This window comes from Parasphingomonas puruogangriensis, assembly GCF_036663635.1.
Classification (GTDB): Bacteria; Pseudomonadota; Alphaproteobacteria; order Sphingomonadales; family Sphingomonadaceae; genus Sphingomonas.
Window position 1 is genome coordinate 55,000 of sequence record NZ_JAXOJI010000004.1, and the last position, 351,871, is coordinate 406,870.

The 351,871-nt window shown below is 65.2% G+C and carries 328 protein-coding genes, 2 tRNA genes and 1 pseudogene; 195 read left to right on the forward strand and 136 right to left on the reverse strand.

Translation table 11 applies throughout. The annotated features are described in order from the left end of the window. The first annotated feature begins 50 nt into the window (after nucleotides 1-50). From U1739_RS11375 to U1739_RS11395, 5 genes are all read left to right on the forward strand, one after another. Complete coding sequence (locus U1739_RS11375; protein ID WP_332708095.1) at nucleotides 51-1,439, forward strand: TIGR03013 family XrtA/PEP-CTERM system glycosyltransferase; 1,389 nt, start codon at nucleotides 51-53, stop codon at nucleotides 1,437-1,439. Next, complete coding sequence (prsK, locus tag U1739_RS11380; RefSeq protein WP_332708097.1) at nucleotides 1,418-3,481, forward strand: XrtA/PEP-CTERM system histidine kinase PrsK; 2,064 nt, start codon at nucleotides 1,418-1,420, stop codon at nucleotides 3,479-3,481. The genes U1739_RS11375 and prsK overlap by 22 nt, the downstream gene beginning before the upstream one ends. Then, nucleotides 3,478-4,827, forward strand: a complete 1,350-nt coding sequence (gene prsR, locus U1739_RS11385; RefSeq protein ID WP_332708099.1) for a PEP-CTERM-box response regulator transcription factor — start codon at nucleotides 3,478-3,480, stop codon at nucleotides 4,825-4,827. Before prsK ends, prsR begins: the two co-directional genes overlap by 4 nt. Next, a complete protein-coding gene (locus U1739_RS11390) occupies nucleotides 4,820-6,862 on the forward strand; it encodes a tetratricopeptide repeat protein (RefSeq protein WP_332708100.1) in 2,043 nt (680 codons plus the stop codon). Before prsR ends, U1739_RS11390 begins: the two co-directional genes overlap by 8 nt. A 131-nt stretch (nucleotides 6,863-6,993) precedes the next feature. Next, complete coding sequence (locus tag U1739_RS11395; RefSeq protein WP_332708102.1) at nucleotides 6,994-7,806, forward strand: ATP-binding protein; 813 nt, start codon at nucleotides 6,994-6,996, stop codon at nucleotides 7,804-7,806. 11 nt (nucleotides 7,807-7,817) lie between these two features. Here the strand turns inward: U1739_RS11395 and U1739_RS11400 are convergent, their stop codons facing one another. Genes U1739_RS11400 through U1739_RS11410 form a run of 3 tightly spaced genes read right to left on the reverse strand, consistent with a single transcriptional unit; the run spans nucleotide 7,818 to nucleotide 10,248 of the window. Further along, the gene (locus U1739_RS11400; protein ID WP_332708104.1) at nucleotides 7,818-8,123 is read right to left on the reverse strand and encodes a type II toxin-antitoxin system RelE/ParE family toxin; all 306 of its coding nucleotides are present in this window, start codon (nucleotides 8,121-8,123) and stop codon (nucleotides 7,818-7,820) included. Beyond that, entirely contained in the window at nucleotides 8,120-8,404 is a 285-nt protein-coding gene (locus U1739_RS11405) for a ribbon-helix-helix domain-containing protein (RefSeq protein WP_332708106.1), read from the reverse strand. Before U1739_RS11405 ends, U1739_RS11400 begins: the two co-directional genes overlap by 4 nt. 56 nt (nucleotides 8,405-8,460) lie before the next feature. Beyond that, the gene (locus U1739_RS11410; protein ID WP_332708108.1) at nucleotides 8,461-10,248 is read right to left on the reverse strand and encodes an ABC-F family ATP-binding cassette domain-containing protein; all 1,788 of its coding nucleotides are present in this window, start codon (nucleotides 10,246-10,248) and stop codon (nucleotides 8,461-8,463) included. 190 nt (nucleotides 10,249-10,438) lie between these two features. On the opposite strand from U1739_RS11410, the gene U1739_RS11415 reads away from it, so the two are divergent. The 3 genes from U1739_RS11415 (at nucleotide 10,439) to U1739_RS11425 (ending at nucleotide 12,907) form a co-directional block, all read left to right on the forward strand. Continuing rightward, a complete protein-coding gene (locus U1739_RS11415; protein WP_443025542.1) occupies nucleotides 10,439-10,735 on the forward strand; it encodes a hypothetical protein in 297 nt (98 codons plus the stop codon). 30 nt (nucleotides 10,736-10,765) lie between these two features. Continuing rightward, on the forward strand, nucleotides 10,766-11,431 hold the full coding sequence (locus tag U1739_RS11420) for a response regulator transcription factor (RefSeq protein WP_332708110.1): 666 nt from the start codon (nucleotides 10,766-10,768) through the stop codon (nucleotides 11,429-11,431). A gap of 81 nt (nucleotides 11,432-11,512) precedes the next feature. Beyond that, nucleotides 11,513-12,907, forward strand: a complete 1,395-nt coding sequence (locus tag U1739_RS11425; RefSeq protein WP_332708112.1) for a sensor histidine kinase — start codon at nucleotides 11,513-11,515, stop codon at nucleotides 12,905-12,907. A 149-nt stretch (nucleotides 12,908-13,056) separates the two neighbouring features. On the opposite strand, the gene U1739_RS11430 is transcribed toward U1739_RS11425, so the two are convergent. Further along, nucleotides 13,057-14,055, reverse strand: a complete 999-nt coding sequence (locus tag U1739_RS11430) for an LLM class flavin-dependent oxidoreductase (RefSeq protein ID WP_332708114.1) — start codon at nucleotides 14,053-14,055, stop codon at nucleotides 13,057-13,059. A 195-nt stretch (nucleotides 14,056-14,250) separates the two neighbouring features. Between U1739_RS11430 and U1739_RS11435 the strand changes: the two genes are divergently transcribed. From U1739_RS11435 to glpX, 3 genes are all read left to right on the forward strand, one after another. Next, the gene (locus U1739_RS11435) at nucleotides 14,251-14,916 is read left to right on the forward strand and encodes a pyrimidine 5'-nucleotidase (protein WP_332708116.1); all 666 of its coding nucleotides are present in this window, start codon (nucleotides 14,251-14,253) and stop codon (nucleotides 14,914-14,916) included. After that, entirely contained in the window at nucleotides 14,913-15,737 is an 825-nt protein-coding gene (gene dapD, locus U1739_RS11440; RefSeq protein WP_332708117.1) for a 2,3,4,5-tetrahydropyridine-2,6-dicarboxylate N-succinyltransferase, read from the forward strand. Before U1739_RS11435 ends, dapD begins: the two co-directional genes overlap by 4 nt. Before the next feature lie 193 nt (nucleotides 15,738-15,930). Beyond that, nucleotides 15,931-16,899, forward strand: coding sequence for a class II fructose-bisphosphatase (gene glpX, locus U1739_RS11445; protein ID WP_332708118.1), 969 nt, complete (start codon nucleotides 15,931-15,933; stop codon nucleotides 16,897-16,899). 158 nt (nucleotides 16,900-17,057) lie between these two features. Here the strand turns inward: glpX and U1739_RS11450 are convergent, their stop codons facing one another. The 5 genes from U1739_RS11450 to U1739_RS11470 all read right to left on the reverse strand — a co-directional run bounded on the left by U1739_RS11450 (nucleotide 17,058) and on the right by U1739_RS11470 (nucleotide 24,158). Further along, nucleotides 17,058-17,834, reverse strand: coding sequence for an ABC transporter permease (locus U1739_RS11450; RefSeq protein WP_332708119.1), 777 nt, complete (start codon nucleotides 17,832-17,834; stop codon nucleotides 17,058-17,060). After that, a complete protein-coding gene (locus U1739_RS11455) occupies nucleotides 17,831-18,763 on the reverse strand; it encodes an ABC transporter ATP-binding protein (protein WP_332708120.1) in 933 nt (310 codons plus the stop codon). Before U1739_RS11455 ends, U1739_RS11450 begins: the two co-directional genes overlap by 4 nt. A 197-nt stretch (nucleotides 18,764-18,960) precedes the next feature. Continuing rightward, nucleotides 18,961-19,704: a DsbA family protein gene (locus tag U1739_RS11460; protein ID WP_332708122.1), complete on the reverse strand. Its 744-nt coding sequence runs from the start codon at nucleotides 19,702-19,704 to the stop codon at nucleotides 18,961-18,963. Next, nucleotides 19,701-21,053 carry a M48 family metalloprotease gene (locus tag U1739_RS11465; RefSeq protein WP_332708124.1) on the reverse strand — a complete coding sequence of 451 codons (1,353 nt, stop codon included), beginning with the start codon at nucleotides 21,051-21,053 and terminating at the stop codon, nucleotides 19,701-19,703. Before U1739_RS11465 ends, U1739_RS11460 begins: the two co-directional genes overlap by 4 nt. Before the next feature lie 294 nt (nucleotides 21,054-21,347). Then, nucleotides 21,348-24,158, reverse strand: a complete 2,811-nt coding sequence (locus U1739_RS11470) for an Rne/Rng family ribonuclease (RefSeq protein WP_332708126.1) — start codon at nucleotides 24,156-24,158, stop codon at nucleotides 21,348-21,350. 520 nt (nucleotides 24,159-24,678) lie between these two features. On the opposite strand from U1739_RS11470, the gene U1739_RS11475 reads away from it, so the two are divergent. Continuing rightward, nucleotides 24,679-25,884: an N-acetylmuramoyl-L-alanine amidase gene (locus tag U1739_RS11475; protein ID WP_332708128.1), complete on the forward strand. Its 1,206-nt coding sequence runs from the start codon at nucleotides 24,679-24,681 to the stop codon at nucleotides 25,882-25,884. A 141-nt stretch (nucleotides 25,885-26,025) separates the two neighbouring features. Further along, on the forward strand, nucleotides 26,026-26,355 hold the full coding sequence (locus tag U1739_RS11480; protein WP_332708130.1) for a hypothetical protein: 330 nt from the start codon (nucleotides 26,026-26,028) through the stop codon (nucleotides 26,353-26,355). A 204-nt stretch (nucleotides 26,356-26,559) separates the two neighbouring features. Here the strand turns inward: U1739_RS11480 and U1739_RS11485 are convergent, their stop codons facing one another. From U1739_RS11485 to tgt, 3 genes are all read right to left on the reverse strand, one after another. Continuing rightward, the gene (locus U1739_RS11485) at nucleotides 26,560-27,654 is read right to left on the reverse strand and encodes a cell wall hydrolase (protein WP_332708132.1); all 1,095 of its coding nucleotides are present in this window, start codon (nucleotides 27,652-27,654) and stop codon (nucleotides 26,560-26,562) included. 294 nt (nucleotides 27,655-27,948) lie between these two features. Beyond that, a complete protein-coding gene (locus tag U1739_RS11490) occupies nucleotides 27,949-28,131 on the reverse strand; it encodes a hypothetical protein (protein WP_332708134.1) in 183 nt (60 codons plus the stop codon). A gap of 2 nt (nucleotides 28,132-28,133) precedes the next feature. Beyond that, on the reverse strand, nucleotides 28,134-29,276 hold the full coding sequence (gene tgt, locus U1739_RS11495; RefSeq protein ID WP_332708136.1) for a tRNA guanosine(34) transglycosylase Tgt: 1,143 nt from the start codon (nucleotides 29,274-29,276) through the stop codon (nucleotides 28,134-28,136). A gap of 100 nt (nucleotides 29,277-29,376) precedes the next feature. Between tgt and U1739_RS11500 the strand changes: the two genes are divergently transcribed. Next, complete coding sequence (locus tag U1739_RS11500) at nucleotides 29,377-29,643, forward strand: type II toxin-antitoxin system Phd/YefM family antitoxin (RefSeq protein ID WP_332708138.1); 267 nt, start codon at nucleotides 29,377-29,379, stop codon at nucleotides 29,641-29,643. Further along, the gene (locus tag U1739_RS11505) at nucleotides 29,619-30,080 is read left to right on the forward strand and encodes a type II toxin-antitoxin system VapC family toxin (protein ID WP_332708140.1); all 462 of its coding nucleotides are present in this window, start codon (nucleotides 29,619-29,621) and stop codon (nucleotides 30,078-30,080) included. The genes U1739_RS11500 and U1739_RS11505 overlap by 25 nt, the downstream gene beginning before the upstream one ends. Here U1739_RS11505 and U1739_RS11510 read toward each other — a convergent pair. The 6 genes from U1739_RS11510 to U1739_RS11535 form a co-directional block, all read right to left on the reverse strand. Beyond that, complete coding sequence (locus U1739_RS11510) at nucleotides 30,077-30,535, reverse strand: EF-hand domain-containing protein (RefSeq protein ID WP_332708142.1); 459 nt, start codon at nucleotides 30,533-30,535, stop codon at nucleotides 30,077-30,079. The two genes, U1739_RS11505 and U1739_RS11510, sit on opposite strands and share 4 nt — an antisense overlap. After that, complete coding sequence (gene queA, locus U1739_RS11515; protein ID WP_332708144.1) at nucleotides 30,535-31,572, reverse strand: tRNA preQ1(34) S-adenosylmethionine ribosyltransferase-isomerase QueA; 1,038 nt, start codon at nucleotides 31,570-31,572, stop codon at nucleotides 30,535-30,537. The genes U1739_RS11510 and queA overlap by 1 nt, the downstream gene beginning before the upstream one ends. Before the next feature lie 34 nt (nucleotides 31,573-31,606). Further along, complete coding sequence (locus tag U1739_RS11520) at nucleotides 31,607-32,314, reverse strand: peptidylprolyl isomerase (protein ID WP_443025543.1); 708 nt, start codon at nucleotides 32,312-32,314, stop codon at nucleotides 31,607-31,609. 83 nt (nucleotides 32,315-32,397) lie between these two features. After that, complete coding sequence (gene coaD, locus U1739_RS11525) at nucleotides 32,398-32,904, reverse strand: pantetheine-phosphate adenylyltransferase (protein WP_332708148.1); 507 nt, start codon at nucleotides 32,902-32,904, stop codon at nucleotides 32,398-32,400. A 112-nt stretch (nucleotides 32,905-33,016) separates the two neighbouring features. After that, nucleotides 33,017-33,916 carry a polyprenyl synthetase family protein gene (locus U1739_RS11530; protein WP_332708149.1) on the reverse strand — a complete coding sequence of 300 codons (900 nt, stop codon included), beginning with the start codon at nucleotides 33,914-33,916 and terminating at the stop codon, nucleotides 33,017-33,019. Between the two features lie 4 nt (nucleotides 33,917-33,920). After that, entirely contained in the window at nucleotides 33,921-34,175 is a 255-nt protein-coding gene (locus tag U1739_RS11535) for an exodeoxyribonuclease VII small subunit (RefSeq protein WP_332708151.1), read from the reverse strand. A gap of 131 nt (nucleotides 34,176-34,306) precedes the next feature. Here U1739_RS11535 and U1739_RS11540 point away from each other — a divergent pair, with 131 nt between their 5' ends. After that, complete coding sequence (locus U1739_RS11540) at nucleotides 34,307-35,665, forward strand: NAD-dependent succinate-semialdehyde dehydrogenase (RefSeq protein ID WP_332708153.1); 1,359 nt, start codon at nucleotides 34,307-34,309, stop codon at nucleotides 35,663-35,665. A gap of 133 nt (nucleotides 35,666-35,798) precedes the next feature. Next, the gene (locus U1739_RS11545; RefSeq protein ID WP_332708155.1) at nucleotides 35,799-36,497 is read left to right on the forward strand and encodes a L,D-transpeptidase family protein; all 699 of its coding nucleotides are present in this window, start codon (nucleotides 35,799-35,801) and stop codon (nucleotides 36,495-36,497) included. 63 nt (nucleotides 36,498-36,560) lie between these two features. Here the strand turns inward: U1739_RS11545 and U1739_RS11550 are convergent, their stop codons facing one another. The 5 genes from U1739_RS11550 to U1739_RS11570 all read right to left on the reverse strand — a co-directional run bounded on the left by U1739_RS11550 (nucleotide 36,561) and on the right by U1739_RS11570 (nucleotide 43,047). Next, entirely contained in the window at nucleotides 36,561-38,252 is a 1,692-nt protein-coding gene (locus U1739_RS11550; protein WP_332708157.1) for a long-chain-fatty-acid--CoA ligase, read from the reverse strand. Nucleotides 38,253-38,290: 38 nt separating this feature from the next. Beyond that, nucleotides 38,291-38,485, reverse strand: coding sequence for a hypothetical protein (locus U1739_RS11555; RefSeq protein ID WP_332708159.1), 195 nt, complete (start codon nucleotides 38,483-38,485; stop codon nucleotides 38,291-38,293). A gap of 62 nt (nucleotides 38,486-38,547) precedes the next feature. Next, the gene (locus tag U1739_RS11560; protein WP_332708161.1) at nucleotides 38,548-40,239 is read right to left on the reverse strand and encodes a GGDEF domain-containing protein; all 1,692 of its coding nucleotides are present in this window, start codon (nucleotides 40,237-40,239) and stop codon (nucleotides 38,548-38,550) included. Between the two features lie 153 nt (nucleotides 40,240-40,392). Further along, a complete protein-coding gene (gene clpA / locus U1739_RS11565; protein ID WP_332708163.1) occupies nucleotides 40,393-42,708 on the reverse strand; it encodes an ATP-dependent Clp protease ATP-binding subunit ClpA in 2,316 nt (771 codons plus the stop codon). Nucleotides 42,709-42,840: 132 nt separating this feature from the next. Next, nucleotides 42,841-43,047: a DUF1192 domain-containing protein gene (locus tag U1739_RS11570; protein WP_332708165.1), complete on the reverse strand. Its 207-nt coding sequence runs from the start codon at nucleotides 43,045-43,047 to the stop codon at nucleotides 42,841-42,843. 89 nt (nucleotides 43,048-43,136) lie between these two features. Between U1739_RS11570 and U1739_RS11575 the strand changes: the two genes are divergently transcribed. The 7 genes from U1739_RS11575 (at nucleotide 43,137) to U1739_RS11605 (ending at nucleotide 49,970) form a co-directional block, all read left to right on the forward strand. After that, a complete protein-coding gene (locus tag U1739_RS11575; RefSeq protein WP_332708167.1) occupies nucleotides 43,137-44,141 on the forward strand; it encodes an NAD(P)H-quinone oxidoreductase in 1,005 nt (334 codons plus the stop codon). Nucleotides 44,142-44,290: 149 nt separating this feature from the next. Further along, the gene (locus U1739_RS11580) at nucleotides 44,291-45,172 is read left to right on the forward strand and encodes a UDP-2,3-diacylglucosamine diphosphatase (RefSeq protein WP_332708168.1); all 882 of its coding nucleotides are present in this window, start codon (nucleotides 44,291-44,293) and stop codon (nucleotides 45,170-45,172) included. 5 nt (nucleotides 45,173-45,177) lie between these two features. Further along, entirely contained in the window at nucleotides 45,178-46,200 is a 1,023-nt protein-coding gene (locus U1739_RS11585; protein WP_332708169.1) for a glycosyltransferase family 4 protein, read from the forward strand. Nucleotides 46,201-46,307: 107 nt separating this feature from the next. Further along, the gene (locus U1739_RS11590; protein ID WP_332708171.1) at nucleotides 46,308-46,991 is read left to right on the forward strand and encodes a cell cycle transcriptional regulator TrcR; all 684 of its coding nucleotides are present in this window, start codon (nucleotides 46,308-46,310) and stop codon (nucleotides 46,989-46,991) included. A 266-nt stretch (nucleotides 46,992-47,257) separates the two neighbouring features. Continuing rightward, nucleotides 47,258-48,241: an MBL fold metallo-hydrolase gene (locus tag U1739_RS11595; protein ID WP_332708173.1), complete on the forward strand. Its 984-nt coding sequence runs from the start codon at nucleotides 47,258-47,260 to the stop codon at nucleotides 48,239-48,241. 155 nt (nucleotides 48,242-48,396) lie between these two features. Further along, the gene (locus U1739_RS11600; protein ID WP_332708175.1) at nucleotides 48,397-49,266 is read left to right on the forward strand and encodes a dienelactone hydrolase family protein; all 870 of its coding nucleotides are present in this window, start codon (nucleotides 48,397-48,399) and stop codon (nucleotides 49,264-49,266) included. A 68-nt stretch (nucleotides 49,267-49,334) separates the two neighbouring features. After that, a complete protein-coding gene (locus U1739_RS11605) occupies nucleotides 49,335-49,970 on the forward strand; it encodes a glutathione S-transferase family protein (protein ID WP_332708177.1) in 636 nt (211 codons plus the stop codon). Nucleotides 49,971-50,009: 39 nt separating this feature from the next. On the opposite strand, the gene U1739_RS11610 is transcribed toward U1739_RS11605, so the two are convergent. Then, entirely contained in the window at nucleotides 50,010-51,575 is a 1,566-nt protein-coding gene (locus U1739_RS11610; RefSeq protein ID WP_332708179.1) for a DEAD/DEAH box helicase, read from the reverse strand. A gap of 209 nt (nucleotides 51,576-51,784) precedes the next feature. Next, nucleotides 51,785-52,267 carry a hypothetical protein gene (locus U1739_RS11615; RefSeq protein ID WP_332708180.1) on the reverse strand — a complete coding sequence of 161 codons (483 nt, stop codon included), beginning with the start codon at nucleotides 52,265-52,267 and terminating at the stop codon, nucleotides 51,785-51,787. A 79-nt stretch (nucleotides 52,268-52,346) separates the two neighbouring features. Between U1739_RS11615 and U1739_RS11620 the strand changes: the two genes are divergently transcribed. The 3 genes from U1739_RS11620 to U1739_RS11630 are packed head-to-tail and all read left to right on the forward strand — an operon-like array spanning nucleotide 52,347 to nucleotide 55,187. Continuing rightward, nucleotides 52,347-53,795 carry an FAD-binding oxidoreductase gene (locus U1739_RS11620; RefSeq protein ID WP_332708182.1) on the forward strand — a complete coding sequence of 483 codons (1,449 nt, stop codon included), beginning with the start codon at nucleotides 52,347-52,349 and terminating at the stop codon, nucleotides 53,793-53,795. Nucleotides 53,796-53,850: 55 nt separating this feature from the next. Then, the gene (locus tag U1739_RS11625; protein WP_332708184.1) at nucleotides 53,851-54,630 is read left to right on the forward strand and encodes a SapC family protein; all 780 of its coding nucleotides are present in this window, start codon (nucleotides 53,851-53,853) and stop codon (nucleotides 54,628-54,630) included. 11 nt (nucleotides 54,631-54,641) lie between these two features. Continuing rightward, entirely contained in the window at nucleotides 54,642-55,187 is a 546-nt protein-coding gene (locus U1739_RS11630) for a cytochrome b (protein WP_332708186.1), read from the forward strand. Between the two features lie 158 nt (nucleotides 55,188-55,345). On the opposite strand, the gene U1739_RS11635 is transcribed toward U1739_RS11630, so the two are convergent. Next, complete coding sequence (locus U1739_RS11635; RefSeq protein ID WP_332708188.1) at nucleotides 55,346-57,448, reverse strand: TonB-dependent receptor; 2,103 nt, start codon at nucleotides 57,446-57,448, stop codon at nucleotides 55,346-55,348. 175 nt (nucleotides 57,449-57,623) lie between these two features. Here U1739_RS11635 and uvrA point away from each other — a divergent pair, with 175 nt between their 5' ends. After that, nucleotides 57,624-60,557, forward strand: coding sequence for an excinuclease ABC subunit UvrA (gene uvrA / locus U1739_RS11640; protein ID WP_332708190.1), 2,934 nt, complete (start codon nucleotides 57,624-57,626; stop codon nucleotides 60,555-60,557). A 16-nt stretch (nucleotides 60,558-60,573) separates the two neighbouring features. On the opposite strand, the gene U1739_RS11645 is transcribed toward uvrA, so the two are convergent. Further along, complete coding sequence (locus tag U1739_RS11645; RefSeq protein ID WP_332708192.1) at nucleotides 60,574-60,993, reverse strand: hypothetical protein; 420 nt, start codon at nucleotides 60,991-60,993, stop codon at nucleotides 60,574-60,576. A 232-nt stretch (nucleotides 60,994-61,225) separates the two neighbouring features. Continuing rightward, nucleotides 61,226-62,161, reverse strand: a complete 936-nt coding sequence (locus U1739_RS11650) for a hypothetical protein (RefSeq protein WP_332708194.1) — start codon at nucleotides 62,159-62,161, stop codon at nucleotides 61,226-61,228. 209 nt (nucleotides 62,162-62,370) lie between these two features. Between U1739_RS11650 and U1739_RS11655 the strand changes: the two genes are divergently transcribed. Beyond that, the gene (locus U1739_RS11655) at nucleotides 62,371-62,760 is read left to right on the forward strand and encodes a hypothetical protein (protein ID WP_332708195.1); all 390 of its coding nucleotides are present in this window, start codon (nucleotides 62,371-62,373) and stop codon (nucleotides 62,758-62,760) included. Nucleotides 62,761-62,840: 80 nt separating this feature from the next. Here the strand turns inward: U1739_RS11655 and U1739_RS11660 are convergent, their stop codons facing one another. Next, nucleotides 62,841-63,446, reverse strand: a complete 606-nt coding sequence (locus tag U1739_RS11660; protein ID WP_332708197.1) for a hypothetical protein — start codon at nucleotides 63,444-63,446, stop codon at nucleotides 62,841-62,843. A gap of 466 nt (nucleotides 63,447-63,912) precedes the next feature. Between U1739_RS11660 and U1739_RS11665 the strand changes: the two genes are divergently transcribed. The 7 genes from U1739_RS11665 to U1739_RS11695 all read left to right on the forward strand — a co-directional run bounded on the left by U1739_RS11665 (nucleotide 63,913) and on the right by U1739_RS11695 (nucleotide 70,715). Then, the gene (locus U1739_RS11665) at nucleotides 63,913-65,028 is read left to right on the forward strand and encodes a hypothetical protein (protein WP_332708199.1); all 1,116 of its coding nucleotides are present in this window, start codon (nucleotides 63,913-63,915) and stop codon (nucleotides 65,026-65,028) included. 52 nt (nucleotides 65,029-65,080) lie between these two features. Continuing rightward, nucleotides 65,081-65,449, forward strand: coding sequence for a hypothetical protein (locus tag U1739_RS11670; protein WP_332708201.1), 369 nt, complete (start codon nucleotides 65,081-65,083; stop codon nucleotides 65,447-65,449). 11 nt (nucleotides 65,450-65,460) lie between these two features. Then, on the forward strand, nucleotides 65,461-65,625 hold the full coding sequence (locus U1739_RS11675; protein WP_332708203.1) for a hypothetical protein: 165 nt from the start codon (nucleotides 65,461-65,463) through the stop codon (nucleotides 65,623-65,625). 43 nt (nucleotides 65,626-65,668) lie between these two features. Continuing rightward, the gene (locus U1739_RS11680) at nucleotides 65,669-66,121 is read left to right on the forward strand and encodes a hypothetical protein (RefSeq protein WP_332708205.1); all 453 of its coding nucleotides are present in this window, start codon (nucleotides 65,669-65,671) and stop codon (nucleotides 66,119-66,121) included. Between the two features lie 85 nt (nucleotides 66,122-66,206). Then, nucleotides 66,207-68,738 carry a penicillin-binding protein 1A gene (locus U1739_RS11685; RefSeq protein WP_332708207.1) on the forward strand — a complete coding sequence of 844 codons (2,532 nt, stop codon included), beginning with the start codon at nucleotides 66,207-66,209 and terminating at the stop codon, nucleotides 68,736-68,738. Between the two features lie 121 nt (nucleotides 68,739-68,859). Continuing rightward, nucleotides 68,860-69,987, forward strand: coding sequence for a peptide chain release factor 2 (gene prfB, locus U1739_RS11690; protein ID WP_332708209.1), 1,128 nt, complete (start codon nucleotides 68,860-68,862; stop codon nucleotides 69,985-69,987). Nucleotides 69,988-70,016: 29 nt separating this feature from the next. Further along, nucleotides 70,017-70,715 carry a class I SAM-dependent methyltransferase gene (locus U1739_RS11695; RefSeq protein WP_332708710.1) on the forward strand — a complete coding sequence of 233 codons (699 nt, stop codon included), beginning with the start codon at nucleotides 70,017-70,019 and terminating at the stop codon, nucleotides 70,713-70,715. 114 nt (nucleotides 70,716-70,829) lie between these two features. On the opposite strand, the gene U1739_RS11700 is transcribed toward U1739_RS11695, so the two are convergent. After that, a complete protein-coding gene (locus U1739_RS11700; RefSeq protein WP_332708211.1) occupies nucleotides 70,830-71,234 on the reverse strand; it encodes a JAB domain-containing protein in 405 nt (134 codons plus the stop codon). Between the two features lie 103 nt (nucleotides 71,235-71,337). Here U1739_RS11700 and U1739_RS11705 point away from each other — a divergent pair, with 103 nt between their 5' ends. The 7 genes from U1739_RS11705 (at nucleotide 71,338) to U1739_RS11735 (ending at nucleotide 79,102) form a co-directional block, all read left to right on the forward strand. Next, nucleotides 71,338-72,132 carry a thymidylate synthase gene (locus U1739_RS11705; protein ID WP_332708213.1) on the forward strand — a complete coding sequence of 265 codons (795 nt, stop codon included), beginning with the start codon at nucleotides 71,338-71,340 and terminating at the stop codon, nucleotides 72,130-72,132. Beyond that, on the forward strand, nucleotides 72,129-72,599 hold the full coding sequence (locus U1739_RS11710) for a dihydrofolate reductase (RefSeq protein ID WP_332708215.1): 471 nt from the start codon (nucleotides 72,129-72,131) through the stop codon (nucleotides 72,597-72,599). Before U1739_RS11705 ends, U1739_RS11710 begins: the two co-directional genes overlap by 4 nt. A 136-nt stretch (nucleotides 72,600-72,735) precedes the next feature. Next, nucleotides 72,736-73,899, forward strand: a complete 1,164-nt coding sequence (locus U1739_RS11715; protein WP_332708217.1) for a dipeptidase — start codon at nucleotides 72,736-72,738, stop codon at nucleotides 73,897-73,899. 184 nt (nucleotides 73,900-74,083) lie between these two features. Then, nucleotides 74,084-75,013 carry a bifunctional riboflavin kinase/FAD synthetase gene (locus tag U1739_RS11720; protein ID WP_332708219.1) on the forward strand — a complete coding sequence of 310 codons (930 nt, stop codon included), beginning with the start codon at nucleotides 74,084-74,086 and terminating at the stop codon, nucleotides 75,011-75,013. 267 nt (nucleotides 75,014-75,280) lie between these two features. Continuing rightward, the gene (ileS, locus tag U1739_RS11725) at nucleotides 75,281-78,178 is read left to right on the forward strand and encodes an isoleucine--tRNA ligase (protein WP_332708221.1); all 2,898 of its coding nucleotides are present in this window, start codon (nucleotides 75,281-75,283) and stop codon (nucleotides 78,176-78,178) included. After that, nucleotides 78,175-78,696: a signal peptidase II gene (gene lspA / locus U1739_RS11730; RefSeq protein ID WP_332708223.1), complete on the forward strand. Its 522-nt coding sequence runs from the start codon at nucleotides 78,175-78,177 to the stop codon at nucleotides 78,694-78,696. Before ileS ends, lspA begins: the two co-directional genes overlap by 4 nt. Further along, a complete protein-coding gene (locus U1739_RS11735) occupies nucleotides 78,689-79,102 on the forward strand; it encodes a DUF3035 domain-containing protein (RefSeq protein WP_332708225.1) in 414 nt (137 codons plus the stop codon). Before lspA ends, U1739_RS11735 begins: the two co-directional genes overlap by 8 nt. Nucleotides 79,103-79,152: 50 nt before the next feature. Here U1739_RS11735 and metC read toward each other — a convergent pair whose 3' ends face one another. From metC to U1739_RS11750, 3 genes are read right to left on the reverse strand one after another with little or no spacing between them, the layout of a single operon-like run. Next, nucleotides 79,153-80,349, reverse strand: a complete 1,197-nt coding sequence (metC, locus tag U1739_RS11740; protein WP_332708227.1) for a cystathionine beta-lyase — start codon at nucleotides 80,347-80,349, stop codon at nucleotides 79,153-79,155. Continuing rightward, nucleotides 80,346-81,185 carry a 3-mercaptopyruvate sulfurtransferase gene (sseA, locus tag U1739_RS11745; RefSeq protein ID WP_332708229.1) on the reverse strand — a complete coding sequence of 280 codons (840 nt, stop codon included), beginning with the start codon at nucleotides 81,183-81,185 and terminating at the stop codon, nucleotides 80,346-80,348. Before sseA ends, metC begins: the two co-directional genes overlap by 4 nt. A 30-nt stretch (nucleotides 81,186-81,215) precedes the next feature. Then, nucleotides 81,216-82,757, reverse strand: coding sequence for a cryptochrome/photolyase family protein (locus U1739_RS11750; protein WP_332708231.1), 1,542 nt, complete (start codon nucleotides 82,755-82,757; stop codon nucleotides 81,216-81,218). A 138-nt stretch (nucleotides 82,758-82,895) separates the two neighbouring features. Between U1739_RS11750 and queF the strand changes: the two genes are divergently transcribed. From queF to U1739_RS11765, 3 genes are all read left to right on the forward strand, one after another. After that, complete coding sequence (gene queF, locus U1739_RS11755; RefSeq protein ID WP_332708233.1) at nucleotides 82,896-83,342, forward strand: preQ(1) synthase; 447 nt, start codon at nucleotides 82,896-82,898, stop codon at nucleotides 83,340-83,342. A 153-nt stretch (nucleotides 83,343-83,495) separates the two neighbouring features. After that, nucleotides 83,496-85,769 (forward strand): glycosyltransferase family 4 protein, encoded by a 2,274-nt coding sequence (locus tag U1739_RS11760; RefSeq protein ID WP_332708235.1) that lies wholly within the window; start codon nucleotides 83,496-83,498, stop codon nucleotides 85,767-85,769. 47 nt (nucleotides 85,770-85,816) lie between these two features. Continuing rightward, complete coding sequence (locus tag U1739_RS11765) at nucleotides 85,817-87,094, forward strand: glycoside hydrolase family 130 protein (protein ID WP_332708237.1); 1,278 nt, start codon at nucleotides 85,817-85,819, stop codon at nucleotides 87,092-87,094. Between the two features lie 153 nt (nucleotides 87,095-87,247). Here the strand turns inward: U1739_RS11765 and U1739_RS11770 are convergent, their stop codons facing one another. The 6 genes from U1739_RS11770 to hflK form a co-directional block, all read right to left on the reverse strand. Then, nucleotides 87,248-89,188, reverse strand: coding sequence for an OPT family oligopeptide transporter (locus U1739_RS11770; RefSeq protein WP_332708239.1), 1,941 nt, complete (start codon nucleotides 89,186-89,188; stop codon nucleotides 87,248-87,250). 270 nt (nucleotides 89,189-89,458) lie between these two features. After that, complete coding sequence (locus tag U1739_RS11775; protein ID WP_332708241.1) at nucleotides 89,459-90,667, reverse strand: M20 metallopeptidase family protein; 1,209 nt, start codon at nucleotides 90,665-90,667, stop codon at nucleotides 89,459-89,461. A gap of 224 nt (nucleotides 90,668-90,891) precedes the next feature. Further along, nucleotides 90,892-92,556 carry a helicase HerA-like domain-containing protein gene (locus tag U1739_RS11780; RefSeq protein WP_332708243.1) on the reverse strand — a complete coding sequence of 555 codons (1,665 nt, stop codon included), beginning with the start codon at nucleotides 92,554-92,556 and terminating at the stop codon, nucleotides 90,892-90,894. A 196-nt stretch (nucleotides 92,557-92,752) separates the two neighbouring features. Then, nucleotides 92,753-94,297 carry a Do family serine endopeptidase gene (locus tag U1739_RS11785; RefSeq protein WP_332708246.1) on the reverse strand — a complete coding sequence of 515 codons (1,545 nt, stop codon included), beginning with the start codon at nucleotides 94,295-94,297 and terminating at the stop codon, nucleotides 92,753-92,755. 113 nt (nucleotides 94,298-94,410) lie between these two features. Continuing rightward, nucleotides 94,411-95,286, reverse strand: coding sequence for a protease modulator HflC (gene hflC, locus U1739_RS11790; RefSeq protein ID WP_332708248.1), 876 nt, complete (start codon nucleotides 95,284-95,286; stop codon nucleotides 94,411-94,413). Continuing rightward, nucleotides 95,283-96,434, reverse strand: coding sequence for a protease modulator HflK (hflK, locus tag U1739_RS11795; protein ID WP_332708250.1), 1,152 nt, complete (start codon nucleotides 96,432-96,434; stop codon nucleotides 95,283-95,285). The genes hflC and hflK overlap by 4 nt, the downstream gene beginning before the upstream one ends. Before the next feature lie 71 nt (nucleotides 96,435-96,505). Between hflK and U1739_RS11800 the strand changes: the two genes are divergently transcribed. From U1739_RS11800 to U1739_RS11810, 3 genes are read left to right on the forward strand one after another with little or no spacing between them, the layout of a single operon-like run. Then, the gene (locus tag U1739_RS11800; RefSeq protein ID WP_332708252.1) at nucleotides 96,506-97,447 is read left to right on the forward strand and encodes an Mrp/NBP35 family ATP-binding protein; all 942 of its coding nucleotides are present in this window, start codon (nucleotides 96,506-96,508) and stop codon (nucleotides 97,445-97,447) included. Between the two features lie 15 nt (nucleotides 97,448-97,462). Next, entirely contained in the window at nucleotides 97,463-97,894 is a 432-nt protein-coding gene (locus tag U1739_RS11805) for a CoA-binding protein (protein ID WP_332708254.1), read from the forward strand. A gap of 34 nt (nucleotides 97,895-97,928) precedes the next feature. Beyond that, nucleotides 97,929-98,363, forward strand: coding sequence for a hypothetical protein (locus tag U1739_RS11810; protein WP_332708712.1), 435 nt, complete (start codon nucleotides 97,929-97,931; stop codon nucleotides 98,361-98,363). A gap of 155 nt (nucleotides 98,364-98,518) precedes the next feature. Here U1739_RS11810 and U1739_RS11815 read toward each other — a convergent pair whose 3' ends face one another. The 4 genes from U1739_RS11815 to U1739_RS11830 form a co-directional block, all read right to left on the reverse strand. Next, nucleotides 98,519-99,811 (reverse strand): homoserine dehydrogenase, encoded by a 1,293-nt coding sequence (locus tag U1739_RS11815; protein ID WP_332708256.1) that lies wholly within the window; start codon nucleotides 99,809-99,811, stop codon nucleotides 98,519-98,521. A 187-nt stretch (nucleotides 99,812-99,998) separates the two neighbouring features. Next, on the reverse strand, nucleotides 99,999-100,964 hold the full coding sequence (locus U1739_RS11820; RefSeq protein ID WP_332708258.1) for an isopenicillin N synthase family dioxygenase: 966 nt from the start codon (nucleotides 100,962-100,964) through the stop codon (nucleotides 99,999-100,001). Between the two features lie 63 nt (nucleotides 100,965-101,027). Continuing rightward, the gene (locus U1739_RS11825) at nucleotides 101,028-101,519 is read right to left on the reverse strand and encodes a hypothetical protein (RefSeq protein WP_332708260.1); all 492 of its coding nucleotides are present in this window, start codon (nucleotides 101,517-101,519) and stop codon (nucleotides 101,028-101,030) included. A 119-nt stretch (nucleotides 101,520-101,638) separates the two neighbouring features. Then, nucleotides 101,639-102,019 carry a DUF3597 domain-containing protein gene (locus U1739_RS11830; protein ID WP_332708262.1) on the reverse strand — a complete coding sequence of 127 codons (381 nt, stop codon included), beginning with the start codon at nucleotides 102,017-102,019 and terminating at the stop codon, nucleotides 101,639-101,641. 112 nt (nucleotides 102,020-102,131) lie between these two features. On the opposite strand from U1739_RS11830, the gene U1739_RS11835 reads away from it, so the two are divergent. Both U1739_RS11835 and U1739_RS11840 read left to right on the forward strand, forming a co-directional pair. Next, complete coding sequence (locus U1739_RS11835; protein WP_332708264.1) at nucleotides 102,132-103,385, forward strand: multidrug effflux MFS transporter; 1,254 nt, start codon at nucleotides 102,132-102,134, stop codon at nucleotides 103,383-103,385. A 99-nt stretch (nucleotides 103,386-103,484) separates the two neighbouring features. Beyond that, nucleotides 103,485-103,820 (forward strand): DNA primase, encoded by a 336-nt coding sequence (locus U1739_RS11840; RefSeq protein WP_332708714.1) that lies wholly within the window; start codon nucleotides 103,485-103,487, stop codon nucleotides 103,818-103,820. Nucleotides 103,821-103,962: 142 nt separating this feature from the next. On the opposite strand, the gene U1739_RS11845 is transcribed toward U1739_RS11840, so the two are convergent. Continuing rightward, on the reverse strand, nucleotides 103,963-104,487 hold the full coding sequence (locus U1739_RS11845; protein WP_332708266.1) for a thermonuclease family protein: 525 nt from the start codon (nucleotides 104,485-104,487) through the stop codon (nucleotides 103,963-103,965). 90 nt (nucleotides 104,488-104,577) lie between these two features. Next, entirely contained in the window at nucleotides 104,578-105,285 is a 708-nt protein-coding gene (locus U1739_RS11850) for a Crp/Fnr family transcriptional regulator (protein WP_332708268.1), read from the reverse strand. 136 nt (nucleotides 105,286-105,421) lie between these two features. Between U1739_RS11850 and U1739_RS11855 the strand changes: the two genes are divergently transcribed. The 3 genes from U1739_RS11855 (at nucleotide 105,422) to U1739_RS11865 (ending at nucleotide 108,483) form a co-directional block, all read left to right on the forward strand. Next, complete coding sequence (locus tag U1739_RS11855) at nucleotides 105,422-105,604, forward strand: hypothetical protein (protein WP_332708270.1); 183 nt, start codon at nucleotides 105,422-105,424, stop codon at nucleotides 105,602-105,604. A gap of 465 nt (nucleotides 105,605-106,069) precedes the next feature. Beyond that, on the forward strand, nucleotides 106,070-108,004 hold the full coding sequence (locus tag U1739_RS11860; protein WP_332708272.1) for a ribonucleoside-diphosphate reductase subunit alpha: 1,935 nt from the start codon (nucleotides 106,070-106,072) through the stop codon (nucleotides 108,002-108,004). Nucleotides 108,005-108,072: 68 nt separating this feature from the next. Beyond that, nucleotides 108,073-108,483 carry an SPFH domain-containing protein gene (locus U1739_RS11865; RefSeq protein ID WP_332708273.1) on the forward strand — a complete coding sequence of 137 codons (411 nt, stop codon included), beginning with the start codon at nucleotides 108,073-108,075 and terminating at the stop codon, nucleotides 108,481-108,483. Nucleotides 108,484-108,578: 95 nt separating this feature from the next. Here the strand turns inward: U1739_RS11865 and U1739_RS11870 are convergent, their stop codons facing one another. Further along, entirely contained in the window at nucleotides 108,579-108,839 is a 261-nt protein-coding gene (locus U1739_RS11870) for a DUF2171 domain-containing protein (protein ID WP_332708275.1), read from the reverse strand. Nucleotides 108,840-108,898: 59 nt separating this feature from the next. On the opposite strand from U1739_RS11870, the gene U1739_RS11875 reads away from it, so the two are divergent. The 5 genes from U1739_RS11875 to U1739_RS11890 are packed head-to-tail and all read left to right on the forward strand — an operon-like array spanning nucleotide 108,899 to nucleotide 111,665. Then, nucleotides 108,899-109,099, forward strand: coding sequence for a hypothetical protein (locus U1739_RS11875; RefSeq protein WP_332708277.1), 201 nt, complete (start codon nucleotides 108,899-108,901; stop codon nucleotides 109,097-109,099). A 31-nt stretch (nucleotides 109,100-109,130) separates the two neighbouring features. Then, entirely contained in the window at nucleotides 109,131-109,346 is a 216-nt protein-coding gene (locus U1739_RS11880; RefSeq protein ID WP_332708278.1) for a hypothetical protein, read from the forward strand. Between the two features lie 21 nt (nucleotides 109,347-109,367). Next, a complete protein-coding gene (locus tag U1739_RS11885; protein ID WP_332708280.1) occupies nucleotides 109,368-110,423 on the forward strand; it encodes a ribonucleotide-diphosphate reductase subunit beta in 1,056 nt (351 codons plus the stop codon). Continuing rightward, nucleotides 110,420-110,992 carry a type VI toxin-antitoxin system SocA family antitoxin gene (socA, locus tag U1739_RS21175; RefSeq protein WP_443025544.1) on the forward strand — a complete coding sequence of 191 codons (573 nt, stop codon included), beginning with the start codon at nucleotides 110,420-110,422 and terminating at the stop codon, nucleotides 110,990-110,992. Before U1739_RS11885 ends, socA begins: the two co-directional genes overlap by 4 nt. Then, a complete protein-coding gene (locus U1739_RS11890; protein ID WP_332708282.1) occupies nucleotides 110,955-111,665 on the forward strand; it encodes a hypothetical protein in 711 nt (236 codons plus the stop codon). The genes socA and U1739_RS11890 overlap by 38 nt, the downstream gene beginning before the upstream one ends. A gap of 30 nt (nucleotides 111,666-111,695) precedes the next feature. Here the strand turns inward: U1739_RS11890 and U1739_RS11895 are convergent, their stop codons facing one another. Beyond that, nucleotides 111,696-111,944: a type II toxin-antitoxin system RelE/ParE family toxin gene (locus tag U1739_RS11895; protein ID WP_332708284.1), complete on the reverse strand. Its 249-nt coding sequence runs from the start codon at nucleotides 111,942-111,944 to the stop codon at nucleotides 111,696-111,698. A 25-nt stretch (nucleotides 111,945-111,969) separates the two neighbouring features. After that, nucleotides 111,970-112,140 carry a hypothetical protein gene (locus U1739_RS11900; RefSeq protein ID WP_332708285.1) on the reverse strand — a complete coding sequence of 57 codons (171 nt, stop codon included), beginning with the start codon at nucleotides 112,138-112,140 and terminating at the stop codon, nucleotides 111,970-111,972. 322 nt (nucleotides 112,141-112,462) lie between these two features. Here U1739_RS11900 and U1739_RS11905 point away from each other — a divergent pair, with 322 nt between their 5' ends. From U1739_RS11905 to U1739_RS11920, 4 genes are all read left to right on the forward strand, one after another. Next, nucleotides 112,463-112,912, forward strand: coding sequence for a hypothetical protein (locus tag U1739_RS11905; protein ID WP_332708287.1), 450 nt, complete (start codon nucleotides 112,463-112,465; stop codon nucleotides 112,910-112,912). A gap of 106 nt (nucleotides 112,913-113,018) precedes the next feature. Then, a complete protein-coding gene (locus tag U1739_RS11910; RefSeq protein WP_332708288.1) occupies nucleotides 113,019-113,621 on the forward strand; it encodes a hypothetical protein in 603 nt (200 codons plus the stop codon). Nucleotides 113,622-113,714: 93 nt separating this feature from the next. Beyond that, on the forward strand, nucleotides 113,715-114,152 hold the full coding sequence (locus U1739_RS11915; RefSeq protein WP_332708290.1) for an ExbD/TolR family protein: 438 nt from the start codon (nucleotides 113,715-113,717) through the stop codon (nucleotides 114,150-114,152). 65 nt (nucleotides 114,153-114,217) lie between these two features. Beyond that, nucleotides 114,218-114,898 (forward strand): hypothetical protein, encoded by a 681-nt coding sequence (locus tag U1739_RS11920; RefSeq protein ID WP_332708292.1) that lies wholly within the window; start codon nucleotides 114,218-114,220, stop codon nucleotides 114,896-114,898. Nucleotides 114,899-114,930: 32 nt separating this feature from the next. On the opposite strand, the gene U1739_RS11925 is transcribed toward U1739_RS11920, so the two are convergent. Next, entirely contained in the window at nucleotides 114,931-117,567 is a 2,637-nt protein-coding gene (locus U1739_RS11925; RefSeq protein ID WP_332708294.1) for a putative bifunctional diguanylate cyclase/phosphodiesterase, read from the reverse strand. Between the two features lie 137 nt (nucleotides 117,568-117,704). Here U1739_RS11925 and U1739_RS11930 point away from each other — a divergent pair, with 137 nt between their 5' ends. After that, a complete protein-coding gene (locus U1739_RS11930) occupies nucleotides 117,705-119,228 on the forward strand; it encodes a fumarate hydratase (RefSeq protein ID WP_332708296.1) in 1,524 nt (507 codons plus the stop codon). Continuing rightward, nucleotides 119,225-120,148: an EamA family transporter gene (locus U1739_RS11935; RefSeq protein ID WP_332708298.1), complete on the forward strand. Its 924-nt coding sequence runs from the start codon at nucleotides 119,225-119,227 to the stop codon at nucleotides 120,146-120,148. Before U1739_RS11930 ends, U1739_RS11935 begins: the two co-directional genes overlap by 4 nt. Here the strand turns inward: U1739_RS11935 and rdgB are convergent, their stop codons facing one another. Both rdgB and rph read right to left on the reverse strand, forming a co-directional pair. Further along, nucleotides 120,149-120,778 carry an RdgB/HAM1 family non-canonical purine NTP pyrophosphatase gene (rdgB, locus tag U1739_RS11940; RefSeq protein ID WP_332708300.1) on the reverse strand — a complete coding sequence of 210 codons (630 nt, stop codon included), beginning with the start codon at nucleotides 120,776-120,778 and terminating at the stop codon, nucleotides 120,149-120,151. Continuing rightward, nucleotides 120,775-121,491 carry a ribonuclease PH gene (gene rph / locus U1739_RS11945; RefSeq protein WP_332708302.1) on the reverse strand — a complete coding sequence of 239 codons (717 nt, stop codon included), beginning with the start codon at nucleotides 121,489-121,491 and terminating at the stop codon, nucleotides 120,775-120,777. Before rph ends, rdgB begins: the two co-directional genes overlap by 4 nt. Nucleotides 121,492-121,981: 490 nt before the next feature. Here rph and hrcA point away from each other — a divergent pair, with 490 nt between their 5' ends. The 3 genes from hrcA to U1739_RS11960 all read left to right on the forward strand — a co-directional run bounded on the left by hrcA (nucleotide 121,982) and on the right by U1739_RS11960 (nucleotide 124,939). Further along, on the forward strand, nucleotides 121,982-123,031 hold the full coding sequence (gene hrcA, locus U1739_RS11950) for a heat-inducible transcriptional repressor HrcA (protein ID WP_332708304.1): 1,050 nt from the start codon (nucleotides 121,982-121,984) through the stop codon (nucleotides 123,029-123,031). 24 nt (nucleotides 123,032-123,055) lie between these two features. Further along, nucleotides 123,056-123,604, forward strand: coding sequence for a nucleotide exchange factor GrpE (gene grpE, locus U1739_RS11955; RefSeq protein WP_332708306.1), 549 nt, complete (start codon nucleotides 123,056-123,058; stop codon nucleotides 123,602-123,604). 111 nt (nucleotides 123,605-123,715) lie between these two features. After that, nucleotides 123,716-124,939, forward strand: a complete 1,224-nt coding sequence (locus tag U1739_RS11960; protein ID WP_332708307.1) for a threonine synthase — start codon at nucleotides 123,716-123,718, stop codon at nucleotides 124,937-124,939. Here the strand turns inward: U1739_RS11960 and U1739_RS11965 are convergent. Further along, nucleotides 124,936-125,400, reverse strand: coding sequence for a vgr related protein (locus U1739_RS11965; protein WP_332708309.1), 465 nt, complete (start codon nucleotides 125,398-125,400; stop codon nucleotides 124,936-124,938). The genes U1739_RS11960 and U1739_RS11965 overlap by 4 nt on opposite strands. Nucleotides 125,401-125,552: 152 nt before the next feature. Next, entirely contained in the window at nucleotides 125,553-126,005 is a 453-nt protein-coding gene (locus U1739_RS11970) for a copper chaperone PCu(A)C (RefSeq protein ID WP_332708311.1), read from the reverse strand. A 168-nt stretch (nucleotides 126,006-126,173) separates the two neighbouring features. Here U1739_RS11970 and dnaK point away from each other — a divergent pair, with 168 nt between their 5' ends. Next, entirely contained in the window at nucleotides 126,174-128,078 is a 1,905-nt protein-coding gene (gene dnaK, locus U1739_RS11975; protein WP_332708313.1) for a molecular chaperone DnaK, read from the forward strand. A gap of 120 nt (nucleotides 128,079-128,198) precedes the next feature. Beyond that, nucleotides 128,199-129,317, forward strand: a complete 1,119-nt coding sequence (dnaJ, locus tag U1739_RS11980) for a molecular chaperone DnaJ (RefSeq protein WP_332708315.1) — start codon at nucleotides 128,199-128,201, stop codon at nucleotides 129,315-129,317. 545 nt (nucleotides 129,318-129,862) lie between these two features. Here the strand turns inward: dnaJ and purB are convergent. Then, on the reverse strand, nucleotides 129,863-131,176 hold the full coding sequence (gene purB / locus U1739_RS11985) for an adenylosuccinate lyase (RefSeq protein ID WP_332708317.1): 1,314 nt from the start codon (nucleotides 131,174-131,176) through the stop codon (nucleotides 129,863-129,865). A gap of 205 nt (nucleotides 131,177-131,381) precedes the next feature. Here purB and U1739_RS11990 point away from each other — a divergent pair, with 205 nt between their 5' ends. Next, nucleotides 131,382-131,882 (forward strand): EF-hand domain-containing protein, encoded by a 501-nt coding sequence (locus U1739_RS11990; protein WP_332708319.1) that lies wholly within the window; start codon nucleotides 131,382-131,384, stop codon nucleotides 131,880-131,882. Between the two features lie 205 nt (nucleotides 131,883-132,087). Here the strand turns inward: U1739_RS11990 and radC are convergent, their stop codons facing one another. Next, the gene (radC, locus tag U1739_RS11995; RefSeq protein ID WP_443025545.1) at nucleotides 132,088-132,813 is read right to left on the reverse strand and encodes a RadC family protein; all 726 of its coding nucleotides are present in this window, start codon (nucleotides 132,811-132,813) and stop codon (nucleotides 132,088-132,090) included. A gap of 60 nt (nucleotides 132,814-132,873) precedes the next feature. On the opposite strand from radC, the gene U1739_RS12000 reads away from it, so the two are divergent. The 16 genes from U1739_RS12000 to U1739_RS12075 all read left to right on the forward strand — a co-directional run bounded on the left by U1739_RS12000 (nucleotide 132,874) and on the right by U1739_RS12075 (nucleotide 149,804). Beyond that, entirely contained in the window at nucleotides 132,874-136,026 is a 3,153-nt protein-coding gene (locus U1739_RS12000) for an intermembrane phospholipid transport YdbH family protein (RefSeq protein WP_332708321.1), read from the forward strand. Then, on the forward strand, nucleotides 136,023-136,226 hold the full coding sequence (locus U1739_RS12005) for a YnbE family lipoprotein (protein WP_443025546.1): 204 nt from the start codon (nucleotides 136,023-136,025) through the stop codon (nucleotides 136,224-136,226). Before U1739_RS12000 ends, U1739_RS12005 begins: the two co-directional genes overlap by 4 nt. Beyond that, nucleotides 136,226-136,603, forward strand: coding sequence for a DUF1318 domain-containing protein (locus U1739_RS12010; protein ID WP_332708323.1), 378 nt, complete (start codon nucleotides 136,226-136,228; stop codon nucleotides 136,601-136,603). Before U1739_RS12005 ends, U1739_RS12010 begins: the two co-directional genes overlap by 1 nt. A gap of 274 nt (nucleotides 136,604-136,877) precedes the next feature. After that, entirely contained in the window at nucleotides 136,878-137,162 is a 285-nt protein-coding gene (locus U1739_RS12015) for an AtpZ/AtpI family protein (RefSeq protein ID WP_332708325.1), read from the forward strand. Between the two features lie 20 nt (nucleotides 137,163-137,182). Further along, nucleotides 137,183-137,941 (forward strand): F0F1 ATP synthase subunit A, encoded by a 759-nt coding sequence (locus tag U1739_RS12020; RefSeq protein ID WP_503647079.1) that lies wholly within the window; start codon nucleotides 137,183-137,185, stop codon nucleotides 137,939-137,941. A 73-nt stretch (nucleotides 137,942-138,014) separates the two neighbouring features. Continuing rightward, nucleotides 138,015-138,227, forward strand: coding sequence for a F0F1 ATP synthase subunit C (locus tag U1739_RS12025; protein ID WP_260600460.1), 213 nt, complete (start codon nucleotides 138,015-138,017; stop codon nucleotides 138,225-138,227). Between the two features lie 28 nt (nucleotides 138,228-138,255). Continuing rightward, nucleotides 138,256-138,750, forward strand: coding sequence for a F0F1 ATP synthase subunit B family protein (locus tag U1739_RS12030; RefSeq protein WP_332708329.1), 495 nt, complete (start codon nucleotides 138,256-138,258; stop codon nucleotides 138,748-138,750). Then, a complete protein-coding gene (locus tag U1739_RS12035; protein ID WP_332708331.1) occupies nucleotides 138,743-139,297 on the forward strand; it encodes a F0F1 ATP synthase subunit B family protein in 555 nt (184 codons plus the stop codon). The genes U1739_RS12030 and U1739_RS12035 overlap by 8 nt, the downstream gene beginning before the upstream one ends. A 256-nt stretch (nucleotides 139,298-139,553) precedes the next feature. Beyond that, nucleotides 139,554-139,868 carry a hypothetical protein gene (locus U1739_RS12040; RefSeq protein WP_332708333.1) on the forward strand — a complete coding sequence of 105 codons (315 nt, stop codon included), beginning with the start codon at nucleotides 139,554-139,556 and terminating at the stop codon, nucleotides 139,866-139,868. A 163-nt stretch (nucleotides 139,869-140,031) separates the two neighbouring features. Then, entirely contained in the window at nucleotides 140,032-141,948 is a 1,917-nt protein-coding gene (uvrC, locus tag U1739_RS12045; protein ID WP_332708335.1) for an excinuclease ABC subunit UvrC, read from the forward strand. A 180-nt stretch (nucleotides 141,949-142,128) separates the two neighbouring features. Next, on the forward strand, nucleotides 142,129-144,927 hold the full coding sequence (locus U1739_RS12050) for a DUF3857 domain-containing protein (protein ID WP_332708337.1): 2,799 nt from the start codon (nucleotides 142,129-142,131) through the stop codon (nucleotides 144,925-144,927). Between the two features lie 53 nt (nucleotides 144,928-144,980). Continuing rightward, nucleotides 144,981-145,931 carry a polysaccharide deacetylase family protein gene (locus tag U1739_RS12055; protein ID WP_332708339.1) on the forward strand — a complete coding sequence of 317 codons (951 nt, stop codon included), beginning with the start codon at nucleotides 144,981-144,983 and terminating at the stop codon, nucleotides 145,929-145,931. Next, nucleotides 145,928-146,836, forward strand: coding sequence for a GNAT family N-acetyltransferase (locus U1739_RS12060; protein ID WP_332708341.1), 909 nt, complete (start codon nucleotides 145,928-145,930; stop codon nucleotides 146,834-146,836). Before U1739_RS12055 ends, U1739_RS12060 begins: the two co-directional genes overlap by 4 nt. 148 nt (nucleotides 146,837-146,984) lie before the next feature. After that, entirely contained in the window at nucleotides 146,985-147,611 is a 627-nt protein-coding gene (gene recO, locus U1739_RS12065; RefSeq protein ID WP_332708343.1) for a DNA repair protein RecO, read from the forward strand. A gap of 52 nt (nucleotides 147,612-147,663) precedes the next feature. Further along, nucleotides 147,664-148,707 (forward strand): 3-isopropylmalate dehydrogenase, encoded by a 1,044-nt coding sequence (gene leuB, locus U1739_RS12070; protein WP_332708345.1) that lies wholly within the window; start codon nucleotides 147,664-147,666, stop codon nucleotides 148,705-148,707. Further along, the gene (locus tag U1739_RS12075) at nucleotides 148,704-149,804 is read left to right on the forward strand and encodes a glycosyltransferase (protein ID WP_332708347.1); all 1,101 of its coding nucleotides are present in this window, start codon (nucleotides 148,704-148,706) and stop codon (nucleotides 149,802-149,804) included. The genes leuB and U1739_RS12075 overlap by 4 nt, the downstream gene beginning before the upstream one ends. A gap of 108 nt (nucleotides 149,805-149,912) precedes the next feature. Here the strand turns inward: U1739_RS12075 and U1739_RS12080 are convergent, their stop codons facing one another. Both U1739_RS12080 and U1739_RS12085 read right to left on the reverse strand, forming a co-directional pair. Beyond that, nucleotides 149,913-150,566 (reverse strand): outer membrane protein, encoded by a 654-nt coding sequence (locus U1739_RS12080; RefSeq protein WP_332708349.1) that lies wholly within the window; start codon nucleotides 150,564-150,566, stop codon nucleotides 149,913-149,915. Nucleotides 150,567-150,668: 102 nt separating this feature from the next. After that, nucleotides 150,669-151,916 carry a glycosyltransferase family 39 protein gene (locus U1739_RS12085; RefSeq protein ID WP_332708351.1) on the reverse strand — a complete coding sequence of 416 codons (1,248 nt, stop codon included), beginning with the start codon at nucleotides 151,914-151,916 and terminating at the stop codon, nucleotides 150,669-150,671. A 168-nt stretch (nucleotides 151,917-152,084) separates the two neighbouring features. Here U1739_RS12085 and U1739_RS12090 point away from each other — a divergent pair, with 168 nt between their 5' ends. The 5 genes from U1739_RS12090 to U1739_RS12110 all read left to right on the forward strand — a co-directional run bounded on the left by U1739_RS12090 (nucleotide 152,085) and on the right by U1739_RS12110 (nucleotide 155,415). Next, nucleotides 152,085-153,293 carry a trans-sulfuration enzyme family protein gene (locus tag U1739_RS12090; RefSeq protein ID WP_332708353.1) on the forward strand — a complete coding sequence of 403 codons (1,209 nt, stop codon included), beginning with the start codon at nucleotides 152,085-152,087 and terminating at the stop codon, nucleotides 153,291-153,293. 154 nt (nucleotides 153,294-153,447) lie between these two features. After that, entirely contained in the window at nucleotides 153,448-153,846 is a 399-nt protein-coding gene (gene apaG, locus U1739_RS12095) for a Co2+/Mg2+ efflux facilitator ApaG/CorD (RefSeq protein WP_332708355.1), read from the forward strand. Then, nucleotides 153,843-154,637, forward strand: a complete 795-nt coding sequence (locus U1739_RS12100; protein ID WP_332708357.1) for a LysR family transcriptional regulator — start codon at nucleotides 153,843-153,845, stop codon at nucleotides 154,635-154,637. Before apaG ends, U1739_RS12100 begins: the two co-directional genes overlap by 4 nt. Next, entirely contained in the window at nucleotides 154,634-155,161 is a 528-nt protein-coding gene (locus U1739_RS12105; RefSeq protein ID WP_332708358.1) for a GNAT family N-acetyltransferase, read from the forward strand. The genes U1739_RS12100 and U1739_RS12105 overlap by 4 nt, the downstream gene beginning before the upstream one ends. After that, on the forward strand, nucleotides 155,158-155,415 hold the full coding sequence (locus tag U1739_RS12110; RefSeq protein ID WP_332708361.1) for a hypothetical protein: 258 nt from the start codon (nucleotides 155,158-155,160) through the stop codon (nucleotides 155,413-155,415). The genes U1739_RS12105 and U1739_RS12110 overlap by 4 nt, the downstream gene beginning before the upstream one ends. Before the next feature lie 146 nt (nucleotides 155,416-155,561). On the opposite strand, the gene U1739_RS12115 is transcribed toward U1739_RS12110, so the two are convergent. Beyond that, nucleotides 155,562-156,872, reverse strand: a complete 1,311-nt coding sequence (locus U1739_RS12115) for a serine hydrolase (protein ID WP_332708363.1) — start codon at nucleotides 156,870-156,872, stop codon at nucleotides 155,562-155,564. Between the two features lie 207 nt (nucleotides 156,873-157,079). Beyond that, the gene (gene parE, locus U1739_RS12120; RefSeq protein WP_332708365.1) at nucleotides 157,080-159,062 is read right to left on the reverse strand and encodes a DNA topoisomerase IV subunit B; all 1,983 of its coding nucleotides are present in this window, start codon (nucleotides 159,060-159,062) and stop codon (nucleotides 157,080-157,082) included. 146 nt (nucleotides 159,063-159,208) lie between these two features. Between parE and U1739_RS12125 the strand changes: the two genes are divergently transcribed. Continuing rightward, complete coding sequence (locus U1739_RS12125) at nucleotides 159,209-160,063, forward strand: outer membrane protein (protein WP_332708367.1); 855 nt, start codon at nucleotides 159,209-159,211, stop codon at nucleotides 160,061-160,063. A 312-nt stretch (nucleotides 160,064-160,375) separates the two neighbouring features. Here the strand turns inward: U1739_RS12125 and U1739_RS12130 are convergent, their stop codons facing one another. Continuing rightward, nucleotides 160,376-161,116, reverse strand: a complete 741-nt coding sequence (locus U1739_RS12130; RefSeq protein ID WP_332708369.1) for a GcrA family cell cycle regulator — start codon at nucleotides 161,114-161,116, stop codon at nucleotides 160,376-160,378. Nucleotides 161,117-161,177: 61 nt separating this feature from the next. Here U1739_RS12130 and U1739_RS12135 point away from each other — a divergent pair, with 61 nt between their 5' ends. The 9 genes from U1739_RS12135 (at nucleotide 161,178) to queE (ending at nucleotide 171,698) form a co-directional block, all read left to right on the forward strand. After that, entirely contained in the window at nucleotides 161,178-162,041 is an 864-nt protein-coding gene (locus U1739_RS12135; RefSeq protein WP_332708371.1) for an ABC transporter permease, read from the forward strand. 215 nt (nucleotides 162,042-162,256) lie between these two features. After that, entirely contained in the window at nucleotides 162,257-163,285 is a 1,029-nt protein-coding gene (locus tag U1739_RS12140; RefSeq protein ID WP_332708373.1) for an efflux RND transporter periplasmic adaptor subunit, read from the forward strand. Next, nucleotides 163,282-166,347: an efflux RND transporter permease subunit gene (locus tag U1739_RS12145; RefSeq protein ID WP_332708375.1), complete on the forward strand. Its 3,066-nt coding sequence runs from the start codon at nucleotides 163,282-163,284 to the stop codon at nucleotides 166,345-166,347. Before U1739_RS12140 ends, U1739_RS12145 begins: the two co-directional genes overlap by 4 nt. 189 nt (nucleotides 166,348-166,536) lie before the next feature. After that, a complete protein-coding gene (locus U1739_RS12150) occupies nucleotides 166,537-167,733 on the forward strand; it encodes an aspartate aminotransferase family protein (RefSeq protein WP_332708377.1) in 1,197 nt (398 codons plus the stop codon). A 38-nt stretch (nucleotides 167,734-167,771) separates the two neighbouring features. Further along, nucleotides 167,772-168,695 (forward strand): ornithine carbamoyltransferase, encoded by a 924-nt coding sequence (argF, locus tag U1739_RS12155; protein WP_332708379.1) that lies wholly within the window; start codon nucleotides 167,772-167,774, stop codon nucleotides 168,693-168,695. A gap of 112 nt (nucleotides 168,696-168,807) precedes the next feature. Beyond that, complete coding sequence (gene hslO / locus U1739_RS12160; RefSeq protein WP_332708381.1) at nucleotides 168,808-169,719, forward strand: Hsp33 family molecular chaperone HslO; 912 nt, start codon at nucleotides 168,808-168,810, stop codon at nucleotides 169,717-169,719. A 109-nt stretch (nucleotides 169,720-169,828) separates the two neighbouring features. Then, complete coding sequence (locus U1739_RS12165) at nucleotides 169,829-170,221, forward strand: DUF3617 domain-containing protein (protein WP_332708383.1); 393 nt, start codon at nucleotides 169,829-169,831, stop codon at nucleotides 170,219-170,221. 157 nt (nucleotides 170,222-170,378) lie between these two features. After that, complete coding sequence (gene queC / locus U1739_RS12170; RefSeq protein ID WP_332708385.1) at nucleotides 170,379-171,062, forward strand: 7-cyano-7-deazaguanine synthase QueC; 684 nt, start codon at nucleotides 170,379-170,381, stop codon at nucleotides 171,060-171,062. A 3-nt stretch (nucleotides 171,063-171,065) separates the two neighbouring features. Further along, complete coding sequence (queE, locus tag U1739_RS12175; RefSeq protein ID WP_332708387.1) at nucleotides 171,066-171,698, forward strand: 7-carboxy-7-deazaguanine synthase; 633 nt, start codon at nucleotides 171,066-171,068, stop codon at nucleotides 171,696-171,698. A gap of 156 nt (nucleotides 171,699-171,854) precedes the next feature. Here the strand turns inward: queE and U1739_RS12180 are convergent, their stop codons facing one another. The 3 genes from U1739_RS12180 to lipB all read right to left on the reverse strand — a co-directional run bounded on the left by U1739_RS12180 (nucleotide 171,855) and on the right by lipB (nucleotide 173,692). Beyond that, the gene (locus U1739_RS12180) at nucleotides 171,855-172,535 is read right to left on the reverse strand and encodes a hypothetical protein (protein ID WP_332708389.1); all 681 of its coding nucleotides are present in this window, start codon (nucleotides 172,533-172,535) and stop codon (nucleotides 171,855-171,857) included. A gap of 133 nt (nucleotides 172,536-172,668) precedes the next feature. Next, nucleotides 172,669-172,947 carry a hypothetical protein gene (locus U1739_RS12185; protein ID WP_332708391.1) on the reverse strand — a complete coding sequence of 93 codons (279 nt, stop codon included), beginning with the start codon at nucleotides 172,945-172,947 and terminating at the stop codon, nucleotides 172,669-172,671. An 88-nt stretch (nucleotides 172,948-173,035) separates the two neighbouring features. After that, complete coding sequence (lipB, locus tag U1739_RS12190) at nucleotides 173,036-173,692, reverse strand: lipoyl(octanoyl) transferase LipB (protein WP_332708720.1); 657 nt, start codon at nucleotides 173,690-173,692, stop codon at nucleotides 173,036-173,038. 130 nt (nucleotides 173,693-173,822) lie between these two features. Here lipB and U1739_RS12195 point away from each other — a divergent pair, with 130 nt between their 5' ends. Further along, complete coding sequence (locus tag U1739_RS12195) at nucleotides 173,823-174,638, forward strand: hypothetical protein (protein ID WP_332708393.1); 816 nt, start codon at nucleotides 173,823-173,825, stop codon at nucleotides 174,636-174,638. Next, nucleotides 174,635-175,390 (forward strand): hypothetical protein, encoded by a 756-nt coding sequence (locus U1739_RS12200; RefSeq protein ID WP_332708395.1) that lies wholly within the window; start codon nucleotides 174,635-174,637, stop codon nucleotides 175,388-175,390. The genes U1739_RS12195 and U1739_RS12200 overlap by 4 nt, the downstream gene beginning before the upstream one ends. Here U1739_RS12200 and U1739_RS12205 read toward each other — a convergent pair. The 3 genes from U1739_RS12205 to U1739_RS12215 form a co-directional block, all read right to left on the reverse strand. Further along, nucleotides 175,357-175,953, reverse strand: coding sequence for a GNAT family N-acetyltransferase (locus U1739_RS12205; protein ID WP_332708397.1), 597 nt, complete (start codon nucleotides 175,951-175,953; stop codon nucleotides 175,357-175,359). The two genes, U1739_RS12200 and U1739_RS12205, sit on opposite strands and share 34 nt — an antisense overlap. 4 nt (nucleotides 175,954-175,957) lie before the next feature. Next, nucleotides 175,958-176,797 carry an oxygen-dependent coproporphyrinogen oxidase gene (gene hemF, locus U1739_RS12210; RefSeq protein WP_332708398.1) on the reverse strand — a complete coding sequence of 280 codons (840 nt, stop codon included), beginning with the start codon at nucleotides 176,795-176,797 and terminating at the stop codon, nucleotides 175,958-175,960. Nucleotides 176,798-176,990: 193 nt separating this feature from the next. Then, nucleotides 176,991-177,440 (reverse strand): tRNA (cytidine(34)-2'-O)-methyltransferase, encoded by a 450-nt coding sequence (locus U1739_RS12215; RefSeq protein WP_332708400.1) that lies wholly within the window; start codon nucleotides 177,438-177,440, stop codon nucleotides 176,991-176,993. Between the two features lie 179 nt (nucleotides 177,441-177,619). On the opposite strand from U1739_RS12215, the gene petA reads away from it, so the two are divergent. The 4 genes from petA to U1739_RS12235 all read left to right on the forward strand — a co-directional run bounded on the left by petA (nucleotide 177,620) and on the right by U1739_RS12235 (nucleotide 181,170). Beyond that, nucleotides 177,620-178,201: a ubiquinol-cytochrome c reductase iron-sulfur subunit gene (petA, locus tag U1739_RS12220; RefSeq protein ID WP_332708401.1), complete on the forward strand. Its 582-nt coding sequence runs from the start codon at nucleotides 177,620-177,622 to the stop codon at nucleotides 178,199-178,201. Between the two features lie 10 nt (nucleotides 178,202-178,211). Further along, nucleotides 178,212-179,507 (forward strand): cytochrome b, encoded by a 1,296-nt coding sequence (locus U1739_RS12225; RefSeq protein WP_332708402.1) that lies wholly within the window; start codon nucleotides 178,212-178,214, stop codon nucleotides 179,505-179,507. A gap of 22 nt (nucleotides 179,508-179,529) precedes the next feature. Continuing rightward, complete coding sequence (locus tag U1739_RS12230) at nucleotides 179,530-180,369, forward strand: cytochrome c1 (protein WP_332708403.1); 840 nt, start codon at nucleotides 179,530-179,532, stop codon at nucleotides 180,367-180,369. Nucleotides 180,370-180,510: 141 nt separating this feature from the next. Then, complete coding sequence (locus U1739_RS12235) at nucleotides 180,511-181,170, forward strand: hypothetical protein (RefSeq protein WP_332708404.1); 660 nt, start codon at nucleotides 180,511-180,513, stop codon at nucleotides 181,168-181,170. A 46-nt stretch (nucleotides 181,171-181,216) separates the two neighbouring features. On the opposite strand, the gene U1739_RS12240 is transcribed toward U1739_RS12235, so the two are convergent. The 9 genes from U1739_RS12240 to U1739_RS21180 all read right to left on the reverse strand — a co-directional run bounded on the left by U1739_RS12240 (nucleotide 181,217) and on the right by U1739_RS21180 (nucleotide 187,828). After that, entirely contained in the window at nucleotides 181,217-181,666 is a 450-nt protein-coding gene (locus tag U1739_RS12240) for a MaoC family dehydratase (RefSeq protein WP_332708405.1), read from the reverse strand. 10 nt (nucleotides 181,667-181,676) lie between these two features. Beyond that, nucleotides 181,677-182,918: an alkaline phosphatase family protein gene (locus U1739_RS12245; protein ID WP_332708407.1), complete on the reverse strand. Its 1,242-nt coding sequence runs from the start codon at nucleotides 182,916-182,918 to the stop codon at nucleotides 181,677-181,679. Between the two features lie 129 nt (nucleotides 182,919-183,047). Then, the gene (locus tag U1739_RS12250) at nucleotides 183,048-184,247 is read right to left on the reverse strand and encodes a hypothetical protein (RefSeq protein ID WP_332708409.1); all 1,200 of its coding nucleotides are present in this window, start codon (nucleotides 184,245-184,247) and stop codon (nucleotides 183,048-183,050) included. Between the two features lie 281 nt (nucleotides 184,248-184,528). Continuing rightward, the gene (locus U1739_RS12255; protein ID WP_332708411.1) at nucleotides 184,529-184,849 is read right to left on the reverse strand and encodes a hypothetical protein; all 321 of its coding nucleotides are present in this window, start codon (nucleotides 184,847-184,849) and stop codon (nucleotides 184,529-184,531) included. Beyond that, the gene (locus U1739_RS12260) at nucleotides 184,846-185,229 is read right to left on the reverse strand and encodes a hypothetical protein (protein ID WP_332708413.1); all 384 of its coding nucleotides are present in this window, start codon (nucleotides 185,227-185,229) and stop codon (nucleotides 184,846-184,848) included. The genes U1739_RS12255 and U1739_RS12260 overlap by 4 nt, the downstream gene beginning before the upstream one ends. Before the next feature lies 1 nt (nucleotide 185,230). Beyond that, on the reverse strand, nucleotides 185,231-186,328 hold the full coding sequence (gene ychF / locus U1739_RS12265; protein ID WP_332708415.1) for a redox-regulated ATPase YchF: 1,098 nt from the start codon (nucleotides 186,326-186,328) through the stop codon (nucleotides 185,231-185,233). Between the two features lie 98 nt (nucleotides 186,329-186,426). Continuing rightward, nucleotides 186,427-186,606, reverse strand: coding sequence for a hypothetical protein (locus U1739_RS12270; protein WP_332708417.1), 180 nt, complete (start codon nucleotides 186,604-186,606; stop codon nucleotides 186,427-186,429). Between the two features lie 84 nt (nucleotides 186,607-186,690). Next, nucleotides 186,691-187,434 carry a Crp/Fnr family transcriptional regulator gene (locus U1739_RS12275; protein ID WP_332708419.1) on the reverse strand — a complete coding sequence of 248 codons (744 nt, stop codon included), beginning with the start codon at nucleotides 187,432-187,434 and terminating at the stop codon, nucleotides 186,691-186,693. A gap of 154 nt (nucleotides 187,435-187,588) precedes the next feature. After that, nucleotides 187,589-187,828 (reverse strand): DUF6894 family protein, encoded by a 240-nt coding sequence (locus U1739_RS21180; protein WP_443025547.1) that lies wholly within the window; start codon nucleotides 187,826-187,828, stop codon nucleotides 187,589-187,591. An 81-nt stretch (nucleotides 187,829-187,909) separates the two neighbouring features. Between U1739_RS21180 and U1739_RS21185 the strand changes: the two genes are divergently transcribed. Next, nucleotides 187,910-188,230, forward strand: a complete 321-nt coding sequence (locus U1739_RS21185) for a hypothetical protein (protein ID WP_443025548.1) — start codon at nucleotides 187,910-187,912, stop codon at nucleotides 188,228-188,230. 52 nt (nucleotides 188,231-188,282) lie between these two features. Here U1739_RS21185 and U1739_RS12285 read toward each other — a convergent pair whose 3' ends face one another. The 6 genes from U1739_RS12285 to U1739_RS12310 all read right to left on the reverse strand — a co-directional run bounded on the left by U1739_RS12285 (nucleotide 188,283) and on the right by U1739_RS12310 (nucleotide 192,169). Further along, nucleotides 188,283-188,885, reverse strand: coding sequence for a TIGR02466 family protein (locus U1739_RS12285; RefSeq protein ID WP_332708423.1), 603 nt, complete (start codon nucleotides 188,883-188,885; stop codon nucleotides 188,283-188,285). Nucleotides 188,886-189,076: 191 nt separating this feature from the next. After that, entirely contained in the window at nucleotides 189,077-189,646 is a 570-nt protein-coding gene (gene pth / locus U1739_RS12290; protein WP_332708425.1) for an aminoacyl-tRNA hydrolase, read from the reverse strand. A 90-nt stretch (nucleotides 189,647-189,736) separates the two neighbouring features. After that, nucleotides 189,737-190,441, reverse strand: coding sequence for a 50S ribosomal protein L25/general stress protein Ctc (locus U1739_RS12295; RefSeq protein WP_332708427.1), 705 nt, complete (start codon nucleotides 190,439-190,441; stop codon nucleotides 189,737-189,739). 106 nt (nucleotides 190,442-190,547) lie between these two features. Further along, nucleotides 190,548-191,030: an NAD-dependent epimerase/dehydratase family protein gene (locus U1739_RS12300; RefSeq protein ID WP_332708429.1), complete on the reverse strand. Its 483-nt coding sequence runs from the start codon at nucleotides 191,028-191,030 to the stop codon at nucleotides 190,548-190,550. Nucleotides 191,031-191,199: 169 nt separating this feature from the next. Beyond that, nucleotides 191,200-191,481 carry a UvrB/UvrC motif-containing protein gene (locus U1739_RS12305; RefSeq protein WP_332708431.1) on the reverse strand — a complete coding sequence of 94 codons (282 nt, stop codon included), beginning with the start codon at nucleotides 191,479-191,481 and terminating at the stop codon, nucleotides 191,200-191,202. A gap of 157 nt (nucleotides 191,482-191,638) precedes the next feature. Next, complete coding sequence (locus U1739_RS12310; protein WP_332708433.1) at nucleotides 191,639-192,169, reverse strand: peroxiredoxin; 531 nt, start codon at nucleotides 192,167-192,169, stop codon at nucleotides 191,639-191,641. A gap of 116 nt (nucleotides 192,170-192,285) precedes the next feature. Between U1739_RS12310 and lepA the strand changes: the two genes are divergently transcribed. Both lepA and U1739_RS12320 read left to right on the forward strand, forming a co-directional pair. Further along, nucleotides 192,286-194,106: a translation elongation factor 4 gene (gene lepA / locus U1739_RS12315; RefSeq protein WP_332708435.1), complete on the forward strand. Its 1,821-nt coding sequence runs from the start codon at nucleotides 192,286-192,288 to the stop codon at nucleotides 194,104-194,106. Nucleotides 194,107-194,738: 632 nt separating this feature from the next. Next, nucleotides 194,739-196,736 (forward strand): Eco57I restriction-modification methylase domain-containing protein, encoded by a 1,998-nt coding sequence (locus U1739_RS12320; RefSeq protein WP_332708437.1) that lies wholly within the window; start codon nucleotides 194,739-194,741, stop codon nucleotides 196,734-196,736. Between the two features lie 665 nt (nucleotides 196,737-197,401). Here the strand turns inward: U1739_RS12320 and U1739_RS12325 are convergent. Both U1739_RS12325 and U1739_RS12330 read right to left on the reverse strand, forming a co-directional pair. After that, the gene (locus U1739_RS12325) at nucleotides 197,402-198,418 is read right to left on the reverse strand and encodes a hypothetical protein (RefSeq protein ID WP_332708439.1); all 1,017 of its coding nucleotides are present in this window, start codon (nucleotides 198,416-198,418) and stop codon (nucleotides 197,402-197,404) included. A 103-nt stretch (nucleotides 198,419-198,521) separates the two neighbouring features. Continuing rightward, on the reverse strand, nucleotides 198,522-200,981 hold the full coding sequence (locus U1739_RS12330) for a TonB-dependent receptor (RefSeq protein WP_332708441.1): 2,460 nt from the start codon (nucleotides 200,979-200,981) through the stop codon (nucleotides 198,522-198,524). Nucleotides 200,982-201,198: 217 nt separating this feature from the next. On the opposite strand from U1739_RS12330, the gene modA reads away from it, so the two are divergent. From modA to U1739_RS12345, 3 genes are read left to right on the forward strand one after another with little or no spacing between them, the layout of a single operon-like run. Continuing rightward, nucleotides 201,199-201,981, forward strand: coding sequence for a molybdate ABC transporter substrate-binding protein (gene modA, locus U1739_RS12335; RefSeq protein WP_443025550.1), 783 nt, complete (start codon nucleotides 201,199-201,201; stop codon nucleotides 201,979-201,981). Further along, entirely contained in the window at nucleotides 201,981-202,670 is a 690-nt protein-coding gene (gene modB / locus U1739_RS12340) for a molybdate ABC transporter permease subunit (RefSeq protein WP_332708443.1), read from the forward strand. Before modA ends, modB begins: the two co-directional genes overlap by 1 nt. After that, nucleotides 202,660-203,268: an ATP-binding cassette domain-containing protein gene (locus U1739_RS12345; protein ID WP_332708445.1), complete on the forward strand. Its 609-nt coding sequence runs from the start codon at nucleotides 202,660-202,662 to the stop codon at nucleotides 203,266-203,268. Before modB ends, U1739_RS12345 begins: the two co-directional genes overlap by 11 nt. Here the strand turns inward: U1739_RS12345 and U1739_RS12350 are convergent. The 7 genes from U1739_RS12350 to U1739_RS12380 form a co-directional block, all read right to left on the reverse strand. Further along, the gene (locus U1739_RS12350) at nucleotides 203,252-205,210 is read right to left on the reverse strand and encodes a S9 family peptidase (protein ID WP_332708447.1); all 1,959 of its coding nucleotides are present in this window, start codon (nucleotides 205,208-205,210) and stop codon (nucleotides 203,252-203,254) included. The genes U1739_RS12345 and U1739_RS12350 overlap by 17 nt on opposite strands. An 82-nt stretch (nucleotides 205,211-205,292) precedes the next feature. Then, nucleotides 205,293-205,931 carry a L,D-transpeptidase gene (locus U1739_RS12355; protein WP_332708449.1) on the reverse strand — a complete coding sequence of 213 codons (639 nt, stop codon included), beginning with the start codon at nucleotides 205,929-205,931 and terminating at the stop codon, nucleotides 205,293-205,295. Nucleotide 205,932: 1 nt separating this feature from the next. Further along, nucleotides 205,933-208,422: a two-partner secretion domain-containing protein gene (locus U1739_RS12360; RefSeq protein ID WP_332708451.1), complete on the reverse strand. Its 2,490-nt coding sequence runs from the start codon at nucleotides 208,420-208,422 to the stop codon at nucleotides 205,933-205,935. Between the two features lie 38 nt (nucleotides 208,423-208,460). Beyond that, on the reverse strand, nucleotides 208,461-210,125 hold the full coding sequence (locus U1739_RS12365) for a ShlB/FhaC/HecB family hemolysin secretion/activation protein (RefSeq protein WP_332708453.1): 1,665 nt from the start codon (nucleotides 210,123-210,125) through the stop codon (nucleotides 208,461-208,463). 551 nt (nucleotides 210,126-210,676) lie between these two features. Then, complete coding sequence (locus U1739_RS12370) at nucleotides 210,677-211,939, reverse strand: PQQ-dependent sugar dehydrogenase (RefSeq protein ID WP_332708455.1); 1,263 nt, start codon at nucleotides 211,937-211,939, stop codon at nucleotides 210,677-210,679. 142 nt (nucleotides 211,940-212,081) lie between these two features. Beyond that, complete coding sequence (locus U1739_RS12375; RefSeq protein ID WP_332708457.1) at nucleotides 212,082-212,966, reverse strand: NAD(P)-dependent oxidoreductase; 885 nt, start codon at nucleotides 212,964-212,966, stop codon at nucleotides 212,082-212,084. A 96-nt stretch (nucleotides 212,967-213,062) separates the two neighbouring features. Then, complete coding sequence (locus U1739_RS12380; protein ID WP_332708459.1) at nucleotides 213,063-215,009, reverse strand: S9 family peptidase; 1,947 nt, start codon at nucleotides 215,007-215,009, stop codon at nucleotides 213,063-213,065. A 169-nt stretch (nucleotides 215,010-215,178) separates the two neighbouring features. Between U1739_RS12380 and rsgA the strand changes: the two genes are divergently transcribed. Together rsgA and U1739_RS12390 are read left to right on the forward strand one after the other, a co-directional pair. Next, the gene (rsgA, locus tag U1739_RS12385) at nucleotides 215,179-216,177 is read left to right on the forward strand and encodes a ribosome small subunit-dependent GTPase A (protein ID WP_332708461.1); all 999 of its coding nucleotides are present in this window, start codon (nucleotides 215,179-215,181) and stop codon (nucleotides 216,175-216,177) included. A gap of 8 nt (nucleotides 216,178-216,185) precedes the next feature. After that, nucleotides 216,186-217,073, forward strand: a complete 888-nt coding sequence (locus tag U1739_RS12390; RefSeq protein ID WP_332708463.1) for an alpha/beta hydrolase — start codon at nucleotides 216,186-216,188, stop codon at nucleotides 217,071-217,073. An 88-nt stretch (nucleotides 217,074-217,161) separates the two neighbouring features. Here U1739_RS12390 and U1739_RS12395 read toward each other — a convergent pair whose 3' ends face one another. Then, nucleotides 217,162-217,542: a winged helix-turn-helix transcriptional regulator gene (locus U1739_RS12395; protein WP_332708465.1), complete on the reverse strand. Its 381-nt coding sequence runs from the start codon at nucleotides 217,540-217,542 to the stop codon at nucleotides 217,162-217,164. Between the two features lie 45 nt (nucleotides 217,543-217,587). Between U1739_RS12395 and U1739_RS12400 the strand changes: the two genes are divergently transcribed. Then, complete coding sequence (locus U1739_RS12400; RefSeq protein WP_332708467.1) at nucleotides 217,588-218,400, forward strand: SDR family NAD(P)-dependent oxidoreductase; 813 nt, start codon at nucleotides 217,588-217,590, stop codon at nucleotides 218,398-218,400. A 187-nt stretch (nucleotides 218,401-218,587) separates the two neighbouring features. On the opposite strand, the gene rpoC is transcribed toward U1739_RS12400, so the two are convergent. Next, on the reverse strand, nucleotides 218,588-222,862 hold the full coding sequence (gene rpoC, locus U1739_RS12405) for a DNA-directed RNA polymerase subunit beta' (protein WP_332708469.1): 4,275 nt from the start codon (nucleotides 222,860-222,862) through the stop codon (nucleotides 218,588-218,590). 181 nt (nucleotides 222,863-223,043) lie between these two features. After that, nucleotides 223,044-227,195 (reverse strand): DNA-directed RNA polymerase subunit beta, encoded by a 4,152-nt coding sequence (gene rpoB / locus U1739_RS12410; RefSeq protein ID WP_332708471.1) that lies wholly within the window; start codon nucleotides 227,193-227,195, stop codon nucleotides 223,044-223,046. 535 nt (nucleotides 227,196-227,730) lie between these two features. Between rpoB and U1739_RS12415 the strand changes: the two genes are divergently transcribed. The 7 genes from U1739_RS12415 (at nucleotide 227,731) to U1739_RS12445 (ending at nucleotide 233,205) form a co-directional block, all read left to right on the forward strand. Then, the gene (locus tag U1739_RS12415; protein ID WP_332708473.1) at nucleotides 227,731-228,978 is read left to right on the forward strand and encodes a hypothetical protein; all 1,248 of its coding nucleotides are present in this window, start codon (nucleotides 227,731-227,733) and stop codon (nucleotides 228,976-228,978) included. Nucleotides 228,979-229,058: 80 nt separating this feature from the next. Beyond that, on the forward strand, nucleotides 229,059-230,987 hold the full coding sequence (locus tag U1739_RS12420; RefSeq protein ID WP_332708724.1) for a CocE/NonD family hydrolase: 1,929 nt from the start codon (nucleotides 229,059-229,061) through the stop codon (nucleotides 230,985-230,987). Between the two features lie 101 nt (nucleotides 230,988-231,088). Beyond that, nucleotides 231,089-231,358 (forward strand): ribbon-helix-helix domain-containing protein, encoded by a 270-nt coding sequence (locus U1739_RS12425; protein WP_332708475.1) that lies wholly within the window; start codon nucleotides 231,089-231,091, stop codon nucleotides 231,356-231,358. Further along, nucleotides 231,261-231,560: a type II toxin-antitoxin system RelE/ParE family toxin gene (locus U1739_RS12430; RefSeq protein WP_332708477.1), complete on the forward strand. Its 300-nt coding sequence runs from the start codon at nucleotides 231,261-231,263 to the stop codon at nucleotides 231,558-231,560. The genes U1739_RS12425 and U1739_RS12430 overlap by 98 nt, the downstream gene beginning before the upstream one ends. A gap of 144 nt (nucleotides 231,561-231,704) precedes the next feature. Further along, entirely contained in the window at nucleotides 231,705-232,220 is a 516-nt protein-coding gene (locus U1739_RS12435; RefSeq protein ID WP_332708479.1) for a DUF2975 domain-containing protein, read from the forward strand. Then, entirely contained in the window at nucleotides 232,220-232,432 is a 213-nt protein-coding gene (locus tag U1739_RS12440) for a helix-turn-helix domain-containing protein (RefSeq protein ID WP_332708481.1), read from the forward strand. The genes U1739_RS12435 and U1739_RS12440 overlap by 1 nt, the downstream gene beginning before the upstream one ends. Continuing rightward, complete coding sequence (locus U1739_RS12445) at nucleotides 232,429-233,205, forward strand: hypothetical protein (protein WP_332708483.1); 777 nt, start codon at nucleotides 232,429-232,431, stop codon at nucleotides 233,203-233,205. The genes U1739_RS12440 and U1739_RS12445 overlap by 4 nt, the downstream gene beginning before the upstream one ends. Before the next feature lie 149 nt (nucleotides 233,206-233,354). Here the strand turns inward: U1739_RS12445 and rplL are convergent, their stop codons facing one another. Then, entirely contained in the window at nucleotides 233,355-233,729 is a 375-nt protein-coding gene (gene rplL / locus U1739_RS12450) for a 50S ribosomal protein L7/L12 (protein WP_332708485.1), read from the reverse strand. A 93-nt stretch (nucleotides 233,730-233,822) separates the two neighbouring features. Beyond that, nucleotides 233,823-234,338, reverse strand: coding sequence for a 50S ribosomal protein L10 (gene rplJ / locus U1739_RS12455; RefSeq protein ID WP_332708487.1), 516 nt, complete (start codon nucleotides 234,336-234,338; stop codon nucleotides 233,823-233,825). A gap of 686 nt (nucleotides 234,339-235,024) precedes the next feature. On the opposite strand from rplJ, the gene U1739_RS12460 reads away from it, so the two are divergent. Further along, nucleotides 235,025-237,508 carry a PhoX family protein gene (locus tag U1739_RS12460; protein WP_332708489.1) on the forward strand — a complete coding sequence of 828 codons (2,484 nt, stop codon included), beginning with the start codon at nucleotides 235,025-235,027 and terminating at the stop codon, nucleotides 237,506-237,508. A 281-nt stretch (nucleotides 237,509-237,789) separates the two neighbouring features. On the opposite strand, the gene U1739_RS12465 is transcribed toward U1739_RS12460, so the two are convergent. Further along, nucleotides 237,790-237,921, reverse strand: coding sequence for a hypothetical protein (locus U1739_RS12465; RefSeq protein ID WP_332708491.1), 132 nt, complete (start codon nucleotides 237,919-237,921; stop codon nucleotides 237,790-237,792). A 174-nt stretch (nucleotides 237,922-238,095) separates the two neighbouring features. Between U1739_RS12465 and U1739_RS12470 the strand changes: the two genes are divergently transcribed. Then, complete coding sequence (locus tag U1739_RS12470) at nucleotides 238,096-239,103, forward strand: hypothetical protein (RefSeq protein WP_332708493.1); 1,008 nt, start codon at nucleotides 238,096-238,098, stop codon at nucleotides 239,101-239,103. A gap of 272 nt (nucleotides 239,104-239,375) precedes the next feature. Here U1739_RS12470 and rplA read toward each other — a convergent pair whose 3' ends face one another. After that, nucleotides 239,376-240,068 carry a 50S ribosomal protein L1 gene (rplA, locus tag U1739_RS12475; RefSeq protein ID WP_332708495.1) on the reverse strand — a complete coding sequence of 231 codons (693 nt, stop codon included), beginning with the start codon at nucleotides 240,066-240,068 and terminating at the stop codon, nucleotides 239,376-239,378. A gap of 4 nt (nucleotides 240,069-240,072) precedes the next feature. Continuing rightward, on the reverse strand, nucleotides 240,073-240,504 hold the full coding sequence (rplK, locus tag U1739_RS12480; RefSeq protein ID WP_332708497.1) for a 50S ribosomal protein L11: 432 nt from the start codon (nucleotides 240,502-240,504) through the stop codon (nucleotides 240,073-240,075). A gap of 345 nt (nucleotides 240,505-240,849) precedes the next feature. Between rplK and U1739_RS12485 the strand changes: the two genes are divergently transcribed. Both U1739_RS12485 and U1739_RS12490 read left to right on the forward strand, forming a co-directional pair. Further along, nucleotides 240,850-241,842: a sterol desaturase family protein gene (locus U1739_RS12485; RefSeq protein ID WP_332708727.1), complete on the forward strand. Its 993-nt coding sequence runs from the start codon at nucleotides 240,850-240,852 to the stop codon at nucleotides 241,840-241,842. A 122-nt stretch (nucleotides 241,843-241,964) separates the two neighbouring features. Further along, the gene (locus U1739_RS12490; RefSeq protein ID WP_332708499.1) at nucleotides 241,965-242,582 is read left to right on the forward strand and encodes a hypothetical protein; all 618 of its coding nucleotides are present in this window, start codon (nucleotides 241,965-241,967) and stop codon (nucleotides 242,580-242,582) included. A gap of 12 nt (nucleotides 242,583-242,594) precedes the next feature. On the opposite strand, the gene U1739_RS12495 is transcribed toward U1739_RS12490, so the two are convergent. Both U1739_RS12495 and U1739_RS12500 read right to left on the reverse strand, forming a co-directional pair. Next, on the reverse strand, nucleotides 242,595-243,155 hold the full coding sequence (locus U1739_RS12495; RefSeq protein ID WP_332708501.1) for a hypothetical protein: 561 nt from the start codon (nucleotides 243,153-243,155) through the stop codon (nucleotides 242,595-242,597). Beyond that, nucleotides 243,152-244,060, reverse strand: a complete 909-nt coding sequence (locus U1739_RS12500; protein WP_332708503.1) for an N-acetylmuramidase domain-containing protein — start codon at nucleotides 244,058-244,060, stop codon at nucleotides 243,152-243,154. Before U1739_RS12500 ends, U1739_RS12495 begins: the two co-directional genes overlap by 4 nt. A gap of 294 nt (nucleotides 244,061-244,354) precedes the next feature. Here U1739_RS12500 and U1739_RS12505 point away from each other — a divergent pair, with 294 nt between their 5' ends. The 4 genes from U1739_RS12505 (at nucleotide 244,355) to U1739_RS12520 (ending at nucleotide 252,735) form a co-directional block, all read left to right on the forward strand. Continuing rightward, on the forward strand, nucleotides 244,355-247,072 hold the full coding sequence (locus U1739_RS12505; RefSeq protein WP_332708505.1) for a TonB-dependent receptor: 2,718 nt from the start codon (nucleotides 244,355-244,357) through the stop codon (nucleotides 247,070-247,072). A gap of 78 nt (nucleotides 247,073-247,150) precedes the next feature. Beyond that, nucleotides 247,151-248,143: a hypothetical protein gene (locus U1739_RS12510; protein WP_332708507.1), complete on the forward strand. Its 993-nt coding sequence runs from the start codon at nucleotides 247,151-247,153 to the stop codon at nucleotides 248,141-248,143. 212 nt (nucleotides 248,144-248,355) lie between these two features. Further along, nucleotides 248,356-251,235 carry a PAS domain-containing sensor histidine kinase gene (locus tag U1739_RS12515; protein WP_332708509.1) on the forward strand — a complete coding sequence of 960 codons (2,880 nt, stop codon included), beginning with the start codon at nucleotides 248,356-248,358 and terminating at the stop codon, nucleotides 251,233-251,235. A gap of 141 nt (nucleotides 251,236-251,376) precedes the next feature. Then, nucleotides 251,377-252,735, forward strand: coding sequence for an outer membrane protein assembly factor BamB family protein (locus U1739_RS12520; RefSeq protein ID WP_332708511.1), 1,359 nt, complete (start codon nucleotides 251,377-251,379; stop codon nucleotides 252,733-252,735). A gap of 429 nt (nucleotides 252,736-253,164) precedes the next feature. On the opposite strand, the gene nusG is transcribed toward U1739_RS12520, so the two are convergent. Both nusG and secE read right to left on the reverse strand, forming a co-directional pair. Then, entirely contained in the window at nucleotides 253,165-253,701 is a 537-nt protein-coding gene (gene nusG / locus U1739_RS12525) for a transcription termination/antitermination protein NusG (RefSeq protein ID WP_332708513.1), read from the reverse strand. Between the two features lie 4 nt (nucleotides 253,702-253,705). Next, nucleotides 253,706-253,909 (reverse strand): preprotein translocase subunit SecE, encoded by a 204-nt coding sequence (gene secE / locus U1739_RS12530; protein ID WP_332708515.1) that lies wholly within the window; start codon nucleotides 253,907-253,909, stop codon nucleotides 253,706-253,708. A 453-nt stretch (nucleotides 253,910-254,362) separates the two neighbouring features. Here secE and U1739_RS12535 point away from each other — a divergent pair, with 453 nt between their 5' ends. The 3 genes from U1739_RS12535 (at nucleotide 254,363) to U1739_RS12545 (ending at nucleotide 258,851) form a co-directional block, all read left to right on the forward strand. Beyond that, nucleotides 254,363-255,034, forward strand: a complete 672-nt coding sequence (locus U1739_RS12535) for a TetR/AcrR family transcriptional regulator (RefSeq protein WP_332708517.1) — start codon at nucleotides 254,363-254,365, stop codon at nucleotides 255,032-255,034. An 80-nt stretch (nucleotides 255,035-255,114) separates the two neighbouring features. Next, nucleotides 255,115-257,622: a TonB-dependent receptor gene (locus tag U1739_RS12540; protein WP_332708519.1), complete on the forward strand. Its 2,508-nt coding sequence runs from the start codon at nucleotides 255,115-255,117 to the stop codon at nucleotides 257,620-257,622. 98 nt (nucleotides 257,623-257,720) lie between these two features. Next, nucleotides 257,721-258,851, forward strand: coding sequence for a CehA/McbA family metallohydrolase (locus U1739_RS12545; protein WP_332708521.1), 1,131 nt, complete (start codon nucleotides 257,721-257,723; stop codon nucleotides 258,849-258,851). 41 nt (nucleotides 258,852-258,892) lie between these two features. Here U1739_RS12545 and U1739_RS12550 read toward each other — a convergent pair. From U1739_RS12550 to U1739_RS12560, 3 genes are all read right to left on the reverse strand, one after another. After that, nucleotides 258,893-258,969: transfer RNA gene (locus tag U1739_RS12550), tRNA-Trp, on the reverse strand. Between the two features lie 46 nt (nucleotides 258,970-259,015). Next, on the reverse strand, nucleotides 259,016-261,376 hold the full coding sequence (locus U1739_RS12555) for a putative bifunctional diguanylate cyclase/phosphodiesterase (RefSeq protein ID WP_443025553.1): 2,361 nt from the start codon (nucleotides 261,374-261,376) through the stop codon (nucleotides 259,016-259,018). Nucleotides 261,377-261,507: 131 nt separating this feature from the next. Next, nucleotides 261,508-263,268: a fatty acyl-AMP ligase gene (locus U1739_RS12560; protein WP_332708525.1), complete on the reverse strand. Its 1,761-nt coding sequence runs from the start codon at nucleotides 263,266-263,268 to the stop codon at nucleotides 261,508-261,510. A gap of 109 nt (nucleotides 263,269-263,377) precedes the next feature. Here U1739_RS12560 and U1739_RS12565 point away from each other — a divergent pair, with 109 nt between their 5' ends. The 6 genes and pseudogenes from U1739_RS12565 to U1739_RS12590 all read left to right on the forward strand — a co-directional run. Then, nucleotides 263,378-263,932 carry a regulatory protein RecX gene (locus tag U1739_RS12565; protein WP_332708527.1) on the forward strand — a complete coding sequence of 185 codons (555 nt, stop codon included), beginning with the start codon at nucleotides 263,378-263,380 and terminating at the stop codon, nucleotides 263,930-263,932. 146 nt (nucleotides 263,933-264,078) lie between these two features. Continuing rightward, on the forward strand, nucleotides 264,079-264,603 hold the full coding sequence (locus U1739_RS12570; protein WP_332708529.1) for a cold-shock protein: 525 nt from the start codon (nucleotides 264,079-264,081) through the stop codon (nucleotides 264,601-264,603). After that, complete coding sequence (locus U1739_RS12575; RefSeq protein WP_332708531.1) at nucleotides 264,600-265,100, forward strand: DUF192 domain-containing protein; 501 nt, start codon at nucleotides 264,600-264,602, stop codon at nucleotides 265,098-265,100. The genes U1739_RS12570 and U1739_RS12575 overlap by 4 nt, the downstream gene beginning before the upstream one ends. Before the next feature lie 60 nt (nucleotides 265,101-265,160). Continuing rightward, on the forward strand, nucleotides 265,161-265,472 hold the full coding sequence (locus tag U1739_RS12580; protein WP_332708533.1) for a YdeI/OmpD-associated family protein: 312 nt from the start codon (nucleotides 265,161-265,163) through the stop codon (nucleotides 265,470-265,472). An 835-nt stretch (nucleotides 265,473-266,307) separates the two neighbouring features. After that, the gene (locus U1739_RS12585; protein ID WP_332708535.1) at nucleotides 266,308-266,700 is read left to right on the forward strand and encodes an NADH:ubiquinone oxidoreductase subunit NDUFA12; all 393 of its coding nucleotides are present in this window, start codon (nucleotides 266,308-266,310) and stop codon (nucleotides 266,698-266,700) included. A gap of 212 nt (nucleotides 266,701-266,912) precedes the next feature. Further along, nucleotides 266,913-267,146, forward strand: a pseudogene (locus tag U1739_RS12590) (DUF2155 domain-containing protein); the annotation flags it as partial. 35 nt (nucleotides 267,147-267,181) lie between these two features. On the opposite strand, the gene aat reads toward U1739_RS12590, so the two are convergent. The 4 genes from aat to U1739_RS12610 all read right to left on the reverse strand — a co-directional run bounded on the left by aat (nucleotide 267,182) and on the right by U1739_RS12610 (nucleotide 270,807). After that, nucleotides 267,182-267,955 carry a leucyl/phenylalanyl-tRNA--protein transferase gene (gene aat / locus U1739_RS12595; RefSeq protein ID WP_332708537.1) on the reverse strand — a complete coding sequence of 258 codons (774 nt, stop codon included), beginning with the start codon at nucleotides 267,953-267,955 and terminating at the stop codon, nucleotides 267,182-267,184. Next, a complete protein-coding gene (locus U1739_RS12600) occupies nucleotides 267,952-268,665 on the reverse strand; it encodes a ParA family protein (RefSeq protein WP_332708539.1) in 714 nt (237 codons plus the stop codon). The genes aat and U1739_RS12600 overlap by 4 nt, the downstream gene beginning before the upstream one ends. 317 nt (nucleotides 268,666-268,982) lie before the next feature. Then, nucleotides 268,983-269,369, reverse strand: coding sequence for a hypothetical protein (locus tag U1739_RS12605; RefSeq protein ID WP_332708541.1), 387 nt, complete (start codon nucleotides 269,367-269,369; stop codon nucleotides 268,983-268,985). Nucleotides 269,370-269,475: 106 nt separating this feature from the next. Then, nucleotides 269,476-270,807 carry a Y-family DNA polymerase gene (locus tag U1739_RS12610; RefSeq protein ID WP_332708543.1) on the reverse strand — a complete coding sequence of 444 codons (1,332 nt, stop codon included), beginning with the start codon at nucleotides 270,805-270,807 and terminating at the stop codon, nucleotides 269,476-269,478. Nucleotides 270,808-270,994: 187 nt separating this feature from the next. On the opposite strand from U1739_RS12610, the gene U1739_RS12615 reads away from it, so the two are divergent. Then, complete coding sequence (locus tag U1739_RS12615; protein ID WP_332708545.1) at nucleotides 270,995-271,396, forward strand: acyl-CoA thioesterase; 402 nt, start codon at nucleotides 270,995-270,997, stop codon at nucleotides 271,394-271,396. A gap of 28 nt (nucleotides 271,397-271,424) precedes the next feature. On the opposite strand, the gene U1739_RS12620 is transcribed toward U1739_RS12615, so the two are convergent. From U1739_RS12620 to U1739_RS12640, 5 genes are all read right to left on the reverse strand, one after another. Continuing rightward, on the reverse strand, nucleotides 271,425-271,760 hold the full coding sequence (locus U1739_RS12620) for a hypothetical protein (protein WP_332708547.1): 336 nt from the start codon (nucleotides 271,758-271,760) through the stop codon (nucleotides 271,425-271,427). Between the two features lie 70 nt (nucleotides 271,761-271,830). Continuing rightward, entirely contained in the window at nucleotides 271,831-272,319 is a 489-nt protein-coding gene (locus U1739_RS12625) for a DNA-deoxyinosine glycosylase (RefSeq protein WP_332708549.1), read from the reverse strand. A gap of 6 nt (nucleotides 272,320-272,325) precedes the next feature. After that, nucleotides 272,326-272,832, reverse strand: a complete 507-nt coding sequence (locus tag U1739_RS12630) for a DUF1993 domain-containing protein (RefSeq protein ID WP_332708551.1) — start codon at nucleotides 272,830-272,832, stop codon at nucleotides 272,326-272,328. A gap of 64 nt (nucleotides 272,833-272,896) precedes the next feature. Next, the gene (locus U1739_RS12635) at nucleotides 272,897-273,292 is read right to left on the reverse strand and encodes a type II toxin-antitoxin system VapC family toxin (RefSeq protein WP_332708553.1); all 396 of its coding nucleotides are present in this window, start codon (nucleotides 273,290-273,292) and stop codon (nucleotides 272,897-272,899) included. Beyond that, nucleotides 273,289-273,555: a type II toxin-antitoxin system VapB family antitoxin gene (locus tag U1739_RS12640; protein ID WP_332708555.1), complete on the reverse strand. Its 267-nt coding sequence runs from the start codon at nucleotides 273,553-273,555 to the stop codon at nucleotides 273,289-273,291. Before U1739_RS12640 ends, U1739_RS12635 begins: the two co-directional genes overlap by 4 nt. Before the next feature lie 99 nt (nucleotides 273,556-273,654). On the opposite strand from U1739_RS12640, the gene U1739_RS12645 reads away from it, so the two are divergent. The 20 genes from U1739_RS12645 to U1739_RS12740 all read left to right on the forward strand — a co-directional run bounded on the left by U1739_RS12645 (nucleotide 273,655) and on the right by U1739_RS12740 (nucleotide 297,780). Beyond that, nucleotides 273,655-274,647 carry a cysteine synthase A gene (locus tag U1739_RS12645; RefSeq protein ID WP_332708729.1) on the forward strand — a complete coding sequence of 331 codons (993 nt, stop codon included), beginning with the start codon at nucleotides 273,655-273,657 and terminating at the stop codon, nucleotides 274,645-274,647. Nucleotides 274,648-274,760: 113 nt separating this feature from the next. Beyond that, a complete protein-coding gene (locus U1739_RS12650) occupies nucleotides 274,761-275,000 on the forward strand; it encodes a hypothetical protein (protein ID WP_332708557.1) in 240 nt (79 codons plus the stop codon). A 335-nt stretch (nucleotides 275,001-275,335) separates the two neighbouring features. Beyond that, nucleotides 275,336-275,833: a division/cell wall cluster transcriptional repressor MraZ gene (locus U1739_RS12655; protein WP_332708559.1), complete on the forward strand. Its 498-nt coding sequence runs from the start codon at nucleotides 275,336-275,338 to the stop codon at nucleotides 275,831-275,833. After that, nucleotides 275,830-276,804: a 16S rRNA (cytosine(1402)-N(4))-methyltransferase RsmH gene (gene rsmH / locus U1739_RS12660; protein ID WP_332708562.1), complete on the forward strand. Its 975-nt coding sequence runs from the start codon at nucleotides 275,830-275,832 to the stop codon at nucleotides 276,802-276,804. Before U1739_RS12655 ends, rsmH begins: the two co-directional genes overlap by 4 nt. After that, nucleotides 276,801-277,382 (forward strand): hypothetical protein, encoded by a 582-nt coding sequence (locus U1739_RS12665; protein ID WP_332708564.1) that lies wholly within the window; start codon nucleotides 276,801-276,803, stop codon nucleotides 277,380-277,382. The genes rsmH and U1739_RS12665 overlap by 4 nt, the downstream gene beginning before the upstream one ends. Next, on the forward strand, nucleotides 277,379-279,109 hold the full coding sequence (locus U1739_RS12670; RefSeq protein WP_332708566.1) for a peptidoglycan D,D-transpeptidase FtsI family protein: 1,731 nt from the start codon (nucleotides 277,379-277,381) through the stop codon (nucleotides 279,107-279,109). Before U1739_RS12665 ends, U1739_RS12670 begins: the two co-directional genes overlap by 4 nt. Continuing rightward, nucleotides 279,106-280,521 (forward strand): UDP-N-acetylmuramoyl-L-alanyl-D-glutamate--2,6-diaminopimelate ligase, encoded by a 1,416-nt coding sequence (locus U1739_RS12675; RefSeq protein WP_332708568.1) that lies wholly within the window; start codon nucleotides 279,106-279,108, stop codon nucleotides 280,519-280,521. The genes U1739_RS12670 and U1739_RS12675 overlap by 4 nt, the downstream gene beginning before the upstream one ends. A 118-nt stretch (nucleotides 280,522-280,639) precedes the next feature. Next, a complete protein-coding gene (locus tag U1739_RS12680; RefSeq protein ID WP_332708570.1) occupies nucleotides 280,640-282,013 on the forward strand; it encodes a UDP-N-acetylmuramoyl-tripeptide--D-alanyl-D-alanine ligase in 1,374 nt (457 codons plus the stop codon). After that, complete coding sequence (gene mraY, locus U1739_RS12685) at nucleotides 282,013-283,083, forward strand: phospho-N-acetylmuramoyl-pentapeptide-transferase (RefSeq protein ID WP_332708572.1); 1,071 nt, start codon at nucleotides 282,013-282,015, stop codon at nucleotides 283,081-283,083. The genes U1739_RS12680 and mraY overlap by 1 nt, the downstream gene beginning before the upstream one ends. After that, nucleotides 283,080-284,357 (forward strand): UDP-N-acetylmuramoyl-L-alanine--D-glutamate ligase, encoded by a 1,278-nt coding sequence (gene murD, locus U1739_RS12690; RefSeq protein WP_332708574.1) that lies wholly within the window; start codon nucleotides 283,080-283,082, stop codon nucleotides 284,355-284,357. The genes mraY and murD overlap by 4 nt, the downstream gene beginning before the upstream one ends. Further along, nucleotides 284,354-285,574, forward strand: coding sequence for a peptidoglycan glycosyltransferase FtsW (locus U1739_RS12695; protein WP_332708576.1), 1,221 nt, complete (start codon nucleotides 284,354-284,356; stop codon nucleotides 285,572-285,574). Before murD ends, U1739_RS12695 begins: the two co-directional genes overlap by 4 nt. A gap of 10 nt (nucleotides 285,575-285,584) precedes the next feature. Continuing rightward, nucleotides 285,585-286,745, forward strand: coding sequence for an undecaprenyldiphospho-muramoylpentapeptide beta-N-acetylglucosaminyltransferase (gene murG / locus U1739_RS12700; protein ID WP_332708578.1), 1,161 nt, complete (start codon nucleotides 285,585-285,587; stop codon nucleotides 286,743-286,745). 30 nt (nucleotides 286,746-286,775) lie between these two features. Further along, nucleotides 286,776-288,179 (forward strand): UDP-N-acetylmuramate--L-alanine ligase, encoded by a 1,404-nt coding sequence (gene murC / locus U1739_RS12705; RefSeq protein ID WP_332708581.1) that lies wholly within the window; start codon nucleotides 286,776-286,778, stop codon nucleotides 288,177-288,179. Between the two features lie 128 nt (nucleotides 288,180-288,307). After that, nucleotides 288,308-289,168, forward strand: a complete 861-nt coding sequence (murB, locus tag U1739_RS12710; RefSeq protein WP_332708583.1) for a UDP-N-acetylmuramate dehydrogenase — start codon at nucleotides 288,308-288,310, stop codon at nucleotides 289,166-289,168. Beyond that, entirely contained in the window at nucleotides 289,135-290,085 is a 951-nt protein-coding gene (locus tag U1739_RS12715; RefSeq protein ID WP_332708585.1) for a D-alanine--D-alanine ligase, read from the forward strand. The genes murB and U1739_RS12715 overlap by 34 nt, the downstream gene beginning before the upstream one ends. Nucleotides 290,086-290,218: 133 nt before the next feature. After that, complete coding sequence (locus tag U1739_RS12720; RefSeq protein ID WP_332708587.1) at nucleotides 290,219-291,163, forward strand: cell division protein FtsQ/DivIB; 945 nt, start codon at nucleotides 290,219-290,221, stop codon at nucleotides 291,161-291,163. A 5-nt stretch (nucleotides 291,164-291,168) separates the two neighbouring features. Next, a complete protein-coding gene (ftsA, locus tag U1739_RS12725; RefSeq protein WP_332708589.1) occupies nucleotides 291,169-292,431 on the forward strand; it encodes a cell division protein FtsA in 1,263 nt (420 codons plus the stop codon). A 112-nt stretch (nucleotides 292,432-292,543) separates the two neighbouring features. Continuing rightward, nucleotides 292,544-293,998, forward strand: coding sequence for a cell division protein FtsZ (gene ftsZ / locus U1739_RS12730; protein WP_332708591.1), 1,455 nt, complete (start codon nucleotides 292,544-292,546; stop codon nucleotides 293,996-293,998). A gap of 123 nt (nucleotides 293,999-294,121) precedes the next feature. After that, a complete protein-coding gene (locus U1739_RS12735; protein ID WP_332708593.1) occupies nucleotides 294,122-296,335 on the forward strand; it encodes an SPOR domain-containing protein in 2,214 nt (737 codons plus the stop codon). Nucleotides 296,336-296,616: 281 nt separating this feature from the next. Continuing rightward, nucleotides 296,617-297,780 carry a deoxyguanosinetriphosphate triphosphohydrolase gene (locus U1739_RS12740; protein WP_332708595.1) on the forward strand — a complete coding sequence of 388 codons (1,164 nt, stop codon included), beginning with the start codon at nucleotides 296,617-296,619 and terminating at the stop codon, nucleotides 297,778-297,780. A 46-nt stretch (nucleotides 297,781-297,826) separates the two neighbouring features. Here the strand turns inward: U1739_RS12740 and U1739_RS12745 are convergent, their stop codons facing one another. Further along, entirely contained in the window at nucleotides 297,827-298,117 is a 291-nt protein-coding gene (locus tag U1739_RS12745; protein ID WP_332708597.1) for a hypothetical protein, read from the reverse strand. Between the two features lie 95 nt (nucleotides 298,118-298,212). On the opposite strand from U1739_RS12745, the gene U1739_RS12750 reads away from it, so the two are divergent. From U1739_RS12750 to tatC, 10 genes are all read left to right on the forward strand, one after another. Then, nucleotides 298,213-298,473 carry a DNA/RNA non-specific endonuclease gene (locus U1739_RS12750; protein WP_332708599.1) on the forward strand — a complete coding sequence of 87 codons (261 nt, stop codon included), beginning with the start codon at nucleotides 298,213-298,215 and terminating at the stop codon, nucleotides 298,471-298,473. A gap of 102 nt (nucleotides 298,474-298,575) precedes the next feature. Continuing rightward, nucleotides 298,576-298,968, forward strand: coding sequence for a hypothetical protein (locus tag U1739_RS12755; RefSeq protein ID WP_332708601.1), 393 nt, complete (start codon nucleotides 298,576-298,578; stop codon nucleotides 298,966-298,968). A gap of 115 nt (nucleotides 298,969-299,083) precedes the next feature. Further along, complete coding sequence (gene argS, locus U1739_RS12760) at nucleotides 299,084-300,805, forward strand: arginine--tRNA ligase (RefSeq protein WP_332708603.1); 1,722 nt, start codon at nucleotides 299,084-299,086, stop codon at nucleotides 300,803-300,805. Nucleotides 300,806-300,807: 2 nt separating this feature from the next. Further along, the gene (locus tag U1739_RS12765) at nucleotides 300,808-301,539 is read left to right on the forward strand and encodes an SPOR domain-containing protein (protein ID WP_332708605.1); all 732 of its coding nucleotides are present in this window, start codon (nucleotides 300,808-300,810) and stop codon (nucleotides 301,537-301,539) included. 128 nt (nucleotides 301,540-301,667) lie between these two features. After that, on the forward strand, nucleotides 301,668-302,675 hold the full coding sequence (locus tag U1739_RS12770) for a glycoside hydrolase family 3 N-terminal domain-containing protein (RefSeq protein WP_332708607.1): 1,008 nt from the start codon (nucleotides 301,668-301,670) through the stop codon (nucleotides 302,673-302,675). 147 nt (nucleotides 302,676-302,822) lie between these two features. Further along, the gene (locus U1739_RS12775; RefSeq protein ID WP_332708609.1) at nucleotides 302,823-303,551 is read left to right on the forward strand and encodes a segregation and condensation protein A; all 729 of its coding nucleotides are present in this window, start codon (nucleotides 302,823-302,825) and stop codon (nucleotides 303,549-303,551) included. Beyond that, complete coding sequence (scpB, locus tag U1739_RS12780; protein ID WP_332708611.1) at nucleotides 303,548-304,153, forward strand: SMC-Scp complex subunit ScpB; 606 nt, start codon at nucleotides 303,548-303,550, stop codon at nucleotides 304,151-304,153. Before U1739_RS12775 ends, scpB begins: the two co-directional genes overlap by 4 nt. Nucleotides 304,154-304,181: 28 nt before the next feature. Beyond that, nucleotides 304,182-304,433 carry a twin-arginine translocase TatA/TatE family subunit gene (locus U1739_RS12785; protein WP_332708613.1) on the forward strand — a complete coding sequence of 84 codons (252 nt, stop codon included), beginning with the start codon at nucleotides 304,182-304,184 and terminating at the stop codon, nucleotides 304,431-304,433. Nucleotides 304,434-304,564: 131 nt separating this feature from the next. Continuing rightward, complete coding sequence (gene tatB, locus U1739_RS12790; RefSeq protein ID WP_332708615.1) at nucleotides 304,565-305,047, forward strand: Sec-independent protein translocase protein TatB; 483 nt, start codon at nucleotides 304,565-304,567, stop codon at nucleotides 305,045-305,047. Continuing rightward, nucleotides 305,044-305,826 (forward strand): twin-arginine translocase subunit TatC, encoded by a 783-nt coding sequence (gene tatC / locus U1739_RS12795; RefSeq protein WP_332708617.1) that lies wholly within the window; start codon nucleotides 305,044-305,046, stop codon nucleotides 305,824-305,826. Before tatB ends, tatC begins: the two co-directional genes overlap by 4 nt. Before the next feature lie 3 nt (nucleotides 305,827-305,829). Here the strand turns inward: tatC and U1739_RS12800 are convergent, their stop codons facing one another. Together U1739_RS12800 and U1739_RS12805 are read right to left on the reverse strand one after the other, a co-directional pair. Beyond that, nucleotides 305,830-308,232 (reverse strand): DUF4838 domain-containing protein, encoded by a 2,403-nt coding sequence (locus U1739_RS12800; RefSeq protein ID WP_332708619.1) that lies wholly within the window; start codon nucleotides 308,230-308,232, stop codon nucleotides 305,830-305,832. Between the two features lie 14 nt (nucleotides 308,233-308,246). Continuing rightward, nucleotides 308,247-308,696 carry a MerR family transcriptional regulator gene (locus tag U1739_RS12805; protein WP_332708621.1) on the reverse strand — a complete coding sequence of 150 codons (450 nt, stop codon included), beginning with the start codon at nucleotides 308,694-308,696 and terminating at the stop codon, nucleotides 308,247-308,249. Nucleotides 308,697-309,042: 346 nt separating this feature from the next. On the opposite strand from U1739_RS12805, the gene U1739_RS12810 reads away from it, so the two are divergent. Beyond that, a complete protein-coding gene (locus tag U1739_RS12810; RefSeq protein WP_332708624.1) occupies nucleotides 309,043-309,453 on the forward strand; it encodes a DUF2147 domain-containing protein in 411 nt (136 codons plus the stop codon). A 46-nt stretch (nucleotides 309,454-309,499) separates the two neighbouring features. Continuing rightward, the gene (locus U1739_RS12815; RefSeq protein WP_332708626.1) at nucleotides 309,500-310,789 is read left to right on the forward strand and encodes an OmpP1/FadL family transporter; all 1,290 of its coding nucleotides are present in this window, start codon (nucleotides 309,500-309,502) and stop codon (nucleotides 310,787-310,789) included. A 181-nt stretch (nucleotides 310,790-310,970) separates the two neighbouring features. Here U1739_RS12815 and U1739_RS12820 read toward each other — a convergent pair whose 3' ends face one another. Beyond that, on the reverse strand, nucleotides 310,971-311,861 hold the full coding sequence (locus tag U1739_RS12820) for a prephenate dehydratase (RefSeq protein ID WP_332708731.1): 891 nt from the start codon (nucleotides 311,859-311,861) through the stop codon (nucleotides 310,971-310,973). An 86-nt stretch (nucleotides 311,862-311,947) separates the two neighbouring features. Here U1739_RS12820 and U1739_RS12825 point away from each other — a divergent pair, with 86 nt between their 5' ends. After that, nucleotides 311,948-312,664 carry a c-type cytochrome gene (locus U1739_RS12825; protein ID WP_332708628.1) on the forward strand — a complete coding sequence of 239 codons (717 nt, stop codon included), beginning with the start codon at nucleotides 311,948-311,950 and terminating at the stop codon, nucleotides 312,662-312,664. A gap of 124 nt (nucleotides 312,665-312,788) precedes the next feature. Here U1739_RS12825 and U1739_RS12830 read toward each other — a convergent pair whose 3' ends face one another. Both U1739_RS12830 and U1739_RS12835 read right to left on the reverse strand, forming a co-directional pair. Continuing rightward, on the reverse strand, nucleotides 312,789-313,694 hold the full coding sequence (locus U1739_RS12830) for an LOG family protein (protein WP_332708630.1): 906 nt from the start codon (nucleotides 313,692-313,694) through the stop codon (nucleotides 312,789-312,791). Between the two features lie 114 nt (nucleotides 313,695-313,808). Next, nucleotides 313,809-314,468, reverse strand: a complete 660-nt coding sequence (locus U1739_RS12835) for an extensin family protein (protein ID WP_332708632.1) — start codon at nucleotides 314,466-314,468, stop codon at nucleotides 313,809-313,811. 181 nt (nucleotides 314,469-314,649) lie between these two features. Here U1739_RS12835 and U1739_RS12840 point away from each other — a divergent pair, with 181 nt between their 5' ends. The 5 genes from U1739_RS12840 to U1739_RS12860 all read left to right on the forward strand — a co-directional run bounded on the left by U1739_RS12840 (nucleotide 314,650) and on the right by U1739_RS12860 (nucleotide 320,773). Beyond that, nucleotides 314,650-315,783 carry a phosphoserine transaminase gene (locus U1739_RS12840; protein WP_332708634.1) on the forward strand — a complete coding sequence of 378 codons (1,134 nt, stop codon included), beginning with the start codon at nucleotides 314,650-314,652 and terminating at the stop codon, nucleotides 315,781-315,783. Nucleotides 315,784-315,917: 134 nt separating this feature from the next. Beyond that, nucleotides 315,918-317,495 carry a phosphoglycerate dehydrogenase gene (serA, locus tag U1739_RS12845; RefSeq protein WP_332708637.1) on the forward strand — a complete coding sequence of 526 codons (1,578 nt, stop codon included), beginning with the start codon at nucleotides 315,918-315,920 and terminating at the stop codon, nucleotides 317,493-317,495. A 158-nt stretch (nucleotides 317,496-317,653) separates the two neighbouring features. Then, the gene (locus U1739_RS12850; protein WP_332708639.1) at nucleotides 317,654-318,757 is read left to right on the forward strand and encodes an ATP phosphoribosyltransferase regulatory subunit; all 1,104 of its coding nucleotides are present in this window, start codon (nucleotides 317,654-317,656) and stop codon (nucleotides 318,755-318,757) included. 79 nt (nucleotides 318,758-318,836) lie between these two features. Then, nucleotides 318,837-319,358 (forward strand): DUF1993 domain-containing protein, encoded by a 522-nt coding sequence (locus U1739_RS12855; RefSeq protein WP_332708641.1) that lies wholly within the window; start codon nucleotides 318,837-318,839, stop codon nucleotides 319,356-319,358. A 125-nt stretch (nucleotides 319,359-319,483) separates the two neighbouring features. Next, nucleotides 319,484-320,773 carry an adenylosuccinate synthase gene (locus U1739_RS12860; RefSeq protein WP_332708643.1) on the forward strand — a complete coding sequence of 430 codons (1,290 nt, stop codon included), beginning with the start codon at nucleotides 319,484-319,486 and terminating at the stop codon, nucleotides 320,771-320,773. Nucleotides 320,774-320,827: 54 nt separating this feature from the next. Here U1739_RS12860 and U1739_RS12865 read toward each other — a convergent pair whose 3' ends face one another. The 11 genes from U1739_RS12865 to ku all read right to left on the reverse strand — a co-directional run bounded on the left by U1739_RS12865 (nucleotide 320,828) and on the right by ku (nucleotide 332,896). Continuing rightward, entirely contained in the window at nucleotides 320,828-321,133 is a 306-nt protein-coding gene (locus U1739_RS12865) for a hypothetical protein (protein ID WP_332708645.1), read from the reverse strand. A gap of 110 nt (nucleotides 321,134-321,243) precedes the next feature. Beyond that, nucleotides 321,244-322,311 (reverse strand): chorismate synthase, encoded by a 1,068-nt coding sequence (aroC, locus tag U1739_RS12870; RefSeq protein WP_332708647.1) that lies wholly within the window; start codon nucleotides 322,309-322,311, stop codon nucleotides 321,244-321,246. Continuing rightward, nucleotides 322,308-322,562, reverse strand: coding sequence for a DUF2442 domain-containing protein (locus tag U1739_RS12875; protein ID WP_332708649.1), 255 nt, complete (start codon nucleotides 322,560-322,562; stop codon nucleotides 322,308-322,310). The genes aroC and U1739_RS12875 overlap by 4 nt, the downstream gene beginning before the upstream one ends. Then, nucleotides 322,546-322,710, reverse strand: coding sequence for a DUF4160 domain-containing protein (locus U1739_RS21190; RefSeq protein WP_443025556.1), 165 nt, complete (start codon nucleotides 322,708-322,710; stop codon nucleotides 322,546-322,548). The genes U1739_RS12875 and U1739_RS21190 overlap by 17 nt, the downstream gene beginning before the upstream one ends. A gap of 81 nt (nucleotides 322,711-322,791) precedes the next feature. After that, nucleotides 322,792-323,595, reverse strand: coding sequence for an enoyl-ACP reductase FabI (gene fabI, locus U1739_RS12880; protein ID WP_332708651.1), 804 nt, complete (start codon nucleotides 323,593-323,595; stop codon nucleotides 322,792-322,794). A gap of 21 nt (nucleotides 323,596-323,616) precedes the next feature. Next, nucleotides 323,617-324,570, reverse strand: coding sequence for a YihY/virulence factor BrkB family protein (locus tag U1739_RS12885; protein ID WP_332708653.1), 954 nt, complete (start codon nucleotides 324,568-324,570; stop codon nucleotides 323,617-323,619). Nucleotides 324,571-324,576: 6 nt separating this feature from the next. Then, nucleotides 324,577-325,503, reverse strand: a complete 927-nt coding sequence (locus U1739_RS12890) for a DnaJ C-terminal domain-containing protein (RefSeq protein WP_332708655.1) — start codon at nucleotides 325,501-325,503, stop codon at nucleotides 324,577-324,579. A gap of 194 nt (nucleotides 325,504-325,697) precedes the next feature. Further along, nucleotides 325,698-326,576 carry a transglutaminase family protein gene (locus U1739_RS12895; RefSeq protein ID WP_332708657.1) on the reverse strand — a complete coding sequence of 293 codons (879 nt, stop codon included), beginning with the start codon at nucleotides 326,574-326,576 and terminating at the stop codon, nucleotides 325,698-325,700. 148 nt (nucleotides 326,577-326,724) lie between these two features. Beyond that, on the reverse strand, nucleotides 326,725-329,208 hold the full coding sequence (locus U1739_RS12900) for a circularly permuted type 2 ATP-grasp protein (RefSeq protein WP_332708660.1): 2,484 nt from the start codon (nucleotides 329,206-329,208) through the stop codon (nucleotides 326,725-326,727). 165 nt (nucleotides 329,209-329,373) lie between these two features. Continuing rightward, entirely contained in the window at nucleotides 329,374-331,872 is a 2,499-nt protein-coding gene (ligD, locus tag U1739_RS12905; protein ID WP_332708662.1) for a DNA ligase D, read from the reverse strand. A gap of 139 nt (nucleotides 331,873-332,011) precedes the next feature. Then, nucleotides 332,012-332,896 (reverse strand): non-homologous end joining protein Ku, encoded by an 885-nt coding sequence (gene ku, locus U1739_RS12910; protein ID WP_332708664.1) that lies wholly within the window; start codon nucleotides 332,894-332,896, stop codon nucleotides 332,012-332,014. Nucleotides 332,897-333,137: 241 nt separating this feature from the next. Here ku and pdxH point away from each other — a divergent pair, with 241 nt between their 5' ends. The 3 genes from pdxH to U1739_RS12925 are packed head-to-tail and all read left to right on the forward strand — an operon-like array spanning nucleotide 333,138 to nucleotide 335,467. Beyond that, entirely contained in the window at nucleotides 333,138-333,716 is a 579-nt protein-coding gene (gene pdxH / locus U1739_RS12915; RefSeq protein WP_332708666.1) for a pyridoxamine 5'-phosphate oxidase, read from the forward strand. Beyond that, nucleotides 333,713-334,657, forward strand: a complete 945-nt coding sequence (locus U1739_RS12920) for a cation diffusion facilitator family transporter (protein ID WP_332708668.1) — start codon at nucleotides 333,713-333,715, stop codon at nucleotides 334,655-334,657. Before pdxH ends, U1739_RS12920 begins: the two co-directional genes overlap by 4 nt. Nucleotides 334,658-334,672: 15 nt before the next feature. Then, nucleotides 334,673-335,467 carry a PhzF family phenazine biosynthesis protein gene (locus U1739_RS12925; protein ID WP_332708670.1) on the forward strand — a complete coding sequence of 265 codons (795 nt, stop codon included), beginning with the start codon at nucleotides 334,673-334,675 and terminating at the stop codon, nucleotides 335,465-335,467. 110 nt (nucleotides 335,468-335,577) lie between these two features. Here U1739_RS12925 and mnmA read toward each other — a convergent pair whose 3' ends face one another. Further along, complete coding sequence (gene mnmA, locus U1739_RS12930; RefSeq protein WP_332708672.1) at nucleotides 335,578-336,687, reverse strand: tRNA 2-thiouridine(34) synthase MnmA; 1,110 nt, start codon at nucleotides 336,685-336,687, stop codon at nucleotides 335,578-335,580. A 133-nt stretch (nucleotides 336,688-336,820) separates the two neighbouring features. Between mnmA and U1739_RS12935 the strand changes: the two genes are divergently transcribed. The 3 genes from U1739_RS12935 (at nucleotide 336,821) to U1739_RS12945 (ending at nucleotide 337,867) form a co-directional block, all read left to right on the forward strand. Further along, nucleotides 336,821-337,045, forward strand: coding sequence for a hypothetical protein (locus U1739_RS12935; RefSeq protein ID WP_332708674.1), 225 nt, complete (start codon nucleotides 336,821-336,823; stop codon nucleotides 337,043-337,045). A gap of 116 nt (nucleotides 337,046-337,161) precedes the next feature. Further along, on the forward strand, nucleotides 337,162-337,461 hold the full coding sequence (sciP, locus tag U1739_RS12940) for a CtrA inhibitor SciP (RefSeq protein WP_332708676.1): 300 nt from the start codon (nucleotides 337,162-337,164) through the stop codon (nucleotides 337,459-337,461). Between the two features lie 154 nt (nucleotides 337,462-337,615). After that, nucleotides 337,616-337,867, forward strand: coding sequence for a GlsB/YeaQ/YmgE family stress response membrane protein (locus tag U1739_RS12945; RefSeq protein ID WP_332708678.1), 252 nt, complete (start codon nucleotides 337,616-337,618; stop codon nucleotides 337,865-337,867). Between the two features lie 146 nt (nucleotides 337,868-338,013). On the opposite strand, the gene U1739_RS12950 is transcribed toward U1739_RS12945, so the two are convergent. Then, the gene (locus tag U1739_RS12950) at nucleotides 338,014-338,733 is read right to left on the reverse strand and encodes an SIMPL domain-containing protein (protein ID WP_332708680.1); all 720 of its coding nucleotides are present in this window, start codon (nucleotides 338,731-338,733) and stop codon (nucleotides 338,014-338,016) included. A 96-nt stretch (nucleotides 338,734-338,829) separates the two neighbouring features. Further along, a complete protein-coding gene (locus U1739_RS12955) occupies nucleotides 338,830-339,135 on the reverse strand; it encodes a GlsB/YeaQ/YmgE family stress response membrane protein (protein ID WP_332708682.1) in 306 nt (101 codons plus the stop codon). A 213-nt stretch (nucleotides 339,136-339,348) separates the two neighbouring features. Here U1739_RS12955 and U1739_RS12960 point away from each other — a divergent pair, with 213 nt between their 5' ends. The 3 genes from U1739_RS12960 (at nucleotide 339,349) to U1739_RS12970 (ending at nucleotide 345,224) form a co-directional block, all read left to right on the forward strand. Beyond that, entirely contained in the window at nucleotides 339,349-340,527 is a 1,179-nt protein-coding gene (locus U1739_RS12960) for an efflux RND transporter periplasmic adaptor subunit (protein ID WP_332708684.1), read from the forward strand. Nucleotides 340,528-340,530: 3 nt separating this feature from the next. Further along, nucleotides 340,531-343,743, forward strand: a complete 3,213-nt coding sequence (locus tag U1739_RS12965) for an efflux RND transporter permease subunit (RefSeq protein ID WP_332708686.1) — start codon at nucleotides 340,531-340,533, stop codon at nucleotides 343,741-343,743. Between the two features lie 215 nt (nucleotides 343,744-343,958). Further along, nucleotides 343,959-345,224 (forward strand): DUF445 domain-containing protein, encoded by a 1,266-nt coding sequence (locus U1739_RS12970; protein WP_332708688.1) that lies wholly within the window; start codon nucleotides 343,959-343,961, stop codon nucleotides 345,222-345,224. A gap of 143 nt (nucleotides 345,225-345,367) precedes the next feature. On the opposite strand, the gene U1739_RS12975 is transcribed toward U1739_RS12970, so the two are convergent. Next, entirely contained in the window at nucleotides 345,368-346,018 is a 651-nt protein-coding gene (locus U1739_RS12975; RefSeq protein WP_332708690.1) for an HAD family hydrolase, read from the reverse strand. A gap of 62 nt (nucleotides 346,019-346,080) precedes the next feature. On the opposite strand from U1739_RS12975, the gene U1739_RS12980 reads away from it, so the two are divergent. From U1739_RS12980 to U1739_RS12995, 4 genes are read left to right on the forward strand one after another with little or no spacing between them, the layout of a single operon-like run. After that, nucleotides 346,081-347,181, forward strand: a complete 1,101-nt coding sequence (locus U1739_RS12980; protein ID WP_332708692.1) for an ABC transporter permease — start codon at nucleotides 346,081-346,083, stop codon at nucleotides 347,179-347,181. Next, complete coding sequence (locus tag U1739_RS12985) at nucleotides 347,181-348,053, forward strand: ABC transporter ATP-binding protein (protein ID WP_332708694.1); 873 nt, start codon at nucleotides 347,181-347,183, stop codon at nucleotides 348,051-348,053. The genes U1739_RS12980 and U1739_RS12985 overlap by 1 nt, the downstream gene beginning before the upstream one ends. Beyond that, nucleotides 348,053-349,021 carry an MlaD family protein gene (locus U1739_RS12990; protein WP_332708696.1) on the forward strand — a complete coding sequence of 323 codons (969 nt, stop codon included), beginning with the start codon at nucleotides 348,053-348,055 and terminating at the stop codon, nucleotides 349,019-349,021. The genes U1739_RS12985 and U1739_RS12990 overlap by 1 nt, the downstream gene beginning before the upstream one ends. A gap of 8 nt (nucleotides 349,022-349,029) precedes the next feature. Continuing rightward, nucleotides 349,030-349,611: an ABC-type transport auxiliary lipoprotein family protein gene (locus U1739_RS12995; protein WP_332708698.1), complete on the forward strand. Its 582-nt coding sequence runs from the start codon at nucleotides 349,030-349,032 to the stop codon at nucleotides 349,609-349,611. 148 nt (nucleotides 349,612-349,759) lie between these two features. Here U1739_RS12995 and U1739_RS13000 read toward each other — a convergent pair whose 3' ends face one another. Continuing rightward, the gene (locus U1739_RS13000) at nucleotides 349,760-350,617 is read right to left on the reverse strand and encodes a peptidylprolyl isomerase (protein WP_332708700.1); all 858 of its coding nucleotides are present in this window, start codon (nucleotides 350,615-350,617) and stop codon (nucleotides 349,760-349,762) included. A 94-nt stretch (nucleotides 350,618-350,711) separates the two neighbouring features. Here U1739_RS13000 and U1739_RS13005 point away from each other — a divergent pair. Both U1739_RS13005 and terL read left to right on the forward strand, forming a co-directional pair. Continuing rightward, nucleotides 350,712-350,802, forward strand: a tRNA-Ser gene (locus U1739_RS13005). Nucleotides 350,803-351,158: 356 nt separating this feature from the next. Next, a complete protein-coding gene (terL, locus tag U1739_RS13010; RefSeq protein WP_332708733.1) occupies nucleotides 351,159-351,434 on the forward strand; it encodes a phage terminase large subunit in 276 nt (91 codons plus the stop codon). Nucleotides 351,435-351,871 lie beyond the last annotated feature (437 nt).

Here is a 351,871-nt window from a genome sequence, read left to right on the forward strand (position 1 = left end):
TATCGACGTGTCGGAAAAGTTTACACCGGCTACGGCAGGACGAGACCAGAATGATCAGGCTCTTCAAGCATTATGTGCCCCATGCCGTGCTGCTGCTCGGCCTGTTCGACGTGATCCTGCTGATCGCGGCGGCGGAGTTTGGCTGGGCTTACCGCGCGCACCAGATCGGCATGGTGGTGGAGCCGATGCACACCCGAATCCCGGAGCTCGCCACCTTTGCCGTGTCGCTCGAACTGGCGATGGTCGCGGTCGGGGTTTACGGTGCGGCCTCGCTGCAGTCGGTGCGCTACGCCACTGCGCGGATCCTGGTCGCCGTATCGCTCGGCGTGATCTTCCTCAGCGTGATCTATTTCCTGCTGCCCGCCATCACTTTTTGGCGTTCCAACCTGCTCTATTCGATGATCGCCGCGGCGATCCTGCTGCTCGCGCTGCGTGTCGTGCTGGGCAAGATGCTCGGCGGGCAGGCGTTCAAGCGACGCGTCGTCGTGCTCGGCGCCGGGGCGCGCGCCGCGCGATTGAAGGCGCTGGCGGCGACGCCGGGGGCGGGCTTCGTGGTCGTCGGCTATGTCTCGATGAGCGAAGTCGCGCGGGTCATTCCCGAAGCGATCTCGCGTGAGGCGATCTACAATCTCGCCGATCACGTCGTCCTGCTTAACGCCAGCGAAGTGGTGCTCGCGCTGGAGGAACGACGCAACGCGCTGCCGCTCAAGGATCTGCTGCGCATCAAGACGACGGGCGTGCACGTCAATGAAATCTCGACCTTTCTCGAACGCGAAACCGGCCGTGTCGATCTGCAGAGCGTCAATCCCAGCTGGTTGATATTTTCCGACGGTTTCTCGTCCGGGCGGATGCTGTCGAGCGTGTTCAAGCGTGTGTTCGATCTCGTCGCCAGCGCATTGCTGCTGGCGCTGACGCTGCCGATCATCCTGCTGTGCGCGATCGCCATCAAGCTGGAAAGCAAGGGGCCAGCCTTCTACCGCCAGCGTCGCGTCGGGCTGTACAATGTCGGGTTCGATTGCATCAAGTTGCGCTCGATGCGCACCGATGCCGAAGTGGGCGGCAAGGCGGTGTGGGCGGAAAAGGACGATCCGCGCATCACCCGCGTCGGGCGGATCATTCGCAAGCTGCGTATCGACGAATTGCCGCAGACCTGGAGCGTGCTGAAGGGCGAGATGAGCTTTGTCGGCCCGCGCCCCGAACGCCCGCAATTCGTCGAGGATCTCGAACAGCAGCTCAATTATTACGCCGAACGGCATATGGTGAAGCCCGGCATTACCGGCTGGGCACAGATCAATTATCCGTATGGCGCGTCGATCGAGGATAGCCGGCAGAAGCTCGAATACGATCTCTATTATGCCAAGAATTATTCGCCGTTCCTTGATATCCTGATCCTGCTGCAGACGATCCGCGTCGTCTTGTGGCCGGAAGGGGCGCGCTGATCGTGGCGCTGACCGTCACGCTTTGGGGCTATGCGCTCGCCGCCTTGCTGTTCTGCATGATTGCTCTGTCGCAACTGCGCGACGCGAGCACGGCGCTGCCACGCCGCACGTTCGTCGTCGCGCTTGTCGCCACGGCCTTATGGGCGCTGGCGGTGGCGGGGATCGACGCCAGCGACCTTACTGCGGAGGTTGTGGAGAGCCTGCGTAACCTGGCCTGGCTCGGCTTCATGTACGCCATGGTGCGCCGCGATCGTGCCAGCCCGCACATTCGCGTCGTCACCGCCGTCTATGCGATGGTCGTGCTCTGCCTGTTCGCCGGGATCGTGGTGAACATCGTCGCGGCGTTGCAGCCCGACGAGGCGGCGGCGTTTGCCGAAGCGCGTGTCGTGCTGCGCATGATGGTCGCCGTCAGTGCGCTGGTGCTGGTGCATCATCTGTATCTCGCCGTGGCGCCGCGCGCGCGCGGCGGCATCCGTCTGCTGGTGATCGGGCTGGCGGCGATGTGGAGCGTGGACCTGATATTGTTCGCGATCGCTTATGGCGCGCGCGGATTGGTGCCCGATCTGGTGGCGGTGCGCGGCATTGCCATGGCGATGCTTGCGCCGCTATTTGCCGGCGCGGTGTTGCGCAACGGCGATTGGACGCTGCGCTTGTCGCGCGCGGTGGCCTGGCAGTCGCTCTCGCTGGCCGGCGTGGTGCTGTATCTGTTGATCATGCTGCTCGCCACCGGTGCGATCGCGGGCATCGCCGGAGACCGGGCGCGGATCGCACAGACCGCCTTCGTGTTCGGATCGACCGCGGCGGCGCTGACCTTGGTATCCTCGCCCTGGCTCAAGGCCTGGGCCAAGGTGATGCTGGCCAAGCACCTGTTCCGCCACCGCTACGATTATCGCGGCGAGTGGATTCGCTTCACCGATACCTTGGGCAAGGCCGAGGGGCCGGTGGCGCTCGAGGAACGCGTGGTGAAGGCAATCGCCGATCTGACCGATTCGCCGGCCGGGCTGCTGCTCGTGCCGGTCGGCAGCGCGCTCGGCATCGGCGCCGGGTGGAACTGGAACCGCGACGGTCTGCCGCTCGATGCCGCGGACGAGGCCTGGACGCAGCACCTGGCCGGCGGCCGCATCGTCGAGCTCGATGCAGAACGCGCCGGAGACGCGGGCGCGGCGGGCGCGGCTATCCCGCGCTGGATACTGGACGATGCCAGCGCCTGGGCGATCGTCCCGCTGGTGCATCTCGATCGCTTGCAGGGCGCGATCCTGCTCGCCCGCCCGCCGGTCGATCGCGCGCTCGATTGGGAGGATTTCGATCTGTTGCGCATCGTCGGGCGCCAGGCGGCGAGCTATCTGGCCGAGGCGCACGCGCAGGAGGCGCTGGCCGAAAGTGCGCGCTTCGACGAATTCAACCGCCGCTTCGCCTTCATCCTGCACGATATCAAGAATCTGGTCAGCCAATTGACGCTGACCGCGCGCAACGCCGAGCGGCATGCCGACAACCCCGCCTACCGCGCCGACATGATCGCGACGTTGCAGGAATCGGCCGGGCGGATGAACGATCTCCTCGCCCGCCTGTCGCAGCATCACAGCACCCGCGCCGAGGAATTGCGCCCCACCGACCTGCTGCCGCTGGCCGAACGTGTCGCGCGCCGCGTCACGCATCCGGTGAATGTGCGCGGCTCGGCGACCCGCGCGCTGGTCGATCCCGCGCGGCTCGAACAACTGCTCGTCCATCTGCTCCAGAACGCCATCGAGGCCAGCCCCGCCGCTGCGCCGGTAACGATCCATGTCGATAGCGAGGACGGTCGCGCGATCGTCAAGGTGATCGATACGGGGAGCGGCATGTCGCCGGCATTCTTGCGCGATCGTTTGTTCAAGCCGTTCGTCTCCTCCAAGCCCGGCGGCTTCGGCATCGGCGCGTTCGAAGCGCGCCAGCTGGCCGAAGCGATGGGCGGCTCGGTGTCCGTCACCAGCCGCGAAGGCGAGGGGACCAGTTTCCGCGTCGATCTCACGCTCGCTACGGCGCGCCAACTGGAACAGGCCGCATGACCGCCAAACCCAAATTGCTGATCGTCGAGGACGATCTGGGCCTGCAGCGTCAGCTGCGCTGGGCGTATGAGGGGTATGACGTCGTCGTCGCCTCGGATCGCGCCACGGCGCTCGATGCGATCCGCGCCGAGGAACCGGCGGTGGTCACGCTCGATCTCGGCCTGCCGCCAGACCCTGACGGCACAACCGAAGGCTTCGCCACGTTGCACGATATCCTCCGCCTGAAGCCCGACACCAAGGTGATCGTGGCGTCTGGCCACGGCGCGCGGGGCAGTGCGTTGAAAGCGATCGCCGACGGCGCGTGGGATTTCTATGCCAAGCCGATCGATATCGACCAATTGGGCCTGATCGTCGCGCGCGCCTTCCATGTCCACGCGCTGGAAACCGAAAACCGCCGCCTCGCCGCAGCGCAGACCGGGCCGGCACTGGGCGGCATGATCACCGCGGCGCCGGAAATGCTCAAGGTGACGCGCACGATCGAGCGCGTCGCGCAGGCCGATGTGTCGGTGATGCTGCTTGGTGCCAGTGGCACGGGCAAGGAGTTGCTCGCCCGCGGCGTGCACGATTCGAGCCCGCGCGCGAAGGGCGCGTTCGTGGCCATCAACTGCGCCGCGATCCCGGAGACATTGCTGGAAAGCGAATTGTTCGGGCATGAAAAGGGCGCCTTTACCGGCGCGGTGAAAACCACCGAGGGCAAGATCGAACAAGCGCAGGGCGGCACGCTGTTCCTCGACGAGGTCGGCGACATCCCGCTGCCGCTACAGGTAAAATTGCTGCGTTTCCTGCAGGAGCGCACGATCGAGCGGATCGGCGGGCGCAAGCATATTGCGGTGGACACGCGGATCGTTTGCGCGACGCATCAGGACGTCGATGCGATGGTCGCCGCGGGCACGTTCCGCGAAGATCTCTATTATCGGTTGGCGGAGATCGTGGTGCGCATCCCATCCCTTGCCGAGCGGTCGGGCGACGCCAGTCTGCTCGCGCAGCATTTTCTCAAGAAATACGCCAAGACGATGCACTCCGCGGTCACCGGCCTGTCGCCCGATGCGCGCGCGGCGATCGATGCCTGGGGCTGGCCCGGCAATGTGCGCGAACTCGAAAATCGCGTGAAGCGGGCAGTGATCATGGCGGAGGGCAAGTTGGTCACGGCAGTCGATCTCGATCTTGCCGAGGGTGAAGCGCAAATGCCGCTCAACTTGCGCGCGATCCGCGAGACCGCCGATCGCCAGGCGATCCGCCACGCTTTGGCGCGGGCCGACGGTAACATTTCCAATACAGCTAAGCTGTTAGGGGTCAGTCGACCGACATTGTACGACCTTCTGAAGAGCTATGATCTCCATGCTTAAGCCCTTGATCATGACGGGTGTGACAGCCGTCGTCGGCGGCGTGATTGCCGCCTGGTCGTTCAGCGCCACGCCGGCGCACGCCGATTCGACGAGCGCCAAACAATCGCTGGCCAATGCGCTGGTCGCCTTCAAGATCGGCAATTTCAGCGCCGCGCGCAACAATGCGCAGGCGGCGGTCAAGGCGGACAATGATTGGGGCCTGGCCCATGCCGTGCTGGCGCGAACCTATCTCGCGCTTGGCCAGGGCGTGCAAGCCGAGGCGGAGCTCGATCGCGCCAAGGCGGCGGGTTTCGACATCGGCCGCGCGCACCAATTATATGCGCATGCCTGGTTGCTGCAGGGCGACCCGCAACGCGCGATCGCCGAAGCGGCGAAGGCGCAGCCGCGCTTCGCCGGTTATGCGCTGCGCATCGGCGCAGGCGCACTGGCCGCGCAGGGCGATCTGCCGGGTGCGCAAAAGGCGCTGGCCGAGGTGCTGACCGCCGCACCGAATGACAGCCTCGCCTGGTCCGATCTCGGGCGCGTGCGGTCGAGCGCCGGCGACACGGTTGGGGCGATCCAGGCGGCAAGCAAGGCGATCGCGCTCGATCCCGCCAATCTCGAGGCGCTGACCTTGCGTGGCGCCCTGGTGCGCGGCCAATATGGCTTGGTGGCGGCGTTGCCGTGGTTCGAGGCGGCGCTGAAGAAGGATGCCTATTACCACCCCGCGCTGATCGAATATGCCGCCACGCTCGGCGATGTCGGCCGCTACGCCGACATGCTGGAAGCGACCCGGCGTGCGCTCGCCACGCAGCCGGACAGCGCCCAGGCCTTTTACCTGCAAGCGGTGCTGGCCGCGCGGGCGGGCAATTCCGATCTGTCGCGAACGCTGCTGCAGCGGACCAACGGCGCGCTGTACGACCTGCCGGGCGCGCTCCTGCTCGGCGGCACGCTGGATTACCAGGCGGGCGCGTACCAACAGGCAGCGATCAAATGGGGCGGACTGGTCGATCTGCAGCCGCTGAACATCACCGCGCGAAAATTGCTCGGTGCGGCGCTGTTGCGGTCGGGCAATGCCGATGACGCGCTCGACGTGCTGCGCCCTGCGGCGCTGCGCGGCGATGCCGACAGCTATGCGCTCACGCTGGTCGCCCGTGCGTTCGAACGTACCGGACGGCGGGAGTGGGCCGCCCGGTTCCTCGACCGCGCGGCGATCCCCTCGCGCGACACCTCCACCCCGTTCGCGATTGGAGAGAGCGCGGCCACTTTGGGCGGGCTGGCCAATGCCGATCCCGGCGATGCCACGTTGCGCGTCGCCTATCTGCGGGGGCTGATCGATGCCGGGGATCGCGCGCAGGCCATCGTGCAGGCGCAGGCGCTGGTGCGGCTCGCGCCGGGCGCGCCGGCGGCCTATCTCGCCTTGGGCGACACGTTTGCGGCAAATGGCCGCTATGGCGACGCTACGTCGGCCTATCGCCGCGCGGCCAATATCCGCTTTGACGAACCGACCATGTTACGCCTAGTCGATGCGCTCGATCGCTCGCGGCAGCGCGCGGCGGCGGCCAACGTCCTTGCGCTGTTCCTGTCGCAGAACCCGCAGAATATCGCCGGGCAGCGCCTGGCCGCGCATTGGCAGATCGCGGCGGGCGAGTTCGATGCCGCGATCGAGACGCTGGAGGGACTGCGCGGGCGCATCGGCAATCGCGACGCGGCGTTACTGACCGAACTGGCCTTTGCCTATCTTGGCGATGACGATGGCGAGATCGGCCTTGCTTACGCCAAGGCGGCGTACCGTATCGCGCCGCTCAACCCGGCGGTAAGCGATGCCTATGGCTGGGCCTTGTACCAGACCGGGGCCAATGTTCAGGCGGCGCAATTGCTCGAGAAAGCGGTCAGCATCGCGCCGGAGCATGCCATGCTGCGCTGGCATCTCGGGCAGGTCTATACCGATCTCGGCCGCGCGGCGGACGCCAAGGCGCAGGTCGCGGCGGCGCTGCGCGACCCGACTTTCGAGGATCGTGCCGCGGCCAGCGCGGTACTGAAGTCGTTGGGCTGATTCACCCCACGACCGTCATCCCGGACTTGATCTAGGATCCAACGTGCCCCGCGGGCGGCGCCGAAGAGGCGCGTTGGATGCCGGACCAAGTCCGGCATGGCGGAGGGGGAGCGTGGCGCTATAGCCACGCCATGACCGACCCCCTGCACCGGATCGCCGCCGCTCTCGAACGCCTGGCGCCTGAGCGCCCCGTATCTGCCGATCCGCAGGCCCACCCCGCTTATATCTGGCGCGGCGACGCGCTCACCGCGGCGCGCGCCTTCACGGCGCTGCCGCTGGCGCAACTGCACGGCGTCGATGCGCAGAAGGCGGCGTTGGTCGCCAATCTCGATCGCCTGGCCCAGGCCCATGCCGCGCACGACGTATTGCTGTGGGGCGCACGCGGGACGGGCAAGTCGGCGCTGGTCAAGGCCGCGGTGGCCCATCTTCAGGCGGCGGGGGCCGAGCTCGCCTTGGTCGAGATCGCCACACACGATCTCGACAGTCTGCCGGCGTTGTTTGCGCAGATCGCCGCCGTCCCGCGTGCCTTTGCCCTGTTCATCGACGATCTCGGCTTCGACGCCGCCGCCGACGGCCGCGCGTTGCGCTCGATGCTGGAGGGGGGCGCCGAGGCGCGCCCGGCCAATGCGCGGTTGCTCGTCACGTCCAACCGTCGTCACCTGATCCCGCGCGACATCGCGGAACAAGACAGCGCGATCAATCCGCGCGACGCGATCGACGATCAGTTGGCGCTGGCCGACCGCTTCGGGCTGAGCCTCGGCTTCCACGTGATGGATCAGGACGGTTATCTGGCGGTGGTCGCGGGCTACACCGAGGCGCACGATTTGCCGTTCGACCCGACCGACGCGGTGGGCTGGGCAACCCGCCGCGGCAGCCGCTCGGGCCGGGTCGCCTGGCATTATATCGTCGATCTGGCGGGGCGCCACGGCAAGGCGCTGGGCTAGCCAGCCCGTGTCTAGTCGGTCGAAAAGTCGGCCGCCGCGTCGAGCAGATTGCGCGCCGTGTGCATGACGCGGACGACTTCAACGACGTTGCCGACGACGCGATAGAGCACGACATACGGCGGGACGCTGATGCCGCGCGCCGTCGCACCGATTTCGTCACGAATTTGCCCGCTATAGGGATAATCGATCAGCCTGTCGGTGGCGGCAATGATGCGACCGAGAACACGATCCGCTGCGGCAGCATTCTGTGCGAAGATATATTCCCAAATCTCGTCGAGATCGGCGACGGCGCCCGGCAGTCGCCGGATCGTCGTCATTCCGCGGCGCGTGCGGCAGCCAGTCTGGCCATGCCGCGACGTTTGATATCCTCGAGATCGAAATTGCCTTCGATCGCTGGGCCGCTGGCGAGGCCTTCCTCCCAGGCACGCCTCAGATACGCGATCGTCTCGGGTGTTTGGTTGCGTGACTGCCACCACTCGTCCAGCGCCATGCGCACCACGTCTTCGGCGCTCGGAAATTCGCCACTGTCGACCACACCGTCGACGATGGTCGCCATCTCGGCATCTAGCGCAATGTGAAACGTACGATCCGCGTCCATCGGCCTACCTTCTCGGTTCGTGTCGGCACGATATCATCGCGCCGACACGCCTGCAATCAGCCGCCGACCATCTCGGCCAGCTCCAGCCAACGCAGTTCGGCCGCTTCCTTTTCGGCACGCGCCGCCGCGATCTCCTTGTTCAGCCGCTCGAACTTGGCAAAATCCTTCGCATAGAGCGCGGGATCGGCGAGGAGCTTCTCGTCGCGCACGATGCCGGCGTCGAGCTCCTCGATGCGCTTTGGCAGCACCTCATAGTCGCGCTGGTCCTTGAAGGTCAGTTTCACCTTGGGGGCAGGCGGGGGCGGGGGCGCGGTGGCCTGGACCTTGCGGTTGCCGCCGCCGCGCTTGGGCGCCGCCGCCTTGCGCTTTCGTTCCCAATCCTCATAGCCGCCCGCCACGACATCGACCGTGCCCGACCCGTCGAGCCCGAGCGTGATCGTCACGGTGCGATCGAGGAAATCGCGATCATGGCTGACGATCAGCACGGTCCCCTCATAATCGCCAATCACGTCCTGCAGCAGATCGAGCGTCTCGAGATCGAGATCGTTGGTCGGCTCGTCGAGCACCAGCAGGTTCGACGGCTTGGCGAATTCGCGTGCGAGAAGCAGACGCGAACGCTCGCCACCCGACAGCGTGCCGACCTTGGCATCGAGCACGTTGGGATCGAACATGAATTCCTTGAGATAGCCGATGACATGCTTGCGGCTGCCCTGCACGTCGATCCAGTCGCCGCCATCGGCCAGCACGTCGCGCACGGTCTTTTCCGGCGCCATCTTGCTGCGCTGCTGATCGATGACGATGCGTTCCATCGTCTTGGCGAAACGGATCTGCCCTGAGTCCGGCTCCAGCTCACCGGTGAGCAGCTTGAGCAAGGTAGACTTGCCCGCGCCGTTCGCGCCGACAATGCCGATGCGATCCTTGCGCGTGATGCGCAGGCTCAGATCGGTGATGATCGGGCGTTCCCCGAAGCTCTTGGAAATATGCTTGGCGTCGATCACCACCTTGGTCTTGGCGTCGTCAGTGCCGATCGTCAGGTTGGCCGAGCCCTGCGGCCCGATCATCGAAGCGCGTTCGGCGCGCATCTCGACCAATTTGGTCAGCCGCCCCTGGTTGCGCTTGCGCCGCCCGGTGACGCCGCGCAGCAGCCAATGCTCCTCCAGCTTCAGCCGCGCATCGAGCTTCTCGGCATTACGCGCTTCATCGGCATAGACCTGTTCGGTCCAAGCATCGAACCCGCCGAAACCGATCTCCGCGCGCCGCACCGCGCCGCGATCGAGCCACAGAGTCTGCTTGGTCAGCCGCGTCAGGAAGGTGCGATCATGGCTGATCACGACGAACGCGCCGTTGAAGCGGCTGAGCCATTGCTCGATCCATTCGATGGCGGCGATGTCGAGATGGTTGGTCGGCTCGTCGAGCAGCAATACGTCCGGCTCCATCGCCAGCGCGCGCACGATCGCCGCGCGGCGGCGCTCGCCGCCACTGGCCGAGGCGGCGTCGCGCGACAGATCGATGCCCAGCTGATCGGCGATCGCATCCGCCTCATACTCCATCGGCGCATCGTCGCCGGCCAGTACGTAATCGAGCAAGGTCTTGTACGCGCGCAAGTCCGGCTCCTGCTCGAGCAGGATAACCCGCGTGCCGGGCTGGATCGTGCGGCGGCCTTCATCGGCTTCGATCGATCCGGCGATCAGCTTCATCAACGTGGTCTTGCCGGCGCCATTGCGGCCGATCAGCGCCAGCCGGTCGCGCGGCCCGACATGGATGTCGAGATTGCGGAACAGCCAACCGGAGCCCTGAATGATGCCGAGATTTTCGAACGCGAGAATGGGTGCGGGAGCGGCCATGAGAGCGGTATTTCTTGCTGGCCGGTCGGTTCGCAGCGGCATCGCGCGGATCGAGCGACTCGACACACGCCACCTCTAATCAACGCGAGCGGCTTGGGGTTTGGTTTGCGCTACCCAGCCTGACCGCGCGGCGCAAGTTTCACCGTCCTATTCACAGGCTGTTCAACGCACCGCACCTATGCGACATCCGATGAAGATGCTCGTTCCCCTTGCTTTGTGCCTTGTGGCGGCGCCGGTCGCCGCCGAATCTGATCGGCGTCGCGGCGACCAAGCCGAGGCGTTCGAGGCGCGCCGGCAGGGCAAGATCATGCCGCTGCGCGAAATCGAACGGAGAATCGTGCCGCAGCTGCGCGGCGCGCAATATCTCGGCGTCGAGTTCGACAGCTATAGCAGCATTTACACGCTGAAATTCCTGCGCGATGGGACCGTGATCTGGGTGGATGTCGATGGCCGATCGGGCCAGATCCTGCGCCAGACCGGCCGATAAGCGTCATCACCGGACATAAGGGGTAACATTATGCGCGTCCTGATCGTCGAAGACGAACCCAATCTCGGCCAGCAATTGAAGAACACGTTGGAAGGCGCGGGCTATGCCATCGATCTCGCTACCGATGGCGAGGAAGGGCATTTCATGGGCGCGACCGAGAATTACGACGCCATCGTGCTCGATCTCGGCCTGCCCGAAATCGATGGCCTCACCGTGCTCGATCGCTGGCGCAAGGAAGGCCGCACCGCCCCCGTGCTGGTGCTGACCGCGCGCGACAGCTGGTCGGACAAGGTCGCCGGGCTCGATGCCGGCGCGGACGATTATGTCGCCAAGCCGTTCCAGTCCGAAGAGTTGATTGCGCGATTGCGCGCGCTGATCCGCCGCGCCTCGGGCAATGCCTCGTCCGAACTGACCGCCGGCGATGTGCGGCTGGATACGCGCTCGGGCAAGGTCACCAAGGCGGGCGAGCCGGTCAAGCTGACCGCGCAGGAATATAAGCTCCTCAGTTATCTGCTGCATCACAAGGGCAAGGTGGTGAGCCGCACCGAGCTGATCGAGCATATCTACGACCAGGATTTCGATCGCGATTCGAACACGATCGAAGTGTTCGTCACGCGGATCCGCAAGAAGCTGGGGCAGGATGTGATCACCACGATCCGGGGCTTGGGTTATTCGCTTGAGGATCCTGATGCCTAAGTACCCCGTCATCCCCGCGCAGGCGGGGATCCCGCTTATTTTCAGCCGTCGACAGGAAGCGGGATCCCCGCGTTCGCGGGGATGACGGAAGAAGCAACACCCGCGACCGATCCCGAAAGCCTGCCCAGCCGGGGCTATGTCCGCACCACCGGATCGCTTTCTCGCCGCATGATCATGATCGCGGCGGTGTGGATCCTCGTACTCCTCAGCGGCGGCGGGTTCGCGCTCGATCGCGTGCTGACTCAGGCAGTGACGCGGAATTTCGACGATCAGCTCGAATATGTCCTGACCGGACTGATCGTCTCGGCCGAGATCGGACCCGACGGCGAAGTGGTGTTCAACCGCGAGCCGGCCGACCAGCGCTTCCTGGAGCCGGGCTCCGGCCTGTATTGGCAGGTCTCGGCCAAGGGTCGCGAAGCCTTCCCGTCGCGCTCGTTATGGGATCGCAAGTTGGCCTATGCCGGCACGCATGCGGACCGCGACGTGCACGTCTACGACAGCACACAATTCCCCAGCGAAAAGCTGCGGGTGCTCGAACGCGATGTCAAACTGCCCGGGTCGGACGTCAATTGGCGCTTCATGGTCGCGCAAAACCCGGAAGGGCTCGACGCGCAGAAGAATGCGCTGCGCAAGACGCTGGTGCGCAGCTTCCTGTTGCTCGGGCTCGGCTTGTTGGTGATGGCAGCGTTGCAAACGTTTTACGGGCTGTGGCCGCTGCGCAAGGTGCGCGAGGAAATCGCCCGCATGCGTTCGGGCAAGTCGCGGCAGATCGAACGGCCGATGCCGATCGAGGTCGCGCCGATGGTCGAGGAACTGAACGGCCTGATTGCGCATAACGAACGCCAGGCCGAGGAAGCGCGCCGCCATGCCGGTAATCTTGCGCACGCGCTGAAGACGCCGCTGACCGTGATCATGAATGCCGCGACTGCCGAGGCCGACGATCTCGGCGAGACGGTGGTGCGCGAGGCGCGCACGATGCGGCGCCAGGTCGACCACCACCTCGCGCGCGCGCGCGCCGTGGGCCGGCGCGGGTCGGCGCATAGCCGCGCGGATGTGTGGCCGAGCCTGGAATCGGTCGAGCGTGCGGTGGCCAGGCTCTATCGCCATGTGCGCATCGACATTGACGGCCCAAAAACGCTCCAGGTCCATGTCGAGCGGCAGGATCTCGACGAGATGCTCGGCAACCTGATCGAGAACGCCGCCAAATATGGCGGCGGCAGCGTGTTCGTCACGGTCGGTCAGCATTCCGGCTTCGTCGAATTCCTGATCGAGGATGACGGCGCAGGGATTCCGGAGGAGCAGCGTGTGCGCATTTTCGATCGCGGCGTGCGGCTGGACAGCGGCAAGCCGGGGACTGGCCTCGGCATGGCGATCGTGCGCGACGTGGCGGAGATTTACGAGGGGACGGTAAGCCTCGAGGAGAGTGAAGATCTCGGTGGGCTGCTGGTCAGGCTGAGGCTGCCGGCAGCGACCTGACCTTGTCTGCTTCGAGCCCTCTCCCGCTCTTTGCGGGAGAGGGTTGGGTGAGGGTCTTCTTCTTCCCCGTGGTCGATGGCGCTTAGGAAAGGAAGAAGACCCTCACCCAACCCTCTCCCATGAAGAATGGGAGAGGGCTAAGGAGAATTTCAGGCGGCGACCTTCAGTTCCGCCATCGCCCCGGCCGTAATCTCCAAACTCCGCTTGCGCGCCTCGTGATCGTAGATCGAGCTCGCCACCATCAGCTCGTCCACACCCGTCCGCGCGACGAAGGCGGCGATCTCGCGCGCTACCTTGGCCGGGCCGCCGACCGCGGAGCATTGCAGCGTGTGATCAAGGATCGCCTGGCCCTGCGCGCCAAGGCTCTGGCGATAGCCTTCGACCGGCGGCTTCAATTTGCCCGGAGTGCCGGTGCGCAGCGCAACGAACGCCTGTTGCTGCGAGCTGGCAAGCAGTTCGGCCTCAGCGTCGCTATCGGCGGCGAAGATGTTGAACCCGGCCATGACGTGCGGCCGATCGAGCGCCGCCGACGGTTTGAAGTCGCGGCGATAGATGGCCAGCGCGCTCATCAGCGCATCCGGCGCGAAATGCGAGGCGAAGGCGTAGGGCAGGCCGAGCGCCGCGGCGAGTTGCGCGCCAAACGTGCTGGAGCCGAGGATCCACAGATCGACATTGGCGCCGGCGCCGGGCGTGGCGGTGATGCCGGTCTGGCCGTCATCGGCGAACAGGCTCTGCAGTTCGAGCACGTCTTGCGGGAAGGCGTTGGCGTCGCTCTGCAGGTTGCGGCGCATGGCGTGCGCGACACGTTGGTCGGAGCCAGGCGCGCGGCCCAGGCCAAGGTCGATGCGGCCGGGGAACAATGCGTCGAGCGTGCCGAACTGCTCGGCGATGGCCAGCGGTGCGTGGTTGGGCAGCATGATGCCGCCGGCGCCGATGCGGATCGTCGAGGTGGCGGCGGCGACATGGCCGAGCACCACCGAAGTCGCCGCGCTGGCGATGCCGGCCATGCCGTGATGCTCGGCGGTCCAATAGCGGCGGAAGCCGGTCGCCTCGGCGTGCCGCGCGAGATCGGCGGCATTGGCCAATGCTTGTGAGATGGTGCCGCCTTCGACGACGGGGACGAGATCGAGCAGGGAATAGGCTGTCATGCAAAGGATGTGGGGAGAGGGGAGAGGGAGTTAAAGCAGTAGTTTTACCTTCCCCGGCGAAAGCCGGGGTCCAGTTGTGGAATGGACGTTGGCGCGCGTCGGGCTTTGTTACGTCCACCGTCGCGACTGGGCCCCGGCGTTCGCCGGGGAGGGTTGAGGTTGCCCCTCACGCCCGCCCCGCTTAGAGCCGCCCACATGGACCCTCGGCTCGCCCATATCCGCACCTGGATCTTCGATCTCGACAATACGCTGTATCCAGCCAGCGCGCGGCTGTTCGATGGCATCGACGCCAAGATGGGCGCCTATATCTCCGAGCGGCTGGGCGTCGATCTGGTCGAGGCGCGGCGTATCCAGAAGGGCTATTTCCACGCCCATGGTACGACGCTCGCCGGGCTGATGGCCGATCACGCTGTCGACCCGCATGAATTCCTCGCCTTCGTCCACGATGTCGAGATGGACGCGCTGGAAGAAAATGCCCCGCTGGCCGCGGCGATCGCCAAATTGCCCGGGCGCAAGATCGTCTTCACCAATGCCGATACGCCGTATGCCACCAACGTGCTCGGTCGCTTGGGCCTGAGCGACAGTTTCGAGGCGATCCACGATATCCATGCCATGGACCTCGCGCCCAAACCGCAGGCCAGCGCCTATGCGGGATTGTGCGCCGCGTTCGATCTCGATCCGCATGCGTGCCTGTTCGCCGAGGATATGGCGCGCAATTTGAAGCCGGCCAAGGCGATCGGCATGACCACGTTGTGGGTCGATAACGGCTCCGAACAGACGCCCGACGAGACTCACGAGCACGTCGATTTCATCACGCACGACATCCGCCATTGGCTGGAAGCAATATTGGAGGCCGCATGAGCGACAATCTGCAGAAGACGATCGATACCGCGTGGGAAGACCGCGCGGACCTGGGTTTCACAACGGTGGGCGCAGTGCGCAGCGCGGTGGACGAGGCGCTGGAATTGCTCGACACCGGGCAGGCGCGCGTCGCCGAGCCCGACGGGCAGGGCGGCTGGACCGTCAATCAGTGGCTCAAGAAGGCAGTGTTGTTGAGCTTCCGCCTGAACGACAATGACGTGATCCAGGGGCCGGGCGGCTCGACCTGGTTCGACAAGGTGCCGGGCAAGTTCGAAGGCTGGGACGAGGCACGCTATCGCGCGGCCGGCTTCCGCAGCGTGCCGGGCAGCATCGTGCGCCGCGGCGCGTATATCGCCAAGGGCGCGGTGCTGATGCCGAGCTTCGTCAATATCGGCGGCTATGTCGGTGAGAATTCGATGATCGACGCCTGGGCGACGGTTGGCAGCTGCGCGCAGATCGGCCGCAACGTGCACATTTCGGGCGGCGCCGGGATCGGCGGCGTGCTCGAGCCGTTGCAAGCGGATCCCGTGATCATCGGCGACGGCGCGTTCATCGGCGCGCGCAGCGAAGTGGCCGAGGGGGTGCGCGTCGGCGAAGGCGCGGTGCTGTCGATGGGCGTGTACCTTGGCGCCAGCACCAAGATCATCGACCGCGCAACCGGCGAGACGTTCCGCGGCGAAGTGCCGCCCTATGCGGTGGTCGTGCCGGGGAGCATCGGCGGCGGGGACGGCAAGCCGGCCTTGTATTGCGCGGTGATCGTCAAGCGGGTGGATGCGCAGACGCGCAGCAAGACCAGCATCAACGAATTGCTGCGGGACTAAATTCCCTCTCCCGTTGGGAGAGGGAGGGAGGAGCGCAGCGACGGAAGGGTGAGGGCGACGCCAGCGAAACCCCAGTCGCCCTCACCCCTCGACGCTCCGCGTCTCGACCCTCTCCCACAGGGAGAGGGTTAGTTAGGCGTCTCGACATTGTCACGGGCCGTGCCTAGGCCGGCACAAACCCAAGGGGAATTTCATGACCACCACCGCCAGCCAGGTACTCGATCGCGTCCTCGTCCTCGAAATGGTCCGCGTCACCGAAGCCGCCGCCATCGCCGCCAGCAAGCTGGTCGGGCGCGGCGACGAAAAGGCGGCCGATGCCGCCGCGGTGGAGGCAATGCGCGAGGCGCTTAATTCGCTCTACATGGACGGCACCGTGGTGATCGGCGAAGGCGAGCGCGACGAAGCGCCGATGCTGTTCATCGGCGAGAAGGTCGGCTCGGCGATCGGCACGGGGCCGAAGATCGACATCGCGCTCGATCCGCTCGAAGGCACCACGATCTGCGCCACGGCGGGCCCGAACAGCCTGGCCGTGCTGGCCATCGCGGAACAAGGCGGGCTGCTCAACGCGCCCGACGTGTACATGGACAAGATTGCGGTCGGCCCGGGCTATCCCGAAGGGATTATCGATCTCGATCGCACGCCGACCGAAAATATCCGTGCGGTGGCCGCGGCCAAGGGCGTGGAGCCGAGCGAGATCATCGCCTGCGTGCTCGATCGTCCTCGGCATGAGGCGCTGATCGCCGAGCTGCGCGCTTTGGGCGTGGGCATCATGCTGATCGGTGACGGCGACGTGGCTGGCGTGATCGCGACGACCAATCCGGACACCACGATCGACATCTATATGGGCTCGGGCGGCGCGCCGGAGGGCGTGCTCGCGGCGGCGGCGCTGCGCTGCGTCGGCGGGCAGTTCAAGGGGCGGTTGCTGTTCCGCAACGACGACGAGCGCGGCCGCGCTGCCAAGTGGGGCGTGACCGATCTCGACAAGCAATATGATTTGACCGAGCTCGCCAAGGGCGATTGCATCTTCGCGGCGACCGGCGTGACAGATGGCTCGCTGCTGGAAGGCGTAAAGCGCAAGGGCGGCACGATGACCACCGAGAGCGTGGTGATGCGCGCGTCGAGCGGCACGGTGCGCTGGGTGAAGGGCGAACACCGGATCTGAGCGACGAGAGCGCGACCGCTCCCCTTATGCCCTCTCCCATTCTTCATGGGAGAGGGTTGGGTGAGGGTCTTCTGTCTCTTCTTCTCTCTCGAGCGCCGAAAAGAAGAAGACCCTCACCCAACCCTCTCCCGCGAAAAGCGGGAGAGGGCTTAGAACCCTTAGCTCTTCATCCGGTACCCGGTCTTGAAGATCCAGGCGATCACGCCGAGGCACAGCAGCAGGAAGGCGAAGGTAAAGGCGAGGCTCGCGCCCACGCCGACATCGCCCTGCCCGAAAAAGCTCCAGCGGAAGCCGCTGACCAGATAGACCACCGGGTTGAACAGGCTGACCGTGCGCCACGCCGGCGGCAGCATGTCGATCGAATAGAATGCCCCACCCAGGAAGGTGAGCGGCGTGATCAGCAGGGCGGGCACGAAGTTCAATTGCTCGAAGCCCTTGGCCCACACGCCGATGATGAACCCGAACAGGCTGAACGCGACCGAGGTCAGCACCAGGAAGGCGAGCATCATGACGGGATGCTTGATCGGCAGATCGACGAACAACATCGCGGTGGCGAGGATGATCAGCCCCAGGATCACCGATTTGGTCGCCGCCGCGCCGACATAGCCGATCACCATTTCCATCGCCGAAATGGGTGCGGAAAGCAGCTCGTACATCGTGCCGGTGAATTTGGGGAAGTAGATGCCGATCGAGGCGTTGGAGATGCTCTGTGTCAGCAGCGAGAGCATGATCAGCCCGGGCACGATGAAGCTGCCGTAACCGACTCCGTCGACCGACTGCATGCGGCTGCCGATCGCCCCGCCGAACACGACGAAATAGAGCGAGGTGGTGATCACCGGCGTGGCCACGCTCTGCCACAGCGTGCGCAGCGCGCGCGCCATTTCGAAGCGATAGATCGCCCACACGCCATGCGTGTTGAATGCGTTGGCACTCATGCCGCGTCCTTCCGGCCGACCAAGTCGACGAATATGTCTTCGAGCGAGCTCCGATGCGTGTCGAGATCGGTGAATTCGATGCCGAGTTCGTCAAGCTTGCGCAGGAAAGCGGGGATGCCGTCACGATCGCCGTCGGCGACGAAGGTATGGCTCAGGATATGGCCCTCATCGCCCAGTTCGACGTCCCAATTGGCCAAGGCCTGGGGCACGGCGGCAAGCGGGCGGCGCAGCGAGACCAGCACCTGGCGCTTGCCGAGCCGCTTCATCAGCTCGGTCTTGCGCTCGACCAGGACAAGCTTGCCCTTGTCGATCACGCCGACGCGATCGGCCATTTCCTCGGCTTCTTCGATGTAGTGCGTGGTCAGGATGATGGTCACGCCGCGCTCCCGCAGGCGGTGGATCAGCTTCCACATATCGCGTCGCAGCGACACGTCGACGCCCGCGGTGGGCTCGTCGAGAAACAGGATGTCGGGTTCGTGGCTCAGCGCCTTGGCGATCAGCACGCGGCGCTTCATCCCGCCGGACAGTTCCATGATCTTGGCATCGCGCTTGTCCCATAGCGACAGGTCGCGCAGCACCTGCTCGATATAGGCGTCATGGCCCGAGCGGCCGAACAGGCGGCGGCTGAACTTGACGGTGGCGAGCACGGTTTCGAACATGTCGACCGACAATTCCTGCGGCACGAGGCCAACCAGGCGGCGGGCGGCGCGGAAATCCTTGATCGCGTCATGGCCCATCACGGTGATCGTGCCGGAGGAGGGCGTGACGATGCCGCAGATGATGCTGATCAGCGTCGTCTTGCCGGCGCCGTTTGGGCCGAGCAATGCGAAGATCTCGCCCTTTTCGATCTCGAGGTCGATCGGTGACAGTGCGGTGGTGCCGGAATCGTACGTCTTGGAGACGCCGGCGACGGACAGGATAGTTGGCAAGTTTCGGGATCCCCTTGGAAGGCGTGGAGATGGGGGCGAGGGCGATGGGGCGCAACCATTGGCGATAGGGTAACCAACCAAATCCTTCCCCGGCGAAGGCCGGGGCCCAGTCGCGCTGGTCGAGGTAACCACGCGCAATGCCCGTTACCGGCTGTTCCGCGACTGGGCCCCGGCGTCCGCCGGGGAAGGAAGTAGGATCAAGAAGCCCGCGCTTCCTTCACGGCTTTCTCCAGTTCCTCCAGCGGTAGCGCCGCCGACACGACCTTCGTCCCGATCACCCAACTCGGCGTTCCCGTCAGCCCGAGCGTCTGCGCAACCTGGCGGTTCGCCGCGATCTCCGCTTCCGCCTTGGGTGTCATCGCCGCCGCCTTGGCCAGGTCCACGCCCGCCGTCTTGGCCGCCGCCTGCATCGTCTGTTCCGACACCGGCCCGGCCGCATAGAGCGCATCGTGGAACGGCTTGAACTTGCCCTGCGCGGCTGCCGCGAGACTAAGCCGGGCCGCGGTCACGCTCTGTTCGCTCAGGATCGGGAATTCCTTGAACACCACTTTGACGTTGGGATCGCGCCGCACCAGCTCGGCGATCACCGGCAGGCTGGAGCGGCAATAGCCGCAATTATAATCGAAATATTCGACCAAGGTGACATCACCCTGGGGATTGCCGATCCAGGCGTCGCCGAACGGCTCGAGGATCTGGGCGCGGTTCGCGGCGATGGTCTTGCCGGTCTCGCGCTGCTGCAAACGCTTCATCGCCTCGGGAATGATCTCCGGATGGGCCAGCACGTAATCGTGCACCGTGGCCTCGATCCGGGCCTTGTCCGCCCCGTCGAGCGCGCGCGGCGCGGCGTGCTGCGCGGCCCATAGGATACCGCCGCCGAGCAATGTCGCGGCGAGCATCAGCGCGGCGAGCTTCAGCGAGGATTTGGTTTCGGCATACATCATCGTTTGCGATACTTTTTCGGGTTGTCGTCCATGTCGTTCTGCGCGGTCATGGCGATGTCCTGCGCCCTGATCCAGTCGGACGTGTTGGGTGTGAGTCCCGCCATCGCACCGCGCGCGGCATAGGCGGCGGTGCGCGAATCGCCACCTTGGCTGGCGCGTTCGGCGGTGGCGAGCAGCGCGCGCGGTTCATCGCCGATCCGCTCATAGACGGTGCCGAGCTGGTACCAGGCGAACGGATTTTCCTGGTCGCGCTGCACCGCCTGACGCAGCACGCGCACCGCCTCGGGATAGTTCTTGGCGTCATCGGTGGCGATCAGCGCATGGCCGAAGGTGGTGGCGATCAGCGGCGAATTGCGCGACCGCTCGGTCGCCTCGCGCAACGGCACGACCGCTTCGCTCGGCTTGCCTGCTTCGAGCAGGATCTGGCCCTGGATTTCGAGGAAATAGGGATCGTGCGGATCGGCCTTGATCAGCGCCGCCGCCTCGGCATCGGCTTTGTCGGGATAGCCGGATTTGTGCCACGCATAAGCCCGGGCATAATGCGCGTAGATCGTCTGATTGTCTTCGGGATAGGTGTTGAGCGTGGTCTTGGCGTCGGCCACGAAGCCGTTGAGCTTGGCCTTTACGCGCTTGAAGCGTTCCTCCAGCGCCAGGTCCGGCTTGGCGTTCCACGATTTGCCCGCCATCAGATCGTTGCGCAGATTCTCGATCCGCTGGCCGCTCAAGGGATGGCTCTGCGCGAACGGATCGATGTTCTTCAGGCCGTAGGCATATTCCTGGTTCTGCAGCTTGCGGAAGAAGGACAGCATGCCGCGCCCGCTGACGCCGGAATCGTTGAGATATTTGGCGCCCGCAGCGTCGGCGGTGGATTCCTGCACGCGGGTGAAGGCAAGGAACTTGCCCATGCCGGCGGCCTGGCCCAGCCCCATGATCGCCATGCCCGCATCGCCCGCGCCCGCCACCGCAGCGGCCAGCCCGACGACCATGCTGAGCAAGGTGATGCCCAGCGCCGGCTTGGTCCCGGCATCCTGCAGCACGACATGGCCATCGGCGATATGGCCGAGCTCGTGCGCGATCACGCCCTGCACTTCATTGGCATTGTCGGCCGCCGCGAGCAGCCCGGAATGGACATACACGGTCTGCCCACCGGCGACGAAGGCGTTGATCGAATCGTCGTTGATCAGCACGACGCGGACATTGGCGGGCGACAGGCCGGCGGCGACGATCATCGGCCGCGACATGTCGGCGAACATCTGCTCGGTCTCGGCATCGCGCAGGATCGACTGCGCGGCGGCGGGCTGCGCCCAAAGCAGGAGGGAGGCCGCGAGCCCTGCGACGATACGTTTCATACCGGACATATCGGGGAGTTTTCCGGTGGTGGCAATTGGCGGGAGGCAGGGCGTGGGCCGGTACGGCTGAATGGGCGGTGTACGTCGAGAGACTGCCCAACTGGTCGTCACCCCGGGCTTGCCCGGGGGCCCAGCTTCTTCTGCTCTGGTGAGAAGTAAGAAGCTGGGCCCCGGCTCAAGGCCGGGGTGACGGGTGGGGGGCGGTCGTGGTGATCGTAGCGGTGGCGGGTAGGGAAATATAAAAAAGGCCCCCTCCCGCGCCGGGGAGAGGGCCTTTCTCATCCATTCAGCCGATCACGCGCCGAAGGTGCGCTGCCACCAGCCGCGGCGCGGGCTGCCCGCTTCGCCGGGATCGGCGTCGATCTCGCGCTCCGCCGGCATTGCCTCGGGCTCGGCCTCGGCTTCGGCTTCGACGACCGGAGCAGGAGCGGGGGCTGCTGCCTTAGGCGTGCGCGGCTTCGGGGCTGCCTTGGGCGCCGGTGCTGCGACCGGTGCTTCGACATCCGTCACCGCGGCCTTTTTGCGCGGCGCACGACGCTTCTTGGGCGCGGGCTCCTCCGACACCGGCACGTCCATCAGCGCCGGGCTGTCGACCACGGCCTCTTCCACTGGCGTTGCTTCGGCCGCGACCGTGTCCGCCTTCTTGCGACGGCTGCGCTTGGGCTTGGCCGGGGCTTCGGCTTCCGGCTCCACGACCGGCGCGGCTTCGACCACCGGTTCGGCCTCGACCACGGGGGCCGCAACCGCCGGTGCCGTATCGGCGCCGCGGGCGCGGGGACGACGGCGGCCCTTCTTGGGCGCTTCCTCGACGTCCGCGACCGGCTCGGGCGCTTCGGTCCCGACCGGTGCAGCGCCGATCGCTTCGACATCGCCGTCGACCGCTTCCGGCGTCTCGCCAGTGCCCTCGGCGCGATCGCCCTCGTTGCGACGACCGCCACGACGACCGCGACGCCCGCGACGACGGCGGCCTTCGCCTTCTTCGCTTACCGGCGTCTCGCCGGCGAACTCGGCATCGCCTTCGACGACCACGTCTTCGGCCTCGACATCGCTCTCGACCGTCTCGTCGGCCGCAGCCTCGTCGCCTTCACGTGCTTCCTCGCCCTCGGGACGGTTGCGACCGCGACGACCGCGACGGCGCCGACGCTTGCGCCCGCCCCCCTCGTCATTGGCATCATCGGCCGCACGCTCGGTGCGCTCGCGTGGTTCGCGCGGCGCACGGGGCTCGGCTGCCTCTTCGGTTTCTTCGTCGTCCTCGACCTCGTCGAACTCTTCCTCGATCTCCTCGGGATAGTCCTCTTCGATCTCGACAATCGGCGCGGCGAAGCGTGGCGCGTAGGCTGGCGGCGGGCCGGCCACTTCGACCGACATGCGCGCGCCTTCCTGCTCGCCGTCCGGCGTCACTTCGATCGTCACGCCGTAGCGCTCCTCGATCTCGGCCAGGTCACCGCGCTTGCGGTTGAGCAGGAAGAAGGCCGCTTCCGCGCTGGCGTGTAGCGTGAGGATCGAGCCGCGACCCTGCGCCGCTTCGTCCTCGATCAGGCGCAGCGCCGACACGCCCGACGACGATGCCGTGCGCACCAGCCCGGTGCCTTCGCAATGCGGGCACTGGCGGGTGGAGGCCTCGAGCACGCCGGTGCGCAGGCGCTGGCGGCTCATTTCCATCAGCCCGAAGCTGGAGATGCGGCCGACCTGGATGCGCGCGCGATCGTTCTTCAGCGCGTCCTTCATCGCCTTCTCGACTTTGCGGACGTTCGAGCTGTTATCCATGTCGATGAAATCGATCACGACCAGCCCGGCCATGTCGCGCAGGCGCAACTGGCGGGCGATTTCCTGCGCCGCTTCGAGGTTGGTCGCCGTGGCGGTCTGCTCGATGCTGTGTTCGCGGGTCGAACGGCCCGAGTTGATGTCGATCGACACCAACGCCTCGGTCGGGTTGATCACCAGATAGCCGCCCGACTTGAGCTGCACCACCGGGTGGTACATCGCGGCGAGCTGCTCCTCGACGCGGGCGCGCTGGTACAGCGGCACGGCATCGGAATAATGCGTCACTTTGCGCGCATGGCTGGGCATCAGGAGTTTCATGAACTCCCTGGCCTGCTGATAGCCCTCGACGCCCTCGACGATGACCTCGTCGATATCCTTGTTGTAGATATCGCGGATCGCGCGCTTGAGTAGGTCGCTATCGCCGTAAACGAGCGCTGGCGCAGAAGATTCGAGCGTCTTCTCGCGGATCCCGTCCCACAGTCGGGCGAGATAGTCGAAGTCGCGCTTGATTTCCTGGCGCGTGCGCTGGAGCCCGGCGGTGCGCACGATGCAGCCCATCGATGGGGGCAGCTTCATGTCGGCCATGATCGACTTGAGGCGCTTGCGATCGCCGGCATTGCTGATCTTGCGGCTGATTCCGCCGCCATGCGACGTGTTCGGCATCAGCACGCAGTACCGGCCGGCCAGCGACAGATAGGAGGTCAGCGCCGCGCCCTTATTGCCGCGTTCTTCCTTGACGACCTGGACCAGCAGCACCTGGCGGCGGCGGATCACGTCCTGGATCTTGTAGCGATGGCGCAGGTTGGAGCGGCGCTCGCGCAGGTCCTCGGCGGCTTCGTCATTGGCGCCGCGCTTGCGGCGACGGCCGCGCGGTTCACCCGAGCCCTCGGCGGCGACTTCGGCTTCTACCCCGCCATCGTCCTCGAAACGCTCGACGCTGTCTTCGTCGATTTCGTCATCATGCTCGCCGCCCGAGACGTAGCCGTCTTCGTCGTCATGCAATTCATCATCGTCATCGTCATGCTGCGCGCGCAGCGCCATTTCCTCGGCGGCATGCTCGGCCTCTTCGCGCAGCAGCGCGTCACGGTCTTCCTTGGGGATCTGATAGTAATCGGGGTGGATCTCGCTGAACGCCAGGAACCCATGGCGATTGCCGCCGTAATCGACGAACGCCGCCTGCAAAGAAGGTTCTACGCGGGTAACCTTGGCGAGATAGATATTGCCCTTGAGCTGCTTGTGCTCGGACGATTCGAAATCAAATTCCTCGATTCGATTTCCATTGACCACGGCGACCCGGGTTTCTTCCCGGTGGCGTGCGTCGATCAGCATACGCATTGTCATGTAATGTTCTCCGGGCGCGCGGTCCGGTGCCTGAGGCTCCCCGCGCGCGATTGTGATGCGGCGGCGCAGGGGGCGGTGTGCCGCCCGATTGCGTGCCGTCGATGGACGTAATTGCCTCTGTACGGTGTGCACGCCCCGGCATGTGGCCCTGGGCAGCCTGCGCGTCCGCGATCCCGCCGGCAAATGCCGGGCGGAGCGGAGGGCAGGGGAAATGCATCATGCGTACGTCAACCTGGATGGGCCGCGCGCCAGACCGGCGCGGGCCATGTGGACCGGCGGACAGAAGACCTGTGCCGGTGCACCTGCATGACTAGCACCGGACGTGAAGCGCAGCAACTGGCACGTTCTGGCCGCACCAACGGCAGTTAATTGCCGAACGCGCGGTTAACCCTGTCACTTCACGCTACCGGAAGACAGCGACCGCTATCAGTGATGCTTGTCGTTGAATTTACTCAAATGGGACCCCCCGCCCATGGTTTTTAACTGGACCGCGCTAGTAGCTGCGCGGCAATACCGCCCTGTGTCCTTGCTGCTCGCCTTGCTGACCTGCTGGTTTTCCAGCGTTCCCGCGCTGGCGACGGCGATCGACCGTGTCGAGGTGAAGCGCGATCGCATCGTCGTGCATCTCGATGACCAAGTGAGCGGCGCCACCGCGTTCGTGCTTGGCGGCCCCAATCGCATCGCGCTCGATCTGGCCGGCGCGCGGCCGGGCGGGCGGAGCGAGACCGGCGGGCCGGTAACCGCCGTGCGTCAGGCCGCGCGGGGCGAGGACGGCGCGCGGCTGGTATTCGATCTGGCGCGCCCGGCGATCGTCACCGAAGGCCGGTTCGGCAATGATGGGCGCGAACTCACGCTGGCGCTGCGCGATGTGGATGACGCCAGCTTCGCGCGCGCTGCGGCGGGCCCCAGGAAGAGCTTCCTGCCGCCGGCCAACACCCACGCCGCCCCGCGCCGTCCCTATGCATTATCGATCGCCGTGCCCAAGCCCAGCAACAAGCTCAAGCTGCCCGCCGTTTATGGCGATGACGACACCCGCCCGTTGGTGGTGATCGATGCCGGGCATGGCGGAATCGATCCCGGCGCGATTTCGCCGACCGATCATCTGCGCGAGAAGGACGTCACCTTGCGCATCGCCCGGGCGATCCGCGACGAACTGGTGCGCTCCGGCCGCGTGCGCGTCGCGCTGACCCGCGAGGACGATCGCTTCCTCGTGCTGCAGGAACGCTACGGCATCGCGCGCAAGCTCAAGGCCAGCCTGTTCATCTCGATCCATTGCGACAGCGTCGGCACGGGCATGGCCAGCGGCGCATCGGTCTATACCTTGTCCGAGGTCGCCTCGGACAAGGAATCGGCGCGACTGGCGGCGCGGGAGAATAAGGCGGATATCATCGGCGGGATCGATCTCGGCGGCACGAGCACCGACATCTCCTCGATCCTGATCGACCTCACGCAGCGCGAGACGATGAACTCCTCGGCCAGCTTCGCCCGCTTGCTCGGGCGCGAGGCGCAGCCGCTGATCCCGATGAAAGTCAATTTCCACCGCATGGCCTCGCTCATGGTGCTGAAGGCGCCGGACATGCCCTCGATCCTGTTCGAGACGGGCTATCTCTCCAATCCGAGCGACGCGGCGTTCATCGACTCCGCAGACGGCCGCAAGCGTATCGCGCAAAGCGTGCGTCGCGCGGTCGAAGTGCATTTCGCGCGGCGGCTGGCGGCGGCCGACTGATCTTACCCGCTACTGGGGGCAGAGCGGAAAATCGGCACAGTTCGCGACACTTTCCCCGGCCTTGTGGCACATTCCTGCGACAGCCGAGTTTCATAACCGCAGTCAGGCCGAAACGATCGGCCGGCTAAAGGAGTTTAGGTTATGAACAAGATCATGCTCGCCCTGGCAGGCCTGGGCTTCGCTACCGCCGCCATTCCCGCGGCCAACGCTGCGCCGTGGCAGACCATCAACCAGCGCCAGGCGAACCTGTCGCAGCGTATCGACCAAGGCGTGCGCTCGGGTCGACTCAATCGTGCCGAAGCGGCGCGCGTGAAGGCGGAGTATCGCGGCTTGGTCCGGCTCGAAGCCCAGTATCGCCGCAGCCGCCCGGGCCTCACGCTCAGCGAGCGCAACACGCTCGATCGCCGCTACGACAAACTCAGCCAGCGGGTACGGTTCGAGAAGAACGATCGGCCGGGCCATCGTCGCTGATCGCTAGGTAACTTCTCAATGTTTGACGGCCCCGCCAGCAATGGCGGGGCCGTTTCCACTTTAGACCGACGCTTCCCCGGCGCAGGCCGGGGCCCAGTCGCGGAACGCTGATTGGCTAACGTGGTGCATCGTTTCCTCGGCCAGCGCGACTGGGCGCTAGCCTGCGCCGGGTAGCGCAGAAGGGGACTAAGGGCGCCGTCAAGTTCAGCGGAGCGCTTTGCCCGAATCCTTCCAGCGGTCGAGAATCTGCGAATCGTCCGTCCGCGCGCCTGCCACCGGCGCGCCCGCGGCCGGCCCGACGGCCGCCGTGGCAGGCTTGACGGCGCCCGCCACCGGTAAGCCGCTCTGCGCATAAGCCGGCTGGACCGCCGCCGGGGGCGTGGCGACGATCAGCGGCACCTGCGCCGCCAGCGCCACTGCCACCAGCGGTACGACCGGCGCGGTCGGGCGCGGATGCGGGCCCGGTAGGGGTTCATGACCGGTATAGACCTGTTTGAACGCGCTGGCCGTGCCCCAATAGCCTTTCCAGCGGTGGAAGAAATGCGCGCCCACGGCCGCGGTCATCACCAGGCTGCGGTTCCACGCCGGGGTCACCGCATAGGTATGGTAATGCGTCGCCATGCCGACCGGGGCATAGACCGATCCGGCCAGCGCGCGCGCCGCGACGCCCAAGGCGCGGTTCCAATAGGCTTTCACGGGGATGCGCGCCATCGATCCGTCGCAGGCATAGCTGAACTGGCAGCCGGTGGTGCGTTCCGATCCCTGATAGACCACGCCGCATACCGTGCCGGGGAAGGCCGGATGGCGCACGCGGTTGAGGATAACCTGCGCCACAGCCTGCTGGCCGGCATCGGGTTCGCTTGCCGCTTCGTAATAGATCGCCGTGGTCAGGCATTGCAGCGCGCGGCCGCGATCGGTCGCGCTGGCCGCCTGCATCGAGAAGGGCGGGGCAGCCTGGATTGAGCTGTCGGCGATCAACGACGCGCTTTGTGCTTCCGCTGGCAGCGGCATGTCGGGCAAGGCGGCGGTGCCGGTCGCGCCAGTGGTCGGGGCAGCGCTTTCCTCAGCGACATAGAAATAGGCCGCGCCGGGGAAATGGTCTTCGGTCTCATAGCCCGCCGGGCGCGGCGCGGGGCGAGCGGGCGCCTCCTGGGTCGCGGCGATCGCGCGCAGCGCGGCATGTGCCGACACGCCGACGCCAACCAGCGCCAGCAGACATAGTGCGCCAAGCTTGGTCAGCAGCCGTAATTTCAGCCAGTTGGTGATCAATTCCAGCGTCACGCCGTGTATGGGCTCCATGCGCCGCGAATCAGCGCGACGACGCGCATAGCCCGGATCGCCCCGGCGCACTGCCCGTCATTTCGCCGCGTCCCGGCGCGAAACAGTTGATAGTTAATGTAAAGTTTGAAACGCGGGCGCGGCTTCGGACCGTCGCCATGGCGGCGCGCGCCAACAATCATTTCCGTGATCCTGAACTCGATTCAGGATCCATCGTGCGGCAAGGGCAATGCCCACGCTTCTGTCCGGGACTTAGCCGCCCGATGGATCCTGAAACAAGTTCAGGATCACGGTGGTTGCTAGGAGGTCCGCGCCTCAGTCTTTGTTGCGCCCGGCGAACAGCATCGCCGCCGCCACCGCCGCCGAACCGATGCCGACACCGAGGCCAATCGCGGCGATCGGCCAGTTCTTCTTGTCTGCATCGGCTTTCAGCCGCTCTTTGGCCGCTTTGGCATGCGCCGCCGCAGCGACGATCTCGTTGGGTTCCTGATCGGACACGCTTACTCTCCGGATATGGGCTCTTTTCGATATGCCGCGCGGAAGCCGTTGGCAAACACCGTCAACCGCCGATCGGCGATCGCCGCCCGCAGATCGGCCATCAAGGCCTGGTAGAAATACAGGTTATGTTCGGTCATCAACATCGCGCCGAGAATCTCGTCCGAGCGTACCAGATGATGCAGATAGGCGCGCGTCCACGTCCCGCACACCGGGCAGGCGCAGGCCGGATCGAGCGGCCCCTGGTCTTCGCCGAAGCGCGCGTTGCGCAAATTGATCGGCCCGCCGCGCGTGAAGGCCTGGCCGGTACGGCCCGATCGGGTGGGCAGCACGCAATCGAACATGTCGATGCCGCGCTCGACCGCGCCGACGATATCGTCGGGTTTGCCCACGCCCATCAGGTAACGCGGCTTGTCCGCCGGCAATTGCCCGGGCGCGAAATCGAGGCAGCCGAACATCGCTTCCTGCCCTTCGCCAACCGCCAGCCCGCCCACAGCATAGCCGTCGAACCCGATCGCGGTTAGTTCACTGGCGCTTTCGGCGCGCAAGCGTTCGTCGAGCGCGCCTTGCTGGATGCCGAAGATCGCCGCGCGCGCGGCGTGCTCGGTGCCGCCGTCGAATGCGTCGCGGCTGCGCTTGGCCCAGCGCATCGAACGCGCCATCGCCGCGGCCTGCACCTCGCGCGTCGACGTGGTCGGCACGAGCTCGTCGAACGCCATGACGATGTCGGAGCCCAATAGCCGCTGGATCTCGATCGATCGTTCCGGGCTGATCGTATGCTTCGAGCCGTCGATATGGCTGCGGAACGTCACGCCATTCTCGTCGCGCTTGTTGAGATCGCTGAGGCTCATCACCTGATAGCCGCCTGAATCGGTCAGGATCGGCCGGTCCCAGCCCATGAACGCGTGCAATCCGCCCAGTCGCGCGACACGCTCGGCAGTGGGCCGCAGCATCAGGTGATAGGTGTTGCCGAGGATGATGTCCGCACCCGACGCGCGCACGTCGCCCGGCTTCATTGCCTTGACGGTCGCGGCGGTGCCGACCGGCATGAACGCCGGCGTGCGGATCTCGCCGCGCTGCATGCGGATCGCGCCGGTGCGCGCCTTGCCGTCGGTGGCGGTGATGGCGAAGTCGAAACGGGAGGTCATGGCGGTGTCCATGCCGTCTTGGTTCACGACTGTCGAGTATTGACCGTCGTACCATTGACCAATACATTTGACCAATATTCTTCGTGGCCGGGACCGGACGATGCGTGCGACGATTGAGATGTCGGTCAGCGAGTTCAAGGCCAAGTGCCTCGACCTCTTCAACCAGATCGCCGATCATCGCCTCGCCGGCGTGACAGTGACGCGACATGGCCGCCCCGTGGCGCAGATCGGGCCGCCACCGGTGCAGCAACAGGATATCGATAGCCTGTTCGGATTTCTGGCAGGAAGCGTCACGTTGCCGGCGGATATCGATCTGACCCAGCCGGTGATCGACATGGCCGAATGGTCGCCAACCTTGCCGACATGACGGCAAGGTCGGGGCCGCACCCGGCGGCCGTGCTGCTCGATACCTGTGCATTGATCTGGCTCGGCAATCGCAGTCCGATCGCTGCGGAGGCGTGGAAGGACATTCGCCACGCCGGCCTGGCCGACGGTGTTTTCGTGTCGCCGGTCTCCGCATGGGAGATCGGGTTGCTGGCCGCCGCCGCCAAGGTCGCCAACCCGTTCGCGCCGAACGCCAACGCTTGGTTCGCGCAAATGATGTCCGCGCCGGGCATCAGGCCGGCGGCGCTGACGCCCGATATCGCGATCGACTCGGCGGTCTTGCCGGGCGCCTTTCACCGCGATCCGGCCGACCGGTTGCTGGTGGCGACAGCACGGGCGATGAACATCCCGCTCGTCACGCGCGACAGCAAAATCCTTGCATACGCAGCCGCTGGCCACGTTGCGGCGATCGCCTGCTAGCGGCGCTTGCCCGGTGGGCGCGGCGGGAGAGCGCTGCGGATCGTCAGCAGTTCCGCGCGGGTGAGCGACCCATTCTTGTCGCTATCGTAGCGGTCGAACAGCCGATCGAATTCCGCGCTCAGTTCGGCGAGCGTGATGCGGTCGTCATTATCGGTGTCGACGCCATATTGGCTGGGCAGTGCGTTGGCGTCGCCGAGCCAGCGCAGCGCCCAGTCGCCATAGCCGATATAGCCGATATCGGCCTTGCCTTGCGCCACGCCGGCAAAGCTGCGCGCGAGACAGGCGTGCAGTTCCGCCCGCGTCACGACCGCGTCGTTATCGGCGTCGCATGCCGCGATCAGCATCGCTGCCGGCTCGACCACGATCGAGGCGAACGGCTGCGGCTTGGCGCCTGGCGCCACCGGCGGCGGCGCGGGTTGCTGGGCGGTGGCGAGCAATAGGGCAGCGAGCAGCATCACATGTCCTTCGTCGGCAGCAACAGGCTGGCATCCCCATAGCTATAGAAGCGATAGCCACTGTCGATGGCATGCGCATAGGCCGCCTGCATGCGCTCGCGGCCCATCAGCGCTGAGACCAGCATGAACAGGGTCGAGCGGGGCAGGTGGAAATTGGTCATCAGCCCGTCGATCCCGCGGAAGCGATAGCCCGGCGTGATGAAAATCGCCGTGTCGCCCTCGAACGGGCGGACGATATCGTCCTCCCCGCTGGCGCTCTCGATCAGCCGCAAGCTTGTCGTGCCGACCGCGATCACCCGGCCACCGGCGGCGCGCGTGGCGTTGAGCCGGTCGGCGGTCGCCGCGTCGATCCGGCCCCATTCGGCGTGCATCTGATGCGCATCGGTATCCTCCGCCTTGACCGGCAGGAAGGTGCCTGCGCCGACATGCAGCGTCAGCGTGGCATGGCCGATGCCGCCCGCCTCCAGCGCGGCGATCAGCTCGGGTGTGAAATGCAGCGCCGCCGTGGGCGCGGCGACGGCGCCTTTTTCCGCGGCGAACATCGTCTGGTAATCGTCGAGGTCGCTGGCATCGGCGGGGCGCTTGGCGGCGATATAGGGCGGCAGCGGCATGCGGCCGGCGCGGTCGAGCAACAGTTCGACCGGCTCGTCGCCAGCGAAGGTCAGCGCGACGCTGCCGTCCGCCAGTTTGTCCGAAGCGATCGCCGATACGCCATGGCCGAAATCGACGCTGTCGCCGTCGCGCAGCCGCTTGGCGTTGCGCACGAACGCGCGCCAGCGGCGCGGCCCCTCGCGCTTGTGCAAGGTCGCGCCGATCTTGGCGTCTCCCCGGGTGCCTTCGAGCTGCGCCGGGATGACGCGCGTATCGTTGAACACCAGCAGGTCGCCGCGGCGCAATTGCGCGGGCAGATCGCCGACATGGCAGTCGCGCGTCTCGGCGCCGTCAAGCACCAGCAGGCGCGCAGCATCGCGCGGGGAAGCCGGGCGCAACGCGATGCGCTCGGGCGGCAAGAGGAAATCGAACAGATCGACGTTCATGGCGTGGGTCCCCGCCCGCGAGCGGGGCGCTTGATTACTTCTTGGGGGCGGGCTTCTTCGCCACCGGCTTGGCCGTCGGCAGCGGCAGCGGCGTCGGGGCTGCGACCGGGGCGGGCGCGTAAGCCGGCGGGCCATCCGCGGCGATATAGGCATGGACGATCTTCGAGGGGTTCACCGGCGGCTCGCCACGCTCGATCGCGTCGACATATTGCATGCCTTCGATCACGCGGCCGAACACGGTGTATTTCTTGTCGAGGCTGAGCCGCGGCTGGAAAACGATGAAGAACTGGCTGTTGGCGCTGTCCGGCTTGTCCGCGCGGGCGGCGGAGACGGCGCCGCGGACGTGCGGCAGATAATTGAACTCGGCCGGCAGATCGGGCAGCGCGGAGCCGCCGGTGCCGTCGCCCTTGGGATCGCCGCCCTGCGCCATGAAGCCCTCGATCACGCGGTGGAACGGCAGGCCGTCATAGAAATGCTGGCGAGTCAGCGTCTTGACCCGCTCGACCATCTTCGGCGCGGCGTCGCCGCGCAGCCAGATGACCACGCGGCCGCCGGTCGACAGATCGAGATACAGCAGATTTTCGGGGTCGGTCGCCGAGGCCGGCGCGATGCGCGGCGCGAAGACCACGGGGGATTCGACATTCTTCAGCGGCGCGGCCTTTTCCGGGGCCGGCTGCTGGGCCATTACCGGGGCGGCAAACAGCGCGCACGCAAACGCAATCATGGTGGCAATCGAACGCATCATATCCCCGCGAAAATTTCGGCAGCAAGTGCGGCGTCTAGAGCAAATCCCGGCTTGCGCCAATCTGAACGTCAGTCGCCCGTTCAGCTGCCTTTGCGACCAATCTGGCCGACCCGGGCAATCACCTCGTCCGATACGCGCGGCGGCACGAACTTGGTGATATCGCCGCCATACAGCGCGATCTCCTTGACCAGCCGGCTGGCGATCGGCTGCAGCGCGACATCGGCCATCAGGAACACGGTTTCGACGCGCGGATTGATCTGCTGGTTCATCCCCGCCATCTGATATTCATATTCGAAATCGGCCACCGCGCGCAGGCCCCGCACGATCACCTTGGCGCCTTGCTTCTCCGCGAAATCCATCAGCAGCGAATCGAAACTGACCACTTCGATATCGCCGCCAATCTCCTCGATCTCGCGGCGCACCATGGCCATGCGCTCCGCGATGCTGAACATCGGCGATTTGGAGGCATTGGTGGTGACGCCGACGACCAGCCGATCGACTAGCTTCGCGCCACGCCGGATGATGTCGGTATGGCCGAGCGTGATGGGGTCGAACGTGCCGGGATAGACGCCGATGCGGGTGGTCATGGTTTAGCTCCCCAATCCTGAACCGTCATCCCAGCGAACGCTGGGATCTTCGTGGGGAGAACGTGACGCTCGCCCCATAGATACCCCAGCTTTCGCTGGGGTGACGGAAAGGTCAATGATCCCGCGCCATCACGAAGCGGGCGATATCGCGCAACAAATCCGCTTCCGCGCCATAGGCGTGCAGATGCGCGATCGCCTGATCGACCAGCATGCGCAATTGCGCGCGTGCGCGATCGAGGCCGAGCAGCGACAGGAACGTCTCCTTGCCCGCCGCTTCGTCCTTGCGCAGCGCCTTGCCGGCCAATGCCTGGTCGCCTTCGACGTCGAGAATATCGTCGGCGATCTGGAAGGCGAGGCCAAGGTCGCGCGCATAACCGCGCAGACCCGTGCGTCCCTCGATCGGCAAGCGCCCCAAGATCGCGCCGGCCTCGACCGAGGCGGCGATCAGCGCACCGGTCTTCATCGCCTGCAACCGCGTGACGGTGGGCAGGTCGAAGCTCGATTTCTCGGCTTCGAGGTCCATCATCTGCCCGCCGGCCATGCCGTTCGGGCCGGAGGCGCGGGCGAGATCGGCGATCAGTTCGACACGGACGAACGGATCGGCATGCGTCGCGGGATCGGCCAGCACGTCGAACGCCAGCGCGTGCAGGCAATCGCCGGCCAGGATCGCAGTCGCCTCGCCGAACGCGATATGCGCGGCGGGTTTACCGTGGCGCATGTCATCATCGTCCATCGCCGGCAGATCGTCATGGATCAGCGAATAGACATGGATGCATTCGATCGCGAGGCCCGCCCGCCCGGCACAGTCGCGGTCGACGCCGAACAATTGCGCCGTCGCCTGGACCAGCAACGGCCGCAACCTTTTCCCGCCGCCGATCGCGGCATGGCGCATCGCACGGTACAGATCGGCGCGCGGGTCGGTGGGCACGTCGAGCAGCGCGTCGAAGCGCGCGTCGATATCGCGCGCAACCTCGGCCAGTGCCGCCTGCAACGCTGGTGACGCTCCCCCCACCACGTCAGCCTGCGGCAAAGGGCTGGGTGCCGGCAGCGCGGCCGTCGGCATCGGTGCGGATCGATTCGATGCGCGATTGCGCGGCATCGAGCCGCTCCTTGCAGCGCAGCCGCAATTTGTCGCCGCGCTCGTACAAGGCGATCGCGCCTTCCAGCGGCTCGTCGCCGGATTCGAGCCGACCGACGATCGCCTCCAGCTCACGCAACGCCGCTTCGAACGACAGGTCTTCGACGGGAGTTTGAACGGGGGGAATTTCCATGGCCGCGCTATGGCCTGTGCGGGCGATGGGGGTCAAGCGCGGGGGGACTCACAAGCCAACGCCCCCGCCTTTAGGGGAGGGGCTTTTAGGATAAGTCGCGCGTTGAGCGACCGACCCTTCAGGAGCCCAATATGTTTACCAGCATCAACCCCGCCACCGGCGCGCCCGGCGAGAGTTTCGCCGAACTGACCGCGGACGAGATCGAGACCCGCGTGCAGCGCGCCGCCGACGCCTACAGGTCCTGGCGCGCGACCGATTACGCCACGCGCACCGCCTTGCTCGAGGCGATCGCCGAGCAGTTCGACGCCAATCGCCAGCGCCTCGCTGAAATCGCCGTGCGCGAAATGGGCAAGACGCTGAAATCGGCGCTGGCCGAGATCGAGAAATGCGCCGTCGGCTTCCGCCATTATGCGCAGGAAGGCCCGGCGATGCTCGCCTCGCGTGAGTTCGCTACCTCGGCGGGCAAGGCCACCGCGCGCTGGCTGCCGATCGGCCCGGTGCTGGCAATCATGCCGTGGAACTTCCCCTATTGGCAGGTGGTGCGCTTTCTCGCGCCGACGATCATGGCGGGCAATGTCGGGCTGCTGAAGCACGCGTCCAGCGTGCAGGGCGTCGGCGCGGCGATCGAGGAAATGGTCATCGCCGCCGGTGCGCCGGCGGGCGTGTTCCAGAACCTCGCGATCAAGTCCGATAAGGTGGAGGCGCTGATCGCCGACGATCGCATCGCCGCGGTGACGCTCACCGGCAGTGAAGGCGCCGGCATGAAGGTGGCCGAGGCCGCCGGCCGCGCGCTCAAGAAGGTCGTGCTCGAACTGGGCGGCTCCGATCCGTTCATCGTCATGCCCTCGGCCGATCTCGATCTGGCGGCCAAGACCGCGGTGACCGCGCGGATCCAGAATAGCGGGCAATCGTGCATTTGCGCCAAGCGCATGATCGTGCATGCCGACGTCTATGAGGCGTTCCTGCAGAAATTCTCGGCCGGCATGCAGGCGGTCAAGGCCGGCGATCCGATGGACTCGGGCACCGACATGGGCCCGCTGTCGAGCGAGGAGCAGCGCCAGACCGTGCTCGACCAGATCGCCATGATCGAGAAGGAGGGCGGCAAATTGCTGTTTGGCGGCGCGGCATTGCCGGGGAGGGGGGCCTTCATGTCCGCTGGCATCCTGATCGACGTGCCGATCGATCATGCCGTGGCCAAGGAGGAACTGTTCGGCCCGGTGGCGATGCTGTTCAAGGCGGACGATATCGACGCGGCGATCGCATTGGCCAACGACGTGCCGTTCGGGCTGGGCTCGTCGGTGTGGACCAAAGACGCCGACGAGCGCGAGCGCTTCGAACGCGAGATCGAGGCCGGCATGACCGCGGTCAACCAGATGCTGGCGAGCAGCCCCGAAGCGCCGTTCGGCGGGATCAAGCGCTCCGGCCATGGGCGGGAATTGGGGCCGTACGGATTGCACGAATTCATGAATTTGAAGACGGTGGTTGGATAGGCCTTAAGCGTCACCCCAGCATTCGCTGGGGTGACGCGCGATGGCACCCATTAACGCCGCTTTCAGCCGTCCCGCCCCGGCACGACCGAAAACAGCGGCTTCACTCAGCCGCTGGTTTGCGTAATCAGGCGCCATGGGCAGCACACGATTCTCCGGCATGATCGGCCACGGCCTCGGCACGCGTCTCCTTGCCGGTACGCTTGCCGCATGCCTGCTCGGCGGCGTCGGGCTGATGGCGGTGGCGGCGAACCTGCCCGAGCCGACAGTGGCCGCCGCACCGCCCGTCGCCCAGCCCAAGGCCAAGCCCAAAGCCCAACCCGTCGCGCTCGCGTCGAAGCCGGCTGCCGCGGTCGCCGCGCCCGATTCAGGCTATGTCGTCAAGGGCATCCTGACGGTCGATGGCCCGATGCGGCAAGGCGATTCCTATTGGGACGAGAGCCACGCCCCCGCCACCGGCCCGGTCGTCGTCACGGTCGATCTCGCCGCGCAGACCGTATCGGTGTTCCGCGCCGGCTATGAGATCGGCACGGCGGTGATCATCTATGGCAGCGACACCACGCCGACCCCGCTCGGCATCTTCCCGATCACGCAGAAGGACGCCGATCACGTCTCCAACCTGTACGACGCGCCGATGCCGTACATGCTGCGGCTGACCAATGACGGCATCTCGATCCATGGCAGCGAAGTCGGCGACGGCTATGTCACGCACGGCTGCATCGGCGTGCCGACCGCATTCGCCAAGAAAGTGTTCGGCGTGGTCAAGCTCGGCGACAAGGTGATCGTCACGCGCGGCGAGCGGCTGGCGACCGGGCAGGCGATTACCGCGGCCTGACGCTAGCCTCTTACGTCGTCATCCCAGCTTCCGCTGGGATGACGGTGAGTCAGGGGGATGCGGTCAGACCCCCTCCGCCATCACCTCGGCGACCAAATCCTTGCGGCTCAATTTGCCGATCATCGTCTTGGGCATGCTCAGCCGGATCACCACCTGATCGACCCGTTCATGCCGCCCGAGTTGCGGGTTGAGCCAGTCGCGCAACGCCTCTGGCGTCACCACGATGCCGTCGTTCAGCGTCACATAGGCGCGCGGTTGCTCGCCGCGATAGGCGTCGGGCAGGCCGATCACCATCGCCTCCTTGACCGCCTCGTGGTGATGCAGGATCGCCTCGATCTGGCTCGGGAAGACCTTGAAACCGCTGACCGCGATCATGTCCTTTAGCCGATCGACGATGCGGATGAAACCGTCTTCGTCGATCACGCCGACATCGCCGGTGCGCAGCCAGCCGTCCCGATTCGCGAACGGAACGAAGACCTCGTTATTGGCATCGGGCTTGCCCCAATAGCCCTTCATGATCTGCGGCCCCTGCACGATCACTTCGCCCGGCTCGCCCTCCGGCGCGGGGAGCGTGGGATCGCCCTTGTCGACCAGTCGCACTTCGGTCGCCGGGATCGGCTGGCCGATGCTGCCGGGCTTGCCTGCACCCTCATAGGGATTGGCCGAGACCACGCCCGAGCTTTCCGACAGGCCATAGCCTTCGACCACGGTCGCGCCGGTCGCCGCCTCGAACTTGGCCTTGAGTTCCGCCGACAGCGGTGCGCCGCCCGAGATGCACACGCGCAGCGACGAAAAGTCGGTGCCGGCGGCCTTGGGATGATCGAGCAGCGCCTGGTACATTGTCGGCACGCCGGGCAGCGAGGTCGCCTTGGTCCGTTCCAGCGCGGCGAGCACCTGCCCGGCATCGAAGCGCGGCAGCATGACGATCGACCCGCCGTTGAGCACGGTGCGGTTGAGCACGCAGGTATTGGCGAAGACGTGGAATAGCGGCAGCACGCCGAGGATGCGGTCCGGCTCGCCGGGATGCGGATCGATGCCCATCACCTGGCGCGCATTGGCCGAGAGATTCTGGTGCGTCAGCATCGCGCCCTTGGGCACGCCGGTGGTGCCGCCGGTATATTGGATCAGCGCCACGTCCTCGAGCGGATTGATCGGCGGCGTCGCATGCTTGCCGTCATTGGCGATCAGCTTGGAGAAGGCGATGATGCGCGGATCATTCGGCCGTGCGGCCGTCTCCTTGCGCTTGAACAGGCGGTACAGCAGCGATTTGCCGGGCGGCAGCGCGCCGGCGACCGAGCCGACCACCAGCCGCTCGAGCCCGCTCTGTTCGAGCACTTTCAGCGCGGTCGGCAGCACTGCCTTGGCCGATACGGCGAACAGCAATTTGGTGCCCGAATCCGTCACCTGATGGGCGAGTTCGTCGACCGTATAGAGCGGCGAGAAGTTCACCACCGTCGCACCCAGTTTCAGGATGCCGTAATATGCGGCGAGATAGTGCGGCACGTTGGGCAGGAACAACCCGATCCGGTCGCCCGGGCCATAGCCCAGCGCGGCGAGCCCGGCGGCGACGCGGTTGGCCGCGTGCATCGTCTGGGCATAGCTGTAGCGGCGGCCGAGAAAATCGATCAGCGGGCGGGGGCCATGCGCCGCGACGCTCTGGTCGAACAGGTCGATCATCGACAGCGGCGGGTATACCGTGGTCCACGGGGTCGGGTGGCGATACGCGTTCTGCCAGGCGGCAATCGGGTCAGTCATTTACAATCGTGTAAGCAGGCGCCCGCCGTGCCGCAAGTTCAGACCAGCCTTTTCGTCCATGTTATCAGCACCGAAACCGCCAGCACGCCGAGGTCCACGGCGGCCTGAACGCGCATCGGCGCACGATCCGTAGCGTCATGCGTAAGGATCTGAATATTGGCCGAGGGATGGCGCACGGCGAGCAACAGCATGGCCGCGACAGCAATTCCCAGCCCGATTCGGCGTTCACGCATGGCAACCCACCCTCTTCCGTTGCGCCGAAGCTAGCTCGTGCGCGCGACGGCGGCAAGCCGGGTCACGCGGCGGCCATGCTGCAATGCAGCGCGGGGTCGCCTTTACGCGCGCGATCGCGCCCGGCGCGCTTGGCGTCGAACAAGGCCAGGTCGGCGGCGCAGTACATCGATTTCCAATCGGCTTCGATCGCCAGCGGTCCGATGCAGGCGCCGATGCTGGCGGTGACGGTGAGGTCGAACGGCATGCGCGCGCCGCGCAGCTCGGCCAGCACATGATCGGGGTCGAGCGCGTCGGCGAGCGGCGTGACGATGGCGAATTCCTCCCCGCCGATCCGCGCCAGCACCGATGTGGCGCCGATCGCGTCGCGCAATACAAGCGCCACCAGCCGCAGCACCTCGTCGCCGCCGTCATGGCCGATCGTGTCGTTGACGCGCTTGAAATGGTCGATGTCGAGGAGCAGCAATTGCTGGTCGCCGTCGCGCCCGATCGCCTCGCGCAGGAACGAGCGGCGGTTCATCAGCCCGGTCAGCGGATCGGCATCGGCCAGCATGTGCGCGGCGATTTCCTGCGCCCGGGCGGCGTCGCGCTCGCGCGTGATCAGCAGGATACGATAGGCGATCGCCAGGCTGGACAGCAGGGCCTCCGACGCCATCGACAGGATGGTCGAATTGTCGATCCAGAAATCATACGGCAGCAGGTTCAGCCCGTGCCCGATACGGATGATGGCAAGGCCGATCGGCGCGCTCCAGGCGATGATGAACAGCCACAGGAAGGCGCTGCGGCGGATCCACGCATAGACGATCATCGGGATCGCCGTGCACACCATCACCGCGAAACCGAATGAATAGGCCATGTCGAGCAGGCGGAACTGCCACGGCGCCAGCAGGGCGATGCCCAACGTCGGCACGGCCAGCACGATACAGGATAAGTTGAGCACGCGGTCGAGCCAAAGCGGGATCACGCCATTTTCGAAGATGTGCCGCAGGAATAGGATCGCGGCGACGCCGGTCATCGCCAGCAAGACGTAATTGAGCCGCAGCCGCTCGTTATTGGCAATTTCCGGCATCGCCCAGGCCAAGGCGCCGGAGGAGGAGAAGGCATAGATCAACATGCCCGCCATCATCGCGCAATAAAATGGCAGGAAGGCATGGCGCAGCGCGCGGGCGAGGCCGAGATTGTATAGCAACAAGGCCAGGCACAGGCCGCCGAACGCGGCGTAGATGCCGGCCATCACGACGTTCGAGGTCGCTGCCTGGGGGCCGGTGGCGACGGTCGGCGCGAGCACGATGCCGCGCACATTGGCGCTGCCTTCGACGTGCCACAGCAGCCGCGTTAGCGTGACGGGGCGGCGCGGCAACGCGTTCTGGATGATCGCGCCGAGCTGCAGGTTGCGCGTCGCGCCAAAGGCGTCGGTGGCGATCTTCACGCGCGCGCCATCGGCATACAGCGCGTACAGCGTCATGCGCTTCTGCCATACGCTCGCCACGCGGACGGTCAGGCGGCTGCCATCGGTATCGATGTGCAACGGCCGGCTGACCACCCAGAAATCGCCCGGCCCGAAATTGCGCTGCGGCGTCGTGCAATCTAAGCCGCGCGGCGTGCGCAGCAGGTCGGTGGGATCGAGCCCCGGCGCGTCGGGTCGGACGCAGATCGCGATCGGGGTGCCGACCTTGCCCGCCCGAACCTCTGCTTGGGCCGGCGCGATGCCGATGCACAGCAGGATCAACAGGGCGTAGAGGCGAAACGGCAACATGCTCGCGGCGATAGCGCAGGCGAGCGAAGATTAGGTAAATATGCGTAGCGGCGGAAAGGTTCCGGCGGACAGGCAATGCTCTCCTTAAAGCAACGGCGCGGTCCCCTGGAGGAGACCGCGCCGCGTGCGATGCATAGGATTGAAAAGGCGCGCCTACTTCGCCTCGAAGGCTTCGGCCTTGCCCTTCTTGCGCGGCTTTTTGGGCGGCGCCGGGGTGATTTCGAACGACAGCGCGCCGTCCTTCATCTTGACGTTGACCTCGCCGCCATGGACCAATTTGCCGAACAGCAATTCCTCGGCCAGCGGCTGCTTGATCTTTTCCTGGATCAGGCGGCCCATCGGGCGGGCGCCGTACAGCTTGTCATAACCCTTGGTGGTCAGCCAAGCTTTCGATTCGTCGTCCAAGTTGATATGCACGTTGCGATCGGCCAGCTGCAGTTCGAGCTGCAGGATGAACTTGTCGACCACGCGGGCCACCACTTCGGTCGGCAAATAGCCGAACGGCACGATCGCATCCAGCCGGTTGCGGAATTCCGGCGTGAACATCTTCTGCACCGCCTGCTCGTCCTCGCCCTCGCGGGTGAGCTGACCGAAGCCCAATGTCTCGCGCGCCATATCCGATGCGCCGGCATTGGTCGTCATGATCAGGATGACGTTGCGGAAATCGACCGTCTTGCCGTGCTGGTCGGTCAGGCGGCCGTTATCCATCACCTGCAGCAGGATGTTGAACAGATCGGGATGCGCCTTCTCGATCTCGTCGAGCAGCAGCACCGAATGCGGCTGCTGGTCGATCGCGTCGGTCAGCAGGCCGCCCTGATCGAACCCGACATAGCCCGGGGGCGCACCGATCAGCCGCGAGACCGAATGGCGTTCCATATATTCGGACATGTCGAAGCGCTGCAGCGGGATGCCCATGATCGTGGCGAGCTGCTTGGCGACTTCGGTCTTGCCCACGCCGGTCGGCCCGGTGAACAGGTAATTGCCGATCGGCTTCTCCGGGTCACGCAGGCCAGCACGGCTCAGCTTGATCGCCGAGGCGAGCTTTTCGATCGCGGCATTCTGCCCGAACACGACGCGCTTGAGATCCGTCTCGAGCGATTCCAGCGCCTTGGTATCGTCGGTCGAGACCGATTTCGGCGGGATGCGCGCCATCGTCGCGATCACGGCTTCGATTTCGCGCGTGGTGATCGTGCGCTTGCGCTTGTTCGGCGGCACCAGCATCTGCATCGCGCCGACCTCGTCGATCACGTCGATCGCCTTGTCCGGCAGTTTGCGGTCGTTGATGTAGCGCGCACTCAGCTCCACTGCCGATTTGATCGCGTCGGGCGTGTATTTCACCTTATGATGGTCTTCGAACGCGGTGCGCAGGCCGGTCAGGATCTTGATCGTATCCTCGATCGTCGGTTCGTTGACGTCGATCTTCTGGAAGCGCCGCAGCAGCGCGCGGTCCTTCTCGAAATGGTTGCGGAACTCCTTGTAGGTGGTCGAACCGATGCAGCGGATCGTGCCGCCGGACAAAGCCGGCTTCAACAGGTTCGAGGCATCCATCGCCCCGCCGCTGGTCGCGCCGGCGCCGATCACGGTGTGGATCTCGTCGATGAACAGGATCGCGTCGGGCATCTTTTCGAGCTCGGTGACGACCGCCTTCAGTCGCTCCTCGAAATCGCCGCGATAGCGCGTGCCGGCCAGCAACGCGCCCATGTCGAGCGAGTAGATCACGGCCGGCAGCAACACCTCGGGCACATCGCCCTCGACGATCTTGCGCGCCAGACCCTCGGCGATCGCCGTCTTGCCCACGCCGGGATCGCCGACATATAGCGGGTTGTTCTTCGACCGGCGGCACAGGATCTGCACCGTGCGATCCACCTCGGGGCCACGCCCGATCAGCGGATCGACCTTGCCGTTCTTGGCCTTCTCGTTGAGATCGACGCAGAATTGCTTGAGCGCGGATTCACTCTTGCCCTTCTCGCCCGGCTTGGCTGGCTTCTCTTCTTCGGCACCTTTCACGTCGCGCGTCTCCGGTGCTGCGCCGCCCTTGCCGACGCCGTGGGAAATGAAGCTCACCGCATCGAGCCGGCTCATATCCTGCTGCTGCAGGAAATAGACGGCATAGCTCTCGCGCTCGCTGAACAATGCGACGAGCACGTTGGCGCCGGTCACTTCATCGCGGCCCGAGGACTGCACGTGGAGAATGGCGCGCTGCACGACACGCTGGAAGCCGCTGGTCGGCGACGGATCCGTCGCCGCCTCCACTTTCAGCGCTTCGAGTTCGGTATCGAGATAATGCGCCACGGTGGTCTTGAGCTCGTCGAGCTCGACGCCGCACGAGATCATCACCTGCGAGGCATGCTCGTCGGCGATCAGCGCGAGCAGCAGATGCTCGAGCGTGGCATATTCATGGCGCCGCGACGACGCGGCTTCGAGCGCCTTGTGAAGCGTGGTTTCCAGCGCAGAGGCGAAAGACGGCATGTGAAGGTTACTCCAAGCGGACCGCAAACAACGCGCAGTCCTTTCCTACTATGTCGGAAGTCGAGCCGACCGCATCAAGCACTTGAAAAACGCTTCGGTCCATCCTGTGAGCCGAAGCATCCAAGGTCCCCATCAACCTTCTTGGCGCTTGAATAAGCCGTCCGCGCTTGCACGATGGTTAACGGCGCGGTCTTTTTTACCTCGCGTCCGCTCTATCTCGGCCTCCAAGACCGCGATCCGCGCATCCAGTTCTGCAACAGACATGGGGTCGAGGTCCTGCCGCGTCAATGCGGTCAGCGGGTCATCCGGCGTGCCGGCGAAAATCTCGTCCAGGTCCATAGGGAAGAAAGTTGACCCTGTGGGTGCCGATGTCAATAAGAACCGCCGCGCCAGGATCGTATAGCGCCGGCGTATTAGGGGCGGAACCGATGAGCGATATTCCAGAGACGATGCGGGCGATCGATCCCGAGGCGCCCGGTGGCGCCGACGTCTTGATTCTGGTGGAGCGCCCGGTGCCGACGCCCGGGCCGGACGAGGTGCTGGTCCGCGTCGCCGCGGCCGGCGTCAACCGCCCCGAAGTGATGCAGCGCAAGGGCCTGTATCCGCCGCCGCCGGGTGCCTCCTCGATCCTCGGCATGGAAATCGCCGGCACCATCGTGGCGGTCGGCGAGGGCGTCATGCCGGAGATTATCGGCCAGCCGGTCTGCGCCTTGATCACCGCCGGCGCCTATGCCGAATATGCCGTCGCGCCATGGGGCCAGTGCCTGCCGGTGCCACAAGCGCTGAGCATGATCGAAGCCGCGGCTATGCCCGAGACGTTGTTCACCGTGTGGACCAATTTGTTCGAGCGCGGCTATGCCAGCGAAGGCGATACCGTGCTGGTTCACGGCGGGACCAGTGGCATCGGCACGATGGCCATCGGCCTGTGCAACCTGTTCGGCGTGACGATCATCGTCACCGCCGGCAGCGACGACAAATGCGCCGCCGCGTTGGCGCTCGGCGCGGATCATGCGATCAACTATAAGGACGAAGATTTCGTCGCGCGCGTGAAGGCGATCACTGCGGGCAAGGGCGTGCAGGTCGTGCTCGACATGGTCGGCGGGGAGTATGTGCCGCGCAACCTGCAATGCCTGGCCGAGGACGGCCGCCACGTCTCGATCGCAGTGCAGGGCGGCGCGCAGGCGACGATCCCGCTGTTCGAGATCATGCGCCGCCGCCTGACGCTGACCGGCTCGACGCTGCGCCCGCGCGACACCGCGTTCAAGACGCTGGTGGCGGACGAACTGGCCCGCACCGTCTGGCCGCATGTCGAGGCCGGTCGGCTGAAGCCGGTGATCGACCGGACCTTCCCCTTCGCCGACGCCGCCCACGCGCACGAACGCATGGAAGCCGGCGACCATGTCGGCAAGATCGTCCTGGTGATGGAGGGGTAGTGCGCGTCGTCCCGGCGGAGGCCGGGACGACGAGGGCCGCGCCCCGCCCCGAAATTAGCGATTGACGCGGAACAATGCCCGCGCAATTCTCAATTGTAACAATGTTCCGGCATAGCAGCAGCATCAAGCAAAGATGCGGGGCAGGCAGCATGAGCGTCGTCACCAGGATCGGGTTGGACAATCTGACGGATTTCGCGGATTTCGCGAACTCTCAGCCGTCCATTCCCGAACGTACCATTTCCGGGCGGCAGCAATTCCGCACGATCTGGATCTCCGACGTCCATCTCGGCACGCGCGGTTGCAATGCCGAGATGCTGATCGACTTCCTCGATCACGTCGATAGCGATACGTTATACTTGGTCGGCGACATCATCGACGGCTGGCGACTGCGCAAGAAATTCTACTGGCCGGTGGCGCATAACGACGTCGTCTGGCGCCTGCTCAAGCGCGCCCGCCGCGGCACCCGCGTCGTCTATATCCCCGGCAATCACGACGAGGTCTTCCGCCAGTTCGCCGGGCTCGATTTCGGCGGCGTCGAAATCCGCCGCCAGGCAATCCACCATACCGCCGACGGGCGCGCGCTGCTCGTGCTGCACGGCGATGAATTCGATGCCATCACGCTGGCGCATCGCTGGCTCGCGCATGTCGGCGACGCCGCCTACAATCTGCTGATGGCGCTCAACCGTGGGCTCAACGCCTATCGCCGCTTCTTCAACCTGCCGTATTGGTCGCTGAGCAAGCACGCCAAGGCCAAGGTCAAGAAATCGGTCGAGTTCATTTCCAATTACGAGGAAGTGGTGGCGCAGGCCGCGGCGCATCGCGGCGTCGACGGCGTGGTGTGCGGTCACATCCACACCGCCGAATATCGCGATATCGACGGCATCGAATATTATAATGACGGCGATTGGGTCGAGGGCTGCACCGCCTTGGTCGAGCATTTCGACGGGCGCATGGAGCTGCTCCACTGGGCCGACGAGATCGCCGCGCGCGCCGTCGACGATGCGCCGGAAGTCGCGATGTTGGCAGCCTGAGCCCGGTGCGCATCGCGATCGTCACCGATGCGTGGAGCCCGCAGGTGAACGGCGTGGTGCGCACGCTGCAGGCGGTCAGCGCCGAATTGCGCGCGCAGGGGCATGACGTGCTGATCGTCTCGCCCGATCTGTTCGCGTCGATGCCATGCCCGACCTATCCGGAGATCCGCCTGGCCTTTGCACGGACCAGCGCCGTCGGGCGGATGCTCGAGGAGTTCGGCCCGCACGCCATCCATCTCTCGACCGAGGGCCCGGTGTGCCTCGCCGCCCGGCGCTGGTGTCTGGCGCGCGATTTCCCCTTCACCACCGCCTATCACACGCAATTCCCCGATTATGTCGCGGCGCGCACCGGCGTGAACCCCGAATGGATATGGCGCTACATCCGCTGGTTCCACACGCCGGCACAGTCGATCCTGGTGTCCACACCGTCGATCGCCGGCACGCTCGCCGCGCATGGCCTGACCCATGTCCGCGAATGGGGCAGGGGCGTCGATATTGCTGCATTCTCGGCCGCTATCCCGCCCGATCCGGCCATCGCCGCCTTGCCCGGCCCGGTCCTGCTGCATGTCGGCCGCGTCGCGGTGGAGAAGAATATCGAGGCGTTCCTGGGCAGCGCGCATCCCGGCACCAAGGTGGTGGTCGGCGACGGCCCGGCGCGCGCCACGCTCGAAGCGAAATATCCTGATGCGCTGTTCCTCGGCCCGCTGGCCGGCGCGGCATTATCGGGCGCCTATGCCGCCGCCGACGTGCTGGTCTTCCCCAGCCGCACCGACACGTTCGGGCTGGTGATGATCGAGGCGCTCGCCTGCGGCACGCCGGTGGCGGCCTATCCCGTCACCGGCCCGATCGACGTGCTCAACGAGCAGGTCGCGGCGATGGACGAGGATCTCGACGTGGCGATCGCGCGCGCGCTGACCCGCGACCGCGCCGCCTGCGCCGCGTTCGGTGCCGGCTTCACCTGGGAAGCCAGCGCTCGCCAATTCCTCGCCGCCTTGGTCCCGGTCTATGCCGAGGCGCTCGCCGCGTGAGGCCAGGCAAAACCACGCGCCTTGCTAGTCCCCGCCAGAAGCAGTACATCACGGCGCAGCGCGGCCGCTCCGAAAGGGGCGGCCCTTTCTGTTTCTAGGAGTTTCCCGTGGCCCAGCCGCTCATGCCCCATGCCACCGCCTCGTGGCTGGTCGACAACACGTCGCTCTCGTTCGAGCAGATCGCCGAATTTTGCGGCCTGCACATTCTCGAAATCCAGGCCATTGCCGACGATACCGCAGCGACCAAGCTGACCGGTCGCGATCCGATCCGCGCGCACGAGCTGACGCAGGAAGAGATCGACAAGGGCCAGGAAGATCCCGAATATAGCCTCAAGATCATCAAGGGCCCCGAGCAGGTCCGCCGCACCAAGGGCCCGCGCTACACCCCGGTGTCGAAGCGCTCGGACAAGCCCGACGGCATTTCCTGGATCATCCGCAACCATCCGGAGATCACCGACGGCGCGATCGGCATCCTGATCGGCACGACCCGCACCACGATCGCCGCGATCCGCGACCGCAGCCACTGGAACATCGCCAACATCACGCCGAAGGATCCGGTCACCCTGGGTCTGACCACGCAGCGCGAGCTCGACGCCGCGGTGGCCAAGGCCGGCAAGGCCGCGGGCCTGGAACCGGTGGTCGACACCAAGCTCGACGGCGACCGCGAAGCGCTGATCACCGAACTGCGCCAGCAGCGCGCGCAGGCCGCGATCGATGCCGAGGCGGCGGAAGCCGGCGAGGGCGTTGCCGCCCCGGTCGAGCGCACCGCGGAGAATCTGTTCAAGAGCTGAGCGATCGACGCTAAACTGTTCCCCGGCGCAGGCCGGGGCCCAGTCGGAAAGGTCGCTGTAACGGCGCGCAACGCCCGCCAACCAGCGTTGCGCCACTGGGCCCCGGCTTCCGCCGGGGAACAAGAAGGTTGGCACCGTCGGCGTTCCGTTGCTACTCGCAACCTATGTCGATCAACGCGCCCGCCCCCACCTTCGCCAACGCCCCCACCAGCCACAAAGGCCTGACCTACCCCTTTGGCGGCGCCGAGCCCGCCCCAGGCGAGGTCATGCCCGTCGCTCCCGGGATCTGCTGGGTCCGCCTGCACATCCCCGGCCCATTGAAGCACGTGAACTGCTGGCTGATCGACGACAGCGATGAACGTGGCGACGGCCTCGCCTTGGTCGATACCGGCATGAACACCACCGACGCGCGCGACGCCTGGAAGACGATCTTCAAGGGCCCGCTCGCCGGCGTGCGCATCACCAAGATGATCGGCACGCACATGCACCCCGATCATATCGGCCTGGCCGGCTGGATGTGCGATCACCATGCCGCGCCGCTGCTCATGACCCGCGGCGAATGGCTCACCGCGCAGATGCTCGTTGCCGATGCGCGTGACAGCGTGCCGGGCGAAGTCACCGCGTTCCGCATCGGCTGCGGCTGGAGCGACGAGCAGATCGCGCATGCCGCAGCGCGCGGTTGGGCCGGTTTCCGCCGCATCGTCACGCCGCTGCCGCTCAGCTACACCCGCCTCAAGGATGGCGACACGCTGACGCTCGGCGGCAGCGACTGGCGCGTGGTGGTCGGCTCCGGCCATAGCCCCGAACATGCCTGTCTGCTCGACGAGACGCGGGGCGTGCTCATCGCCGGCGATCAGGTGCTGCCGCGGATCAGCCCCAACGTCTCGCTCGGCGTCACCGAGCCCAACGCCGATCCGCTTGGCGAATGGTTCGCCTCGATCGCCAAGCTCAAGCAACTGCCGGCCGACCTGCTCGTCCTGCCCGGCCACGGCGACCCGTTCACCGGCCTGCACGCCCGGCTCGACGCGATGGACCGCGAGCATCGCGAGCGGCTCGATGAGCTCCATGCCTTTCTCGGCGACGGAAAACGGGCCGTGGATGTGTTCGGCCGCCTGTTCCGCCGCGCGATCGGCCCCGATATGCTCGGCATGGCCACCGGCGAAGCGCTGGCGCATCTGCGCCGGCTGGAAGTAGAGGGCAGGGCGGTCAAGGACGTGCGCGACAGCGTCTGGTGGTACCGCGCCGTCTGAGCATGAGCGGCGCCCAATCCTCCGTCATCCCAGCGAAAGCTGGGATCTCACCGGGCTGGTACGCGATCGGAGCCGCACGAGACCCCAGCTTTCGCTGGGGTGACGCTGGCGGCCCTACACGCTAGCTTCACCCCACGACTCACCGGAGAATCCCAATGTGCGACGAACACACCGCCGAAGACAATGCGGCTTTCCTCGCCGGCTTGTCCCGCCGCCAATTCGGCGCCGCCGCCGGTGCGGTCGGGCTCGCCATGCTGCTGCCCAGCCCCGCCAATGCCAAGCCGGTGAAGGGCAAGAGCGTCACCATCACCACGCCGGACGGTAGCGCCGACGGCTATTTCGTCGCGCCGACCAGCGGCAAGCATCCCGCCGTGCTGATCTGGCCGGACATTATGGGCCTGCGCCCCGCCTTCCAGCAGATGGCCAACCGGCTCTCCGAATCCGGTTATGCCGTGCTCGTCGTCAACCAATTCTACCGCAGCACCAAGGCGCCGTTCCTGAAGGCCGGCGAATCCTTCGACCAGCCCGAGATCCGCGCGAAGATCGGGCCGTGGCGCACCTTGCTCACCCCCGAGGCGACGACGCGCGACGCCCAGGCCTTCACCACCTTCCTCGATGCGCAGAAGCAGGTCGATACCAAGCGTGGCATGGCCAGCACGGGCTATTGCATGGGCGGGCCGATGACGATGATCACCGCCGCGCTGCTCCCGACCCGCATCCGCGCCGGCGCCTCGTTCCACGGCGGTGGCCTGGTCACCGACAAGCCGGATAGCCCGCATCTGCTGGTGCCGAAGATGAAGGCGGCCTATCTGTTCGCCATTGCCGAGAATGATGACGCGCGCGAGCCGACCGCCAAGGATGGCCTGCGCACTGCCTTCGCCGCGGCCAAGCTGCCGGCGGAAATCGAGGTCTATAAGGGCACGATGCACGGCTGGTGCCCGCCCGACAGCAAGGTCTACAACGCCGCCCAGGCCGACCGCGCCTGGGGTCGGATGCTCGCGCTGTTCGAGACGTCGCTGGCGTAACGGCTTGACGCGGCACGGTGGATTGTTCCACAAATGTTCCGTTGAGACCTGAGTCGGAGGACGTCCCTATGAGCCTGACCTTCTACACCAATCCGATGTCGCGTGGCCGTATCGCGCGCTGGATGCTCGAGGAAACCGGCGCGGCGTATGAAACGGTGGTGCTCGGCTACGACCCATCGGGGCCGGGCTCGATGAAGGACGCCGACTATCTCGCGATCAACCCGATGGGCAAGGTGCCGGCCATCGTCCATGACGGCAAGGTCGTCACCGAAGGCGCGGCGATCTGCGCTTATCTCGCCGATGCCTTTCCCGGGGCGAGCTTGGCCCCGCCGACCACCGAGCGCGCCGATTATTATCGCTGGCTGTTCTTCGCCGCCGGCCCGGCCGAGCAGGCGGTGACCAACAAATCGATGGGCTTCGCGCCGACCGCGGATCAGGGGCGCATGGCCGGTTACGGCAATTTCGACCTGATGGTAGACGTGCTGGAGAAAGCCGTCTCCGCGCATGACTATATCGCCGGCGATCGTTTCACCGCGGCGGACGTCTATGCCGGCTCGCAGATCGCCTGGGGCAAGCAATTCGGCTCGCTGCCGCAGCGCGACGCATTCGATGCGTATCTCGGCCGCATCCTCGCCCGGCCTGCGTACGAGCGCGCCGCGGAGATCGACGACGCGCTGATCGCCGCGGCACAAGCGGCGGCGTAACTTTTAAAGCCCTCCCTTTCAGGGGAGGGCTTTAAATGATCAGTCGACGATCAGCCGGGCGTTGAGGAAGCTCGGCAGCGGGCCGTTCCAGCCGCCATCATCAGGCTCGTCCTGTTGCTGGCGCTGCGCACGAGGCTGCTCGGTGCGCGGCGGGCGGCTGTCGCGCGGCGGACGCGCCGGGCGTTCTTCGCGTTGCGGCCGCTCTTCGCGCTCAGGTCGGGCAGCACGCTCAGGCCGCGGTTCGCGCTCGGGACGTGCCTCACGTTCCGGCCTCGCTTCCCGCGCCGGCCGCTCCTCTCGCGGCGCACGCGCTTCGCGTGGCGGTCGCGCTTCGCGCTCGGGCTGCACCTCGCGCTCGACCGGCGCTTCAACCGGCGCCGGTGCGGCAATGGCACCACGCGCCGCCGGCCGACGACGGCCCCGCGGGGTCCGCTCTTCGCGCGGCGCGTCCGCTTCGGGCGCCGCTTCGTCGACCGCCTCGACCGGCGCATCGGTCGCGCCGTAGCGCTCGATCTTCATGCCGGTCAGCTTTTCGATATTGTCGATATTCTCGGCATCGTCCGGCGTCACCAGGGTGAACGCTACGCCGGTCGCGCCGGCCCGGCCCGTTCGCCCGATGCGGTGCACGTAATCGTCCGGATGCCACGGCGCGTCGAAATTGAACACGTGGCTCACGCCCTTGATATCCAGCCCGCGCGCGGCGACGTCGCTGGCCACCAGGATATTGACGTCGCCCGCCTTGAACCGGTCGAGCTCGGCGATGCGCTGCGATTGCTCCATGTCGCCATGGATCTCCGACGAGCGAAACCCGAGTTTCTGCAGCGATTTGTTGAGCTCGCGCACCGTCGTCTTGCGGTTGGAGAAGATGATCGCGGTCTTCACGTCTTCCGCGCGCAGCAGCTGCGTCAATTTGTCGCGCTTCTTGGCAGCCGACACGGCGACCACCCACTGCTTGATATTGACGTTCGCCGTCGCCGGCCGCGCCACTTCGATCGTCTTGGGGTTGGACAGAAACTTGTCGGCCAGTTTCTTGATCGGCGGCGGCATCGTCGCCGAGAACAGCAAGGTCTGCCGCGTCTTGGGCAGCTTGGTGCAGATTTCCTCGATATCGGGGATGAAGCCCATGTCGAGCATGCGGTCGGCCTCGTCGATGACGAGCAATTCGCAGCCGTTGAGCATGATCTTGCCGCGCCCGAACAGATCCATCAGCCGGCCCGGCGTGGCGATCAGCACGTCGACGCCCTTTTCCAGCGCCTTCTGCTGGTCGCCCATCGACACGCCACCGATCAGCAGCGCCATGCTCAGCTTGTGATATTTGCCGTATTTTTCGAAATTCTCCGCCACCTGCGCGGCCAGTTCGCGCGTCGGCTCGAGGATCAACGAACGCGGCATGCGCGCGCGGCTGCGGCCTTCGCCGAGGATATCGATCATCGGCAGCACGAAGGCGGCGGTCTTGCCCGTGCCGGTCTGCGCGATGGCGACGAGATCGCGCATCATCAGCACGCTGGGAATCGCGCTCGCCTGGATCGGCGTCGGCTCGGTATAGCCGGATTCGCCGATGGCTTTCAAAAGCGGGTCGGAAAGGCCGAGATCGGCGAAGGTCATGCAGTATCCGGATGTTAGGGCAGGGGAGAAGCCACCATGCCAACCGGCAAAGCGCTTGCGGATTAAGGGCGAAATGTCAAGGTAAAGGCGGTTCCGAGATGCCATTGCCCTCCTCACGCCGTCATCCCAGCGCAAGCTGGGATCTCAAGCGGCATGGGCGGACAGGGGCCGCGCGAGACCCAGCCCGCGCTGGGTCGGTGCGGCCGGTGTTACTTCTTCGGCTTCAGCGTCTTGAATCCGGAGATCGGGCAGGCCCGCCCGGACCGCGCGCGGATCACGTCGCGTTTGCCGCACAGCTGCCCGTCGGGCGTCGGTTTCAGATACATGCCGGCATAGAAATCCAGCGTCGGACAATCGTCGTCGAGCTTCGCGCGCAGCATCGTGCCGTCGGTCAGCAACAGATCGACGCTTTCCTTGCGCGCCACGCCGGTGCCGGCAAGCCGCTCGATCGGCACGCATTTCGGCCCTTTCTTCTCGGTCACGCGCGGCGGCACCGGGAACATCGTCGGCGCGCCGAGCGGGCGGCTGACGCGCGGCGCGATCGGCTGTTTGGGTGTGCGGATGATGATGCGCTGGCGGATCGTCAGCTGCGTCATGGCCCAGCCGCGTGCCGGCGCGCTCCCGCGCGGTGGGTCCGCGGGGGCCGGGGCCACGAGCATCAGCAGCAGTGCGGAGGGCAGGGGATTCGGCATCGATGACGCCAACCTAGCGGAAACGCTTGAACGTTGGATGAATTGTCTCAGGCCCCGGGGACATGATAGCGCAGCGCATATGACCCCGGCCCAATCCCGTCTGATCCACGCCGTCCGCGCCACGCTCGGCTATAAAGCGGTGATCGACGATCCGCACGATATCGAGCCCTGGCTGCACGATTGGCGCGGCCGCTATCACGGCGCCACGCCGGCGATCCTCGCGCCCGACAGCACCGCCGCCGTCGCCCAGATCGTCAGGCTCGCTGCCGAACACGACGTCGCCTTGGTCCCGCAGGGCGGCAACACCTCGATGGTCGGTGGCGCGACGCCGCCCGCCGATGGCAGCGCGCTGATCCTGTCGCTGCGCCGTCTCAACCGGATCCGCCACATCGATCCCGCCGCCAATCTCGCGATCGTGGAAGCCGGCGTGATCCTCGCCGATCTCCACGCCGCCGCATCGGCCGAAGGCCGCCGCTTCCCGCTCACGTTGGGCAGCCGCGGCAGCGCGACGCTCGGCGGGCTCGCCTCGACCAATGCCGGCGGCACGCAGGTGCTGCGCTTCGGCACGATGCGCAGCCTGATCGCCGGGGTCGAGGCCGTGTTGCCCAATGGCCAGGTGCATGACGGGCTCGCCGCGCTGAAGAAGGACAATCGCGGCTACGATCTCGATCATCTGCTGGTCGGCGCGGAAGGAACCCTGGGCGTGATCACCGCGGTGACCGTGCGGCTCGCCCCTGCGATCGCCGCGCGCGCGGTCGCCTGGGTCGGCCTGGCCAGCCCGCACGCCGCGCTGACGCTGTTGCGCCTGCTCGAGGCCGCCACGCAGGCGGTCGAGAGTTTCGAACTCTTGCCGGCAGAGTCGCTCGCCGCCGTGCTGCGCCACATCCCCGCAACCCGCGCGCCGCTCGCCGGGGATTATCCGTGGCATGTGCTGATCGAGGCGGTCGCCAGCGATCCCGCCGCCGAGCCGCCGTCGCACCTGCTCGAACGCCTGCTTTCTCCCGCGCTGGCCAGCGGCCTGGCCGCCGACGTGGTGATCGCCGCCAGCGAAGCGCAGGCGGAAAGCTTCTGGCGGATCCGCGATTCGATCTCCGAGGCCGAGCGCGCCTCCGGCCCCGCCGCGCAGCACGACATCTCGGTGCCCGTCGCCGCGATGCCGAATTTTATGCTCGACGCCGCCGCCGCTTGCGACGCGCGCTTCCCCGGCACGCATGCTAGCGGCTTCGGCCATCTCGGCGACGGCAACGTGCATTTCCACGTCCGCGCGCCTGCCGGGATGGACCCGGCACGCTGGTATGCCGATCTCGCCCCCATCGTCACCGCTTATGTCCACGATCTCGTCACGGCTGCGGGCGGCTCGATCTCGGCCGAACACGGCATCGGGCAGATGAAGCTGGCCGAGTTGCAGCGGCTTGCCGCGCCGGCCCGCATGGCCGCGTTGCGCGCGATCAAAAGCGGCCTCGATCCGCGCGGCTTGTTCAATCCGGGAAAGCTTGTCGCGCTTGCGCCGGATCGTCCCACGCCATAGAGCGGCGCACCTGCTATGCCGCCGGGGGGCGGCCTTAATGTCGATGGAGATACCGATGGCCAGCGCGCCGCAGAACGTCCAGCTCCCGCTTTTCTACAAGGCGCTCGAGCCGCTCTCATCCGAGGCGCATGCCAATTTCAAGGTACGCGAGGCCGATCGCGCGCCGTTCGTCGTCGATCAGCATGCCGTGCCGGTCACGGTCGAGGAATTCCCGCTCGTCCAGCGTCATATGCCGATCGTCTTCACGCTTGGCGACGATGCCGTGCCGATCGCGCTGATGGGCATGAACGAAGGCGTCAACGTGTTCTTCGACCAGGACGGTCGCCTGCTCGATGGCACGATCTATCTGCCGGCCTATATCCGCCGCTATCCCTATCTGCTCGCCAAGCTGCGCCCCGATGCGCAGGAATTGTCGCTCTGCTTCGATCCCACCACCGAGACGATCGGCGCGTTCGAGGATGGCACGCCGCTGTTCGCCGATGGCAAGCCGACCGAGATCGTCACCAACATCCTGGGCTTTAACGAGCAGTTCGAGGAAGCCGGTGTCCGCACCGGCAACTTCATGAAGGATCTGAAGGACATGGGCCTGTTGATGGATGGCGAGATCACCATCCAGCCGGACGGCGCCGAGCAGCCATTCATCTATCGCGGCTTCCAGATGGTCAATGAAGAGAAGCTCGCCGATCTGCGCGGCGATCAGCTGCGCAAGATCCACAAGAACGGCATGCTGCCGCTGATCTACGCGCACCTCTTCTCGCTGTCGCTGATGCGCGACGTGTTCGGCCGGCAGATGGCGCAGGGCAAGCTGCCCAAGCCCGAACTGCAGCTGCAATAATGCGCGGCGCGATGGCCCGGGGCGACCGCTACCACCAGGTAGCCATCTGGTTCCACTGGGCCATCGCGCTGCTCGTGCTCGCCAATCTGGCGTTGGGCCTGCTGCACGAATCGCTGTTCGACGGGATCGCCTGGGTCATGCCGGTGCACAAGTCGATCGGCCTGACCGTGCTGGCATTGACGCTCGGCCGGATCTATTGGCGCCTGACCCACCGCCCGCCGCCGCTCCCCACCGGCGTCGCGCCGTGGGAGCGGACGGTCGCGGGGATCACGCATTTCCTGTTCTATGTGCTGATGCTGGCCCTCCCGCTGAGCGGCTGGGCCATGGTCTCGGGCTCGGCCAAGCGCCGCCCGCTCGATTTCTTCGGTCTGGTCGACGTGCCGTTTCTGCCAGTCGGCCCGGCGGTCGGCAATGCTGCGGGCAACGCGCACGGTTTGCTCGGCTGGGTCATGCTGGCGCTGGTCGTGCTCCACGCCGGCGGCGCGCTGCGCCACCATTTCCTGCTGCGCGATACGGTCCTCGCGCGCATGATTCCGGGGTTACGCGGGCGCGGCTGACACAATTCCTCCCCCAGCTTGCTGGGGGAGGGGGACCGCCCGGCTTCTTCAGCCGGGGGGAGGGGTTCTCGCCACAAGCGCGAAGTTCGCGGCTCACCCCTCCACCCCCGGCTTTGCCGGCGGTCCCCCTCCCCGAGACAAGCTCGGGGAGGAATTGATCACCCCAAGGTCCGCTTTAACGTCAGCGTCGGCACGACATGCCGGTTGCGCTCGCGATATTCGATCAGCGAGGCCGCCGGGTTGCGCCGGTCGGGCTCGTAAAAGGTCCGCTCGCGCCGCGCTTGGGCGCTGGTCAGATTGTCGAGCGTCAGGTTGAGCGAGGTCCGGGCGTTGGGCCGCCACTCGGCAAAGGCGGTGACATAGGGAATCGCCTGGCTGTTGCTGTCGGTCTCGTCCTGCCGGTAGATCGTCGACCGCGTATTGCCGGTGAGCGAAAAGCCCCACGCCCATTTGCCCAAATCCTGGCGGAACGTCGCCTCGCCGGCGAACAGCGCATTGCCCGAAAACGGCCGGTGCGTGAGGGTGTAGGGATCGACCACCGAGGTCGAGACATACGATCCGTACAGCGTCAGCCGCCCGCCCTTGATCCCAAAACCGCCCAGCGGGGCATCGATCCGGTTGCGCACGATGACGGTCGATCCATTGCCGAGATTGCCCGGCGCATCGAACCCTTCCGGCGTTGGCACGCGATCCTGCACCAGCGACACGCGGTTATAGCCCAGTTCCAGCTTCCACAGCCCGTCGCCCAGGATCTTGCGCTCGATCGTTGCCAGCGCTTCCCAGGCGCGTTGCGGCAGCAGATCGACATTGCCGCCATTGACACGATCATTGGCCAGTTCGGCGCCGCTGATGAAATCCTCGAACTGCAATTGCGCGACGGTGCGCTGCACCGATAGCTGCGCGCGCCACTGTGCCGAGGGCCGCCAGTCGAGCACGATCCGTGGTTTCCAGAAACTCAGCGACCGTTCCGCTTCGGCATCGCCGGTCACCGTCAGCCGCGATGCTTCGCGCGTCAGCCCGAGATCGAGCCGCACCGTGCGCGTCAGCGGGCCGCCCGCCGTGACGAACGCTTCGCCGCGCACTTCCTTCACCACCGCCTGATCGACCGGCAGGTCGATCGGCGTGCTGCCACCGCCGGGGTTGAGCAGCGCCAAATCGACATCGCTGTCGAGCCGGTTGATCACGCCTTCCGCGCCGGTCTCGATCGTCCAGCCGAGCACATTCGGCTTGCTCCACACGAGCCGCGCGACCGTTTCCTGCAGACTGTCGTCCAGCACCTGCGTCGACCCGCCGATCACCACACCGGCGATACGGTTGAACGATTCATCGACATCGCGCCGCGATCGCCGCGTCGCCAGGCCGATGAGTTTCAGCGCCCCGCCGGCGAACGGACGGGTCACATCGCCGCCCAGTTCATATTCATCGGTGCCGTAGCGCTGGGTCAGCCGATCGTCGCGCCGCGGCCCGATCAGCGGGGTAACGTCGTTCGATTGGGTCAGTCGAAAGCGGTCGATCAGCAGGCGGGCGTTGACATGCGCCGTGCGGTTGGTCCCGCCATCATGCGCCCAGGACGCAGCCACCGCGACGCTGGGTTCGTCGATCGTGTTGATCTTGCGGCGATATTCCGTCTGCTGCCCGCCGGGCACCGTGACGAGGCGGTCGCTGCCCTCCTCCGTCGTATCGTCATTCTCCACCGTCACCGAGGCATTGAAGGTCGAATTGCCGCGCTTGAACAGCGCCGAAGCGCTGCCCGCCGGGCGGATCTTGCCGGTGAAATCGCGCGACGCCGCGGCCTGTACCGTGCCGGCCAGGCCGCCGCCCGCGGTCAGCACCAGATTGAGCACCTGGGCCTTGCCGGAATAATCCGCGCCGAACTGGTCGCCTGGCGCCACCTCGATGCGCAGCACGCGGCTCGCCGGAATGCGCGCCAGGATCGTGTCGAGCGTCTCGCTCTTGGCGCTCGGCCGCTGCCCGTTGATCACGACATTGCCCGCGGTCTGCCCGAACCCGCGTACCTCGGGATCGACATTCTCGATCGCAAAGCCCGGCACGCGCTCCACCATCTGCAGCGCGGTGGCGGGCGAGTAAGCGGCGAAATAGGCCGCGTCGTATACGCGCCGCGCCGCGGCCCCCGGCGTTGCCGCCGGTTGGGCTTGCGCTTGGCCAGGTGCCGGCTCGGCGGCCGAGGCGGTTTGCGCGGCCGCGGGCAGCGCGCCCATCGTCGCGGCGCAGCATGCCCATGTTCGTAAGATCCGCCCCATCACACCCGCCCCTTGTCGACTACGGCCGTAGTCGACGTGTATTATGTCGGCAACACGCGATGCACAACACTAATCGGCGGTTGCGTAAGGTGGTCCGCTGCGCTGGCGAAAGCCTGTCGCACTTCCTATTTCCAAGGACTAGCGTAGAAAACAGAACAGAAGTAGAACTCCCCGCATGCTGACTCATATCTCCGTGCGCGGCGCGCGCGAACATAACCTCAAGGATGTCTCGATCGACATCCCGCGCGATACGCTGACGGTGATCACCGGCCTCTCCGGGAGCGGCAAATCGAGCCTCGCCTTCGACACGATCTATGCCGAGGGCCAGCGCCGCTACGTCGAATCGCTCTCCGCTTATGCCCGTCAGTTCCTGGAGTTGATGCAGAAGCCCGACGTCGATCATATTGAGGGCCTGTCGCCCGCCATTTCGATCGAGCAGAAGACCACCAGCCGCAACCCGCGCTCGACCGTTGCGACGGTCACCGAAATCTACGATTACATGCGCCTGCTGTGGGCGCGCGTCGGCATCCCGTATTCGCCCGCCACCGGCCTGCCGATCGCCGCGCAGACCGTGTCACAGATGGTCGATCGCGTCATGGCGCTGCCCGAGGGCACGCGGCTGTACCTGCTCGCCCCCGTCGTGCGCGGCCGCAAGGGCGAGTATAAGAAAGAACTGCTCGAATGGCAGAAAGCCGGCTTCACCCGCGTGCGCATCGATGGCGAGATCTACGAGATCGATGAAGCGCCGGCGATCGACAAGAAGTACAAGCATGACATCGAAGTGGTGGTCGATCGCCTGGTCATCGGCGACGGCGTCGCCACGCGCCTGGCGGAAAGCTTCGAGGCCGCGCTGAAGCTGGCCGAGGGGCTGGCCTATGTCGATCCCGCCGATCCGGTCGAGGCGCACACGCCCAAGCAGGAAATCCTCGGCGACAACGCGCCCCCCGGCCGCATCGTGTTCAGCGAGAAGTTCGCCTGCCCGATCTCGGGCTTCACCATCGCCGAGATCGAACCGCGGCTGTTCTCGTTCAACGCCCCGCAGGGCGCGTGCCCGGCCTGCGATGGTCTGGGCGAGAAGATGCTGTTCGACGCCGATCTCGTCGTGCCCAATCACGCGCTCAGCATCAAGAAGGGCGCCGTGGTCCCCTGGGCCAAGTCCAATCCCCCGTCGCCTTATTACATGCAGGTGCTCGGCAGCCTGGCGCGCGAATTCAAGTTCGACGTCGACACCGCCTGGACCGATCTGCCGCCAGAGATCCAGGATACGATCCTCTACGGCACCAAGGGCAAGCCCGTCACGCTGACCTTTATCGACGGCAAGAAGTCGTACGACGTTAAGAAGCCGTTCGAAGGCGTGATCGGCAATCTAAACCGCCGCCTGATGCAGACCGACTCCGCCTGGATGCGCGAGGAACTGAGCAAATACCAATCCAGCGCCCCGTGCGAAGTGTGCCACGGCGCGCGGCTCAAGCCCGAGGCGCTGGCGGTCAAGATCGGCATGCGCGACATTTCCTCGGTCACGCGCCTGTCGGTGGTCGACGCGCTGGCCTGGTTCGAACAGGTCCCGAGCCAGCTCGGCGACCAGCAGAATGCCATCGCCGAACGCATCCTCAAGGAAATTCTCGAGCGCATCGGCTTCCTCAACAATGTCGGGCTCGATTACCTCAACCTCAATCGCACCAGCGGCACGCTATCGGGCGGCGAATCTCAGCGCATCCGCCTCGCCTCGCAGATCGGCTCCGGCCTCAGCGGGGTGCTCTACGTGCTCGACGAACCCAGCATCGGGCTGCACCAGCGCGACAACGACATGCTGCTCAAGACGCTGCGCCGGCTGCGCGATCTCGGCAACACCGTGCTCGTCGTCGAGCATGACGAGGACGCGATCCGCACCGCCGATTACGTCATCGATATGGGCCCCGGCGCCGGCGTCCATGGCGGCCAGGTCGTCGCCCAGGGCACGCTGGAGGAAGTGCTCAACACCGAAGGCAGCATCACCGCGGATTACCTGATGGGCCGCCGCGAAGTCGCCGTCCCCAAGACCCGCCGCAAGGGCAACGGCAAGAAGATCACCGTCCACAACGCGGTCGCCAACAATCTCCGCGGCGTCACCGCCAGCCTCCCGCTCGGCACCTTCACCTGCATCACCGGCGTCTCCGGCAGCGGCAAATCCAGCTTCACCATCGACACGCTCTATGCCGCCGCCGCGCGCGAGCTGAACGGCGCGCGCATCGTGCAGGGCAAGCACGACAAGATCACCGGCCTGCAATATCTCGACAAGGTGATCGACATCGATCAGTCGCCGATCGGCCGCACCCCGCGCAGCAACCCCGCCACCTATACCGGCGCCTTCACGCAGATCCGCGACTGGTTCGCCGGCCTGCCCGAATCCGCCGCGCGCGGCTACAAGCCCGGCCGCTTCAGCTTCAACGTCAAGGGCGGCCGCTGCGAGGCATGCCAGGGCGACGGCCTGCTCAAGATCGAGATGCACTTCCTCCCCGACGTCTACGTCACCTGCGACGTGTGCCACGGCGCACGCTACAATCGCGAGACGCTGGAGGTGAAGTTCAAGGGCAAGAGCATCGCCGACGTGCTCGACATGACGGTCGAGGATGCGGTCGAATTCTTCAAGGCGGTGCCGCCGATCCGCGACAAGATGGCGATGCTGGTCGAGGTGGGCCTTGGCTACGTCAAGGTCGGCCAGCAGGCGACGACGCTGTCGGGCGGCGAGGCGCAACGCGTCAAGCTCGCCAAGGAACTGTCCCGCCGCGCCACCGGCCAGACTTTGTATATCCTCGACGAACCCACCACCGGCCTGCATTTCGAGGACGTGCGCAAATTGCTCGAAGTGCTCCACCAACTGGTCGAGCAGGGTAATACGGTGGTCGTCATCGAGCATAACCTGGACGTGATCAAGACCGCCGACTGGGTGCTCGATCTCGGCCCGGAGGGCGGCGTGAAGGGCGGCGAGATCGTCGCGCAGGGCACGCCCGAGCAGGTGGTGAAGGTCGCGGCGAGCTTTACCGGCCGGTATTTGAAGCCGTTGCTCGAGCCGCGCGCGGCGATCCCTGCGCCGGCCAAGCCGCGCAAGGGGCGCGCCGCCGCGAAATGACCGATCGGCCGGCGCGCTACGGCGCGTCGGCCGGGTCGATTTCGTCGAATGGCGGCGCCGGGCAGGCGGTGCACACCATGTAGCGCCGCGATCCGTCGCGCCGCACCAGCACACCACGCCGCGCCCGATCGATCGTCCAGCGGCCGCCATCGCCATCGGGCAGGCGCACCGTGCCGCGGGCATGGCAGCGCGACATATCGAGATCGTGGTTATAAGCGCGATCATCTACGGTTTCAGCGCGCGCGAAATAGCCGCGCACCTGCCGCACCGTGAGCCGGAACCGCGCGCAATAGGCCGCCGTCTCGTCGCTCGACACGCTATTGGAGCGCAAGCCATTGCCGGTGATCGTCACGGTGATCGGGGCACGGCGCCGATCGCGCGGCGCCGGGGCGAGCGCCGCTTGCGCCATGACGGCCAGTATAGCGGCCAATGCCATCATTAGTCTCTGCCTGTTGTGGGGCACGAGGATGGCGCGGCGTTATGAGCCAGGCAATAAGGGGTAGGGGGTGCTCGAGCCGGGGCCGGAGTGCGGCTTGGGCCGAACGCGACCGAAGGTCAACGACGGCGAGATCGTCGCCGAAGGCGCGACCGAGCAAGTGGTGAAGGTCGCGGCGAGCTTTACCAGGCGATATTTGAACCGTGGCTATCAAGGGGCAGATCGACGGACGCTAGTGGATAACGTCGATCTGCTTGAGCAAGGTCGACACCAAAACCAGAGTATGATGGATCGGCGACGTTCCAACGCTTTCCCACAAAGCCAGCGCGATGGGCTTTGATGCATCATCGTAATTTTTGAAAAGTACGCCTGCGATTTCGTCCACTACAAACGCGTTAAACGCGCCTGACGATTCTATGTTGAGCAAGAGTAATGGGGACGTCGGCTTCCATGCCGGGTTCACATTTTTCATGTTCAAGCGGTCTTCTGAGAGCGCTTGGATCATCATCGCAGAAACCAACAGTCCTAGAGATCTTTGTCGTTTTTCCGGCTTCGTCCGGGCATCGAAGATCAGTGAACCAATTGCGTACGAGATGACCAAAGTGTTGGCGAAGCGCCGTAGAAAATCGCCTTCAGCATCGCCGCCGAGGCGCATGTTTTCAGCGTGTGCGCATATCGAAGCGGCAACGATATCCGCTACGGCATCCAAAAGCGGCAAGCCGATACCGGGAGCACCCTTCTTGATATCGGCCACGGTCGGGAAATGCGGAAAATTTTGGCAGATATGGAGCAGCTCATGAGCGATGAACAAATTGATCGCCAGCTGCTGCTGATGAGCAATTTCCTCGGGATCGGTCAGGCCGACTTCATCCACGATGCGTTGCGCACCCTCGACCACCAGTTCCAAGCCGTGAGAGCGGAACGCTACCACTCCGGCTTCTTCGTTAAGCTCGAATGCGGATTCGCCAGGATCATAAATAACGTGGAATTCGACGCGATCCATGAGCGCAATCACACCCATCAGCGAAGGGTGTAGTCGTTGTAATTTCGCCATTGCACTAAGCGCGGAACGAAGCTCCGTCACCGCACGATCTACTTCAAGCTGAAGAATTGACGCAGCCTGCTCTAGGCCGTCATTATCCTCCGTTGGTGCTCGCTCGCTAGGCATCGCATTCCCCTTATGTGATATCCAACATGGGCCTTATGAAGGTACCCTTCAAGGGGTGCTAATCTGCAACATTTGAAAAATTTGGTACCCGTAAACGAATATTAAGCTTGTATCCGTTTAACACGGCGACCACAAAGGAACCGCAACGTACCCTGACGGGTTGCCGCCAGGCAACCCGAACGTTGTTTATCATTTTAAGGAGGAGCGCCATGTCCACCACCGATCAAGTATCGAATCAAATAGATGCTCGCTCGCCGCTCTCGATCAATGTGGCTGAGCCGGATGTAGCTCGTTCAGATTCGCGTCAATGGACGTTAAAAGGTTTGGCACCAGAGACTGTAGAAGTTAGCCGCGATGCTGCAAAGCGCAGCGGTATGAAACTCAATGCGTGGGTTAGCCGTGCTTTGTCACAGGCTGCTACGGGGGCCAATAACCAGCCTGCCAATGGTGATAGCTCGGCAAATTCGCGTGAGGGCGATGAAACGATACAACGTATCCAGGAAGAGCTGGTCCGATTGCGAGCCCAAAACGAGGATATGAGAAATACCGTCAACACGATGAGCGGCATTCTGCTAAAGCTATGTGCAGATAAAATCTGACCGGGGTGGTGCATCGCTGATTTGCATTAGCGGTGCATCACAAGCCGGTGTGGATAGATGTTAGAGATCGTCTCTTCTGTTTAAGCCACATACGGCTCCACCACCCCCGAAACCACCATCAGGACGCACAGCACCGCCAGCATCGCGACGTTCCACCTACGCCCCTTCACCCGGAGCAGCGCCCCGAACAGCCCCAGGACCGAAAAGCCCGTCACCATATAGATTACGGTCGCCACATCGCTCCCCGCCACCGGCGCCACCTCGGGCAGCGGATGCAGCACCTGCAGCACGCCGACCCCGATCCAGCTCGCCACGTTCGCCGCCAGCAGCCCGCCGATCACCAGCCGGTTCTGCTTGTCGTACCAATCGTCGAAATCCGGCCATTCCTCCGGCGTGTCGGGGAAGATCAACGTCGCGGCGAGATAATAGACGCCGACCATCGCCAGCACCGCGACCAAGGTAATGTAATTGGCGCTGATCTGCTCGCGCGCATCCCAGGCGAGCATCCAGAAGCTGGTCAGATCGAGCATCACCAGCAGCCCGAGCAACGGCGTCAGCCAGCCGATCCGCACTGCCTTGGTGCCGCGCTTCAACTTGATCCAGCGCGAAAATCCCCCCAGCACCTCGGCAATGGCGAGGCCCAGCAACAGGCCATAGACGGCAAAGACCAGTTCGAACGGACTCATGGTTTCCCCCCTGTGTCGGCTGAGGGGTTTAGGGGGCGACGGCGGTTTGGCAAATGCCGCAAGTTAGGCGCGCTGACGCTCCCCTTAGTACCCCGGCGGACGCCGGGGTCCAGGAGCGACGGCCATGCGGTCAGGCGTTGCGCGCCGTTACCGCAACCTTCCCGACTGGGCCCCGGCGTCCGCCGGGGAAGGCGCAAGGGTGAAGGAAGAGCCACCCCACACCCCCCGTCATCCCGGACTTGATCCGGGATCCCGCTTCTTCTTCGTCTTCTTCCCCGCCCAGCAGCGCCGCGCCCCGCAGCCCCGCAGCGCCACGCCGCGCCGTCGGTCGTCGCCCGAGCGACGCCAGCCGGCCCCGCCTAATCCGCTCTAAATTTGCCCCGCAAATTTTTTTGCCGATGGGGCTGTCCTACAAGCCCCGATTCGGCATATCTAGTTCTCCTTATGTTCCCATAAGGAGGCTCCGATGACCATTCACATGCCCAGCGAGACCTTTCTCCCGCAGGATGAAACCCCGCTTCTCTCTTCGCGCCGCGCCGATGGTTGGTCGGCCGCCAATCAGCGTCTGTTCCTCGAGGCGATCGCCGAGGGCTATGGCGTCGATGTGGCGTGCGGCCGCGTCGGCCTGTCCGTTTCGTCCGCTTATGCCTTCCGCCGCACCGCGAAGGGCGCGGCGTTCGCGCTCGGCTGGCGCGCCGGCACCTTGCTGGCGCGCGACTGTATCGCCGAGACGTTGCTGGTCCGCGCGCTCGAAGGCCAGGTCGAGACGGTGGTGCGCGGCGATGGCAGCACGATCACGCGTCACCGGCATGACAATCGCCTCGCCATGAGCCTGCTCGCCCGGCTCGATCGCCAGGTCGAGGCCGCGCCCGATGCCGATGTCACGGCCGCGCGGCTGGTCGCGCAGGAATATGATGCGTTCCTCGATCTGGTCGAGCGCGATGCCGGCCCGGCGCGCGCCGGCCTGTTCGTCGCGCGGCGCAGCCTGGGCGGGGAGGCGGCGGATCTCGCGCCGATCGCCGCGCTGGCCGCCGCCGATCGTTTCCTGCGCACCGGCGTCGCCACTGCCGCCGAAATCGATATCGCCGATCTCGATGCGGCGCAGCGGGCCGGCTGGAGCGCCGAGCAATGGGCCCGCGCCGAGGCCGCCGGCCTGCTCGCCTTCGCCGCGCCGGCCGCGCCGGAGGATGAAACGGCGACTCCGGAAACAGCGCCCCCGGAAACCGCGCGAGCGCCTCAACATTCTCAACATTCGGCGCCGGCCGCGCCGCAGGAGCCGGTGTGGTGGGACGAGGAGGACCAGGAATGGCACACCATCTTCCCCCCGCCCGAGGGCTTTTACGGCTACGAACATGGCGAATTCGGCCATATCGATTACGAACGCGCGCTGAGCGAACCGGAAGGCGCGCTGCTCGGCGATCCGCTCCATTATGACGAAGCGGAATGCGCCGAGCTGACCGAGCGCCGCGATCAGTATTTCGGTGATTTCGATAGCGCGCGCGCCATGCTGTTCCCGGATAGCCCGCCCGCCCGCCATTCCGCGGCGCCGGCGCCGTCGCGCTATCCGCCGCCGGAACGCTGACGCCGCCCGCTGGTTACGCTTCCGAACGAGTCATCACAGGGAAGCGACCATCATGGCCAACAAGCCTCGCAAGACGACCACCAAGCGTAAGCCCGCGCCGCGCGCCAAGGTCGATGCCAGCACCGCGCTGTCGATCGGCGGCGCCTTGCTCGCCGTCGGCGCCGCCGTCGCCGGCTTCCTCGCCCGGCGCCAGATCGCCGCTTATGTCGCGCCCGGCTCGGCCGAGCACGAAGCCCCCGATCTCGCGCTCGATCAGCCGCATAATGACGGTTCCGCGCGTGCGCCGGTCGATTTCCGTCCCAACATGGATGCGCCGATGTCGCCGGCCGAGCGCGAGGCGCTGCGCCCCGCCACCGGCCCCGCGCCGACCATGGTCGCGCCGCAGGGCGAGATGAACAGCCAGACCGGCGCCTCGAACTAGGAGTGGTGGCGATGAGCGACGACAGCAACAAGCCGACCGAGACGCAGCCCGCGCCGAATATCTCGACCGAGCATCAGGCGCCGGGCGATGCGCGTCGCCCCGGCGACAAGCTCGATCGCGAGCAGCCCGATAGCGGCGAGGAGGAGCGGAAATCGTCGCTCACGCGGAACGAATAGCTTCTAACCTGCATTAATCAGGCATCCAACAGGGAGAAGCAAGATGCGCGCACTCACACTCGGCCTGATCGCCGCCTCGACCATGGTCGCTGGCTGCAGCACCTATGATACCGGCGGCCGTCCGGGCTATGCCGGCGATTATAGCCGCTACGATTATAACAATCCGGATCCCGCTTATGGCGGCTATGATGCCGGCCGTTATTATCGCGAGGACAATCGCCGCTATCGTGAGCGCCAGCTGTCGGCCAATGACCGCGTCTATCGCGGCAATGACGGGCGCTATTATTGCCGCCGCGACGATGGCACGACCGGTCTGATCGTCGGCGGTATCGCTGGCGGTGCGCTGGGTGCGGCGATCGCCCCGGGTGGTTCGGGTCTGCTCGGCGCGATCATCGGTGCCGCCGGCGGTGCCCTTGCCGGCCAGGCGATCGACAAGAGCGACAATAACAACAACCGTCGCAGTTACCGCAACAACAACGCGGCCCGCTGCCGCTAAACTGAAGGGGCGGGGCCCATCGGATCCCGCCCGCTTCTGGCCAAGGCTGGCAAGCTCCGAGAAACTTGCTAGAGGCTGAGGCCACATGGCCGCACCCGACTCCCCCCCCGTCAATTTCCGCCTCCGCCGTGAAGCCGATGGGGTCCGTGGATTTTTCCAGCGCTCCTGGGCGCGCTGGTGGGTCAAGGCACTGGCCGGGCTGGCCGCGCTCGGGGTGGTCGGCCTCCTGCTGATCTGGCTGCTCGTCGCCCGCGATCTGCCTTCGGTCGATAAGCTCCGGGCCTATGAACCGCCGCTGCCCACCAATGTCCGCGGCATCGACGGCGATCCGATCTATTCCTATGCCCGCGAACGTCGTGTCGAACTGAGCTATGCCGAATATCCGCAATTGCTCGTCCGGGCGTTCATTTCGGCCGAGGACAAGACGTTCTTCGAGCATCACGGCGTCGATTATCCCGGCATCGCCGCCGCTGCGGTCAACAATATGCGCAGCAACCGCCGCCCGGTCGGCGCCTCGACGATCACCCAGCAGGTCGCCAAGAATCTGCTGATCGGCAACGAAACCAGCTATATGCGCAAGGCCAAGGAAGCCATCCTGGCCTACCGCATCGAGGATGCGCTGACCAAGCCGCAGATCCTGGAACTGTACCTCAACCAGATTGCGCTCGGCCGCAACGCGTTCGGCGTGGCCGCGGCGAGCTACGCCTATTTCGGCAAGGATCTGAAGGATCTCGATCTGGCCCAAATGGCCTATCTCGCCATCCTGCCCAAGGGCCCGGCCAATTACGATCCGATCCGCAACACGCAGCGCGCGCTGGATCGCCGCAACTACGTGCTCGGCGAGATGCTCAAGAACGGCTTCATCACCCAGGCGCAATATGCCCAGGCCAATGCCGAGCCACTCGGCACCGTGCCCCGCCAGACGCCCAAGGCGCAGGTCGCCGGCTCGGGCTATTTCGTCGAGGAAGTCCGCCGCCAGCTGATCGACAAGTTCGGCGAGGACGAGAAAGGCGGGCCGTATAGCGTCTATGCCGGCGGCCTGTGGGTGCGCACCTCGTTCAACGAACAGCAGCAGGACTTTGCCCAGGAAGCGCTGCGCGACGGCCTGCTGCGCTTCGAGCGCGGTCGCGGCTGGTCCGGCCCGTTGCTGCATGTCGAGATTGCCGGCGACAATTGGCAGTCGGCCATGCTCAACACCAATATCGGGCTCGACTATAAGGATTGGCGCCCGGCCATCGTCACCGCCACCGGCGGCAGCGCCGCGACGCTGGGCTTCTCCAACGGCCAGACCGGCGAGCTGCCGCGCTGGGCGGCGCAGATGCCGGTGCGGGGCAAGGGCGGCAACGCCTTCAACGCGCTCGAGGTCGGCGACATCATCGCCGTGGCGCCGGAAGGCGGCACCTTTGCCTTGCGCAGCGTGCCCAAAATCTCCGGCGCATTCGTCGTCGAGGAACCGGCCACCGGCCGCGTGCTGGCCATGCAGGGCGGGTTCGACGCTCGCATCCAGTCGTTCAACCGCGCCACCCAGGCGCAACGCCAGCCTGGCTCGACGATCAAGCCGATCGTCTATGCCGCGGCGCTTGCCGGCGGCATGACCCCCGCCTCGATCATCGTCGACGGACCGTTCTGCGTCTATCAAGGCGCGCGGCTGGGCCAGAAATGCTTCCGCAATTTCGGCGGTGGCGGCTCCGGCCCGCACACCATGCGCTGGGGCGTCGAGCAGTCGCGCAATCTGATGACCGTGCGCGCCGCCAGCCAGACCGGCATGGACAAGGTCGTCGGGCTGATGGACCAGATCGGCGTCGGCAAATATCCCGCCTATCTGTCGTTCGCGCTCGGCGCCGGCGAGACCACGGTGTCGCGCATGGTCAACGCTTATGCCATCCTTGCCAATCAGGGCCGTGCCCACCCCGCCACGTTGATCGATTTCGTCCAGGATCGCCACGGCAAGGTCGTTTGGCCGGAGAATTGGCGCGCCTGCGACGGTTGCAACGCGCCCGACTGGAACGGCAAGGCAATGCCGCGCCCGGTGATCCGCGGCAAGCAGGTGCTCGACGCGATCAGCGCCTATCAGATGGTGCATATCGCCGAGGGCGTGATCCAGCGCGGCACCGCCACCGTGCTGCGCGATCTCGATCGCCCGATGTTCGGCAAGACCGGCACCAATTCCGGCCCGACCGACGTGTGGTTCATCGGCGGCACGCCGCAGATGATAGCCGGCGTCTATATCGGCTATGATAGCCCGAAGAAGCTGGGCGGCGCGGCGCAGGGCGGCACGGTGGCCGCGCCGATCTTTAAGCAATGGGCGGTCAAGGCCTATGAGGGCATGGATAAACTGCCGTTCCGCGCGCCGGAGGGCGTGCGCATGGTGCGGATCGATCGCGGCAGCGGCAAGCCGGTCTATGGCGCCTGGCCCGGCACCGATCCCAAGGCCGCGGTGATCTGGGAAGCGTTCAAGCCGGAAAGCGAACCGCGCCGGGCGATCCGCCGAGCCGGGGCAGTGGCCGATCCGGCGATCGCCGTTGCTGCCGCCAAGGCGCGCGCCGCCAAGGCCGCGGCGCGGGCTGCGGAACGCGCCGACAGCGATTTCTTGCAGAAAGAGGGCGGAATCTACTAGTCGGCATCATTACATACCGATCGTGTCCCAGCGAATGCTGGGATCTCACGGTACCTGGCGCGCTTCTAGCCGCGCAACATCCCGGCTTTCGCTGGGATGACGGAATTTTTGGAGAACACCCATGCGCGCCGAAGCGCAGGCACATGTCGAAACGATCAACGCCGCGCTGGCCCTGTTGCGCCGCTCCCTCGATTGGGACCGCGCACTGCGCCGGCTCGACGAGCTGAACGCGCGCGTCGAGGATCAGGCGCTGTGGAATGACCCCAAGGCTGCGCAGGACGTGATGCGTGAGCGCCGTCGGCTGGACGAGGCGATCACCGCGACGCGCAATATCGAACGCGAGCTGAGCGACAATGTCGAGCTGATCGAGATGGCCGAGGCCGAGGGCGATACCGAGATGGAGACGGACGGCGTCGCCGCGCTGGCCGAACTCGCCGAACGCTCCGATCGCGACAAGGTCACTGCGTTGCTGTCGGGCGAAGCCGATGGCAACGACACTTATGTCGAGATCAATTCGGGCGCCGGTGGCACCGAAAGCCAGGATTGGGCCGGCATGCTGCTGCGCATGTACACGCGCTGGGCCGAACGCCATGGCTATAAGGTCGATCTGATCGATTACCACGCCGGCGAGCAGGCCGGGATCAAGTCGGCGACGCTGCTGATCAAGGGCGAAAACGCTTACGGTTACGCCAAGACCGAAAGCGGCGTGCACCGCCTGGTGCGCATCTCGCCTTATGACAGCGCCGCGCGCCGCCACACCTCGTTTTCGAGCGTGTGGGTCTATCCGGTGATCGATGACGATATCAACGTCGAGTATAACGAAAGCGATTTGCGCATCGACACATACCGCGCGAGCGGTGCCGGCGGGCAGCACATCAACACGACCGATTCGGCGGTGCGCATCACGCACATCCCGACCGGCATCGTTGTGCAGTGTCAGAACCAGCGGTCGCAGCACAAGAACAAGGCCGAAGCCTATAACCAGCTCCGCGCCCGGCTCTACGAACGCGAACTGGCGATCCGCGAAGAGGCCGCCAATGTCGAAAATGCCGGTAAGACCGATATCGGCTGGGGCCACCAGATTCGCTCCTACGTGCTCCAGCCCTATCAGCTGGTGAAGGATCTGCGCACCGGCACCACGTCGACCGCGCCGTCCGACGTGCTCGACGGCGCACTCGATCCGTTCATGGCTGCGGCCTTGTCGCAGCGCGTCACGGGTGAGGCGGTTGAGGTAGAGGACGTCGATTGAGCCGCTCTCCCGGTCATCTTCCTGCCCTGATGGTCGTCGGCCTGCTGGCCCTCGCCGCGTGCGAAGCCGCGCCTAGCGCGCCCAAACCGGCCAAGGAGCGCATCGGCACGTTCCCCGCCGCTGATCGTCCCGTCGCGCACATCGTATCGTCACGCTGGTCGACCGAGGAAGCGCGCGATCGGCTCAACGAGGCCGGGCAGGTAATGGCTAAGTCCGGCATCACGCCCGGCATGACCGTCGCCGATATCGGCGCGGGCGAGGGCTATTACACGATCCGTCTGGCGCAGCGCGTCGGCAAAAACGGGCGCGTGCTGGCCGAGGATATCCAGGAGGATGTCCGCGATGCGCTGGCCGAGCGCGTGGCGCGCGAGCGGCTCGACAATGTCAGCGTGCGGCTCGGCACGCCGTCCGATCCGAAGCTGCCGGACAACAGCTTCGACCGCATCTTCATGGTCCATATGTATCACGAGATCGAGCAGCCCTACGAATTTCTCTGGCGCATGCGTCCGTCGCTGCGCGCCGGTGGCCAGGTCGTGGTGGTCGATGCCAACCGCCCGACCCAGGATCACGGAACGCCGCCTGCCTTGCTCAAATGCGAGTTCGCGCGCGTCGGGTATACGCAGGTGGCGACGGCGAACATGCCCTCGGCCGGCGGCTATATTGCTACCTTCCGCGCCGAGGGGCCACGGCCAAACCCGAAGACGATCAAGCCCTGCCGGATCGGCTAGGCCGTTTGCTTTCGGTGTACCTCTAACATCGTCATTCCCGCGCAGGCGGGAAACCATCATCGCCGACGTGCGAGGCTATGGATTCCCGCCTGCGTGGGGATAAGGGATCAGGTCCTATAGCAGCCCCATGCCACGCATGCTCGCCCAGCGCGCGCCGGCCAGCACGACATGATCGACCAGCCGGACATCCAGCGCCTCCAGCGCGCTGAGCAGCCGTCGCGTTACCACCAGATCCGCTTCGCTCGGCGTCGGATCGCCGGCCGGATGGTTGTGCGCCATCACCACCGCGCTCGCCTCCAAATCGAGCACGTCGCGCACCACGTCGCGAAGCGGCACCGCTGCCCCGTCGGCATGACCGGGGGGCGTATGGCGCGTTCCCAACAATCTCCATTGCTGATCTAAATAGGCGAAGCCGCAGCACTCCAGCGTCGCATCAGCCAGTTTGTCGAACAATGCGCGGACGTCCGCCGCGTCTCGAACATGGCCTTGCATGACTGTCGAGTAGGGCAGGGCGGGCATGCTCGACACTAGCGTCGAGCCGCAGAATCGTATCGCGATAGCTCCGTTGCTGCGCAACTGCGTATTGCTTGGCGCGAAGCGTCACCACCGCTAAGCTTCATCCATGCAACCCTATCTCGATCTCATGCAGCGCGTGCTCGATACCGGCGCCGAGCAAATGGACCGCACCGGCACCGGCACGCTCAGCGTGTTCGGCGCGCAGATGCGCTTCGATCTGGCCAAGGGCTTCCCGGTGCTGACCACCAAGAAGCTACATCTGCGCTCGATCATCGTCGAATTGCTGTGGTTCTTGCGCGGCGACACCAATGTGCAGTGGCTGCAGGATCGCAAAGTGCGCATCTGGGACGAATGGGCCGATGCGGCGGGCGATCTAGGCCCGGTCTACGGCAAGCAATGGCGCGACTGGGTCGCTGCAGACGGTTGCCATATCGACCAGATCAAGGACCTCGTCGAGCAGATCAAGACCAACCCCGCTTCACGGCGCCAGATCGTCACCGCGTGGAATCCGGGCGACCTGCACGCCATGGCGCTGGCGCCGTGCCATTGCCTGTTCCAGACCTATGTCGCGAACGGCAAGCTCTCCTTGCAGCTCTACCAGCGCAGCGCCGACATCTTCCTCGGCGTGCCGTTCAACATCGCCAGCTATGCGCTGTTGACCCATATGCTCGCGCAGCAATGCGGGCTGGAGGTCGGCGAGTTCGTCTGGACCGGCGGCGATTGCCACCTTTACTCGAACCATCTCGAGCAGGCGCGCGAGCAGCTCGGCCGTACGCCGACGGCGCTGCCCAAGCTGGAGATTCTGCGCGATCCCGGCGCCATCGACGCCTACGACTATGAGGATTTCGCGCTGATCGGTTACGAAGCGCAGGCGCATATCAAGGCGGCCGTGGCGGTATGATCACGCTGCACGTCGCGCGCGCCGATAATGGCGTGATCGGCAAGGACGGCAAAATGCCGTGGCACCTGCCGGCCGATCTCAAGCGCTTCAAGGCGCAGACCATGGGCAAGCCGATGATCATGGGCCGCAAGACGTTCGAAAGCTTCCCCAGTCCGCTGCCGGGCCGTCGCCATATCGTGCTGACGCGCGATCCGGCCTGGTCGGCGCCGGGTGCGGAGGTCGCGCATTCGGTGGCGGCGGCGCTGGCGCTGGCCGGGCCGGGGGATGTCGCGGTAATCGGCGGCGCGGAGATCTATGCGTTATTCACCGACCGAGCCGATACGGTCGAACTGACCGAGATCCACCTGTCGCCAGCAGGCGACGCGCACGTGCCTGCCTTCGCCGGCTGGCAGGAAACCGCACGCGACGATCACCCCGCCGAGGGCGGGCGTCCGGCCTACAGCTTCGTCACGCTAGCGCGCCAATAACCCTAATTCGTTCCCCGGCGAAGGCCGGGGCCCAGTCGCGAAACAGTGGTCATGCACGTTGCGCGCCGTTACCTCTGCCGTCACTGCTGGGTCCCGGCCTTCGCCGGGGTAAGCGTAAACGGGGCAGGGGACGCAGATGAAGAACTGGCTGTACGGCGCGCTCGCGCTGATCATCGTCGCTGCCCTCGCCTTCTTCGCCCTCGCGCCCGGCATCGCCGAGCGCTCGATGAACAAGGTCGCCCCCGTCGCGCTCAACATCACGCCGCGCGCCCGCGCGCTGCACACGACGCTGCAGGTCGCCGACATGCATGCCGATACGCTGCTGTGGAATCGCGACCTGCTTGCCCGCTCGACCCGCGGACAAGTCGATCTTCCACGGCTGCAGCAAGGCAATGTCGCGCTGCAAGTCTTCTCCTCGGTGACCAAGACGCCCAAGGGGCAAAATTACGACGCCAACAGCGCCAACAGCGACAACATCACGATGCTGGCGATTGCGCAGTTGCAGCCGGTACGCACCTGGAACTCGCTGCTGCAGCGCTCGCTGTGGCACGCGATTAAACTGAATCGCGCAGCGTCCGCGTCGAACGGTCAGTTCCGCGTGATCCGCACCGCCGCCGAGCTCGAAGCACTGCTTGCCGCGCGGGCCAATGGCCAGAAGATCGTCGGCGGCATGCTGTCGATCGAGGGGCTACAGGATCTGGAAGGCAAGCTCGCCAATCTCGATACGCTGTACGCCGCCGGCTTCCGCATGGCCGGCATGGCGCATTTCTTTGACAATGAGGTGGCCGGATCGATGCATGGCGAGGCCAAGGCTGGCCTCACCCCGCTCGGCCGGCAGGTCATCGCGCGGATGGAGCGGATCGGCATGATCGTCGATATCGCCCATGCCTCGCACGCTACCGTGGCGGAGATCCTGAGGGTCGCGACGCGCCCGGTGGTCGCCAGCCATGGCGGCGTGCAGGCGACTTGCGCGGTCAACCGCAACCTGACCGACGCCGAAATAAAGGGCGTCGCGGCGACCGGCGGGGTGGTCGGTATCGGCTATTGGGATGCGGCGATCTGCGGCACCGATCCGGCCAAGGTGGCGGCGGCGATCGCGCATGTCCGCGATGTGGCGGGGATCGATCATGTCGGGCTGGGATCGGACTTCGACGGCGCGGTGACCACCGGGTTCGACACCAGCCAGCTGGCCGTAGTGACGCAGGCGCTGCTCGATCGCGGCTTTTCGGACGCTGACATCGCCAAAGTGATGGGCGGCAATGTGTTGCGCGTGATCCGTACGGGGATCGTGCCCCGCTGATCCTCCCCGAGCTTCGCTCGGGGGGTGGCACGCGAAGCGTGACGGAGGGGTACGCCGCGCACGCAAGCTCGTGGCAAGAACCCCTCCACCACGCGCTGAAGGATCGCGCGGTCCCCCTCCCCGAGCGAGCGCGGGGAGGAATAAGGGTGTAGCGCCCGCTTTTTCCTCCCCCTATAGCCTCCCCATGCAGCGGCTGGACGGCAGCGCTACGGTCCCCGCCAGCCTTGCCGGCGGCATCGTCGCGCTCGGCAATTTCGACGGATTCCATCTCGGCCACCAGGCGGTGGTCGGCAGGGCGGTGGCCCGTGCCCGCGCCGAGGGACGGCCGGCATTGGTGGCCACGTTCGATCCGCACCCGGTGCGCTATTTCACCCCCGACGCGCGGCCGTTCCGCCTCACCACGCTCGACCAGCGCGCCGAATTGTTCGCCGCCGGCGGCGCCGATGCGATGGTCGTGTTCCGCTTCGATGCCGCGCTCGCCGGCCTGACCGCGCAGGAATTCGTCGAACAGCGGTTGATCGACTGTTTGGCCGTCGGCGGCGTGGTGACGGGCGAGGATTTCACCTTCGGCAAGGCCAAGGGCGGCAATGTCCGGGTGCTGGCCGAATTCGGCGCGGCGCGCGGCTTTTCGGTCGAGACGGTCGGCGCGGTGGCGCTGGATGGCGCGGCCGTGTCCTCCAGCCGCATCCGCGAAGCGCTGATCGCCGGCGACCCGCGCGAGGCGGCGCGGCTGCTCACCCGGCCGTTCGCGATCCGCGGCACCGTGCAACATGGCGGCAAGCTTGGCCGGACGATCGGCTATCCCACCGCCAATATCGATATGGGCAAGTATCTCAGGCCCGCTTACGGCATCTATGCGGTGCGCGGGCGGCTGCCGGACGGGCGCGTGCTGGACGGCGCGGCGAATCTCGGCATCCGCCCGACCTTCGATCCGCCGCTGGAATTGCTCGAGCCCTATTTCTTCGATTTTGCGGGCGACCTGTACGGGCAGGAGATCGAAATAGACTTGATCGCGTATCTGCGCCCCGAGGCTAAATTCGATACCCTGGAGGCGCTGATCGCCCAGATGGACGCGGATTGCGCGCGCGCCCGTGTGGTGCTCGCGGCAGCATAGAAGCGGTTTCACGCGAAGGCGCGAAGGCGCGCGAAGGCGCGAGAGGTATGTTCGCTCTTCGCGCCTTCGCGTGAACTACCTCTTATGGAAATAGAATGGTTCGCGCGGAGGCGCGGAGGCGCGGAGGACGCGGAGGAAGAAGGCGGGCGGCTGCCGCCGTCGTTTTCTCTCTGCGTCCTCCGCGTCTCCGCGTGAACCATCTTCTTGCCCATAAGCCCGCACGAACGCCGTTTGTGTCCGGCCCCGCCTCCCGCTAAAGCCCGGCCCATGACCGACACAGCGCCCGACTACCGCGATACCGTCTTCCTGCCGAAGACCGACTTTCCGATGAAGGCCGGCCTTGCCGCGAAAGAGCCGGCGATCCTGGAACGCTGGGCGAAGATCGGCCTCTACGATCGCCTGCGCGAGCAGCGCGCCGGGCGCGAGCGCTTCATCCTGCATGATGGCCCGCCCTACGCCAATGGCGACATCCATATGGGCCATGCGATGAACAAGGTGCTGAAGGACATCATCGTCCGCAGCCAGTCGCTGCTGGGCAAGGATGCGCCGTACGTGCCGGGTTGGGATTGCCACGGCCTGCCGATCGAGTGGAAGGTCGAGGAAGCGTATCGCGCCAAGAAGCTCAACAAGGACGAAGTGCCGGTCGCGCAGTTCCGCGCCGAATGCCGGGCCTATGCCGAGAAATGGGTCGCGGTACAGCGCGTGCAGTTCGAGCGGCTGGGCGTGATGGGCGACTGGGCCGATCCGTATCTGACGATGAAGTTCGAGGCCGAAGCGGCGATCGTCGGCGAATTGCTCAAATTCGCCGAGAGCGGCCAGCTCTATCGCGGCGCCAAGCCGGTGATGTGGTCGCCGGTCGAGAAGACTGCGCTCGCCGAGGCCGAAGTGGAATATGAGGACGTGGTGTCGACGCAGATCGACGTCGCGTTCGAGATCGTCGACGCGCCGAACGCGCCGGAACTGGTCGGCGCGCATGCGGTAATCTGGACGACCACGCCGTGGACGATCCCGGTCAACCAGGCGCTGAGCTATGGGCAGGAGATCGAGTATCTCCTCGTGCGCTTCGACGATATGGTCGCGGGACCGAAGACACTGCTCGTCGCACACGACCTGCTGGAGAGCTTTGGCGTCCGTATCGGCCATCCGGTGGTCATGAAAATCGGCGATGGTGTTGGCACGGTCACCGCGCTGAAATCGGTGCGCGGCGCGGACCTCGAAGGCGCCACCGCGCGCCATCCGATGCACGCGCTCGGCGGGTTCTTCGCGAAGCCGCGGCCGTTCCTGCCCGGTGATTTCGTCACCACCGATGCCGGCACCGGCCTCGTCCACATGTCGCCTGATCATGGCGAGGACGATTTCCTGCTATGCAAGCAATATGGCCTGGATCCGGTGTTCGCGGTCGATGGCGCCGGCATGTACCGGGCCGACTGGGCGTGGCTCGGAGGGCAGGGCAGCGTGATCAACAAGAAGTTCGTCAGCGCGGACGGGCCGATTTGCGCCGATCTGCGCGCGGCGGGTGCGTTGCTCGCGGCGAGCGACGATTTCGAGCATTCCTATCCGCATTCGTGGCGGAGCAAGGCGAAGGTGATCTTCCGCGCGACGCCGCAATGGTTCATCCCCATGGACCGTGAACAATTCCCCTCCCGCTTGCGGGAGGGGCTAGGGGAGGGCGTGTCCGCGGATGCCGCGCTCGCTTCGACAAGCCCTCCCCCAACCCCTCCCGCAAGCGGGAGGGGAGATAACGGCGCCACGCTCCGCGAAATCGCGCTCGACGCCATCGCCCGCACCCGCTGGGTCCCCGCCCGCGCAGAAAACCGCATCCGCGCCATGGTCGAGGGCCGCCCGGACTGGGTGATCTCTCGTCAGCGCGCCTGGGGCGTCCCCATCGCGCTGTACGTCAACCGCGCCACTGGCGACTATCTCAACGACCCGGCCGTCAACGCCCGCATCCTCGCCGCGTTCAAGGCTGGCGGCGCCGATGCCTGGTTCGCCGCCGATCACCAGGCCCTGCTAGGCGCGAACTACGATCTCGCCGACTATGAGGTGATCAACGACATCCTCGACGTATGGTTCGACAGCGGCAGCACGCACGCCTTCGTGATCGAGGCGCGCTATGGCGAAGGCACGCGCGCCAATCTGTATCTCGAAGGCTCGGATCAGCATCGCGGCTGGTTCCAGTCCTCGCTGCTCGAAAGCAGCGGCACGCGCGGCCGCGCGCCGTATGACGCCGTCCTCACGCATGGCTTCGCGCTCGACCAGACGGGCCGCAAAATGTCCAAGTCGCTCGGCAACGTCGTCGATCCCCTGAAAATCATCCAGGAATCGGGCGCCGATATCCTGCGCATGTGGGTCGCCTCGACCGACTATTTCGACGATGTGAAGATCGGCAAGGAAGTGCTGGGCACGGCCAGTGACGCCTATCGCAAACTGCGCAACACGTTCCGCTACCTGCTCGGCGCACTCGACGGCTTCACCGATACCGAGAAGGTCGCGGTGCGCGACATGCCCGAGCTGGAGCGCTACGTCCTCCACCGGCTCGGCATGATCGACGTCGAACTGAAAACCGCGGCCGACGGCTACGAGTTCAACAAATATCTGCGCCTGCTGACCGATTTTGCGCAGGACGATCTCTCGGCCTTCTTCTTCGATATCCGCAAGGATTCGCTCTATTGCGACGCGCCGACGGACATCAAGCGCCGCTCGTATCGCACCGTGCTCGACATCCTGTTCCACGCACTGGTGCGCTATGCTGCGCCGATCCTGTGCTTCACCGCCGAGGAAGTATGGCAGGCGCGCTTCCCGTCGGAGGAGGGTTCGGTCCATTATCTCGAATGGCCCGAGCTGCCCGCGCTGCCGGGCGACGATGTCGCCTCGACCGAGTGGCAAGACGTCCGCGGGCTCCGCGTCCAGGTAACCGAAGCGATCGAGCCGTTGCGCCGCGAAAAGCGCGTGCGCTCCAGCCTCGAAGCCGAGGTCACGGTGCCCTCGGCGTTGCTCCCGGTGGAAGCGCTCGCCGAACTGTTCATCGTGGCGAAAGTAACCGAGGGCGATGCCGTGACCGTGACCCCCACCGACTATCATAAATGTGGCCGCTGCTGGCGCCTGCTGCCCGAAGTGACGGTGGATGGCGATCTGTGCGATCGGTGCGATGAGGTCGTGGCATGAGCCGCTTCGCGCCCGCCGGGTTCGTCACCGCCGCGATCGTGTTCGTGATCGACCAGGCGATCAAGCTGTGGGTCACCGGCCCGCTCGGCATTGACCAGCTCGGCGCGTATCGTGAGATCGTGTCCTTCTTCGATCTGCGCTTCGTGCCCAATATCGGCGTGTCGCTGGGCCTGCTGCCCGCCGGCAGCCCGGCCATGCGCTGGGCGATCGTCGCGCTCACCGCAGCGATCGCCTGCGGCGTGGCGGTGTGGCTGACGCGGGAAACTAATCGCTACGACCGCATGGCGCTGGGCCTCGTGCTGGGCGGTGCGATCGGCAATATCTTGGATCGCATCCGGCTCGGTTACGTGGTCGATTTCGCCGATCTGCATTTCGGCGCGTGGCGGCCGTTTTTGGTATTCAATGTCGCCGATGCCGCGATTACGATAGGCGTGCTGATCTTGCTCGCCCGCGCGCTTCTGATACGAGACAAAAAGACGGACGCCGCACAGGCTCCAGTGGAGAATATGAATGCGTAAGTTGGTGTCGATCGCAGCCGCGACTGTCGTGGTGTTCAGCCTCTCCGCCTGTGGCAAGAGCGGTTATGACCGGGCACGGCCGGATGAATTCGCCGTCGCGCGCCAGGCGCCGTTGGTGATCCCGCCCGATTTTTCGCTCGTGCCGCCCAAGCCGGGCGCCGCGCCGACCTCGGCCGGCAACCCCAATGCCCAGGCGCTCGACGCGTTGTTTGGTGGCTCGGCGGCGCGCAGCGCTTCGGAAACCGCGACGCTGAGCGCGGCGGGCAGCGATGTCGCGGCCGATGGCATCCGCTCCGACGTCGGCGATCCCGATACGGCGATCGTCGACAAGGCCGGCACGACGCGCGACATCGTCGCCGCGCCCGAAGGCGATGGTCAGGACGCACGGGCAAGCACGCCCAAGTAACCTACCAGCCGCTTCCCGGCGAAACCCGGGGAAGCGGCTGAAGTAAGGGACTAGGCGGCCGTCGCCGCGAACCTCTCGAGCCCCGCCGCCAGATCGGCGATCAGATCGTCGGGATCTTCCAGGCCGATCTGCAACCGCACCATCGGCCCGGCATCGTCGCGCGTGGTGACGCTACGATAGCGTTGTGGGTCGATCGGCACGGCCAGGCTTTCGAACCCGCCCCAGCTATAGCCGATCCCGAACAGCTCGAGCCCATCGATCAGCGCAGTCCGCGCAGCATCGCTGCCGCCGTTGAGCACGAACGAGAACAGCCCCGACGATCCTTTGAAGTCGCGTACGAAAGTGTCATGCCCCGGGCAACCAGGCAGCGCCGGATGAAATACCGTCGCCACCTGCGGCTGCTGGGCGAGCCAGCGCGCGATGGTCAATGCGCTCGCTTCATGCTGCTTGAGCCGCACCGCCATCGTGCGCAGTCCACGCGAGCCGAGATAGCAATCGTCCGGGCTGGCGACCTGGCCAAGCTGGAAGCTGGTGTCACGCAAGCGCGCGAAGAAACCTGGTCCGGCGGTGACCGAGCCGAGCATCGCGTCCGAATGGCCGACGACATATTTGGTGCACGCCAAAATCGTCAGATCGACACCCAGGCCGATCGCCGGGAATAAGAGCGGCGTCGCCCAGGTATTGTCGAGCAGGGTGGTCACACCACGCGCCTTGGCCGCGGCGACGATCGCCGGCACGTCCTGCACTTCGAAGGTCAGGCTGCCCGGGCTCTCCATCAGGATGGCGCGCGTCCGCTCGCCGATCAGTTCGGCGATGCCGGCACCCACCATCGGATCGTAGAACCGCGCGGTGATGCCGAGCCGCTTGAGCAGCCCGGTGGCGAGCGCACGCGTCGGATCGTACGACGTGTCGGGCAGCAGCAATTCGTCTCCCGCCGACAGTACCGCCAGAAACGCCGCCGCGATCGCCGCCACGCCCGAGCAATACAGGAACGTGCCTTCGGCGCCCGGCTCCAGCTCGTTCAGCGCATCAGCCAGCGACCATTGCGTCGGCAGTCCGCGCCGCCCGTAGAAGAATTTGTGATGCGTGTCAGAAACGCGCTCGCGCATCTCGGCGACCGAATCGTACAGGATGGTCGAGCCGCGCCACACCGGCGGGTTGACCACCCCGCCGGTCCATTCCTTGCGCCGCCCGGCCAGCACGACGCGCGTTGCGTCGGCCACCGAGCGATCAATTGGTCCGCTCATGCCGTTCCCGTCGCCTTGGGCGTGTCGCTGGCCGCGCCCCATTCGGACCAGCTGCCGTCATACACTGCAGCATTGTTGCCCAGCAGATGCGCGCCGAACGCCAGCACCGAAGCAGTGATGCCCGATCCGCAGGTGGTGACCAAAGGCTTGGCCAGGTCGATCCCGGCCCCCTCGAACGCGGCCTTCAGCGCGTCGCCGGTCTTGTAGGTGCCGTCCGCGTTGAACAGTTCGCCGACCGGCAGATTCTTCGATCCCGGGATATGCCCGGCATGCGTCGCCGGCCGCGGATCCGGCTCCTCGCCGGTGAAGCGCGCGGCGGAGCGCGCATCCAGCACCTGCTCGGCCTGACTGTCGATATTGGCCTTCAGCTGGTCCTTGGTGCGCACGCCCTTGTCGTCGGCCCAGACGGTGAAGTGGCGATGCCGCACCTGTTCCTTGCCGCTGGCGATCTCGCGCCCTTCGGCCTGCCACTTGGCCAGCCCGCCATCCAGGATAGCCACGTCGTGCGCGCCGAACGTGCGCAGCATGAACCAGGCGCGGGCGGCGGTGTGATAGGGCGAATTGTCGTACAGCACGATGCGGCTGCCATCGCCGAGACCGAGCGACTGCATGCGGCTGGCGAACTTTTCGGGCGCCGGGAGCATCGACGGCAGCGGGTTGGACGTGTCGGCGATTTCGCCCAGATCCATGAACACGGCGCCGGGAATATGTGCCTTTTCATACTCGGCTGCGGGGTCGCGATCGCCGAACCCGGCGAAGAAGGTCGCGTCGACGATCCTGAGATCGTTCGCGCCAAGCTCGCCTGCGAGCCATTCCGTCGTCACCAACGCGTCCATATACCGTCTCCCATTGTCGTTGCCGCAACTCTAGCCATAGCCGGGCGCGGCGTCGAGTGAAGCAAGGGTATCGGCCGCCGCAGCGCGGATATCGGCTTGCGTGTCGGCGTCCATCTTGGCCCAGGTGCGATACGGCATGGCCAGCCGCGGATTGCGCCCGAGCTTGTCCTCGTTGCGCACCAGGAAATCCCAATACAGTGCATTGAACGGGCAGGCGTTCGGCCCGGTGCGCTGCTTCACGTCGTAGCGGCAGTGCCGGCAATAATCCGACATGCGGTTGATGTACGCGCCCGATGACGCATAGGGCTTGGAACCCAGCAGCCCGCCATCGGCGAACTGGCTCATGCCCAGCGTATTGGGCAGTTCGACCCATTCATAGGCGTCGAGATAGACTTCGAGATACCATTGGTGGACCTGTTTGGGGTCGGCACCGATCAGCAGCGCATAATTGCCCGTCACCATCAGCCGCTGGATATGATGCGCGTGCGCGGTCTCCAGTGTCTGGCCGATGGCTTCCTTCAGGCAATGCATGTCGGTATCGCCGGTCCAGTAGAAAGCGGGCAGCGGGCGATGCGCCTCAAGGAAGTTGCGCTCGACATAATCCGGGCCCTGCGACCAATAGATGCCGCGCATATATTCGCGCCAGCCGATGATCTGGCGAATAAACCCCTCGACCGAATTGAGCGGTGCGCGCACCGCGCGATATTCCGCCTCCGCCGCCTGGCACAAGGCCAACGGGTCGAGCAGCCCTGAATTGATGTAGGGCGACAGGATCGAATGCCACAGGAAGCGCTCACCAGTCAGCATCGCATCCTGATAATCGCCGAAACAGGGCAAGGCATGTTGCAGGAAATAGGCCTGTTGGCGCAGCGCATCGGCGCGTGTGACGGCATAGTCGAACCGGTCGAGCGTGCCCGGATTGTCCGGGAAGCGTTCGGCGATCAGTGACAGGACCTCGGCGGTGATGCCGTCCGGCGCGAACGCCAGTGGGCGCGGCATGAGCAGGCTGGCCTGCGCCGGTTTGCGGTTCTCAGAATCGTAATTCCACTCACCGCCAGTCGGCTTGCCGTCGTCGAGCAGCAATCCCGTCTTCCGGCGCATGTCGCGGTAGAAATATTCCATGCGCAGCTGCTTGCGGTTCTCGATCCATGTGGCGAACTCGGCATGGCTGGCGATGAAGCGATCGTCGGCGCGAATGTCCACCGCGATCCCGAAGATGGTCTCCCACGCCTCGAGCATTGCGGCGACGCGCCATTCCCCGGCTTCGGTGACGACGATCCGCTCCGGCGCATGGAGGGCGACGGCGCGGGCGAGCTCGCCGGTGAAGCTGCCGCTATTATCGGGGTCGTCGAGCATGACGTAATCGACCGTCCAGCCCTCTGCCCGAAGTGCCGCGGCATGGTGGCGCATGGCCGCGAAAATATAGGCGAGCTTTTTCTTGTGATGGCGGACGTAGGTGGTCTCGTCGGCGACCTCCATCATGAGCAGCCGGGCACTGGCCTTGTCGGCGTCGCGCAATGAGGAAAGGTCCAGGCTGAGCTGGTCGCCGAGGATGGGGATCAGAAAGGTCACTTACCCTCTACCACCATCACCCCGGACTTGTTCCGGGGTCCCCTGCGCCGCATTCGATTAGCCATCCGCTTTGCGGCACGGTGGACCTCAGAACAAGTCCGGGGTGACGGTGGGGGGTGGGATCCCTATATCCCGCCCATGACCCCAACCCATCTCGGCAAGACCAGCGCGCTCCCCGCTTCCCCTGAAGACGCGATCCTCGATTACGTGCCCAATCCGCGTACCGGCCGGCCCTATCTGGTGCGCTTCACCGCGCCTGAATTCACCTCGCTCTGCCCGGTTACCGCGCAGCCCGATTTTGCGCATCTGGTGATCGATTACGCGCCGGCTGGGACGATCGTCGAGTCGAAGTCGCTCAAATTGTTCCTCGGCAGCTTCCGTAACCATCAGGCGTTCCACGAGGATTGCACTGTCGGCATTGGTGAACGGCTGTTCGCCGAGATGCAGCCTGTGTGGCTGCGTATCGGCGGCTATTGGTATCCGCGCGGCGGCATTCCGATCGACGTATTCTGGCAGTCGGGGGTGCCGCCCGAAGGGCTGTGGCTGCCGTCGCAGGACGTGCCTGGCTACCGCGGTCGCGGCTGACGAATCCGTTCGTCGCAGGAATTCGTTCATCTGGCGTCAATGTTGGCGGCGCCCCTGTTGCACTGCAACAACGCTGCAACCATATTGACTTCAAGCCGTTTCAGGGAGGCAGGTCCGGAGCTCCCAGCTCCACCCACACTAAAGGTTGGATATATGGCGCACGTGGCAGAAGTTGCTTCGACTATTGATCACGTTGCGTTGATCGGCAACTTCCTGCCCCGTAAATGCGGCCTGGCCACCTATACCACCGACACCTTCACGGCGCTGCGCGGTCGCTTCCCGGACCTTAAGGTCGACGTCTATGCGATGGACGACCATCCCGGGATGTACGATTATCCGTCCGAAGTGACGATGAGCATCCCGGACCAGTATCGCACCGCCTATATCGCCGCAGCGCGCGCGATCGAGACGAGCGGCGCCAAGGCCATCTGGCTGCAGCACGAATATGGCATTTTCGGCGGCTCGGCCGGTGATTACATCCTGACGCTGCTCGATCGCGTGTCGATCCCGGTCATCGTCACGCTGCATACGATCCTCGAAAAGCCCAGCGCCGACGAGCGCCGGGTGATGGAAGGCTTGCTGCGCCGCGCGTCGCGCATCGTGGTGATGGCCGAGCGCGGTCGCGAGATCCTCGAGCGCGTCTATGGTGCCAGTGGCCGCTCGATCGTGATGATCCCGCATGGCGTGCCGGATCGCGATTTCGTTGCGCCCGATACGTTGAAGGCGCGGTTCGGCTGGGAAGGGCGCAAGGTCGTGCTGACCTTCGGCCTGCTCGCGCCGAACAAGGGCATCGAGACGCTGATCGGCGCGCTGCCGGCGATCGCCGCAGCCAATCCGGATGTGCTGTATGCCGTGCTCGGCGCCACCCACCCGAATCTTGTCGCGCATGAAGGCGAGAAGTATCGCGACCGGCTCAAGACGCTCGCCGCCGATCTGGGTGTGGCCGAGCATATCCAGTTCATCGATGCGTTCCTCGAACATGACGAGCTGATCGATTATTTGCAGGCGGCGGACGTCTATGCGACGCCGTATTCCAACCCGGCGCAAATCACCTCCGGCACGCTGTCCTACGCGGTCGGCGTGGGCAAGGCCGTGGTTTCCACGCCCTATGTCCATGCCACGGAGATCCTGGCCGATGGGCACGGCGTGCTGGTCGATTTCGGCGACAGCGCGGCGTTTGCGCGCGAGATCAACCTGCTGCTCGGCAGCGAGCGTAACCGCACGCGCCTGTCGCAGCGCGCTTATGCGCGTGGCCGCACGATGATCTGGCCGGTGCTGGCCGAGCGCGCCATGGGCGAGATCGCCGCGATGATCGCCGCCAAGCCGCATCGCCTGTCCAAGAACAGCATCGCGCCGGTCGCGCTGAAGCCCGATTTCGCGGCGGTCGAGCGGATGAGCGATTCCACCGGTATGTTGCAGCATTCGATCTATTCGGTGCCCGATCGCCGCCACGGTTACTGCATCGATGACAATGTCCGCGCGCTGATGCTGCTTACGCGTATGGACGAAATTGATGAAGTTACGCGCGACAAATGGATGACGATCTACGAATCGTTCATCCAATACGCCTGGAACCCGGACGTACGCCGCTTCCGCAACTTCATGAATTTCGATCGCACGTGGTGCGAGGAGTTCGGCTCGGAGGATTCCAACGGCCGCACCTTGTGGGCCTTGGGCGTCACCGCGCGCGACGCCAACCAAGCCAAGCATCGCGATTGGGCGATGGCCATGTTCGACATGACCGCATCGCTGGCGCTCGAGCTCGGCTCGCCACGTGCGCAGGGCTTCGCCATGCTCGGCGCGGCGGCAGTGCTCGATGCGCATCCCGGCCATGCCATGGCCAAGCAGATCCTGGTCCGCTTCTCGGACGAATTGCTGGCCTTGCTCGCCGTGTCACGCCGTCCCGAATGGGAATGGTTCGAGATCGTGCTGGCCTATGACAATGCCCGCTTGCCTGAGGCGATGATCCGCGCCGGCCAAGCGCTCAAGCGCGATGACCTGATGAAGTCCGGCATCGATACGCTCGATTGGATCATCGGTCGCCAGACCTCTCCCGAAGGCCGGTTCCGTGCCGTCGGCACGGAAAGCTTTGGTCGTCCGTATGAAGAGCCGCTGCCGTTCGACCAGCAACCGCTGGAGGCGCAGGCCACTGTCGATGCCTGTGTTACGGCATTCGAAGCGACCGGCGACAAACGCTGGGTGGAAGAGGCGCAGCGCGCCTATCATTGGTATCTTGGGCAGAACGATCTCGATCTGCCGCTGGCGACTAGTGCGGATGGCGGCTGTTTCGACGGGCTGATGCCCAACGGTTTGAACCGAAACCAGGGCGCCGAGTCGATTCTGGCGCTGCAATTGGCCTCGTGCGCGATTTCTGCACTATCAAAACGCGCGCAAATAGTGGCAGGACCGTCGAGCGCCGTCGCGTAGCCTCGCTCGCGACGCGCATTTGGTGCGGGTCGACGACGAGGCATTTGGTGACAGAACTGTTCCATCACGCATTGCGGCTGCATGCCGATCCATCGCGGGTCGTGGTGCGCCCGTTCCATCTCGCCTGGTCGGGCAATGGCGGCAGCCGCACCGAGCGCCTGGTGCGCGAAGTGCTGGCCATGGATACGCAGCAGACGCGCGCCGAGCTGGAGGTCGTGCTGAAGGATTTCGAGGCGCGCCATTGGCAGACGCGCCGTGTGTTCATGACGCGCTATGACGAGATCGAGGCCATGATGGGCCTCGACGGCACCGAGATCGGTGACGAAAAGCGGCAGTTGATCGGCGCCTATTTCTGCCACGAATATAGTTATGCCGCGGCCGCACTGATGAACCCCAGCGCCACGCCCCATTTCGATCAATCCGGCATGCCCAAGGGCAGCTTGCGTATCCTGATGTCGTTGCGCTCGGTGGGCGAGGGGCATATCTCCTCGGTCGCCTTCCGCGAAGGCATCATCACCGACCAGAACCAGCTCAAGCTGGCGCCGGAGCCGCCCTTCGCCACCGCCACCGACGCGGTCGGCGCGGAGGAAACCGAGCTGCCGGTGGGACCGATCACGGTCTATCGCCACCGCGATTCGACGCTGTCGGGCACGGTGATCTTCCCGATCACCGCGGCGCAATCCAAGGGGCTCGAGGATCTCCGCCTTGTCCAGTTTACGCATGACGATGGCAGCGTCGAATGGCTCGGCACCTACACCGCCTATAACGGGTCGGTGATCCAGTCCGAACTGATGCGCACGCGCGATTTCCGCGCGTTCGATCTGGTGCCGATGTCGGGGCCGGCCAGCCGCAACAAGGGCATGGCGCTGTTTCCGCGGAAAATTGGCGGCAAATATCTGATGATCGGGCGGCAGGACGGGGAAAATCTGTTCCTGCTGCAATCGGACACGCTGACGCACTGGGAGGAGGGCACCCGCTTGCTCGAACCCAAATATCCGTGGGAGCTGGTGCAGATCGGCAATTGCGGCCCGCCGATCGAGATCGACGAGGGCTGGCTGCTGCTGACCCACGGCGTCGGCGCGATGCGCAAATATTCGATCGGCGCGGTGCTGCTCGACAAGGAGGATCCGTCGAAGGTGCTGGGGCGCACGGTGCACCCGATCCTGGCAGCGGCAGACCAGGACCGCGAGGGCTATGTGCCCAACGTGGTCTATACGTGCGGTGCGATCCGCCACGGCGACACATTGTTCGTGCCGTACGGCGTGGCGGATAGCTCGGTGGCGTTCGCCTTCATCCCGATCCCGGCTTTGCTCGCGGATATGTGAGCCGGCGCTACGGCACGCGCGACTTACTACCGTCATCCTGAACTTGTTTCAGGATCCATGCGCGGTCATCCGCCTCAATGACGGTGTCCGTATGGCCGCTGCCCGCGCCTGGATCCTGAAACAAGTTCAGGATGACAGGTGTAGGGGCGGTGGTTATCGCGCCAGCGCGGTCGTGCGCCGATACAGCCACACGATCAACGCCACGAACACGATCGGCGCGGCAATCTCCGCCCAGCCGGCGAAACTCTCGCCCACGCCGCTCGGCACCCGCCCGCCGCGGGCCGCGATGACGCCGGCAAAGCCGACCCCGAACAGGCTCTCGCCGACGATCAGCCCGGTCGCCGCGAGCACGCCCATGCGCTGGGCGAATTCGGGGTTGGCGGCGCGGGCCGCGCGGCGCTCGTACCAATGGCCGATCAGCGCGCCGATCGGGATCAGCAAGGTCAGCGACATCGGCAGATAGATGCCCATGCCGACGGCGAGCGGCGGCAGGCGCAGCTTGCCGGTGCGGCCGAGCATCTCGTCGATAAAGATCACCACGGCGCCGATCAGCGCCCCGGTGCCGATCAGGTTCCAGTTGAGATCGCCGCCCAGGACGCCCTTGGCCAGGCTGGAGATCAACGCCGCCTGGGGAGCGGACAACGCGTCCGGCCCGGCGCCGGGCATGCCGACGAACCCGAACGAATCCTTCAGCAGATTGAGCACCAGCGGGATGACCAATGATCCGAACAGCACCCCGATGATCAACGCGACTTGCTGCTTCCACGGCGTCGCGCCGACCAATTGCCCGGTCTTGAGATCCTGCAGATTGTCGTTGGAAATGGTCGCGATCGAGAACACGATCGCGGTGGTGAACAGCGCATAGGCGATCAGCGCATTGGTCCGCGCCGGGTCAGCGCTATGGCCGAACACCGCGACCAGCAGCAGCGAGGCCGCCAGCACGGCGAGAATGCCGACGCCCGACACTGGCGAGTTGGATGCCCCGATTAGGCCGGCCATGTAGCCGCACACGGCGGCGATCAGCACGCCGATCACCAGAACGTACAGCAAGGTGCCGCCGATCACGGCAAACGGGAATTCGTGCACCGGTCCGCCGGCCGAAAAGCTGTAGAGCAACCAGGCGATCGGCGGCAGCGTGAGCAGGATGGCGCCGCCGACGATGCCGATCGGCAGATCGCGCTCGGTCAGTTCCAGCACCGAGCCGCCGGCGCGCGCGCGCGAGGCCGCCATGGCGGAGCGGATGCCACCGACGATCGGCCCGAGGATGCGCACCAGCGACCACAAGGCGGCAATGCCGATCGTGCCCGCGCCGATGAAACGCACGTCGCTGCGGAATACCGTGCTGACGATGGTATCAACATCGCCGGGCAGCCCGGCCGTCATATACGGCATCAGCCCGGCCCAGGCGATCAGCATGCCGACGAACATGGCCGCGCCGACCGAGATGCCGACGAGGTGTCCGACGCCGATCAACGCCATCGAGAAGCTGGCGGAAACACCGCTCGCGCTCGCGCCGATCTTGAAATTCTTCGCCGCTTCCGCAGCCACGAGCTTGGCCGCCGCGAGCAAGGCGAAGCCGGCCGAGGCCAACGAGCCTAACACGATGACGCGCAGCCCGCGCGCATTCTCGGTATCGCCCTCGGCGCCTTGGGTGCCGACCTTCAGCACTTCCGCCGCCGCCACGCCTTCGGGATAAGGCAGGTCCGATCCGGTCACCAGCGCTCGCCTGAGCGGCACGGAGAACATCACGCCGAGGATGCCGCCAAGCGCGCAGACGAAGGCCGTGGTCCAGAACGGAAAGCCCTGCCACCAGCCGACCAGGATCAACCCCGGCAGCACGAAGATGATCGCCGCCAGCGTGCCCGCGGCGCTGGCGATGGTCTGGACGATATTGTTCTCGAGGATATTCGCGCCCTTGAAGAAGCGCAGGATCGCCATCGAGATCACTGCGGCCGGGATCGAGGTGGCGAAGGTCAGCCCGATCTTGAGCCCGAGATAGACGTTGGCGGCGGTGAACAAGATCGTGATCAGGGCGCCGAGGATGACGCCGCGCAGCGTGAGCTCGGCAAGCGGGCGAGTCGGGGCGGTGGCCATAGGTCGGTCTCCGGTTCGCTTCACACTTTTCACGGTAATCCGGAAATCTTCGTGCGGCGGAAGGTAATTAAATTACGGGCTTGGTTATAGCGTTTTGTTGGCAGCAGGCGGGATGGTCAAGTCTGCCATTGTCATGGGCTTGTAGGACAGCGTTTTTTTGGGGCGGAGGCCGGCGCATATCGTCATCCCAGCGAATGCTGGGATCTCAAGCGCTTGCTTGGGACAGGAGCCGCTTGAGACCCCAGCGTTCGCTGGGGTGACGGGATGGGATCAATCGAAGCCGTGGTTCAAGAACCGCTCGGCGAGCGCGCAATGCATCGCCACGCCCTTGGCCATGACATCCTCGCGGATCGTCATCTTGGTATTGTGCAGCGGCGGGTTGGTGCGCGGGTCGCTGCCCTCGGGCGCCACGCCGACGAACGCCATCGCGCCCGGTATCTCCCGCAGCACGTAGGAAAAGTCTTCCCCGCCCATCATCGGCGCGGGCATCGTTTCATAGGCGCCGATCCGCTCGGCGACGGCGCGGATCATCGCCACGGCGCGCGGATCGTTCTCGGTCACCGGATAGCCTTCGTCGATGCGCAACTCCGCGGTGCAGCCATGCGCCAGCGCGACATGCTCGACCACGCGGGCGATCCCGGCCTGCGCCTGCTCGCGCGTGGCGTTCGAAAGCGTGCGCAGCGTGCCCTTCATCTCGACGCATTCGGGCACGATATTATAGGCCGAGCCGGCATCGATCTTGGTGATCGACAGCACCGCCGGATCGGTCACCGCGATCTGGCGCGCGATGAAGGTGCTGAGCGCGGTGACGATCTCGCACGCCACCGGGATCGGATCGAGGCAATCGTGCGGCATCGCCGCATGGCCGCCGCGGCCGTGCACGGTGATGTTGACCGCATCGGTCGAGGCGAGCAGCGGGCCGTTGCGGCTGACGAACGTGCCGGCCGGCATGTTGGGCGAGATATGCAGCGCGAACGCCGCTTCCGGCGCGGGATCGGCGAGCAGCCCATCGGCGATCATATAGCGCGCGCCGTGATAGCCTTCTTCGCCGGGCTGGAACATGAACACGACCGTGCCCGGCAGCTCCTCGCGGCGCGCGCTGAGCGCCCGGGCGGCGCCGACTAGCATCGCGGTGTGCGAATCATGCCCGCAGGCGTGCATCGCGCCGGGCACCGTGCTGGCGAAGGGCAGGCCGGTCTCTTCCTGCATCGGCAGCGCATCGTGATCGCCACGCAGCAGCACCGTGCGGCCATTGTCGCGCCCGCCGCGCAGGATCGCGATCAGGCCGGTGGTGGAGGTGCTGGCGCGGATCTCCAGCGGCAGGCCGGCGAGCGCAGCGCGGATCTTGTCGGCGGTACGCGGGCAGTGCAAGCCGACTTCGGGATCGGCGTGGATCGCGCGGCGCAGCGTGATGACGTCCGCGAGCTCGGCTTCGCCCACGGCGTTCCAGTCGGTTTGCGTGGGCGTTTCGAAGGTCATGAGTTGGTCCTGCGGGAAAGAGTTGCCGCCAGACTAGGCCGATGCGCTGCAGGGGGAAAGGGTCCGGCCGAAGTCATGGCCAGCGCGCAGGCTTCGCAACACCTTTCGTCACCCTGCGAAGGCAGGGGCCTATCACTGCTTCCACCGGCGGTGGTTCATGAGGGGGGAGCGATGGGCCCCTGCCTTCGCAGGGGTGACGATAGGCTTTGTGGGGCTAGTCTGTTTCACCGCCCCCGAAACAGCCCGCCGAGCACGCCGCGCACCAGCCCGCCGACGATCCCGGCGCCGGCGCCGCGCGACGAGCCGAACACCGCCTTCGACACTTGGTTGGCGACGCTGCGCCCGACGGCGGACGAGGCGCTGCGCGTCGCCGAGGTCACCGCGCGGTTCCACGGCGAGTTCGCCGCTTCGCGCTCAGCCGCTTTTTCCGCCGCCGCCGCGAGCCGCGCCTGGCGATCGGCCTCGCGCTGATCGGCCAGCCGCTGGCGTTCCACCTCGCGTGCCGCCTTTACGTCTTCCTTGGCCTGCAGCGCGGCGGTCTTGTCCGCTTCGGTCTGGGCCTGCGCTTCGGCAGCAGCGGCCTTCGCCTCGCTGGTCTTGGCGGCGAGCAATTCCTCGGCCGATTCGCGATCGACCAACGCATCGTATTTGTCGCCGATCGGATCGGTCTGGATCAGCACCCCGCGCTCGACCGGCGTGACCGGGCCGACGCGGCTGCGCGGCGGCTTGATCAGCGTGCGCGCGACCGGGGAGGGCGAGCCGTCCGGCAGCAATAACGAGACCAGCGCCTCGCCGACCTTCAACTCGGTAATCGCCGTCTCGACATCCACGTCGGGATTGGCGCGGAACGTCGTCGCGGCGGCGCGCACTGCGGCCTGGTCGCGCGGGGTGAAGGCGCGCAGCGCGTGCTGCACGCGGTTGCCGAGCTGCCCGGCGACCTTGTCGGGGATATCGATAGGGTTCTGCGTGATGAAATAGACGCCCACGCCCTTCGAGCGGATCAGCCGCACGACCTGTTCGATCTTGTCGAGCAAGGCGTCCGGCGCCTCGTCGAACAGCAGATGCGCCTCGTCGAAGAAGAAGCAGAGCGTCGGCTTGTCGGGATCGCCGATCTCGGGGAGATGCTCGAACAATTCGCTCATCAGCCACAATAGGAAGGTGGAATAGAGTTTCGGGCTGGCCATCAATTTGTCGGCCGCCAGGATGTTGACAATGCCGCGCCCCTGATCATCGACGCCGATGAAATCGTCGAGATCGAGCGCCGGTTCGCCGAAGAAATGATCCGCGCCCTGCGAGCGTAGCTGGAGCAAGGCGCGCTGGATCGTGCCCAGGCTGGGTTTGGAGACGTTGCCGTAGGTCGTCGTCAGTTCGGCCGCGCGCTCGCCGCAATGGACCAGCATCGCTTGCAGATCGTCGAGATCGAGCAACAGCAGCCCGTCCTTGTCCGCGACATGGAAGGCGATGTTGAGCACGCCTTCCTGCACCTCGTTGAGATCGAGCAGCCGCGCCAGCAGCAGCGGCCCCATCTCGCTCACGGTCGTGCGGATCGGATGGCCCTGTTCGCCGTACAGATCCCAGAATTGCACGGGATTGTCGGCATAGGTCCAGTCCGCGTCGCCGATTTCCGCCGCACGCGCGGCGAAGATGGCGTGGCTTTTGCTGAGCGGCGATCCGGCCATGGCCAGCCCCGACAGGTCGCCCTTCACGTCGGCGACGAAGCACGGCACGCCGCGCGCCGAAAAGCCCTCGATGATGCCCTGCAGCGTCACGGTTTTGCCGGTGCCGGTGGCGCCGGCGATCAGGCCATGGCGGTTGGCGCGCTTGAGTTCGAGATTCTGGGGATTGGCGCCGCCGGGGGCGTTGCCGATGAAGATGGGGCCGTCAGCCATGGTCGCTCCTGTGTGTCGCAGGCGAGCCTATCGCGCGTCGAGCGCGGGCGGAAGTATATCCTCCCCGGAACGGGGAGGCGGCATGCAGCATGACGGAGGGGGTGGGCCGGCAACGCAACCATTGCGTTACCAGCCCACCCCCTCCACCACCCGCTTGAAGTAAGCGGGTGGTACCCCCCGTGCCGGGGAGGATTGCTTACTGCTTGATCTTAACCGGCACGAACGCCTTTACCGGGCTGGCGCGCTGCACCAGCAGCAGCACTTGCGGGCGGCCCGCGGCGCGCGCGGCGTTGACCGCGGCGACCAGTTCGGCCTGGGTGCGTACCGGGCTGCTATTGACCGCGCTGACCACGTCGCCGCGCTTCAGCTTCTGCGCGGCATCACTGCCCGGATCGACCGCGGCGATGACCACGCCCTGCGTCTGCGCATCCACGCCGACCGCACGGGCGATGCCCGGCGTCAGCGGCTGGACGGTGAGGCCGAGCACGTTGCCCGTCGCCGGCGTCACCACGCCGGCATCGTCATCGTCGCTATCCTTGCCGAAGCCGCCATCGTCGCTGCCGCCATTGACCAACGCGGCCAGCTTTTCCGCCGCCGGCCGCGCCACCACGCTGGCGTTGAGCGTCATCGCGCGACCGTCGCGCAGCACATCGAGCCGTGCCGCCTGGCCCGGTTTCACGTTGGAGACGAGATAGGACAGCGTCGAATCAGGCGTCACCGCCACGCCATTGACCTTGGTCACCACGTCACCGGCGCGCAGGCCGGCTTTGGCCGCCGGGCCGCTTGGCTCGACCCCGGCGATCAGCTCGCCCTGGTTCTTGGCAATGCCGAGGGCCGCGGCGGCATCGTCGCCGATCGCCCCGCCCAGGGTCACGCCAAGATAGCCGCGGCTGATCGTGCCGCCCTTCATGAACGTGTCGATGATCGGCTTGGCAGTGGCGGCCGGAATGGCGAAACCGATGCCGATATTGCCGCCCGACTGCGAGAAGATCTGGCTGTTCACGCCGATCACATTGCCGCTGAGATCGAACATCGGGCCGCCCGAGTTACCCTGGTTGATCGAGGCGTCGGTCTGGATGAAGCGGTCATAGGCGCCGCCCTGGCCGGTGACGCGGTTGATCGCCGAGATGATCCCGGCGGTCACCGTGCCGCCCAGGCCGAACGGCTCGCCGATCGCCAGCACCCAATCGCCGACCCGCGCGCCGCCCGAATCGCCGAAGCGCACGAAGGGCAGGTTGGTGGCGTCGATCTTGAGCAGCGCGAGATCGGATTCGCGATCCTGGCCGATCACCTTGGCGACATATTCCTTGTTGTTCGACAGCGTCACCGCGATCGAATTGACCGTCGCGCCGCGCGCGCCCGGGCTGATCACGTGCGCGTTGGTCACGACATAGCCGTCATGCGAGATCAGGAAGCCCGAACCGAGCGACGCGCCCTCGCGCTTGATCGGCGCGCCATTGCCCTGGCCGCCGCCGAACATGTCGCCGAACGGCGTGCCGGCAAACGGATTGGCCTGCTGCTGCTGGACGATGGTCTGCTTGGTCGAGATGTTGACCACCGCGGGCTGCAGCTTGGCGACCATGTCGGCAAAGCTCATCGGCGCGCCGGCCTTGGGCGCGGACGCCTGAATCGCGCCGGGCTCGTTCTGCGCGGTCTGGGCGCTGGCCTGGGGCTGATAGATCATGGTGGCGGCGGTGCCGCTCAGCAGCAGGGCACCGGTGATAGCGTAAGCATAACGCACGTGGATATCTTCCTCTCGAAGGCCGGAACGCAATGCCGCTTCTGTGACGGTCGCTTGCTGAACGGCGATTGAATATGAACGAACCGACAGTATCGGCTGCGAAAAAGCTCGGTCTAGCGATCGCGCCCCTGGAATTCGCGAAGATAGGCGTTGTTCGGCGACAGGACCAGCGAGGTCGAGCCGCGCGGCTTGCCGTCATTGTTCGATCCGAACGTGTAGCGATAAGACTGCATGGCGCGATAGAAATCGTAGAATTGCGGATCTTTGTTGAACGCCTCGGCATAGATTTTGGCTGCATTGGCGTCGGCTTCGGCGCGAATGATCTGCGCTTGCTGCTGGCCACGGGCGGTGATCGTCGCCGATTCCTGCTGGCGCGCCGTGCGCATGCGCTGCAACGCGCTCTCCAGCGGGCTGCCGCTCGGCAAGTCGGCGCGCTTGATCCGCACGTCGACGATCTGCACGCCATATTGGCTGGCCTGGCGCTGCAGCCCGGCCTGGATATTATCCATTACCTGGCCACGCTCGGGGCTGAGCAAGGCGGCGAACGGCCGCTTGCCAAGCTCGTTGCGCAGCGCCGAGCCGAGCAAGGGGCTGAGCTGCGCGATCACGCGCTGTTCGGTATCGCTGGCGCTGCCGGTCGAGACGACGGCCTTGAGCGGATCGACCACGCGGAAGCGGGCGAAGGCGTCGACCGACAGGCGCAGCTGATCGGTCGACAACACTTGCGTGTCCTGCAACTCGACATCCAGCACGCGCTTGTCGATCCAGATCAGCCGATCGATGAACGGCACACGGAAGATCATGCCCGCGCCGGTCGCGCCGAACGGCTGGCCTGGTTGCCAGCGATTGACCGTGCGATAGGGATTTTCCAGGCGCAGGATCACCACCTGCTTGGTCTCCGGCACGATGCTCGCCGTGCTGACGAGCAGGATCAGGACGAGAAGCGCGACGATGCCGATGGCGATCGGGTTGCGGAAGAATCGGTTCACTGGGCGGCTCCCGCCGTTTGGGCAGGTTGACGGGCGGGCGCCGGGGTCGCCTCGGGCACGGCATCGGGCAGGCGGCGCGTGGCACCACCCGGCAGCGGCAGATAGGGCACCACGCCGGGCGCTTCGATGATCGTCTTGTCGCTCTTGGCCAACACGCCTTCCATCGTCTCGTAATACATACGGCGGCGCGTCACTTCCGGCGCCAGGCGATATTGCTCATAGACCTTGTCGAACGAGGTCGCCTCGCCCTGTGCGTAAGCGAGCGTCTGCGCGGCATAACCGCGCGCGGCATTGATATTGCCGACGGCCGCCTGCTGCGCTGCGCTGACCGCCTTGAAATCGTCGATCACCGCCTCCGGCGCGGTCGATTGCTTGATCGATACGCCCTGGATGCGCACGCCGGCATTATAGCTGTCGAGCACTTCCTGCATCATCTGCTGCACGCGCGTTTCGACCACGCCGCGGCCCGATCCGATGGCGTCGTCCAGCGTCGTGGTGGCGATCGCCGCGCGCATCGCGCTTTCGGCCGTGGCGCGCACCGTCTCGCGCGGATTGGCGATCTGGAAGGCATAATCCTGCGCGTTGACGATCTGCCAGCGCACCGAATAGGCCAGATCGATGATGTTCTGGTCGGAGGTAAGGATCAGATTCTCGCCGCCGCCGCCCTGGCCGGCGAAATCGTCGGTGTTGATCTGCTGCACGTCGACCTTGGTCACCGCGGCGAACGGCGCGGGGAGCGTCAGGCGGATGCCCGGCTCCAGCGTGCCCGAATAGCGGCCGAACAAGGTGACCACGCCGCGCTGCTGCGGGCCAATCTGGTGAAAGCTGGTGAACAGGATCCAGACGACGAGGATCAGCCCGACGCCGATCGCCCATAGCGAGCGGGCATTGGGCGCGCCCGGCATGCCCGAGAAACCGCCATTATTGCCGCCGCCGCCGCCGCCAGTGCCACGCGCCCGACGCAGGAACTCGTCGAGCGCGGTCGGCTTGGCGCCGCCGCGTGGCGCGCCGGGGGGCACCGCCCAGGGGTTGCGCGGACCGTCGCCGCCGGAACCGCCATTGTTGCTGTTGCCATTGCCCCACGGGCTTTTCGGCGCATCGGCATTGAGGATGTTGAAGCGCTGGAGCCAGCCGGTGAGGATCGTCATTCCATCTTTATAGGTAGGATGCGTTCACAAAAACAGTGGCAAGCGGCGTCGGCGCGCCTATCTCCGCGACAATGACACAAGATGTTACAGTGAATGCGGCGATCGCGCCGTTTGCCGGCCAGCGCGCCACCGTCCGCATCGACGATGGTCGGGCCAGCATCATCCTCGACGTGACCGGCTTGGATGCCACTGCCGGCGATGCGCTCGAGGCCGCGGTGCGCGCCGCGGCGCTCGCCGTGCCGGGTATCGCCACGGTGCGTATCGCGCAGACCGCGCAGCGCACGACGCGGCGGATCATCGCGGTGGCCAGCGGCAAGGGCGGGGTGGGCAAGTCCACCGTCTCGGCCAATCTCGCGCTCGGCCTGCAGGCGCTGGGCCGCAAGGTCGGATTGGTTGACGCCGATATTTACGGCCCCTCACAGCCTAAATTGATGGGCGTTGACGGCAGTCGTCCGCAGGCGACCGATAAATTGCTCGATCCGGTGCCGACGCCGCACGGCATCGGGCTGCTGTCGATGGGGCAGCTGGTGCCGGCCGACCAGGCGATCGCCTGGCGCGGGCCGATGGCGGCGGGCGCGCTGACCCAGCTGATCGTGGCCAATTGGGGCGCTGCCGATACGCTGGTGGTCGATATGCCGCCCGGCACCGGCGATATCCAGTTGACCATGGTGCAGAAGCATAAGCCCGCCGGCGCGGTGATCGTCTCGACCCCGCAGGACCTGTCGCTGATCGACGCCAAGCGCGCGATCGACCTGTTCCAGAAGGCGGGCGTGCCGATCATCGGCCTGATCGAGAACATGGCCGGATACGCCTGCCCGCATTGCGGCGAGATCTCCGACCCGTTCGGCAAGGGCGGGGCGGAGACTGTGGCGGGGGAGCTGGGCATCCCGTTCCTTGGTCGCATTCCGCTCGATATCGCCATCCGCACCGCCTCGGACGCCGGGAACGCGGCGGAAGCAGGGGCGTTCAGGGAAGTCGCGGCGCGAGTCGATGCGTGGATGACCGCCGCCTGACTGGGAAGGACCGTGATGCCGCTGACTACCGATGCCGAGATCAAGGCTTTGCTCGAAGGCGCCAAGACCATTGCCTTGGTCGGTGCGTCCGACCGGCCCGACCGCCCGTCCTACGGTGTGATGAAGACGCTGCAGGAGCACGGCTACCGCGTCATCCCGGTCAACCCGCAGATCACCGGTGAGCACGTCCATGGCGAGTTCGTGTTCCGCGAGCTCGCGCAGCTCGGCGACCCCATCGATATCGTCGATATCTTTCGCAATTCGGCGGCGGCCGGCGAGGCGGTCGATCAGGCCATCGCGATCGGCGCCAAGGCGGTGTGGATGCAGCTCGGCGTGGTCAACGCGGAAGCCGCGGCGCGCGCCGAGGCGGCGGGCCTGCAGGTGGTGATGGACCGCTGCCCGGCGATCGATATCCGGGCGCTGGGCGTGGCCCGGATCGCCGCCTGATTATCGCCACGATTGGGGATCAGCCTGCGTGTCCATGATCCTGCTCCTGCTGGCGGCGCAAGCCGCGACCATCGTTTCGACCAAACCCCAGGCGGAATCCTGGTCGATCCTCGAACCCGTGGCCAATGAGCGTTGCGTCTCGCGCTACGATGGGGAGAAGAAACCGGACGAGATCATCGTCTGCGCGCAGCCACTCCCGTCGCAAAAATTGCCTTATCCCGACGAGGTCGTGCCGGCCGGGCCGACGCCGTCCAATCGTGAACTGACCGGCCGTGGGGCGCTGGCGGCCGAAGGCGCGCCGTGCGCGACGCGTATGGAGGGCTGCACCGTCGGCTTCGGCCCGCCGATTATGCCGATCGTCATGGGCGTCGTCGATGTTGCCAAACAGGTATTCGCCAAGAAGCCGGACAAGACGGGCAGGGTGCCGATCAAGCTGGATGACGAACCGACCGGCCGGTTGCTGCCGTAAGGGGCTAAGCGCATCCTCCCCGGTGCGGGGAGGTGGCAGGCGAAGCCTGACGGAGGGGGTTGGCCGGCAACGCAGCCGTAGCGTTGCCGGCCAACCCCCTCACCATTCGCGTGAAGAACGCGAATGGTCCCCCTCCCCGTGCCGGGGAGGAGCAATTACCCCAGAATATGCATCCACATCGGCTGCCCCACCAGGCTCTGTGACCCGCGCAACCGCTCCAGCGCCTGCGCCACGGCGCGCTCCGGCCCTTCGTGCGTGACGATGGCCACCAGCACGCTGCCATTCTCGCTGCCCGAGCCGCGCTGGATCAGACTTTCGATCGACACGCCGGCATCGCGCATCGCCGCGGCGATCTCGGCCAGCACGCCGACCCGGTCCTCGACCATGAAGCGCACATAGGAGCGCGTGCGGCGCTCGCTGGTGTCGGCGGCCTCATGCTGCGCCAGCGAGTCAGCGGGCATGGCGAAGGCCGGGCCGAATTCGCCGCGCGCGATATCGATCAGATCGGCGACCACCGCGCTGGCGGTCGGCCCGTCGCCCGCGCCGGCGCCCTGGAACAGCAATCGGCCGACGAAATTCCCCTCCGCCACCACCGCATTGGTCGCGCCGGTGACATGCGCCAGCGGATGGCTGACGGGCACGAGATGCGGATGGACGCGCTGGAACAGGCCGTGCGGGCCATCCTCGGCCACGCCGAGCAAGCGGATGCGATAGCCGAGCGCCGCCGCTTCGGCGATGTCCGCGGCGATGACGTGGCGGATGCCGTTGGCCATGACGGTCGGGAAGGCCGGCTGCGTGCCAAAGGCGATGCTGGTCAGGATGGCCAATTTGTGCGCGGCATCGATGCCGTCGATATCGAATGTCGGGTCGCTTTCGGCAAAGCCCAAAGCCTGCGCCTCGGCCAGCACGTCGGCAAAGTCGCGGCCTTCCGCTTCCATCTTGGACAGGATGAAATTGCACGTGCCGTTAAGGATCCCGTAGACCCGCGCGATCTCGTTTGCCGCCATGCCTTCGCGCAGGCCCTTGATCACCGGGATGCCGCCCGCCACTGCGGCTTCGAACTTGAGCGCCGCGCCGGCGCTTTCTGCGGCCCGCGCGAGTTCCAGCCCGTGATGCGCAATCATCGCCTTGTTGGCGGTGACGAAGCCCTTGCCGGATTTCAGGGTGGCGCGGGCCAGCGTGAGGGCAGGGCCATCCGATCCGCCGACCAGTTCGACCACCACATCGGCATCGGGGTGCGCGGCAAGCGCCGTGGTATCGTCGACCCAGTCGAAGCGCGACAGATCGACGCCGCGATCCTTGCTGCGATCGCGCGCGGAAATGGCGACGATCTCGATCGGCCGGCCGGCCCGTCGCGCGATCAGCGCGCCGTTGGTCTCGAGCAGGCGCACGACGCCACCGCCGACGGTGCCGAGCCCGGCGAGCGCGATACGCAGTGGTTTGGTCATTGGTCAGCCCCTTTTGGCGGGCGGTAGCGGGAAGAGCGGGACCGGCGCAACGCAAATCCTCCCCGGCACGGGGAGGGGGACCAGCGAAGCTGGTGGAGGGGGCGGGCCGGCAACGCTACGGGTGCGTTGCCGGCCCGCCCCCTCCGTCAGCCTGCGGCTGCCACCTCCCCGTGCCGGGGAGGATTGCTCACTTCTTCACCAGACCGATCTCGACGAGCCGTTCATGCAGATACTCATGCGCCGTAATCGGCGTCGGATATCGGTTCGGATTGCCCGCGGTAATCGTTTGCGGCAGCGTCTCGATCAGAAAGTCCGGTGCGGGATGCAGGAAGAACGGCATCGAATAGCGCGAATGGCCGCGGCGCTCCGGTGGCGGGTTGACCACGCGGTGCGTGGTCGAGGGCAAGACATGATTGGTCAGCCGCTGCAGCATATCGCCGACATTGACCACCATCGCCCCCGCCGGCGGCTTGACCGCCAGCCACTGGCCATCGCTGCCGAGCAGTTCGAGCCCGGCCTCTTCGGCGCCGAGCAGCAAGGTGATCAGGTTGATATCCTCATGCGCCCCGGCGCGCACGCCTTCGGCATCGGCGGGGATCGGCGGATAATGCAGCAGCCGCAGGATCGAATTGCCGTCCTTCACCGCCGCATCGAACCAGTCGGGCGCGAGCCCGAGATGCCGCGCGATCGCCGACAGCAGCCGGTCCCCGGCCTGATCGAACGCGGCAAACAATTCCTCGAATACGGGGCGGAAGCCCTCCGGACGCGTCGGCCAAATGTTGGGCGGCATCACGTCGGCATTCTTGTGGCCGGCGGGCAGTTCGCGCCCGACATGCCAGAATTCCTTGAGATCCACCGCGCTGGCGCCCTTGGCGATTTCGGTCTTGAACGGCGTATAGCCGCGCTGCCCGCCGCCCGCCGGCGTGTAATAGCTACGCTTCTCGTCGTCGGGCAGGTCGAACAACTGTTTGGTCTCGGCCCAGGCGCGCGCGATCAACTCGTCGGGGATGCCGTGATCGGAGACGACCGCGAAGCCGAAGCGTTCGAACGAGCCGCCCAGCGCCGCGGCGAAGCCGGCGGGATCGGCGGCCTCGTCGTTCAGCGATAGCGCGGGGACCTCGGCAGAGGCTGGGGCGGCGAGGGAATCGAGCATGTTCAAATATCCGTGTGCGAGCATTGCGCCGAGCATATCGCGTGCGGCGGCTCGCGAACAGGCTTAGCCGATGACGATCGTGCCCTTCGACTTGTCGGCGCCGTCCGGCGCGAGATCGAGGCGGAACGGCTGCTTCTCGTCGGTCGTGCCGATCAGATCGTTGCCGCTCGCCGTGATCGTGAAGCCGGCCTGTTTGGAAAGCTTGTCCAGGAACCAGTCGCGCACGGTGCTCGGCGTCGCCGGGCTGCTGAACTGCACGCGCACCGCGCCGTCACCCTTGTCGCCGGCATCGACGTTCAGCCCGCTGATCGTCGAGCCGGGGAACAGATGCACGCCGTTCATATCGAAATTCTCGGCGCTGAGCTTCATCTTGGGCAGCTTGATCTTGCCGGCAAACCCGCCGGGCAGGTTGATCGCCACCTGGCCGTTACCATCGACGCCAGCGACCATATTGCCGTCGCCGGCGTTGATCGAGACGCTCGTGCCCGGCTTGCCATCGTCGCATGCGGCGAGCGCGAGGGCGGCGACAAGGGTGAGGATGACCTTTGCGGACATGGCAGATTCCTAGGTGTTTTGCACTAATAACACACTAAGGTGATGGGTCGATTTGGTCAAGCTCGACCAACGACCCTGGCGTCGTCCGGGCCGCAGTCCGGACAACGCCAGCGGAGCGATTAGCGCAGCAGGCGTTCCATGGTCTTTTCATGCAGCCAGATGTTCATCGTCGCGCTGTCATTCTGATCGCCGGTATAACCCAGTTCCGTGGCCAGCTTCTTGCGGTTGTCCAGGCTCGAATCCATGCCGAGCGCCTTCATCAGATCGACGATCGACGTTTTCGTGTTGAGCGCCTCGCCGCGGGCCTTGGCGCGATCCTCGAGCACGGCTTCGATCGCTTCGCGCGTTGGGGCCGGCTTGGGCGCGGCGGCCGGCGGCGGCGGGGCGGCGACCGGTGCGGCGGCCGGCGCGGCGGCGGGCTTTGGGGCGGGCGCAGGCGCGGCCGGGGCCTCGTCCTTGTGGCCGAAAATCGCGTCCCTGATTGCGCCGAAAACGCTCATCGTTCTTCTCCTGAAGTGAAGCCCAATCAATCGCCGGCACGCGCTTTCGTTCCGGTGGGCGCACGCTCTTTCCGGGGTGACGCATCGTGCTGCATCTGCGAATAGCGCGGGCATGACCGCATCCGCTCCCGCCACCGACGCGCCGGCCATCGAGGGCCGCCCGGCCGACAGCCCGCCCTTGGGTTTCCGCGAATTCGTCGCGTTGATCGCCGGGCTGATGGCGCTGACCGCGCTGGGCATCGATTCGATGCTCCCGGCGCTGCCGGCGATTGGCGAGTCGCTCGGCGTGACTGGGGCGAACGAGCGGCAATTCATCATCACCGTCTTCCTGATCGGCTTCGGCGTCGCGCAGCTGGTGCATGGGCCGCTGGCCGATCGCTATGGCCGCAAGCCGGTGCTGGGCATCGCGCTTGCCGCGTATGTCGTCGCCAATATCGTCGCGGCCTTTTCGAGCAGCTTCGTGTTGCTGTTGGTGGCGCGCTTCATTGGCGGTACGGCAATCGCCGCGTCGCGCGTGGTGACCGTCGCGCTGGTGCGCGATTGCTATTCCGGCCGGGCCATGGCGCGGGTGATGAGCCTGGCCTTCATCGTGTTCATGGCCGCGCCGGTGATCGCGCCGACCTTCGGCCAGGCGGTGTTGCTGGTCGGCAATTGGCGCATGATCTTTTGGGGCATTGCGGCGGTTAGCGCGGCGATCCTGCTCTGGTTCTGGATCCGCATGCCCGAAACGCAACATGCCGAGGATCGCCAGCCTTTCTCGTTCGGCCGGCTGATCGGCGGCTGGCGGCTGACGCTCACCGATCGCTATTCGATCGGCTATACCCTGGCCTCGGCCGCCTTGATGGGCGGGCTGTATGGCTTCATCAATTCGATCCAGCAGATCGTCTTCGACGTGTTCAAACGCCCGGATCTGCTGGTGCCGATCTTCGCCTGTACCGCGGGCGCTATGGCGATCGCCAATCTGCTCAACGCCCGTATCGTGATGAAGCTCGGCACGCGGCTGATCTCGCATTCCGCGCTGATCGGGCTGATCGTCCTGGCCGGCGCGCACCTTGCCCTCACGCTGGGGGGACATGAGACGTTATGGACCTTCGCCATCCTACAGGCGCTGATGATGGCCTGTTTCGGCCTGGCCACGTCCAATTTCAGCGCCATGGCGATGGCCAATATGGGGCATATCGCCGGCACGGCCTCCAGCGTGCAGGGCTTCACCACGGTGACCGCCGGCGCATTGCTCGGCGCGCTGATCGGTCAGCAGTTCAATGGCACCACGATCCCGCTCTATCTCGGCTTCTTCGTCGCCGGGCTGGTCTCGCTGGCGGTCGTGTTCGTGGTCGAGCGTGGCCGGCTGTTCCGTCCAGCCTGAGCGCGTTTTCGTCGCCCGGTCGCGGAACCCGCGGCCGCAAACGTTGTTCGAGACTCCAGAGCCCTGCATCCCCGCAGGTACCGGAGAAGCGACATGACGATGGGCGGCTACCAAATTCCCGGCGAAGGCACGGGTGACGACGGTTTTGAAGAGGAAGGCTATGACGAGAGCCAGCGCGCCGAGATCCTCGAGGTCACGCGCGACGGCCCGACCGACGGCACCATCCTCACCGACGTCGCCCCCGATATCGGCGACGACGACGATGATGACGACGACGATCTGGAGATGATCAGCGACGAGGTCGGCGAGGAAGACGACGAGTCCGAATCGGACGAGGATGACGACGACGAGGACGATCTGCAGGAAGATTTCGAAGACGACGATGTCGATGACGACGAAATTTCCGATGGCGATGAGGTGGCGTTGAAGCCGTAAGGCGGCTGCTGTCGAACCGAATTACTTCCCCGGAGGACGCCGGGGTCCAGTCGCTAAACCATGATGGCGGGCACTGCGCCGCCTACCGCTGCCGTCGCTACTGGGCCCCGGCGTTCGCCGGGGTGATGCGTTGCTCAGGTGGCTACACGCACCATGGCTGCCGCCGCCCGGTCCAGCGCCGCGCCAGCCCCTCCGCGACCAACTTATCCCCTAACGACACGCCGCCACGCTCCACCACACGCAGCTTGCGGCCATAGCGGTCGGTGTCGCGGCCCGCCGTCACCAACGTCACTGGTCCGGCATTGAGCAGCGTCTGCAAGCGCAATGTCGCGCGGCCGCCCAGATCCGCCTCCAGCGCGCAGCGTGAGGGATGCGTTTCGGGCGTGTCGATATCGGCGATGCGGATCTTTTCGCCCGCCATCCAGAATGTGTCGCCATCGACCACACAGTTCGTCCCGCCGCCGCGAAAGCACAGATCGAACAGCGTCCCTGTCACGGTCGGCGCCGCCGCTGCCCCGAATAGCGAGAGATCCGGCGCCAGGCGTTCCAGCGCCACGCCACCCAACACGCCGCCCAGCAACCATAACGCTATGCCGGAGACGCCCCAGGTGCGGCGGCGTTGCCGCCTGGTCGCCAGGCGCTGATGCCATTGATAATCGTGCCGCATCGCCGCGGCCTAGGGGCAGGGTGTTACCAGATCGCCAACAGATGCATCCGCGGTGGGAGGCCCGCCTAGGTTAGGGACAGGCGCCGCCCCTCAATCCAGATACAGATAGGCCGGATCGAACTCGGCATAGTCGCGCAGCCGATCCCAGTCGTGAATCTGCACCAGCCCCTGACGGAACTCGACCAGCCCGCGCTCGCGCAACTGTCGCAGCATGCGGTTGGCGTGCACCGCGGTCAGCCCACAGGCGTCGGCCAGATCGATCTGCGTGACCGGGAAATCATAGTCGTTGCCGCGCGTCATGCCGATCCGATCGAGCCGCACGAACATTTCGCAAAACAGATGCGCGAGCCGCACGGCCGCGCCGCGCGAGCCGACCGAGACGATCCATTCGCGATTGATCGCGGCATCGATCAAGGTCGAGCGCCACAGCAATTCGGTCAGCGTGGCGGAGTGGCTGGTCAGCGCGCGGACCGCTTCGTGCGGGAAGGTGGCGACCGTCACCGGGGTCAGCGCGGCGACCGAATGTTCGAGATATTTCAGCGGATAGGAATGTAGGTCGACGAAATCGCCCGGCACATGGATGGCGAGGATCTGGCGGCGGCCGTCCGGCGTATCCTTGTAGCGCTCGACGAACCCGCTGAGCAGCAGCGTGCAGTTTTTGAGCGGCGCACGTTCGCGCACGATGATGCGCTTGGCCGCATAATCGATCGTGGCGGCCGCCGCGGCTTCCAGCGCAGTGCGCTCGTCGTCGGACAAGGTCGGCTTGCGGTGCGTTTGCAGGAACAGTTTGGTGATCATCCGTCCCGTGGCATACCAGTCACCGGCAATCTGGCAATACTCCCGCCACCTTCGTCTGCCTGGCGCACGGAACGTCGGCCGCCCGCGGCGCGTTTTCCCGCCAGATCGAGGATCTATAGCCAGGTTGGGAACGACGATGCCGCGCGAACCATCTGATACGCCCCTCAAGGCGACGGCGGAATCTGGCGAGGTCTTGCTCGACGGGGCGGATGGGCTCGCCGCCTCGATGACGCCAGCCGCGGCGCGCGCCTCGGCCCAGGCGCTCGACGCCGCGGCGGACGCGGCCGAAGGGCAGGCGTCGGAAGACGCGGCCATCTAACCTATCCGTCGCCATTGCCGTGAAGCGGTAGCAGGGCGTAAATATCGCTTTGGTCGATTGGCCGTTTCGGGCCCAAATTTATTTGCATGGCGGCACTTCTCCGCTTGCGTTTGCGCAACGCCAGCTTTGACCACGCGTCGCGCCGCATCGCGCCCGGAACGATGCTGCGAAGCGACTCGGAATAGCGACGAACCGAGTCTTTCAAGCGTCATTTACTGTCTTGCGTGGCGCGGCGATTGGGCACAATCTGTAGGGGTTGAGTTCGGGGGCGGACCCAAGAGCTGGTAGAACGAGGTCGCGATATCCATATCGTGGCCAGGCCCGGAGCGCAGCCAATCGGTAGCGCTAAGGTCGCATTTTGTTCTCCCTCTTGCCGCCGGGAATGATAGCATGGGGGTTCGCCCCCCGATTCGAACGGACCGGGAACATTCGGTCAGCAGAGCTAGTGATCGATAGGACGGCACGATGGATTTTAGAGACCAGGAAGTGAGCGTAGATATGGCCACCGAGACGATGGAAGCGGACACCGTGACGGCGACGCAAGGCGTGCAGGGCAATGCCGATCGCAAGCTCGAGGCGCGCGGCGATTCGAAGGAAGTGCATGCGCAGCTCTATCCGGTCGAGGTCGATCACTCGCGCGACGCGCTGCTGACCGATTTCGGCAAGGATACGCTCAACGACCGCTATCTGCTGCCGGGCGAGCGCTACCAGGATCTGTTCGTCCGCGTGGCGTCTGCTTATGCCGATGACGCCGCGCACGCGCAGCGCCTGTACGACGCAATCTCGCAGCTCTGGTTCATGCCGGCGACTCCCGTTCTGTCCAATGGCGGCACCGGGCGTGGCCTGCCGATCAGCTGCTATCTTAATTCCGTGCCGGATAGCTTGGGCGGCATCGTCGATACCTGGAACGAGAATGTCTGGCTCGCCTCGCGCGGCGGCGGCATCGGCACCTATTGGGGCAATGTCCGCGGCATTGGCGAGCCGGTCGGCCTCAACGGCAAGACCAGCGGGATCATTCCCTTCGTCCGCGTGATGGATTCGCTGACGCTGGCGATCAGCCAGGGCAGCCTGCGGCGCGGGTCGGCCGCGGTGTATCTGGATGTGTCGCATCCCGAGATCGAGGAATTCCTCGAGATCCGTAAAGCCTCGGGCGATTTCAACCGCAAGGCGCTCAACCTGCACCACGGCGTGTTGCTCACCGACGCATTCATGGAGGCGGTGCGCGCCGGCGACGAATGGGTGCTGCGCAGCCCCAAGGACCAGACCGAGCGCGGCCGCGTCGATGCCCGCAGCCTGTTCCAGAAACTGGTCGAGACGCGCCTGGCCACTGGTGAGCCGTACATCGTGTTCGCCGATCACGTGAACAAGGCGATGCCCAAGCATCACCGCGATCTCGGGCTCAAGGTCTCGACCTCGAACCTGTGTTCGGAAATCACGCTGCCCACCGGCAAGGATCATCTCGGCAACGAGCGCACCGCAGTGTGCTGCCTGTCGTCGCTCAACCTCGAAACCTGGGACCAGTGGAAGGACCAGAAGGGGTTCATCGAGGACGTCATGCGTTTCCTCGACAACGTGCTGCAGGATTATATCGATCGCGCCGAGCCCGGCATGGAGCGCGCGGCGTATAGCGCGGCGCGCGAGCGCTCGGTCGGCCTTGGCGTGATGGGCTTCCACTCGTTCCTGCAGGCGCGCGGGCTCGCTTTCGAAGGCGCGATGGCCAAATCGTGGAACCTGCGCATGTTCAAGCACATCAAGGCGCAGGTCGATGAAGCCTCGATGCAGCTTGCGGTCGAGCGCGGCCCGTGCCCCGATGCGGCCGACATGGGCGCGATGGAGCGGTTCAGCTGCAAGATGGCGATCGCCCCGACCGCGTCGATCTCGATCATCTGCGGCGGCACATCCGCGTGCATCGAGCCAATCCCGGCCAATATCTACACGCACAAGACGCTGAGCGGCTCGTTCTCGATCAAGAACCCGTATCTCGAGAAATTGCTCAACGAGAAATCGAAGAATAGCGATGCGGTGTGGAACACGATCCTGGAGAAGGGCGGCAGCGTCCAGCATCTCGATTTCCTCAGTCAGGAGGAAAAGGATTGCTACAAGACCAGCTTCGAGATCGACCAGCGCTGGCTGATCGAGCTCGCCGCGGATCGCACGCCCTATATCGATCAGTCGCAGTCGCTCAACCTGTTCATTCCGGCCGATGTCGAGAAATGGGACCTGCTGATGCTGCACTTCCGCGCCTGGGAATTGGGCATCAAGTCGCTATATTATCTGCGCTCGAAATCGGTGCAGCGGGCAGGCTTTGCCGGCGGCGTGGAAGCCGACAATACGATCGAGCCGCCCAAGTTCGATCTCGGCGAAACGACCGATTACGATGAATGCCTGGCGTGTCAGTAGCCTGAAGAGGGCGGCGAGCGGCGGACGGGCCGTTCGCCCGGATAAGGTCGCTGAAAAGGAACTGCGGCATGGATCAGAAATCGGGCTGCACCTTGATTGCCATTGTCGGCGGCGCACTGCTGTTGCTGGTGATCATGCTCGCCTATCCGCAATATCGCGTCTATTCGCAGCGCCTTGCCGGGCAGGCGGCGTTGGCCGAGGCGCAATCCTCGCGTCAGGTCGCGATCTTGGAAGCGCATGCCAAAAAGGAAAGCGCGATCTCGCTCGCCGAGGCTGAAGTGATCCGGGCCAAGGGTGCTGCGCAGTCCAACGCGATCCTGCAGGGCAGCCTCGGTGGCCCAGAAGGGTATCTGCGCTATCTGCAGATACAGGCCTTGGAATCGAGCCGCGCGTCGCTGATCTACGTGCCTACGGAAGCCGGTCTCCCGGTCACCGAAGTGCGGCGCCTGGGCACCGAGCCGCCGAGCGCAGATCGATGACCATGGGTGCTACCTCTGGGCGACGGGCGCGAAAAACCCCGGCCCGCGCGGTGCGGACCGGGGTTGATCATCGTGCGTCGGTCGCGCGGGAAAGCTTACGCCTCTTCTTCCAGCCCGACGGCCACATCGGCGTTGGCGCTCAGCCGCACCTTGTCGCCTTCGACCTCGGCGACCAGGCCGCCCGAAATGTAATGGTGATGCCCTTCATGCGCGCCGGTGCCCTCGGTGACCTGCGCGCCCGAATCCTTCTTGGTCAGCTTGATGCGGTCGCCCTCGACATGGTCGACGGTGCCGACATGCACGCCGTCCGCGCCGATGACTTCCATATGCTCTTTGATTGCGCTGAGATCGGCCATGTGGGTAGCTCCTTCGTTACGGTTGCGGCATCTGAACGCACAGGGACCGAGTTGGTCGCATGAGCTGGCAGATCCTCATCATGTATGGCGTCGCCACGGTGTTTTCCATCGGCGGGGCGTTTATGCTGCTCGCGCTGACGCGGCCTGCCGGCCCGGCCAAGGTCTATGTCTTCCGCATGGTCGGGATCATGGCGCTGGCCGCGGGCATCGTGCTCGGCATGTCGGCGACGGCGATGTGGCAGTGGAGTGCTGCGTCGTGAGCCGGTTCAGCACGCCAGGGAGGCGATCGACATGGTAACATTCCTGTACGGCATGATGATCCTGGGCGGCGCGGTCGCCTTCATCGGGGGGCTCGTCCTCCTGGTGTTTGGCGAACAACTGCGCGCGCGCGACGAACGCGCCGGCCGCATTACCGACAAATATCCCACCCCGCAGGCACAACGCCGGCTGGCCATCATCCTCACGGTGATCGGCCTGGCCTGCCTGCTGCTTGCGTTCATTTTCTAGTTTTCACCGGAGTTAAGCGTCATGTCCCTCACCGAAGCCCGCAAGCAGTACAAGCCGTTCGAATATCCCTGGGCGTTCGATTTCTGGAAGCGTCAGCAGCAGATCCACTGGATGCCCGAGGAAGTGCCCCTGGGCGAGGATTGCCGCGATTGGGCGCAGAAGCTCTCCGAGCACGAGCGCAATCTGCTCACGCAGATCTTCCGCTTCTTCACCCAGGCCGATGTCGAGGTGCAGGATTGCTATCACGAGAAATACGGCCGCATCTTCAAGCCGACCGAGATCAAGATGATGCTCGCCGCGTTCAGCAACATGGAGACGGTGCATATCGCCGCCTACAGCCATTTGCTCGACACGATCGGCATGCCCGAGAGCGAATATGGCGCCTTCCTCGAATATAGCGAGATGAAGGACAAGCACGATTACCTGCAGACCTTCGGCGTCGACAGCGACGAGGATATCGCCAAGACGCTGGCCATGTTCGGCGGCTTCACCGAGGGGCTGCAGCTGTTCGCCAGCTTCGCCATGCTGATGAACTTCCCGCGCTTCAACAAGATGAAGGGCATGGGGCAGATCGTCACCTGGTCGATCCGCGACGAGACATTGCACTGCGAAGGCATCATCAAGCTGTTCCACGCCTTCTGCGCGGAGCGGAATTGCTTCACCAAAGCGGTCCAGTCCGACATTCGCGAGATGTGCCAGCACACCGTGCATCTGGAGGACAATTTCATCGATCTCGCGTTCGAAATGGGCCCGGTCAACGGCATGACCCCCAAGGAGATCAAGAAGTACATCCGCTACATCGCCGATTGGCGGCTGGGCCAATTGGGCCTCAAGCCGATCTACATGATCGACGAACATCCGCTGCCCTGGCTGGCCCCGATGCTCAATGGCATCGAACATGCCAACTTCTTCGAACAGCGCGCGACCGAATATTCGAAGGGGGCGACGCGGGGCAATTGGAACGAAGTGTGGGACGGCTTCGACAAGCGCCAGAAGGCCAAGGCCGGCCCGGCGGCGAATGAGGAGATGGTGTCCGGCGGGGATATGTTCTCGCAGGCGGGGATTGCGGCTGAGTGACAGGGTTAGATGACGACGGCTCTGCTACCGACCCTCGGTCGGTAGCAAACCTAATCTTGAAAACGGCAGGAAGACCGTTGTCAAATTTGGAACTACAAAAACTTCTATACTTTGCGCATGCTGCATACATTATGCGAAACAAGAAAGCTTTAGTGAGTGGATATTTCGAAGCGTGGACTTATGGACCGGTTCATCCCGCAGTATATTCTTCTTTTAAATCTTCCGGATCGGAGCCGATAACCACATTGGCTCAAAAAAAGGACATTAGGACCGGCGAAATTACCGAGATTGATGTCCCTACGGACCCAGAAATTGTCAGCGTAGTGCGCAAAACCGTACACTCACTTGGGGATATGACGCCCGGACAACTCGTAAAGCTCTCTCACGCAAAAGATGGTGCTTGGGATGTCGTATACGCACGGTCGAAGAATGAGCGAATGCTAGGATTGCGAATATCAAATGAACTAATACGAGAGCGTTACAGGAATCATTGGCTGTCAGCAGATAAACTTAATCACGTGGAGGAACCAAGTGAAGATACGCCACTTACCTATCACCGATTTGGCTAGAATTTGCGTTCAGCCATATGACATGCAACGACACGCTCTTAAGCAGGTCAAGGGTGGTGGTCAGGGGCCGAACTATAACCCGACCCGAGGGCAGTTTGTTGGAATCGTCAACCGGCAACCTGGCGTTTTTCGTGCCGCTCGCGACCCTTGGGCTGTCGTGGAAAAGCACATAAAAAAGGCCAGTCGATCCGTCGAAGAGCAGGAGATGAACATCCCTGTTGCTCAGCAGTTGTATGATTACTGCGAATTTGAACACGTTCATGCGACGGAGTTAGATGGGTATCCGATTTCGTTTTCCGTTGGTCCAAAGCTGCTTTGCTGGTCTCCCGCGCTATTTATTTATCCCGATCGCATCACTATCCCGTTTCTGGATTTGCGGCGGGGTCGCAATCTAACACGAGAAGCGCGTCGATGCATTTTTTCTCTGCAACATCACGCGCTGCGAGTTAACAATCCAGACTATCGCGACGAAGTGACCCTCGAGGTGTTCCAGTTCAACGCGGATGAGCAGAGAACGATTAAGGTCAGAGCCGAAGACGGAATGTGGCTGTATTCGTATGATCAGCTAGAACAGATGATCACGCGCACGCAGCTTCTTTGGTTTGATGTACTCGCTGGGAGGGAGGAAGAGTTGAAGAGGAGGTCGGGGGGGCGCAAAGGAGACCTCCTATAATCGAAGAAATTAGTAGATGACCGTTGCCCGCTAGACTGGCGGATAGTTCCGCCTCGTATGCAGCACGGTGAGCACATCGATTTCCCCCTCCGGCGCAATTGCAAAGATGATTCGATACGGTAGCCCCGCCACGGCAAACACGCGGGTACCTGCAACCTCGCCGAGCCGACCCAGCTTCGGAAACTGCCCGAACATCATCGCCGTCTGGAGTAGCCGGCTGACGACCCGCTCGGCCGCCCGCTCATTGTCCTGCGCGATCCATTCGTGGATTGCGACCAAATCGTCCCGCGCCTGCGGCGTGAGGTTAACCTTCAAGCTTGAGGTCGCGCCACACCTGCTCGACCGGGATCATCGCCGCGCGGTCGCGGCTTTGCGCTAATCCGCGCTCGATCTTCGCGCGCTGCCATGCCGCATAACCGGACTCCTCCCGCCCTCTTGCGGCAAGCTTCTCGGCGGGAAGGGCGATCGGCGTCATAGGGTAAATATATGCGCTCCAGCGGACGAAGAAAAGCGCACCATGGCCCTGAGCCACGACAGTACAAACGGCCGCCGCACCGCGCTCGTCCTGTCTAGCGTCGCCACATCGATGTCCTGGCGATGGAACTGTCGCTCAAGGTCAGCCGGTCCTTTACTTGGCTCGGTCCGATGGCGATCGAGGGCGCCCGGATTCATCGAGGCGATATGCTTCTTCCGAAAACCGGGTCCCAGATCCGACCGCTCGCCCTTGACGACCCCCTCCCACCCCCGGCACATAGCCCCCGCGCCCTGGGGAGGGCCATCATCCGGGGGGGATCATCATGCCGTCATTGCTGTTCATCGCGTCCATGCTCGCCGCCGCGCCGGTGCAAGGCGAGGACCTCACCGTCGATCTGATGTGTCATGGTCGTGGCGACGTCAGCTACACCACCAATGTCGCGCGTGCCGAACCGGGCAAGCCCAAGCCGCCGGCGCAGTTCCGCACGTTCCGCGATCCGTTCCGCGGCGTCGTGCAGGTGCGCGTGCGCGGCGGCAAGGCGGAGGCGCTGTTGCCGCCAGAGATGCTGCGCAACAATCCCGGGCGCAGCTGGTCGCCGATCATCAAGTTCCAGGTCAGCGAGAGCGAGATCCGCGGCAAGGTCGAACTCGGCATCCTCTATGCCCCGCTGATCAACGTCAATCGCGCCACCGGCGACATCAGCATCAGCGGCTCGATGAGCAATTTCGCCGGATCGTGCGAACCCTATGATCCCGGGCAGCGCCGCTTCTGATCGGACGGGCGTCGCTGCGCGGCGCGCCCAACGCTGGCAAAAACCGCTGTCCTACACGAACCGATATGGTTATCTAAATCCGCTCCAACCCTCAAGGAGCGAGTCGATGGCCAGCAAATCCCGCCCCGCCGCGGCCCCCGAGCCCGAATTCTTCCCCGATTTCACCCCCGTCCCCCGCGCGCAGCGCGAGGATGGCTGGACGCCCGACAAGCAGGTGGCGTTCATCACCGCGCTGGCCGAATGCGGCTGCATCGCCGAGGCGTGCAAGGCGGTCGGCATGGCGCGCGTCTCGGCCTATCGGCTGCGCGCCGATCCGCATGCCGCCGGCTTCCGCGCGGCCTGGGAAAACGCGCTCGATTATGCCGTGCGCCGCATCGCCGACAATGCCTTTTCGCGCGCGCTGCACGGCGTGTCCTGGCCGATCTTCTATCACGGCGAGCAGATCGGCGAGCGCATCCGGCACGACGAGCGGCTCGTCATGTTCCTGCTGCGCACGCGCGATCCGCTGCGCTATGCCCCGCCCAGTGGCGTGCAGCTGACCGTCGATCCGTGCGAATTGCCCGCCCGGCGCCTGCGCGACAGCCTGGCGGATCTTGAGGATCAGGCGTTCGAGGCGGCGTACAGGCTCGAGGCGGAACGCGCCGAATGCGGCGGCACCGCCGCCGCGGGCGACCCGGCCGAGGGGGATTTCGAGCGGGACGTGGTGTAACTTTCGTTACTTTCGGTGCCGCTTGACGGCTCGAAATAGATGATACAACATCACGTCAGCAGCGCCCCGCTGCGATAGAAGGGACAAGGTGTTATGACTGCCCGTTCCACTTCGTACCGCCCCGCCCAGGACGAGCCGCTGTTCACGGCAATGAACATCACGCCGCTGATCGATGTGTTGCTCGTGCTGCTGGTCATGATGATCCTGACCATCCCGATCATGACGCACAAGATCCCCGTCGATCTGCCGCAGGGGCCGGCCGAGCGCACGCCGGCGACGATCCACCGCGTCGCGCTGACCGCGGCGGGCGGGCTCGTCTGGGATGGCGCGCCGATCGCGCAAGCGGCGCTGCCCGCGCGGCTGGCGCGGTTCCTGAAGGAGGACAATGCGCAGTTGCACATCCAGGCCGAGCCGCAGGCGCGCTACGAGCGGTTCGCGCAGACGCTGGCCACGATCCGCGGCGCCGGCGTGACGCGGCTGGGCTTTATCGGCAACGAACGCTTCGCCGATTTCAGCGCGCCGCCGCGCTAGATCGCGGAACGGGCGGGGGCGGGGCCGCGTTGAAGGGCTCCGACCCGTGTCCCGAAGGTGCCCCTATGCGTCTGTTCCTCGTGCTTCCCGTGTTGCTCGCCGGCTGCGGCCCGGCCGACACGCCGCCGGCGAACAATGTCGATATCGATGCCGCCGCCGAGGCCGCCGAAAACAGCATCGATACCTACGCCGCCGCCACGCCGGCCCCACCGGCAGCGGCGCCCAGCACCGCCCTGCTGGCCCGACCGACTCCCGTGCCGAGCCCGTCGCCTGCCGCCACGCTGGCGCCGCTCGATCCGCCCGCGCCCGGCACGCCCGGCGGCCTGCCCGACGATCGCACGCCAATCTCCGAAGCGCCGTTCACTGCCGACAGTGCGCAAGGCGCGGCGGATGTGGTGCAGACCTATTATGCGCTGCTCGGCGAGCAGAAATACGCCCGTGCCTGGCGCCTCTGGGGGCATGATGGCGCGGATTCGGGGATGAGCGCCAAGGCTTTCGCCGCAAGCTTCGCCAAGTTCAGCGAATATCACGCCAATGTCGGCGCGCCCGGTGCGATCGATGCGGGCATGAGCCAGCGCTGGGTCACTGTCCCGGTGCAGGTCTATGGCCGGCTGACCACGGGCACGCCGGTCTATATGCTCGGCAAGGTCACCTTGCACCGCATCGTCGAGGGCGTCGGCGGGCCCAAGTCACAACAGCAATGGCGCATCCGCACGATCGACGTGAAGCCCCGGCCCAAGGGCTGATGTCGCTCCCCTCCCGGTAACGGAGGGCTAGGTCAGGCTGAGCGGCGTACCGGCACCGCCATCGTCCCGGTGTTCAGCCGCTCGAGGTTGAAATGCTCGGCGAATTCGAGCCCCGCTTTGCCGTCCGCTGCCCAGCGCAGCTTGGCCGGGAACATCTGGTCCTCGATCAGCTCGATCAGGATATCGAGGCCGATCGCGCTCTCGTCGACATCGATCCCGTCGATCATCGCGCCGGTCGCGGATATGTTGCGGATGCGGATCTCGCCCTGCACCTCGCCGGCGCTGATCCGCGCTCTCCGCAGCATCGTCTGGCGCGGCGAGCGGCTGACGCGGTAGCCGCCCGCCGTCGCCATGCCGTCCGCCGCAGCCAGCTGCTTGAGCACTTCGCTGGCGCGCGCCGGCTTGCCATAGACATAGCCCTGGATGTGGCTGCAGCCGAGATCGCGGATCAGCGCGATTTCGTCCTGCAGCTCGACCCCCTCGGCGGTGGTTTCCATGCCCAACGTATCGGCGAGCGTGACGATCGCCTTGATGATCGCGGTGTTGCGATTGCCCGGAATCGCCGCGCCTTTGACGAAGCTCTGGTCGATCTTGATCTTGTCGAACGGCGCTTTCTTGAGATAGCCCAGCGAGGAATAGCCGGTGCCGAAATCGTCGAGCGCCAGCCGAACGCCTAGACCCTTGAGCATCTTGAACATGTGGTCCGATGTCGCGTCCTCGGTCAGGAACACGCTTTCGGTGATCTCCAGCTCGAGCCGCGCCGGACGGATGCCGGATTTGGCCAGCGCGCTGGTCACCACCGTGGGCAGGGCGGGATTGGCGAATTGGATCGGCGAGACGTTGACCGCGACGCGGACGTCGTTGGGCCAGCCCGCCGCCTCGGTACACGCGGTGCGCAGCACCCATTCGCCGATCGCCTCGATCAGCCCGCACTCCTCGGCCACGGGGATGAAATCGGCCGGCGAGACGGCGCCGCGCGTCGGATGGTCCCAGCGCAGCAGTGCCTCATAGCCGACGATGCGTTCGGTCTTGGTGCTGACCACCGGCTGATAGGCGACATGGAACTGATCCTGCACCAAGGCGGTGCGCAGATCGTCCTCGAGCTGCTTGCGGCTCTTGGCGCCGGCGAGCAATTCACCGCGGAAGAAGCGATGCACGCCGCGCCCGTCGGCCTTGGCAGCGTAGAGTGCGAGATCGGCGTTGCGGATCAGCGTCTCGGCGTCGCGGCCATCGTCCGGCGCGATGGCAATGCCCGCCGAGCAACCGATCGTGATCGAGGACCCGTCGATGAAATAGGGCTGCGACAATGCGGCGATGATCGTGCGGGCCAGCTCGCTCAGCCGCTCGCGATTGCCTTCCGTCGGCAGTACGATCTGGAACTCGTCGCCGCCCAGCCGCCCGACCAGCCCGGTCTCGCCGACCGCGCGGGTCAGCCGTTGGCCGACCTGCTTGAGCAGCGCGTCGCCGACCTGATGGCCAAGCGTATCATTGACCGCCTTGAAGCGATCGAGATCGAGCAGGAGCAACGCGCTGGTGCGTGCCGTGCCGCTCGCCAGCGTCTGATCGAGCGCCATGCGCATGCGCTGGCGGTTGGCCAGCCCTGTCAGGCCGTCAAACAGCGCCAGGCGGTTGATTTCCGCATCCGCGCGGCGACTTTCCGTGAGATCGCTGCCGCTGCCGACAAAGCCCTGGAATCGGCCGAGCTCGTCGCTGACCGGGCGGCCGCTGATCGACCACCAGCGTTCCAGCGTGCCGCCGCTCGCCGGGCGTACCGAATAGTTGGAAAATGCCGTGCGGGCGGAGAGATGGAAGGCGAGCGTGCGTTCGGTTTCGGGCGCTGCACTATCGACGCGGAACAAGGCGGTCAGTGCGCTGCCGGTGGCATCGCCGCTACCCAGTTCGTCCGCCACCTTGGCGGAAAGATACGTGACGCGGCCGTGGCTGTCGGTCTGCCAGAACCAGCCGGTCGTGTTTGCCTCATATTCCTCGACCAGCCGTGTCGTCAGCCGGGCGTGCTGGTCGGTCGCATCGCGCGCGTCGATCGCGGCGCGGTCGAGCCGCACCATGCTGTACGACGCGATCGCCAGGCACAGCAGGAAGACCATGGCGATCACCGCCGCCAGGCCGAGCCCGCTTTCCACGATGATCCCCGCGACCAGCGCACCGGCAAAGCCGATCGTCGCCGCGCGCACCGGATGCAACACCGCTGCAACGACGATGATCGAGCCGAACATCGCGACGAAGCCGGCGAGGTGGCTGGGCCCGAGCGCGAGGCGGCCGCTGATTCCGAGCAGCGATAACAACGCTGCGGCGATGCAGCCGCCGCTCAGCGTGGCAGCGCGAACCTGCGCGTGCGGCGACAGCCGTCGGCCCACGGGCAGGACCAGCAGCAATAGCAGGAGCACGCCGGCGCCGACCACCGCGCCGCCACGAATCTGGATTGCCGTTAGCAGATCGGCGCGCTGCTGCGACAGGGCCGCCGCCCAAAGCATTGCCGGCGCGATGATTAGCGCAACCAGCGCGAACGGCCAGCCCGCCCGCAGCTGCGCCAGTTGCCGGCGTAACGCGTTCTGGCACCCGTCGCGATTGCCGCCGCCGGAGATCAAGTCGTCGCGAAACGCGCCTGCTGTGGCGGTAACCGCGCGGAACGGATGGAAGGAGACGGCCATGCGCGCAGCATAGGGTCAAGTCCTTGCCAAAATGGTTTCATCGCGTGGTGAACGCGCAATTTTATCCGGCTCTTTTGGAAAGCAGGAAAAGGCGGTTAAGGGAGGCGCATTCCCTAGTCCGTGAGAACCGCTCCTCCATGACCACCATCATCCGCGAAGCCGATCTGATCGAAAGCGTCGCCGACGCGCTGCAGTTCATCTCTTACTATCATCCGATGGATTATATCCGCGCGCTGGGCGCGGCGTATGAGGCCGAGCAGGGCCCCGCGGCGAAGGATGCGATCGCGCAAATCCTGACCAACTCCCGCATGTGCGCCGAAGGGCATCGCCCGATCTGCCAGGATACCGGCATCGTCAACGTGTTCGTCAAATGGGGCATGGAGTGCCGCTTCGACGAGACGACGCGTTCGCTGCAGGAGATCGTCGATCAGGGTGTGCGGCTGGCCTATCTCAACCCGGAGAACAAGTTGCGCGCCTCGGTGCTGGCCGATCCCGCCTTCACCCGGCGCAACACCAAGGACAATACGCCGTGCGTGCTGCACGTCGAGATGGTGCCGGGCAATACCGTCTCGGTCGATGTCGCGGCCAAGGGCGGCGGATCCGAGAACAAGTCGAAGTTCAAGATGATGAACCCGAGCGATTCGATCGTCGATTGGGTGCTCGAGATGCTGCCGCAAATGGGCGCCGGCTGGTGCCCGCCGGGCATGCTCGGGATCGGCATCGGCGGCACTGCCGAACATTGCATGCTGCTGGCCAAGCAGGCGCTGATGGAGCCGATCGACATGGGCCCGCTCAAGGCGCGCGGACCCCGCAACGATATCGAGGCGCTGCGGATCGAGATTTTCGACAAGGTCAACGCGCTCGGCATCGGCGCGCAGGGGCTGGGCGGTCTCTCGACCATCCTCGACGTCAAGATCCTCGACGCGCCCTGCCACGCCGCGGGCAAGCCGGTGGCGATGATCCCCAACTGCGCCGCGACGCGCCACGCGCATTTCACGCTCGACGGCTCGGGCCCGGCGTTTCTCGAGACACCCGATCTCGACGCATGGCCCAAGGTCGACTGGCAGCCTGACAGCGCCGCGATCCGCGTCGATCTCGATACGCTGACGCCGGCCGACGTGCAGGGCTGGAAGCAGGGCGATCGACTGCTGCTCAACGGCAAGATGCTCACCGGGCGCGACGCCGCGCACAAGCGCATCAAGGACATGCTCGATGCCGGCGAACCGCTGCCGGTCGAATTCAAGGGCCGGGTGATCTATTATGTCGGGCCGGTCGATCCGATCGGCGAAGAAGTCGTAGGCCCGGCCGGCCCGACCACCGCGACGCGGATGGACAAGTTCACGCGGATGATGCTCGACCAGGGATTGCTGGCGATGGTCGGCAAGGCCGAGCGCGGGGCGGATGCGACCAAGGCCATCGCCGAGGGCAAGAGCGCCTATCTGATGGCGGTGGGCGGCGCGGCGTATCTGGTGGCGCGGGCGATCAAGGGCTCCAAGGTGGTCGGCTTTGCCGATCTCGGGATGGAAGCGATCTATGAGTTCGAGGTGCAGGATTTCCCGGTGACGGTGGCGGTGGACGCCACGGGGGCGAACGTGCACCAACTCGCGCCGTTGGTGTGGAAGGAGCGGATTGCGCGGGAGCGGTTGCTCGAACAAGTGTGATCACTCTCCCGATCTGGCTCCCCGCGACGCTGTTCGCTGGCGCGCTGCAGGCGTGGCGCACGGCGGTGCAGCGGCGCGTGGGCAAGGCGCTGTCGGTCAATGCCGCGGGGCTGGTACGCTATCTGTACGGCCTGCCGATCGCGCTGGCGCTGGCCGGCGGCTACCAGTTCTTGATTGCGCCCGCGGCCTTGCCGCACCTCAACCTGTGGTTCTTCCTGTTCGCCGCCGCCGGCGGGCTGGCACAGATCATTGCCACGAACCTCCTGCTGATGGCGTTCGAGGAGCGCAATTTCGTCGTCGGCACGGCCTATTCCAAAACGGAGGCGATGCAGAGCGCCCTGCTCTCGGTGCTGCTGCTCGGCGATCGTCTCGCGCCGCTCGTCTGGCTGGGCATCGCCAGCGGCGTGGTCGGCGTGATGATCCTGTCGACCGGCGGCAAGCGCATGGGGCCGATCGAGCTGCTGCGCTCGCTCGGGCAGAAGGCGGCGATCTACGGTGTCGCGTCGGGCTTCTTTTTCTCGCTCACCACGATTGGGGTGCGCCGGGCGACGATGGAACTTGGCACCGGCGACGATCATGTCCGCGCCGGGCTGCTGACGCTGGCCGCAGTGGTAGCGCTGCAGACGTTGCTGCAAGGCGGCTATGTGTGGTGGCGCGAGCGCGAGCAGGTGCCGTTGGTGTTCGCCAATTGGCGCGTGGCGGGGCAGGTCGGGCTGATGTCCTCGCTCGGCTCCGCATGCTGGTTCACCGCCTTTGCCTCGGCGCCGGTGGCGTTGGTGCGCATCGTCGGGCAGGTCGAGATCGCCTTCACCATGGCGTTCGGCCATTTCTATCTCGGCGAGCGCATGCGCGCGAGCGAAGCGGTCGGCTTGCTGCTGGTCGGAATCGGGGTGGTGCTCGCGCTGGCGGGCGCGTTGTAGCTAGAGAACCGCCGCGACCAATTGCCGGAACGCATCGGCGCGGTGGCTGATGCTGTGCTTCAGGTCCGGATCGATCTCCCCGAACGTCTGGGTATCGCCATCGCGGACGAACATCGCGTCATAGCCAAAGCCGTTATCGCCGCGCGGCGGCCAGACCAGCGTGCCATCGACCCGGCCTTCGAACCATTCGACATGGCCGTCGGGCCAGGCCAGCGCGAGCGCGCAGACGAAGTGCGCGGCACGGCTGGCATCCGGGCCCTGTTCGGCAAGGTTCGATTCGACCGATTCCATCGCCAGCACGAAGTTCTTCGACGGCCCGCCCCAGCGCGCCGAGAAGATACCGGGATCACCGTTCAGCGCATCGACGCACAGGCCGCTGTCATCAGCCAGGGCCGGCAAGCCGGAAAGGTCGGCAGCCTGCAGCGCCTTCAGTTCGGCATTGGCGACGAAGGTGGTGCCGGTTTCTTCCGGCTCGGGCAGATCGAGTTCGGCAGCGGATACCGGCTCGATCCCGTATTGGCCGAGCAAGGCGCGGATTTCACGCACCTTGCCCTCATTGTGGCTGGCGATGACCAGCGGGCCGGGCTTCAGCTTGCGGATCGCCTGAGGCTGGTCACCTTCACCACTCATTTTGCCACTGCCTTTGCTTGCGCCGCGAAGATATCTGCGCAGCCGATACGGGCCAAACGCAGGAGACGTAGCAAAGCTTCCTCGTCGTAAGTCGCGCCTTCGGCGGTGGCCTGCGCCTCGGCGATGTTGCCGTTTTCGAGCAGCACGAAGTTTGCGTCGGCGTCGGCGTTCGAGTCCTCGTCATAATCGAGGTCTAGCACCGGCGTGCCCTGATAGATCCCGCACGAGATCGCCGCGACCTTCTGCGTCAGCGGATCGGCGGTAAGCTTGCCGCTTTCCAGCAGCCCGTCAATGGCGAGGCGCAGCGCTACCCAGGCGCCCGAAATCGACGCGGTGCGCGTGCCGCCATCGGCCTGGATCACGTCGCAATCGAGCACGATCTGGCGCTCGCCGAGCAGCTTCATATCGGTGACGGCGCGGAGGCTGCGGCCGATCAGGCGCTGAATTTCCTGCGTGCGGCCGGATTGCTTGCCCTTGGCGGCTTCGCGATTGTTGCGCGTGTTGGTCGCGCGCGGCAGCATGCCGTATTCCGCCGTCACCCAGCCTTCGCCGCGGCCGCGCATGAACGGCGGGACCTTTTCCTCGACCGAGGCGGTGACCAGCACCTTGGTGTCACCGAAGCCGATCAGCACGGAGCCCTCGGCATGTTTGGTGAAGCGCGGTTCGATCGTGATGACGCGCATCTGATCGGGGGTGCGGCCGGATGGGCGCATGGGAAGTCTCCTGGGAATGTGTGGCGCGAGCCGTAGCCAGCGAGGGAGGGCGTGTCACCCCTGGCGGGGTGCGATCGGAAAGTTAGGCTAAAGTTAGGGCAAAACGCTGCCGCTGGAATCGAAAGGTTAAGCTAACGTTAGGCCAACGACGTGGGTTTGCGGTGCTGTCCGGCACCGTGGGCGATTACGTGCTGCCGCCCGCGAGATTCGGTGCCCGACGCTGAGAAAGATCGACTGGGATTGTTTCAAAGGAAATCCAACATTGCCAGTGCGGATTACCTCGTGGGATCGCCCGCCCATTTTCCGGCACCCCGGACTTGTTCCGGGGTCCACCGTGCCGCGATCGCTCACTGGATCAGCGATGACCGGGTTTGCCATTTGGTGGACCCCGGACCAAGTCCGGGGTGACGGTGGTTGGTGGTAAGGGCGGTTTACCATGCAAACTGCCGAGGCCGTTGAGCCGTCCTGCAAAACCCCCCATATGTCCCATATGATGGCTCCCCCGATCAGCGACCTCAACGACCGCGCGCGCGATGTTTTTCGCGTGGTGGTGGAGAGCTATCTCGATACCGGGGCGGCGACGGGATCGCGGACGATCGCGCTCAGATCTGGACTCAATTTGTCGCCCGCGTCGATCCGCAACGTGATGCAGGACCTGGAGGAGCTGGGGCTGATCGCCTCGCCGCATACCAGCGCGGGGCGGTTGCCGACCGAATCCGGGCTGCGGTTGTTCGTCGACGGGATGATGCAGGCGCTGGAGCCGAGCGCGGAGGAGCGATCGGCGATCGAATCGCGCGTGTCGCAGCCGGGGCCAGTCGAGGCGGCGCTCGCTGCGACCACCGCTGCGCTGTCCGGACTGTCGGCCTGTGCCGGGCTGGTGATGGTGCCGAAGCGCGAATTGGTGCTGCGGCAGATGAGCTTCGTGCCGCTGTCGCAGGACAAGGCGCTCGCCGTATTGGTCAGCGAAGAAGGCGCGGTGGAGAACCGCGTGATCGATCTGCCGGGCGGGGTGGATCTGTCGGCGCTGGTGCAGGCGGGCAATTATATGACCGCGATGCTCTCTGGCCTGACGCTGGGCGAGGCACGCGCAAAGATCGAGCGCGAGATCGGCGAGGAGCGCGCGTTGCTCGACGGCGCGGCGCGCGACCTGATCGAGCGCGGGCTGGCGGTGTGGAGCGAGGATGGTGATCGCCGCCCGGTGCTGATCGTGCGCGGGCAGGGGCGGCTGATCGATGCGGCGGATGCAGCGCAGCTCGAACGGATCACCGATCTGCTCGACGATCTCGAAGGCAAGCAGGAAATTGCCGGGTTGCTCGATAGCGCCAGCGCGGGCGATGCGACGCGCATCTTCATTGGCGCCGAGAACAAATTATTCTCGCTGTCGGGCTCGTCGGTGATCGCCAAACCGTTCCGCGGATTGGACGGTCGCGTGGTCGGCGTGGTCGGGGTGATCGGGCCGACGCGGTTGAACTATGCGCGCGTCGTGCCCATGGTGGATTTCACCGCTGCGACGCTCGCCAGATTGATGGGCCGCGGCTGACCAAATTGGGATTTCAGGACCGACATGACCGAGCAAGATACCGCTAAGACCGACGCTTTCGACCTGCGCGAAGAAACCGCCGAAGCAGCGCCCGAACTGGCCGAGCATGACCGGGTCGGCGAACTCGAGACACAGCTCGCCGAAGCCAAATCAGCCTTGCTGTATGCGCATGCCGAGCAACAGAATGTGCGCCGCCGCGCCGAAAAAGAAGCGGCGGATGCGCGCTCCTATGCGGCGACTGCCTTTGCCCGCGACCTGCTATCGGTCGCAGACAATCTCGCGCGGGGGCTGGAAGCCATTCCGGCCGACCTGCGCGCCGGTGAAAAGATGAAGGGACTGGTGGCCGGGCTGGAAGCGACCGGGCGCGAGCTCGAATCGGTGTTCCAGCGCCACGGCATCACCAAGATGACGGTGATGGGCGAAACGCTCGACCCCAACCGCCACCAGGCGATGTTCGAACTGCCCAGCGATGAAAAGCCCGGCACGGTCGTCCAGGAAATGCAGGCGGGGTATATGATCAAGGACCGGCTGCTGCGCCCGGCGCTGGTGGGCGTGGCGAAGGCTGCCGGATAATGCTTCGCTGTCATGCCGGGCTTGTTCCGGCATCCACCGGGCCGCAAGACATTTAGCCGTTGTGTCGCGGCGCTGTGGACCCCGGAACTAGTCCGGGGTGACGGAGAACGAATGAACGCCAACATCACGGTCGATCGCCCGAGCTTCGTCACGCATCTCGAATGTTCGCTGACCGGCGAGCGTTATGAGGCCGATGAGCTGCACGGCCTGTCGCGCGCCGGGCGGCCGTTGCTTGTCCGCTATGATCTGGCGGCGATCAAGGCGTTCCTGCCCAAGGCGATGCTAGAGGCGCGCGAAACCGATCTGTGGCGCTGGCGCGAATTGCTGCCGGTGCGGCGGACGGCCGATATCGTCAGCCTGGGCGAGATCGAGACGCCGCTCCTTCCGCTGACCAAGTCGGGCGGGCCGAACGTGCTGGTCAAGGACGAGGGGCGGTTGCCGACCGGGAGCTTTAAGGCGCGCGGGCTGGTGATGGCGGTGGCGATGGCCAAGGCGCTGGGGGTGCGCAAGATCGCCATGCCGACCAACGGCAATGCCGGCGCGGCGCTGGCCGCTTATGCCACGCGCTGCGGGATCGAGACGATCGTGTTCTGCCCGGACGATACGCCCGAGATCAACGTGCGCGAGATCGCGCTGCAGGGCGGGCGGGTGTACCGCGTCAACGGGTTGATCGACGATTGCGGGGCGATTGTTGCCAAAGGTGCCGCACAGGGGCTGTGGTTCGACTTTTCGACGCTCAAGGAGCCGTATCGGATCGAGGGCAAGAAGACCATGGGGCTGGAGCTGGCCGCTCAGTTCAAGTGGTTGTTACCGAAGAATATCTTCTACCCGACCGGCGGCGGCACCGGCCTGATCGGGATGTGGAAGGCGTTTGACGAGCTCGAGCAGCTCGGCTGGATCGGGCCGGAGCGGCCGCGGATGTTTGCGGTGCAGGCAAGCGGCTGCGCGCCGATCGTGCGGGCGTTCGAGGCGGGACTGGAACATGCCGAGCGCTGGGAGGATGCGGCGACCGTCGCGGCGGGGATCCGCGTGCCCAAGGCGGTGGGCGATTTCCTGATTTTGCGCGCCGTGCGCGAAAGCGGCGGCAAGGCGATGGCGGTGGGCGATCCGGCGATCCTCAAGGCGGTGGACGACGCGGCGAAGCAGGACGGGCTGCTGCTGTGCCCGGAGGGCGGCGCTACGCTGGCGGCGTATCGCGAAGCGCTGCGGCTGGGGTGGATCGACGAAGAGGAGAGCAGCGTGCTGTTCAACTGCGCGACGGGGCTCAAATATCCCATGCCGGCCGCCGAGGCAGTGGTCGATCGCTTTGCCGAGATCGATCTGGCGGCGCTCTAGGCGCCGCCGGTGCCGAACGGCAGGATCGTCTCGTAACGCGCCAGCGGTGGCGCGCCGCTGACCGGGCAACCGCAGCGTAGCAGGAAGGTGTGGCGGACGATCTCGGCCTGCTGCTCGATGCCGTAGCGGTTGAGCGGCAGGCCGGGGCGGATGGCGTAATCGTAGCGGCAGAAGGGGTGGCGCTTGAGCGGCAGGACGATGCCGCGCTGGTGCTGCCAGACATGGGTCATTTCGTGGATGAACAGGCCCTGGTCGCCGAGCGACGCGGCGGCGAAATCATCACGGTAAAGCGTGCCGTGCGGGTGGTAATGGATGTTGCCGCGCGGGGCCATGACGGTGTCGCGGGGTTGGAAGAAGGCCCATTTCTTGTGCACAATGCGCACCGGGGCGTAATCGATCGCGCTGCCGAAGACCGAGCGCGCGAGGGTGGTTTCGGCGGGGGTTAGCGGGCGGTTGGTCATTGGGTCGTGTTAGCCCTCTCCCGCTTTTCGCGGGAGAGGGTTGGGTGAGGGTCTTCTTCTTTTTCTGATCGGGAGGAGAAGAAGCAGAAGAAGACCCTCACCCAACCCTCTCCCATAGAGAATGGGAGAGGGCTTAAAAAGCGAAAGGCCCTTCACTCTTCCGGCGGGGGATCGCCGGCGGCGATGGCGATGGCCTTGCGTTCGAAACGGACGCCGTTGCTGAACTGGAACACCAACGGCACGAGCGCGCCGCGCTTGATGCCGGGGTTCATGTCGAACAGCATGACGTGGCGGCCGCCCGGGGCGAATTCGACCGTCGCGGCGGCGGGCACGGCGACCTGGGCGAGCGGCTTCATGCTGGCCATCGACCCCGATTTCATCGTTTCGTGCATCTCGGCACGGATCGCGACGGTGCTGCCGACGCTGATCAGCGTCGCATCCGCCTGGCCGCCATGCAGCGTGAAATAGGCCGCCGCCGGATTGCCCTTCACTGCCGCCAGCCGGACGTAACCGTGATCCGCATCGAGCTGCGGTGGCGGGCTGCAGGCGGCCAGCATCGCCATGGGCAGCAGCGTGGGGACAAGAACGGACAATGCAAGACGCAAGGTGGGATTCTCCCGCTTCGGGATGGATCAAGCGACTCTAGGCACGGGCAAATCTTGCGGCAAGCGAAAGCCCCCCTATATCGCCTTCAGTGACGTGCCGTTGCGCCAATGAAAATTGGTTCCGCGGCCTCAAGGCATTTTTATCAAACACGGGGACCTACCAGGACCATGGCTAAAGTAATCGGTATCGATCTCGGCACGACCAATTCCTGCGTTTCGGTGATGGAGGGCGGCAAGCCCAAGGTAATCGAGAATGTGGAAGGCGCGCGCACCACGCCGTCGATCGTCGCCTTCGCCAAGGATGGCGAGCGGCTGGTCGGCCAGCCGGCCAAGCGCCAGGCGGTGACCAATCCGGAAAACACCATCTTCGCGGTGAAGCGCCTGATCGGCCGCCGCTTCGACGATCCCGTGACCAAGAAGGACACCGAGCTGGTGCCCTACAAGATCGTCAAGGGCCAGAATGGCGATGCGTGGGTCGAAGCCGGCGGCAAGGATTATTCGCCGTCGCAGATCAGCGCGTTCACGCTGCAGAAGATGAAGGAAACCGCCGAGGCCTATCTCGGCGAGACTGTCACGCAGGCCGTGATCACCGTGCCCGCCTATTTCAACGATGCACAGCGCCAGGCGACGAAGGATGCCGGCCAGATCGCCGGCCTCGAAGTGCTGCGCATCATCAACGAGCCGACCGCGGCGGCGCTGGCGTACGGCCTCGACAAGGACACCAACAAGACCATCGCGGTGTACGATCTGGGTGGCGGTACGTTCGACATCTCGATCCTCGAGATCGGTGACGGCGTGTTCGAAGTGAAGGCGACCAACGGCGATACGTTCCTGGGCGGCGAGGATTTCGACGACAAGATCCTGCGTTTCCTGGCCGACGACTTCAAGAAGGCCGAAGGCATCGACCTGACCAAGGACAAGCTCGCCCTGCAGCGCCTCAAGGAAGGCGCCGAGAAGGCCAAGATCGAGCTCAGCTCGGCCGCGACGACGGAAGTGAACCTGCCGTTCATCACCGCCGACCAGAACGGGCCGAAGCATCTCGTCAAGACGATCACCCGCGCCGATCTGGAGCGGCTGGTCGAGGACCTGATCCAGCGCACGCTCGAGCCGTGCCGCAAGGCGATCAAGGATGCGGGCCTGAGCGCCACGGCGATCGACGAAGTCGTGCTCGTCGGCGGCATGACCCGCATGCCCAAGGTGCGCCAGGTGGTGAAGGACTTCTTCGGCAAGGAGCCGCATTCGGGCGTCAACCCGGATGAGGTCGTGGCCATGGGTGCGGCGATCCAGGCCGGCGTGCTGCAGGGCGACGTCAAGGACGTGCTGCTGCTCGACGTGACTCCGCTGTCGCTCGGCATCGAGACGCTGGGTGGCGTGTTCACACGCATGATCGATCGCAACACGACCATCCCGACCAAGAAGAGCCAGACCTATTCGACCGCCGACGACAATCAGGGCGCGGTGACGATCCGCGTGTTCCAGGGCGAGCGCGAAATGGCCGCCGACAATAAGATGCTCGGCCAGTTCGACCTGGTCGGCATTCCGCCGGCGCCGCGCGGCGTGCCGCAGATCGAGGTCACGTTCGACATCGACGCCAACGGCTTGGTCAACGTGTCGGCCAAGGACAAGGGCACTGGCAAGGAGCAGCAGATCCGCATCCAGGCTTCGGGTGGCCTGAGCGACAAGGACATCGACCAGATGGTCCGCGACGCCGAGCAGTTCGCCGAGGACGACAAGAAGCGTCGTGCCGCAGCCGAAGCCAAGAACAATGCCGAGAGCCTGATCCACTCGACCGAGCGTCAGCTCGCCGAGCATGGCGACAAGGTCGATGCATCGCTGAAGGGCGAGATCGAGACGGCGATCGCCGAGACCAAGACTGCGGTCGAGGGTGGCGACCCCGAGGACATGAAGACCAAGTCGGAGGCTTTGGGCCAGGTGGCGATGAAGCTTGGCCAGGCGATCTACGAGAAGCAGGCGCAGGAGCAGGCGTCTCCTGCGGCCGACGACGCCGAAGCGCCGAAGGAAGACGTGGTCGACGCCGAATTCTCGGAAGTCGACGACAGCAACAAAGCGTAAAACAGTGCACCATTTTCGTCATGCCAGCGAAAGCTGGCATCTCAAGCGGCAAGGGAGCGCCCTTGCCGCACGAGACCCCAGCTTTCGCTGGGGTGACGATTTTGGATGCGGGGGCCAAGAATGACCACCGAAGTCGATTTTTACGAACTGCTCGAAGTCGAGCGGACCGCCGACGATGCGACGATCAAATCGTCGTATCGCAAGCTCGCGATGAAATTCCATCCCGACAAGAATGCTGGCTGCAAGGATAGCGAAGCCAAGTTCAAGGCGGTCAGCGAAGCCTATGACTGCCTGAAGGACCCGCAGAAGCGCGCAGCCTATGACCGGTTCGGCCATGAGGCGTTCCGCAATGGCGGCGGTGGCGGGGGCGGCGGCGCGCAGGATTTCGGCGGCTTCAGCGACATCTTCGAAAACATCTTCGGCGAATTCATGGGCGGGCAGCGCGGCGCCCAGCGCGGTCCCCGGCGTGGCGCGGATCTGCGCTACGACATGGAAATCACGCTGGAAGATGCGTTTCGCGGGAAATCGACCGAAGTGACGGTCGACGTGTCGGCAGTGTGCGACACGTGCGACGGCAGCGGCGCGACACCGGGCACCAGCGTCAAATCCTGCGCGACCTGCGCCGGGCATGGCAAGGTCCGTGCGCAGCAGGGCTTCTTCGTGGTCGAGCGCACCTGCCCGACCTGCCACGGCCAGGGCCAGGTGATCGCCGATCCGTGCCGCACCTGCCATGGCGAGGGCCGCACCGAAAAGACCAAGACGCTGACCGTCAACATTCCGCCCGGCGTCGACGAGGGCACGCGCGTGCGCCTGACCGGCGAAGGCGAGGCGGGCGCACGGGGCGCACCACCGGGGGATCTGTACATTTTCCTGCACGTTCAGCGCCACGCGATCTTCGAGCGCGAGGGCACCACGTTGTATGCGCGGGCGCCGATCAGCTTCACTACCGCGTCGCTCGGCGGCGAGATCAGCATTCCCGGTGCGGACGGCGAACTCCACACGATCAAGATTCCGGCCGGCACGCAAAGCGGCCGTGAGCTGCGCCAGCGCGGTGCCGGCATGCCGGTGCTGCAGGGGCGCGGGCGGGGCGATCTGGTGGTGCGGATCGAGGTGGAGACGCCGACCAAGCTCAACGCCAAGCAGAAGGAATTGCTTGAACAGTTCCGCGCGACCGAAAATGGCGAGTGCAACCCGCAGACGACCGGCTTTTTCAAGAAGGTGAAGAGCGCGCTGGGGTGAGGGCGCTGGGCTTATCCCATCCGAGCCGCCACCCCGGCGGAGGCCGGGGCCCAGTCGTGGCGTAGAAGGTAACGGGCGCCGCGCTCGGTTACCTCAGCCTTCCCGACTGGGCCCCGGCCTTCGCCGGGGAAGGTGCTTTTTTGATATCTAAAATCTCGTGATCCGCGGCCTTGTCCGCCCCCATCGCAGGGGGCGGGCTTGGCCGATGGATCAGGCGGCGAAAATCGCCCCGACCACCAGCGCTTGCGTCGCGACGGCCAGCATGGCGCTGACCACGACTTCAAACTTACGCATGGTGAGGTCTCCGTGCCGGAAAATGCCGGCACGGACCTATTTATAGATTGTTGCGTCTTGTCGCAATTTTGTAACAAGTCATCGCGTGTGCAGATTCTGCAATCGTATCCTCCCCGGAACGGGGAGGGAGACCGTTCGCGTTCTTCACGCGAACGGTGGAGGGGGCGGGCCGGCAACGCGGCCGTTGCGTTGCCGGCTCACCCCCTCCGTCAGCCTTCGGCTGCCACCTCCCCGTGCCGGGGAGGATTGTTTTAGCTCCCAAACACCCGCGCGAAGATCGTGTCGACGTGCTTGAGGTGATAGCCGAGATCGAACTTCGATTCGATCTCCTCCGGCGACAGCGCGGCGGTGACTTCCGGATCGGCCTTGAGCAGTTCGAGCAGCGAAAGTTCGCCATCGCTTTCCCACACCTGCATGGCGTTGCGCTGGACTAGGCGATACGAATCCTCGCGGCTGACGCCCGCCTGGGTCAGCGCGAGCAGCACGCGCTGCGAATGGACCAGCCCGCCCATCTTGTTGAGGTTCTTCTCCATCCGCGCCGGATAGACGACCAGCTTGTCCATCACGCCGGTGAGGCGCTGCAGCGCGAAATCGAGCGTGATCGTGGCGTCGGGGCCGATATAGCGCTCGACCGAGGAGTGCGAGATATCCCGCTCATGCCACAGAGCGACATTTTCCAGCGCCGGCGTGACATAGCCGCGCACCATGCGGGCGAGGCCGGTGAGGTTTTCGGTCAGCACCGGATTGCGCTTGTGCGGCATGGCACTGGAGCCCTTCTGGCCGGGCGAGAAATATTCCTCGGCTTCGAGCACTTCGGTGCGCTGCAGATGGCGCACTTCGGTGGCCAGGCGCTCGATGGAACTGGCGATTACGCCGAGCGTGGCGAAGAACATGGCATGGCGATCGCGCGGGATCACCTGGGTCGAGACCGGCTCGATGCTGAGACCCAGTTTCTCCGCGACATGCGCTTCGACCACCGGATCGATATTGGCGAAGGTGCCGACCGCGCCGGAGATCGCGCAGGTCGCGACATCCGCGCGTGCCGCGACGAGGCGGGCGCGGTTGCGGGCGAATTCGGCATGGGCTTGGGCCATCTTGAGGCCAAAAGTGACCGGCTCGGCATGGATGCCGTGGCTGCGGCCGATCGTCGGCGTCATCTTGTGTTCGCGGGCGCGGCGTTCGAGCACCACTAGCAGCGCGTCGATATCGGCGATGAGCAGGTCGCTGGCCTGGGCCAGTTGCACGGCGAGCGCGGTGTCGAGCACGTCCGAGCTGGTCATGCCCTGGTGCATGAAGCGCGCCTGATCACCGACATTGTCGGCCACCCAGGTGAGGAAGGCGATCACGTCATGCTTGGTCACCGCTTCGATCGCGTCGATCGCGGCCACGTCGATCGTGGGGTTGGTGTTCCACCATGCCCACAAGGCCGCGGCGGCTTCCTTGGGCACGACGCCCAGTTCGGCGAGCGCGTCCGTCGCGTGTGCTTCGATCTCGAACCAGATGCGGAAGCGGTTTTCCGGCGTCCAGATCGCGGTCATGTCGGGTCGGGAATAACGGGGGACCATGGGGCGTGCCTTCGTAGCTTGGCGCGGTTCGTCGCGCGGGACTGTCGGAGTCGGGATGGGGCGGGGGTTAGCAGGGACGAGCCGAGCCGCCAAATGCCACGCTCATGAACCAATCGCCACCGTAACGGTTTATTGCGGGAGCTTGACTGGCGGATGCCGACAGCATCTCCGAAGCTCCGATATAGTTGCTATACGGAGAGAGAACATGACCAAATATCTTCTTCTTGCCGGCGCCATGATGATTTCGGCCCCGGTACTGGCGCAGACCCAGACGGCGCCAGCTGCGCAGGCCCCGGTATCTGGCGCGCAACCGGCACCGACCGACCCGGCTGCGCAGCCGTCGATGGCGACTACTGCCGTGCCGGCCAGCCAGCCGCAGACGGCGCCGATCGCCGATCCTGCGAGCGCGGCGCAATCGCCGGTCGAAACCGCCACGGCGGCCGCCCCGGCGACCAAGGAAGAGCAGGTCGCCGCGGTGGTCAACACCGAGTTCGGCACCTATGACAAAGACAGCAACGGCAAGCTGAGCGCAGCCGAATTCGGTGCCTGGATGGTCGCGCTGAAGACGGCGAGCGATCCCACCACCAAGGCCGAAAGCGCGGCGACCAAGACGTGGATCGGCCAGGCCTTTGCGAATGCCGACAAGGACAAGAACAAGGCGGTGTCGAAAGCCGAGCTGACCGGGTTCCTGGCGCAGGCCGGGTAATCGCGCGACTTGAGTGAAATCCCCTGAACTGGCCGGCGCACCCGTGGGTGCGGCGGCTTTTTTGCTTCCAAGCATAGCCACCACCCGGCGAACAGCCGGGGCCCAGTCGCGAAGGTTAGGTAACGCGCGGAACGCCCGTTCCCGGCTGTTCCTCAACTGGGCCCCGGCGTTCGCCGGGGTAGTAAAGATGAAGAGGGGCGCCTCCTTAAATCAGTCCCAACGCCCTCAAGCTCGCATGCCCGCTGCTGCCGATGATGATGTGATCGTGCACCGCGATGTTCAGCCGCTTGCCGGCCTCGGCGATGCTGCGGGTGATGTCGATATCGGCGCGGCTGGGGGCGGGATCGCCGCTGGGGTGGTTATGCACCAGGATTACCGCGGCCGAGCCGATCTCGATCGCGCGGCGAATGACCTCGCGGATATAGACGGCCGCCTGGTCGATCGAGCCCTTGCTCATCACCTCGTCGCGGATCAGCATGTTCTTGGTGTTGAGATGCAGCACGCGGAAGCGCTCGATCCCGTCATGCGCCATATCGGCGCGGAGATAATCGAGCAGGGCCTGCCAATTGGCCAGGATCGGCCGGTCGGCTACCTCGGCCTTGACCAGACGGATCGCGGCGGCGTGGGCGATCTTCAACGCCGCAACCGAGGTTTCGCCCATGCCGGCAACGCGCGCGAGCGCCTCGGGCTCGGCAGTGAGCAGCCCGCCAATGCCGCCGAATTCCTTGAGCAGGGCCTTGGCCAGCGGCTTGGTGTCGCGGCGCGGAATGGCCAGCGCGAGCAGATATTCGATCAGTTCGTGATCGAGCAACGCCTCGCCGCCGCCATCGACCAAGCGCTGGCGCAGGCGGGCGCGGTGGCCGGTTGAGTCGGGCTCGAGGTCGCTCATCGTGCAGCAGATTAGCAAGCCGCCGCGTTCGTGCAATTGCATGACGCGGCGTGGCCCCTATGCTGGCGGCCGGGCGGCTGGCCCGAGGGAGTATGTGACGGCGTGACGGCGGACGACGAGCTTGAAGCACGCCCGCGCCGCCGCCGGATCCCGCAGCTAGGGCGCGGCGCGCGCATCATCGGCGTCGTCGCGCTGCTGCTGCTTGCCCTGCTGATCGTGCTGTGGACGCAGCGCAAGCCGATCGCCGCCGGTTATGTGAACCGCTATCTCGCCGGCAAGGGCGTGCCCGCGACCTATGATATTGCCGATCTCGGCTTCGGGCGGCAGCGGCTGACCAACGTGGTGATCGGCGATCCCGCGCGGCCCGATCTGGTGGCGGACTGGATCGAGCTTTCTACCGATATCGGCTTTTCCGGCGCGAGCGTGGATCGGGTGCGCGCCGGCGCGGTGCGGGTGCGTGGGCGGCTGGTAGACGGGACATTGTCGCTCGGCGCGCTCGACAAATTGATGCCCGCGTCGAGCGGCAAGCCATTTGCGCTGCCGGCGCTGAACATCGATGTGAGTGATGCGCGGATGCGGCTGGAGACGCCGCAGGGGCTGGTGGGGCTCAAGCTCAGCGGGCGGGGCAAGCTCGATGATGGATTTGCCGGGACGTTGGCGGCGGTGTCGGATCGCCTGACGATCGGTGGCTGCGTGGCGCGGGGCGTCGGCATGGCGATGAAGATCGGCGTGGCCAAGGCGGCGCCGTCGTTCAAGGGCCCGGCGCGCGCGGCCTTGATGAACTGCGGCACCACAAGCGTGGCCGGCGTTGCGGCGGATCTCGACCTCGCGCTGGGCGCAGGGCTCGATCGCTGGACCGGCGCGGCGCGCTTCGCCACGCAGGCGGTGTGGCATCCCTTGGCGCGAACCGATTCGGTCGCGGGGCAAGTGTCGTTCACTGGCACGGCAGCGGCGACTAAGGGCAGCGTGAAACTCGATAGCGGCCGCTTCGTCAGCGCCGAAGCGTCGGGTCGGCGACTGGGCCTTGCCGGCGACTTTGTTGTCGGCACGCGGTTGGCGCTGGACAACGGGGCGCTCGACTGGACCGGGGTGGCGCTGTCGCCGCAGCGGCTGGCGGCGCTCGCGCGGCTCGGTGCAGGCGGGGCGGGGACCCCGCTTGGGCCACTCATGGCGGCAGTGGCGCAGGCCGGCCTGGCGGCGGGGCGGTCACTTGATGGTTCAGCGCAGTTTTCGGCGAGCAGCGATGGGCCGGTACGGATCCGTGCGGTGCGACTTCAGTCGGCGTCGGGGCTGGAGGCGGCGCTGACCAACGGCGATGTGCGTTACGATCTGCGGAGCGGCGCGCTGCAACTGGCGGGCGCGCTTTCGATGCGCGGCGGCGGATTTCCGGCGGCGCAGGTGACGCTGGCGCAGGCGGCACCCGGTACGCCGGTCACCGGCGTGGCGCGGCTGCTGCAACCTTATGCGGCGGGCGGCGCGAGCCTGGCCTTCACGCCGCTGCGCTTCAGCGCGACGCCGGGCGGCAATAGCCGCTTTGCCACCCGTGTCACCTTGTCGGGGCCGCTCGGTGACGGGCGCGTGGATGGGCTGGACGTGCCGCTCGACGGGATCTGGAACGGGCGTGGGCGCGTGGCGATCAATCCCGATTGTACTGCGCTGGCTTTCCAACGGCTGGCGGTGTCCGGGCTGGTGTTGCGGCCGGCCAGCCTGCGCTTATGCCCGATCAGCGGCGCGCTGGTCAGCATCGATGGATCGCGGCTGAGCGGCGGGGCGACGATCGCCGCGCCGCGGCTCGCGGGGGCGTTGGGCAGTTCGCCGCTGACGCTGGCGGCCAGCGGCGCGCAGGTGCGGTTGTCGGATATGGGCTTTGGGCTAACCGGCGTGGCGGTGCGGCTGGGCTCGCCCGAACGTGTGACGCGGCTCGATTTTGGCGCGCTCGACGGCAAGATGGGTGGCGGCACGATGGCCGGCAGCTTTGCCGGTGGCGGCGGGCAGATCGGCAATGTCCCGCTGATCCTGTCGGCGGCGGCGGGCACCTGGGGCTTCAAGGGCGGCGTGCTTGAGGCGGACGGCGCCATGACGGTCAGCGACGCCGCAGCGGAACCCCGCTTCAACGCGCTGCCGGCCGAGGGCGTGACACTCAGACTCGCGAACGGGCGGATCACCGCGCAGGGCAAGCTGCTGACCCCAGGCAAGACCGCGACGGTCGCCAATGTCGATATGGTCCACGATCTCTCGAAAGGCAGCGGCACGGCCGATCTGACCGTTCCTGGCTTGACCTTTGCCGACAAGGGATTGCAGCCCGACGATCTCACCCGGCTGACCGTCGGCGTGATCGCCAATGTCGTCGGCACGGTGGCTGGCGAGGGACATATCCGCTGGACCCCGCAAGCCGTGACCAGCGACGGCCTGTTCCGCACCGGCAATATGGATCTCGCCGCGGCGCTCGGGCCGGTATCGGGCATCGCAACCGAAATCCGCTTCACCGATCTGCTCGCGTTGCAGAGCGCGCCTGGCCAGATCGCGACGATCAAGAATATCAACACCGGCATCGTCGTGACCGACGGCGTGATCCGCTACCAGACCTTGCCCGAGGCACGGGTGCGGGTGGAGGAGGGGCGCTGGCCGTTCGCTGGCGGATCGCTGGTGCTGGAGCCGACCTTGCTTGATTTTTCCGCCGCGCAGGAACGGCGCATGACGCTGACCGTGACCGGCATGGAAGCGGCGAAATTGCTCTCGCAATTCGAATTCGGCAATCTCAACGCCACCGGCGTGTTTGACGGACAATTGCCGATGATCTTCGATGCCACCGGCGGGCGGGTCGATAACGGGCGGCTGACGGTGCGTCCGGGTGGCGGGACGATCGCCTATCTCGGCGAGGTCTCGAAGGAGAATCTCGGCTTTTGGGGTAATTACGCCTTCCAGGCGCTCAAATCCCTGCGCTATCGCAGCCTCGATCTGGTGATGAACGGGCCGCTCTCGGGCGAGATGGTCACCGAGGTGCGCTTTGCCGGGGTCAGCCAGGGCGAAGGGACCAAACGCAACTTCTTGTTCGATCGGCTGCAGCGGCTGCCCTTGGTGTTCAATGTCCGCATCAAGGCCCCGTTCCGCGGCCTGTTCGATTCGGCGCGATCGTTCTACGATCCCAGCCGGCTGGTCGAACGCAATCTGCCCGCGCTGATCGAAGAGCGCGATCGCCAGGCGAAACCGCCCGCCAAACCCGTTCAGCCTCAAGAAAGCGAGACCGTGCCATGACAACGCCAGTGATGTGGAGACGAAGCCTCGCGTTAGCGCTGGGAGCGACCGCGATCGGAGCGAATACGGGATGCGTTAATGTCAGCGCGCCGGACAAGCCGATCGAGATCAATCTCAATATCAACGTGAAGCAGGAAGTCGTATATCGTCTCGATGGTGAGGCGAAATCGACCATCAAAGCGAATCCGGGGATTTTCTGATGACCAAGCAGGGCAGATTTTGGATGGCCGGCGCGCTGGCGCTGGCTGTGATGTCCACCGCCGCAGTGGCGCAGCGCGATCCGGCCTATGCCGCGGCGCGCGCGGCCGGGCAGGTCGGCGAGCAGCCCAACGGCTATCTTGGCGTGGTCAGCGGCGGCCCGGCGATCCAGGCCATCGTCGACAAGATCAACATCCAGCGCAAGGCGACCTATGCCGCGAAGGCGGCCGCCGCCGGCGTGACGATCAACGACCAGGCAGTGACGTTCGGCTGCAATCTGATCGCGCAGACCGTGCCAGGCGAAAAGTATCGCCTGCCGAGCGGGGCGTGGGCGACGCGCACCTCGGCACCACCAACGCGGAGCGACGCCTGCATTTGAGGTGATTCGCGCGCCATTCGTCATCCCGGACTTGGTCCGGGATCCAACGGGCGGCTGGGGAATGGGCCGGAAGCTCAAGCGCTGCGCCTGCGGCACCCTGGATCCCGGACCAAGTCCGGGATGACGCTGGGAGGTGGGCGCGGGGGCGGGTCACTAGAGTTGACTTGCCGCAACCCCTTTCCTAAACGGGCCGCGCAACGGGGGCGTCGCTCCCACATCCCTCGTCGCTGCACCCATGGTGTGGCGGCGTTTTCTTATTAGGTCCTATTCGCACTTGTCCGACAATCGCCATACCGACGATCTGACCAGCCGCATCGCGAAAGCGCGCGACGGGGAACAGGCGCGTGGCGGCGAGGCCAAGCAGGCCGGCAAGGGCTATTCGCAGGGCGGCCGCGTGCTCTCGCTGCTGCTCGGCGGGTTGCTCGGCGGCGGCATCATCGGCTGGGCGATCGACCATTGGTTCGATACGTCGCCCTGGGGCCTGCTGATCGTCCTCACGCTCGCCATCATCGGCGCGTTCGTGAACATCATGAAGATTTCGAAGGAGCGCGCAGAGTGAGCGCCGGCAAAATCGATCCGATGGAACAGTTCCTGGTGGAGCCCGTGCTGGGCCGCCACATGGAATTGTTCGGCTATGACGTATCCTTCACGAATTCGGCCTTGTTCATGGTCGTGGTGTTCGTGCTGCTCGCCGTGTTCATGGTCGGTGGCATGAAGCGCGAGCTGATCCCGGGCCGCTGGCAGGTCATGGCCGAAGGCGCGGTCAGCTTCATCGACAACATGGTCAATGTGAATATCGGCGCCGGCGGCAAGAAGTTCGCGCCGTATATCTTCTCACTGTTCTTCTTCATCCTGTTTGCCAACCTGATCGGCGTGATGCCGCTGGCGATCCTGCCCGGTTTCCACACCTTCGCAGTGACCAGCCATATCACCGTTACCGCAGTGCTGGCGTTCTTGTCGTTCGCCATCGTGCTGATCGTCGGTTTCGCCAAGCACGGGCTGAAATTCTTCAGCCTGTTCGTGCCGCACGGCACGCCGTGGTGGCTGTTGTGGCTGATCCCGCCGGTCGAGCTCCTGTCGTTCATGGTCCGTCCGTTCAGCCTCGCGCTGCGACTGTTCGTGGCGATGACCGCGGGCCATATCCTGCTCGAAGTGTTCGGCAGCTTCGTGGTGCAGGGCTTCTCCAGCGGCGGTCCGCTCGGCTGGATGGTCTCGATCCTGAGCTTCGTGATGATCGTCGGGGTCAGCGCGCTCGAGCTGCTGGTCTGCGCGATCCAGGCCTATGTGTTCGCGCTGCTCACGTCGCTGTACCTTCACGACGCGGTGCACCTACACTAGTCGCCCGGTTCGATACGTTTCTAATTACCCATCTGATTTCCGTAGGAGTTTTGACATGACTGATCTTGGTGCAATGTATCTCGGTGCCGGCCTGGCAGCGATCGGTTGCGGCATCGCGTCGCTCGGCGTGGGCAACGTGTTCGCAAAGTATCTCGAAGGCGCGCTGCGCAACCCGAGCGCTGCTGACGGCCAGCAGGGCCGCCTGTTCATCGGCTTCGCCGGTGCCGAGCTGCTTGGCCTGATCGCGTTCGTCGTCGCGATCCTCATCCTCTTCGTCGTTCGCTAAGACCAGCGACACCGAAGGAAGTATCGCCATGCCACAGATTTCCCAGATCGGTGAGATTTACGCATCGCAGCTGTTCTGGCTCGCGATCGTGTTCGCGCTGATCTATTTCGGGATCGGGAAGGCGATGGTGCCTAAGATCGAGCGCACGATCGAAGATCGTGCCGCTCGCGTCTCGGGCGACCTGCTTGCGGCGCAAACCGCCAACGATACCGCACACGGGCTGGAGACCGCTTACCAGAGCGGGCTCGAGACGGCCCGTGCGCAATCGTTGAAAACGGTCGGTGCGGCCAAGGAACGGGCGTTGGCCACGACCGAGGCGACGCTGAAGATCGGTGATGCGCAAGCGCATGACCGGATCGCCGCGGCGACGGCACGGATCGATAACGCCAAGGTTGCGGCCGCGGCGGAGATCGAAACCGCAACGGTCGATGCGGCGCAGGATATTGTCGCCAAGCTATCGGGCGTGGCGGTGGATCGGGCGACGATCGAGCAGAAAGTAAGGGCGGAACGCGCGCATGGCTGAGGGACACGCAGTGGAAGCGGTCGCGGAAACCGGCGTGGCCGAACTGCACCATATGCCGACCGCGTTCGGCATTTCGGCGCCGGGCTTCGTCGCGCTGTCGATGCTCGTCGTCATACTGATCATGCTGTGGCAGAAAGTCCCGGCGCTGATCGGGCGGATGCTGGATGCCAAGATTGCCACGATCCGGCACGATCTGGACGAAGCGGCAGCGCTGCGTGCCGAGGCCGAGGCGTTGCTCGCTGCGGCCAAGGCGCGCGATGCAGCCAGCGCTGGCGATGCCGCGGCGATCGTCGCGCATGCCGAAGCGGAAGCGGCGACGTTGATCAGTGAAGCCGAGGCACATGCCGCGGAACTGGTCGCGCGGCGCAGCAAGATGGCCGAGGACAAGATCGGCGCGGCGGAACGTCTCGCCATCGCCGAGGTTCGCGCGCATGCGGCCGAGGCAGCGGCGCGCGCGGCGGCGTCGATCATCGCCGAACGCCATGATGCGGCGGCGGACAAGCCGATCGTCGATCGCACGATCGCCGGGTTGGGGCGGCTGAACTAGGACCCGCGCTGGTATTTCGTGAAGTACCACCCCGGCGGACGCCAGGGTCCAGTGGCGAGACCTCGGGTGTCGCGCGTTGCGCCCGGTTTACTCCAACCTTCCCGACTGGGCCCCGGCGTTCGCCGGGGTCGTACAGCGTAGCAGTGAGCGCTTCCTTTGCGCGAACCGCTTGATCCAGCGCATTTCGAATTGAAATGAAATCGCGCTAAGGCTCTTTCGTTGGCGACTCGCGCCACCGATTTGGAGAGCCTGCCCCATGAAATTCGTCGTTCTCGCTGCCGCTCTGCTGCTGCCCGCCATCGCTTCGGCGCAGACCGCAACGCCAGCCCCGGTCCCGACCGCGCCCGCCGCGCCGGCCGCAAAGTTCTCGCTCGATACCCCGCTCGAAACCATCGTTGCCGATCCTGCCGCCAAGGCGGTGCTGGACAAGGACATGCCGGGCGTCTCGACACATGCCATGTTCGAGCAGGTCAAGACGATGTCGCTCAACCAGGTTGCCCCGATGGCTGGCGGCGCGATCACCGCCGACATGCTGGCCAAGACCGCCGCGGACCTGGCGGCGATCAAGTAACCTTACTCACCGTTCCCCCGCGAAAGCGGGGGGCCAGAGCCACAGGCGACGGCGCTTGGAACCCTGGGCTCCCGCTTTCGCGGGAGAACGGGGGGGATTACGTAAACGGAGGCAGGGCACGCAACGGCTGGTTTGTCGGTCGCTGAGTCCCTAAATCCCCCGCATGTCCTCGCCCAATGCCCCCGACCGTTTCAACGAAGAGAAATCCACCTTCGCTGTCCGCGGCAGCGATGCGCCCGATCTGGATGCCGGCGTCGCGGCGATCCGCAACGTGCTGGCCACGCTGCCGACGCGGCCCGGCGTGTACCGCATGCAGGATGCCCGCGGCGACGTGCTGTATGTCGGCAAGGCGCGCGCGTTGAAAAACCGCGTGACCAATTATACGCAGGTCGATCGTCTGTCCAAGCGGCTGCAGCGGATGATCGCGCAGACCCGCAGCATGACCATCGTCACGACCAATAACGAGGCCGAGGCGCTGCTGCTCGAGGCGCAGCTGATCAAGCGCTACCGCCCGCCGTATAACGTGCTGCTGCGCGACGATAAGAGCTTCCCGTTCATCCTGCTGCGCAGCGATCACGATTTCCCGCGCATCCAGAAGCATCGCGGCGCTCGGCGCGCGAAGGGCGATTATTACGGCCCGTTCGCCAGCGCCGGATCGGTCAACAACACGCTCAACGCGCTGCAGAAACTGTTCCTGTTGCGCAGCTGCACCGACGGCTTCTTCAAGACACGCGATCGGCCATGCCTGCTGTACCAGATCAAGCGCTGCTCGGCGCCGTGCGTCGGCCGCATCTCCAAGGACGATTATGCCGAACTGAACAACGACGCCAAGGCGTTCCTAGGCGGCAAATCGACCCAGGTGCAGGCCAAGCTCGGCGGGCAGATGGAGGCGGCCGCCGCCAACATGGATTTCGAGCTTGCCGCGATCCTGCGCGATCGGCTGCGCGCTCTGACCTTCATCCAGGGTAGCCAAGCGATCAATGCCGAGGGCGTCGGCGATGCCGACATCTTTGCGCTCGCCTGCAGCAACGGCGTGATGGGCATCCAGGCCTTCTTCATCCGCGGCGGGCAGAATTGGGGCCATCGCAGCTTCTTCCCGCAACACACCAACGAGGTCGGCGAGGAGGAAGTGCTGACCAGTTTCCTGATGCAATTCTACGAGGAAGTGCCGCCGCCCAAGGCGATCTTCGTCGATCGCGACCTGCCCGAGGCGGAGTTGCTCGGCGAGGCCCTGGGCGGGGCGGTCGGCTACAAGGTCGGGCTGTCGGTACCGCAGCGGGGGACGCGCAAGCGGCTGATGGAACAGGCGCAGCGCAACGCGGTCGAAGCGCTGGAGCGGCGACTGGCGGAAAGCACGACGCAGGCGAAATTGCTGCGCGAAGTGGCCGATCTGTTCGATCTGGCCGAACCGCCCGATCGGATCGAGGTGTATGACAACAGCCATATCCAGGGCAGCGCGGCAGTCGGCGCGATGGTCGTCGCCGGGTCGGAGGGGTTCCGCAAGGGCCAGTATCGCAAGTTCAACATCAAGGAAGCGCAGACCAACGACGATTTCGGCATGATGCGCGAAGTCTTCCAGCGGCGGTTCGCGCGCGCGCAGGCCGAGGATCCCGATCGCGATGCCGGCGACTGGCCGGATCTGGTGCTGATCGATGGCGGGCGCGGGCAATTGAACGCGTGCAAGGCCGTGCTCGAGGAAATGGGCATCGAGGATGTGTGCCTGGTCGGCATCGCCAAGGGGCCGATGCACGGCCGCGATGGGCGCGAGGTGTTCCACATGCTCGACGGGCGCGAGTTCCAGTTGCCGGTGAATGCGCCGGTTTTGTTCTATCTGCAGCGCTTGCGGGACGAGGTGCATCGGTTCGTGATCGGGGCGCATCGCGACAAGCGTTCGAAGGCGATCGGGGCGAGCCCGCTGGATGAAGTGCCGGGCATCGGGCCGGCGCGGAAAAAGGCGCTGCTGATGCATTTCGGCACCGGGCGCGCGGTGCGCAATGCCAGCCTGGCGGACCTGCAGCAGGCCCCCGGCGTGTCGGCCGCGGTGGCGCAGCAAGTGTATGATTTCTATCACGGGCGGTGAGGCTTGCCCCAATTTCGCCATCCTGACGGAAGTCAGGATCCATCGCGCCGCGGTGGCGATCGGACGTGAGGCACGATGGATCCTGAAGCGTGTTCAGGATGACGGGGCTCTGGCGGACGATTGCGGTTGCTACCCACCGGCCCCGCGCTAGACTGACCTCCTATTTACGGGGGTAAGTGCATGTTTCGGGCTATTTTCTTCACCACGCTCGTGGTGGTCGGCAGCGCCGCGCATGCCGGCGACAAGCCGCTTTATGCGCCCGTCCCGGCCTGGGTGAAGCCGGCGCCGCCGATCGCCAAGCCGAAGGACGGCGAGGACGCGCCGATCGCGTTGATCTTCGATCAGCAACAGCGGCTGCAGGACGGCCAGCTCTGGGCCTATATGGACACGGCGACGCGCATCGCCTCGGCCGATGTGCTGAGCGGTGCGGGCACGGTGCAATTGCAATGGCAACCGGAGGAGGGTGATCTCACGATTCACCGCGCGGTGATCCAGCGTGACGCGGACGAAATCGACCTGCTCAACAACCCCACTCGCTTCACCGTGCTGCGCCGCGAATCGCAGCTCGAGATGCTAGAAATGAATGGCGTGCTCACCGCGACGCTGGCGGCGGAAGGCCTGCGCATCGGTGATGTGCTGCGCATCACCTATTCAGTTACGACGACAGATCCGGCGTTGCAGGGCGGGGTTCAGACGCTCGTGCCGCTACCGGCCGCGCCGGCGCGCATCGGTTTCGGCCGCGCGCGGCTATTGTGGAAGTCGGCGACGCCGATCATGTATCGCACCTATCTTCCGGGCGTAGAAGCGACGGCGAAGGACGTTGGCGGCTATCGCGAGATCGAGCTGCCGCTGCCGCTTGCCAAGCCGGCCGACCTGCCCGCAGACGCCCCGTTGCGGGTGCGGGGTCTCTCGCTGCTCGATGCCGGCAGCTTTGCCGACTGGCCGGCGGTGTCCAAAGTCATGGCGCCACTCTATCGCACCGACGGGACGATCGCGCCCGGCAGTCCGCTCGCTGCGGAAGTCGGGCGTATCGCCAAAGCGAGCGCTGATCCGCGCGCACGCGCCGCCGCGGCGCTGCAATTGGTGCAGGGCGAGGTGCGCTACCTATTCCAGGGTATGAACGGCGGTAATTACACCCCGCAAGCGCCGGCGCAGACATGGAACCTGCGCTACGGCGACTGCAAGGCCAAGACATTGCTGCTGCTGGCATTGCTCCACGATCTGGGCATCAAGGCCGAGGCGGTGACCGCACACACTGAATTGGGCGATTTGCTGCCGAAGCGCCTGCCGATGCCCGCGGCGTTTGATCACGTACTGGTGCGCGCGACGATCGACGACCGGTCGCTATGGCTGGACGGTACTGCGCAGGGTGCGCGGCTCGCCGATCTGGACGACGCGCCACCGTTTCTATGGGTCTTGCCGTTGCGGGATACCGGGGCCGCGCTGATGGCGGTGCCGCGCAAGCCCGCGGGCCGCGTCGATATGGCGGTCGCTCTCGACATCGATCAGCGTGCCGGGCTGGGCATTCCCGCGCCATATCGCGCGGTGCTGACCGTGCGCGGGCCGATGGCGACGCAATTGGCCACCGCCGCTGGGCAACTGCCGGCCAAGGAGCGCGGCGAGATGCTGTCAGGCATGGTTCAGTCGATGATTGGCAGCGAGGCGCAGCCCATTGATGAGACCATCACGCAAGACGCTAAGGCGGGCACCGCCGTTATCACCGCGTCGGGCATTATGATGGGCGGCTGGAGCTTTGCAGAGCAGCGAAATAGCCGCATGCTCGATCACATTGTATCCAGTCTGGAATTCAGTCCTGATCGCACCCGGCCGGCCTGGCATGACATTCCCGTGGCGACCCGTGGCGGCGGCAGTATTGAATTTTCAACAACGCTCAGACTGCCCATGGAAACGACCGGTTTTACGTTGGATGGAGATACTAGACTCTCCGAAATAGTGGCCGGCGCGAGGTTGCAGCGGACGGCAACGCTGACGGATGGCGTGGTCCGGCTGGTTGAGCGCGGCGACGCAATGGGCACTGAGATCGCCCCCGGTGAGATTGGCTCAACGCGCGCCCGGTTGGCTCTGGCTAAGACAAGGTTGGTTCGGGTGATGGCGCCGGAAAACTATCCGCCGCGCTGGCAGGTCGTGCAGGCATCGCGTCGCGCGGGCCGGTTGCAGGTCGTCGAGGCAGCGTACGCTAAAGCAATCGCCAGCGAACCCAAGGAGATGCTGGGCTATCAGAACCGCGCCGCATTTCGCGCCGGAACGTATGATCAGCGTGGTGCGATTGCCGATCTGGATCGCGCAATCGCGATCGAGCCGCAATTGGATCATTACCTCAAGCGTTCCCGGCTCTACGATGCGATTGGCGACTATCAGAAGGCGCTGGTCGATGCGGAAACTGCATTCGGGCTGGATTCCGGTGCTCTCGAGACGGTACGACGGCTTGCTGATGCACGCGTGCGCGCGGGCAAGACCGTCGAGGCGCTGGCGCTGCTTGACGAACGCATCGCCGCCGGCGGGCAGGATATGGCAAGCTATCTCGAATCGAAGGGGCAAGTGTTGTCCTATGCCGGCCGCGGCGCCGAGGCCGTGGCCGCAATCGACTTGGCAGTGAAGCAGAAACCGTCCAATCCGATGCTGCTTAACGCGCGCTGCTGGAGCAAGGCGATCAACAAGCTTGCGCTGGATACCGCGCTTAAGGATTGCACACGCTCCATCGAGTTGGGCGAGAGCCCGGCTGGCGCGTTTGACAGCCGCGCACTGGTCTATTTCCGTTTGGGGCGGATCGACGACGCACTGACCGATGTTGAGGCGGCGCTGAATCTCAGCCCTAATCAGGAAGGCAGCCTGTACCTGCGAGGGGTGATCCGCCGACGCAAGGGAGACAACGCGGCCGGCGATGCAGACTTAGCGGCGGCCCGTCTTATCATGCCGGCGATCGACCAGGAATATGCACGCTGGGGCATCGTGCCGTAACGACCGCATCGTTATTGCCGAATTGTTCACCTCACCATGCTATCCCAACGGCCATGGCTCCCGTATTCCTCACCGTCGATACCGAGCTGGGCTGGCGGCATCATATGGCGCGGCTGGATGTCGACGCGCTGTTCGCGCGCTCGATCGAGCCGGCCGGGGTGGGCATCGCCTATCAGCTTGCCACCCTCGCCAAGCATCGGCTGAAGGCCTGTTTCTTTGTCGATCCGCTGCCTGCCTTGCTGTTCGGGATCGAACCGATGCAGCGGCTGGTCGGGGCGATCCTCGCGGCGGGGCAGGAGGTGCAATTGCACGTCCATCCCAATTGGGTCGGCGCGGTGGCGGGCGATGGCGGCGCGGCGCACGGCAAATACGAGCTGATCGACTATAACGAGGATGAGCAGCGCGAGCTGATCGCCCAGGCGCGCGATCTGCTTGTCGCGGCCGGCGCGCCGATGCCGCTGGCGTTCCGCGCCGGCAGCTATGGCGCCAACGACGCCACATTGCGGGCGCTGGCGACGCTCGGCTTCACCTATGACAGCAGCCATAACGGCGCCGAACATCCCTGGCCGAGCGCGATCGACCTGCCGATCACGCAGATCGCGCCGATCCGCCATCAGGGTGTGATCGAAGTGCCCGTAACGTTGATTCACGATCGACCTGGGCGATCGCGCAATTTTCAGATTTGCGCCCTCTCGGGCGGCGAGATGGCGGCGGCGCTCGATCATGCGGCGGCCAACCATCACGCCGCAGTGACGATCGTCAGCCACAGTTTCGAGCTCGCCAACCGGGCGGGGACGCGGCGCAACAATGTGCATGTGCGGCGTTTCGAGGCGCTCTGCACGATGCTCGCGGCGCGCCGCGATACGCTGCCGACGGTGCCATTCGCGCAGGCCGATCTGGCCTTGGGCCAGCACGATGCGCCGCTTGCGCCGAACACGCTGCGCACCGGCTGGCGCTATGTCGAACAGGCCTGGTCGAACCTGGTGGAGGAGCGCGCGGCATGACCGCCGTGCCATTGCCGCTGAGTTTCCGGATCGGCGCGCGCACCCTGGCCTCGATCCCGCGGCGATTGGTGCGCGTGCCGCTGGATCTTGCCGACGTGATCGACGGGCGCCTGCCCGTGCTGCCGCCGCTGGAGCCGGCGGCGCATGGCTATGCGATCACGTCGTTACCGGAGGCGCAGGCGTCGTCGATCGCCCAGGCGGGAATGATCGCCTTCGTGCGGCAGCGCTACACGCGTTATTATGCCGATCTGACGATCGGGTATGACGCCTATCTTGCGACGATGTCGTCCAACACGCGATCGTCGCTGAAGCGCAAGGCCAAGAAGCTGGCCGCAGCGTCGGGCGGCACGCTCGATGTGCGGCGCTTTCGCACGCCGGACGAGATGACCGCGTTCCACGCGATCGCGCGGCACATTTCGGTGCTGACCTATCAGGAGAAATTGCTCGACGCAGGGCTGCCCGACGATGCCGATTTCCTGCGCCAGATGGGGGCGCTGGCCGCGGCGGATGCGGCGCGTGGCTGGCTGCTGTACATAGCGGGCGCGCCCGCGGCCTATCTGTATTGCCCAATCCACGCGGGTACCGTGGTTTACGAATATCTCGGCCATAATCCGGCGTTCGACGAATTGTCGCCCGGTAGCGTGCTGCAGATGGAGGCGCTGCGCGACCTCTATGCCGAGCCCGGGCTGCTGCGGTTCGATTTTACCGAGGGGGAGGGGCAGCACAAACGGCAATTCTCGACCGGCGGGGCGGCCTGCGTCGATGTCTTGTTGCTGCGGGCGAGCATTGCCAACCGACTGGCGCTGCTGGCGCTGGGCGGGTTCGATCGGACCATTGCGTTGGGCAAGCGTGGCGTGGAGCGGTTTGGCTTGCGGGATTGGGCGAAGAAGGTGCGGCGGGCCTAAATTCCCTCTCCCTTCGGGAGAGGGAGGGAGGAGCGAAGCGACGGAAGGGTGAGGGTGACGCGCCCTCGATCCGTCAATCGCCCTCACCCTCCCACGCCCTCGGCACGGGCCCCTCCCTCTCCCAAAGGGAGAGGTGTAAGAGGCGTCCATGCACCTGCGCGCCGAAGCCTTGATCCTCGCCGTTCGCCAGCATGGCGAGCACGGGAGCATCGTACGCGCGCTGACCGCCGAGCACGGCCTGCAGGCAGGCTATGTCCGAGGCGGGCGGTCGCGGCGCATTCGGCCGATCCTGCAGCCGGCCAATCTCGTGCTGGGCGAGTGGCGCGCGCGCACTGATGACCAGCTGGCCGGGCTGACGCTGGAGCTGATCCACAGCCGCGCGCCGCTCTATGCCGAGCCGCTGCCGGCTGCCGCGCTCGAATGGGTCACCGCGCTCACCGCCACCGCCTTGCCCGAGGCGCAGCCTTACCCCCGCGTGCATGGCGCGCTGACCGGCGTGATCGGCGCGATCGAGGCGGCACCGGCGGCGCGCGGCTGGGCGGTGGCGCTGGCACGGTTCGAACTGCTGCTGCTGGCTGAATTGGGCTATGGGCTGGAGAGCGACGATCTGCCCGATATCCTGCGCACCGGGGGCGAGGCGGGGTGGGTGGATATCCTTGCCGCGCTAAAAGTGACCGGCGTGGCGCTGGAGGCGGATATCCTCACCGATCGACGTCACGATACGCTCGCCGCCCGGGCGCGGCTGGTCGAGCGGCTCAAAAGGGCGGTTGCGTGAGGGCAAGCGGGGCGGCAAAGGCTCCGCCACCACTTCTTTCCGGGAAATCCTCATGCCGCTGATCGCAATCCTCGCCGGAGATGGCATCGGCCCCGAAGTCACCGCCGAAGCCCGCCGCGTGCTCGACGCGCTGGCGCTCGACCTGACGTTCGAAGAGGCATTGGTCGGCGGTGCGGCCTATCACGCCACGGGCCACCCGCTGCCGCCCGAAACGCTCGACCTGGCCAAGCGCGCGGATGCGATCCTGTTCGGCGCGGTCGGCGATCCCGCCTGCGACACGCTCGAACGGTCGCTCCGCCCGGAACAGGCCATCCTGGGCCTGCGCAAGGAACTCGCCCTGTTCGCCAATCTGCGCCCGGCCAAGCTGTTCCCCGGCCTGGAAGACGCCTCCGCGCTGCGCCCCGAAGTTGCCGCGGCGATCGACATGGTGATCGTGCGCGAGCTAAACGGCGACGTCTATTTCGGCGAGAAGGGTATGCGCACCACTGCTGCCGGACTGCGCGAAGGCTATGACGTCATGAGCTATGACGAGGCGGAGGTGACGCGGATCGCGCATGTCGGCTTCCAGACCGCGGCCAAGCGCGGCGGCAAATTGTGCTCGGTCGACAAGGCCAATGTGCTGGAGACGTCGCAGCTGTGGCGCGACGTGGTGATCGAGCTTTCGGCTGAGTACCCGCAGGTTGCGCTGACCCACATGTATGTCGATAACTGCGCGATGCAGTTGGTGCGCAACCCCGGGCAGTTCGACGTGATCGTCACCGGCAATTTGTTCGGCGACATCCTGTCCGATCAGGCGAGCATGTGCGCGGGATCGATCGGCATGTTGCCCTCCGCTTCGCTGGATAGCGCCGGCAAGGGGCTGTACGAGCCGATCCATGGCAGCGCGCCCGATATCGCCGGGCAGGGCAAGGCCAATCCGTGCGCCACGATCCTGTCGGCGGCGATGATGCTGCGCCATTCGCTTGGCTTGGCCGAGCCGGCGGACCGGATCGAGCAAGCGGTCGGCCGCGCACTTGCCGGCGGCGCGCGCACGCCGGATCTGGGCGGCACCCTATCGACCGTCGCAATGGGCGATGCGGTGCTCGCGCAGCTGTGAACGACTTGCTCGAACTTGCGGTCATCATCCCGACGTTCAACGAATCCGCCAATGTGCCCACCCTCGTCGCCAAGTTGGATGCGGCGCTAGCCGGGCGGCGGTGGGAAGCGATCTTCGTCGACGATGACAGCCCCGACGGCACGGCCGACGTCGCCCGTGCCATCGGGCGGCGCGATTCGCGCGTGCGGGTGATCCAGCGCATTGGCCGGCGCGGCCTGTCCTCGGCCTGTGTCGAGGGCATGTGCGCCAGCGCCGCACCCGTCGTCGCGGTAATCGACGGTGACCTGCAGCATGACGAGACGATCCTGCCGGCGATGCTCGATGCGCTGCAGGCGGACGAGACACTCGATCTGGCGATCGGCTCGCGCTTCGTGCCCGGCGGCGGAACCGGGGAATGGGACAGCGACCGGGTCGCCAAATCCGCCTTCGCCACCAAGCTGGCGCGCGGCGTATTGAAGGCCGAGCTGAAGGATCCGATGAGCGGCTTCTTCATGATCCGCAGCGCGATCGTTCGCGATCTTACGCACGACATGTCTGCGATCGGTTTCAAGATCCTGCTCGACATCATGACGACCAGCAAACGGCCGCTCAACTTCCGCGAATTCCCCTATACGTTCCGCATCCGCACCGAGGGCGAGAGCAAGCTCGACCATGTCGTTGCGATGGAATTTCTCATCGCGCTGTACGACCGCATGTTCGGCCATGTCGTGCCGGTGCGTTTCGCGATGTTTTCGGCGATCGGGTTGCTTGGATTGGGCGTCCACATGGCGGTGTTGAGCGCGCTGTTCCTCGGGCTCGGCACCAGCTTTCGGCTTGGCGTGATCGTTGCGACCGGGGTCGCCATGACGGTCAACTTCTTCCTCAACAACGCGCTGACCTACCGCGAATTGCGTCTCAAGGGCGCGCGCGGTCTGGTGGGCGGCTGGGTGTCGTTCTGCGCGGTCTGCTCGGTCGGCGCGATCGCCAATGTCGGCGTGGCGGAATTCCTCCACGATGTGCAGCGCCACGAATGGGCGGTGTCGGCGATGATCGGGGTGGCGGTCGGCGCGGTGTGGAATTACGCGGTGTCGTCGCGCTTCGTGTGGGGGCGGTATTGATACGCCGGGGCAAACACCCGCCCACAGCGATGTGGGTATAACGGCAGACTTGGTCAATCGGCCGCCGGCCCACCGGATAGTCCTCCGGTGAACCGACGGCCGCGTTGATTAGAAGCGAATACCCATGCCGTACACGATCTGGTGACGCGTTGGTTTCAAGCTCGCCGAGAAATCGTCGGCAGCGACCGACGTCTTGCCATAGCTGCTGTAAACATATTCCAGGCGCCCGTAGATGCCACCGGCCAGATCACCCTCGACGCCAGCGCCAAGGTGAAAGCCATCGAAGTTTTTGCCTTCGTCTACGTCGGCCAAGATCAGCTCGTAGTCACGATAGGTCACGGACGTGCGCCCGTTCGAATAGCCGCCCTTGCCATAGAGCAAGAACGAATCCTGCACGACCGCCCCAACGCGTGCGCCAGCTGTGATATTGCGCCCCGCTTTCAGGCAGGCGCGATCTTCGCCATATAGCTCACTGCACGATTTGGTCGTCGACTCTTCCAACCCGACATAGCCGCCGATGACGAATTTGTTGTCCGGGCTATAATCATAGCCGATCTCACCACCATAGGTCACGCCGCTCTTGCTCGCGCTGCGGCTGATGCTGTCAGTCCCATCGGACAAGGTAACGCGAAGGTCAGGGCTGTCCCAGCCCACGCGTGCTTCGATGCGCGGACCGTTGAAAGACGGACCGGTCTCCTGAGCTAGTGCGGGGGTAGAAATTGCGGCGATCGCAACTGCGGCGCTGAGGCCAATGATCTTCATTCGTCACTCCGTATTCAGCCCAATTGCTGGCCTGAACCTTAAGGACGCTTACTGGTTAACAAATGCTTTGCCTTATCTCTCGAAAAGGCCCTCTAGCGAAGATCAAGGCCAGGTGGGAAACCAGATCCAGTGGCGGAAGGCCGCCGGCCCCGGCAGCGCCGCGGCGGAGATGATCGGGTAGAAATACACGAACAACAGCGCCACCACGGCCAGATAGGCTTCGTCCCAATGGCGATGCCGCGTGCGCAGGTGATGCACCGCGGCGGCGAGCGCGAGGCTCAGCCAGATCGTCGAGGGGTAATAATAATAGAAGAAGCCGAGCGATTTGGGGATGACCGCCCAGATCAGCAGCGAGGCCGCCCATAATCCGGCAATGCCGAGCAGCTGCCCCGCCCGTTGTTTTACGCCCGCCCATACGCACCATGCGACGGCGAGCAGCCCGCCCCACAGGATCGCCGGGTTGCCGAGCAGCAGGATGCCGCGCTGTGCCCCATCGGCGCGTTCGTAGAGATACCAGATCGGGCGGACCATCAGCGGCCAGCTCCACCAGCTCGATTGGTAGGGGTGCGGCGGCAGCACCTGCGTCTGTTGCAGGTACATGATCTTCTGGAACGGGATCAGTTCGGCCAGCGTCATTGGCTGGAAGCCGTAGAAGAAGGCCGGGGCAAAGGTCAGGAAGTAGGTCGTGACGCTGACCGCGCCGAGCGTCGCCAGCGCGGGCAGCGTCGCCATGTCGGGCCAATGCTTGGCGCGTCCGCCATCGCGCCAGCGGATCGCCAGGAAACCCAGCGCGACCCAGGCGACATAGGGGGCCGCGGTCCATTTCACGCCGACCGCCAGGCCGAGCAACACGCTGCCCAGGATCCAGCGCCGCCATACCCGGCCCGGCGGGGCGTAGGCCGAACGCAGCAAGGCGAGCATCGCCAGCACCAGAAAGGCGGCCATGAAACCGTCGAGCATGCCGATCCGCGCCTGAATGAACACGGTGAAGTTGAGGATCGTGAACAAGGCCCCGAACACTGCGGTGCGCGTGTTGCGGAACAGCGTCCACAGGATCCAGAACACCCCCATCACCACCGCGGTCGCGGCGATTGCCGAGGGCACGCGCCAGCCCAGCTGGTTATCGCCGAACAGCGCGATTCCCGTGGCGATCAGGCTCTTGCCGAGCAAGGGATGCTCGATATTGGCCGGGCCGCTCAACGCCAGCAAGGTGCGCGCCGCGGGGATGTAATGCGTCTCGTCGAACACCAGCACGCTCGGCCGAGCGATGTTGAGCGTGAACAGGAATTGCGCGGCGGCGCCAATCAATGTGGCGGGCAGGATCGGGCGGGGCTGGGCGGCGCTGGACATGAGGCATTGGCTTACCGGTAGCGACCTCTGTCGTCACCCGTTCTCCTGCGAAAGCAGGAGCCCAGAGCCACAAGCGTCAGCGTTTCGAACCCTGGGCTCCTGCGTTCGCAGGAGAACGGGTACGCATAAGCATTGACGCGCACCGACCCCGCCCGGCAAAGCGGGCCCATGAAACGCCGCACCGGACAAAATCGCGATATCACCCGCCAGTGGCGCCCCGCCACGCAGGCCGTGCGCGGCGGCACCGCGCGCAGCGAGTTTGGCGAAACCTCCGAAGCGTTGTTCCTGACCTCGGGCTATAGCTATGATTGCGCGGCCGATGCCGCCGCACGCTTCGCCGGCGAGCAGGAGGGCATGACCTATTCCCGGCTGCAGAATCCGACCGTGCAGATGCTCGAAGACCGTATCGCGCTGATGGAAGGGGCCGAGGCCTGTCGCACGATGGCTACCGGCATGGCGGCGATGACCGCGGTGTTGCTGTGCCAATTGCAGCAGGGCGATCATCTGGTCGGCGGGCGCGCGGCGTTCGGATCGTGCCGCTGGCTGACCGATACGTTGCTGCCCAAATTCGGCATCGAGACGACGATCGTCGATGCGCGCGACCCGCAGGCGTTCGAGGATGCGGTGCGCCCGAATACGAAGGTGTTCTTTTTCGAGACGCCGGCCAACCCGACCATGGATGTAGTCGATCTGAAGGCGGTGTGTGACATCGCCAAGCGGCACGGCATCACCAGCGTGGTCGACAATGCCTTCGCCACCTCGGCGCTGCAGCGCCCGATGGACTTCGGTGCCGACGTTACCGCCTATAGCGCGACGAAGATGATGGACGGGCAGGGCCGCGTGCTGGCCGGCGCGGTGTGCGGCACCAGCGCCTTTATCAACGATGTGCTGCTGCCGTTTACGCGCAACACCGGGCCGACGCTCAGCGCGTTCAATGCCTGGGTGGTGCTCAAGGGGCTGGAGACGCTCGATCTGCGCATCCACCGCCAGAGCGAGAACAGCCTTAAGGTCGGCGCGTTCCTGGAACAGCGCGTGCCGCGGATCCTGCATCCGGGGCTGCCGAGCCACCCGCAGCACAATCTGGCGATGAGCCAGATGGATGCGTGCGGGCCGATCTTCGCGTTCGAGGTCGCGGGCGGGCGCCCGCAGGCACATGGCCTGCTTGATGCGCTCGAACTGGTCGATATCTCGAACAATATCGGTGATTCGCGCTCGCTGATGACGCATCCGGCGTCGACCACACATTACGGCGTGGCGGAGGACAAGCGCATCGAGATGGGCGTGACCGAGAACCTGCTGCGCCTCAACGTCGGGCTGGAGGATCCGCAGGATGTGATCGCCGATCTTGATCAGGCGCTGACGGCGGTGGGGTTGTGAGCCTTTCGTACGCTCCCCCCTTCTACCGCTTCCCCGGCGTAGGCCGGGGCCCAGTCGCGACGGTCGATGTAACGGAGCGCAGCATTTGCCAATCTCTGTTCCGCGACTGGGCCCCGGCCTTCGCCGGGGAAGCGTCTTTAGTTGAGAACGGCCTGTGAAAGCCCTGTTCCCCAATGTCGCCGAGACGCGGGGGATCGTCGTGCGCGTGTCGGTCAGCTACTTGCCCGAACAATCCGAGCCGCAGCGTGGCCGCTGGTTCTGGTCCTATCACGTGCGGCTGGAGAATACGGGCCCGCAAGCGGTCCAGCTACTCACGCGGCATTGGGTGATCACCGACGGGCGCGGCGCGCGCCATTCGGTCGAGGGCGAGGGCGTGGTCGGCGAACAGCCGATGATCGCGCCGGGCGCGAGCTTCGACTATGTCTCGGGCTGTCCACTGGCCACGCCGACCGGGCAGATGCAGGGCAGCTACCATATGATCGACGAGGACGGCGTGGGCTTCGACGTGGCGATTCCGCGCTTCGCGTTGTTGGCGCCGGCGGTAGGGGCGTGAAGCGTACGCATCTTCCGCTCAACGGCCTGCGCGTGCTCGACGCCGCCGCGCGGCATTTGTCCTTCACCCGCGCCGCCGATGAACTCGCCGTCACTCCCGCCGCGGTTGGGCAGCAGATCCGCGCGCTGGAGGATACGCTTGGCGTCGTGCTGTTCCGCCGTACCACCAAGGGGCTCGAACTGACCCCCGAAGGCGCCGCCGGGCTCGGCCCGCTACGCCAGGGCTTCCTCGAATTCGAGGAAGCGGTGCGCGCGATGCAGGCGGGGCAGACGAGCAAATCGCTGACCATCGCCGCGCCGCGCGATTTCACGGAGAAATGGCTGATGCCGCGCCTCGCCGAGATCGCGCGCGCCGATGGCGAGCTTCGGTTCGCGCTCGTCTCTGCCGACGAAGACATCGATTTCACCGAGGCCAATCTCGATCTCGCGATCCGCTGGGGCGATGGGCCCGGCGCGAACGAGGGCGAGGCGCTCGAATCCGAAGGGCTGGTGACGGTCGAGCGCCCCGGTGGCGGCGTCGATACGCGCATTTCTTGGCCCGGCTGCCTCAACGACGACACCGTCTCGCTGGTCCGCGTCGGCGATGCCGGGCTCGCGCTCGATGCCGCCGCGGAGGGACTGGGCCGCGCGACCGTGCCGGAACTGCTCGCTGCGCAGGATTTGGCAGCGGGCCGCGTGGTCAAGGTTGGCGACGCGCAGCCATCGGCCAAGGGCTATTGGCTGGTCGCACCACTGCCGCAATGGCGCCAGAAGAAGGTCAAGGCGCTGGTCGAGGTATTGGCGACGTCGTGAGCGACACGTTCGAGAGTGCGCGATTGCACCTGCGGCCGCAGCGGATCGAGGATGCCGAGGCGTTGCACGAAGCGTATCGCGACGTCGAGTTGATGCGTTGGTGGTCGAGCGGGCCACATGCCAATGTCGCCGAAACGCATGCCTATATGGCACAACGGCCCGATCAAACCGGCGCGCGCGGCTGGGCAATCACGCTACGCGGGAATGACCGCGCGATCGGCACCCTATGGGCCGGCGCCAGGCGGCCCGGGGTGAGCGAGATCGGCTATATGCTGGTGCGCTCGGCCTGGGGGCAGGGGTATGCGCGGGAGGCGGTGACGCGGTTGCTCAACCTGTTGCTGCGCGAGGAAGGGCAGCGCCGCGTGTTCGCCGATACCGACCCGGACAATATAGGCTCCAACCGCTTGCTCGAAAGCCTCGGTTTCGTGCGCGAGGGGCGGCTGCGCGGCGAGTGGGAGACGCATATCGGCGTGCGCGATTCCTATATCTGGGGCCTGCTCGCCGACGACTGGATCAACCGATGACTCCGCCCGACCTCACCGACCCCGTGCAGCGCGCCGCCTATAGCCGCGAACTGCGCGCCATCGCGCGGCCGCTGCGGCTGACCGGCGTGGCGTTCCTGTTGGTGGGGGTGCTGCTGGCGGTGGCGCGGCGGTTGTGGCTGCCGGAGCTGCCGACGTTGGTGCCGATGGCCGCGCTGGCGCTGGGCGTGCTCAACATGCTGGCGGCGATGGCAATGCGCACGATCTACCATGCACGGCGCATGAAGGGGGGCTAGCGCAGCCACCCCGATTGCGCTTCCCCGGCGGAGGCCGGGGCCCAGTCGCAATGGCCGATGTAACTGGACGCAACGCGCGAAACTATTGTTGCGTGACTGGGCCCCGGCCTTCGCCGGGGAAGCGTCGGTCTTTGAGGTGGTCTTGCTCAGCCGCCCGCCGCAAGCTCGACCGCGCTGGTCATTAGGCCGGCGAAGCGGGCGTCGTCCACTGCGGCGGCGGTGTCGTTCCAGCTGGCGGAGAGAGCGTACCACGCACTGTCCTTGCCCTGCAGCAGGAAGGTCATCGCGATCACGCCGGGTTCGGAGCCGCCCTTGAAACCAAGATACTGCCATTTGCCCGCCGCCGCCGAGCCGATACCGCTATTCTTCGCCAGGATAGCGCGCGCGCGCGCCGCGGAGCCGGTTTCGCTGTGGCGGCGCAACCAATCCATCACGCGGATCATGTCGGCGGGGGTGGCGAACCATTCGATCTGATCGATCTGCAGCGGCTTGCCCTTAGCGAACAGGCGATTGTCGATCGCGGTGATCGGCATGGCCGCTACCTCGCCGCTCAGTAGCGCGCGGCGCGCCGTTTCGTCCGCGCTTGCCCAGCGTGCGCCGAGCGGGTTGCTCTTGAGCTTGAACGCCTCCAGCGTGGCGAGGAACGGGCGCATGCCTTTGGGGTTGGCCACGCCGATCACGGGGAGCATCGCTTCGACCTTGTCGCGGCCCAACGTATTCAGCATGATGTCGGTCGCGCTATTGTCGCTGATCGAGATCATCTTCTCGGCGAGATCGTACAGCGTCACCTTGGTGCCGGCGGGGCTCTGCGTGTAGCTGCCGCCGGGCAGCGGGCCGCCGTCCAGCGTGACCGTGTCGTCCCAGGTCCGCTCGCCCGCCGCGATGCCGCGCACCAGTTCGGCGAGGATGACGAGCTTGAATTCCGATCCGATCGCGAACGGCGTGTCGGCGCCGCGCGCGGTGAGCAGTTCGGGCGCGCCGGTGCCGAGCTTGGCGAGCACGAAGCCGGTCTTGCCCGGCAGCTTGGCAAGTTCGGCATCGACGGCGGAGAGCGATGTCTCGTTGCCCGCCATGCCGGTGATGCGCAGGCCATTCACTTGCTGTGCGCCGGTCGCTTCGACCGAGATCGCTGCCGTCGCGCGGCCGCGTTCGAAGACGATAACGATGTTGGCGGCATGAGGTGTGACAGGCTTCACCTCCTCCACGCGCAGCGCCTTGCCGGCGGTCGCGCCGAGCTGCCGCGAAATGCCGTCGAACGCCGGTTTGGGGACGGCAGCGATGAAAGCTGGCGCGAAGGTTGCGGCATAATCGCCGCCGCCGTTAAGGATCGGGACGATCTCGGCGATGCGGCGTTCGAGTTCGGGGGCGGCTTTGATCAGCGGAGGGGGCGGCGTCGTCTGCGCGGCGGCGGGCGCAGCGAGCAGCAATGCAGTCAGGCTGGCGATAACGTGACGCATAGCGTTTCTCCCCCGAGATTGGCGGGACGATATGGCACCCGCGAGGGGCGGACAACACTTATCCTCCCCGGTACGGGGAGGTGGCAGCCCGAAGGCTGACGGAGGGGGTGGGCCGGCAGCGCCACTGTTGCGTGTGGCGAGAGCCGCCTCCACCATTTGCGTGAAGAACGCGAACGGTCCCCCTCCCCGTGTCGGGGAGGAGCCAAGCTAAGCGTCGATGGCTTCTTCGTCGAACCTGGCCGCATTCTCCTGGATGAAGGCGAAACGGTGCGCCGGATTGTTGCCCATCAGGCGATCGACCAGATCCTTCACGCCGGCGCGCTCCTCATATTCCTGCGGTAGCGTGATGCGCAGCATCGAGCGCGTCTTGGGATCCATCGTCGTTTCGCGCAGCTGCATCGGGTTCATCTCGCCGAGACCCTTGAAGCGGGCGACATCGACTTTCTTGCCTTTGAACACGCCGTTTTCGATCTTCGCGCGATCGGCATCGTCCATCGCGTACAGGCTCTTGGTGCCCGCGGTCAGGCGATAAAGTGGCGGCTGCGCGAGATACAGATGCCCGCGGCGCACCAGCTCGGGCATTTCCTGGAAGAAGAAGGTCATCAGCAGCGTGGCGATATGCGCGCCGTCGACATCGGCGTCGGTCATGATGACGATGCGTTCGTAGCGCAGATTATCCGGGATACAGTCCTTGCGCGTGCCGCAGCCGAGCGCCTGGATCAGATCGGCGATTTCTGAATTGGCGGCGATCTTCTGCAAGGTCGCGCTTGCGACGTTCAAGATCTTGCCGCGAATGGGCAGGATTGCCTGGGTCTTGCGCTCGCGCGCCTGCTTGGCCGAGCCGCCGGCGCTATCGCCTTCGACGATGAAGATCTCGGTGCCCTTGGGATCGTCCGACGAGCAATCGGTGAGCTTCCCCGGCAGGCGCAATTTGCGCGCTGACGTCGCCGTCTTGCGCTTGACCTCGCGCTCAGCCTTGCGGCGCAAGCGTTCGTCGAGCCGCTCGAGCGTGTAATTGAGCAGCGCCTTGCCGCGCTCCATATTATGGCTGAGCCAGTGATCGAAATGATCGCGCATGGCCTTCTCGACCATTGCCGCCGCTTCCGGGCTGGTCAGGCGATCCTTGGTCTGGCTCTGAAATTGCGGTTCGCGGATGAACACGCTGAGCATCAATTCGCTGCCGACCATCACGTCGTCCGCGGTGATATCCTTGGCTTTCTTGTTGCCGACGAGATCGCCGAATCCGCGCAGGCCGCGGACCAGCGCCGCGCGCAGGCCGGCCTCGTGCGTGCCGCCATCGGGGGTCGGGATCGTGTTGCAATACCAGGAATAGCTGCCGTCGCTCCATAGCGGCCAGGCCACTGCCCATTCGGCGCGGCCCTGATTCTGGCCGGGGAAATCCTGGCTGCCGGCGAAGAAATCGGCCGTGGCGCATTCGCGACCGGCAATCTGTTCGCGCAGATGATCGGCCAGCCCGCCGGGGAACTGGAACATCGCCTCGGCCGGCGTATCGTCGCTGATCAACTCGGGGCTGCATTTCCAGCGGATCTCGACGCCGGCGAACAGATAGGCCTTGGAGCGCGCCAGCTTGTACAGTCGCGCCGGTTTGAAACTGAGCACCGGCCCGAAAATCTGCTCGTCGGGCACGAAGCTGACCGACGTACCGCGGCGGTTGGGCGTCGGGCCCAATGCTTCCAGCGGCCCTAGCGTCACCCCGCGCGAAAAACGCTGCCGATACACGGTCTTGTTGCGCGCGACTTCGATCGTGGTGTCGGACGACAGCGCATTGACCACCGACACGCCGACGCCGTGCAGACCGCCGGAGGTGGCATAGGCCTTGCCGTCGAACTTGCCGCCGGAATGGAGCGTGGAGAGGATCACCTCCAGCGCCGATTTGTCGGGGAACTTGGGATGCGGGTCGACCGGGATGCCGCGACCGTTATCGACCACGGTCAGGCGATTGCCTGGCTCCAGCGTGATCTCGATCCGGTTGGCATGGCCGGCGACCGCTTCATCCATGGCATTGTCCAGCACTTCGGCGGCCAGATGATGCAGCGCGCGCTCGTCGGTGCCGCCGATATACATGCCGGGGCGGCGCCGGACGGGCTCCAGCCCTTCCAGCACTTCGATCGAGGATGCATCGTAATCGGACGTGGGAGCATTCTTGGAAGCAAACAGGTCTTCGGCCATGCGTCGTTATAGCTGTGCGCGGTCGCCGGGCAAGCGGGGCGTGCTGTTGCTGCATTGCAACACTGATCTAAGTAATATTCCAGCAATGTACCCATTCCGGTTGGGCGCACGTTCCTGCGGCGGGAATACCCCACCTAGGAGTGATTATGCGTAACCAGTTTTTCCTCGTTCTTGCCGGCGGCGCTGCTGCCTTGGCGATGGCGACTCCCGCTTCGGCGCAGACCGAAGCCGCGCCGTTCGACGGCTTTTATGTCGGCGGTTCGCTCGGCTATGATTTCCAGCCCAAGGGCGGCAACGACACGATCCAGTTCGATCGTAACCTCGACGGCACGTTCGGCGACACGGTGACGCTCACGACGCCGCAGGCCAATGGCAACACCAATGCGTTCCAGCCCGGCTTCTGCCGCGGCCAGGCCAATGGCGTGAACGCCTCGAACGGCTGCCGCGACAATAAGGACGGCACCGGCTATGCCGCCCGTATCGGCTTCGACAAGCAGTTCGGCGCGATCGTGTTCGGCGCGGTCGGCGAATTCGGCAAGAGCGAGATCCGTGACAGCGTGACCGCGTTCAGCACCACGCCGGCCTATTACACGATGACGCGCGAAGTCGATTACGACGCCAGCGCCCGTCTGCGTCTTGGCTTCGCGGCCAACAAGACGCTGTTCTACGGCACCGGCGGCGTTGCCTATGCCAAGGTCGATCACAGCTTCGAGACGAGCAACACGGCCAACGCGTTCAGCGATTCGGGCAAGAGCGATGCCTGGGGCTATGTCGTCGGCGGTGGCGTCGAGCAGAAGGTCGGCCAGAACTTCTCGGTCGGTCTGGAATATCAGTATAAGACGCTGAAGGACGACGATTACACCGTCCGCGCCGGCAGCAGCGCAACGACGCCAGCAGCCAATCCGTTCATCCAGGGCAATGCCTCGGGCACGGATTTCCAGCGCAGCGACGACCGTCTGAAGTCGCACAGCGTCCGCGCCGTCGCGGCGTTCCGCTTCTAAGAGTTAGGCAAGGCGCCCCGCACCGTTCGCGGTTCGGGGCATCTTCTGCCGGAATTGCAGCCCGGCCGGCGCGGCCCCAGGGATATATGACTCGGACAGCAATCTAGTCATCCCGGACGACCCACGTTGCCATGCAAAATAAACCCCGCTGCGGCCCTTAGGCTGCAGCGGGGTTTTTATTGTCTGCCGTCCGGCAGTAGGCGGTGGCGCATCCTACCTCACCGTCATCCTCGCGAAGGCGAGGATCCCGCTCCTTCTACCAGGTGCGGGGCTAGGCAGCGGGATCCCCGCTTTCGCGGGGATGACGGGTGCTTAGCGCGCGCGGGCGCCACCGAAGGGCAGCGGCGGGGGCGGGCGGCGGTCGCGGCGTGGGAGCTGCGCCTGATAGGCATGGCCGCAATGCGCGACGCAATACGGGAAGCCCGGATTCACCTTGTCGCCACAGAAATGGAAGTCCGGCTCGCCGGGATGGCCGAGCGGCCATTTGCAGACCTTGTCGCTGAGATCGAGCAGGCTGGTCTTGTCGGCCATCTCGGGCGAGGGCTTGGCCGGCACCAGACGACGCGGCGGCGCCGGGGTGATCGGGGCCTGCTGCTCGCCCGGGGCCTGCCGCAGGAAGCCGCCAGGACCGACCGAGCGCATGATCGGGGCAGGCGGCGCGGCCGGGGCGGCGACGACCGGCGTGTCGATCTCGTTTTCCTCGTCCTCGTCTTCGTCGTCCATATCCGCGACGGGCGCGGGGGTCGGCGCGGCGACCTGGTCGGCCGGCTTGGGGATCGGCGGCGCAGCGACGACCGGCTTGGGCGCGGGCGGGGCCTTGGGCTCGACCGGCTCAGCGGCAGCAACTGCTTCCGTTGCCACGGCGGCGGGCTTGGCTGCGACCGGATCGTTCGGTTTCACCGGCGAGGGGCGCGACTGCAGCCCCAGGCGATGCGCCTTGCCGATCACCGCATTGCGGCTGACGCCGGTCAATTCTTCGGCGATCTGGCTGGCGGTGCTGCCGCCTTCCCACATCTTGCGCAGCGTATCGATCCGCTCGTCGGTCCAGCTCATTCCGTATCCTATCTCTACTGCCGGGTTGCAGGCGGCGGCCCCACGCTTTAGCGCGAGTGCCATGAGCAGCCAGCCCCCTATCGGCCCAAATCCTACCGGCGCCCAGTCGTCGGTAATGAACGCCCCCGGCGTCCCAGTCATCCGGAACGTCAATTGGGGCGGTCTTCGCACCCTCTATATCAAGGAGGTGCGCCGGTTCTTCAAGGTGCAGCTGCAAACCATCTGGGCCCCCGCGATCCAGACCTTGCTGTATCTGATCGTGTTCACCGTGGCGATGGGCGGCCGCAGCGCGGTGCATGTCGGCGGCGAGACCGTGGCGTTCGCCGATTTCCTTGCCCCCGGGCTGATCGTCATGGGCATGCTGACCAACGCGTTCGCCAATGCGAGCTTCTCGCTGTTGGTGGGCAAGATCCAGGGCACGATCGTCGATTATCTGATGCCGCCTTTGTCCACCGCGGAATTGCTGACGGCGTTGGTGGGTGGTGCGGTGACCCGCGCTTTCTGTGTCGGCTTTGCCGTGTGGCTGGCGATGCTGGTATGGCCGGGGGTGCACGTATTGCCGCATAATCCGCTGGCGATCCTGTGGTTCGGACTGCTCGGTTCGGTGTTCCTGGCCTTGCTCGGCGTGCTGACCTCGATCTGGGCGGAGAAATTCGATCACGCCGCCGCGGTGAGCAATTTCGTCGTCGGGCCGCTGACCCTGTTGTCGGGAACCTTCTATTCGGTCGATCGCCTGTCGCCGACGTTCCAGGCGATCAGCCATGCCAATCCGTTTTTCTATATCATCTCGGGCTTCCGTTACGGGTTCCTGGGGGTGGCCGATTCGCCGGTATGGGTGGGGAGCCTGGTGATCCTGGCGATCGACGTGGTGCTCGGCGTGCTGTGCTATGCGTTGCTCAAGGGCGGCTGGCGGCTGAAGAACTGAGTTTATTCCTCCCCGGAACGGGGAGGTGGCAGCCGAAGGCTGACGGAGGGGGCGGACCGGCAGCGCGACCGTTGCGTTCGCGGAGGGCCTCCTCCACCACTCGGCTGAAGTAGCCGAGCGGTCCCCCTCCCCGTGCCGGGGGAGGAGTAAAAACCAGTTTCGAAACGATACTCTACTCGCTAGCCTCCGCTCGGGGAGGGTGAGCGATGCGACTCATGGCGATCGGTATGCTGCTGATGCTGGCCGCGTGTGGCGCGGGCAAGCCGAAGGACGATGCGCCCAACGCCTTGCCGCAGGTCCGCGTCGCGCAGGTCGGCGTCGACCAGCGCGCCGCCAGCGTCACCGGTGTCGGCACCGTCGCGCTGCGCCGCGAGGCCCAACTCGGCTTCACCAGCCCGGGTCGGATCGCCAGCATTTCCGTCCGCGAGGGCGATGCCGTGCGCCGCGGCCAATTGCTTGCCGCGCTGGATACCACGGCCGTCGCCGCCGATGTCGCGCGGATCGCGGCCGAGCGCGCGCGCGCGGCAGCGGAATATGAGCGCAGCGCCGGGCTGCTGGCCAAGGGCTGGGTGACGCAGCCGCGCGTCGAAAGCGCGCGGGCGGCGCTCGGCGCCGCCAACGCGCAGCTCAGCGCCGCGCGCTTCCAAGCCTCTGCTGCGCGGATCGTCGCGCCCGGGCCAGGCACGGTGCTGGCGCGGCTGGTCGAGCCGGGGCAGGTGATCGCGGCGGGCACGCCGGCGTTGATCGTCGGCGACCGATCGAGCGGCTATATCCTGCGCGTGCCGCTGTCGGATCGCGATGCCGCGCGGTTGACGCTCGGCGCGCCGGCGCGCGTCACGCTGGCGGCGCTCGACGATGGGGCGATCACCGGTCAGGTGGCGCAGATCGCCGGCCGTGCCGATCGCATGACGGGGACGTTCACGATCGAAATTGGGCTGCCAGCGGACGCGCGGCTGCGCTCCGGCCAGATCGGCAGCGCATCGATCACCGCGCGAGGGGCGGCGAGCAACGCCATTCGCGTGCCTGCTGCGGCGATCTTCGCGGCGCGCGCGGGCGAGGCGTTCGTCTATGTCGTCGATCCCGCGACGCGGTTGATCGCGCTGCGCAAGGTGACGATCGCGGAGGCGGGTGACGAGGGCATCCAAGTGACTGGCGGGCTCTCGCGGGGTGAATGGGTGGCGACGTCGCGCGTCGATCGTCTCAAGGCGGGGCTCAGGATCGCGCCATTGCGTAGCGCGCGGTGAACATCACCGCTTTCGCCGTTCGCCGCTGGCAGGTGACGTTGGTGGCGTTCCTGCTGATCGCGATGCTCGGCATATCCGCCTTCCTGTCGATCCCGCGCTCGGTCGACCCGCATTTCCCCATCCCAACCGTCGTCACCACGGTGATCCTGCCCGGGGCGGATGCGGGCGACATGGAGGAGACCGTCGCCAAGCCGCTGGAGGACGTGCTGCAGGGGCTCGATCACGTTCGCGACATCAATTCGCAGAGCGTCGATGGCGCGGCGGTGGTGGTGGTCAATTTCGAGCATGGCACCGATGCCGAGCAGTCGCTCGATCGCGTCGTGCGGGAGGTTCAATCGGTGCGCGACCGCCTGCCGCAGGGCATCCAGCGGATCGCCTTCCGCCGCCCGCGCACGACCGAGGCGGGCGTGCTGCAACTGGCGCTGGTCAGCGATACGGCGAGTTGGCTCAGGATGAGCAAATATGCCCAGGACCTGCGCGATCAGCTGAACGTCGTGCCGGGCGTGCGCCAGACCGCGATCGACGGTGCGGCGGCGCCCGAGGTGCGGGTGGCGATCGATGCCGGGCGGCTGGCCGAAGCGCGACTGCCGGCGGCGACCGTCGCCAATGCCATCGCGCAGGGCGGGGTCGATCTGCCGGCGGGGTCGCTCAATGCCGCGGGGCGGCGCTACAATATCGACGCCGGCGGGGCATATCGCACGGTCGACGCGGTGAAGGACGTGGCCGTGCGCAGCAGCGACGGTCGGCTGGTGCGCGTCGGCGATATCGCTGAGGTCGGCTGGGCCGAAGCGGGGCGGACGCATATCGCGCGCTTCAACGGGCATCGCGCCTTGTGGGTGACGATCCGCCAGAAGGACGAGGTCGATGCCGGCACGTTGCGCGATGCGCTGGTGGAGGCGGTCACGGCGTTCAAGGCCGATCTGCCGCCCGACATGCGGCTCGAGACGGCGTTCGACCAGAGCCGCGACATCCAGCAGAAACTGGCGCAACTGACGCGCGATTTCGTCATCGCGCTGGCGCTGGTGCTGGTGACGATCCTGCCGCTCGGCTTCCGCCCGGCGATCATCGTCGCGATCTCTATCCCGCTCAGTCTGGCGATGGGCGTCTTCCTGCTCGCCTTGTTCGGCTTTTCGCTCAACCAGATCAGCATTTCCGGCTTCATCATTTCGCTCGGACTGCTGGTCGACGATTCGATCGTCGTGACGGAGAATATCGAGCGCCATATCCGCGGCGGCGACACGCCGACAGAAGCCGCGATCAATGGCACGCGCGAGATCGGCGCGGCGGTGCTGGGCGCGACGGGGGTGCTGATCTTCGCCTTCCTGCCGCTCGTCTTCCTGCCCGAGGGGGCGGGCGATTTCGTGCGCGGGCTGCCCTTGGCGGTGATGGTGACGGTGGCGAGCTCGCTGTTCGTGTCGCTGACCATCATCCCGTTCGTCGCCAGCCGGCTGCTCAAGCCGCATGGCGCGGAGGGCAATGCGCTGCTGCGCTGGCTGATGGGGGGGATCCAGCGTTTCTACGCGCCGCTGCTGCATGCCGCACTGAACCGCCCGCGCACCTGGTTCTGGGCGGCGATGGCGTTGTGCGTCGGCGCGTTCGCATTGGTGCCGGTGCTCGGGTTCAGCCTGTTCCCAGCCGCCGAGACGCCCTATTTTCTGGTCCGGGTCGAGACGCCGGAGGGTAGCACCATCCCGGTGACGGAGAAGGCGGTGCGCGACGTGGCGGCGATCCTGCGGCGCGAAGGCGCGGTGGTGAACCTGATGCAGAATGCCGGACGCGGTAATCCACAGATCTTCTACAACATCATGCCGCGCGACGAACGTGCCCGTTACGGCGATATCTTCGCGACGATGGCGACGTGGGACGTGCATGATAGCCCCAAGATGCTGGCGCGGTTGCGCAAGAGCCTGGCCGACTTTCCCGATGCGCGCGTGACGGTGGTCAATTTCGAGAATGGTCCACCGGTCGAAGCGCCGATCGCGATCCGCGTGCGCGGGCCCGACATTGCGGTGCTCAAGACGCTGTCCGACAAGGTCGTGACAGTGATGCAGCAGGTGCCTGGCCTGCGCGATATCGACAGCCCGATCGCCTATGATCGGATCGACCTCGATCTCGGGCTGGACGAGGCCAAGGCCGGGTTGCTCGGGGTGGCGCCAGGCGAGGCGCGCCGCGCGGTGCGCCTCGCGATCAGCGGCGAACAGGTCAGCCGGTTGCGCGACAATGAAGGCGATACCTGGCCGGTGACGGTGCGGTTGCCGATGACGGGCGACCAGCCGGTCTCCGCGCTGGGCAAGATCTACGTGCCGACGCTGGCCGGCGGCAGCGTGCCGCTGCTGGAGATCGCGCAGCCGCGGCTGAAAAGCGTGGTGCCGCTGATCACGCGCTACAAATTGCAGCGTACCGTCACGATCGTCGCCTATAATCAGCCCGGCATGCTCACCTCCAACCTCAACCGGCAGGTCGAGCAACGCCTCAAGAGCGTCACGCTGCCCGAAGGCTATAATTTCAGCATCGGCGGCGAGGCGGAGGCGGCGGCGCGCAATTTCGCCGGGCTGGGGCCGATCATCCTGCTTGCCTGTTTCGGTGTGTTTGGCGTGCTGGTGGTGGAGTTCGGCCGCTTCCGCGAGACGATCGTGGTGGCGGGCGTGATCCCGCTGGGCACGGTCGGCGGGCTGGTGGCGCTGTTGCTGACGGGCAATTCTTTGTCGTTCCTGGCGATCATCGGCTTTGTCGCGTTGATCGGGATCGAGATCAAGAATTCGATCCTTTTGGTCGATTTCACCTCGCAGTTGCGGGCGCGCGGCATGGGCCTGCGCGAGGCGATCGAACATGCCGGCGAGATCCGCTTTCTGCCGGTGTTGCTGACCTCGGTGACCGCGATCGGCGGGCTGCTGCCCTTGGCGCTGGGCGGCTCGGCGCTCTATTCGCCGCTGGCCTGGGTGATCATCGGCGGGCTGGTGAGCTCGACGGTGCTGAGCCGGATCGTGACGCCGGTGATGTATCTGCTGGCGGTGCGTGGCGATGAGGCAAGAAGGTTGGCAGCGCAGCCGGCGGCAGCCTAAACTCCCTCTTCTCCGCGTCCTCTGCGCCTCTGCGCGAAAAAGGAAGATTGGTTCGCGCCGAGGCGCAGAGGACGCGGAGAAGAAGGTTGTTGCGCTGCGCGCGGGCGGTGTTGCGCTCTGAGGGCAACCTGCCTAAAAACCCGCTCGGGCGGCCGCATTGGCCGCCCTTCTCTTTTCGGGAGACTTGCTGTGCCGATCACCCCCCTGATGCCTGTGTACCCGCGTTGCGGCGTGCGGCCGGTGCGCGGCGAGGGCGTGTATCTGTATGGCGAACAGGGCGAACAATATCTCGATTTCGCCGCCGGCATCGCGGTCAATGCGCTCGGCCATGGCCATCCGCATCTGGTCAAGGCGATCGCCGAGCAGGCTGCGACGCTGATGCACGTGTCGAACCTGTATGGCAGCCCGCAGGGCGAGGCGCTGGCGCAGCGCATCGTCGATGTCTCGTTTGCCGACACGGTGTTCTTCACCAATTCGGGCGTCGAGGCGATCGAATGCGCGATCAAGACCGCGCGGCGCTATCATTACGTCAATGGCAACCCGCAGCGGCACAAATTGATCACGTTCAAGAACGCGTTCCACGGCCGCTCGATCGGCGCGATTTCCGCCACCGACCAGCCCAAGATGCGCGACGGCTTCGAGCCTTTGCTGCCGGGCTTCGACTATGTGAAGTTCAACGATCTCGACGGCGCGCTGGCCGCGATCGATGACGAGACCGCTGGCTTCCTGGTCGAGACGATCCAGGGCGAAGGCGGGATGACCGCGGGCACGCCCGAGTTCATCCAGGGCCTGCGCAAGGCGTGCGACGAGCATGGCCTGCTGCTGATCCTCGACGAGATCCAGTGCGGCTATGGCCGCACCGGCAAGATGTGGGCGTACGAGCATTACGGCATCGAGCCCGACATCATGACCGTGGCCAAGGGCATCGGCGCCGGCTTCCCGCTCGGCGCATGCCTGGCGACCGAGGAAGCAGCCAAGGGCATGGTTTTCGGCACGCATGGCTCGACCTATGGCGGCAACCCGCTGGCCATGGCGGCGGGGCAGGCGGTGCTCGACGTGATGCTCGAACCCGATTTTCTGCCGCATGTCGAGCAGATGGGCGAGCGGCTGCGGGCGAGCTTCGAGCAGATGATCCCCAATCACGATCATCTGTTCGAGGAGATCCGCGGCAAGGGTCTGATGCTCGGCATCAAGATGAAGGAGCCGGCGGTTAGCCGCGACTTCGTGGCGCATCTGCGCGACAATCACGGGCTGCTCACGGTCGCGGCGGGCGAGAACGTGTTCCGCGTGCTGCCGCCGCTGGTGATTGACGAGAGCCATATCGCCGATTGCATCGAGCGATTGAGCGCTGGGGCGCGGTCGTTTGCGGGCACGAGCGATGATTGAGGCCCTTAAATTCCTCCCCCAACAGGGGAGGAATTAGTATGACCTACCGCCACTTCCTCGATCTCTCCGACGCCGGGCCGGACGGCGTCGCTGCGATGCTCGCCGATGCGCTCGATCGCAAGGCGGCGCGCACCGGATGGCCCAAGGGTCGCGCCGATGCCGACGCGCCGCTTGCCGGCCATGTGCTCGGCATGGTGTTCGAAAAGAATTCAACACGCACGCGCGTGTCGTACGATATGGCGATGCGGCAATTGGGCGGATCGTCGATCGTGCTCGATGCCGGCACGACGCAGCTCGGTCGCGGTGAATCGATCGCCGATACGGCGCGTGTGCTGTCGGGCTATTGCGATGCGATCATGATCCGCACCGACGATCACTTGAAGCTCGAGCAGATGGCCGAATATGCCAGCGTGCCGGTGATCAACGGGCTGACCGATGCCTCGCATCCCAGCCAGATCATGGCCGATCTGCTGACCATCATCGAAAGCGGCAAGCCGCTGCCGGGCTTGAAGGTTGCCTGGGTCGGCGACGGCAACAACGTGCTCGCCTCGATCATGGAGGCGGCGGCGCTGATGCAGTTCGACGTGGTCGCCGCTTGCCCCCAGGGCTTCATGCCGACCGAGATCGATCTCGCCCGCGGGCAGGGCCGCGCCCGCGTCGTCGCGCAGGCGTCGGAAGCGGTGGCCGGCGCCGATGTCGTTGTCACCGACAGCTGGATCTCGATGGGCCAGGAGCATGCCGAGACCAAGCTCGCCGCGCTCGCGCCGTATCAGGTCAGCGAGGCGCTGATGGCCGAGGCCAAGCCGGACGCCGTGTTCCTGCACTGCCTGCCGGCGCATCGCGGCGAGGAAGTGACCGATGGCGTGATCGACGGCCCGCAGTCGCTGATCTGGCCCGAGGCGATCAACCGGCTGCACGCGCAGAAGTCGATCCTACGCTGGTGCTTCGGGCAGATCGGTTGATCCGGGCGCGTTAAGTACTATCTCCCGTCATCCCCGCGAAAGCGGGGATCCCGCTTCTTTCTTTGGAGCGTGGAAAAGAAGAAGCGGGATCCCCGCTTTTGCGGGGATGACGATGGAAGACGTAACAATCAACGACACCGACCGTGCGCTCGGCTTCACGATCCCTGCGCGGCACGCGCGCGGCCGCGTCGTGCGGCTCGGTGCGGCGCTCGACACGATCCTTGCCGCCCACGCCTATCCGCCGCCGATCGAGGCGTTGCTGGCGGAAGCGTTGACGCTTGCCGCCCTGCTTGGCTCGACGCTTAAGGATGTCGGCGGGCAGCTGACCCTGCAGGCGCAGACCGAGAGCGGCGTCGTCAAATTGCTGGTGTGCGACTACAAGGCCGGCGAGCTGCGCGGCTATGTGCAATACGATGCTGAGCGGCTCGCCGCCGGCCCCGAGGAGCCGAGCCTGTTTGCTTTGTTCGGGACTGGCTACCTCGCCATCACCTTCGATCAAGCGGCGACCAAGGAACGCTATCAGGGCATCGTGCCGTTGGACGGCGCGACGCTGGCCGATGCGGCGGAGAGCTACTTCATCCAATCGGAGCAGGTTCCCAGCCTGGTGCGGCTCGGCATCAAGCGCCAGCCGGATGGCCGCCATGTCGCCGGCGGACTGTTCCTGCAGCATTTGCCCGAAGGGGAGGATGGCCGCGAACGGCTGCACGTGCGGCTCGATCATCCCGAATGGGAGCATGTCGCGATCCTTGGCGGCACGATGGGCGCGGACGAACTGGCCGATCCAGCGCTGCCGCTCGAGACCTTGGTGTGGCGGCTGTTCAACGAGGAAGAGGAGGTGCGGCTGCTGTCGGACGTGCCGTTGGCGCGGGGCTGCCGCTGCTCGCCCGATTATATTGCCGGCGTCCTCGGCCAGTTCCCGCCCGAGGAGCAGGCCGACATGGCCGACGACAATGGCCTGATCCATGTCGATTGCCAGTTCTGCTCGACCAAATTTCCCGTGCCCGTAAGCGCAATCGTTTCGTAAGCGTCATTGTCTCGACCGCCGGGCATCCCCAAATACCCTCGCGAGATAGTGGCTGTCGCATCGGGGCGAGGGCCAGGGGACGGGCAAGATGGTTGGTCGACGAGCGTTGATGGGGCTGTTGTTCCTGGCTGCGGCGGGCGGTGGAGCGAGCGCGGCGCAGGCCCCGCGGCTGGCCGCATTGCGCGCGGTCGCACCGGGCCAGTGGCTGCTCAAGGAGAAGGGCGGGGAGTCGCGCTCGCTGTGCGTGGCCGATCCACGCGCGCTGATGCAGATCGAGCATGGGCCGGCGCAATGCACACGTTTCATCGTCGCCGATACGCCGCGCTCGGCGACGGTCCATTATACCTGTCCAGGCGCGGGGCATGGCCGCAGCACGATCAGCGTGGAAGGCAAGGAGCAATTCCGGCTGGAGACGCAGGGTATCCTCGACGGCGCGCCGTTCGACACCGAATATGAAGGTCACCGCGTCGGCCAATGCGGCGCTGCGAGCAGCGCGCGTTAAGCGGAGCTTTACCGGATCGCGCTAGGTGGAGCAGGTGACCTCATTCTTTCGGCCACATTCTCCCTAGACGGGCTGTCCTCAGCCACCCCTGGGCCGCTTACGGGCGGCCCGTTTTTCGTTGCGCTGGCCCGGTCATGGGCATAGCGGGGGCGACATCATGACATCTGCCACCACCTACGCGGTCGTCCTCATCTCGGGCGGGCTGGACTCGATGGTTTCCGCCGCGCGCGCACGCGAGGACGGACACCGCATCCTCGCGCTGTCGATCGACTATAATCAGCGCCACCAGGTCGAGCTCGCCGCGGCGCGGCGCATCGCCACGTTGCTTGGCGCCGAACGCCATATCGTGCTGCCGCTCGATCTATCCGCCTTTGGCGGTTCGGCCCTGACGGCCGATATCGACGTGCCCAAGGATGGCGTGCAGCCAGGCATTCCGATCACCTACGTGCCCGCCCGCAACACCATCTTCCTTAGCCTGGCCTTGGGCTGGGCCGAGGCGATGGGCGCGCGCGACCTGTATATCGGCGTCAATGCGCTGGATTATTCCGGCTATCCCGATTGCCGGCCGGAATTCATCGCGGCGTTCGAAAATCTCGCCGAGCTTGCCACCAAGGCAGGCGTAGAGGGTGCACCGTTCCGCATCCAGGCGCCGCTGCAGCATATGACCAAGGCCGATATCGTGCGCGAAGCGGCGCGGCTCGGGCTCGACGCCGGGCTAAGCTGGTCGTGCTACGATCCCGCGCCGGGCAGCGTGCATTGCGGGCAGTGCGACAGTTGCCGGTTGCGCAGCAAGGGTTTCGAGGACGCCGGCCTGCCCGATCCGACGATCTACGCGGTCTAGCCGATGAGCTACGCGGTCAAGGAAATGTTCCTCACGCTGCAAGGCGAGGGGGTCAATGCCGGGCGCCGTGCGGTGTTCGTGCGCTTTGCCGGCTGCAATCTGTGGAGCGGGCGCGAGCAGGATCGCGCGGTTTCGATCTGCCAGTTCTGCGACACCGATTTCGTCGGCACCGATGGCTTGGGTGGCGGCAAGTTCGCCGATGCGACGGCGCTGGCGGATGCCGCGGCGGGTTTTTGGGGCAGTGGGACCGAAGGTCGCTTCGTCGTGCTGACCGGCGGCGAGCCGATGCTGCAGGTCGACGATGCGATCGTCGCGGCGCTGCACGCCCATGGGTTCGAGATCGCCATCGAAAGCAACGGCACGATTGCCGCGCATCCCGGGATCGACTGGGTGTGTATCAGCCCCAAGGCCGGCAGCACGGTGGTGCAGCGATCGGGTGACGAACTGAAGCTGGTCTGGCCGCAGGCGGGCACCGACATCGCCGCGCTGGAAACCTGGGACTTCGCCCATTTCCTGCTCCAGCCGATGGACGATGCGGCGGCCGCGGCCAATCATGCCGCCGCGATCGACACGGTGATGGCGCGCCCGAAGTGGCGCTTGACGATCCAGACGCACAAGTTGTTGGGGTTGAGGTAGCTCACTTCCTCCCCGGGACGGGGAGGGGGACCGTTCGCGTTCTTCACGCGAATGGTGGAGGGGCGGGCCAGCAACGCTACGGTTGCGTTGCCGGCCCACCCCCTCCGTCAGCCTTTCAGGCTGCCACCTCCCCGTGCCGGGGAGGAGCTACCTACCTTACTGCATCACCCACTGCACGTTGGTGCCGCACTTGCTCGGATTCCACTCGCTCTTCTTCCAGCAGATCTTGTCGAAGCGCGGCAGCAGCACGCGGCGGTCGTCGAAGCCGATGCCGCGGGCGAAGCGCTGCTCGCCATACGGCACGAGCGAATTGCGCATCTCGCGCAGGCGATCCTTGGCGATGAAGTGGAGCGCGCCGCGCTTGGCGAAGATCGCCGCGCGGCCGACATTGGATGCCGTCTGGCAGAAGCCATATTGCGCACCGGCGGTGGAGAAGCTGCCATAGACGCGCGTGCCGAACTGATCGAGCGCGGTCTGCGCGGCGCGCGGCGCCTTGTTCAGGCGCGCAAAATATTTGGTCAGCGTGTCATAGCTCGTCTTCAACTCGCCAGCATGATCGCGCATCACCATGTTGTACTGCGGCACGGTCAGCAGTGTCGGTTCGAACTGGCATTGCAGCGCGGCGATGTTGAGTGCGGCACGCAGGCTCCAGACCAGCCCTGCAGTGAGCTCCGCCTCGGTCGCGCCGGGCAGGTCGACGCCCAAGCCGTTTTCGTCACCGCGCACGGTCGTGCCCCGGAAATCATAGGATTTCATGTAGAATTGCGCCGCTGCCGGCAGCGGCGCGAGCGCCGATGCCGCAATCGTCGCGGCGAGAAGGGTACGCAACACAGTCATCGAAACCTCACCTAATTCATTGGCCCCAGACTAGGGCCTTTTGGGCCGCTGCCCAACCCTTTTCCGCCCCGGAATCGAAAGGGCCGCCCGGTTTCCCGGACGGCCCATCGATAAACCAAGCCGTGAGGCTGGATTACATCGCGTTGGTGGTGGTGGTGTTGGTCATCATGGTGTCGTTCGACATCATCGTGTCGTTCGCCATCATGCCGCCATTGCCCATCATGTCGTTGCCCATCGCGCCATCGACCGAGGTCATGTTGTCGGACATCGTGTCCATGCCTTCGGTGGCGTTCAGATCGGTGACCATGGTGTTTTCGGTCGTCGTTTCGGTCTTCGGGCCGCAGGCCGAAACCATCAGTGCCGCGCCGGCGATCATCGAACCGGTGAGGACCTTGGAGATGAGTGCACGCATTTGGAAAGCTCCCTAGATATTGGATTGGTAACGCCTGTTGGCCTAATACCCAAACCGACGTGGACGTTAGTCTGATTACCGAAACGCCTCAAGCACAGTTTTCTGCGCCACAAGAAAGGCTTTCGAGAAACGCATTGCGGTGCAACGCAAGAGCGGCGTCAAAAGTTGCAAGACTCGCCGTTTTTCCAAGCGCCGCCGCGCTGGTCACACCAAATTCGGCGATCCCGCATGGCACAATGCCGGCAAAGTGCGAGAGGTCGGGCGACAGGTTGACCGAGAAACCGTGCAGCGTGATCCAGCGTTTCACGCGCACGCCGATGGCCCCGATCTTGGCCTCCTGCCCTTGATCAAGCGTCCAGATCCCGATCCGTCCGGGCGCACGGAACGCGTCGATATCGAGCTCGCCCAACGCCGCGATCACCCAGCCTTCCAGCGCATGGACGAAACGGCGCACGTCGCGCCCGCGCTTGGTCAGATCGAGCACGACATAACCGATACGCTGCCCGGGGCCATGATAGGTGTAGCGGCCACCGCGCCCGGCATCGACCACCTGAAAGCGCGGATCGATCAGTTCGGCGACATCGGCCGAGGTGCCCGCGGTATAGACCGGCGGATGTTCGAGCAGCCACAGCAGTTCTTGCGCGTCGCCGGCAGCGACGGCGGCGGCGCGCGCTTCCATCTCGGCCAGCGCAACGGCATAGTCCACCGGCGCCGGGGCCACGCGCCATTCCACATCGTCGAACATTTCGGTCACGTCTGCGCAATTGCGCCACCGCTGCGGATCGCGCAAGCATTGGCAAGCGTGGCGCGCTTGCGCTAACGAGGCGGCCGGGCGCGGATAGGCGCGGGGGAGCACCGGATCGATGATCGTCAACATGGGTAACGTTTGGGATCGGGCGACCGACTTCCTCAGCGACAACCTGCCGGTCGTCGTGCCCATTGCGCTGCTGGCGATCTTCCTGCCCAATTCGCTGTCGGCCAGCATCGCGCCGATCGCCAAACAATCGTTTACTGCCAATCTGGTGATCCAGACGGTGCAGTTCGCGCTTACGTTGGTGACCTTGTGGGGGCAATTGGCGTTGATTGCGCTGGCGATCGAGCCGCTGGCCGGGCGATCCGCCGCGATGGCGAGGGCCAATGCGCGCTTCCTGCCGATGATCGGGCTGACATTGCTCGCGCTGATCGGCTTCCTGCTGCTGATTATGCCCTTCCCGATCGTGCTCGGCTTTGCCGGTTATGATCTGAACGCGGCGATGAACGGCGAGCAGGTGCCGGTGCCCGACGGGGCCGGCGGCTTCGTCGCGCTGTACACGTTGGTGCTGGTGCCGTTGCTGCTGTTCCTGCTGGCCCGACTGGTTCTGCTCACCCCCGTGGTGGTGCTCGAACGGCGCCGGATCGGCGCGTTTCGCCGCTCGTTCGTGCTGACCCGCGGGATCACCTGGAAAGTGATCGGCGTGGTCATCCTGTATCTCATCGTGCTCGGCGTCTCGTTGCTCGCCGCGCGCTTCGTGTTCGGATCGATCCTCGAGCTGGTCGCCGGCGGGGAGGGGGATATTTCGCTCGCTTCCGTGCTGACCTCGGTGATGGTCAGCGCGGTCGAAACCGGCTTCGTCGCGTTGGCCGCGGCATTCGTCGCGAAACTATATCTGGCCGTGCGCGATGCACGCGAGGCGATCGTCAATTCGATATGACATTTGATGTAAAGGGCGTGCTGACCGACGCCTGGGCGATGTGGCGCGCAGATCGCGATCTGCTGTTCCGCATCCTCGGCCTGTTTTTTTTCCTGCCGCAATTCGCCATGTTGCTGCTGTTGCCCGCCATGCCCCCGTTCGCGGTAACCGCGGAGATGAGCGAAGCGGACCAACGCGCCTTGGCGCACAAGATCGTCGAATGGGTTTCGGCTTATGGCGGCTGGTACGTGCTCGGCGCGCTGTTGGTCCAGGCTGGGTCGCTGGTCGTGCTGGTGCTGTACCTGCGCCGCGACCGGCCCGATCTGCGCCAGGCGCTGGCGCATGGCGCGCGGCTCTTCCCGCGCTACCTGCTGGCGATGATCCTGGTCGGCCTGCCGCTTGGCCTCGGCGTGCTGACCCTGGTGCTGCTGCTGCCCGGTTTCTATCTGCTCGGGCGCTTGATCGCGGTCGGCCCGGCGCTCGCTGCGGAGCAGCCGCTGAGCATCGTCCAGAGCCTGGGTCGCAGTTGGACGCTGACCCGCGGACACGGACTGGTGCTCGCCGGATTGGTCTCGTTGACGATCATTGGCGGCGCATTGCTTGCCGCGCCGTTCACCCTGATCGACAAGTCGCTACGCGATGCCGCGCCCAATGCCGTCGCGATCGCCATGGTCGATGCCGGCGCGGCGGCGGCGACCGCGGCGGCGCTGCTCGCCACCATCCTGATCCAGATCGCCGCTTATCGCCGGCTGGCCGCGAGCAAGGGGATCTGAGGCGCGCTATCGGCCGGTAATGCGCCGGTCAGCCGCGGATCGGCGAACGTCTCGATCGTGCGCGAGATCGCGGTGAAGCCCGAGGCCCGGTAGAAGCCCAGCGCGCGCGGATGATCGAGCGTGCAGGTATGCACCCAAACGCGCGCGACCTCCTTGCGCCAGGCCAGCGCCAGCGCATTGGCCATCAGCCAGCGACCATGGCCGTGCCCGGCCAGTTCCGGGACCAAGCCGACATAGGAAAGCTCGCACGCGCCGGCGGTGCGATGGTCGAGCTCGAGCATGCCCACTTCGATGCCCTGGCGGTCCAGCGCCGCGTGGATGGTGATGCCGGGATCGTGGATGATATCGGTCAGCCGCGCGTCGTCCATCACCAGCCGTGAAAACCACAACCAGGGCGCGCCGACGCGGCGGAACAGCGCGCGATATTTGTCGGGCGCGGGGGCGTCCCAGCGCACCAACCTGAGCGCCGAATCCGGCATCGGCCGGGCCGGGGGACGCTTGGTCATTTCCAGCGTGGTGACGATCGTCGCCAGTTCGGCATCGGCGACCGGAATCAGCGCCACCCGATCACTCCCATGTCGCCACCGGCGGCAGGCTCATCAGGATCGCATCGATATTGCCGCCGGTCTTGAGCCCGAACAACGTGCCGCGATCATAGACCAGATTGAATTCGGCATAACGCCCGCGCCACGCGTGCATCTGGGCGATATCGGCTGTGTCGAACGGATCGTTCATGCGTCGCCGGACGATCCGCGGATAGGCATCGAGGAAGGCGCGACCGACATCCTGCACGAAGGCGAAATCGGTGGCGAAATCGTTTTCCAGGTGATCGAAGAAGATCCCGCCCACGCCGCGGTGCACCTGGCGGTGCGGGATATAGAAATAATCCTCGGCCCATTTGCTGAAATGCGCATAATCGCCGGCTGGGTGGACATCGCATGCCGCCTTCAGCGTGGCGTGGAAATCCTCGGTATCCGCCGCCACCGGCACTGGCGGATTGAGATCGGCGCCGCCGCCGAACCAGCGCTTGGTGGTGGCAAGGAAGCGGCAGTTCATATGCACGGCGGGGACGTGCGGATTGGCCATATGCGCGACCAGACTGATGCCGGTGGCGAAGAACGCCGGATCGTCGCCGGCGCCGTTGATGGTCTTGGCGAACTCGCCCTCCAGCGTGCCGCCGACGGTGGAGACGTTGACGCCGACCTTCTCGAACACCCGGCCCTTCATAACGCCGCGGACACCGCCGCCGCCGGGGGCGCCGGTCGGGTCGATGCGGTCCCACGGGGTGTAGGCAAAGTCGGCGTCGGAGCCGGCCTCGCGTTCGATGGCGGTGAATTCGGCGCAGATCTGGTCGCGCAGGGATTCGAACCAGGTGCGGGCGATGGTCTGTTCGGGGTCGAGGATCATGGGGCTTCTTATCGGTTTGGCTTGAGGAATGAACCTCAAATTCCTCCCCCAGCTGGCTGGGGGAGGGGGACCATTCGCTTCTTAAGCGAATGGTGGAGGGGTTCTTGCCGCAAGCGTAGCGTTCGTGGCGTACCCCTCCACCCCCCCGGCTGCGCCGGGCGGTCCCCCTCCCCGAGCAAAGCTCGGGGAGGAATCAAGCGGGCCAGCCGCCGGTCTGCCTGAGCGCTTCCGCCGCCACGATGCCCGTCGCCACGGAGATATTCATAGAGCGCATGCCGGCCCGCATCGGGATCAGCACCCGCACATCCGCACGTGCATGCACTGCCTCCGGCACCCCGGCTCCTTCGCTGCCCATCAGCAATATGTCGTCCGCGGCAAATTCGGCAGCATCGAGCCGTACGGCGCCCTTGGTCGTCAGCAGCACGATCCGCCCCGTCACCTGGCCCCGGAACGCATTCCAATCCATATGGCGCACGACATCGACCTGGCCGACATAATCCATGCCCGAGCGCGCCAGTGCCTTGTCGCTCCAGGTAAATCCCATCGGTTCGATGAGATCGACGCCGATCCCGAGACAGGCGGCGGTGCGCAGGATGGCGCCGACATTGCCGGCGATATCGGGCTGGTAAAGAGCGATGCGCATGTGCGAGCCCTTCGCATGTAGCGGCGGCTCCACGCAACCGCCCGAAAATGCTGTTGGCAAAGCCGTGTTCCCCCGTCTATCAGTCGCCCGAACCTCCGCGGGAAACGGGGGACAAGGGGACGCGTACTTGTTTGCGGCGTAGCCCCGAGATCCGCCGGCTAAGTTGCAAGGGCAAGTGAATGGCAAGTATCGATACCGCTGTCCCACCCGGTGAGGACCCGGCTCCATACCATGAGGAACTCGCCGACCCCCGTCGTCGCGACTTCATCAACATCGCCGCCGTCTCGTTTGCCGGTGTCGGCGCGGGCGTGGTGCTGCTGCCGCTGATCAACCAGATGAACCCCAGCGCCGACGTGCTGGCGCAGGCGACGACCGAGATCGATCTGGCCAAAATCGCGCCCGGCCAGGCGATCAAGACCAGTTTCCGCAAGCAGCCGCTGTTCGTGCGCAATCTGACGCCGCAGGAAATCGCCGCCGCGGACAAGGTGCCGATGAGCGAGTTGCGCGATCCGCAGACGCTGGAGCAGCGTACCAAGGGCAAGAAGAACTGGCTGATCACGATGGGCGTGTGCACCCATCTGGGCTGCGTGCCGCTCGGCGCCGGCGAGGGCGAGAACAAGGGCCCGTATGGCGGCTATTTCTGCCCGTGCCATGGTTCGGCCTACGACACCGCAGCACGCATCCGCAAAGGCCCCGCGCCCACCAATCTGGTGGTGCCGGACTATGCCTTCTCGTCAGACACGACCGTGACCGTCGGTTGAGGATCCAGATATGAGCTTTCCCTGGGCCAAGCAGTATCAGCCGCAAAATTCGCTGATGAAATGGGTGGACGAGCGTCTGCCCGTTCCGCGTCTCGTCTATAACGCGGTTGGCGCCGGTTACCCGGTGCCACGCAACCTCAATTATTTCTGGAACTTCGGCGTGCTCGCGGGCGCAGCGCTCGGCATCCAGATCATCACCGGCATCGTGCTGGCGATGCATTATGCCGCCAACGGCGCGATCGCGTTCGACTCGGTCGAGCACATCATGCGCGACGTCAATGCCGGCTGGCTGCTGCGTTATGCGCACGCCAACGGCGCCTCGATGTTCTTCATCGTCGTCTATCTGCACATCTTCCGCGGTCTCTATTACGGCTCGTACAAGGCGCCGCGCGAGATGGTGTGGCTGCTCGGCGTGACCATCTTCCTACTGATGATGGCGACGGCGTTCATGGGCTATGTGCTCCCCTGGGGGCAGATGAGCTTCTGGGGTGCGCAGGTCATCACCGGCTTCTTTTCCGCCATACCCGGCGTGGGCGAGACAATCCGCGTGTGGCTGCTGGGCGGCTATGCGCCGGACGATGCCGCGCTCAACCGCTTCTTCTCGCTGCATTATCTGCTGCCGTTCGTCATCGCCGGCGTGATCATCCTTCACATCTGGGCGCTGCACATTCCGGGATCGAACAACCCGACCGGCGTGGAAGTGAAGGGCGAGCAGGATACCGTGCCGTTCCATCCGTACTACACCGCCAAGGACGGCTTCGGGCTCGGCATCTTCCTGATCGTGTTCGCGGTATTGCTGTTCTTCTACCCGAACTATCTCGGCCATCCGGATAACTATATCCCGGCCAACCCGCTCTCGACGCCCGCGCACATCGTGCCGGAATGGTATTTCTGGCCGTTCTACGCGATCCTGCGCGCCTTCACGGTCGATTTCATCCTGCCCGCCAAGCTGTGGGGCGTGCTCGCCATGTTCGGCTCGATCCTGCTGCTGTTCTTCCTGCCTTGGCTGGATAGCTCGCCGGTACGGTCGAACAATTATCGCCCCAAGGCGCGGATCGCCTTCTGGATCCTGGTGCTCGACGTGCTGATCCTCGGCTATTGCGGCGGTTCGCCGGCCGATCCGGTATACGTCATCCTCAGCCAGATCTGCGCCGCCTATTATTTCGCGCACTTCCTGATCATCCTGCCGATGATCTCGCGCTCCGAACGGCCGACGCCTTTGCCCAACTCGATCACCGAAGCGGTGTTGGCGAAGCATGGCGGCACCAGCCCGGCGCACACCGCGCTGACGCCGGCTGCGTCGTAAGCGAACAAGAGGGAATACACGCATGGTTCGCTTCATCGCACTGATCGTCGGGCTCGCCTTTGCCGGCGTGCTGGCGCTCGCTCTGTTCGGCACCGTCTCCGGCCTGGTCACCGATCCGCCCGCCGCCACGGCCGAGCACGAATTCCACAAACATCCCAAGGAGCTCGCGTTGGCGAGCGACGGGCCGTTCGGGAAGTTCGACAATCGCCAGGTCCAGCGCGGGCTGCAGGTCTATAAGGAAGTCTGCGCTGCCTGCCATTCGCTGCGCCTGGTGTCGTTCCGCGACCTCAAGGAAATCGGCTATAGCGACGCGCAGGTAAAGGCCTTCGCCGGCAGCTACGACACCATCCCGTCGATCAACCCGGACACTGGCGAGCCCGCCACGCGCAAGGGCGTGGCGTCGGATCGTTTCCCGTCGCCGTTCGCCAACGATGTCGCCGCGCGCGCCGCCAACAACAATGCGCTGCCGCCAGACCTGTCGCTGATGACCAAGGCGCGTCACGACGGCCCGGCCTATCTGTATTCGCTGCTCACCGGCTATCAGAACCAGCCGGCGGCGTTGCTCAAGCATTTCCCGGACGCCAAGACGCCCGAGGGGCTGCACTACAACCCATATTTCGCCAACCTCAACATCGCCATGCCGCCGCCGCTGACCACCGAGGGGCAGGTGACCTATCTCGACGGCACCAAGCCCACGGTCGATCAGATGGCCAAGGACGTTTCCGCGTTTCTCGTGTGGACCGCCGAGCCCAAGCTGCAGTCTCGGCACGGCACGGGGGTCGCCGTGGTGCTGTTCCTGCTGATCTTCAGCTTCCTGGCATATGGCGCCTATCAGAACGTGTGGCGTAATCTGAAGCACTAGCCCGTATCGGACCGAGGCGGGGCAGCGGCTTCGTCACGGCGCAATTGCCAGACGGTCGGGGGGCGGAACGAATATGTTCCGCCCCCCGTTTTGTTTGCATAGCGGCTCGGGCGAGCCGCTCTCCGTGTTGGGAGAGGGAAAATGGTGTTTTCAAAAATGAAGCTGGCCGCGCTCGGCCTGGTGGCGGCCATCGGCCTGGGCGGCTGTACCGACGGCTATGGTTATAGCGGCGTGTCGGTCGGCTATGGCGGCGGCGGTTATGGCTATGATGGCTATGGCTATGATGGATATGGCGGCGGTTATGGCGGTTATGGCAACGGCTATTACGACGGCGGCTATGGTGGCTTCGGCAACAGCTATTACGGCTGGTTCGGCGACTATTATTATCCCGGCACCGGCTATTACGTCTATGATCGCTATCGCCGTCCACATCGCTGGAACGACAATCAGCGCCGCTATTGGCAAGGCCGCCGCGGCAATGGCCGCCCCAACGGCAATTGGCAGGGCGGACCCGGGCGCAATGGTCAGCAAGGCTATGGCCAGGGTCGGCCAGATCGGGGCGGACAGGCTGGCCGCGGCCCCAATCGCGGCAATTGGCAAGGCTTCAACCGCGACCCGCGGCAAGGCAATCAGGCAGTGCAGGGCGGCCGTCCGGCGTTCCAGCCCGGCGCCGCCAATCCCGGCCGTCCCAGCGGCGCGCAGGCCCGCCCCGATCGCGGCAACCGGCAGGTAGCGCGTCCGCAGGGCCCGAACCGCGCTGGTGTGCGCGGTGGCGATCGGCGCGGTAGTCGGCCGGACTAAGCCAGTCTTGGCGCTCCCTAGCTTCGGCTAGGGAGCGCTGAGGATCTTATGCGACTGGTCGCGTTGCGATCAGCCCGATCGACGTGAACGTCAGCACTGCCACATCATGCTGGTTCAGGACGGTCATCTTGGATCGGTAACTACCCATTTCCGGCCGGCTTTGGGATGCGCGCTTGTCCACCACTTCGGTTTCGCAACGGAGCGTGTCGCCGGGAAACACCGGCTTCAGCCAGCGCAACTCATCGATCCCAGGCGATCCCAGTCCGGCCTGCTCATTGGCCTTGAGATTGGCCACGACCATCGACATGACCATCCCGCACGTATGCCAGCCGCTCGCCGACAGGCGCCCGAAATGCGTCTTGGCAGCGGCCTCGTCGGACAGGTGGAACGGCTGGGGATCGAATTTCTCGGCATAGGCGATCACTTCCTCGCGGGTGACCTGATAGCTGCCGAAGCGTTGCGTCGAGCCGACCTCGATATCCTCGAAATATTGCACGTGCCTCTCCCTATTTCTTGACCGCTTGCCAGGTCTTGAGGCTGCCATCCGTCGCACCCGGCGCGATGCCAAGCAAGGCCGCCAACATCGGTTGTACGTCGACGTTGTCGAACGCCGGGATCGTCCGCCCCACGGCAAAGGCCGGCCCCTGCGCGATGAACAAGGCAGTCATGTCGGCCGCCATATTGTCATAGCCGTGACTGCCGCCGCTGGTCGCTTCCGGCGCGGTCGGAGCGATCGTCCAGCCATCGTCCGCCAGGCACAGATAGGGCGGCACACGCGGGTTCTTGCCGTACGCGAACCGCGGTGGGATCTCCGCCTTACGCCAGCATGTCATGTGTTCGGCCTTGCGCAGCAGTTTCGCTTCCAGTGCTTGCTCATGCCCTGGCACTGCGGCCAGCGCGGCATAGGGGCCGTTCTCGAGAATGCGATAATCGGCGGGATCGGCGATCTTATCCAGCGCGATGGTCCGCGCGCTGCTCGTCTCGGCCATGCCGTGATCGGCGACGATGACCAGATTGGCCGGCTGGCCCAGTGTCGCGAGCCCGGCCACCAGCTCGCCGATCCGTGCATCGACCTCGGCCACCGCCTGCGTGGTGCGCACATCGCCCGGTCCGTAGCGATGCCCGGCAGTGTCGACGGTGTCGAAATAGACCGTGACAAAGGCCGGTCGGATCGCCGCCGGGCGCCGCAGCCAATCGAGCACGGCATTCACCCGCTGGGTGCCGCTGACCGCCTGGTTGAACTGCTGCCAATCGTCCGGCCGCACGCCGCCGGTCAGGTCGTTGGGCCATTTCTCCGCCCGCGTGCCGCCGATCGCGACATTGGCGCCCGGCCAGAACATCGTCGCTGTGCGGATGCCCGCTTTGTGCGCGGTGACCCAGATCGGCTCGGCCTCGTTCCACCAGAACGGATCGTCGCTGGCCATGGTGAACTTTTCACCCGGGCGGCGCGCATCCTCCATACTATTGGCCACGATGCCGTTGCGATCGGGGCGCAGGCCGGTGACCAACGTATAGTGGTTGGGGAAGGTCTTGGACGGGAAGCTGGGGTGCATCGGCCCGGTGACGCCTTCGGCCGCCAGTCGCGACAGATTGGGCGTCGCGCCGCGGTCGAGATAATCGGGGCGGAAGCCGTCGATCGAGACGAGGATGGTGACCGGCGCGCGCGTCTCCTGCGCACCCTGCGCCACCGCGGGGGGCGGGGGCGGCGTGGTGGCGCAGGCGGAGAGGGCGAGGGTAGCGAGCCACATTGTCATCCCGGACCTGGTCCGGGATCCAACGATCCCCTTGGCGCGAACGTTTGCGAACATGAGGCTGAGCTTCCACCAAGGATAGAGTTGGATCCCGGACCGAGTCCGGGATGACGGGGGTGAGCGGCGCTATTGCCCCAGCGCGAGCTTCGCGAACAGCGTGAAACTCACCGGCATCTTGCCGTACGCCGCATCCAAGGCATTGGGCAGCAGATAGGTACCGACAGCGCCGCCAACCGCCAGCCCGACCGGCCCGGCGATCGGCATGCGATAGGCATAGCCTCCTTCCAGCTTGGTCACGCGGAAGCGCTGGTGATGCAGGGGATCGTCCTCGTTGGGGAACAGTTCGTCATTGGCGACATTCTCCACCCGCCCGAACACGCTATGCCGCGCGCTCAGATCGTAATTGGCCTCGCCCAGCCATGCGGTCAGCGTGCGCCCGGGTCCCTTGTCCTTGTTGGAGAAGGCGAAGGTCGTGGTCAGCGGCCCGGTCGCATAATTGATGCTGGCCGTGGTGCGCCGCTCATTGCCCTCCGGCTCCAACTCCTCGGGCGACTTGAGCCAGCCATAGCTCGCCTGCACGGCCCAGGCGGGGGAGGGCGTCCAGGTGCCCCGCACGCTCCACGAATCGAGCTTTGGCGTCTCGATCCCCCAGCGATGCTCGTCCGGCTCGCGCCCGCGAAAGGCGGAGGCTTCGAGCTGGAAGGTCGGCGCCGAAATACCCGCCGTGACCACGCCATAGGTGATGTGCGTGCTGTCGAACCAATGGTGCGTGATCGGCGACAGCGGCTGATATTGTGCCGACTTGCGGTGCATGAACGCCGATGGCCCCAATGCCGGCTCGCCGACCGGGCCGCCATAGAGGAACAGGCTGGTATCGGGCGCGACATCCACGTCGATCCGCCCGGAGAGTTCCATGAACAGATCGTGCGGATGCTGTCGATCGATCAGCGGCCGGCCATTGGCGGCCTCGCCGGTGGCGAACAGGTTGGGATAGCCGCGCGCGCCCATCAGGGGCTCGAGGCTGAGCATGGTCTGCAACTGCAGCCGTGCGCCGTCGCCGAGCGGGCGTTGCGCCGTGATCATGCCCATCGACTGGACGAACGCCATGTTGTCGCCGCGGGGCCCGCCCTGATCGGTATAGGCGCCCCAGGCATAGCCGTGCAGCATCAGCATCCACTCGCCGGGATGCAGCATCACGCCGCGCATCATGCCTTCATTGGCGGGCAGCCGTGCGGTGCCGGAGCCGGCGGCGTAGGTGGTGGGGCCCATCGTCATGCCCATCCCGGGCATGGCGGCCATGTCATGGCCCATCGCGGCGTGATCCACTGCTTCCCCTTCCCCTTCTACGCGCTTCCCCGGCGCAGGCCGGGGCCCAGTCGGTAAGGTGGTAGTTGGGTGGTGCTGCGCATGGTCACCATCGTCTCGCGACTGGGCCCCGGCCTTTGCCGGGGAAGCGGCTGCAGGGGAATCAGGCATATGCATATGGTCCATCGCCTGCGCCATCGCCGGCGCAGGGCAGACCGCCACGGCGCCAGCCGCGAGCAGATATCGTTTCATCATCACATCTTTCGTCGAACACATGAACAGGCGGAGTTACCTCCGGTCGATCATGCTCCGGCGCGCGGTGGCGGGGTGGCGGGTGGCGTCATCCGCCCGCGATCGAAGCGCACCAGCGCGCGCGCCGGCGGTAGCGTCGCCAGCGGCAGTCGCGCGGCGAGCGCCGCGCGCAGCAACGTCGCCGGCGGGATGCAGCCCATGCAGGCATGCACCGCCACCGCCTTGTGCTCGGGTTCGTCGCTCGGCGCGGGGCGGGCATGCGGCATGGCCATCCCGGCCATCTCGCCCGATCCGTCATGGCACGGCGCCGCCGCCATGGCGGGCAGCGCCAGGCAGGCAAGCAACAGAACCAGGATCAGGCGCGCGATCATCGCCTCGCCTTAGCCGCTGGTCGCGGCCACAGGAACCCCACCGATCCCAGCAACAGCCCGAGGAACCCGCTTTGGGCGACCAGCGCCGGCTGGAACTCGATCAGCCCGAGCGCGGCCCAGGCATAGGAATTGGCCGCCACGTCACCGAGCATGATCGCCAGCGCGAGCCCGAGCGCCCAGCGTCTGCGCCCGATCACCAGCAGCACAATCACTGCCCCGTCGAGCAGGACGAGCGAATTCCAAAACAGGTTGAGCGCCGGCGGCCCGAATGCATAGGGCGCCCAGCCGAACCACCAGAAATCCAGCGCATGCGTGATGCAGCCGATCGCGAAGCCCAGCCCGATCGCGCCGAGCAGGATCTTTTCGATCGGCCGCGTCACCTCAGCTGTGCAGGAAGTGCATGACGTCGCCGTCCTGCACGACATAGGTCTTGCCCTCGGCGCGCAATTTGCCCGCGTCGCGCGCCTTGGATTCACCGCCGAGCGTAATGAAATCGTCGAACGCGATCGTCTCGGCGCGGATGAAGCCCTTTTCGAAATCGCTATGGATCTCGCCCGCCGCCATCGGCGCGGTGGCGCCGACATGTGTCGTCCAGGCGCGCGTTTCTTTCGGGCCGACGGTAAAGAAGGTGAGCAACTGCAGCAGCGAATAGCCTGCGGTGATCACCCGCGCGAGGCCGGTTTCTTCCAGCCCGAGCTCGCCGAGGAACTCGCCGCGCTCGTCGGGCGCCATCGTGGCGATTTCGGCCTCGATCGCTGCCGAGACGACCACGGCTTGCGCGCCCTCGCTCTTGGCCTTGTCGAACACTTTGGCCGACAGCGCATTGCCGTGGGCCGCATCGCCCTCGTCGACGTTGCACACGTACAGCACCGGCTTGGCGGTCAAGAGCTGCGCCTGCGCGAACACGCGCGCTTCGTCCTCGTCCTTGGGCACGGTCAGCCGCGCCGGCTTGCCGTCGCGCAACAGCTCCAGCGCCTGGCCCAGCACGGAGGCGGCGATCTTGGCTTCCTTGTCGCCCTGCGTGGCCTTCTTGGCGGCGGCCGGCACGCGCTTCTCGAGCGATTCCAGATCCGACAGCATCAATTCGGTCTCGACCGTCTCGGCATCGGCGATCGGATCGACCTTGCCCTCGACATGCGTCACGTCGGTCTCGGTGAAGCAACGCAGCACGTGCACGATGGCATCGACTTCGCGGATATTGCCGAGGAATTGGTTGCCGAGGCCTTCGCCCTTGGAGGCGCCGCGCACCAGCCCGGCAATGTCGACGAAACCAAGCTGCGTCTCGATGATCTTCTGCGAACCGGCGATGGTCGCCAATTGCTGCAAGCGTGGATCGGGCACTGCGACGTTGCCGACATTCGGCTCGATCGTGCAGAAGGGATAATTCGCCGCCTGCGCCGCGGCGGTCTCGGTCAGCGCATTGAACAGGGTCGACTTGCCGACATTCGGCAGTCCCACGATACCACAACGGAAACCCATCTCACACGCCTTGCAATCTAAAGGGAGGCCGGCGGCGCCGGCGACATGGCGCGCGAGATAGAAGGTTCAGCGGCGTATTGCCAGCCGTCCGTGCAGGCTCAGTGCGACAGCACCATGCGCAGCATCGGCCGGGCGATCTTGCCGCCGGCCGCGCGCGCCTCGTGCAGCGCCGCCAGTTCGAGATGCGCCTTGACGCTGGCCGGATCGGTGCAGCGTTCGGCAAGCCGGCGCTGCGTCGCGGCGCGACGCGCGTGATAGGCCTTGTCGTCCTCCGACATCGTCATTTCCCTGATCGGATGCCCCATGCGTCCCCAGGCCGGTGTATCACCGCGCCTGTCCCTCACGTATGATCTCGCTCAATCCTAGGTCGTGGGCAAACCGGGGGCGCCCGGCAAATGCAAGTAATTGGTCGTAAAGTCGCCCACGCTGCGCAGTTCGCGCCAGTTGGCCACCGTCACCGAACGCTTGTTGCGCGTGATCAGTCCGTCGGTCTCCAACGTCTTCAGCGTGCGGTTGACGTGCACCGCGGTCAGCCCGAGCGCATCGCCCAACTGCTCCTGCGTCATCGGCAAGTCGAACGTTTCGCGCGGCCCCAGGCCGGCCGTTTCGCGCCGTACCGCCATTTCGCATAGCATATGGGCGGTGCGCGCGCGGGCATCGCGCCGGCCGACATTGGCGACCCATTCACGCATGATCGCTGCTTCGATCAGAGTTTCGCGCCACAATGCCTTGATGATGGCCGGATGGGCCATCGCCACCGCGATCAATTCGTCGATCGGGATCAGATACATCACGGCATCGGTCAGCGCCTGGATATTGTGATCGGACTGGGCCAGCATGATGTTCTGCGCATCGACGAAGTCGCCGGGCACATGCACCGAAACGATCTGCCGCCCGCCATCGCCGACGATCTTGTGCCGATAGACAAAGCCGCTTTTCAAGCACGAACAATGTTTAGGCCGGTCGCCTTCGCGCAGCAGATACTGCCCCGGATCAAATTCGCGCATAATCACCGGCAAACGCTGCAACGCGTCGAGTTCGGTTGCCCCAAGCCCGCTGCGGACGCCCAAGCGCCCGCCCACCCAATTCATGTCGATGTCGACCACAATCTTCCCTCTCGCGGAGCGGAAGAGGCGGCGGGCTCCTTAGCGGGGCCGGACTGTTCCGTGAGCGTTACGGCCTAATTCATAGCGCTCGCACGGTCGTTGATCTGAACCAACCATTAGTATAATAACATATGTTAATGTCGGGAGCTTAAGATCAGGCGCTGAACGATACCGCGTCGGAAAAAGCGATGCGGCGGGCAGTGCCGTTTTGACCGACAATCTCGATCGAGCGAGCCAAGTCTGTTTCGCCCTTTTCGGCAATTTCGATCGAGACCATGCCTCTGATCTGGCGGATCGCGTCGGTTACGGCCGCGTCCAGATCGGGGAAAAGATGGCCTTCCGGATCATCGATGACGACATCGCGCTCGCACAGGCAAAGATGGAATTTCTGCATAAAAGCTCCCACGCGGCGGGAGCGCGACGGCTCTCAGTCGCTCGGGCCAAGTTGAAGAGCAGCGATGCTGGAGAAACCTCGATGGTCGATCAAAGTTCCTGTAAAAGCCGCGATACTGTATTATTACTGACCACCTGCCCGTTGTTCGATCAGTTCGATCTGCACAGCAAACAGGGCATTTGCGTGGTCATCCGTCACTTCTACGCGGAACACTTCGCCATCGGCGAGCAGGCCGGGGTTATCGCGCAGATATTCACCGGCGAAAACGATCGCCTGGACGCGCGCCTCTTCCGCATCGATCAGATCGGTGCCCTCAAGGTCCGGATCGCGGACATGGTCCGCGAGATTGAAATGGAACAAGGGCATGGCATCCGCTCCGGTATCGTTGGTAGCGGACTATAGGATCAATCTGTCCGGCGCGGCCATAAACTCGATTAGCCGCGCGCGGTAGGTTTTAACGATAGTTGAAGCTGATGCTGATCCGGTCGTCGCGCGCCGCCCCGGCGGGCACTTCGTGGCGCAGCCAGCTTTCCCACAACAGGATCGTGCCTTCTGTGGGCGTGACATAGACGAAGCGCTGCGCGGCTTCGGGCGCATCGGCGAGCGGCGTCGGCGCTGCCATCATCAGCGGCAGTCGCGGATCCTCCAGCTTCAGCCCGCCCGCGCCCTCGGGCACCTTGACGTAGATCGTGCCGGAGACGACCGAATGCGGATGGAGATGGCCGCTGTGCGTGCCCTTGGGTTTCAGGACGTTGACCCACAAACTGTCGAGCTTGAGCTTGCGCCCGCCGAGATCGAACGAACATTCCTTGGCAAACGCCGCGACATGTTTGTTCAGCACGCGCACCAGATCGCCGAAGGCCGGATCGCGGTACGGCAGATCGTCGAGCGAGGCGTAGGAGGTATAGCCGCGATAGCCATGCTGCTTGGACCAGTTCCGCCCGGCATGATCGTCCTCGCTGAGCGAGCGGCACGAGCGGTCGAGCTCGGCGAGCAAAGCGTCGTCGGCGAGCTGGCCTTCGTAGAGGCGGGTGGCGAAAAGCGAACGGCTGGTCATAGATCTTTCTGCCTTCTTAAAGCCCTGTCCCGCCTGCGGGAGAGGGTTGGGTGAGGGGCTTCTACTTCTACTTCTGCTTCCCGCGCGTCGAACAGAAGACCCTCACCGCTGCGACTAGGTCCGCGCAGAAGTGCGCGAACCAAGTCTCGCTCCTCTCCCGCAAGCGGGAGAGGCCGGGGGCAGCGGCGGCTCTACGCCGCCAGCCGTACCGCCACATCGCTCATGAACCGTCCGTCGTCTCCCGCGGCCAGCCACGGCGCCTCGGCGGCCACCGCGCCCAGCAACCCTGCCAGCCCGTCCATCTCCGCCTTGGCGTAATTGCCCAGCACATAACCGTGTACGCGGTCCTTATGCCCGGGATGCCCGATGCCCAGCCGCACGCGGCGGAAATCAGGCCCCAGATGCTGGTCGATCGAGCGCAGCCCGTTATGCCCCGCGGTGCCGCCGCCGGTCTTCACCTTGACCTTGAACGGCGCCAGATCGAGCTCGTCGTGAAACACGGTCAGCGCGTCGATATCGAGTTTGTAGAAGCGCAGCGCCTCGCCGACGCTGCGGCCGCTCTCGTTCATGAACGTGGCCGGCTTGAGCAACAATATCTTTTGCGTGCCGACGCGGCCTTCCTGCGTCCAGCCCAGGAACTGCTTCTTGATCGGTGAAAAGCCATACATGTCGGCGATCGTATCGGCGACCATGAAGCCGACATTGTGCCGGTTGAGGGCATAGCCCGCGCCGGGATTTCCGAGACCGACCCAAAGCTGCATGTCGTGTTATCGCCCGTCCGAATGAAAAAGGGCAGCGGAAACGGGTTGTCCGTCGCCGCTGCCCCAAATCGCGTTGAAGAAGACCAGAGCTTATTCGCCCTTGTCGTCGCCTTCGGCAGCGTCGCCCTCGGCGGCATCGCCCTCGGCTTCAGCTTCGGCCTCGGCAGCGGCGTCGGCATTCGCCTCGGCAACCGCCGCATCCAGCTCTTCGTCTTCGACGGTCGGCACGGTCGGCGGCACGATCGTCGCGATGGTGAAGTCGCGGTCCGTGATCGCCGGGGTCACGCCCTTGGGCAGCGTGATGTTGCTGATGTGGATCGAATCGCCGATCTCACGGCCGGCCAGCGAGATGCTGATCTCGCCCGGGATTGCCGAGGCGTCGCAGACCAGTTCGATCTCGTGCTGCACGATGTTGAGCACGCCATTGCCCTTGGTCAGGCCATTCGACTCTTCCTCGTCGGTGAACACGACGGGCACCGAGACGTGCACCATGGTGTGCTCGCCGATGCGCAGGAAATCGACATGCATCGGCCGATCGGTAACCGGGTGGAACGCGACGTCCTTGGGCAGGGTCAGCGTTGCGCCACCGGCCAGCTCGACCGAAACGGTGGAATTCATGAAATGCCCGGTCATCAAAGCGCGCATCAGCGCCTTTTCCTCGAGGTGGATCGAAACGGGTTCTTGCTTGTTGCCGTAGATCACGGCGGGTACGCGGCCTTCGCGGCGCAACAAACGGGAGGCTCCCTTGCCAACCAGTTCGCGCGTCTCGGCTGCGAGCGTCAATTGTTCGCTCATCTTAATGCTCCGAAATGCAGGTTCAAATCTCGCGCCAAGCCTCCAGGGATGACCCTGACGCGAAGCGCGCGCCTATAGGCGAAAACCGCGGTGCTGGCAAGCAAGCTCAGGTGGCGGCGCGCATCCGCTGCATCACCCGGGCATACAGCGCGTCGCCGGTCACGCGGTGTGCGTACATCGGCTCGTTGGGGTCGGGCTCGACCCCGTCGCCGGGGAAATAGCCGATCCGATCGGTGATCACGCGTGCACCTTGCAGGGCGTATTGCGCGGCCAGTTGCTCTACCTGGCGTTTGGCGCGGCCATAGGCATGGTCATGGTCGATCCACATCGACGAGGGCACGAAGATCGCCGCATAGCGCTGCCAGTCCTTGAGATGGGCGGTGACGCGGGCGACATGCTGGTCCGGCTCGTCGTGATGATAGGCGCAATCGAACAGATACGGCGTATAGCCCGGCGCATGCGCCTTTCGCGTGTCTCCGACATCCACCGCCTCGACCTCGAAGCCGTCGCGCAGCAGCCGCGAGGCGAACGCACTGCCCAGCTTGCCCCGGGCTCCGGTCACGATCGCACTGTGGTGGGGCTTGGTCATGCCGCCGCTGTAGCGGGCGACCCGGAGGCGCGGAAGCGGGAGAGTATAAAACGCTGTGCCAACCATCTGTGCTCCTGCGAAAGCAGGAGCCTAGGGTCCCGAGCGCTGGCGTCGGTAACCCTGGGCTCCCGCGTACGCGGGAGTACACGTGATTTTTCGCGATCTACACTCAATCCCCCGCCTTCTTCCGCCCGCGTCCGCGCGTCATCGGATCGGGCTTCACCGGCGGCGTCCAGCCCGGCGGTGGGGTATAGCGTTGCTGGCTGGTGCCGAGCCCCATCTTGCCCGGCTGTTGCCGCGTGAGGCCGACGGGGTCGACCGCCGCCGCATCGCCGGCGTCGCTTTGCCCGCGCAGGATGCTGATCTGGTCGCGCAGCGTCGCGGCAAGCGCGAAATCCTGGCGCTCGGCGGCGGCTTCCATTTGCTGGCGGAGGGTGTCGATACTGGTCATGGCCGTTCAACGCACCGCAGCCGCTTGGGATGCGCACCAGAACCGCAGCCGTCATCCCAGCGAAAGCTGGGATCTCATGCGGCAAGGGAACGACGTAAGCCCCACGAGACCCCAGCGTTCGCTGGGGTGACGTTCGTGGTGGGAGCGGCGGATACCGCTATCGCTTCCCCGCCCGATACGCCTTCACCGCCGCCAGCGTCCCTTCGACATGGCCCACCGGATTGCCTTGCGTCAGCGCGAAGATCACCTTGCCGCTCGGCGCGATCACATAGCTTGTGCGATTGGTCATCTTGGCGCCCGGTGCCATATGCACGTCATAGCCCTTGATCACGCCCGCGCTTGCCGTGCCGACGGGGAATTTGTCGCGACATGCCTCGACCGAGAATTTGGCGAGCTTATCGATCGGGTCGGCGCTCAGCCCGATCAAGGTCGCGCCATTGGCGGAGAAATCGTCCGCCGCCTCGGCAAAGGCATGCGCCTCGATCGTGCAGCCGCCGGTAAACGCCGCGGGGAAGAAATACACCACCACCGGCCCCTTCCTGAGTGCCGCCTTCAGCGCGAAATCGAACTGCTTGCCGCCTTTCGCCGCCTTGGTGACGATGTTCGGCACGCGCGCGCCCACCGGCAGTGCGGCCTGCGCGGGTAGGGCGAAGGCGGTGGCGGCAAGGGCGAACAGGATACGCTTCATGGGACAACTCCGGCTAAGACTCCGCCACCGTAAGCGGCAAATGTCGTCCTGTCTTTGGCTTTGGCGCGCGTCCCTGCTATCGGCCCACGATACCTCTCACAGATCGACAGAAACACGTGGCCACTCCCCTCGATAAGATCCGCAATTTCAGCATCATCGCGCATATCGATCACGGCAAGTCGACGCTTGCCGATCGCCTGATCCAGGAGACGGGCGGGCTCACCGCGCGCGAAATGTCCGAGCAAGTCCTTGATAACATGGAGATCGAGAAGGAGCGCGGGATCACCATCAAGGCGCAGACCGTGCGCCTGGCCTATAAGGCCGATGACGGCGAGACCTACACGCTGAACCTGATGGACACGCCGGGTCACGTCGACTTCGCCTATGAAGTCAGCCGCTCGCTGGCCGCCTGCGAAGGCGCGCTGCTCGTAGTGGATGCCGCGCAGGGCGTCGAGGCGCAGACGCTGGCCAATGTCTATCAGTCGATCGAGCATGATCACGAGATCGTGCCCGTGATCAACAAGATCGATCTCCCCGCCGCCGATCCCGACAAGGTCAAGGCCGAGATCGAGGAAGTGATCGGGCTCGACGCGAGCCAGGCCGTGCTGACCAGCGCCAAGGCCGGCATCGGCATCCGCGAAGTGCTGGAAGCCGTCGTCACCCGCATCCCGCCGCCCAAGGGCGACGCTGACGCGCCGCTCAAGGCGATGTTGGTCGACAGCTGGTACGATCCCTATCTCGGCGTCGTCATCTTGGTCCGCGTCGTCGCCGGCACGCTCAAGAAGGGCCAGCTGATCAAGTTCATGGCCACCGGCACGCAGCATCTGATCGACCGCGTCGGCTGCTTCCGCCCGCGCATCGAGCAATTGACCGACCTGAGCGTCGGCGAGATCGGCTTCATCACCGCACAGATCAAGGAAGTGGCGCAGACCCGCGTCGGCGACACCATCACCGACGTCAAACGCCCCGCGCTCGAGCCGCTGCCCGGCTTCAAGGAAGTCCAGCCGGTGGTGTTCTGCGGCCTGTTCCCGGTCGACGCCAACGATTTCGAGAAACTGCGCGAAAGCATCAGCAAGCTGCGGCTCAACGATGCCAGCTTCAGCTTCGAGATGGAAACCAGCGCGGCCCTGGGCTTCGGCTTCCGCTGCGGTTTCCTAGGCCTGCTGCACCTGGAGATCATCCAGGAGCGCCTCACCCGCGAATATGATCTCGATCTGATCACCACCGCGCCGTCGGTGGTCTATGAGATCGAGCTGACCCATCCCGATCCCGCCGGCACGACTCATTTCGAGCTGCACAACCCCGCCGACATGCCCGATCCCAACAAGATCGCGATCATCAGCGAGCCGTGGATCAACGCGGTGATCTACGTGCCCGACGAATATCTCGGCTCGATCCTCAAGCTCTGCCAGGATCGTCGCGGCATTCAGAAGAACCTGACGTATGTCGGCGGCCGCGCGCAGGCGACGTACGAGTTGCCGCTCAACGAAGTGGTGTTCGATTTCTACGATCGGCTGAAATCCATGTCGAAGGGCTATGCCAGCTTCGATTATACCCAGATCGGTTACCGCGAGGGCGACCTCGTCAAGATGAGCATCCTGGTCAACGAGGAGCCGGTCGATGCGCTGTCGATGATCGTCCACCGCGGCACCGCCGAAGTCCGCGGCCGCGGCATGGTCGAGCGCTTGAAGGACCTGATCCCGCGCCACCTGTTCAAGATACCGATCCAGGCGGCGATCGGCGGCAAGGTGATCGCGCGCGAGACGATCAGCGCGATGCGCAAGGACGTGACCGCGAAATGCTATGGCGGCGACGCGACGCGCAAGAAGAAGCTGCTCGAGAAGCAGAAGAAGGGCAAGCTGAAGATGCGCGAATATGGCAGCGTGAGCATCCCGCAGGAGGCGTTCATTGCGGCGTTGAGGATGGGGGAAGAATAGTGGCATCGCTTTTCGATGACCTGATCAAAATCACCGAACCGGAAACGACCCCAGATATCCGCAAACTTGCGATGCGCGATTTTGCCGAGCTGCTTCGGTGGACTCCAAGTTATGAGCTCTAAGCATCCTTAGGACTTGATATAGTTGCGGACCACGTGGTTGTCGAACACGGCTTATCAAATTCCGCCGTTATAACTTTCCTACGTGGTCCGCATCGTGCCAGCGAGCTGGATGCCGCCCAAATGCGTGCGTAGCTATCCATATCGTATAATAATCTCGTTGAGTGGCACTTATTTGTGTCTCAAGGAGACGTGCGAAGAGTAAACAACCTAATTGATCCGGGTTCTAATCCTTCCGCCGACACATGGTTTGCTTTATCCCCGAGCACTTTCTCTGAACATTTGTCATACGAGAATTTGTCAAGCGTTAGTGGTTTTGATGCGAAAAGAAGAAATCTTCGCGCCTGCGATGATGCCCTCATCTCGGTAATTAGTAGATGGAAGCGTCTCCTGAAGGCGGACTATCCTGATGTAAATAATGAAATTTTGTCTACGCTATTTAATGCCATTATATTCGTAAGGGGGTGTGAGGACCGGCGGCTCGATGTTGGATCGAGCGGAGGGCGACCGTTAATGAGGTTGCTATCACTGATTTCAGAAGATCACGTCGATATCGGTGTGTTACTCAATGAGGGCTTTGTTAATACCAAAGTTGCTGGAGACCTGGCTGCCTATATATCGCTCAAGAAGCTCGGCAGCTTATCGAGGATGGATAAGGTAACGGCGTATAATCTCATTAGAGATTTTTATTCGCCTAAGGAAGCTCCCTACGATCTCAATTTCGCATTGATGTCAAAGCATGCACTGAGCAGAATATATGAGCGCTTTGTTTCACTCCTCGTTCCTGACGATGTAGACAGCGCGCAATTATCATTTATCGCTGGTGTGCCAAGTGAGCGTACACCTATCCGAACGGGCGCCGTTTACACACCGCAGTTCGTTGCAAGCTTTTTTGCCCGCTATATCCGCGAAAATACTACTCCGAGACGGTTTAGGTCGTTAACTAGCTTTGATCCTGCTTGTGGTTCTGGAATATTTCTTCGGAATCTTTTAGAATTGCAATGCAGCCCGCTTGATCCCAACCTGACTAAGGCTACCATAAGCGACCTATTTGGCCGTTCTGTAGGTTATGACAGGGATGCAAACGCTAGTGAAGCTACGAGGCTTTCTCTTGCGTTGCTGCATCTTGTGGCAACAGATCGTCTGCCCACAAATCTCGCGATATATGCTGAGGATGTAATTGCTACCGCGCAGGCGGGGGGTCTGGTGGCCAATCAATTCGGTGCGGTAATGACCAACCCACCGTATATTAAGTTGGATCATCTCTCAGCTGCTGACCGAAGCATCCACAGTGATTATCTGGGAGATCAGTTTAAAGGGCGTCTCGACACCTATATCAGCTTTGTTAAACTGTGTTTAGAAGTGACAGAGCCGGGCGGCCTTGCGTGCTTTGTCCTTCCTCAAACATTCCTCACCGCTCGTAACTCTGAGCTATTTCGAAGGGAGATCTCGAAAAAGTTCGATGTTAAATGTCTCATCGATCTATCAGCAATTAATGTTTTCGACGGCGTCGGAGCTTATAGCATACTGCTCGTAATTCAGCGTCGACTTGCCGGCGAGGGGCCTGCCGGCTCCGCGATAATCGCGCAGGCTAGTGACTTTGTCGGTGCAGCACTTCAGGCGGTGTTGGACGGTCAGCTGGTTAATGATCCGTACTATAAAGTCTTTGAAGTCAGTCAGGCTTTTTTTGCAGGCAAAACATGGGTTATCATTGGCCCTGATGCAATGGTGCTTGATCAAAAACTGAATGTACTGCCAAAGTTAGGTGAATATCTTGATATATTTCAAGGATTCGTAACGGGCGCAGATGATGTTTTTATTATTCCAAAAATGGACGTTGCTGACGGTGAGATCGAGATCTTTTTAGATTACATGCCGGATAGGCAGATCGGCAGATTTTCGCTTCCGGCGCGCTCGGTGGAAGTCGTGTTTTATCCGTATTTGGGGCTGCGCCCTATTACCGAAGATGAATTGCAGCGCAAGTTTCCAAAGACGTGGCAATATCTTGTGGCCAATAGGCCTAAGCTAGAAAAGCGTAAAAGATCTCCCGGTACACCCTGGTGGAAACCGGAACGACCTAGGGAGCCTACGCGGATGCGTAGCCCAAAGATCATCTGCCCGCATCTCATGCTTACTCCTCGCTTCGCGGTCGATGCCAGAGGTCGTTTTGCGACTAGCCACGGACCTGTGATGATAGCTAAGGACTCGGGAGAAGGTCAGACTCTGCTGTATTTCTTCTGTGGCATACTAAATTCGATTGTCTCAAGCTGGTATCTGAGAACCTATGTGCCTACCTATTCTAAGGGCTATAGCCGGCTCGAGCCTGCAACGCTGAAAAACCTGCCCGTCCCGGATTTTCGGTTGATCGATCCGGTGAAGCTTGAGAGGTTCTTGCAGCTGGTCAAACAGTCGAATAAAGATCTGTCTGTTGAGGATGAGATAGACGAACTGGTGATAGAGTTTTACGGTTTGGGGCCGAGTGAACGGCGGGCGCTTGGCCGATCCCTTTAATGGCCATTCGGCATACCACAAATGATTTGGTGGGCCGACCGAGGCACATATCGGCTTTGGTGTTGCCGTTGGTCTCTGATGGCAAGCGTATCCAGGTGAGGAGATTTACCGGGATAAATGATTATACTGTCGGTGTTGTAGCTTACGGCCAATCGGCCGACAGCATTTTGGATCCCAGCTCGCCCCGGATACCTACTATGAGAAAAGGGGTATTCTTTAATTATCACGAAACTTGGGTTCCAATTCGTGGTAATCCCGACTCATATGAGCTGAACCGTGCATATCTCCACCTATATCTGAAGTGGTCGATAGATATGCGTGAAGTTCAAGCCTTGAGCCTTCATTGTGATCCTTCGCTCAGCAAATCGGACAAATCTTATAGCTACAAGCGGGGCCCTCACTTACACGTAGGTGGTGCTCAGCCGGACATAGATCGCGCTCATATTTCGCTTTGCGTTGGCGACACCGCTCTTGGAGGGAACAATATTGGCTCGCTCATGTCTAACCTTAAGCGATCTATAGCAATGATTATCGATGAAATTTTGCCTCAATACGTCTAGCATTTTTAGCCACGATGGCCGAAATATAAGTTTCACAGCGTCCCTCGGGCTAAATGGTGTGTCGCGATAAAGCGCGACCGGTCTCCCCAACATATTCCCTCTGCCCTACTCCCCACCCTCCGCCAGCCACGCCGCCCAGCGGTCCTCCGTCGCGGCGGCCTCCCACATGCGTTGGCCGCGGGCCATGATCTCTTCGGCGTCGCGTTGCGCCTGCATGCGCTTGAGGATTGTCGGGCCGCCGCGCATCCCCGCTTCCGCCTCGGTCTTGGACAGGTCGATCGACGGGCGGTCGGGTTCGCCGGCCTCGGCCCAGGCGTAGCGGCGCAGCTGGTCGAGCAGCGCGCTCATCGGGCTGACGATCAGGGTCCGGTTCCCGGCCTTGCCAGGCAGCTCCTCGGTCATGGCGTTGATCAATTCGCGGATCGGCGCGCCGCCGATATCCAGCATGAGCTCGATATGGGTGAGCTGGCGCAAGGTGTAATCGGCGGCGACGATGTGGCCGGCCAGGCGATATTGTCGTTCCGACCGCACCTTGAGCACGTAGCGCTCGAGCAGCGCCTCGACCCGCGCCTCGTGCGCTTTGCGCGCCGCTTCGTCCGGCCCGATCGCGGCCGCCGCTTCCTGCTCGGCGCGTTCGCGGCATATCGGGCAGTTCTCCGCCGCCTCGCGTGCGATCGTGTCGGGGTGGCGCGTGCCGCGGGGCAGGGGATTGTTGCCGTAGAGCTGGGGCAGGTGATGCCGCAGGATGAACATCAACAGGCGATCATTGTACCAGCGCTTCTCGCCGCACTGTTCGCCCTTGTAGAAGACCGGCACCGCGACGCCCTCCACCGCGCGCTCGATCGCGATGTCGGCGAGGCACTGGATACCGTAATCGAGCGCAGCTTCCCAGGCGGCGCGGAAACCCTCGGCGCCAGGCTGGCGGCGGAGATGATAGGCGCCCTCATAGCTCATGTTGATGCGGTGCGCGGCGGCCTTGACCGAGCCGGTATCGGCGAGCGCTTCGACAAAGGCGCGCTGTCGCTCGGCGGTCCAGCCGTCATAGCGGTATTTGCGGGGCACCGGCTTGAAGTCGGGCAGCGGCGGGCGCTGGTCGCGCGGCACTGGCGTTAGGTTCTTCATGATTCGCATGAATAACCCATATGGTTCGTTGTAGGACAGCGCTAAATTTGCTTCGAAGATTAGGGGTTTGGGGAGCGCTCACCCCCCAAACCCCTAGCGGCGATCAGAAGCCCATGCTTACCGTTGCCGATACGGCGCGCGGTGCGCCGATCTGGGCATAGGTCAGCGAGTTGGTCGCGCTGGTGCCGCTGAAACCGCCGACATAGAGCTTGTCGAACAGGTTGGTGACGTTGAGCTGCAGGAACGTCTGGTCGTTCAGGCCGAGCGGCTTGAGCGACACGCGCGCATCCAGGTTGACCAGCGTATAGGCCGGGGCCTTGGCACCATAGACCTGGACGCCGCTGATCACGACCGGCAGGTTCTGATCGTTGACGTAGCGTTCGCCGGTCCGCTTGGCCTCGATGCCGATCCGCACCGGACCGGCATTGGCTTCGGCGCGACCGCCGAACGTGTAGGTCGGCGCGCCGGCTTCGCGCTTGCCGGCGGTCAGGTAGGTGGTCGTCGCCGTCGCCTGGACGTCGTCGAGGATCTTCGACTTCAGGTACGAGCCGAACGCATAGAGCGTGAGCTGATCGACCGGGCGGTAGCTGATGCTGCCGTCCACGCCATATTTATGCACCGTGCCGAGGTTGCGATAGATCGTCGTGTTGGTGTCGAGATCGTAGGACGAGGCCAGACGATCGTGGAACACGGTGTACCAGCCCGACACCTGGGCCTGCAGCCGGCCCTGGCCGAAGCGCAGCCCAAGATCGAAATTGTCGGTCGTCTCCGGCTTGGCCGCTTCGGCGCCGGTCGTGCCCGCGGCGTAATAGAAGCTGTTGTAGAGATTGTCGGTGCCGGGCACCTGCATGCCCTTCGAATAGTTCGCGAACACCGACAGCGGCGCGGCGAGCTGATAGAGCAGACCGGCGCTGGGCAGGACGCGGCTATAGTTGAAGGTGCGGTTCTGCGGCGCCTGATAATTGGGATAGGCGGCGGCGATGATCGCATCGGTCGCGGCATTCTGGCCCGAGCAGACGACCGCGCCGGTGGCGCTGGTGGTGAAGCAGTAATTGGTCAGGTCGCGCTTGAAGAACGGCACGCGCACCCCGGCGGTGACGGTCAGCTTGCTGTCGAGGAAGCGGCCGCGATATTCGCCGAAGCCTTGGTTGAGCAACGCCTTGGAGAAGCGATCGCGCTTCTGCAGCGCGGTGCCGGTGGCGTCGACCAGCGGGTCGGCGCTTGGGAACGGCGTCGTCGCCAGGCCATAGCCGTTGATCGTGGTCAGCTCGCCGGTCTGGCGATGCCGGCCATAATCGAGGCTGTAGCCGACGCGGACGGTCTGGCTGTCGTTAAAGTCGTAGCGCAGCCCGAGATTGAGCAGGTAGCGGTTGGTCTGCGTCGTGCTCGGCGCGCTGACCAGCACGGCATCATTGGTATCGCCGTCGCCATTGAGATCGACGCCGCCGAAATAGGGCGTGCTGCCGACATAACCCGCGACCGACTGGCCGCCGATCGTCGCCGAGCCTTCCTGCGCGGTGGCCGTGCCGCCGCCATTGGCCAGCGTATAGGCATAGGCCGCATCGACCGTGAGGGTCAGCTTGTCGCTGAGCGTGAAGCGCGAATTGAGCCGCAGGTTCGCCGTCTTGGACGGGTTGTAGCGATAGTCATAGGCGCTCAGGCCGCACGCCACGCCGGCGCTGCTGACGCAATTGCCGACCTCGTAGAAGCGCTCGTCCTTGGTCTGCGGGAAGCGGTTGCCCGAGCCGGTGCCGACGCTGGCGCCGCTGTTGCTCAGCGGTACCGAACCGAAGAAGTTGTTGATGTTGCGGTTATAATGGCCGGCGATCGAGATGAAGTCGCCATTGTTGCCGATCGGCTGATAGATTTTGGCGTTGATCTGCGTCTTGTCGACCTTGCCGGCATCGGTGAACACCACATCGTTGGTCGATTTGCTCGCCGAGATGAAGGCGCGCGTGCCGAATTTGGTGAACACGCCGGTGTCGACCACGCCGAACACGCGCATGAAATCATAGTCACCGGCCGATCCAGCGACGTTGATGTGGAAATCCTCGCTCGGGTTGCGCGTGGTATAGTTGATGGTCGAACCGGTGGCGGAGGCGCTGGGGCTGTCGACGTCGGTCGAACCCAGGCTGACGGTGACCTGCCCGATCAGCTCGGGGTCGAGCTGCTGGTTGGAATAGATGGCATAGTTGCCGGTATCGTTGAGCGGGAAGCCGTCCCACATTTCCGACACGCGGCTGGCATCGAAGCCGCGGATGCTCAGCGTGCCGCCGGTCGAGCCGTACGGATCGTTGTTCTGGAAGCTGACGCCCGGCAGCATGTTGATCGTGTCGTTGATCGTCTGGCCCGGCGTCTCGTGCTGGATGAACGTGGCATCGAGCCCGACCTTGGCTTTGGAGGTGGCCGGCAAGACGACGCCGCCGACATCGGCATCGCCCTTTTTGGCGGTGACGACGATCTCGTCGAAATCCTGCGTGCTGGTGGATTGTGCGAAGGCTGGTGTCGCGACGATGCACAGGGTGCAGCCGAGCAACCCCCGCTTGAACGATGTACTACGCATGTAGGAAAAACCCCGAAACAACACGGCGTCCCGCACGCCGCTCGGGAGGGGCCCGTGGGGGATCGGCATGTCTGGCAAATGTCTGGACATTTCATGCCTGATACATGCAACAGATTGCAGACGCCGTGGGGCTTTCGGGTTGCCCGCCCCACCGTGGAAAAGGCGACGCGCGGCAAGGATGGCCGCCCCGCCAACCCCCCGCTATACCCGCTGGAATATGGAGCTTCCCCGCCTGACCCTGCGCGCCAAACTCGTCGCTTTTGCCGCCGCGATGCTTTTGCCGCTCGCCCCCGGCGCGGCACAATCCCGCGCGCCGCTCGTGCTCGCCGCCGCCAGCCTGCAGGAAGCGATGACCGCTGCCGCTGCGGCCTGGGCCAAGCAGGGCCACCCCAAGCCGATCATCTCCTTCGCCGCGTCCTCCGCGCTGGCCCGGCAATTGCTCGCCGGGGCGCCGGCCGACCTGTTCGCCTCCGCCGACGAGACGTGGATGGATGCCGTGGCGGCGCAGAAGCTGCTCGCGCCGGGCACACGCGCCAATTTCCTCGGCAACCGCCTGGTCGTCATTGCCGCTGCCGGCAGTAAGACGCGCATCCCGTTGCGTCCCGCCGCCGCGCTCGCCCGAACGCTCGGCGCCGGCCCGCTGGCCATGGCCGATCCCGCCAGCGTGCCGGCCGGGAAATATGGCAAGCTTGCGCTGCAGCGGCTCGGCGCATGGTCGGCGATCGCACCGCGCGTCGTAGCAGCGGAAAACGTCCGCGCCGCACTCGCGCTGGTCGAGCGTGGCGCCGCGCCGCTCGGCATCGTCTACGCCACCGACGCGCAGGCCGCGCGCGCGGTGCGCATCGCCGGCATTTTCCCCGCCGCCAGCCACCCGCCGATCGTCTACCCGCTCGCCCGCCTAGCCAGGTCGCACAACCCCGAAGCCGAGGCGTTCCGCCGCTTCCTGCTGTCGCGCCAGGGCAAGGCGATCTTCGTCCGCTACGGGTTCAGCGCGCGCTGATGCTCACGCCCGAGGAATGGGGCATCGTCGCGCTGTCGCTGCAGGTCGGCGGCGCGGCGCTGCTCGTCACGCTGCCGATCGCCTTTGCGCTCGCCTGGCTGCTCGCCCGCGCGACCTTTCCCGGCAAGATCCTGCTCGACGCCGCGATCCACCTGCCGCTGGTCGTCCCGCCGGTGGTCACCGGCTGGCTGCTGCTGCTGGCCTTTGCGCCGGCCGGTCCGCTCGGCCAGTTGCTCGAGCAGGTCTTTGGCATCACCGTGCTGTTCCGCTGGACCGGTGCGGCGATCGCCGCCGGCATCATGGCGTTGCCGCTGATGGTTCGCGCCATCCGCCTGTCGCTCGAAGCAGTCGACCGCCGCTTGGAAGGCGCCGCCCGCAGCCTCGGCGCGAGCCCGCCGCGCGTGTTCCGCACGATCACGCTGCCGCTCGCCATGCCCGGCGTGCTGGCCGGCACGATGCTCGGCTTCGCCCGCGCGCTCGGCGAATTCGGCGCGACGATCACCTTCGTGTCCAATGTCCCCGGGCAAACGCAGACGCTGCCGCTGGCGATCTACAGCGCGCTCCAGCAGCCCGGCGGCGACGCCATGGTGTTGCGCCTGTCGGCGATCTCCGTCGCGCTGTCGCTTGGCGCCCTGGTTGCGTCCGAACTGCTCGCCCGCCGCAGCGGCCGGGGCATCCATGTCCTTTGAACTCGACCTGCGCAAACGGCTCGGCGACCGCGACATCGCGCTGTCGCTGGCGGCGGGGGAGGGGGCGACGATCCTGTTCGGCCCGTCCGGTGCGGGCAAGACGAGCGTGCTCAACATGGTCGCCGGATTGCTTCGCCCCGACCGCGGCACGGTCCGCGTCGCCGGCGACACACTGTATGACAGCGCCGCCGCGATCGACCTGCCGCCAGAGCGCCGTCGCGCCGGCTATGTCTTTCAGGACGCACGTCTGTTTCCGCACCTCCGCGTCCGCGACAATCTGCGTTATGCCCGCCCGACGCATCCGCTCGACCTCGACGCCATCGCCTTTCTCGGCATCGGCCATCTCCTGGATCGCTGGCCGCGCTCGCTCTCCGGCGGCGAGGCGCGCCGCGTCGCCATCGGCCGTGCCGTGCTCAGCGACCCCGCCTTCCTGCTGCTCGATGAGCCGCTTGCTTCGCTCGACGCTGCCCGGCGTGAGGAAATCACCCGCGCGATCGAGCATCTCCGCGACACCGTCAAACTGCCGATCCTGATGGTCACGCACGACGCGGCCGAGGCGGAACGGCTCGGCACGCGTATCATCAGTATGGGGGATTAGGGCTATTTGCGGGCGTCCCCAGCACGCCGCGCAGGAACGCCATCTCGACCTGCAGGCTGAGATCCTGGTTGGGTTTCTTGCGCCAGCCATGGCCTTCGTCGGCGAACAATAGATACGATACCGGCACGCCGCGCGCGCGCAGTGCATCCACCATCTGCTTGCTCTCGCGCATCGGCACGCGCGGATCGTTGACGCCCTGTTCGATCAGCATCGGCTTGGTGATCCCGGCGACATTGGCGCGGGGGCTGATCTTGGCGAACACCGCCTTCATTTTCGGCGTGCGCTCGTCGCCATATTCGGCGCGGCGATTGTCGCGCCGATAGGCCTCGGTGTTTTCGAGGAACGTTACCCAGTCGCCGATTCCGAACAGATCGACCCCGCCGGCCAATTTGTCGCTATATTTGGTCATCGCCGCGAGCGACATATAGCCGCCATAGGAGCCGCCGATCACCGCGATGCGGCTGGCGTCGAGATCGGGTTGCGTCGCGATCCACTCGATCAACGCGCCGATGTCCTTGACCGAATCCTCGCGTTTCTCGGCATTGTCCAGGTTGAGATATTTGGTGCCGTAACCATCCGAGCCGCGTACGTTGGGCACGATCACCGTGGCCTCCAGCGTGTCGACGAAGCTGGCGATGGTCGGCGACCAGCCCGGCCGCGCCTGGCCCTCGGGCCCGCCATGGATCGAGATCAGCACCGGCGTCTTCGCCCCCGGCGCGGCGTTCCTCGGACGATAGACGAATGCCGGCACGGAGAGTTTGTCGAAGCTGGCGAAGCGCACCAATTGGGGCTCGGGCAGCGCCGCGCGATCGATCGGCCCGATCTCGGATTCGGTCCAGCGCGACAGCGTGCCGCCCGCCACGTCCCAGCCATAGACGTCGCCCGGCCCCGCCGCGGAGGCGATGCTCACCGCCAGCTTGGCGCCATCGGGCGACAGTTTCAGCCCGCTGACCACGCCCTTGATGAAGTCCGGTTGCGGCAGCGCGCGGCGCGTGACGAAATCCTGCACCACGACCTTCGAATAGCCGTCCTCGTTGACGACATAGGCCAGCACGCGGCCGTCATCGCTAAGCTCGAAATCCTCCACGTCCCAGCTGAGCCCGGGCGCGACCGGCGTCATCTTGCCCGTCGCGATATCGATCACCACCAGGCGCTGTACGTCGCTGCCGCGATTGCTGACCGCGATCAGCGCCCGCCCGCCGCGGATGAACTTCGCGCCCGACAGATTGGCCGGCGCGCCCTTGACGATCTCGGTCGCGACGCCGCTGGCCAGGTCGAGCGTGAACAGCCGGTCCTCGCGGTTCGACACGCCGAGCGTCATGAGCACCGTCTTGCCGTCTTCGGAAACGTCGCTCGGCGTCATTGCGCCGGTCGCCTTGTAGACCAGTTTGCGGCTCGCCGGATCGGTCGGCGTGGCGGAGAGAATGTTGCGGTCGCCCGATCCCTTGATGGCCTGCGACCAGAACACCCGGCTGCCGTCCCGCGCCAGCGTCACGCCATCGTTGCGTGTGCCCGCTTCGGTGAGTTGCACGGAATTGCCGTCCGGCCCCATCGTGTAGATCTGGAACCATTCGTCCCCGCCGGTATCGCGGCTGAACACGATGCGATCGGACTGCGGGATGGCCCGCCCGCCAGCGATGGGCTCCGCCGCAAAGGTGACCTGGGTGCGCGCCATGCCCGGCGCCTTCACGCGGTGGAGCTGCACCGTCGTGCCGAACCGTGTGGCGATCAGCAGGCTGCCATCGGGTAACCAGTCCGCCACGCTGGCCGAGCGGCTCTGTTGGTAGCGCGCGACCGCCGTCGCCAATTCGGGCGCGATCGGCGGCACATTTTCCAGCGTCGCCGCGCCGACGGTGCGCACCTCGACTTTGGACGCTTCCTGTGCGGCGGCAAGCGCTGGGGCGAGCGTGATCAGGGCAGTGGCGGCGAGCAAATGGCGCATGGGAGTCTCCGGAACCGTTCGCCAAACTGTAGCCGCCATTGCCGTCCGCGCAACCGCTCACAATCGCGCCCGCTGCCCGCCGTCAGGGTGCCGGTTGGACAGCCGCCGCAAACAGCTCGGCGAAGGGCCGGCTTTCCGGCAACACATAGACCACGCCATTGCCCGGTTTGAACAAAGGCGCGACGATCGTCTCGTAGAACAGCGTCGGCACGTTGATGCAGCCGTAGGAAACGCGATTGTCGCCGGTCGATGCGGTGGCGAGCCGGGCCAGGCGATGTTCCGCCGCATTGCCGGTGGCCACGCGGTGCAGCGAGATTGCCGCATCGTAATCCACCCACAGGATGTCGTGCTCGAAGTTGCGGCCCATCACCGCGTCGAACCGTCCGGCCGGCGTGATGCGATCGGCCGGGCCGATATCGGCCAGCTTGCGGTCGCCGATACCGGGCGGGGATACGTCGCCGCGGGCCAGGCCGAGCAAGGCCGGCGTGTCGCCGCGCAACGTGCCGTCGGTCGCGAAGGCGAAGACACGCGCCCCGGTTTTGTCGACGATGATGAACGGGCGGCCATGCGCGTCGTCCGATCGCACCACCCAATCGGCCAGGCGCCGTGCGTCACCCGACGGGGCGGCGCGGCCGAAGTCGGCCGCCACCGGCTTGGCGAGCGCCGGACCGGTGGCGAGGAGGCCGAGCGTGCCGCCGAGCAGGAGCCACGCTCGGCGCATCTTAGTTGCGATCCTGCTTGGCCGGGCGGGCTGGCGCCGGCGCGTACGGCTGGACCGTTTCGCCGCGCGGGGCGAACTGGCGCGGCGCTGCCGGCCTTTCCGGCGTCAGCGTCTCGAGCTGGTCGGTTGGGACCAACACGCCTTCCTCGACCACTTCGACACCCGGGCTGCCCGGCTGGAACGACTGGACCGGCCGGGTCGGGCGGCCGAGCAACGGCACGCCCTGCGGGCTGCCGGGCGTGGTGCCGGGCGGAACGATGATCGGCGTGGCCACGGGCGTATCGCCCGGGCTGGTCGGCGTCTCGCCGCCCGGCGTTTCGACCGGCGGAGTCACCACGACCGGTGGGGTCACGACGACGGGTGGGGTCACCACGACCGGCGGCGTTACCACGACCGGCGGGGTTACCACGGGCGGTGTCACGACCGGCGGGGTCACCACCGGTGGCGTGACCACGGGCGGTACGACGACGGCGGCGATGATCGACCCGGTGGTGCGGAAGGTCGACACGCAGCACGATCCGGCCAGGGCATATTGCCCGGCATTGGCGCCGGCCAGGCTATACCCGGTATAGGTAATCCCGACATTGGTGCCGGCATCAGCATTGTCGAAGGTCGCGCTGGCATTTGCCCCGGCGACTAACGTCACGCCGACCGGCAGGCCGGACGTAGCCGTAGTGTTGAACCCGTTTAGCGTCACTGCCGTCGAGCCGTCCGCGGTCTTCGTGCCGCCCGGGAAGACCAGCATGCGCTGCACCACGGACGCCCCGAGGCTCAGCGTGAAGAAGCCGGAAAAGTCGGTCGGCGCGGCATAGGAGATGGGGTTGTAGTTGATCACCACGGCCGCGTTCGGCCCGGTCACCGTCACCGGCGGCGTGAGTGGCGCGAACACCAAGGTGCCCGCGTCGACGCCCGGCCCGGTACCGTCGGCCCCGGCGATGATCAGCAGCCCCGGCTGCAGGCCCAGGCTTTGCGACGGGATCGTGCTGCCGCGGGTCAGCGTGACTGCCGCGGCGATGTTCACGTCATGCCCGGCGCACAAGGCGATGTTGCCATCGGTCGTGGTCATAGCGTGGAACACGTTCACGTTGCGCCCGGCGTTGAGCAGGATGCTGCCATTGGTGGTGGTCAGCGCGGCATTGACGGTCACGTCGCGGCCGCAACAGGCGATGATGTTGCCGTTGGTCGCGGTGATCGAGGCGTTGATCAACACGTCGCGCACCGCGTTGAGCCGCAGCGTCGTCGTGCTCGGGCTCGCCGTCCAGGCGATCGCGTCGTTGACGATGATGTCGCCATTGCCCGGTATGGTGGTGCCCAATTCGGTGGTCGGTGGCGTACCCGGCGTGGTCACGTCGCCGGTCGGCAAGGTGCTGATCGTCACGCTGTTGGTGACCAGCAGTGCAGACAATGTCGCGCCCGAGATGTTGCCGCCGGCGCCGATGATGAAGTCCTGCGGATCGATCAGCCACGTGCCGGTCAGCCCGGCGGGGGCCAGCGTCGAGACATGGGCGGTGTCGGCGATGTTGACGTGCGCGGCGGAGGTTTCGATGAACCCGCCGCTGCCGCCATTGGGCGCGCTGGCGTCGAGCGTCCCGCTAAGGTTCAGCGTGCCGCTCTGCATGTCGCCGAGCAGGCGGATGTCGCCGCCGCGCGTGTCGATCGTGCGTGCTTCGATCACGCCTGTATTATTGACCACAGTGGCGAGCAATTGGCCCGCGGCCTGCGTCGTCAGCAGCACATGGCCGCCATCGGCGCGGATCAGCCCGCCATTGCGCACGGCCGCGCCGACCGCGCCGGTATCGACCACCAGGTTGAGCAGCCCGTCGCCGGCGACATCCATGGTCATGGCATTGCCCGCCGCCATCGCCACGGTGCCGAAGCGCGCCTGGATTGTGCCGTCATTGGCGACATTGGCGCCGAGCAAGGCGACATAGCCGCCATCCGCCGCGGTGATCGTGCCCTGGTTGAGCACCGTACCCGTACCGCTGCCGGCGAAGCGATATTGGCCGGCCATGAAATCCGCATCGGCAATGTCGCGCGTCGAGGCGACCAACCCGCCGACATTGACCTGCGATCCGGCGCCGAACAGCACGCCATTGGGGTTGACCAGGAACACCTGGCCGTTGGCGTTGAGATTGCCGAAGATCTGCGAGGCATCAGGCCCGGTCACGCGGTTGAGCGCGACCGAATTGCTGTTCGGCTGAACGAACGTCACGCTGTTGCCCTGCGCGATGTTGAAACTGTCCCAATTGATCACCGCGGCCTGGCTCGACTGGTTGATCGTCAGGCCAGTCGTGCTGCCGGTCATCGTTGCTGCGCCCTGCACGACCGTGCCGTTGGTCGGCAGCGATTGCGCCTGCGCCGAGGCGGCGAGGAACAACGAGCCAGCCAGCCCGGCGGCGGCAAGGCGCACCAGCCCGGACAGACCGGTCGTGGCCAGCAAGTGGCGGCGGGGGGCGGGGGCGGACAAACTGTCGGTGCTGTGAACGTTCATGCTGAAGTCCTTTGGAAAAACGGAGGCGCGGACGGCGATCAGAAAAGCTTGGAGACCTGGAACCAGAAGCGGCCGTCACGGTCCGGTGCGGAGGTCGCCGCGGTGTCGCCGATCTTGCGCGCGTAGCTGCCCTTCAGCGTGAAATTGCCGGGCGTCATCCACGCCACGCCGCCGCCGAAGCCGCTGCGGGTGGCCGTGTTGGCGCCGTCGAACCACGGGCGATGCGCGTAATCGACCTGGCCGGCATCGACGAAGCCGAACAGTTGCACTTGGCCGGGGAAGGTCCGCGCCCAATCGGTGACCATCAGCCGGACCTCGCCGGTGGCGATATAGCCGGTGTCGCCGTAAGCCTCGCCCTCGGGATAGGCACGCACGCCGTACGCGCCGCCCAATTCCATCTTCTCGGACGTATCGAGATTGTCGAACGCGACCTGCCCGCGCACGGCGCCGTATAGTGACAGTGGCCCGGCCACCGATTGGATCCGGGCGAAAGCGCCCTGCGCCCGGGCGAACCGGCCGTCGCTACGCGCGGTGAGCGCGTCGACCGCGCGATCGAGCGGACTGCGCAACGTCAGATTGCCGAGCGAGGCGCCGATCGAGAAGATATTGAGACCGCCGCCACCAAGATGATCGCGGCTATTGCCGTTGAGCCCGATCGTGCCGACCTGGCTTGCCTTGCGCGAACGCGTCCCAACCAGATCGTAGCGATCGTCGAACCATTTCGCATCGACCGTGCCGGTCGCGTACAGATTGGCGCGGCGCGAGCGGATCAGCGGATAGCTGGCATAGACACTGGCGATCTGGGCATCGCCGCTGGCGTCGAGCTGCTTGAATTCGCGGCCCAGATCATAGCGGAAATAGGCGAAGGCGGCGCCCAAGGTGAGGTTGCCGACCGGTGCCTGGTAACTGACGCGGCCGTATGCCAGGCCGCTGGTCGAAGCGAGCACCCGCAGGCTGAGCATGTCGCCGATCCCGGCGGCATTGTTGAGATTGATCGTCCCGCCGCCGCGATACGTGCCGGTATAGCGATTGCCGGCATTGTCGGCCTCGATGCTGCCGTCGATGCTACGGCCCGGCGTCAGATCGACCGTCAGGTCGGAGGTGCCGACCTGTGAGCCCGGGGCCAGCGTGCCGCGTGCGACCACGCCGGGAATGTCGGACAACAGTAACAGGCGGCGCTCGAGCGGGGCATTGGCGACCACGTCGCCGCTATCCAACCCGCGCAGCACGCCTTCGGCGATGCCGGGGTGCAGGCGGCTGTGGTTGGTGACCGCGACCGCGCCATAGCGGCCTTCGATCACGGCGATGGTCACCGATCCGCTCTTCACATCCTGCGACGGCAGATAGGCCTGGGCGAGGAAATAGCCGCGCGCCTTGTAATAACCGGCAATCCGGGCCGCAGCGGCGCGCAGATCGACCAGGCTCATTTCCTGGCCAGGCGCGAACCCGCTTGCCGCGATCAACGTCGCTTCGTCGAACAGCGTCTGACCGGAGACGCGCAGTGCTGCGACAGTGATTCTGGCGCTGGCGGGATCGGCCGCGGCTGGCGCCGGCGGCGTTTCGATTACCAGTTCCGGCTCTTTCTTGGGCGTCACCGGCATGGGCGGAATTTGTTGTAGCTGGCTTCCGGCGGAGGGGACTTGTTGCGCAAACGCCGTCTGTCCGCTGGCCAGCAGCGCGACGGTGAACAAACCAACCTTCATAGAATATACCCTAATATGCTCGCACAGACGCAGTACCCAAACCGCCGAGACGCGCGGATGAGCTCACCAATTTCTGAATGATCGATCGTGTCCGTATTTGGATCGTTGCAGGCTTCAGCTTGCCGGAAGGCGCGCTTGGCATTGTCCAATATTATTGTAGATCATTATCTCAGGATATTGATCTAGTGTAAAGGTCAAATTGTCCATTCGACTAAAAATTGCCATAAGATGTAACGAGTTAACTTAGTCTTAAGTTATCGGTGTGGGATTTTCTGGACGTCTGCGAAGTAATACGCCCTGTACATATCTCGAACTTACCGCTCGGTACCAAGCAATCTGGGTGCGAAACCAGCCGATATGGTGCCACCATTGTTTAATGATTCATGAAACTCGTGGGTCTGCGGCGCGGCAGCGTAAGTCGCCGCCGCTATAAGCACCCGTTTCGGGCGAACACGCCGGCCCATCGCCGTTGCATCCAGCAGCGGGATCATCACGCTCTTGTCGGCTCGCCGCACGATCCTGTGGTTATCTGGCGATACTCGCCAGCATTATTACCCGCCGCGTGTCGTCGTCAGGCGTACCAATCGGCCGCCGGCGCCATCTTCCAGCAACCACAAGGCGCCATCGGGGCCCGGCATCACGGCGCGGATGCGGGCGCCCATGTCCCAGCGTTCGGCCTCGCGCGGCGTCGCGCCGTCGAACGCGATGCGAATCAGCGCGGTCGAGGCAAGCCCGCCAATGAAGGCCGATCCGCGCCACTGCGGGAACATATTGCCCTGGTAGAAGGTCAAGCCGGCCGGTGCGATGATCGGATCCCAATACAAAGCCGGTTCGTGGAATTCGGGCCGGGTAGGGGGTTTGGCGATCGGCGTGTCATCGTAATTCTTGCCGTAGGAGACGATCGGCCAGCCGTAATTCTTGCCCGGCTCGATCAAATTGAGCTCGTCGCCGCCCTGCGGCCCCATCTCGGTTTCCCACAAGCGGCCCTGCGCGTCGAACGCCAGGCCATAGGGATTGCGGTGCCCGGTCGACCAGGTTTCGGACGGGGTGAGATTGGGGCCCGGCAGCGCGACCGTGCGCACCGTCGCGGTGGCGGCGGCACCGCTATTGTCGGGTGGATCGATCACGCCGAGCGTGGTGGCACCGGTCTTGCCCGCACTGGGATTGCCGGGGGCGGGTTTGCCGTCGAGCGTCAGGCGCAGGATCTTGCCCAGCGCCTGATCGGGATCCTGCGCCGGGGTGAAGCGCTGGCGCTCGCCGGACGTCAGGAACAGATACTGGCCGTCGGGCGAGAAGGCGATATAGCCGCCGAACTGCCCGCCCGCGCCGCGCGGCAGCTGACGCCAGATCACTTGCAAGCCTTGCAGCATCGGCTTGCCTGCGACGGTGCCGAGCGTCGCCTTGGCCAAAGCGAGGCCGTCGCCGCCCTCGCCCGGCTCGGCATAGGTCAGATAGATTTGCCGATCCTGCGCAAAGGTCGGCGCGGCGGCGACGAACAGCAACCCGCCCTGGCCCTCGAAATGCACTGCCGGCACGCCGCGGACCTCGCTCTTCGCGCCGGCCGGCGTGACCAGTTGGAGATGACCGGTCTTCTCGGTCACCAGCATCGTCCGGTCAGGCAGGAAGGCGAGCGCCCAGGGGTTGTCGAACGTCGCCACCGGCATGACCTTGAACGGCTTGCTCGCGGTTGGTTGTGCTGCGCCATAATTGACCGGTGCGGCCGTCGCCGCCGCGTCGGGCGCGGTCATGTTGGTCGGCGCGTCGCATCCGGCGAGCAGCGAGAGCAGGGCGAGACCGGTCAGAGGACGCAGCATGAAAGGACCTTCGTAAAAAGAGTAGGAAGCGTATCCGCCAGTCCGATCTCCTGCAAAAGCAGGAGCCCAGGGCCACAAGCGCTATCGTGCGCCACCCCGGGCCCCCGTTTTCACGGGGAAACGGTTGGGTATCGAGAACGGATCAGTGCGCCGGTTCATCCGCCAAGGCCCGGATCGGCTCCACCACCGACGCCATGTCGGAATCGCCATCGTTCATCGCGACCGCGGCAAGGAAGCGATCCTGCGCCGCCTGTGCGAGCCGGGACTCGATGCCCCTCGCGGCCAGCGCGGCGCCGGCATAGCGCAGGTCCTTGGCCATCAGTTCGGGCAGGAAATTGGGCGCGTAATCATGCTCGATCATGCGCTTGCTGAGCAGCTTGACGATCGGGCTGCCGGGCGCGCCCTCGGTCAGCACGGAGGCGGTCGCCGCCAGGTCAAGCCCGCCGCGCTCGGCCAGCGCCAGCGCCTCGGCCAGGCTCGCCACTTGCACGCCGCACAGGAAGTTGTTGAGCAATTTGATCAATGCACCGCTGCCCATCGGCCCCATCGGCACGATCAGGTTGCCCATCGCCTCGAACGCCGGTCGCGCGCGCTCGATCGTCGCGATCTCGCCGCCGATCAGGAAGCGCAACTCGCCCGCTTCGGCCTGCGCCTTGCTGCCCGATACCGGCGCGTCGAGCAGGTCGACGCCCTGCGCTGCGGCCGCGGTGCCCAGTTCCTTGATCCAGTCCGGCGTCACCGTGCTGGACTCGATCGCCAGCGCCCCCGCGGCCAGCGCGCCGAGTGCCCCGTCGGGCCCGAGCCAGCAGGCGCGCGAGGCATCGTCGTCGGCAACCATCGCCACCACGATGTCGGCGCCGGCCGCCGCGTCCGCCGGCGTCGATGCGACCCGCGCACCGCGCGCGCCGAATGCCGCCGCCTTGGCCGGGCTGCGGTTCCACACCGCCACGTCGAAACCATGATCGAGCAATTGACCGGCCATCCCGCCGCCCATGATACCCAGCCCGAGAAACGCTATTTTCGTCATTAGGTTACCTTAGAATTGCGACAGCAGCAGGGATCGCGCATCGGCTGTTCCCGACGCCCGGCCCACGCCCGGAGCTCACCAAACGCCGCCCGGGTGTTACGGTTGCTTCGGCTTCAGATAGGTATCGAACCAGGCGATCGTGCGTTTGAGCGCATCGACCTGGTTCTCGCGCTTGGCGAAGCCATGGCCTTCGGCGGGATAGAACACCACGTCGGCGATCTTGCCCTGCGCCTTCAGCGTGTCGGTGACCTGCTGCGCCTGGCCGCGCGGCACGCGAATGTCATTCTCGCCCTGCAGCGACAGCAGCGGTGCCTTGGCCGCCTTGATATAGGTCAGCGGCGACGACGCGTCATAGACTTTGGGGAATTTGTCGGGCTCGCCGAGCAGCGACTTCTGATACGCCTGCAGCCCGGCATCCTCATGCTCCCACATCGTCCGCCAATCGATGATGCCGAATTGCTGGACCGCCGCGGCGAACGCGTCGGGGGCGCGGCCGATCGCCATCAGCGTCATGAACCCGCCATATGATCCGCCGGTAATCCCGACGCGTTTGGCATCGACATAGCCGGTCGCGACCAGGAAATCCTTCGCCGCCAGCTCGTCCTTCAGATCGCCGCCGCCCAGATCCTGGAAATTGGCGGTTTGGAACGCCTGGCCATAGCCGGTCGAGCCGCGCGGGTTGGGCTGGATCACCAGATAGCCGCGGCTGGCCAGCGCCGTCGCGCTCTTGTTGAACCCGTCCAGGCTCTGCCCGGTCGGGCCGCCATGCGGCATCACGATCGCCGGGTTCGATCCGTCGCGCTTCAGGTTGAACGGGATGGTCAGGATCGCGCTGACCAATGTGCCATCGAAGCTGCGATAGGTGACGATGCTGGAGGTCGGCAGCGTTCTGGGGTCGAGGCTCGCCATGGCCAGCTGGAACGGCGCGCTGACCCGCCCGCTGGCCAGATCGAGGATCACCGGCATGCCCGGCGAGGTGGCGCCCGACTGAGTGACCAGCAGCCGCGCGGAATCGGGCGTGAACGGCTTGGCGTTCGCCACGGTGTTGACGCCCGGCGGCAGCGGCAGCGCGCGCTCGCCCATCGTCGCCAGATCGACGATCGACAGCGTCGTGCGCCCGTCGATCCCGGTCTCGGTGACCATCGAGCGACCGTCCGGGGCGATCACATTGGCATATTGCTCCCACGGCGTGGGTTTCAGCCAGCGCCATGTGCCATTGCTCACCGTATAGACCCCGGCATGCGACTGTCCGGTGCCCGCGTTGGTGGTCACCGCCAGCGTCGCGCCATCGTGCGTCGCATCGCCCGCGCTATAGATCGTCTTGGCCTTGCCCAGCAGCCGCTTGGCCGTGCCGCTGGCGACATCGATCCGCCATACTTCGCCGGCGGTCTGATCGGTAAAGTCACGATTGGCGATCAGCGCCCGCCCGCCGTCGATCCACGCCACCGCGCTCCAATTCCACTGCGCATCGGTCTCCGCGGTCAGTAGCGTCACCTTGCCGGTGCGCAGTTCGAGCACGGCGATATCGGTCTGGCCCTGCGTTTTGGCCTTGATCGACAGCGCGATGCGCGCGCCGTCCGGCGACACCAACAGGCCCGATTCCCGCACGTCCGGCGTGTTGGTCAGATTGACCACCGCGCCGCCCGCGGCGGGCACCGCATAGATATCGTATTGCTCGTCGCCGCCCTTATCCTGCAGGAAATACACCGTCTTGCCATCGGGCGCGACGGCCAGGCCCGACTGGCGATCCTCGGCCTGGGTCAGCTGCACCGGCCAGCTGCCGGCGGCGTCGGTGCGCCAGATATTGTAGCGCCCGGTCAGGTTGGTCGACAGGAACAATTGCCTGCCGTCGGCGCTCCAGGCCGAGGAGAGAAGGCCGCGCGAATAGCCGAGATCGTCGAGCGGCACGGGCTTGGCCATCGGATTGGCTGTCGACACGATCGCCTTGGGATCGCTGGCCGGACGCGGCGGCGTCGGCACTTCGGCATAAGCTACAGAGGCCATGCACAGCAAAGCAGCGCCGGCGGCAAACGTCATACGCATGATCGATTCCCCTGATCCCGTTGCCACGAAAGTGCCCGCGGTCGCGCGGCTTGTCCATGCCGCCCGGCCGGCCGGCGTCAAAAGCGCAGCGAGGGTCGTGCTTTTGCCGGCAAGACACGCCATATCGGCGCGACCGGCATGACGCCGACACGGGATATTGCCGCTGCCTATGACATTGACCGACGAGACCTTGGAAGAGCTGGGCTGGACCGCCCATTTCAGCGATCAAGTGTCGCCCGAGGAAGCCCTTCGGGGCCATCCCGTCCGGGTCATGGCGGTGCATCGCGGCAAGCTCGCCGTCGCGGGCGCGGGGGCGCGCTCCTTCATCCCGCCGCATATCCCGGGCGCGCAGCCATCGGACGATCATCCCACGGTCGGCGATTGGGTGCTGATCGACGGCGCGACCGAGCAGGCGATCCGCGTGCTCGCCCGGATGAACCTGTTCAAGCGGCGCGCGCCGGGCGATCCGCGCAAGGATCAGATGATCGCCGCCAATGTCGATACCGTGTTCATCGTCGCTTCGTGCAACCAGGATTTCAGCGTTGCCCGGCTTGAGCGCTACTTGGTCATGGCGCGCGACGTGGCGGTGCAACCGATCGTGGTGCTGACCAAGGCCGATCTGACAGATACCCCGGCGGCGTTTACGGCGGCGGCCCGCGCGATCGCCCCCGGGCTGCGGGTCGAAACGGTCAACGGCCGAGATCCCGGCGATGTTGCCCGGCTCGCATCGTGGTGCGGCCCGGGCCGGACGGTCGCGTTTCTGGGTTCCTCGGGCGTGGGCAAATCGACCTTGGTCAATACGCTGCGTGGCTCGGACAGCATCCTCACCCAGGCGATCCGCGCCAATGACGGCACGGGCCGCCACACCACCACGGTGCGCGAGATGCACCGGCTCGCGCACGGCGGCTGGCTGCTCGATCTGCCCGGCATGCGTGAACTGCAATTGTCCGAGGCCGCCGCGGGCATCGCCGAGGTGTTTGACGATTTCGTTTTGGCGGCGCAGGACTGCCGCTTCTCGGATTGCTCGCACGGCGTGGAGCCCGGCTGCGCCGTCCAGGCTGGCATCGCCGCAGGCACACTGACGCCGGACCGCTTCGATCGCTGGCGCAAGATCGCCGCCGAGGACAGCGCCAACGCGGCACGACCGACCAAGCGGCGGTCGCGCTAGCGCTGGGCATGAGAACCGCCTTTCCGATCATAGCATTGCTTTTCGCGCTGCCGACGGCCGCAGGCGCGCAATCGGCGCCGACCGCTCAGCCGTCGACCCGTCCGATCCAGATCGGCACGAGCTACACCATGTCATCGCCGACTTTGGGCGACACGCGGGAAGTGAACATCTGGCTGCCGAACGGCTATGACCGTTCGACCGATACCTATCCCGTCCTGTACCTCCTCGATGGCGCGTTGGATCAGGACTTCCACCATATTGCGGGACTGGGCAGCCTCGCCTCGTTGAGCTGGACCTATGGGCCGTTCATCGTCGTCGGCGTGCAGACGCGCGACCGTGCCGCGGAGCTGACCCCACGGCCCACCGACCCGCGGTATCGTGCGGCCTTTCCCAACAGCGGCGGGGCGGATCGCTTCAGGCGGTTCCTGCACCAGGAGGTCATCCCGTTCGTCGAGGCTCGCTACCGCACGAGCAGCAAGCGGGCCCTTATGGGGGAGTCGCTGGCCGGACTGTTCGTCGTCGATACGCTGCTGGAAGAGCCAAAGCTGTTCGACGATTACATCGCCATAAGCCCGAGCCTCTGGTGGGACGATCGCCGGCCGCTGCGCCGACCGGCCCCCACGGGCCTGGCGCAGACGAGGCTGTTCCTCGCCATCGCCGATGAGGGGGGCACGATGCAGGATGGGGTCGATCGCCTGCGCCGGTCGCTAGGCCAGCTGCCGGCCGGTCGCATTACAGTGAAATATGTCGATTACAGCAGCACGGCCACACACAGCACGGTCTACCACCGGGCGGCGGAGGAGGCGCTGCGCTGGCTGTATCCGGCGCCCCCCTATAAAAGCGCGCCGACCCCCTGGTATATGATCGAAGGCGCCGCTCCGCCGAGCAAGCGCTAATCCAGTTTAGACGTCTAGGCGCGATCATCCGACGTTGCTTTGTTCTGCGCGAAGCCACGGGAACTAAGAAAGCACCTTCTCGGGACGGTTATTCGGGATGGCTCGCGGAAAAGCGTCGAGCCTCGAAGAGGAGCGGCATCAGTTTTCGCCCCTCCTCCGACAGCCGGTATTCGACGCGAAGCGGCTTTTCATCGAAGTCGATCCGCTCGATGAGACGGTCCTTCTCCAGCTCCCGCAAATGCTGCGTGAGCATTTTGCGGGAAATATCGGGCATGTCGCGCATCAACTGCGAAGACCGGATGCTCGGGTCAGCAAAGAGGCGAAACAGGATCGGGAGCTTCCAGCGACCTTGAATCAGGCGGATGACGCGGATCACGTGCGCCGCGGCACCGTCCGGGCCGAGACAGGCAGCCCGGTGCTCAGGGGTAACAGGCACCTTTAAGTGCGTACTTGCCTCATCCGGCGTCACGATCGACCTAGCTCCTCATCCGTGACGTAAGATGGGCTTTGAACGATGGACCTGCAACTCAACCACAAGACGGCACTGGTAACGGGAAGCAGCAAGGGGATCGGCGAAGCGATCGCCATGGCCCTGGCGCGCGAAGGGGCTGCGGTCGTGGTCCATGGGCGCGATCAGGAGCAGGCCCGACGTGTCGTGAACGCCATCGTCGCAAGCGGCGGCCGCGCCCATGCGGTGCTCGGCGATTTGACGCAGGACGACGCCGTGGAGCGACTGGTGGCAGAGGCGCAGGAGGCGGTCGGCGCGATCGATATTCTGGTCAACAATGCCGGTGGTTCCGGGCCGAAAAACGATTGGGGGTCGACCACGTCTGCCGGATGGGCGTCCACCTATGACCGCAACGTCCTTGCTGCGGTGCGCGTCGGCACACGGCTTCTGCCCGGCATGCGGCAGGCCCGTTGGGGCCGCGTAATCAACATATCCAGCGGTGCGGCAACGATGCCCTCGGCGACGGGACCGGATTATTCCGCCGCGAAGGCTGCGATAAACGCCTTGACCGCTTCGATGGCAAAAGCGGTGGCTGTAGATGGAGTCACGGTCAACGCGATCTCGCCCGGGACGATCAAGAGTGACAAACTGGAGGGCGGATTCCGATCAGTAGCAGCGGCGCGCGGGATCGCGGCGGAGGATGCACCGTGGGAGGACATTCAGCGTGGCGTGCTGCCCCTGTTCGCCGCCGTCCCGCTTGGCCGCGTTGGAGAACTGAGCGAGCTTGCCGATACGGTCGCCTTCCTTGCAAGCCCGCTCGCTGGATATATCACCGGCGTCAATCTCCACGTCGATGGCGGCTTCTCGTCTATTCCCTGAAGGACGGACGGGGCTGTTGGGTGGCGTGCTGCGACAGCCTCGTTTTCCGACAAGGAGCAGGGACCCGATATTGGCGGCGTATCACAGCGCCGCCGGCGATCACGACCATTACGCTCAACAAAAAACCGCCGCCCGGGACATCCCGGACGGCGGTTCTTTCAGATCAACCCGGTAGGGGGAGCCCCGATCACTCCTTGATCAGGTAATCGCCCGCATCCGCGTCCGTGCCCGTGCCGCTGGTCACGACCGCGCCGAGCGCGTCATCACCCGTATCGTCCGCCACGTTGCGCAGCTTTTCAGCCGCACGTTCTTCGGCGGCCGAATTGGCCATGGCGATCGACACTTCGGCCATCTTGCGCTGCGACACGCGCAGCACCGCGTCACGGCTGGAGGCGGCGATGCGCATCCGGTTCATGCCCGCGCCGGTACCGGCGGGGATGAGACGGCCCACGATCACGTTCTCCTTGAGGCCGGTCAGCGTGTCCTTCTTGCCCTGCACCGAAGCCTCGGTGAGCACGCGGGTGGTTTCCTGGAACGACGCTGCCGAGATGAAGCTGCGGGTCTGCAGCGACGCCTTGGTGATGCCGAGCAGGATCGGCTTGCCCTGTGCCTTGACCTGCTTCTTGTCGAGCTTCGAGTTGAACTCGTCCATCTCGTCGCGATCGACCTGCTCGCCCGCCAGCAACGTGGTGTCGCCGCCATCGGTGATCTCAACCTTCTGCAGCATCTGACGAACGATCGTCTCGATGTGCTTGTCGTTGATCTTCACGCCCTGCAGACGATACACTTCCTGGATTTCCGACACGAGATATTCGGCCAAGGGCTCGATGCCGAGCACTTCGAGAATATCATGCGGATCGGGGCTGCCGCCGATCAGGTTATCGCCGCGCTTGACGTAATCGCCTTCCTGCACGTCGATGACCTTCGACTTCGGCACCAGATACTCGACGACCTCGCTGCCATCCTCCGGCTGAATGCCGATCTTGCGCTTGGCCTTATAGTCCTTGCCGAACACGACACGGCCCGAGACCTTCGCGATGATGGCATTTTCCTTCGGCTTGCGCGCTTCGAACAGCTCGGCAACACGCGGCAGACCGCCGGTAATGTCGCGCGTCTTGGCGCTCTCGCGGCTGACACGAGCCAGAACGTCGCCGCCCTGGACCGTCGCCCCATCCTCGACCGAGAGCGTGGCGCCCGCGACCAGCATGTAACGGCCGGCTTCTTCCGCGCTGTCGCCGGTCAGCGTCAGGCGAGGACGAAGATCCTCCTTCTTGGAGGCGATGCCGCGGTTTTCGGTCACGACACGCTGCGAAATGCCGGTCGCTTCGTCGGCCTGCTCGGTGAGCGTCTTGCCCTCGATCAGATCGACATATTTCACCACGCCCGGGTTTTCCGTGATCACCGGCATGGTGAAAGGATCCCATTCGGCCATCCGGTCGCCCTTTTCGACGATATGGCCATCGTCGAACAGCACGTACGCACCGTACGGGATGCGATGCACCGCACGCTCGCGGCCATCCATATCGACGATCGCCACTTCGCCCGAACGGCTCAGCACGACGCGACGGCCGCGCTGATCGACGATGACGCGCAGGTCACGATATTCCATCGTGCCGTCGGCCACTGCCTCCAGGTTGGACGTTTCGTTGAGCTGCGCCGCACCACCGATGTGGAACGTACGCATGGTCAACTGCGTGCCCGGCTCACCGATCGACTGCGCGGCGATGACGCCGACAGCTTCACCGATGTTCACCGGCGTACCGCGGGCGAGATCGCGCCCGTAGCACTTGCCGCACACGCCGATCTTGGTCTCGCAGACCAGCGGCGAGCGGATCTTGCACGACTGGGTGCCCAACGCCTCGATCGTGGTGATCATCGGCTCGTCGAGCAACGTGCCCGAGGGGATGACGACCTTGTTGGTCTTCGGATCGATGATGTCCTCCGCGGTCGTACGACCGAGGATGCGCTCACCGAGCGAAGCAATGGTCGAACCGCCCTGGACGATCGCGCGCATTTCCAGCGCGCGGGTCGTGCCGCAATCCAGCTCGATGATCACGCAATCCTGCGACACATCGACCAGACGACGGGTCAGGTAACCTGAGTTTGCCGTCTTCAACGCCGTATCCGCGAGACCCTTACGGGCGCCGTGGGTGGAGTTGAAGTATTCAAGGACGGTCAGGCCTTCCTTGAAGTTCGAGATGATCGGCGTTTCGATGATCTCGCCCGATGGCTTGGCCATCAGGCCGCGCATGCCGGCCAGCTGCTTGATCTGCGCCTGCGAACCACGGGCACCGGAGTGTGCCATCATGTAGATCGAGTTGATCGGGGCTTCCCGGCCATTCTCGAGCTTCTTCACCGACTTGATCTCGTCCATCATGGCGTTGGCCACCTGGTCGCCGCAACGGCTCCAGGCGTCGATCACCTTGTTGTACTTCTCCTGCTGCGTGATCAGACCGTCTTGATACTGCTGCTCGAAGTCCTTCACGAGCGCCTTGGTCTCGTCGACCAGGCCGATCTTGGCGTCCGGAATGATCATGTCGTCCTTGCCGAACGAGATACCCGCCTTGAACGCATGCTTGAAGCCGAGTGCCATGATCGCATCGGCGAACAGCACGGTCTCCTTCTGGCCGGTGTGACGATAGACCTCGTCGATCACGTCGCCGACGTCCTTCTTGGTCAGCAGGCGATTGACGGTGTCGAACGGCACCTTGTGTGCCTGGGGCAGCGTTTCACCGAGCAGCATGCGGCCCGGCGTCGTCTCGTAGCGCTTCATGATGCTCTTGCCGTCGGCATCGACCTGCGGAACGCGGCTGATGATCTTGGTGTGCAAGGTCACCGCACCGGCTTCCAGCGCCTGATGCACTTCGGACATGTCCGAAATCATCATGCCTTCGCCCGGCTCGTTTTCTTTGAGCATCGACAGATAATACAGGCCCAGCACCATGTCCTGCGACGGCACGATGATCGGCTTGCCGTTGGCGGGCGACAGGATGTTGTTGGTCGACATCATCAGGACGCGCGCTTCGAGCTGTGCCTCGAGGCTCAGCGGAACGTGCACGGCCATCTGATCGCCGTCGAAATCGGCGTTGAACGCGGAGCAGACCAATGGGTGAAGCTGGATTGCCTTGCCCTCGATCAGCACCGGCTCGAACGCCTGGATGCCCAGACGGTGAAGCGTCGGCGCGCGGTTCAGCATGACCGGGTGCTCGCGAATGACTTCGTCGAGGATGTCCCAGACTTCCTTACGCTCCTTCTCGACCCACTTCTTCGCCTGCTTCAGCGTCATGCTGAGGCCCTTGGCGTCGAGGCGCGCATAGATGAACGGCTTGAACAGCTCGAGCGCCATCTTCTTCGGCAGGCCGCACTGGTGCAGCTTCAACTCAGGCCCGGTCACGATGACCGAACGACCCGAATAGTCGACGCGCTTGCCGAGCAGATTCTGGCGGAAGCGGCCCTGCTTGCCCTTGAGCATGTCGGACAGCGACTTGAGCGGACGCTTGTTGGCGCCCGTGATCGTGCGACCGCGACGGCCGTTATCGAACAGCGCGTCGACGGCTTCCTGCAGCATGCGCTTCTCGTTGCGGACGATGATGTCCGGCGCGCGGAGCTCCATCAAACGCTTGAGGCGGTTGTTGCGGTTGATCACGCGGCGATACAGATCGTTCAGATCCGAGGTCGCGAAACGGCCACCATCCAGCGGCACCAGCGGGCGCAGCTCTGGCGGGATGACCGGCACGACTTCGAGGATCATCCATTCCGGCTTGTTGCCCGAATCGATGAACGATTCGACGACCTTCAGCCGCTTGATGATCTTCTTGGGCTTCAGCTCGGACTTGGTGACTGCCAGTTCTTCCAGCAGCTCCTTGCGCTCGCCCTCGAGATCGAGGTCCTGCAGCATGATGCGCACGGCTTCCGCGCCGATCCCGGCGGTGAAGGCGTCCTCACCATATTCGTCCTGCGCGTCGAGGAGCTCGTCCTCGGTCATCAGCTGGTACTTTTCGAGCGGGGTGATGCCCGGCTCGATCACGATATACGCCTCGAAATACAGCACGCGTTCGAGCTGCTTGAGCTGCATGTCGAGCAGCAGGCCGATGCGCGAGGGCAGCGATTTGAGGAACCAGATGTGCGCGACAGGGGCAGCCAGCTCGATATGGCCCATGCGCTCGCGGCGGACCTTCGAAACGGTGACCTCGACGCCGCACTTCTCGCAGACGATGCCCTTATACTTCATGCGCTTGTACTTGCCGCACAGGCACTCGTAATCCTTGATCGGACCGAAGATGCGCGCGCAGAACAGGCCGTCACGCTCGGGCTTGAACGTGCGATAGTTGATGGTTTCCGGCTTCTTGATCTCGCCGAACGACCACGAACGGATCTTGTCCGGGGAGGCGATACCGATCTGGATCTGGTCGAAAGTCTCCGGCTTGACGACCGGATTGGCGAAGTTGGTCAGTTCGTTCATGGGTAGGGGACCCTTCCTCGAAATCTTTGCCCTCTCCCGCGTGCGGGAGAGGAGGGGCCCATCGCTCTTCCGCGATGGGAGGTGAGGGTCTTCTTCTTGCTTCTACTGTCGAGAGAAGAAGGAAGAAGAAGACCCTCACCCAACCCTCTCCCGCGAAAGCGGGAGAGGGCTAGAGAGTGGCTTACTCCGCCGCGATGGCGACGCCGTCGGTGTCGAACTGCTCGACGCTGGTCAGCTCGATGTTCAGGCCCAGCGAGCGCATTTCCTTGACGAGCACGTTGAAGCTCTCCGGAATGCCCGCCTCGAACGTGTCGTCACCCTTGACGATCGCCTCATAGACCTTGGTGCGGCCGACCACGTCGTCCGACTTCACCGTGAGCATTTCCTGCAAGGTATAGGCCGCGCCATAGGCCTGGAGTGCCCAGACCTCCATCTCGCCGAAGCGCTGCCCGCCGAACTGCGCCTTACCACCCAGCGGCTGCTGCGTGACCAGCGAGTACGGCCCGATCGACCGTGCGTGGATCTTGTCGTCGACCAGATGGTGGAGCTTGAGCATGTAGATGATGCCCACGGTCACCTTGCGATCGAACATGTCGCCCGTGCGCCCGTCGAACAGCTCCGACTGACCCGACGTGTGCAGCCCGGCAAGGCTGAGCATGTCGGACACATCGGCCTCGCGCGCGCCATCGAACACGGGGGTGCCCATCGGCACACCGGTCTTCAGGTTGCTTGCCAGCTCGATGATCTGCTCGGGGCTACGTGCCTCGATTTCCGCCGCATAGTGATCGCCGTAAACTTCGAGCAGACGCGCCTTGACCGCTTCCGGCATCGCGCCGGTTTCGGGGTTGGGATTGGCTTCGCGCCAATCTTCCAGCGCGGTGTGGATCTGCTGACCCAGGTTGCGCGCCGCCCAGCCGAGATGCGTCTCGAAGATCTGCCCGACGTTCATGCGCGATGGCACACCCAGCGGGTTGAGCACGATATCCACCGGCGTCCCATCGGCGAGGAACGGCATGTCCTCCGCCGGCAGGATGCGCGAGATCACGCCCTTGTTGCCGTGACGGCCGGCCATCTTGTCGCCCGGCTGCAGCTTGCGCTTCACCGCCACGAACACCTTGACCATCTTGAGCACGCCTGGCGGCAGTTCGTCGCCACGCTCGAGCTTGTCGCGGCGATCCTGGAACTTGTCGACGATCACCTTCACGGCATCATCATACTGCACCTTGACCGCTTCGAGATCGCTCTGCGCCTTGTCGTCGGCAACCGAGAATTTCCACCATTCGTGACGATCGACGGAATCGAGCAGATCCTGATCGATCACCGCGCCCTTCTTCAGGCCCTTGGGCACCGAGGTCGAGGTCTGGCCGATCAGCATCTCGCGCAGCCGGCTCCAGGTCGCACGGTTGAGGATCGAACGCTCGTCGTCCGAATCCTTCTTCAGCCGCTCGATTTCCTCGCGCTCGATCGCCATCGCGCGCTCGTCCTTGTCGATACCGTGGCGATTGAACACGCGCACTTCGACGACCGTACCGGCAACGCCCGGCGGCAGACGCAGCGACGTATCGCGCACGTCCGAGGCCTTCTCACCGAAGATCGCGCGGAGCAGTTTCTCCTCCGGCGTCATCGGCGATTCACCCTTGGGCGTGATCTTGCCGGCGAGAATATCGCCCGGCTCGACCTCGGCACCGATATACACGATGCCCGCTTCGTCGAGGTTGCGGAGCGCTTCCTCGCCGACGTTCGGGATATCGCGCGTGATGTCCTCTGGCCCAAGCTTGGTGTCGCGCGCCATCACTTCGAACTCTTCGATGTGGATCGACGTGAACACGTCGTCCTTCACGATGCGCTCGGAGATGAGGATCGAATCCTCGTAGTTATACCCGTTCCACGGCATGAACGCGACGAGGCTGTTGCGGCCCAATGCGAGCTCGCCAAACTCGGTCGACGGACCGTCGGCGAGCACGTCGCCGGCGTTGATCACGTCGCCCACCTTCACCAGCGGACGCTGGTTGATGCAGGTGTTCTGGTTGGAGCGCTGGAACTTCATCAGCGTGTAGATGTCGACGCCCGAGCGGCCCGCTTCCACGTCGCCGGTTGCCCGGATAACGATACGTGCTGCGTCCACCTGATCAACGATGCCGGCGCGCTTGGCCGAGATCGCTGCGCCGGAATCGCGTGCGACGGTCTCTTCCATGCCGGTGCCGACGAACGGCGCCTCGGCCTGCACCAATGGCACGGCCTGACGCTGCATGTTCGAGCCCATCAGCGCGCGGTTGGCGTCATCGTTTTCCAGGAACGGAATGAGCGATGCGGCGACCGAGACGAGCTGCTTGGGGCTGACGTCCATCAACGTGATGTTGGTCGGGATCGCCATTAGGAATTCGCCTGCCTGACGCGACGAGACCAGTTCCTCGGTGAAGCCGTTATCCGCGTCGAGCTCGGCATTGGCCTGCGCGATCGTGTGCTTGGCCTCTTCCATTGCCGACAGATAGACGACGTCGTCCGTTACCTTGTGATCGACGACCTTGCGGTACGGCGTCTCGATGAAGCCATACTTGTTCACGCGGCTGAAGCTGGCGAGCGAGTTGATCAGGCCGATGTTCGGGCCTTCCGGCGTCTCGATCGGGCAGATGCGGCCATAATGCGTCGGGTGAACGTCGCGGACTTCGAAGCCTGCGCGCTCGCGAGTCAGACCACCTGGTCCAAGCGCCGACACGCGGCGTTTGTGGGTGACTTCGGACAGCGGGTTGGTCTGATCCATGAACTGCGACAGCTGCGACGAGCCGAAGAATTCGCGCACCGCGGCCACCGCCGGCTTGGCGTTGATCAGGTCGTTCGGCATGACCGTCGACACGTCGACCGACGACATGCGCTCCTTCACGGCGCGCTCCATGCGGAGCAGGCCGACACGGTACTGGTTCTCGAGCAATTCGCCGACCGAACGGACGCGACGGTTACCGAGGTTGTCGATATCGTCGATATCGCCCTTGCCGTCCTTCAGATCGACAAGCGTCTTGATCACCGCGAGGATATCCTCGCTGCGCAGCGTGGTCACGGTATCCTCGGCATCGAGGTCGAGACGCATGTTGAGCTTGACGCGACCGACGGCCGACAGGTCGTAGCGGTCGGGATCGAAGAACAGGCCGCTGAACAGCGACTCTGCCGTCTCCAGCGTGGGCGGCTCGCCCGGGCGCATGACGCGGTAGATGTCGGACAAAGCCTGCTCGCGCTCTTCGGCCTTGTCGACCTTGAGCGTGTTGCGGATCCACGGGCCGGTGGCGATGTGATCGATATCGAGCAATTCGATGCGATCGATCCCGGCGGAATCGAGCAGTTCGAGGTTCTCGGCGCTGACTTCGTCGCCGGCTTCGATGTAGATCTGGCCGGTGGCTTCGTTGATCAGGTCATAGGCGCTGTAGCGGCCGAAGATTTCCTCGGTCGGGATGAGCAGGTCGGTGAGGCCGTCCTTGGCCGACTTGTTCGCCGCGCGCGGCGAGATCTTCTGGCCCGACGGGAACACGACTTCGCCGGTCTTCGCATCGATGATGTCGAACATCGGCTTCTGGCCGCGCCAATTTTCGGCCTGGAACGGGATGATCCAGCCACCCTGGCCGCGGACGAAGGTCACGCGGTTGTAGAAGTGGTTGAGGATTTCCTCGGAGGTCATGCCGAGCGCGTACAGGAGGGCGGTGACCGGCAGCTTGCGCTTGCGATCGATACGGACGTTGACGATGTCCTTGGCGTCGAACTCGAAATCGAGCCACGAACCGCGATACGGAATGACGCGCGCCGCGAACAGATACTTGCCCGAAGCATGCGTCTTGCCGCGGTCATGATCGAACAGGACGCCCGGCGACCGGTGCATCTGGCTGACGATCACGCGTTCCGTGCCGTTGATGATGAAAGTGCCGTTGCCCGTCATCAGGGGCATGTCGCCCATGTAAACGTCCTGCTCCTTGATATCGAGCACCGAGCGGGCATCGGTATCGGCATCCACCTCGAACACGATCAGGCGCAGCGTAACGCGCATCGGCGCGGCGTAAGTGATGCCGCGCTGGCGGCATTCGTCGGTGTCGAACTTCGGCGGCTCGAGCTCGTAATTGACGAAGTCGAGCTCGGCGGTGCCGGCGAAATCGCGGATCGGGAAGACCGAGCGCAGCGTCTTCTCGAGGCCCGAGACATAGCCGGTCGCGGGATCGGAGCGCAGGAACTGCTCGTACGATTCGCGCTGAACCTCGATCAGGTTCGGCATCTGCACGACTTCGTGGATGTTGCCGAATACCTTGCGGATGCGACGCTTCAGCGTGCCGCCGTCATATGCCCTGGATGCCATGTGGTTTTTCGCCCTCGGTCTTGGCCTGTGAAAGGCCGAATTAGGTGCCCGGATCGCCCGGGCGGGCACGCAAGAGACGCCAAAAAGCCGCGTGTCATCCTCCTCGGATAACAGCAGCTTGCCGGCGTCTATAAAACCACGATTTCCAATACGATCGATGCACTGCGCGACGGCACATCATTTCCCGAAGATTGTGGTGAGCAGCGGATATAGGGGCGGTGTTGGATTTAGTCAAATGCAGCGGGAACCAAATCGTGACCAGCGAGCGACATCTCAAGCGCGTTCCCAGGCGCGTTCCCCGGCGAAGGCCGGGGCATAGTCGGGAGGCGGCTGTAACCTGCGCACCGTCCGAGAAGGACTGTTCCGCCACTGGGCCCCGGCCTTCGCCGGGGAACGCGCAGGGATGGGCCGTGGTACGAACGCGTCCTATCGAGTGGCATGCGCGCGGGACAGGGAAAGCCAGCGTACCGTTCGGCTTGCGGCACCCCGGCTCGCGGTCCTATGGCACGCGTCGTAACAGTTTCGGGAACTTTGCGTGACGTCACGATACACGATCTTGCTGGCGGTCGCGCCACTGGCCCTCGCCACGCCGGCCATGGCGCAGAGCGAGCAGGCGCCGCTGGTCCCCGGGCTTGAGCGGTTCGATCTCGCGCCACCGACCCCGACACCCACGCCGGTCCTCGCCCAGCCATTGCCCACCCCCCGCGCCACACCGACGCCGCGCGCCACCCCCACGCCCAGGGCGACCCCCACGCCCAGGGCCACGCCAACACCGCGCGCCACGCCCGCCGCTGCCGCGCCGGCTGCCCGCGCCACGCCGCTGCCCGATCCAATTGCCGACCCGACGCCCCAGCCGGCCCCATTTGCCGTCCCTACCGCTGAGCCCGACGGTCTCGCGCCCGCCCCAGGCGACCTTCTCGCACCAGCGCCGGCACGGAGCAGCGCCGCGCCGGTCGCCCCGCCGGTGAGCGACAGCGCGCCATCGGTACTGCAGCTGTGGATGCTATGGCCGGCGCTCGGCCTCGCCGTCTTGCTCGCATTGGCCGGTTTCGCCGCGACCCGCCGCCGTCGCCGGACCGATCAGTCGGCCATTATCGAAATCGAGACGTTCCCCGCCGAACCAATCGCAGCTTCACCCATCGCGCCGATCGCCGAGACGCCGGATCAAGCAATTCCGGCCCCCGTCGCCCCCGTCGCCAGCGCGCCAACGCCCGCGCCGGACGCGCCCGTCATCCCGGCCGCCCCGGCGCCCTCCTTCCTGCGCGTGCCGCCCCGCGCTGCGCCGCGCGCGCGGCTCGACTGCGTCGTGCGCCCGATCCGCGCGGGCACCAATCTAACCAGCGCCGCGGTCGATTATGAAATCGACATCCGCAACACCGGCGATGCCGACGCCAGCGGCATCCGGCTCGATTTGCGGCTGCTCAGCGCCAGCGCCGATCAGGATGCGATCCTCACCGCGCTCTACGCCGCGCCGATCGACCAGCCGTCGGTTGCGCCGTTCGATCTTGCCGTCGGCCAGCAAGTGTCGCTCGGCGGCATGGCGATGCTGCCGCATGAGGCGCTCAGCGTCATGACCGTGCAGGGCCGCGCCTTCTTTGTCCCCATCTTGTCGATCAACCTGCTCTATCGCTGGAGTGACGGCGAGGGGCAGGCGGCCAGCGCACATGTCATCGGCATCGAACGTAACGGGGAGGCCAAGATGGCGCCGTTCCGCCTCGATACCGGCCCACGCATGTACGACACGGTCGGCGAGCGCGTGCATACGCTGATCGTGGCGCGCTGATCCACCGCGATTGATCTCACTGCAGGGCGCGGGCAAGACGGGCGACAATCACCAAGGAGTCGCCCGTGAAGATCAAGTCCATGACGTTCGGTGCCCTGCTCGCCGGCGCCGCGCTCACCACCGTGGCGACCGCGCAGCAGCAACCGGTTTCGCCCGCGCCCGCCAGCGACATTCCCGCCAAATTCACCCCGCCGACCGCCGCCAACGATTACGAACGTCGCGAAGTGATGATCCCGATGCGCGACGGCACCAAGCTCTTCACCGTCATCGTCGTCGCCAAGGGCGCCAAGAACGCGCCGATCGTGCTCACCCGCACCCCCTATGACGCCGGCAGCCGCGCCAACCGGCAGGCCAGCTCCAGCATGCTGTCCACGCTGCCGCTGGCCGACGAGATGTTCGTGAAGGGCGGCTATATCCGCGTCTATCAGGACATTCGCGGCAAATACGGCTCGGAGGGCGATTACGTCGTCACCCGCCCGGTGATCGGTCCGCTAAACCCGACCAAGGTCGATCACGTCACCGACGCCTATGACACGATCGACTGGCTGGTGAACAAGGCCAATTTGCCCGAAAGCAACGGCCGCGTCGGCATGATCGGTTCGTCTTATGAGGGCTTTACGGTGGCTATGGCGCTGCTCAACCCGCACCCCGCGCTGAAGGTCGCGGCGCCGGAAAGCCCGATGATCGACGGCTGGATGGGCGACGACTGGTTCCATTACGGCGCCTTCCGCCTGGCCAATATCGCCTGGCTCGGCGGGCAGACCGGCTACAAGGCCAAGGGCACCGTGCCGCCGACCGGCGGCTATGACGATTACGACAATTTCCGCGACGTCGGCTCGGCCGGCGCTTGGGCGGAGAAATCGGGCTATGCGCAATTGCCCTATTGGCAGCGCATGGTCGCACACCCGTCCTACGACGCTTTCTGGCAGGGCCAGGCGCTCGATAAATTGCTCGCCGCCAATCCCTCCAACGTGCCGACGATCTGGGAACAGGGCCTGTGGGACCAGGAGGACATGTACGGCGCGATCACTGCCTGGGAGGCGCTCAAGGCAAAAGGCAAGACCGGTAACAATTTCCTCGTCATGGGCCCGTGGCGGCACAGCCAGATCAATCGCGACGGCCGCAGCCTCGGCCCGTTCCAGTGGGACGGCGATACCGCGCTGCAGTTCCGCGAACAGATGGTGCTGCCCTTGTTCAACCAGTATCTGAAGGACGGCCCGGCCGTCACGCTGCCCGCCGCGACGATCTACAATACCGGCGAGAACCATTGGGATAAGTTCGCGCAGTGGCCGCTGGCCTGCGAGCAGGGTTGCCCATCGCCGCTCAAGCCGATCTACCTGCAGGCTAGCGGCGGGCTCGGCTTCGACAAGGCCGGGGCAGGGGGCGACAGCTACGTCTCCGATCCGGCCAAACCCGTCCCGCATCTGCCCCGTCCGGTCAATTTCGGCGACGGCCGCTGGGGTGACTGGCTGGTCAGCGACCAGCGCGGCGTCGATGGCCGTCCCGACGTGATGACCTATGAAACGCCGGTGCTGAGCGACGCCGTCCGCGTCTCCGGCGCCCCGATCGCCGATATCTTCGCCAAGACGACGGGCACCGACGGCGATTTCGTGGTGAAGGTGATCGACGTCTATCCGGATGAAGTGGCCAGCGACGCCAAGATGGGCGGCTACCAATTGCCCATCAGCATGGACATCTTCCGCGGCCGCTACCGCGACAGTTTCGCCAACCCCACTGCGATCCCGGCGGGGAAGGTCCAGCGCTACAAATTCCGCCTGCCGACGGTGAACCACGTGTTCCAGCCCGGCCACCGCATCATGGTCCAGATCCAGTCCTCGCAATTCCCGCTCTATGACCGCAACCCGCAAAAGTTTGTGCCGAATATCTTCCTGGCCAAGAAGAGCGATTACCAGAAGGCCACGGTAACGATCGAACGCGGCGGTGCGCAGGCCAGCGCGGTGTGGCTGCCGGTGGTGGCGGTCGACCAGTCGGCGGCCATGGTGAAATAGCGGGCCGATCGCCCGTCAAGGCCGTCATCCTGAATTCGGTTCAGGATGATGGTCTTGATCGCGGCGTGTGCCGGCTATATCCTCCGGACCGGAAGTGCGCGATGACGGACGGCATCGATCTCGGCGAAGAATCGGAAGCCACGCTCGCCCGACTGGTGGCCACCGAGCGGTACGGCTCGCGTGAGGACGTGCTGCGCGAAGGCATCCGCCGTGTCGCCATCGATGCGGCGCGCTGGGCCCGCTTCGAAGCGGAAATCCAGAAGGGCCTCGACGATGTCGACGCCGGCCGGGTCTATCCCGCGGAAGAGGTGTTCGCCGAGCTCAAGGCGAAATATCTCGCCATGGCAGCGGAGCAGCGTTCCGCGGCATGACGGTGATCATCGGTTTCGGGCGCGTGCCGACCTTACCGAGATTGGTGATCATATCGCATTGGGCAATCCGATGCGTGCGTTCACGTTCATCGACGAACTCGAAGCGCGATGCGCAACGCTTGACCCTCACCCGCAGCGCTTTCCGATTGTTGGCCGGTTTGGCGGCAGGCCGGTACACAAGCTGAGCCACGCAGCTATTTGATTTTCTACGTGCTGGCGCCATCTCACATTGAAGTGCTGCGCATCATCCAGGGCTCACGCGACTGGCTTGGCATGTTCGACACCTAGCACCCGCGCTTGACCTTATCGATAATCGATATTATCGATTATCGATAAGGAGTCGGGCATGAATGATCGTCTATTGCGGATCGGCGGTGCCGTGCTGACCGTCGCCAACATCCTCAACTGGGTGTGCGTGGCCGGGTTCGTCGCGGCGCTGCTGTTGTCCTTCCCGTTCGCGCCCGCCATCCTCGCAAGGCTCGCCGCAAAATATGCCATGCAGCCGGCAGAGCCTGTCCTGCAAGCACTGCGCGTCATGCTCGTGCTTGGCCTCGCGGTCGGACCGCCGCTCCATATCATCTTCACAAGATTGAGAGCGATCGTCGCCACGGCCGAGGCCGGCGATCCCTTCGTCGCCCCCAATGCCCGCCGACTGCAAGCTGCCGCTTGGGCATTGCTCGTGATCCAACTGCTTGACCTCGTCATCGGCGCGCTCACCTGGGCGCTCGCCGGGCGCCACATCGATACCGCCGGCTGGTCGCCCTCGTTCGGCGGCTGGTTCTCCGTGCTCCTCCTGTTCATCCTCGCCCGCGTGTTCGCGGCGGGGACGCGCATGCGCGACGAACTCGAGATAACCGTCTGATGCCCGTCACGATCAAGCTCGACGATCTGCTCGCCGCGCGCGGCATGACGCTGACCGAGCTGTCAGCGGCAGTCGATATCACGCTCGCCAACCTGTCGATCCTCAAGACCGGCAAGGCCAAGGCGATCCGCTTTTCGACACTGGAAGCGATCTGCGCCGTGCTGGAATGCCAGCCGGGGGATATTTTGCGGATCGAGGGGGAAGACAGATGATCAAGGCATTCTTCGTCAATTGGGCGGGCGCTTTCCGTGATAGCTGGGGGGCGGTGCTGGCGCTGCCCTGGCTTGTCGCGCTGATGATCGGGATCGAGTTTTCGCAGCATCTCGTCGAGCTGCACCTCGGCTTCTTCTCCGCCGATGCCGCGGTGCGCAAGGCAGCCTCGCTGCAACCGGTGCGCATGCTGTTCGGCTGGCCCAAGATGCTGATCCTCTATGCGGTCGGCTTCGTCGCGTTGCGCTACTTCGTTACGCGCGCTGCGCGCGCCGCGCTACGCCCGTCACGTCAGGCGCTGCGCCGCTATCTGTGGGTCGTGCTGTTTCAGCTGATTCCGGCGGCGCTGACCATCTATGCCGAGCCGATCGTCACCGCATTGGGCCGTCCGCAAGACATGATGGCGCTGCGCGCGGTGATGGGCATCGGCCAGCAAGTGCTCGAGCCGCTGCTGTTCCTGTGGTTCGTCAACGCGGCAATGGGCACGGACAGTTACGGCCCGATCGTCTCGGCCAAGACGACACGCTGGCTGTATTTCTGGGCCCTGCTGCTGATGTTCCTCACGCGCGTGCCGGTCGGCGGGCTGCACCAGATGCTCAATCGCTGGCCGGCCGGGCAGGCGCCTGCGGTGCAATGGGCGCTGTTGAGCCTGGATGCGCTGGTGGTCGGCCTGCTAGCGCTGGTGCTGCCGGCGGTGCAGGTGCGGATCGCGCGATTTATCGCCGAGCGCCGGAGGGTGGCGTTGCTGGACGATCACGCGGTGGGCGGGGCGTAACGGAAAAGGGCGACCCCATCGCTGGGGCCGCCCTTTTCTTTAGCTGCAGGCCAGCATGGGCCAAGCCCATGCTCGTCGGTCGCGGCTTAGCCGCGCCGGCCGGCCTTGCGAGAGTGCGGGCCAGTATGGCCCGTCTCTCCCGCTGCGGCTTACTTGATTTCGACCGTGGCGCCGGCTGCTTCCAGCTGGGTCTTGATCTTCTCGGCTTCGTCCTTCGAAATGCCTTCCTTGATGGCCTTCGGAGCGGACTCGACCAGCGTCTTGGCTTCGGTCAGGCCGAGCGCGGTGATCGCACGGACTTCCTTGATGACGTTGATCTTCTTGCCACCGTCGCCCGTCAGGATGACGTCGAATTCGGTCTTCTCTTCTGCGGCCGGAGCGGCAGCGCCGCCGCCTGCTGCCGGTGCTGCAACCGCTGCTGCGGCCGAAACGCCCCACTTCTCTTCGAGCATCTTCGACAGCTCAGCGGCTTCGAGGACGGTCAGTTCGCTCAGGCTGTCAACCAGCGCGTTCAGGTCTGCCATGTGTAGTCTCCAGTATCGGGGATGGCCCTAGATCGGGTGCCCCATCGGTTCAGTTCAACTTGATAGTCTCGAGTAAGCCCTGAGCTCGAAAGCTCAGGCTGCTTCCTTCTCCGCATAAGCGGAAAGCACGCGCGCGAGCTGCGCTGCCGGAGCCTGCGTGATCGTAGCGATCTTCGTGGCAGGAGCCACGATGAGGCCGACGATCTTGGCACGCAGTTCATCCAGCGACGGCAGCGTTGCGAGCGCCTTCACGCCTTCTACGTCGAGGGCAGTCGCACCCATCGCCCCGCCGACGATTTCGAACTTGTCGTTCGTCTTCGCGAATTCGACCACCACCTTGGCGGCCGCGACGGGATCGATCGAGCTGGCCAGGCCTACGGGGCCGGTGAGCATGTCGCTCAGCGAACCGTAATCCGTGCCATCGAGTGCGATCTTGGCAAGCTTGTTCTTCGAGACCTTGTAGGTCGCGCCGGCATCACGCATAGCGTTGCGCAGTTTGGTCGACTGCGAAACGGTCATGCCGAGGTTGCGGGTCACGACGACCACGCCGACTTCAGCAAAGCTGCGGTTCAGCTCGGCAACGAGCTCGGTCTTTTGAGCGCGATCCATGCCATTCTCCACGTGTCTAGCCCGGTGGCGCAAACCAACGGGCCGGTTAATACCGGACGCATGGGAACATCCCGCGCATCCGGGTGTCCGTCGATAGGGGCATGGGATACTCGGCCGCGCTAGCGCAGCAAGCAGACCGTCAACGTGCCGTGGCACGCCGAGCGGAAATCCATTCCCCGTCTAGGCAGGACATTAAGATGGGGCAAATCCCCATCACCTGCTGTCTCGGACGGTTCTCGCTCACGAACGAATCCGTGGGCAAGAGAGCGCGCCTGTTAGCGCAATGTGGGGCAAAGTCAAATTCCAGGTGCGGTTGGTGCAGCGATATGAAGCGCAAGCGTGCCTTTGAACCCTAACGCTTCCCCGGCGGAGGCCGGGGCCCAGTCGCGATGTCGGACCTAACGTCACGTAGCACCTGCCAATTTCTGTTCCGCGACTGGGTCCCGGCTTTCGCCGGGGAAGCGCGTGGGGGGCGGGTCGGTGGGCCCGCATCCGAGCACGCTTTTGCACTTGCGTTGGTCGCCCTGACCTCGTATCTGCGAGTAAGTCGCAATTGCAGCCGCGCCAAGTCATGGATTTGTCGCGCCATTGTCGCACAACTGACGCGGACGCGACGCGCGCATGTCAGTTTCCACCCGCACTACGCCTCCGACGGCCGCTCAGGCCATCTTATCGGGGGTTCCACCATGACGCAGCACTTCAGTGCCATTACCGCATATGACGATGGCGATATCGACACCAATCGTTCCGCCAATCCGCATCTCAACGATCTGATCGCCGCGCGCTATTCGCGCCGTCAGACGTTGTTCGGCGGCGTCTCCGCCATGGCCACTGCCGTGTTCGGCAGCGCGGTGCTCTCCGCGTGCGGCGACAGCGACGCCGGTGAAGCCCCCAACGTCACCGTCACCGCCGGCAGCAACGCCACCACCACCTCCGGCAAGCTGGTCACGCTGACCGGCTCGGTCACCGGCCAATCGGCTGGTTCGAGCTGGACGCAAGTCAGCGGCCCGACCGTCACGCTGACCACGGTCAGCCCGACCGTCTCGACCTTTATCGCCCCCGCCGTCACCACGGCGACGCCGCTCGTCTTCCGCTTCACCGGCACCAGCGTCAGCGGCGCCGCGACGACTGCTGACACCACCGTGACGGTCAGCCCGGCAGTGCTCGGCTTCACCGCAGTGGCCAAGAACAAGGACGATATCGTCACCGTACCGGCCGGCTACACCGCCACCGTGCTGTACCGCCTGGGCGATCCGATTGCCGCCGGGGTCGCGGCGTACAAGAATGACGGTAGCGATACCGAATTCTCCAAGCGCGCCGGCGATCATCATGATGGCATGACCTATTTTGGTCTCGCCGCCACCGGCACCGCGCCTGATCCGACCAACAACAGCCGCGGCGTGTTGGTGATGAACCATGAGAACATCACCTCGGCCTATCTCCACACCGCCGGCCAGACCACCGTCGGCGGCGCCCGTCCGGAAGCCGAAGCGCTCAAGGAAATCGAATGCCACGGCGTGTCCGTTGTGGAAGTCAACCGTACCGGCGGCACCTGGAGCTATCTGCAGACCGGCGCGCTCAACCGCCGCATCACGCCGATGACGCCGATGGCGTTCAGCGGCCCGGCCAAGGGCAATGCGCAGCTCAAGACGGTTTATGCCAAGGACGGGCTCACCGGCCGCGGCACGATCAACAATTGCGCCAATGGCACGATGCCGTGGAACACGTACCTGACCAACGAAGAGAATTGGGCCGGCTATTTCCGCCGCACTGCTGGCGACGCCGCGGTGCGTATCGCCGCCGGTGCCAGCAAGGAAAACACCTCGCTCGCACGGTACGGTATCCCCGAGGGTCGCGCTGGCAACAATAACTGGGCCACGGTGGTCGCCGCCGATGCCAGCAGCACGGTGTTCACGCGCTGGAACATCACCGCCCAGGCCGGCACGGCAGCGGACGGCACCGCCGATTTCCGCCACGAAGCGTTCCAATATGGCTGGGTGGTCGAGATCGATCCGTTCAACGCCACGTCCACGCCGCGCAAGCGCACCGCGCTCGGCCGCATGAACCACGAAGGCTGCGTCATCGGCCGCACCGTCGCTGGCGTTTCGCCCGCTTTCTACATGGGCGACGATGCGCAGAACGAATATCTCTATAAGTTCGTCTCGACCGCCAAATGGGCCGCAGCGGACGCCACCAACGCCGATCGCCTGGCGATGGGCGACAAATATCTCGATGCCGGCATCCTGTACGTTGCCAAGCTCAACGCCGATGGCAGCGGCACCTGGATGCCGTTGGTGTTCGGCCAGGGCGGTCTCACCGCCGCCAGCGCGGTCTATCCCTTCGCGGACCAGGCTGATGTGTTGATCAACACGCGGCTTGCGGCCGACGTGCTCGGCGCGACCAAGATGGACCGTCCGGAATGGACCGCGGTCAATCCGGCCACTGGCGAGATGTACCTCACGCTGACCAACAACAGCTCGCGCACCGTCGCCAATACCGATGCGGCCAACCCGCGCGCCTACACCGATCCCAAGACCACCGGCGGCGCCACCAACGGCAATGCCAATGGTCATGTCATCCGCCTGCGCGAGACCGGTGACACGTCCGAAGCACTCAGCTTCAAATGGGATATCTACGCCTTCGGCGCGGGCAGCGATCTCGATGCCGCCAACATCAACCTGTCGGGCCTCGATGCGACCAACGACTTCTCCTCGCCCGATGGCCTGTGGTTCGGCCTGTCGAGCAACATCACCGGCCAGGCCGCGCCGATGATGTGGATCCAAACCGATGACGGCGCCTATACCGACGTCACCAACTGCATGATGCTCGCCGCAATCCCCGGCGTGGTCAATGACGGCACGGTCAAGACGATCACCAACACCGTCGCCGGCGCCAGCGCGACGCAGGCGACGCGCATCGGCAAGGCCCCCGGCACGGCGCTGCGCCGCTTCCTCGTTGGGCCGAAGGAATGCGAGATCACCGGCATCTTCTCGACCCCGGATGGCAAGTCGGTGTTCGTCAACATCCAGCATCCCGGCGAAGGCGGCAACGGCGCGGCGATCAGCAGCAGCTGGCCGGCCAGCCAGGCTGGCACACCCGCCACGCCGTCGCGCCCGCGTTCGGCTACGGTGGTGATCACCAAGGACGATGGCGGCGTCGTCGGCCTATAAGCGGTCGATCAGGAAAGGGGGGCGGGCGCAATCCCGCCCCCCTTTTTTGCCCAGGTGCGCCGAGCACGGTTTACCGTCATCTGGACGCAACGCAGCATCGATCGCGCCAGCGGGCTGACCGCTGCGTTTATCTAAATGGATGGTAGCTGCGCACTGGATGCTGAATCGCGTTCAGGATGACGCTATGTGCTGCGGGAGCAAATGCTCGATCCGTCCCGGTATCGGCGGAGAGCCGTCTCCACGGCGGCGATAGGCCGCGATCGCCAGTGGCGACCCGAAGCTTATTCGGCGATCAAATTCCGGCGCAGGAAATCGCGCGCGCTCGGCGATACCCAGGCGGCAGCGCCGGCCACGAAGAGGCTGGCGATCGGGACGCCCCAAACCACCAGGGCGACAAAAGCTAGTGAGTGCATCGTTGGTCTCCGGCCGATATCTCTTCAGGATCGACGAAAGAACCCATATCAGTTTTATCGTGACAATTCGATCGCAGAGGGCCAGCAATATTGCGCCGTTCGTTACAATTCGACCGGATTTGAGACAGGATTACGCGCCGACGCGACAAAGCGATGGGCGGGTTAAGGGGTGTCGTGGCGTCTAGAGTTTTAAATCCGCGTGCATATGATCAGGCGGCCCCTGACAGCGATGGAGCGATCATTGGCGACAGCTGGATCGTCGGCGGCACGAATCGCCCCGGCATTGCCGCGGACACTTTCGCCATGCCGCCGGGCATGGCGATTCGCTACGATCAGCCCGCCGCCGATCTCGCCGATTACATCACCGGCTATCACGTCTACAGCGCCGACGAGCGCCATGTCGGGCAGGTCGATTGGTTCCTGCCCGGCACCGCCAATATCCGCATCGCCATCGACGCCGGCCCGATCTCGGTCACGATCGGCCGGCGAACTTTCAGTCCGGTGCCCGAGGTCAGTCTGTTCGGGCCAACCTCCCATGCGCTGAAGGCCACCACCAATAGCGGCATCCTGATCGGCTTCGGCGTCAGCGCGCTGGGGTGGGGTCGGCTGTTCGGGCTGCAGGCGGCGGCGTTCCGCGATCGCGTCGTGCCGCTGGCCTCGGCGCTGCCGGGCGATTTCGCCACGCGGCTGCACGCCGCGCTCTATGCCAGCGACCGCCAAGGTCAGGTCGCCCTGGTGCTCGATGAGCTGCTGCGCGCTCAGCTTGGCCCGGTGCACCGCGACGCCGCGTTGATCCGCCAGCTGATGGCGATGATCGCGCAGGACGGCTCGACCGAGATCGTGCTCGCCGCCGAGCAGCTCGGCATCGAGCCGCATGCGCTGCGCCGCCTGTCGATCCGCCATTTCGGTTTTCCGCCCAAGCTGCTGCTGCGCCGGGCGCGCTTCCTGCGCTCGTTCCTGCGCATCTCCCGGCCCGATCGCACGATCGATTACGGCAAGCTCGACCAGAGCTATTTCGACGTGCCGCATTTCCTGCGCGACGCCAACACCTTCCTCGGCATGACGCCGCGGCGCTTCCTCAGCCTCAACACGCCGTTCCTCGACGCCAGCTTACGCGCACGCGCCGCCGTGCTCGGCGCCGCCACCCAGGCGCTGCACGACATCGACGCCAAAGCGGGCTGAGACGTTACGGGTCGTTTGGGATTCGTCGAGCCAGACGTGTCCCACCCGTATCCCGCTGACGCCAGCACCACCCCGGCGAACGCCGGGGCCCAGTCGCGATGGCCGATGTAGCCAAGCGCAGTCCTCGGCCACGATCGTTCCGCACTTAGGCCCCGGCGTTCGCCGGGGTGGTTAGGTGATGCGCGTCCCGCGCCGGCGAAGCGACGACACACGAAAAAGGGGGCCGCGAGCATGCTCGCGGCCCCCTTTCGGATAGTCAGTATCGGCAGATCTTACGCCGCGACGACCTGCGCCGTATCGACCTTGATGCCAGCGCCCATCGTCGAGCTGACGGCGACCTTCTGGACGTACTTGCCCTTGGCGCCCGATGGCTTGGCCTTGACGATCGCATCGACCAACGCATCGAAGTTGGCACGCAGGTCTTCCGCCGGGAAGCTGGCCTTGCCGATGCCCGAATGGATGATACCGGCCTTCTCGACGCGATATTCGATCTGGCCGCCCTTGGCCGCTTCGACCGCAGCGCCGACGTTCATCGTCACGGTGCCGAGCTTGGGGTTCGGCATCATGCCCTTCGGCCCCAGGATCTTGCCCAGGCGACCGACGATGCCCATCATGTCCGGGGTCGCGATGCAGCGATCGAAATCGATCGTGCCACCCTGGACGAGCTCCATCAGGTCTTCCGCACCGACCACGTCAGCACCAGCGGCGCGGGCTTCGTCAGCCTTGGCGCCCTTGGCGAACACGCCGACGCGCACCGTCTTGCCGGTGCCCTTGGGCAGCGTCACCACGCCGCGGACCATCTGGTCGGCGTGACGCGGATCGACGCCCAGGTTCAGCGCGACTTCGATCGTCTCGTCGAACTTGCTGGTCGCGCCCGACTTGGCCAGGGCGATCGCTTCGTCGATGCCGTGCAGCTTCTCACGATCGATCGTGATTGCCTTCTGCTTCTTGCTCTTGAATGCCATGTGCTTAGCCCTCCACCACGTCGAGGCCCATGGCCCGCGCGCTGCCTTCGATGATCTTGGTCGCAGCGACCAGATCGTTGGCGTTGAGATCCTTCATCTTTGCCGTCGCAATCTCGCCCAGCTGCGTGCGCGTGATCTTGCCGCCCGAAACTTTGCCCGGCTCCTTCGAGCCCGACTTGATGCCGGCAGCCTTCTTGATCAGGTACGATGCCGGCGGCGTCTTGGTTTCGAACGAGAACGAACGGTCGGCATACACGGTGATCACGGTCGGCAGCGGCGTGCCGACTTCCTGGTCGCCGGTCGAGGCGTTGAACGCCTTGCAGAATTCCATGATGTTCACGCCGCGCTGGCCCAAAGCGGGGCCGATCGGCGGGGAGGGGTTGGCCTTGCCTGCAGGCACCTGCAGCTTGATATAGCCGGTAATCTTTTTAGCCATGTGGCTGTCTCACTCTCTAGAGGGCGGGAGCGCGAAGCGCATCGCCCGGTTCAAGTTTAGCGGTTCAAGCGACGCCCCCGCAGAGGCGCCTCCCGCAACGATTCCATCGATGTCTCTCTGGAAGGGGGCGCGCATAGCGCAAAGCTGCCGCCGGCGCAAATATTGCCGCCATAATCGAGCCTGAGGCTAGGTGCAGGCCGGCCGACGATGCTTTGCCGCCACATTGTTACAAAAAACACCGCGCGATTGGCATTATACATATAGACACTGGCGGCCGCATGATATTACGATCATCGCAATTAGTACTACTGGAATCGGTGACCAAGCATAGCGGGGATGAGCGATATGAATGGGACTCGGGTAGGTAACAGGGTGATCGGCGCGCAGGCGCCGGTAATCGTCGGCTGGGAGAATATCCCCAAGGTCGAAGGCGGCCCGCTCAAGCAATTCATCTTCACCTGGTTCCAGCCTACGGTGCTCTTCGCGCTGCTGGCCTTTTGGTATTACGCACCCAATTCGATCGCCAAGGCATCGACCGCGATCGGCATCGGCATAGGCTTCAAGGTGCTGATGCTGGGGCTCGAATGGTTGACCCCGCGGTACGAGAGCTGGCGCCTGACGTGGAAGGAACTGACCACCGATCTGTTCTATGTCGGGCTCGGCTATACCGTGTTGCGCATGGTCGACAGCTATATTGGCGACGGCGCGATGATCGAGGCGATCCAGCACTCGTTCAATTGGGACAAGTTCGCCTGGTTCACCGGTCTGCCCTTGCTCCTGCAGGCATTCCTGATCTCGTTCGTGTTCGATTTCGGGCAATATTGGATGCATCGCGGCATGCACAATTGGCATCCTTTGTGGCTGACTCACGCGCCGCATCACTACATCACCCAGCTCAACATCAATAAGGGCGCGGTGGGCAATCCGGTCGAGCTGTTCCTGATCGGGCTCGGCATCGGCGGCTTCTTCGATTTCATGCCCCGCGCGGCCTTGCTGGCCGGCACGCTCGGCCTGGCGGTGGGCACCTATCAGCACATCAATGTGCGCTTCAATTCGCCGCGCTGGTGGCGCTTCCTGTTCAACACCACCGAACATCACAGCGTGCACCATGCGCAGGATTACGAGGCCAGCCGCAGCAATTATTCCGGCACCTGGATCATCATCGATCGGATGTTCGGCACCGCTGTCGATGGCGAGGCGGAACTGCTCGGTATGGAAGGCGGCCGCCGCATGTCGATCCGCGAGACGATGGTCTATCCCTTCACCGAGGGGTGGAAATCATTCACTGCGCGCTTCGCCAAGCACAACGACCAGCCGATCGCCCTGCCGGCCGAATAAGGTTGGCCATGCCGGCCATCTGATCTCCCCGTTCGTCATGCCAGGCGCCGCCACCCAAGAGCGGCCCGGCCTGAGCCTGCCGCCACCCGGCAGGGAGAGGTTTTCTCACCCAAGGAGGTCATGTGAACCTGCGTTTCATCGATTGGATCTGGCACGTGCGGGGCAGCGTTGCGCTGGCGCCCGCGCAATCGAGCGACGAGGCGTTCGACCGGCTCGACCCCTTGTTCCGCCAGCCCGGCACCAGCCACGACCGCACCGATGGCACGTTGGTCTTCACCAAGAAGGATCAAGCCGCGCAGGACAAGATGTCGATCTTCGACGCCGGCGTGCTGCAGGTCGAGCCGCGCGCCGCCGGCCCCGTGCTGCGCTACGACATGACCAGCCGGATCATGCTGTTCTGCTTCATCGCGCCGTTCCTGTTCCTGGCCGTGGCGCAACTGACCGTGTTCGTCGGCAACCTCGAAAAGGCCTCGAGCGACGCCGCGCCCAAAAAGCCTGAGAAGAAGGACAAGGTCGTCACGCTGAACCCGATCGACAAATTCCTCGGCGCGCCCGCGCCCGATCCGCCCAAGAAGAAGGGCAAGGACAAAGACAAGGATAAAGACAAGGACGACAAGAAGCGTTCGCCCACGCCGGCCTATGTCTTCGCCGCGATCTTCGCCACGCTCTACGTCGTCGGCCGCCTGCTCGAAGTCCGGCTGGTCAAAACCCTGTTCCGGAACCGCCTGCGCGGCGCCTAGCCGCGCGCGCGATCAGCGTAGCGCCGTCGCCAACGCAGCGATCGATTTGGCGGCCGGGCTGTCGTCATACGTGCCGATACTGTCGGGATCGACCTGCCAGCCCCCGGCACCGCCGAGCAGCACGATCGCGGTGCTGAACGCCGCATTGGGCGAGGAGACGCGGTAGATCAATCCGATCCGCGGCGTCGCGCCGGCCGGCGGTAATGCGCCTGCATCGATCAGCGCGCCGCAGGTATAGGTGTCGCTGTCACCGCTGCCGATCGTCGCGATGCGCTGCCCGCCGATCGTCACCCCGCACGACGCATCGCTGAGCCCGCTCTTGGCGTCGAGCTTCCACGGCGTCAGCGCGACGCTGGTGCCGTCGCTCAGCCGCACCGTCCGCACCGCGCCATCGACGCTACCGGCCGGGGCCGGGGCCGGGGCAGGGACAATCGCCGGCGTCGCTGTTGGCGCGACCCCCGCAGGCGTCGCGGCCGGCTCGCGCGCCGCCGTTGGCACGCTGGCTGGCGCATCGCACGCGCCCAGCGTCAGCGTCAGCGCCACCATGCTACGGCACAGCAACGCCCGGCTCATCGCGCCGTCGCCGGGCGTGGGCGGGGCAGCGGCACGCGCGGCGGCGGCGCCAGCCGCTCATAGGCGCGGCGCATCTTGCCGTCATAATCGTTCTCGGCATAGCGCGGGCCATTATAGCGGCGCGCGAACTCGGCCCAGTCCTTCTGCTGGATCGCCCGCTTCATCCCCGCATTTGCCCCGACGAACGCGACGAAGGCGCGCAAATGGTTGGCGCGCGACTGCATCATACCGGTGACGAACGCCGCGACCGTCGCATAGCCGGCATCAACATGGTTCTCGCCGAGGATCTGGAACAGCCCCCAGGAGGCCGACTTCAACGCCGCGGTTTCGTCGAGCATCGCCGCGCGGCGCAGCCGCTCATGTTGCTGCCGCGACGCGCCGTAGCCGCCATAGCGCGGGTGCGACAGATCGGGATGCGTGCCGCTGAACCGGCCGCCGGTATGCGTGGCGAACTTGTGCCGTTCGAACAGGATCACGGGCCGGCCCTCAAAGTCCCACGGGGAATCTTTCGCCTCGGTATCGGCGACCGCGCGGATCGCGGCAACCTCGCAGTTCAGGTCGCGCGCGGCGGTCTCGAAATCGGCTTCGGTCAGCGCATCGTTGGGATGCGCCCAGCACATCGGCACGAAGATGCGGTGCTGCAGCGGCGGTATCGCGTCGCGCTCAAGCGCGGTCATCGTATAGCCGCGCGGCGAGACGATCCCGTCCGGCGTCTTCAGCGCCGCCCCCTCGCGCTGGAACGCCACGATCGCCGTGGCGGTGGCGGGGTCGAACGTCCCGCTCGGTGCCGGCGCCTGCTGCCCGCCGATCCAGCGCCGATGGCGGGCAAGCGCTTGTTGCACGAGCAACACGTCGGCGGCGACATTGGGCTGGCCGGGGCCAACGGGCTGGGCAATCCGTGTCATAAGCGCCGTCTCCGTGCTGCCAGAGCATGCGTTCGAGTCCGCGAGCGCCAGGATAAACCGCCCGATCGACAAGTAAAGTACCCCGCCCGCGGTGGCGCAAGTAGCTCCGCGGCCAAGCATTCCCGAAGTAGAGCGCAAGTAATATAATCGTGGACTCTCAACCACCTGCTAAAAAACCGATACGCGGCTGCAATGAACGCTTGCGTTGCGGCCTGATCGCGATGATATTGTAGGAGTAAATAAGAGCATGTCCGACGCTGGGGCGGGGGCAATGCTTGAGATAGGGGGGATGAAATGACTGCGACGTTTGCGAACCTGTGCTCGACTTCCATAATCGCGATGGGCTTGTTGGCGATGCCGGCCGCTGCGCAGACGGCCGCTGCCGACGACCCGCAGGATCAGGCGGATAGCGAGATCGAAATCGTCGTCACGGGCATTCGCCGCAGCGTCGAGAGTGCGCTCGAGGTCAAGCGCGAGTCGTCACAGATTTCCGACTCGATCATCGCCGAGGATATCGGCAAGTTGCCCGACAATACCGTGACCGAAGCGCTCCAGCGCGTCACCGGCGTGCAAATCTCCCGCGCCGCCGGCGAAGGCAATACCACGCTGATCCGCGGCCTGCCCAACATCGTCACCACCTTGAACGGCCGCAACGTGTTCACCACCACCGGGCGCGGCATCGCGCTGCAGGATATTCCCGCCGATCTGCTCAAGCGCGTCGATGTCTACAAGACGCCGCTGCCGGAAAATATCAGCGGCGGCATTGCCGGCGGGATCAACGTCGAATTGCGCCGCCCGCTCGATTTCAAGCCCGGCCTGATCGTCTCGGCCAGCGGCCGCATGGTTTATAGCGACGAAGCGGGCCGCGCCGATCCGATCCTCAGCGCGGTGATCAGCAACCGCTGGAAGCTCGGCGATGGCGAGATCGGCATCATGCTCGCAGCGTCGCGCCAGGCGCGCCATTATCAGGAAAACAACACCTTCAACGGCACCTATGATCTGGTCGCCGATCCCGGCGGCTCGGGCACGAACGTGTTGCGGCCGTTCGTCATCGGCGGGATCTACAATGTCGGCTATCGCCAGCGCGATTCCTATAACGGCTCGCTGCAATGGGCGCCGTCGGACCGGTTGAGCTTCCACGTCGATGCCTTCCTGATCAACTTCAAGAACGACAATCAGCTCAACTTCTGGATTCCCTTGCCCGGGCTGGTCGGCACCAACGTCTCCACCACGATCAAGCCCGGCAGCAACGTGCTGCAGACGATCAGTGGCGGCCAGCGCATCGCGGACGGCGTGGTCACCGGCGACCGCGTGTTCACGCTGACCAGCAACCAGGCCTTTGCCAACCGGTCCAAGACCTATCAGATCGCCGGCGGCAGCACATGGCAACCGACTGAGCAGGTCACCGTCCGCGGCGATTTCGCCTATACCCGCAGCACCGCGGCCAATCGGGGCGCCATCCTCGATACCGCGTTCGACGCGCCGTTTATCAGCATCGATCTCGATCGCAACGGCGCGTCCAGCGCGATCGTCACGAACGCCGATGGCACGCCCTTCGACGTGACCAATCCCGCCAATTTCCGCCTCAATCAATTTTTCGACCAGCGTAACGAGCAGCAGGGCGAGGAATATGCCGGCATGGCCGATATTGAATATCGGCCCGAGGGTAGCTTCCTATCGTCGCTCAAGGCAGGACTGCGTTACGCCAAGCGCGACGCCTATAACCAGGCTGCCAACGGCGGCGGCGTCGGGTTCAGTGGCGCGGCCGTGTTCCTGAATGATCCGCGTCTGGCCGGTATCGTCGATGTCTCGCCGGACAATCTGCTCGACGGCATCGCCACCGTCGACACGACACGCTTCTTCGTCGCCAATCGCGAATATCTGCTCGGCCAGACCGACATCATCCGCGGTCTGTTCGGCCTGCCGGCGGGGGCCCCGCCCGATGCCGTGACCAACAATTTCTCGGACGAGGAAAAGTCGCTCGCCGGCTTCGCTCAGGCCGGCTTCAAGCTCGATGCCGGGGGCATCGGGATCGATGGCCTGGTCGGCCTCCGCGTCGAGCGCACCACATCCTCGCTCAATGGCTTCACCACCACGTCGAACGGCACCACCGTCACCACCACGCCGATCGCGATCGACAAGACTGACACGGAATATCTGCCCAGCGCCAATATCCGCTTCAAGCTCGCGTCGGACGTATACCTGCGCTTCGCCGCGGCGCGCACGGTGACCCGGCCCAATTTCGCCGATCTCGTCCCCGGCCTGACGCTCACCGCGCCCGGGCCGACGCTGCCCGGCGCCGGCACCGGCGGCAATCCGTTCCTCGATAACATCAAGGCGGACGCCTATGATGCCTCGCTCGAATGGTATTTCCATCGCAGTTCGCTGCTCTCGGCGGCGGTGTTCCGGCACGATATCCAGGGCTATGTCGTGCGCCAGAGCGTCGACGAATTCTATCCCAACGCAGCGGGCGACCCGCAGCGTTTCTCCGTCAACCGGCCGTTCAGCTCGGGCAGCGGGCGGCTGCAAGGCGTCGAGCTTGGGCTGACCCACTTCTTCGATTATCTGCCCGGCGCGCTGTCCGGCTTCGGCGTGCAGCTCAACGGCACCTATATCGACGGCAAGCTCAACGGCCTGATCGAGCGCACCACGCCGTTCCCGCTCGTCTCGAAATATGCCTACAACGCTATCCTGATCTATGAAAAAGGCGGCTTTTCCTCGCGCCTCGCGTACAACTGGCGCGACAAATATTTTGCCTCGTTCAGCGAATTTCAGAATGTCGCCAGCAACAATCTGCCTTCGGTGATCCAGGCCAAGGTCGGCTATCTCGATTATTCGGCAAGCTACCGCGTCAACGAAAACTTCCTGCTCTCGTTCGACGCTACCAATCTGCTCAAGACCAAACTGCAGAACTATTTCGGCGGCCCCGGCAACGATCATCCCGAACTGTATCCGCGCGATATCGTCGCCACCGATCGCACCTTCTCGATCGGCGTCCGGCTGAGTTATTGAGCGCTTGGCCGGGGGCCGCGGGCGCGCGCCTTGGCAGGCTTGCAATGTTGGATTTCATTTGCTCCGCTCCGGGCCGTCATGCCGCGCCCCTTCAACCGCGCCCAGGCGTTGCAGAACGCCGCCTTCCTGGCCGAGCTGCGCCGCACCGGCAACGTGCGCGACGCCGCCCGCACTTTGGGCGTCCACCGCGCCACCTTCACCAAACGCCGCGCCAAACATCCCCCTTTCGCCGCCGACTGGGACGCTGCTCTGGTCATCGCCAGTGCCATCCTGAAATCCCCCTCCCGCGTGCGAACGTCGGGTCGGTCATGCTCCCGGCATGACCTGAACGATGCGGGGCATCGGTCATCCGACGCTGGGTTAGGGGAGGGCCTGTCATCAAATGGCGCCCCCGCAACAGCCAACGAACCCCGCCCCACCCGCACCAGATCCGGCCGGCTCCAGCTCCGTCGCGCGCAGCCCCGCCGCCTCACTCGCGCCGCCGAACAGGCCTTCCTCTTCGCGCTCGCCGCCACCGCCAACATCCGCCTGTCCGCCGCCGCAGCGGGCTTCACTCACAGCGCCTTCTATCAGCGCCGCAAGCATAGCCCCGCTTTTGCCCGCGAATGGCATTTGGCGCTCGAACAAGGCTATGGCCGTGTCGAGGAGGCGTTGCTCGCCAGTCTCACTCCGCACGCTTATGTCGACGACGCCTGGCGCCACAACGATCCGCCCGACATGCCCCAAATGACGCCCAGCCAGCAGCTGCAATTGCTGTACCTCCACCAGAAGGAAGCCCGGCTCCTGGCCGAGCCGCCGCATTTCAAGCGCCGCCGCGGCGAATCCAGCGAGGTCTATGCCTATCGCCTGGCCACGATGTGCCGTGCCAGGCAGGAGCAGGACCGCCAGGCATTCCTGGTAGCGGAAGCGGCGCGCGCGGAAACGGCACGCTCGCCGCACGAACCGCCTGCGCCGGTGCTCCCGGTGCTGGACCAGGTGACCGGGTGGAGCAAGGCGAGCGGGCGCGCCGCGCATGATGCGGGCAGGGCGTTGTTTGGGGGGTGGCGGCTCGGGGATGGGAAGAACGGGTGAGAGGGCAATAGCGGTGCTTGCCCGGCAGCTGACGAACAGGATTCGCGTAAAACGCGCTCGTTAGCGGCCGTTCCGGCAAGCGTCGGTGCACGCTGCCGCCATCTTCACCACCTGTTATTGGATTGGCAGCATAGCGGGCGCAAAGGAGATGGACCCTGGACCATCGGTCAACTCCCCGACTGCAAAGAAAACAGCGGGACCTGATTCTGGCGATGCTGTGCGCGGCGGCCCTGAGCATTTTCTGTGTCGCGGTTAACGCGTTCGAGCACTTCACCGCATTCGCCGTCCGGCACGAGGCATGGCAGATCGACGAGGCAGTCATCGTCCTGCTGTTCGCGGGCGCGTCGTTCCTTGTCCTGTTCGCGCGACGCTCCAACGAACTGCATAAGGAGGTCTCGCTACGGTCCGAGGAACTGATCCGTGCGGCGGCGGCGGCCGACCGCTCGGCGGCGTTGGTCGGCGAAGCCGAGGCGCTGTTCAAGGGCATCTTCGAGAGTTCGCCCGATGTGAACATCGTTTACGATCTGGCCGGCAACACGTTTCTCCTCAACACGATGAACGAGGCGGCGGAACGATCGCTGGGGATCACGGTCGCCGAGGCGCGCGGCAAGGCGCTGCGGGACTTGTTCCCAACCCCACGGGCCCAGCGCGCGCAGCAGAATATGCAAGAGGCGATCGCGCTGGGCGAGGGGCGGCACACGGCCGAAGAGCGCACCCCGTCGGGGGACGACGTCACCTACGATGTCAGGGTGGTGCCGCTGCAGAACGAAGCCGGCAATACCTGCCGCGTGTTTGTCGGCAAGCGCGACGTTAGCGAGTTGAAGCGGGCGGAAGTGGCCGCGCTGCAGGCCAACGTGCTGATGCACACCGCCGAGAAGATTGCGCATATGGGCTATTGCACGCTCGACCTGATCACGCAGGAGATGACCTGGTCGAACGAGCTGTGGAACATCCTCGAGCTCGATCCGCACCACGACGTCCCCAGCGTCGACCAACTCACCGGCCGTCGCCACCCCGACGACAGCGTCCAGGCAGCGCAGGTCATGGCGGAGGCGGTGGCCAGTGGCGCGCATGATTATGAGAGCAGCTATCGTCTGCTGTTGCCCAGCGGCACGATCCGCCACATTCTCGCGCGGGGCACGATCCGCCGCGAAGGCGGCGTCGCGGTCAGCGTGTTCGGCGTGCTGCTCGACGTATCGGAGCTCAGGCGCGCCGAGGAAAACGCGCGCGAGAGCGACCTGCGCTACCGTCTGATGGCGGAGAATTCGAGCGATCTCATCGTCACCAGCGATCTTGGAGGCCGCGCGACGTTCGTTTCGCCCTCGTCTGTCGCGGTCACCGGCTATACCAGCGAGGATCGACTTGGCCATCGGCCGGTCAACATTGCCCACCCCGACGATATCGCGGCGTTGCTGGCGACCTTTAACAGGCTGAAGGACGGCGCGACCGGGGAACGGGTCCGTTGGCGCATGCGCCACAAGACCCAGGAGCGCTGGATCTGGGCGGAATCGAGTCCGGCGCTGCTGCGCGACCCTGTGACCCAGGCGGTTACCGGATATCTCGACGTGGTTCGGGATGTCACCGCGCAGAAGGAGCAGGAGGATGCGCTGGCCGCAGCCAAGCTCGCGGCCGAAGAGGCGATGCACTCCAAGGAGCATTTCCTGGCCAATATGAGCCACGAGCTGCGCACCCCGCTCAACAGCATCATCGGCTTTTCCCGCCTGCTCAACGATAGCGGCGGTCTCGCTCCCGAAGTCCGGCGTCGGGTCGGGCTGGTGCACAGCGCCGGACTGGCGCTGCACGCGGTGATCGACAATGTGCTCGATTTCTCCAAGCTCGAGGCGGACAAGCTCGTGCTCGATTGTAGCGCGTTCAACGTCGAGGCATTTTTTACCAACACCGTATCGTTGCTGGAGCCGCAGGCGGCGACACGCGATGTTCGCCTGCAGCTCGATGTCGATCCGCACCTGCCCGCCAGGCTCTGCGCGGATTCGGGGCGGCTGCGCCAGGTCATGCTCAACCTGCTGTCGAACGCGGTGAAGTTCACCGAGAACGGCTCGGTCACCACCAAGATCATGCTGGTCGAGCGTCAGGAATGCGCGGCGCGCCTGCGCGTCGAAGTCATCGATACCGGTAGCGGGATCGCCGAAGACAAGCTGCCGATGCTCTTCAATCGCTTCGTCCAGGCCAGCGCTTCGGTGTCGCGCTATTATGGCGGGACCGGGCTCGGCCTGGCCATATCGCGGCAGCTCGTGTCGCTGATGGGCGGCGAGATTGGCGTCACCAGCGAACTCGGCACCGGATCGACCTTCTGGTTCGAACTCACGCTCCCCATCGCCGATGCACTCGATCCCAGTGAATCCGACGCGACCGCCCCGCGCGCCTTGTCTCTGACGGGCAAGCGCATCCTGATCGTCGATGACGTCGATCTCAACCGGGAATTGATGCTCGCCGTACTGTCCAAATATGGCTGCGAGGTCGCCGTGGCGGAAGACGGCGTGGAAGCGCTCAAGGCAATCGATCAGCAAAGCTTCGACCTCGTGCTGATGGACTGCCAGATGCCGGTGATGGACGGTTTTGTCGCCACGCAGGCCATTCGCCAACAAACCGGGCCGGCGGCGACGATGCCGATCGTCGCACTGACGGCGAGTGCGCAACCCGAGCATTTGGCTCGCTGCCACGCGGCCGGCATGAACGAACACCTGACCAAGCCGCTTAACCCGCACGCTTTGGAGGACGTGCTGCGGCGCTATCTCGGCGATCGGGCCAAGGACGAACCCCCGCCCGAACCCGCGATGGCGCCGCCGGCCGCGCCATCGCTGCGCGAGCGCTACACCATCAGGCGGACGGCGATGCTTACAGCGCTCGAGGCGATGATCCGCGCCGGGCGTTTTACCGACGGGGAAGTGAGCGACGTGGCCGCCTTGGCGCACAATCTGGCCGGCACTGCGGGCATGTTCGGCCAGGCCGACCTGGGCGACGCGGCGGCGGCGCTCGAAGCGGGGATCGAGCAATGGCTGCCGGCGGAACGCGCGCGACGGATCCGCGAGTCGTCCGAGACGATGGACCAACTTGCGCACAGAGGCGCCTGAGCCGCGCGCCCAACGCCAGATCGGCTGATCGAAGTCTAAGCGGATGTAAAAGTCGACAATATTGTCGAGGCGCTTGCGACATGATCCTACGGATACTAGTAATTTCAAGAATTCGAATTTTTTCGTATTCTTGGGGGGCATATGAAACAATCAGCGCTATCGACACTTGCTTTACTATTGTTGCTCAGCGCATGCGGCGGTGGCGGAGGATCAACCGGCGGCGGCGCGGGGGGCACGACGCCGGCACCTACCCCCGCCCCGACACCTACCCCCACGCCGACGCCCACACCCACCCCCACTCCTACGCCGACACCAACGCCGACGACCACTCTTCCTCCGACGCCGATCGTTGCCGACGCCAATTGGTCCACCTTTCAGCGCGATCCCGCGCATACAGGCTATGTTCGGGCCAGTTTCGCGGCGGCCAGCTTTACTGATGCTTGGACCATCGCGACGCCAAATCCGCCTAGCGAGGTTGCGGCACGATCGGGCAGCGTGTTCTACAATGTCGTGCAGGCGGATGGCCATGTTTACACACGCGCCATTTCGACGGCGAACGGGTCTGCGATCTGGGGATTCGATCTGGGCGCGGGCGGATTTGGCTACAATGCCCACCCATTCGGCCCATCTTATGCCAATAATCGGATCGCATCCATGACACCGAATTCGACGTCAACCGCTTCCCCCCTGCAGGTGATCAGCGCGACCACCGGCGGGTATATCAGCACGCCGACCTATGACGCACAGTTCAGTAACGGCAGCGTTTTGACACCGGTGGGTGATGAGCTGTTCTTTGCCGCGGGCTACTATGGCAACGTCGTATACAACGCGAACGCCGCCACCGGCGACAGACTGTGGCGCACCGAGGCGGTCGGTCAATATGGTGGCTATGTCATGCAAGGCGAAAGCGTCGCCGTAGACCAAAATTATGTCTATTTCTTCAAAGCTGGCTCGCTGGTGGTGCTCACCCGAAGCGGCGTAGTGGTTAAATCCATACAGAACCCATTCTTTTCGAAGAACGGATTAAGCTACTCTGGTGAGTATGTCGGCGCGCCCATGCTTGATGAAAACGGCCACATATTTACCTTCACGGATAATTATTCGCGCGGTGACTCGCTTCCAATTGCGGCCTTTTCGATTGGCAGCGACAAGCCGTTGTGGCGTACGGGCTACAGTTATACCGGCCAACCCGCCGTTCGCGGCGACCGGCTTTACGCCGTTCGTTCCTCCAGTACGATCGTCGACCTGATAGACGTGTCGACCGGTCTGTTGGCCGGTTCAATCGACGTTGGCGAGCCCGGCAATCTTACGAGTAACGTGGTGGTGTCCAACAGCCATTTGTTCGTGTCGAGCGCTACCACCACGTTTGCGGTCGACTTGGGCAAGAGCAACTTCCCGGTCGTATGGAAGACGTCATACGGCGGCTCCCTGGCCGTTACGCCAGACAATTACCTGATTATTTCTACCGCGACCGGGCTGCATGCCGTTAAGCTGAAATGATGCCTGCGGGGATACAGCGGCCGCTTGATACAGGGACAAATTGAGCATGGCGTTAAATCCGCGGAGTGACATTCTTCCCGAATACAACAGATCCTGCCCCCGTCGCCGCATGTGCCCCGTTACCGGCATCTGCGGGGGCGGGGGCGGCCACGGCGCGGCAGGCTTGGGTTTCCATCACCACGCGGATGGAGTGGATACCACAGCATTGCCCTAATAGGTCGGGGGGGTGGGCGTTGCCTCGCGGTAGGCGTGGGCAAAAGCACGCGCCATGGCGTCGGACAGGTTCGGCGGGGCCGACCCGCCGTCCGGTCGAGAGCATCGGGTGAAACAGCCTCCGGCTGTTTCAGTCCATCCGGGGGACGGACGACCCGATTCTGTCTCAAGATTAGCTTTCGCTAATCGGGTGCGATCGCCAAATAAGGAGCAGCCTTACTTGGCGCGCTCGACCTGTTCGAATTCCAGTTCCACCGGCGTCGCACGCCCAAAGATCGACACCGAAACCTTGACCCGGCTGCGGTCGAAATCGAGTTCCTCGACGATGCCGTTGAAGCTCGCGAAGGGGCCGTCCAGCACCTTTACCGAATCGCCGATCTCGTAATCGACCTTCATCTTCTGCTTCGGCGCCGCGGCAGCTTCTTCCTTGCTGTTGAGCATGCGCGCGGCCTCGGCCTCGCTGATCGGCTGGGGCTTGCCCATGCTGCCGAGGAAGCCGGTCACCTTCGGCGTGTTCTTGACCAAGTGATAGACGTCGTCGTTCATGTTCAGCTTGGCCAGCACATAGCCCGGCATGAACTTGCGCTCGACCGCGATCTTCTTGCCGCGGCGGGCTTCGGTGATCGTCTCGGTCGGGACTTCGATCTGCTCGACCAGTTGCTCGAGCCCCATGCGGGTCGCTTCGGCCATGATCGCGTCGCGGACCTTGCCCTCGAAGCCGGAATAAGCGTGAATGATGTACCAGCGCGACATGATCTCAACCCTTGGTAGCGAGCGACAGCAGTAGCTTGACGATCCCGTCGAACATCTTGTCGATGCCGAAGAAGAAGATCGCCAGGATCGTCGTCATGATCATCACCATCACGGCGGTCATCACGGTTTCCTTGCGGCTCGGCCAGACGACCTTCTTGGTCTCGGCCTGGACCTGACGGATGAACTCGATCGGTGTCGTTTTCGCCACGTGCTGTAACCCGTTTCTAAAAATGCCGCATGCACAAGGGGCAGAGACCGCCAACCGGTTCCGCGAGGGGCGGGAACCGGCGAAAGTCTCATCCTCGCTATCGGATGGGTCATGCATCTAGCGATGTGGCGCGGCGAACGCAAGCGCAGGGTCACGGCGGGCAAGTGGCCGGCCATCGCGATAAGATTCGAACGTCCTGGCGGAAGAACAGGCTGGGCCGCCCGCCCGCGCGCCTCAGCCGATACGCCGGATGCCGAGCTTGCGCACGGTCGCCGCACGCCGCCATCGCCGTGCACCGAAGTGCTGGCGGGGCCGCGAGGCCGTTTCAGAACCGCGCGTCAGGCCATGTAGAACGATAGTAATCGATACTGCGTTGCCGCTGCTCCTTCACCATGACATGCTACGCTCGGGGATCGGCCAGATATCGGCCGGATGTCGCAGGGGGAGGGCAGGTTGAGTAACCATCGCAAGCCGATGCAGGAGCGGTCTCGCAGGACCTACGAGCTGTTGCTGGGGGCGGCAGAAACGTTGCTCGAAGAGGTCGGGGTCGAGCGCATTTCGTCCAATCTGATCGTCCAGCGCGCGGGCCTGACCGCGCCGGCTTTCTATCGCTATTTCGACGACAAATATGCTGTGATCGAGGCGCTGGCGGAACGGCTGATGCAGCGCCAGAACGAAGCGTTGACCCGCTGGGTCGAGCGCTATCGCGACGCCGGCTACGACGTGCTGGTCGATCATATCGGCGATCTCGTGCGGGAGATGGATGCGATCACGGGGCAGCAGCCGGGGGCGATCTGGATCATGCGCGCGTTGCGGGCCGTGCCGCGGCTCGCGCACGTGCGGCTTGCCTCGCATCACTTCGTGACCGATCTGATGACCGACATCTACATGCCGTACCTGCCCGGCGTGCCGCGCGATCGCGTGCGCCGGCGCACGCGGCTGGCGGTCGAGATCGCCTATTCGGTCGATGAGATGCTCAAGGAAGATGGCGACGCGCGCGAAGCGGTGTTCGAAGATCTGACCTATGTCTTCCGATCGCTATATTATCACCCCGATCTCGCCAAGGCGCCCCCCGCGGCCGCTGGCGGCGCGGCGGTCGCCGTCGCGCCGTCGATCGAGGCTTGAACAACTATTTCCCGATTGTCATAAAAACGATATCAACAACTACCATAGGCCCCTCCGACACAAATCTGTTGGGGCGCATAATGATCCATTCTCTCGTTCACCGGTCGGCGCTGGTCGCCACCTTATTGGCCAGCACCGCGATCACCACGCCGGCTTTCGCGCAGCAGAGCCAGGCTGATGCCGCCACGACGCCGGCGGTGGCGCTGGACGATGCTCAGGGTAGCGACGGCGATGACATCATCGTCACCGGTCGCGCCGGCACGTCGCGCCAGCGCAAGGTCGAAACGAGCTACGCGATCTCGACCATCTCGGACGAGGATCTGCGCATTCGCGCGCCGATCGGCGTCGCCGAAGCGCTCAAGCAGGTGCCTGGTTTCTACAGCGCCCCGACCTCGGGTGAAGTCTCCGGCGGGGTGCGCGTGCGCGGCATTCCGAGCGACGGCTATCAGACCGTCGCGCTGCTCGAGGACGGCATCCCGGTGCAGGGCGATCCCGGCCTGGGCTGGCTAAACGGCGACCAGTCGTTGCGCGTCGATCAGAGCGTCGAGCGGATCGAAGTCGTGCGGGGTGGCCCGTCGGCGATCTTCTATTCCAACGCGCCGGGCGCCGCGATCAACTTCATCACGCGCAAGGGCGGCGATACGCTCGAGGCGCTCGCCCGCTATGAAGTGTCGAGCTACGATTCGCATCGCCTCGACGGTTGGATCGGCGGGCCGATCGGCGCGACCGGCTGGAACTTCTTCACCGGTGGCTATTACCGCCTGTCGGATGGCCCGCACAATTCCGGCTACCGCCAGGATGAGGGCGGCCAGATCCGCCTCAATGTCTCGAAAGACTTCGACCGCGGCGGGGTCACCTTCGGGATCAAACGGATCGACGAGCGCGTCGGCTATTGGGGCGGCGGCATCTATGCCGGCAATGCCGCTGGCGAGCCGACCAATGTCGCCGGCCTCGACAACAAGGTCGACAATGTCGTCGGTCCCTACACGCGCTATTTCGACTTCCTCACCCCGGGTGGCACGGTCGGTTTCGACAATGGTGTCGGTAGCACCGTCAAGCTGACCCAGCTCAGCTTCCAGGGACATTACGACATTTCGGATGCGTTCAAGATCGAACAGAATGTGCGCTATCGGGAGAGCTGGACGCAGCGCAACAGCGTGACGCCGTACAGCGTCGCCGCGGCCAGCGCGTTCCTCGCCAGCACGTACGGCAAGGCGGTGGGCACGGGTCAGTCGCTCGGCCTGTTCTATCGCGACAGCGGTGCGGCATTCGATCTCGCCGGCCAGAACGGCAACGGCCTGGCGCTCGTGGATCTGGCGCGCACGCACACCGTGCCGCTCGATGAATTCATCACCGACACGCGTTTTGTCGGCAAGGTGCATCTGCTCGGTACGCACAATTTGGCGCTCGGCGTCTATTATGCGCGTGAAGACGAAAGCTATCAGGCGCTAAGCGCGGCTGTGCTGACCGACGTCACGGACCATGCGAAGGTGCTCGACGCCTATCTGCTGGCCGCCAACGGCAGCAAGCTGTACAAGTTCACCGACAATGGTGTGGTCCAATATGGCGCGGAATACGCCAATGCCAGCGGCACCTCCGACAATATCGCGGTCTATGGCAGCGACGAATGGCAGATCACCGACAAGTTCCGGCTCGAGGGCGGCGTCCGCTACGAACAGATCAAGACGCAGGGGCAGGTCGAGGGCACCAAGAAAGTCAATCTTGGCCAGAGCGCCACGTCGGCGGATGACTCGGTCGGGGTGGGCACGGGGGTATTCACGCCATTCTCGCGCAAATATGATCATGTCGGCTGGACGGCGGCGGCCAATTATCAGGTCCGGCCGTTCTTCGGGGCGTTCGTCCGCTATACCGATACGTTCCGTCTGCCGTCCGTCTCAAGCTTCATCACCAACGCCAATGCGAGCCCGGTCGTGCAGACGCTCAACATGACCGAGGGGGGCATCAAATATTCGCGCGGTAAGGTCGATCTGTATGCGACCGGCTTCCGCACGATCTACAACAGCTATGCGATCAGCGATTATCAGCGGCTCGCCTCTGGCTTGTTGTCGCCGGTGACGGTCTATGGCGACACCAAGACGGTGGGTGCCGAAATCGAAGGCATCTGGCGCCCGACCGACTGGTTCGATCTGCACGCGTCGTGGACCTGGCAGCGGAACCGCTTCAGCAAATTCGTCTACACCAACAGCGCCGGCGTGCTGACCGATTATTCGCATAACCGGGTTATCGGCGTTCCCGACAACACGTTCCGCATCACGCCCGGCGTCACGCTGTTCGACAGCAAGGTGCGGTTGCAGTCTGACATCAATCATGTCGGCTCGATCTATACCGACGTCGCCAATCAGATTCGGCTGCCGGCATATTGGTCGGTCGATCTTAGCGCGCAATTCACCATCACGCCCAAGCTGCAATTCGGCCTGATCGTCGCCAACGTCACTAACGCGTTCGGTCTGGTCAACGGCAATCCGCGCGCGGGCACGATCGACAATACGGAGGCCGGTCAGTCGGTCTACATTGGCAGTTCGCTGTACCAGCGCAACTTCCGCGGTTCGCTCACCTACCGCTTCTGATCCGGCCGGGGCGCGGCATGCGAGGGCATGCCGCGCCCCGCCTTATGCTTCGAAAGGACCTTGTTGTGCGCGTTCGTCTCTCTCTGCTGGCGCTTGTCATGGCGCAGACCCCGCTCTTTGCCGCACCCGGCGCCGCACCGCGCATCCCGCCGGTGGCCAGCCTGGCCGAAGGGCAATGGCTCAAGGGCGACCTGCATCTGCACTCGCGCCACAGCAAGGATTCGACCAACAATCCCGAGGCGAAGATCATCAAGTTCGCCGAGGATACCGGCATCGACTATCTCGGCATCACCGATCACGACAACCATGTCGCAGGCGACGTCGCGCACCACACCTGGAGCGATCCCGAATTCAAGTCCAAGTCGGTGATCCTCTTGTACGGCGCCGAATGGACCACCGAGCGCGGCCATGCCAACGTCTTCGCGGCCAGGCCCTATGATCATCAACGGCTGTTCGACGTGCGCGACGCGCGCGATGCCAAAATCCTCGCGGTCAAAAAGTCCCTCGGCATTCATCTCTCAGGCAATCACCCGGCTGGTAAGGATCATTTCGGCTTTAGCTTCGATCTGCTCGATTCGCTTGAAGTGTGGAATTCGGCGGTGTGGCCGACCAACGCCGCCGCGGTGATGATCTGGGACGATATGCTCAAATCGGGGCGCAAGCTCACGGCCCGCGGCGGCAGCGATTCGCATCACGGGACGCCCGATACGCCGGCGCAGAAGTCGCCTAACACGGGCCAACGCAGCGCCAATTACGTCGGCACGCCGACCACCTGGGTGTTCGCCAAGACGCGTGACGCGAAGGGCGTCGTCGATGCGCTGACCAACGGCCGCGTCTCGATCAGCGCCAATCCCTTCGACCCGCGCGTCGAGCTGACCGCCGACCGCGACGGCGACGGGCGCCCCGACATGATGATGGGCGACAATGCCCGCCCGACCGGCAAGCCGGTCGTGTTCCAGGTGCGCCTGGTGGGCGGCGGCGTGCCCGGTGCGGTGTATCACGTCCGCGTGATCAAGAATGGCGATCCGTTCGGCGCGTATGATACGAATCCGGCGAACAACACGGTGTCGTTTAGCGACCTGCCGGCAGCGACCGGACGGAGCTATTACCGCGTCGAGGTCGAAGGGCCGCAAACGCCGTATCCGCAAGTCCCGGTCTCGACCGTGCTGAGCGGCAAGATGATCGCGCTGTCGAACCCGATCTACTTCAATTTCGATCCCGACTTCTGACGCGATAGCGACGCAAGTCTGTCTAAATCGGCGATTACAAATGGCAGGGGAGCTCGGACTCGAACCGAGGGCCTTCGGTTTTGGAGACCGACGCTCTAACCAACTGAGCTACACCCCTACGAAGCCCCGCCCATACCCCCCCCTTTTGCACTCCGCAAGCGGCGTTAGGCGGCGGCCGCCGAATCCTGCGCCCGATCGGCAATGGCGCGGGCTTCGTCGGCGGGCAGCGGACGGCCGAAATAATAGCCCTGGGCCTTGGAGCAACCAAGGGTCTGCACCATGCGATGCTCGTCCTCGGTCTCGACGCCCTCGGCGGTCGTCGCCATGCCCAGGCTTTGGGCAAGCGCCACCACGGCGCGGATGATGGCGATGGCCTCGGGCCCGCCGCGCGCCGCCTGGGTCACGAAGCTGCGATCGATCTTGATCGACGAAAAACGCGTGCGGCTGAGATAGCCGAGCGAACTGTAGCCGGTGCCGAAATCGTCCAGGCTGAGGCGCACGCCGAGATCGAGGATCTGTTCGAGCACGCGCGTCGCGCAGGTGCCTTCGCGCATGAACACGCTTTCGGTCACTTCGAGCTCGAGCCGTTCGGCCGGCAGGCCGCTATTGGCCAGCGCGGAGGCGACGACGGCGACGAAGGCAGGGTTGTGCAACTGCTCGGGCGAGACATTGACCGCGACGCGCACCGGGCAGGCCCAGCGGACCGCTTCCGCGCAGGCGCTGCGCAACACCCATTCGCCGATCGGCGCGATCATCCGGGCTTCTTCGGCCAGCGGCACGAATTTGGCCGGGGGGATCACGCCGAGTTCGGGGTGCGTCCAGCGCAGCAGCGCCTCGAACCCGGTCAGCGCGCCGCTGCCGGCATCCACCACCGGCTGGTAGTTGAGATGCATCTCGCCATTGCCGACCGCCTGGCGCAGCGCGAGTTCCAGCACGCGGCGTTCCTCGGCCTGCACGTGGAGCTGCGGCTCGTAGCAATGGAACGTGCCGCCGCCGGCGTCCTTCGAGCGATACAGCGCGAGATCGGCGGAGCGGATCAGCATCTCCGCCGTGCGCCCGTCGCGCGGGCCGACCGCGATGCCGATGCTGGCGCCGATGAACAAGGTGTGCGCGTCGATCTCATACGGGCGGGACAGCGTGTCGATGATCGCGCGGGCGAGCTGATCGAGCCGCCCCCGCGGCCCGGCATCGCTCACCACGACGGCGAATTCGTCGCCGCCGAGCCGCCCGATCATCTCGTTATCGGTCACGAGCTGCCCGAGCCGTTCCGACACGCGGCCAAGCAAACGGTCGCCGATTGGATGGCCCAACGTGTCGTTGATGGCTTTGAAGCGATCGAGATCGATCATCATGAAGGCGCATTTGCTGCCCCATTTGTCGGCCTCGGCCATGGCGCGGCCGAGCCCTTCGTTGATCAGCAGCCGGTTGGGCAGGCCGGTCAGCGCATCGAAGCGCGCCATGCGGTTGATCTTGTCGTTCGAGGCGCGCTGCTCGGTCACGTCGGAGCCGACGCCGCGAAAACCGATGAACCCGCCGCCTTCGTCGTGCCGCGGCGAGGCGGCGATCGACCACCACCGCTCCTCATCGCCGACCGTCACGGCGAGCACGAGATCGCGGAACGGCTCGCGGCCCTTCAGTTTCTCGGCCAGCAGACGCAGCCCGGGGGCGAAATTGCCCGCCTCCCAGGTTGATCCGGCAAGCACTTGCAGGAACGACATGCCGTTGACCACTGCAGGATCGAGCCCGACCGACTGGGCGAACCGCGGCGAGGCACGGACGATGCGGCGCTGGGCATCCGTCTCCCACAGCCAATCGGCGCTGTGATCCTCGAATTCGCGCAGCAGCAGGCTGACCGTCTGATCCCGTTCGGCCAGCGCGATCTCGCCAGCCCGAATGACCACCAGCGCACGACCGCGCGAGAAGCAGCCGATCAGCAGCAAGGCCGTGAACAGCAGGATGGCCGCGCCGAATAGCGGGCCGATGACGCTCCACGACATCGCCGCCACGGCGGTGCCGAGGATCAGCAGGAAGCTCATCGTGGCCAGCGGCAGGGCGGCCATCGCCACGGCAGATGCGGTCATCAGGATCGACAGCACGACCCACAGGCCGAAGGCGGCGCTGATATCGGCGCTCAGCCCGACGGCGAGCGGCGGGATCGACCATATCGCGGCGAGCGCGACGCCATCGAGCACCGTCGCGCGCACGTCGCCAAGCGTTGCCGTGGTGTCAGCGCGGTGGCGCGCGGCGAGGCGTCGGAAACCGACCATCGTCGCGACCGCCGCGGTCAGCGCGCCCCAGCATGCGACCGCCCATAACGGCATCAGGGGTGCGAGCAGCAAGGCGACCACGGCCGTGGCGACCAGATTTGCGGCAAGCATGAACAACGCGAGCTGTGAACCGGCATTGAGCTGCGCAGCGCGAATCGGGCCCCAGTCGGTGGTGTCGGCGGGATCGTACAGGCCGAGCAAGGCGCGCGCATCAATGCGCGGGCGGGCGAACTGGGAGGTCGGTGGGCTCTTCACCACGGCATCATACCGTCACGCTGGTTAGCGGATGGTTAGAATGCAGGTCGTTTCGGGGCGATTATTCGCGCGGCAAGTGGCAGCCTCGAGCCCGTCATCCTGACCAAAGTCACGATGACGGGCGGCGAAGGACGTTAAGCGGCAATATCGTAGGGCTTGATGTCACCGCTGAGATACAGGTTACGCGCCTTGGCGCGGCTCAGCTTGCCCGAACTGGTGCGGGGCAGGGTGCGCGGCGGGATCAACTCGATCACGCAGTTCATGCCGGTGACCGAGCGCACGCGCTCACGGATTTCCTCACGCAGGCGGATGCGCTCGGCATCGTCCGAACTGCGGCATTGCACCAATACGGCGGGGGTCTCTTCGCCGCCGGGTGTCGTAATCGCGAACGCCGCGATATCGCCGGCCTTGAAGCCGGGCAGCTGCTCCACCGCCCATTCGATATCCTGCGGCCAATGGTTGCGGCCGTTGACGATGATCATGTCCTTGGCGCGGCCGACGATGTAGATATAGCCGTCCGACAAATACCCCATATCGCCGGTGTCGAGCCAGCCATCAGCCATGCACGCTGCGGTGGCCGCCTCGTCGCGGAAATAGCCGACCATCAGCGACGGGCCAGTGCACCATACCTTGCCGATCGCACGCTCGGGCAGCGGCGTGCCGTCTTCCTCGCGGATTTCGATCGTCATGTCCCGCGCCGGCTTGCCGCAATTGACGATCGCGCGGAAACGCTGCGGGCGATCCTGCCCCGCAGCGACACCCGAAAGCTGCGTTTCCTCGACCAGCTCGACACGGATGCCTTCGCCCGGCGGCATGATCGATACGGCGAGCGTCGCTTCGGCCAGGCCGTAGCTCGGCAGGAAGGCGCTCGCCTTGAACCCGGCATCGGCAAAGGCGTCGACGAAGCTCTGCATCACGTCGGGGCGGATCATATCGGCGCCATTGCCCGCGACACGCCAGCGCGACAGATCGAAACGATCGCCGGCCTTGATCTGCGTGGAAATGCGGCGCGCGCAGATATCGTAGCCGAAGGTTGGCGAGTAAGAGAGCGTGGTGCCCTCGTTACGGCTGATCAGATCGAGCCAGGCGAGCGGGCGGCGGGCAAAATCCTCGGTCTTGAGATAGTCGGTCGACACCTGGTTGGCGACCGGCGACAGGAAGCAGCCGACTAGCCCCATGTCGTGATACCAGGGCAGCCACGACACGCAGCGATCGCTGTCGACCACTTCCATGCCGTGGCTGTGGGCGGCAAGATTGTTGAGCAAGGCGTGGTGGGTGATGGCGACGCCGTGCGGGAAGCGCGTCGAGCCGCTGGAATATTGCAGATAGGCCACGTCCTCGCCGCGCGCTTGCGGCAACGCGACGTCGGGCGCGCCACGCTCGGCGAATTCGGCCCAGTCGATGCCCTCGACGCCGGCCGCGCGGGCCGCGGCGCCGGCCATTTCGGCCAGCTCGGGGGGATAGACCAACATGGTCGGATCGCAGCTGGAAAGCTGGACGCGCAGCTGCTCGATATAGGAATCCTTGCCGCCGAACGAGGTCGGCAGCGGCAGCGGCACCGGCCAGGCACCGGCATAGATCACGCCGAAGAACAAGGCGGCGAATTCCGCACCCGTCTCGGCGACCAAGGCAATGCGGTCCTCGGGAGTGACGCCGGCGGCGACCAGGCGACGCGCCATGGCCAGCGCATCCTGGCGCATCTCGCGGAACGGGTAGGCGCGCACCAGCGTGCCGCGCGCATCGTGAAAATTCAATCCGCGGGCGCCGGTGGCGGCGTAATCCATCGCCGCACCCAGCGTGTCGAAATCGGCGAAACGCCGCGGCAACGAATCCGCGGTCGGCGTGGCGACTAGCGCTGCCGTTCGCTCGTCCTGCTGCAAAACGTCTATCGTCATTATTCCTGCGCCCTTGGTGACGGTTGATCCCGTCGCTATTTCGGATACGTACCCCGATACGATCCGTACACGTTCAAAATCCGTTCCGACTGTGGCACAATGATGGCGCATGCCGCCACGCCCATCCCGAGCCGCGCCGAAGGAGCGCCGTCCGCCGCCGCCACTGGACGCCGCCGCGCTCGATCGCCTGGCGTTGCGCTATGTCGAGCGGTTCGCCACGACGCGCGGGAAATTGACTGACTATCTGCGCCGCAAGATCCGCGAACGCGGGTGGGACGGGGGGGCGGCCGACCCGGCGGCGCTGGCCGAGAAGATGGCGGAACTCGGCTATATCGACGATTTGGCGTTTGGCGAGGCGCGCGCCACGGCCATGGCGCGGCGCGGGCTAGGCCGGCGGCGGGTGAGCGTGGCGTTTCGCCAGGCGGGCATCGGCGAGGATGATGCCGCAACGCTGGCGGCAGGAATCGAAGACCGATCGGTGCAGGCCGCGCTGACCTTCGCACGCAAAAAGCGCATCGGTCCGTTCGCGCTGACAACGCCGGACAAGGCCTTGCGCGAGAAGCAGATCGGCATGATGATCCGCGGCGGACACGATTTCACGCTGTCGCGGCGCATCGCCACGATGGCCCCGGGCGAGGCCACCGATGATCTGTCCGACAATTGAATTGCGACCGTGTCGCAAAACCCTTTTTCCCTGGGGGTTAGCCGTGCTAAGAACCGTTTCGGGGGAATTGACGTATGCGTAGTAGCGCGCAGCCGGCTGATGGGGGCCGATCTGATGAGCCGGTTGCGGCGGAACCACCCGGGGACGTGTCTCCGGGGGCACGGCGCTATGCCGGTACGTTGAAATGGTTCGACGTGACGCGCGGCTTCGGCTTCGTGGTCGGCGACGAGCCTGATGTCGGTGACATCCTGATCCATTTCTCGGTGCTGCAGCCGCATGGGCGGCGCAGCCTGCCCGAGGGTACGCGGATCGAATGCTATGCCGCCGCGCGGGACCGTGGGCTGCAGGCGACCGAGATCCTGTCGATCGATCTCAGCAATGCGGTGGAACCGCCGGTGCGGCCACGCCCGCAGAGCGACCGGATCGATCCCACCGGGCTGCTCGATCAGGCCGGGCCGTTCGAAGGCGTGACGATCAAATGGTTCAATCGGCTGAAAGGCTATGGTTTCCTGGTGCGCGATAGCGATTCGGCGGATATCTTCGTGCATATGGAAACGCTGCGCCGCGCTGGCCTCGCCGAAGTGGCGCCGGGCCAGGCGCTGCGCGCGCGCGTGGTCGATGGGCGCAAGGGGCCGCTGGCGGTCGAGGTCGCGGTCGAGGAGATAGAATGATCGTTCGCCGTCTGATCATCGCCCTGGCGCTGGGCGGCGCGCTGCTGACGTCAGCCTGCAAGCCGAGCGACGCCGTGTCGGCGAGCGATGCCGCGCAGGGCAAGTTGCCGCTGACCATCAAGAGCGCCAGCGGCGTGCATGCATTCGTGGTGGAACTCGCCAAGACGCCAGAGCAGCAGGAAAAAGGCCTGATGTTCCGCACCAACATTCCCAAGGATGCGGGCATGCTGTTCGCGCCCTATCCGGCGGCGGGCGGGGGGCCACGCGAAGCGAGCTTCTGGATGAAGAACACGCCCAGCAGCCTCGACATCATCTTCATCCGCGCCGACGGCACGATCGCTCGAATCGCGGAGAATACCGTGCCATTCTCCGAAACACCGGTGCCATCGGGCGAACCGGTCGCAGCGGTGCTCGAGTTGAACGGTGGAAGGGCAAGCGAGCTGGGGATCGGCGAGGGGGACAGCGTCAGTTGGCCGGGTGGTCCGAAGGCTGAGTGACCGGGCTCCCCAAGCGCGCCGATGGCTCGTTCTGAAGCATAATGTTGGTCGGAGATGTTCGTGGCGGCAGCTTTTCCTCACGGCACGGTCCATCAAGCCGGCGATGATCTGCAAGCCGCGCTGCGCTCTGATCCTGCAATCCTATCGCTGTGGGAAAGCCTGACGCCGCTGGGCCGCAATGAGTTCATCTGTTGGGTGGACGACGCCAAGCAATCGACAACGCGTGAACGGCGCATCGCGCGAACGCGAGAGGAATTGCTGGAGGGCAAGAAGCGTCCGTGCTGCTGGGCCGGCTGCATCCACCGCACCGACAAGCCGCCGAGCCGCTGGCAACAGGCGGTGTTGATCGACCAGAAGGGCAAGCGCCGGTAAGCTGGCTCCAGACGACGGGAAATAACTGACGGGCCGGAACGCGTACAGCAGACATGATGCGACCCAACCTCCGTCACCCCGGGCTTGACCCGGGGTCCCGCTTTTGGCTCAACCCAACGTCTCGAACAGGTCTCGCCACCCAAGATTGCTGCGTTCGATCAAGGCGAACTTCCACTCGCGCCGCCAAAGTTCGAGGTGCTTCTCGTTGCGCGATGGCATCGGTGATCGAGGGTGCGCGTTCGGGCCCAAACCAGTCGGTGCAGGCCATAAAGCCGGCAGCAGCCCGATCCATCGTAGCCTCGGTGCCGGGGGATTCGCGCTGGCAGGTCGGCGGTCACGCCCGCATACGTCGCGCCTCAATAGCAATCTGCCATGATATAGACCCAGTGGCTACGACGTCCCATTGCACGAAAAGAATAGAAGCGGGACCCCGGGTCAAGCCCGGGGTGACGAATAGGGGCGAAGGTCCGCTCACCGCCAGAATGCGACATCCTTGCAATGTTGGATTTCGTCTGGAATGATCCGCGCGATCTTTGATATTGTCGTTGTGCAAATCCGGACAAGAGGCTTCGTGGATGGCCGCTTGGTGCTGTGGCGCTTGGCTGCAGGTGCCTCCTCATATATGCGTGCCTGTCGCGTCGCGTCGCGTCGATAAGGACATGCGCCGATGCCGCCCAGGTGTCGCGCCGGTGTCGCTTTCGTGTCGCTTCCGCGGCGCATCCGGCGCAAAACACTGTCACCGTCTCAACATTCACAACATTCGCCATCGCATCCTGAGTCGCCGCCTTATTTGACGAATTGCCAGAGCCCCACTCGCCCGGCTATTGGAGCGCGCATGGGCATCAATCTCAATCCATTCACCTGGTGGAACGGGGCCACGATCGGCACCTGGTTCGGCCTGCGCGGCAAGGTCGTGGTCGGCGAGGATTCGCTGGGCAACGTCTATTACCAGGGCGGCAGCGACACCAATGGCAATCCGCGGCGCTGGGTGATCTATAATGGCGCCAATGACGCCAGCCGCGTCGCGCCCGAATGGTTCAGCTGGCTGCACCATCAGGTCGATGATCTGCCCGATCGGTCGCTGCCGGCGCCGCGCGTGTGGGAACAGCCGGCAATGGCCAATATGACCGGCACGCCGCTCGCCTATCGGCCCGCGGGGGCGCTCGAAAAGGGTGGGAAGCGCTCGGCTGCGACCGGCGACTACGAAGCCTGGACGCCAGATTCGTGAATCTGCAGCGCTGGCTGGGCGTGACGGCGCTGGTCGCCGGGCTCGGCGCGGCTGGCTGGTTCGGCTATGAACAGGTGCAGGATCGCCCAGCGGCGGCGGCGAGCGATACGCGCCCCGATATCCGCACCGCGCTCGACGAGGAGCCGGTGCAGACCGACGTGACCACGGTCGATGTGTCGGGTGGCGCCGATCCGTCGTTCGGGGCGACGCCGATGGCGCAGCGCGTCGCGGTGATCGGGTTGCTCAACAAACGCAATGGCCTCGCGCGCGACGTGACGCTGAAGCCGGGCCAGGCAGTGCGCGTCGGCGATGTCGTGATACGGCTGCGCGCGTGCGAGCGCACCGCGCCGTGGGAACAGCAACCTTATACCGGCGCGTTCGTGCAACTCGACGTGCAAGGAGCCGACCGACAGTTCCGGCGGGTATTCTCGGGCTGGCTGTACAAGGAGCGGCCGGGCCTGAACGTCGTGCCGCACCCGGTCTATGACGTGTGGACCAAGAGCTGCGCGATGACTTTCCCGGAAGGCGGGCCGAATTCGGTCAGCGGGGCGAGCGGGGCGGACGGTGCCGCGACACCGCGATCGAGCGCGAAGAAGTCGCCGACCCCTGCCGCCGCGCCGGCGGCATCCGCCCCGGTGCCGACCGCCCCAGCGATCGCCACCGACAGCGACCCGAGATAGGCGCTACGCGGGATTTCGATTGCGCCCAAAGAGGCGAGGTGATCGGTCATGAACTGGCAGTCGAGCAGCGTGAACCCGCCGACGCGCAGCCGCGCAACCAGCGCCGCAATCGCCACCTTGGAGGCGTCGCGCGCGCGGCTAACCATCGATTCGCCGAAAAAGGCGCGCCCGAGCGACAGGCCGTACAAGCCGCCGGCAAGGCGATCGCCCTCCCACACTTCGATCGAATGCGCGAAGCCCATCGCGTGCAGTTCGAGATAGACGCGTTCGATCTGGCGGTTGATCCAGGTGTCGGGGCGGTCCTCGGCGGCCTCGGCGCAGAGCTGGATGATGTCGGGAAAGGCCTGGTCGGCGGTAAGGCGGAAGCGATTGGCGACCAGCGTCTTACGCAGCGATTTCGATAGGTGGAATGCATCGAGCGGCAGGATCGCGCGCTCTTTCGGCTCGACCCAATAGATACTGGCGGCATCGCGCGCATCGGCCATCGGGAACACGCCGACCGAATAGGCCCCGAGCACGAGCTGCGGATCGAGCGGCACGACATCGAACGCAGCATGTTTGGGCGTGCGCGTCATGACGCGAGACGGCGCTCGATCGCTTGCCACAGCGCGGCGAAGGCCACGCCGCCGGCCGACTTGCCGGCGAAGCTGCCGACTGGTGCGCGCCGCACGGTCATCGATTCGATCACGCTGGCCATCGGGATCACCGGCCAGTCCGGATGGCGGGCCAGCGCCTCGGCATGCAGCGAGCGGCGCTTGTCGACCATCGAATGGACGGGGAGCAGTTCGGCCTTGCCGCCGAGATGGCGCTCGACCTCGGCAAAGGCGCGCTCGGACAGTGGCGAAGGGATCACCGGCACGACGATCAGGTCGGCGGCGCGCATCACCTGATCGCTGGTTTCGGTGAGCCCCGGCGGGCAATCGAGCAGGATGCGATCGTAGCTCTTGGCCAGGCCAGTGAGCAATTTGGCCAGCCGCTTCTTCTTGTCGAGCTGATGAAACAGCAGATCGAGCCCGCGCAGCGAGGCATCGGCGGGGAGCAGATCGAGCCGTTCGATCGCCGTGCGCCGGATCAGTTTGTCCGGCTCCAGGTCCTTCGCGAACACTGCCTGGGCCTGTTCCTTGGCGCGCGTGCCGGACAGGAGGTAGCTGGACGCGGCCTGCGGATCGAGATCCCAGAGCAGGGTGCGCCGCGACGACAGCGCCGCGGACGCCCAAGCGAGGTTGACGGCAAGCGTCGTCTTTCCGACGCCGCCCTTCAGGCTGTAAATGGCGATCGTGGACATGCCGGCATCGTGGCGCAGCAATGTTGCGCGCGCAAGGCGATGCTCTGCGTCGTTCCGCAGACAACGCCCGGATTTTGGTCACTCACCCTGCTTATGCCGAGATACGGCGGTGACGTGGGACCGAAGCCGGCAACAGCGAGGTATCGAGCAAATCTTGCTCGTCACGACCTTGTCACTCGGCGACCTGCAGCCGGCGCGGCATATTGGCGTGGCGCTCTTGCTGACGATCGCCGCCGCCACAGCGGCGCGTGCGCCGGAGCCACAGAAAAGGCCGGCGGATCACTCCGCCGGCCGATAATGTCGTCAAAAGCTTAGGCTCAGCCCTTGCAGGTGAAGTCGCCCTTGCCCGGCTGGGTGATCTTGGCGCTGGTCGGCGTACCCGTCAGCGTCCAGCCGTCGCCGGTCAGGGGTGCGCCGGCGGCCTCGGCGGTGACGGTGGCCGGGGTGCCGCCCTTTTCGGTGCGCACGCGCGCCTGCTTGTCGCCTTCGAAGAAGGTGACGAAGAACAACACGTTGCCCGGCTGGCAGCGCATCGATTTCTCGGCCTTGATCGCTGGCGGCAGTTCGACCGGCGCCCGGTTGGCGATCTCGGCCGCCTGCGGATCTTCCGAGACGCTGGAGACGACCTCGGGATCTTTGTTGCTGTTACAAGCCGTCAACGCCAGGAGCGAGACAGCGACGATGCTGGGGAGCAGAATTTTCATGGCGGGCGTTGCTTTGCGCGCGCGAAGGAAAACGTCAAGCCACGGCGGAGAAACGTTGCGTTCGCATGTGTGCGGCGCACCATTTGTTACAATTTATTGCTCGGCGTCATTCGTGGAACTCGTCCAGATCGGGAATGCGCCCGAAGGCGATCTTGGTGCCGACGCGATCGATGCGCCCGCCGGATTGCGGACCGAGGCTGACTGCATTGCGGCCGAACTTCTCGTTGATCCGGTCCATCGCGCGGCTCAGCGAGAGCGTGCGGGTTTCCCGGGCAAGTGGGTCGTCGGGGTCGAGCAGGCCGAAGAGGCTCGCCTGTTCGTGCGTGACAGGTTCGATTTCGCACAAGGTCACGCCGATCATGCGAATCTGGAAATCGCCGGGGCGTGCGCGGCCGGCGGCGACGAGTTGCGGGAACAGCGCGTCCAAGGCGGCAAGCACGGCAAAACTATCCTGGGTGGGCGAAAGCTTGCAGCTTGCGCGCCAGGTCGACTTGTCGTTCTCGAAACGCGCATGAAGCACCAGCAGGCGGCTGCGATACGCTTTTCGCCGTAATCGGCTGGTCGCCTTGAGTGCGAGGCGGCGGGCGGTGAGGCGCACCGGCTCGACTCCGCGCTTGCCCGGCGAGAGCACGTGGCTGTGGCCGATGCTGCGGCTTTGCGTAGGTTTTTCTGGCAGGTCGACGCCGTGCAGCAGATACCAAAGACGGTCGCCATTGGTGCCGCCCCAGGCGGCGCCCGCGTCGCGCGGGCGGCGTTCGCAATATTGGCGGATGTCGTTGATGCCGTCCTGCGCCAGACGCCGCTCCATCTTGGCGCCGATCCCGCTAATGTCGCGCAACGGCATGTCGTAAAGCCGCTGCGGCAGCGTCTCGGCGTGGAGCACGATCAGCCCGTCCGGCTTCTGCATATCGCTGGCCAGCTTGGCGAGCAGGCGGTTGGGGGCAATGCCGACCGAGGAGGTAAGGCATTCGCCGACATTGGCGCGAATGCCGGCCTTGATGCGGTGCGCGAGCGCGGTGGCGGCCTCCAGGCTGTTCTCATTGTCGAGCAGGCGGCAGGCGACTTCGTCGATCGAACACACTTTGGTGACCGGGATATGCTTCCAGATTTCCGCCACGATCGCATCGTGAAAGATGACATATTGGTCATGCCGGGCCGGGGTGACGATCAGATCGCGGCACAGGCGCTTGGCCTCCCACACGGGGGTGCCGGTGGAAATGCCGTACCGTTTGGCCTCGATCGACGCGGCAATCGCCACGGTGGTGTCGCTGTCGATCGGCGCAACCAAGACCGGCTTGCCGCGCAAGGCCGGGTTCAATTGCTGTTCGACGCTGGCGAAATAGGAATTGAGATCGAGGAACAGCCAGCGCAGCGGGCGTGGCGGCAAAGCGATCGAGTCGGCGCATACCGCTTGTTCTGAAGGTTGCGAAAGTAACACTACGCCCCCCTTTGCTTTCCAACACCACACATTCGAAAACGCGTTACAGGAAGGGTGGGGGAGTGGAACATTAAGAGAACATAGCACGCGGTGCGGTTGTAGGACAGCGGCGGGAGAGGCGCCTTCATTGCCGTCCAGAAACGCGAAAAACATCGCACGGTAACTCTTTCGCTGCTATGGTCAGATCGTGAGTACCGCCATTCCCCACAGTTTCCCGATCGGGATCGACCCCGCCGACATCGACTTCATGGGTCATGTCAACAATGCCTCCTATCTGAAATGGGTGCAGGATGCGGTGGTCAGCCACTGGCAGCGCTTCGCGCCCGCCGAGGCCGTCGCGGCGAACCTGTGGGTCGCGCTTAAGCACGAGATCACCTATCGCAAGCCGACCTTCCTCGACGACGAGGTGATCGCCACCGTGCTGCTCGAAAAGGTGCAGGGCGCCCGTGCTTTCTATCAGACGATCATCAAGCGCGGCGAGGAGGTGCTCGCCGAAGTGCAATCGAGCTGGTGCTGCGTGGATGCCAAGACGCATCGCCCGGCGCGGATCGCGCAGAACGTGGCGGATCTTTTTTTCAGCAAGGACTGACGGCGGTACTACCAAATAGGTCGCTCGATCAGTGGCTTGTGGCGATCGTGCGCAGCTTGAAGCCGGTAACCTTGGTGCCGAAATTGCATTCGAACGAGCGCCGCGTGGTGCCATCGTCGGCCGTGCCCCACACCTTGATCTTGTCGATCGACACTTGCTGCATGTCGATGATCTGCACCTTGCCGTAAGGCGCGGCCCGCGCGCTGCACGCGTCCTTCGCATTGGGCGCGAGATAGCTGTTGTCCTGCGGTTGCCCTTGCGCACCACGCACCGCCATGCCGACCGCGCTGCTGGCAATGCTGGCGACACAGCCGCCGAGCGGCAGGGCGCTGGCCAATAGGCCACAGATTAGCAGGGGCTTCATGCGGGGTCCTTCGTCGCCGGGTGCAGCCCGCACCTTATGGGGCGGGCCGAAACGGTACAATGGCGTGCGGCTACAGCATCTCGCGCAACGCGCACCAGGCGGACAGCTTGGCATCCAGCCCGACCGTGTGCAGCGGGCTGCTCGAGGGCAGCGGAATCAGCGTGGCGCGCGTCTTGCCGCCAAGCTGCCGGCTGCCATGGCGAAAGGCGGTGGCGCCGTTAAAGGCGATCGCGCGCAGATCGGGCAGCGTGGCGACCAGGCCGGGCAGGTCGTTGCCGACCAGATCGCGGATCGCCGCATCCGTGCTGCCCGGGCGGGTGGCGCTGGCGACGACATCCCACAGGCCGATACGCGCGTCGCGCAGCGCGGTCAGCCGGTCGTCATAAGCCAGGGCTGGGAGGTCGATATCGATCACCGCCGCCATCAGCCGCCAGAACTGGTTCTGCGGATGGGCGTAATAGCGCGCCGCGGCGAGCGAGGCGTCGCCCGGCAGGCTGCCGAGCACCAGTAGGCGCGTGCGCGCGTCGGTGACCGGCGGGAAGCTGTGTTTGGTCGTCATCAGGACTCAGCTGTGGCCGAGATAGTCCAGCTTGCCGAGTGGCACGCCCTTCATGCGCAGGATCGCATAGGCGGTGGTGACGTGGAAATAGAAGTTGGGCAGGACGAAGCCGAGCGCGAAGCTGCGCCCGGTAAAGTCGATCGCCCCATTGGGGGTGGTGAGCGTCACGGGCCGGGCTTCCTGGCCGTGCATCGCTTCCGGCGGCACCGTCTCGAGGAAAGCGACCGTGCGGGCGATGCGCGCCTGCAGATCCGCGAAGCTGATTTCGTCATCCGCCATCGGCACGTTCTCAAGCCCGCCGATGCGCACGGCGGCGCCCTTGGCGGTGTCGCTGGCGCGCTGAATCTGGGCAGTGAGCGGGGCCATATCGTCATAGAGTCTGGCGGTGAGCAGGTCGGCCGGATCGACATCGTTTTCGATCGCCCAGGCTTCGGCCTTGACCAGGAACGCCGACAGGGCGGCAAAGCCGCGCAGCAAGGCGGGCACGGTTAGGTCGTAGAGTTCGGTCGCCATACTGCAGTCCCCTTGGTGTGGTCGCTAGATGGGGGTGCGGCGCGGGCGTGCAACCGGATGCGACTTAAAGCGCGGATGTAATATCGGTATGGGTAAAGTCGTCGCCCTTGAAAAGCAGGGGATCGCCGGTTTCTTTGGCAAGGGCGTAGGCGAAGCAATCTCCAAAGTTGAGCTTGGCCGGGTCCTGCGTGCCAAGGCCATATCTGCGATACGCTTCGTGGCCGATCTTGCCTTGCGCTGCCGTTACCGGGACGATCTCGATCGAGAAGGTCGATACAAGCACGTTGAGATCGTCGATCGGCAGCAGGCGACCCTGGCCGCGTGTCATTACGGCTGCCAGTTCAATCCAAGTTCCGGCGGACATGATGCGGGTTGGCGCACGGACGAGTGCGGCCAATAGCGCTTCACGCTCCGGTTCTCCCAGCAGAATTGCCATGATGGCCGACGAGTCGATGATCAAGCGAACGATCCATCTTCGTTGTAGATACTGTCCATGATCTGCTTGGAGGTCACGCCTTCCAGCTCGGGCGGGCGGTTACGGTCGAGTTTGTCGAGAAACGCCTCTATTCGCGTCCGTCTCGCGTCGATCTCCGCCTCCCGCTGATCGATCTGTACCTTCAGCGCGGCTTTGATCGCGGCCGTGACGGATTGGCCGGTGGAATCAGCCAGATCGCGCGCCATGCGGACCGTTTCGGCATCCTTGATGTTGAGTTGCACGCCCATGATCTACCTCCGTACGCAAGGCATATACCACAAGCATGAATTGGCCGCAGTCGAAAATGCGTGGATTGCCGCACGCGGCGCATCGCCTATTTAGGGGCGATGCACACGACAGCCGATACGCTCGCCCTGATTGGAAACACGCCGCTGGTGCGGCTCAAGGGGCCGAGCGAGGCGACGGGGTGCGACATCTACGGCAAATGCGAGTTCGCCAATCCTGGCGCGTCGGTGAAGGACCGGGCGGCGTTGGCGATCGTCGAGGATGCCGAGGCGCGCGGCACGATCCAGCCGGGCGGGACGATCGTCGAGGGGACGGCGGGCAATACCGGGATCGGCCTGGCCTTGGTCGCCAATGCCAAGGGCTACAAGACCATCATCGTCATGCCGGAGACGCAGAGCCGCGAGAAGATGGATACGCTGCGCGCCCTGGGCGCCGAGCTGGTGCTGGTGCCGGCCGCGCCCTATTCGAACCCGGGGCATTTCGTGCACACCTCGCGCCGCATCGCGGAGGAGACGCCGAACGCGATCTGGGCCAATCAGTTCGACAATATCGCCAATCGCCGTGGGCATATCACCGGCATGGCGGAGGAAATCTGGGCGCAGATGGAGGGTCGGGTCGACGGCTTCACCTGTGCCGCAGGCACGGGCGGGACGATCGCCGGCGTGGGGCTGGGCCTGAAGGCGAAGGACGAGGCGGTGTGCATCGCGCTGGCCGATCCGCACGGTGCTGCGCTGTACGAATATTATGCCCATGGCGAGCTCAAGGCCGAGGGTTCCTCGGTTGCCGAGGGCATTGGGCAGGGGCGTATCACCGCCAATCTCGAGGGTGCGCCGATCGACACGCAGTTCCGCATCTCGGACGCAGAGGGCATGGAATGGGTCGAGCGCCTGCTGGCCGAAGAGGGGCTGTGCCTGGGCCTGTCGTCGGGCATCAACGTCGCCGGCGCGGTGCGGCTGGCCAGGCATCTGGGGCCGGGCAAACGCGTCGTGACGGTATTGTGCGATACCGGCTTTCGCTACCTTTCCACATTGTACAATCGCGCATGGTTGGAGGCAAAGGAACTGCCGGTTCCGGCCTGGCTCGCCCGCGGCTGAGCGGTGCCATCGACACGACGAAGCGTTTCTGGTACATTTCTGCCACAGGCATGATGAAATCTAGTAATCCTCCTCTCGATCCGGGCCAGACCACGCAGCGTGTGCGGGTTGGCATGATCGGCTTGGCCGCCGTGCTGCTGCTGATCGGGTTGGCCGCGGCGATCTTCTCCACCGCCAGTCGCGAACGTGCGGTATCGGGCGGATCGCGGGCCGATGTCGTCGCCAATATGACGATGGGCAACGGACTGGCCGGCCTGGGCGACGGCAGCGAACCGCTGGCCGATCTGGGGGTCACGCCCAGCACCGCCACGGAAAACGTCGCCATTGCGGCGAACGATCACCGCGACCAGTGACCCGTCGCCTGCGCGCTGAGAATCGCGGGGAAATACGGGGAGAGTCTGGGCCGCAACGCTACGCCGATCCCAATTCCCCCGCGACGCCCGATTTCAGCCGTGAACAGATGTGGAACGCGTTGTTTTGCTTGAGAAATTTTGTGACGTGAACTGAGATAGATAGGCGTCCGTCCCCGGATCGCCCGTGCTTTCCCCTTGAATCCCCGGCAATCCCAAGATACGCCACTCCTATAGAGGGGCATTACTCTTTCGCCTGCGCCAGTCAGGAGCCTGGGAGCGACCACAGCGTCGTTTCCGGGAACGGAGACGTCATGCCCTCCTGATGTGGGGTAAATGTGATCGAAAGGGTGGACTATCAGGGAGACGGTATTGGCCTTGTCGACGACAAGGGCCGGTGCGCTATCCCTGCCTCCCTGCGTGCGGCGCTCGCCACCAACAGCCCCCGCGCCGATGGCAAAGATGGCGGCAGCGTTATCATCGGCGCGCATCAGAGCAGCCCGTGCCTGATCGGGTATGACGACGGCTACCGCACCCTGCTCAAGGAGCGCGCGGCGCAATTGCAGGCGGCCTATCTCGCCAAGCACGGTACGCATAACCCCAATCTGCTGCGCGAAATGGTGCAGGGCGAGCCGGTGCCGTTCGATGGCAGCGGGCGCTTCATCATGCCCGCCTTTGCGCGGTTTCGGGCTAAGATTGGGGCGAATGCCTTCTTCTATGGCACCTTCGAGTGTTTCGAGATCTGGGATCCGCGCACGCTGATCGAGTCCGATGTCGCCGAAGTGATGAAGGATTGCGCGCGCTTTCACTGCCAGATGAAGGGCATCGCGCTGTGACCGACGCCCCCCATGTTCCCGTATTGCTCGCCGAAGTGCTCGACGCGCTCGCCATTGCCCCCGGCGAGACGCAGGTCGATGCGACGTTCGGTGCCGGCGGCTACACCCGCGCGATGCTGGCGGCCGGCGCGCGCGTACTGGCGTTTGACCGCGACCCCGATGCGATCGAGGCGGGGCGCGCGCTGGAAGCCGAGCAGGACGCGCTGACGCTGGTGCCGGCGACCTTCTCGGCAATGGAAGCCGAGCTGGCCGCGCGGGATGCCGTGCCGGTGGACGGCGTGACGATGGATATCGGCGTGTCGTCGATGCAGCTCGATCAGGCCGAGCGCGGCTTCAGCTTCCAGTCGGATGGCCCGCTCGACATGCGCATGAGCCAGGAAGGGCAGACCGCCGCCGATTTCGTCAACACGGCGGACGAAGCGCATCTCGCCAACGTGTTGTACGAATTCGGCGACGAGCCACGCTCGCGGCGCGTGGCGCAGTTCATCGTCGCGGCGCGGCCGATCACGCGGACCGGCGAGCTGGCGCGGATCGTGCGCCGCGCGCTCGGCTATAAGCCACACGACAAGAAGGATCCGGCGACGCGCACCTTTCAGGCGCTGCGCATCGAGGTGAATCGCGAACTTGGCGAGCTGGAGGACGGCCTGGCCGCCGCCGAACGGGTGCTCAAACCTGGTGGGACGCTGGCCGTGATCACGTTCCATTCGGGCGAGGATCGCTTGGTGAAGCGTTTCTTGCGCGAACGAAGCGGCGGCTTGCCGTCGGGATCGCGGCACCTGCCCGAGGTGAAGGCCAAGAACGCGCCCAGTTTCGAAGCAGTCGCGCGCGCGGTGCGCGCCGGCGACGACGAGATCGCACGCAACCCGCGGGCGCGATCCGCGACCTTACGCGTGGCGACCCGGACGGCCGCCGCCGCCTGGGGCACTGCGACGACGACGAACACGACCACGAGCAAGGGATTTTCGGAATGATGGCGTTCGTGTGGAAGATGTTGGCCTGGTTCGGCATCGGTGTGGTGGTCGCCCTTGGCGTCCTGATCGTACCGCTGCACGTCGCGGCCGAGCGCAAGAAGCTGGACGTTACGACGCGCGAGATCGCCCAGGCGCAGCGCGATATTCGCGCGCTGGAAACCGAATTCGAGACGCGCGCGAACATCGCGCAGCTGGAAAAGTGGAACGGCGAGACGCTGCGGCTGGCCGCGCCGGTCGCCGGGCAATATGTCGCCGATGAAGCGCAGTTGGCGTCGCTCGACTTCAACCACCCGCTCGGGGCCGGCGGCGCCACGGTGCAGACCGCCGCCCTGATCGTGCCGCAGCATAACAGCGCCGCGGCCGCGCCGGCCGCGACCGCTGCCCCCGCGGTGGTCAGCGTGGCGGTGGCTAGCGCCAAGCCGCAGCCGGCCGACGCCACGGCGGCAGCGCCGGTCAAGACGGCGGCGGTGCAGCGCAAGGCGCAAGCCGTGGCAATGCTCGACCGCAAATTGCTCAGCGATACGATGATCGGCGACCTGAATAGCGGCGCGCGCCGGGAAGCTGGCCGCTTGCGGTGAGCATCGCGCTCGCCCGCCCCATGCCGCATCGGCGACCAACGGGTCAGCGCCACGCGCTGATCCAGACCGCGCATATGCGGTTGATGATCCTGTTGCTGCTGTTCACGGCCGCGATTGCGGTCGTTTTGGTGCGTCTGGCGGTGCTGGCGATCTCCGCCGATCCGGCGGCGGCGCGTAGCGCGTTGCTCAACGCCAGTTGGTCGCGCGGCGACATCGTCGATCGTAACGGCGAGCCGCTGGCGCGAACGATCGAGGCGTGGGGCATCGGCGTGCATCCGCAAAAGGTGCTGGGGGACAAGAACGAGCTGGCGGCCAAGCTGGCGGCGCTGATCCCGACACACGACCAGGCGTGGTTCTACGAGCGACTGACGATGTCCTCGTCGTTTACCTTCCTCGAACATCACGCCTCGCCCTCGTTGGTTACCGCGGTCAATGCGCTCGGCGAACCGGCCGTGGTGTTCGAGAAGGAGCCCGAGCGGCTTTATCCGCAGACGACGCTCGCCGCCCATGTGCTGGGCTTCCTCAGCCCCGACGCGGCGGCCGGTCGCCTGGCGGGCGCGAGCGGGATCGAGCGCGCATTCGACGCGCGACTGGCCAATCCGATCGATCGCGCCACACCGCTGACCCTGTCGATCGATTACCGCGTGCAGGCGGCGATGGAGAGCGAACTCGGCGCGGCGATGAACGCGTACCAAGCACGCGGCGCGACCGGCGTGGTGCTCGACGTCGATACCGGCGAAGTGATCGCCATGGCCTCGCTGCCGGTGTTCAACCCCAACAAGGTGGGCTCCGCCAACAAGGAATCGCTGCGCAACAACGTGACGCAAAGCGTGTACGAGTTGGGCTCGGCATTCAAGCCGATCACCATGGCCACGGCAATCGAGAGCGGCGTCGTTACGAGCATGGCCAAGCGCTTCGACGCGACGCACGAACTGCATGTCGGCGGCTTCACGATCCATGACGATCATGCGCAGAAGCGCTTTCTCAACATCCCCGAGACGCTGATCCATTCGTCCAACATCGCCACCGCCAGGATCGCCGACGAGATCGGGAAGGATCGGCTATCGGCGATGTTCACCAAGCTCGGTTTCGGCACCAAGCCCGATATCGAGCTGCGCGAAAAGCAGAAGCCGATCTGGCCGAAATATTGGGCGCGTACCACGGTGATGACGACGGCCTATGGCCACGGCATTGCCGTGACGCCGCTGCATCTCGCCAATGCCTATGCGACGCTGGTGAACGGCGGGATCTGGCGGCCGACGACCTTGTTGCGCGTCGCGCCGGGACAGGGGGCGAAGGGCCGGCGAGTCCTGTCGCCCTCGACCAGCGCGCGGATGCGGCAGTTGCTGCGACTGATCGTTACGCAGGGCACCGGACGGATGGCCGAAGCGCCGGGCTACCGCGTCGGCGGCAAGACCGGCACGGCGGAAGTGGCGGGCGGCGGCGGCTATCTGAAGAACGCCAACGTCTCGACCTTTGCTGCGGCCTTCCCGATGGACAAGCCCCGCTATGTCGTGCTGGCGATGATGGACAGCCCCAAGCGGGTGAAGGAAAATTCGTTCCAGACCACCGCTGCCTATACCGCCGCGCCGGTAATCAGCCGCGTGATCAGCCGTACCGGCGCAATGCTTGGCGTGATGCCAGACAATGGGCGCGACGTTGACGTGTCCGAGCTGCTGCCCTTGTTGTGGCATGCGCCGGGCGAGAACCCGACGGACGCGGAATGAAACTGGGCGCGCTGACCGGCGGCAACGAGCAGGATACTGTCAGCGGTTTTGCGATCGATCACCGCAAGGTGGCCGATGGCACGGTGTTCGGCGCGTTCGCCGGCGCCAAGGTGAATGGCGAGGCGTACATCGCCGCCGCGGTGAAGGCCGGCGCGATCGCCGTTGTGGCGCGGCCTGAGGCGGTGGTCGAGGGGGCAGTGCATATTGCCGATGCCCATCCGCGCCAACGCTTCGCCCAGCTCGCGGCGCGTTTCTTCGCGCCGTTTCCGGCCGTCGCCGTTGCGGTGACGGGGACCAACGGCAAAACCTCCTGCGTCGAGATGACGCGGCAATTGTGGCGTATGGCGGGTTTTTCCGCGGCCTCGATCGGCACGCTGGGTGTAACGACGGGTGACGACCGCGTGTCGACCGGGCTGACCACGCCGGACGTGGTGACGTTCCTGTCGAACACGGCTGGTTTGGCGCGCGAAGGCGTAAGCCATGTCGCCTTCGAAGCATCGAGCCATGGCTTGTCGCAATATCGCACCGAGGGCCTGCCGGTGCGGGCCGCGGCGTTCACCAATCTCAGCCGCGATCATCTCGATTATCACGGCACGATGGAGGCGTATTTCGACGCCAAGATGCGGCTTTTTGCCGATGTTGTCGAAGTGGACGGCGCGGCAGTGGTGTGGGCGGATGATCCGCTGTCAGCGCGCGTGATGGAGCTTGCGCAAGCGCGCGGCGTGCGCGTGATCTCGGTCGGCACGCGGGGCGAGACGCTCAAGCTGGTGTCCCGCGACCCGACCTTGCTGGGGCAGGGGCTGGTGATCGAGGCCGACGGGCGGACGTTCAAGATCAACCTGCCACTGATCGGCGCGTATCAGGCCGCCAATGCTTTGGTCTCGGCCGGGCTGGTGATTGCCACCGGTGGCGAGGTCGCGGCGACGCTGGCGGCGTGCGGGCGGTTGCAGCCGGTGCGCGGAAGGCTCGAGCGGGCGGTGATCTCGGCCAAGGGCGCGCCGATCTATGTCGATTACGCCCACACGCCGGACGCGCTGGAGGCGGCGATCTCGGCGCTGACGCCGCATGCCAAGGGCCGGCTAATCGTGGTCTTCGGCGCGGGCGGCGACCGCGACCAGGGCAAGCGTGCGGCGATGGGCGCGATTGCCTCGGCCATGGCGGACGTGGTGATCGTTACCGATGACAATCCGCGCAGCGAAGATCCGGCGGCAATCCGCGCGATGGTGCTGGAGGGCGCGCCCGGCGCGACCGAAATCGGATCGCGGCGGGAGGCGATCGGCGCCGCCATTGCGATGGCGGGCCCCGAGGATATCGTGCTGGTAGCGGGCAAGGGGCATGAGCAGGGGCAGATCGTCGGCGATCTCGTGCTGCCGTTCGACGATGTGACCGTAGCGCGGGAGATGGCGGCGTGAGTGTTGCGGCAAAATCTCCCTCCCGCTTGCGGGAGGGGCGAGGGGAGGGCGTGTCCGCGAGCGTCGTACCCTCCGCACAGGCCCTCCCCCAACCCCTCCCGCAAGCGGGAGGGGAGCTTTGAGCCTCTGGACCTCCGCTGAAATCGCCACCACAACGGAAGGGCAGGCGTCCGAGGATTTCGCCGTGACCGGGGTCACCTTCGATTCCCGCGAAGTCGGCCCCGGCGATCTGTTCGTCGCGCTCACCGGCGAGGCGACGAATGGACATCGTTTCCTCGACCAAGCGTTCGTGCGCGGTGCCGCCGGAGCGATCGTCAGCGAGAACACGCCGCACCCGCACGTCCGCGTGCCCGATACGATGGCCGCGCTCGAGGCGCTCGCGATCGCCTCGCGCACCCGCTCCGCCGCGCGGATCATCGGCGTGACCGGGTCGGTCGGCAAAACCAGCACCAAAGAGGCGCTGTTCGCTGCGCTCGATCGTGCGACGCCCGGCGCGGCGCACCGCTCGGTCAAAAGCTATAACAACCATACCGGCGTGCCGCTGAGCCTCGCGCGGATGCCCCGCGACGCGCGCTACGGCGTGTTCGAAATGGGCATGAACCATGCCGGCGAACTCGCGCATCTGACGACATTGGTGCGGCCGCATGTTGCGATGGTCACGGCGATCGCCCCGGCGCACACCGCGTTTTTTCCCGACGAGTCCGCTATCGCCGATGCCAAGGGCGAGATCTTTGCCGGCTTGCAGCCTGGCGGCACCGCGATCATCCCTTACGATAGCCCGCATCGCGACCGGCTGATCGCCGCCGCGCGGCCTTATGCCGCGCATATCGTGACGTTCGGGTTGGAGGCGGGGGCCGATGTCCGCGCGATCGAATCGATGCGCACCGCGACGGGCGCAACCTTCGTCACCGCGCGGCTGGGCGCGCGCGAATTGAGCTTCACCATGGCGCAGCCGGGCATGCATTGGGTGTCCAACGCGCTTGGCGTGCTGGCGGCGGTCGATGCGGTCGGCGGGGATCTGGCGATGGCGGGGCTGGCGCTGGCCGAGCTTGGCGGGCTGCAGGGGCGCGGGGCGCGGTTCACGGCACCGGTCGGTGATGGCACGGCGTTGGTGATCGACGAGAGCTACAATGCCAACCCCGCGTCGATGCGCGCCACGCTAGCGGTGCTCGGCGCCGGCGAGGGGGCGCGGAAAATCGCCGTATTGGGCGAGATGCGCGAGTTGGGCGCGGGTAGTGCCGCCTATCATGCCGCGCTGGCCGAGCCGATCGTTGAAGCGGGCGTTTCGCACGTCGTGCTGATCGGTGCGGAGATGGCTGCGCTTGCGGAAGCGCTTGAGGGGCGCGTGCAATTCGTCCATGTGGCCGATGCCGCTGCCGCCCGGACAAGCCTGATGAACATCCTGGCGCCGGGCGACGCCGTGCTCATCAAGGGATCGAATGGCGTGGGGCTGTCGGCGTTGGTCGCCAGCCTGAAAGCCGGGACAATTTAATGCTGTATGTGATCGCCGAATATCTGGGATTTCCGGGGCTGCTCAATCTGTTGCGCTACCAATCGGTGCGTACCGGCGGGGCGGTGACGATGGCCCTGGTGATCGGGCTGATCATCGGGCCGCGCTTCATCGGCTGGCTGCGCCTGCGCCAGGGCAAGGGCCAGCCGATCCGCGCCGATGGGCCGCAGACGCATCTCGCCAAGCGCGGCACGCCGACCATGGGCGGGCTGATGATCCTGACCAGCATGGGCCTGTCGATCCTGATGTTCATGGATCTGAAGAACCCCTATGTATGGGCATGCCTGTTCGTCACCCTGGGGTTCGGCGCGATCGGGTTTCTCGACGATTACGACAAGGTGCGCAAAGCGAGCACGGCGGGCGTATCGAGCCGCATGCGGCTGCTGGGCGAGTTCGCCATCGCGCTGCTGGCGAGCTGGATGATCGTTGGGCAGAATGGCACGCACCTGTATCTGCCGTTCTTCAGCAACGTCTCGATCGATCTGGGCTATTTCTACATTCTGTTCGCGGCCTTCACGATCGTCGCGTTCGGCAATGCGGTCAACCTGACCGACGGGCTCGATGGGCTGGCGACGATGCCGGTGATCATCGCCTCGGTCGCGTTCATGGTCATCGTGTATCTGGCCGGCAACGTTAAGTTCGCCACCTATCTCGGCATTCCGCATGTGCCCGGGGCGGGCGAACTGGCGATCTTCTGCGGCGCGATCGTCGGCGCAGGGCTGGCCTTCCTGTGGTTCAATGCGCCGCCAGCGGCCGTGTTCATGGGCGATACCGGCAGCCTAGCGCTGGGCGGCGCCCTGGGGGCGATCTCGGTCGTCGCGCATCACGAGATCGTGCTGGGGATCATCGGCGGGCTGTTCGTGATGGAGGCGCTGTCGGTCATCATCCAGGTGTTCTTCTACAAGCGCACCGGGCGCCGCGTGTTCAAGATGGCGCCGATCCATCATCATTTCGAACAGCTCGGCTGGGCCGAGGCAACCGTCGTGATCCGCTTCTGGATCATTGCCTTCGTGCTGGCGCTGGCTGGCTTGTCGACGTTGAAGCTGCGGTGATTACGTCGCCGGCCTGGGCAGGCAAAAGGTACGCCGTGCTCGGGTTGGCGCGCTCCGGCGCGGCGACCGTGCGTGCGCTGGTGGCGAGCGGGGCGGAGGTGGTGGCGTGGGATGCGGATGCGGCGAAGCGTGATGCGCTGGCCACTGTAGTGTTCGAAGACGTCGAAGCGATCGATCTTACCGGCTTCGACGCTTTGGTTGTGTCCCCCGGCGTCCCCCTCAACCGCCACCCGATCGCCGCCAAGGCGCGCGCGGCGGGGGTGCCGATCATCGGCGATATCGAATTGTTCGCGCAGGCGCGCACGTCGCTGCCGGTGCACAAGGTGGTGGGCGTCACCGGCACCAACGGCAAGTCGACGACGGTGTCGCTGATCCACCACATCCTGCAGACGGCCGGCGTGCCCTCGCGACTGGGCGGCAATATCGGTCTGCCTATTCTCGAGCAGGAGCCGCTGCCCGCGAGCGGCGTCTACGTGCTCGAACTGTCGAGCTATCAGATCGACCTCACGCAAACGCTCGATTGCGACGTGGCGGTGCTGCTCAACATCACCCCCGATCACCTCGATCGGTATAGCGGGTTCGACGACTATGCCGCGTCGAAGGCGCGGTTGTTCGCGATGCAGTCTCCGCAAGGGTTGGCTGTCGTCGATTATGCGGCCGAGGCCGAGCACGATGTGCTGGTAGAGGCCGAAGACCCGATCATTCAGTTCATTGCCAATGTGGACGTTGGCGGGGCGACGGATTGGCCGGCCTTGCAGGGCCCCCACAACCTGCTCAACGCCAAGGCCGCCATCGCCGTTGCGCGGCAGCTCGGCGTGCCGGATGCGGCGATCGGCGTGGCGCTGGCCAGCTTCGCCGGCCTGCCGCACCGCATGGAACGCGTCGCCACGATCGACGGGGTCGCGTTCGTCAACGACAGCAAGGCGACCAATCCGGAATCGACCGCGCCGGCGCTGGCCGCGTTTCCGCGTGTTCACTGGATTCTTGGTGGGCAGGCCAAGTCGGACGATCTCGATGCGTGCGCGGCGCAGTTTGGGCATGTCGTGAAGGCTTATACGATCGGCGCGTCAGGCCCGAGCTTCGCCGCGATCCTCGCGCCGCACATGCCGGTCGAGCAGAGCGGCACGCTTGCCGCTGCCGTCGTCAGTGCCGCCGCCAATGCGGTATCCGGCGAAACCGTGCTACTGTCGCCGGCCTGCGCATCGTTCGACCAGTTTCGCGATTTCGAGGATCGTGGCGACCAGTTCCGTGCGCTGGTGGAGGCATTGGCATGACCGACCTGCGCGCGCGTCCCAAGACCGGCCTGTGGACCCGCATGAAGGATCGCGGCGGGCGCGGCGATCGATCGGCGCTGGGCATGTGGTTCTGGGATATTGACCGCGTGCTGCTGCTGCTGGCGTTGCTGCTGATCGCGATCGGGCTGATCGCGGTCGGCGCGGCGTCGCCTGCCGCGGCGCAGCGTTATTCGGACGACAAACATCATATTCCGCCGCTTTTCTATCTGTGGTGGCAATTGGGCTGGGTCGGCGTGTCGCTGCCGGTGCTGTTCGTCACCTCGATGCTGCCGGTGACGGCGGCGCGGCGGATGGCGCTGATCGGCTGCCTGGTGTTCCTCGTGCTGCTGATAGCGGTGCCGGTGATCGGGTTCGAACGCAACGGCGCGACGCGCTGGATCGATTTCGGCATTTCCTCGCTGCAGCCATCGGAATTCCTGAAACCCTTCTTCATCGTCACGGTCGCCTGGCTGCTGTCGCTGCGCGCCAAGGACAATCAGTTGCCGGTGGTGTGGATCACCGGCGGGCTGACCGGGTTCGTCGCGCTGTTGCTGATGCTGCAGCCCGATTTCGGGCAGACGGTGGTGTTCTGTTCGGTGTGGATCGCCTTGCTGATGATCGCGGGCACGCCGGTAAAGGTGATGATCGGGCTGCTCGGCTGCGTGCCGGTCGCGTTGGTCGCGGCCTATCTGTTCTACGATACCGCGCGGGTGCGGATCGATGCGTTCCTGTTCCCGGGCGCCGAGGGCGGATCAGACAATTTCCAGACCAATGCCGCCTATAACGCGATTACCAATGGCGGCTGGCGCGGGACGGGGCCAGGCGGCGGCACGATGAAGTTCCGCCTGCCGGAAGGGCATACCGATTACATCTATTCGGTGATCGGCGAGGAATTCGGGCTGGTCGCCTGCGCGATCATCGCCATTCTGTTCCTGACCATCGTCGTGCGCGTGTTCGTCAAACTGCTCGACGAGCAGGACGAGTTCCGCTTGTACGCCGCCGCGGGGCTGGCGACTCAATTCGGGGCACAGGCGCTGATCAGCATGGCGGTCAATACCGGCATGGCGCCGAGCAAGGGCATGACCTTGCCGTTCATTTCCTATGGCGGCTCGTCGATGATCGCGCTGTCGATCGGCATGGGATTGCTGCTTGCATTCACGCGGCGAAACCCGTTCGTGTCGCGCTCTCCCTATATCGCGCGGTGGAGCGGCGAATGAGGTTCGTTCAATGAGTGGGCAGAAGCATTTCGTATTGGCGGCGGGCGGCACCGGCGGGCACATGGTGCCGGCGGCGTCCCTGGCGCAGGAATTAGGCAAGCGCGGGCATCACGTCTCGCTGATTTCCGACGCGCGCGGGGTGCGCTTTCCTGGCCTGTTCGAAGGCGTGCAAACGCATGTCCTGCCGGCCGGACGGCTGGCGGGCGGGCCAATCGGCTGGGCCAAGGCGATGCGGGCGATGGTCGCCGGGCGCACCCTGGCGATCGAGCTGTACAAGCATCAGAAGCCGGCGGCGGTAATCGGCTTTGGCGGCTATCCCGCGCTGCCCGCGCTGCTGGCCGCGTTCAGCCAGGGCATTCCGACCGCGGTGCACGAGCAGAATGCGGTATTGGGCCGCGTCAATCGGCTGGTGGCCGGGCGGGTCGACGCGATCGCGACCTCCTATGCCAATGTCGAGCGGCTGAAGGACAAATATCGCAGCAAGGCGCATCTCGTCGGTAACCCGGTGCGCGAGGCGGTACTGGCATTGCGCGCGCAGCCTTATCCGTTGCTGGAGGAAGACGGCATCTTCCGCGTACTCGTCACTGGCGGGAGCCAGGGGGCGAGTGTTCTTTCGCAGGTCGTGCCGGACGGCTTGTCGTTGTTGCCGGTCAGCTTTCGCCGCCGCTTGCAGGTGACCCATCAGGCGCGGATCGAGGATATCGACGCCGCCCGGGCGAAATATGCCGAACTGTCGATCGCGGCGGAATTGGCGACCTATCTACCCGACATGCCCGAGCAGCTCGCTTGGGCGCATCTGGTGATCGCGCGTGCCGGGGCCTCGACGTTGGCGGAGCTGACCGTCGCCGGGCGGCCGGCGATCCTGGTGCCGCTGCCCTCGGCGACCGACGATCACCAGACCGTCAACGCCAAGGAAATGACCGTGGCGGGCGGCGCGCGGACGATCGACCAGCGCAGCTTTACGCCGATCGAACTGGCCAAGCAGATGCAACGCCTCGGGCTCGATCCGGCTGCGTTGCAAAATGCCGCCGGCCGCGCGCGCAGTTGCGGGCGGCCCGATGCGGTGCGTGACCTGGCCGACTTGGTCGAGAGTCTGGATGCGCCGCGGGGCGATATGCCGATTGGGTTCAACAAGCCGGTGAAGTTCGGCGACGCGGCGGCGTATGCGTGATGGAATTGGGCGCATGAGGAATTTTGAAGCATGAGGGGTGTCGCAACCGACATCGGCACGATCCATTTCGTCGGCATCGGCGGGATCGGCATGTCGGGCATTGCCGAGGTGATGAAGAACCTTGGCTATGACGTACAGGGGTCGGACGTCGCCGAGGGCTATGTCGTGCAGGGCTTGCGCGAGAAGGGCATCCGCGTGGCGATCGGCCATGCGGCGGAGAATATCGGCGAGGCGGCGGTGCTGGTCACATCGACCGCGATCGTGCGGAGCAACCCGGAAGTGGAGGCAGCGCTGGAGAAGCGCGTGCCGGTGGTGCGGCGCGCGGAGATGCTCGCCGAGCTGATGCGGCTGAAATCGACGGTCGCGGTGGCGGGGACGCACGGCAAGACCACCACCACGTCGATGATCGCCGCGTTGCTGGATGCCGGCGGAGTCGATCCGACGGTGATCAATGGCGGGATCATCAACAGCTATGGCTCAAACGCGCGATTGGGCGCGAGCGACTGGATGGTGGTCGAGGCCGACGAGAGCGACGGCAGCTTCCTGCGCTTGGACGGCACGATCGCGGTGGTGACCAATATCGATCCCGAGCATCTCGATCATTACGGCTCGTTCGATGCGGTGAAGGACGCGTTCGTCGATTTCATCGAGAACGTGCCCTTCTATGGCGCGGCCTTGCTGTGCCTCGATCACCCGGAAGTGCAGGCGATCATCCCGCGGGTGCGCGATCGTCGCGTGGTGACCTACGGTTTCGCCGCCCAGGCCGATGTGCGCGGTGTCAACGTGACGCCGATCCCCGGCGGCAACCGTTTCGAATGCCTGGTGCGCGCGCGCGATGGATCGGTGCGCTCGATCGAGGGGATCGAAATGCCGATGCCGGGGCGGCACAATGTGCAGAACGCACTGGCGGCGATCGGCGTGGCGCTGGAAATGGGCATTCCCGACGAGACGATCCGCACCGGCTTTGCAAAGTTCGGCGGGGTGAAGCGGCGCTTCACCAAGGTTGGCGAAACCGGCGGCGTCACCGTGATCGACGATTACGGGCATCACCCGGTCGAGATCAAAGCGGTGCTGGCGGCGGCGCGCGAGGGCGTGGAGAATCGCGTGATCGCGGTGGTGCAGCCGCATCGCTACACGCGGCTGGGCAATCTAATGGAGGACTTCCAGCAGGCGTTCAACGATGCCGATATGGTGCTGGTGACGCCGGTCTATGCCGCGGGCGAAGCGCCGATCGAGGGCGTGGATGCGGCAGCGTTGGTCGAAGGGCTGAAGCGGCGCGGGCATCGCTCGGCGGCGACCGTGGCGGATGCGGATGCGTTGGCCGGGGTGCTGGCGGAGGTGACGCGGCCTGGCGATATGGTGGTGTGCCTCGGGGCTGGGGATATTACCAAATGGGCGGCTGGCTTGGCGGCTGGCATCGAGGCGAAGCGGTGAGTGGGGCTTCTTCTCTTACTCCCCTCCCGCTTGCGGGAGGGGCTGGGGGAGGGCCTGTCGTGGGCGCTGACCTGTGGACAGGCCCTCCCCTGACCCCTCCCGCAAGCGGGAGGGGGATTGGCGGCCGCGTGACGGCAAACGCGCCACTCGCGCCGCTTGTGTGGTTCAAGTCCGGCGGCGCCGCGCAGTGGCTGTTTGAGCCGCAAGACGTCGCGGATCTCAGCGACTTCCTCGCCGTGCTGGATCCCGCCGTGCCAGTCATGGCGCTCGGTCTCGGCTCGAACATGATCGTCCGCGACGGGGGCGTGCCCGGGGTGGTCGTGCGGCTGGGCAAGCCGTTCGCCAAGGTCGCGGCGCTCGACGCGACGACGCTGCAATGCGGCGGTGGGGCAAGCGGGATCCTGGTGTCTTCCACTGCCCGGGATGCGGGGATTGCCGGTGTCGAATTCCTGCGCTCGATCCCTGGCACGGTCGGTGGGTTCGTGCGGATGAATGGCGGCGCTTATGGGCGCGATACGAGCGAGATCTTGGTAACGTGCGATGTCGTGTTGCGTTCGGGCGAGCTGGTCACGCTGACGGCAGACCAGCTCGATTATACCTATCGCCATTCGAGCTTGCCTGAGGGCTGCGTCGTGGTGAGCGCGACGTTCCGTGGACATCCCGGCGAACCGGCGGCGATCCAGGCGGAGATGGACCGTATCGCCGCGGCGCGCGAAGCATCGCAGCCGTTGCGCTCGAAGACGGGGGGCTCGACCTTCAAGAATCCGGACGGGCACAAAGCCTGGCAGTTGGTCGACGACGCCGGATGTCGGGGGCTGCGGCGCGGCGATGCGCAGGTGAGCGAGAAACATACCAATTTCCTGCTCAATCTGGGGGCGGCGACGAGCGCGGAGATCGAGGCGTTGGGCGAAGAGGTACGGGACAAAGTGAAGGCGCATTCGGGGGTCGAGTTGGAATGGGAAATTCAGCGCGTGGGAGTCACATCGTGAACAAGCTCCACATCGCCGTGCTGATGGGCGGCTGGTCGGCCGAGCGCGAGGTTTCCCTTATGTCGGGCGCCGGCGTCGCCGAGGCGCTGGAATCGCTCGGGCACCGCGTGACGCGGATCGATATGGGGCGGGATGTTGCCGCGCGGCTTAGCGACGCCGCGCCGGATCTCGTGTTCAACGCGCTGCACGGCACGCCGGGGGAAGACGGCGCGGTGCAGGGCATGCTCGATCTGATGGGGCTCAAATACACGCATTCGGGCATGGTCAGTTCGGTGATCGCGATCGACAAGGTGCTGACCAAGCAGGCGCTGGTGCCGCACGGTATCCCGATGCCGGGCGGGCGAATCGTGAGATCCGAAACGCTGTACGACGGCGATCCTTTGCCACGGCCATACGTGTTGAAGCCGGTCAACGAAGGCTCGTCGGTCGGCGTGGCGATCGTCACGGATAGCGGCAATTACGGCAATCCGATCGGGCGCGGCTCGGCGGGGCCATGGGCCGAGTTCGACGAATTGCTGGCCGAGCCGTTCATTCGCGGGCGCGAATTGACCACCGCGGTGCTCGGCGACTGGGCAATGGGCGTGACCGAATTGAAGCCCAAGAGCGGCTTTTACGATTACGATTCCAAATATACCGATGGGATGACCGAGCATGTCTATCCCGCCGACATTCCCGACGAGATCACCGAAGCGTGCAAGGCGCTGGCGCTGGAATCGCATCGGCTGTTGGGGTGCAAGGGTTGCTCGCGCTCGGATTTCCGCTGGGACGACGAGCGCGGCGTGGACGGGCTGTTCCTGCTCGAGGTGAACACGCAGCCGGGTATGACGGCGCTGAGCCTGGTGCCGGAACAGGCGCGGCATAACGGTCTGCGCTATGCCGAGCTGGTGCAGAAGATCGTCGACGAGGCGATGGCGTGACGCGACCAACCCCACCGTCATTCCCGCGCAGGCGGGGATCCATACTGGCTGACGCCCGGCCTCTTGCTCCGGCGCTGCAGCTTATGGATCCCCGCCTGCGCGGGAATGACGTGTTGGTGGGGGAAGCACTCTCATGAGCAGCCGCACCCTCAAGCGCAGCCCGGCGCGGCGGCCGGTGCAGAAACGCAAGGTGCAGCGCGTGTCGATGATCGACCGCACGATCGCGGCATTGCCGATCAGCGAAGCGACGCTGCACCGCGTGGCGACCTGGACGATCACCGGCGCGGTGGTCGCCGGGCTCGGCACGATGGCGGTATGGGCCGGCGTGCCCGCGGCGATCGGTACGGCCATGGCCGAGGGCGTCGGGCGGGCCGGCTTCCGGGTCGACAAGATCGAGCTGACCGGCCTGTCGCGGATGGATCGCATGTCGGTCTATGCCGTCGCGCTCGACCAGCAATCGCGCGCCATGCCGCTGGTGCGGCTGCAGGATGTGCGGGCGAAGCTGCTGCAATATGGCTGGGTGCAGGACGCGCATGTCTCGCGCCGGCTGCCCGATACTTTGCTGGTGCATATCGTCGAGCGCAAGCCGACTGCGGTGTGGCAGGATAAGGGGCAATTGTCGCTGATCGGATCGGACGGCGTGTGGCTGGAGCCGGTGCGGCCGGACGCGATGCCGGACCTGCCGCTGGTCATCGGGCCGGGCGCGAACACGCAGGAAGCGGCGTATCAGAAATTGCTCGGCGCGGCACCGGCGCTGCGCCCCATCGTCAAGGCGGCGACCTGGGTTGGCAACCGGCGGTGGAACCTGACCTTCGAGAGCGGCGAGACGCTCGCGCTGCCCGAGGGCGAGAAGGCGGCCGCGACGGCGCTGACCAAGTTCGCGCAGTTGGACGGGGTGAAACCGCTGCTTGGCAAGGGCTGGCTGCGTTTCGACATGCGCGATCCGAGCAAGCTGGTCGCGCGCAAGCCGGGCGACAGCGCCGGCCGGGCGATCACTGATCCGAATGACGCCGGGGCTGCGGCACAACCTGCGGTGATTGAAGCGAAAAAGCGTGTAGGCTTGGCGGGGCAAGGATAACAGGCATGGCGAAAACGGCACCAGAGGGATTGATCACGGCGCTCGATATCGGGTCGTCAAAGGTTTCGGCGATGATCGCGCAGAAGGGCGATGGCGGCGAGCTGATCGTGCTGGGCACCGGGCAGCGCGAAAGTCGGGGAGTCAAGCGCGGCTATATCGCCGATGCCGATGCGACCGAGGCGGCGGTGCGCGAGGCGGTCGAACAGGCCGAGCGGATCGCCGGGGTCAACATCCAGAACGTATGGGTGAGCTTCTCGGCCGGTGGGCTGGTCAGCGACGTCGCGTCGATCGAGTTCGAGCTGGGCGGGCACCGGGTGGAGCAATCCGACATCGATGCGCTGCTGCACGCGGGCCGTGAATCGATCGATCCTGCCGGGCGCATGGTGCTGCACGCGCAGCCGGCGCTCTATACGCTAGATGGCTTGACCGGGGTGAAGAAGCCGCTCGGGCTGCATGCCGATCGATTGGGCGTGCATATTCACGTCGTCGCGGCCGATGGCTCGCCGGTGCGCAATCTTGGCCTGTGCGTCGCCAATGCGCATCTCGAGGTCAAGTCGATCATCGCGGCGCCGGTGGCGACGGGCATGGCGTGCCTCAGCGACGAAGAGCGCGAGCTAGGCGTCGCGCTGGTCGAAATGGGCGCGGGGATCACCAACGTGTCGCTGTTCGCCGGCGGCATGCTCGTCGGCCTCACCTCGATCCCGTTCGGCGCGCAGGATATTACCGATGACATCGCCAGCGCGTTCGGCACGAGCCGGGCGCAGGCCGAGCGCATGAAGTGCTTCTACGGATCGGCCAATGCGTCACCGCGCGACAATCACGACATGATCGACGTCGCACCGATCAGCGCCGAGGACGGGCAGGGCGATGGCACGCGGATTACGCGGGCGCAGCTGATTGCGGTGATCCGCCAGCGGCTCGATCATTTGATCGGCGAAGTTCAGAAGGCGCTTACCGAGCTGAAATTCTCCGGGCCGGTCGGCCGGCAGGTAGTGCTGACCGGCGGTGGAGCCGAATTAAAGGGTGTAGCCGATTACGCGCAGCAAGCGTTGGGACGTTCGGTACGTGTCGGACGGCCGCGCGGTTTGACCGCTTTGCCCGAGGCGCATTCCGGGCCGGCGTTCGCGACACTAGCGGGGCTGGCTTTCTATGCCGCATCTGATCCCGTCGATCTGCGCTCGCTGGCGGGCAAGCACCAGACCGTGCACCGACCCAAAGGCTTTGGCGTGATCCGACGATTGATCGCGATGGCGCGGGCGAATTATTGAGCTTTTACGACATGCGGTATCTTTGGCGCTGGAATCAGCCCTACTGATAGTGCAGAACGCATTGTAATTAATCATGTGTGCCGGGGTATTGGTGCACGTTGGAGACAAGACCATGAGCATCGAATTTCTGGCTCCGGAAGTCGACGAGCTGACCCCGCGTATCGCCGTGATCGGCGTGGGCGGCGCCGGCGGCAACGCGATCGCCAACATGATCCGCGCCGAAGTGCAGGGCGTGGACTTCCTCGTCGCCAACACAGACGCGCAGGCGCTGAAGCAGTCGAGCGCCTCGCAGCGCATCCAGCTTGGCGCCAAGATCACGCAGGGCCTGGGTGCCGGCAGCCGGCCGGAAATCGGCCGCGCGGCGGCGGAAGAGACGATCGACCAGCTCGCTAAGACGCTTGAGGGCAGCCACATGGTGTTCATCGCCGCGGGCATGGGCGGCGGCACCGGTACCGGTGCTGCTCCCGTCATCGCCAAGGCGGCGCGCGACATGGGCATCCTGACCGTCGGCGTGGTGACCAAGCCGTTCGCGTTCGAAGGCAGCCGCCGCGCCAAGGCCGCGGATGCGGGCATCGAAGAACTGCAGAAATATGTCGATACGCTGATCGTCATCCCCAACCAGAACCTGTTCCTGGTCGCCAACGCGAATACGACGTTCAAGGAAGCGTTCCAGATGGCGGACGAGGTTCTGCAGCAGGGCGTGCGCGGCATCACCGATCTGATGGTCATGCCCGGCCTGATCAACCTCGACTTTGCCGACGTCCGTTCCGTCATGCAGGAAATGGGCAAGGCGATGATGGGCACGGGCGAAGCATCGGGCGACAATCGCGCGATCGAAGCAGCGTCGATGGCGATCGCCAATCCGCTGCTCGACGGCGTGTCGATGAAGGGCGCCAAGGGCGTGATCGTGTCGATCACCGGCGGCGACGACATGCGGCTGCTCGAAGTCGACGAAGCGGCGAACCATATCCGCGAGCTGGTCGATGAAGACGCCAACATCATCTGGGGTTCGGCGTTCAACCCGGACCTGGAAGGCAAGATCCGCGTCTCGGTCGTCGCGACTGGAATAGAGGCAGTCGCGCGCGTGGAAACTCCCGCACCGGCGACGCGTGCGTTCACCTTCGCCACACCTAAGAAGGCAGAAGAGCCGGTGCCCGCCCCCACGCCTGCACCGGAAGCGGTCGCCCCGTTGGTCGAGCCGATGCCGACGATGGAAGACGCCTCGGGCAATATCGAGCAGGACGATGACGAACTGGTGCTGGGCAGCGACGCCGTCGCGCCGCCCGTGCGCGCGCCGCTGACGTTCGGCGACGAGCCCGAAGCCAAGCCAGCGCAGGACGTGGCGGATGGCAGCCAGCGTCGCCGCTGGTTGTCGCCGGGCGCGCCGCAGGCCGAGCCGGCCGCGGAAGAAGCCGCCGCGCCGATCGCGCCGGCGCCGCGCGTCAAGCTGGGTGGCACGTTGTTCGAGCGCATGTCGGGCGCCAATCGCGGCGCGGCGCGCGAGGACGAAGCGGACAAGGATCCGCTGGATATCCCGCGTTTCCTGCATCGCCAGAACAATCAGTGAGCTGAGGCGGACGGACGCGACCGGCCAAGCGACCCGCTTGTCGCCGGTGCGCGTCGGTCCGTCGCGCGGGTGCGGCCTTGGCCATTGCCGGTTCACCTGCGCTGGCGTCTAGCTGACTTTCCGATGACCCGTTCGCGCTTTTCCCGCTTGGCCATTGCCGTTGCCGCGCTGCCCCTGGGGGTGGCGAGTCCGGGGGCAGTCGCGCAGACCGTATTTGTGCAGCCGGCGACGCCGGATGCCGATGCGCTGGCCAATGAAATGCGCACGCTGGCGGCCAATCCCGGCGATATCAACGCGATGGTGCGGGCGGGCGAATTGACGCTCAAGCTCGACGATGCGACCGCCGCGGCGGGCTTCTTCGCGCGCGCCGAGCGGATCGATCCGAGCAATCCGCGCATCAAGGCCGGCCGCGGGATGATCGCGGTGCAGGCCGGGCGGCCGGGCGAAGCGCTGCGGCTGTTCGCGGAGGCCGAAGCGTTGCGTGGCGACGTACGGCGCTTCGCCGCCGATCGCGGTTTGGCCTACGATCTGATCGGCGAGCAGGAGCGCGCGCAACGCGATTATCGGCTGGCGCTGCGGGATGGCCCGGCAGACGAGACGTTGCGCCGCTACGCGCTGTCGCTGGGTATTTCCGGCAAGCGCGACGAGGCGTTGCAGGTGATCGATCCGCTGCTGCGGCGCAGCGATCGTGGCGCGTGGCGCACGCGCGCGTTCATCCTGGCGATGACCGGCGACAGCAAGGGCGCGGAACGGATCGCCGCGAGCATGATGCCGGGCGGATTGGGGCAGGGACTGCAGCCGTTCTTTGCGCGACTGCCGACCTTGTCGCCGGTGGATCGCGCCTTTGCGGTGCATTTCGGCGAGGTGCGGCCGACGCCGCAACGGCTGGCCGATGCGCGGATGACGCCGCGGCTACCGATCTTACAGCCTGAACCGGGGCGGTCGATCGCGATGGCGGCGGTGAGCCTTCCGGTCCGGCCGGTGAAGGAAGATCGCAAAACCCGCCGTGATCGGGAAAAGCGCGAGAAACAGCAGAGAAACCGGATCCAGGTGGCGAGCGTACAGCCGCCGGTGCCGTTGCCACAACCGCCGGCGTACCAGGCGCCAGCCCCGCAGATACCTGCCTATCAAGTGGCGTCCGCGCCGCCGGCCTATCGTCCGCCAGTGGCCGTGGCGCCGTCCTATCGGGCGGCGGTCAGCCAGTTGCCGACGTATCGGCCGCCTTCCACTCCCGGATCCACGGTCGCCGCAGCCAGCGTCGCTACCGTCGTGCCGAGCGCGAGCCGGCCGGCCGAGCCTGTGCGTCGAGCCGATGTGACGCCGGTGCGCGCCACGCCTGATCTCTATCGGGCCGCGCCGGCGACACGTACACCAGTTCCCGTAATACCGGCTGTCGAAACGCCGGTACGCGCGGTGCCGCCCGCGGCGAGCATCGCACAGGTGGTGACGCCGACACCGGTGGTGGTTGCCGCCGGCCCGACCCCAGCGCCCGTACAGATCACCGCGGCGGCGACGGTACCGCTAGCAACGCTGCCATCACCTGCCGCCGTCACGCCGTCACCCGCCACCGTGGTCGCTGCCGTCACACCGGCGCCCGCGCCCGTCGCGGCGGCTGCGACGCCTGCACCGGTGCCGGTCGAGGTTGCCGCCGTATCGCCGGAGATCCTGCCGCCAGTGCCCGGCCCGGCCAAGGGCGAGGATTCGATCCTGGCCAAGATCATCGCCAATATCACCGTTCCTGGCTCCGAGTTGGATGTCGCCCCGGTCGAGCCCGTGCCGCAGCCGGTACAGGTGGCGTCGGCGAGCGTGGTGGCGCCGGTCGCCGTCGTGCGCGCGCCAACGCCGTCGGCCGCGATGGCCGATGCGCGCGCGGCGGATCGGCTAGCAAACGACAAGGCGCTGGCCGAAACCAAGCGGCTGGCCGACAAGAAGCTTGCCGACGCCAAGAAGGCGGCGGAGACCAAGAAGGTGGCCGAGGCCAAGAAGCTCGCCGACGCGAAGAAATTGGCCGAGGCCAAGAAGGCGGAAGAGCTCAAGAAGAAGAACGACCCCAAATTGCTCGAGCCGGCGCGCGTGTGGGTGCAGGTGTCGGGCGGAGCGAACGAGGGGGATCTCCCGAAGGAATGGGCGCGGCTGCGCACCAAGGCGCCGCTTGCATTCAAGGGCAAGGCCGGCTGGACGACGCCGCTGCGCGCCACCAACCGCGTGCTGGCCGGCCCGTTCAAGACCGATGCGGAAGCGCGCTCGTTCGTCAACGCGCTGTCCAAGGAGGGGCTATCGGCGTTTACCTTCACCAGCGAGGCCGGGCAGAAGGTGTCGAAATTGGCGGGGAAGTGATCGGCCACTAGCTATCCGCTATACAGCAGTGCTTACCCGGCGAAGGCCGGGGCCCCGTCGCGATGGCCGCTGTAACAGGTCGCAACGCACGATCATCGCCGTTGCGCGACTGGGCCCCGGCTTTCGCTTGAGTGGTACTTTTGCTGAGAAATACTCGCCGACTTGTTCCGGCGGCGTGGGTGCCGCATGTGCACCGGCGGTAGGGTTTGCGGGCGGTGGACCCCCGAACAAGCTCGGAGTGACGAATTTTGGTGGAATGGCGTGATACGCAGACAGGGCAGTTGAACCGGTTCGCGCCATGGGCGTCCGATCCGGCGGCGAGCCGCGGGCGCCTGCATCGCGAGCATAGCGAGACCATTCGCGGTCCACGCGACGTCTTCCAGCGCGATCGCGACCGTATCGTCCATTCGATCAGCTTCCGTCGGCTTCGCCACAAGACACAGGTGTTCCTGTCGCCCGACGGCGATCATTTCCGCGTGCGCCTGACCCACAGCCTGGAGGTCGCGCAGATCGGCCGCACGATCGCCCGGGCGCTGGGGCTCAACGAGGATCTCACCGAAGCTTTGTGCCTGGCGCATGATATCGGCCATCCGCCGTTCGGCCATGCCGGCGAGGATGCGCTGGAAGCGGCGTTAGCCGGCCATGGCGGGTTCGATCATAACGGCAACACGCTGCGCGCGCTGATGATCATCGATTCGCCGTATCCGCGCTGGTCGGGGCTCAATCTGACCTGGGAGACGCTGGAAGGGCTGGCCAAGCATAACGGGCCGATCCATGCACCCGGCTGGGCGCTGGCCGCAGCGGATGCGGCGTTTCCGCTCGAATTGACGCGTTGGCCCAGCCTGGAGGCGCAGGTCGCGGCGATCGCCGACGATATCGCGTACGATAATCACGACATCGACGATGGCCTGCGCGCCGGATTGCTCAGCATGGAGCAGATCATGGCCGTGCCGGTGGTGGCGGAAGGCTGGGCGGCGACCTGCACGCGCAATGCCGATCTTGCGCCCGAACGGTTGGTCGGCGAACTGATCCGCAGCCAGATCGGGCGCATGGTCAACGATGTCATCGCCGAGACCGAGACGCGGCTGGCGGCGGCACGGATCGAGACCGCGGCGGACGTGCGGCTGGCGGGGCAGATGGTCGGCTTTTCCGCCGCGATGCGCGACAGCGAACGCGACCTGAAACGCTTCATGTATGCGAACCTGTATCATCACCCGCGCCAGCTGGAGGCGGCGCAGGCGGCACATGAGGTGGTGGCAGGGTTGTTCGCGGCGTATCGCGCGGATCCGGCGGCAATGCCGGGGGATTGGTCGGGGCGTGTGCCGGTCGAGGAGCCCGACCGCAGCCGGCACATCGCCGATTTCATCGCCGGGATGACCGATCGCTATGCGGTGACGCGCTATCGCGAGGTGGTCGGCCCGGTCGATCTGCCCGAAGGATTCTGACGCGTCGCCGGCCGGTCGTTGATCGACCGGCCGGCGATGCGAGGGATCAGCGCGACGCCAGCGTGGTGGAGCCGCCGGTCTTGGCCGAGGCGGTCTTGAACGACACGGGCACGCCACCCGAGAAGCCACGCACATGGTTGCCACGAACGGTCAGCGAGAAATCGCGGCCCGACGGATAGGCGCGACCCGACAGGACGGTCTTATCGCCCTGGTCGACCGAGGTGTAGATGAAGGTCTCGCCATCGCGTGTGAAACTGCGCTTGGGCGCGTCTTCGGCCGAGGCGACGGCGGGGATGGCGATGGCGGCGAGCAGAGCGGCGGTGAGGAACTTGTTCATCTGTCTGGTCCTTTCGATTGGGTCGAAAGCCGGATCCAGCACCCTGTCCTGCGGTCGTGTCGTTGCTTGTTGAGGCGATCATATTGCAGTGCAGCATGAACCCAATCGCAAAGAACGCGAATGCGGATGCACGAAATGCAATCGTGCATCCGGCGCAAGCGAAAGCAGGCGGCGGCGATCGCCTGCCCGGCGATCAGGGCGGGCATTATGTTTGTCGGCGTTTTAGGGGGCCCACCGAGACGTTTAATCATTTTGCTCGAGACGGAAATTTCAACCGCAGCGCATACTTTGCCTTGGAGAATTTGTGGCAGAATAATACGAATTTGGGCAAGAAAGTGATATACGCATCAAGGTAAATTATCGAGAATTATCAATGCGACCAGTGTGCTTGAAGTCTTCTATTCGATCAACGGGCGTAGTTTTTTGCGGAGATCCCCAAATCAGGGTGGAGTGAAATAATGAACGAGATCGAGGCCGGTAATCTATTGTCGGAAATCGGTGGGATGGTTGTCCGGGAAGCATCGTTGGAGGACGCATCTGCACTTCTCTATGCAGAAGTAGAGGATGGCGTAGTAAGCACTGCGATATTCAGAGAACGAAGCGATTTCGTAGAATATCTGTATAGCAGCCATGATCTGGCGATGAGAGTTCTCGATTTTTGGTATAAGGCAGTTGAGGGGAAAAAGTGGGCCGCGTTGCTTCTGACTACCGATGGAAAAAAATTCGATGTGCGCTTCCAGTACCCCGAGGATTGGGGGGACGACGACGAGGTGGAGCGACGAGAAAAAATGCTTTTGGAAAAATTCGGCAATAAGAAGGTCCAGTATCCGTCCATACAGGATTTCGTTTAACTCGGCTGCGTTCCGATAGGTTACACTCTTTCCATTCGCTCGTTCTGGGCGAGCGTTTGAGTCCCCGGCGCCCATCCGCTAAGGCCCGCGCTCGCTTACAGGTTCGGAAACACCCATGACGCTCTATACCAGGTTCGCCGCGCATCTCGATGCCATCCTCGATACGCTCGTTGCCGCGGGCGATCTGCCCGAGGGGCTCAACCGCACCGCCGTGACGGTGGAGCCGCCGCGCGATACGACGCATGGCGATCTCGCGACCAATGCCGCGATGGTGCTGGCCAAGCCTGCCGGCACCAACCCGCGTGCGCTGGCCGAGAAGATCGCGGCCAAGCTCGGTGAACTGGACGAAGTCGAGGCGGTGTCGGTCGCCGGGCCGGGCTTTATCAATCTCTCGCTGACCGAGGATACGTGGCGTGCCGAGCTGTCGGCGATCACCGATGGCGGCGACGATTACGGTCGCTCTGCGCGCGGGCGGGGGACGACGGTGAATATCGAATATGTCTCGGCCAACCCGACGGGGCCGATGCATATGGGGCATTGCCGCGGCGCGGTGGTCGGCGATGCGCTGGCCAGCCTGCTGGAATTCGCCGGTAACACAGTGATCCGCGAATATTATGTCAACGATGCCGGTGGGCAGGTCGATACGCTCGCCCGCTCGGTGCACCTGCGGTATCGCGAGGCATTGGGCGCGACGATCGAGATCCCGGAAGGCCTGTATCCGGGCGATTATCTCGTGCCGGTCGGGCAAGCCTTGGCGCAGGAATTTGGCGACAAATATGTCGATGCGCCGGAAGATCAGTGGCTGGTGCTGTTCCGCAAGAGCGCGGTGGCGGCGATGCTGGTGCTGATCAAGGCGGATCTGGCGCTGCTCGGCATCCATCATGACCTGTTCTCGTCGGAAGCGGAGCTGCAGGCGGCGGGCAAGCCCGAGGAAGCCGAGAAGGAGCTGCGCGCGCGCGGGCTGATCTATGACGGCGTGCTCGAGGCGCCCAAGGGGCAGGAGCTGGAGGATTGGGAGCCGGTGGTGCTGCCCTTGTTCCGCTCGACCCAGTTCGGCGACGACCAGGATCGCCCGATCCGCAAGTCGAGCGGCGCGTGGACCTATTTCGGCGCCGATCTCGCCTATCACTATCAGAAGGCGCAATCGGCCGACGCGCTGATCGACATCTGGGGTGCGGATCATGCCGGCACGGTCAAGCGCATCGTCGCGGCGGTGCAGGCGTTGACGGGCGGCAAGACGCGGTTCGACGTCAAGCTGGTGCAGATGGTGCGTCTGCTGCGCGGCGGCGAGCCGGTGAAAATGTCGAAGCGCTCGGGCAATTTCGTGACGCTGGCCGATGTGGTCAACGAGGTTGGCAAGGATGTCGTCCGCTTCACCATGCTGACGCGCAAGGCCGATGCGCAGATGGATTTCGATTTCGCCAAGGTGGTGGAAGCGTCGAAGGACAATCCGGTCTTCTATGTGCAATATGCCCATGCCCGGATCGCCTCGCTCAAGCGCAAGGTGGCGGAGGCCGGGATCGGCTGCGCGTCGATCGATTTGTCCCAGCTTGATACACAGGAATTGGCCCTGGTGAAGCTCGCCGCGCAGTTCCCGCGGGTCGTCGATACCGCCGCACTGGCGCGCGAGCCGCATCGGATTGCGTTTTATCTCTATGACTTGGCAGCATCGCTCCATGCCTTGTGGAATGCCGGCAAAGACGATCCCGCGCGCCGCTTCCTGATCGCGGATAATGCCGCATTAACGTGCGCGCGGCTTTTCTTGGCCGACGCAATCGGGCAAGTTATCCGCAACGGGCTCGGCATCATGGGGGTGCAGGCGGTCCAGGAGATGTGACGATGGCGACGTCCAGCGATTATGATACGCGCGACGAGGATCGGCTGCCCTGGCTCGAGACGGTCGACGACGATTACCGTGACGGCCCCAGCATCACGCGCATCGTCATGCTGCTGGCGATTGGGCTGGCGGTGATCGCGGCGGCGATCTTCGGTTACCAATATTATCAAAAGGCGCGCGGCTCGGATGGCAATGGTCAGCTGATCGCCGCGCCCGACGGCGAGTATAAGACCAAGCCGGACGAGCCCGGCGGGCTTCGCGTGGAGGGCGAAGGCGACAGCGCGATCGCTACCAGCGACGGGAGCGCGACCAACAATGCCACGATCAACGTCGAGGCGGTGCCCGAGGCGCCGATGGTCGGCACCAGGGCGAGCGGCAAGGCTAGCGGCGGCACCGGCACCGATAAAGCGGTGGTTGCTGTGCCCGTCTCCGGCGGCAAGCTGACGGCAGCGCCGACCGGGCCGGGCAAGCTACCCGCCGCGGGTGGCGCGTCGGGCGGCGCACTGGTCCAGCTCGGGTCGTTCGCCAGCGAGGGTGAGGCCAATGCCGCGTGGACCAAATCGTCGAAGCGCTTCGAATATCTGGCGCCACTGGGTAAATCCGTGCAGCAGGCCGAGGTGAATGGGCGCAAAGTGTACCGGTTGCGCGTCAATGCGGGCAGCGCAGGGCAGGCAAATGCGCTGTGCGGCAAGCTCAAGGTGGCGGGCGAGGCCTGCTTCGTGGCGAAGGACTAGCGACAACTAACTATTCCCCTCCCTGGAAGGGAGGGGCTAGGGGTGGGTCGCTCTCCCCAAGCGCCGGATTTGCGGAGGCGAACCCACCCCCAACCCCTCCCTTCCAGGGAGGGGAGAAGTGCAGGCATATGATCCCCGTCATCTTTGGCCTGTCTGGCCTTACCCTCACGCCCGCCGAGCGCGCCTTCTTCGCCGCCGCGGAGCCGGCCGGCTACATCCTGTTCAAGCGCAATATCGCGACGCGGGCGCAGGTCCGCGCACTGACCGACGATTTGCGGGCGCTCGCCGGGCGGGACGATCTGGCCATCCTGATCGATCAGGAGGGCGGGCGCGTGGCGCGGATGCAGCCGCCGGAATGGCCGGCGTTCCCGGCCGGGCCGGCGTTCGACAAATTGTACGAGACCGCGCCGATCAGCGGCATCGAGGCGGCGCGCGCCAATGCTGAGGCGATCGCGCTGACGCTCGCCGAGGTGGGCATCACCGTCGACTGCCTGCCGCTGCTCGACGTCGCGCAGGCTGACACGACCGAAGCGATTTCGGCCCGGGCGCTGGGGCGTGAACCGATGCGCGTCGCGGCAATGGGGCGTGCAACGCTCGACGGGCTGCAGCGCGGCGGCGTGGTCGGCGTGGTCAAGCATATGCCGGGACACGGGCGCGCCCGCGTGGATTCGCACCTGCTGCTGCCGACCGTCACCGCCTCCGACGCGGAGCTGGAAATCGATCTGGCGCCATTCATCGCGCTGAAGGGCGCGGTGATGGGGATGACCTCGCATATCGTGTTCGAGGCGTGGGATGCCGAGCGGCCGGCGACCTTGTCGCCGATCGTGATCGAGCAGATCATCCGCCAGCGCATCGGATTCGACGGGCTGCTGATGACCGATGATATCGACATGAAGGCGTTGAGCGGCACCGCGGGCGACAAGGCGGCTGGGGCGATCTCCGCAGGCTGCGACCTGGTGCTCGATTGCTGGGGGCGGATGGACGAGATGGAGGAGATCGCCTCGCGGCTGTCGCCGATCTCGGATGTGTCGCGCGCGCGGCTGGACCGGGCGATGGCGACGATTGCGGGCGTGCGAGGGCAGGGGGATCTGGCGGCGTTGATCGCCAAGCGGGATGCGTTGTTGGCGGTGGCGTGAATTCCTCCCCGGAACGGGGAGGTGGCATGCGCAGCATGACGGAGGGGGTGGGCCGGCAACGCTACGGTTGCGCTGCCGGCCCACCCCCTCCACCAGCTTCGCTGGTCCCCCTCCCTGTTCCGGGGAGGATTTGCTAGCGTTGCGTTTATGGATAGCGACGACACCCTCACGCTCGACATCGATGGCTGGGAAGGGCCGCTGGATCTGCTGCTCGGGCTGGCGCGACACCAGAAGGTGGATCTGCGCGAGATTTCCATCCTCGCGCTGGTCGATCAATATCTGCGCTTCGTCGAGCAGGCGAAGTCGTTGAAGCTAGAACTGGCGGCGGACTATCTGGTGATGGCGGCGTGGCTGGCCTATCTCAAATCGGCGCTGCTGCTGCCGCGCGATCCGACCGTCGAGCCCGATCCCGACGAACTGGCGCTGCGCCTGCAACTGCGGCTCGAACGGCTCAATGCGATGCGCGAAGGCGGTGCGCGGTTGATGGCGCGCGATCGCATCGGGCGCGACGTGTTTCCGCGCGGCGCCCCCGAAGGGCTGCGCACGGTGCGCAAATCGCTGTGGCAGGCAGAACTGTACGACCTGATCGCCGCTTATGGCCGGATTACCGCGCGCACCCGGCCGGTGATGCACGTCGTCGCCGATCGGCATGTGATGACGCTGGAGGCGGCGCTTGAGCGGGTGTCGCGGTTGCTCGGCATGACGGTCGAGTGGGGGGTGATCGAGAGTTTCCTGCCGGACACTGCCAGCGGGGCGTTCCGCAAGTCCGCGCTTGCCTCGAGCTTCGTCGCGGCGCTCGAGTTGGCGCGGCAGGGGCGGGTGGAGTTGCGGCAGAAATCGCCGTTCGCGCCATTGTATCTTAGGTCGCCGGCATGAGCGCGCCGGACGATCTGCAGCGTGCAGTGGAAGCCGTGTTGTTTGCCGCTACGGAGCCGATGACCGCCGAGGCGATCGCCACGCATCTTAACGGCGCGCGCGGCATCGGCGCTGCGCTGGATGCGGTACAGGCGACCTATGCCGGGCGCGGCGTGGAGCTGGTGCGGCGTGGCGAGCGCTGGCATTTCCAGACCGCGCCCGATCTCGCGCATCTGTTGCGTCGCGATCGCGAGGAGCCGCGCAAGCTGAGCCGCGCGGGAATCGAGACGCTGGCGATCATCGCCTATCACGAACCCGCGACGCGCGCGGAAATCGAGGCGATCCGCGGCGTGCAGATCAGCAAGGGCACGATCGACGTACTGATGGAGGCGGGCTGGGTGCGCCCGGCGGGACGGCGCGAAGTGCCGGGCCGACCCTTGCTTTACGCCACGACGCCCGATTTCCTGGCGCATTTCGGGCTGGCCAGTCGGCGCGACCTGCCGGGGCTCGACGACCTCAGGGCGGCAGGCCTGCTCGATCCTGTCGACCTCGCTTTCGATCAATTGGGCAATCAATCAGAGGCCGATGAGACGGAGGTAGCAAGCATCGACGAACAGGACTAGATGGGGGCCGAAATCAGGAGATTCTGTTATGGGTAGCCTTAGTATCTGGCACTGGCTGATCGTCGGTGTGCTTGTCATGCTGCTGTTCGGCAAGGGCCGTTTTTCCGACATGATGGGCGATGTCGCCAAGGGGCTGAAAAGCTTCAAGAAGGGCATGGCGGACGAGGAAGACGAGCGTCCCGTGACGCCGCCGTCGAGAATCGACGCGAAGCCTGCTGCGCCGGCCGCCGAACCGGCATTCGACCGCGATGGCGAAAAGCTGCGCGAGGAGCGCCCGTAAGCAGATCCGCTGCTGAACTTGCGTCAGCATCCCGGCGCGGGCGGATGAGTCATCCACGCCGTTCGATTTGGCAATGACCGCACCTGGACCCTGAAAGCGTTCAGGGTGACGGTTTCGTATAGAGTGACCGAATGTTCGACGTCGCGCCTACCGAATTGCTGCTGGTTGCGCTGGTCGCGCTGGTCGTGATCGGCCCCAAGGATCTGCCCAAGGCGATGCGCTTCGTGGGCTATTGGGTCGGTCGCGCGCGCAGCGTGATGCGCCAGTTCCGCTCCGGTTTCGACAGTATGGTCCGCGAGGCCGAGCTGGAGGAAATGGAGAAGAAGTGGGCGGCGGAAAATGCTCGCATCATGGCCGAGCATCCCGCCCCGGCGATGCTGCCACATGCCAGCGATACTCCTGCGGTAGTCGAGCATGACGATGGCGAGGCCGCGCCGGTAATGGTCGAACAACCAGCCTTTGCACCCGATCCACCACCGCCGCCGGCGCTGCCCGCGCCGGTGCAAGGCGAGATGGCGCTGCCGGATACGGCTAGTCCCGTGGCCACTGCCGAGTCCGGCGAAGGTGAGCCCGTCCCGGCCAAGAAGCCGCGCAAGCCGAAAGCCGCATCGTGAGCGACGTACCCGAAACCGAGATCGACGCATCGCGCGCGCCATTGCTCGATCACCTGATCGAATTGCGGCGCCGGTTGCTATATTGCGCCATTGCGCTGGCGCTGACCTTCGGCATCGCTTTCTATTTCTCGCGGCCGATCTTCAGCTTTCTGGTCCACCCGCTGGTCGCGGCGGGGCAGAACAAGATCATCTATACGCAGATTTTCGAAGCTTTCTTCGTCCAGATCAAGGTGGCGTTCTTCGCCGGCATGATGGCGGCCTTCCCCGTGATCGCCAACCAATTATGGCAATTCATCGCGCCGGGCCTGTACCGCCAGGAAAAGCGCGCCTTGCTGCCGTTCCTGCTAGCGACTCCGGTGCTATTCCTGATGGGCGCGAGCCTGGCCTATTTCATCGCCGTGCCAATGGCGCTGCATTTCCTGCTTTCCTATCAAGGTGATCTTGGCGGGATCCAGCAGGAGGCTTTGCCCTCGGTCGCCAATTATCTCGATTTCGTGATGCAGTTCCTGTTCGCGTTTGGCCTGTCGTTCCTGCTGCCGGTGCTGCTGATGCTGCTCGAGCGCGCCGGGATCGTGACGCGCAAACAACTGATCAGCGCGCGGCGCTATGCCATCGTCGGCGCGTTTGCGATCGCCGCAGTGCTGACGCCGCCCGATATCGGCTCGCAGCTGTTGCTCGCGATCCCGCTGACCCTGCTCTACGAACTGGCGTTGATCGGCATCTGGTTCACCGAGCGCAAGCGCGCCAAGGTGGCGGCCGAATCCGCGGAGACGGTCTGAGGCCTATTTCGGGGCGACCCAGGCTGGCCCGCTGAACAGGAAGCTTGGGCGCAACAGCCCGCCAATGCCGATCTCGCTGATGCCGGCGGAACGCTCGACATGGATGGCGAGCAGATTCTCGCTGCCGGGTTTGATCTGGCCGGCCAGATCGAAGGTTACCGGTTTGGAGAATTGGCGGCCGCTCGTGCCGACCAATTTGCCGTTGAGCCACACAGTGGCGGTGTCGTCGAAGCTGCCGAGAAACAGCGACACGGTCTTGCCCGCCACCGCCGCTGGCGCCTGGAAACGATAGCGATACCATACCGCGCCGTCCGGCTTAACCAGGCGTTGCGCATCCCAGGTCAAGGAATAGGTCTTGGTCGGGGCGAAGCCGGCCTCGTTGGTCTCCGCGCGGTCATAGCCGCGCCGCAGACCTTCGGCCTCGGTCGCGAAGGCGGTCTGTAGCGTGTCGGGCAATGGCGCGACGATGGCATAGGGGGCGCTCGAATAGAGCGCGGCTTCGGTGGCGAAGGGGCCGACAAAGCGGTCGAGATATTCCGGCGCTTCCTTGGCGGCGAGATCGCTATTCTGCGCATGCGCTTGGTGCCACGCGGCGCCGATCGCTTCGTACGCAGCCTTGGCGGCGGCGAAATCCAAGCGTGTCGTGGCCGCGTAATAATCGAGATAGCGGTCGAGAATATCGATCGGGCCGGCGACATAGCCGATCCGCGTCTTCTGGTCGGCGGTCTGCGCCAGGGCCCCCGCCTGAGCCATGTCGCGCCGGGCGGCGGCGATGAAGGCGCGGTCGAAGATCAGCGGAATGGCGTGATAGGATCCCGCTTCCTGTCCGGCCGCGTACTGGCGCTCGGTCAGGCGCAGAAAATAGGCTTCCATCGGCGCGGCGCCGGCGCCGAAGCTTTTCACGCAATAGTCGTGCAGCAGCGCCTTCCAGTCGCGCGAGGAATCCCAGGCGAGTTTAATGAACAGCCAGTCGCTCGGCCCGTTGACGCCCCACGCCTTGGTCGCCTCGACGTTGAGCCCGCTGATCCCCATGCTCTTGTAGAAAGGCAGTTCCGCGCCCCAGATGCGCAGCTTGGCATAGGGCATCATGTTCTCGGCCAGGTTCCAGTTATAACCGCGATACAACAGTGGATTGCCCTGTTTGCGCGACAGGGCGCCCCATTGCTCGACCGTGCGGCGATAGGCCGGCTGCGAGCGCGAACTGGGATCGACGACGGAATGGTAGCGCGAATAATTGATCGGCGCGAAAATCTGCACCAGTCGCGGATCGGGCGTGTAGCGCGCGGGATAATCGGCATGCGCGGAATAGGAATAATAGCCCAGCAGGACATTGGGATAGGCACTGCCCAGGGCGGCGAAGATGCGGTTGGCGAACAGCACCATCAGGTCGGTCTGATCGGGCAGGCCGGCGGCGGCGTCGACCCGCCCGGCGCTGGCGGCGATCGATTCGGGGGATTGCGAAAAGCCCAGGCCATCGGCCGGGCCGATCGGGAAGCCGACCGCTTTGTCGGTCGGCCAGCCTTGCTTGGCGAAACGATCCTTGATGTCCTGCACCATTAGCGCGATGACCAGCGGGTGCGTCGTCTCGATCTGCGGGCCGAGCCGCTTGAGCACGCCATCCGCATCGGGGCGCAGCGCGTACATCGTCGGGTCGCGATCGAATTCGACCTGGTGTCGCTTGATGAAGCCGCCCCAAGCGTGGCCCGCGGTCTGGTTGGCGACGGGCTCGTAGCTGCCGCCCATCTGGCGCCGCAACCATTGCTGGAAGCGGGCGCTCTCGTCGGCGGAGACGAGACGACGGCCGCCGCGATACCATAATTTACGCATTGCGAAGTCGGGCGCCTCGGCGACGTCGAGCGTGGCGATCGACACCGTCTTGCGGGCCGGAATGATCTCGCCGATCGCGCCCGGCATCACCCAGTCGCAGCCGAGCCGCTCGAGCAGCGCGTAGACGCCGAGCAATACCGCTGCGTCGCTTTGGCCGCCGATGAGCAATTGATCGCCGCGGGTGCGCAATCGGAATCCTTCACCCGATACGCTGGTTTTGTTCGGCTTGGCGCCGAGCGCCGTGGCCAGCGTGCCGAGCACGATCGCCGGGCCGCGCACCGCGGCGGGATCGTCGGTCGTGACCACCTCCAGCCGCGTGCCGGACATCTTTTCGAGATGATAATTGAGCTCCCTGACCGCGGTCAGCAGCGCCGCTTCGGGCGGCGGGCGCTTGCTGGGAGCGGGGGGCGGTGTGGTTGGCACATAGATGCGGGCGATGGGGCGTCCGTCGCGGATGAACAATTGCGCCGCGGCGGGAGAGGTGGTGGCGGCTGCGGCCAGCGCGATTGCCATGAGCAAGCGTTTATCGATCATCCGCGCGTGGTGCGCGCCGGACTGCGCGAAGGCAATCGGGCGCACCGGCCGCGGCCCGGCTAGTGGCCGCCGTTCGGGTGAAACGCCGCGCTTTCGCGGCCGGACGCGCGCGCCGCGCGCTTGCGGCGCGGCGCGGGGATGCGGTTCAGCGCCTGGCGCTCGATCGTCTCGAGCTCGGCCAGCGTTTCGGCGATTGCCTCGCGCTGGCGGTCGAGCAGATCGATGCGCTGGCGGCAGCGTTCGGCCAGCGCGCGCATCTGTTCGACATGTTGCGGATCGGCATCGTAGAGATCGAGGAATTCTTCGATGTCGCGCAAGCTGAAACCCAGGCGCTTGCCGCGCAGGATCAATTGCATCCGCGCGATCTGCCGCTTGGTATAGACCCGGATCGCACCCACCCGGCACGGGGTGATCAGCCCCTTATCTTCGTAGAACCGCAAGGTGCGCGGCGTGATGTCCAGCATGCGGGCCACGTCATTGATACCCGTCAGGTCCTCTTGCTCGGTCATCCACTCCCCCTCGACCGACATCGCCCAGCAATCGCGCCGGCGCCGACGGCCAAGGTCCTTTTGGATCACTTGTGGCCGCCCATCGTTCGTTACCGAGTGTTGCGTATTTCGAGGCCGCGGGAAAGCGGCTTCTTGCAACGACCGGCAAATCGCCCTGGCGCGAAATCGTCGCGGGACAGTTGACATGTCCGCCAGTATTTCTACGGGAAACAGTAGATGCCGTATACGTCAATTGGCTCGCGCATGAGATGCGAGTCGGCGGACGTGGAAAAGACCGTATCATACGGCGAAGGCACGCAGTTTCGTGGCCAAACAGGCCCGCATCCGGCGGGCGGGAGAGGAAGACATGTCGATATTGATCGTCGCCGCACTGCTGGCCGGCGCCCCCGGCGCGGCCGATACCGTGCTCGGCCGCTGGAAAACGCAAACCCATAACGCCATCGTCGAGATCAGCCGCTGCGGCGCCTCGATCTGCGGCCGGATCGTCACGTCCGATGCGCTGCGCGCCAATCCGGCGATGAAGGATAGCAAGAACGCCGTGCCGACGCTGCGCAGCCGTCCGATCCAGGGCATGCAGATGCTCAGCGGCTTCAAGCATGACGGCGACGGCGTGTGGAGTGCGGGCCAAGTATACAATGCCGAAGACGGCAAGACCTATAGCGGCAAGATCACCCCGGTCGGCGCCAGCCAGCTCAAGCTGCGCGGCTGCGTGTTCTTCCCGCTGTGCAAGACCCAGACCTGGACGCGCGTGCGCTGAGCACAGTCCATCGCCACCTGATTCCCCTATCGTGAAAGTTATCGCAATGTCGTTTCGTACCAAGGCCCCGCTGCTGGCCGCTACCGCGCTCGTCTCCGCTTTCGGCCTGCAGGGCACGGCGCATGCCAATGCCTTCTATCTCGAAGAACAGTCGGCGCGCGGCGCGGGACGCGCCTTCTCCGGCGAAGGCGCCGATACCGGCCCCGATTCGCTGTGGTGGAACCCGGCCGCGATCGCCGGGATCGAAGAGAGCGAAGCGACCATCGCAGCCTCGGCCGTGCTGCCCAAGGGCGATGTGGTCGATACCGGCACGGTGATTCGCCGCCCGGGCCAGAGCTTCGTGCCGATCACCGGCAACCGTACGGCGCGCGATCCGATCAACAAGGGCGTGGTGCCGACGGGGGCGTTCGCGTTCCGGCTCAACGACCGCGTCGCCATCGGCCTGGCGGTGACCTCGCCGTTCAGCTTCACCACCGATTACGATGACGATAGCTGGACGCGCTACAGCGCCGACAAGACCAAGCTGGTGACGATCGACATCCAGCCGTCGATCGGCGTGGTGGTGACCGATTGGCTGCGCGTCGGCGGGGCACTGAACGTCGAATATACCGATGCGACGCTCAGCAACGCGCTGCCCAACATCCTGGCCACCCAGGCCGATGGCCGGCAGGAGCTGAAGGGCAATGGCTGGGATCTCGGCTGGACCGCCGGCGTGCAGCTGCACAATGATTTCGCCACCGTCGGGATCAGCTACAAATCGAGCATCCAGCATACGCTGAAGGGCGATCTCAACGTAACCGGGCTGGTCGGTGCGTTGGCAGCGGGCAACGAATCGATTTCGGGCGTCAAGGCGCGCTTCAACACGCCGGGGCAGGTGATTGTCGCCGGTCGCTTCCGCGCTACGCAGGCGCTGACGCTCAATGCGCAGGTCGTGGCGTATAGCTGGGACAAGTTCGACACGATCGATCTCGGCGCGCCGGTCAACCTGCAGATCCCGGAAGGCTATCGCGACAGCTGGAGCCTGGCCGGTGGCTTCGATTATGCCATCAGCCCCAAGGCGACGTTCCGCGCCGGCGTCAAGCGCGCCGTGACGCCGACCCAGGACGGCCAGCGCGATGCGCGCGTGCCGGACTCCAATCGCTGGGTCTATGCGGCCGGCGGCAGCTATCAGCTGACCCCGCGCATCGGCATCGATGCCGGCGTGAACTATGTCGACTTCGCCGACACGACGATCGATCGTGCGACGATCGCTGCGGGATCGACGATCCTGACCAGCGGGCGGCTGGAGAATGCCAGCGCGGTGGTGCTGTCGCTCGGTGGCCGGGTGAAGTTCTGACGACGATGGGGCGGAGCGTTACTCCGCCCCTTTTCGCGCGCCCTCCGAGGCGCTCCCCCGGCGGAGGCCGGGGCCCAGTCGCGAAGGTTGATGTAACCAAGCGCAACGCCGATCACTTCCGTTCCGCAACTGGGCCCCGGCCTTCGCCGGGGAAGCGCGTTTGGTTGTTTGAATCTAGCGTTCAGCCCCGCGCGCGGGCCTGGCGGTAGGTGCCGAGCAGGCGCAGCCATTTCGAGTGGAAGCCCAGTTCCTCCAGCGCGCGGTCGAACCCCGGCTGGCCTGGTCGCCCTTCGACATCGGCGAAGAATTCGGTCGCAGCGAACGTGCCGCCACGCTGATAGCTTTCCAGCTTGGTCATGTTCACGCCGTTGGTGGCGAAGCCGCCCATCGCCTTGTAGAGCGCCGCGGGAACGTTCTTCACCTCGAACATCAAGGTCGTCATCCACGGGCCATCACCGACCGCGGCGTGCCCCGCGCGCGCCAACACGACGAAGCGCGTGGTGTTGTGATCGGCATCGGCCAGCCCGTCGGCGAGCAGGTTGAGCCCGTAAATTTCCGCGGCGCCCGGCGGGGCGAGCGCCGCGATCGTGGGATCGCCGAGCTCGGCCACCACCGCCGCCGCGCCGGCCGTATCGGGATAGGCGATCGGCGCGATATCGTGCTCGCGCAGCCAGTGCCGGCATTGGCCCAGCGCCTGTGGGTGGCTCATCGCCTCGCGCACCTGATCGCGCGTGCCGACGCCCATCAGGGCATGCTTGATGCCAAGGAAATGCTCGCCGGTGATCACCAGCCCCGATTCGGGGAGCAGGAAATGCATGTCGGCGACGCGGCCGTGGAGCGAATTCTCGATCGGAATGATCGCGCAATCGGCACGCCCCTCGCGCACCGCATCGATCGCATCGGCGAAATCGAAGCAGGGCAGGGGGAGACCATTCGGAAACGCTTCGCGCGCCGCGACATGGCTGTTGGCGCCGGGCGCACCCTGGAAAGCGACCGCGCGGGCCGGATCGGCGGCGGCATCCTGTGTCATCCGCGCCACGATCGGGCGCGCGGGGGCAGCGAAATTTTCCATGAAGGCGGAGCGCTTAAGCGCCGCTTGCGGTGCGGGCAACGCGAATCTAAAGGAAACCGACTTTTGCGAACAGGTTGGGGCTGAGGATGGACAATCGGACGAACACGATCGCGGGCTGGGTGCTGGCTGGTTGCGGCGCGGCACTGGGGCTGTCGATCGTCGGCGGCATGATTTTCCATGACGGTCCGCCAGAGAAATTCGGTTTTCCGATCGAAGCGGCGGAGGAAACCGGCGCTGCCGGCGCCGTCGAAGTGCCGATCGCGACGTTGCTGGCCACGGCCGACGTGGCCAAAGGCGCGGAAGTGTTCAAAAAATGCGCAGCCTGCCACACCATCGCGCAGGGCGCGCCGAACGGCATTGGGCCGAATCTGTATGCCACGATGGGCGAGGCCATCGCGCAGGGCAAAGCGGGCTTTGCGTTCTCCGATGCGCTGAAGTCCAAGGGCGGCAAATGGGATTTCGAGACGATGAGCGCCTGGCTCACCTCGCCGCGTAAATTCGCCCCCGGCACCAAGATGACCTTTGCCGGCATCGGCAACGGGCAGGACCGTGCCAATGTCATCGTGTATCTGAACTCGATGGGGTCGAACCTGCCGCTGCCAGCGGCGCCTGCAGCAGGTGCTGCGCCGACGCCAGGACCGGCACCGGCAAGCGAAGGCCCGGCGGGCGCGCCGGCCGATCCGGGCGGCAAGGCCGATCCGACCACCGACGATCTCGCCAACAAGGCGGCACCGGCAACCGGCGCGCCGTCGGTCGATCCGGCGGCGGCGGTGCGGGGCGCGAAGGAAGACGCGAAGAAGTAAGGCCAACGCCCAGGCTGTTCCCCGGCGCAGGCCGGGGTCCAGTGCCGCAACAGCCGGTGAGACGTGTTGCGCCACATAACGGGCATTATCTCAACTGTACCCCGGCCGGCGCCGGGGAACAGCGTTAAGCCGTGGCGACGCCCTCTGCGTCCGCCTTGGGCTCACTGTAGAAGGCCTGGACCACGTCCCACGCCTCATCCGCCGTCTCGACGAAGGTGAACAGCCCGAGATCGCGCGGGGAAATGACGCCTTCTTCGACCAACGCCTCGAAATTCACCACGCGGTTCCAGAATTCGCGGCCGAACAGCAGAACCGGGATCGGCTTGATCTTGCCGGTCTGGATCAGCGTGAGCAGTTCGAACAACTCGTCGAACGTGCCGAACCCGCCCGGAAACGCCGCCAGCGCGCGGGCGCGGAGCAGGAAGTGCATCTTGCGCAGCGCGAAATAGTGGAACTGCATCGATAGCGCCGGCGTGACATACGGATTCGGCGCCTGTTCGTGCGGCAACACGATGTTGAGCCCGATCGATTCCTGCCCGGCATCATGCGCGCCGCGATTGGCCGCTTCCATGATCGACGGGCCACCGCCGGAGCAGACCACGAAGTGACGCTTGCCGGCCTCGTCGAGCGGGCATTGGCTGACCTTGGCGGCCAGCGCGCGCGCGACATCGTAATATTTCGACTTGGCGACCAGGCTCTCGGCGATGCGGATGGCCTGGTCGCTGCTGCCCTCGGCATTGCGCGCCAGATCGAGCAAGGCTTGCGCCTTGGACGGCTCGGGAATGCGCGCCGAGCCGTACATGACAAAGGTCGAGGCGATCTTGGCTTCGTCCAGAATCAGTTCGGGCTTGAGCAATTCGAGCTGGAAGCGGATCGGGCGGAGATCCTCGCGCAGCAGGAAATCCATGTCCTGGAAGGCCAGGCGGAAGCTCGGGCTCTCGGTTTGCGGGGTATGGACACCGGCGCTGGCGGTCTCGGCATCCTGGCGAGCGCGCGGAAAAACGCGCGAGGGTACGTGTGTATCAGTCATCCGCAGCACGTAGTGGGTTTTGCAGTGGGATTGAAGCCCCGGGGTGGTGCCGCGGTGGCGTCTGCCCGTCACGCTTTCGTCACCCCGGACCCGGTTCAGGGTGACGAAGGGGCCCTACCGACAAAAATTCGCGCGATCATCCTCGAGATGCAGATGGTTGTAATGCGCCGCATTATAATCCGGGCTGAGCACGGTGCCAAAGCGCTTGCACGCCGAGCCGCGAATGGTCTGCAGGAAGGCGCGGACCTGCGGATCGCTCGAGCGCCAATCCTTTTCGATGCTGATGCGTCGCCCATCGCGCAGGATGAAGGCGGAGACGTCGACCGCATTGCCGCTGGCATGGCCCGACAGCTTGGCCGGGCGGCCCGAGCGGCCGACGACGTTGCGGCAGGCATAGCTGCCCATCGTCTCGACCCGCACCACGTCGCTGCCCAGCATCTGGCGGGCGGCGGGGGCGATGGCGTTGCGCGCCCAGCCGACAAAGGCGCGCGCGACGCCGCAGCGCATGCCCTTGATGCCGGTGACGGGCAGGCCGATGTCGATCAGCTGCACCGATCCGATCAGGCTGCACCCACCGCCATAATCCCGGTCCGGCAAGGCTGAGAAGCGGATCCCTTCGCGCGACAGGTCGGCGAAGCAGGCGCGGGTTTCCTTGGGGGTGGGGAGGTTAAGCGTGACCGGCTTGGCTGCCGCGGGGCGCGGCGGCGGGCGGCGATCCTCGCCGCCACCGCAGGCGGCGAGCAGCAGGGCAAGAAGGAGGGCGATGCGCTTCACCCCGACGCTATCCCCCTTACATGGTTAACCCCCGCCTAACGCCGCCGGCGTTTCAGACGAGTGGAGCATGGGCACGACCAAGCGAGCGGGCTTTCGTTTGACATCGATCGACCAGTCGTTAGGAGCGGCGCCGGGCCACGCGGTCCCAACGCCGCGCGTGCTCTCTGTGAGGAGAGACTAAATGACTGATCTTATTACCGCTCCGGCGATCAAGCCGGCGCGTCCGTACTTTTCTTCCGGTCCTTGTGCGAAACCGCCCGGCTGGTCCCCCGATAAATTGGCCACCGACGTGCTCGGTCGCTCGCACCGCTCGAAGATCGGCAAGACGCGTCTGGCCTACTCGATCGATCTGATGCGCGAATTGCTCAAACTGCCCGATACGCATCGCCTCGGCATCGTCCCCGGTTCGGATACCGGCGCGTTCGAGATGGCGATGTGGACGATGCTGGGCGCGAAGCCCGTCACCACGCTGGCCTGGGAAAGCTTTGGCGAAGGCTGGGTGACCGATGCGGTCAAGCAGCTCAAGATCGATCCTACCGTCATTCGTGCCGATTACGGCCAGCTACCCGATCTCACCGCGGTCGATTGGTCGAACGACGTGCTGTTCACCTGGAACGGCACGACCTCGGGCGTGCGCGTGCCCAATGCCGACTGGATCCCGGCCGACCGCGAGGGGCTGAGCTTTGCCGATGCGACCTCGGGCGTGTTCGCCTATGATATCGACTGGGACAAGATCGATGTCGCCACGTTCAGCTGGCAGAAGGTGCTGGGCGGCGAAGGCGGCCACGGCGTGCTGATCCTGGGGCCACGCGCGGTCGAACGGCTGGAAAGCTATACGCCGGCTTGGCCGCTGCCCAAGGTGTTCCGTCTGGTCTCGAAGGGCAAGCTCACCGAAGGCGTGTTCAAGGGCGAGACGATCAACACGCCGTCGATGCTGGCGGTCGAGGATGCGATCGTCGCGTTGGAATGGGCCAAATCGGTCGGCGGCGCGGACGGGCTGATCGCGCGCAGCGACGCCAATGCGGCGGCTTTGGACAAGATCGTCGCGGAGCGGGACTGGCTGGGTCATCTGGCGGCCGACCCGGCGACGCGCTCGAAGACCAGCGTGTGCCTGACGGTCGAAGGGGCGGACGAGGGCGTGATCAAGGCGTTCGCCGCTTTGCTGGAGAAGGCGGACGCGGCGTATGACATTGCCGGGTACCGCGATGCGCCGGCGGGCTTGCGTATCTGGTGCGGCGCGACCGTCGATACCGCGGATATCGAGGCGCTCGGGCCGTGGCTCGACTGGGCCTATGCGACTGTCATGGCCGCCTAACCTTCTCCCTCTCCCCTCCGGGGAGAGGGCCGGGGAGAGGGGCAGTCGCAAACGCCACCTCTCCCGAATTTCCACTTCCCCTCTCCCCGACCCTCTCCCCGCAAGCGGGGAGAGGGAGCAGAAGGAACACTATCATGCCAAAAGTCCTCATCAGCGATTCGATGGATCCCAAAGCCGCGCAGATCTTCCGCGAGCGTGGCGTCGAGGTCGACGAGATCACCGGCAAGACGCCGGACGAACTGATCGCCATCATCGGCGACTATGACGGCCTCGCCATCCGCTCCTCCACCAAGGTGACCAAGGCGATCCTCGCCGCGGCGCGCAACCTGAAGGTCATCGGCCGCGCCGGGATCGGCGTCGACAATGTCGATATCCCTGCCGCAAGCGCGCAGGGCGTGGTCGTGATGAACACGCCGTTCGGCAATTCGATCACCACCGCCGAGCATGCCATCGCGCTGATGTTCGCGCTCGCCCGCCAGCTGCCCGAGGCCGATGCCTCGACGCAGGCCGGCAAGTGGGAGAAGAACCGCTTCATGGGCGTCGAGCTGACGTCGAAAACGCTGGGCCTGATCGGCGCGGGCAATATCGGCTCGATCGTCGCCGATCGCGCTTTGGGCCTGAAAATGAAGGTCGTCGCGTTCGATCCGTTCCTGTCGCCCGAGCGCGCAGTGGAGCTCGGCATCGAGAAGGTCGAGCTGGACGATCTGCTCGCGCGCGCCGATTTCATCACGTTGCACACGCCGCTGACCGACCAGACGCGCAACATCCTGTCGGCCGAGGCGCTGGCCAAGACCAAGCCGGGCGTGCGCATCATCAATTGCGCGCGCGGCGGGTTGATCGACGAGGTCGCGCTCAAGGCGGGGCTCGATTCGGGCCATATCGGCGGCGCGGCGCTCGACGTGTTCGTATCCGAGCCGGCCAAGGAATCGCCCCTGTTCGGCACGCCCAACTTCGTCTCGACGCCGCATCTTGGCGCCTCGACCAGCGAAGCGCAGGTCAATGTCGCGATCCAGGTCGCCGAGCAGATGGCCGATTACCTGATGTCGGGCGGCGTGACCAACGCGCTCAACGTGCCGTCGCTGTCCGCCGAGGAAGCGCCGCGGCTCAAGCCGTATATGGCGCTGGCCGAGAAACTGGGTTCGCTGGTCGGTCAGCTGACGCACGGCGCGATCGCGCGGATCTCGATCCATAGCGAGGGTGCGGCGGCCGAGCTCAACCAGAAGCCGATGGTGTCGGCCGTGCTGGCGGGCTTCCTGCGCACGCAGACCGATACGGTCAACATGGTCAACGCGCCGCTCTTAGCCAAGGAACGCGGCATCGAAGTGCGCGAAGTGCGCACCGAACGCGAGGGCGATTACCACACGCTGTTGCGCGTTTCGGTGAAGACCGATGCCGGTGAACGGTCGGTGGCGGGCACCTTGTTCGGCGATGCCGCGCCGCGGCTGGTCGAACTGTTCGGAATCAAGGTCGAGGCCGATCTCGCCGGCCACATGCTGTATGTGGTCAACGAGGATGCGCCGGGCTTTATCGGGCGGCTCGGCTCGTTGCTCGGCGAGGAGGGCGTGAATATCGGGACGTTCCATCTCGGCCGTCGTTCGGCGGGTGGCGAGGCGGTATTGCTGCTGTCGGTCGACGAGACGGTGAGCGCCGAGTTGCTCGGCAAGGTGCGTGCGCTGGCTGGCGTGCGCACGGCAATGGGCTTGAGCTTCTGAGCTAGCTCTCTGCTGTTCCCCGGCGCAGGCCGGGGTCCAGTAGTGACTCGGGAGTGCAGGGGCGCAGCGTTCCCAACTTGGACCTGCCCGGCTGGGCCCCGGCCTTCGCCAGGGAACAGGCTGGTCGGATGGACTGCGCTTTGCCATAGGCTTCGCATATGACAGCTCTACTCCCCGAAGGTTTTCGAGACCGCCTGCCACCGTTCGCCGATGCCGCCGCGCGGCTGGAGGCGGCGATTCTCGGCGCTGCCTATGCTCATGGCTATGAGCGCGCCGATCCGGCGCTGGCCGAATTCGAATCCGGGCTCGCCGGCAGGCTTAAGGCCGCCCGCGCGCAGGATGCGGTGCGCTTCGTCGATCCGGTGAGCCAGGCGACGCTTGCCATCCGCCCCGACATGACCGCGCAGATCGGCCGCATCGCCGCCACCCGCATGGGGCATCACCCGCGCCCGGTGCGCTTGTCCTATGCCGGCCCGGTGCTCAAGCTGCGCGCCTCGCAGCTTAGCCCCGAGCGCGAACTACGCCAGATCGGCTGCGAACTGATCGGGCTCGATACGGTCGCGGCCGCCGTGGAAATCGTGCGGGTCGCGGTCGAGGCGCTCGAGGCCGCCGGCGTCACCGGCCTGTCGATCGATTTCACCTTGCCCGATCTGGTCGCCACGCTTGCGGCCGGGCCGATGCCACTCGACGCGGCGCTGATCCCTCAGGTGCGCGATCGCCTAGACGCCAAGGATGCCGGCGGCGTGGCCGAGCTCGCCCCGGCCTATCTGCCGCTGATTGAGGCGGCGGGGCCGTTCGACATGGCGCATGACCGGCTCTGCGCCTTGGATGCGAAGGGCGCGCTGACCTCGCGGCTTGATGGCCTGTGGCGCATCGCCGAAAGCGTGCGCGGCCGCGTCGCGCTGACGCTCGACCCGACCGAGCGGCACGGCTTCGAATATCAGACCTGGCTCGGCTTCTCGATCTTCGCCGACGGCGTGCGCGGCGAGATCGGGCGGGGCGGCAGCTATACGATCGTGCACGAGAATGGTGCGGAGGAGGCGGCGGTGGGCTTTTCGCTGTTTGCCGACGCGATCGTCGCGGCCGGGATCGGCGATATCGAGCGCCGCCGGTTGTTCGTGCCGCTGGGGACGGATCCGGCGCTAGCCGCCGCCAAGCGGGCCGAGGGTTGGGTCACTGTCGCGGCGCTGGAAGCGGGCGATACGCCTGAGGCTCAGCTGTGCACCGATGTGCTCGATGACGGCGCGGCGCGCCCGCGCTGAACGCGGGGCCGCTACGCGCGGCATGGACGGGATCGCGGTGCTGCGACATAGCTGGCGCCGAACAATGGGGAGCAAGATGATGCCGTTTTCGCTTTATGATGCCGTGGTGCCGTCGAACCTACAGATATTGGCGGCGGTCGATGCCTTGCTTGACAAGGCCGCCGCCTTTTGCGCCGAACGCGGCGCGGCGGAAGCGGATCTGATCGACACGCGCCTGGCGCCCGACATGCTGCCCTTCGGCTACCAGGTGAAGTCCTGCGCGGTGCATTCCGTCGGCGGCATCGAAGGCGTGCAGGCGGGGAGTTTCTCGCCCGACATGGCGCCGTGGCCAACCGACTTTGCCGGTCTGCACGGCGTCGTGCAGACGGCCGTTGCCAGTCTCAACGCGCTGGACCGGGATGCGGTCGATGCGCTGGCAGAAGGCGATACGCAATTTGCCTTCGGGGAAACCAGGCTGCCGTTCACCGGCGCGAATTTCCTGCTCTCCTTTTCGCAGCCCAACTTCTATTTCCACGCTAGCACCGCCTATGCAATCCTGCGGGCGCAGGGCGTAAAGCTCGGCAAGCGCGATTTTCTCGGCATGCCGAGGATGAAGCGCTAACGCCGACCGGGCGGGCGGCCAGAGGTCTGGCCCCCGCCTCCCGGCAGGTCGCTGCAATAAACATGGACCACCCGCGCGCTGCGCATTAGGGCTGCACCGAAAATGTAACAGTGGGTGCTAAGACCTTGGCGAACGTAGCAGTGATCGGCGCCCAATGGGGCGATGAGGGCAAGGGCAAGATCGTCGACTGGCTCGCCGAGCGGGCCGATGTCGTGGTGCGCTTCCAGGGCGGGCACAATGCCGGCCACACGCTCGTCGTCGGCGAGAAGGTCTATAAACTCTCACTGCTGCCGTCGGGCATCGTGCGCGGTACGCCCTCGGTGATCGGCAATGGCGTGGTGCTCGATCCCTGGGCGCTGAAGGCGGAGATCGAGAAATTGGCTGGGCAGGGCGTATCAATTACGCCCGACACGCTGATGATCGCCGACAATTGCGCGTTGATCCTGCCGTTCCATCGCGATCTCGATTCGCTGCGCGAAGACGCTTCGGGCGCGGGCAAGATCGGCACGACGCGGCGCGGCATCGGGCCAGCCTATGAGGACAAGGTGGGGCGGCGGGCGATCCGGGTGTGCGACCTGGCGCACCTCGATGCGCTCGATGCGCAGCTCGACCGGCTGACCGCGCATCACGATGCGCTGCGCGCCGGGTTCGGCGAGCCGCCGATCGATCGCGCGGCCTTGGTCGAGGAACTGCGCGAGATCGCTGCTTACGTGCTGCAATTCGCCAAGCCTGTGTGGCGCGATCTCAATGCGCTGCGTGCGGCGGGCAAGCGCATCCTGTTCGAAGGCGCGCAGGGCGTGCTGCTCGATGTCGACCATGGCACGTATCCGTTCGTAACCTCGTCCAACACGATCTCCGGCACGGCGGCGGGCGGATCGGGCCTCGGGCCGAGCGCGGTTGGTTTCGTGCTCGGCATCACCAAAGCGTACACCACGCGGGTCGGTTCCGGGCCGTTCCCCACCGAACTCGAGGACGAGACCGGCGAGCGGCTCGGGCAGCGTGGGCATGAATTCGGCACAGTCACCGGGCGCAAGCGGCGCTGTGGTTGGTTCGATGCGGTGCTGGTGCGGCAATCGGCGGCGGTCGGCGGCATCACCGGGATCGCGCTGACCAAGATCGACGTGCTCGACGGGTTCGACGAGATCCGCATCTGCACCGGCTATACGCTGGACGGCGAGACGCTAGATTATTTCCCGTCTCATGCGGCAGACCAGGCGAAAGTGGTGCCGATCTACGAGACGATGAAGGGCTGGCACGAATCGACCGCTGGCGCGCGTAGCTGGGCTGACCTGCCGGGGCAGGCGATCAAATATATCCGCCGGATCGAGGAATTGATCCGCTGCCCGGTGGCCCTGGTCTCGACCAGCCCCGAGCGTGACGACACGATCCTGGTGCGCGATCCGTTCGCCGACTGACACGACAAGGGCCGCGACTTGCGTCGCGGCCCTTTTTGTTTGGCGCAGCCGAGCTTAGCGCGGCTTCTTTTTCTTCTTGGTGGTGGGCTGATCGTCCGTCGTGGTCGTTGGCTCCGCCGTCGTCGTGGTGGTCGCGGAATCGACCGTCGTCGTCTCGGTGGCCGGCGCTGCCGGATCGGCCGGCGCTGTCATGGTGGTCGTGCCGGTCGTGGTCGTCGTCGTGTCACCCGGTAGCGGCGCGGGTGGCGCGGTGGTCACCGGCGGCGTCTGGGTCGGCGCCTGCATCGGCGCGGTGGCCTGCGCGAGCGCTGCTGTCGAAAGGCCAAGTGCGGCAACGCCGATCAGGGTCTTGATATACATACGTCTCTCCTGTCCTGCTTAATCAGGTCGAGGAAAGAACGCGCGTCATGGAAGAAAAGACGCTCACTTCGTCTTTCGCAAACAACAGTTGGCCCCCGATATGCCGCCTTTCAGCCGCATTGTGCCCGGTGCAGCAGTTTCTGGTCGGCCAATACCAGCGCGACCATCGCCTCAACTACGGGCACACCGCGGATCCCAACGCACGGATCATGCCGTCCCTTGGTCATGATTTCGGTCGCTGTACCATCACGCGTGATAGTCTCGACCGGAGTGAGGATCGAACTGGTCGGCTTGAACGCGACGCGCAGCGTCACCGGCTGGCCGGTGGAAATACCACCGGCAATGCCGCCAGCATGATTGGCGAGGAATTGCGGGCCGTCCGCACCCGGCCGCATGGCGTCGGCATTGTCTTCGCCGCGTGACGCCGCGGCCGCGAAGCCGTCGCCGATCTCTACGCCCTTGACCGCGTTGATGCTCATACATCCCGCGGCCAGTTCGCTATCGAGCTTGGCGTAGAGCGGCGCCCCCCAGCCGGCCGGCACGCCGATTGCTTCGCAGGCGATCACGGCGCCGAGCGAGGAGCCGCTTTTACGCGCGGCATCGATCATCGCCTCCCAGCGCTGCGCCGCAACGGCATCGGGGCAGAAGAACGGGTTCTGGTCGATCTGCTCGGCATCGAAATTGGTCGGATCGATCGCGTCGCCGCCGATCGCCTCGACCCAGGCGCGGATTTGGACCTCTGGAATGACCAGCCGCGCCACTGCGCCGGCGGCGACCCGCGCCGCCGTCTCACGCGCCGAGGAGCGTCCGCCCCCGCGATAATCGCGGAAGCCATATTTGGCGTCATAGGCGTAATCGGCATGGCCGGGGCGATAGGCCAGCGCGACTTCGGAATAGTCTTTCGAGCGCTGATCGACATTCTCGATCATCAGGCTGATCGGGGTGCCGGTGCTGCGTCCTTCGAACACGCCGGAGAGGATGCGCACCTGATCCGGCTCCTGTCGCTGCGTGGTGAAGCGCGATGTGCCGGGGCGGCGCTTGTCGAGGAACGGCTGGATCTCCGCTTCGCTGAGGTGGAGCCCCGGAGGGCAGCCATCGACGACGGCGCCCAATGCGGGGCCGTGGCTTTCGCCCCAAGTAGTGAACCGGAAAACGCGACCGAACGTGTTGAAGCTCATGCGGCGACCGAGCGCCGACTACCGTGCGCACCCACGCCGGCAAGCATTCCAGCAATGGACAGGTCTTCGTCGAGTTCATCCCAATGTAGCCCGGAGGGCCACAGTTCTACGGCGTTCAACGCCTCGGTCGTTGCGCCGAACAGCCTTGGATACCACGCCAGCGGCATGCCCAATACGCGCCCGTCCGACAGATCGACCCACATCGTCGACTCATCGAATCGGACGGCGGTGGGGCTAACGAAAGTGTCCATGCCAAGCTTCCTGGATTTCTGTTCGTCGAGCCCGGATGATGAGCGCGACGATCGCGAGATCGCGGCTGTTCAGGCCGCGATTGTAGGCCAACTCGATTTCGTCACCAACCCAGAACTTGGCGTCGCTGCCATTGCCCTTGACGTGGATGTGAACCGGCTCCGGGGGCTGCCTTCAAACGAGAAGAAGTGGAAGCGAAAGCCACAATCTTTGAAAACCAGCGACATCGCATCACACCAGGGCGATATCCGGGGCGTCCTCCGCCTTCATGCCGATCACGTTATACCCCGCATCGACATGATGCGTCTCGCCGGTCACTCCGCTCGCCAGGTCGCTCAGCAGATACAGCCCGGCGCCGCCGACATCGTCGATCGTCACGTTGCGCTTCAACGGCGAATTGAGTTCGTTCCACTTCAGGATCAGGCGGAAGTCGCCGATCCCGCTGGCCGCCAGCGTCTTGATCGGGCCGGCGGAGATCGCGTTGACGCGAATATTGTCGCGGCCGAGATCGACCGCGAGATATTGCACGCTGGTCTCCAGTGCGGCCTTGGCCACGCCCATCACGTTGTAATGCGGGATGACCTTCTCGGCGCCGTAATAGCTCAGCGTCAGCAGCGATCCGCCATCCGGCATCATCGCCGCGGCGCGCTTGGCGACGGCGACGAACGAATAGACCGAGATGTTCATGGTCATCAGGAAATTGTCGAGGCTGGTATCGACATAGCCGCCGCGTAGCTCATTCTTGTCGGAAAAGCCGATCGCGTGGACGACGAAGTCGATCGTCGGCCAGCGTCCGGCAAGCGTCGCGAAACAAGCGTCGAGATCGGCCATGTCAGATACGTCGCAGGGGATCAGGAAGTCCTGGCCGAGTTGCGCCGCCAAGGGCCGCACGCGCTTTTCGAGCGCCTCGCCCTGAAAGCTGAACGCCAGTTCCGCGCCATGTTCGGCCAGCTTCTGGGCGATCCCCCAAGCGAGCGACTTGTCGTTGGCGAGCCCCATGATCAGCCCGCGCTTGCCTTGCATCAATCCATTCACGCCGTCGCCGCCTTCCGCACTCTAGCCCATCGGGGCATTCGTAGCCGGGCTCTGTACGCTGGGTTCGGGGGGTTCCGCCAGTGCCGCGTTGAGATAGGCGCCGAAAACGAGCCCGAGTCCGATGAGATAGAAGAACAGCAGCATGACGACGACACCCGCCAGGCTGCCATAGGTCAGATCATAGCCGCCGAGCAGGCCCAGGGCGAAAGGCAGGCCGGCAGTCATACTCACCCACCAGCCGGCGGTGAACAGCGCGCCTGGCCATTTGGGGCAATTGGTGTAGCGATATTTGGACGGGGTGACCGAATAGAACAGCATGTAGAGTGCACCGAACATGACCAGCCCGGGGATGATCCGCGACAGGCCGATCCACCCCGCGAGGCCCTCGGCGAAGGGCAACAAGCGATAGATGAACTGCTCGGCGGCGACCAGAATGCCCTGAATCACGAACGAGATTAGCGCGAGGATCACCGACACGACGATCGCCAGGCTGAGCCCGAGCCGCGCGCGCCACATCGGCGAGCTGCTGACCGTGCCGTACGCCTTGCGGAAAATGTCGCGGATCGTCTCGACGAAGCTGCCGACGGTCCACAATCCCACTAGCGCGCCGAACCATAAGAGCGATCCGGTGCGCGCCTTGAGCACGTCGCTGATCGGCTTGCGCAGCAAATCGCCGACATCGGGCGGCAGGACGTGGAGGAAGGAACTGACCGCGCGCTGCGTCTCTTCGCTCTGCCCGAACAGCGACAGCACGGCCGCGGCAACGATGAAGAACGGGAACACCGTCATCAAGGTGAGGTAAGCGAGGTTCCCGGCATACATGAATCCGTTAGTATAGACGCCGATCCCGGCGCGCTTGAACGTCCGCCAAGCAATGGCGAACGGCTTGACGACCGGCGGTGCGGCGTCGGGATCGGCCCCCGCCTCGCCATGAAGGGCACGATGTTCGGGCGAAGCGGGCGTAATGTCGGTCACATGCGGTCAGACGCCCAGATTGGCGCGCGGGTTCCGTTGGTCTTCCCAGCCGCGGACGAATTCAGCCAGCGCCTCATCCTTGGCCGGCAAATCGACCAGCAAGGTGACGAGTTGATCGCCGCGCGTGCCATCCTTGCGGTGGAAGCCGCGACCGCGCAGCCGGAGCGTCTTGCCCGAGGTCGATCCAGCGGGAACGGTGAGCTTCACCGCGCCGTCGACCGTCGGCACCGGCACGCCAGCGCCAAGCACCGCTTCGGCCAAGGTCACCGACAGATCGAGCCGCACGTCGTCGCCATCGCGCGTGAAGAAGCGGTGCGACTGGACGTTGATCGTGACGATACCGTCGCCATTGCCGCCGGGGCCGGGATCGCCTTTGCCAGCCAGCCGCATCTGCTGGCCCTGCTCGAACCCGACAGGCAGTTTGAGATCGATTGTCTTGCCATCGGCCAGCGTCACGCGCTGCGCGCTGAGCGTCGCCGCATCGACGAACGGCACATTCAATTTATAGGCGACATTGCCGCCCTTGGGCGGCGGCGGCTTGCGCCCGAACCCGCCAAACCCGCCGGTAAACCCGCCGCGCTGCCCGCCACCGAACAGGCCTTCGAACAGATCGTTGACGTCGGCGCTCTGGCCGTTGCCGAAATCGGTGCCACGGAACCCACCCGGCGCGCCGCCGCTACCGCCCTGGCCGAAGCCGAACGGCGCGGCCGGATTGCCGTCGCCGTCGATTTCGCCGCGATCGAAGCGCGCGCGCTTGTCCTTGTCGCTGAGCAGATCATAGGCCTGGGTCGCCTGGCTGAACCGTTCGGTCGCCTTGGGATTGTCCTTGTTGCGGTCGGGATGCAGTTCCTTGGCGAGCTTGCGATACGCCTTCTTGATGTCGGCCTCGCTGGCGGTGCGTTCGACGCCAAGCGTTTTGTAGGGATCGGCCACGTGTTTCCTCTGGTCGGTTGGTGTAAAGTCTATTTGGGGGATCGCGCCTGGGAGTGCAATAAACTCCCTCTCCTGTCGGGAGAGGGAAGGGGCCCGCTTGGCGTAGCCAAGTGGGAAGGGTGAGGGCGACGATGCCTGTTCACCCTCACCCTTCCGCGCTTCGCGCTCCCTCCCTCTCCCAAAGGGAGAGGGAATTACGACACCGGCGCGACGTCGACACTCACCTCCATCTTTTGTGCGCCCGAACCCAGCACCACACCGTCGATCGGTGCGATTTCGGCATAATCGCGGCCGATCGCCATGACGATATGATCGCCCGCCATCCAGATGCCGTTGGTCGGGTCGACGCCGACCCAGCCGAGCGCTTCGCCGCACCACAACAACACCCAGGCGTGCGTCGCATCCGCGCCGACCAGCCGTTCCTGGCCCGGCGGCGGCAACGTGCGGATATAGCCCGAGGCATAGGCGGCGGGCAGGCCGGCGGCGCGTAAGCCCGTGATCATGATCTGGGCGAAATCCTGGCACACGCCGCCGCGTTTGACGAAGGCGTCGTGCGGGGGGGTATCGACCAGAGTGGCCTCGGTATCGAAGGCGAATTCGCTTTGAATGCGGCGCGCGAGCCCCAAGGCCGCGTCGAGGCACGGCCGGTCGGGGCTCAGTTCCTGCGCGCACCAATCGGCGATATCGCGGTCGAGCGGGATCAGCGGGGAGGGGAAGAGATAGGCTGCGGGGCCGGCGGCCGATGGATCGCGGCTGATGCGTGCGGCGGCGGCGATCTCGGCCAGCGTTGGGTCGGTGGCGGAGGGCATCGGCACCGGACGGTCGATCAGGATACGCGACACGCTTTCGATCACGAGATGCCGCACCGGCTCCTCGATCACCAGCCGGGTCACGTTGGCTAGTCCCGCCTCGGCGCGCGCGGGCGAGGTGCGGCCGGAGGGGGAGACCGTGAGGTGATAGTCCTGCAAGGTCTGGCCCGACCAGTGGATCGGCTTGAGGCGCAGGTTGCAGCGCGCGAAATCGACCTGGCGGCCGTAATCGAAGCGCGTAATGTGGCGGATGTCGTAGATCATGCGGCCGCCCTAAAACCCAATCCGTCATCCTGAACTTGTTTCAGGATCCAGGCGCGGCCCATAGCCCCATTGACCGTATCCGTGAGGCGGATGACCGCGCCTGGATCCTGAAACGAGTTCAGGATGACGATGTAAGGAAGACAGTGACTCACGCCAGGGTCATCCCAGCCGCGCGAAGCGGCTCGGCGCCCTGCAGGAAATAGCGGCGCGCCACGGCGTCCGAAAGGGCGAACAGCCGGCGCTCGATATCGCCGAGCATGTCCTCGTTCAGCCCTGCCGCGGTCGCGGTGGAGACGATCGCCACCAATCCGGCGGCGTGCGCCTGCTGCGGCTCGTCCATCCCGTCGTCGCCGAGCACCGGCAGCGCCTTCATATGCCCGCAAATCGCTTCGATCTGGAAGGCGAGTGCGCGCGGATTGCCGGGATCGAGCGCGACCAGATCGACCACCGGCACGCGAGCAATGCCGGTGAGGTATCGCTGGCGATAGCTGATCTGGCTGTCCGCCAGGTCGAGCAGGGTCGACAGATCGTCCGCGCTCGCTCCAGCCAGGCCGAACGCCCGCACCGCCCGCGTCACCACCAGAGCGCGTTCGATGCGCCGGCCGAGATCGTGAAAACGCCATGCGGCGGTGCGGCCCATATGCTCGGCCGCCAGCCCCGACAGCGCAGCATAGCGGCGCTGCAACGATCCGGCACGATCGAGCATCCCGCCGCGCACCGGCATCGGCGCGTCGAGCAGCCGTACGACATCGGCCGACAGCCGATCGCGCGAGCCCTGGCCGATCCCGCGCGCCATGCGGTTAAGCCAGCGCACGCTGCTATAGTCGTCTTCGGCTTCCATCGCGGTACGCGCGAATTGCGTCAGGTCGCTGCGCCGCAGGGAAGGGGGATGCGACGCGGCGCCGGCATTGACCACCAGCCCGACCAATTTGCCGACCGTCGCCGATCCCAACGCCGCGCCGGCATCGGCATCGATCGAATTGCCCAACATTACCCGGATCACGCCAAGCAGCGCCTCGCCGCGCTCAAGATAGCGGCCGAGCCAGAAGAAATTGTCCGCGACGCGGCTCGGCAGCGTGCCGGGGTTGCGGCGGATATGCACGGAGTCGGTCGCAGGCAGCAGCGAGACCTGCTCGACCGCTTGCGACCCGTGGATCACGACATCGGCCGACCAACTGCCTTCGCCCATCACGTTGGCGCGGGGATCGCTGTCGTCGCCGATGCGGGCGAAGCCGCCCGGCATGATCGTCCAGCCGCCGTCGCACCCACGCGCGGCAAATACGCGCAGGGTGAAAGGGCGCGCGACGAGCTTGTCTTCGGCGACGACCGGCATGGTCGACAGGCGGACGACTTCCTGCCCGACATAATCTTCCGGCCGGCGCGTCATGTCCGCGAGCAGTTGCGCGCGCGCCTCGCCGGTAATGTCGGATCCATGCTGCGGCACGCCACCGGGGAGGCCGAGCGGCGCGACGCCGAACGCCGGGCCGATCAGCAAGGCGTCGAAATCCTCGCGTACCGTTGCATGGGCATTGTCCTGCCCGCACCACCAAGTCGCGATGTTGGGCAGGATCAGGTCACGCCCGGTCAGCCGCATGGCCAGCGCGGGCAGGAACGCGCCGAACGCGGCGGATTCGAGCACGCCGGCGCCCGGCGCGTTGGCGATCACTACCTCGCCCGCCGCCATCGCGTCGATCAGCCCGGGCACGCCGATGCGCGAATGCGAATCGAACGCCAGCGGATCGAGCATGCGCGGATCGGTGCGCCGCCACAGCGCGTCGATGCGCTTGAGCCCGCCGATCGTGCGGACATACAGCCGGTCCTCGAGCACGGCGAGATCATCGCCCTCGACCAGCAACAGCCCGAGATAGCGCGCGAGATGCGCCTGTTCGGTATAGCTTGCGCTGTATCGGCCCGGCGTGAGGAGCCCGATGCGCGGCTCGACGCGACGGCAGGCGGCGGCGAGGCCATCGCGGAAGGCGGCGAAGAAGGGCGCGTGACGCTCGACGTTGAGCCGCGATTGCAGGCCGCCAAGCGTCCGCGATACCGCCAGCCGGTTCTCCAGCGCATAGCCGGCGCCGGTCGGGCCGCGCAGATGATCGCCCAGGACGCGCCACTCGCCGGTGGGGCCCCGCCCCAGATCGACTGCAATGAACTGCAGATGGTGTCCGCCGGGTGGTTGCAATCCCACCATCGGGCGCAGGAAATAGGGCGATCCGCCGACCAGGGCGGCTGGGATCAGCCCGCGCGACACCAACGTCGCCTCGCCATAGAGATCGGCGAGGATGGTTTCCAGCAAGTCGGCGCGTTGCGTCACGCCCGCCGCGATGCCGGCCCATTCTTCGGCCCCGATCAACAGGGGGACGGGGGAGACCGGCCAGGGCCGCTCGTCACTCTCGCCGATGATGCGGAAGCCGGTGCCGATATCCTCGGCGTGGCGCTGCACCCGTTCGCGCGCATGGCCGAGACCATCGCCGGCGACCGCCGCCAGCTCTTCGAACATTGCGGTCCAGGCGGGGTCGTCCGGGGTCGAACAGAGGACATCGCCGTGCAGCGGCTGCCGGCAATAATCGGCGATCCAGCGCTGCGCGCGGATGCCTGTATCGAGCAGGGAAGGGGCGGGTAGGCTGGCCACAGAAGGTTCCCGGAAATGCTGGCGCGGACCCGACCACAAACCCTTCGCGGGCGCAACACGCGAAAGGTGGATACCTATGTCACCCCGGACGTGATCCGGGGCCCAGCTTCTTCATCCACTGTCGGAAGAGGAGAAGCAGGATCCCGGGTCAAGACCGGGATGACGTTATAGATCGGGCAACACCTGGGCCGCGAAACCCCAGCCCGCCAATTCCCGCGAATTGGCCCGCTCGATCAGTTCCGCCGCATCGCGCACGCCCCAGCGATGCGCATTCTCGATCTCGCGCAATTCGGTCCACGACACCGGCGCCGCCACCGGCGCGCCGCTCCGCGCCCGCGCCGAAAACGGCAATACCGCGGTGCTGCCGCGCTGGTTGCGCAGATAATCGATGAAGATGCGGCCCTTGCGCTTGGCCTTGGACATGTTGGCGACGAACCGCTCGGGCTCCGCCCCCTCCATCGCGCGGGCGAAGCGATCGGCGAAATCCTTCACCGCCGGCCATTTGGCGTCGGGTTGCAGAGGCACAACGACGTGCACTCCCTTGCCGCCAGACAGCATCGGGTAGCTGACCAGCCCCATCTCGGCGAGATGCTCCTTCAGATCCTCGGCCGCCTTCTTGACCACCGCGAAATCGAGTTCCTCGTCGGGATCGAGATCGAACACCATCCGGTCCGGCTGCTCCAGCGTCGCCACCGACGATCCCCAGCCATGAAACTCGATCGTGCCCATCTGCACGCACATCACCAGCCCATCGGCATCCTCGACGTACAGATAGTCCGCGGTCGATCCGTCCTTCTCCAGGATCGGCACCTGGTGGACATGCTCGCCGAACACGCCGGCATCATGCTTCTGGAAGAAGCAGCGTTTGCCGCGCCCCTGCGGGCAGCGCACCAGACTGATCGGGCGCTTGGCTGCCCAGGGCAGCATGATGGCGGAGACGGCGGCATAATAATCCGCCAGCTCGCCCTTGCTGACATCCGAATCCGGAAAGATCAGCCGTTCGCGGCTGCTGACCTTCACATGGATTTCGGGCGCTTGCGGCGCGGCCGCGGCCGGCTTTTCGGCCACCACTTCGCTCGCCGCCTTGTCTTCGCGCAGACCGATGAAGCTCGAGTGGCGGAGCACGCCGTCCGGCGTCACCTCGGCATAGGCGACTTCGGCGACCAATCGCGGCGTTACCCAATGCGCGCCGCGCACCGCCGCCTTGGGCGCCTCGACGGTTGCCGTCTTGCGCTCGATCTTCTTCAGGCGATCGAGCAGGTCCATCATCAATTCGCCGCTAAAGCCGGTGCCGACCTTGCCGGCATAGCGATATCCATCCGGCGTGTTGACGCCAAGCAGCAGCGCCTTGAAGCCGCGCGATTTCTCGCTCGGCGTCCAGCCGACGATGACGAATTCCTGGCGTTGGATACACTTGATCTTGAGCCAGTTCTTGGTGCGGCTGCCGCGATACGGCGCATCAGCAAGCTTCGAGACCACGCCCTCATAGCCCTCACGGCACATCGTCTCGAACAATTGCTCGCCCGAACCGGTGATATGCTCGGAATATTGCAGCCGCGCATCGGCCCCGTCGATCAGCGGGCGGAGTCGCTCCTTGCGCTGGATATTGGGCAGCGGGCTGGTGTCCTCGCCGTCGAGCGACAGCAGGTCGAACGCGAACAGCGTCATGTCGCCTCCAGCGGAGATTGCATCCTTCAGCGTCGAGAAATCCGGCTTGCCGTTCTTGAACGCGACGATCTCGCCGTCGATCAGCGCGGATTTCACGGGCAGCTTGGCGGCGGCGTCGGCAATGGCCTGGAACTTGTCGGTCCAGTCGAGCCCCGAGCGGGTGAACACCCTGGCCTTGCCCTTGGCGACCGCGATCAGCGCGCGATAGCCGTCATATTTCACTTCGTGCAGCCATTGGCTGCCGGTCGGGACGGTATCGACCAGGGTGCAGAGCTGCGGTTCCCTGAATTCCTCCCTGGCACGGGGAGGGGGACCGCGAAGCGGTGGAGGGGGCGGGCCGGCAACGCTGCGCTTGGGGAGAGCCCCCTTCGTCGCGCTACGCGCGCCACCTCCCCGTGCCGGGGAGAATTTGGCCTTCTTCCCCTCGGCGATTTCGACCATCGTGCGGCCCGTGGCAACGCTGGTCAGCCCGGTCTCCACCAGCGCATCGGTCCCGCCCGCCTCGGCATCGTCGATCTTGCGCAGCAGCCAATTCTCGCCTTTCTCCTTCCCGCGCGGTTTCAGCCGGATCAGCAGCCACTCGCCCTTCATCCGCTCGCCATCCAGCACGAAGTGCAGATGGCCCTTGTCCAGATCCTTGGCGCTCTTGCCCTTGATCGGCGACCAGGTGCCGCGATCCCATAGCATTACCGTGCCGCCGCCATATTCGCCCTTGGGGATCGTCCCCTCGAACGTGGCGTAGGAGAGTGGGTGATCCTCGGTGCGTACTGCGAGCCGCTTCTGCCCGGGATCGCTGCTCGGCCCGCGCGTGACCGCCCAGCTTTTCAGGACGCCGTCGATCTCCAGCCGGAAATCCCAGTGCAGGCGGCTGGCGTCATGCTTCTGCACCATGAAGCTGTTGCCATGCCCGGGGTCGAGCGTCCCGGCCGGCTCAGCGGTTTTGGCGAAGTCGCGCTTGGCGTTGTAGAGTGCGAGCGGATCCTGAGCGTCAGCCATGCTCTAGCGCCTCACAACCGTCATACCATTCGCACCCGTGATGCCAGCGAAAGCTGGGATCTCACGGGGGAACGTCCCGCGCCAGCCGCTTGAGACCCCAGCTTCCGCTGGGGTGACGGGTAGGGGCGGGCGGACGTCCTCACGCACGCTTCTTCGCCGGTGCGCGCTTGGTCGGCGCCTTTTCCGCCGCCGGTTTCTTGGCCGCGGTCTTGGCCGGTTCCTTCGCCGCGCCGCCCGATTGGCCCATCGACTTCTTGAGCGCGGCCATTAGATCGACCACGTTGGAGGCTTTGCCCGGCTTCTCGTCGCTATCATCCTCGATGATCTTGCGGCCCTTGGCCTTTTTCTTGTGCTCGACCAGTTCCTTCAACGCATCGACATAGCGATCGTGGAACCCGGCCGGATCGAATTTGGCGGTCTTCTTGGCGATCAACGCCTCCGCCAAATCCATCAGATCGGCATCGGGCTTGTCGTCGCCGATATCGCGGAAATAGCCCTGCGCCTTGTGCACCTCGTCGGCATAGCGCAGCGTCTCCAGCACCATGCCGCGTCCGCACGGCTTCAGCGACACGATATATTCGCGCCCGCGCATCGCCAACTGTCCGAGGCCGACCTTGCGCGTCGAACGCAGCGCTTCGCGCAGAACGATGAACGCTTCCTCCGCCAGGTCGTCCGCCGGCACGACGAAATAGGGCTTCTCGTAATAAAGCACGTCGATCTCGTCGGCATCGACGAACTGGGTCAGCTCCAGCGTCTTCTTCGATTCGAGCTTCACTGCGTCGATCTCGTCCTGCTCGAGCAGCACGAATTCGCCCTTTTCGTATTCGAAGCCCTTTCGGATCTCGTCGGTATCCACCGGCCCCACGCCGGTGACGACCTTTTCGTAGTGGATCGGCTTGCCGGTCGGTTCGTGGATCTGCTTGAAGCTGACGGCCGCGCCCGATTTGGTCGCCGAATAGATCTCCACCGGGATCGAGACCAAAGCGAGCCGGATCTGTCCCTGCCAATAGGCGCGTGCGGCCATGTTCATGTCCCAATTTTCGAGAGCGTTACGTAGCCGATTCAATCATCGGCGAGGGAGTCGGTTCCCGTCGCCCCCGGCGCTGTCTTTCCAACCACACGCGTCATCCCAGCGAAAGCTGGGATCTCACGCGGCTTTTGTCCCGCGCCAGCCGGCCGAGATCCCAGCTTTTGCTGGGATGACGGTGGGCAAGCTGCGGCGGTGCCGGGGTGACGAAAGCAAGTGCCCGCGTTAAAGCAACGGCATGGCCACCGATCCCTTCGCCCTGTTTGATTCCTGGTATGTCGAAGCGCGCGCCAGCGAGCTCAACGATTCCAACGCGATGGCGCTGGCCACCGTCGCCGCGGACGGTCGCCCGTCGTCGCGCATGGTGCTGCTCAAGGGCCATGGCCCCGACGGTTTCGTGTTCTACACCAACCGCGAAAGCCGCAAGGCCGGCGAGATCGCCGCCAATCCCAATGTCGCACTGCTCTTCCACTGGAAGTCGCTGCGTCGCCAGATCCGCATCGAAGGCGCGCTCGTGCAGGCTAGCGACGCCGAGTCCGACGCCTATTTCGCCAGCCGCAGCCGCGATTCGCAGCTTGGCGCCTGGGCTTCGGATCAGTCGCGCCCGCTGGCCGATCGCGCCACGTTCGAAGCGCGCTTCGCGGAAATGGAACAGCGCTTCGCCGGCGGCGACGTACCACGCCCGCCGCACTGGGGCGGCTACCGTGTCACGCCGACAGCAATCGAATTCTGGCAGGATCGCGCGCACCGCTTGCACGAACGGCGCGTCTTCACGCGTACCGACGAAGGCTGGAGCGAGGGGATGCTCTACCCATGACCGATGAACAACGCCGCGCCATACCCTTTGCCGTGCGCGCCGCGCTGGCCAGTGTCGGCATGGCGTGCTTCCTGTTGCTGCTCAAGGGCTTCGCGGCCTGGCATACCGGTTCGGTGGCGATGTTGGGGTCGCTTGCCGATACCGCGCTGGATCTGCTCGCGTCGTTGGTCACTCTCTACGGAGTGAAGCTTGCCGCCGAACCGGCCGATCACGACCACCGCTTCGGCCACGGCAAGGCGGAGGCGCTGGCGGCGCTGTTCCAGGTCATGCTGATCACTGCCTCGGCGGTGGGCATCGCGTGGCGCGCCATCCTGGCCTTTAGCGAGACCGCGCCGACCAAGGACGCCGATTTCGGCATCGGCGTGTCGGTGGTCGCGATCCTGGCGACGGTGATGCTGCTTGCTTATCAGCGGCGCATCATCCGGCAGACCGGCTCGGTCGCGATCATGGCCGACAATATGCATTACCAGTCCGACGTGCTGCTCAACGGGTCGGTGATCGTGGCGTTGATCCTGGATCAATATGTCGGCATCCGCGGTGCCGATCCGATCATGGGCATCATCATTGCGCTGTGGCTCGCCTGGGGGGCGTTTCGCGCCTCGTCCAACGCGATCGACCAGTTGATGGACAAGGAATGGCCGGAGGAGCAGCGCGCGCGCTTCATCGAGGTCGCCGCGCGCCAGGCCGGGATTAAGGGCATCCATGATTTCCGCACGCGCCGCTCTGGCAGCCACGATTTCGCGCAGTTCCACATGGAGGTCGCGCGCGATCTCACCGTGTTCGCCGCGCACGATATCGTCGAGGGTGTCGAGCGCGCGCTGCGCCGCGCCTATCCCAAGGTCGAGGTGCTGATCCATCTCGATCCCGAGGGGCATGTCGATACCGACAATCCCCTGATCGAGGCGGACGTCACGCCGCATTGGTTCGGCAAACGCCTGTAGAAAAGGCCGTCACGCATGAGAATTCCGTTCGTCCAGATCGATGCCTTTGCCAGCGCGCCGTTCACCGGCAATCCGGCCGCGGTCATGCCGCTCAGCGCATGGCTCGACGACGACGTGCTGCAGGCGATCGCCGCGGAGAACAATCTCGCCGAGACGGCCTTCCTGCTGCCGGACGAAAGTGGGGCGGCAAATTTCGAGCTACGCTGGTTCACGCCGACCAACGAAGTGGTAATGTGCGGCCATGCTACCCTGGCTAGCGGGCATTTCGTGTTGTCGTCCGACACGGCGCTTGACCGGGTGACGTTCCGTACGCGTCAGGCAGGAGTGTTGCAGGTCGCGCGCGTCGATGACGGCTACGAACTCGCGCTGCCGGCGTGGGAGCCGAGCGCCAAACCGCTGCCGGAGATCGTTGCCGCGCTTGGCGTCGATAGCGTGGTCGAAACCTTGTGGCATCATCACCGTTACGGCGTGGTCGTGCTGGAAAGCGCCGAACAGGTGCGCGCGGTCGCTCCCGATTTCCGCGCGCTTGCCCGCCAGGGGGATTGGCTGACGATCGTGACCGCGCCGGGCGAAGAATCCGACATCGTCAGCCGCGCCTTCGCGCCCGCCGGCGGGATTGACGAGGACCCGGTGACGGGATCGGCGCATGCCGTGGTCGTGCCCTATTGGGCCAAGCGTTTGGGGCGCGACCATCTTACCGCTTTCCAAGCCAGCGCGCGCGGCGGGCATCTGGCGTGTCGACTGGAGGGGGATCGCGTGATCCTCGGTGGCCAGTGCGTCACCACGATCGAAGGTACGTTCTTCCTGTAGTCGCTGCCCGCGCATCAGATGATCCAGTTCCCCTGCGAAAGCAGGGGCCCAGGGCCCCATGGTACACCGCCTGTAGCCCTGGGCTCCTGCTTTCGCAGGAGAACCGCAGGCTATGCGGCGACCTTGGCGCGCTCGGTATCGGCGATCCAGCCGCCGCCGAGCACACGCTCACCGTCATACAGTACCGCCGCCTGGCCCGGTGACACGCCATATTCGGGCGCGTCGAACAGCACCCGGCCGGCCTCAAGCCGCGCCGGCACGGGCTTGGCCATCGAGCGCACCTTCACTGTCAGCGGGCCGACATGATCGCCGCCGAGCCAATTGATCTCCGTCAGCCGCGCGCCATCCACCGCCAGCGCGATGCGCGGGCCGACGACCACACGGCGCGTTTCGGGTTCCAGCCGCACGACGTACAGCGGCTCGGGGCTGCCGCCGATCTCCAGCCCGCGGCGCTGGCCGACGGTGAAATTGACGATGCCCGAATGCTCGCCCAATTGCCGCCCGGCCAGATCGACGATGGCCCCGCCGGCCTGCGCCTCGGGGCGCAATTTCTTGACCAGGCTGGCATAGTCGCCGTCCGGCACGAAGCAGATGTCCTGGCTGTCGGGCTTGGCGGCGACGCTCAGCCCCAGTTCGGCGGCCAGCTCGCGCACCCGCGCCTTGGGCAGCCCGCCCAAGGGAAAACGTAGGTAGTCGAGCTGGTCCTGCGTCGTGGCGAAGAGGAAATAGCTCTGGTCGCGCGCCGGATCGACCGCGCGGTGCAGTTCGGCGCCGTGCGCACCCTCGACGCGGCGGACATAATGTCCGGTTGCCAAACAATCCGCGCCGAGCTCGCGCGCGAGCGCGAACAGGTCGGTGAATTTCGGTCCCATATTGCATCGTACGCAGGGGATCGGCGTGCGCCCGGCGAGATATTCGTCGGCGAACCCGTCGATGACCTGCTCGCGGAAGCTCGATTCGTGATCATAAACGTAATGGGCAATGCCCAGCCGATCGCATACGGCGCGCGCGTCGCGAATGTCGCGCCCGGCGCAACACGCGCCCGATCGCCCGACCGCTTCGCCATGATCGTAGAGCTGCAGCGTGATGCCGATCGTTTCCGCGCCGGTCCGCGCGGCGAGTCCCGCGACCACCGACGAGTCGACGCCGCCGGACATCGCCACAACGATTCGTTTACCCCTTAGCTCGGGGCCGAGCTGAAAATCGCCGATATCGGTCATGGAAACGCGCCTTAAACCCCGATCTGTCCCATTGCAAAACACTAGCTTGCCAAAGGATTTTCACCGCCTTTACCCGGCCTTCAGACTAACCCCGTAACAACAGTGCTCATCTCCTACCGTGCAAGGCGTTTGAGTGGACCTGAGTTTTTCCCGTTTCGAGCATGATGCATCGCTCACCATCCTGCCGCCCGATCTGGCGGTGATGATGGTCGGCATTGCCGCACGACAGGCGGCAAGTCCGACGGCCTTGTCGCAAGCGCGACTGCCATTGCCGATGGCGACGTCGCGCTTCGCCCCCGGGCACGGCGCATTTAACGAACAGGTCGCCGCAGCTTTGGTCCGCTGGAGGGAGATGTGAAGACAATGTTTACCGAGCCGCTTTAGCGGGCGTTCAAGTCCGGAGTGTATGGCCGTTTCTTACAATAACAATCGCTTGAATTTGAACGGGGGCCCCCGCCCCGATCCGAGGTTGAAATGATCGAAAACCAGAAAATCCGCCCTGCGAAGGTTATCGGACCGTTGGGCGAGCCGCTGACGCTGGATAGCCTGCCGCCGCCGGAAACGACGCGCTGGGTGGTGCGCCGCAAGGCCGAAGTGGTCGCGGCGGTGAATGGCGGGCTGCTGTCGGTCGACGAAGTGTGCGATCGCTATGGTCTGACGGTCGAGGAGTTTGCCGGCTGGCAGCGCGCGATCGACCGCTCGGGCATGCCGGGGCTGCGCGTGACGCGGATCCAGCATTACCGCTCGCTCTACGACCGCCAGCAAAAATACTGATCCGACCCTGGAATCGATAACGGCCCGTTCCTGTGCCAGGAGCGGGCCGTTTCTGTTTCGTGTCTAAAACAGACCGGGACCGGAACAAATAATCGGCCTTACGAGTATTCCCTCCCGTAGCCCGATCGGCGGGTGGAAACAGAGGGACAACAAAATGGGTATCATCATCTGGCTTATCGTTGGTGGCGTCGTCGGCTGGCTCGCGAGCCTGGTCATGCGCACCGATGGACAGCAGGGGATCCTGCTCAACATCGTCGTTGGTATCATCGGTTCGGTGATCGCCTCGTTCCTCTTCGGCGGCGGGATCAACCAGGTCGTGACGGTCACGACCTTCCTGTATTCGTTGGTCGGCGCGATCATCCTCCTCGCGATCGTCAACCTGGTTCGTCGCGGCAGCGTTCGCTAAGCGATCCGACCAGTTCGACAGAAAGGGCCGTCCGGGCAACCGGGCGGCCCTTTTTTATGGCACTGGTCCTGTTTGGCGTCAGGATCGCGACGATCCCACCGCTACCGTCATCCCCGCCTACGCGGGAATGACGGTGGGCGAGGCGGTTACTTCAACAGGAAGCGCACGCTAAGCGTTACCGTGACATCCGTCTCGCCAGCCGCAATCTGAGTGGAATCGGCGGCCTTGGCCATGCGGAACGCCATCGGCTGCGGCGCGCCGCCGGCATTTTCACCATTCTCCGCGATCGACACGACCCGCACGACGGTCATCCCAGCCGCTTTGGCGTAGAGCTCGGCACGAGCGCGGGCGCGCTTGACCGCGTCGGCGCGGGCCTCGTCGAGCGCCGCATCGGGATTGTCGAGCGACAGGTTCGGCCCGTCGATCTGGTTCGATCCTTCCTTGACCAAGGCATCGAGGATCGCGCCTGATTTGGCGATGTCACGGAACCGCACCGATACGGTGTTGCTCGCCTGATAGCCGGTGATCACCGGCGGCACGTTCTCGCCATAGCGATATTGCGGCGCCAGGCTGACATTGGCGGTGGCGATATCGCGCTGTGCGACACCGGCGCGCTTCAACGCCGCCAGCACACGGGTCATGCGCTCGGCATTGTCGGCCAACGCGCTGGCGGCATTGGCATTCTGCGTCACCACACCGGCGCGGATCGTCGCGATGTCGGGCACGCGTGTCGTCTCGCCGGTCGCGGTCACGTCGAGCACCGTGCCGTCGGCTTGGATCATCGGCACGACCGAGGGCGCAATTTGCGCCTCCGCGGCGGCAAAGGGGGCGGCGGCAATCATGGCGGCGGTCGCAAGCAACTTCATCGGGAACTCCTGTCGAGAAACCGGCCGGCTGGCCGGGTCGCTTTCTTTGTGCCCGTCACCGGGCAACGCAGGCTGAACGGGTTGGTCGCCTGGCGTTCAGCGAACCCGCCGCGTCATGATCAGCCGGTAAAGCGCCAGCAGAATCACTGCGCCGCCAGTGGCGGCGGCATAGCGTTCCCAGGTCGCATTGGGCGTCCAATCCAACAGCGGTGCAAGATATCCACCGAGCAAGGCGCCGGCGATACCGATCAGGATCGTCACCACAAAGCCGCCGGGATCGCGCCCCGGCATGATGATCTTACCCAAGATGCCGGCAACAAGGCCGATCAACAGCCACCCGAGAATACCGTCAGCAAGCATCGCAATCTCCATGTCATGGGTCAGCATGAGTTGCGGACCCACCAGGATCGTCGCGTGACACTGGCGCTAAAGCAATACGTTTCTGGCCAGGAGCTGCGCACAATTGCGCGCATGGGCAGTGTTCGCTGTTGTGATTTGAAGCGCCAGAAGGCAAATGTGCGGCGGTGCGAAAAGAGCCTTGAGGCAGGTGCCTTATTTCGCTAATACAGTCCGTGTCAGGCGGCGTTGCCGGGGGCGGATGGGAAAGTGACACGCATGAACTACGAATCGGCGACGTTCGACAATGACGGGCGCTTGGCGCTGCCCGGCGATGCCGCGCGGCCGAAGCGCAAGTGGTGGATCGCCGCCGCTGTCCTGCTGGTGATGGCCGTCGGCGCCTACTTTATGTTCAAGGGCAGCGCCAAGCCGGCGCCCCCCGCGCAGACCGCGGCCGCCGCACCGAGCGTGACGGTCGCGGTGCCGGGGCGCCAGATGGTCGCTCGCATCCTCTCGTCCACCGGCACGCTGGCGGCGCGACGCGAAATGCCGGTCGGCGTGGCCGGCGAGGGCGGTCTGGTGACGCGTGTGCTGGTCGAGCCGGGCCAATGGGTCGGCGCCGGGCAGGTGCTGGCGACGGTCGATCGGTCGGTCCAGGCGCAGACCGCGGCGAGCCTCGCCGCGCAGATCAATGTCGCGCGCGCCGATCTGGCGATCGCCGAATCCGAAGTGAAGCGCGCGGCGCAACTGGTCGATCGCGGCTTCATCTCCAAGGCCGATCTGGAACGCCGCACCGCGACGCGGGACGCGGCGCGAGCGCGGGTCAGCGTCGCGCAAGCCTCGCTCGGCGAGCAGAATGCGCGCAACGGCCGGCTCGATATTCGGGCGCCGGCCGCTGGTTTGATCCTGACGCGCGCGGTGGAGCCGGGCCAGATCGTCAGTTCGGGCTCGGGCGTGCTGTTCCGCATGGCCAAGGGTGGCGAAATGGAAATGCGCGCCTTGCTCAGCGAGGCTGATCTCGCCGGCCTGCATGTCGGCGTGCAGGCAAATGTGACGCCGGTCGGCGGGGCTCAATCGTTCAAGGGCCAGGTGTGGCAGATTTCGCCGGTGATCGACCCGCAGACGCGGCAGGGCATCGCGCGGATCGCCTTGTCCTATAATCCGGCGCTGCGGCCCGGCGGGTTCGCCGCGGCGGACATCACCAGCGGTGGCGCGCAGGCGCCGCAGCTGCCGGAATCGGCAGTGCTGAGCGACGACAAGGGCAATTACGTGTTCATCGTCGGCGCCGGCAATAAGGTCGAACGGCGTGCCGTGACGGTCGGCGCGGTGTCCGATGCCGGCGTGGCGATCGCTTCGGGGCTGAGCGGCACCGAACGCGTCGTGCTGTCTGCGGGCGCGTTCCTTAATCCGGGGCAGAAGATCAATCCGGTGGTCAGCGCGCCGGCTAGCAAGGGCTAAGCCATGAGCTTCCGCAACATCTCGGCCTGGTCGATCCGCAACCCGGTGCCGCCGATCGTGCTGTTCGTCGCGCTGACGCTGGCGGGGATCGTCAGTTTTACGCGACTCGACGTCAACCAGAACCCGGACATCGATTTCCCCATCGCCTATGTGGAGATCAGCCAGCCGGGCGCGGCGCCGAGCGAACTCGAGACGCAGGTGACCAAGCGGGTCGAGGCGGCGGCGCGCAATGTGCAGGGCGTCGACGAACTGCGCTCAACCGTGTCCGAGGGCAGTTCGCAAACCGTGCTGCAGCTCAAGATCGGCGCCAACATCGATCGCGCGGTCAACGACCTGCGCGATGCGATCACGCAGATCCGCAGCAACTTGCCCGACGGTATTCTCGAGCCACAGATCGGCCGCGTCGATACGTCGGACAACGACATCGCCAATTTCTCCGCGATCACCAGCGACATGACGGTCGAGCAATTGAGCTGGTACATCGATGATACGGTGGCCAAGGAATTGCTGTCGATCCCCGGCATGGGCGGGGTGGAGCGCAATGGCGGGGTAAGCCGCGAGATCCGCGTGATCCTGGATCCGGTCAAATTGCAGGCGCTTGGCCTGACCGCACCGGCGGTCAACGCGCAATTGCGGCAGGTCAACGTCAATGCCACCGGCGGCAAGGCGCAGATCGGCGGTTCCGAGCAATCGGTACGCGTGTTGGGCAATGCCATCGACGTGCGGACGCTGGCCGATACGCAGATCAGCTTGGGGACGGGGCGCACCGTGCGGCTGGCCGATATCGCCGACGTGCGGGATGCCTATGCCGAGCAGACCTCGCGCGCCGCTTTCAACGGGCAGCAAGTGGTATCGTTCGATTTCAAGCGCTCCAAGGGCGCGTCGGACGTCACGGTATTCCACGCCGCCGAGGAAAAACTGAAGGAGCTCGAGGAGCGCAACCCCAAGGTGCGCTTCGAGATGCTGTCGACCAGCGTCAATGATACCGAAGCGGCCTATCACGCAGCGATCGATGCGATGATCGAGGGCTCCGTGCTTGCGGTGTTCGTGGTGTTTCTGTTCCTGCGTGACTGGCGCGCGACGGCGATCTCCGCGCTGGCCATCCCGCTGTCGGCCATCCCGACCTTCTTCTTCATGGAATTGATGGGCTTCAGCCTCAACCAGATGACGTTGCTCGCGCTCAGCCTGGTGGCGGGCGTGCTGGTCGACGATGCGATCGTGGAGATCGAAAACATCGTGCGCCACATGAAAATGGGCAAGACCGCCTATCAGGCATCGATCGATGCTGCCGACGAGATTGGCCTGGCCGTGCTCGCCACGACCATGTCGATCGTCGCGGTGTTTTTGCCCGTGTCGGTGATGCCTGGCATTTCGGGCCAGTTCTTCAAGAATTTCGGGCTTACCGTGGTCGCCGCGGTGCTGATGAGCCTGGCCGTCGCGCGTATGGTGACGCCGATGATCGCAGCTTATTTCCTGCGCCATCACGGCGAGAGCACCAAGCCCGATGGCTTGGTCATGCAGCTGTACATGAAGACGTTGCGCTGGACGGTGGATCTCACGCGGATGCGCGCGGCCAAGGCGCGGGGCGGTTTCGCGCGCTATTACGCGCGGCTGCTTGATCACCGCGTGTGGGTGATGGGCATCGCCGGCTTGGCGCTGGTGCTGACGGTGGTGATCTTCGCCACGTTGCCGCAGGAATTCCAGCCGCCGCGCGACAATGACCGTTCGACCGTGACGATCGCGCTGCCGCCGGGCTCGACGCTGAAACGCAGCGAGCAGGTGGTGGATCAGGTCGCGCAGATGCTCGCGGCGCACAAACCGATAGTCACGTCGGTCTATGCCCGCAGCTTCGTCGGCGAAGGTCGCGTCACGGTGACGCTGGCCAAGGACCGCACACAGACCAGCACGCAGTTCGAACGCTCGGTCGCGCCGGAACTCGCGGCGATCCCCGATGCTCGTGTGTCGTTCCAGAACCAGAATGGCTGGGGCGGGCCGAGCCGCGATCTTTCGATCACGCTGGGCAGCGACAATCCCGAATTGCTGCAGCAGGCGGCGGACCAGATCGTCGCGCAGATGACCGGGCTGCGCGTGCTGCAGGCGCCGCGCGTCGAAGGGGGGCTGAACCGGCCCGAAATCGTCATCCGCCCGCGGCTCAACCTCGCCGCCGATCTCGGCATCACCACCTCGGCCTTGTCCAATGCGATCCGCGTGGCAACGATGGGCGATATCGACCAGAATTCGGCGCGCTATTCGCTGAGCGACCGGCAGATCCCGATCCGCGTCGCCTTTGCCCAGAATGCACGCGAGCGGCTGGCCAATATCGAGAATCTCGCCGTGCCGACACAAACCGGCGGATCGGTGCCGCTCAAGGTGGTCGCCGAAATCGGCTTCGGCGCCGGACCGACCGAGATCGAACGTATCGCGCAGCAGCGCCAGCTGACGATTGGCGCCGATCTCTCGCCCGGCATCGTCGAAGGCGTGGCGATGAAGCAGATCGATGCGCTGTCTTCGATCAAGAACCTGCCGCTCGGTGTGTCGCGGCTGACCGTCGGCCAGTCCAAGGCGCAGGCCGAATTGGTGACCAACATCATCATCGCGGTCGCTTCCGGCTTCCTGCTGCTGTTCGCCGTGCTGGTGCTGCTATATCGCCGCTTCCTGCCGCCGTTCGTCAATCTGGGGTCGCTGTTCCTCGCACCGCTTGGGGCATGCATCGCGCTGAAAATCGCCGGCATGTCGGTATCACTGCCGGTCTATATCGGGTTGCTGATGCTGCTCGGCATCGTCGCGAAGAATTCGATTCTGCTGGTCGATTTCGCACTCGAGGAGATGAGCAAGGGTGTGCGGCGTTTTGATGCGATCCTTGATGCTGGGCACAAGCGCGCACAGCCGATTGTCATGACCACCGTGGCGATGGTCGCCGGCATGATCCCTACGGCGCTGGCGCTGACCGGCGATGCCTCGTTCCGGGCGCCGATGAGCGTGACGGTGATGGGCGGGCTGATCCTGTCGACCGTTCTGACGCTGCTCATCGTGCCATCGAGCTTCAGCCTGGCGCTGGGCGTGGAACGCGCGATCGGGCGCAAGCTTGGCAGCCGGCTGATCTCCTTCAAACCGGGCGACGACGGCAAGCCAGTGCTGGACCACGATCCGCACGCAACGTTGCCCGGCGGGCGGCCGCGCCTACCCGGCGGCGATGCGCCGCAACCGGCAGAATAGCGACGACGCTGGCGCGGCGTTTATCCGCTCGAGCCTGTATCTCCTGTTGCCCCGCGAAAGCGGGGGCTCAGGGCCACAAGCGACGGCGTTGGAAACCCTGGGCTCCCGCTTTCGCGGGAGGTCAGGTGAGGGTCGCGTGGTTGAATCACAGCAAGGTCTGGCAGGATTAAGCCAAGCCACTTGAACAATCGCCCGTTTCGGGGATTGGTCTTCCCATGAAGCTGCTGTCACGCGCGCCCCGTATTTCCGAGCCGCCGCCGCAGGGCCTGCGGCAGATGCGCATTGTCGCTACCGGCTTGCTGGTAGCGATGGCGGTGATCTTCCTCGCCACGCGTGCGCTTGGCGATGCCCATCCGGCTTACGGCTATATCCGCGCCTTTGCCGAGGCGGCGATGGTCGGCGGGCTGGCCGATTGGTTTGCGGTGACGGCACTGTTCCGCCACCCGCTCGGTCTGCCGATCCCGCATACCGCGATCATCCCGCGCAACAAGGATCGCATCGGCGACACCTTGGCGGCATTCCTGCGCGACAATTTCCTCACGCCCGTGGTGATTTCGCGGCGCATGCGGCGGATGGATATCGCCAGCATAGCCGGCGCTTGGCTGGCCAATCCCGGGGCGTCGAGCAAGCGCATCACGCGCGGCACCTCGCGATTGGCGATCGAGGTGTTGCAGTCGCTCGATCAGGAACGGCTGGGCGGCATGGTGCGCGGTGCGATGGTGCAGCAGGTGCGCGGCCTCAAGCTCGCGCCCTTGCTCGGTCAGGCGCTCAGCGCAGCTATGGCGGACAACCGCCATCTGCCGATTCTGGACGGCATCGTGCGTGCGGCGGCGCAAGTTCTGGAAACCAACGAGCAGTTGGTGCGCAACATGGTGCACGAACGCGCCGGCGCGGTGATGCGCTGGACCGGGCTGGATGAGACGCTGTCGAACAAGATTATCGACGGGCTCAAGGGCCTGTTGCAGCAGATGGAGGAGGACCCCGAGCATCCGTTGCGCGGCCGCGCCGAAGAGGCACTGGCGACGCTGGCCGACGATCTGCAGCATTCGCCGGCCATGGCCGGGCGGGTCGACGCGCTAAAGCTCGCGATGCTTGAGAATCCGGCGATGCAGCGTTGGATCAACGGCCTGTGGGAACAGGCGCGCATGGCCATGCTGCGCATTGCGCGGGATCCCGAGAAGCTGCTTGGCGGGCAGGTCGGCGAAGCGCTGCGGCAACTGGGCGAAACGCTGCAGCGTGATCCCCGGCTGCGTGCGACGATCAACCGCTTCGTGCGCCGCGCGGTGGTCGGCACCGCGGCGGATTATGGCGATGCGATCGTGCGGCTGGTGTCGGAAACGGTGCGCGGCTGGGACGCGCAGACGATCACCGGGCGCTTGGAAAATGCCGTGGGCAAGGACCTGCAATATATCCGCGTCAACGGGACGTTGGTCGGCGGGCTGGTTGGGCTGGCGATCCATGCTGCGGATCGGTGGCTGTAGGGGGGCGACCTTTGTTAGCACCACCCCGGCGGACGCCGGGCCCAGTCGGGAAGATGGATGTAACGGCGCGCTGCGCAACGTTGCTTGGACGTCGCGACTGGCCCCCGGCGTCCGCTGGGTGGTGAGAGCAGGGAGGGGAGACCCTACCAGTCGATAATCGTCCAGCCCTTGACCTTGGCCAGCGCGCGCAGCGGGGCGTGGGGATTGACCGCGAACGCCTCGTCCGCCCACTCCAGGGCTGGCGCATCGGACACGTGATCCGAATAGAATCGGATGTGCGCATCCTCGCGCTTGATCCCGTCTTCGGCCAGCCAGGCCTCGATCATGCGCAATTTGGCCGGGCCGTAGCAATTCTCCCCAGCGATCCCGGCGCGTACCGATCCGCTGTCAGTGGCATGCGAATTGGTGGCGATGACGTCGTGGAAGCCGAGCCGCGTGGCGATCGCGGTGACATAGAAGCGGTATGAGGCGGTGGCCATGACCAGCCGGTATCCGGCGGCGCGATCCTGTTCGATGCGGGCCTCAGCGCCGGGAAACACGGCGACGCGGCCGGCGAAGCGCGAGGCCGAGGCAGTCGCGCGCGCCTCGGCCAGCGTATGGCCGAGCAACAGGCGCTGCGTCAGGTGCTTGAGCCGCGCACGATCGATCAGCTTGGCGCCATAGGCCGCGGTGGCCAGCCCGGCGAGCGGCAGCAGCGCCAGCCGCCACTTCGGCGCTGCCCCGACGGCGAAGGCGGTCCAGGTCGGCGCGACGGTGATCGTCTTGTCCATATCGTAGATGGCGATGTTCAACATGCAGGGTCCTTACGCCGCAACGCGCTTGCCGATCCAGCGCGATTGCAGCATGGGTTGAGCCGATGAGTCAGACCGCCACCTTCTCGCCCGACGATTCCGGCGTCCTGAAATTCAGCGGCAATCTCACGCTGGCGCGGATCGGCGATCTCGCGCAGCGCTTGCGCGCCTATGACGGGGCCGTCTCGGCACTCGATTTGGGCGGGATCGAGCGCATGGATACGGTCGGCGCGTGGATCGTCCATCGCTTTGCCGCGGAAAAGAATGTCGAGATTGCCGGGCTGGACGACGATCAGCGGCATTTGCTGACCCAGGTCAAGAATGCCGACCAGGTGGTGGCGATGCGGCCCGATCAGGGCAGTGGCTTCTCGCGCGTGCTCGGCGAGATTGGCGATGCGACGATGGTCGCGTTCCACACGATGTACGGGCTGCTCGGCTTCATGGGCGCGACGGTGATCGCGTTCGGGACATTGCTGCGCCATCCTAGCCGCTTCCGCTTCAATGCCACGGTGATGCGCTTCGAGGTGGTCGGCGTCTCGGCGCTCGGCATTATCGGGCTGATGAGTTTCCTGATCGGCATCGTCATCGCGCAGCAGGGCGCTGTCCAGCTGCGGCAGTTCGGTGCCGAAGTGTTCACCATCAACCTGGTCGGGCGGCTCACGCTGCGTGAACTGGGCGTACTGATGACCGCGATCATGGTCGCCGGTCGCTCCGGTTCGGCCTTCGCCGCGCAACTTGGCACGATGAAGCTGACGGAAGAGGTCGATGCGATGCGCACGATCGGCGTGTCGCCGATGGAGGCTTTGGTCGTCCCGCGCACCTTGGCCGTGGTCATGATGATGCCGCTGCTGGCCTTTTATTCCTCGCTGATTGCGATCGTCGGTGGTGGCATATTATGCTGGGTGTCGCTCGACATTCCGCTGGTCACCTTCATCCAGCGCATTCGCGAGGTCGTGCCGATCACCGATCTGTACGTGTGCCTCGTCAAGGCGCCGGTGTTCGGGGCGATCATCGCCATTTCCGGCTGCTTCCAGGGCATGTCGGTTGAATCGGACTCGGAGCAGGTCGGCATCCGCACCACCGCCGCGGTGGTGCAGGCAATCTTCCTGGTGATCGTGCTGGATGCGTTCTTCGCGGTGTTCTTCACCTGGGTGGGGTGGATCTGATGCCGGCCGACGACGACAATATCATCACCGTGCGGGGGCTGAAGAACGGGTTTGGCGAGCAGATCGTGCATGACGGGCTCGATCTCGACGTGCGCCGCGGCGAGATTTTCGGGGTGGTCGGCGGCTCCGGTACGGGCAAGTCCGTGCTGATGCGCTCGATCGTCGGGCTGCAGACGCCGCTCGCCGGCGAGATTACCGTGTTCGGCGAGGAGACGATCGGGCGCGAGGAAACCGACGCGATCGATATCCGCAAACGCTGGGGCGTGCTGTTCCAGGGCGGGGCGCTGTTTTCGACGCTGACCGTGGCCGAAAACGTTCAGGTGCCGTTGCGCGAATTCTATCCCGACCTCGATCCTGCGTTGATGGACGAGATCGCCGCCTATAAAGTCGTCATGTCCGGTCTGCCCGCCGATGCCGGGCCGAAATTTCCGGCCGAACTGTCCGGCGGCATGAAGAAGCGCGCTGGCCTGGCCCGCGCGCTGGCGATGGACCCCGAACTGCTGTTCCTCGACGAGCCGACCGCCGGGCTCGATCCGATCGGCGCGGCGGCGTTCGACGAATTGACCAAATCGCTGCAGAAGACGCTGGGCCTGACGGTTTTCCTGATCACGCACGATTTGGACACATTATACGCCATTTGTGATCGTATCGCGGTGCTCGCCGACAAGAAGGTGATCGCGGTGGGCACGATTCCGGAGCTGCTGGCGATGGATCATCCGTGGATCCAGGAATATTTTAACGGCCCGCGCGGCCGTGCCGCCACCGCGGCGATCGAGCGCAACGAAGAACGGGCCGGGCAGGCCGGCAAGCAGATACAGTCTCAGTCCGGCGCGCCGGTCGGGGCCGCAAAAGTAGCAGGGGCTGAAGGCTGATGGAAACCCGTTCGAACCATGTGCTGGTCGGTGCCGTCGTGCTGATCCTGCTCGCCGTGCTGGCGCTGTTCACGGTGTGGATCGCGCGGCTCAACGGCACGTCGGAGAAGGAATATGACATCTTCTTCAAGCAATCCGTCGATGGCCTGAACAAGGGCTCGGTCGTCGCCTATTCGGGCGTGCCGCTGGGCCAGGTGAAGGAGATTGCGCTGTGGAAGAAGGACCCGCAATTCGTGCGCGTGCGCATCACCGTCAAGGATGAGACGCCGGTGCTGGAAGGCACGACGGCGACCGTCCAAGGTAGCTTCACCGGCACCAGCACGATCCAGCTGGACGGCGCCAAGAAGGGCGCGCCGCCGATCGCCTGCCCAGCCAACGACGTCGCCGCCGCCTGCCCCTTCGGCGTGCCGGTGATCCCGACCAAGGCTGGCGGCCTCGGCGCGCTGCTCAGCTCCGCGCCGCAATTGCTCGAGCGGCTGTCGACGCTGACCGAGCGGCTCACCGACATGCTGAGCGACCGCAACCAGAATTCGATCGCCGGCATCCTCGCCAACACCAATCGCTTGACCGACGCGCTGGCCGATCGCGGGCCCGAAATCGCCGCGACGCTCGCCGAAACCCGGCTGGCGGTGCAGCGCGCCGGGATCGCCGCCGAGCAGATCGGCGTGCTCGCCGGCACGACGAATAGCCTGATCGCCGAGGATATCCGCCCGGCGGCGGCCAATCTCAACAACGCCGTCGCCTCGGCAAAGGCGAGCATGGACAATCTCAACGCCGCGATCGGCGATGCGCGGCCCGGCCTGCAGGCATTCAGCAAGCAGACCGTGCCCGAGGTCGGGCAGCTCGTCCGCGATCTGCGCGTGATGTCCTCGGCGCTGACCTCGGTGGCGGAGAAGATCGACCAGGGCGGCGCCTCGACATTGATCGGGTCGCCCAAGCTGCCTGACTATAAGGGCAAAAAGAAGTGAGGCTCCCGATGAAGAAGACGCTCGCGCTGATCGCTCTCCTGCCGCTGTCGGCGTGCATCAGCTTCGGCGCCAAGCCGCCGCCCTCATTGCTCACGCTGACCTCGGCACAGGCGCTGCCGGCCGGACAGACGCAAAGCTCGGCCAACGCGCCGACCATCACCATCGCAGTTCCGTCCTTCTCGCAGGCGCTAGCGACGACGCGCGTGCCGGTGCAATCGAGCGACACCGCGCTCGCTTATGTGCCGGATGCGCAATGGGTCGAACTGCCCGGCCGTCTGTTCGCCCGGTTACTGTCCGATACCGTCGCGGCCAAAAGCGGTCGGGTCGTGCTTAGTACGGCGCAGTCCTTCTCCGATCCGGGCTCGCGTTTGTCGGGCGAATTGCGCGCGTTCGGCGTCGATGCGACCACCAATGAGGCGGTCGTGACCTTCGATGCCGCATTGATCCGCAACACCGGCACGGTGGTCGAAAAGCGCCGCTTCGAGACGCGCGTGCCGCTCACCGCGATCGAAGCGACCGCGGTCGGCATCGGCGTCAACCAGGCGGCCAACCAGGTCGCGAGCGACGTGGCCGACTGGGTCGGGCGTTAAGGCGCTCGTTTAAGTCTTCCAACGCGCTTTCCCCGGCGCAGGCCGGGGCCCAGTCGCGAAGGTAGATGTAACGGCGCGCAACGCCCGAAACCGCTGTTCCTCGACTGGGCCCCGGCTTGCGCCGGGGAACACATCGCTAAAAGCTACCTCAAGGCGCTTCCACACGCCGCGTCGCCAGCGGCACGTCGCACACCGTCTGCCCGGTGCGCACGGTTGGCGGAGCGGGCCGTTCGCGGAGCGCGATCAGCGCGGCGAAGCGCGGATTGTCCGCCGCGCGATATTCATAATGCGGCCGCTCTGCCGCGGCTATATCGCTGGCCAAGCGAACCGAGACGATCCCGGTGCGCTCGGCCTCGGTCGCGTAGACGCCCATGGTCGCGTCGCTGCGCGGCAGCGCGGACATGTATTTCATACCCTCGATGATGCGCCCGACCACGGTATAGTTGCGATCGAGCCGCCGTGCCGATTGCCCGATCGGCGTGAACAGTTCGGCGCCGTTGCCGGTGCTGGGCAGCGCGTCGCGGCCCACCCCGACCATGCCGTAGCAATGCGTCAGCCATGCCTGCTGCCCGTTGCCGGCGATCGGCCAGCCATCGGCGGTTACCCCGGCGTACAGCGAATAGGCATCCGGCCGCGGCAGCGTGTGGGCAGGGGCGAAATCGGCGATCTCGAATTCAGCCGGCGGAATGGCGACGATATCGGCCGGCACCGCTTTCTTCTCGGTCGCGTCGCCCCATTGCGCGACCCAATTCTCCTGCACGCGATAGATGCTGGTGGCGTCCCACCAATGCGCCAACGCCAGGGCGCGGATGTTTGCCATATGCGCCGGCGCGAACCGCGCCGCGAGCCTGATGACGACCTGGCGATTGCCACTCAGCGTCATGATCATCACTTCGTCATCGGGGATCGGCCGCCAATCCGCAGCGATCGGATCCGAGGGCAGGGGCGGGGCCGGCGGCGTGGCAGGCGCGGCTTGCGCCGTGAAGAGCAGGAAGGGGATCAGCATCCGAGGAGAGTGCACAGCCTATCGCACGAAGGCAACCGTTCCCGCCTTGCGCCGCGCCGCGCGACGCTCTAGGCAGCGCTCTTCCAGGACATGCGGAGCGGTGGCCGAGTGGTCGAAGGCGCTCGCCTGGAAAGTGAGTATACGTCAAAAGCGTATCGTGGGTTCGAATCCCACCCGCTCCGCCACCTAGTCTGCCATTTGGCAGCCTTGAAATTTCTCTCCAGGTCATTGCCAAAAGCGCGCAGAACCGCGCCATTCGTGAAGTCGTGTTCACGATTTCGGTACCGCAGAGATCAAATTTCTCCAATCTCCGCGCTACTTTCGAGCCATTTTCTCCGTCGACCTGCCCGCTAGTACCGTTTCGTGCAGGCGCGACGATTTTCGCTGATCACCGCCGATTTACAGGGAAAAGTGATTCTGGAACAGGCCAGAGGCATTTCGCACACTTTGCAGACGGTCGCATTTGCGCGGTTCAAGCTGCAAATTCCCTATGAACAATAACAGGGTATCTTTTCGTGCCGGCGGTCAGATGCGTCCGATTATGTGGTCCGTTACCGAGGACAAGGAAACGCGATTGATCGGCGTTACCGGACAGCTCGAAGCCGGCATCTGTGTCCTGCCGCGCGAAGCGCCATGGCTGCACGAGTTCCAGCGCGAGTTGCGCGCGTTTCCGTTCGGCCGGCATGACGATCAGGTCGATACCATGACTCAGTTCCTGGAATACTTCCTATGGCGGTCGCGCTCGCTGCTGACCGAGCGTGATGAATTTGGACGAGCGCTGTATGTAAATCGCCCTTCGCGACGGGGTGATCGGTAAACCGGCTCTCCGGATAAAGTAGGCATAGATGGCTGACGTAAGAACACCATTCATCGCTAGCTGTTCGAACCAGCGCTTTGCCGTCGCCGTATCATAAGACGGGCTCGAGATGCTCGAGGCCATCGTACAGCGTGCGATGACAGACCTTAATCTACGCTGGACATCGGCCGTTCCAGCTCCACCTGCAATACAATCGAGCACCCGACGAGACGAAGACTCATGTCCGAATAGGGTGGATAACGGAACGGCTGCTTTGAGCGGCAACAAGCGGTAAGCTCCCGCTTGTTCATGTGAAAGGTCAGCGGAGCGAACGGCTGACGGTGGTGGAGGCTGTGTGGAAACGCGCTGATATGCTATGATCATGGTCTGATTTGGGAGGCCGGTGATGGGGCGTTTCATCGAAGGTTGCGATCGGCGGCAGCAGCTTTTCCTGCCTG

What these genes read in the sequence shown, in the direction of transcription:
- U1739_RS11375 (WP_332708095.1), top strand. Translation starts at nt 51, where the DNA reads ATGATCAGGCTCTTCAAGCATTATGTGCCCCATGCCGTGCTGCTGCTC.
- prsR (WP_332708099.1), top strand. Translation starts at nt 3,478, where the DNA reads ATGACCGCCAAACCCAAATTGCTGATCGTCGAGGACGATCTGGGCCTG.
- U1739_RS11390 (WP_332708100.1), top strand. Translation starts at nt 4,820, where the DNA reads ATGCTTAAGCCCTTGATCATGACGGGTGTGACAGCCGTCGTCGGCGGC.
- U1739_RS11395 (WP_332708102.1), top strand. Translation starts at nt 6,994, where the DNA reads ATGACCGACCCCCTGCACCGGATCGCCGCCGCTCTCGAACGCCTGGCG.
- U1739_RS11400 (WP_332708104.1), bottom strand. Translation starts at nt 8,123, where the DNA reads ATGACGACGATCCGGCGACTGCCGGGCGCCGTCGCCGATCTCGACGAG.
- U1739_RS11405 (WP_332708106.1), bottom strand. Translation starts at nt 8,404, where the DNA reads ATGGACGCGGATCGTACGTTTCACATTGCGCTAGATGCCGAGATGGCG.
- U1739_RS11410 (WP_332708108.1), bottom strand. Translation starts at nt 10,248, where the DNA reads ATGGCCGCTCCCGCACCCATTCTCGCGTTCGAAAATCTCGGCATCATT.
- U1739_RS11415 (WP_443025542.1), top strand. Translation starts at nt 10,439, where the DNA reads ATGAAGATGCTCGTTCCCCTTGCTTTGTGCCTTGTGGCGGCGCCGGTC.
- U1739_RS11420 (WP_332708110.1), top strand. Translation starts at nt 10,766, where the DNA reads ATGCGCGTCCTGATCGTCGAAGACGAACCCAATCTCGGCCAGCAATTG.
- U1739_RS11425 (WP_332708112.1), top strand. Translation starts at nt 11,513, where the DNA reads ATGACGGAAGAAGCAACACCCGCGACCGATCCCGAAAGCCTGCCCAGC.
- U1739_RS11430 (WP_332708114.1), bottom strand. Translation starts at nt 14,055, where the DNA reads ATGACAGCCTATTCCCTGCTCGATCTCGTCCCCGTCGTCGAAGGCGGC.
- U1739_RS11435 (WP_332708116.1), top strand. Translation starts at nt 14,251, where the DNA reads ATGGACCCTCGGCTCGCCCATATCCGCACCTGGATCTTCGATCTCGAC.
- dapD (WP_332708117.1), top strand. Translation starts at nt 14,913, where the DNA reads ATGAGCGACAATCTGCAGAAGACGATCGATACCGCGTGGGAAGACCGC.
- glpX (WP_332708118.1), top strand. Translation starts at nt 15,931, where the DNA reads ATGACCACCACCGCCAGCCAGGTACTCGATCGCGTCCTCGTCCTCGAA.
- U1739_RS11450 (WP_332708119.1), bottom strand. Translation starts at nt 17,834, where the DNA reads ATGAGTGCCAACGCATTCAACACGCATGGCGTGTGGGCGATCTATCGC.
- U1739_RS11460 (WP_332708122.1), bottom strand. Translation starts at nt 19,704, where the DNA reads ATGATGTATGCCGAAACCAAATCCTCGCTGAAGCTCGCCGCGCTGATG.
- U1739_RS11465 (WP_332708124.1), bottom strand. Translation starts at nt 21,053, where the DNA reads ATGAAACGTATCGTCGCAGGGCTCGCGGCCTCCCTCCTGCTTTGGGCG.
- U1739_RS11470 (WP_332708126.1), bottom strand. Translation starts at nt 24,158, where the DNA reads ATGACAATGCGTATGCTGATCGACGCACGCCACCGGGAAGAAACCCGG.
- U1739_RS11480 (WP_332708130.1), top strand. Translation starts at nt 26,026, where the DNA reads ATGAACAAGATCATGCTCGCCCTGGCAGGCCTGGGCTTCGCTACCGCC.
- U1739_RS11485 (WP_332708132.1), bottom strand. Translation starts at nt 27,654, where the DNA reads ATGGAGCCCATACACGGCGTGACGCTGGAATTGATCACCAACTGGCTG.
- tgt (WP_332708136.1), bottom strand. Translation starts at nt 29,276, where the DNA reads ATGACCTCCCGTTTCGACTTCGCCATCACCGCCACCGACGGCAAGGCG.
- U1739_RS11500 (WP_332708138.1), top strand. Translation starts at nt 29,377, where the DNA reads ATGCGTGCGACGATTGAGATGTCGGTCAGCGAGTTCAAGGCCAAGTGC.
- U1739_RS11505 (WP_332708140.1), top strand. Translation starts at nt 29,619, where the DNA reads ATGGTCGCCAACCTTGCCGACATGACGGCAAGGTCGGGGCCGCACCCG.
- U1739_RS11510 (WP_332708142.1), bottom strand. Translation starts at nt 30,535, where the DNA reads ATGCTGCTCGCTGCCCTATTGCTCGCCACCGCCCAGCAACCCGCGCCG.
- queA (WP_332708144.1), bottom strand. Translation starts at nt 31,572, where the DNA reads ATGAACGTCGATCTGTTCGATTTCCTCTTGCCGCCCGAGCGCATCGCG.
- U1739_RS11520 (WP_443025543.1), bottom strand. Translation starts at nt 32,314, where the DNA reads ATGCGTTCGATTGCCACCATGATTGCGTTTGCGTGCGCGCTGTTTGCC.
- coaD (WP_332708148.1), bottom strand. Translation starts at nt 32,904, where the DNA reads ATGACCACCCGCATCGGCGTCTATCCCGGCACGTTCGACCCCATCACG.
- U1739_RS11535 (WP_332708151.1), bottom strand. Translation starts at nt 34,175, where the DNA reads ATGGAAATTCCCCCCGTTCAAACTCCCGTCGAAGACCTGTCGTTCGAA.
- U1739_RS11540 (WP_332708153.1), top strand. Translation starts at nt 34,307, where the DNA reads ATGTTTACCAGCATCAACCCCGCCACCGGCGCGCCCGGCGAGAGTTTC.
- U1739_RS11545 (WP_332708155.1), top strand. Translation starts at nt 35,799, where the DNA reads ATGGGCAGCACACGATTCTCCGGCATGATCGGCCACGGCCTCGGCACG.
- U1739_RS11550 (WP_332708157.1), bottom strand. Translation starts at nt 38,252, where the DNA reads ATGACTGACCCGATTGCCGCCTGGCAGAACGCGTATCGCCACCCGACC.
- U1739_RS11555 (WP_332708159.1), bottom strand. Translation starts at nt 38,485, where the DNA reads ATGCGTGAACGCCGAATCGGGCTGGGAATTGCTGTCGCGGCCATGCTG.
- U1739_RS11560 (WP_332708161.1), bottom strand. Translation starts at nt 40,239, where the DNA reads ATGTTGCCGTTTCGCCTCTACGCCCTGTTGATCCTGCTGTGCATCGGC.
- clpA (WP_332708163.1), bottom strand. Translation starts at nt 42,708, where the DNA reads ATGCCGTCTTTCGCCTCTGCGCTGGAAACCACGCTTCACAAGGCGCTC.
- U1739_RS11570 (WP_332708165.1), bottom strand. Translation starts at nt 43,047, where the DNA reads ATGGACCTGGACGAGATTTTCGCCGGCACGCCGGATGACCCGCTGACC.
- U1739_RS11575 (WP_332708167.1), top strand. Translation starts at nt 43,137, where the DNA reads ATGAGCGATATTCCAGAGACGATGCGGGCGATCGATCCCGAGGCGCCC.
- U1739_RS11580 (WP_332708168.1), top strand. Translation starts at nt 44,291, where the DNA reads ATGAGCGTCGTCACCAGGATCGGGTTGGACAATCTGACGGATTTCGCG.
- U1739_RS11595 (WP_332708173.1), top strand. Translation starts at nt 47,258, where the DNA reads ATGCCCGTCGCTCCCGGGATCTGCTGGGTCCGCCTGCACATCCCCGGC.
- U1739_RS11600 (WP_332708175.1), top strand. Translation starts at nt 48,397, where the DNA reads ATGTGCGACGAACACACCGCCGAAGACAATGCGGCTTTCCTCGCCGGC.
- U1739_RS11605 (WP_332708177.1), top strand. Translation starts at nt 49,335, where the DNA reads ATGAGCCTGACCTTCTACACCAATCCGATGTCGCGTGGCCGTATCGCG.
- U1739_RS11610 (WP_332708179.1), bottom strand. Translation starts at nt 51,575, where the DNA reads ATGACCTTCGCCGATCTCGGCCTTTCCGACCCGCTTTTGAAAGCCATC.
- U1739_RS11615 (WP_332708180.1), bottom strand. Translation starts at nt 52,267, where the DNA reads ATGCCGAATCCCCTGCCCTCCGCACTGCTGCTGATGCTCGTGGCCCCG.
- U1739_RS11620 (WP_332708182.1), top strand. Translation starts at nt 52,347, where the DNA reads ATGACCCCGGCCCAATCCCGTCTGATCCACGCCGTCCGCGCCACGCTC.
- U1739_RS11625 (WP_332708184.1), top strand. Translation starts at nt 53,851, where the DNA reads ATGGCCAGCGCGCCGCAGAACGTCCAGCTCCCGCTTTTCTACAAGGCG.
- U1739_RS11630 (WP_332708186.1), top strand. Translation starts at nt 54,642, where the DNA reads ATGGCCCGGGGCGACCGCTACCACCAGGTAGCCATCTGGTTCCACTGG.
- U1739_RS11635 (WP_332708188.1), bottom strand. Translation starts at nt 57,448, where the DNA reads ATGGGGCGGATCTTACGAACATGGGCATGCTGCGCCGCGACGATGGGC.
- uvrA (WP_332708190.1), top strand. Translation starts at nt 57,624, where the DNA reads ATGCTGACTCATATCTCCGTGCGCGGCGCGCGCGAACATAACCTCAAG.
- U1739_RS11645 (WP_332708192.1), bottom strand. Translation starts at nt 60,993, where the DNA reads ATGGCATTGGCCGCTATACTGGCCGTCATGGCGCAAGCGGCGCTCGCC.
- U1739_RS11650 (WP_332708194.1), bottom strand. Translation starts at nt 62,161, where the DNA reads ATGCCTAGCGAGCGAGCACCAACGGAGGATAATGACGGCCTAGAGCAG.
- U1739_RS11655 (WP_332708195.1), top strand. Translation starts at nt 62,371, where the DNA reads ATGTCCACCACCGATCAAGTATCGAATCAAATAGATGCTCGCTCGCCG.
- U1739_RS11660 (WP_332708197.1), bottom strand. Translation starts at nt 63,446, where the DNA reads ATGAGTCCGTTCGAACTGGTCTTTGCCGTCTATGGCCTGTTGCTGGGC.
- U1739_RS11665 (WP_332708199.1), top strand. Translation starts at nt 63,913, where the DNA reads ATGACCATTCACATGCCCAGCGAGACCTTTCTCCCGCAGGATGAAACC.
- U1739_RS11670 (WP_332708201.1), top strand. Translation starts at nt 65,081, where the DNA reads ATGGCCAACAAGCCTCGCAAGACGACCACCAAGCGTAAGCCCGCGCCG.
- U1739_RS11675 (WP_332708203.1), top strand. Translation starts at nt 65,461, where the DNA reads ATGAGCGACGACAGCAACAAGCCGACCGAGACGCAGCCCGCGCCGAAT.
- U1739_RS11680 (WP_332708205.1), top strand. Translation starts at nt 65,669, where the DNA reads ATGCGCGCACTCACACTCGGCCTGATCGCCGCCTCGACCATGGTCGCT.
- U1739_RS11685 (WP_332708207.1), top strand. Translation starts at nt 66,207, where the DNA reads ATGGCCGCACCCGACTCCCCCCCCGTCAATTTCCGCCTCCGCCGTGAA.
- prfB (WP_332708209.1), top strand. Translation starts at nt 68,860, where the DNA reads ATGCGCGCCGAAGCGCAGGCACATGTCGAAACGATCAACGCCGCGCTG.
- U1739_RS11695 (WP_332708710.1), top strand. Translation starts at nt 70,017, where the DNA reads ATGGTCGTCGGCCTGCTGGCCCTCGCCGCGTGCGAAGCCGCGCCTAGC.
- U1739_RS11700 (WP_332708211.1), bottom strand. Translation starts at nt 71,234, where the DNA reads ATGCCCGCCCTGCCCTACTCGACAGTCATGCAAGGCCATGTTCGAGAC.
- U1739_RS11705 (WP_332708213.1), top strand. Translation starts at nt 71,338, where the DNA reads ATGCAACCCTATCTCGATCTCATGCAGCGCGTGCTCGATACCGGCGCC.
- U1739_RS11710 (WP_332708215.1), top strand. Translation starts at nt 72,129, where the DNA reads ATGATCACGCTGCACGTCGCGCGCGCCGATAATGGCGTGATCGGCAAG.
- U1739_RS11715 (WP_332708217.1), top strand. Translation starts at nt 72,736, where the DNA reads ATGAAGAACTGGCTGTACGGCGCGCTCGCGCTGATCATCGTCGCTGCC.
- U1739_RS11720 (WP_332708219.1), top strand. Translation starts at nt 74,084, where the DNA reads ATGCAGCGGCTGGACGGCAGCGCTACGGTCCCCGCCAGCCTTGCCGGC.
- ileS (WP_332708221.1), top strand. Translation starts at nt 75,281, where the DNA reads ATGACCGACACAGCGCCCGACTACCGCGATACCGTCTTCCTGCCGAAG.
- lspA (WP_332708223.1), top strand. Translation starts at nt 78,175, where the DNA reads ATGAGCCGCTTCGCGCCCGCCGGGTTCGTCACCGCCGCGATCGTGTTC.
- U1739_RS11735 (WP_332708225.1), top strand. Translation starts at nt 78,689, where the DNA reads ATGCGTAAGTTGGTGTCGATCGCAGCCGCGACTGTCGTGGTGTTCAGC.
- metC (WP_332708227.1), bottom strand. Translation starts at nt 80,349, where the DNA reads ATGAGCGGACCAATTGATCGCTCGGTGGCCGACGCAACGCGCGTCGTG.
- sseA (WP_332708229.1), bottom strand. Translation starts at nt 81,185, where the DNA reads ATGGACGCGTTGGTGACGACGGAATGGCTCGCAGGCGAGCTTGGCGCG.
- queF (WP_332708233.1), top strand. Translation starts at nt 82,896, where the DNA reads ATGACCCCAACCCATCTCGGCAAGACCAGCGCGCTCCCCGCTTCCCCT.
- U1739_RS11760 (WP_332708235.1), top strand. Translation starts at nt 83,496, where the DNA reads ATGGCGCACGTGGCAGAAGTTGCTTCGACTATTGATCACGTTGCGTTG.
- U1739_RS11770 (WP_332708239.1), bottom strand. Translation starts at nt 89,188, where the DNA reads ATGGCCACCGCCCCGACTCGCCCGCTTGCCGAGCTCACGCTGCGCGGC.
- U1739_RS11775 (WP_332708241.1), bottom strand. Translation starts at nt 90,667, where the DNA reads ATGACCTTCGAAACGCCCACGCAAACCGACTGGAACGCCGTGGGCGAA.
- U1739_RS11780 (WP_332708243.1), bottom strand. Translation starts at nt 92,556, where the DNA reads ATGGCTGACGGCCCCATCTTCATCGGCAACGCCCCCGGCGGCGCCAAT.
- hflK (WP_332708250.1), bottom strand. Translation starts at nt 96,434, where the DNA reads ATGACGATCCTCACCGGCTGGCTCCAGCGCTTCAACATCCTCAATGCC.
- U1739_RS11800 (WP_332708252.1), top strand. Translation starts at nt 96,506, where the DNA reads ATGACACAAGATGTTACAGTGAATGCGGCGATCGCGCCGTTTGCCGGC.
- U1739_RS11805 (WP_332708254.1), top strand. Translation starts at nt 97,463, where the DNA reads ATGCCGCTGACTACCGATGCCGAGATCAAGGCTTTGCTCGAAGGCGCC.
- U1739_RS11810 (WP_332708712.1), top strand. Translation starts at nt 97,929, where the DNA reads ATGATCCTGCTCCTGCTGGCGGCGCAAGCCGCGACCATCGTTTCGACC.
- U1739_RS11815 (WP_332708256.1), bottom strand. Translation starts at nt 99,811, where the DNA reads ATGACCAAACCACTGCGTATCGCGCTCGCCGGGCTCGGCACCGTCGGC.
- U1739_RS11820 (WP_332708258.1), bottom strand. Translation starts at nt 100,964, where the DNA reads ATGCTCGATTCCCTCGCCGCCCCAGCCTCTGCCGAGGTCCCCGCGCTA.
- U1739_RS11825 (WP_332708260.1), bottom strand. Translation starts at nt 101,519, where the DNA reads ATGTCCGCAAAGGTCATCCTCACCCTTGTCGCCGCCCTCGCGCTCGCC.
- U1739_RS11830 (WP_332708262.1), bottom strand. Translation starts at nt 102,019, where the DNA reads ATGAGCGTTTTCGGCGCAATCAGGGACGCGATTTTCGGCCACAAGGAC.
- U1739_RS11835 (WP_332708264.1), top strand. Translation starts at nt 102,132, where the DNA reads ATGACCGCATCCGCTCCCGCCACCGACGCGCCGGCCATCGAGGGCCGC.
- U1739_RS11840 (WP_332708714.1), top strand. Translation starts at nt 103,485, where the DNA reads ATGGGCGGCTACCAAATTCCCGGCGAAGGCACGGGTGACGACGGTTTT.
- U1739_RS11845 (WP_332708266.1), bottom strand. Translation starts at nt 104,487, where the DNA reads ATGCGGCACGATTATCAATGGCATCAGCGCCTGGCGACCAGGCGGCAA.
- U1739_RS11850 (WP_332708268.1), bottom strand. Translation starts at nt 105,285, where the DNA reads ATGATCACCAAACTGTTCCTGCAAACGCACCGCAAGCCGACCTTGTCC.
- U1739_RS11855 (WP_332708270.1), top strand. Translation starts at nt 105,422, where the DNA reads ATGCCGCGCGAACCATCTGATACGCCCCTCAAGGCGACGGCGGAATCT.
- U1739_RS11860 (WP_332708272.1), top strand. Translation starts at nt 106,070, where the DNA reads ATGGATTTTAGAGACCAGGAAGTGAGCGTAGATATGGCCACCGAGACG.
- U1739_RS11865 (WP_332708273.1), top strand. Translation starts at nt 108,073, where the DNA reads ATGGATCAGAAATCGGGCTGCACCTTGATTGCCATTGTCGGCGGCGCA.
- U1739_RS11870 (WP_332708275.1), bottom strand. Translation starts at nt 108,839, where the DNA reads ATGGCCGATCTCAGCGCAATCAAAGAGCATATGGAAGTCATCGGCGCG.
- U1739_RS11875 (WP_332708277.1), top strand. Translation starts at nt 108,899, where the DNA reads ATGAGCTGGCAGATCCTCATCATGTATGGCGTCGCCACGGTGTTTTCC.
- U1739_RS11880 (WP_332708278.1), top strand. Translation starts at nt 109,131, where the DNA reads ATGGTAACATTCCTGTACGGCATGATGATCCTGGGCGGCGCGGTCGCC.
- U1739_RS11885 (WP_332708280.1), top strand. Translation starts at nt 109,368, where the DNA reads ATGTCCCTCACCGAAGCCCGCAAGCAGTACAAGCCGTTCGAATATCCC.
- U1739_RS11900 (WP_332708285.1), bottom strand. Translation starts at nt 112,140, where the DNA reads ATGACGCCGATCGCCCTTCCCGCCGAGAAGCTTGCCGCAAGAGGGCGG.
- U1739_RS11905 (WP_332708287.1), top strand. Translation starts at nt 112,463, where the DNA reads ATGCCGTCATTGCTGTTCATCGCGTCCATGCTCGCCGCCGCGCCGGTG.
- U1739_RS11910 (WP_332708288.1), top strand. Translation starts at nt 113,019, where the DNA reads ATGGCCAGCAAATCCCGCCCCGCCGCGGCCCCCGAGCCCGAATTCTTC.
- U1739_RS11915 (WP_332708290.1), top strand. Translation starts at nt 113,715, where the DNA reads ATGACTGCCCGTTCCACTTCGTACCGCCCCGCCCAGGACGAGCCGCTG.
- U1739_RS11920 (WP_332708292.1), top strand. Translation starts at nt 114,218, where the DNA reads ATGCGTCTGTTCCTCGTGCTTCCCGTGTTGCTCGCCGGCTGCGGCCCG.
- U1739_RS11925 (WP_332708294.1), bottom strand. Translation starts at nt 117,567, where the DNA reads ATGGCCGTCTCCTTCCATCCGTTCCGCGCGGTTACCGCCACAGCAGGC.
- U1739_RS11930 (WP_332708296.1), top strand. Translation starts at nt 117,705, where the DNA reads ATGACCACCATCATCCGCGAAGCCGATCTGATCGAAAGCGTCGCCGAC.
- rdgB (WP_332708300.1), bottom strand. Translation starts at nt 120,778, where the DNA reads ATGAGTGGTGAAGGTGACCAGCCTCAGGCGATCCGCAAGCTGAAGCCC.
- rph (WP_332708302.1), bottom strand. Translation starts at nt 121,491, where the DNA reads ATGCGCCCATCCGGCCGCACCCCCGATCAGATGCGCGTCATCACGATC.
- hrcA (WP_332708304.1), top strand. Translation starts at nt 121,982, where the DNA reads ATGATGGCTCCCCCGATCAGCGACCTCAACGACCGCGCGCGCGATGTT.
- grpE (WP_332708306.1), top strand. Translation starts at nt 123,056, where the DNA reads ATGACCGAGCAAGATACCGCTAAGACCGACGCTTTCGACCTGCGCGAA.
- U1739_RS11960 (WP_332708307.1), top strand. Translation starts at nt 123,716, where the DNA reads ATGAACGCCAACATCACGGTCGATCGCCCGAGCTTCGTCACGCATCTC.
- U1739_RS11965 (WP_332708309.1), bottom strand. Translation starts at nt 125,400, where the DNA reads ATGACCAACCGCCCGCTAACCCCCGCCGAAACCACCCTCGCGCGCTCG.
- dnaK (WP_332708313.1), top strand. Translation starts at nt 126,174, where the DNA reads ATGGCTAAAGTAATCGGTATCGATCTCGGCACGACCAATTCCTGCGTT.
- dnaJ (WP_332708315.1), top strand. Translation starts at nt 128,199, where the DNA reads ATGACCACCGAAGTCGATTTTTACGAACTGCTCGAAGTCGAGCGGACC.
- purB (WP_332708317.1), bottom strand. Translation starts at nt 131,176, where the DNA reads ATGGTCCCCCGTTATTCCCGACCCGACATGACCGCGATCTGGACGCCG.
- U1739_RS11990 (WP_332708319.1), top strand. Translation starts at nt 131,382, where the DNA reads ATGACCAAATATCTTCTTCTTGCCGGCGCCATGATGATTTCGGCCCCG.
- radC (WP_443025545.1), bottom strand. Translation starts at nt 132,813, where the DNA reads ATGCAATTGCACGAACGCGGCGGCTTGCTAATCTGCTGCACGATGAGC.
- U1739_RS12005 (WP_443025546.1), top strand. Translation starts at nt 136,023, where the DNA reads ATGACAACGCCAGTGATGTGGAGACGAAGCCTCGCGTTAGCGCTGGGA.
- U1739_RS12010 (WP_332708323.1), top strand. Translation starts at nt 136,226, where the DNA reads ATGACCAAGCAGGGCAGATTTTGGATGGCCGGCGCGCTGGCGCTGGCT.
- U1739_RS12020 (WP_503647079.1), top strand. Translation starts at nt 137,183, where the DNA reads ATGGAACAGTTCCTGGTGGAGCCCGTGCTGGGCCGCCACATGGAATTG.
- U1739_RS12025 (WP_260600460.1), top strand. Translation starts at nt 138,015, where the DNA reads ATGTATCTCGGTGCCGGCCTGGCAGCGATCGGTTGCGGCATCGCGTCG.
- U1739_RS12030 (WP_332708329.1), top strand. Translation starts at nt 138,256, where the DNA reads ATGCCACAGATTTCCCAGATCGGTGAGATTTACGCATCGCAGCTGTTC.
- U1739_RS12035 (WP_332708331.1), top strand. Translation starts at nt 138,743, where the DNA reads ATGGCTGAGGGACACGCAGTGGAAGCGGTCGCGGAAACCGGCGTGGCC.
- U1739_RS12040 (WP_332708333.1), top strand. Translation starts at nt 139,554, where the DNA reads ATGAAATTCGTCGTTCTCGCTGCCGCTCTGCTGCTGCCCGCCATCGCT.
- uvrC (WP_332708335.1), top strand. Translation starts at nt 140,032, where the DNA reads ATGTCCTCGCCCAATGCCCCCGACCGTTTCAACGAAGAGAAATCCACC.
- U1739_RS12050 (WP_332708337.1), top strand. Translation starts at nt 142,129, where the DNA reads ATGTTTCGGGCTATTTTCTTCACCACGCTCGTGGTGGTCGGCAGCGCC.
- U1739_RS12055 (WP_332708339.1), top strand. Translation starts at nt 144,981, where the DNA reads ATGGCTCCCGTATTCCTCACCGTCGATACCGAGCTGGGCTGGCGGCAT.
- U1739_RS12060 (WP_332708341.1), top strand. Translation starts at nt 145,928, where the DNA reads ATGACCGCCGTGCCATTGCCGCTGAGTTTCCGGATCGGCGCGCGCACC.
- recO (WP_332708343.1), top strand. Translation starts at nt 146,985, where the DNA reads ATGCACCTGCGCGCCGAAGCCTTGATCCTCGCCGTTCGCCAGCATGGC.
- leuB (WP_332708345.1), top strand. Translation starts at nt 147,664, where the DNA reads ATGCCGCTGATCGCAATCCTCGCCGGAGATGGCATCGGCCCCGAAGTC.
- U1739_RS12080 (WP_332708349.1), bottom strand. Translation starts at nt 150,566, where the DNA reads ATGAAGATCATTGGCCTCAGCGCCGCAGTTGCGATCGCCGCAATTTCT.
- U1739_RS12085 (WP_332708351.1), bottom strand. Translation starts at nt 151,916, where the DNA reads ATGTCCAGCGCCGCCCAGCCCCGCCCGATCCTGCCCGCCACATTGATT.
- U1739_RS12090 (WP_332708353.1), top strand. Translation starts at nt 152,085, where the DNA reads ATGAAACGCCGCACCGGACAAAATCGCGATATCACCCGCCAGTGGCGC.
- U1739_RS12110 (WP_332708361.1), top strand. Translation starts at nt 155,158, where the DNA reads ATGACTCCGCCCGACCTCACCGACCCCGTGCAGCGCGCCGCCTATAGC.
- U1739_RS12115 (WP_332708363.1), bottom strand. Translation starts at nt 156,872, where the DNA reads ATGCGTCACGTTATCGCCAGCCTGACTGCATTGCTGCTCGCTGCGCCC.
- parE (WP_332708365.1), bottom strand. Translation starts at nt 159,062, where the DNA reads ATGGCCGAAGACCTGTTTGCTTCCAAGAATGCTCCCACGTCCGATTAC.
- U1739_RS12125 (WP_332708367.1), top strand. Translation starts at nt 159,209, where the DNA reads ATGCGTAACCAGTTTTTCCTCGTTCTTGCCGGCGGCGCTGCTGCCTTG.
- U1739_RS12130 (WP_332708369.1), bottom strand. Translation starts at nt 161,116, where the DNA reads ATGAGCTGGACCGACGAGCGGATCGATACGCTGCGCAAGATGTGGGAA.
- U1739_RS12135 (WP_332708371.1), top strand. Translation starts at nt 161,178, where the DNA reads ATGAGCAGCCAGCCCCCTATCGGCCCAAATCCTACCGGCGCCCAGTCG.
- U1739_RS12140 (WP_332708373.1), top strand. Translation starts at nt 162,257, where the DNA reads ATGGCGATCGGTATGCTGCTGATGCTGGCCGCGTGTGGCGCGGGCAAG.
- argF (WP_332708379.1), top strand. Translation starts at nt 167,772, where the DNA reads ATGACCTACCGCCACTTCCTCGATCTCTCCGACGCCGGGCCGGACGGC.
- hslO (WP_332708381.1), top strand. Translation starts at nt 168,808, where the DNA reads ATGGAAGACGTAACAATCAACGACACCGACCGTGCGCTCGGCTTCACG.
- U1739_RS12165 (WP_332708383.1), top strand. Translation starts at nt 169,829, where the DNA reads ATGGGGCTGTTGTTCCTGGCTGCGGCGGGCGGTGGAGCGAGCGCGGCG.
- queC (WP_332708385.1), top strand. Translation starts at nt 170,379, where the DNA reads ATGACATCTGCCACCACCTACGCGGTCGTCCTCATCTCGGGCGGGCTG.
- queE (WP_332708387.1), top strand. Translation starts at nt 171,066, where the DNA reads ATGAGCTACGCGGTCAAGGAAATGTTCCTCACGCTGCAAGGCGAGGGG.
- U1739_RS12180 (WP_332708389.1), bottom strand. Translation starts at nt 172,535, where the DNA reads ATGACTGTGTTGCGTACCCTTCTCGCCGCGACGATTGCGGCATCGGCG.
- U1739_RS12185 (WP_332708391.1), bottom strand. Translation starts at nt 172,947, where the DNA reads ATGCGTGCACTCATCTCCAAGGTCCTCACCGGTTCGATGATCGCCGGC.
- lipB (WP_332708720.1), bottom strand. Translation starts at nt 173,692, where the DNA reads ATGTTCGACGATGTGGAATGGCGCGTGGCCCCGGCGCCGGTGGACTAT.
- U1739_RS12195 (WP_332708393.1), top strand. Translation starts at nt 173,823, where the DNA reads ATGGGTAACGTTTGGGATCGGGCGACCGACTTCCTCAGCGACAACCTG.
- U1739_RS12200 (WP_332708395.1), top strand. Translation starts at nt 174,635, where the DNA reads ATGACATTTGATGTAAAGGGCGTGCTGACCGACGCCTGGGCGATGTGG.
- hemF (WP_332708398.1), bottom strand. Translation starts at nt 176,797, where the DNA reads ATGATCCTCGACCCCGAACAGACCATCGCCCGCACCTGGTTCGAATCC.
- U1739_RS12215 (WP_332708400.1), bottom strand. Translation starts at nt 177,440, where the DNA reads ATGCGCATCGCTCTTTACCAGCCCGATATCGCCGGCAATGTCGGCGCC.
- petA (WP_332708401.1), top strand. Translation starts at nt 177,620, where the DNA reads ATGGCAAGTATCGATACCGCTGTCCCACCCGGTGAGGACCCGGCTCCA.
- U1739_RS12225 (WP_332708402.1), top strand. Translation starts at nt 178,212, where the DNA reads ATGAGCTTTCCCTGGGCCAAGCAGTATCAGCCGCAAAATTCGCTGATG.
- U1739_RS12230 (WP_332708403.1), top strand. Translation starts at nt 179,530, where the DNA reads ATGGTTCGCTTCATCGCACTGATCGTCGGGCTCGCCTTTGCCGGCGTG.
- U1739_RS12235 (WP_332708404.1), top strand. Translation starts at nt 180,511, where the DNA reads ATGGTGTTTTCAAAAATGAAGCTGGCCGCGCTCGGCCTGGTGGCGGCC.
- U1739_RS12245 (WP_332708407.1), bottom strand. Translation starts at nt 182,918, where the DNA reads ATGTGGCTCGCTACCCTCGCCCTCTCCGCCTGCGCCACCACGCCGCCC.
- U1739_RS12255 (WP_332708411.1), bottom strand. Translation starts at nt 184,849, where the DNA reads ATGATCGCGCGCCTGATCCTGGTTCTGTTGCTTGCCTGCCTGGCGCTG.
- ychF (WP_332708415.1), bottom strand. Translation starts at nt 186,328, where the DNA reads ATGGGTTTCCGTTGTGGTATCGTGGGACTGCCGAATGTCGGCAAGTCG.
- U1739_RS12270 (WP_332708417.1), bottom strand. Translation starts at nt 186,606, where the DNA reads ATGTCGGAGGACGACAAGGCCTATCACGCGCGTCGCGCCGCGACGCAG.
- U1739_RS21180 (WP_443025547.1), bottom strand. Translation starts at nt 187,828, where the DNA reads ATGCAGAAATTCCATCTTTGCCTGTGCGAGCGCGATGTCGTCATCGAT.
- U1739_RS21185 (WP_443025548.1), top strand. Translation starts at nt 187,910, where the DNA reads ATGGTCGATCAAAGTTCCTGTAAAAGCCGCGATACTGTATTATTACTG.
- U1739_RS12285 (WP_332708423.1), bottom strand. Translation starts at nt 188,885, where the DNA reads ATGACCAGCCGTTCGCTTTTCGCCACCCGCCTCTACGAAGGCCAGCTC.
- pth (WP_332708425.1), bottom strand. Translation starts at nt 189,646, where the DNA reads ATGCAGCTTTGGGTCGGTCTCGGAAATCCCGGCGCGGGCTATGCCCTC.
- U1739_RS12295 (WP_332708427.1), bottom strand. Translation starts at nt 190,441, where the DNA reads ATGAGCGAACAATTGACGCTCGCAGCCGAGACGCGCGAACTGGTTGGC.
- U1739_RS12300 (WP_332708429.1), bottom strand. Translation starts at nt 191,030, where the DNA reads ATGACCAAGCCCCACCACAGTGCGATCGTGACCGGAGCCCGGGGCAAG.
- U1739_RS12305 (WP_332708431.1), bottom strand. Translation starts at nt 191,481, where the DNA reads ATGACCAGTATCGACACCCTCCGCCAGCAAATGGAAGCCGCCGCCGAG.
- U1739_RS12310 (WP_332708433.1), bottom strand. Translation starts at nt 192,169, where the DNA reads ATGAAGCGTATCCTGTTCGCCCTTGCCGCCACCGCCTTCGCCCTACCC.
- U1739_RS12320 (WP_332708437.1), top strand. Translation starts at nt 194,739, where the DNA reads ATGAGGTTGCTATCACTGATTTCAGAAGATCACGTCGATATCGGTGTG.
- U1739_RS12325 (WP_332708439.1), bottom strand. Translation starts at nt 198,418, where the DNA reads ATGAAGAACCTAACGCCAGTGCCGCGCGACCAGCGCCCGCCGCTGCCC.
- U1739_RS12330 (WP_332708441.1), bottom strand. Translation starts at nt 200,981, where the DNA reads ATGCGTAGTACATCGTTCAAGCGGGGGTTGCTCGGCTGCACCCTGTGC.
- modA (WP_443025550.1), top strand. Translation starts at nt 201,199, where the DNA reads ATGGAGCTTCCCCGCCTGACCCTGCGCGCCAAACTCGTCGCTTTTGCC.
- modB (WP_332708443.1), top strand. Translation starts at nt 201,981, where the DNA reads ATGCTCACGCCCGAGGAATGGGGCATCGTCGCGCTGTCGCTGCAGGTC.
- U1739_RS12345 (WP_332708445.1), top strand. Translation starts at nt 202,660, where the DNA reads ATGTCCTTTGAACTCGACCTGCGCAAACGGCTCGGCGACCGCGACATC.
- U1739_RS12350 (WP_332708447.1), bottom strand. Translation starts at nt 205,210, where the DNA reads ATGCGCCATTTGCTCGCCGCCACTGCCCTGATCACGCTCGCCCCAGCG.
- U1739_RS12355 (WP_332708449.1), bottom strand. Translation starts at nt 205,931, where the DNA reads ATGCGCCGAGCGTGGCTCCTGCTCGGCGGCACGCTCGGCCTCCTCGCC.
- U1739_RS12360 (WP_332708451.1), bottom strand. Translation starts at nt 208,422, where the DNA reads ATGAACGTTCACAGCACCGACAGTTTGTCCGCCCCCGCCCCCCGCCGC.
- U1739_RS12365 (WP_332708453.1), bottom strand. Translation starts at nt 210,125, where the DNA reads ATGAAGGTTGGTTTGTTCACCGTCGCGCTGCTGGCCAGCGGACAGACG.
- U1739_RS12370 (WP_332708455.1), bottom strand. Translation starts at nt 211,939, where the DNA reads ATGCTGCGTCCTCTGACCGGTCTCGCCCTGCTCTCGCTGCTCGCCGGA.
- U1739_RS12375 (WP_332708457.1), bottom strand. Translation starts at nt 212,966, where the DNA reads ATGACGAAAATAGCGTTTCTCGGGCTGGGTATCATGGGCGGCGGGATG.
- U1739_RS12380 (WP_332708459.1), bottom strand. Translation starts at nt 215,009, where the DNA reads ATGCGTATGACGTTTGCCGCCGGCGCTGCTTTGCTGTGCATGGCCTCT.
- rsgA (WP_332708461.1), top strand. Translation starts at nt 215,179, where the DNA reads ATGACATTGACCGACGAGACCTTGGAAGAGCTGGGCTGGACCGCCCAT.
- U1739_RS12390 (WP_332708463.1), top strand. Translation starts at nt 216,186, where the DNA reads ATGAGAACCGCCTTTCCGATCATAGCATTGCTTTTCGCGCTGCCGACG.
- U1739_RS12400 (WP_332708467.1), top strand. Translation starts at nt 217,588, where the DNA reads ATGGACCTGCAACTCAACCACAAGACGGCACTGGTAACGGGAAGCAGC.
- rpoC (WP_332708469.1), bottom strand. Translation starts at nt 222,862, where the DNA reads ATGAACGAACTGACCAACTTCGCCAATCCGGTCGTCAAGCCGGAGACT.
- rpoB (WP_332708471.1), bottom strand. Translation starts at nt 227,195, where the DNA reads ATGGCATCCAGGGCATATGACGGCGGCACGCTGAAGCGTCGCATCCGC.
- U1739_RS12420 (WP_332708724.1), top strand. Translation starts at nt 229,059, where the DNA reads ATGACGTTCGGTGCCCTGCTCGCCGGCGCCGCGCTCACCACCGTGGCG.
- U1739_RS12425 (WP_332708475.1), top strand. Translation starts at nt 231,089, where the DNA reads ATGACGGACGGCATCGATCTCGGCGAAGAATCGGAAGCCACGCTCGCC.
- U1739_RS12430 (WP_332708477.1), top strand. Translation starts at nt 231,261, where the DNA reads ATGTCGACGCCGGCCGGGTCTATCCCGCGGAAGAGGTGTTCGCCGAGC.
- U1739_RS12435 (WP_332708479.1), top strand. Translation starts at nt 231,705, where the DNA reads ATGAATGATCGTCTATTGCGGATCGGCGGTGCCGTGCTGACCGTCGCC.
- U1739_RS12440 (WP_332708481.1), top strand. Translation starts at nt 232,220, where the DNA reads ATGCCCGTCACGATCAAGCTCGACGATCTGCTCGCCGCGCGCGGCATG.
- U1739_RS12445 (WP_332708483.1), top strand. Translation starts at nt 232,429, where the DNA reads ATGATCAAGGCATTCTTCGTCAATTGGGCGGGCGCTTTCCGTGATAGC.
- rplL (WP_332708485.1), bottom strand. Translation starts at nt 233,729, where the DNA reads ATGGCAGACCTGAACGCGCTGGTTGACAGCCTGAGCGAACTGACCGTC.
- rplJ (WP_332708487.1), bottom strand. Translation starts at nt 234,338, where the DNA reads ATGGATCGCGCTCAAAAGACCGAGCTCGTTGCCGAGCTGAACCGCAGC.
- U1739_RS12460 (WP_332708489.1), top strand. Translation starts at nt 235,025, where the DNA reads ATGACGCAGCACTTCAGTGCCATTACCGCATATGACGATGGCGATATC.
- U1739_RS12465 (WP_332708491.1), bottom strand. Translation starts at nt 237,921, where the DNA reads ATGCACTCACTAGCTTTTGTCGCCCTGGTGGTTTGGGGCGTCCCGATC.
- rplA (WP_332708495.1), bottom strand. Translation starts at nt 240,068, where the DNA reads ATGGCATTCAAGAGCAAGAAGCAGAAGGCAATCACGATCGATCGTGAG.
- rplK (WP_332708497.1), bottom strand. Translation starts at nt 240,504, where the DNA reads ATGGCTAAAAAGATTACCGGCTATATCAAGCTGCAGGTGCCTGCAGGC.
- U1739_RS12485 (WP_332708727.1), top strand. Translation starts at nt 240,850, where the DNA reads ATGAATGGGACTCGGGTAGGTAACAGGGTGATCGGCGCGCAGGCGCCG.
- U1739_RS12495 (WP_332708501.1), bottom strand. Translation starts at nt 243,155, where the DNA reads ATGAGCCGGGCGTTGCTGTGCCGTAGCATGGTGGCGCTGACGCTGACG.
- U1739_RS12500 (WP_332708503.1), bottom strand. Translation starts at nt 244,060, where the DNA reads ATGACACGGATTGCCCAGCCCGTTGGCCCCGGCCAGCCCAATGTCGCC.
- U1739_RS12505 (WP_332708505.1), top strand. Translation starts at nt 244,355, where the DNA reads ATGACTGCGACGTTTGCGAACCTGTGCTCGACTTCCATAATCGCGATG.
- U1739_RS12510 (WP_332708507.1), top strand. Translation starts at nt 247,151, where the DNA reads ATGCCGCGCCCCTTCAACCGCGCCCAGGCGTTGCAGAACGCCGCCTTC.
- U1739_RS12515 (WP_332708509.1), top strand. Translation starts at nt 248,356, where the DNA reads ATGCTGTGCGCGGCGGCCCTGAGCATTTTCTGTGTCGCGGTTAACGCG.
- U1739_RS12520 (WP_332708511.1), top strand. Translation starts at nt 251,377, where the DNA reads ATGAAACAATCAGCGCTATCGACACTTGCTTTACTATTGTTGCTCAGC.
- nusG (WP_332708513.1), bottom strand. Translation starts at nt 253,701, where the DNA reads ATGTCGCGCTGGTACATCATTCACGCTTATTCCGGCTTCGAGGGCAAG.
- U1739_RS12540 (WP_332708519.1), top strand. Translation starts at nt 255,115, where the DNA reads ATGATCCATTCTCTCGTTCACCGGTCGGCGCTGGTCGCCACCTTATTG.
- U1739_RS12545 (WP_332708521.1), top strand. Translation starts at nt 257,721, where the DNA reads ATGGCGCAGACCCCGCTCTTTGCCGCACCCGGCGCCGCACCGCGCATC.
- U1739_RS12560 (WP_332708525.1), bottom strand. Translation starts at nt 263,268, where the DNA reads ATGACGATAGACGTTTTGCAGCAGGACGAGCGAACGGCAGCGCTAGTC.
- U1739_RS12565 (WP_332708527.1), top strand. Translation starts at nt 263,378, where the DNA reads ATGCCGCCACGCCCATCCCGAGCCGCGCCGAAGGAGCGCCGTCCGCCG.
- U1739_RS12575 (WP_332708531.1), top strand. Translation starts at nt 264,600, where the DNA reads ATGATCGTTCGCCGTCTGATCATCGCCCTGGCGCTGGGCGGCGCGCTG.
- U1739_RS12585 (WP_332708535.1), top strand. Translation starts at nt 266,308, where the DNA reads ATGGGCATCAATCTCAATCCATTCACCTGGTGGAACGGGGCCACGATC.
- aat (WP_332708537.1), bottom strand. Translation starts at nt 267,955, where the DNA reads ATGACGCGCACGCCCAAACATGCTGCGTTCGATGTCGTGCCGCTCGAT.
- U1739_RS12600 (WP_332708539.1), bottom strand. Translation starts at nt 268,665, where the DNA reads ATGTCCACGATCGCCATTTACAGCCTGAAGGGCGGCGTCGGAAAGACG.
- U1739_RS12605 (WP_332708541.1), bottom strand. Translation starts at nt 269,369, where the DNA reads ATGAAAATTCTGCTCCCCAGCATCGTCGCTGTCTCGCTCCTGGCGTTG.
- U1739_RS12620 (WP_332708547.1), bottom strand. Translation starts at nt 271,760, where the DNA reads ATGAAGCCCCTGCTAATCTGTGGCCTATTGGCCAGCGCCCTGCCGCTC.
- U1739_RS12625 (WP_332708549.1), bottom strand. Translation starts at nt 272,319, where the DNA reads ATGACGACCAAACACAGCTTCCCGCCGGTCACCGACGCGCGCACGCGC.
- U1739_RS12630 (WP_332708551.1), bottom strand. Translation starts at nt 272,832, where the DNA reads ATGGCGACCGAACTCTACGACCTAACCGTGCCCGCCTTGCTGCGCGGC.
- U1739_RS12640 (WP_332708555.1), bottom strand. Translation starts at nt 273,555, where the DNA reads ATGGGCGTGCAACTCAACATCAAGGATGCCGAAACGGTCCGCATGGCG.
- U1739_RS12645 (WP_332708729.1), top strand. Translation starts at nt 273,655, where the DNA reads ATGCACACGACAGCCGATACGCTCGCCCTGATTGGAAACACGCCGCTG.
- U1739_RS12650 (WP_332708557.1), top strand. Translation starts at nt 274,761, where the DNA reads ATGATCGGCTTGGCCGCCGTGCTGCTGCTGATCGGGTTGGCCGCGGCG.
- U1739_RS12665 (WP_332708564.1), top strand. Translation starts at nt 276,801, where the DNA reads ATGATGGCGTTCGTGTGGAAGATGTTGGCCTGGTTCGGCATCGGTGTG.
- U1739_RS12675 (WP_332708568.1), top strand. Translation starts at nt 279,106, where the DNA reads ATGAAACTGGGCGCGCTGACCGGCGGCAACGAGCAGGATACTGTCAGC.
- mraY (WP_332708572.1), top strand. Translation starts at nt 282,013, where the DNA reads ATGCTGTATGTGATCGCCGAATATCTGGGATTTCCGGGGCTGCTCAAT.
- U1739_RS12695 (WP_332708576.1), top strand. Translation starts at nt 284,354, where the DNA reads ATGACCGACCTGCGCGCGCGTCCCAAGACCGGCCTGTGGACCCGCATG.
- murG (WP_332708578.1), top strand. Translation starts at nt 285,585, where the DNA reads ATGAGTGGGCAGAAGCATTTCGTATTGGCGGCGGGCGGCACCGGCGGG.
- murC (WP_332708581.1), top strand. Translation starts at nt 286,776, where the DNA reads ATGAGGGGTGTCGCAACCGACATCGGCACGATCCATTTCGTCGGCATC.
- U1739_RS12715 (WP_332708585.1), top strand. Translation starts at nt 289,135, where the DNA reads ATGGGAAATTCAGCGCGTGGGAGTCACATCGTGAACAAGCTCCACATC.
- U1739_RS12720 (WP_332708587.1), top strand. Translation starts at nt 290,219, where the DNA reads ATGAGCAGCCGCACCCTCAAGCGCAGCCCGGCGCGGCGGCCGGTGCAG.
- ftsA (WP_332708589.1), top strand. Translation starts at nt 291,169, where the DNA reads ATGGCGAAAACGGCACCAGAGGGATTGATCACGGCGCTCGATATCGGG.
- ftsZ (WP_332708591.1), top strand. Translation starts at nt 292,544, where the DNA reads ATGAGCATCGAATTTCTGGCTCCGGAAGTCGACGAGCTGACCCCGCGT.
- U1739_RS12735 (WP_332708593.1), top strand. Translation starts at nt 294,122, where the DNA reads ATGACCCGTTCGCGCTTTTCCCGCTTGGCCATTGCCGTTGCCGCGCTG.
- U1739_RS12745 (WP_332708597.1), bottom strand. Translation starts at nt 298,117, where the DNA reads ATGAACAAGTTCCTCACCGCCGCTCTGCTCGCCGCCATCGCCATCCCC.
- U1739_RS12750 (WP_332708599.1), top strand. Translation starts at nt 298,213, where the DNA reads ATGAACCCAATCGCAAAGAACGCGAATGCGGATGCACGAAATGCAATC.
- U1739_RS12755 (WP_332708601.1), top strand. Translation starts at nt 298,576, where the DNA reads ATGAACGAGATCGAGGCCGGTAATCTATTGTCGGAAATCGGTGGGATG.
- argS (WP_332708603.1), top strand. Translation starts at nt 299,084, where the DNA reads ATGACGCTCTATACCAGGTTCGCCGCGCATCTCGATGCCATCCTCGAT.
- U1739_RS12765 (WP_332708605.1), top strand. Translation starts at nt 300,808, where the DNA reads ATGGCGACGTCCAGCGATTATGATACGCGCGACGAGGATCGGCTGCCC.
- U1739_RS12770 (WP_332708607.1), top strand. Translation starts at nt 301,668, where the DNA reads ATGATCCCCGTCATCTTTGGCCTGTCTGGCCTTACCCTCACGCCCGCC.
- U1739_RS12775 (WP_332708609.1), top strand. Translation starts at nt 302,823, where the DNA reads ATGGATAGCGACGACACCCTCACGCTCGACATCGATGGCTGGGAAGGG.
- scpB (WP_332708611.1), top strand. Translation starts at nt 303,548, where the DNA reads ATGAGCGCGCCGGACGATCTGCAGCGTGCAGTGGAAGCCGTGTTGTTT.
- U1739_RS12785 (WP_332708613.1), top strand. Translation starts at nt 304,182, where the DNA reads ATGGGTAGCCTTAGTATCTGGCACTGGCTGATCGTCGGTGTGCTTGTC.
- tatB (WP_332708615.1), top strand. Translation starts at nt 304,565, where the DNA reads ATGTTCGACGTCGCGCCTACCGAATTGCTGCTGGTTGCGCTGGTCGCG.
- U1739_RS12805 (WP_332708621.1), bottom strand. Translation starts at nt 308,696, where the DNA reads ATGACCGAGCAAGAGGACCTGACGGGTATCAATGACGTGGCCCGCATG.
- U1739_RS12810 (WP_332708624.1), top strand. Translation starts at nt 309,043, where the DNA reads ATGTCGATATTGATCGTCGCCGCACTGCTGGCCGGCGCCCCCGGCGCG.
- U1739_RS12815 (WP_332708626.1), top strand. Translation starts at nt 309,500, where the DNA reads ATGTCGTTTCGTACCAAGGCCCCGCTGCTGGCCGCTACCGCGCTCGTC.
- U1739_RS12820 (WP_332708731.1), bottom strand. Translation starts at nt 311,861, where the DNA reads ATGGAAAATTTCGCTGCCCCCGCGCGCCCGATCGTGGCGCGGATGACA.
- U1739_RS12825 (WP_332708628.1), top strand. Translation starts at nt 311,948, where the DNA reads ATGGACAATCGGACGAACACGATCGCGGGCTGGGTGCTGGCTGGTTGC.
- U1739_RS12830 (WP_332708630.1), bottom strand. Translation starts at nt 313,694, where the DNA reads ATGACTGATACACACGTACCCTCGCGCGTTTTTCCGCGCGCTCGCCAG.
- U1739_RS12840 (WP_332708634.1), top strand. Translation starts at nt 314,650, where the DNA reads ATGACTGATCTTATTACCGCTCCGGCGATCAAGCCGGCGCGTCCGTAC.
- serA (WP_332708637.1), top strand. Translation starts at nt 315,918, where the DNA reads ATGCCAAAAGTCCTCATCAGCGATTCGATGGATCCCAAAGCCGCGCAG.
- U1739_RS12850 (WP_332708639.1), top strand. Translation starts at nt 317,654, where the DNA reads ATGACAGCTCTACTCCCCGAAGGTTTTCGAGACCGCCTGCCACCGTTC.
- U1739_RS12855 (WP_332708641.1), top strand. Translation starts at nt 318,837, where the DNA reads ATGCCGTTTTCGCTTTATGATGCCGTGGTGCCGTCGAACCTACAGATA.
- U1739_RS12865 (WP_332708645.1), bottom strand. Translation starts at nt 321,133, where the DNA reads ATGTATATCAAGACCCTGATCGGCGTTGCCGCACTTGGCCTTTCGACA.
- aroC (WP_332708647.1), bottom strand. Translation starts at nt 322,311, where the DNA reads ATGAGCTTCAACACGTTCGGTCGCGTTTTCCGGTTCACTACTTGGGGC.
- U1739_RS12875 (WP_332708649.1), bottom strand. Translation starts at nt 322,562, where the DNA reads ATGGACACTTTCGTTAGCCCCACCGCCGTCCGATTCGATGAGTCGACG.
- U1739_RS12895 (WP_332708657.1), bottom strand. Translation starts at nt 326,576, where the DNA reads ATGATCTACGACATCCGCCACATTACGCGCTTCGATTACGGCCGCCAG.
- ligD (WP_332708662.1), bottom strand. Translation starts at nt 331,872, where the DNA reads ATGGCTGACGCTCAGGATCCGCTCGCACTCTACAACGCCAAGCGCGAC.
- ku (WP_332708664.1), bottom strand. Translation starts at nt 332,896, where the DNA reads ATGGCCGCACGCGCCTATTGGCAGGGACAGATCCGGCTCGCTTTGGTC.
- pdxH (WP_332708666.1), top strand. Translation starts at nt 333,138, where the DNA reads ATGGCCACCGATCCCTTCGCCCTGTTTGATTCCTGGTATGTCGAAGCG.
- U1739_RS12920 (WP_332708668.1), top strand. Translation starts at nt 333,713, where the DNA reads ATGACCGATGAACAACGCCGCGCCATACCCTTTGCCGTGCGCGCCGCG.
- U1739_RS12925 (WP_332708670.1), top strand. Translation starts at nt 334,673, where the DNA reads ATGAGAATTCCGTTCGTCCAGATCGATGCCTTTGCCAGCGCGCCGTTC.
- mnmA (WP_332708672.1), bottom strand. Translation starts at nt 336,687, where the DNA reads ATGACCGATATCGGCGATTTTCAGCTCGGCCCCGAGCTAAGGGGTAAA.
- sciP (WP_332708676.1), top strand. Translation starts at nt 337,162, where the DNA reads ATGATCGAAAACCAGAAAATCCGCCCTGCGAAGGTTATCGGACCGTTG.
- U1739_RS12945 (WP_332708678.1), top strand. Translation starts at nt 337,616, where the DNA reads ATGGGTATCATCATCTGGCTTATCGTTGGTGGCGTCGTCGGCTGGCTC.
- U1739_RS12950 (WP_332708680.1), bottom strand. Translation starts at nt 338,733, where the DNA reads ATGAAGTTGCTTGCGACCGCCGCCATGATTGCCGCCGCCCCCTTTGCC.
- U1739_RS12960 (WP_332708684.1), top strand. Translation starts at nt 339,349, where the DNA reads ATGAACTACGAATCGGCGACGTTCGACAATGACGGGCGCTTGGCGCTG.
- U1739_RS12965 (WP_332708686.1), top strand. Translation starts at nt 340,531, where the DNA reads ATGAGCTTCCGCAACATCTCGGCCTGGTCGATCCGCAACCCGGTGCCG.
- U1739_RS12970 (WP_332708688.1), top strand. Translation starts at nt 343,959, where the DNA reads ATGAAGCTGCTGTCACGCGCGCCCCGTATTTCCGAGCCGCCGCCGCAG.
- U1739_RS12975 (WP_332708690.1), bottom strand. Translation starts at nt 346,018, where the DNA reads ATGTTGAACATCGCCATCTACGATATGGACAAGACGATCACCGTCGCG.
- U1739_RS12980 (WP_332708692.1), top strand. Translation starts at nt 346,081, where the DNA reads ATGAGTCAGACCGCCACCTTCTCGCCCGACGATTCCGGCGTCCTGAAA.
- U1739_RS12985 (WP_332708694.1), top strand. Translation starts at nt 347,181, where the DNA reads ATGCCGGCCGACGACGACAATATCATCACCGTGCGGGGGCTGAAGAAC.
- U1739_RS12990 (WP_332708696.1), top strand. Translation starts at nt 348,053, where the DNA reads ATGGAAACCCGTTCGAACCATGTGCTGGTCGGTGCCGTCGTGCTGATC.
- U1739_RS12995 (WP_332708698.1), top strand. Translation starts at nt 349,030, where the DNA reads ATGAAGAAGACGCTCGCGCTGATCGCTCTCCTGCCGCTGTCGGCGTGC.
- U1739_RS13000 (WP_332708700.1), bottom strand. Translation starts at nt 350,617, where the DNA reads ATGCTGATCCCCTTCCTGCTCTTCACGGCGCAAGCCGCGCCTGCCACG.
- terL (WP_332708733.1), top strand. Translation starts at nt 351,159, where the DNA reads ATGTGGTCCGTTACCGAGGACAAGGAAACGCGATTGATCGGCGTTACC.